This is a genomic window from Amycolatopsis sp. NPDC114504 (genome assembly GCF_055633595.1).
This window is the reverse complement of record NZ_JBVKDU010000002.1, coordinates 943,147-1,389,605: the sequence shown is the minus strand read 5'-3', so window position 1 is coordinate 1,389,605 and position 446,459 is coordinate 943,147. Positions and strand designations below refer to the sequence as shown.

General features: G+C 70.6%; 429 protein-coding genes, 5 tRNA genes and 1 pseudogene (2 of these 435 only partly in view). 264 read left to right on the top strand and 171 right to left on the bottom strand.

The features are described 5' to 3' along the window. Window positions 1-693 carry the 5' portion of a 3-oxoacyl-ACP reductase gene (locus tag ACZ7PG_RS18530; protein ID WP_470240246.1) on the bottom strand. The gene continues 642 nt to the left of window position 1, outside the view, so 693 of the gene's 1,335 nt are visible here — the first part of the coding sequence; the start codon lies at window positions 691-693; its stop codon lies off the left edge, out of view. Window positions 694-786: 93 nt separating this feature from the next. On the opposite strand from ACZ7PG_RS18530, the gene ACZ7PG_RS18525 reads away from it, so the two are divergent. Next, window positions 787-2,091 (top strand): acetyl-CoA C-acetyltransferase, encoded by a 1,305-nt coding sequence (locus ACZ7PG_RS18525; protein ID WP_470240245.1) that lies wholly within the window; start codon window positions 787-789, stop codon window positions 2,089-2,091. Window positions 2,092-2,140: 49 nt separating this feature from the next. On the opposite strand, the gene ACZ7PG_RS18520 is transcribed toward ACZ7PG_RS18525, so the two are convergent. Continuing rightward, window positions 2,141-2,686 (bottom strand): DoxX family protein, encoded by a 546-nt coding sequence (locus ACZ7PG_RS18520; protein ID WP_470240244.1) that lies wholly within the window; start codon window positions 2,684-2,686, stop codon window positions 2,141-2,143. Window positions 2,687-2,857: 171 nt separating this feature from the next. On the opposite strand from ACZ7PG_RS18520, the gene ACZ7PG_RS18515 reads away from it, so the two are divergent. The 4 genes from ACZ7PG_RS18515 to ACZ7PG_RS18500 all read left to right on the top strand — a co-directional run bounded on the left by ACZ7PG_RS18515 (window position 2,858) and on the right by ACZ7PG_RS18500 (window position 6,481). Then, a complete protein-coding gene (locus tag ACZ7PG_RS18515) occupies window positions 2,858-3,592 on the top strand; it encodes a MerR family transcriptional regulator (RefSeq protein ID WP_470240243.1) in 735 nt (244 codons plus the stop codon). A 153-nt stretch (window positions 3,593-3,745) separates the two neighbouring features. Then, on the top strand, window positions 3,746-4,936 hold the full coding sequence (locus tag ACZ7PG_RS18510) for an AAA family ATPase (RefSeq protein WP_470240242.1): 1,191 nt from the start codon (window positions 3,746-3,748) through the stop codon (window positions 4,934-4,936). A gap of 234 nt (window positions 4,937-5,170) precedes the next feature. Then, a complete protein-coding gene (locus ACZ7PG_RS18505) occupies window positions 5,171-5,320 on the top strand; it encodes a hypothetical protein (RefSeq protein ID WP_196425803.1) in 150 nt (49 codons plus the stop codon). A gap of 231 nt (window positions 5,321-5,551) precedes the next feature. Beyond that, a complete protein-coding gene (locus ACZ7PG_RS18500; protein WP_470240241.1) occupies window positions 5,552-6,481 on the top strand; it encodes a bifunctional helix-turn-helix transcriptional regulator/GNAT family N-acetyltransferase in 930 nt (309 codons plus the stop codon). On the opposite strand, the gene ACZ7PG_RS18495 is transcribed toward ACZ7PG_RS18500, so the two are convergent. Next, on the bottom strand, window positions 6,478-7,050 hold the full coding sequence (locus ACZ7PG_RS18495) for a peroxidase-related enzyme (protein WP_470240240.1): 573 nt from the start codon (window positions 7,048-7,050) through the stop codon (window positions 6,478-6,480). The two genes, ACZ7PG_RS18500 and ACZ7PG_RS18495, sit on opposite strands and share 4 nt — an antisense overlap. Window positions 7,051-7,128: 78 nt before the next feature. Between ACZ7PG_RS18495 and ACZ7PG_RS18490 the strand changes: the two genes are divergently transcribed. The 3 genes from ACZ7PG_RS18490 to ACZ7PG_RS18480 are packed head-to-tail and all read left to right on the top strand — an operon-like array spanning window position 7,129 to window position 9,270. Further along, on the top strand, window positions 7,129-7,494 hold the full coding sequence (locus ACZ7PG_RS18490) for a YciI family protein (protein WP_470240239.1): 366 nt from the start codon (window positions 7,129-7,131) through the stop codon (window positions 7,492-7,494). Then, window positions 7,491-8,723 carry an RNA polymerase sigma factor gene (locus ACZ7PG_RS18485; RefSeq protein WP_470240238.1) on the top strand — a complete coding sequence of 411 codons (1,233 nt, stop codon included), beginning with the start codon at window positions 7,491-7,493 and terminating at the stop codon, window positions 8,721-8,723. Before ACZ7PG_RS18490 ends, ACZ7PG_RS18485 begins: the two co-directional genes overlap by 4 nt. Next, window positions 8,668-9,270 carry a hypothetical protein gene (locus ACZ7PG_RS18480; RefSeq protein ID WP_470240237.1) on the top strand — a complete coding sequence of 201 codons (603 nt, stop codon included), beginning with the start codon at window positions 8,668-8,670 and terminating at the stop codon, window positions 9,268-9,270. The genes ACZ7PG_RS18485 and ACZ7PG_RS18480 overlap by 56 nt, the downstream gene beginning before the upstream one ends. On the opposite strand, the gene mctP is transcribed toward ACZ7PG_RS18480, so the two are convergent. After that, window positions 9,267-10,922 (bottom strand): monocarboxylate uptake permease MctP, encoded by a 1,656-nt coding sequence (gene mctP, locus ACZ7PG_RS18475; RefSeq protein WP_470240236.1) that lies wholly within the window; start codon window positions 10,920-10,922, stop codon window positions 9,267-9,269. The genes ACZ7PG_RS18480 and mctP overlap by 4 nt on opposite strands. Then, entirely contained in the window at window positions 10,919-11,197 is a 279-nt protein-coding gene (locus tag ACZ7PG_RS18470) for a DUF3311 domain-containing protein (protein WP_470240235.1), read from the bottom strand. Before ACZ7PG_RS18470 ends, mctP begins: the two co-directional genes overlap by 4 nt. 187 nt (window positions 11,198-11,384) lie before the next feature. Between ACZ7PG_RS18470 and ACZ7PG_RS18465 the strand changes: the two genes are divergently transcribed. The 3 genes from ACZ7PG_RS18465 (at window position 11,385) to ACZ7PG_RS18455 (ending at window position 14,219) form a co-directional block, all read left to right on the top strand. Continuing rightward, complete coding sequence (locus ACZ7PG_RS18465; protein ID WP_470240234.1) at window positions 11,385-13,004, top strand: alpha/beta hydrolase; 1,620 nt, start codon at window positions 11,385-11,387, stop codon at window positions 13,002-13,004. A gap of 116 nt (window positions 13,005-13,120) precedes the next feature. Next, window positions 13,121-13,393 (top strand): helix-turn-helix domain-containing protein, encoded by a 273-nt coding sequence (locus tag ACZ7PG_RS18460; protein WP_470240233.1) that lies wholly within the window; start codon window positions 13,121-13,123, stop codon window positions 13,391-13,393. 10 nt (window positions 13,394-13,403) lie between these two features. Continuing rightward, window positions 13,404-14,219, top strand: coding sequence for a GNAT family N-acetyltransferase (locus ACZ7PG_RS18455; RefSeq protein WP_470240232.1), 816 nt, complete (start codon window positions 13,404-13,406; stop codon window positions 14,217-14,219). Here the strand turns inward: ACZ7PG_RS18455 and ACZ7PG_RS18450 are convergent. The 13 genes from ACZ7PG_RS18450 to ACZ7PG_RS18390 form a co-directional block, all read right to left on the bottom strand. After that, window positions 14,216-14,794, bottom strand: a complete 579-nt coding sequence (locus ACZ7PG_RS18450; RefSeq protein ID WP_470240231.1) for an EndoU domain-containing protein — start codon at window positions 14,792-14,794, stop codon at window positions 14,216-14,218. The genes ACZ7PG_RS18455 and ACZ7PG_RS18450 overlap by 4 nt on opposite strands. A 30-nt stretch (window positions 14,795-14,824) precedes the next feature. Then, window positions 14,825-16,105 (bottom strand): DUF6297 family protein, encoded by a 1,281-nt coding sequence (locus ACZ7PG_RS18445; protein WP_470240230.1) that lies wholly within the window; start codon window positions 16,103-16,105, stop codon window positions 14,825-14,827. Continuing rightward, window positions 16,099-16,704 (bottom strand): ABC transporter ATP-binding protein, encoded by a 606-nt coding sequence (locus tag ACZ7PG_RS18440; RefSeq protein WP_155548199.1) that lies wholly within the window; start codon window positions 16,702-16,704, stop codon window positions 16,099-16,101. Before ACZ7PG_RS18440 ends, ACZ7PG_RS18445 begins: the two co-directional genes overlap by 7 nt. Continuing rightward, entirely contained in the window at window positions 16,701-17,576 is an 876-nt protein-coding gene (locus tag ACZ7PG_RS18435; RefSeq protein ID WP_470240229.1) for an LLM class F420-dependent oxidoreductase, read from the bottom strand. Before ACZ7PG_RS18435 ends, ACZ7PG_RS18440 begins: the two co-directional genes overlap by 4 nt. A 13-nt stretch (window positions 17,577-17,589) precedes the next feature. Then, a complete protein-coding gene (locus ACZ7PG_RS18430) occupies window positions 17,590-18,432 on the bottom strand; it encodes a TIGR03621 family F420-dependent LLM class oxidoreductase (protein WP_470240228.1) in 843 nt (280 codons plus the stop codon). A 58-nt stretch (window positions 18,433-18,490) separates the two neighbouring features. Continuing rightward, a complete protein-coding gene (locus ACZ7PG_RS18425; RefSeq protein ID WP_470240227.1) occupies window positions 18,491-20,311 on the bottom strand; it encodes a phosphoenolpyruvate carboxykinase (GTP) in 1,821 nt (606 codons plus the stop codon). Window positions 20,312-20,606: 295 nt separating this feature from the next. Continuing rightward, window positions 20,607-21,317 carry a hypothetical protein gene (locus tag ACZ7PG_RS18420; protein WP_470240226.1) on the bottom strand — a complete coding sequence of 237 codons (711 nt, stop codon included), beginning with the start codon at window positions 21,315-21,317 and terminating at the stop codon, window positions 20,607-20,609. A 104-nt stretch (window positions 21,318-21,421) separates the two neighbouring features. Next, window positions 21,422-23,260 (bottom strand): dynamin family protein, encoded by a 1,839-nt coding sequence (locus tag ACZ7PG_RS18415; RefSeq protein WP_470240225.1) that lies wholly within the window; start codon window positions 23,258-23,260, stop codon window positions 21,422-21,424. Then, on the bottom strand, window positions 23,257-23,730 hold the full coding sequence (locus ACZ7PG_RS18410) for a nucleotide exchange factor GrpE (protein WP_470240224.1): 474 nt from the start codon (window positions 23,728-23,730) through the stop codon (window positions 23,257-23,259). The genes ACZ7PG_RS18415 and ACZ7PG_RS18410 overlap by 4 nt, the downstream gene beginning before the upstream one ends. A gap of 48 nt (window positions 23,731-23,778) precedes the next feature. Next, entirely contained in the window at window positions 23,779-24,393 is a 615-nt protein-coding gene (locus ACZ7PG_RS18405; protein ID WP_470240223.1) for a TetR/AcrR family transcriptional regulator, read from the bottom strand. Continuing rightward, window positions 24,390-24,869 (bottom strand): YqeB family protein, encoded by a 480-nt coding sequence (locus tag ACZ7PG_RS18400; RefSeq protein ID WP_470240222.1) that lies wholly within the window; start codon window positions 24,867-24,869, stop codon window positions 24,390-24,392. The genes ACZ7PG_RS18405 and ACZ7PG_RS18400 overlap by 4 nt, the downstream gene beginning before the upstream one ends. A gap of 45 nt (window positions 24,870-24,914) precedes the next feature. Further along, window positions 24,915-25,562 (bottom strand): hypothetical protein, encoded by a 648-nt coding sequence (locus ACZ7PG_RS18395; RefSeq protein WP_470240221.1) that lies wholly within the window; start codon window positions 25,560-25,562, stop codon window positions 24,915-24,917. Window positions 25,563-25,622: 60 nt separating this feature from the next. Continuing rightward, window positions 25,623-27,137 carry a dynamin family protein gene (locus ACZ7PG_RS18390; RefSeq protein WP_470240794.1) on the bottom strand — a complete coding sequence of 505 codons (1,515 nt, stop codon included), beginning with the start codon at window positions 27,135-27,137 and terminating at the stop codon, window positions 25,623-25,625. 32 nt (window positions 27,138-27,169) lie between these two features. On the opposite strand from ACZ7PG_RS18390, the gene ACZ7PG_RS18385 reads away from it, so the two are divergent. The 3 genes from ACZ7PG_RS18385 (at window position 27,170) to ACZ7PG_RS18375 (ending at window position 29,364) form a co-directional block, all read left to right on the top strand. After that, window positions 27,170-27,445 (top strand): transcriptional regulator, encoded by a 276-nt coding sequence (locus ACZ7PG_RS18385; RefSeq protein WP_470240220.1) that lies wholly within the window; start codon window positions 27,170-27,172, stop codon window positions 27,443-27,445. A gap of 102 nt (window positions 27,446-27,547) precedes the next feature. Beyond that, complete coding sequence (locus ACZ7PG_RS18380) at window positions 27,548-28,711, top strand: sensor histidine kinase (protein ID WP_470240793.1); 1,164 nt, start codon at window positions 27,548-27,550, stop codon at window positions 28,709-28,711. After that, window positions 28,708-29,364, top strand: coding sequence for a response regulator (locus tag ACZ7PG_RS18375; RefSeq protein ID WP_470240219.1), 657 nt, complete (start codon window positions 28,708-28,710; stop codon window positions 29,362-29,364). The genes ACZ7PG_RS18380 and ACZ7PG_RS18375 overlap by 4 nt, the downstream gene beginning before the upstream one ends. Before the next feature lie 3 nt (window positions 29,365-29,367). On the opposite strand, the gene ACZ7PG_RS18370 is transcribed toward ACZ7PG_RS18375, so the two are convergent. Next, a complete protein-coding gene (locus ACZ7PG_RS18370; protein WP_470240218.1) occupies window positions 29,368-30,279 on the bottom strand; it encodes an SDR family NAD(P)-dependent oxidoreductase in 912 nt (303 codons plus the stop codon). Further along, on the bottom strand, window positions 30,276-30,863 hold the full coding sequence (locus ACZ7PG_RS18365; RefSeq protein WP_470240217.1) for a TetR/AcrR family transcriptional regulator: 588 nt from the start codon (window positions 30,861-30,863) through the stop codon (window positions 30,276-30,278). Before ACZ7PG_RS18365 ends, ACZ7PG_RS18370 begins: the two co-directional genes overlap by 4 nt. Window positions 30,864-31,060: 197 nt before the next feature. On the opposite strand from ACZ7PG_RS18365, the gene ACZ7PG_RS18360 reads away from it, so the two are divergent. From ACZ7PG_RS18360 to trmB, 6 genes are all read left to right on the top strand, one after another. Continuing rightward, window positions 31,061-31,999 (top strand): ABC transporter ATP-binding protein, encoded by a 939-nt coding sequence (locus tag ACZ7PG_RS18360; RefSeq protein WP_470240216.1) that lies wholly within the window; start codon window positions 31,061-31,063, stop codon window positions 31,997-31,999. 17 nt (window positions 32,000-32,016) lie between these two features. Next, complete coding sequence (locus ACZ7PG_RS18355) at window positions 32,017-32,766, top strand: ABC transporter permease (protein WP_470240215.1); 750 nt, start codon at window positions 32,017-32,019, stop codon at window positions 32,764-32,766. A gap of 91 nt (window positions 32,767-32,857) precedes the next feature. Then, window positions 32,858-33,790, top strand: a complete 933-nt coding sequence (locus ACZ7PG_RS18350) for an ABC transporter ATP-binding protein (protein WP_470240214.1) — start codon at window positions 32,858-32,860, stop codon at window positions 33,788-33,790. Beyond that, window positions 33,787-34,548 (top strand): hypothetical protein, encoded by a 762-nt coding sequence (locus tag ACZ7PG_RS18345; RefSeq protein WP_470240213.1) that lies wholly within the window; start codon window positions 33,787-33,789, stop codon window positions 34,546-34,548. Before ACZ7PG_RS18350 ends, ACZ7PG_RS18345 begins: the two co-directional genes overlap by 4 nt. A 178-nt stretch (window positions 34,549-34,726) precedes the next feature. After that, on the top strand, window positions 34,727-35,278 hold the full coding sequence (locus tag ACZ7PG_RS18340) for a hypothetical protein (protein WP_470240792.1): 552 nt from the start codon (window positions 34,727-34,729) through the stop codon (window positions 35,276-35,278). Window positions 35,279-35,287: 9 nt separating this feature from the next. Next, window positions 35,288-35,986 (top strand): tRNA (guanosine(46)-N7)-methyltransferase TrmB, encoded by a 699-nt coding sequence (gene trmB / locus ACZ7PG_RS18335; protein ID WP_470240212.1) that lies wholly within the window; start codon window positions 35,288-35,290, stop codon window positions 35,984-35,986. A gap of 90 nt (window positions 35,987-36,076) precedes the next feature. On the opposite strand, the gene ACZ7PG_RS18330 is transcribed toward trmB, so the two are convergent. Together ACZ7PG_RS18330 and ACZ7PG_RS18325 are read right to left on the bottom strand one after the other, a co-directional pair. Further along, a complete protein-coding gene (locus tag ACZ7PG_RS18330) occupies window positions 36,077-38,329 on the bottom strand; it encodes an FtsX-like permease family protein (RefSeq protein ID WP_470240211.1) in 2,253 nt (750 codons plus the stop codon). Next, window positions 38,326-39,027, bottom strand: coding sequence for an ABC transporter ATP-binding protein (locus tag ACZ7PG_RS18325; RefSeq protein ID WP_470240210.1), 702 nt, complete (start codon window positions 39,025-39,027; stop codon window positions 38,326-38,328). The genes ACZ7PG_RS18330 and ACZ7PG_RS18325 overlap by 4 nt, the downstream gene beginning before the upstream one ends. A gap of 173 nt (window positions 39,028-39,200) precedes the next feature. On the opposite strand from ACZ7PG_RS18325, the gene ACZ7PG_RS18320 reads away from it, so the two are divergent. From ACZ7PG_RS18320 to ACZ7PG_RS18310, 3 genes are read left to right on the top strand one after another with little or no spacing between them, the layout of a single operon-like run. Continuing rightward, the gene (locus tag ACZ7PG_RS18320; protein WP_470240209.1) at window positions 39,201-41,027 is read left to right on the top strand and encodes a sensor histidine kinase; all 1,827 of its coding nucleotides are present in this window, start codon (window positions 39,201-39,203) and stop codon (window positions 41,025-41,027) included. Then, window positions 41,024-41,674, top strand: a complete 651-nt coding sequence (locus ACZ7PG_RS18315; RefSeq protein ID WP_470240208.1) for a response regulator — start codon at window positions 41,024-41,026, stop codon at window positions 41,672-41,674. Before ACZ7PG_RS18320 ends, ACZ7PG_RS18315 begins: the two co-directional genes overlap by 4 nt. 23 nt (window positions 41,675-41,697) lie before the next feature. Continuing rightward, window positions 41,698-43,005: an amidohydrolase family protein gene (locus ACZ7PG_RS18310; RefSeq protein ID WP_470240207.1), complete on the top strand. Its 1,308-nt coding sequence runs from the start codon at window positions 41,698-41,700 to the stop codon at window positions 43,003-43,005. Here the strand turns inward: ACZ7PG_RS18310 and ACZ7PG_RS18305 are convergent. From ACZ7PG_RS18305 to ACZ7PG_RS18285, 5 genes are all read right to left on the bottom strand, one after another. Beyond that, window positions 43,002-43,679 (bottom strand): SDR family oxidoreductase, encoded by a 678-nt coding sequence (locus tag ACZ7PG_RS18305; RefSeq protein WP_470240206.1) that lies wholly within the window; start codon window positions 43,677-43,679, stop codon window positions 43,002-43,004. The two genes, ACZ7PG_RS18310 and ACZ7PG_RS18305, sit on opposite strands and share 4 nt — an antisense overlap. 13 nt (window positions 43,680-43,692) lie before the next feature. After that, window positions 43,693-45,288, bottom strand: coding sequence for a DUF7850 domain-containing protein (locus ACZ7PG_RS18300; protein WP_470240205.1), 1,596 nt, complete (start codon window positions 45,286-45,288; stop codon window positions 43,693-43,695). Between the two features lie 87 nt (window positions 45,289-45,375). Continuing rightward, on the bottom strand, window positions 45,376-47,442 hold the full coding sequence (locus tag ACZ7PG_RS18295; RefSeq protein WP_470240204.1) for a PhoX family protein: 2,067 nt from the start codon (window positions 47,440-47,442) through the stop codon (window positions 45,376-45,378). A 99-nt stretch (window positions 47,443-47,541) separates the two neighbouring features. After that, window positions 47,542-48,759 carry an MFS transporter gene (locus ACZ7PG_RS18290; RefSeq protein ID WP_470240203.1) on the bottom strand — a complete coding sequence of 406 codons (1,218 nt, stop codon included), beginning with the start codon at window positions 48,757-48,759 and terminating at the stop codon, window positions 47,542-47,544. Further along, window positions 48,749-49,207 (bottom strand): MarR family winged helix-turn-helix transcriptional regulator, encoded by a 459-nt coding sequence (locus ACZ7PG_RS18285; protein WP_470240202.1) that lies wholly within the window; start codon window positions 49,205-49,207, stop codon window positions 48,749-48,751. The genes ACZ7PG_RS18290 and ACZ7PG_RS18285 overlap by 11 nt, the downstream gene beginning before the upstream one ends. A gap of 66 nt (window positions 49,208-49,273) precedes the next feature. On the opposite strand from ACZ7PG_RS18285, the gene ACZ7PG_RS18280 reads away from it, so the two are divergent. After that, window positions 49,274-49,915, top strand: a complete 642-nt coding sequence (locus tag ACZ7PG_RS18280) for an HAD family hydrolase (protein WP_470240201.1) — start codon at window positions 49,274-49,276, stop codon at window positions 49,913-49,915. Here ACZ7PG_RS18280 and ACZ7PG_RS18275 read toward each other — a convergent pair. From ACZ7PG_RS18275 to ACZ7PG_RS18260, 4 genes are all read right to left on the bottom strand, one after another. Continuing rightward, the gene (locus ACZ7PG_RS18275; RefSeq protein WP_470240200.1) at window positions 49,878-50,600 is read right to left on the bottom strand and encodes a hypothetical protein; all 723 of its coding nucleotides are present in this window, start codon (window positions 50,598-50,600) and stop codon (window positions 49,878-49,880) included. The genes ACZ7PG_RS18280 and ACZ7PG_RS18275 overlap by 38 nt on opposite strands. Then, window positions 50,597-51,127 (bottom strand): RNA polymerase sigma factor, encoded by a 531-nt coding sequence (locus ACZ7PG_RS18270; RefSeq protein WP_470240199.1) that lies wholly within the window; start codon window positions 51,125-51,127, stop codon window positions 50,597-50,599. Before ACZ7PG_RS18270 ends, ACZ7PG_RS18275 begins: the two co-directional genes overlap by 4 nt. Before the next feature lie 92 nt (window positions 51,128-51,219). Continuing rightward, a complete protein-coding gene (locus ACZ7PG_RS18265; RefSeq protein ID WP_470240198.1) occupies window positions 51,220-52,308 on the bottom strand; it encodes an inositol-3-phosphate synthase in 1,089 nt (362 codons plus the stop codon). Between the two features lie 73 nt (window positions 52,309-52,381). Then, window positions 52,382-52,927, bottom strand: a complete 546-nt coding sequence (locus tag ACZ7PG_RS18260; RefSeq protein ID WP_103353893.1) for a PadR family transcriptional regulator — start codon at window positions 52,925-52,927, stop codon at window positions 52,382-52,384. Between the two features lie 245 nt (window positions 52,928-53,172). Here ACZ7PG_RS18260 and ACZ7PG_RS18255 point away from each other — a divergent pair, with 245 nt between their 5' ends. The 4 genes from ACZ7PG_RS18255 to ACZ7PG_RS18240 all read left to right on the top strand — a co-directional run bounded on the left by ACZ7PG_RS18255 (window position 53,173) and on the right by ACZ7PG_RS18240 (window position 61,415). Then, window positions 53,173-53,571, top strand: a complete 399-nt coding sequence (locus ACZ7PG_RS18255) for a DUF5318 domain-containing protein (RefSeq protein WP_470240197.1) — start codon at window positions 53,173-53,175, stop codon at window positions 53,569-53,571. Window positions 53,572-53,923: 352 nt separating this feature from the next. Beyond that, window positions 53,924-56,380 carry a transglycosylase domain-containing protein gene (locus ACZ7PG_RS18250; RefSeq protein WP_470240196.1) on the top strand — a complete coding sequence of 819 codons (2,457 nt, stop codon included), beginning with the start codon at window positions 53,924-53,926 and terminating at the stop codon, window positions 56,378-56,380. A 149-nt stretch (window positions 56,381-56,529) separates the two neighbouring features. Then, window positions 56,530-58,980: a transglycosylase domain-containing protein gene (locus ACZ7PG_RS18245; RefSeq protein WP_470240195.1), complete on the top strand. Its 2,451-nt coding sequence runs from the start codon at window positions 56,530-56,532 to the stop codon at window positions 58,978-58,980. An 80-nt stretch (window positions 58,981-59,060) separates the two neighbouring features. Next, the gene (locus ACZ7PG_RS18240; RefSeq protein ID WP_470240194.1) at window positions 59,061-61,415 is read left to right on the top strand and encodes a transglycosylase domain-containing protein; all 2,355 of its coding nucleotides are present in this window, start codon (window positions 59,061-59,063) and stop codon (window positions 61,413-61,415) included. Window positions 61,416-61,457: 42 nt separating this feature from the next. Here the strand turns inward: ACZ7PG_RS18240 and ACZ7PG_RS18235 are convergent, their stop codons facing one another. Continuing rightward, entirely contained in the window at window positions 61,458-62,501 is a 1,044-nt protein-coding gene (locus ACZ7PG_RS18235) for a Gfo/Idh/MocA family oxidoreductase (protein ID WP_470240193.1), read from the bottom strand. Window positions 62,502-62,557: 56 nt separating this feature from the next. Between ACZ7PG_RS18235 and ACZ7PG_RS18230 the strand changes: the two genes are divergently transcribed. Both ACZ7PG_RS18230 and ACZ7PG_RS18225 read left to right on the top strand, forming a co-directional pair. Then, window positions 62,558-63,616, top strand: a complete 1,059-nt coding sequence (locus tag ACZ7PG_RS18230) for an ROK family transcriptional regulator (protein WP_470240192.1) — start codon at window positions 62,558-62,560, stop codon at window positions 63,614-63,616. Window positions 63,617-63,665: 49 nt separating this feature from the next. Next, window positions 63,666-65,216 (top strand): glycosyltransferase family 87 protein, encoded by a 1,551-nt coding sequence (locus tag ACZ7PG_RS18225; RefSeq protein WP_470240191.1) that lies wholly within the window; start codon window positions 63,666-63,668, stop codon window positions 65,214-65,216. Here the strand turns inward: ACZ7PG_RS18225 and ACZ7PG_RS18220 are convergent. Next, window positions 65,213-65,986, bottom strand: a complete 774-nt coding sequence (locus ACZ7PG_RS18220; protein ID WP_470240190.1) for a deoxyribonuclease IV — start codon at window positions 65,984-65,986, stop codon at window positions 65,213-65,215. The genes ACZ7PG_RS18225 and ACZ7PG_RS18220 overlap by 4 nt on opposite strands. A 114-nt stretch (window positions 65,987-66,100) precedes the next feature. On the opposite strand from ACZ7PG_RS18220, the gene ACZ7PG_RS18215 reads away from it, so the two are divergent. The 12 genes from ACZ7PG_RS18215 to dnaB all read left to right on the top strand — a co-directional run bounded on the left by ACZ7PG_RS18215 (window position 66,101) and on the right by dnaB (window position 75,853). Further along, a complete protein-coding gene (locus ACZ7PG_RS18215; protein WP_470240189.1) occupies window positions 66,101-66,892 on the top strand; it encodes a hypothetical protein in 792 nt (263 codons plus the stop codon). A gap of 120 nt (window positions 66,893-67,012) precedes the next feature. After that, a complete protein-coding gene (locus ACZ7PG_RS18210) occupies window positions 67,013-67,906 on the top strand; it encodes a hypothetical protein (RefSeq protein ID WP_470240188.1) in 894 nt (297 codons plus the stop codon). Window positions 67,907-67,980: 74 nt separating this feature from the next. Next, window positions 67,981-68,868 (top strand): hypothetical protein, encoded by an 888-nt coding sequence (locus tag ACZ7PG_RS18205; RefSeq protein ID WP_470240187.1) that lies wholly within the window; start codon window positions 67,981-67,983, stop codon window positions 68,866-68,868. A gap of 102 nt (window positions 68,869-68,970) precedes the next feature. Further along, window positions 68,971-69,300, top strand: a complete 330-nt coding sequence (rpsF, locus tag ACZ7PG_RS18200) for a 30S ribosomal protein S6 (RefSeq protein ID WP_470240186.1) — start codon at window positions 68,971-68,973, stop codon at window positions 69,298-69,300. Between the two features lie 17 nt (window positions 69,301-69,317). Beyond that, complete coding sequence (locus ACZ7PG_RS18195; protein ID WP_470240185.1) at window positions 69,318-69,833, top strand: single-stranded DNA-binding protein; 516 nt, start codon at window positions 69,318-69,320, stop codon at window positions 69,831-69,833. Window positions 69,834-69,876: 43 nt separating this feature from the next. Further along, window positions 69,877-70,125, top strand: a complete 249-nt coding sequence (gene rpsR / locus ACZ7PG_RS18190) for a 30S ribosomal protein S18 (RefSeq protein WP_003098744.1) — start codon at window positions 69,877-69,879, stop codon at window positions 70,123-70,125. Between the two features lie 14 nt (window positions 70,126-70,139). Next, window positions 70,140-70,601, top strand: coding sequence for a 50S ribosomal protein L9 (gene rplI / locus ACZ7PG_RS18185; protein WP_470240184.1), 462 nt, complete (start codon window positions 70,140-70,142; stop codon window positions 70,599-70,601). Between the two features lie 136 nt (window positions 70,602-70,737). Next, complete coding sequence (locus ACZ7PG_RS18180) at window positions 70,738-71,088, top strand: hypothetical protein (protein WP_470240183.1); 351 nt, start codon at window positions 70,738-70,740, stop codon at window positions 71,086-71,088. Next, a complete protein-coding gene (locus tag ACZ7PG_RS18175) occupies window positions 71,085-71,711 on the top strand; it encodes a DUF3558 domain-containing protein (protein ID WP_470240182.1) in 627 nt (208 codons plus the stop codon). Before ACZ7PG_RS18180 ends, ACZ7PG_RS18175 begins: the two co-directional genes overlap by 4 nt. 1 nt (window position 71,712) lies before the next feature. Further along, the gene (locus ACZ7PG_RS18170) at window positions 71,713-73,068 is read left to right on the top strand and encodes a hypothetical protein (protein ID WP_470240181.1); all 1,356 of its coding nucleotides are present in this window, start codon (window positions 71,713-71,715) and stop codon (window positions 73,066-73,068) included. A gap of 87 nt (window positions 73,069-73,155) precedes the next feature. After that, on the top strand, window positions 73,156-73,944 hold the full coding sequence (locus tag ACZ7PG_RS18165) for an ESX secretion-associated protein EspG (RefSeq protein ID WP_470240180.1): 789 nt from the start codon (window positions 73,156-73,158) through the stop codon (window positions 73,942-73,944). 502 nt (window positions 73,945-74,446) lie between these two features. After that, window positions 74,447-75,853 (top strand): replicative DNA helicase, encoded by a 1,407-nt coding sequence (gene dnaB / locus ACZ7PG_RS18160; protein ID WP_470240791.1) that lies wholly within the window; start codon window positions 74,447-74,449, stop codon window positions 75,851-75,853. Here dnaB and ACZ7PG_RS18155 read toward each other — a convergent pair. Continuing rightward, window positions 75,850-76,302 carry a MarR family winged helix-turn-helix transcriptional regulator gene (locus tag ACZ7PG_RS18155; RefSeq protein ID WP_470240179.1) on the bottom strand — a complete coding sequence of 151 codons (453 nt, stop codon included), beginning with the start codon at window positions 76,300-76,302 and terminating at the stop codon, window positions 75,850-75,852. The two genes, dnaB and ACZ7PG_RS18155, sit on opposite strands and share 4 nt — an antisense overlap. Before the next feature lie 68 nt (window positions 76,303-76,370). On the opposite strand from ACZ7PG_RS18155, the gene ACZ7PG_RS18150 reads away from it, so the two are divergent. Together ACZ7PG_RS18150 and ACZ7PG_RS18145 are read left to right on the top strand one after the other, a co-directional pair. Next, window positions 76,371-76,763, top strand: a complete 393-nt coding sequence (locus tag ACZ7PG_RS18150) for a MarR family winged helix-turn-helix transcriptional regulator (protein WP_470240790.1) — start codon at window positions 76,371-76,373, stop codon at window positions 76,761-76,763. A 68-nt stretch (window positions 76,764-76,831) separates the two neighbouring features. Then, window positions 76,832-77,602, top strand: a complete 771-nt coding sequence (locus ACZ7PG_RS18145) for a dioxygenase family protein (RefSeq protein WP_086675409.1) — start codon at window positions 76,832-76,834, stop codon at window positions 77,600-77,602. Window positions 77,603-77,789: 187 nt separating this feature from the next. Here the strand turns inward: ACZ7PG_RS18145 and ACZ7PG_RS18140 are convergent, their stop codons facing one another. Next, the gene (locus tag ACZ7PG_RS18140) at window positions 77,790-80,951 is read right to left on the bottom strand and encodes a beta strand repeat-containing protein (protein ID WP_470240178.1); all 3,162 of its coding nucleotides are present in this window, start codon (window positions 80,949-80,951) and stop codon (window positions 77,790-77,792) included. Window positions 80,952-81,136: 185 nt separating this feature from the next. Next, a complete protein-coding gene (locus ACZ7PG_RS18135; RefSeq protein WP_470240177.1) occupies window positions 81,137-82,051 on the bottom strand; it encodes a hypothetical protein in 915 nt (304 codons plus the stop codon). Between the two features lie 235 nt (window positions 82,052-82,286). Between ACZ7PG_RS18135 and ACZ7PG_RS18130 the strand changes: the two genes are divergently transcribed. The 3 genes from ACZ7PG_RS18130 to ACZ7PG_RS18120 are packed head-to-tail and all read left to right on the top strand — an operon-like array spanning window position 82,287 to window position 85,311. Further along, window positions 82,287-83,525, top strand: coding sequence for an AI-2E family transporter (locus ACZ7PG_RS18130; RefSeq protein WP_470240176.1), 1,239 nt, complete (start codon window positions 82,287-82,289; stop codon window positions 83,523-83,525). Then, window positions 83,522-84,658, top strand: coding sequence for a MacS family sensor histidine kinase (gene macS, locus ACZ7PG_RS18125; RefSeq protein WP_470240175.1), 1,137 nt, complete (start codon window positions 83,522-83,524; stop codon window positions 84,656-84,658). Before ACZ7PG_RS18130 ends, macS begins: the two co-directional genes overlap by 4 nt. Window positions 84,659-84,678: 20 nt before the next feature. Continuing rightward, window positions 84,679-85,311, top strand: coding sequence for a response regulator (locus ACZ7PG_RS18120; protein WP_470240789.1), 633 nt, complete (start codon window positions 84,679-84,681; stop codon window positions 85,309-85,311). Window positions 85,312-85,314: 3 nt separating this feature from the next. Here ACZ7PG_RS18120 and ACZ7PG_RS18115 read toward each other — a convergent pair whose 3' ends face one another. Beyond that, the gene (locus tag ACZ7PG_RS18115; RefSeq protein ID WP_470240174.1) at window positions 85,315-86,343 is read right to left on the bottom strand and encodes a hypothetical protein; all 1,029 of its coding nucleotides are present in this window, start codon (window positions 86,341-86,343) and stop codon (window positions 85,315-85,317) included. A 90-nt stretch (window positions 86,344-86,433) separates the two neighbouring features. Between ACZ7PG_RS18115 and ACZ7PG_RS18110 the strand changes: the two genes are divergently transcribed. Beyond that, window positions 86,434-87,102, top strand: coding sequence for a DUF1707 SHOCT-like domain-containing protein (locus ACZ7PG_RS18110; RefSeq protein WP_470240173.1), 669 nt, complete (start codon window positions 86,434-86,436; stop codon window positions 87,100-87,102). 73 nt (window positions 87,103-87,175) lie between these two features. On the opposite strand, the gene ACZ7PG_RS18105 is transcribed toward ACZ7PG_RS18110, so the two are convergent. From ACZ7PG_RS18105 to ACZ7PG_RS18070, 8 genes are all read right to left on the bottom strand, one after another. Continuing rightward, window positions 87,176-88,576, bottom strand: a complete 1,401-nt coding sequence (locus tag ACZ7PG_RS18105; RefSeq protein ID WP_470240172.1) for an MFS transporter — start codon at window positions 88,574-88,576, stop codon at window positions 87,176-87,178. 257 nt (window positions 88,577-88,833) lie between these two features. Beyond that, window positions 88,834-90,501 carry a phosphoenolpyruvate--protein phosphotransferase gene (gene ptsP, locus ACZ7PG_RS18100; protein ID WP_470240171.1) on the bottom strand — a complete coding sequence of 556 codons (1,668 nt, stop codon included), beginning with the start codon at window positions 90,499-90,501 and terminating at the stop codon, window positions 88,834-88,836. Then, a complete protein-coding gene (locus ACZ7PG_RS18095; protein WP_470240170.1) occupies window positions 90,494-91,231 on the bottom strand; it encodes a hypothetical protein in 738 nt (245 codons plus the stop codon). The genes ptsP and ACZ7PG_RS18095 overlap by 8 nt, the downstream gene beginning before the upstream one ends. A 28-nt stretch (window positions 91,232-91,259) precedes the next feature. Beyond that, complete coding sequence (locus tag ACZ7PG_RS18090) at window positions 91,260-92,129, bottom strand: ribokinase (RefSeq protein WP_470240169.1); 870 nt, start codon at window positions 92,127-92,129, stop codon at window positions 91,260-91,262. Between the two features lie 307 nt (window positions 92,130-92,436). Continuing rightward, window positions 92,437-93,456: a hypothetical protein gene (locus ACZ7PG_RS18085; RefSeq protein WP_470240168.1), complete on the bottom strand. Its 1,020-nt coding sequence runs from the start codon at window positions 93,454-93,456 to the stop codon at window positions 92,437-92,439. Window positions 93,457-93,499: 43 nt separating this feature from the next. Beyond that, complete coding sequence (locus ACZ7PG_RS18080) at window positions 93,500-94,483, bottom strand: WXG100 family type VII secretion target (RefSeq protein ID WP_470240167.1); 984 nt, start codon at window positions 94,481-94,483, stop codon at window positions 93,500-93,502. After that, window positions 94,476-94,799, bottom strand: a complete 324-nt coding sequence (locus tag ACZ7PG_RS18075) for a hypothetical protein (protein ID WP_470240166.1) — start codon at window positions 94,797-94,799, stop codon at window positions 94,476-94,478. The genes ACZ7PG_RS18080 and ACZ7PG_RS18075 overlap by 8 nt, the downstream gene beginning before the upstream one ends. Window positions 94,800-94,826: 27 nt before the next feature. Further along, on the bottom strand, window positions 94,827-95,348 hold the full coding sequence (locus ACZ7PG_RS18070; RefSeq protein ID WP_470240165.1) for a YbaB/EbfC family nucleoid-associated protein: 522 nt from the start codon (window positions 95,346-95,348) through the stop codon (window positions 94,827-94,829). 182 nt (window positions 95,349-95,530) lie between these two features. Here ACZ7PG_RS18070 and ACZ7PG_RS18065 point away from each other — a divergent pair, with 182 nt between their 5' ends. The 3 genes from ACZ7PG_RS18065 to ACZ7PG_RS18055 all read left to right on the top strand — a co-directional run bounded on the left by ACZ7PG_RS18065 (window position 95,531) and on the right by ACZ7PG_RS18055 (window position 96,975). Then, window positions 95,531-95,758, top strand: coding sequence for a hypothetical protein (locus ACZ7PG_RS18065; protein ID WP_470240164.1), 228 nt, complete (start codon window positions 95,531-95,533; stop codon window positions 95,756-95,758). After that, window positions 95,713-96,165, top strand: a complete 453-nt coding sequence (locus ACZ7PG_RS18060; RefSeq protein WP_470240163.1) for a DUF3558 family protein — start codon at window positions 95,713-95,715, stop codon at window positions 96,163-96,165. Before ACZ7PG_RS18065 ends, ACZ7PG_RS18060 begins: the two co-directional genes overlap by 46 nt. A 72-nt stretch (window positions 96,166-96,237) precedes the next feature. Further along, complete coding sequence (locus ACZ7PG_RS18055) at window positions 96,238-96,975, top strand: TetR/AcrR family transcriptional regulator (protein ID WP_470240162.1); 738 nt, start codon at window positions 96,238-96,240, stop codon at window positions 96,973-96,975. Window positions 96,976-96,980: 5 nt separating this feature from the next. On the opposite strand, the gene ACZ7PG_RS18050 is transcribed toward ACZ7PG_RS18055, so the two are convergent. From ACZ7PG_RS18050 to ACZ7PG_RS18040, 3 genes are all read right to left on the bottom strand, one after another. Beyond that, entirely contained in the window at window positions 96,981-97,718 is a 738-nt protein-coding gene (locus ACZ7PG_RS18050) for an SDR family oxidoreductase (RefSeq protein WP_470240161.1), read from the bottom strand. A gap of 90 nt (window positions 97,719-97,808) precedes the next feature. After that, window positions 97,809-100,664 (bottom strand): leucine--tRNA ligase, encoded by a 2,856-nt coding sequence (gene leuS, locus ACZ7PG_RS18045; RefSeq protein WP_470240160.1) that lies wholly within the window; start codon window positions 100,662-100,664, stop codon window positions 97,809-97,811. Between the two features lie 154 nt (window positions 100,665-100,818). Next, window positions 100,819-101,979 (bottom strand): esterase-like activity of phytase family protein, encoded by a 1,161-nt coding sequence (locus ACZ7PG_RS18040; RefSeq protein WP_470240159.1) that lies wholly within the window; start codon window positions 101,977-101,979, stop codon window positions 100,819-100,821. 66 nt (window positions 101,980-102,045) lie between these two features. Between ACZ7PG_RS18040 and ACZ7PG_RS18035 the strand changes: the two genes are divergently transcribed. After that, window positions 102,046-102,465, top strand: coding sequence for an SdpI family protein (locus ACZ7PG_RS18035; protein WP_470240158.1), 420 nt, complete (start codon window positions 102,046-102,048; stop codon window positions 102,463-102,465). Here the strand turns inward: ACZ7PG_RS18035 and ACZ7PG_RS18030 are convergent. Next, window positions 102,462-103,043, bottom strand: coding sequence for a YqgE/AlgH family protein (locus ACZ7PG_RS18030; RefSeq protein ID WP_470240157.1), 582 nt, complete (start codon window positions 103,041-103,043; stop codon window positions 102,462-102,464). The two genes, ACZ7PG_RS18035 and ACZ7PG_RS18030, sit on opposite strands and share 4 nt — an antisense overlap. Window positions 103,044-103,246: 203 nt before the next feature. On the opposite strand from ACZ7PG_RS18030, the gene ACZ7PG_RS18025 reads away from it, so the two are divergent. From ACZ7PG_RS18025 to ACZ7PG_RS18010, 4 genes and pseudogenes are all read left to right on the top strand, one after another. Then, window positions 103,247-104,539, top strand: a complete 1,293-nt coding sequence (locus tag ACZ7PG_RS18025) for an MFS transporter (RefSeq protein ID WP_470240156.1) — start codon at window positions 103,247-103,249, stop codon at window positions 104,537-104,539. Window positions 104,540-104,681: 142 nt separating this feature from the next. Further along, window positions 104,682-105,218, top strand: coding sequence for a YbaB/EbfC family nucleoid-associated protein (locus tag ACZ7PG_RS18020; RefSeq protein WP_470240155.1), 537 nt, complete (start codon window positions 104,682-104,684; stop codon window positions 105,216-105,218). Next, window positions 105,218-105,541, top strand: coding sequence for a WXG100 family type VII secretion target (locus ACZ7PG_RS18015; protein ID WP_470240154.1), 324 nt, complete (start codon window positions 105,218-105,220; stop codon window positions 105,539-105,541). Before ACZ7PG_RS18020 ends, ACZ7PG_RS18015 begins: the two co-directional genes overlap by 1 nt. Window positions 105,542-105,550: 9 nt before the next feature. Beyond that, window positions 105,551-105,982, top strand: a pseudogene (locus ACZ7PG_RS18010) (WXG100 family type VII secretion target); the annotation flags it as partial. Between the two features lie 1,770 nt (window positions 105,983-107,752). Here the strand turns inward: ACZ7PG_RS18010 and ACZ7PG_RS18005 are convergent. After that, a complete protein-coding gene (locus ACZ7PG_RS18005) occupies window positions 107,753-107,959 on the bottom strand; it encodes a hypothetical protein (RefSeq protein ID WP_470240835.1) in 207 nt (68 codons plus the stop codon). 552 nt (window positions 107,960-108,511) lie between these two features. Here ACZ7PG_RS18005 and ACZ7PG_RS18000 point away from each other — a divergent pair. The 6 genes from ACZ7PG_RS18000 to ACZ7PG_RS17975 are packed head-to-tail and all read left to right on the top strand — an operon-like array spanning window position 108,512 to window position 121,909. Next, entirely contained in the window at window positions 108,512-113,029 is a 4,518-nt protein-coding gene (locus ACZ7PG_RS18000) for a toxin glutamine deamidase domain-containing protein (RefSeq protein WP_470240788.1), read from the top strand. Beyond that, a complete protein-coding gene (locus tag ACZ7PG_RS17995; protein ID WP_470240153.1) occupies window positions 113,029-113,463 on the top strand; it encodes a hypothetical protein in 435 nt (144 codons plus the stop codon). Before ACZ7PG_RS18000 ends, ACZ7PG_RS17995 begins: the two co-directional genes overlap by 1 nt. Continuing rightward, entirely contained in the window at window positions 113,460-114,875 is a 1,416-nt protein-coding gene (locus tag ACZ7PG_RS17990; RefSeq protein ID WP_470240152.1) for a TNT domain-containing protein, read from the top strand. The genes ACZ7PG_RS17995 and ACZ7PG_RS17990 overlap by 4 nt, the downstream gene beginning before the upstream one ends. Further along, window positions 114,876-117,119, top strand: a complete 2,244-nt coding sequence (locus ACZ7PG_RS17985; protein ID WP_470240151.1) for an ADP-ribosylglycohydrolase family protein — start codon at window positions 114,876-114,878, stop codon at window positions 117,117-117,119. Between the two features lie 16 nt (window positions 117,120-117,135). Beyond that, a complete protein-coding gene (locus ACZ7PG_RS17980) occupies window positions 117,136-119,967 on the top strand; it encodes an ADP-ribosylglycohydrolase family protein (protein ID WP_470240150.1) in 2,832 nt (943 codons plus the stop codon). A gap of 34 nt (window positions 119,968-120,001) precedes the next feature. Next, entirely contained in the window at window positions 120,002-121,909 is a 1,908-nt protein-coding gene (locus ACZ7PG_RS17975) for a TNT domain-containing protein (RefSeq protein ID WP_470240149.1), read from the top strand. Here the strand turns inward: ACZ7PG_RS17975 and ACZ7PG_RS17970 are convergent, their stop codons facing one another. From ACZ7PG_RS17970 to ACZ7PG_RS17960, 3 genes are all read right to left on the bottom strand, one after another. Continuing rightward, a complete protein-coding gene (locus ACZ7PG_RS17970) occupies window positions 121,910-122,761 on the bottom strand; it encodes a class I SAM-dependent methyltransferase (protein ID WP_470240148.1) in 852 nt (283 codons plus the stop codon). Window positions 122,762-122,773: 12 nt separating this feature from the next. Next, window positions 122,774-124,111, bottom strand: a complete 1,338-nt coding sequence (locus ACZ7PG_RS17965) for a sensor histidine kinase (protein WP_470240147.1) — start codon at window positions 124,109-124,111, stop codon at window positions 122,774-122,776. A gap of 102 nt (window positions 124,112-124,213) precedes the next feature. Next, window positions 124,214-125,656 (bottom strand): CCA tRNA nucleotidyltransferase, encoded by a 1,443-nt coding sequence (locus ACZ7PG_RS17960; protein WP_470240146.1) that lies wholly within the window; start codon window positions 125,654-125,656, stop codon window positions 124,214-124,216. A gap of 99 nt (window positions 125,657-125,755) precedes the next feature. Between ACZ7PG_RS17960 and ACZ7PG_RS17955 the strand changes: the two genes are divergently transcribed. The 9 genes from ACZ7PG_RS17955 (at window position 125,756) to ACZ7PG_RS17915 (ending at window position 137,502) form a co-directional block, all read left to right on the top strand. Further along, window positions 125,756-126,310 (top strand): NUDIX hydrolase, encoded by a 555-nt coding sequence (locus tag ACZ7PG_RS17955; RefSeq protein ID WP_284743449.1) that lies wholly within the window; start codon window positions 125,756-125,758, stop codon window positions 126,308-126,310. Then, window positions 126,307-128,463 carry a DUF6049 family protein gene (locus ACZ7PG_RS17950; RefSeq protein ID WP_470240145.1) on the top strand — a complete coding sequence of 719 codons (2,157 nt, stop codon included), beginning with the start codon at window positions 126,307-126,309 and terminating at the stop codon, window positions 128,461-128,463. Before ACZ7PG_RS17955 ends, ACZ7PG_RS17950 begins: the two co-directional genes overlap by 4 nt. 1,357 nt (window positions 128,464-129,820) lie before the next feature. After that, window positions 129,821-131,542 carry a murein biosynthesis integral membrane protein MurJ gene (gene murJ, locus ACZ7PG_RS17945; protein WP_470240787.1) on the top strand — a complete coding sequence of 574 codons (1,722 nt, stop codon included), beginning with the start codon at window positions 129,821-129,823 and terminating at the stop codon, window positions 131,540-131,542. Between the two features lie 79 nt (window positions 131,543-131,621). After that, complete coding sequence (locus ACZ7PG_RS17940) at window positions 131,622-133,211, top strand: protein kinase family protein (protein ID WP_470240144.1); 1,590 nt, start codon at window positions 131,622-131,624, stop codon at window positions 133,209-133,211. 31 nt (window positions 133,212-133,242) lie between these two features. Continuing rightward, a complete protein-coding gene (gene sigM / locus ACZ7PG_RS17935; protein ID WP_155548287.1) occupies window positions 133,243-133,866 on the top strand; it encodes an RNA polymerase sigma factor SigM in 624 nt (207 codons plus the stop codon). After that, window positions 133,863-134,654, top strand: coding sequence for a hypothetical protein (locus ACZ7PG_RS17930; RefSeq protein WP_470240143.1), 792 nt, complete (start codon window positions 133,863-133,865; stop codon window positions 134,652-134,654). Before sigM ends, ACZ7PG_RS17930 begins: the two co-directional genes overlap by 4 nt. Window positions 134,655-134,733: 79 nt before the next feature. Continuing rightward, window positions 134,734-135,726, top strand: coding sequence for a thioredoxin-disulfide reductase (trxB, locus tag ACZ7PG_RS17925; RefSeq protein WP_470240142.1), 993 nt, complete (start codon window positions 134,734-134,736; stop codon window positions 135,724-135,726). A gap of 34 nt (window positions 135,727-135,760) precedes the next feature. Continuing rightward, complete coding sequence (gene trxA, locus ACZ7PG_RS17920) at window positions 135,761-136,084, top strand: thioredoxin (RefSeq protein ID WP_020642536.1); 324 nt, start codon at window positions 135,761-135,763, stop codon at window positions 136,082-136,084. A 269-nt stretch (window positions 136,085-136,353) separates the two neighbouring features. Further along, the gene (locus ACZ7PG_RS17915) at window positions 136,354-137,502 is read left to right on the top strand and encodes an N-acetylmuramoyl-L-alanine amidase (protein ID WP_470240141.1); all 1,149 of its coding nucleotides are present in this window, start codon (window positions 136,354-136,356) and stop codon (window positions 137,500-137,502) included. A 232-nt stretch (window positions 137,503-137,734) separates the two neighbouring features. On the opposite strand, the gene ACZ7PG_RS17910 is transcribed toward ACZ7PG_RS17915, so the two are convergent. Continuing rightward, window positions 137,735-138,379: a GNAT family N-acetyltransferase gene (locus tag ACZ7PG_RS17910; protein ID WP_470240140.1), complete on the bottom strand. Its 645-nt coding sequence runs from the start codon at window positions 138,377-138,379 to the stop codon at window positions 137,735-137,737. Between the two features lie 214 nt (window positions 138,380-138,593). Between ACZ7PG_RS17910 and ACZ7PG_RS17905 the strand changes: the two genes are divergently transcribed. After that, window positions 138,594-139,913: an aminotransferase-like domain-containing protein gene (locus tag ACZ7PG_RS17905; protein ID WP_470240139.1), complete on the top strand. Its 1,320-nt coding sequence runs from the start codon at window positions 138,594-138,596 to the stop codon at window positions 139,911-139,913. Between the two features lie 26 nt (window positions 139,914-139,939). Next, the gene (locus tag ACZ7PG_RS17900) at window positions 139,940-140,884 is read left to right on the top strand and encodes a D-alanine--D-alanine ligase family protein (RefSeq protein WP_470240138.1); all 945 of its coding nucleotides are present in this window, start codon (window positions 139,940-139,942) and stop codon (window positions 140,882-140,884) included. Window positions 140,885-141,017: 133 nt separating this feature from the next. Here the strand turns inward: ACZ7PG_RS17900 and ACZ7PG_RS17895 are convergent, their stop codons facing one another. The 9 genes from ACZ7PG_RS17895 to rpmH all read right to left on the bottom strand — a co-directional run bounded on the left by ACZ7PG_RS17895 (window position 141,018) and on the right by rpmH (window position 146,989). Beyond that, on the bottom strand, window positions 141,018-142,022 hold the full coding sequence (locus tag ACZ7PG_RS17895; RefSeq protein ID WP_470240137.1) for a ParB/RepB/Spo0J family partition protein: 1,005 nt from the start codon (window positions 142,020-142,022) through the stop codon (window positions 141,018-141,020). Then, window positions 142,019-142,942 carry a ParA family protein gene (locus ACZ7PG_RS17890; RefSeq protein ID WP_470240136.1) on the bottom strand — a complete coding sequence of 308 codons (924 nt, stop codon included), beginning with the start codon at window positions 142,940-142,942 and terminating at the stop codon, window positions 142,019-142,021. Before ACZ7PG_RS17890 ends, ACZ7PG_RS17895 begins: the two co-directional genes overlap by 4 nt. Before the next feature lie 77 nt (window positions 142,943-143,019). Continuing rightward, window positions 143,020-143,703: a 16S rRNA (guanine(527)-N(7))-methyltransferase RsmG gene (rsmG, locus tag ACZ7PG_RS17885; protein WP_470240135.1), complete on the bottom strand. Its 684-nt coding sequence runs from the start codon at window positions 143,701-143,703 to the stop codon at window positions 143,020-143,022. 245 nt (window positions 143,704-143,948) lie between these two features. Continuing rightward, window positions 143,949-144,275, bottom strand: a complete 327-nt coding sequence (locus tag ACZ7PG_RS17880) for a DUF6886 family protein (protein WP_470240134.1) — start codon at window positions 144,273-144,275, stop codon at window positions 143,949-143,951. 61 nt (window positions 144,276-144,336) lie between these two features. Continuing rightward, window positions 144,337-144,900, bottom strand: a complete 564-nt coding sequence (locus ACZ7PG_RS17875) for a Jag family protein (protein WP_470240133.1) — start codon at window positions 144,898-144,900, stop codon at window positions 144,337-144,339. 30 nt (window positions 144,901-144,930) lie between these two features. Further along, complete coding sequence (yidC, locus tag ACZ7PG_RS17870) at window positions 144,931-146,058, bottom strand: membrane protein insertase YidC (protein ID WP_470240132.1); 1,128 nt, start codon at window positions 146,056-146,058, stop codon at window positions 144,931-144,933. A gap of 5 nt (window positions 146,059-146,063) precedes the next feature. Further along, window positions 146,064-146,387 carry a membrane protein insertion efficiency factor YidD gene (gene yidD / locus ACZ7PG_RS17865; RefSeq protein ID WP_470240131.1) on the bottom strand — a complete coding sequence of 108 codons (324 nt, stop codon included), beginning with the start codon at window positions 146,385-146,387 and terminating at the stop codon, window positions 146,064-146,066. A 5-nt stretch (window positions 146,388-146,392) separates the two neighbouring features. Further along, window positions 146,393-146,824: a ribonuclease P protein component gene (rnpA, locus tag ACZ7PG_RS17860; protein ID WP_470240130.1), complete on the bottom strand. Its 432-nt coding sequence runs from the start codon at window positions 146,822-146,824 to the stop codon at window positions 146,393-146,395. A 21-nt stretch (window positions 146,825-146,845) separates the two neighbouring features. Beyond that, window positions 146,846-146,989: a 50S ribosomal protein L34 gene (gene rpmH, locus ACZ7PG_RS17855; RefSeq protein WP_003082934.1), complete on the bottom strand. Its 144-nt coding sequence runs from the start codon at window positions 146,987-146,989 to the stop codon at window positions 146,846-146,848. Window positions 146,990-147,561: 572 nt separating this feature from the next. Between rpmH and dnaA the strand changes: the two genes are divergently transcribed. From dnaA to ACZ7PG_RS17810, 9 genes are all read left to right on the top strand, one after another. Continuing rightward, window positions 147,562-149,172, top strand: a complete 1,611-nt coding sequence (gene dnaA / locus ACZ7PG_RS17850; protein ID WP_470240129.1) for a chromosomal replication initiator protein DnaA — start codon at window positions 147,562-147,564, stop codon at window positions 149,170-149,172. Window positions 149,173-150,017: 845 nt separating this feature from the next. Next, the gene (gene dnaN, locus ACZ7PG_RS17845) at window positions 150,018-151,151 is read left to right on the top strand and encodes a DNA polymerase III subunit beta (protein WP_155548303.1); all 1,134 of its coding nucleotides are present in this window, start codon (window positions 150,018-150,020) and stop codon (window positions 151,149-151,151) included. A 33-nt stretch (window positions 151,152-151,184) separates the two neighbouring features. Then, entirely contained in the window at window positions 151,185-152,075 is an 891-nt protein-coding gene (gnd, locus tag ACZ7PG_RS17840; protein ID WP_470240128.1) for a phosphogluconate dehydrogenase (NAD(+)-dependent, decarboxylating), read from the top strand. Between the two features lie 10 nt (window positions 152,076-152,085). Beyond that, on the top strand, window positions 152,086-153,240 hold the full coding sequence (gene recF, locus ACZ7PG_RS17835) for a DNA replication/repair protein RecF (protein WP_470240127.1): 1,155 nt from the start codon (window positions 152,086-152,088) through the stop codon (window positions 153,238-153,240). A 106-nt stretch (window positions 153,241-153,346) separates the two neighbouring features. After that, window positions 153,347-153,955, top strand: a complete 609-nt coding sequence (locus tag ACZ7PG_RS17830; RefSeq protein ID WP_470240786.1) for a DciA family protein — start codon at window positions 153,347-153,349, stop codon at window positions 153,953-153,955. Window positions 153,956-154,152: 197 nt separating this feature from the next. Then, window positions 154,153-156,120: a DNA topoisomerase (ATP-hydrolyzing) subunit B gene (gene gyrB / locus ACZ7PG_RS17825; RefSeq protein WP_470240126.1), complete on the top strand. Its 1,968-nt coding sequence runs from the start codon at window positions 154,153-154,155 to the stop codon at window positions 156,118-156,120. A 51-nt stretch (window positions 156,121-156,171) separates the two neighbouring features. Then, the gene (gene gyrA, locus ACZ7PG_RS17820; RefSeq protein WP_470240125.1) at window positions 156,172-158,727 is read left to right on the top strand and encodes a DNA gyrase subunit A; all 2,556 of its coding nucleotides are present in this window, start codon (window positions 156,172-156,174) and stop codon (window positions 158,725-158,727) included. A gap of 50 nt (window positions 158,728-158,777) precedes the next feature. Then, complete coding sequence (locus ACZ7PG_RS17815) at window positions 158,778-159,458, top strand: DUF3566 domain-containing protein (RefSeq protein ID WP_470240124.1); 681 nt, start codon at window positions 158,778-158,780, stop codon at window positions 159,456-159,458. Window positions 159,459-159,507: 49 nt separating this feature from the next. Continuing rightward, a tRNA-Ile gene (locus ACZ7PG_RS17810) sits at window positions 159,508-159,581 on the top strand. A gap of 92 nt (window positions 159,582-159,673) precedes the next feature. Here ACZ7PG_RS17810 and ACZ7PG_RS17805 read toward each other — a convergent pair. The 3 genes from ACZ7PG_RS17805 to ACZ7PG_RS17795 all read right to left on the bottom strand — a co-directional run bounded on the left by ACZ7PG_RS17805 (window position 159,674) and on the right by ACZ7PG_RS17795 (window position 161,260). Beyond that, window positions 159,674-160,249 carry an alpha/beta hydrolase-fold protein gene (locus tag ACZ7PG_RS17805; RefSeq protein ID WP_470240123.1) on the bottom strand — a complete coding sequence of 192 codons (576 nt, stop codon included), beginning with the start codon at window positions 160,247-160,249 and terminating at the stop codon, window positions 159,674-159,676. Between the two features lie 95 nt (window positions 160,250-160,344). Further along, entirely contained in the window at window positions 160,345-160,791 is a 447-nt protein-coding gene (locus ACZ7PG_RS17800) for a nitroreductase family deazaflavin-dependent oxidoreductase (RefSeq protein WP_470240122.1), read from the bottom strand. A gap of 28 nt (window positions 160,792-160,819) precedes the next feature. Next, window positions 160,820-161,260 carry a VOC family protein gene (locus tag ACZ7PG_RS17795; RefSeq protein ID WP_470240121.1) on the bottom strand — a complete coding sequence of 147 codons (441 nt, stop codon included), beginning with the start codon at window positions 161,258-161,260 and terminating at the stop codon, window positions 160,820-160,822. A 414-nt stretch (window positions 161,261-161,674) separates the two neighbouring features. Between ACZ7PG_RS17795 and ACZ7PG_RS17790 the strand changes: the two genes are divergently transcribed. The 3 genes from ACZ7PG_RS17790 (at window position 161,675) to ACZ7PG_RS17780 (ending at window position 164,123) form a co-directional block, all read left to right on the top strand. Continuing rightward, window positions 161,675-161,842 carry a DLW-39 family protein gene (locus tag ACZ7PG_RS17790; RefSeq protein ID WP_086679331.1) on the top strand — a complete coding sequence of 56 codons (168 nt, stop codon included), beginning with the start codon at window positions 161,675-161,677 and terminating at the stop codon, window positions 161,840-161,842. A 26-nt stretch (window positions 161,843-161,868) separates the two neighbouring features. Then, a tRNA-Ala gene (locus ACZ7PG_RS17785) sits at window positions 161,869-161,941 on the top strand. Window positions 161,942-162,026: 85 nt separating this feature from the next. Beyond that, window positions 162,027-164,123 carry a tyrosine-type recombinase/integrase gene (locus ACZ7PG_RS17780; protein WP_470240120.1) on the top strand — a complete coding sequence of 699 codons (2,097 nt, stop codon included), beginning with the start codon at window positions 162,027-162,029 and terminating at the stop codon, window positions 164,121-164,123. Window positions 164,124-164,143: 20 nt separating this feature from the next. On the opposite strand, the gene ACZ7PG_RS17775 is transcribed toward ACZ7PG_RS17780, so the two are convergent. Together ACZ7PG_RS17775 and ACZ7PG_RS17770 are read right to left on the bottom strand one after the other, a co-directional pair. Continuing rightward, window positions 164,144-164,812, bottom strand: coding sequence for an HAD family hydrolase (locus tag ACZ7PG_RS17775; RefSeq protein WP_470240119.1), 669 nt, complete (start codon window positions 164,810-164,812; stop codon window positions 164,144-164,146). After that, complete coding sequence (locus ACZ7PG_RS17770) at window positions 164,809-165,651, bottom strand: GntR family transcriptional regulator (RefSeq protein ID WP_470240118.1); 843 nt, start codon at window positions 165,649-165,651, stop codon at window positions 164,809-164,811. The genes ACZ7PG_RS17775 and ACZ7PG_RS17770 overlap by 4 nt, the downstream gene beginning before the upstream one ends. A 286-nt stretch (window positions 165,652-165,937) precedes the next feature. On the opposite strand from ACZ7PG_RS17770, the gene ACZ7PG_RS17765 reads away from it, so the two are divergent. The 9 genes from ACZ7PG_RS17765 to mobF all read left to right on the top strand — a co-directional run bounded on the left by ACZ7PG_RS17765 (window position 165,938) and on the right by mobF (window position 177,429). Beyond that, window positions 165,938-166,207, top strand: a complete 270-nt coding sequence (locus ACZ7PG_RS17765) for a helix-turn-helix domain-containing protein (protein ID WP_470240117.1) — start codon at window positions 165,938-165,940, stop codon at window positions 166,205-166,207. Further along, on the top strand, window positions 166,207-168,306 hold the full coding sequence (locus ACZ7PG_RS17760; RefSeq protein WP_470240116.1) for a type IV secretory system conjugative DNA transfer family protein: 2,100 nt from the start codon (window positions 166,207-166,209) through the stop codon (window positions 168,304-168,306). Before ACZ7PG_RS17765 ends, ACZ7PG_RS17760 begins: the two co-directional genes overlap by 1 nt. A gap of 127 nt (window positions 168,307-168,433) precedes the next feature. Then, window positions 168,434-168,718 (top strand): hypothetical protein, encoded by a 285-nt coding sequence (locus ACZ7PG_RS17755; protein ID WP_470240115.1) that lies wholly within the window; start codon window positions 168,434-168,436, stop codon window positions 168,716-168,718. A 2-nt stretch (window positions 168,719-168,720) separates the two neighbouring features. Beyond that, complete coding sequence (locus ACZ7PG_RS17750) at window positions 168,721-169,092, top strand: SsgA family sporulation/cell division regulator (protein ID WP_470240114.1); 372 nt, start codon at window positions 168,721-168,723, stop codon at window positions 169,090-169,092. Continuing rightward, window positions 169,089-169,295 carry a hypothetical protein gene (locus ACZ7PG_RS17745; protein WP_470240113.1) on the top strand — a complete coding sequence of 69 codons (207 nt, stop codon included), beginning with the start codon at window positions 169,089-169,091 and terminating at the stop codon, window positions 169,293-169,295. The genes ACZ7PG_RS17750 and ACZ7PG_RS17745 overlap by 4 nt, the downstream gene beginning before the upstream one ends. A 2-nt stretch (window positions 169,296-169,297) precedes the next feature. Next, complete coding sequence (locus tag ACZ7PG_RS17740; RefSeq protein WP_470240112.1) at window positions 169,298-170,083, top strand: hypothetical protein; 786 nt, start codon at window positions 169,298-169,300, stop codon at window positions 170,081-170,083. Then, complete coding sequence (locus ACZ7PG_RS17735) at window positions 170,080-171,729, top strand: hypothetical protein (RefSeq protein ID WP_470240111.1); 1,650 nt, start codon at window positions 170,080-170,082, stop codon at window positions 171,727-171,729. The genes ACZ7PG_RS17740 and ACZ7PG_RS17735 overlap by 4 nt, the downstream gene beginning before the upstream one ends. Then, the gene (locus tag ACZ7PG_RS17730) at window positions 171,726-172,766 is read left to right on the top strand and encodes a hypothetical protein (RefSeq protein WP_470240110.1); all 1,041 of its coding nucleotides are present in this window, start codon (window positions 171,726-171,728) and stop codon (window positions 172,764-172,766) included. The genes ACZ7PG_RS17735 and ACZ7PG_RS17730 overlap by 4 nt, the downstream gene beginning before the upstream one ends. Window positions 172,767-172,986: 220 nt before the next feature. Then, window positions 172,987-177,429: a MobF family relaxase gene (gene mobF, locus ACZ7PG_RS17725; RefSeq protein WP_470240109.1), complete on the top strand. Its 4,443-nt coding sequence runs from the start codon at window positions 172,987-172,989 to the stop codon at window positions 177,427-177,429. 5 nt (window positions 177,430-177,434) lie between these two features. Here the strand turns inward: mobF and ACZ7PG_RS17720 are convergent, their stop codons facing one another. Then, window positions 177,435-177,851, bottom strand: a complete 417-nt coding sequence (locus ACZ7PG_RS17720; protein ID WP_470240108.1) for a hypothetical protein — start codon at window positions 177,849-177,851, stop codon at window positions 177,435-177,437. 384 nt (window positions 177,852-178,235) lie between these two features. Here ACZ7PG_RS17720 and ACZ7PG_RS17715 point away from each other — a divergent pair, with 384 nt between their 5' ends. From ACZ7PG_RS17715 to lipB, 17 genes are all read left to right on the top strand, one after another. Continuing rightward, window positions 178,236-178,478: a hypothetical protein gene (locus ACZ7PG_RS17715; RefSeq protein ID WP_470240107.1), complete on the top strand. Its 243-nt coding sequence runs from the start codon at window positions 178,236-178,238 to the stop codon at window positions 178,476-178,478. A 73-nt stretch (window positions 178,479-178,551) separates the two neighbouring features. Then, on the top strand, window positions 178,552-178,770 hold the full coding sequence (locus ACZ7PG_RS17710) for a hypothetical protein (protein WP_470240106.1): 219 nt from the start codon (window positions 178,552-178,554) through the stop codon (window positions 178,768-178,770). Next, window positions 178,767-179,216: an SLOG family protein gene (locus ACZ7PG_RS17705; protein ID WP_470240105.1), complete on the top strand. Its 450-nt coding sequence runs from the start codon at window positions 178,767-178,769 to the stop codon at window positions 179,214-179,216. Before ACZ7PG_RS17710 ends, ACZ7PG_RS17705 begins: the two co-directional genes overlap by 4 nt. 19 nt (window positions 179,217-179,235) lie before the next feature. Continuing rightward, on the top strand, window positions 179,236-179,562 hold the full coding sequence (locus ACZ7PG_RS17700) for a hypothetical protein (protein WP_470240104.1): 327 nt from the start codon (window positions 179,236-179,238) through the stop codon (window positions 179,560-179,562). Beyond that, window positions 179,562-181,523 carry a DNA cytosine methyltransferase gene (locus tag ACZ7PG_RS17695; RefSeq protein WP_470240103.1) on the top strand — a complete coding sequence of 654 codons (1,962 nt, stop codon included), beginning with the start codon at window positions 179,562-179,564 and terminating at the stop codon, window positions 181,521-181,523. Before ACZ7PG_RS17700 ends, ACZ7PG_RS17695 begins: the two co-directional genes overlap by 1 nt. Window positions 181,524-181,610: 87 nt before the next feature. After that, window positions 181,611-182,714: a hypothetical protein gene (locus ACZ7PG_RS17690; protein WP_470240102.1), complete on the top strand. Its 1,104-nt coding sequence runs from the start codon at window positions 181,611-181,613 to the stop codon at window positions 182,712-182,714. After that, a complete protein-coding gene (locus ACZ7PG_RS17685) occupies window positions 182,711-183,067 on the top strand; it encodes a hypothetical protein (protein WP_470240101.1) in 357 nt (118 codons plus the stop codon). Before ACZ7PG_RS17690 ends, ACZ7PG_RS17685 begins: the two co-directional genes overlap by 4 nt. Continuing rightward, on the top strand, window positions 183,064-183,336 hold the full coding sequence (locus tag ACZ7PG_RS17680) for a hypothetical protein (RefSeq protein ID WP_470240100.1): 273 nt from the start codon (window positions 183,064-183,066) through the stop codon (window positions 183,334-183,336). The genes ACZ7PG_RS17685 and ACZ7PG_RS17680 overlap by 4 nt, the downstream gene beginning before the upstream one ends. Beyond that, window positions 183,336-183,914 (top strand): DUF1643 domain-containing protein, encoded by a 579-nt coding sequence (locus tag ACZ7PG_RS17675; RefSeq protein ID WP_470240785.1) that lies wholly within the window; start codon window positions 183,336-183,338, stop codon window positions 183,912-183,914. Before ACZ7PG_RS17680 ends, ACZ7PG_RS17675 begins: the two co-directional genes overlap by 1 nt. A gap of 1,549 nt (window positions 183,915-185,463) precedes the next feature. Continuing rightward, the gene (locus tag ACZ7PG_RS17670) at window positions 185,464-186,279 is read left to right on the top strand and encodes a hypothetical protein (RefSeq protein ID WP_470240099.1); all 816 of its coding nucleotides are present in this window, start codon (window positions 185,464-185,466) and stop codon (window positions 186,277-186,279) included. 130 nt (window positions 186,280-186,409) lie between these two features. Continuing rightward, on the top strand, window positions 186,410-186,760 hold the full coding sequence (locus tag ACZ7PG_RS17665; RefSeq protein ID WP_470240098.1) for a hypothetical protein: 351 nt from the start codon (window positions 186,410-186,412) through the stop codon (window positions 186,758-186,760). 20 nt (window positions 186,761-186,780) lie between these two features. Then, window positions 186,781-187,029, top strand: a complete 249-nt coding sequence (locus ACZ7PG_RS17660; RefSeq protein ID WP_470240097.1) for a hypothetical protein — start codon at window positions 186,781-186,783, stop codon at window positions 187,027-187,029. 57 nt (window positions 187,030-187,086) lie between these two features. After that, window positions 187,087-188,214 (top strand): helix-turn-helix domain-containing protein, encoded by a 1,128-nt coding sequence (locus ACZ7PG_RS17655; protein WP_470240096.1) that lies wholly within the window; start codon window positions 187,087-187,089, stop codon window positions 188,212-188,214. Continuing rightward, on the top strand, window positions 188,211-188,672 hold the full coding sequence (locus ACZ7PG_RS17650) for a DUF4411 family protein (RefSeq protein WP_470240095.1): 462 nt from the start codon (window positions 188,211-188,213) through the stop codon (window positions 188,670-188,672). Before ACZ7PG_RS17655 ends, ACZ7PG_RS17650 begins: the two co-directional genes overlap by 4 nt. 367 nt (window positions 188,673-189,039) lie before the next feature. Then, the gene (locus ACZ7PG_RS17645) at window positions 189,040-189,498 is read left to right on the top strand and encodes a hypothetical protein (RefSeq protein WP_470240094.1); all 459 of its coding nucleotides are present in this window, start codon (window positions 189,040-189,042) and stop codon (window positions 189,496-189,498) included. Window positions 189,499-189,545: 47 nt separating this feature from the next. After that, on the top strand, window positions 189,546-192,041 hold the full coding sequence (locus ACZ7PG_RS17640) for a tetratricopeptide repeat protein (protein WP_470240093.1): 2,496 nt from the start codon (window positions 189,546-189,548) through the stop codon (window positions 192,039-192,041). A gap of 181 nt (window positions 192,042-192,222) precedes the next feature. Beyond that, window positions 192,223-192,858, top strand: coding sequence for a lipoyl(octanoyl) transferase LipB (gene lipB / locus ACZ7PG_RS17635; protein ID WP_470240092.1), 636 nt, complete (start codon window positions 192,223-192,225; stop codon window positions 192,856-192,858). Here lipB and ACZ7PG_RS17630 read toward each other — a convergent pair. After that, window positions 192,842-194,230: an alpha/beta fold hydrolase gene (locus ACZ7PG_RS17630; RefSeq protein WP_470240091.1), complete on the bottom strand. Its 1,389-nt coding sequence runs from the start codon at window positions 194,228-194,230 to the stop codon at window positions 192,842-192,844. The genes lipB and ACZ7PG_RS17630 overlap by 17 nt on opposite strands. Before the next feature lie 61 nt (window positions 194,231-194,291). On the opposite strand from ACZ7PG_RS17630, the gene ACZ7PG_RS17625 reads away from it, so the two are divergent. After that, window positions 194,292-195,137 carry a DNA glycosylase AlkZ-like family protein gene (locus ACZ7PG_RS17625; RefSeq protein ID WP_470240090.1) on the top strand — a complete coding sequence of 282 codons (846 nt, stop codon included), beginning with the start codon at window positions 194,292-194,294 and terminating at the stop codon, window positions 195,135-195,137. 201 nt (window positions 195,138-195,338) lie between these two features. Here ACZ7PG_RS17625 and ACZ7PG_RS17620 read toward each other — a convergent pair whose 3' ends face one another. From ACZ7PG_RS17620 to ACZ7PG_RS17610, 3 genes are read right to left on the bottom strand one after another with little or no spacing between them, the layout of a single operon-like run. Next, on the bottom strand, window positions 195,339-196,466 hold the full coding sequence (locus ACZ7PG_RS17620; RefSeq protein WP_470240089.1) for an SMP-30/gluconolactonase/LRE family protein: 1,128 nt from the start codon (window positions 196,464-196,466) through the stop codon (window positions 195,339-195,341). 50 nt (window positions 196,467-196,516) lie between these two features. Beyond that, window positions 196,517-197,155 carry a pyridoxine/pyridoxamine 5'-phosphate oxidase gene (locus tag ACZ7PG_RS17615; protein ID WP_470240088.1) on the bottom strand — a complete coding sequence of 213 codons (639 nt, stop codon included), beginning with the start codon at window positions 197,153-197,155 and terminating at the stop codon, window positions 196,517-196,519. Window position 197,156: 1 nt separating this feature from the next. Beyond that, window positions 197,157-197,828: a hypothetical protein gene (locus ACZ7PG_RS17610; protein WP_470240087.1), complete on the bottom strand. Its 672-nt coding sequence runs from the start codon at window positions 197,826-197,828 to the stop codon at window positions 197,157-197,159. Between the two features lie 103 nt (window positions 197,829-197,931). Between ACZ7PG_RS17610 and ACZ7PG_RS17605 the strand changes: the two genes are divergently transcribed. Together ACZ7PG_RS17605 and ACZ7PG_RS17600 are read left to right on the top strand one after the other, a co-directional pair. Next, window positions 197,932-198,465 (top strand): DUF2020 domain-containing protein, encoded by a 534-nt coding sequence (locus ACZ7PG_RS17605; protein WP_470240086.1) that lies wholly within the window; start codon window positions 197,932-197,934, stop codon window positions 198,463-198,465. Between the two features lie 148 nt (window positions 198,466-198,613). Next, window positions 198,614-199,066 carry a DUF6918 family protein gene (locus ACZ7PG_RS17600; RefSeq protein WP_470240085.1) on the top strand — a complete coding sequence of 151 codons (453 nt, stop codon included), beginning with the start codon at window positions 198,614-198,616 and terminating at the stop codon, window positions 199,064-199,066. A gap of 62 nt (window positions 199,067-199,128) precedes the next feature. On the opposite strand, the gene ACZ7PG_RS17595 is transcribed toward ACZ7PG_RS17600, so the two are convergent. Continuing rightward, entirely contained in the window at window positions 199,129-199,665 is a 537-nt protein-coding gene (locus tag ACZ7PG_RS17595; RefSeq protein WP_470240084.1) for a hypothetical protein, read from the bottom strand. Window positions 199,666-199,754: 89 nt separating this feature from the next. Here ACZ7PG_RS17595 and ACZ7PG_RS17590 point away from each other — a divergent pair, with 89 nt between their 5' ends. Together ACZ7PG_RS17590 and ACZ7PG_RS17585 are read left to right on the top strand one after the other, a co-directional pair. Continuing rightward, the gene (locus ACZ7PG_RS17590) at window positions 199,755-200,279 is read left to right on the top strand and encodes a peptidylprolyl isomerase (protein WP_470240083.1); all 525 of its coding nucleotides are present in this window, start codon (window positions 199,755-199,757) and stop codon (window positions 200,277-200,279) included. A gap of 32 nt (window positions 200,280-200,311) precedes the next feature. Next, complete coding sequence (locus ACZ7PG_RS17585; protein WP_470240082.1) at window positions 200,312-201,277, top strand: rhomboid family intramembrane serine protease; 966 nt, start codon at window positions 200,312-200,314, stop codon at window positions 201,275-201,277. Here ACZ7PG_RS17585 and ACZ7PG_RS17580 read toward each other — a convergent pair. Together ACZ7PG_RS17580 and crgA are read right to left on the bottom strand one after the other, a co-directional pair. Continuing rightward, a complete protein-coding gene (locus ACZ7PG_RS17580; protein WP_470240784.1) occupies window positions 201,274-201,651 on the bottom strand; it encodes a PH domain-containing protein in 378 nt (125 codons plus the stop codon). The two genes, ACZ7PG_RS17585 and ACZ7PG_RS17580, sit on opposite strands and share 4 nt — an antisense overlap. Before the next feature lie 112 nt (window positions 201,652-201,763). Further along, window positions 201,764-202,030, bottom strand: coding sequence for a cell division protein CrgA (gene crgA, locus ACZ7PG_RS17575; RefSeq protein ID WP_155548322.1), 267 nt, complete (start codon window positions 202,028-202,030; stop codon window positions 201,764-201,766). Between the two features lie 182 nt (window positions 202,031-202,212). Between crgA and ACZ7PG_RS17570 the strand changes: the two genes are divergently transcribed. The 3 genes from ACZ7PG_RS17570 to ACZ7PG_RS17560 are packed head-to-tail and all read left to right on the top strand — an operon-like array spanning window position 202,213 to window position 203,992. Further along, window positions 202,213-203,289: a class E sortase gene (locus tag ACZ7PG_RS17570; protein WP_470240081.1), complete on the top strand. Its 1,077-nt coding sequence runs from the start codon at window positions 202,213-202,215 to the stop codon at window positions 203,287-203,289. After that, entirely contained in the window at window positions 203,289-203,444 is a 156-nt protein-coding gene (locus ACZ7PG_RS17565) for a hypothetical protein (protein ID WP_284743404.1), read from the top strand. Before ACZ7PG_RS17570 ends, ACZ7PG_RS17565 begins: the two co-directional genes overlap by 1 nt. Before the next feature lie 53 nt (window positions 203,445-203,497). Continuing rightward, window positions 203,498-203,992 carry a protein-tyrosine phosphatase family protein gene (locus ACZ7PG_RS17560; protein WP_470240080.1) on the top strand — a complete coding sequence of 165 codons (495 nt, stop codon included), beginning with the start codon at window positions 203,498-203,500 and terminating at the stop codon, window positions 203,990-203,992. A gap of 37 nt (window positions 203,993-204,029) precedes the next feature. On the opposite strand, the gene ACZ7PG_RS17555 is transcribed toward ACZ7PG_RS17560, so the two are convergent. From ACZ7PG_RS17555 to ACZ7PG_RS17545, 3 genes are all read right to left on the bottom strand, one after another. Further along, window positions 204,030-204,422 carry an SCO5389 family protein gene (locus tag ACZ7PG_RS17555; RefSeq protein ID WP_470240079.1) on the bottom strand — a complete coding sequence of 131 codons (393 nt, stop codon included), beginning with the start codon at window positions 204,420-204,422 and terminating at the stop codon, window positions 204,030-204,032. A 100-nt stretch (window positions 204,423-204,522) separates the two neighbouring features. Beyond that, window positions 204,523-205,257 carry an ABC transporter permease gene (locus tag ACZ7PG_RS17550; protein WP_470240078.1) on the bottom strand — a complete coding sequence of 245 codons (735 nt, stop codon included), beginning with the start codon at window positions 205,255-205,257 and terminating at the stop codon, window positions 204,523-204,525. After that, window positions 205,254-205,967: an ABC transporter ATP-binding protein gene (locus ACZ7PG_RS17545; protein ID WP_470240077.1), complete on the bottom strand. Its 714-nt coding sequence runs from the start codon at window positions 205,965-205,967 to the stop codon at window positions 205,254-205,256. The genes ACZ7PG_RS17550 and ACZ7PG_RS17545 overlap by 4 nt, the downstream gene beginning before the upstream one ends. A 169-nt stretch (window positions 205,968-206,136) precedes the next feature. On the opposite strand from ACZ7PG_RS17545, the gene ACZ7PG_RS17540 reads away from it, so the two are divergent. Beyond that, complete coding sequence (locus ACZ7PG_RS17540) at window positions 206,137-207,957, top strand: sensor histidine kinase (RefSeq protein WP_470240076.1); 1,821 nt, start codon at window positions 206,137-206,139, stop codon at window positions 207,955-207,957. After that, window positions 207,897-208,553 carry a response regulator gene (locus tag ACZ7PG_RS17535; protein WP_470240075.1) on the top strand — a complete coding sequence of 219 codons (657 nt, stop codon included), beginning with the start codon at window positions 207,897-207,899 and terminating at the stop codon, window positions 208,551-208,553. The genes ACZ7PG_RS17540 and ACZ7PG_RS17535 overlap by 61 nt, the downstream gene beginning before the upstream one ends. Here the strand turns inward: ACZ7PG_RS17535 and ACZ7PG_RS17530 are convergent. Continuing rightward, window positions 208,550-209,869, bottom strand: a complete 1,320-nt coding sequence (locus ACZ7PG_RS17530; protein ID WP_470240074.1) for an FAD-dependent oxidoreductase — start codon at window positions 209,867-209,869, stop codon at window positions 208,550-208,552. The two genes, ACZ7PG_RS17535 and ACZ7PG_RS17530, sit on opposite strands and share 4 nt — an antisense overlap. Before the next feature lie 112 nt (window positions 209,870-209,981). Here ACZ7PG_RS17530 and ACZ7PG_RS17525 point away from each other — a divergent pair, with 112 nt between their 5' ends. The 4 genes from ACZ7PG_RS17525 (at window position 209,982) to ACZ7PG_RS17510 (ending at window position 212,461) form a co-directional block, all read left to right on the top strand. Then, window positions 209,982-210,626 carry an aminodeoxychorismate/anthranilate synthase component II gene (locus ACZ7PG_RS17525; RefSeq protein ID WP_470240073.1) on the top strand — a complete coding sequence of 215 codons (645 nt, stop codon included), beginning with the start codon at window positions 209,982-209,984 and terminating at the stop codon, window positions 210,624-210,626. After that, a complete protein-coding gene (locus ACZ7PG_RS17520; RefSeq protein ID WP_470240072.1) occupies window positions 210,623-211,414 on the top strand; it encodes an ABC transporter ATP-binding protein in 792 nt (263 codons plus the stop codon). The genes ACZ7PG_RS17525 and ACZ7PG_RS17520 overlap by 4 nt, the downstream gene beginning before the upstream one ends. Continuing rightward, window positions 211,402-212,043, top strand: coding sequence for a hypothetical protein (locus ACZ7PG_RS17515; RefSeq protein WP_470240071.1), 642 nt, complete (start codon window positions 211,402-211,404; stop codon window positions 212,041-212,043). Before ACZ7PG_RS17520 ends, ACZ7PG_RS17515 begins: the two co-directional genes overlap by 13 nt. A 100-nt stretch (window positions 212,044-212,143) precedes the next feature. Beyond that, on the top strand, window positions 212,144-212,461 hold the full coding sequence (locus ACZ7PG_RS17510) for an effector-associated constant component EACC1 (protein WP_470240070.1): 318 nt from the start codon (window positions 212,144-212,146) through the stop codon (window positions 212,459-212,461). Window positions 212,462-212,514: 53 nt separating this feature from the next. Here ACZ7PG_RS17510 and pknB read toward each other — a convergent pair whose 3' ends face one another. From pknB to ACZ7PG_RS17475, 7 genes are all read right to left on the bottom strand, one after another. Continuing rightward, the gene (gene pknB, locus ACZ7PG_RS17505; RefSeq protein WP_470240069.1) at window positions 212,515-214,470 is read right to left on the bottom strand and encodes a Stk1 family PASTA domain-containing Ser/Thr kinase; all 1,956 of its coding nucleotides are present in this window, start codon (window positions 214,468-214,470) and stop codon (window positions 212,515-212,517) included. Continuing rightward, window positions 214,467-215,819, bottom strand: a complete 1,353-nt coding sequence (locus tag ACZ7PG_RS17500) for a serine/threonine-protein kinase (RefSeq protein ID WP_470240068.1) — start codon at window positions 215,817-215,819, stop codon at window positions 214,467-214,469. Before ACZ7PG_RS17500 ends, pknB begins: the two co-directional genes overlap by 4 nt. Before the next feature lie 3 nt (window positions 215,820-215,822). Continuing rightward, window positions 215,823-217,292, bottom strand: coding sequence for a peptidoglycan D,D-transpeptidase FtsI family protein (locus ACZ7PG_RS17495; RefSeq protein ID WP_470240067.1), 1,470 nt, complete (start codon window positions 217,290-217,292; stop codon window positions 215,823-215,825). Then, window positions 217,289-218,776: an FtsW/RodA/SpoVE family cell cycle protein gene (locus tag ACZ7PG_RS17490; RefSeq protein ID WP_470240066.1), complete on the bottom strand. Its 1,488-nt coding sequence runs from the start codon at window positions 218,774-218,776 to the stop codon at window positions 217,289-217,291. Before ACZ7PG_RS17490 ends, ACZ7PG_RS17495 begins: the two co-directional genes overlap by 4 nt. Beyond that, the gene (locus ACZ7PG_RS17485) at window positions 218,776-220,173 is read right to left on the bottom strand and encodes a PP2C family protein-serine/threonine phosphatase (RefSeq protein WP_470240065.1); all 1,398 of its coding nucleotides are present in this window, start codon (window positions 220,171-220,173) and stop codon (window positions 218,776-218,778) included. Before ACZ7PG_RS17485 ends, ACZ7PG_RS17490 begins: the two co-directional genes overlap by 1 nt. After that, entirely contained in the window at window positions 220,170-220,631 is a 462-nt protein-coding gene (locus ACZ7PG_RS17480) for an FHA domain-containing protein FhaB/FipA (protein ID WP_003079002.1), read from the bottom strand. The genes ACZ7PG_RS17485 and ACZ7PG_RS17480 overlap by 4 nt, the downstream gene beginning before the upstream one ends. 100 nt (window positions 220,632-220,731) lie before the next feature. After that, window positions 220,732-221,970 (bottom strand): DUF3662 and FHA domain-containing protein, encoded by a 1,239-nt coding sequence (locus ACZ7PG_RS17475; RefSeq protein WP_470240064.1) that lies wholly within the window; start codon window positions 221,968-221,970, stop codon window positions 220,732-220,734. Between the two features lie 131 nt (window positions 221,971-222,101). On the opposite strand from ACZ7PG_RS17475, the gene ACZ7PG_RS17470 reads away from it, so the two are divergent. Continuing rightward, window positions 222,102-222,184, top strand: a tRNA-Leu gene (locus tag ACZ7PG_RS17470). A 134-nt stretch (window positions 222,185-222,318) separates the two neighbouring features. On the opposite strand, the gene ACZ7PG_RS17465 is transcribed toward ACZ7PG_RS17470, so the two are convergent. From ACZ7PG_RS17465 to ACZ7PG_RS17455, 3 genes are all read right to left on the bottom strand, one after another. Continuing rightward, window positions 222,319-223,065: a trypsin-like serine protease gene (locus tag ACZ7PG_RS17465; protein WP_470240063.1), complete on the bottom strand. Its 747-nt coding sequence runs from the start codon at window positions 223,063-223,065 to the stop codon at window positions 222,319-222,321. Between the two features lie 116 nt (window positions 223,066-223,181). Beyond that, window positions 223,182-223,937, bottom strand: a complete 756-nt coding sequence (locus ACZ7PG_RS17460; protein ID WP_470240062.1) for a S1 family peptidase — start codon at window positions 223,935-223,937, stop codon at window positions 223,182-223,184. A gap of 100 nt (window positions 223,938-224,037) precedes the next feature. Next, entirely contained in the window at window positions 224,038-224,412 is a 375-nt protein-coding gene (locus ACZ7PG_RS17455) for an FKBP-type peptidyl-prolyl cis-trans isomerase (protein ID WP_155548343.1), read from the bottom strand. A 138-nt stretch (window positions 224,413-224,550) separates the two neighbouring features. On the opposite strand from ACZ7PG_RS17455, the gene ACZ7PG_RS17450 reads away from it, so the two are divergent. From ACZ7PG_RS17450 to ACZ7PG_RS17435, 4 genes are all read left to right on the top strand, one after another. Then, window positions 224,551-227,769 (top strand): penicillin acylase family protein, encoded by a 3,219-nt coding sequence (locus ACZ7PG_RS17450; protein WP_470240061.1) that lies wholly within the window; start codon window positions 224,551-224,553, stop codon window positions 227,767-227,769. Between the two features lie 92 nt (window positions 227,770-227,861). Next, a complete protein-coding gene (locus tag ACZ7PG_RS17445) occupies window positions 227,862-228,902 on the top strand; it encodes a trans-sulfuration enzyme family protein (RefSeq protein ID WP_470240060.1) in 1,041 nt (346 codons plus the stop codon). Between the two features lie 61 nt (window positions 228,903-228,963). Continuing rightward, window positions 228,964-229,746 (top strand): hypothetical protein, encoded by a 783-nt coding sequence (locus ACZ7PG_RS17440; protein ID WP_470240059.1) that lies wholly within the window; start codon window positions 228,964-228,966, stop codon window positions 229,744-229,746. Further along, window positions 229,743-230,339, top strand: a complete 597-nt coding sequence (locus ACZ7PG_RS17435; protein WP_470240058.1) for a class F sortase — start codon at window positions 229,743-229,745, stop codon at window positions 230,337-230,339. Before ACZ7PG_RS17440 ends, ACZ7PG_RS17435 begins: the two co-directional genes overlap by 4 nt. On the opposite strand, the gene ACZ7PG_RS17430 is transcribed toward ACZ7PG_RS17435, so the two are convergent. Then, window positions 230,325-231,365: a patatin-like phospholipase family protein gene (locus ACZ7PG_RS17430; protein ID WP_470240057.1), complete on the bottom strand. Its 1,041-nt coding sequence runs from the start codon at window positions 231,363-231,365 to the stop codon at window positions 230,325-230,327. The genes ACZ7PG_RS17435 and ACZ7PG_RS17430 overlap by 15 nt on opposite strands. A gap of 10 nt (window positions 231,366-231,375) precedes the next feature. After that, entirely contained in the window at window positions 231,376-232,122 is a 747-nt protein-coding gene (locus ACZ7PG_RS17425; protein WP_470240056.1) for a FadR/GntR family transcriptional regulator, read from the bottom strand. Window positions 232,123-232,187: 65 nt separating this feature from the next. On the opposite strand from ACZ7PG_RS17425, the gene ACZ7PG_RS17420 reads away from it, so the two are divergent. The 10 genes from ACZ7PG_RS17420 (at window position 232,188) to ACZ7PG_RS17375 (ending at window position 241,891) form a co-directional block, all read left to right on the top strand. Then, window positions 232,188-233,678 (top strand): ABC transporter substrate-binding protein, encoded by a 1,491-nt coding sequence (locus ACZ7PG_RS17420; protein WP_470240055.1) that lies wholly within the window; start codon window positions 232,188-232,190, stop codon window positions 233,676-233,678. Continuing rightward, window positions 233,675-234,619 carry an ABC transporter permease gene (locus ACZ7PG_RS17415; RefSeq protein WP_470240054.1) on the top strand — a complete coding sequence of 315 codons (945 nt, stop codon included), beginning with the start codon at window positions 233,675-233,677 and terminating at the stop codon, window positions 234,617-234,619. Before ACZ7PG_RS17420 ends, ACZ7PG_RS17415 begins: the two co-directional genes overlap by 4 nt. Then, window positions 234,619-235,425, top strand: coding sequence for an ABC transporter permease (locus ACZ7PG_RS17410; RefSeq protein WP_470240053.1), 807 nt, complete (start codon window positions 234,619-234,621; stop codon window positions 235,423-235,425). Before ACZ7PG_RS17415 ends, ACZ7PG_RS17410 begins: the two co-directional genes overlap by 1 nt. Next, a complete protein-coding gene (locus ACZ7PG_RS17405) occupies window positions 235,422-236,153 on the top strand; it encodes an ATP-binding cassette domain-containing protein (protein ID WP_470240052.1) in 732 nt (243 codons plus the stop codon). The genes ACZ7PG_RS17410 and ACZ7PG_RS17405 overlap by 4 nt, the downstream gene beginning before the upstream one ends. Next, window positions 236,150-236,923, top strand: a complete 774-nt coding sequence (locus ACZ7PG_RS17400; RefSeq protein WP_470240051.1) for an ABC transporter ATP-binding protein — start codon at window positions 236,150-236,152, stop codon at window positions 236,921-236,923. Before ACZ7PG_RS17405 ends, ACZ7PG_RS17400 begins: the two co-directional genes overlap by 4 nt. Next, window positions 236,916-238,328 carry an aldehyde dehydrogenase family protein gene (locus tag ACZ7PG_RS17395; protein ID WP_470240050.1) on the top strand — a complete coding sequence of 471 codons (1,413 nt, stop codon included), beginning with the start codon at window positions 236,916-236,918 and terminating at the stop codon, window positions 238,326-238,328. Before ACZ7PG_RS17400 ends, ACZ7PG_RS17395 begins: the two co-directional genes overlap by 8 nt. After that, a complete protein-coding gene (locus ACZ7PG_RS17390; protein WP_470240049.1) occupies window positions 238,325-239,080 on the top strand; it encodes an SDR family NAD(P)-dependent oxidoreductase in 756 nt (251 codons plus the stop codon). Before ACZ7PG_RS17395 ends, ACZ7PG_RS17390 begins: the two co-directional genes overlap by 4 nt. 9 nt (window positions 239,081-239,089) lie before the next feature. Beyond that, window positions 239,090-240,475, top strand: coding sequence for an amidase (locus ACZ7PG_RS17385; RefSeq protein WP_470240048.1), 1,386 nt, complete (start codon window positions 239,090-239,092; stop codon window positions 240,473-240,475). A 62-nt stretch (window positions 240,476-240,537) separates the two neighbouring features. Further along, the gene (locus ACZ7PG_RS17380; protein ID WP_470240047.1) at window positions 240,538-241,053 is read left to right on the top strand and encodes an RNA polymerase sigma factor; all 516 of its coding nucleotides are present in this window, start codon (window positions 240,538-240,540) and stop codon (window positions 241,051-241,053) included. Then, window positions 241,046-241,891 (top strand): CU044_5270 family protein, encoded by an 846-nt coding sequence (locus ACZ7PG_RS17375; RefSeq protein WP_470240046.1) that lies wholly within the window; start codon window positions 241,046-241,048, stop codon window positions 241,889-241,891. The genes ACZ7PG_RS17380 and ACZ7PG_RS17375 overlap by 8 nt, the downstream gene beginning before the upstream one ends. A gap of 17 nt (window positions 241,892-241,908) precedes the next feature. Here the strand turns inward: ACZ7PG_RS17375 and ACZ7PG_RS17370 are convergent, their stop codons facing one another. Both ACZ7PG_RS17370 and ACZ7PG_RS17365 read right to left on the bottom strand, forming a co-directional pair. Then, on the bottom strand, window positions 241,909-242,757 hold the full coding sequence (locus ACZ7PG_RS17370; protein WP_470240045.1) for an HpcH/HpaI aldolase/citrate lyase family protein: 849 nt from the start codon (window positions 242,755-242,757) through the stop codon (window positions 241,909-241,911). Next, window positions 242,754-243,824: an HpcH/HpaI aldolase/citrate lyase family protein gene (locus ACZ7PG_RS17365; RefSeq protein WP_470240044.1), complete on the bottom strand. Its 1,071-nt coding sequence runs from the start codon at window positions 243,822-243,824 to the stop codon at window positions 242,754-242,756. The genes ACZ7PG_RS17370 and ACZ7PG_RS17365 overlap by 4 nt, the downstream gene beginning before the upstream one ends. Before the next feature lie 421 nt (window positions 243,825-244,245). Here ACZ7PG_RS17365 and ACZ7PG_RS17360 point away from each other — a divergent pair, with 421 nt between their 5' ends. From ACZ7PG_RS17360 to ACZ7PG_RS17350, 3 genes are read left to right on the top strand one after another with little or no spacing between them, the layout of a single operon-like run. Further along, window positions 244,246-244,896 (top strand): hypothetical protein, encoded by a 651-nt coding sequence (locus ACZ7PG_RS17360; RefSeq protein WP_470240043.1) that lies wholly within the window; start codon window positions 244,246-244,248, stop codon window positions 244,894-244,896. Window positions 244,897-244,906: 10 nt separating this feature from the next. Continuing rightward, window positions 244,907-245,557, top strand: coding sequence for an NAD(P)H-binding protein (locus tag ACZ7PG_RS17355; RefSeq protein ID WP_470240042.1), 651 nt, complete (start codon window positions 244,907-244,909; stop codon window positions 245,555-245,557). Then, window positions 245,554-246,504, top strand: a complete 951-nt coding sequence (locus ACZ7PG_RS17350) for a ribose-phosphate diphosphokinase (protein WP_470240041.1) — start codon at window positions 245,554-245,556, stop codon at window positions 246,502-246,504. Before ACZ7PG_RS17355 ends, ACZ7PG_RS17350 begins: the two co-directional genes overlap by 4 nt. Here ACZ7PG_RS17350 and ACZ7PG_RS17345 read toward each other — a convergent pair. Next, window positions 246,501-247,796, bottom strand: a complete 1,296-nt coding sequence (locus ACZ7PG_RS17345; protein WP_470240040.1) for a D-arabinono-1,4-lactone oxidase — start codon at window positions 247,794-247,796, stop codon at window positions 246,501-246,503. The two genes, ACZ7PG_RS17350 and ACZ7PG_RS17345, sit on opposite strands and share 4 nt — an antisense overlap. 87 nt (window positions 247,797-247,883) lie before the next feature. On the opposite strand from ACZ7PG_RS17345, the gene ACZ7PG_RS17340 reads away from it, so the two are divergent. Beyond that, window positions 247,884-249,068 carry an amino acid deaminase/aldolase gene (locus tag ACZ7PG_RS17340; RefSeq protein ID WP_470240039.1) on the top strand — a complete coding sequence of 395 codons (1,185 nt, stop codon included), beginning with the start codon at window positions 247,884-247,886 and terminating at the stop codon, window positions 249,066-249,068. A 160-nt stretch (window positions 249,069-249,228) separates the two neighbouring features. Here the strand turns inward: ACZ7PG_RS17340 and ACZ7PG_RS17335 are convergent, their stop codons facing one another. Then, complete coding sequence (locus ACZ7PG_RS17335; RefSeq protein WP_470240038.1) at window positions 249,229-249,876, bottom strand: TetR/AcrR family transcriptional regulator; 648 nt, start codon at window positions 249,874-249,876, stop codon at window positions 249,229-249,231. A gap of 129 nt (window positions 249,877-250,005) precedes the next feature. Between ACZ7PG_RS17335 and ACZ7PG_RS17330 the strand changes: the two genes are divergently transcribed. Both ACZ7PG_RS17330 and ACZ7PG_RS17325 read left to right on the top strand, forming a co-directional pair. Continuing rightward, complete coding sequence (locus ACZ7PG_RS17330) at window positions 250,006-251,331, top strand: GH1 family beta-glucosidase (RefSeq protein ID WP_470240783.1); 1,326 nt, start codon at window positions 250,006-250,008, stop codon at window positions 251,329-251,331. Further along, window positions 251,321-252,589: an MFS transporter gene (locus tag ACZ7PG_RS17325; protein WP_470240037.1), complete on the top strand. Its 1,269-nt coding sequence runs from the start codon at window positions 251,321-251,323 to the stop codon at window positions 252,587-252,589. Before ACZ7PG_RS17330 ends, ACZ7PG_RS17325 begins: the two co-directional genes overlap by 11 nt. 365 nt (window positions 252,590-252,954) lie before the next feature. Here ACZ7PG_RS17325 and ACZ7PG_RS17320 read toward each other — a convergent pair whose 3' ends face one another. Both ACZ7PG_RS17320 and ACZ7PG_RS17315 read right to left on the bottom strand, forming a co-directional pair. Then, a complete protein-coding gene (locus ACZ7PG_RS17320) occupies window positions 252,955-253,377 on the bottom strand; it encodes a hypothetical protein (protein ID WP_470240036.1) in 423 nt (140 codons plus the stop codon). A gap of 13 nt (window positions 253,378-253,390) precedes the next feature. After that, complete coding sequence (locus ACZ7PG_RS17315) at window positions 253,391-253,726, bottom strand: hypothetical protein (RefSeq protein WP_470240035.1); 336 nt, start codon at window positions 253,724-253,726, stop codon at window positions 253,391-253,393. Window positions 253,727-254,063: 337 nt separating this feature from the next. Here ACZ7PG_RS17315 and ACZ7PG_RS17310 point away from each other — a divergent pair, with 337 nt between their 5' ends. Then, window positions 254,064-255,449: a tetratricopeptide repeat protein gene (locus tag ACZ7PG_RS17310; protein ID WP_470240034.1), complete on the top strand. Its 1,386-nt coding sequence runs from the start codon at window positions 254,064-254,066 to the stop codon at window positions 255,447-255,449. A gap of 19 nt (window positions 255,450-255,468) precedes the next feature. Further along, window positions 255,469-256,356, top strand: a complete 888-nt coding sequence (locus ACZ7PG_RS17305) for a phosphotransferase (RefSeq protein WP_470240033.1) — start codon at window positions 255,469-255,471, stop codon at window positions 256,354-256,356. A gap of 211 nt (window positions 256,357-256,567) precedes the next feature. On the opposite strand, the gene ACZ7PG_RS17300 is transcribed toward ACZ7PG_RS17305, so the two are convergent. From ACZ7PG_RS17300 to ACZ7PG_RS17285, 4 genes are all read right to left on the bottom strand, one after another. Beyond that, on the bottom strand, window positions 256,568-257,596 hold the full coding sequence (locus ACZ7PG_RS17300; RefSeq protein WP_470240032.1) for a copper resistance D family protein: 1,029 nt from the start codon (window positions 257,594-257,596) through the stop codon (window positions 256,568-256,570). A gap of 5 nt (window positions 257,597-257,601) precedes the next feature. Beyond that, a complete protein-coding gene (locus ACZ7PG_RS17295) occupies window positions 257,602-258,150 on the bottom strand; it encodes a copper resistance CopC family protein (protein ID WP_470240031.1) in 549 nt (182 codons plus the stop codon). After that, on the bottom strand, window positions 258,151-258,909 hold the full coding sequence (locus tag ACZ7PG_RS17290) for a YcnI family copper-binding membrane protein (RefSeq protein WP_470240030.1): 759 nt from the start codon (window positions 258,907-258,909) through the stop codon (window positions 258,151-258,153). It lies immediately after the preceding gene. A 76-nt stretch (window positions 258,910-258,985) separates the two neighbouring features. Next, window positions 258,986-259,540, bottom strand: a complete 555-nt coding sequence (locus tag ACZ7PG_RS17285) for a DUF5455 family protein (RefSeq protein ID WP_470240029.1) — start codon at window positions 259,538-259,540, stop codon at window positions 258,986-258,988. A gap of 252 nt (window positions 259,541-259,792) precedes the next feature. Here ACZ7PG_RS17285 and ACZ7PG_RS17280 point away from each other — a divergent pair, with 252 nt between their 5' ends. From ACZ7PG_RS17280 to ACZ7PG_RS17265, 4 genes are read left to right on the top strand one after another with little or no spacing between them, the layout of a single operon-like run. Continuing rightward, window positions 259,793-260,440 carry an ABC transporter permease gene (locus tag ACZ7PG_RS17280; protein ID WP_284743350.1) on the top strand — a complete coding sequence of 216 codons (648 nt, stop codon included), beginning with the start codon at window positions 259,793-259,795 and terminating at the stop codon, window positions 260,438-260,440. Then, window positions 260,433-261,599, top strand: a complete 1,167-nt coding sequence (locus ACZ7PG_RS17275; RefSeq protein ID WP_470240028.1) for an ABC transporter ATP-binding protein — start codon at window positions 260,433-260,435, stop codon at window positions 261,597-261,599. The genes ACZ7PG_RS17280 and ACZ7PG_RS17275 overlap by 8 nt, the downstream gene beginning before the upstream one ends. Further along, a complete protein-coding gene (locus tag ACZ7PG_RS17270) occupies window positions 261,596-262,375 on the top strand; it encodes an ABC transporter permease (protein ID WP_470240027.1) in 780 nt (259 codons plus the stop codon). The genes ACZ7PG_RS17275 and ACZ7PG_RS17270 overlap by 4 nt, the downstream gene beginning before the upstream one ends. Next, complete coding sequence (locus ACZ7PG_RS17265) at window positions 262,372-263,340, top strand: glycine betaine ABC transporter substrate-binding protein (RefSeq protein ID WP_470240026.1); 969 nt, start codon at window positions 262,372-262,374, stop codon at window positions 263,338-263,340. Before ACZ7PG_RS17270 ends, ACZ7PG_RS17265 begins: the two co-directional genes overlap by 4 nt. A 25-nt stretch (window positions 263,341-263,365) precedes the next feature. Here ACZ7PG_RS17265 and ACZ7PG_RS17260 read toward each other — a convergent pair whose 3' ends face one another. Beyond that, window positions 263,366-264,118 carry a class I SAM-dependent methyltransferase gene (locus ACZ7PG_RS17260; RefSeq protein WP_470240025.1) on the bottom strand — a complete coding sequence of 251 codons (753 nt, stop codon included), beginning with the start codon at window positions 264,116-264,118 and terminating at the stop codon, window positions 263,366-263,368. A gap of 96 nt (window positions 264,119-264,214) precedes the next feature. After that, window positions 264,215-264,676: a DUF6474 family protein gene (locus ACZ7PG_RS17255; protein WP_470240024.1), complete on the bottom strand. Its 462-nt coding sequence runs from the start codon at window positions 264,674-264,676 to the stop codon at window positions 264,215-264,217. A 90-nt stretch (window positions 264,677-264,766) separates the two neighbouring features. Between ACZ7PG_RS17255 and ACZ7PG_RS17250 the strand changes: the two genes are divergently transcribed. From ACZ7PG_RS17250 to ACZ7PG_RS17240, 3 genes are read left to right on the top strand one after another with little or no spacing between them, the layout of a single operon-like run. Then, window positions 264,767-266,407, top strand: coding sequence for a TM0106 family RecB-like putative nuclease (locus ACZ7PG_RS17250; RefSeq protein WP_470240023.1), 1,641 nt, complete (start codon window positions 264,767-264,769; stop codon window positions 266,405-266,407). Between the two features lie 55 nt (window positions 266,408-266,462). Beyond that, window positions 266,463-266,855, top strand: a complete 393-nt coding sequence (locus ACZ7PG_RS17245) for a hypothetical protein (RefSeq protein ID WP_470240022.1) — start codon at window positions 266,463-266,465, stop codon at window positions 266,853-266,855. Between the two features lie 6 nt (window positions 266,856-266,861). Continuing rightward, the gene (locus tag ACZ7PG_RS17240; RefSeq protein WP_470240021.1) at window positions 266,862-267,515 is read left to right on the top strand and encodes a class I SAM-dependent methyltransferase; all 654 of its coding nucleotides are present in this window, start codon (window positions 266,862-266,864) and stop codon (window positions 267,513-267,515) included. A 42-nt stretch (window positions 267,516-267,557) separates the two neighbouring features. Here ACZ7PG_RS17240 and ACZ7PG_RS17235 read toward each other — a convergent pair whose 3' ends face one another. Next, window positions 267,558-268,316, bottom strand: a complete 759-nt coding sequence (locus tag ACZ7PG_RS17235) for an SDR family NAD(P)-dependent oxidoreductase (RefSeq protein ID WP_470240020.1) — start codon at window positions 268,314-268,316, stop codon at window positions 267,558-267,560. 138 nt (window positions 268,317-268,454) lie between these two features. On the opposite strand from ACZ7PG_RS17235, the gene ACZ7PG_RS17230 reads away from it, so the two are divergent. From ACZ7PG_RS17230 to ACZ7PG_RS17220, 3 genes are all read left to right on the top strand, one after another. Continuing rightward, window positions 268,455-269,759 (top strand): UDP-glucose dehydrogenase family protein, encoded by a 1,305-nt coding sequence (locus ACZ7PG_RS17230; protein WP_470240019.1) that lies wholly within the window; start codon window positions 268,455-268,457, stop codon window positions 269,757-269,759. 123 nt (window positions 269,760-269,882) lie between these two features. After that, window positions 269,883-270,275 (top strand): VOC family protein, encoded by a 393-nt coding sequence (locus ACZ7PG_RS17225; RefSeq protein WP_470240018.1) that lies wholly within the window; start codon window positions 269,883-269,885, stop codon window positions 270,273-270,275. Window positions 270,276-270,305: 30 nt separating this feature from the next. Beyond that, entirely contained in the window at window positions 270,306-272,072 is a 1,767-nt protein-coding gene (locus ACZ7PG_RS17220; RefSeq protein WP_470240017.1) for a gamma-glutamyltransferase family protein, read from the top strand. On the opposite strand, the gene ACZ7PG_RS17215 is transcribed toward ACZ7PG_RS17220, so the two are convergent. Genes ACZ7PG_RS17215 through ACZ7PG_RS17205 form a run of 3 tightly spaced genes read right to left on the bottom strand, consistent with a single transcriptional unit; the run spans window position 272,069 to window position 274,945 of the window. Then, window positions 272,069-272,950, bottom strand: coding sequence for a VOC family protein (locus tag ACZ7PG_RS17215; RefSeq protein WP_470240016.1), 882 nt, complete (start codon window positions 272,948-272,950; stop codon window positions 272,069-272,071). The genes ACZ7PG_RS17220 and ACZ7PG_RS17215 overlap by 4 nt on opposite strands. Continuing rightward, window positions 272,943-273,467, bottom strand: a complete 525-nt coding sequence (locus tag ACZ7PG_RS17210; RefSeq protein ID WP_470240015.1) for an RNA polymerase sigma factor — start codon at window positions 273,465-273,467, stop codon at window positions 272,943-272,945. Before ACZ7PG_RS17210 ends, ACZ7PG_RS17215 begins: the two co-directional genes overlap by 8 nt. A gap of 53 nt (window positions 273,468-273,520) precedes the next feature. Then, window positions 273,521-274,945 carry an MFS transporter gene (locus tag ACZ7PG_RS17205; protein ID WP_470240014.1) on the bottom strand — a complete coding sequence of 475 codons (1,425 nt, stop codon included), beginning with the start codon at window positions 274,943-274,945 and terminating at the stop codon, window positions 273,521-273,523. A gap of 101 nt (window positions 274,946-275,046) precedes the next feature. Here ACZ7PG_RS17205 and ACZ7PG_RS17200 point away from each other — a divergent pair, with 101 nt between their 5' ends. From ACZ7PG_RS17200 to ACZ7PG_RS17190, 3 genes are all read left to right on the top strand, one after another. Beyond that, window positions 275,047-275,880, top strand: coding sequence for a helix-turn-helix transcriptional regulator (locus ACZ7PG_RS17200; RefSeq protein ID WP_470240013.1), 834 nt, complete (start codon window positions 275,047-275,049; stop codon window positions 275,878-275,880). A gap of 76 nt (window positions 275,881-275,956) precedes the next feature. After that, a complete protein-coding gene (locus ACZ7PG_RS17195) occupies window positions 275,957-277,063 on the top strand; it encodes a sensor histidine kinase (protein ID WP_470240012.1) in 1,107 nt (368 codons plus the stop codon). Then, window positions 277,060-277,728 carry a response regulator gene (locus tag ACZ7PG_RS17190; protein WP_470240011.1) on the top strand — a complete coding sequence of 223 codons (669 nt, stop codon included), beginning with the start codon at window positions 277,060-277,062 and terminating at the stop codon, window positions 277,726-277,728. Before ACZ7PG_RS17195 ends, ACZ7PG_RS17190 begins: the two co-directional genes overlap by 4 nt. Window positions 277,729-277,906: 178 nt before the next feature. Here ACZ7PG_RS17190 and ACZ7PG_RS17185 read toward each other — a convergent pair whose 3' ends face one another. Next, window positions 277,907-279,136 carry a DUF1707 domain-containing protein gene (locus ACZ7PG_RS17185; protein WP_470240010.1) on the bottom strand — a complete coding sequence of 410 codons (1,230 nt, stop codon included), beginning with the start codon at window positions 279,134-279,136 and terminating at the stop codon, window positions 277,907-277,909. Between the two features lie 152 nt (window positions 279,137-279,288). Next, window positions 279,289-280,605 (bottom strand): alginate O-acetyltransferase AlgX-related protein, encoded by a 1,317-nt coding sequence (locus tag ACZ7PG_RS17180; protein WP_470240009.1) that lies wholly within the window; start codon window positions 280,603-280,605, stop codon window positions 279,289-279,291. A 120-nt stretch (window positions 280,606-280,725) separates the two neighbouring features. On the opposite strand from ACZ7PG_RS17180, the gene ACZ7PG_RS17175 reads away from it, so the two are divergent. Continuing rightward, window positions 280,726-283,896, top strand: a complete 3,171-nt coding sequence (locus ACZ7PG_RS17175) for a glycosyltransferase (RefSeq protein ID WP_470240008.1) — start codon at window positions 280,726-280,728, stop codon at window positions 283,894-283,896. Here ACZ7PG_RS17175 and ACZ7PG_RS17170 read toward each other — a convergent pair whose 3' ends face one another. Beyond that, window positions 283,897-285,036, bottom strand: a complete 1,140-nt coding sequence (locus ACZ7PG_RS17170) for a hypothetical protein (protein WP_470240007.1) — start codon at window positions 285,034-285,036, stop codon at window positions 283,897-283,899. A gap of 214 nt (window positions 285,037-285,250) precedes the next feature. Between ACZ7PG_RS17170 and ACZ7PG_RS17165 the strand changes: the two genes are divergently transcribed. Continuing rightward, the gene (locus ACZ7PG_RS17165; RefSeq protein ID WP_470240006.1) at window positions 285,251-285,874 is read left to right on the top strand and encodes a hypothetical protein; all 624 of its coding nucleotides are present in this window, start codon (window positions 285,251-285,253) and stop codon (window positions 285,872-285,874) included. 66 nt (window positions 285,875-285,940) lie between these two features. Continuing rightward, on the top strand, window positions 285,941-287,416 hold the full coding sequence (locus ACZ7PG_RS17160) for a serine/threonine-protein kinase (protein WP_470240005.1): 1,476 nt from the start codon (window positions 285,941-285,943) through the stop codon (window positions 287,414-287,416). Here ACZ7PG_RS17160 and ACZ7PG_RS17155 read toward each other — a convergent pair. Then, window positions 287,401-288,072 carry an alpha/beta hydrolase gene (locus ACZ7PG_RS17155; RefSeq protein ID WP_470240004.1) on the bottom strand — a complete coding sequence of 224 codons (672 nt, stop codon included), beginning with the start codon at window positions 288,070-288,072 and terminating at the stop codon, window positions 287,401-287,403. The two genes, ACZ7PG_RS17160 and ACZ7PG_RS17155, sit on opposite strands and share 16 nt — an antisense overlap. 134 nt (window positions 288,073-288,206) lie before the next feature. On the opposite strand from ACZ7PG_RS17155, the gene ACZ7PG_RS17150 reads away from it, so the two are divergent. From ACZ7PG_RS17150 to ACZ7PG_RS17140, 3 genes are all read left to right on the top strand, one after another. Beyond that, window positions 288,207-288,749, top strand: a complete 543-nt coding sequence (locus ACZ7PG_RS17150) for a DUF2716 domain-containing protein (protein WP_470240003.1) — start codon at window positions 288,207-288,209, stop codon at window positions 288,747-288,749. Between the two features lie 21 nt (window positions 288,750-288,770). Next, on the top strand, window positions 288,771-289,169 hold the full coding sequence (locus ACZ7PG_RS17145; protein ID WP_470240002.1) for an immunity 7 family protein: 399 nt from the start codon (window positions 288,771-288,773) through the stop codon (window positions 289,167-289,169). Window positions 289,170-289,237: 68 nt separating this feature from the next. Further along, window positions 289,238-289,531 carry a YiaA/YiaB family inner membrane protein gene (locus tag ACZ7PG_RS17140; protein ID WP_470240001.1) on the top strand — a complete coding sequence of 98 codons (294 nt, stop codon included), beginning with the start codon at window positions 289,238-289,240 and terminating at the stop codon, window positions 289,529-289,531. Between the two features lie 203 nt (window positions 289,532-289,734). Here ACZ7PG_RS17140 and ACZ7PG_RS17135 read toward each other — a convergent pair whose 3' ends face one another. Both ACZ7PG_RS17135 and ACZ7PG_RS17130 read right to left on the bottom strand, forming a co-directional pair. Next, a complete protein-coding gene (locus ACZ7PG_RS17135) occupies window positions 289,735-289,887 on the bottom strand; it encodes an alkaline phosphatase family protein (protein WP_470240000.1) in 153 nt (50 codons plus the stop codon). A gap of 212 nt (window positions 289,888-290,099) precedes the next feature. Next, a tRNA-Gly gene (locus ACZ7PG_RS17130) sits at window positions 290,100-290,172 on the bottom strand. A gap of 187 nt (window positions 290,173-290,359) precedes the next feature. On the opposite strand from ACZ7PG_RS17130, the gene ACZ7PG_RS17125 reads away from it, so the two are divergent. The 13 genes from ACZ7PG_RS17125 to ACZ7PG_RS17065 all read left to right on the top strand — a co-directional run bounded on the left by ACZ7PG_RS17125 (window position 290,360) and on the right by ACZ7PG_RS17065 (window position 304,352). Then, on the top strand, window positions 290,360-291,901 hold the full coding sequence (locus ACZ7PG_RS17125) for a sigma-70 family RNA polymerase sigma factor (RefSeq protein ID WP_470239999.1): 1,542 nt from the start codon (window positions 290,360-290,362) through the stop codon (window positions 291,899-291,901). A gap of 113 nt (window positions 291,902-292,014) precedes the next feature. Beyond that, window positions 292,015-292,455: a DUF983 domain-containing protein gene (locus tag ACZ7PG_RS17120; protein WP_360664753.1), complete on the top strand. Its 441-nt coding sequence runs from the start codon at window positions 292,015-292,017 to the stop codon at window positions 292,453-292,455. Between the two features lie 44 nt (window positions 292,456-292,499). Further along, complete coding sequence (locus ACZ7PG_RS17115; protein WP_470239998.1) at window positions 292,500-293,360, top strand: Fpg/Nei family DNA glycosylase; 861 nt, start codon at window positions 292,500-292,502, stop codon at window positions 293,358-293,360. A gap of 292 nt (window positions 293,361-293,652) precedes the next feature. After that, window positions 293,653-294,966 carry a histidine kinase gene (locus ACZ7PG_RS17110; protein ID WP_470239997.1) on the top strand — a complete coding sequence of 438 codons (1,314 nt, stop codon included), beginning with the start codon at window positions 293,653-293,655 and terminating at the stop codon, window positions 294,964-294,966. A 19-nt stretch (window positions 294,967-294,985) separates the two neighbouring features. Then, window positions 294,986-295,831, top strand: coding sequence for a S49 family peptidase (locus ACZ7PG_RS17105; RefSeq protein WP_470239996.1), 846 nt, complete (start codon window positions 294,986-294,988; stop codon window positions 295,829-295,831). Between the two features lie 172 nt (window positions 295,832-296,003). Then, window positions 296,004-297,401, top strand: coding sequence for a carbohydrate-binding protein (locus tag ACZ7PG_RS17100; RefSeq protein WP_470239995.1), 1,398 nt, complete (start codon window positions 296,004-296,006; stop codon window positions 297,399-297,401). A 91-nt stretch (window positions 297,402-297,492) separates the two neighbouring features. Then, window positions 297,493-298,329: a LytR/AlgR family response regulator transcription factor gene (locus tag ACZ7PG_RS17095; RefSeq protein ID WP_284743317.1), complete on the top strand. Its 837-nt coding sequence runs from the start codon at window positions 297,493-297,495 to the stop codon at window positions 298,327-298,329. Window positions 298,330-298,342: 13 nt separating this feature from the next. Then, window positions 298,343-298,873 (top strand): hypothetical protein, encoded by a 531-nt coding sequence (locus ACZ7PG_RS17090; RefSeq protein ID WP_470239994.1) that lies wholly within the window; start codon window positions 298,343-298,345, stop codon window positions 298,871-298,873. Window positions 298,874-298,903: 30 nt separating this feature from the next. After that, window positions 298,904-300,694 (top strand): sodium/solute symporter, encoded by a 1,791-nt coding sequence (locus ACZ7PG_RS17085; protein WP_470239993.1) that lies wholly within the window; start codon window positions 298,904-298,906, stop codon window positions 300,692-300,694. Window positions 300,695-300,819: 125 nt separating this feature from the next. Next, window positions 300,820-301,170 carry a DUF485 domain-containing protein gene (locus ACZ7PG_RS17080; protein ID WP_470239992.1) on the top strand — a complete coding sequence of 117 codons (351 nt, stop codon included), beginning with the start codon at window positions 300,820-300,822 and terminating at the stop codon, window positions 301,168-301,170. Then, window positions 301,167-302,795 carry a solute symporter family protein gene (locus ACZ7PG_RS17075; RefSeq protein ID WP_470239991.1) on the top strand — a complete coding sequence of 543 codons (1,629 nt, stop codon included), beginning with the start codon at window positions 301,167-301,169 and terminating at the stop codon, window positions 302,793-302,795. The genes ACZ7PG_RS17080 and ACZ7PG_RS17075 overlap by 4 nt, the downstream gene beginning before the upstream one ends. A gap of 172 nt (window positions 302,796-302,967) precedes the next feature. Continuing rightward, window positions 302,968-303,327 (top strand): rhodanese-like domain-containing protein, encoded by a 360-nt coding sequence (locus ACZ7PG_RS17070; RefSeq protein WP_470239990.1) that lies wholly within the window; start codon window positions 302,968-302,970, stop codon window positions 303,325-303,327. 2 nt (window positions 303,328-303,329) lie between these two features. Further along, complete coding sequence (locus tag ACZ7PG_RS17065) at window positions 303,330-304,352, top strand: DUF4328 domain-containing protein (protein WP_470239989.1); 1,023 nt, start codon at window positions 303,330-303,332, stop codon at window positions 304,350-304,352. Here the strand turns inward: ACZ7PG_RS17065 and ACZ7PG_RS17060 are convergent. Beyond that, window positions 304,349-304,939 (bottom strand): TetR/AcrR family transcriptional regulator, encoded by a 591-nt coding sequence (locus ACZ7PG_RS17060; RefSeq protein WP_470239988.1) that lies wholly within the window; start codon window positions 304,937-304,939, stop codon window positions 304,349-304,351. The two genes, ACZ7PG_RS17065 and ACZ7PG_RS17060, sit on opposite strands and share 4 nt — an antisense overlap. A gap of 94 nt (window positions 304,940-305,033) precedes the next feature. Between ACZ7PG_RS17060 and ACZ7PG_RS17055 the strand changes: the two genes are divergently transcribed. After that, on the top strand, window positions 305,034-306,122 hold the full coding sequence (locus ACZ7PG_RS17055) for a DHA2 family efflux MFS transporter permease subunit (protein WP_470239987.1): 1,089 nt from the start codon (window positions 305,034-305,036) through the stop codon (window positions 306,120-306,122). Then, entirely contained in the window at window positions 306,119-306,964 is an 846-nt protein-coding gene (mca, locus tag ACZ7PG_RS17050; RefSeq protein ID WP_470239986.1) for a mycothiol conjugate amidase Mca, read from the top strand. Before ACZ7PG_RS17055 ends, mca begins: the two co-directional genes overlap by 4 nt. A gap of 90 nt (window positions 306,965-307,054) precedes the next feature. Here the strand turns inward: mca and ACZ7PG_RS17045 are convergent, their stop codons facing one another. Beyond that, a complete protein-coding gene (locus ACZ7PG_RS17045; protein ID WP_470239985.1) occupies window positions 307,055-308,221 on the bottom strand; it encodes a cytochrome P450 in 1,167 nt (388 codons plus the stop codon). A gap of 53 nt (window positions 308,222-308,274) precedes the next feature. On the opposite strand from ACZ7PG_RS17045, the gene ACZ7PG_RS17040 reads away from it, so the two are divergent. The 4 genes from ACZ7PG_RS17040 (at window position 308,275) to ACZ7PG_RS17025 (ending at window position 311,252) form a co-directional block, all read left to right on the top strand. Further along, complete coding sequence (locus tag ACZ7PG_RS17040) at window positions 308,275-309,156, top strand: DUF5926 family protein (RefSeq protein WP_470239984.1); 882 nt, start codon at window positions 308,275-308,277, stop codon at window positions 309,154-309,156. Between the two features lie 198 nt (window positions 309,157-309,354). Then, complete coding sequence (locus ACZ7PG_RS17035) at window positions 309,355-309,708, top strand: DUF952 domain-containing protein (protein WP_470239983.1); 354 nt, start codon at window positions 309,355-309,357, stop codon at window positions 309,706-309,708. Between the two features lie 210 nt (window positions 309,709-309,918). After that, window positions 309,919-310,431: a SigE family RNA polymerase sigma factor gene (locus tag ACZ7PG_RS17030; protein WP_470239982.1), complete on the top strand. Its 513-nt coding sequence runs from the start codon at window positions 309,919-309,921 to the stop codon at window positions 310,429-310,431. Continuing rightward, window positions 310,428-311,252: a hypothetical protein gene (locus tag ACZ7PG_RS17025; protein ID WP_470239981.1), complete on the top strand. Its 825-nt coding sequence runs from the start codon at window positions 310,428-310,430 to the stop codon at window positions 311,250-311,252. Before ACZ7PG_RS17030 ends, ACZ7PG_RS17025 begins: the two co-directional genes overlap by 4 nt. 81 nt (window positions 311,253-311,333) lie before the next feature. Here the strand turns inward: ACZ7PG_RS17025 and ACZ7PG_RS17020 are convergent, their stop codons facing one another. The 3 genes from ACZ7PG_RS17020 to ACZ7PG_RS17010 form a co-directional block, all read right to left on the bottom strand. Then, complete coding sequence (locus ACZ7PG_RS17020) at window positions 311,334-311,888, bottom strand: ferritin (RefSeq protein WP_470239980.1); 555 nt, start codon at window positions 311,886-311,888, stop codon at window positions 311,334-311,336. A 149-nt stretch (window positions 311,889-312,037) separates the two neighbouring features. Next, the gene (locus tag ACZ7PG_RS17015; RefSeq protein WP_470240782.1) at window positions 312,038-313,225 is read right to left on the bottom strand and encodes an arginine deiminase; all 1,188 of its coding nucleotides are present in this window, start codon (window positions 313,223-313,225) and stop codon (window positions 312,038-312,040) included. Window positions 313,226-313,265: 40 nt separating this feature from the next. Then, window positions 313,266-314,078 carry a CPBP family intramembrane glutamic endopeptidase gene (locus ACZ7PG_RS17010; protein WP_470239979.1) on the bottom strand — a complete coding sequence of 271 codons (813 nt, stop codon included), beginning with the start codon at window positions 314,076-314,078 and terminating at the stop codon, window positions 313,266-313,268. A 22-nt stretch (window positions 314,079-314,100) separates the two neighbouring features. Here ACZ7PG_RS17010 and ACZ7PG_RS17005 point away from each other — a divergent pair, with 22 nt between their 5' ends. Then, window positions 314,101-314,562, top strand: coding sequence for a PPOX class F420-dependent oxidoreductase (locus ACZ7PG_RS17005; RefSeq protein WP_470239978.1), 462 nt, complete (start codon window positions 314,101-314,103; stop codon window positions 314,560-314,562). Here ACZ7PG_RS17005 and ACZ7PG_RS17000 read toward each other — a convergent pair. Beyond that, window positions 314,554-315,348: a DUF2470 domain-containing protein gene (locus ACZ7PG_RS17000; protein ID WP_470239977.1), complete on the bottom strand. Its 795-nt coding sequence runs from the start codon at window positions 315,346-315,348 to the stop codon at window positions 314,554-314,556. The genes ACZ7PG_RS17005 and ACZ7PG_RS17000 overlap by 9 nt on opposite strands. Window positions 315,349-315,514: 166 nt before the next feature. On the opposite strand from ACZ7PG_RS17000, the gene ACZ7PG_RS16995 reads away from it, so the two are divergent. The 3 genes from ACZ7PG_RS16995 (at window position 315,515) to ACZ7PG_RS16985 (ending at window position 318,753) form a co-directional block, all read left to right on the top strand. Further along, a complete protein-coding gene (locus ACZ7PG_RS16995) occupies window positions 315,515-316,543 on the top strand; it encodes a hypothetical protein (RefSeq protein ID WP_470239976.1) in 1,029 nt (342 codons plus the stop codon). Window positions 316,544-316,587: 44 nt separating this feature from the next. Further along, the gene (locus tag ACZ7PG_RS16990; protein ID WP_470239975.1) at window positions 316,588-317,076 is read left to right on the top strand and encodes a DUF4231 domain-containing protein; all 489 of its coding nucleotides are present in this window, start codon (window positions 316,588-316,590) and stop codon (window positions 317,074-317,076) included. Window positions 317,077-317,544: 468 nt separating this feature from the next. Continuing rightward, complete coding sequence (locus ACZ7PG_RS16985; protein ID WP_470239974.1) at window positions 317,545-318,753, top strand: MFS transporter; 1,209 nt, start codon at window positions 317,545-317,547, stop codon at window positions 318,751-318,753. On the opposite strand, the gene ACZ7PG_RS16980 is transcribed toward ACZ7PG_RS16985, so the two are convergent. The 3 genes from ACZ7PG_RS16980 to ACZ7PG_RS16970 all read right to left on the bottom strand — a co-directional run bounded on the left by ACZ7PG_RS16980 (window position 318,750) and on the right by ACZ7PG_RS16970 (window position 322,549). Next, window positions 318,750-319,487 carry a hypothetical protein gene (locus ACZ7PG_RS16980; protein WP_470239973.1) on the bottom strand — a complete coding sequence of 246 codons (738 nt, stop codon included), beginning with the start codon at window positions 319,485-319,487 and terminating at the stop codon, window positions 318,750-318,752. The two genes, ACZ7PG_RS16985 and ACZ7PG_RS16980, sit on opposite strands and share 4 nt — an antisense overlap. Window position 319,488: 1 nt before the next feature. After that, a complete protein-coding gene (locus ACZ7PG_RS16975; protein ID WP_470239972.1) occupies window positions 319,489-321,297 on the bottom strand; it encodes a substrate-binding and VWA domain-containing protein in 1,809 nt (602 codons plus the stop codon). Between the two features lie 79 nt (window positions 321,298-321,376). Continuing rightward, window positions 321,377-322,549 carry a homogentisate 1,2-dioxygenase domain-containing protein gene (locus ACZ7PG_RS16970; RefSeq protein WP_470239971.1) on the bottom strand — a complete coding sequence of 391 codons (1,173 nt, stop codon included), beginning with the start codon at window positions 322,547-322,549 and terminating at the stop codon, window positions 321,377-321,379. Window positions 322,550-322,634: 85 nt separating this feature from the next. Between ACZ7PG_RS16970 and ACZ7PG_RS16965 the strand changes: the two genes are divergently transcribed. Together ACZ7PG_RS16965 and ACZ7PG_RS16960 are read left to right on the top strand one after the other, a co-directional pair. Next, a complete protein-coding gene (locus ACZ7PG_RS16965; protein WP_470240781.1) occupies window positions 322,635-323,489 on the top strand; it encodes a hypothetical protein in 855 nt (284 codons plus the stop codon). Beyond that, entirely contained in the window at window positions 323,486-324,127 is a 642-nt protein-coding gene (locus tag ACZ7PG_RS16960) for an IclR family transcriptional regulator (RefSeq protein WP_470239970.1), read from the top strand. Before ACZ7PG_RS16965 ends, ACZ7PG_RS16960 begins: the two co-directional genes overlap by 4 nt. Here the strand turns inward: ACZ7PG_RS16960 and ACZ7PG_RS16955 are convergent. Continuing rightward, window positions 324,124-324,771 carry a DUF998 domain-containing protein gene (locus ACZ7PG_RS16955; RefSeq protein WP_470239969.1) on the bottom strand — a complete coding sequence of 216 codons (648 nt, stop codon included), beginning with the start codon at window positions 324,769-324,771 and terminating at the stop codon, window positions 324,124-324,126. The two genes, ACZ7PG_RS16960 and ACZ7PG_RS16955, sit on opposite strands and share 4 nt — an antisense overlap. A 56-nt stretch (window positions 324,772-324,827) precedes the next feature. After that, window positions 324,828-325,415 (bottom strand): TMEM165/GDT1 family protein, encoded by a 588-nt coding sequence (locus ACZ7PG_RS16950; protein WP_470240780.1) that lies wholly within the window; start codon window positions 325,413-325,415, stop codon window positions 324,828-324,830. A 185-nt stretch (window positions 325,416-325,600) separates the two neighbouring features. On the opposite strand from ACZ7PG_RS16950, the gene ACZ7PG_RS16945 reads away from it, so the two are divergent. The 5 genes from ACZ7PG_RS16945 (at window position 325,601) to ACZ7PG_RS16925 (ending at window position 334,166) form a co-directional block, all read left to right on the top strand. After that, complete coding sequence (locus ACZ7PG_RS16945) at window positions 325,601-326,560, top strand: S41 family peptidase (protein WP_470239968.1); 960 nt, start codon at window positions 325,601-325,603, stop codon at window positions 326,558-326,560. 79 nt (window positions 326,561-326,639) lie between these two features. Then, window positions 326,640-328,103 carry a cytochrome ubiquinol oxidase subunit I gene (locus tag ACZ7PG_RS16940; protein WP_470239967.1) on the top strand — a complete coding sequence of 488 codons (1,464 nt, stop codon included), beginning with the start codon at window positions 326,640-326,642 and terminating at the stop codon, window positions 328,101-328,103. A gap of 125 nt (window positions 328,104-328,228) precedes the next feature. After that, the gene (cydB, locus tag ACZ7PG_RS16935) at window positions 328,229-329,236 is read left to right on the top strand and encodes a cytochrome d ubiquinol oxidase subunit II (protein WP_470239966.1); all 1,008 of its coding nucleotides are present in this window, start codon (window positions 328,229-328,231) and stop codon (window positions 329,234-329,236) included. Between the two features lie 44 nt (window positions 329,237-329,280). Continuing rightward, window positions 329,281-332,814, top strand: coding sequence for a thiol reductant ABC exporter subunit CydD/CydC (locus tag ACZ7PG_RS16930; RefSeq protein ID WP_470240779.1), 3,534 nt, complete (start codon window positions 329,281-329,283; stop codon window positions 332,812-332,814). 59 nt (window positions 332,815-332,873) lie between these two features. After that, window positions 332,874-334,166, top strand: a complete 1,293-nt coding sequence (locus ACZ7PG_RS16925) for a GAF domain-containing sensor histidine kinase (protein WP_470240778.1) — start codon at window positions 332,874-332,876, stop codon at window positions 334,164-334,166. A gap of 198 nt (window positions 334,167-334,364) precedes the next feature. On the opposite strand, the gene ACZ7PG_RS16920 is transcribed toward ACZ7PG_RS16925, so the two are convergent. Then, a complete protein-coding gene (locus ACZ7PG_RS16920) occupies window positions 334,365-334,991 on the bottom strand; it encodes a response regulator (RefSeq protein WP_470239965.1) in 627 nt (208 codons plus the stop codon). Between the two features lie 294 nt (window positions 334,992-335,285). On the opposite strand from ACZ7PG_RS16920, the gene ACZ7PG_RS16915 reads away from it, so the two are divergent. Then, window positions 335,286-335,771 carry an excalibur calcium-binding domain-containing protein gene (locus ACZ7PG_RS16915; protein WP_470239964.1) on the top strand — a complete coding sequence of 162 codons (486 nt, stop codon included), beginning with the start codon at window positions 335,286-335,288 and terminating at the stop codon, window positions 335,769-335,771. After that, window positions 335,768-336,406 (top strand): class F sortase, encoded by a 639-nt coding sequence (locus ACZ7PG_RS16910; RefSeq protein ID WP_470239963.1) that lies wholly within the window; start codon window positions 335,768-335,770, stop codon window positions 336,404-336,406. The genes ACZ7PG_RS16915 and ACZ7PG_RS16910 overlap by 4 nt, the downstream gene beginning before the upstream one ends. Here the strand turns inward: ACZ7PG_RS16910 and ACZ7PG_RS16905 are convergent. Together ACZ7PG_RS16905 and ACZ7PG_RS16900 are read right to left on the bottom strand one after the other, a co-directional pair. After that, window positions 336,403-338,661 carry a helicase-associated domain-containing protein gene (locus tag ACZ7PG_RS16905; RefSeq protein WP_470239962.1) on the bottom strand — a complete coding sequence of 753 codons (2,259 nt, stop codon included), beginning with the start codon at window positions 338,659-338,661 and terminating at the stop codon, window positions 336,403-336,405. The genes ACZ7PG_RS16910 and ACZ7PG_RS16905 overlap by 4 nt on opposite strands. A gap of 14 nt (window positions 338,662-338,675) precedes the next feature. Continuing rightward, the gene (locus ACZ7PG_RS16900) at window positions 338,676-339,431 is read right to left on the bottom strand and encodes an excalibur calcium-binding domain-containing protein (protein ID WP_470239961.1); all 756 of its coding nucleotides are present in this window, start codon (window positions 339,429-339,431) and stop codon (window positions 338,676-338,678) included. Between the two features lie 194 nt (window positions 339,432-339,625). On the opposite strand from ACZ7PG_RS16900, the gene ACZ7PG_RS16895 reads away from it, so the two are divergent. From ACZ7PG_RS16895 to ACZ7PG_RS16885, 3 genes are read left to right on the top strand one after another with little or no spacing between them, the layout of a single operon-like run. Beyond that, window positions 339,626-341,017 (top strand): 3'-5' exonuclease, encoded by a 1,392-nt coding sequence (locus tag ACZ7PG_RS16895; protein WP_470239960.1) that lies wholly within the window; start codon window positions 339,626-339,628, stop codon window positions 341,015-341,017. A gap of 25 nt (window positions 341,018-341,042) precedes the next feature. After that, complete coding sequence (locus ACZ7PG_RS16890) at window positions 341,043-341,603, top strand: P-loop nucleotide/nucleoside kinase family protein (protein WP_470239959.1); 561 nt, start codon at window positions 341,043-341,045, stop codon at window positions 341,601-341,603. Window positions 341,604-341,627: 24 nt separating this feature from the next. After that, window positions 341,628-341,909 (top strand): DUF3024 domain-containing protein, encoded by a 282-nt coding sequence (locus ACZ7PG_RS16885; protein WP_470239958.1) that lies wholly within the window; start codon window positions 341,628-341,630, stop codon window positions 341,907-341,909. Window position 341,910: 1 nt separating this feature from the next. Here the strand turns inward: ACZ7PG_RS16885 and ACZ7PG_RS16880 are convergent, their stop codons facing one another. Further along, window positions 341,911-342,228 (bottom strand): nucleotide pyrophosphohydrolase, encoded by a 318-nt coding sequence (locus tag ACZ7PG_RS16880; RefSeq protein WP_470239957.1) that lies wholly within the window; start codon window positions 342,226-342,228, stop codon window positions 341,911-341,913. Window positions 342,229-342,362: 134 nt separating this feature from the next. Between ACZ7PG_RS16880 and ACZ7PG_RS16875 the strand changes: the two genes are divergently transcribed. The 3 genes from ACZ7PG_RS16875 (at window position 342,363) to ACZ7PG_RS16865 (ending at window position 346,410) form a co-directional block, all read left to right on the top strand. Continuing rightward, window positions 342,363-343,283: a nitrate- and nitrite sensing domain-containing protein gene (locus ACZ7PG_RS16875; RefSeq protein WP_470239956.1), complete on the top strand. Its 921-nt coding sequence runs from the start codon at window positions 342,363-342,365 to the stop codon at window positions 343,281-343,283. An 88-nt stretch (window positions 343,284-343,371) separates the two neighbouring features. Next, the gene (locus tag ACZ7PG_RS16870; RefSeq protein ID WP_470239955.1) at window positions 343,372-344,709 is read left to right on the top strand and encodes a hypothetical protein; all 1,338 of its coding nucleotides are present in this window, start codon (window positions 343,372-343,374) and stop codon (window positions 344,707-344,709) included. Window positions 344,710-344,898: 189 nt separating this feature from the next. Beyond that, window positions 344,899-346,410, top strand: a complete 1,512-nt coding sequence (locus ACZ7PG_RS16865) for a sigma-70 family RNA polymerase sigma factor family protein (RefSeq protein ID WP_470239954.1) — start codon at window positions 344,899-344,901, stop codon at window positions 346,408-346,410. Window positions 346,411-346,413: 3 nt separating this feature from the next. Here ACZ7PG_RS16865 and ACZ7PG_RS16860 read toward each other — a convergent pair whose 3' ends face one another. From ACZ7PG_RS16860 to ACZ7PG_RS16850, 3 genes are all read right to left on the bottom strand, one after another. Continuing rightward, entirely contained in the window at window positions 346,414-346,569 is a 156-nt protein-coding gene (locus tag ACZ7PG_RS16860; protein ID WP_470239953.1) for a hypothetical protein, read from the bottom strand. Window positions 346,570-346,801: 232 nt separating this feature from the next. Then, the gene (coaA, locus tag ACZ7PG_RS16855) at window positions 346,802-347,734 is read right to left on the bottom strand and encodes a type I pantothenate kinase (protein ID WP_470239952.1); all 933 of its coding nucleotides are present in this window, start codon (window positions 347,732-347,734) and stop codon (window positions 346,802-346,804) included. A 113-nt stretch (window positions 347,735-347,847) separates the two neighbouring features. Continuing rightward, window positions 347,848-348,462, bottom strand: a complete 615-nt coding sequence (locus ACZ7PG_RS16850; RefSeq protein ID WP_470239951.1) for a macro domain-containing protein — start codon at window positions 348,460-348,462, stop codon at window positions 347,848-347,850. 98 nt (window positions 348,463-348,560) lie between these two features. On the opposite strand from ACZ7PG_RS16850, the gene pheA reads away from it, so the two are divergent. The 3 genes from pheA (at window position 348,561) to ACZ7PG_RS16835 (ending at window position 350,847) form a co-directional block, all read left to right on the top strand. Continuing rightward, window positions 348,561-349,469 carry a prephenate dehydratase gene (pheA, locus tag ACZ7PG_RS16845; RefSeq protein WP_470239950.1) on the top strand — a complete coding sequence of 303 codons (909 nt, stop codon included), beginning with the start codon at window positions 348,561-348,563 and terminating at the stop codon, window positions 349,467-349,469. Beyond that, complete coding sequence (locus tag ACZ7PG_RS16840) at window positions 349,466-350,083, top strand: histidine phosphatase family protein (protein ID WP_470239949.1); 618 nt, start codon at window positions 349,466-349,468, stop codon at window positions 350,081-350,083. The genes pheA and ACZ7PG_RS16840 overlap by 4 nt, the downstream gene beginning before the upstream one ends. 116 nt (window positions 350,084-350,199) lie before the next feature. Then, a complete protein-coding gene (locus ACZ7PG_RS16835) occupies window positions 350,200-350,847 on the top strand; it encodes a DUF4232 domain-containing protein (protein ID WP_470240777.1) in 648 nt (215 codons plus the stop codon). Here the strand turns inward: ACZ7PG_RS16835 and ACZ7PG_RS16830 are convergent. The 4 genes from ACZ7PG_RS16830 to ACZ7PG_RS16815 all read right to left on the bottom strand — a co-directional run bounded on the left by ACZ7PG_RS16830 (window position 350,844) and on the right by ACZ7PG_RS16815 (window position 354,099). After that, window positions 350,844-351,326, bottom strand: coding sequence for a hypothetical protein (locus tag ACZ7PG_RS16830; RefSeq protein WP_470239948.1), 483 nt, complete (start codon window positions 351,324-351,326; stop codon window positions 350,844-350,846). The genes ACZ7PG_RS16835 and ACZ7PG_RS16830 overlap by 4 nt on opposite strands. Before the next feature lie 40 nt (window positions 351,327-351,366). Then, a complete protein-coding gene (locus ACZ7PG_RS16825) occupies window positions 351,367-352,611 on the bottom strand; it encodes an MFS transporter (protein ID WP_470239947.1) in 1,245 nt (414 codons plus the stop codon). Window positions 352,612-352,711: 100 nt separating this feature from the next. Continuing rightward, on the bottom strand, window positions 352,712-353,062 hold the full coding sequence (locus tag ACZ7PG_RS16820) for a metallopeptidase family protein (protein WP_155548455.1): 351 nt from the start codon (window positions 353,060-353,062) through the stop codon (window positions 352,712-352,714). After that, window positions 353,062-354,099, bottom strand: coding sequence for a septum formation family protein (locus tag ACZ7PG_RS16815; protein WP_470239946.1), 1,038 nt, complete (start codon window positions 354,097-354,099; stop codon window positions 353,062-353,064). The genes ACZ7PG_RS16820 and ACZ7PG_RS16815 overlap by 1 nt, the downstream gene beginning before the upstream one ends. Window positions 354,100-354,253: 154 nt before the next feature. Between ACZ7PG_RS16815 and ACZ7PG_RS16810 the strand changes: the two genes are divergently transcribed. The 4 genes from ACZ7PG_RS16810 to ACZ7PG_RS16795 all read left to right on the top strand — a co-directional run bounded on the left by ACZ7PG_RS16810 (window position 354,254) and on the right by ACZ7PG_RS16795 (window position 357,442). Continuing rightward, on the top strand, window positions 354,254-354,805 hold the full coding sequence (locus ACZ7PG_RS16810; protein WP_470239945.1) for a hypothetical protein: 552 nt from the start codon (window positions 354,254-354,256) through the stop codon (window positions 354,803-354,805). After that, window positions 354,806-355,972 (top strand): glutathionylspermidine synthase family protein, encoded by a 1,167-nt coding sequence (locus ACZ7PG_RS16805; RefSeq protein WP_155548457.1) that lies wholly within the window; start codon window positions 354,806-354,808, stop codon window positions 355,970-355,972. Between the two features lie 44 nt (window positions 355,973-356,016). Further along, window positions 356,017-356,469, top strand: coding sequence for a DUF350 domain-containing protein (locus tag ACZ7PG_RS16800; protein ID WP_155548458.1), 453 nt, complete (start codon window positions 356,017-356,019; stop codon window positions 356,467-356,469). Window positions 356,470-356,536: 67 nt separating this feature from the next. After that, the gene (locus ACZ7PG_RS16795; protein ID WP_470239944.1) at window positions 356,537-357,442 is read left to right on the top strand and encodes a haloalkane dehalogenase; all 906 of its coding nucleotides are present in this window, start codon (window positions 356,537-356,539) and stop codon (window positions 357,440-357,442) included. Window positions 357,443-357,881: 439 nt separating this feature from the next. Here ACZ7PG_RS16795 and ACZ7PG_RS16790 read toward each other — a convergent pair whose 3' ends face one another. Next, complete coding sequence (locus ACZ7PG_RS16790) at window positions 357,882-359,171, bottom strand: aspartate aminotransferase family protein (protein ID WP_470239943.1); 1,290 nt, start codon at window positions 359,169-359,171, stop codon at window positions 357,882-357,884. A gap of 121 nt (window positions 359,172-359,292) precedes the next feature. On the opposite strand from ACZ7PG_RS16790, the gene serS reads away from it, so the two are divergent. Next, on the top strand, window positions 359,293-360,555 hold the full coding sequence (serS, locus tag ACZ7PG_RS16785; protein ID WP_470239942.1) for a serine--tRNA ligase: 1,263 nt from the start codon (window positions 359,293-359,295) through the stop codon (window positions 360,553-360,555). Between the two features lie 70 nt (window positions 360,556-360,625). Then, window positions 360,626-361,630: a DUF3558 family protein gene (locus ACZ7PG_RS16780; protein WP_470239941.1), complete on the top strand. Its 1,005-nt coding sequence runs from the start codon at window positions 360,626-360,628 to the stop codon at window positions 361,628-361,630. Between the two features lie 6 nt (window positions 361,631-361,636). Here ACZ7PG_RS16780 and lhgO read toward each other — a convergent pair whose 3' ends face one another. Next, window positions 361,637-362,824: an L-2-hydroxyglutarate oxidase gene (gene lhgO / locus ACZ7PG_RS16775; protein ID WP_470239940.1), complete on the bottom strand. Its 1,188-nt coding sequence runs from the start codon at window positions 362,822-362,824 to the stop codon at window positions 361,637-361,639. 80 nt (window positions 362,825-362,904) lie between these two features. On the opposite strand from lhgO, the gene ACZ7PG_RS16770 reads away from it, so the two are divergent. Next, window positions 362,905-363,513 carry a TetR/AcrR family transcriptional regulator gene (locus tag ACZ7PG_RS16770; RefSeq protein WP_470239939.1) on the top strand — a complete coding sequence of 203 codons (609 nt, stop codon included), beginning with the start codon at window positions 362,905-362,907 and terminating at the stop codon, window positions 363,511-363,513. Further along, window positions 363,510-364,025, top strand: a complete 516-nt coding sequence (locus ACZ7PG_RS16765; protein WP_470239938.1) for a nuclear transport factor 2 family protein — start codon at window positions 363,510-363,512, stop codon at window positions 364,023-364,025. The genes ACZ7PG_RS16770 and ACZ7PG_RS16765 overlap by 4 nt, the downstream gene beginning before the upstream one ends. Here ACZ7PG_RS16765 and ACZ7PG_RS16760 read toward each other — a convergent pair. Next, window positions 364,000-367,107, bottom strand: coding sequence for an AfsR/SARP family transcriptional regulator (locus ACZ7PG_RS16760; RefSeq protein ID WP_470239937.1), 3,108 nt, complete (start codon window positions 367,105-367,107; stop codon window positions 364,000-364,002). The genes ACZ7PG_RS16765 and ACZ7PG_RS16760 overlap by 26 nt on opposite strands. Before the next feature lie 127 nt (window positions 367,108-367,234). Here ACZ7PG_RS16760 and ACZ7PG_RS16755 point away from each other — a divergent pair, with 127 nt between their 5' ends. From ACZ7PG_RS16755 to ACZ7PG_RS16740, 4 genes are read left to right on the top strand one after another with little or no spacing between them, the layout of a single operon-like run. Continuing rightward, window positions 367,235-368,368: a DegT/DnrJ/EryC1/StrS family aminotransferase gene (locus tag ACZ7PG_RS16755; RefSeq protein ID WP_470239936.1), complete on the top strand. Its 1,134-nt coding sequence runs from the start codon at window positions 367,235-367,237 to the stop codon at window positions 368,366-368,368. Window positions 368,369-368,393: 25 nt separating this feature from the next. Next, a complete protein-coding gene (locus tag ACZ7PG_RS16750) occupies window positions 368,394-369,323 on the top strand; it encodes an NAD-dependent epimerase/dehydratase family protein (RefSeq protein ID WP_470239935.1) in 930 nt (309 codons plus the stop codon). A 32-nt stretch (window positions 369,324-369,355) separates the two neighbouring features. Further along, the gene (locus ACZ7PG_RS16745; protein WP_470239934.1) at window positions 369,356-370,552 is read left to right on the top strand and encodes a glycosyltransferase family 4 protein; all 1,197 of its coding nucleotides are present in this window, start codon (window positions 369,356-369,358) and stop codon (window positions 370,550-370,552) included. After that, entirely contained in the window at window positions 370,539-371,162 is a 624-nt protein-coding gene (locus ACZ7PG_RS16740) for an acyltransferase (RefSeq protein WP_470239933.1), read from the top strand. The genes ACZ7PG_RS16745 and ACZ7PG_RS16740 overlap by 14 nt, the downstream gene beginning before the upstream one ends. A gap of 162 nt (window positions 371,163-371,324) precedes the next feature. Here the strand turns inward: ACZ7PG_RS16740 and ACZ7PG_RS16735 are convergent, their stop codons facing one another. Further along, window positions 371,325-371,900 (bottom strand): hypothetical protein, encoded by a 576-nt coding sequence (locus ACZ7PG_RS16735; RefSeq protein ID WP_470239932.1) that lies wholly within the window; start codon window positions 371,898-371,900, stop codon window positions 371,325-371,327. Between the two features lie 118 nt (window positions 371,901-372,018). Between ACZ7PG_RS16735 and ACZ7PG_RS16730 the strand changes: the two genes are divergently transcribed. The 3 genes from ACZ7PG_RS16730 to ACZ7PG_RS16720 are packed head-to-tail and all read left to right on the top strand — an operon-like array spanning window position 372,019 to window position 374,697. After that, window positions 372,019-372,531, top strand: a complete 513-nt coding sequence (locus tag ACZ7PG_RS16730) for a SigE family RNA polymerase sigma factor (RefSeq protein ID WP_470239931.1) — start codon at window positions 372,019-372,021, stop codon at window positions 372,529-372,531. Then, window positions 372,528-373,250 (top strand): hypothetical protein, encoded by a 723-nt coding sequence (locus tag ACZ7PG_RS16725; protein WP_470239930.1) that lies wholly within the window; start codon window positions 372,528-372,530, stop codon window positions 373,248-373,250. Before ACZ7PG_RS16730 ends, ACZ7PG_RS16725 begins: the two co-directional genes overlap by 4 nt. A gap of 55 nt (window positions 373,251-373,305) precedes the next feature. Next, window positions 373,306-374,697 (top strand): M20/M25/M40 family metallo-hydrolase, encoded by a 1,392-nt coding sequence (locus ACZ7PG_RS16720; protein ID WP_470239929.1) that lies wholly within the window; start codon window positions 373,306-373,308, stop codon window positions 374,695-374,697. On the opposite strand, the gene ACZ7PG_RS16715 is transcribed toward ACZ7PG_RS16720, so the two are convergent. After that, window positions 374,694-375,650 (bottom strand): Gfo/Idh/MocA family protein, encoded by a 957-nt coding sequence (locus tag ACZ7PG_RS16715; RefSeq protein WP_470239928.1) that lies wholly within the window; start codon window positions 375,648-375,650, stop codon window positions 374,694-374,696. The genes ACZ7PG_RS16720 and ACZ7PG_RS16715 overlap by 4 nt on opposite strands. After that, window positions 375,647-376,753 (bottom strand): DegT/DnrJ/EryC1/StrS family aminotransferase, encoded by a 1,107-nt coding sequence (locus ACZ7PG_RS16710; protein WP_470239927.1) that lies wholly within the window; start codon window positions 376,751-376,753, stop codon window positions 375,647-375,649. Before ACZ7PG_RS16710 ends, ACZ7PG_RS16715 begins: the two co-directional genes overlap by 4 nt. A 149-nt stretch (window positions 376,754-376,902) precedes the next feature. On the opposite strand from ACZ7PG_RS16710, the gene ACZ7PG_RS16705 reads away from it, so the two are divergent. The 7 genes from ACZ7PG_RS16705 to ACZ7PG_RS16675 are packed head-to-tail and all read left to right on the top strand — an operon-like array spanning window position 376,903 to window position 383,273. Continuing rightward, window positions 376,903-377,622: a UDP-N-acetylglucosamine acyltransferase gene (locus tag ACZ7PG_RS16705; RefSeq protein ID WP_470239926.1), complete on the top strand. Its 720-nt coding sequence runs from the start codon at window positions 376,903-376,905 to the stop codon at window positions 377,620-377,622. Window positions 377,623-377,633: 11 nt separating this feature from the next. Beyond that, window positions 377,634-377,876 carry an acyl carrier protein gene (locus tag ACZ7PG_RS16700; RefSeq protein ID WP_470239925.1) on the top strand — a complete coding sequence of 81 codons (243 nt, stop codon included), beginning with the start codon at window positions 377,634-377,636 and terminating at the stop codon, window positions 377,874-377,876. Beyond that, entirely contained in the window at window positions 377,869-378,600 is a 732-nt protein-coding gene (locus ACZ7PG_RS16695; protein ID WP_470239924.1) for an SDR family NAD(P)-dependent oxidoreductase, read from the top strand. The genes ACZ7PG_RS16700 and ACZ7PG_RS16695 overlap by 8 nt, the downstream gene beginning before the upstream one ends. Continuing rightward, window positions 378,597-379,991, top strand: coding sequence for an AMP-binding protein (locus tag ACZ7PG_RS16690; protein ID WP_470239923.1), 1,395 nt, complete (start codon window positions 378,597-378,599; stop codon window positions 379,989-379,991). Before ACZ7PG_RS16695 ends, ACZ7PG_RS16690 begins: the two co-directional genes overlap by 4 nt. Further along, complete coding sequence (locus ACZ7PG_RS16685) at window positions 379,988-381,040, top strand: LuxE/PaaK family acyltransferase (protein WP_470239922.1); 1,053 nt, start codon at window positions 379,988-379,990, stop codon at window positions 381,038-381,040. Before ACZ7PG_RS16690 ends, ACZ7PG_RS16685 begins: the two co-directional genes overlap by 4 nt. After that, on the top strand, window positions 381,037-382,296 hold the full coding sequence (locus tag ACZ7PG_RS16680) for an acyl-CoA reductase (RefSeq protein ID WP_470239921.1): 1,260 nt from the start codon (window positions 381,037-381,039) through the stop codon (window positions 382,294-382,296). The genes ACZ7PG_RS16685 and ACZ7PG_RS16680 overlap by 4 nt, the downstream gene beginning before the upstream one ends. Next, window positions 382,293-383,273 (top strand): lysylphosphatidylglycerol synthase transmembrane domain-containing protein, encoded by a 981-nt coding sequence (locus ACZ7PG_RS16675; protein ID WP_470239920.1) that lies wholly within the window; start codon window positions 382,293-382,295, stop codon window positions 383,271-383,273. The genes ACZ7PG_RS16680 and ACZ7PG_RS16675 overlap by 4 nt, the downstream gene beginning before the upstream one ends. Before the next feature lie 124 nt (window positions 383,274-383,397). Here ACZ7PG_RS16675 and ACZ7PG_RS16670 read toward each other — a convergent pair whose 3' ends face one another. Then, window positions 383,398-385,284: a DUF6541 family protein gene (locus tag ACZ7PG_RS16670; protein ID WP_470239919.1), complete on the bottom strand. Its 1,887-nt coding sequence runs from the start codon at window positions 385,282-385,284 to the stop codon at window positions 383,398-383,400. A 163-nt stretch (window positions 385,285-385,447) separates the two neighbouring features. Here ACZ7PG_RS16670 and ACZ7PG_RS16665 point away from each other — a divergent pair, with 163 nt between their 5' ends. From ACZ7PG_RS16665 to ACZ7PG_RS16655, 3 genes are all read left to right on the top strand, one after another. Further along, the gene (locus ACZ7PG_RS16665; protein WP_470239918.1) at window positions 385,448-387,097 is read left to right on the top strand and encodes an ArnT family glycosyltransferase; all 1,650 of its coding nucleotides are present in this window, start codon (window positions 385,448-385,450) and stop codon (window positions 387,095-387,097) included. Then, a complete protein-coding gene (gene wsfD, locus ACZ7PG_RS16660) occupies window positions 387,094-388,527 on the top strand; it encodes a glycan biosynthesis hexose transferase WsfD (protein WP_470239917.1) in 1,434 nt (477 codons plus the stop codon). The genes ACZ7PG_RS16665 and wsfD overlap by 4 nt, the downstream gene beginning before the upstream one ends. Window positions 388,528-388,597: 70 nt before the next feature. Further along, window positions 388,598-389,326, top strand: a complete 729-nt coding sequence (locus ACZ7PG_RS16655; protein ID WP_470239916.1) for a lysophospholipid acyltransferase family protein — start codon at window positions 388,598-388,600, stop codon at window positions 389,324-389,326. On the opposite strand, the gene ACZ7PG_RS16650 is transcribed toward ACZ7PG_RS16655, so the two are convergent. Then, a complete protein-coding gene (locus ACZ7PG_RS16650; RefSeq protein WP_470240776.1) occupies window positions 389,323-390,120 on the bottom strand; it encodes an HAD family hydrolase in 798 nt (265 codons plus the stop codon). The two genes, ACZ7PG_RS16655 and ACZ7PG_RS16650, sit on opposite strands and share 4 nt — an antisense overlap. A gap of 96 nt (window positions 390,121-390,216) precedes the next feature. Between ACZ7PG_RS16650 and ACZ7PG_RS16645 the strand changes: the two genes are divergently transcribed. After that, a complete protein-coding gene (locus ACZ7PG_RS16645; protein ID WP_470239915.1) occupies window positions 390,217-391,113 on the top strand; it encodes an LLM class flavin-dependent oxidoreductase in 897 nt (298 codons plus the stop codon). Window positions 391,114-391,261: 148 nt separating this feature from the next. Here the strand turns inward: ACZ7PG_RS16645 and ACZ7PG_RS16640 are convergent, their stop codons facing one another. Then, a complete protein-coding gene (locus tag ACZ7PG_RS16640; protein WP_470239914.1) occupies window positions 391,262-393,271 on the bottom strand; it encodes a DUF6541 family protein in 2,010 nt (669 codons plus the stop codon). Between the two features lie 79 nt (window positions 393,272-393,350). On the opposite strand from ACZ7PG_RS16640, the gene glf reads away from it, so the two are divergent. The 5 genes from glf to ACZ7PG_RS16615 all read left to right on the top strand — a co-directional run bounded on the left by glf (window position 393,351) and on the right by ACZ7PG_RS16615 (window position 398,478). Beyond that, complete coding sequence (gene glf / locus ACZ7PG_RS16635; RefSeq protein ID WP_470239913.1) at window positions 393,351-394,574, top strand: UDP-galactopyranose mutase; 1,224 nt, start codon at window positions 393,351-393,353, stop codon at window positions 394,572-394,574. Continuing rightward, window positions 394,567-395,085 carry a phosphatase PAP2 family protein gene (locus ACZ7PG_RS16630; protein ID WP_470239912.1) on the top strand — a complete coding sequence of 173 codons (519 nt, stop codon included), beginning with the start codon at window positions 394,567-394,569 and terminating at the stop codon, window positions 395,083-395,085. Before glf ends, ACZ7PG_RS16630 begins: the two co-directional genes overlap by 8 nt. After that, entirely contained in the window at window positions 395,082-396,077 is a 996-nt protein-coding gene (locus ACZ7PG_RS16625) for a decaprenyl-phosphate phosphoribosyltransferase (protein ID WP_470239911.1), read from the top strand. The genes ACZ7PG_RS16630 and ACZ7PG_RS16625 overlap by 4 nt, the downstream gene beginning before the upstream one ends. 110 nt (window positions 396,078-396,187) lie before the next feature. Then, window positions 396,188-396,889 (top strand): hypothetical protein, encoded by a 702-nt coding sequence (locus tag ACZ7PG_RS16620; protein ID WP_470239910.1) that lies wholly within the window; start codon window positions 396,188-396,190, stop codon window positions 396,887-396,889. A 71-nt stretch (window positions 396,890-396,960) separates the two neighbouring features. Further along, window positions 396,961-398,478 carry a hypothetical protein gene (locus tag ACZ7PG_RS16615; protein WP_470239909.1) on the top strand — a complete coding sequence of 506 codons (1,518 nt, stop codon included), beginning with the start codon at window positions 396,961-396,963 and terminating at the stop codon, window positions 398,476-398,478. Here the strand turns inward: ACZ7PG_RS16615 and ACZ7PG_RS16610 are convergent. The 4 genes from ACZ7PG_RS16610 to ACZ7PG_RS16595 all read right to left on the bottom strand — a co-directional run bounded on the left by ACZ7PG_RS16610 (window position 398,460) and on the right by ACZ7PG_RS16595 (window position 401,958). Further along, window positions 398,460-399,080 carry a VC0807 family protein gene (locus ACZ7PG_RS16610; RefSeq protein WP_470239908.1) on the bottom strand — a complete coding sequence of 207 codons (621 nt, stop codon included), beginning with the start codon at window positions 399,078-399,080 and terminating at the stop codon, window positions 398,460-398,462. The genes ACZ7PG_RS16615 and ACZ7PG_RS16610 overlap by 19 nt on opposite strands. A 51-nt stretch (window positions 399,081-399,131) precedes the next feature. Continuing rightward, entirely contained in the window at window positions 399,132-399,746 is a 615-nt protein-coding gene (locus ACZ7PG_RS16605) for a VC0807 family protein (RefSeq protein WP_470239907.1), read from the bottom strand. 89 nt (window positions 399,747-399,835) lie between these two features. Further along, window positions 399,836-400,591 carry a decaprenylphospho-beta-D-erythro-pentofuranosid-2-ulose 2-reductase gene (locus ACZ7PG_RS16600; protein ID WP_470239906.1) on the bottom strand — a complete coding sequence of 252 codons (756 nt, stop codon included), beginning with the start codon at window positions 400,589-400,591 and terminating at the stop codon, window positions 399,836-399,838. Continuing rightward, the gene (locus tag ACZ7PG_RS16595; RefSeq protein ID WP_470239905.1) at window positions 400,588-401,958 is read right to left on the bottom strand and encodes an FAD-binding oxidoreductase; all 1,371 of its coding nucleotides are present in this window, start codon (window positions 401,956-401,958) and stop codon (window positions 400,588-400,590) included. The genes ACZ7PG_RS16600 and ACZ7PG_RS16595 overlap by 4 nt, the downstream gene beginning before the upstream one ends. A 125-nt stretch (window positions 401,959-402,083) precedes the next feature. Here ACZ7PG_RS16595 and ACZ7PG_RS16590 point away from each other — a divergent pair, with 125 nt between their 5' ends. After that, the gene (locus tag ACZ7PG_RS16590) at window positions 402,084-402,554 is read left to right on the top strand and encodes a GtrA family protein (RefSeq protein WP_470239904.1); all 471 of its coding nucleotides are present in this window, start codon (window positions 402,084-402,086) and stop codon (window positions 402,552-402,554) included. 8 nt (window positions 402,555-402,562) lie between these two features. Then, window positions 402,563-404,482, top strand: a complete 1,920-nt coding sequence (locus ACZ7PG_RS16585) for a glycosyltransferase (RefSeq protein ID WP_470239903.1) — start codon at window positions 402,563-402,565, stop codon at window positions 404,480-404,482. A gap of 69 nt (window positions 404,483-404,551) precedes the next feature. On the opposite strand, the gene ACZ7PG_RS16580 is transcribed toward ACZ7PG_RS16585, so the two are convergent. Beyond that, window positions 404,552-404,797, bottom strand: a complete 246-nt coding sequence (locus tag ACZ7PG_RS16580; RefSeq protein WP_470239902.1) for a hypothetical protein — start codon at window positions 404,795-404,797, stop codon at window positions 404,552-404,554. A 107-nt stretch (window positions 404,798-404,904) separates the two neighbouring features. On the opposite strand from ACZ7PG_RS16580, the gene ACZ7PG_RS16575 reads away from it, so the two are divergent. From ACZ7PG_RS16575 to ACZ7PG_RS16560, 4 genes are all read left to right on the top strand, one after another. After that, window positions 404,905-405,669 (top strand): ESX secretion-associated protein EspG, encoded by a 765-nt coding sequence (locus ACZ7PG_RS16575; RefSeq protein WP_470239901.1) that lies wholly within the window; start codon window positions 404,905-404,907, stop codon window positions 405,667-405,669. Window positions 405,670-405,792: 123 nt separating this feature from the next. Continuing rightward, the gene (locus tag ACZ7PG_RS16570; RefSeq protein WP_470239900.1) at window positions 405,793-406,218 is read left to right on the top strand and encodes a hypothetical protein; all 426 of its coding nucleotides are present in this window, start codon (window positions 405,793-405,795) and stop codon (window positions 406,216-406,218) included. Window positions 406,219-406,224: 6 nt separating this feature from the next. Further along, window positions 406,225-406,794 (top strand): DUF3558 domain-containing protein, encoded by a 570-nt coding sequence (locus ACZ7PG_RS16565; protein ID WP_470239899.1) that lies wholly within the window; start codon window positions 406,225-406,227, stop codon window positions 406,792-406,794. Window positions 406,795-406,804: 10 nt separating this feature from the next. Then, window positions 406,805-408,292 carry a hypothetical protein gene (locus tag ACZ7PG_RS16560; RefSeq protein ID WP_470239898.1) on the top strand — a complete coding sequence of 496 codons (1,488 nt, stop codon included), beginning with the start codon at window positions 406,805-406,807 and terminating at the stop codon, window positions 408,290-408,292. Window positions 408,293-408,347: 55 nt separating this feature from the next. Here the strand turns inward: ACZ7PG_RS16560 and glfT1 are convergent, their stop codons facing one another. Genes glfT1 through wzm form a run of 3 tightly spaced genes read right to left on the bottom strand, consistent with a single transcriptional unit; the run spans window position 408,348 to window position 411,022 of the window. Next, on the bottom strand, window positions 408,348-409,256 hold the full coding sequence (gene glfT1 / locus ACZ7PG_RS16555; protein ID WP_470239897.1) for a galactofuranosyltransferase GlfT1: 909 nt from the start codon (window positions 409,254-409,256) through the stop codon (window positions 408,348-408,350). Further along, complete coding sequence (gene wzt, locus ACZ7PG_RS16550) at window positions 409,256-410,071, bottom strand: galactan export ABC transporter ATP-binding subunit Wzt/RfbE (protein ID WP_470239896.1); 816 nt, start codon at window positions 410,069-410,071, stop codon at window positions 409,256-409,258. The genes glfT1 and wzt overlap by 1 nt, the downstream gene beginning before the upstream one ends. A 3-nt stretch (window positions 410,072-410,074) precedes the next feature. After that, a complete protein-coding gene (gene wzm / locus ACZ7PG_RS16545) occupies window positions 410,075-411,022 on the bottom strand; it encodes a galactan export ABC transporter permease subunit Wzm/RfbD (protein WP_470239895.1) in 948 nt (315 codons plus the stop codon). Window positions 411,023-411,166: 144 nt separating this feature from the next. Between wzm and ACZ7PG_RS16540 the strand changes: the two genes are divergently transcribed. The 4 genes from ACZ7PG_RS16540 to pseI are packed head-to-tail and all read left to right on the top strand — an operon-like array spanning window position 411,167 to window position 413,790. After that, complete coding sequence (locus ACZ7PG_RS16540) at window positions 411,167-411,793, top strand: glycosyltransferase family 29 protein (protein WP_360667407.1); 627 nt, start codon at window positions 411,167-411,169, stop codon at window positions 411,791-411,793. Between the two features lie 32 nt (window positions 411,794-411,825). Then, complete coding sequence (locus ACZ7PG_RS16535; protein WP_470239894.1) at window positions 411,826-412,260, top strand: hypothetical protein; 435 nt, start codon at window positions 411,826-411,828, stop codon at window positions 412,258-412,260. A gap of 1 nt (window position 412,261) precedes the next feature. Continuing rightward, on the top strand, window positions 412,262-412,714 hold the full coding sequence (locus ACZ7PG_RS16530) for a GNAT family N-acetyltransferase (protein WP_470239893.1): 453 nt from the start codon (window positions 412,262-412,264) through the stop codon (window positions 412,712-412,714). Between the two features lie 26 nt (window positions 412,715-412,740). Beyond that, complete coding sequence (pseI, locus tag ACZ7PG_RS16525; protein ID WP_470239892.1) at window positions 412,741-413,790, top strand: pseudaminic acid synthase; 1,050 nt, start codon at window positions 412,741-412,743, stop codon at window positions 413,788-413,790. Here the strand turns inward: pseI and ACZ7PG_RS16520 are convergent. Together ACZ7PG_RS16520 and pseB are read right to left on the bottom strand one after the other, a co-directional pair. Beyond that, window positions 413,787-414,920 (bottom strand): DegT/DnrJ/EryC1/StrS family aminotransferase, encoded by a 1,134-nt coding sequence (locus ACZ7PG_RS16520; protein ID WP_470239891.1) that lies wholly within the window; start codon window positions 414,918-414,920, stop codon window positions 413,787-413,789. The two genes, pseI and ACZ7PG_RS16520, sit on opposite strands and share 4 nt — an antisense overlap. Next, the gene (gene pseB, locus ACZ7PG_RS16515) at window positions 414,913-415,896 is read right to left on the bottom strand and encodes a UDP-N-acetylglucosamine 4,6-dehydratase (inverting) (RefSeq protein ID WP_470239890.1); all 984 of its coding nucleotides are present in this window, start codon (window positions 415,894-415,896) and stop codon (window positions 414,913-414,915) included. Before pseB ends, ACZ7PG_RS16520 begins: the two co-directional genes overlap by 8 nt. Window positions 415,897-415,937: 41 nt before the next feature. Between pseB and ACZ7PG_RS16510 the strand changes: the two genes are divergently transcribed. From ACZ7PG_RS16510 to ACZ7PG_RS16500, 3 genes are read left to right on the top strand one after another with little or no spacing between them, the layout of a single operon-like run. Further along, a complete protein-coding gene (locus ACZ7PG_RS16510; RefSeq protein ID WP_470239889.1) occupies window positions 415,938-416,684 on the top strand; it encodes a cytidylyltransferase domain-containing protein in 747 nt (248 codons plus the stop codon). Next, complete coding sequence (locus ACZ7PG_RS16505; RefSeq protein WP_470239888.1) at window positions 416,681-417,658, top strand: spore coat protein; 978 nt, start codon at window positions 416,681-416,683, stop codon at window positions 417,656-417,658. The genes ACZ7PG_RS16510 and ACZ7PG_RS16505 overlap by 4 nt, the downstream gene beginning before the upstream one ends. 3 nt (window positions 417,659-417,661) lie before the next feature. Next, window positions 417,662-418,798 carry an epoxide hydrolase family protein gene (locus ACZ7PG_RS16500; RefSeq protein WP_470239887.1) on the top strand — a complete coding sequence of 379 codons (1,137 nt, stop codon included), beginning with the start codon at window positions 417,662-417,664 and terminating at the stop codon, window positions 418,796-418,798. A 57-nt stretch (window positions 418,799-418,855) separates the two neighbouring features. Here the strand turns inward: ACZ7PG_RS16500 and ACZ7PG_RS16495 are convergent, their stop codons facing one another. Further along, on the bottom strand, window positions 418,856-419,410 hold the full coding sequence (locus tag ACZ7PG_RS16495) for a bacterial proteasome activator family protein (RefSeq protein WP_470239886.1): 555 nt from the start codon (window positions 419,408-419,410) through the stop codon (window positions 418,856-418,858). 134 nt (window positions 419,411-419,544) lie between these two features. Between ACZ7PG_RS16495 and ACZ7PG_RS16490 the strand changes: the two genes are divergently transcribed. Next, window positions 419,545-420,744, top strand: coding sequence for a cysteine desulfurase-like protein (locus ACZ7PG_RS16490; protein ID WP_364613373.1), 1,200 nt, complete (start codon window positions 419,545-419,547; stop codon window positions 420,742-420,744). On the opposite strand, the gene ACZ7PG_RS16485 is transcribed toward ACZ7PG_RS16490, so the two are convergent. Further along, entirely contained in the window at window positions 420,741-421,718 is a 978-nt protein-coding gene (locus ACZ7PG_RS16485; protein WP_470239885.1) for an NAD(P)H-quinone oxidoreductase, read from the bottom strand. The genes ACZ7PG_RS16490 and ACZ7PG_RS16485 overlap by 4 nt on opposite strands. 82 nt (window positions 421,719-421,800) lie before the next feature. Between ACZ7PG_RS16485 and ACZ7PG_RS16480 the strand changes: the two genes are divergently transcribed. Beyond that, the gene (locus tag ACZ7PG_RS16480) at window positions 421,801-423,333 is read left to right on the top strand and encodes a M28 family metallopeptidase (RefSeq protein WP_470239884.1); all 1,533 of its coding nucleotides are present in this window, start codon (window positions 421,801-421,803) and stop codon (window positions 423,331-423,333) included. A gap of 50 nt (window positions 423,334-423,383) precedes the next feature. Here ACZ7PG_RS16480 and ypfJ read toward each other — a convergent pair whose 3' ends face one another. Next, entirely contained in the window at window positions 423,384-424,310 is a 927-nt protein-coding gene (gene ypfJ, locus ACZ7PG_RS16475) for a KPN_02809 family neutral zinc metallopeptidase (protein ID WP_470239883.1), read from the bottom strand. A 602-nt stretch (window positions 424,311-424,912) separates the two neighbouring features. On the opposite strand from ypfJ, the gene ACZ7PG_RS16470 reads away from it, so the two are divergent. Continuing rightward, window positions 424,913-425,386 (top strand): MarR family winged helix-turn-helix transcriptional regulator, encoded by a 474-nt coding sequence (locus ACZ7PG_RS16470; RefSeq protein WP_470239882.1) that lies wholly within the window; start codon window positions 424,913-424,915, stop codon window positions 425,384-425,386. 35 nt (window positions 425,387-425,421) lie between these two features. On the opposite strand, the gene ACZ7PG_RS16465 is transcribed toward ACZ7PG_RS16470, so the two are convergent. The 3 genes from ACZ7PG_RS16465 to ACZ7PG_RS16455 form a co-directional block, all read right to left on the bottom strand. Then, window positions 425,422-425,508: transfer RNA gene (locus ACZ7PG_RS16465), tRNA-Ser, on the bottom strand. A 48-nt stretch (window positions 425,509-425,556) separates the two neighbouring features. After that, complete coding sequence (locus ACZ7PG_RS16460; RefSeq protein WP_470239881.1) at window positions 425,557-426,396, bottom strand: patatin-like phospholipase family protein; 840 nt, start codon at window positions 426,394-426,396, stop codon at window positions 425,557-425,559. A 31-nt stretch (window positions 426,397-426,427) separates the two neighbouring features. After that, the gene (locus ACZ7PG_RS16455) at window positions 426,428-426,709 is read right to left on the bottom strand and encodes a DUF2277 domain-containing protein (protein WP_470239880.1); all 282 of its coding nucleotides are present in this window, start codon (window positions 426,707-426,709) and stop codon (window positions 426,428-426,430) included. A 102-nt stretch (window positions 426,710-426,811) separates the two neighbouring features. Between ACZ7PG_RS16455 and ACZ7PG_RS16450 the strand changes: the two genes are divergently transcribed. Continuing rightward, the gene (locus tag ACZ7PG_RS16450) at window positions 426,812-427,753 is read left to right on the top strand and encodes an Ldh family oxidoreductase (RefSeq protein ID WP_470239879.1); all 942 of its coding nucleotides are present in this window, start codon (window positions 426,812-426,814) and stop codon (window positions 427,751-427,753) included. On the opposite strand, the gene ACZ7PG_RS16445 is transcribed toward ACZ7PG_RS16450, so the two are convergent. Together ACZ7PG_RS16445 and ACZ7PG_RS16440 are read right to left on the bottom strand one after the other, a co-directional pair. Further along, window positions 427,750-427,974 carry an RNA-binding S4 domain-containing protein gene (locus ACZ7PG_RS16445; RefSeq protein ID WP_470239878.1) on the bottom strand — a complete coding sequence of 75 codons (225 nt, stop codon included), beginning with the start codon at window positions 427,972-427,974 and terminating at the stop codon, window positions 427,750-427,752. The genes ACZ7PG_RS16450 and ACZ7PG_RS16445 overlap by 4 nt on opposite strands. 17 nt (window positions 427,975-427,991) lie before the next feature. Further along, window positions 427,992-428,795 carry a trypsin-like serine peptidase gene (locus tag ACZ7PG_RS16440; RefSeq protein ID WP_470239877.1) on the bottom strand — a complete coding sequence of 268 codons (804 nt, stop codon included), beginning with the start codon at window positions 428,793-428,795 and terminating at the stop codon, window positions 427,992-427,994. Between the two features lie 142 nt (window positions 428,796-428,937). Here ACZ7PG_RS16440 and ACZ7PG_RS16435 point away from each other — a divergent pair, with 142 nt between their 5' ends. Then, entirely contained in the window at window positions 428,938-429,750 is an 813-nt protein-coding gene (locus ACZ7PG_RS16435; protein ID WP_470239876.1) for an SDR family oxidoreductase, read from the top strand. A 141-nt stretch (window positions 429,751-429,891) separates the two neighbouring features. Further along, window positions 429,892-430,521, top strand: coding sequence for a hypothetical protein (locus ACZ7PG_RS16430; RefSeq protein ID WP_470239875.1), 630 nt, complete (start codon window positions 429,892-429,894; stop codon window positions 430,519-430,521). 1 nt (window position 430,522) lies between these two features. Here the strand turns inward: ACZ7PG_RS16430 and ACZ7PG_RS16425 are convergent, their stop codons facing one another. Both ACZ7PG_RS16425 and ACZ7PG_RS16420 read right to left on the bottom strand, forming a co-directional pair. Continuing rightward, window positions 430,523-431,182 carry a response regulator gene (locus tag ACZ7PG_RS16425; protein WP_470239874.1) on the bottom strand — a complete coding sequence of 220 codons (660 nt, stop codon included), beginning with the start codon at window positions 431,180-431,182 and terminating at the stop codon, window positions 430,523-430,525. Further along, window positions 431,179-432,756: a sensor histidine kinase gene (locus ACZ7PG_RS16420; protein WP_470240775.1), complete on the bottom strand. Its 1,578-nt coding sequence runs from the start codon at window positions 432,754-432,756 to the stop codon at window positions 431,179-431,181. Before ACZ7PG_RS16420 ends, ACZ7PG_RS16425 begins: the two co-directional genes overlap by 4 nt. A 191-nt stretch (window positions 432,757-432,947) precedes the next feature. Between ACZ7PG_RS16420 and ACZ7PG_RS16415 the strand changes: the two genes are divergently transcribed. From ACZ7PG_RS16415 to ACZ7PG_RS16400, 4 genes are all read left to right on the top strand, one after another. Beyond that, complete coding sequence (locus tag ACZ7PG_RS16415) at window positions 432,948-433,754, top strand: ABC transporter ATP-binding protein (protein WP_470239873.1); 807 nt, start codon at window positions 432,948-432,950, stop codon at window positions 433,752-433,754. Then, window positions 433,744-434,631 carry an ABC transporter permease gene (locus tag ACZ7PG_RS16410; protein ID WP_470239872.1) on the top strand — a complete coding sequence of 296 codons (888 nt, stop codon included), beginning with the start codon at window positions 433,744-433,746 and terminating at the stop codon, window positions 434,629-434,631. The genes ACZ7PG_RS16415 and ACZ7PG_RS16410 overlap by 11 nt, the downstream gene beginning before the upstream one ends. Before the next feature lies 1 nt (window position 434,632). Further along, entirely contained in the window at window positions 434,633-435,688 is a 1,056-nt protein-coding gene (locus ACZ7PG_RS16405; protein ID WP_470239871.1) for an ABC transporter substrate-binding protein, read from the top strand. Window positions 435,689-435,891: 203 nt separating this feature from the next. Further along, window positions 435,892-436,602: a G1 family glutamic endopeptidase gene (locus ACZ7PG_RS16400; protein ID WP_470239870.1), complete on the top strand. Its 711-nt coding sequence runs from the start codon at window positions 435,892-435,894 to the stop codon at window positions 436,600-436,602. A gap of 1 nt (window position 436,603) precedes the next feature. Here the strand turns inward: ACZ7PG_RS16400 and ACZ7PG_RS16395 are convergent, their stop codons facing one another. After that, window positions 436,604-437,212 (bottom strand): hypothetical protein, encoded by a 609-nt coding sequence (locus ACZ7PG_RS16395; RefSeq protein ID WP_470240774.1) that lies wholly within the window; start codon window positions 437,210-437,212, stop codon window positions 436,604-436,606. A 91-nt stretch (window positions 437,213-437,303) separates the two neighbouring features. Next, complete coding sequence (locus tag ACZ7PG_RS16390) at window positions 437,304-440,213, bottom strand: ATP-binding protein (protein ID WP_470239869.1); 2,910 nt, start codon at window positions 440,211-440,213, stop codon at window positions 437,304-437,306. Window positions 440,214-440,659: 446 nt separating this feature from the next. Between ACZ7PG_RS16390 and ACZ7PG_RS16385 the strand changes: the two genes are divergently transcribed. Continuing rightward, a complete protein-coding gene (locus ACZ7PG_RS16385; protein ID WP_470239868.1) occupies window positions 440,660-441,763 on the top strand; it encodes a S1 family peptidase in 1,104 nt (367 codons plus the stop codon). 95 nt (window positions 441,764-441,858) lie between these two features. On the opposite strand, the gene ACZ7PG_RS16380 is transcribed toward ACZ7PG_RS16385, so the two are convergent. From ACZ7PG_RS16380 to ACZ7PG_RS16370, 3 genes are all read right to left on the bottom strand, one after another. Further along, window positions 441,859-442,263: an SsgA family sporulation/cell division regulator gene (locus tag ACZ7PG_RS16380; protein ID WP_470239867.1), complete on the bottom strand. Its 405-nt coding sequence runs from the start codon at window positions 442,261-442,263 to the stop codon at window positions 441,859-441,861. Between the two features lie 152 nt (window positions 442,264-442,415). Next, complete coding sequence (locus ACZ7PG_RS16375) at window positions 442,416-443,615, bottom strand: MFS transporter (RefSeq protein WP_470239866.1); 1,200 nt, start codon at window positions 443,613-443,615, stop codon at window positions 442,416-442,418. A gap of 39 nt (window positions 443,616-443,654) precedes the next feature. Beyond that, the gene (locus ACZ7PG_RS16370; RefSeq protein WP_470239865.1) at window positions 443,655-444,128 is read right to left on the bottom strand and encodes an Lrp/AsnC family transcriptional regulator; all 474 of its coding nucleotides are present in this window, start codon (window positions 444,126-444,128) and stop codon (window positions 443,655-443,657) included. A 213-nt stretch (window positions 444,129-444,341) separates the two neighbouring features. Here ACZ7PG_RS16370 and ACZ7PG_RS16365 point away from each other — a divergent pair, with 213 nt between their 5' ends. Continuing rightward, a complete protein-coding gene (locus ACZ7PG_RS16365) occupies window positions 444,342-445,331 on the top strand; it encodes a beta-ketoacyl-ACP synthase III (RefSeq protein ID WP_470239864.1) in 990 nt (329 codons plus the stop codon). Here the strand turns inward: ACZ7PG_RS16365 and ACZ7PG_RS16360 are convergent. Then, a protein-coding gene (locus ACZ7PG_RS16360) for an adenylate/guanylate cyclase domain-containing protein (RefSeq protein WP_470239863.1) crosses the window boundary here: on the bottom strand, window positions 445,319-446,459 show its 3' portion. 359 nt of this gene lie beyond the right edge of the window; 1,141 of the gene's 1,500 nt are visible here — the last part of the coding sequence; the start codon falls outside the window, past its right edge — the gene reads right to left on this strand; it ends in the stop codon at window positions 445,319-445,321. The genes ACZ7PG_RS16365 and ACZ7PG_RS16360 overlap by 13 nt on opposite strands.

Here is a 446,459-nt window from a genome sequence, read left to right as displayed (position 1 = left end):
GACGTGCGCGCCGTCGCGGGCCAGCACCTCGGCGATCGCCGCGCCGATGCCGCGGGATGCGCCGGTGACCAGCGCGACCTTGCCGTCGAGGGGCTTCTCCCAGTTCGACGGCGCGACGGCCGTCTTGCCCTCGGCGCCGATCCGGATGACCTGGGCGTCGACGAACGCGGACTTCGCGGAGAGCAGGAAACGCAGCGTCGACTCCGTCGCCTCTTCGGCGCCTTCGGCGACGTACACGAGCTGAGCCGTCGCGCCGCGCTTCAGCTCCTTGCCGACGGAGCGCACGAAGCCCTCGAGAGCGCGCTGAGCGATCCGCTCGCGGCCCTCGACCTGCTCCGGCGGCGTGCCCAGGACGACGACGCGGCCGGACGGCCCGACGCTGCGGATCACCGGGTGGAAGAAGTCGTAGACCGCGCGCAGCTGACCGGGCTCGGTGACGCCGGTGGCGTCGAAGACGAGCGCCGCGTGCCGGTCACCCGAAGTGGTGACGACGTCGATGCCGGCGTCGGCCAGCTGGTCACGAAGGGTTTTTTCGAGCCGTCCACCGGGCGCGGCACCCAGGAGTGCGGGACCCTCTAGAGCGGGTTGCCCGGGCTTGTACCGGCGCAGCGTGGCGGGGTTGGGCAGGCCGAGCTTCGGCACCACGAACTTCCCCAACGGGGTTTTCGTGAACTGCTGGTACCTGTCCGCCATCGAATGCCTCCCGTGCAGTCTGCGTCACGTCGCAGTCTAACCTACTTGTGAGTAGGTTACAGTGTGAGAGAGCCGACCAGAGAGGTGACGTTCATGCCGCCGAAACCGCGACATTCAAAAGAGGCACCTGCCGTTCGCAAGGTCGCGATCATCGGGGGCAACCGGATCCCCTTCGCGCGGTCCAACGGCCCGTACGCGAAGGCGTCGAACCAGGACATGTTCACCGCCGCGCTCGACGGTCTGGTCAGCCGCTTCTCGTTGCAGGGCGAGGTGATCGGCGAGGTCGCGGCCGGCGCCGTGCTCAAGCACTCGAAGGACTTCAACCTGGCCCGCGAGAGCGTGCTCGGCAGCAAGCTCTCGCCCGCGACACCCGCGTCCGACGTCCAGATGGCGTGCGGCACCGGCCTGCAGGCCATCGTCAACGTCGCGAACAAGATCGCGCTCGGCCAGATCGACTCGGCCATCGCCGGCGGCGTCGACACCACGAGCGACGCGCCGCTGGCCGTCAACGAGGACCTGCGGCAGATCCTCATCCAGCTCAACAGCGCCAAGACGCTCGGCGACCGGCTGAAGCTCGTCGCGAAGATCCGCCCGGGCCACATCGTCCCGGCGATCCCGCGCAACGAGGAGCCGCGCACCGGCCTCTCGATGGGCGAGCACGCGGCGCTCACCGCGAAGATCTGGGAGATCACGCGCGAGGCGCAGGACGAGCTGGCCGCGGCCAGCCACCAGCACCTCGCCGCCGCCTACGACCGCGGGTTCTTCGACGACCTCGTGACGCCGTTCCTCAAGCTCGCGCGCGACCAGAACCTGCGCGCCGACTCGACCGCGGAGAAGCTCGCCAAGCTCAAGCCGGCCTTCGGCGGCCCCGGCGGCACGATGACCGCGGGCAACTCGACGCCGCTGACCGACGGCGCGTCGACCGTCCTGCTCGCCACCGACGAGTGGGCGAAGGCGCACAAGCTGCCGGTGCTGGCGTACCTGACGTTCTCGCAGACCGCCGCCGTCGACTACGTCCACGGCGAGGAGGGCCTGCTGATGGCGCCCGCGTACGCCGTGCCACGGATGCTCGCGCGCGCCGGGCTTTCGCTGCAGGACTTCGACTTCTACGAGATCCACGAGGCGTTCGCGTCGCAGGTGCTGGCCACGCTCAAGGCGTGGGAGGACCCGGCGTTCGCCAAGGAGAAGCTGGAGCTGGACGCGCCGCTCGGGGCGATCGACCGGGCGAAGCTCAACGTCAACGGCTCGTCGCTGGCGGCCGGGCACCCGTTCGCCGCGACCGGCGGCCGGATCGTCGCGACGCTGGCGAAGCTGCTGCACGAGAAGGGATCCGGCCGCGGCCTGATCTCGATCTGCGCGGCCGGCGGCCAGGGCGTCACCGCGATCCTGGAGAAGTAGCGGACACGCAAAAGGGCCGCCCCTCGCGAGGGGCGGCCCTTTTCGCGCATCAGTTCGGGAGCGCCTTCTGGGCCCGCTTCGCGAGCTTGTTCGCGCGCTTCTCGGCCTTGCGGCTCAGCTTCCCGGCGGCAGCGCCGACGTCCTTCGCGGCGTGACGCGCGCGCCAGGCCGCCGACGGCTTCCCGTGCGTGTCGCCGACCGCGAGCAGCAGGCCGCCGGCCACGCTCGCGTTCTTGAAGAACTGGATCTTCTGCTTCTGCCGCTCGCCCGGGTCCTTGATGGTCCAGAAGCTGTGCGCGGCGAGCGTCGTCGGCACCAGGCTGCCGAGCAGCAACCCGGCCGCGAGCCGCGGCGCCTTGCCGGACGCGAGCGCGAGGCCGGCGCCGATCTTCACGGCGGCGTCGATGCGGACGAGCGTCACCGGATCGCGCGGAACCTGCTCCGGCACGACGTCGCCGACCTTCTCGAACGCGCTGTTGAGGAAGGGTTCCGCCGCCTTGGCGTGCCCTTCGGCCTGCCTCAGCGCATTGATTCCGCCCGTCACGAAGATCGTGGCGAGCAGGGGACGAGCCACTCGACGGAGTATCACGGTCATTGCCTTCCTCGTACGGGCCGCTGCCTGGTCGAACCTACCGCTTGGGTGCCCGCTCGTCCCGTCGTCGAATCCTCATCGGGATTTCTGCGCGAATATCACCGGGTTGCTAGAGAGCACTAGAAAGCTTTAGCGCTTGACCTTGACGCGGCGTCAACTTCTATCGTCGAAGGCATGGAGTGGTCGATCCAGGACATCGCCCGCTCGGCCGGGACCACGAGCCGGACGCTGCGCCACTACGGCGCGGTCGGCCTGCTCGAGCCCAGCCGCGTCGGCAGCAACGGCTACCGCTACTACGACGAGCAGGCGCTCGTCCGGCTGCAGCGGATCCTGCTGCTGCGCGAGCTCGGCCTCGGGCTCGAGGCCATCGCGGAGGTCCTGGACGGGCAACGCGACCGCGTCGCGGCGCTCGAGACCCACCTGGAGCTGCTCGAACAGGAGCGGCGGCGGATCGGACGGCAGATCGATTCGGTCCGGACCACGCTACGGAAACTGAAGGGAGGTGAACGGCTGATGGCAGAAGAAGTCTTCGACGGCTTCGACCACACGCAGTACGAGAAGGAGGTCACCGAGCGCTGGGGCGCTGACGCGTACCGCCGCGGCGACCAGTGGTGGAGCTCGTTGTCCGCGGAGGAGAAGAAGGCCCACCAGCAGGAGCAGCTGGACATCAGCGCGGCGTTCGGCGCGGCCCACGCGTCCGGGCAAGCGGTGGACTCCGACGACGTCCAGGCGATCACGCGGCGGCAGCACGCGTGGCTCGAGCCGGCGGTGTCGTCGGTGTCCGCGGGGTACTTCGCGGGCTTGGGCCGGCTGTACGTCGACGACCCGCGTTACGGGTTCGAAGGCCCGGGCGCGGAATTCGTCCGCGACGCGATGAAGATCTACGCGGAACGGAACCTGGCCGACTAGCGCGACGTCGTAGTGCGCGCTGGGGGTAGGGACGAGCAGGGCTGCAGACCTGTTCGTCTCTATGTACGGCCATCCGGCGGAACCTCGGCGACACGCCTAGCCGTCTATGGCGGAATATCGGGCTCGCGCTAGATACGTCGATAACTTGGCAGAGTGGACCCCATCCGCAACCCCTTCGCACCGGGCGCCGGGCAACGGCCGCCCGAGCTGGCCGGGCGCGAGCGTGAGCTCAAGGCGTTCGAAGTGGTGCTCGAACGGGTCGCGCGGGGGAGACCCGAACGCAGTCTCGTCCTGACCGGGCTGCGCGGGGTCGGCAAGACCGTGCTCCTCGGGGAGCTGCGCGCGATGGCCGTGCGGCACAAGTGGGGCGCCGGGAAGATCGAGGCGCGGCCGGACGCCGAGCTGCGGCGGCCGTTGTCCGCCGCGCTGCACCGGGCCATCCGGGACCTCGCCGTGCGGCACCGCGCGCCGGACCGGGTCGAAGAGGTGCTCGGCGTGCTGAAAGCGTTTGCGCTTCGGGCCAACAAAGCCGACGCGAAGCTGCGCGACCGCTGGCAGCCGGGCATCGACGTGCCCGCCGCGCAGGGGCGCGCGGACTCCGGGGACATCGAGATCGACCTCGTCGAGCTGTTCACCGACGTCGCCGAGCTGGCTGCGGACGTGGGGACCGGCGTCGCGGTGTTCATCGACGAGATCCAGGACCTCCAGCCCGACGACGTCTCCGCGTTGTGCGCGGCCTGCCACGAGCTGTCGCAGTCCGGGGCGCCGCTGGTCGTCGTCGGCGCCGGGCTGCCGCACGTGCCCGCGGTGCTCTCGGCGTCCAAGTCGTACTCCGAGCGGCTCTTCCGCTACGCGCGCATCGACCGGCTCGAGCGCGAGGACGCCGACTTCGCCGTGATGGCGCCGATCGAGCGCGAGGACGCCGGCATCGAGCCGGAAGCCCTCGACGCGCTCTTCGACGCCTCCGGCGGCTACCCGTACTTCATCCAGGCCTACGGCAAGGCGGCCTGGGACGCGGCGCCGTCCGACCCGATCACGGTCAAGGACGTCCAGGTCGCGGCACCCGAGGCGGAGTCGGAGCTGGCGGTCGGCTTCTTCGGCTCGCGCTACGAACGCGCGACACCCGCCGAGCGGGAGTACCTGCAGGCGATGGCCGAGCTGACCCAGGGGCGCGACGAGCCGGCCGGCACCGCCGACGTCGCCGTGTTCCTCGGGCGCAAGCCGTCCTCGCTGTCGCCGGCTCGCGACAGCCTCATGAAGAAGGGCCTCGTCTACTCCGCCGAGCGGGGCCAGATCGCCTTCACCGTGCCGCACTTCGGCCACTACCTGCTCGGCCGCGACTGACTCTCACGGTCGCTAGCCGAATATCGGAAAATCTCTAGATCCTCTTAGAAACCCCTACGCGGGTTGCTTCATCGTGACCGCCGACACCCGGATTCATCCGGCTGTACGCCTCATTCGCCGATGAATCATCGGCGAGTGCCGCACGTCACCGGACATTCGTTGGAATCTTTGTGAAAAAAGGTGCATACTAGAGGCACAAGCCACCAAGACCCTCCGAAGGGGATGCAGAAACCGATGAACAACATCGCCGCCAAGCTCCGTGCTCGTCGCGCCGAGGCTCGCACTCGCCGGTCGCTGAACCGTGCGATCGACACCGCCGCCACCGCGACGGTCCGTCAGGAACTCATCGCGATCGCGCAGGCTCGCTCGGGCTACATGCGCTGACCCCTCTTCACCCCTTGGCGGTCGCCCATTCGAGTGACCTATGCCACAAAGGGCTGAAGATGTAACGCCGCCCCAAGGGGCGTCGATACCCCCTACGACCCCGTGATGCTGGCGGACCCCCGACCTGGCAGCATCGCGGGGTTTCCCATGTCCGGGGTCCGGAAATCCATTTGCCCGCGCCGGCTCCCGCAGTATTCTTTGACTTCGTCAACGAGTTGGTTGAGGTGGTCAATGAACAACGCTCAGACGTCCGACCGGGTGGCCGCGGTCCGCGCTTTCAACCGGCTCTACACCGGGGTCATCGGCGTGCTCGACGAAGGACCGGCGGACGCCGAGTACTCGCTGCCGGAAGCCCGCGTGCTCTTCGAGCTCGCCCACCAGGACCCGCTGCCGGTGACCGACCTGCGCAAGCGCCTCGACCTCGACGCCGGCTACGCCAGCAGGCTGCTCGCCCGCCTCGAGTCCCGCGGGCTGATCTCGCGCGAACGCTCCGATGAGGACGCCCGCCGTCAGCTGGTCCGTCCGACGGCGGCGGGCCGCGACGCGTACGACCTCCTCAACCGCCGGTCCACCGAGCAGATCGGCGGGCTGCTGCGCCGCTTCGCCGACGAAGACCAGCAGCGTCTGCTGGCCGCGATGCGCACGATCGGCGACCTGGTCGGCGAGCGTCGGCGCGACCCGGTGCTCGTGCTGCGTCCGCCACGACCGGGTGACCTCGGATGGGTGGTGGAACGGCACGGCGCGCTCTACGGCCGGGAGTACGGCTTCACCGACCGGTTCGAGGGCCTGGTCGCCCGCATCGTCGCCGACTTCGTCGAGACCCGCGACGACCCGGGGCAGGCGTTCTGGATCGCCGAGCTCGACGGCGAGCGCGTCGGCGGCATCGCGTGCACCCGCGGGCCGGACGCGGAGACCGCGAAGCTGCGACTGCTGCTGCTCGAACCGTCGGCCCGCGGTCACGGCGTCGGCAAGCGGCTGGTCAGCGAGTGCGTTTCCTTCGCGAAGGCGCACGGCTACCGCGGGATGGAGCTGTCGACGGTCTCGATCCTGACCGCGGCGCGCGCGATCTACCGCGCGGCCGGGTTCGAACTGGCCGGCGAAGCGGATTTCGACGACTGGGGCCCGAAGCTGACCGACGAGACCTGGCGCCTGGAGTTCTAGCGCGGCGTGCGGCCGAGCAGGTAGAACTCCGGGTTCGGGCGCAACGCGGTCAGGTGCGCGAGCCGGTTCGACATCGCGAACAACGCCGTGATCGCGCCGACGTCCCAGATCTCGTCGTCGGTGAGGCCGGCGTCGCGCGCGGCTTCGATGTCACCTTCGCCGAACAGCGCGGAGTCCTGGGCGAGAGCGAGCGCGAGGTCGACGATCGCGCGGCCGCGTTCGTCCAGCTCCACCTGCCACGGGTTGCTCGACACGCGGTCGGCCAGCTCGGGGTCCTTGGCGCGGATGCGCAGGATGGCCCCGTGCGCGACGACGCAGTAGGTGCAGTGGTTGGCCCCGGACGTCGCGACGACGACCAGCTCGCGTTCCGCTTTGGACAAGCCGCCGGAGCGTTCCATGAGGGCGTCGTGGTAGTCGAGGAACGCGCGCAGCTCGGCGGGCCGGTGGCCGAGCGCGCGGAAGATGTTCGGGGTGAACCCGGACTTCTCCGCGATCACGCCGACGCGCTCGTGGAGGTCGTCGGGCAGGTCTTCGAGTTCCACCACCGGAAACCGGCTCACGTCGCTCATTCCTTCACGCTAGCCGTGTCGATTCCGTGGCGCCTCGTTCGTCTAAGGGCCATTCTCAGCGAAGACGAAGGAGCCGACATGCCGACATTCGCCGCGTTCATGGTGTTCCCGCCGGAGCCGGCCGAGCCGGACCCGGACCTGGTCGCGAGCGGGATCGACCGGTACCTGGCCTGGCAGGAGGAGCTGCGGGCCGCCGGGCGGCTGGTGACCGCGGCCGGGCTGGCGCCGGACTCGAAGGTGGTGCACGCGAGCACTGTCCTGAACGGGCCGTTCACGGAGTCGAGCGAGGTGATCGCCGGTTACATCGTCGTTCGAGCCGAGAGCCTCGATGAAGCGGCGAAGCTGTTTCTCAAGCACCCGATCGCCGAGGACGGGATCGGCCGGTTCGTGCTGCACGAGATCGCGCTGACCGACCAGGACACCCGCGAAGCCCACCTGCGATGACGACGGCCGGGGTGGTCGAGCGGCTGTTCCGGCACAGCACGGCACCGATCCTCGCCACCCTGACCCGGGCGCTCGGACCGGACCGGCTGGACCTGGCGGAAGACTGCCTGGCCGACGCGCTGGAACTCGCGTTGCGCACCTGGCCGGTCTCCGGCGTACCGGCCAACCCCCGCGGCTGGCTCTTCCGCGTCGCCCGCAACCGGGCGCTCGACGCCGTGCGCCGCGAGAAGACGTTGCGCGCGAAGCTTCCCCTGCTGACCGGGGACGTACCGGAGGCCGACGACGGCGAACTGGCGTTGATGTTCCGGTGCTGCCACCCCTCGCTGCCGCGCGCCTCCCAAGTCGCGTTGACGCTGAAGATCGTAGGCGGACTCGGCGTCCGGGAGATCGCTCCGGCGTTGCTGGCGAAGGAATCCGCGGTCGCGCAACGTCTTGTGCGCGCGAAGAAGTGGTTCCGTGAGTCCGGCGAAGCGGTCGAAGTGCCGGAGCCGCTGGAGGCACGCTTGGACGGCGTGCTCGACGTGCTCTACCTGCTGTTCAACGAGGGCTACCAGGCCACGACCGGCGAGCTGGTGGTGCGCCGCGAGCTGTGCGCCGAGGCGATCCGGCTGACCCGGCTGCTGACCGCCGACGCGCGGACCGACCTGCCGCGCGTCGGCGCGCTGCTCGCGCTGCAGCTGCTGCAGGCCAGCCGGCTGCCGGCGCGCGACGAGCTGCTGCCGATCGGCGAACAGGACCGGAGCCGGTGGGACGCCGCACTCGTGCGGGAAGGGGCGCAGGTCTTCGAGCGGTCCTGCGCGGGGCCCGCACTGTCGGCGTTCCACGTCGAAGCGGCCATCGCGTTGTGCCACACCGCGCCGGTGCCGGATCGGCGGCGGATCCTGGCGCTCTACGACGATCTGCTGCTCGTGCGGCCGTCCGTGGTCGTGCGGCTCAACCGGGCGATCGCGCTCGCCGAGGTCGACGGGCCCCGGGCCGGGATCGCCCACCCGGCGGCAAGCAGCCCCCGCCCTCCCTGGGGGGCGTGCCCTTGTCCAGCGTATCGGCGGCCGCCCACGAAAACCGGGACTTGCGGAGCTGGGCGGGCTGGTTGTCCACATTCGGCCGGGGCTGTGGACAACCGCGACACCGTTTCTTTCCTGCCCCGAACGTCAGTCGTGGTTGGCTGGTCCCGTGACGGACTACGTCGACTGGTACTGCGAACGCGTCGGGCCCGGGCTCTGGGGTGAGCCGCTCAACAGTCTCAGCAACCTGGCTTTCCTCATGGCCGCCGTGCTGGTGTGGCGACTGGCCGCGGGGGACCGCGTCGGGCGGCTGCTGGCCGTGCTCATCGGGCTGGTTTTCGCCGGTAGCACGGTTTTCCACCTGCTCGCGACGCGCTGGGCCGGGGTCGCGGACTCGGTCAGCATCCTCGCGTTCGTGCTGGTGTACGCCGTGTTGTTCGCGCGCGTCTTCTACGGCTGGCGCTGGGCCTGGCTCGCCGCGCCCGCGTTTCTCGCGCTCACCGTCGTGACCGCGTTGCTGGGCGGTGGGCTGTACCTTTCCGCGCTGATCGGGCTCGGGATCTTCGCCGCGTTGCTGGCCTTCGAACGCGACGCCTACTGGACGCACTTCGCCGTCGCGGGCGCGGTCTTCGCGCTCTCGTTGAGCTTGCGCACGCTCGACCGGGACGTGTGCGACTACGTCCCGGCCGGCACGCACTTCCTCTGGCACCTGCTCAACGGGCTGGTGCTCTACCTCGTCTCGCGGACGATGATCGCCCGTCTCCGTCCTTAGTGGACACCGATGGGGCGCAGGTCCTTGTCGTTCTCGTCGGCGTGGTAGTCCTCGGCGTTGGTGTCGTCGGTGCCGTTGAACACCTTCATCTGGCGCGCGATCACCGTGACGATCGCCGCGACCACCAGGTTGGCGATCAGGGCGACGAAGCCGACGTAGATCTGGACCTGGGAGCCCGCGAACGGGTGCCAGCCGAAGATCGACATGTTGCCCATGGCCAGCGCCGAACCGCCGAAGTGCTGCTTGCCGTTGGCCGGGTTGGGGATGCCGTACAGCATGATCAGGCCCCAGCCGATGCCGACGACCCAGCCCGCGATCAGGCCCCAGCGGTGGAACCAGCGCGTGTACAGCGCGAGTGCCACGGCCGGCAGCGTCTGGAGGATCAGCACGCCGCCGATGAGCTGGAGGTCGATCGAGAACTGCGGGTCGATCAGGATGATCACGGCCACCGCGCCGAGCTTCACGACCAGCGAAGCCAGCTTCGCCTGCTTCGCTTCTTCCTGCGGTGTCGCGTTCTTGCGGATGTACTCCTTGTAGATGTTGCGGGTCCACAGGTTGGCCGCGGCGATCGACATGATCGCGGCCGGTACCAGCGCGCCGATGCCGATCGCGGCGAACGCGATGCCGGCGAACCACGACGAGAACTGGCTGTCGAACAGCACCGGGACGATCGTGTTGCCGTCGGCCTTTCCAGTCGCCGCGTTCGTCAGCGGCTTGATGCCCGCCGTGATCGCCACGTACCCGAGCAGCGCCAGCAGGCCCAGCACCAGCGAGTACGCCGGCAGCGCGACCATGTTCCGCTTGATGACGCTGCGCCCGCGCGAGGCCAGCACGCTGGTCAGCGAGTGCGGGTAGAGGAACAGCGCCAGTGCCGAACCCAGCGCCAGCGTCGCGTACTGCAGCTGGTTGTTGGCGGTCAGCAGGATCGACCCGGCCGGCTTGCCGGTGGCCGGGCTCGGCGTGCCGAGCTTCTTCGCCGCCGTGTCGAAGATGTGCGACCAGCCGCCGAGCTTCGAGGGCAGGTAGATGATCGCCACGAGGATGACGATGTAGATCAGGATGTCCTTGACGAACGCGATCAGCGCCGGCGCCCGCAGGCCGGACTGGTACGTGTAGAACGCCAGGATCACGAAGGCGACCAGCAGCGGCAGGTGCCCGACGATGCCGGAGCCGTTGATGCCCATCGTCCGCAGGACGGCTTCGAGGCCGACCAGCTGCAGCGCGATGTACGGCATGGTCGCGACGATGCCGGTGATCGCCACCAGCAGCGCGAGGATCGGGGAGCCGAAGCGCCCGCGCACGAAGTCGGCCGGGGTGACGTAGCCGCGGACCCGCGAGACCGACCACATCCGCAACGCCGGGAGCAGCACGATCGGGTAGACGACGATCGTGTACGGCAGCGCGTACAGGCCGAGCGCGCCGGCGCTGAACACCAGCGCGGGCACCGCGACGAACGTGTAGGCCGTGTAGAGGTCGCCGCCGAGCAGGAACCACGTGATCCACGAGCCGAACTTGCGGCCGCCGAGGCCCCATTCGTCCAGGTGGTCCAGCGTGCTCCCGCGCTGCCAGCGCGAGGCCATGAACCCGAGGACGGTGACCAGCGCGAACAAGATCGTGAAGATGATCAGCTCGGGCCACTGCAGGTTGCTCATCGAGCGTCCCCCTCGTCCAGGTCGTCAACGCTCAGCTTGTCCGGCGCGCCACCGGTCTTCTTCTCCCGCGTCATCATGTAGACGATCCAGGTGCTGAGCACCCCGACCGCGACGAAGAGGAACTGGAACCAGTAGAAGAACGGCATCCCGAACAGCCGCGGACCGTCCATGTTGAACAGTGGCGTGACCAGGACCAGCAGCGGGACGATCAGGAGCAGGTTCCACGGACTGAACCGCAGCCCGCGCACCTTTCCGTCGTGCTTTTCAGTCGACATCGACCTCACCTAACACTCCCGTAACCGACCGCCTGACCTTAGAACTTCGGTGACGGCCCGTCACGTCTGTCCGATATCGATTTGATCGCCGCGGACCTCGTTGCCGACCAACGTCGGTTGCCCCGGCCCCACCCGGCCTATATCAATAGCCGGACTCCGCACGCGAAACCCGATAAGGGGCAACTTCATGTCACGACTCCGCTACGCGGTGGTGATCCCGGCGATCGCCGGCACGCTGCTGGCCGGGTTCACGCCCGCCTTCGCGGGCCAGGAGGTCGCGGCCGCCAAGCAGCCGCTGAACTCCACGAACATCCCGGCGCAGTACGCCAGCCAGAAGCTCGACTGGCACAAGTGCGCGGTCCCCTCCGAGCTGCCGACGGCCCCGCCCGCGGGCGCCGAGGACATGGAGTGCGCGACCTACAAGACGCCGCGCAACTGGTACCAGGCGAACGCCCAGATCGACCTGACCATCGCGGTCAGCCGGCTGAAGGCGACCAAGGACGCGACCGCCAGCGTCGTCACCAACCCCGGCGGCCCGGGTGCGCCCGGCCGCAACTTCCCGGCCCGGCTGCGCAACCAGCCGAAGCTGCGGGAGCACCAGGAGATCGTCGGGTTCGACCCGCGCGGCACCGGCAAGAGCACGAACATCACGTGCGGCGGGGCCATCGGCACCGGCTCGGACCTGGACCCGCGTGACCGCGACCGCCAGAACCTGAACCTGATCGTCCAGGCGACGAAGTACGCGGCGCTGTCCTGCCAGCAGAAGTCCGGCGAGCTGGGCCCGCTGATCAACACCGACCAGACGGTCAAGGACATCGACCTGCTGCGCGTGCTGCTCGGCCGCGACAAGATCAACTGGGTCGGCTACTCGGCGGGCACCTGGATGGGCGCGCACTACGCCCAGGCCTACCCCACGCGCACCGGCCGGTTCGTGCTCGACTCCTCGACGGAGTTCACGACGACCTGGCAGAAGTCGTTCGACTGGCAGCCGCTCGGCTTCGAGCGCCGCTGGCGGCAGGACTTCCTCCCTTGGATGGCGAAGTACGACAAGCTCTACCACTTCGGCACCAGCGGTGAAGCCGCTCGCCAGACCTACGAGCAGGTCCGCTACGCCCTGACCCAGGGCGCGGTCACCCTGCCCGACGGCTCGTCCGTGTCGGCCAACGGCCTGGACGCCTTCATCGCGTCGTCGATCTACTCGAAGCGCTCCTTCCCGGGCCTGGCGGACTACCTGGTCAGCGTCCGCACGCTGACCCAGGGCACCGCGTCGGCGCAGGCCAAGACGTCGGCCGCGCAGAAGGTCAAGGCCGCCGACAAGAGCACCGACACCTCCGGCGCGCAGCCGCTGATGGTGCCGACCGACGGTGACTCGTACGACGCGTCGTTCTGGACCATCCCCTGCAACGAGGGTCCGTGGACCGGCACGACGAACAGCGCGATCAAGGACTCGCAGAAGCTGATCGACAAGCAGCAGCCGCTGCTGGGCGCGGGCTGGTTCATCCAGCCGTGCCTGTTCTGGAAGAAGACCCCGGCGCCGCTGCCCGTGCTGGACGGCAAGGGTGTCCCGCCGGTGCTGATCGTCGAGTCGGAGCACGACCCGGCGACCCCGATCGAGGGCGCGCGGCGCGCGCACAAGGCGTTCGCGAACTCGCGGATGCTGACGATCACCGGCGAGGGTGACCACGGGATCTACGCCGGCGGCAACGCGGGTGTGGACAAGGTCGTGGAGGCCTACCTGGTCGACGGCGTCGTGCCGAACGACCAGAACCTGCCGGGTGTGGCACTTCCGGTGCCTCCGGGCGCCTGACACCACAAGGGCTAGTGGGGCCCCGTCGGACTTCGGTCCGGCGGGGCCTTTTCCACACCTGTGCACAGAGTTATCCACAGGCGGTGGACAACTCGGGTCGTACTAGAATCCCTCTCATGGTGCGGGTACCGCTGACGGACGAAGAGCGCGAACGGGGCGAACGCCTCGGCCAGGCGCTGCGGGCGGCCCGGGCCGGCCGGAGCATGGTCGACGTCGCCGGCGAGGCCGGGATCTCGGTCGAGACGCTGCGGAAGATCGAGACCGGGCGAATCCCCACGCCGGCTTTCTTCACGGTCGCGGCCATCGCGGACGCCGTGGGGCTGCCGCTGGAGGAGCTGCGGGCGGCTGTCGTCTCCGCGGGGTCGCCGCCGCTGTCGCAGGCCAGCTAGCGCCCTGGTCATGCACTGGCACCTCACCGAGGACGTCGACGACTTCCTGGCCCGGGCCGGCGGCTTCCTGCGCTCGCGTCCCGCCCTGCACACCTCGCAGCTGACCGGGATCGAGAAGCTGCGGACCCACGGGGAGAAGGGCACCCTCTTCGGCCGGCTCGAGCAGGACGGCGAGGTCCGCGCGATCTGCTACCGCCCTCCTTCACAACGCCTGATCGTCACCGCGGTCTCGGCCGAGCAGGCCGGCGGCCTCGCCGCTCACGTGGCCGGCCTCGGCCACGTCCTGCGCGGTGTCACCGCCGAACGCGACTCCGCCGGCGCTTTCGCCGAGGCGTGGCACCGGCACACCGGCGTGACGTCGGTGCCCGGGGTGCGGGTCCGGCTCCACCGGCTCGGCACGCTCGCCCCGCCGGAGCCGGTCCCGGCGGGCCGGGGACGCCCGCTCGGGCCGCCGGATCGCGAGGACGTCATCCGCTGGTGCACCGAGTTCGCCGCCGCCGTCGGGGAGACCGTGGGTTCCTGGGCCGGCTCGCGCTTCGCCGACAAGCACTTCACGTTCTGGGAGACCGAAGGCCCGGTCGCCATGGCGGGCTCGACCCCGATGATCGCCGGCATGGTCCGGGTCGATCCCGTCTTCACCCCGGCCCGCTTCCGGGGCCACGGTTACGCGGGCGCCGTGACGGCCGAGGTGAGCCGGGCCGCGCTGGCCGCCGGGGCGACCGACGTGGTGCTCTACACCGACCCCGCCAACGTCACCAGCAACGCCCTCTACCGGCGGCTCGGCTATGTCCCGATCGCCGACTTCACCGGGTACGACTTCTCCTAGACCGGGCGAAGCTGGTTCAGGATGTGCTCGCGGTCGTTGAGGAACGCGCACGCCGCGACCGGCAGGTCGTAGCTGTTCAGGAGCTTCTCGAAGTCGGAGAACTCGTCCGCCGAGAACCCGAAGCCGACCTTGACGGCGTGGGCCGCCAGCACGTCGGCCAGCTCCTCCCACTCGCCGGCCCACAGCAGGGTCCGGTAGTGCGTGTACGCCTCCGGGGACAGGCGGTCCGCGAGGCTCGTCAGCAGGCTGTCGGCGAAGAAGCTGATCCGGTTCTCCGCCAGGTCCGCCACCGTCGGGTTCGCCGGGTCGCGGGCCGCGTCGGGGTTGCGGATCACCCCCGGACCCGCCACCGGGTACGCCGTGTGGACCTGGCCGTTCTCCTCGACCAGCACGATCACGTGGACGTTGAACCGCTCGCCCGCGCAGCGCCAGCGGCCGTTCAGCTGCTGCCACCGGGCTTCGCTCGGGTCGTTCGCCACGTCCTTGACCACCGAGATGATGTGCTCGTTGCTCCAGCCGGGCGGGAACTCGCTGGTCGCCCTCCGCCCGACGCCCGGTGCGTGTCCGCCGCCCACGGGTGCTCCCTTCGTCGCAACGAGCGTAGGTCAAATGGCGGCGGAGAGCACCACGATCCCGATGACGTGCAGGTCGAGACCCCGGAAGAGCTGCCGGGTCAGGTTGGCCGGCATCGGCCCCATGGGGGTGTCGACGAAGCCCGGGTTGGCGTAGTCGACGCCGGTGCGCGTGACCGTGCGCAGGATCGACAGCACCGCCAGCGGCACCGCCAGCCACGCGCCCACGGCGAACGACGTCCCGGCCGCGAAGGTCACCGCGGCCAGCACGCCCGCCCAGACCAGGCCGGCGACGGCGAGCACCACGCCGTGGGCCAGCACCAGCTCGCGGTTGGACGACCCCAGCCAGCGGCGGCGGCCCGGGTTGCGCCACAGCTCGCCGAGCCCGGCGCCGAACGGCGTCAGCGCGACGTACGCGCCGAGGCCGGTCAGGACCGCGCCCGGCAGGGTCGGCAGCGCAATGTGCGCGACGACCACCGCGAAGCCCACCAGCACCGCGGCGCCCGCGTAGCGCGACCGGCCGAGCGTGCCCGCCCAAGCCAGCCGCAACGGCGTCGGGCGGCGCACGGAGATCCGCCCGGTCGGCGCGGACGGCGGGAGCAGCATCATCGGGTCGAGGAAGGTGACGGCGACCGAGCGCAGCACCCGGCCGTCCCACCCGGCGAGCAGCGCGGACCGGCCCGCGCGCGGCACCGGCTCGCCGCCGAACGCCAGCGGCAGCGCCGCGACCAGCACGCCGGCCGCGACGAACTGCACGGTCACCGGGCCGAGGCCGAGCGCGGCGATCACCAGCCCGAGCACCGCGAGCACCAGCGGGCCGAACGCGTCGAACCGCAACGACGTCCGCCGCGCCGAAGCGAACGCCACCACCGCGGTCGCGGCGACGACGGTGATGCCCGCGCGCCACTGGTCGAGCCCGGCCCCGCCGACGGCGAGCATCAACGCGGCCAGGTAGCCGGTCACCGCCACCGCGCCGGTCCAGGCGCCGAGCAGCCGCAGCGTGACGACGCGGCCGCGGTCCACCGGCGCGAAGTCGAGCCAGGTCAGCTCCGCCGGCTCGACCCACACGAACCCGCGGCGCAGCAGGCCGCGCCAGGCCACCGCGCAGCAGAGCGTGAGCAGCCCGAGCACGGCCGGGAAGTCCACGTGGGACGAGCCGTAGACGGCCTGGCGCCAGGCGTCGACGTGGAAGAACGCGGTGAAGAGGAACCCGAAGCCGAACAGGAAGACGAAGGAAGCCGTGTCGCCGCTGAAGATCCCGCCGAACCGCTTGCGACCCGGGATCCGCATCCGTCGCGGGGCGAGCGTCACCACAGTTCGAGCACGCTGTCCGCGGCTTCGAGCAGCGGCGGGTGGTGCGTGGCCACCACGACCGCCGCGCCGGCCGCCGTCGACCGGGCGATCACCTCGACCAGCCACTCCTTGCCCGCGGTGTCGAGCGCGCGCTCCGGCTCGTCGAGCAGCAGCACCCGGTGCGGGCGCGCGGTGACGCCGAGCAGCAGCAACCGGCGGCGCTGGCCCGCGGAGAAGTGCCCGGACGTGACGCGCATGCGTTCGCCAAGGCCCGCGTCACGCAGCAGTTCCTCGTGGTCGCCGAGATCGGCGCCGAACGAGCCGGACAGGAGCTCGAGGTGCTGCAGCGGGGTCAGCTCGGCGAAGAAGTCGGAGTCGTCGAACAGCACGGACACCTTGCGGCGGAACTCGACGTCCCGCTCGTCCGGCACCTTGCCCGCCACGAGCACGCGCCCCCGCTGCGGCTTCTGCATGCCGTAGAAGCAGCGCATCAGGGTCGACTTGCCGACGCCGTTGGGCCCGACGATCGCGGCGCACTCGCCGGGGTCGACGGAGAAGTCCAGGTCGTCGAACAGCCACAGGTCGCCGGCCCGGACCCCGATGCCCTTCGCGTCGATCATCGGAGTGCTTCGAGCACCGGGGCGAACTGCTCCATGTTCGGCTCCAGGACGGTGTAGTAGGTCAGGCCGTACCGCTCGCGGTGCGCGTGGAGCTGCTCGGCGACCGCGGTGGGCGAACCGATCAGCGCCGTCGGCAGCTCGGCGAGCTGCTCGACGCTCAGCACGCCCTGCGTCAGCTTCGCCAGCTCTTCGAGCGCCCCCGCGCGGTCGTCGGTGATGTGCACGAAGTGGCAGAGCAGGTTGAACTCGGCTTCGCGACCACCGAGCTTCGACCGGACGAACTTGACGCGCTCCTCGATGTCCTCGGCGCTCGCCGGGATCGGGGCACCGCCGTCCGGGAACTTCGCGGTACCGGTGAACCCGATGATGTCGGCGTGCTCGGCCGCGAGGGTCAGGATCCGGTCGCCGCGGCCGGCGAGCAGCAGCGGCGGGCCTTCCGGGCGCACCGGCGCCGGCTCGTGCTCCGGATCGGCGTACAGCCGCTTCAGTTCGAGGATCGTCCGCTCGAGGTGGTCGACGCGCTCGCGTGCGGACGGGAACGGCATCCCGGCCGCTTCGAACTCCCCCTTGACGTACCCCGCGCCGAGCCCCAGCTCCAGCCGGCCTTCGGTGAACTGGTCGGTGCCCGTGACGTCGCGCGCGAGCAGCACCGGGTTGTAGAAGGGCGAGTTGAGCACGAAGGTGTTGAGCTTGACGCGCGAAGTGACCTCGCCGGCGAGCACGAGTGCCGGGAACGGCGGCGCCATGCCGAGGTGGTCGGCCGCGGACAGCACGTCGTAGCCGAGGTCCTCGACCTTGCGGCACTTCTCGACCCACGCGGCACGGCTGTCCGGCACGACCATGTTGACGCCGAAGCGGAATTCCCCAGTCATGCGACCAACGTACTCACCGGAGCTTTTCGATCACCGGGGCCAGCCTGGTCAGGTCGTCTTCGAGCACCGTGAAGTAGCTGACGCCGAGGGTCTCGCGGGTCCGCAGCACCTGCTCGGCCACGGCTTCCGCGGAGCCGGCGAGGACCGTGGCCAGCGCGCCGAGCTCGTCGACGCCGAGGTGCGGCACGAGCCGGTGTGCCGTCTCGAGGGCCGCCCGCCGGTCGTCGGTGATCCGGACGAAGTGGACCATCAGGTTCAGCTCGGCGTCCCGGCCGTCGAGCACCCGCTTGACGAAGCCGGCGCGCTCGGCCAGCGCGGTGGCATCAGCGAGGGCGAGCCGCCCCTCGGACGCGCCGGGCGCCGTACCGGTGAGGGCGATGGTGTCGGCGTGCGCGGCGGCGAAGGTCAGCATCCGGTCGCCCCGGCCGCCGAGCAACAGCGGCGGCCGCGGGCGGCCGGTGAACACGCGCTCGATTTCGGTGACCACGTCGACGACCCGCGTGAACCGGCGGCCGGGCGTGCCCCAGTCGATCCCGGCGGCTTCGAACTCCGCGCGGACGTACCCGGCGCCGATCCCGATCTCGAGGCGACCGCCGGTGAAGTCGTCGAGCCCGGCGAGGTCGCGGGCCAGCAGCACCGGGTTGTGGAAGCTCGCGTTGAGGACGTAGGTGTTCAGCCGGATCCGCTCGGTCGCCTCGGCGGCGAGGAGCAGGGCGGGCACCGGCGCGACCCGCCCGAGGTGGTCGACCACGCCGACGACGTCGTAGCCGAGTTCCTCGGCCTTGCGGCACTTCTCCACCCACTCGGCTCGCGAGCCGGGAACGTACAGCGCCACCCCGAAGCGGAACGGTCTCATGGACCCGAAAGTACAGAAGGGGACGCCCCGAGGGACGTCCCCTTCTGCTCGGTGAGACTCAGCCGAGGCGCTGGGCCAGCGCGTCGAGCTCGTCACGCAGCGAGGTCGGGACCTCGCCGATCTTCTGGAACCACTCCTCGATGAGCGGCAGCTCCTCGCGCCACTCCTCGGGCTTGACGTCCAGGGCGGCCTGGATGTCCTCGATCGGCTCGGTCAGGCCCTCGGTGTCGAGGTCCTCGGCCCGCGGCACGAAGCCGACCGGCGTCTCGACGGCGTTGCCCTTGCCCTCGACGCGCTCGACGACCCACTTGAGGATCCGCGAGTTCTCGCCGAAGCCCGGCCACAGGAAGCGGCCGTCGTCGCCGCGGCGGAACCAGTTGACGTAGAAGATCTTCGGCAGCTTGTTCGCGTCGGCGTTCTTGCCCAGGTTCAGCCAGTGCTTGAAGTAGTCACCGGCGTGGTAGCCGAGGAACGGCAGCATGGCCATCGGGTCGCGGCGCACGTTGCCGACCGCGCCGGCCGCGGCCGCCGTGGTCTCCGACGACATGGTGGCGCCCATGAAGACGCCGTGCTGCCAGTCGCGGGCCTCGTTCACCAGCGGCACCGTGGTCTTGCGACGGCCGCCGAAGAGGATCGCCGAGATCGGCACGCCCTTCGGGTCGTCCCACTCGTCGGCGAGGATCGGGCACTGCGACATCGGCGTGCAGTAGCGCGAGTTCGGGTGGGCGGCCTTCTCGTCGGAGTCGGGCGTCCAGTCCTGGCCCTTCCACGACGTGGCGTGGGCCGGCTTGTTCTCCATGCCCTCCCACCAGATGTCGCCGTCGTCGGTCAGGGCGACGTTCGTGAAGACCGTGTTGCCCTTCTCGATCGTGCGCATCGCGTTCGGGTTGGTGTGCCAGTCGGTGCCCGGCGCGACGCCGAAGAAGCCGAACTCGGGGTTGACCGCGTACAGGCGGCCGTCCTCGCCGAAGCGCATCCACGCGATGTCGTCACCGAGGGTCTCGGCGCGCCAGCCCGGGATGGTCGGCTGCAGCATCGCGAGGTTGGTCTTGCCGCAGGCGCTCGGGAACGCCGCCGCGACGTAGTGGACCTTGTCCTCGGGCGAGATCAGCTTGAGGATCAGCATGTGCTCGGCGAGCCAGCCCTCGTCGCGGGCCATCACCGAGGCGATGCGCAGCGAGTAGCACTTCTTGCCCAGCAGCGAGTTGCCGCCGTAACCCGAGCCGTAGCTCCAGATCGCGCGCTCTTCGGGGAAGTGCGAAATGTACTTCGTCGTGTTGCAGGGCCAGGAAACGTCCTTCTCGCCCGGCTCGAGCGGGTGTCCGACGGAGTGCAGCGCCGGCACGAATTCACGCTCGCTGCCATCCGGCGCGACGAACTTGTCGAGGGCCGCCTTGCCCGCGCGGGTCATCACGCGCATCGAAGCGACAACGTAGGCGAAATCGGTGATTTCGATACCCAGCTTGGGATTCTCGTCGGCGAGGGGACCCATGCAGAAGGGGATGACGTACATCGTGCGACCGCGCATCGAGCCCCGGAAGAGCTCGGTCATGGTCGCCTTCATCTCGCCCGGGTCCATCCAGTTGTTGGTGGGACCGGCGTCCTCGGGACGCTCCGAACAGATGAAGGTCCGGTCTTCGACGCGGGCGACGTCGTTGGGGTCGGAAGTGGCCCAGAAGGAGTTGGGCTTCGACTTGAGCTGCACGAACGTCCCGGCCTCGACCAGCTCCTGGTTGATCCGGGCGGCTTCTTCGTCTGACCCGTCGACCCACACCACGCGGTCCGGGGTGGTCAGTTCGGCGACCTCCCGGACGAAGGACAGCACGCCGGTGTGCGTCGTCGGCGCGGTGTCCAGTCCGGGGATGGCGACTGCGGTCATCTCTACTCCTGACTTCCGACGACAAATGAGCCCGCACCGGGAACGACGCTGTTCCGGTGCGGGCTTCATTGCCTGCGGCCGAATGGCTTCGCACACCGGCTGACGACCGGTGTGCGGGGTTTTGGGATTCTTCGAGAGTAACCGCATGACCAGCAGGTAACCGAGAGCTGACGTGTACGTTCTCTCACAAGACCGATAAGGGAATCGATTCAGATGGCGGATTTTCTTTTGTTGAAGACATGAAGAAAGCCCGAGGCCGAAGCCTCGGGCTTTCAAACTGTGACCTGGCTAACTTTCAGTTGGGGGAGATCCACTGCCCGGTGCCGGAGTCGATGCGCGCGACGCCTTCGAGGGTCTGCGTGCCGGCCGCGCCCCACGCCGCGTCGTCGGCCGGGTCGCCGAGCTGCTCGCCGCTGCCGGAGTCCAGCAGTCCACTCGAGACCTCGGTCCACTGGCCGGGCCCGCTGTGCTCGAACGTCGTGGTCGTCCCGTCCGCGTCGGTCTGCACGGCGATGTCCGCTTCGCCGTCGCCGTCCTTGTCGGTGAAGGCGATCGTGCCGCCGCTCTTCGTCTCGACGATGGCGGTGTCGTTGTGCCCGTCGTGGTCGGTGTCGATCGTCGCGGCACCCGCGTCGACCTCGCCATCCGGCATGTCCGCGTGGATGTGGCCGCCGGAGGTGTCGTCGTGGCCGCTGGTGCCGGAGTCGTCGTGGCCGCCCCCGGAGGCCTCGACCCACTCGCCGCTGGCCTCGTCGTAGACGGCCTGCTCGACGACGTGCCCGGTCTCGTCCAGCACGGCGTACTGGTCGGCCTCACCATCGTGGTTCGTGTCGATGAAGGCCTGGGAGGTGCCGTCGTCGTGTTCGACGATCGCGGTGTCGTTGACGCCGTCCTCGTTCACGTCGTAGTTGACCTCGGCCTGGTACTCCTGGCCGTCGACGTGGACGGTCATCGCCTCGCTGCCGCTGGCACCGGTGTCGCTGCCGCCGCTCTCGTCGACCCACATGGGAACTGCCCCCTTTGAACCGGGTAACGCCGTCTCTGACCTGCTGTCGGAGGGTATGACTCACCGTAGGCCCGTTCGGTTCCGCTCCACAACCGGACGGGCGATCAGGCCGTCTTGTCCCGCAGTGCCCGGATCCGCGTCAGGAAGCTTTCGGCCCGCTCACGGCCGTCGCTGACCTCTTTGAGCCGCTTCGAGACGACCGCGATCTTCTTGGCGCGTTCCTGGGCGCCCATCTTGATCGTCTTGTCGACTTCCTTCAGCTCGGCCTCGATCGCGTCGATGCGCCGGCCCAGCGCTTCGTCCAGTGCCATCGACAGCTGCTGTTCGGCCTCGATGAGCTGCTCGGCGACGAGCTGGTCGAGCGTCGAACGCGCGTCCGCGATGGCCTCGACCAGCCACTGCTTCATGTGCTGCTTGTCGGCCGCGTGCTTGCGCGTGCGGGCCATCCACCAGCCGGCGCCGAGGCCGATGATGATCGTCGCGGGCAGCACGACGGGGTTGAGGATCGCGACGCCGGCCAGCGGCAGCGCGGCCACCTTGCCGGCGCCGACGCCGCCGGAGATGCCCATGAACACGAGCAGCTTGTCCTCGGCCGTCGGCGGCTTCTTGTCCGGCGGGCGCAGCACCACCGGCGGGCCGCCGGCCCGGGCGAACTGCGCGCGGATGACGTCGAGCTCCTCGGCGGAGAACAGCTCCGACAGCGAGACGTTGGTGACCTGGTTCAGCCGCTGGGAGAGCAGCATCGAGATCCGCTGCGACGTCGTCTGCAGCGCGATGTCGACCTGCTGCGGCAGCGCGGCGAGTGCGTCGCGCTTCGCCGCGTCGATCAGCTGGCGGAAGTGGGTCTGCGCGTCCCGCATCTGCCTGCTGCTTTCGTGCAGGACCTCGACGCGCGTGCGCTGCACCTCGCCACGCAGCTTGAGCTGCCAGCCACGGGTCGACGTCCGGCGTTCGGCCTGCAGCTGGTCACGGCGTTCGCGCAGCAGCTCGGCCTCGGCCTCGCCCGCGGACAGCGCCCGGCTTTCGGCCTGCAGCTTCGCCTTCAGCTCACCCAGCGCGCTGGAGAGCGCGCGCAGCGTGTTCGCCTCGCCGAGCATGGCCGAGCGGCCGACGAGCAGCTCCTGCAGCGCCATCTGCACCGCGGCGACGCCGGACTTCTCCCGCAGCATCGCGGCCATCTGCTCGTTGGGCGCCTTCGCCGCCGTCTCGAACATCCGCGCCGACACCGGGTGGAACACCGAGTCGGCGAAGCGGGGGGCGTGCTCGCGCAGCAGCTGCTGGTCGGCCGCCATGACCTCGCGCCAGCCGCGGAACATGTCCACCTTGGTCAGCGCGAACACCACGGTCTCGACGCGCTCGCCGACGTCGCGCAGGAACTGCAGCTCGGTCGAGGTGAACGGCGCCGACGCGTCGACGACGAACAGCAGCGCGGTCGCGCCCGCGGCGGCTTCCTTGGCGAGCTCGCCGTGCATCGAGTCGAGCCCGCCGACGCCGGGGGTGTCGACCAGCGAAAGGCGTTCGAGCAGCGGCACCGGGCCGGTGACCTCGACGTACCGCGGCGGGATCTGGCCGGCCGGCAGCTCGTGCGCGGCGGAGACCCAGTTGATCAGCTGGCCGAGGTCGATCGGCACGGACGCGAGCTGGCCGGGGTAGCAGGCCTGCGCGCCCCACGCGTCGGCGTGGTCGAACACCAGGTAGGTCGCGGTGGCGACGTCGGCGTCCACAGGGGACAGTCCCGGGGTCGCGAGCAGCGCGTTGACCAGGGAGCTCTTCCCGCGGTTCGTCTCCCCGACGACCACGACGGCCGGCTTCTTCGGCCGGGCCGCGCGGACCTGGTCGACCCACTTGGCGGCGGCCGGGTCGGCGTCGCGGACGACGGTCAGCAGCTGGTCTCGCGCCGCCGCGACCTGCGAGGGCAGGCTCGGCGCGGTGGGTGCGCTCACGGGGTCTTCTTCGCGTAGACGATGACGATCGGGGCGCGCAGCAGGCGGTCGTGGTCGGCGAACCCGGTGACCTCGGTTTCGGCGACTACGCCGTCGAGCGCCGGGTCTTCGGTGGGGACCGCGCCGCCGGCCTCGTGGCGGGCCGGGTCGAACCGCTCGCCGTCGGGCCGGAGGGCCTGGACGCCGATGGCGGCGAGGCCCGCTTCGAGGCGTTCGACGACGCCGCCGCTGCGGGCCCGGTCCAGCGCGTAGAGGCACATCTGGATCAGTGCCTGGCGATCCGCGAGGGCGCGCTCGAGATCGGTCACCTGTTGCAAGGGGTGCACATCGGTTTCCGACGCTGGGGCTCCGTCGCCGGTTCCCTTCTCGGCGTCGGCCTGCTTGATGATCTCGGCGATGCTCACCGCCGCGATCTGGCCGGTGGGGGTGTCGTCCGGATCGACGGATCCGTCCTTGCGAAACCACGCCATGAGCACCACCCCGTCCCGGTTGCGCCAGATTTCACCAGTCTGGCCGACTCAAGCGCCATCCGGGGCCGAAACGGGACGAAGGAACCGGACCAGGATCGTCCGGAGGATCACTTGTTCCGCCGGGAGATCGAGGTCGGGGTCGAGGGCGGCCCGCGAGATCATCGCGTCGATCAGCCCGGCGACCCAGCCGGCGGCCGCGCGCGGGGTGACGCCGGGGTCGATCAGCCCGGCGGCGGCCGCCCGCTCGACCAGCACGGCCAGGCCGTCGCGGAGGGCACCGTCGTTGCGCCGGATCAGCTCGGCGAACTCGCCGTCGCGGGCGGCCTGCGCCGCGGCCTCCAGGACCAGCCGGACGACGACCGGGTGCGCGACCTGGCCGGCCAGGTCGGTGACGACGTCGAGCAGCGCGGTCCACGGGTCGTCGGCCTTCGCCGCGGTTTCGAGGCGCGCGGCCGTCTCGACGGCGTCGTCGGTGAAGATCGCCGTGAAGACCGCGCGCTTGTTCGGGAAGTAGTGGAAGAGGCTGCCGGAGCTGATGCCCGCGGCCCGGCAGATGTCCGCCGTCGTCGTCCGCTCGAAGCCCTTCCCGGCGAAGCAGCCGGCGGCGGCGTCGACGATCGAGGCGCGCTTGGCCGCGTGCTTGGCCGGGTCGACCGTCCTCATCGCTCGACCGGCGGCTCGTCGCGCCAGGGGTAGCCGTGCTCGGCGAACGCGGGCGCCAGCTCGTCGTTGCGCAGGTCGGTCTTCTCGCGGGCGATCTCGCGGCCGTCGGTGGTGCGCAGGACGAGCTCCTTGCCGTCGAGGTAGACGGCTTCGAGGTCGGCCTCGATGCGCCGGGTCTTGTCGCCGCGGACCAGCGTGACCCGGGTCGGCGACACCGTGACGACCAGGCGCTCGACCGCCCAGACCACGGCGAACACCAGGCCCAGCGCGAGCCCGCCGGCCACCGCGGCGAGCGTCGCCCACGGTTGCGGCAGCTTCGTGAGCACCTTGAACACGCCCTGGAACGGGAAGGCGTCGAGGCCGCTGACCCAGGCGGCGATGGCCCAGACGCCCACGCCGAGCGCGCCACCGGCCAGCGGGCAGCCGATCCAGGACGCGGTGCGCAGCCACGACGGCTCGTCGACGGTCGTCTCCATACCGTCCATTATTAGACCGCGTACTCGGTTTATGAGAGCCGGGGCTCAGACCAGCTCGTCGATCACCCCGCGGAGCACGGCTTCGAGGCCGGGGCCGTCCTCGGCGAGCCGGGACGAGACGAGCAGCTGGTCGTCGGCCGTGCGCAGCCAGATCGACCCGGCCACGGAGATCTCGATGACGTTCAACCGGAACGGGTACGCGCGCCGCCCCAGCCGCACCTCGGCTTCGCGCACCAGCTGGCCGAGCCGCTCGCCGGCCACGATCTGGCGCCGGTAGAAGCCGGGCGCCCACGGCGTGCCGCCCGGGGATTCGCCCGCGCCGCGCAGGGCGGGCCCGCGCGCGTTGGCGAAGTGACGGGCCGCGGCCGGGCCGAAGACGTCGAGTGCCTGCCGCATCGCCGAGCCCTGCGCGAGCGCCGGCCTGCCGTAGCGGGAGCGCGGGCTGCGCGGGTCGGGGTCTTCGCGGTTGCGGAGGAAAGCCAGGAGGTCGGTCCACCAGTCGGCCCACTGCGCCTGGACGGCCGCACGGTCGACCCCGGCCGGGACGTGCACCGGGACCTGCGGCTCCACGGGCGGGAGCACCTGTCCTTCGGAAACGGACAGGGCCAGGGCGTCACGGATGTACAGCGCGACGTCGATCTCGTTCTCGCTGCTCCAGCCGGCTCGCCAGGATGTCGTGTTTTCTAGGCGCACGAGTCAACAGTACGCGGAAAAGCGCGCCTACCAGCGAGAGTCGGCAAGCAGAAACAAGCGTCAGGCTTCGCGCACCTGTTGCCAGATCAAGAAGTACGCCCGGTGCACGACGTGCGCGACGCGGCTCTGCGCGGGCGTCGCACCGAAGGACGCGAAGGACCGCCACCAGCCCGCGCGTTCGAGCGCGTGCGCGGCCAGCTCCGGCCGGGGCGCGCCGGGCTTGCCCAGCTGGGCACCGATGTCGGCGTTGCTGCCGACCCGCAGCACCTCTTCCGACAGGTCCTCCGGCATGTCGACCGCACCGGACGCGACCAGCGTCAACGCTTCGAGCAGCCGCAGCTGGTGAGCCTCGGGCTTGGCGAGCAGCACCTCGATGGCGTCGTGGACGCGCTGGCGCTCGCCCGGGTCGCCCGAGGCGTGCGCGAGCGCGGTGACCGACGCCAGTGCGGCAGCCGCCTTGATGCCGTCGGCGCGGGCGGCGAACACGATCGACAGCCGCTGCCGCACCGATTCCAGCCCGGACGCGTCGAGCAGCGAGCGCCGCAGCGCGCCCGCCGTGAGGTCCGGTTCCTTGCGGATGGCCTCGACGGCGTGGGAGATGCCGAACAGGTCGAGCTTCTCCAGCAGCCGCAACCGGGTGCCCGACGGGACGTCGCACTCCCAGCTGGTGAAGATGTCGGCCGAGATCAGCATGGTCTGCAGGACGTCGTCGTCGAGGTCGGCGAGCTGCCGCAGCGCCTCGGCGTCGGCGGAGGTGAACCCGCCGGACTCGGCCGACTCGGCGATCAGCCCGATCACCGGCAGCACGTCGGCGACGCGCGGCTTCAACGTCGACGCCTGCTTCTCCGACAGGATCGTCGCGGCCTTCCAGACGTCGCCGCCGGAGCCTTCGACCGACTCCGGCGCGATGGTGTCGGCCTTGTTCAGCACGGCGATGGCGTTGACCGGGCCGGCCTCGCGGCTCGCGGTGGCCGCGGTGAAGGCGGCGAGGGCCTGCTGGTCGTCGGCGCGGACGCCCTGGGTGACGACGTAGAGCACGGCCTCGGCGCCGGCGACGGCGTTGCGCGAGGTGTCGTCCAACTCGTCGGAGCCTTCGTCGTCTTCTTCCTTGCGGTGCTTCGCGGCGCCCAGGAGCAGCTCGGTGCGAGACACCGAAGCGGCGTCGAGCGAGCCGAGGCCGGGGGTGTCGATCACCGTCATGCCCTGGAGGACGGCGTTGGTCAGGTACGCCTCGATGTGCGACACCGTGGTGATGTCGACGCCCAGCTCCGCCGGGATCATCCCGTCGGAGGCGAAGGGGAGCACCTGCTTGCGGCCGTCGGTGAAGACGATCTCGACGCGGTCGACCGTGCCGTACTGGAAGCGGGTCACCAGCCGCGTGCACTCACCGATGTCGGTGGGCGCGACCCGGCGCCCGATCAGCGCGTTGACCAGCGTGGACTTGCCCGACTTGATCCGCCCGGCGACGGCCACCTGCAGCGGCGCGCCGAGCCGCCGCAGCACCTCGGCGAACCCGGCCGCGGTGCGCGCGGAGACCTGCGACTGCAGGCGGTGACACAGGTTGGCCACCGACATCGACAGCGGACCCGCGAGCCGGCCCTGCTCCGGTGACGTCACGGCCCCCAGCCCTCTCGTCGTACGGACAACCCCGTGAATCGTCCCATGGTCGCCGGTCGGTGCGGTGCGGACGCCCCCGGTCACCGTCGCCGACCTCGGGGGCGGCCGGCTACGTCGAGGTCCGGAAAGGGGTGGTCGGCCGCCGGCCGCGGACCTGGTTCCGGCTGACCCCCGCCGGGCGCGAAGCGTTCCAGGCGCACGTCGGGTGGCTCCAGCGGGCCGCGCGGGTGCGTCCCGGCGAAGTGGCACCGGCGCCGGGACCCTGACGGGTCCTCATCCCGAGGTCGCACCGAAGGTGGTACCGACGACCGACGCGCGTTCTCCGCGCCGCGACCTAGGGTTGTCTGGTGCGACGGCTGAGTCTCTGGATGCGTGCCCACCCCATGGCGGGCGACACGGTGCTCGCCGTCCTGCTCGGCTTGGTCGACATGCTGTTCTTCGTCGCCGACGGCTTCGCCGAGCTGCCGGAGCTGCCGCCCTGGTACGTCGCCGTGCCGATCAACATCGCCATGGTCGCGCCGCTGGTTTTCCGGCGGAAGTCGCCGCTGTGGTCGGCCTACGTCGTGCTGGTCGTCAGCATCGTGCACGCGACGCTGATGCTCGGCATCGGCAGCGTCGCCGGGCTGGCGATGAGCATCTACTCGGTCGTCGTCTACGCCGGGCGGCGGCAGGGGCTCGTGTTCGTCGGCGCGGTCATCGCGTCGTCCGCCGTGCAGCTGGCGCTGGGCCCGAGCGACGAGCTCGTCATCTCGGTGCTGTTCCTCGCGTTCGGCATCGCCCTGTGCTGGACGCTCGGCGAGTTCGTCGGCGCCCGGCGCGCCTACGACGTGGAAGTGGAGGCCAGGTTGCACCTGCTCGAAACCGAACGGGACCAGGCCACCCGGATCGCGGTGGCCGAGGAGCGCGGGCGGATCGCGCGTGAACTGCACGACGTCGTCGCGCACGCGGTGAGCGTCATGGTGGTGCAGGCCGACGGCGCGTCGTACGCGATCGAGAGCAACCCCGAGCTCGCCCGGCGGGCCCTGCAAACGATTTCCGAGACCGGCCGCGGCGCGCTCGGCGAGCTGCGGCGCCTGCTCGACGTGCTCCGCAGCGACGACGCCGACGGCGAGCCGCGCGTGCCGCAGCCGGACGCGCACGCCCTCGTCGAGCTGGCCGACCGGATGCGCACCGCCGGCGTGCCGGTGGAGCTGGAGACCAACGAGCTCGGCGACCTGCCCGCGGGCGTCTCGCTGGGGATCTACCGGATCGTCCAGGAGTCGCTGACCAACACGCTCAAGCACGCGGGCCGCGGCGCGACCGCGGCGGTGCGGGTGCACCGCACCGGCGACCTGGTGGAGGTGCTGGTGTCCGACGACGGCGCCGGCCGGCTCCCGCAGCTGACCGCGGCCGGCGGACGGCTGCCGGGCGGCAACGGCTTGATCGGCATGCGCGAACGCGCGCACGTGTACGGCGGGACCCTGGACGTGGGCCCGGCTCCGGGTGGTGGGTGGCAGGTCCGCGCGGCCCTGCCGGTTAGGTTGGACAAGTGATCCGTGTCGTGGTCGTCGACGACCAGGAACTGATGCGCGTCGGGTTCCGGATGGTGCTGGGCGCGCAGGCCGACATCGACGTCGTCGGCGAGGCGGGCGACGGCGCGCAGGCCATCAAGATGGCCGAGGAGCTGCGCCCCGACGTCGTGCTGATGGACGTCCGGATGCCGGTGCTCGACGGCGTCGAAGCGACCAAGCGGATCGTCGCCGCCGGCACCGCGCGCGTGCTCGTGATGACGACGTTCGACCTCGACGAGTACGTCTACTCGGCGCTGCAGGGCGGGGCGAGCGGGTTCCTGCTCAAGGACACCCAGCCCGGCCACCTGGTGTCGGCGCTGCGGGCGGTCGCCTCGGGCGACGCGGTCGTCTCGCCGTCGGTGACCCGGAGGCTGCTCGACCGCTTCGTCGGCACCGGCGGCGCCCCGATGCGCGACACCGCGGAGCTGGACGTGCTCACCGACCGCGAGCGCGAGGTGCTCGTGCTGATCGCCAAGGGCATGTCGAACCTGGAGATCGCCGAGACGCTGTTCCTCTCCGAGGCGACGGTGAAGACGCACGTCGGGCGGATCCTGGCGAAGCTGGAGCTACGAGACCGGGTGCAGGCCGTGGTGCTGGCCTACGAAACCGGCCTCGCGCGCCCCGGCTTGGCTTGAGCTTCAGCGGAAGTCGTCCGGCGGGGTGGTCACCGGGTCCTTGCCCGCGTGGCGGACCTCGGTGAGCCAGCGGCCGAAGTCCGGCCGGTCGCCGTCGACGTCCGTGTAGCCGTACTCCTTCATCAGCGTCCACGACGCCAGCGTCTGACCGGCGAAGCGCGCGACGTCCGGGTCCTGCGCCAGGGCCGCGACGCCGCGCGCGAGCAGGTACGGCGTCTCGGAGATCTTGAAGTCGACCGGCGCGATCTTGCCGACGGCGTCACGCCAGTTGTCCTCGGTGACCTCGAAGACGTCGAGCATCGACTCCGACCGCAGGAAGCCCGGCGTGACGGCGAGCCCGACGCAGTCGTTCTTCTTCAGCTCGACGCCCAGCGCCCGGCCGAGCGCGCGGATGCCGCATTTCGCCAGGTAGTAGGGGAGACCCGCGCCGACGTAGTCGTCGTTGTCGCCGTCGGTCACCTCGAGCACCAGCCCGCGGCGGGCGACCACCAGCGGCAGCAGCTTGTGCAGCGCGATGAGGTGGGTGTCGAGCGCGTTGTGCGTCAGGTTCAGCGCGTCTTCGAGCGGCGTCTCCCAGAACGGCGCGTCGAAGTGGAAGAACATGTCGCCGCCCCAGACGTCGTCGACCAGGATGTCGATTCCGTCCACTTCGGACTCGATGCGCGCCTTCAAGGCGTCCACATCGGACACCGACGTGAAGTCGCAGCGGACGACGACGGCCTTGCCGCCGGCCGCCTCGACGAGTTCACCCGTCTCTTCGATCGTTTCCGGACGCTTCAGCGGTGACGCCGTTTCGCGCGTCGTGCGGCCGGTGACGTACACCGTCGCGCCCGCGCGGCCCAGCTCCACCGCGATCGCCCGCCCACAGCCCCGGGTCGCTCCGGTGACCACGGCTACCTTGCCCTGCAAACTCATGCGTCCTCCCGTCCCCGCCACGCGGACAGCACCGCGTCGACGTCCTCCGCCAGCCGGTCGGCCAGCCGCCCGTGCGGCCGGATCGACCAGTCGATCGACACCCCGTTGATCACGTCCAGCACGACCCGTGCCGCGCGCGGCACGCTCGGCGCGTGCGGCAACGACGAGGCCGCCGCCCGCACCAGCCGCCGCAGCTCTTCTTCGACCGCCGTGAAGTGCTCGCCCAGCAGCGACCGCAGCACCGGGTCGCCGATGTCCACGCCGAGCTGGCCCAGGTGGTTCGCCGCTTCTTCGGCGTCACCCAGCACCTCGTAGACCGACACCGCGGCGGCACGCAGGCCGTCGACCGGGTCGTCCGCCCGCTCGGCGCGCTCGCGCATCAGCTCGACCGCCCGCTGGGTGTTGCGCCGGCTGACCGCCTGCAGCAGGCCGCTCTTCGAGCCGAACCGCTGCGCGACCGTGCCGACCGAAACCCCGGCCTCCGAAGCGACCTGTGCGAGCGTGAAACCGGGGCCGCAGCGGCCGATCACGGTCTCCGCCGCACCCAGCAAGCGCTCGTCGGTGATGCTTCTCGGCCGGGCCACCCAGTTATTGAACCACAGTTCATTAATGCCGTCGAATCAGGGTCGTCTCAGGGTCATCACGGATCGCGCATCGGCCGAAGAGCCAGCAAGGTACTACTCAGGTAGGGGGCCCGGTTCGGTCTCCAGGGTGACGCGCGAACCGGCTCCGACCCGCGACGATGAACGCGTCGTAAGCGAGGGGCGGAAGAGGAGCAGTCATGATCGAGGCAACCGGCCTCACCAAGCGGTACGGAAAGACACTGGCGGTGAACAACCTGTCGTTCTCCGTGGCCGCGGGTCAGGTCACCGGCTTCCTCGGCCCGAACGGGGCGGGCAAGTCCACCACCATGCGGATGATCCTGGGCCTGGACAACCCCACGGGCGGTCAGGTCACCATCGGGGGCAAGAAGTACCACGATCTCAAGGAACCGCTGCGCACCGTCGGCGCGCTGCTCGACGCGAAGTGGGTGCACCCCAACCGCTCGGCGCGCGCCCACCTGCAGTGGATGGCGAAGTCCAACCGCATCCCGGACGCCCGCGTCGACGAGGTGCTCGACACGGTCGGTCTCACCAGCGTCGCGGGCAAGCGCGCCGGCGGGTTCTCGCTCGGCATGTCGCAGCGGCTCGGCATCGCGGCCGCCCTGCTCGGCGACCCCGAGGTGCTGTTGTTCGACGAGCCGGTGAACGGCCTGGACCCCGAAGGCATCCTCTGGATCCGGAAGTTCATGCACCGGCTGGCCGAAGAAGGCCGGACCGTCTTCGTGTCGAGCCACCTGCTTTCCGAGATGGCGCTGACCGCGAGCAACCTCGTGGTGATCGGCCGCGGGCAGCTGATCTCGCAGTCCTCCACCGAGGACTTCGTCTCCCGCGCCGCGGAGAACACCGTCAAGGTGCGCTCGCCGCAGCTCGCCGAGCTGCGCGAGGTCCTGCACCGGGCGAGCGCCGGGGTCGCCGAAGAGGGGAACGCGCTCGTGGTGTCCGGGATGGACAGCGACAAGATCGGGGAGATCGCCGCGTCCAACCGGATCGTGCTGCACGAGCTGAGCCCGCAGACCGGCTCGCTCGAGCAGGCCTTCATGCAGATCACGGGCGACTCCGTCGAGTACCACACCGGTCTCGACGCCGAGGCGCAGCACGTGCTCGAGTCAGCCAAGTAAACGGGGAAACCAAGATCATGAACCTACTCGCGGTCGAACGCATCAAGCTGTTCAGCACCCGCTCGCCGTGGTGGTGCGCGCTCATCACCCTGGTCCTGGCCATCGGCTTCTCGGCCATCATCGCCGGCGCGACGTCGGCCGACTCCCAGCTCACGACGTCCGCCACGCTGTTCGGCGGCACCCAGTTCGGCATCGCGGTCGTGATGGTGCTCGCCGCGCTCGCGGTGACCACCGAATACCGCTTCAACACCATCCGCACCACGTTCCAGGCGGTGCCGCACCGCTCGCCGGCGCTGATCGCCAAGGCGGTCGTCGTCGCGCTGGTCGGGCTGGTGATCGGCGAGATCGCCGCCTTCGGCGCCCTCGGTCTCGGCATGCTCATGCGGCCGAACGACGGCCTCGGCCTGCACACGTCGCAGGACTGGATGAACGTCGCCGGCCTCGGCCCGGTGTTCGCCATCAGCGCCGTGCTCGCCGTGGCGCTCGGGATCCTCATCCGGCACAGCGCCGGAGCCATCGCACTGCTGCTCATCTACTACTTGGCCGTAGAGGAGCTGGTGCAGCTGATTCCGAAGATCGGGCACACCATCCACGAGTGGCTGCCGTTCAACGTGGCGAACAAGTTCTTGCGCGGCTCGGCGGTCGTCGACGGCCCCCCGCCGTCGGACTCGCCGCTGAGCCCGGGCTGGGCGCTGGCGTACTTCGCCGGCATCGCGATCGTGTTCCTGCTCGTCGCACTCGGGGTTGCGAAGAAGCGGGACGCCTGAGGGGAAACAGGGGAAATAGGGGAAAGAACGGGAGTCCGGGTCGCGCTGTCGGGGGGCGACCCGGACTCCCGTTTCCCGATAGGCTCGACCGGTGATCGAAGCGAACGCACTGACCAAGCGGTACGGGGACACCACCGCGGTCAACGAGCTGACGTTCACCGCGCGGTCGGGGCGCGTCACCGGCTTCCTCGGCCCGAACGGCGCCGGCAAGTCCACGACCATGCGGCTGGTCCTCGGTCTCGACACGCCCGACGCGGGCACGGCGCTCATCGACGGCGTCCCGTACCGGCGGCTGGAAGATCCACTCAGGACGGTCGGCGCGATGCTGGACGCCACCTGGCGCCACCCCGGCCGCAGCGGACGTGACCACCTCCGCTGGCTGGCCGCGACCAACGGCATCCCCGAGAAGCGCGTCGACGAGGTGCTCGCGCTGGTCGGGCTGACGAGCGCCGCCGGGCGCCGCGCCGGGCAGTACTCGCTCGGCATGCTGCAGCGGCTCGGGATCGCCACCACGCTGCTCGGCGACCCGCGCGTGCTCCTGTTCGACGAGCCGGTGAACGGCCTCGACCCCGAGGGCATGGCCTGGATCCGGCAGCTGCTGCACGCGCTGGCCGCCGACGGCCGCACCGTGTTCGTCTCCAGCCACCTGCTGCCCGAGATGGCGCAGACCGCGCAGGACCTGGTCGTGATCGGCCGGGGCCGGCTGATCTACCAGGGCACGATGGACGACTTCGTCGCGCAGACGAGTGAACACGGCGTCCGGGTGCGCACCCCGCACGCCGACGAGCTGCGGGCCGCGCTGACCGGGCAGGCGGAGTTCACCGAGGCCGACGGCGCCTTCGTGGTGTCCGGAATGGACAGTGACCGGATCGGGCAGCTCGCCTTCGACGCCGGCGCGACGCTGCACGAGCTGAGCCCGATCACCGGCTCGCTCGAGCAGGCCTACCTCGACCTCACCCGCGAAGCCGTCGAGTTCGCCATGCCCGCCTCGCCTGCTGCGTCTGCTTCGGAGGTCACCCGATGACCACGGCCGCCAACCTGCTGCGCGCCGAGCGCATCAAGCTCTTCAGCACCCGGGCGCCGTGGTGGTGCCTGGCACTGGCGCTCGCCGCGCCGCTCGGCTTCACCGCGCTGTTCTTCGCGCTGGCCGGGCCGGAGATCCCGCCGACCGTCGGCAACACCCAGCTCGCCAGCGGCAACGGCCGGACCGTGCTGGTCGTCCTCGCGATCCTCGCGACGGCGGCGGAGTTCAACTGGGGCACGATGCGGCTGACGTTCCAGGCCGTGCCGAGCCGGGTGCCCGCGCTGCTGGCGAAGGTCGCGGTCATCAGCGCGGTCGGCGCCGGGCTCGGGCTGCTCGTCGGCTTCGGCTCGTGGGGCCTGGCGACGCTGGTGAACCCGGACGCGGACCTCGCGCTGCACTCGGGTGCGGAGTGGCGCTCGGTGCTCGGGCAGAGCCTGGTCTTCCTGCTCGCGGCGGTGGCCGGCGTCGGCGTCGCCCTCCTGCTGCGCAGCATCGCCTTCGCCCTGACCGCGGTGCTCGTCTGGACGCAGGTGCTCGAAGCCGTGGTGCTCTTCATCCCCGGCATCGGCAAGCACCTCTACCAGTGGATGCCGTTCCACGCGGCCGACCAGTTCGTCGGCGCCGGCGGGTTCGGCGCGGGTGCGCTGCAGCTGCCGGCGGCTCCGCTCGGCCCGTGGGGCTACCTCGGTTACTTCGCGGCGATCTGCGTTGCACTCTTCGTGGCCGGGGTGCTCGTCACGGCGAGGCGCGACGCCTGAGCGTGACCGTCATCTCATTACTGCAAAAAACTGCGTTAAGAGAAGATGAAGAGCCTGTGGCTTCTCTCACAGGCACCGGACATAATGCTATGACCAGGCAATATTCGTAAGAGAGCGCACCGGAACCGTCTGAACTCCCCTCTGGAGGTGAATCTTGACGGTGGACACCGGGCAAGAATTGGGTGGCACCATTCCCCGAGCTCGCGTCGAAGACGACGCGCCCCGGCTCGAACCCATGCTGGACCTCGAATGGTCGCGGGCGATCGACCTCCCGCAGGCCGCCATGGCGGCGACGACGCCCGCCGAACTCCGCCGGGCGTGGGTGCACCGCGCGCCCGAAGACCGTGTCCTGGCCCTGTTCCGCGCTTCGGCCGGGATGGCGGGGCAGATCCCCGCGCCGTGGTGGCTGCGGGCGGTGGCCGACGGCACCCTCGATTCGCGGGAACAGGGTTTCCGCGTCGAGGACCGCATCGCGCAACTGCTCGGCAGGCGACCGGGCTGGGAATTCGTCCCGTGGGCAGCGGACGGCGAATCCGGCTACTGGGAGTTCATGCCGTCCGAGCGGGGAAAATCGGGACACGCGATTCCCACGACGGTGATGAACACCGACCGCCACCCCGGCTGGATCGACGTCCTGCCCGCCCACAGCGGGGCGACGCCGGACCCGATCCCGATCGCCGGGCTGGCCGGCCTGCGGTCTCGTCTCGGGGAGCTCGAAGCCGTTCGTTAACCTCGGTGAGTGGAGAACGAAGACCAGCCCCGGCTGCGCAGCGTCGTCAGCTTCGTCAAGCGCGGCGGCCGGATGACCGTCGGGCAGCAACGCGCGTGGGACGAGCTGTGGCCGGAAGTGGGCCGCACCGTCGGCGAGCTGCCCGACGGGAAGCTGGACTTCGCCGCGTGGTTCGGCCGTGAGGCGCCGGTGCTGGTCGAGATCGGCTCCGGCATGGGCGAGACGACGTCGCAGCTGGCCGCCGCGGCGCCGGAGCTGAACTACGTCGCGGTCGAGGTCTACGACCCCGGCCTCGGGCAGCTGATGCTGCGCGCCGAAAAACTGGGCGTCGAGAACCTGCGGCTGCTGCACGGCGACGCCGTCGTCCTGCTGACCGAGCACGTCGAGCCGGGGTCGCTGCACGGCGTCCGGCTGTTCTTCCCGGACCCGTGGCCGAAGAAGAAGCACCACAAGCGGCGGATCGTCTCGCCGTCGTTCGCGGCGCTCGTGGCGTCGCGGCTCGCGCCCGGCGGCACGTTCCACATGGCGACCGACTGGGAGAACTACGCCGAGCAGATGCTCGAGGTCTGTTCCGCGGAGCCGGCGTTGAAGAACCGGTACGACGGCTGGGCGCCGCGGCCGGACTGGCGGCCGGTGACGAAGTTCGAGCAGCGCGCGGACGTCGAAGGCCGCGTCTCGCACGACCTCATCTTCGAAAAGCGGTCGTGAGTGAGAAACAGTGTTAGAACACTGTTTCTCACTCACGACCTCCCTCTTACCCCCGGTGCTCGCCCCTCCCCCGACAGAGGGGCGAACGTCCTATTCGTCGGCCAGCGGTTCCGCCTGCACCCGCTTGAGGGCGGGCGTGCAGACCGACGCGCCGAGCAGGGCCACCCCGACCCCGAGCACCACCGGCGCCAAGATCCACGGGCTGAGCACGATGCCCCGCTCGTCGACCATGCTGAACAACCCAACACCGACGAGCACCCCGACGATTCCCGCGCCGATGGTGGCGACCAGCGCGGGCAGCGCGGCCTCCATCCGCAACGCCCTCGCCAGCACCCGCACCGGCGTGCCGGCGGCCATCAGCGCCCCGAACGTCCGGCGGCGGTCCATCACCGATCCCGCGGTCGCGACCGCGGCACTGCACCCGGCCAGGATTCCCGCCGCGACCAGCCCGATCACCGTGACGCGGCGCAGGTCGCCGAGCTCGGTCTGCTGGTTGAACAGGTACTGGTCACGGCTGCCGATCTCCTCGCCGGCGGCCGGGCCGGCCAGCGCCGTCCGGACGGTCTCGCGGTTCGCGTCGGTGGTCGGCGCGACCACGGTGACGTACTTCGGCGTGACGCTCGCGGGCAGCGCGGCCGGGTCGACGATGAGCGAACCCGAGAGGTCGGAGTCGCCGTAGTGGACGGCCTCCACCCGCGTACCCGACATCGGTGCCGCGCCCGGCGCGTCGTACTCGGTGGTGAGCTTGTACTGCGCCAGGTCGAGGGCAGTGTCGCTGTAGATCGCAGGCCCGCCGGCGCACATCTCCGGCTTGATCCCGAACCGCGTCAGCTTGACCGCGTCCGCGCAGCTCATGACCAGGCCGCGCTGGACCGTGCGGTTCCCGCCGTCGCCCTTGGCGAGGTAGATCTCGCCGACGGCGACCGCCCGTTCGGACTGGCCGTACTTCGCCAGGGAGGCGTTGGCCTGGTCGACGATCTTGCCCGCGTGCTCGGCGTTGGTGTCGACGTAGACCACGGAGTCCTGGAACGACCGCCCGCCGCCGGCCATCGACTCGAACGTCGGCAGCAGCGTCAGCGCCATCGATCCGGCGAACACCGCGAGCACGATCCCGGCGGACGCCCGGTAGGCGCTCTTCGGGTCGTCACGCAGGCGGCGCCCGGCGAGCAGTGAGGACGGCCGGCGCCAGATGCGGACGAACGTGCCGCCCACCGCCGACGTCACCCACGGCCCGACGATCGCGGCCGAGCCGACCAGCAGGAACAGTCCCGCCATGACCATCGTGATGCCGCCGGAGTCCTTCGCCGTCGTCACCGCGACGAGGAAGAACAGCCCGGCCGCGGGCAGCGCCAGCAGCCGCCACCAGTGCAACGGCTTCTTCGTGTGGCCACCGGTCGCGAAGAGCGGGTTCTTGAGCACGCGGCGCAGGCCGAGGATGCCGGCCAGGACCACGAGCACCGGGATGGCCACGGCGATGAACACCGTCAAGCCGACCGGCAGCGCGAAGTCGGACGCGAGCCAGGTACCACCGGCCCACGGCACGAACGACGCGAGACCGTGCAGCGCCGGGCTGATCAGCAAGCCGAGCACCGCGCCGATGCCCGCGGACAACGTCGTCTCGGCGGCCACCATGTTCGTGACCTGCCCCGGCGTCGCCCCGGCCAGCCGGATCGCGGCCAGCCGTCGCTCCCGCCGGGCCGCGGTCAGCCGCGCCGACGACGCGACCAGCACCAGGCTCGGCACCAGCAGCACGATGATGCCGACCCAGGACAGCAGCATGAGCAGGCCGTCCGCGCTCGCCTTCCCGGCGGGGAAGCCCGCGATCGGGTCGGCGTGCACCGGCATCGCGTCCGGCGTGTGCCCGACGAGCGCGACGAGCTGCTCCGGGTAGCGGAGGCCGTCTTCGCCGAGCGCGCCGACAGGCTTGCCGAACCGGTCGCCGAGCCGGTCGGCCGGGTTGGCCTGCAGCAGCCGGCCGAGCGCGGGCGAAACCACGGTCTCGCCGGGTCCCGGCAGCTGCGGCACCCCCGCCGGCAGCGGGACCGACCCGGGCGTGGCGCCGCCGGTCAGCGCGACGTCGACGCGGATGATCTCCTTCCCGTCGAAGTAGTCCTTCGACGAGCTGTAGAGGATCTTGGCCGGGGCGTCGCCCGCGAGGCCGCTGTAGAAGTGTTCGCCCTGCCAGAGGGCACGCTGCTCGCGGTGCTGCGTGGCGAACGGCAGCGTCGCCAGCAGCAGCACCAGCCCGGTCGCGACGGCCACCCCGATCGCGGTGAGGATCGCCGACGTCCGGGTCCGCCGGTCGACCTTCAGCACTCGCAGGGCGATCTGGAGCGAGTTCACGCCGCCTGCCTCGTCGCGATCAGGCCGTCGCGGATCGCGACGGTCTTCGGCATCGACTCGGCCAGCTCGCGGTCGTGGGTCACCACGAGCACCGCGGCACCCGTCTCGTGGGCGGCGCCGAGCAGGGCGTCCATCGTGTCGCGGCCGGTGCGCGTGTCGAGCGCGCCGGTCGGCTCGTCGGCGAAGATCACCTTCGGCCGGTGGGTCAGCGCCCGGGCGATCGCGACGCGCTGCGCCTCGCCGCCGGACAGCTCACCGGGGCGGCGGCGCTCCTTGCCGGCCAGGCCGAGGCGCGAAAGCCAGACGCGGCCGGCGTCGATGGCCTCCTTGCGGCCGAGCCCGGCCAGCAGCGAAGGCAGCGCGACGTTCTCTTCGGCCGACAGCTCCGCGACCAGCATCCCCGACTGGAAGACGAAGCCGAACTCGGTGCGGCGCAGCTCGCTGCGCTTCTTCTCGCCGAGGTGGTCGATCCGCTGCCCGGCCAGGAAGATCTGCCCGTCGTCGGCCCGGAGGATCCCGGCCAGCACGTGCAGCAGCGACGTCTTGCCGGAACCGGACGGACCGACGATCGCGACGGCGTCCCCCGGCTGGATGTCGATGTCGATGCCGGCCAGGGCGTACTGCGCGCCGTAGCGCTTCACCAGCCCACGGCCGGACAGCACCGGCCCATTCGTCCACTGTGGAGTGTTCGGGTCCACGAGGTTCTCCCTGTCGGTTCGGATCTTGATGCCGATGAGCTTCGCGGAGATCGGGGGGTGTCCACTTCGGGCAGACGGCCAGTCACGCGGGGTGCCGCATCGGCCGATCGGCCGAGGAAGTGCGGGCCACTCGGCCAAGGTGCGAACGCGGGCGGATCCTCTAACGTCACGTTGTGACCGCCGCGCCCCCGCCGAACACGCTTTACGCACGCACCGCCGCTCTGGTGCGGCGCATCGGCGTGCCCTCGGCCGTCCTGTACGCCGCCCTGCTCTTCGACGTCGTCTTCACGACCCAGGCGGCCCTCGACGACAACGGCCCGAAGTTCGTCGACTTCGGGCTGCTCCCCGGCATCTTCGCGATGACGGCGTGCGCGGTGTGGGCCCAGAAGCGCGCGGCCGTCGCCGGCGTGACCGGCGCCGGGGTGCTGGTGTTCTCCACCCTCTTCATCCACGCGTTCCACGTCCCGCCGTACTCCAGCGTGCTGCCGAAGGTGACCATCACCGAGGTCGTGGCCGGGGTCCTGATGGTCTACTACGTGACCCGCCGGGCCCGGGCGGGCGTGGCGTTCTGCGTGGTCAGCGTCCTGGTCGCCGGGGGGCTCGTCGCCGTCTTCGGCCGGTACCGGGGCGTCGGCGAAATCGACGGCGGCACGGCGTCCCAGGGGCTGCTGTTCGGCTTGCTGCTGCTCGCCGGCGCGGCGGTGCCCGCCATCGCGGCCCGGGACCGCGGCCCGAAGCGTGATCCGCGGAAGCGGAAGCTGCAGCGGGCGAACGAGCTGGCCATGGGGCAGTGGCCGTTGGTCGGCCTGCTCGGGTTCGCGCTGCTGTTCGAGTTCGGCTACACGTATTCGAGCAACGCCCGCGGGTTCCCGATCCTGTTCTGCTCGCTGGTCGCGGCCGTCATCGCGGTGCTGTCCCCGCGGCGGCCGGCGGACGCGCTCCTCGGCATCACCGGGATGCTGCTGCTCTCCGCGGTCGTCACGCCGTTCCTGCACCTGCGCTACGACTACCCGATGCCGGGTGGCGTGCCGTTCGTGCAGGTCATCGCCGGGATGGGCGTGGTGGTCAACCTGACCCGCGCCCGCGGGCTGAACCAGGCGTGGCCGCGGATCGGCCTGCTCGCGGCCGTCGTCGCGCTCGGCGCGATCCTCAACTCGAACCAGCCCCGCGGCCTGCAGAGCGACCCCCAGACGCTGTCGATCCTGGCCTTCGCCGCGGCGTTGCTGCTCGGCATCTCGATCGCCGTCGGCCTGATGCTGCGGTCGCGGGACTCCGAGCGCACCACGGTCGTCCAGTCGGCGGTGGCCGACGCGCAGACCGCCGAGCGGATGGCGCTGGCCCGCGAGCTGCACGACGTCGTCGCCCACCACGTCACCGGCATCGTCGTGCAGGCGCAGGCCGCGCGGATGATGGCCGAGAAGAACCCGCAGATCGCGGTCGAGGCGATGGGCCGGATCGAGAACGCCGGGGTCGAGGCGCTCGCGGCGATGCGGCGGCTGGTCCGCTCGATGCGCGGCGACGCGCCGTCCGGGTCGACCGAGTTCAGCGAGCAGGCCACCACGGACCTCGGCGCCGACCTACGGAAGCTGGTCGAGACCGCCAACCACGGCGTGCCGACGTCGATGCACCTCGACCTGCCGCCGGACCTGCCGCACGAGGTCGGCCGCTCGGCGCTGCGGCTGGTCCAGGAGTCGCTGACGAACGTCGGCAAGCACGCCTCGGACGCGACGGACACGTTCGTCCTGGCCGAAGTCGTGTCCAATGCCGCCTCCGCGGGAGGGAGTGCGTCTGCGGGCGGCTCCGAGCTCCACCTGCGGGTGACGGACAACGGCCACGAGACGACGCGACGGCCCGCCGGCGGGTCGGGCGGCTACGGTCTGGTCGGGATGCGCGAGCGCGTCGCACTGCTCAAAGGACGGCTGTCGGCCGGGCGCGGCCCGGACGGTGGCTGGCGGGTCGAAGCGTGGCTGCCGCTGGCCGCCGGGGAAGGGGACGAGTGATCCGGGTACTGATCGCCGACGACCAGGAGATGGTGCGGATGGGCTTCCGCATGATCCTGGACGCGCAGGACGACATCGAGGTCGTCGCCGACGTCCCGGACGGCGTCTCGGCGGTGGCGAAGGCCCGCGAGCTGCGCCCGGACGTCTGCCTGCTCGACATCCGCATGCCCGGCCTCGACGGGCTCGAGGTCACCCGGCAGCTGGCCGGCCCGGACGTGAGCGACCCGCTGAAGGTCGTCGTGGTAACGACGTTCGACCTGGACGAGTACGTCCACACGGCGTTGCGCAACGGCGCCCACGGCTTCCTGCTGAAGGACGCGGGCCCGGCACTGCTGATCGAAGCGGTCCGCGCGGCCGACCGCGGCGACGCGCTGGTCTCGCCCCAGATCACCATCCGCCTGCTCAAGCACTTCGACGGCGGCCCGGCTCGCTCGAAGGCGTCGCCGCCTTCGGAGCCGCTGACCGCACGGGAGATGGACGTCGTCAAGGCGGCGGCGCGCGGGCTGACGAACACGGAGATCGGGTCGGAGCTGTTCCTGTCGCTGTCCACGGTGAAGACGCACCTGGCTTCGGTGCAGGGCAAGATCGGCGCCCGCAACCGCGTGGAAATCGCCGCCTGGGCGTGGCGGAGTGGAGTCGTGTCGTAATCGAGGGTGCGTAGTATCCAGAGATGCAACGCCGTTTCCACGCCCCTGTCGTTCTCCCCGCCGACCCGTCGTGTTCGCTCCTGCGTGACGCGGTCGTCGATGTGGACTCCGATGGGCGCATCTCCTACTGCGGACCGGCGGCCACCGCCCCCGAGTCCGCCGCACCGGTCACCACCCTGACCGGCATCCTGCTCCCCGGCCTGGTCAACACGCACGCGCACAGCCCGATGACGCTGCTGCGCGGCATGGGCGGCGACCTGCCGCTGCTGCCCTGGCTCAACGAGATCATCTGGCCCGCCGAAGCGAAGCTGCGGCCGGAGGACGTCCGCACCGGCATGCTGCTGGGCTCGGTCGAGATGCTGCGCCACGGCGTCACGACCAGCGCCGAGATGTACTTCGAAGGCGAGCAGCTGGTCGACGCCGTCCTCACGACGGGCGGGCGCGTGCTGGTCGCGCCGCCGGTGATGGAGCTGCCCGGCCTCGACTGGCGCGCCCAGCTGGCCGCGATCGAACGCTGGATCGACACCGACGGCCTCCGCTTCGGCCCGGGCGACCGGATCGAGCTGGGTTACGGCCCGCACTCGGCGTACATGCTGTCGGAAGAGGGCCTCCGGGCGACGGCCGAGTCGGCAGCTTCGCGCGGCGCGTTGATCCAGATCCACGTCGCCGAGGCGGCTGCGGAGGACACTGAGGTTCGCTCGGTGCACGGCTCAGTGCCCGCTTTGCTGCAGAAGCTCGGCATGCTCGACGGCCGGGTGCTCGCGGCGCACGCGATCCACCTGTCAGACACCGACATCGCGCTGTTCGCGGCGCACGGCGTTGGGATGGCGCACTGCCCGGGTTCGAACGCGAAGCTCGCCTCGGGCATCGCGCGTGTCGCGGACTTGCGTGCAGCGGGGGTCGCGGTCGGCCTCGGCACCGACGGGCCGGCGTCCAACGACGACATCGACCTGTGGGAAGAGCTGCAGCTCTCGGCGATGTTCGCCCGCCTGGCAACGGGCGACTCGACGGTCCTGAAGGCCGCGGACGCGTTCCTGATGGCCACCCGCGGCGGCGCGGCGGCACTCGGCCGCGACGACATCGGGGCGCTGGAGCCGGGCCGGTGGGCCGACCTGGTGCACATCGACCTCGACGACCCGGCCTTCGCGTGCGGCATCGACGTCCCGGACGTCCAGCTGCTGTCGAACCTCGTCTGGGCGGCCGGCTCGCGGCGGGTCCGCGACGTGTGGGTCGCGGGCGAGCAGGTCGTCGCCGACGGCGAGTCGCTGAAGGTGGACCGGGCGAAGGTCCAGGCCGGGGTGGCCGAGACCGCCGCCCGCCTGCGGGTCTAGCGCGGGCGGAGGATGACCTCCGTCTGGTGGGCGTCCGGGGTGGCGGACACCGCGGTGGTGACCACGGTCGCCACCGAGTCCGCCTTCAGCAGGTGCGATGTGTCGTAATCTCGGCCCTCGCCCTTGAAGATCTCCTGCTGCATCTCCGTGTCCGTGCGGCCGGGGTAGACCGAGGTCACGCGGATCTCGGGCTCCTCCTCGCGCAGCGCGTCGGCGAAGGCTCGGACGGCGAACTTGCTGGCGGCGTACGGCGACCAGCCCGGACGCGCGTTGCGGCCGGCGCCGGAGTTGATCACGACGACGTGCCCGCGGGCCGCACGCAGGGCCGGAAGCAGCAGGCGGGTCAGCTCGACCACGGCCAGGGTGTTGACCTCGAAGTTGTCCCGCCAGGCTTCGGCGGACGCGTCCTCGATGCGGCCGATACGGGCAACGCCGGCCGAGTGGACCAGGACGTCGAGCGACGCGATGTCCGCGACCGCCGAGGCCAGCGAGTCCGCGTTGGTCAGCTCGACGGGCCACGGCTTCGCGCCGGGAAGCTCCTTCGCCAGCGCCTCGAGGGCGGCCGCGTCCCGGCCGCCGAGGAGAACGCGGTGGGTCGGGGCCAGCTGGTGGGCGACCGCCTTGCCGATGCCGCGGGAAGCACCGGTGACGAGGGCGAGGGGAAGATCCGTCATGCCCCCACCGTAGCTAGGCGAAGCCCGCGTCGACCGTCTGGTCGTCGCGCTTGTCCTTGCCCAGCTGCCGCGGGTCCGCGCAGCCCGTCGCCGGGTCCGCGTCCGAGTCCTTCGCGTCGTCGCCCGCGTCCTTGCCGGTCGGGTGCTTGCCGTCGGCCGTGAAGCACACCTGGTAGCTGCCGTCTTCCAGGCCGGTGAAGGCGTAGGCGCCGTCCGGGCCGGTGACCACGCTCGTGCCGTTGTTCAGCGTCACCTTCACCCCGGCCAGGCCCGGCTCGCCGGCGTCCTGCAGGCCGTTGCCGTTGGTGTCCGACCAGGCGAAGTCGCCGATCCGGTTCGTCGGCGGGGCCAGCCCGAGGTCCACCGTGAAGTCCTCGCGCGCCGTGCCGCCCAGCGTGCGCGGTGCGGTGCAGCCGTCCGGGTCCGCGTCGGAGTCCCGATCGTCCGGCGCCGCGTCCTTGCGGGTCACCGTGAAGTCCGCCGGGACGGCGAAGCACACCTGGTAGGTGCCGTCCTTCAGCTTCTCGAAGCCGTACTTGCCCTTGTCGTCGGTGGTCGCGGTGCCGACCGTGCCGCCGGCGCCGTCCTTCAGCGTCACCTTCACGCCCGCGACGCCCGGCTCGTCCGGGTCCTGGATCCCGTCGCGGTTGCGGTCGTTCCACACGAAGTCGCCGATCTTCGCGATCGCCGGCGGTGGCAGGACGGTGATCGTCGCCGACGCCGTCTTGTCGCCCAGCGTGCCGCCCGCGTACTTCACGCCGGTGACCTTCGCCGTGTTGACGTGCCCGGTGTCCGCGACCGTCAGGTTCGGGTGGTCGCAGGTCAGCTGCTTGTTCGCGCCGCCGGCCAGCGTGAACGGCTCGAACTTCCCGCTGCACCACGGGTCCTGCACGGTGATCCCGGTGAGGTCCTGCGTGCCTTCGTTCGCCACGGTGACGCGGTAGTGCGCGGTCTCGCCGGCGGTGACCGTCGCGAACGGGCCCCACGCGCCGGTCGCCGGGTTCTGCACTTCCTTCTTCACCGAGTACGCGGCGAGCTGCAGGCCGACGCAGTCCCAGCGCAGCCGTTCGGCGCTCGTCGTGGCGAAGAACTTCACCGTCGCCGCCTTCGCCGGGGCCGTCGCCGCCGGGAAGTCCTGCTTGGCCAGGGTGCCGTCGCCGGCGTTGTGGTCCGCGACCAGCTTGGTCTCCTGGACCTGGGCGCCGTTGACGTCGAAGAAGCGCAGGCCCGTCGCCGGTCCGCCGCTCGGCAGGTAGGAGCCGGTCGACACGCTGAGCGTGTACACGCCGCCGGGCACGAACTTCTCGGTCGAATAGGCGGTGCTGGCCTTGCCGTCGGGCGTCTGGATCACCGCCGACCGCTGCCCGTCGACGGCGAAGGCCTGCTCGGTGAGCAGCCTCGGCGCCTTCGTGGCGGGAGTGCCGGGCGGGACCGGCGCGGCCGGGGTGAAGACGTAGGCGTCCGGGGCGCCGTTGCGCGCGGTCTCCTCGACGCTCGGGTTCGCCGCGATCCCGCCGCACGCGGGCGCCGGGTCCGCGGTCGCCGCGGGTACGACCGTCCCCGAAAGCGCCACGACCGTCACTGCCACCACGCGCGCCGAACGGATCATGCCTCGACTATGACGCGGCGCCCGGGCCCGCACCGGCCGAGAAGCGTCCACTTAAGAGTGAACCTCGGCTGGTGCGGGCCCGGTGCGTCAGCGTTCGCCGATGCGGCCGGGCAGCCCGGAACGCCCCTTCTTCCACACCGAGACGAGCGACGGCCGCGGCTGCGCGGTGCCGCCGTCGGGCCAGTGCGACGTCGGGTTCGCCGAGCTCGCCGCGTTCTCGCCCGGGTGCTGGACCGCGACGAGCACCACGTGGTCGGTGACGTTCGGGCCGCACGTCTCGGCGCCGACGGGCACCGAGAGGAACTGCTTGACGTGGCCACGTTCCGGCCCGGTGACCGGCACCGAGAACAGGCCGTCGTTCGAGCCGAGCGCGTTGCCGTCGGTGGAGATCCACAGGTTGCCGTGCCGGTCGAACGTGACGTTGTCCGGGCACGAGATCGGGCTGACCTTGGTCTTGTCGAAGCCGCCGTAATACGTGTCGGCCGCGGCCGGGTCGCCGCAGACGAGCAGCAGCCGCCAGGAGAACTTCGTCGACGCCGCGTCGCCGCGGTGCTCCTCCCACTCCAGGATCTGGCCGTTCCGGTTGGCCACGCGCGGGTTCACCTCGTCGACGCCGGCCTTGCCCGCCGCGCCGCGGTCGCTGTTGTTGGTCAGCGCCGCGTAGATCCGGCCGTTGACCGGGTTCGGCTCGATGTCCTCCGGCCGGTCCATCTTCGTGGCGGCGACCTTGTCGGCGGCCTGCCGCGTGAAGACGTAGACCTCCTCGGCGGTGAATCCGTCCACAAAGGACTTGTTGCCGCTCGCCAGCGGGATCCACTCGCCGGCGCCGTCGAACTCGCCGTCGGCCGGGAGCTTGCCGGTGCCGTCGATCTCGCCGGGGCTGTCGCCGGTGAAGCGGGCGACGTACAGCGTGCCGTCGTCGAGCAGCGCCGAGTTGTGGCGACGCGCGTGCGCGCTCTTGCCCGGCTTGTACTTGCCCTTGGAGACGAACTTGTAGATGTACTCGAACCGCTCGTCGTCCCCGGTGTAGGCGGCGACGCGGCCGTCCGCGGTGATCTTGATGTTCGAGCCCTCGTGCTTGAGCCGGCCGAGGGCGGTGTGCTTGATCGGCGTCGACGTCGGGTCGTTCGGGTCGATCTCGACGACCCAGCCGAACCGGTTCGGCTCGTTCGGCTCCCGCGCGACGTCCCAGCGCTTGTCGAACCGCTCCCACTTGCGGGTGCTGGCACCGGTGCCGATCGCGTACCGCTTCAGCCGCGCGGCCTCGACCGGGTCGGTGACCTGCTCGGAGTTCGCGAAGTACTGGTGGATGTTCTCCTCGCCGGAAAGCACCGTGCCCCACGGCGTCACGCCGCCGGAGCAGTTGTTCTGCGTGCCGCGGACCTTGCGCCCGGTCGGGTCGGCCGACGTCTTCAGGTACTTCGAGCCGGCGGCCGGGCCGCGGACCTCGAAGACCGTGTCGAGCGTGATCCGGCGGCCGTAGCGGCTGGGGACGACCTCGAGGCCGCCGCGGATCGGGTCGCGGCGGGTCAGCAGCACCGAAAGACCGTGCGCCGCCCAGGCGATCTTCACCTGCTCCTCGGTCGGGTTCGCCGGGTCGTACTGGTCGGCCGGGAACAGGTGCACCTCGGTCGTGTACTCGTGGTTCACGACGAGCAGGTTGGTCAAGCCGAGCGGGTCCTGGGGGATGAGCCCGACGAAGTCGTTGTTGTAGCCGAACTGCTTCGCCTGCGCGGCCGCCGTTTGCTTGGTGTAGTCGAACTTCGGCGCGCCCGCGACGACCGGGTCACCCCAGCGGATGACGACACGCTGCGCGTAGCCGTCCGGGACGACGACGGCGTCGAGCTTGTTCGGCGGGACCGGGTCGAAGTCGGTGCCGGGCACCGGACGCGGGTGCGGCCGGTCGGCCGGCGCGGCGGCCGCGGTCCCGGACAGCGCCGCGAACCCGCCCGCCGCGGCGGCCATCACGGCTCCGGCCTTGAAGGCCCCGCGGCGGGAGATGTCCTTCACGACGTCGCCGAAGTACTCGTTCCCGGACTCGTTCGGCTCGGGGTGGGCACAGGCGTTGCCGCAGCGGTATTCACAGGTGATCGGCGAGCGGCCGCCGGGGTGGGCGGGGAACAGCGGGAGCAGGTCGGGCACGAAGGCCTCCATGGTGGGAGTTCGGGAACGAACCGACCGTAAGCCTCCCAAACCAGCCAATCCCGACATACAGGTGAACGGCCGGTGTACTGCTGCTCCGAACGGGCGCTGTCAGAACTCTTCGCCGACGAGTGCCGCTTCCTTCGGCACCGCGTGCGGGTCGGCCTGACGCTCCCGCAGCGAGAGCAGCCCGCCGGCGATCACGCACAGCACGGCCGAGGCGACGAACGGCGCCTGCGGCGAGCCGAACCACTCGGCGACGTGCCCGACGAGCGTCGCGGCGACGGCGCCACCGAGCCAGCGGCAGAAGTTGTACCCCGCGCTGGCGACCGGGCGCGGCGCGTCGCTGATCGACATCGCGGTACCGGTGAACAGCGTGTTCAGCAGCCCGGACACCAGCCCCGAGACGATGATCCCGGCGACCAGCACCGGCTTGCTCGGCACGGCCAGGACCAGCATCAGCACGGCGTACCCGAAGACGGCGGCCGCGGCGGCGTGCCGCTCACCGAGCTTGGCGGCCAGCCTCGGCGCCAGTGCGACGCCGGCGACCGCGACGCACAGGCCCCAGCCGCAGAAGATCAGCCCGACGGCGATGGCGCTCCAGCCGAGGACGAACGGCGACCAGGCCAGCACCGCGAAGAACGCGGCGGTGTACAGCGCGGACGCGACGGAGGTGCGCAGCAGACCGCGGTGCTTCAGCGCGCGGATCGGGTCGAGGAGCTTGATCGGATCGCGCTTCTCGTGCTTGTCGCTCTTCAGGAACACGGCGCACAGCACGAGCGCGCCGGCCATCAGGACCGCGGTGCCGAGGAACGGGCCGCGCCACGAGATGCTGCCGAGCAGCGCACCCAGCAGCGGGCCGACCGACAGGCCGACGCCGAGGGCGGCCTCGTAGAGCAGGATCGCGCCGGACTGGCCGCCGGTCGCGGCGCCGACGATCACCGAAAGCGCGGTCGCGATGAAGAACGCGTTGCCGAGGCCCCAGACCGCGCGCAGCCCGACGAGCTGCTCGATCGAGCCGGCGGCCGAACACAGCGCGGTGGCGGCGACGATCAACGTCAGCCCCACCAGGACCGTGCGCTTGGGCCCGAACTTGGCGCTCGCCGCGCCGGTGACCAGCATCGCGACGACCTGGACGCCGAGGTACGACGAGAAGAGCAGCGTGACCTGCGACGGCGTCGCGTCCAGGCCCTTGGCGATGGACAGCAGGATCGGGTCGACCAGGCCGATCCCCATGAAGGCGATGACCGCGGCGAACGCGGTGATCCACACCTGCTTGGGCTGGCCCTTGACGGCGTCCAGCAGGCTCGAGTGGTGTTCAGCGCTCATCGCTGATCAGTTCCTCCTTCTTGGTGTCAACGAGCAACTTGGCGAGAGCCGGCAGGGCGGCTTCGATCGCAGCGCGGTCGGCGTCGTCCATCGCGATCAGCCGCTCGCGGAGGAACTCCTCGCGGGCGGCGACCATCTCGGCGTAGAAGCGACGACCCTCGTCGGTGACGTCCACGAGCACCGCGCGCCGGTCGGCGGGATCGGGCGTGCGGGTGGCGAGGCCGAGGCGTTCGAGGCGGTTGACGACGTCGGTCATCGACGGCAGCTTGACCCGCTCGAACTCCGCCAGCGCACTCATCCGCCGCGGCCCGCCGTTGACGAGCTCGCTCAGCACCGAGCCCTGCGTGAGGGTCAGCGTCAGCTGCGGGGTCTGGCGGCGCACCTGGTGGTAGAGCCGGAAGACCAGCGGCCGCAGCCGGTGGGCGAGATCGGCGATCGCGGAAGTCACTTAGCTATGCTAACAAATATTAGTAAGGGTAGCTAAGTAACTCGGCTCACAAGCTACGCTCAGGGGATGGAAGCGGTGATCTTCGACCTCGACGGCGTACTGGTGGACTCGGAGCGCATCTGGGACGAGGTGCGCCGCGCGGTGGTCGCCGAGCACGGCGGCACGTGGCTTCCCGAGGCGACGCGAGCGCAGCAGGGGATGAGCACCCCGGAGTGGGCTCGCTACCTGGTGGAGGAGCTGGGCGCGCGGTTGTCGCCACCGGAGATCGCGACGGTGGTGGTCAAGCGCATGGCGGCCCGGTACGCCGAGGAGCCCCCGCTGATCCCGGGCGCGGTGGAGGTCGTGCGGCAGGTGTCGGCGCGGTGGCCGGTGGCGATCGCGAGCTCGTCGCCGGTGATCCTGATCAAGGGGTTCCTCGACGTGACGGGGTTGCCGGTGGGCGCGGCGGTGTCGTCCGAGCAGGTCGGAGCGGGAAAGCCGGCGCCGGACGTCTACCTGCGGGCGGCCGAGCTGCTGGGCGTGACGCCGTCGGCGTGCGCGGCGGTGGAGGACACGACGAACGGGCTGAAGTCGGCGTTGGCGGCGGGGATGGCGGTGTACGCGGTGCCGAACCCGCACTTCCCGCCGGATCCGGAGGTGCTGAAGCAGGCGACGGCGGTGGTGGAGAAGATCACCGACTTGCCGGGTGCGCTTCCTGGGACGCCGTGACGGCGAAGCTCTTCGGCGGCGAATCCGGCTTCACGTCGGCGAGGTAGACCCGGTCCGGCCCCAACGTGCCGACCACCCTGGCCTGGCTCAGGTCGCCGGCCGCGTCGAACAGCCGCAGCCCCGGCAACGCGGAGTCGACGAGGTAGACCGCCTGTCCCGCCGGGAGCGGGCCGCCGGTCTTGCCGACGTACCCGGCGCGCACGGTGGCCCGCGAGATCGGGACGCACGACGGCGACTCGATGCCGTACTGCGAGCCGCTCGCACCCCCGGTCACGTCCTTGGGCAACGCCTGGACGCAGAACAGCTTCCGGCCTGTCGGGTCGGAGGCGGTGACCGCGTAGGAAGTCCAGTTGTCCGTCTGCCCGACGAAGTCGGTGAGGGTCACCGGCTCGCCGCCGCCGCTCAAGGTCGCCGGCGGGATCACTTCCGGCTTCGCGAGCACGAACTCCTGCCCGGGGTTCGCCGGGGGGAGCGGAGCGGGGTCGGTGTTCACCCGCGTGGCGATCGAGACGCTGGTCAGCACCACCAGGACCGCGGCCAGCGGGGCGAGCCACACCGTCGCGCGGCGGCGGCGGGGCTTTCGCTGGCGCCGGACCTGCTCGGCCCAGGCCGCGTCGAGGTTCGGCGTGACCTCCTCGGCCTGTCCACGCAGTGCTTCGGCCAGCTTGCGTTCGAGGTCGGTCATCGCTCACCTCCCGGCTCGTCCCCCAGGTGCTTGCGCAGATTCTCCATCGCGTGGTGCGTGGTCGCCTTGACCGTGCCCGGTGAGATCCCCAATGTCTCCGCGATGCCCGCCGTGCTCAGGTCCAGCCAATACCGCAGTACGAGCACTTCACGCTGACGGCGGGACAGCTTCCCCAGCACCCCGCGCAGCTGCTCGTGCTCCCAGTTGGCCACCGCCCTGACCTCGGCCGACAGCTCGTCCAGCGGCCGATCCTGCGGCGTGCGCCGGACGACCCGCAGGTGCCGCGTGCGCGACCGGGACATGTTCACCACGGTCGTGCGGAGGTAGCCCGCCACGCGCGTGTGGTCGGTCAACGTGTCCCAGCGCTGGTGGAGCTTGACGAAGGCCTCCTGCGCGACGTTCTCCGCGTCGTCCGCGCCGAGCAGGTGCGCCAGCCGTGTCATCTGGGCGAAGTACTCCCGGAACAGGTCGTGGAACGTCGGCGCGCCCAGGTCCCCCGGCGCGCTCTCGCCCACGCTCGCACTCACACCCCGCCAACGCGCACCCCGCCCCACCGGTTTAGTGCACCACGCGAAGAAGGCCGCCACCAGCGGTGACGGCCTTCTTCGACGATGAGTTCCTACCGCTCGATCTCGCCGCGGATGAACTTCTCGACGGCGTCACGCGCGGTCGAGTCGTCGTACTGCTCCGGCGGCGACTTCATGAAGTACGACGACGCCGACAGGATCGGGCCGCCGATGCCGCGGTCGAGGGCGATCTTCGCCGCGCGGACGGCGTCGATGATGATGCCCGCCGAGTTCGGCGAGTCCCACACCTCGAGCTTGTACTCCAGGTTCAGCGGCACGTCGCCGAAGGCGCGGCCCTCGAGGCGGACGTAGGCCCACTTGCGGTCGTCGAGCCACTGCACGTAGTCCGACGGTCCGATGTGGACGTTGCCCTTGCCGAGCTCGCGGTCGACCTGCGAGGTGACGGACTGGGTCTTCGAGATCTTCTTCGACTCGAGCCGCTCCAGCTCCTTCATGTTCAGGAAGTCCATGTTCCCGCCCACGTTGAGCTGCATCGTCCGGTCGAGCTGGACGCCGCGGTCCTCGAACAGCTTCGCCAGGACGCGGTGCGTGATGGTGGCGCCGACCTGGGACTTGATGTCGTCGCCGACGATCGGGACGCCCGCGTCTTCGAACTTCTTCGCCCACTCCGGGTCGGAGGCGATGAACACCGGCAGCGCGTTGACGAACGCCACGCCGGCGTCGATCGCGGCCTGGGCGTAGTACTTGTCGGCCACCTCGGAGCCCACCGGCAGGTACGACACGAGCACGTCGGCCTTGGCCTCGCGCAGGGCGGCGACCATGTCGACCGGGGTCTCGTCGGACTCCTCGATCGTCTCGCGGTAGAACCGGCCGAGCCCGTCGTGGGTGTGCCCGCGCTGGACGGTGACGCCGAGCGGCGGCACGTCGGCGATCTTGATGGTGTTGTTCTCGGAGGCGAAGATCGCCTCCGACAGGTCGCGGCTGACCTTCTTGGCGTCGACGTCGAACGCGGCGACGAACTCGATGTCGCGGACGTGGTAGCCGCCGAAGTCGACGTGCATCAGACCCGGGACCCGCGTGGCGGGGTCCGCGTCGCGGTAGTACTGGACACCCTGGACCAGCGACGCCGCGCAGTTGCCGACGCCCACGATGGCCACCCGAACGCGGCGGTTCTCGCCCATGGGGGTTTCTCCTTCAATTCCGTGTCTGTTCAGTAGGTCTGGTGCCGCGACGCTGCGGCCCGCGCCGAGTGGCTCAGGTCTCCGGACCCTGCCGTTCGGCCTGTTCGTGCGCGATCAGCTCGTTGAGCCAGCGCACCTCCCGCTCGCTGGTCTCCAGTCCCAGCCGGTGCAGCTCGCGGGTGTAGCGATCGATCTTCTCCTCGGCCCTGGCCAGAGCCGCCCGCATACCCTCACGGCGTTCTTCGACGCGGCGGCGGCGGCCCTCGAGGATCCGCATCCGCACGTCGGCCGGGGTTCGCGAGAAGAAGGCCAGGTGGACGCCGAATCCCTCGTCGTCCCAGGTCTGCGGCCCGGCGTCGCCGAGCAGCTCACCGAAGCGCTCCTTGCCCTCCGCGGTGAGCTTGTAGACCCGCCGCCCGCGCCGCGACCACGCCCGGTCGTCGGCCTCGTCCAGCTCTTCGACCAGGTACCCGGCCCGCAGCAGCTTCCGCAGGGTCGGGTACAGCGAGCCGTACGAGAACGTCCGCAGCGTGCCGAGCGTCTCGTGCAGCCGCTTGCGCAGCACGTACCCGTGCATGGGCGCTTCGTGCAGAAGACCGAGGATCGCGAACTCCAGCACAGCGCACCCCCTTCCGGGAACAAACCGAGACGACGGGCGTTGCTCCGAACGATCGCCTCGATCCAACCTACTCAGCCACTATATCGCGCCGATACATCGAAGTGGCGAAGCTAACGAGCCTGCTCACTCTGGAGTGGGCGAAATTCACCGGAGAGTTATCGAACGTCCGGCGTGTCCCCACCGGGTCGCTCACCAGCCGCGCTAGGGGGCGTGGACGACACAGGAAGAGCCCGTACTCTGTCCTGGTGATTAACCAGCGGCAGGTCGTGGACTACGCGTTGCAGCGCCGTGCGCTGCTCGCCGAAGTCCGCTCCGGGCGCGTCGGCGGCTACGAAGCCTGCGACGCGAGCCCGTACCTGCTGCGGGCGGCGAAGTTCCACGGCCGGGCCGGTGACCAGCCCTGCCCGATCTGCCGCCAGGAACCGCTGACCCTGGTGTCCTGGGTCTACGGTGACGAACTCAAGCACGTCGCGGGCTCGGCGAGGACCCCCGAAGAGCTGGCCAGGATGGCCGGCCTGTTCGCCGAGTTCACCGTGTACGACGTCGAAGTGTGTCGGGCGTGCCACTGGAACCACCTGGTCCGGTCGTACGTCCTCGGTACGGGGGAACCGGCCGACGGTCCGCGAAGGACCGCAGGCCGGTGAGCTGGATCACAACCGCTGAAGAGCGCAGAACGGCGCGACACCGGGCGCCGGTCTGGGAGGCCCATTCGTGAACGACGACCGCAACCGCTCCTGGCCCGGCCAGGAGCCAGATGCACCTCGCCGTGCCCAACAGGGCCCGCGGCCGGGGGACGACGCCGGACCGGCGTGGCCCGGCGAAGAAGCCCCCCGGCGGCCACGTGGTGAGTCGGCGCAGCGCGGTACGCCCCCTCGGGGCAACCCGCGCGGCGGCGGTGCGCCCGAGTGGCCGTCCGGCGACGAAGGCGGCCCCCAGTGGCCCGGCGAAGAGCCGGCGCGACGGCCGCAGCGCCCGCGTCAGCAGGGTCAGCAGGGCATGCCGCCCCGCCGGGCCGTCCCGCCGCCCGGCCAGCGCGCCCAGCAGGGCCCGCCGGGGTCGCCGCCGCAGGGCTTCCGCCAGCCGGGCAACCGGCCGGTGCCGCCGCCGGGCCGCGAACCGGACCTGATCACCCACCACGCGCACAACGGCACCGACGACGTCGGTCGCGACCCGTACGACGACGGCTACGACGACGCCGCGTTCAACGAGTTCGCCGACGACATCGAGCCCCAGGACGAGCTCGACGAAAACGGCAAGAAGGTCCTGACGCCGGCGCAGCGCAAGAAGCGCCGCTGGAAGATCATCCGGCGGGTGGCGTACGCCTTCGTCGGGCTGTTCTTCGTGGTTCCCGCGATCGCGTTCGTCATCACCTACTTCCTCGTCGACGTGCCGACGCCGGAGAGCATCAAGTCGCTGCAGAACCAGCCGATCACCTACTACGACGCCGGCGGCCAGGTGATGGGCCGGGAGCTGCCCCCGGGCGGCGACCGCCAGCTGCTCAAGCCGGGCGAGGTACCCGACGTCGTCAAGCACGCGGTGTACTCCGCCGAGGACGCGACGTTCGAGACCAACTCGGGCTTCGACGTCACCGGCATCCTGCGCGCGGTCTTCAACCAGGTCTCCGGCGGTCAGGGCGGTGGTTCGACCATCTCCCAGCAGTACATCAAGCAGGCGACGCAGAACGACGCCCCGACGCTGACCCGCAAGTGGACCGAGCTGGCCAAGTCGTTCAAGATGAACAACCAGCAGTCCAAGGAAGAGATCATCACTTCCTACCTGAACATCGTCTACTTCGGCCGCGGGGCGAACGGCATCCAGGCGGCCGCCAAGGCCTACTTCAACAAGGACGCCAAGGACCTCAACGCGTCGGAGGCCTCCCTGCTGGCCGGCCTGATCCAGGGCCCCGGTCGCTCGGAGAACCAGGCGTACGCCCAGAAGCGCTGGGCGTACGTGATGGACCAGATGGTCGCCAACAAGTGGCTCCGCGCGGACGAACGCGCCACCTTCCAGTACCCGACGCCGATCGCGAAGAACGCGAACAAGGAACAGAACTCGGGCAAGCTCACCTACCAGGTCCAGCAGCGGATCAAGGACGAGCTGGCGGCGAAGGGCTACGACGAGAACAAGCTGTTCTCCAGCGGCGCCAAGATCTACACGACGATCGACCCGGCCGCCCAGGAAGCCGCGGAGAAGGCCACCGCGGACGGCATGAAGGGCCAGACCGACGAGAACCTGCTGAACGCGCTCGTCGCGGTCGACCCGAAGACCGGCGGGGTCCTCGCCTACTACGGCGGGCCGGAGCTGGTGAAGGACGCCAACGGCAAGGACCAGATCGGCCAGGACCGCGCCAACCAGGCCAGAAACCCGGGTTCGTCGGTTAAGGCGTTCGACCTCACGGCGTTCCTCAAGATGGGCAAGGGCCTCGGCGAGACGTTCGACGGCTCGAACAACCGGGTGCTCGGCGGCCGCACGGTCCGGAACGCGGGTGACAGCGCCAGCTGCGGCAAGGACTGCACCGTGGCGAAGGCGATGGAGATCTCGGCGAACACCGTGTTCTACGACATGGTCCTGAACGTGACGAAGCCGTCGCGGGTCGCGGAAGCGGCGAAGGAAGCCGGGGTCAAGATCGCGCCGGACGGCAAGAGCGTCCTCTACACCGACGACAACAACATCTCGCTCGGTGGTGGTGGCACGGCCGTGACACCGGAGGACATGGCGGCCGCGTACGCGTCGTTCGCCAGCGGCGGCACGTACCACGAGCAGCACTTCGTCGCGAAGCTGACGAACAACCAGGACGAGGTGGAGTTCGACCAGAACAACATCAAGACCAACCCCGCGTTCGACGACGACGCGTCGAAGAGCCAGCAGATCGCGGGCAACGTCACCGAGGCGCTGGTGCCGGTCATCGACCACTCGAAGCTGAAGTGCCCGAGCGGCCACGAGTGCGCCGGCAAGACGGGTACGCAGCAGTACACGGCGAAGGCCGGCGACCCCTCGTCGTACAACGACCGCAACGCGCAGACGTGGATGGTGGGGTACACGCCGTCGGTGTCGGCCGCGGTCTGGGTCGGCGGCGACGGCAACAAGCCGCTGCACGACCCGAAGAACAAGCCGATCTTCGGTGCGACCATCGCCGGTCCGACGTGGCAGAACTTCATGAACCTCTACCTCAAGGGCAAACCGGCGGAGAAGTTCGACAAGGTGGCGGCGATCGGCAAGGACGTCAACGACGTGACGACGACGCCGTCGAAGCCGTCCGAGACGCCGAGCATCACGACGACGCCGACCACCCCGGAGTCGTCCGAGAGCACCGAGCCGTCCAACACCGACACGACCACGCCGCGGACGAGCCGGACCCGCCCCGGCCCGGGTGAGACGCCGACGTTCCCGCTCGGCAACACCTCGGGTGGTGGTGGCGGGGTCGCCCGGCCGCCGGGCGCCGGGCCCGGCTAGAAACGTCCTCCTTCAGGGCCTTCCGCACACTCGCGGAGGGCCCTGAAGCGTTTCAGGAAGATCGTTTCGGCAACCCCCGCGTTTCTCGTGCGTCCCTTCCTAGAGGGGGTGGCGACTGTCGCTGCCCGCGCACACTGGAGGACTGCCCCGTGTCCGACGATCGATCCCGCTCCTGGCCCGGCCAGGGTCCCGATCCGCGCCGTCGCGCACCCCAGGGTCCGTACGGCCAAGGTCAAGGCCAGGGCCCGCGCCGGCCCGTGCCCCCGCCGCCCGGCCGGCCGCAGCCCCAGCAGCCGCCGCGGACGCCGCCGCGCGGGTACCGGCCCGAGCCGCCGCCGATGAGCGGTGGCCCCGAGCTGATGACGCACCACTCCTACGAGGAGCCGGACGGCTACGACGAGCACGACGTCGAGCCGGACGAAGACGGCAAGCCGGTCCTCACGCCGGAACAGCGCAAGAAGAGACGCTGGAAGATCATCCGGCGGGTGGCGTACGCCTTCGTCGCGCTGTTCTTCGTGGTGCCCGCGATCGCGTTCGTCATCACGTACTTCCTGGTCGACGTGCCGTCGCCGACCGAGGTCGCGCAGAACCAGAGCCAGGCGGTCACCTACCTCTTCGCCGACGGCTCGCCGATGGGCAAGGACGTCCCGCGCGGCGGCAACCGGGTGCTGCTGACGCCGGAGCAGATCCCCGACGTCATGAAGCACGCGGCGATCGCGACCGAGGACGACTCGTTCGAGACCAACTCAGGCTTCGACGTCGGCGGCCTGCTGCGCGCGGTGTACAACCAGGCCACCGGCGGCGCGGGCGGCGGTTCGACGATCTCGCAGCAGTACATCAAGAAGGCCACCGACAACGACGCCCCGACGTTGACGCGCAAGTGGACCGAGCTGGCCAAGTCCTTCAAGATGAACCAGACGTACGAGAAGAAGGACATCATCACCGCGTACCTGAACATCATCTACTTCGGGCGCGGGGCGTACGGGGTCGGCGCGGCGTCGCAGGCCTTCTTCCACAAGGAAGCCAAGGACCTCAGCTTCTCGGAGGCCGCGCTGCTCGCCGGCCTGATCCAGCAGCCGGGCCGGTCGGAGAACCCCAAGGTCGCGAACGACCGCTGGAACACCGCGCTCGACCGGATGGTGAAGAACAACTACATCTCCGCGGCCGACCGCGCGGCGGCGCAGTTCCCGACGCCGATTCCGCTCGAGGACAGCAAGCAGCAGGCCGGCGCGCCGCCCGCGTTCGTCGTCCAGCAGGTGAAGGACGAGCTGGCCGCGCACGACATCCCCGAGGACCGCTACTACTCCGGCGGTTTCGTGGTGCAGACGACGATCGACCCGAAGGCGCAGCAGGCCGCGGAGGAGGCCGCCACGGACGCGATGAAGAACCAGGTGGACGACAACCTGCTCAACGCGCTCGTCGCCGTCGACCCGAAGACCGGCGGCGTGCTCGCCTACTACGGCGGCAAGCCGATCGTGCAGGTCAACGGGCAGGACCAGGCCGGCCGTGACTGGGCGGACACGCCGCAGAACCCGGGTTCGTCGATGAAGCCGTTCGACCTCACGGCGTTCCTCAAGATGGGCAAGGGCCTCGACGCGACGTTCGACGGCTCCAACAACCGCACGTTCGACGGCCGCGTCGTGCGCAACGCCGGCCCGGGCAGCAGCTGCTCGCAGAAGTGCACCGTCGCCGAAGCGATGGAACGCTCGGCGAACACGGTGTTCTACGACATGGTCCTCAACGAGACCAAGCAGGGCCCGGTCAAGGACGCGGCGCGCGAAGCCGGCGTGAAGACCAAGAACGACGACGGCGGCCAGTCGATCATTTCGACCAAGGACAACAACATCTCCCTCGGCGGTGGCGAAACCCAGATCACGCCGCTGGACATGGCCTCGGCGTACGCGACCTTCGCGGCCAACGGCGAGCAGCGGGGCCGGCACTTCGTGCTGAAGGTGACCAACGGGCAGAGCGAAGTCGCCTACGAAGCCTCGACCGACTCCAAGTCGGCGTTCGACAGCGACTCGGACAAGAGCCGCCAGATCGCCGGGAACGTGACCGAAGCGCTGAAGCCGGTCATCGGGTTCTCGAAGCTGAAGTGCCCCGCCGGCCACGAGTGCGCCGGCAAGACCGGGACGCAGCAGCACACGAAGGTCGCGGGCGAGCCGTCCTGGGCGGCGAACGCGAACTCGCAGACGTGGATGGTCGGGTACACGCCGTCGGTCTCGGTGGCGGCGTGGGTCGGCGGCGACGGCAACAAGCCGCTGCACGGCAAGAACAACTCGCCGATCTACGGCTCGACGATCGCCGGCCCGATGTGGCAGAAGTTCCTCTCGCTGTACCTGACGGGCAAGCCGGGCGAGCGGTTCGACAAGGTCGACCGCATCGGCGGCGAGGTGCCCCCGCCGCCGTCGTCGGACGTGGTCACGACCACGGACGCGACGCCGACGGACGAGAACCCCGACAACGGCGGCGACCAGGGCGACAACGGTGGTGACAACAACGGCCACGGCCAGTCGTCCTCGCCGGAAAGCACACCGAAGCACACGAAGACGCCGACGTCGAAGGAAACTCCGACGAAGACCGACGAGCCGGAGAACTAGACCGGGACTGAACCACGGTGGGCCGCGGTCCGTGTGCCTACGAGAGGACTGCGTCCGCAGCCCACCGTGGAGGACGGCCCGTGAACAACGACCGCACGTCACCCGGCCGGCGGCCCGACCCACGTCGTCGCCGGACCCGGCGGCCGGTGCCCCGCAGCGGGCTGCTGGGCGCCGAGCCGGAGCTGATCACCCACCACGCGCACAACGGCACCGAGCCGGACGTCGATCCGCCGACCGTGCCGATCCTGCGGCCGCGTCCCGGGCAGCCGCCGCGCCGGCCGCGGCCGCTCACCGACGGGGACCTGCGGAAACGGCGGTGGCGGCGGGTCCGGCGGATCGCCTACGTCATCGCCGGGCTGTTCTTCGCCGTTCCCGCGGTCGCATTCCTCGTCACCTACTTCGCCGTCGACGTCCCCTCGCCGGAGACGGTCGCGCAGGCGCAGGGCCAGGCCGTGACCTACCTCTACAGCGACGGCACCGAGATGGGCAAGGACGTGCCCACCGGCGGAAACCGGCAGATCCTGGCCGCGAACCAGATCCCGGACGTCGTGAAGAAAGCCGTGATCGCGACCGAGGACGCGTCGTTCGAGACCAACTCGGGCTTCGACGTCGGCGGCATCCTGCGGGCGGCGTACAACCAGGTCACCGGCGGTTCCGGTGGCGGGTCGACGATTTCGCAGCAGTACATCAAGAACTCCTCCGGCGACGACGACCCGACGCTGTCGCGCAAGTGGGTCGAGCTCGCGAAGTCGTTCAAGATGAACCAGACCTACGAGAAGGCGGACATCATCACCGCCTACCTCAACATCATCTACTTCGGCCGCGGCGCCTACGGGGTCCAGGCCGCCGCCCAGGCCTACTTCGGCAAGGACGTCGGGCAGCTCGACTACTCGCAGTCCGCGTTGCTGGCCGGGCTGATCCAGCAGCCGGGCCGCTCGGAGAACACCGCCGTCGCGACCGGCCGGTGGAACACCGCGCTGGACCGGATGCTGAAGAACGGCTACCTGACGCCGGCCCAGCGCGCCGCGGCGAAGTTCCCGGCGCCGATCCCGCTGCGCGAGAGCCGGGAAGCGGGCGCGCTGAACCCGTTCATCAAGGCCAAGGTCAAGGCCGAGCTGGCCGCGCAGGGCATCGACGAGAAGCAGTACTACTCCGGCGGGTTCCAGGTCTTCACGACCATCGACCCGGTGGCCCAGCAGTCCGCCGAGAAGGCGGTGGCCGAGGGGATGGAAGGGCAGACCGACGACCGGATCCTCGACGCTCTCGTGGCGGTCGACCCGAAGTCCGGTGGCGTGCTCGCGTACTACGGCGGCGACGCCATCGTGAAGGGTCCGAACGGTGAGGACCAGGCCGGCCGCGACTGGGCCGACGAGCCGCACAACCCGGGTTCGTCGATGAAGCCGTTCGACCTCGCGGCGTTCCTCAAGCTCGGCCGCGGCCTCGACGCGCGCTTCGACGGCACGTCACCGCGGACGTTCCCCGGCGTGAACCTGCCGATCCGCAACGCGGGCGACAGCAGCAGCTGCTCGCAGCAGTGCACGGTCGCGGAGGCGATGCAGCGGTCCACGAACACGGTGTTCTACGACATGGTCCTGAACATCACGAAGCCGTCCGGGGTGGCGGAAGCGGCGCAGGAGGCGGGCATCCGGACGTCCGACAACGGCGGCCGCAGCAAGCTGTTCACCGGCGACAACAACATCTCCATCGGCGGTGGCGGCACCGCCGTGACGGCGGCGGACATGGCGTCGGGCTACGCGACGTTCGCGGCGAACGGCGTCCAGCGCGACCGGCACTTCGTGCAGAAGGTGACCAACGCGAACGGCGAAACGGCGTACGAAGCCAAGGACCGCTCGACCGACGCGTTCGCGGACAACGACGCCCAGAAGAGCGCCCAGATCGCGGGGAACGTGACGGCGGCGCTGGCCCCGGTGATCCAGTTCTCCCGGCTGAGCTGCCCGACCGGCCACGAGTGCGCCGGGAAGACCGGTACGCAGCAGCACACCCCGCAGAACGACGAACCCGCGTCGGCGGCGAACGCGAACTCGCAGACGTGGATGGTGGGCTACACGCCCTCGGTGTCCGCGGCGGTCTGGGTGGGCAGCGACGGCGACAAGGCGTTGCGCGGCCCGAACGGCGCGCCGCTGTTCGGCTCGACCCTGGCCGGGCCGATCTGGGACCGGTTCATGCAGCTGTACCTGTCGGGACGGCCGGGCGAGCGCTTCGACCGCGTGGCCGCGATCAGCTCGCCGCAGGACCGGGTGCAGGTGCAGGTCCAGCAGCCGCAGCAACCGGACCCGCGCGACCAGCAGGACCCGCGCGGGCAGCAGCAACAGCAGCAGCCCGGGAACCGGCAGGACCAGCTGGACCAGTTCCGCCAGTTCCAGCAACGGCTCCAGGAGCTGCAGGACCAGCAACGTGGCCGAAGGAGGCCGTGACGTCGGAGCTGGGGGACACCGACGTCACGGCCAGTCCGGGAGTCAGAGCTTGATGACCGTTCCTTCGACTCCCGAGCGGTGCGCGGCCTCGATCACGCGCAGGGCTTCGACCGACGACTCGGGATCGACCGGGAAGTCGCCTTCGCCGCGCAGCGCGTCGCGCACCTGGGCGTAGAACTGCTCGTAGCGGCCCGTCTCGGTGGGCACCGTCTTGAGATCGTTGCCGACGCCGATCTTGCCCGCGTCCGACGCGGGCTCGACGCCCCAGCTGTCGTCGCCGGGACGCATGCCCGCCTTGATCTGGGGTTCCTGCACGTCGAGGCCGTACTTGGTGAACGTCGCCTGGTCGCCGAGCACGCGGAAGCGGGGGTTCAGGGTGCCCGCGAGCGCCGACGCCCACAGGTGCGACCGGACGCCGTTGGCGTGCTTCAACGCGACGAAGACGTCGTCGTCGACCTGGACGCCGGCCCGGCGGCGATCGGTCTCCGAGTAGACCTGCGTGACCGGGCCGAACAGCTGCAGCGCCTGGTCGACGATGTGCGCGCCGAGGTCGTAGAGCAGGCCGCCGGCTTCGGCCGGGTCGCCGAACTCGCGCCAGTTGTCCTTCGGCTTCGGCACCCAGCGGTCGTAGCGGGACTCGAAGCGGAACACCTCGCCGAGCTTCCCGGACTCCAGGACCTTCCGGACGGTGAGGAAGTCGGAGTCGAGGCGGCGGTTCTGGAAGACCGTCAGGCCGACGCCCGCCGCCTTAGCCGCGGCGACGACCTGCTCGGCCTCCAGCGCGGTCGGCGCGAACGGCTTGTCGACGACCACCGGCAGGCCGGCCTCGATCGCCCGCAGCGCGAGCGGCACGTGCGTGCGGTTGGGCGTGCTGACCACGACGAGGTCGAGGTCGCCGGCCCGCTCGAACAGCGCGTCGGCGTCCGGCACGATCTCCGCGCCCGGGTGGTCGGTGCGCGCCTGGACCGCGTTGCCCGACGTCGTGATCACCGCCGGCGTCAACCCGGGGGTCGCCGCCACCAGCGGTGCGTGGAACACGCGTCCGCCGATGCCGTACCCGAGGATGCCCACCCGCAAGTCACTCATGCGGCCCATTAAACAACACTGTTGCGTAATTGGCCAGACATGGGAAGATCCTCTTCATGGCGGACACCGGGGTGAACCTGCGCAACGTGCGCGAACACAACCGCGCCCTGCTGCTCACCCACATCCTGCGCGCCGGCGGCCTCAGCCGCGTCGAGCTGGCCGAACGCACCGGGCTCACCCAGCAGGCCGTCTCCAAGATCGTGCCCGAACTCCTCGACGCCGGCCTGCTGGACGAGCAGCGCCAGCCGTCGGCCGGGGTCGGCAAGCCACGCACGCAGCTGACCATCCGCGCCGGCGCCCGCCACGCGCTCGGCGCGCGCCTCGACCGCGACGAGTTCCGCGTGCTGCGCACCAACCTCATCGGCGAGGTCGAGGAGACGGCAGGCGGCCCGCTCCCGGCCGGCTTCACCCCCGAGCAGGCCGTCGAGGCCATCGGCACCGCCGCGCTCGAGCTCGCCGACGGCTTCGACGTGCTGGGCCTCGGGCTCGGCGCGGTCGGCCCGCTGGACCACCTCGCCGGCCTGGTCCGCGACGCGACGAACATGCCGGGCTGGCACGACGTCCCCCTGCGCGACCTGCTCGAAAAGCGCACCGGCCTGCCGGTGACACTCGACAAGAACACCAATTCCGCCGCGTTCGCCCAGCTCTGGCCGCACGGCGAGCCGACGGCGACGGCGGTGGTGCTCGTCGGCACCGGGATCGGCGTCGGCCTGCTGATCGACGGACGCCTCTACCGCGGCCCGCGGACCAACGCGGGTGAGTTCGGGCACACCACGATCGCCTACGACGGGCCGGTCTGCGCCTGCGGGCGGCGCGGCTGCGTCGAGATCATGGTCAAGCAGGCGGCCGATACGCGGACCGCCGCCGGCTTCCTCGGGATCGGCCTCGCGGACCTCGTCCAGGTGCTCGACCTCGAGCGGATCGTGCTGGCCGGACGCGCCGTGCGGGACGAACCGGGCACGTACCGTGACGCCGTTTCGGAACGGCTCGAAGAGCTGTTGCCGCTGCCGCACTGGCAGCGCATCGACGTCGTCGAGGACGCCTTCGGCGAGGAGATCGTCACGCGCGGAGCCGCCGCGGAGGTCCTGGCCTCGTACTACGCGAATCCGGCATGATCACCGCCTTCACCTCGGTGGCGGGCGCCGACCGCTAACATCCGCACTCGTGCCAGAGGAGACCACGCACGAGCCGGACCCCGGCTCCGTGACGCTGAGCCGGGCGGACCGGGTCGTCCCGAGCTGGAACGAGCCGCTCGCGGCGGCGGTCACCAGACCCATCGGCGGCCCGCTCGGCGAGCACGCGGCGGTCGGCAGGCACTGGTTCTGGTCGCCGCAGCGCGTCGGCCTGCTGCTGGCCACGATCGCGCTGATGCTCTGCTGGTTCGGCAAGGGCTCCTGCATCCAGCAGTACCAGGACTCCAGCGGCGCCACCCAGCTCGACTGGCGGGCGGGGCGCCCGTTCGTCGCGATGTGCTACTCCGACATCGTGCCGCTCTACAGCTCCGAGCGGCTCGACCGGCCGAGCACCTTCCCGTACTACACGTCGTGGAAGGAGAGCTCGCAGACCGCGGAGAACGACACCCGGTACATGGAGTACCCGGTGTTCACCGGCCTCTTCCAGTGGGCGAACGCGAGGCTCGCGGCGGGCTGGTCGGCCGTCGCCGAAAGCGGCTGGCTACCCGGCGGCCTGCCGGTCGCGATCTACTTCGACCTCACCGCGTTGTTCCTGGCGATGGCCTGGCTGGTCACCGTGTGGGCGACCGGCCGGACGATGAAACGCCGGCCGTGGGACATGGTGCTGGTGGCGGTCTCGCCGCTGGTGCTGGTGCACGCCTTCACGAACTTCGACGCGATCGCGACCGCGTTCACCGCGACCGGCCTGCTGGCCTGGGGACGCAAGCGGCCGCTGCTCGCCGGGCTCCTGCTCGGCCTGGGCGCGACGGCGAAGCTCTACCCGTTGTTCCTGCTCGGCGTGCTGTTCGTGCTGTGCCTGCGCGCGGGGAAGCTGACGCCGTTCTGGAAGACGGCGGCCGCCACCGTCGTGACGTGGCTGGCGGTGAACGCGCCGTTCATCCTCACCGCGACCCGCGGCTGGTGGGAGTTCTTCCGGATGAACACGCTCCGGCCGATGGACCCGGACTCGCTGTACAACGTCATCTCCTACGCCACCGGCTGGGCCGGCTTCGACGGCGTGCTGCAGAAGAACCAGACGCCGGCGTACCTGAACCTCACGGTGGCCGTGCTGTTCCTGGCCTGCTGCGCGGGCATCGCCTACATCGCGCTCGCGGCGCCGAGACGGCCGCGCGTCGGCCAGCTCGCGTTCCTCGTCGTGGCCGCGTTCCTGCTGACGAACAAGGTGTGGAGCCCGCAGTACTCGCTGTGGCTGGTGCCGCTGGCGGTGCTGGCGATCCCGCGCTGGCGGCTGCTGCTCGGCTGGATGCTGATCGACGCGCTGGTCTGGGTGCCGCGGATGTTCTACTACCTCGGCGTCGACCACAAGGGCCTGCCGGAAGGCTGGTTCCTCAGCACGGTCGTGGTCCGCGACCTGGCCGTGGTCGCGTTGTGCGTGCTGGTGGTGCGCGAGATCTACCGCCCGGGCACCGACCTCGTCCGGATCGACGGCGACGACGACCCTGCCGGCGGCTTCCTCGACGGCGCCCGGGACGCGATCATCCCGAACGCCGTCCGGCGCCGCCGCAAGGCCGTGGCTGTCTAGCCCAGCTGTTCGCGCAGGTAGGCGATGTCGGCCGCCTGGCCGTCGGCCGGGGTCTCGACGATGACCGGCGCGCCCGCCTCGCGGGCGACGGCGACCAGCGCCTCGGGGTCGATCGTGCCCTCGCCGTGCACGACGCTGGCGTGCCGGTCGCGGGTCGAGCCGAACTCGTCGCGGGAGTTGTTGAGGTGCACCAGGTCGATCCGGCCGGTGATGGCCTTGACCTTCTCAACGGCGGTCGCGAGGTCCCAGCCCGCGGCGAACGCGTGGCAGGTGTCCAGGCAGAACCCGGCGCCGAACTCGCCGACCTTGTCCCACAGCCGGGCGATGACCTCGAGGTCGCGGGTGATCGCGTTCTCGCCGCCGGCGGTGTTCTCGATCAGGACCGGGACCTTGAAGCCGCCCTTCTCCTGCTCGCGCTCGAAGAGCTTGCGCCAGTTGTCGAGGCCGGCCTCGACGTCGTCGTTGTCGCCGACGTGCCCGCCGTGCACGATCAGGCCCTTCGCGCCGATGGCCGCCGCACCGTCCGCGTGCTGCGTGACGTTCTTGCGGGAGGGGATCCGGATCCGGTTGTTCAGCGAAGCCACGTTGATGAGGTAGGGAGAGTGGATGAACACCTCGACGGGGTCGGCCGCGATGGCCTCGCCGTGGGGGTGGGGCTTCGGGGCCTTCCAGCCCTGCGGGTCCGAGAGGAAGAACTGGACGACGTCGGCTTTGCGCTCGGCGACCGCGGTCAACGGGTCGTCGTCACGGACATGGGCGCCAATCAGCATGCCGAGCACGCTACTCCGGGTTTTCTTTTCCCCTGCGGGGCAGGTTGGTGACGCTCGTGGAGTACCGTGAGCGCGTTCCGTGATCCAGATTGGGCCGACTGCCGGAGGGCATCGATGGGGAAGCAGTTCACACGGATCACCGCATTGGGGTTCACTCTCGCCGCTTCGGCCGCTTTCGCGATGCCGGGCGTGGCGAGCGCCGCCCCCAGCCCGACCCTCGGCGGCGACTGCGCGGCCACGCTGCAGAACGGCCAGGCCCGCGACGCCAAGACCGGACTCCTCCTCGACGCCGGCGCCCCGCTGAACGCCCCGGACCGGCTGACCGTCGGCCTCGACTCCAGCGCGAAGAACACGAACGGCTCGAAGCCCCTGCTCACGCTTCCGGTGGGCGACGCGGTGCGCGCGCTCGGCGTCGGCGAAGTGCCGGTGGTCGGCGACGCGGCGGCGAAGGCCGTCTGCCCGGCCGCGCAGGGTGTGGTGAACACCGTCGGCGGCGTGACGCAGGGCGTGGCGAGTGAACTGCCGCCGCTGACCCCGCCCCCGCCCGGTCAGACGCCGCCGGGTCAGACGCCCCCCGGTCAGACGCCGCCGGGGCAGACCCCGCCCGGTGACAGCACGGGTCCGGTGACCACCGGTCCCGGTGGCGCAGGCCTGCCAGGCGACGCGATTTCGGGCATCTACAGTAACGCCTCGTTGCTGCCGGGCAGCCTGATCCAGGCACCGGTGATCGCGCAGATCATCCCCGGCCAGCAGGTCCCGACGGTCGACGAGCAGAAGTCCGGCACGGCCGAGGCACTCCCGGGCGTGACGCCGCCGGCGAAGCTGCCGATGCTGCTCGCGGTGCTGGCACTGGCGATCGTCGCCGCGGCACTCGTCCGGGCCTGGATCCGCCGCAAGCCCGCCTGACCTCACCGACGGTGACCCCGCTTCCACTCGAATGCCGGACATTTCTGAGCGAGCGGGCGTCACCGTGCTGCCTTAACGTCGTTGTCCTGGGCAGAGGCAACGAGACAAGGGGCGGCGAGCATGCGGGATCGGACACGGAGGGCAACGGCGGTCGGTGCGACGGCGTTCGTCCTCGCTGGTTCGGCTGTGCTCGGCATGCCCGGCACCGCTTCGGCGAGTGAGACGAAGTCGGCGCCCTGCGGCGGCTCGGTGACCGCGAAGCCCGGCGACACGGTCCAGGGCACCACCCCGCTGCTCGGCATCCCGCTCAACCTCGGCGTGGTCACCGAAGGCACCAAGGTGCTGACCGGGACGATCAACGCCATCCTCGGCACGCTCTGCAAGGTCACCGTGACCGTCGTGAACACGGTCGTCTCGCCGGTGCCGGTGATCGGCGCGCCGGCCGCGAGCGCGATCAACCAGGGCGTCGAGGGCCTGACCAGCAGCGCTCAGCAGGGTCTGAGCGGCGGCAAGCAGGCGTCGCCGCAGCCGGGTACCGGTGGCAACCCGCAGCAGCCGCCGGCCCAGGGCGGGACCGGGGGCGCGCCGCAGGGTGGCACCCCGCAGGGCACCACGCCGATCCCGGACGCGAACAGCCCGCTGCTGCCCGGCTTCTCGGGCAGCCCGGTGTTCGGCGGCTTCCCGTTCAGCATCGGCACGGGCTACGCCCCGATGCGCGACTACGGCGGCATCCCGTTCGCGACGGCCGGGCTGTTCACGCCGTCGCCCGCCATCCGGTACGGCAGCCAGATCCCGGGGTACGCGCCGCAGTACGGCCTCACCGGACCTGACCAGCCCGCGACCGGCAACGCCGGCATCCAGACGGCGGGCCAGGCCGAAGCGCTGCCGTCCGCGTCCGACGGCTTCACGGACGCGTCGAACCTGCCGCTGCTGATCGCGGTGCTGGCACTCTCCGGAGTCAGCGCCGGCCTCGTGCGGACCTGGGTGATCCGCCGAATGGCCGCTGCGAATTGACCCGACTGCCGAGTATCTTTCACGTACCTTCTTCGTTGACCCTGTTGTTCAGGACGACGTCTCGATAACCCCAGATGACCCCACGGAGGACAGTGCTCGTGCGGAAGTTCTTGACCGTGACCGCCCTTGCCGCCTTCGTCACCGGTAGCGCTTTCCTTTCCACCGGCACGGCTTCGGCGAGCCAGCAGGTCGTGAGCACCAGCTGCACCGGCACGGTCACCGGCCAGATGGGCGACTCGGTGGCGATCGACGGGGCTTCGGTCAAGACCCTCGTGACGAACGGCGCGAACAACGCCGGCACGCTCGCGATCGGCAGCTGGGCCGGCGACTCCGTCGCCAAGAACCACGCCATCCCGGTCGGGCAGGTGCCGAACTCCGCGGGCGGCGAGGCGACCGGAGCCGCGATCGGCAAGGCGGTCCGCACCGCGCTGGCCGACTCCGGCACCTGGGGTCTCGGCCTCGACTGGAACAAGACGCTGAACAGCGTGGAGAGCACGGTCGCGAAGGGCTGCAACCTCACCTTGCTCGCCGCCAACTACGTCGCGCCGAGCACTCCGGGCCAGCCGGGCACCGGCACCTCGGCGGGTGGCACGGGCACCACGCCCGGCGGCTCCTCCGGCAACCTCTCGAACCTGAACCCGGGCACCGCCGGCGGCACGGGCGGCAGCGCGCCGATGCGGGACTACGGCGGCATCCCCACCGCGACCGCCGGCACCGCCGTCGCGCCGGGTGCGCGTTACCCGGCCAACGGCACGCTCCCCGGTGACGCCTCCGCGCCGCAGGGCGACACGGGTGCCCAGAGCGGCCAGGGTGCCGACATCCGCGACGCGGGCAACGCCCAGTCGCTGGCTTCGCCCGGCTCGTCCGACGACGTCCAGCTGCCGATGCTGCTCGCGGTGATCGTGCTCGCCGGGGTCACCGCCGGGCTCGTGCGCACCTGGGTCCTGCGCCGCGCGAGCTGACCCCGCCGTCGGGTCCCCGAGGCCCCTCCAGGTAGCCTTACCTGGACAAACCCTCCTGCCACGGACAGTCCGTGGCCGCGAGCCCATAGGAGGTGAGTGGTTGTGTCACGCCATTACGAGGTAATGGTCATCCTGGACCCCACGCTCGACGAGCGCACGGTCGCCCCCACGCTGGACAACTTCCTCAACGTGATCCGCACTTCGGGCGGTTCCGTGGAGAAGGTCGATGTCTGGGGCCGTCGTCGCCTTTCGTACGAGATCAAGAAGCACGCCGAGGGCATCTACGCGCTCCTCGACCTGAACTCGTCTTCGGACGCGGTGAAGGAGCTGGACCGCCAGCTGTCGCTGCAGGAGACCGTGCTCCGCACCAAGGTCATGCGTCGCGAGATCAAGCGCGCCGCGGCCAAGCCGCCCGTCGCCGCCAAGGCCTGAGCCGAAGGGTATTCCCGATGGCTGGAGACACCGTCATCACGGTGATCGGCAACCTGACGTCCGACCCGGAACTGCGCTTCACCCCGTCCGGTGCGGCGGTCGCGAACTTCACGGTCGCGTCCACGCCCCGCACGCTCGACAAGCAGTCGGGCGAGTGGAAGGACGGCGAGGCGCTGTTCCTGCGCTGCAACATCTGGCGCCAGGCGGCGGAGAACGTCGCCGAGTCCCTGACCCGCGGCGCCCGCGTCGTCGTGCAGGGCCGCCTGAAGCAGCGGTCGTTCGAGACGAAGGAAGGCGAGAAGCGGACCGTCGTCGAGCTCGAGGTCGACGAGATCGGCCCCTCGCTGCGCTACGCCACGGCCAAGGTCAACAAGGTCAGCCGCGGTGGCGGCGGCGGTGGTGACTTCGGCGGCGGCGGTGGCGGCGGAAACCGCGGTGGCGGCGGCAGTGCGCCGGCCGACGACCCGTGGGGTTCCGCCCCGGCCGCGAGCAGCGGTGGCGGCGGCGGCTTCTCCGACGAGCCTCCCTTCTGATCTCGTACACATCCACAAAGATTTGAACTACCAGGAGTGACCAGTGGCCAAGCCACCCATCCGCAAGCCCAAGAAGAAGGTCTGCGTGTTCTGCAAGGCCGAGAAGAAGGGCCGCCCGGAACTGATCGACTACAAGGACACCAACCTGCTGCGGAAGTACATCTCCGACCGCGGCAAGATCCGTGCCCGTCGCGTCACCGGCAACTGCAGCCAGCACCAGCGTGACATCGCCATCGCGGTCAAGAACTCCCGCGAGATGGCGCTGCTGCCCTACACCTCGACCGCGCGCTAAGGGAGGGCACTGACATGGCGAAGATCATCCTCACCACGGACGTGGCCAACCTCGGCGGCCCCGGCGACATCGTCGAGGTCAAGGACGGCTACGCGCGCAACTACCTGCTCCCGCGGGGCTACGCGATCCCGGCTTCCAAGGGCGCGGAGAAGAACGTGCGCACGATCCAGCGGGCGCAGGAGAGCCGTCGCATCCGCGACCTCGACCACGCCAAGGAGATCAAGGCGACCCTGGAGGGCCTCGGCGCCATCCAGCTCAACGGCAAGGCGGCCGAGGGCTCGAAGAAGCTCTTCGGTTCGATCACCGCCGGCGAGATCGTCGACGCGATCAAGGCGGCCGGTGGCCCGCTGCTCGACAAGCGCGTCATCGAGCTGCGCGACCACATCAAGACCGTGGGCAAGCACTCGGTCGGCGCCCGGCTCCACCCGGACGTGAAGGTCGACGTGCGGCTCGAGGTCAAGGCCTCGCAGTCCTGACTCATTAGAGTCCGTACGTCGTGGAAGGCGGGTCGCTCCCTCGTGGGCGGCCCGCCTTCACGCGTTTCGGGGGAACCTCGGACACACGGGCGTCGTCGTAGGACAATGGAGCGGGACGCGAAGGGAGCGCACTCGGATGGGTAACGAGGTCAACATGTCCGCGCCGTCCGGCGGAGGGGGCTTCACGTTCGACGCCGACAAGATCGACGGCGTCATCAAGAAGTGGCAGGACCTGCAGACGGACCTGCAGAACGATGCCGCCGACGCCAACCTGATGGCCGACGTCAAGGCGCCCGGCAAGGAGTTCGCGAGCGGTGACTGGGAGAAGCTCGCCAACCCTTCCGGCAAGGCGTTCCTCGAGCAGAACCAGAAGATGCAGGAATACGTGAAGAACTACATCCAGGCGCTGCTCGACGCGAAGAAGAAGATCACCGCCTCGGACGCGGACCACACCGGCGACATCTCGAAGGCGGGGACGCAGGCGTGAACCGCCGTCTCGTACTGCCCGGCCTCGTCCTGGCCGCGCTGGCCCTCGCCGGCTGCAGCTCCACGACCGGCGGCACGGCCAACCCGGCCGCGTCCGGCACGCCGGACTCCGCGAGCAGCAGCTCCGACAGCGGCAGTGGCGGTGACGGCGCACCCAAGGTGTCCAGCCCGCTCGACCCGGCCAAGCTGAAGTCCGACCCGTGCACCGTCCTCTCGGCCTCGCAGCGCTCGACGCTCGGCCTCGAGGACGGCACGCCCCGCACCGGCGCCGGGGGCGCGACCTGCGCCTGGGTCTACACCGCCGACGAGACGCGCAGCAGCCGGGTCGACATCGCGGCCGACCCGAACACCGACGGGCTCGCGGGCATCTACGACCTCTACGCCAAGGGCGGCAAGGACCAGTACGAGTACTGGGAGCCGGCCGACGTCTCCGGCTACCCCGCGGTGTACGCCGCGACCAAGGACTTCCGCGCCCAGGGGCAGTGCAAGCTGCTGGTGGGCGTGACGGACACCCAGGCCGTCCAGGTCTTCACGCAGATCGGCAACGGCCCGGGCGCGACCCAGCCGTGCCCGTACGCGGAGAAGGCGGCCGAGGCGATGATCCAGACCTTGAAGGAGGGCTGAGATGCTGGAACTGGTGCTGCTCGGCGGGTTCGCCGCGTACAACATGGCGACCACGCACTCGGACGACCACACGTCGCAGCAGGGCGATCGCAAGATCGACTGCTACGACATCTGGCACCAGATCACCACCGGTCCCGGCACCGGCTCGATCCAGAACGGGCAGTCGGCGGCCGGCCGGCTGAAGGGCGCCTACTCGGACCGGCTCAGCACCATCGACACCCTGGCCAAGGAGATGGACGCGGCCTGGACCGGCGGCGGCTCGGAAGCGGCGCAGAACGCGGGCGCGCACCCGCTGCGGGTGTGGATGGAGGACTCGGGCACCAAGCTGACCGACTCCGACAAGTACCTGGGCGAGCAGAACAACGCGTTCACCACCGTGCACGCGCAGGTGCAGGAGGTCCCGAAGGACCCGCCGAAGAACAACCTGCTCAACGCGGTGACGCCGTGGACGACCGACACCGACCGGGCGATCCGCGACTACAACGCCAAGGGCCAGGCGAACGTCGACGCCTTCAACACCTACTACAAGTCGAGCAACGACAACGGCCAGAAGATGCCGACGTACTCCGCGCTCAAGGGGCAGCAGGAGAACATCGGCGTCGACAACGGCAAGGACGGCAAGAAGAAGCCGGGCGACGACGGCAACGGCAACGGGGACGGCGAGCGCGGAGGTGCTCCGGGCACCGGTCCCGGCGGCGTGAACATGCCCGGCCCGGGCGGCGTCCCGTCGTTCAACGGCCAGCCGCCGAACACCCCGGGCGGCACCTTCGACCCGTCGAAGGTGCCCGGCGGGAGCTTCGACCCGTCCAAGGTGCCGGGCTTCGATCCGTCGAAGGTCCCGAGCGGCAGCTACGACCCGTCGAAGATCCCGGGCGCGGGCAACTACACGCCGCCGAACTTCAGCGACGGCACCAGCGCGTCCGGCTTCTCGCCGTCGGACATGCCGGGGGTGCCGAGCTTCGGTCCGGGCAGCGCGCCGAACTTCTCCGGTGGCGGGGGCGGCGGCGGGTTCGGCCCCGGCGGATCGGCCGGGATCGGCGACCCGACGGCGGGCTTCGGCCCGGGCGGCGCGGGCTTCGGGCCCGGCGGCTCGACCGGGGCATCCCTGCCGGGCGGCGCCGGCGGGACGGGCGCCGGCCGGGGCGGCATGGGTGCCGGCGGCGCGATGGGCGCGGGCGGCGCGGCGGCCGGGCGCGGCGGTTCCACCGGGATGGGTGGGATGGGCGGCATGGGCCACGGCGCCAAGGGCCAGGGCGGCGGCGACGAGGAACGCACGTCGAAGTACCTGCTCGGCGACGACCCGAACGAAATCTTCGGCAGCGACGAGCTGACCGCACCGCCGGTCATCGGCGAGTAGCGCACGCGAGACCGCCGGGTGCGTGCCAAGATTGGGCGCGCCCGGCTTTTCCGGGTTCACCAAGCTGACTTCACTGGGGGAAGAGCGGTGCTGGACAGGCAGGTCACCATCACGACCGGCACCCTGGTCAACCTGATCCGGCGCCGCGGCGGCGAGCCGCACACCGTGCTGTCCGAGACGCCGACCTGGTACAGCGAAGAGGCCCAGCGCACCGAGGACGAGCGGGTCAACGCCGAACTCGCCAAGGCGGGGCTGTTCGGCCCGCGCGGCATGCACCCCGGGTTCGTCGCGACGGTCGAAGCCATCGCCCGGCCGCAACTGGAGTACTACGGGTGGATCGACGGCGGGTTCCAGGGCAAGCCGATCAGCTACCGGCTGCTCGGCGGCACCGCCGGCGGTGAGTCGTTCGTGCTGGCCAAGCACGAGGAGCTGGACGTCGTCGTGCTGGAGTCGACCCAGCCGCACGAGCTGCTCGACGGCTTCCTCGGCCAGATCCCGAAGCTCGCACCGGGGCGCGGGACACCGCTCGCCGTGCCGAAGAGCCAGATCGAGGGAACCGCCCGCGGCGACGAAGGCGGGTACGCGGTGCTCCGCAACGACCGCCCGGCCGAGGGCTCGCAGGAGGTCGAGGAGCTCCGGCGGATCCTGGCGTTGCGCCGAATGGGGAGCGGCAGCCTCTACGTCGCGGTCCGCAGCCGCAGCGGAGCCTGGCACCGCATCGAACGGCCGGTGAACTACATCGATACGTCGGAAGGCCGGTGGCTGACCGAGGAGGTTCCGGGGCGTGGGGAGAACCGGATCGCCTTCACCCCGGCCGACCAGCGCGTTCTCGCTGAACGGTTACGTAGCGCACAGGGCCGGCTCACCGCGGCCTGACCGTCGGCCGTTCAGCCCACCGGGTTACGGCTCTACCCTCCGTAATATTCATCCACAGGCCGCAGCGGCCAATGGGCTCCTGCTGGTCCACGACACGCCGAACAACGGATTTCGTGCGACACGCCGCACGAGTTTTCGGGAAGTTCTCCACACCTTGTTCACAGCCTCTGACCTGGGGATTCTTTGAAGCCGATCACGCTTGTCCCCAACTTGTCCACAGCTCTCGCGGCACCTGTGACTGGTTACCCCCATTCATCCACAGGTTGTCCACAGAAGGGTCCCCATCCGGAATTGCCTTCGGCCTTCCGGGGGATCTAGCGTGCCCGCTCGGGCCTGTACTCACGGTGGCGCCCGGCGTGCCTCCGAGAGTCGGGCGACGTTCTCGCCGATCATCGGGGGACGCGTCCGGAACAGTCAGGCACAGACCTGGCCGCGTGCTTCGAGAGCGAAGATCCGGCATACTCGAACTAGTGTTCGACACAATGAGGAGGTGTCCGGAGCGGTGGCGCTGACCGACGACCGCAGTCCGATGTACGCGGAGAACGACCCGGGTCCGAGCGACCCCGGCTCCGGCGGCGGGTTCGACCGCCAGCCACCGCAGGACATCACGGCCGAGCAGTCCGTGCTCGGCGGCATGCTGCTGTCGAAGGACGCGGTCGCCGACGTCATCGAGGCGCTCGGCCCCGACGACTTCTACCGCCCGGCGCACCAGGCGATCTACGACTGCATCCTCGACCTCTACGGCCGCGGCGAGCCGGCCGACCCGATCACCATCTCCGCGGAGCTGGAACGCCGGGGCGAGCTGGGCCGCATCGGCGGCGCGCCGTACCTGCACACGCTGATCGCGACGGTGCCGACCGCTGCGAACGCCGGCTTCTACGCCGAGATCGTCGCGGAGAAGGCGGTGCTGCGCCGGCTGGTCGAGGCGGGCACCCGGATCGTGCAGTACGGCTACGGCGCGGCCGCGGCCGACGGCGCGAACATCGACGAGGTCGTCGACCGCGCGCAGGCCGCGATCTACGACGTCACCGAGCGCCGGACCAGCGAGGACTACGTCGCGCTGGAAGAGCTGCTGCAGCCGACCATGGACGAGATCGACGCGATCGCCTCGCGCGGCGGCCAGTCCCAGGGCATCCCGACCGGGTTCACCGACTTCGACGAGCTGACCAACGGCCTGCACCCGGGGCAGATGATCATCGTCGCGGCCCGCCCCGGTGTCGGCAAGTCGACCCTGGGCCTGGACTTCGTCCGGTCGGCCTCCATCAAGCACGGGCTGACCAGCGTCATCTTCTCGCTGGAAATGAGCCGGACCGAGATCGTCATGCGCATGCTCTCGGCCGAGGCGAAGATCCGCCTCTCCGACATGCGCGGCGGCAAGATGTCCGACGACGACTGGACACGCCTGGCCCGCCGGATGAGCGAGGTGTCCGAAGCGCCGCTGTTCGTCGACGACTCGCCGAACATGACGATGATGGAGATCCGGGCGAAGGCGCGGCGGCTGAAGCAGCGCAACGACCTCAAGCTCGTCGTCCTCGACTACCTCCAGCTGATGACGTCCGGCAAGCGGGTCGAGTCGCGGCAGCAGGAAGTCTCGGAGTTCTCGCGGCAGATGAAGCTGCTGGCCAAGGAGATCGAGGTCCCGGTGATCGCGATCAGCCAGCTGAACCGTGGTCCCGAGCAGCGGACGGACAAGAAACCGATGCTGTCCGACCTGCGTGAGTCCGGCTCGCTGGAGCAGGACGCCGACCTCGTCATCCTGGTCAACCGCCCCGACGCGTGGGAGCGCGACGACCCGCGCGCGGGCGAGGCGGACCTGATCATCGCGAAGCACCGTGCCGGCCCGACCGCCACGATCGTCGTGGCCCACCAGCTGCACTACAGCCGTTTCGTGGACCTTTCCCACGACTAACCGAGGGCGCTGTACCCGCGGATGAACGCCGTGAGGAGCCGGCCGAAGTTCTCGCGGTCCTCGTCCGGCCAGTCCGCCATGACCTCGGCGAACACCGAGCGCCGGAAGGCGTGCAGCTCGTCGAGGTGCGCCTGGCCGGCTTCGGTCGGCACGAGCACGGCACGCCGTCCGTCGCGCTGATCGGCTTCGCGGCGGAGGAGTCCCTGCTCGACAGCGCGCGCCACGAGCCGGCTGGCGCGCGGCTGGTCGACGCCCATGGCCGTGCTCAAGGCCGTCACCGTGCTGGCTTCGCCGCGTTCGGCGAGCTCTTCGACGACGTCGAGCAGCTCGTGCACCGGGTCGTGTGCGCCCTGGCCGCGGGCTTTGCCAATCCGGCTCAGCGCGCGCCGCTGCTGGCTGCGGCGGATCGCGATCATCGCGCGCTCGACGTCGGCCACCGCGTCCGTCATGGTTGCCCCACCCTCCGAACTACATGTAAATTTACATGAAGTTGTTCATCGACATGTTCGGAGTCTTCATGAAACCCCTCGGCTGGTGGCTTCGCCACGTCCACGAGCTTCTCGAATCTTCCATGGCCAAGGCCCTCGACGCCGAGTCGCTGAGCCGCCGGCACTGGCAGGTACTCAACACGATCGCCCTCGGTGCCCGCACGCCGGAGGAGGTCGACTCGGCACTGGCGCCGTTCGTCGCCGCCGAGGGGTCGATGGTCACCAAGGTGGCCGACCTCCGGGCTCGCGGCTGGGTCACCGAAAGCGGCGAACTCACCGAAGCGGGACGCGAAGCGCACGCCCGCGTCGAGAAGCGTGTCGAAGCGTTCCGCACATCGGTGACCGACGGGATCAGCGACGACGACTACCGCACGACGGTCCGCACCCTGGAGCGATGCGCGGCCAACCTCGAAGGTCACTGAAGGAATATCCCGGAGAGCGCGGGCGTCAGGTATCCTAGTAGTTGAACTTTCAAGCACTGGAGCCGTCGATGACCCGCACCCCGGTCCTCTACCTCAGCCACGGAGCGCCGCCGCTCGCCGACGACACCACGTGGACCCGCCAGCTCGCCGCCTGGTCGGCCGACCTGCCGAAGCCCCGCGCGATCCTGGTCGTGTCGGCGCACTGGGAGGAGGCGCCGCTGACCATCGCGGCCACGACGACCGTGCCGCTCGTGTACGACTTCTGGGGCTTCCCCGAGCGCTACTACCAGGTGAAGTACGCCGCACCGGGAGCGCCGGAGCTGGCGGAGAAGGTGCGGAAGCTGCTCCGCTCGACCGACACACCGGTGCACGACGCGCCGGAACGCGGCCTCGACCACGGCGCATACGTGCCGCTCGTCGAGATGTACCCGGACGCCGACGTCCCGGTGCTGCAGGTCTCGATGCCCTCGCTGGACCCGCAGGAGCTGTTCGACCTCGGCCGCAAGCTCGCGCCGCTGCGCGACGAAGGCGTGCTCATCATCGGCAGCGGCTTCTTCACCCACAACCTGAGCGGCATGGCCCGCGCCACCGACGGGACACCGCCCGCGTGGTCGGCCGAGTTCGACCACTGGGGCGACGAGGTGGTGCGCGGTGGCGACGTCGACGCGTTGCTCGACTTCCGGCACAAGGCGCCGGCGGCGGCACTCGCGCACCCGCGGATCGAGCACTTCGCGCCGCTGTTCGTCTCCCTCGGCGCGACCGCGGAGGAGAAGTCCGGCCGCACGGTCATCGACGGGTTCTGGCACGGCCTGGCGAAGCGGTCGCTGCAGTTCTCCTGACCTTCCCGCGAACGCGAACGAGCCCCAAGGGCCGGATTCGGCTCTTGGGGCTCGTCCTCTCCAGGGAAGGAGAGCTTTCTTCGCTCGTCAGGCACTCCGTGCGAGGAGACCTCGCGGCGCGGTGGAATGCCTGGCGGAGTGGGAGGGCCGGGCGAGTTCTGGCTGAACCCGCCCGGCTTTCACCGAACTACTTGCGCTTGACCAGACCCAGCAGCTTCGCGAGGAAGCCGGTGGAGTCGAGGCCCGACATCGCCGGGACCTGCGCGGCCGGGGCCGCGCTGTCCAGCACCGGCAGCTTCGCGTTCACCGGCAGGGCCGGGGCGGCGGGCAGCGCGGCCGGGGCGGCCGGCAGCGCCGGGGTCACCGGGAGGGCGACCGGCAGCGTCGGGACGCCGCCACCCAGGGCGGGCAGCGCCGGCAGCGCGACGGGCAGGCCACCGGTCGGCAGGTCGGCACGCTCGGTGCCACCCAGCGCCGGGAGGGTCGGCAGCAGGCCGCCGCTCAGGGCCGGGATGTGCACCGGCAGGCCACCGGTCGGCAGGTCGGCACGCTCGCCGCCACCGGCCAGGGAACCGCCCAGGCCCGAAAGCCCGTTCAGGCCCGGCAGGCCACCCGCGGTCGGCAGGTGGGGCAGCCCGGCCATCGGGCTCACCGGCACGTCGGCGCGCTGCGCCGGAACGGCCATCGGCAGCGCGGACAGGCCATCGGTGGGCAGCCCCGCCGTCGGCAGGCCACTGGCCAGCCCGGTCAGCGAGGGCAGCTCGCCGGCACCCAGCTCCGAACCTTCGACCGGGTTCGAGATCGCGTCGGCCGCCACGTCGGTGGCTTCCCCGTTGATGCTCGTCATGTCGGTCGCGTCCGCGGTCGCGACACCCAGCAGCTCGAGGGGCACCCCGAAGATCTGCACCGGCGCCACGATGTCGTGGTAGAAGTTGTACCCCGACAGGCTCGACCCGTCACCCTCGGTGACCGGCTCGCCGCCGTTCTGCGTGGTCAGCGTGTTGTCGCCGACAGCGTGCGCGACGCCGCCCACGGTCACCGCGTCGCCGAACAGCTGCGCGATCGCCGTGGCCGGGATGTCGAGGATGTTGCCGGAGATGGCGCCCTCGACACCCGAGGTGGTGTCGTCGCCCGCGTTCTGCACGGACGTCGTGTTGATCCCGGTGCCGCTGGCGACACCCGCCGCGCTGACGGCGTCGCCGAAGACCTGCGCGACCGGAAGCGCGTCCGCGCCGATGATGTTGCCCGCCACGCTGCCGCGGTCACCGTTGGTGGTGGCGTCGCCACCGGCCTGCGACGTGGTGTCGCTCGTGCCCAGGCCGTGGCCCAGGGCCGCACCCGCGACGCCGTCGCTGAACAGCTGCGCGGCACCCGCGACCGGGGCCTTCACGATGTTGCCGGCCAGCGCACCGTCCTGCCCGTCGGTGAGGGCGTCGCCGCCCGCCGAGGAGTCGGTGATGTTGTCGTTCTCACCGGTGCCGATGCCCGCGAGGGCGGCACCGCTGCCGGCGGCCAGCACCGGCAGGGAGACCGGGGCCTCGATGATGTTGCCGGCGCCGGCGCCCGCGGGGCCGTTCGCCGTGACGTCGCCGCCCGCGTTGGACGTCGTGTCGGTCGAGCCCTTGCCGTGGCCCTGGCCGACGAACGCGCCGCCGATGTTGGCGACCTGCACCGGCAGCGAAGCCGGCACGGTGCCCAGGTTCGAGCTCAGGAAGCCGTTGTCGTCGTGGGTGCTGCCACCGCCGCCGCCGGAGACGACCTTGGTCTCGTCGGCCGAGCCGGAGCCCTGGCCGATGAACGAGCCGCCCACGCCGAAGACCTCGGCGGGGAGACCGACCGGCACCTGGACGACGTTGCCCGAGCCGGACGAGTCGTTGCCCTGCGTGCCGTCGTAGTTCCCGGCGGTGACCGTCTTGTCCTCGGTCGCGGTACCGGAGGCGTTGCCGATGTGGCTGCCGCCGATGCCGAAGACCTCGGGCGCGCCCGCGGTCTGGGTGTTGACGATGTTGCCACCGAGGACGGAGTCGTTGCCCTTGGTGTAGCTGCCGTCGCCCGCGTTGGCGTCGGTGGTGTTGTCGTGCGCGGCGTTGGCCTGGCCGATGTAGGTGCCACCGATGCCGAAGGCCTCGACCGGCAGCGCGACCGACGGGTTCAGGACGTTGCCCGACCCGCTCGCGTTGTCACCGGCGGTCTTGACGAAGCCGCCCGAGTCGACCGTGCTGGAGGAGCTGCCGGTCTCGGGGATGCCCGCCGAGGCGTTGCCGATCCACGAGCCCGCGACACCCGCGACGTTCGCGATCGGGGACAGCGAGGCCGCCCCGCCGTTGCCGGACAGGAACGAGTCGTTGCCGCTCGTCTCGAGGTAGGTCGGGATGCCGAGGCTGCCCTCGCGCGTGTCCCCGGCCGTGGCGTCGGCGGAGGTGTTGCAGCCGTCCGAGTTCGACAGCGAGCCCCACACGGCGCCCGAGTTGCAGTTGAACTTGACCGGCAGGGCGATCGGCGCGCCGACCACGTTGCCCGATCCGGCGCTCTGGTCGCCGGAGCTGAGCAGCGAGCCGCCCGAGGTCGCGACGGTGTCGGCCGAGTAGCCGTGGCTCTGCCCGTTGCCGAGCAGGTACGACGCGGCGTTGCCGGTCACCTGCACCGGGGTGGCGAGCTGGCCCGCGACCACGTTGCCGGAGAGGGACGAGCCGTCGCCGTTGGTGTCGACGTTCCCGGTCTCGGTGGTGCTCTGGCTGGCCGACCCACCGGTCACCCGGCCGGTGCCGCCCGCGACGCCGCCGCCGTTGCCGGCGATCTGCACGGGGAGCGCCCAGTCGAGGGCGACCGCGTTGCCCGCGAGGCTGGAGTCCTGGCCCGTGGTCGCGATGTCCTGGTTGTGGTCCCAGGTCTGCGAGTGGTCGCCGCCCTCGACGTTCGCGTCGCCGATCACGCCGACCGCGTTGTCCACGATCTGGATCGGGACGACGACGTCGCCGGTGACCTTGTTGCCCTTGAGGTTGTTGTGCCCCGGGGTGAAGGCGCCCGCGCCGTCGGCCTTGGTGGCACCGCCGAGGGTGCTCTGGCTGATCGGGCTGGCCTCGTCGAGCTGCTTGGCAGCCTCGTTCGCCGCGTTGGTGACCGGCTTGGTGCTCAGCTCCGTCTGCCCGGCGGGCAGGTCCAGCTGGCCGAAGGGAGTGCCGACCGCGTTGTTGGCTTCCTGGATGGGAGCCGTCACGTTCAGGTCGAGCGGGGACGCCGGGGCGTCCGGGTTGACGTTCTCGTCGGCCGAAGCGATGCCGGTGCCCAGCATCAGCAGTCCACCGGTGACAAGTGCGGTCTGGAGTCCGCGCTTTGCCCACGTCTGCATGGGGTGTTTCTCCTTTATTTCGGGTTCCCTTGCGGGCTTATGGGGGTGCGCTGATACGCACCGAGGGGGGATGGAACTTCTGCGGGCGCGAAAAAGCGCACCGCCGTGTCACGGGAATTCCGCGGACGCAGAGCCGTCAGATGAAGACGGACTTGGGCGCGTCAGCGACCCGTGAAGGGAGGTGTTCAGTCAGGAGTGACACCGGGCTGCGTGCCCGGGGTGCGCGGCGTGTGCCGCAGGCCGCCGCGGTAAGCACTGGCGGCGGCATCGCTGACGGCAGCGGAGACCCACGAGGGGACGCCGAAGTTCAAGCCGTCGAGGTGGCCACCGGGGGCAGAGCTGCCACCCGGGGCGGTGGGAACAGACGGCGCAACCGGAAGCTGCGCCGGAACCAGCGTCGACGGCAGATCGCGGTGCCCGTCGCGGGACTCGCCCGCGGCACCCATGCCGTCAACGTGCTGGACACCCGTCGGCATCGCGAGCATGGCTCGCAGCGCGGCGGGGAGCTCGACGGTCGAGACGGCGACCGTGTCCGTGGTCTGGCCGAGGCCCGTGGTCACCGGCTCCTGCTCGACCGGGGCGAGCCCCGGGAGCGAAACCAGGTCGCCGTGGGCGGCCGGGTCGAGCAGCTGCCACACGTCGTGGGCCGGCTCGGGGGTGATGGTCTGCTCGAGGACCTGGCGGGTGTCCTGCGGCTTGCGGACGATGTGCTCGACCGCGCCGAGGGTGCGGTGCGCCGGGCTCACGACGGCGTCGTCGGCGAGGTCCGAAACCGAGTCGCTGACGCGGTCGGAGACCTCGTGGCCGAGGGTGCGGGCGCACGGCTCGCTCCACGCCGTGACGTCCTGGTGGCAGCTCGACTCGGAGACGTCGCTGGCCGCGCTCGCCGCGCCGCTGTTGACGTCGCCGAGGCTGCCGGCCGCGGCTTCGGTGATCGGGGCGGTGCCGACGTCGACGGTGTCGGCGGAAGCGGTCGCACCGGAGACGAGCCACGCGGCGGCCGTGCCGGCCACCGCGCCACCGAGCACGAGGAGCGCACGCGACACGAGACGGCCGGCGCGCTTGGCACCCTGCCCCTCGTTCGTCGCGGTGTTCGCCACTCGTCGTCTCCTCGTGCTGAGTTCGTGATCGATCGGCAACATTGCGTTGCGGAAGCGACCTAACCAAACCCGGGACGCGCCGCGCACCTTTGACGCGACTTGATGCCCCCATCGTGTGAACGACACACTGTGTAGCCCGGTCTGACGGCGGGTGATCACGCCTGGCAGTGATCGGTGTCGGACGCGACGGCGCGAATGCGGCCGAATCGGACGGTCCAGCCAGTACGGTGTGGCGGTGAGCCACGCGCGACGCGAAGACCCGTTCCTGCCGGAGCACGAGGACATCACGGGACTGATCCCCCGCGGGCTGCGCATCAGCGCGGCGCTCGCGTGGCGGTTCATCGTGGTGATCGCCGCGCTGTACGCCGTGGTGTGGGTGATCGGCTACCTGTCCGTCGTCATCATCCCGCTGTCCATCGCGCTGCTGCTGTCCGCGCTGCTCGCGCCGGCGGTGCAGAAGCTGGTGGCGGTGAAGTTCCCGCGCGGGCTGGCGACGGCGATCGTGCTGATCGCCGGGCTGGCGGTGCTGGGCGGCCTGCTGACGTTCGTCATCACCCAGTTCTCCTCCGGCCTGCCGCAGCTGCAGAAGCAGCTCAACGACAGCCTCAACCAGATCAAGGAGTGGCTGCTCAACGGCCCGCCGCACCTGCGCCAGGAACAGATCCAGGACTTCATCAACCAGGCGATCGGGTTCATCCAGAACAACCAGGCGTCCATCACGACGACCGCGCTGACGACGGCGAGCACCGTCGGCGAGATCCTCACCGGCTTCCTGCTGACGCTGTTCATCACGATCTTCTTCCTCAGCGGCGGCGAAGGCATCTGGACGTTCCTGGTCCGCGCCGTGCCGAACCGGGTCCGCAACCGCGTGGACGTCGCCGGGCGGCGCGGGTTCGCGTCGCTGGTCAGCTACGTGCGGGCGACCGCCGCGGTGGCCGTGGTCGACGCCGTCGGCATCGGCATCGGGCTGTGGATCATGGGCGTGCCGCTGGTGATCCCGCTGGCGACACTGGTGTTCATCGGCGCGTTCATCCCGATCATCGGCGCCGTCATCACCGGCGGCGTCGCCGTCCTGGTCGCCCTCGTGACGAACGGCTTCATCGGCGCGGTGATCGTGCTGGCCATCGTGATCGGCGTGATGCAGCTGGAAAGCCACGTCCTGCAGCCGCTGCTGCTGGGCCGCGCGGTGAAGCTGCACCCGCTCGCCGTGGTCCTGGCCATCACCGCCGGCCTGGTCACGGGCGGGATCCCCGGCGCGCTGCTGGCCGTGCCGCTGCTGGCCGTGCTGAACGCCGGCGTCCGGTCGCTGCTGCACGAGACCAACCCGGACCCGGCCGAGGTGAACGTCCTGAAGGACCAGGCCGCGCAGCCGAACGACGCCAAACCCGGGTCGTCGAAGGCCGAAATCGCGACGGTCGCCGAGGCCAAAGCCGACGCTTCGACGGCCGAGCCGCCGAAGCGCGACGGCAAGTGACCGTCCGGCGGTCACTGGACCCGATCACGCCGATGTGGCGCGGCGTGCTCGCGTTCCGCGTGCTCACCTGGGCGTTCGCCTTCGGCACGGTGATCGTCCAGAGCGGGCACTACCAGCGCGAGTGGCTGGCCTGGACGATCCTCGGCGTGATGGCCGCGTGGTCGGTCGTCAGCAGCTTCCTCTACTTGCGTGAGCGCACGCGGCCGCCGGCGCTCGTCGTCTTCGACCTCGTGCTCACGACCGCGCTGCTGCTGACCTCGCCGTGGGTGCTCAGCGACGCGCAGTTCGCCTTGAACGTCCCGCTCATCACGACGGTGTGGGCGGCCGTGCCCGCGGTCGCCGCCGGTGCGCGGTTCGGCGCGGTCGGCGGGGCGCTGGCCGGGCTGGTCCTCGGCGTGGCGACCGGGCTGGCGCGGGAGAAGTTCGACCTCGACGTCGCCCGCGACGGCGTCCTGCTCGCCGCCGCCGGGCTGCTGGTCGGCATGGCCGCGACGATGGGCAGGCGGTCCGCGGCCCGGCTGGAGCAGGCACTGCGGAAGGAAGCGGCGACGGCCGAGCGGGAGCGGCTGGCCCGGTCGATCCACGACAGCGTGCTGCAGGTGCTGGCCCGGGTCCGCAAGCGCGGCAACGAGGTCGGCGGCGAAGCGGCCGAGCTGGCGAAGCTGGCCGGCGAGCAGGAGATCGCGCTGCGGTCGCTGGTGACGACCGAACCGGCGGCGCCCAACGACAGCGGCACGGCGAGCCTGCGCGCCGCACTGCAGCTGCTCGCGACGTCGTCGGTGCAGGTCTCGACGCCGGCGGACGACGTCGAGCTGCCCGCCCACGTCACCGATGAGCTCGTCGCGATAGCCCGCGAAGCGCTCTCGAACGTGGAGAAGCACGCGGGCCCCCAGGCGCAGGCCTGGGTGTTGCTGGAAGACCTCGGCGGCGAAGTCGTCGTCAGCATCCGCGACGACGGACCGGGCATTCCGGACGGAGTTCTCGAGCGAGCGGCCGCGGACGGGCACCTCGGTGTGGTGGAATCCATCCGGGGGAGGGTGCGCGACCTCGGCGGGAGCGCGACCCTCGACACCGGGCCCGGCCGGGGCACCGAGTGGGAGGTCAAGGTGCCGAGCACGAGGGGTGCGAAGTGAGCGACGAGCGGATCTCGGTGATGGTGGTCGACGACCACCCGATGTGGCGCGACGGGGTGGCCCGCGACCTGACCGAGCACGGCTTCGACGTGCGGGCGACCGCCCCGGACGCCGCCGCGGCGCTGCGGATCGCGAAGACCGTGCTGCCGGACGTCGTGCTGATGGACCTCAACCTCGGCACGACCTCGGGTGTGGACGCCACCCGCGAGATCACCTCGGCGCTGCCGTCGACGAAGGTGCTGGTGCTGTCCGCGAGCGGCGAGCACAAGGACGTCCTGGAGGCGGTGAAGGCCGGCGCGTCCGGCTACCTGGTGAAGTCGGCGTCGGCGGCGGAGCTGGTGGACGCGGTGCACCGGACCGCGGCCGGCGACCCGGTGTTCACCGCGGGACTGGCCGGGCTGGTGCTCGGGGAGTACCGGCGGATGGCCGACGCGCCGGCCGAAGGCGCCGAGCCACCGCGCCTGACCGAACGTGAGACGGACGTCCTGCGCCTGGTCGCGAAGGGGCTCACCGCGCGGCAGATCGCCGAACGCCTGGTGCTCTCGCACCGCACGGTCGAGAACCACGTGCAGTCGACGCTGCGGAAGCTCCAGCTGCACAACCGCGTCGAGCTGGCCCGGTACGCGATCGAACACGGCCTCGACGAGGAGTAGCCGCTACGGCAGCACGGCGAACCCCGACCAGACGCTCGTCGGGAGCGCCGCCTTGCCCAGCCGCCACCGGGGTTCGCCGGGGTGCCACGCGGCGAGGACGCCGTCGGCGAGCACGAGGTCACCGGCCTCGGACCAGTCGAAACCGCCACCGCGCTTCAGGTGCTCGGTGATGAACGGCATCGCGGCGGCGTGTTCCCAGCTCGGCCCGTCCGGGCGCAGCAACCAGAGGTCACGGGTCTGCGTGCTGGTGCCGCGGTAGGCGGGGTTGGCGAAGTCGACGGCCCAGACCCCGCCATCGCGGGAAGGGACGACGGTCGGCGTCCGCGCGATCACCGGCCGGCTGAGCTGCTTGCGGCTGTTGTCCCGCAGGTCGACCAGGGTGAGGTCGGTCAGGCCGTCGAGGAGCATCCAGTCACCGCCGATGCCGAGGATGCGGGGCGCCTGCTGGACCGTGCGGCCGGTCTCCGGGTCGATCAGCGCGTCCGTCGATTCGGCGGCGCCGGAGTCGATGGTGATCAGCAGGCCGTGCGGCGTCCCGGCGCGGACCTCGGTGCGGCAGCTGGCGGGCTGGCCGTGGCCGAGCTCGCCGCCGGAGAGCGAGACGCGCTGCAGCCGGCACGCGTCGGGCGCGTCCGGCCGGATGACCCACACGCTCTCGCCGTCGACGGCCGGCGCCACCGACCAGGCGTGGCCGAGCGACCGCGGCGGGCTCGCGGGACCGGTGTAGACGAAGGCCTCCAGCGGGTCGGTCGTGCCGGTCGGATAGGCGATCAGGACGGCGGACTTCCCGACCCGCAGGACGCTCATCCCGGTGTCGCCCCCGGGGTAGCCGGGCGGCGTGCCGACCGGGCCGCGGTCGGCGTCGAACAGGGTCGGGCCGGTGGTGGGGAGCAGGGCCGTGATGCCGATGCCGCCGGTCGCCGGCACACCGGCGAGCCCCTCGGGCAGCGTCGGCGGGGCGGTCGGCGTCGTGCTCGTGGCCGGTGGCGGCGGTGCGGGCGCTTCGGCGGTGCACGCGGCCAGCAGAACCAAGGCCGCGCAGACGGCGGCGCCGCGAACTACGGGTCCGTTCAGGGTTTTCCCCCGATCTCCCTGGTGAAATCCGGTTCTACCATCATGGACATGGGCGAGGAAGAGACCGCGGCGGCGGAACCGATGACCGAAACCAAGCCGTTGGGCGAACGCGATCTTCGGGTGTCGGACGACGAGCGCGAGCACGTCATCGGGGTGCTGCAGAAGGCCATCGGCCGCGGGATGATCGACCTCGACGAGTTCACCGAGCGCACCGACCGCGCGCTCGCGTCCCGGACCCGCGGCGAGCTGAACGCCGTGCTGGCCGACCTCGCCGGGCTCTACCACCCGGCGGCCGCGGTCGCTGCCGCGCCGGCGTACGCGCCTCCGCCGGTGGGCTACACCGGCAGCTATTCGCCCGGACGGCGCTTCGAGCTGAACGCGAAGTACTCGTCGCTGGTCCGCAGCGGACCGTGGGTGGTGCCGCCCGAGATGGTCGTGCGGAACAAGTACGGCTCGACGAAGCTCGACTTCACCGAGGCCCAGGTCCAGTCGCCGGTGGTGCACATCGAACTGGACGCCAAGTGGGGCTCGGTCGAGGTGATCATCCCGGAGCACGCGGCGGTCGACGTCAACTCGATCACCGACGTCAAGTTCGGCTCGCTGGAGGACAAGACGCGCAGCAACGGGCACGCGGGGAACCCGCGCTTCGTGCTGAGCGGCCGGGTCCACGGCGGTTCGCTGGTCATCCGGCACCCGCGGCGCGGGTTGTTCGGCTAGCCGGGGCCCCTCTGCCCCCGGCGTCAAGAAGGCCTCCCCACCCAGGCATCGGGTGGGGAGGCCTTCGCGCTGTTCAGGCGGCCCGCAGATTCCTCGCGACGAAGCCCACGAGGACGGCGAACGCGACGGCGGCGAGTGCGGCGACGACGTGCAGCCCGCTGGGCAGACCGTGCGCGCGGACGACGGCGTTGCCCAGGGTCCCGACGGTCGCGATGCCGAAGGCGTAGCCGAACTCGTTGACGGTCTGGGCCAGCGACGCGGCGGCGCCCGCCTTGCGCTGCGGAACCGAGCCGATGACGAGATCCGTGCCGAGCGCGACCATCGGCCCGACGCCCAGCGACGTCACGGCGAACCCGAGCGCGGGCCACACCGGCCCGGCGGCGGGGTCGACGAGGGCGAGGATCGCCATGCCGGCCGCGGCGAGGGCGACCCCGCCGGCGATCAGGACGTTCGGCTTCACCCGGCGCGCGAGGTGAGGCGCGGCGAGGAAGCTGACGGTGGAGGCGGCCATCCCGGGCAGCAGTCCCAGCGCGGCCCCGACCGGCGAGAGGTGCTGCGCGACCTGCAGGAACTGCGCGGTGAACAGCATCGTGGTGCCGCCGAGCATGCTGAACAGGAGCATCCCGCCGAGCGTGGTTCGGAAGGCCTTCGCGGCGAAGAGGCTGAAGTCGACCAGGGGGTCTCGCAGGGCGCGTTGCCGCTTGTAGAAGACGTACCCGACGGCCAGGCCGGCGACCAGCGCCGCCAGCGGGACCGGGTGGACGCCGTCGCGAGCCAGTTCCTTGACGCCGTAGACGGCGGGCAGGATCGCGGCGAGCGAGAGGCCGACGCTGGGCAGGTCGAGGCGGCCGGCTTGCTCATCGCGGTATTCGGGCAGCAGCTTCGGGCCGATGACGAGCAGCAGGACCATGGCGGGGACGCCGAGCAGGAAGACCGAGCCCCACCAGAAGTGCTCGAGCAGGACACCGCCGACCATCGGGCCGATGATGGCGCCGACGGTGAAGCAGCCGGCCCAGATCCCGATGGCCTGGGAGCGCTGCTGCGGGTTCTTGAAGAGGGTCCCGATGAGGGAGAGGGTCGACGGACCGAGCGTCGCCCCGGCGATCCCGAGCACGGCCCGCGCGGCGATGAGCATGCCGGGCGTCGTGGCGAAGGCGGCTCCGACGGACGCGATGCCGAAGGCGGCGGCCCCGATGAGCAGCAGCTTCCGGCGCCCGATCCGGTCGCCGAGTGTCCCCATGGTGACCATGAACCCGGCGACCATGAAGCCGTAGGTGTCCATGATCCACAGCTGTTCGGTGCCATCGGCGTGCAGCCCGGCGGCGAGTTTCGGCAGCGCGAGGACGAGGACGAAGACGTCGAGTGAGACGAGCAGGGTGGGCAGGGCCAGCACGGCCAGGCCGATCCACTCCCGGCGCCCGGCCCTCGCCGTCTCGGCCGGGGCTCCGACCGGCGCTTCAGCGGTGGTGGTCATGGCTGGTTCCTCTCGGCTCGGTGGTGCTTCCACCACTGCGTCGAGCGGGCCCCGCCGAAATCGACAGCCGGCCGGGATCTTCCGGCGGAAAGCCGTGAAGGCCGCCTGTGAGAAGGCGGCCTTCACGGCTTCAGGTCAGGTTGTCCACACCCCTCGTGCATCGGGACAACTCCGCGCACCCAGGTTCGCACAGATCAGCACTGTCGGTGACGGCCGATAGACTGAAAGTGGGGGGCCGCGCCCGTCCCCCACGCCGATCAGGGGCGAGCCGCCGCGCGGGCCGCCGCCGGGTCCGACGTCGCCAACGCCGCTTCAGCCAGCGCCTCACAGTCCGCGAGCGTCGCCGACGCCAGGCTCGCGCCCACCGTGCGGACCGCCGGAGCGTTCATCGACAGGCTCGTCAGGCCCAGGCCGGCCAGGACCAGCGCCAGCCTCGGATCCGCCGCCGCTTCGCCGCACACGCCGGCCGGTTTGCCCGTGGCCTTGGCCGCGTCGCCGATCAGCTTCAGCAGCCGCAGGAGGCCGGGCTGCCACGGGTCGTTGAGCTTCGCCACCGCACCCAGCTGGCGGTCCGCCGCGAACGTGTACTGGGCCAGGTCGTTCGTGCCCACGGACACGAAGTCGACGGCTTCGAGAATTTCGCGGGCGCTCAGCGCCGCGGCCGGGATCTCGATCATCACGCCGGCCCTGGCGATACCGGCGGCGCGGACGCGCTCGGCGAACCAGGCGGCTTCCTCGACCGTCGCGACCATCGGGGCCATCACCGAAACCTCGGCGCCGGAGTCCGCCGCCGCGCCGGCGATCGCCTCGAGCTGGCGGTCCAGCACCTCGGGGCGGTCGAACGCCACGCGCAGCCCGCGCACGCCGAGCGCCGGGTTCGGCTCGGCTTCCGGGGAGAGGAAGGCCAGCGGCTTGTCGGCGCCCGCGTCCAGGGTCCGCACGATCACCGGCTTGCCGCGGAACGGCGAGAGCACCGCCGTGTACGCCGCGCGCTGCTCGGCGACCGACGGTTCCGCCGAGGCGTCCAGGTAGCAGAACTCGGTGCGGAACAGGCCGACGCCTTCCGCGCCCGCGTCCGCCGCGGCCTGCGCGTCGGCCGGGGAGCCGACGTTGCCGTAGACCTTCACGCGGTGGCCGTCGGCCGTCGCGCCCGTGCCGTTCCACTCGGCGAGCTGAGCCTTCGTCGCCGTGACAACCGGCGCCGACGGGTCGGCGACCGCGACGGTGCCCGCGTCGCCGTCGACGGCGAGCGCTTCGGCGTCCAGCGCCAGCAGGCCGCGCACGGCGACGACGGCCGGGATGCCCAGCGCCCGCGCGAGGATGGCGGTGTGGCTGGTCGGGCCGCCTTCTTCGGTGACCAGGGCGAGCACCTTCGCCGGGTCGAGGCCCGCGGTGTCGGCCGGGGCCAGGTCGCGCGCGACCAGCACGCTCGGCGACGCCAGCTCGGGCACCCCCGGCGGTGCGATGCCGAGCAGCTCGGCGACCAGCCGGTCGCGCACGTCACGGACGTCGCGGACGCGCTCGGCCATGTACCCGCCCGCGGCGGCCAGCGCTTCGGCGAAGCCTTCGGCGGACTGGTGGACGGCTCGCGCGGCGGGCAGCCCCTGCGTCTTGACGAGCTGCTCGGCCTGGGACGCGAGCGCGGGGTCGGCCGCCATCGCGGCGGTGGTGATGAGGATCGTCGCGGCCTCGCCGGTGGCGGTCTCGGCCTGCTTCTCGAGCCGGCCGGCGACGATCGCGGCGGCGGGCGCGATCCGGGCGGCTTCGGCGGCGGGGTCGGCCGGGGCGGGGGTGGCGGCGGGCTCGCCGAGCGGCTCCGCGACGCGGACGACGGGACCACTCGCACGGCCGGGGCTGACGGCGACCCCGGAAAGGGTCCCCGCCGACGCACTCTTCCCCGCGGAGGCGGCATCGAACTCAGACATGGTCTAGACCATAGCTCAGATACGTCTGGATATCTCGTGGTGGCGGGCGCAAGCCCCGCTCACGTACCTGTTCGAGCACCGGCCGGACCTCCTCGTGCCACCAGGCGTCGGCCAGTTCGCCGCGGCTGCGCACCGGCCGTCCGGCCAGCATACGGCGGAAACCCCAGGCCTCGGCCGAATCGGCGAGCCGGAACCAGTCCTCCGGGTCGTCGAGCCACAGCCCGAGACGGACGTCGTCCGGCAGCGGGACGCGCTCGAGGAACATCCGCTCGGCGGTCTTCGACGGCAGGTCCGCCAGCGTCAGGCAGCGCAGCGCGCAGGCGACCGTGCTGATCCAGCGGACCCGCGCGCGGATCTTCGTGGCGCCGCGGGCACGCGCGATGGCGACGCGGTGGTGACCGTCGTCGACGAAGAACATGTCGGAGAGGCGCACGAGCCGCACCGGCGGAAGGTCGGCGGAGGTCCGCGTCAGGCGGTCCCAGCGGTCGCGCAGCGCGCGGTTGCGCGGCCGGAACTCGCGGTCGAAGTCGCCGGCGCGGGCGACCGTGCCAACGATGCCCTCCAGCGGGACGTCGTAGACGCCTTCGTCGACCTCGGTCTGCTTGCCGAGCGCCTTCAGGGTTTCCGCGAGCGGCATGATCGCGAGGTGGTCGGGCCGGCGCGCTTCCGCGATCGCCCTCAGTTGGGCGGCGTAGCCACGCCACCAGGCCGAACCGAACGAGTCGCCCATGTGAGGTACAACACCGGGCCCGGGATGATCATTCCCCCAGGTCGGCGGCGCTCGGGTAGGACGGCTGCGCGCCGTGCCGCGTCACACTGAAGGCCGCCACGCGCACCGCGCGCTTCGCCGCGGAGACGAGATCGGTGCCGTCGGCGAGCGACGCCGCGAGCGCGCCGGCGAAGGCGTCCCCGGCGCCGGTGGTGTCAACGGCTTCGACCTTCGGCGACCCGACTTCGGTGGTGCTGTCCTTCTCCACGACGACCGCACCGGCCGCGCCGAGCGTGACGACGGCGGCGCGCGGGCCGAGGTCCAGCAGCTTCCGGAAGTCCTCGCCGGGCCCGGTGAGCCACGCGGCTTCGTGCTCGTTGACGAGCAGGATGTCGAGCTTGGCCAGCGTCTTCGAGGCGAGCTTCGCCGCCGGCGACAGGTTCAGCAGCACCTTGACGCCCTTTTCGGCCGCCCGCGCGACAGCGTGTTCGACAGTCGGCAGCGGCACTTCGAGTGAGGCCACCATGATCTCGACCCCGTCGAAAACGGCGTCGACGTCGGCGGGCTCGAGGCTCGAGTTGGCGCCGGGGGAGACGAGGATGGCGTTCTCGCCGTCCGGGGTCACGGTGATGTAGGCGATGCCGGTCGGCCGCTCGCTGGTCCGGACCAATCCGGTGTCGACCCCGGCGGACCGCAGCGAATCGAGCAGCAGCCGGCCATAGGGATCGTCCCCGACGGCCCCGAGCAACGCGACGTCCGCCCCGAGCCGGCCCGCCGCGACGGCGGTGTTGGCGCCCTTGCCGCCCGGCGAAAGCACGGTGTCGCCGCCCAGCACCGTCTCGCCACCTGCCGGCCGCCGGTCCACCGCGACGACGAGGTCGGCATTGGCGGATCCCACAACGAGGACGTCGGAGTTCATCCCCGCACTGTCCCACGAAAGCCGTCCGACCAGGTCGGGAAGGGTGCCGAAGAGGAAAGTGAAGGTTTTTGTAACTTATCCGGCGTTGAGTGCGACAATCATGCGAGCAGCGGATGACCGTCACTCGATCGGGGGATGTCATTCCCCCGGCCGTCACTACGCGGACCGGTCCCGCTCTCCAGGTGCGTCACCACGCGAGCCGCGGTGACGGTGCCCCGCCGGCGCGAGCCGGACAGGGCATCATGTCGCCGGCGCCGATCACGTAGCCCCCCGAGTGATCGGCGTCGGCGGCGCCCCGACGGCCGGGTCATGCGACGACCAGCCGCAGTACGTGTTTGGCGGCACCCGGGGAGACTTTCGCCGCCAGCGGCCGATCCTCACCGTCGCGGAGAACCGCGTGAACGGCGACGTACCGGCGGGTGGCCTGCTTCGCCGAGGGCTCGACAGTCAGCCGGGCGAGGTCGGCGCGCCGCACCGAGACCGGGTCGCCTTCCTTGGGGCGCCAGGTGATCGCGTCGGCAGTCAGGGCGAATTCGCCCAGCTCGCCCCGATAACGCGTCAGGTAGAGCAGCACCCAGATCGCCACGGCGACCGGCAGCGGGATTCCCGGCGGGATGTCGTAGAACGCGGGCGCCACGAAGTCGGCGATGACGGTCAGCCAGGCGGTCCACAGGATGACCAGCCGGACGGTCGACGATTGTTCGGCGCGGACAGGGATTCCCGGCTGGTCGGCGCGCCAGCGTTTGACCAGCCCCTTCACCGGGTTCGGCACGCCGAAGCCGCCGCGCCGGACGTTCTTGGAGGTCCAGCGCCCGAGTCCCGGCCGGTACCGCTCGATCGCCGCCGACGCCTTTTCGGCCTCTTCCCGGGCCATCGCCGACGTCAGGATGAAGCCGTCCTCCGATCTGTGCCGGCAATCGGGGTTCAGGTTCCGGAGCGCATCGTCGTCCACCAGCAAAACGGCCAGTGCGACCCGGTCTTCCGGCTGTCCTTCCCGGAAGACGAACCGGCGGACGTCATCCCACGGCAGGACGAGCGTCGTCTTGTCTTCGAGCGGCTGCCGGAACCCGTCGGGGCCGAACTCGACCCTGGCCGTCACCATCGCGCCGTTGCGGCGGATGTACCGCCCCAGGATCGGCTTGAAGCACAGGCACAGCAACGCCAGCACGCCGAGCACGGGCGCGACCCAGTACACGACCGGGTCTTCGCTGCGGGCCCACACCAGCAGGCCCGCCGCGACGGCGAACACGACGCCGAAGAACGCCATGCACCCGGCCGCCCTCCTCAGTTCGGCGGGCGGGTTGTGGATCGGCAGCCGGACTCGCACCACGGCTGTTTCCGGCTCGCCGGGAGTCGTCGACACCACGGCGCTAGATCGACCCGGAGATGCGCCGGCCGCCCTGCTGCTGGAAGACCGGCTCGGCGGCCGCGGGCTTCTTTTCGTTGTAGTGGTTTTCGCGGTAGTTCTTGTCGGCCTCGTCGTAAGCGCCCGCGGTCTTCTTGCCCGCTTCCTTCCCGGCTTCTTCGCCGAGAGCCTTGGGCAGCTCCTTGAGCCCGTCCTTGAAGATGCCGGGAGCCGCGCGAGCCGCGTCCCGCAAGGCTTCGAGCAGCTTGCCGCCGACCTTCTTGAAGAGCCCGCTGAGGTCGTTGAACTGCTTGATGCCCTTTTCGAAGGCACGCATCAGTTTCCGCAGCCACTCCGTCATCCGCTCGCCGGTCTTGACGATCTCGACCGTGCCTTCGCCGGCCAGGCCCGCGGGCGCGGCGGGCCCCGGGTAGCGCATGAGGATGCTGATCAGCTTGCCGATGCATTCGGTGAGCAGGTCACGCAGCACGCTGCGCACGACGTTCAGGATGCTCTTGCAGACGTCGATCAGGACCGAGATCGCCTTGGCACCACCGGCGACCCCGGAGTACATGTCGCCGAGCTCGGCCGTGAACGCGCGGTAGGCGTCCGCGCCTTGGCCCGTCCACTCCGCGCTGTCCGCCTTGACCGTCTCCAGGAGGTCCTTGGCGACCGCGTCGATCTCGTCACTGATGTTTCCCCAGGTCTCCTGCATGATGTCGAGCTGTTCCTGGTTCCCGGTCACCCAGTCGAGCGGGGCACGCAGGAATTCGACGTGCTCGATCAGCCAGCCGAGCCCCATGCTGGCGAGGCCCGCGATCGGGTCCTGGAGGAACTCCGCGACACCCGCGGCGCCGAAACCGAGGTTGAGCAGGCCTTCCGTCCAGTCGCCGTCGGCCGCCTTCGTCGCCGCGTCCCAGAAGTCCTGCGCCATCCCGGCGCCTTCGAGCGCCGAGGACCCTTCGTCGACCTTCTTCTTCGCGTCGGTCACCAACGAGTTCTCAGTCAAGGCGGATTCCTTCGAAGTTCGCCTTGACGTCCTGCTCGTACCAGTCGACGTGCTGGGACCAGGTGCGGACGCGGTCGATCTGTTCCTGGGCCACGTTCTTCGCGTGGCCGATGGAGTCGCTCCCCAGGGTCTGGGCGACGCCGCACAGCGCACCGAGGCCGCAGGCCTGGCCGATGAGGCCGAACGCCATCGGGTCGACCACCTGGGCGGCCGCGTCCAGCGTCTTCGCGAACCGGTCGACGAACGGTTCGAGCTTCTTCGCGTGGTTCAGCAACTGCTCCGGCTTGACCCGGATGTCCGGCTGTGGGTTGTTCATCGTCATCCCCTCCCTCTTCGCCCCTGGTTAGCGCAGGTAGTCGCCGTCGCTGAAGTAGTCGTCGTCGGCGCCGTTCCCTAGCTCCCGGCGCGGCGGGGCGGGATTCGGCTCGGGCTTCGCCGGCGGTGGCGATTCCTCTTCCACGATGAAGCGCGCCCCGTCGGTGGCAGGGGCCGCGTAGCCGCCGTCCACGAACCCTTGCGGCTCCGGTTCCGGGTACTCGCGGTGGAGCTGGCCGACCAGCTCGTTCATGGTCTCGGTGCCGGCGATCGACGGCATCCCGGTCTGGACGGCGCTCGCCAGTCCGCTCTGCGCACGCCGGACAGTCCGCAGGATCTCGTCGGCGAGGTTCGCCTTCTCCCGCACGCCGTGCCCGATCTCCAGGCCGACGAGGTTGCCGAGGTGGTTGACCTTGACCGCGATCTGGCCGTCCTGGCTGCGCTCGGACACGGAGACCGTGGCCAGCTCGGCCTGCATGCGGTCGCCACGCTGCTTGGCCTCGGCGATCTTGGCCTCGAAACCCGCCAGCAGTTGCTCAGGGTTCGTCACGCGAACCTCCCCTGTTCACGTCAGTAACCGTACGGCGACCGAGTGTGGCACACCGGTCCGACAGTTTTGCGGCACTTCCGGTTTCCCCACCCGGGCTGGTCAAGTCTTCCCACGTTGAGTAATCAGTGAGGTATTGTCCGTGACGCACGAGGGGTGCTCGAACGCGTGGGGAGCGTGGTTCGGTGGGGTTGTTCGGCGACATGCTCGACGCTGCGAAGCACGTCGGGTCGGAGATCGCGCAGGCCGTCCAGTCGGGCGGTGAGGGGCTCGGCAAGGTTCTGAGCGGTGCGGGCATCGGCCTGCTCGCGGGCGGGCCGATCGGCGCGGTCGCGGGTGCGTACGTCGGTTCGCGGACCGGCACCCGTTGCCGGCGACGGTCCTGGCGGGCAGCCCGTGTGATTCGGCCCTGACCGAGGAGCAGCTGACGGGCTACCTCGGGCAGCCCGGCGCCGCGAAACCCAAGGATTCCGAGCTGGGCCCGATGTGCGACTGGCCCAGCACGTCGGGAAGTGGCGCCGGGATCCTGATCGCCTACGAGACGAAGACCGGGCAGGGGCTCAGCCTCACCTACAAGGTCGAAAAGCCGAAGGCCAGCCGCTGGGTCGACGACCTGGCGCCGATCCAGGGCTATCCGGCTGTCGGCTACGTCGACGTGGGCGCCAGTGGCCAACGCAGCTGCGTGATCGTCGTCGGGGTCTCGGACGAACTGGCCTATTCGATCTCTCTCGTTTTGGGCAGCGATTCGGGTAAGGACGCGTGCGAACTCGGGCGCGGCGTGGCTGACACCGTGCTGACCAATCTCAAGGCGCGGGCCTGAGCTGCACCTTTTCGTTACGGCGGAGATCGCGTTAATGCAAGACTTGTCGTAGTAAGCACCTAGACTGTTCGGATGAGCCACCCCACGCGGAGGGGTCGCGCGCGTGCGGCTACCGAACAGGACATCCGGCGGACCGCTCGGAAGCTGCTCGTCGAGCAGGGGCCCGAAGCGGTCACCCTGCGCGCCATCGCGCGGGAGCTGGGGATCACCGCGCCCGCGCTGTACCGGTACTACGAATCGCGGGATGACCTCGTCGAGAACCTGCGGCTGGACGTCTGCGCCGATCTGGCCGACGAGCTCGCGGAGGACATCGCCGAGCTGCCGGACGACGGGATCATGCGGCTGTTCGCCATCTGCAAGGGCTTCCGGCGGTGGGCGCTCACCCACACGAAGGAATTCACGCTGGTCTTCGCGTCGCCGACCGGTGGGGTCGGGTCCGCGGCCGGCTCCGCGCTGAGCCGGGTCGACGAGCCCTTCGGGCGCATCTTCCTGGCCGCCGCCGGGCGGGTGCTCGCGCGGACCGACATCGTGCTGCCGTCCGCCAGCGGGGTGCCCGACGAGCTGCGGGACGACCTCCAGACGTTCCAGGAGTCGCTGGTCAGCGTGCTCGCCGAGTCCGATCGGCAGGTGCCGGTGGAGAAGATCGACCTCGGCGTGACGTACCTGATGATCCAGTTCTGGGCCCGGCTCTACGGGCACGTCACGCTCGAGGTCTTCGGCAACTACCCGATCCCCATGTCGAAGCCGGACGTCCTGTTCGAGGCGATGCTCATCGACCTCGCCCGGGAGATCGGGCTCTACTCCGGCTAGGACGGCTAGGCCGCGTGGCCGCCGTCCACCGACAGCGTCGCCGCCGTGATGTACGCGGACGCCGGCGAAGCCAGGTAGGACACCGCGGCGGCCACCTCGGACGGGGTCCCGTAGCGGTCGAACGCCGTCAGAGCCCGCTGGTCGGCCGCGTACGGGCCGTCGGCCGGGTTCATGTCCGTGTCCGTCGGGCCCGGGTGGACCAGGTTGACCGTGATGCCGCGCGGGCCGAGCTCCCGCGCCAGTGCCTTGGTCAGGCCGACCATCGCCGCCTTGCTCGTCGCGTACAGCGCCATGCCCGGGCCGGGCACGCGGTCCGTGACGCAGCTGCCGATCGTGATCACGCGGCCGCCGTCACCCAGGACGCCGGCCGCGGCCTGCGTCGCCGCGAACACGCCGCGGACGTTCACCGCCAGCACGCGGTCGACGTCCTCGAGCGCGGTCTCGCCGAAAGCGCCGACGAAACCGGCACCCGCGTTGTTGACCAGCACGTCCAGCCGGCCGAACTCGGCGACCGTCGCCGAAACCGCCGCCGACACCGCGGACACGTCCGCCGAGTCCGCCTGGATCGCCAGCGCGCGACGGCCGAGGTTCTTGATCTGCTCGACCACCTCGGCCGCCCGCGCGACGTTGTTCACGTACGTCAGCGCGACGTCGGCGCCGTCCTCGGCGAGCCGCAGTGCCGTGGCCGCGCCGATGCCACGGCTGCCGCCCGTCACCAGCGCCACCTTGCCGTCGAGGGTCATCCCCGGTTCTCCTTCGATCGAACGGTTTTCCTTGACCGTTCAATCAAATCGAGAACACGCAAGCAGTACCGGCGGCTTTCCGACAGAGCGCTACAGGACGATGTTGACCAGCTTGCCCGGCACCACGATCACCTTGCGCGGAGTGCCGCCGCCGACCAGTGCCGCCACCTTCTCGTCCGCCAGCGCCGCCGCCTGGACCGCGTCCGGCGCGGCGTCCGCCGGCACCGTGACGCGGGAGCGGACCTTGCCGTTGACCTGGATCGGGTACTCGACCGAGTCCTCGACCAGGTACTTCTCGTCCACCACCGGGAACGGGCCCTGCACCAGCGAATCCGCGTGGCCCAGCCGGTGCCACAGCTCCTCCGCCAGGTGCGGGGCCAGCGGCGCCAGCATCAGCACCAGCGGCTCGGCCAGCTCGCGCGGCGTCGACGCGCCGGCGCCGTACACCTTGGTGACGTGGTTGTTCAGCTCGATCAGCTTCGCGCCAGCGGTGTTGAACCGCATCTCCGCGTAGTCCTCGCGGACGCCCGCGATGGTCTTGTGCAGCACCTTGCGGTCCGCCTCCGAAGCGTCCTCAGTGGACACTCGCAGCTCGCCGGTCGTCTCGTCGACGACCAGGCGCCACAGCCGCTGCAGGAACCGGTGCGCGCCCACGACGTCCTTGGTCGCCCACGGGCGCGACATGGCCAGCGGCCCCATCGACATCTCGTAGAACCGGAACGTGTCGGCGCCGTAGTTCTCGGCCATCTCGTCCGGCGTGACGACGTTCTTCAGGCTCTTGCCCATCTTGCCGTACTCCTGGGTGACCTCTTCGTCGTTGAAGAAGTACTTCCCGCCGCGCTCCTCGACCTGCTCGGCCGGGACGTAGACGCCGCGCGCGTCCGTGTACGCGTACGCCTCGATGTAGCCCTGGTTGAACAGCTTCCGGTACGGTTCCTTGGACGTCACGTGGCCCAGGTCGAACAGCACCTTGTGCCAGAACCGCGAGTACAGCAGGTGCAGCACCGCGTGCTCGACGCCGCCGACGTACAGGTCGACGCCGCCGGTGTCGTCCGCGCCGTACTCACCCGGCCGCGGGCCCATCCAGTACGCCTCGTTTTCCGGCGCGCAGAACGTCTCCGCGTTCGTCGGGTCCAGGTAGCGCAGCTGGTACCAGCACGAACCCGCCCAGTTCGGCATCGTGTTGATGTCACGGCGGTAGGTCTTCGGGCCGTCACCCAGGTCCAGCTCGACCTCGACCCAGTCGGTCGCGCGGGCCAGCGGGGACGACGGCATCGAGTCGCGGTCCTCGGGGTCGAACGTCACCGGCGAGTAGTCGGCGACCTCGGGCAGCTCGATCGGCAGCATCGACTCGGGGACGGCGTGGACTTCGCCGTCCTCGTCGTAGACCACCGGGAACGGCTCGCCCCAGTAGCGCTGGCGCGAGAACAGCCAGTCGCGCAGCTTGAACTGCACGGTGCCGACGCCAGCGCCCTTTTCGGCCAGCCAGTCGATGATCGTCTTCTTGGCCTCGGCGACGTCCATGCCATCCAGGCTGAGTCCATTTTCTTGCCGAGAGTTGATCGCCGGGCCGTCGCCGGTGAACGCCTTGCCGTCGAAGCCTTCCGAGGGCTGCACGGTCCGGATGATGTCCAGCCCGAACTTCTCGGCGAACTCCCAGTCGCGGACGTCCTGGCCGGGGACGGCCATGATCGCGCCGGTGCCGTAGCCCATCAGCACGTAGTCGGCGACGAAGATCGGGATCTGCTTGTCGTTGACCGGGTTCGTCGCGTACGCACCGGTGAAGACGCCGGTCTTCTCCTTGTTCTCCTGCCGGTCCAGCTCGGACTTGCGGGAGGCGGCGACGCGGTACTCCTTGATGGCCTCGGCGGGCGTCGCGGCGCCACCGGTCCAGCGCTCGTCCACGTCGGACGGCCACTCGGCCGACGTCAGCTTGTCGACCAGCGGATGTTCCGGCGCCAGCACCATGTACGTCGCGCCGAACAGGGTGTCCGGACGGGTCGTGAAGACCTCGATCGCGTCGTCGCCCGCCTTGAAGGTGACGCGGGCACCGTGCGAGCGGCCGATCCAGTTCCGCTGCATGGACTTGACCTTCTCGGGCCAGTCCAGCAGGTCCAGGTCGTCGACCAGGCGGTCGGCGTACGCGGTGATCCGCATCATCCACTGGCGCAGGTTGCGGCGGAAGACGGGGAAGTTGCCGCGCTCGCTGCGGCCGTCGGCGGTGACCTCTTCGTTCGACAGCACCGTGCCCAGGCCCGGACACCAGTTGACCGGCGCCTCGGAGATGTAGACCAGCCGGTGGTCGTCGATGATCGTCTTGCGCTCGGACGCGCTCAGCGACGCCCAGTCACGACCGTCCGGCGTGGGGCGCGAGCCGTCGGCGAACGCGGCTTCCAGCTCGGCGATCGGCCGCGCCTTGCCGGCCTCGGTGTCGTACCAGGAGTTGAAGATCCGCAGGAAGATCCACTGCGTCCAGCGGTAGTACTCGGGGTCGATCGTGGAGATGCGACGGCGTTCGTCGTGGCCCAGGCCCAGGCGCCGGATCTGGCGCAGGTAGGTCCGGATGTTCTCCTCGGTCGTCTTGCGCGGGTGCTGCCCGGTCTGGACCGCGTACTGCTCGGCCGGCAGGCCGAACGCGTCGAAGCCCATCGTGTGCAGCACGTTGCGCCCGATCATCCGGTGGTACCGGGCGAAGACGTCGGTGCTGATGAAGCCCAGCGGGTGCCCGACGTGCAGGCCGGAGCCCGACGGGTACGGGAACATGTCCTGGACGAACAGCTTGTCGCTGGGGACCGGCTGCCCCTCGACCGCGAGCGGCCCGACCGGGTTCGGCGCGTGGAAGGTCCCCTGGTCGGCCCAGTGGTCCTGCCAGCGCTGCTCGATCTGGCCGGCCAGCGCGGCCGTGTAGCGGTGCGCGGGGACGTCGGTCCCGGTCGCCTCAGTCATCGCCGTCATCCTTCGGTTTCGCCACTCCAGAAACAACTCGACCCCTCAGCCACCAGGGCATGAGGGGTCGCCGCGCCGGCCGGGCCGGGCCCGGTCAGCGCGGCAGGCTAAGGAGCAGCCGAGCCGTGTTCATATGTTCATCGTAACTTGCTGGTCAAAGCCGTTCCGAGGGGACCGCCAGTGCGGCGAACTGGGTGACCTGAGTGGCCGAGAAGTTGTTGTCGCTGACGATGATCAAGCTGCGCTCGCCGTTCGGCAGCTTCGGGCCCCACGTCATGCCCTCCAGGTTGTCCACAGTGGACAGCCCGAGGTCGGCGGCGTCGAAGAGGAAGCGCTTCTTGACCGGCTTGACGTGCTTCGCGTCGGCCAGGGACTTCACGTTCAGGACGTTCGTCGCGCCCTTCGTGTCGATCTCGTAGACGCGCACCTTGTTGCCGACGCCGGTGACGAACGAGCGTTCCATCATCAGGAACTTCGTCGGGTCGGCCTGGTCGACGGCCAGCATCGAGGAGACGCCGGTCGTCGCGAACGCGCCAGCGGGGACCGGTGACGCGAAAATCGGCTCCTGCGGGTACGCGTACTGCGCCAGGACCGGGCCGAAGCGCGACTGCAGGGTGATCCGGGAGACGCCGCCGGTCGTGCGGGTCGACTCCGGGCCGTCCTGCAGGAGCGGGCCTTCGACGTCGCTGGCGATCAGCGAGCCGAAACCGGTGAAGGTGAGGCCCTCGAGCACGAGGTTCTGCCGCGGGCCCGCGGTCGGCGTCATCTTCTCGTTCGCCGGGATCGGCAGGTCGCGGACGTATTTTCCGTCGCGGCGCGCCTCGCGGATCGACGGGTCGATCAACGTCGTCGCGGTGCGCTCGCCCTCCTGCGACCAGTAGTAGTCGCCGGTCCACGGGTCGACGCGCAGCTCTTCGGGGTCGATCGTCTGCTCGTTCTGCGGCTTCGACGGGTCGTTCTGCGCGAGCGGCGGGTACGGCGTGCCGTCCGGGCGCAGCAGCGGCTTCGTGCCGGTGAAGGTCACCGGGCCGACGCCGTCGCCCGACACCGGGAAGGTCGCCGTGTAGAAGCGGGCGGGGTTGATCGCGGACCGGTCGTCGCAGATCAGGGCGTATCCGCCGGTCCGGGGGTCGTAGTCGATGCTGGAGAGGCCGCCGACCACCGTGCCCTGGAAGAGCAGGGAGTTGGGGACGATCTGCTCGCCGAGCAGACGGACGGGCCGCTGGTGACTTTCGGTAGCGCTCGCCGGTGTTGCGGCGACGAGTCCCCCGATCAGGGCAGCGGTCAACACAGTGGGCAGTACGCGCGGTGACATGGCCTGTAGCACAGTCGATCAGGGTATCCGCCAGGTTGCCAGGACGTCACGCTTATCCTTGACCTCGTGTTCGCTATCGCGCTGGTTCCGGTCGTGCTGGGTCTGCTCGTCGGCTTTGGTGGGTTCCTCGGGTTCCGTGAGCGCTTGACGCGCGAGGGCGGCACCGGGGTGCGCACGCAAGCCGCGCTGCGCAGCGAAGAAGCGTTCAAGCTGGCCAACCGCATCGCGGGGCTGCCGACCATGGCCGGTGGCGCGATCTCCGTGCTCACCGGGCTGGCCGGGCTCGCGATGCCGACGACCGGTGGCCTGATCTCCGCCGCGCTCGCCGGCGTGCTCGCCATGCTCCTGCTGGTCATGGGCGGCGGGGTGCTCGGCAACCGGGCCGCGCTGACCGTGCCCGTGCCGGCTCCGGCGGCGCCCGCGGGCTGCACCGGCTGCGCGTGCGGCTCCGGCGGCTGCGGGGTCTTCAAGAAGGACGAAGCCTAATTCCGCTGGAGGTCGCCCGGATGGGTGGCCAGCAGCGCGATCGGGACGCCCTGGCGGCGCAGCACCTGGCTCCACAGGTCGCCGCTCGGTGACGCGAGGATGTCGCTCGGCAGCGCGGGCACGATGACCCAGTCGTCGCGCTCGATCTCACCGGCCAGCTGACCGGAGTCCCAGCCCGCGTACCCGGCGAAGACGCGCACGCCGCGGACCTTCGGCACCAGCGCCTCGGGATCGGTGTCCAGGTCGACGAGCGCGACCGGGCCACGGACCGCGATGACGCCCGGCACGCTCGCCGCCGTCTCGCCGGTGCGCAAGGCGGCCAGGCACAGCGCGGTTTTCTTCTCGACCGGCCCGCCGACGAACACCGCCTGCGGCTCGGCGACGTGGCCGCCCCAGTTGGGCAGTACGTCGTGCACCGCGACGTCGCTCGGCCGGTTCAGGACCACGCCGAGCGTGCCTTCGTCGCGGTGATCGATGACGAACACGACGGTCCGCCGGAAGTTGGGGTCGACCATCGTGGGGGCGGCGACCAGGAGCGTTCCCGGCTCAACCTCGGCGTCCGCTGGCACGCGACCCATGATCTCACCTCTGGCCCGGCGAATTACTTCGGCTCGGGAACAATCGCCTCAGCAGCCTCGTTTGAAACAGTGGTCGGCGCACTCCGTGTCCCCCGGGCTCACTGAAGAACCGCCTTTGTGGAATACCGTCCGGCAGGAGCCACACTGCGCATAGCCGCCGAGAGGCGAGGCTGAGTGCGCCGGCCACCCTCTACTCTTGCTCCGTGACGATCAGCACCGGAGCGGCTACCACCCGGCGAGGCCCCCGGGAGCTGCTCAAAGATCCCGACTTCAGACGTCTCCTCTTCACGCGGTTCGCCGCCAGCTGGGGTGACGGCGTCTTCCGCGCGGGTCTCGCCGGAGCCGTGCTGTTCAACCCTGAGCGTGCCGCCGATCCATTGGCCATCGCCGGCGGGTTCGCGGCGTTGCTGCTCCCGTACTCCGTCGTCGGACCGTTCGCCGGAGCCCTGCTCGATCGCTGGGACCGCCGGAAAGTCCTCATCTTCGCGAACCTCCTGCGTGGCTTGGCGATTGTCTTGGCGTCCGCCGCCGTCGGCTTCGGGTTCGGCGGGCTCGGCCTGTTTTCGCTGGCACTGGCCGCGGAAGGGATCTCACGCTTCATCGGCTCCGGGCTTTCGGCGTCGCTGCCGCACGTCGTGGAGAAGGAGAGCGTCGTGACGGCGAACGCCTTCGCCACGACGCTCGGCTCGGTGATCGCCGTCATCGGCGGTGGCTGCGCGATCGGGTTGCGGGCGCTGTTCGGCAGCAACGACGTCGGCTCGGCCGAGACCACGGTGTTCGCCGTCCTCGGCACGCTGGTCTCGGCGTTCATCGCGCGCGGCTTCGCCCGCGGTGTGCTCGGGCCGTCGGTGGTCGACGAGCCGCCGAACCCCGTGCTGGCCGTCGCGCGCGGGCTGGCCGACGGCGCGAGGCACGCCTGGCGCGCGCCGAGCGTCACGGCCGGGTTCATCGCGTTGTTCGCGCACCGGGCGTCGTTCGGGGTGTCGCTGCTGGTCACCGTGCTGATGATGCGGAACTACTTCACCGACCACGGCCTCTTCCGCGCCGGCCTGCCCGGGCTCGGGCAGATGGCCGCGCTCGCCGGCGCCGGCCTGCTGATCGCCGGCCTGCTGACCGCGCGGCTGATCCGCAAGTTCGGCCGGCTGCGCGCGGTGCTCGGCGCGCTGCTGCTCGCCGCGATCGCACAGTCCGCGCTGGGCCTGCCGATGGTGCTGCCGCTGGCGCTGCTCGCGTCGTTCGTCATCACCGGGGCCGGGCAGGTGCTGAAGCTCTGCGTCGACTCGTCGATCCAGCTCGACGTCGCCGACGAAGCCCGCGGCCGGGTGTTCGCGCTCTACGACACGCTCTTCAACATCACGCAGGTGGCGGCGGTTTCCCTGGGTGCGCTGGTCGTGCCGGACGACGGCCGTTCGCCGGGCCTGCTCATCGCGGCGACCGTCTGCTACCTGGTCGGCGGCGCCGGGTACGCCGTGGCGCGGCGCCGGACGGTCCGGTGAGGGAAAACCACGAACCGGTCACGGTGACTGCTCCATTGGCATTAGGGTGACGGCAAGTCATTAGTAGGTTCGAGGGACACCGGGGGCACCTGTGACCACCGCGGGCGACGACCGTGCACGGCTCGAAGCACGCAATGCCGCGATGAAGGACCAGATGGACACCCTCCTGGAGAACTTCGAGCGGCAGACCGCGCAGCTGCGTGACGCCCAGGCCGCGGCCGCGGAAACCACCGCTCAGGTGAGCTCGTCCGACGGACTGGTCCGCGCCACCATCGACGCCGGCGGCAGCCTCGCGAAGCTCGAGTTCGCGCCGAACGCGTTCGAACGCACGACTCCGGCGCAGCTCGCGAACACCGTCCAGACGGTGGTGCGCCAGGGATCGCTGCAGGTCAAGCAGAAGATCGCGGACCTCATGGCGCCGATCACGGAGGGCTTGCCGGACCTCGCGGACCTCGTCGAAGGAGCGCCGTCGCTGGCCGGGCTGGTGCCGCAGATCCCTTCGTTCGACGAGACGCCCGAGGAAGCGCCGCAGAACTCGTACGAAGAAGGCGGCCCGATCCTGCGCAACGAGGCCGTGCCGCCCCCGATGCCCGCACCCAAGCCGACTCCGAAGCGCGTCCGCCCGCCGCGTGACGAGGACGAGGAGCCACCGTCGTCCTGGATGACGAGGGGCGACTGATGCCCGCAGGGGGCTCCGGGTTCACCGCGGAACCCGACGCCGTCCTGAGCGCGTCGAACGGCCTGACCAAGGCGGCGGACGGCCTGGACAGCGCACTTAAGGCGTTGCAGGGTGCCCTCGACGCGCAGGGCGCGTGCTGGGGCGACGACGACTCCGGCAAGGAGTTCGCCAAGGACTACGTGCCCGGTTCGCAGGGCGCCGTCGAAGGTTTCGGCAACCTCGTGCAGGGGTTGCGCGGGATGCAGCAGAACGTCGCCAAGTCGATGAAGGCGCTGTCGGGCGCCGACGAAGACGTGACTTCGCAGCTCGGCAAGGGGCAATGACCCGTGGGTATGGAGATGCCCGACGCGGTCAAGTGGCTGCTGCCGATCGTCGTCGGGGAGAGCTGGCCCGAGGGCGACGAGACCAAGCTGCGCGCGTTGAGGGACGCGTGGCACACGGCATCCGCGGCGATCGCCCCGGCATCGGAGGCCGGTAACCAGGCGGCATCCGGCATCCGCGACAACTGGACGGGCGACGGCGCCGACGCGTTCGTGGAGCAGTGGAAGAAGTTCGTCGAGGGCGACGAGGCGTACTTCAAGCAGCTGACCGACGCGACGAAGGCCCTCGGGGATTCGTGCGACCAGACGGCACTGGACGTCGAGTACACGAAGTACATGATCATCATCTCGCTGATCGTGCTGGCGGCCCAGATCGCGGCGATGATCGCAGCGGCAGCGGTGACGTTCGGCGGTTCGACGGCGGGCATCGCACCGGCCCAGGTCGCGACGCGGATGACCGTGCAGATGCTGTTCCGGCAGCTGCTCGAGAAGCTGGCGCAGCAGGGGTTCAAGCAGGTCGCGAAGGAGCTGCTGGAGAAGCTGCTCAAGCAGGGTCTCAAGAAGATCGGCATGGAGGTCCTCAAGAACGAGGCCATCAACCTGGGGATGGACGCGGGCATCCAGGGCCTGCAGATGGCGAAGGGGGATCGCCAGAGCTGGGACTGGTCGAAGACATCGGATGCGGCGATCTCCGGTGCTGTCGGTGGTGTGGTGGGGGCTGCCTCGGGGTCGATCGGGCGGGGGGCTACTGAGGGGCTTTCGCATTCTGCTGGTGGTCAGGTCGCGGACGCGGCTATGCGGGCTGGGGCTCGGGGGGCTGTTGAGGGGGTTGCGCAGACCGTTGGGCAGGCGGCGGTTACTGGGGATTTGGGGTCTTTGACGCCTGAGCAGTTGCTGACTGGGGCTTCCAGTGGGGCTGTGGGGGGTGCGGTTGGGGGCGCCAAGGAGCAGATGCACTCGGTTCATGAGGCGAACATTCCGCGGGATGCGGGTGGGGCTGGGGATTCGGGGGAGTCTCGGTCGGGGGCTGGTTCGGATGGGGAGCCGGGGTCGGCTTCGGAGCCTGAGTCGCGGGGCGAGTCTGAGTCGCGGGAGCCGTCGGCTGAGCCGGAGTCGCGTGGGGAGGAGCCTTCTCGGGGGCCGGAGTCGCGGGGTGAGGAACCGTCGTCGCGGTCTGAGTCGCGGGGCGAAGAACCGCCGTCGCGGGGTGAAGAACCCTCGTCGGGTCCTGAATCACGCGGTGAAGAACCGTCGCGAGAGCCCGAGTCGCGCGCTGAGGAGGCGCGGCGGGAGCCGTCGTCCGAACCGGAGTCGCGCGCTGAAGAGCCACGGCGTGAGGCGGCGCCTGAGCCGGAGTCCCGTCGCGAACCTGAGCAACGCGCGGACAGCGCGCCGGCTCAGGAGCCGGAACGCCAGACGGTCGAGCCGAGGCAGACGGCGGATGAGCCCCAGCAGCCCGATGGGCCGCGTCCGAGTGCCGACCAGGTCCAGCAGTCAGAACGTCCGCAGCAGCCCGAAGCCAGGGCGGCGTCCGAAAGTCCGGCACCTCAGCAACAGCCCCCAGCCCCGGCCCCATCACCAAGCCAGCCGGCACCTTCGACGGGTGCGATCTCATCACACGGCGCGACGCCAAGCGCACCGTCGAACGGCGGCTACGGCATGGCCCCACCGGCAGCAGGCCCGGAACCAGGCCGTCAGACCGGTGGACGCCCGCAGGACAACGTCGGAGCGGCCGGCTTCACCGGCGGCACGAACCAGCCATTCGCAGCCGATGGGGGGACGACGCCGTTCCAGAACGGACCATCGCCCCAGCAGGGCCCGTCCCAAGGCGGATTCGCACCACCCCCACCAGGCGGAATGCCTGGCGGCGGAGGTGCACCAGGACGCGCGGGCGGCCCGGCCCAGCAGGCCCCGATGCCTCCGCGCGGCGGCCAGCCGACGCACGAGCAGCCCCGTCGAATGCCACCGCAGGACCCGCGCCGGATGCCACCGGGCGGCCAGCCGATGCATGGCCAACCGTCGGCGCCGCCGGGTGGGCGACCGCCCCAAGGCGTCCAGCCACACGGCGGACAACCGCAGAGCAGCCAGCCACCGCACGGCGGGCAGGCCGGCCAGCAATCGCACGGCGGGCAATCACCGAACGGCGGCCAGCCGCAGGCCAACCAGCAACCGCGCGGCGTCCAGTCCCAAGGTGGGCAACCGCAGAGCGGCCCGCTACACGGCGGGCAGTCGCAGGGTGGGCAACCGCAGCCCGGCCAGCAACCGCACGGCGGACAACCGCAGGGTGGGCAGCCACTGCACGGCGCCCAGCCACATGGCGGGCAGCCGCAGAGCGGACAGCCACCGCACAGCGGGCAACCGCTTCACGGTGGCCAACGGCTGCCGGGAGGTCAGGCGCCGTTCGGCGGGCAGCTTCCACACGGTGGGCAGCCGACTCGCGGTGCGCAGCCGTCAGACGGTGGGCAGCCGCCACGCAGTGGACAACCTCCGCACGGCGCGCAGCCTGCGCATGGCGGGCAACCTCCGCACGGGACGCAACCCCCGCACACAGGGCAGCCGCCGCACGGGACGCAACCGCCGCACAATGGGCAACCGCCGCTCGGTGGGCAGGCTCACCGAGGGCAGCCGCCGCAGGGTGGGATGCCTTCGAACGATCCGCGGCGAATGCCGCCGCGGCCTCCGGCTGGGCCGCCGCATGCGGGGGTGCCTGGTGGGCAGCGTCCTGCGGGGTACCCGAACCAGCCGCGGGGGCCGCAGGGGCCGGGACCTGGCGGACGGCCGCCTATGCCGCCACCGCCGAGTGGACGGCCGCCGATGCCGCCACACGATCCGCGGCTGGGTCCGGCGCGTCCGGTGGGGCCGCCGCAGGTTCCGCCGCCGCGGTTCGGGCCGCCGCAGGAGCGTTTGCCCCGGGGGCCGCAGGGGCCTTTCGACCAGCCGTCGCGGCCTGCCGCGAGGCCGGTGGAGCCGAACGTGCCCGCAGCCGAGCACGCCCCGGTTCACGAGCGGCCGCCCGCGGCCGGGCAGGAACCGACCGTCGAGCAAGGCCGCCAGGCGGAGCAGCGAACGCCGACGGACGAACGGGCTGCCGAGCAAGCGGCACCCGCCGCGAAGCAGCCGGTCGAACAGGCAGCGCCGACAGGCGAGCGGCCGACCGAGCAAGCAGCGCTCACCGAGAACCAGCCGACCCAGCAAGCGGCGCCCGCCGGGGAGCGGCCCGTCGAGCAGCCCAGGGATGGACAGCCTGCTGGCCACGAATCGACTGGCGCCGAGCGGGATGCGTCCGGTGCCGAACGGTCGGCAGACCAGGCGCCGGCACGGCGACCTGACGCGGAGCATGCCAGCGAACTGGATCGTCCGGGCCAGGAGCGAGCGGGCACGCCGCACGCCGAAGACGCCGGGCAGCATGCGGCTCAGCAGACGCACTCCCATGAGCCGCCACCAACTGAGCAGCACTCGGCCGAACACGAGCCACCTGTAACCGAGGAGCACGCGGGCGAGCACGAACCCGAAGAGCGGTACGAGCTCCCCGACGAGCCCTACCTCGACGATCCCGGCTTCCGCGCCCACGACTCCGCCGGCACCCGGCGGATCGAGGACACCTTCATGGACTCCGGGCGCCAAAGCCCCGAGACCGGCGAGTGGCGGCACGAACAGGTCCACCGCGAAGCGCTCGCCCGGCGGGACCAGTTCCACCCCGGCATGTCCGACGACGGCGCCTTCGCCGTGCACGCCTATACGCGGCACGAGATGGTCGGGCCGCTCAACCGGGCTCTTCGCCTCGGCGGCCCCGAACTCCTGGGCCTCGCCCCTCAGGCCGGGGCGCTCGTCTCCGGGCTCAACGAGCTGCCGCCGCACGTCGGCACCGTCTCCAGACGCGTTGACTTCCACGGCGATCCCTCGCGGCTTCAGGCCTTCCTCGGGCGCTTCCACGAGGGCGCGCACATCACCGAGCCCTCCTTCCTCAGCTCGTCGAAAGTCGATGCGGAGCATCCGCGCAGCACCTTTGCCGGTGAGGTCGAGATGCGGATCGAGTCGCGGACCGGGCGGGACGTCGAGTCCATGGCCAGCATCGGGCGTGAGCGTGAGGTGCTCTTCAAGGCCGGGTCGCAGTTCGAGATCACCGGGGTCGAGATGGGGCCGGGACACCCTCAGCACCCCGATTTCGAGAACCGCCCCGGTGCCCGGGACCAGCCTCAGTGGATCGTGCACGCCGAAGAGGTCGCGCCGGGGGATCCGCGGTATCGCGGTGATACCCGGGATGCGATCGATGAGCGGCGGGCCGCCGAACGCGCCGATGAAGAACGCTTCGAGCGCGAAGCCGCCGAGAAGGACGCTCAGTTCTACGCCGAGTACCCGCACCTCAAGCCGTCCGGTGATCTGTTCAAGCTGCTCGGGGGCGACGAACCCGCGCCGCCGCCTGCCGAACGGCGGCCGCCTGCCACGCACGCGCCCGAAGGTGGTTGGTCGCGGCTTGCCGAGCCGCTGACGCCGGGTGGGCCGCCCGTGCTCCACGCCGGGTCCGTCGAGACTCCGCAGCAGCACGCGCGGCTCGTCCGTGACGCCGTTCCCGAGCTCGCCGCCGTCAACACCCGCAACCACTACAGCCCGGGCGAACACGGTTTCCGGACCAACGCCGCCGAGTCGATGACCGCCTTCGACCGGCGGATGAACGGTGAGGACGTCGTCGCCGGGCCTGCCCGCGGAGAGAGCCTCGACGGGCCGTGGCGTGACCGTGGCAGCTTCGACGACGTCGCGCGCGATCTCGGGGAACGTCCCGTCGGCGCGCGGACCGCCGTCGCCTTCGAGCACGCCGGTACCGGACAACTCGTCGCCGCCGTGCACACCGAGCACGGGGTGCTGTTCGCCGATCCTGTCACCGGACGGCTCGCCGAGCTGCCGCACGACGCCACGTCGATCCGCGAGCTGCCGCTCGGCCACCACGAGACGCCGACGATCACCGACCGGCTCAACCCCACGACCGAACGGCCGCCGCACGACGAGGGCTACCTCTTCGACGACGACCACCGCGGGACTCCGGCCGACCACGAGAGCATCCGCCGCGCGGTCGGCGACGAGCGCATCTACCAGGACGTCCACGACCGCGCGCTCGCCCGCCGCGACGCCGCCGGCATGCCGCTGACCGACGAAGGCGCCGTCGCGGTCCACGGCTACACCCGTGGCGAGTACGCCTACGACGTCAACGAGGCCCTGCGGCGCGGCCCCGGCCACCCCGGCTTCGACCTCGCGCAGGCGAACGCCCGCGCCATCACCGACGGCCTCAACCAGGTCCCGCGCACGTCCGGCGAGACCATCCGCGCCTTCGACGTCAGCGGTGACCCGCGGCTGGCCGAGCTCGTCGCCGGGCCGTACAACCCCGGTGACGTGGTCGTCGAGCCGTCGTTCTCCAGCGCGTCCATCAAGACCAGCGAGTTCTCGACCAGCAAGTTCGGCGACGACGTCGAGCTGCACGTCCGCTCGGACAACCTCCGCGACATCTCGAAGCTCGCCGAGAACCCGTCCGAGCGCGAGTCGCTGTCGCCGCCCGGGACGCAGCTGCTGGTGCACGAGCGGCGGCTGGAGATCACGCCCGAGGGCCGCCGCAAGTGGGTCATCGAGGCCGAGGAGATCGGTCCCGGCCACCCGCGCTACCTCGACCCCGAGGCCGCGCGGCAGAAGATGGCCGAGCGCCGCGCCGAGAACGACCACAACGCGGCCGAGTTCGAACGGCGCAAGCAGGCCGCGCTGATGGAACGCCTCGGCGGCTTCGGCGAGGCGGAGCCCGAGCACGTCGCGACGCCGCCGGAGCACCCCAAGGTCAGCGACGTCCTCGACACGCACGAACCTCCGCCGACGCCAGAGCCCCAGCCCGACTACGGGCACCTGGCGCGCGCGACGAACCCGCCGTCCGAGCCGGCCATCCACGCCGGCGCCGCGACGCCGTCCGAGCGCGCGGCCTACGTCCAGGACCGGCACCCGCACCTGCGCGAGGTCAACCCGGGCTTCCACCAGCCGGGTGCGCTGGAGAACGGGTACATGTCCAACTGCACCCGCGCGCCCGAGGCGTACATAGACCGGTTGCGCGGCGGGGACATGACGGCCGAGCCGATCCTCTTCCACGAGATGGGCACCCGCGGCACGCTCGAGCACCTCGAGGGCCGCTTCGGCGAGACGTTCTCCGAGCGCGGCAGCTACGACGACGTCATCCGCGAGATGCGGGACCTGCCGGTGGACCACCACGCCGTGGTCGCGGTGAAGTACGAGGGCCCGAACGGCGTCGAGTACGGGCACGTCGCGATGGTCGTGCACACCCGCGACGGCGTCGCGTTCATCGACCCGCAGTCCGGCGACCTCATGCACCTGCCGCAGCCGCCGAAGGGCATCAAGCTGATGCACGTCGGGACGCCGGACGAGGTGCACATCCAGCCCGAGCACGCCGAGACGACGGACCACGGCGGCTACGGCAGCGCCCCGCAGTCCCGCCTCGACGAGCTCCTCGCGCAGCCCCGGGTCGCCGAAGCGCTCGACGGCGCGACCACCGACCTCGTCGTCAAGGACCACGAGGGGAACCCGCAGAACCTCGGACCGGTCGGCGAGTTCGTCCGGACGCGACTGGCCGAGCACCCCGAGCTGGTCGACCTGCTCCACGACCCGGCCAACGAGTTCCTGACGCGTTCGCTGCTGCGCAAGCCGGAGACGATCGCGAGCCTGCTGGTGCACGACGAGGCCATCCCGATCCTGGCCGACGCCGTGCACGAGGCGCACCACCCGGATCCGGACGCGGAGCCGGTGGGCCCGGACGCGGAGCCGACCCCGCTCACCCCGGACCAGGCCGAGACGTCCGACGAGGTGACCGACCAGGCGGAGGGGCACCCCCAGCAGCACCGCCGGCAGGCCGAATTCGACTTGGGCAAGGCCGGGGACGAGGCGTACACGCGGGAGTACCTCGCCGAGCGCTACGCGGAAGCGGCGCGGGCCGACGCGAAGCTGAAGGAGATCCTGCCGCCGCTGGCGGAGGACACCGGTGGGCACGCCGGGTTCCGGCCCGGACCGAAGTCCGAGGGCCGGGCGATGGACAAGATCAACACCAACTACGACGGCGACGCGTCGCGGCTGGTCGACCTCGCGGGCGCGATGATCCAGTTCGAACGCGTGCAGGACGCCTACGCCGCGTTGGCGCGGATCGCGGAGCACCCGGACCTGGAGATCGTCGACTTCGACGACCGCTTCGCGAACCCCGCTCCGGCGGGCTACCGCGACCTGCAGATGAGCGTGCGCATCGACGGGCACGTCGCCGAGCTGCGCCTGCACCTGAAGGCGCTGGACGACGTCTCGGCGTACGAGCACTCGCTGTACGAGGTCCGCCGTGACCTCAAGGCGCTCGCGAAGGCCGAGGGCCGGACCTACACCGCCGACGAACGAGCCCTGATCGACGGGCTGATCAAGCGCGAACGAGAGCTGTTCTGGAACGCGCTGCAGGGGAGTCTCTGATGGTTCAGACGCCGGCCTACTTCGAGCACTACGACCACCCTTACGTGGTCGACAGCACGCCCGACGGCGGGCTCACCGGTCGCATCCTGAACTGGAAGACCGGCCGGTTCGACGAAGACAACGAGCACGTCACCGACGTGCTCTTCGACCACGGACCGGACATCCGGAGCCTCGACCGCGACCGGTTCGTGCGCCGGACCGAGGAGGAGCGGCACCACTACCTCCGCGGTGACGGGCCGATCTTCGCGCTCTACCAGACGATCGACGCGATCTGGGCCGCCGCGGAAGAGGAGCACCGCAAGATCACCAAGGAAGAGCGCGCGCTGATCGACTCGCTGTACCGGCGCACCTTCAAGATGTGGGAGGACGAGTTCGCTCGCCGCGACGCCGGCGAGGCCCCGACCTTCACCTTCACCTCGACATTGGCGCGATGATTCACGTGGAACAACGACTTTCGCCCGAAGAGCAGCGCACCCTCTTGGTGCAGCTGGGAAAGCTCGTGCGCGAGCTCCGGACCGACGCCGCCGGGCCGGCCGCGATCGACTTCCGGCAGGTCGGGGCGCACACGGAACTCCAGGGCCACAACGCGACGACGTCCGACGCCGTCGGCGAGCTGTTCACCGAGCTGCGCGAGGGGATGTACGCCGAGGACCGCGGCACCTGGCTGCAGGCGCGCTTCACGCTCACCCCGGACGGCACCTTCGACTTCGACTTCGCCCTCGACGACGATCCGGTGTGGACGGACGCGCCGCCCTCGGCCGCCTACCCGGAGGAGCTCGTCGCGTTCCCGCGGGCCGACGAGCACATCCCCGACTGGTGGCGGCTGCGCGCGCAGCTGGCGCTCGGCGTGGTGTTCCGGCACGCCGAGATCGGCGACCCGGACGTCGAGCGCCCGCCGCTGACCGACACCGAGGCGCCGCTCGTGCTGCAGTACCTCGAGCGGGAGGCCGTCGTCCACGAAGACGGCGACGAGCGCTTCCACACCGACGGCGCCTGGATCTGGTCGTCCGCGGTGGCCGACCTGCTGGCGGAGAAGGGCGTGCCGCCGGAGCCGGACCTGGTCGCGCACATCCGCCGGCACCACTTCCAGCCGCCGTACGTCGAGCCGCTGGTCCGCCGGACCGCCGAGGCCGACCTGCTGGGCGAGCCGCGGCCGAAGCCGGGCCGCGCCGACGTGAAGACGACGAGCGGTGACGTCGCCGCCGAGCTCGAAACCACGCCGGACCCGAAGCTCGGCGACGAAGAGCTGCTGATCGTCCTGGTCCAGCGGCTGGGTGAGCACGGCGTCTGGCCGGAGGCGTACCGCGTCGGCGACCGGGCCGACGGCACGTGGTGCCTCAACTTCACTCCCGAGGGCTGGGAAGTCGCCGCCTACGCCGGCGGGGAACCCCGCGAGCCGAAGTACTTCGAACGGCTCGAAGACGCCGCCCACCAGCTGCTCGGGGCGTTGCTGCTGCACCCCGCCCGGATGACGGCCGGGCACGAAACGCCCTTGGAAACCGCCAAGGAGCTCGACGACTGGCCGGTCCACCCGGCTCCGGGTGAGCCTCCCCTCACCCTGCTCCGCAACAAGCGCATCACCCGGCTGGTGGCGGGTACGGTCGTTCTGCGCTTCGGCGAGGAACCCGGCAATCTCGTTCACCACGGCGAGGTACGGTTCGCCACGACGTCGCTGCCGCTGGAACGTGAGCGGCAACGGCGGAGCTACCGGCTGAGACGCCCTCTGCACGTGATCACCGGCATCACGGTTCCGTGGGCGAACCTGCCGGGTGGTGCGGTGGCCTTCGTGCTGCCGAAGACGATCGCCGAGCACGAGTCCGACGGAAGCCTGGAGAGGATCGAGTAGGTGGAAGCGGCGGAAGCGATTGCCAAGGTCGGCCAGTGGCTGCGTGCGGTGCACGGCCCGGACGTCTCCGGTCCCGCCGGGCTCCGGGTGGACACCGAGAAGGTGCTGCGCATCCCCGAGGGCTGGTCGGTGCCCTACAACACCATCGCGTTCCTCGACGAGGGACGGCCGGAGAAGGAGATCTTCCCGCCGCCGTCGGTCGTCGTCCGCGAGCCGGACGGCGAGCTGCGGCAGGCGCACCCGCACCCCGGCGGGCTGTCGGTGCCGGTGGCGTTCCCCGGCCAGGAGAACTGGCGCGAGGTCGTCGACCCCGAGTACGTGAAGGCCGGGCTCGGTGAGCTGGGCGTGCCGCTGCAGGCCGTCGCGGGCTGGGTGAAGGTCGACGCCGAGGGCAACCAGACCGGCGAAGAGCGCGAGAACCCCGAGTACAAGGCGGGCCCGATCCGCCGCGGCTACCCGAAGCCCGAGAACACCATGGAGACGCTGCTGTCGTTCGCCAGCGTCGGCTGGCTGACGCGGGAGCTGCTGCTCATCGGCCTGATCCGGTGCGAGGTCTTCATCCCGCTCGACCTGGAGACCGGCAAGACCGACCGGTTCTACTTCGCCGAGGAGCGCAACGAGCTCAAGGTGTTCAGCTCGACCCGGAACCTGCCCTCGCGCGAGCACGGCTGGTGGAAGGTCGACGTCGCGACGCTGGCCGAGTTCGAGCACCCGCCGAACCTGGTGATCAACGGCGGTCCGACGACCATCGAGGACGTCTCCAGCGGCGAGCTCGCCGGGATCGTCCAGCGCTTCCCGCGGCACGAGCCGCGCATCGACGTGCACGGCCGCTGCCCGGAGGCCGAGGAGGACCTGATCCGCGTCGCCGCCGACACGGCGTCGCGGATGGGCCTGCCGGATCCGGTCGGTCCGCCGCTCGCCGCGGCCGAGAAGGCCCGGCGCCGCGGGTACGAGCTGACCGCCGAGGAGTGCGCGAAGACCGTGCTCGGCGAGTCGTGGCTGAAGCGGCTGCAGATGCCGGAGCCGCCGCGCGCCAAGCCCAACGACCTGCGCGCGAACGGCCTGGCGCCGACGTACGACAACGCCGGCCGCGCGACCCCGCGGCTCGACACCTTCGGCAAGTACTTCGAGCGGGACCTCGACGGCTTCCGCTACGGCTGGCAGCGCGTCACAGGCGCGTACGTCGGCTTCGCGCTCGGCGAGGCGCTCGGCGCGGCCGTCGACCGGATGCCGCTGCACGACATCCACGCGAAGTTCGGCATCGAGGGCGTCACCGACCTGATCCCGGCGTTCGACCAGGCGGGCCGGATCGGCTCGCTGACGCAGCGGCTGCTGTTCTACACCGAGGCCGTGATCCGCAGCCCGCACCGCGAGCAGCCGGAGTCGCGCGAGGCCGAGCAGCTCTTCCCGGGCGTCGTCCGCGGTGCGCTGCAGCGCTGGCTGCGCACGCAGGGCGCGCCGCTCGAGGACGCGGACGGCTGGCTCGTGCAGGTCGCGGACCTGCACGCCCGCCGGGACGCCGACGACGCCGAGCTGAACTCGTACCACCAGCTCGCGACCGAAGCCGGGGGCGCGCCGCCGATGACCGGCCCGGCCGCGCTGATCCCGGCGCTGCCCGCCGCGCTGACCATGGCCGGTCCCGGGAGCGGGTTGAGCGGCGGTGCGCGCCAGGCGGTGCGCGACCTGGCCGGCGTAACCCACCCGACCGAGCCCGACCTGGCCGCCGCGACCTACCTGACCTGGCTGTTCGAGCACGCGCTGACCAAGGAGGCGTTCAGCTTCCCGATCTGGAACCTCAGCCGTGAGGTGCTCAACCCGGACAACCAGTACCAGCAGGGTCCGGAGTGGACGGACATCAAGGACATGGTCGCCGAGTCGGTGCCGTTCTTCGGCGAGCACGGGCTGCCCGACCTGCGGATGCCCGAGCTGATCGGCGACGGCAAGTCGACGCTCTCGGTCCTCGGACGCGCCTTCGCCGCGTTGTCCGGCTTCGAGAACTACCCGGAGCAGGCGCTGCTGCGGGCCGTCAACCACTCCGGCCGGAGCGCACTCACCGGCGCGATCGCCGGCGCCCTGCTCGGCGCGCGCACCGGTATCCCCGGGCTGCCGCAGAAGTGGGTCGACCAGCTGGAGCTGCGCTACCTGGTCGAGAACGTCGCTTCGGACGCCTACTGGCACTTCGACCGGCACTCGGCGCTGAGCGCGCTCGGCGACGAGTGGATCGAGCGGTACCCGCGGCGTTAGCTCGAGGATGGGGAGCATGACTGAAAGCGACGAGGGCTTCGTCGAGTGGCGGCCCGACGTCGATCCGGAGTTCGACGAGAAGGCGTTTCCGGGCCTCGGCATCCCGGTGCGTGCCATCCGGAGCTGGGCGCAGTACACGCTGTACGGGGAGCCGACGGGCCCGCGCCGCGCCAACGAGCAGTACCGCCCCGGTCCGGTCTGGCTCGGCTTCCCGCCGCCGGAAACCGACGCCCAGAAGCTGCTGAACTACCTGGGCGCGAACTGGATCAGCCGCGCGGAGTTCGTGTCCGCGTTGCTCGACTGCGAGGTCCTGGTGCCAGTGGCGGACGGTGAGCCGCTGGTCCGCCAGGTCCCCGGCAGCGGGCAGGAAGTCATCGCGTACAGCTCGTCGGCGAAGGTGCCCGGGCGGTACCCGCTACGCCGGCGGGTCGTGGTCCGCGACCTGCTCGCCGGCCGGCCGTCGAGCGGGCTGACCCTCGACCCCGGCACCGGGCTCGTGCGCAGCCTGACCGCCGCCGAGCTGGGTGACATCGGCCCTGGCGAGCGGCGGCCGCAGCTCGACGAGCCCGCGCCGGAAGCCGGACCCGAGGTCGCCGAGGCGCTGCCCGGGCTGGTCGCGGAGTTCGGCGTCGAGCCGCCCGACCTGCTGGAACGGCACCTGCGGTACGCCCTCGACCACGCCCGTGACCACCACTTCGAGCTCTCGCCCGACGACTGCGTCCGGTACCTGCGCGGGTTCGCCTGGCAGTACCGCAACGGTGTCCGGCGGCGGGCCGGCCAGGACCCGGAATGGCCCGCGGACCTGGGTGCGAACGGCCTGATCGCGCACGTGGACGAAGACGCCCGCCCGCGGCCGGTGCCGTGGACGTTCGGGAAGTTCTCCGCCTTCGGCACGCCGGCCGCGCGCTTCGCGTGGCACCGGATCGTCGGCGCGTACGTCGGCTTCGCGATCGGCGACGCGCTGGGAAGCGGGGAGGCCGGCACGCTGGGCGGGCTGACGCGCCACCTGCTGTTCCACACCGACATCGTGCTGCGCGGCCTGCCGCCGGTGCCGACCGGCGAGGTGCCGGCGAACCTGCCGTTTCCGGACCCGGTCGGCTGGCTCGCGGTCGCGACGCGGCGCGCGGGTCCCGCCCCCGACGACCTCTCGACGTTGCTGGCCACGGCGCTGGCCGCGACGCCGGCGGGAGCGGTCGCCATCGACGGCGTCGACGGCGAGCAGTACGCGAAGGACGTCGCCCACGCGCTGACCGGCGGCGACCCCGACGTCGCCGAAGGCGTCGACCTGCTGGTCGACCTCTTCCAGGCCCTGCTCACCCGCGACACGTTCGCGCTGCCGGTCCACCTTCGTCTGCGGGAGATCGGCGGCGAACTCGCCGAGGAGACGCTGGCGTTGCGCGAAGACCGCGACGCCGACGACGTCACGCAGCTGGAGAGCATCGGCGACGGCCGCAGCGTCCGGTCGGTGCTCGGCCGGGCGTTGTTCGCCGCGGCCAAGCGCGGACACGACCCGGAAGCGGCGATCACGCTCGCCGCACGGTCCGGCCCGGTCGCGGGCGCCATCGCCGGGGCGCTGGTCGGCGCCCGGGTCGGCGTGCCCGGACTGTCCTGGGCCACCAAACCGCCCGAACTCGGCCTGCTCGACGACGTCGCCAGCGACGTCTTCTGGTACTTCAACCGCAACGGCCTCCAGACGGAGACCGCGGAACACGCAGGCTGGGAACGCCGTTATCCGAGCGGCCGCTTCACCACGGAACCGAAGGGACCGGACTTGCGCTCACGACTGCGGGGAAGCCTGCTGGCCGGGGCGATCGGCGACGCGCTGGGCGCGAAGACCGAGTTCGACTCGATCGACCGGATCCGCGAGATCGCCGGACCGGACGGCATCACCGACTTCATCCCCGCGTACGGCGGCGTCGGCCGGATCACCGACGACACGCAGATGACGCTCTTCACGCTCGAAGCGCTGATCCGGGCGCACGCCCAGCAGCGGCGGACCGGCTCCGCGGACGTCGTGCACTCGCTGCAGATGGGCTACCAGCGCTGGCTGCACACGCAGGGCGTCGCGTGGGACCGCGCGCGCGGGCCGCAGTCGGCCGTCGAGGCGCCGGATGGCTGGCTGGTCACGCACCAGGAGCTGTTCAGCCGCCGTGCGCCGGGGCTGACCTGCTTCGGCGAGCTGGAGGCGTACGGCCGCTCGGGTGTCCGGGGCACCATGGACCACCCGGTGAACAACTCGAAGGGCTGTGGCGGCGTGATGCGCGCGGCGCCGGTCGCGGTGTGGTCGGACGACCTCGCCGAGGTGTTCCGGCTCGGTGCCGAGAGCGCGGCGCTGACCCACGGTCACCCGAGCGGGTATTTGTCCTCGGGCTGCTTCGCGGTGCTCGTCCACGGCCTGCTGCACGGGAAACCGCTGCTCGACGCCCTCGCGGCCGCGCGGGCCGAGCTCGTGCGGCACCCGGGTCACGAAGAGCAGAGCGCGGCGCTCGACGCGGCTCTGGCGCTGGCGGAGCAAGGACCGCCGACGCCGGAGAAGCTGGAGACGCTCGGGCAGGGCAACGTCGGCGAGACGGCGTTGTCGATGTCCGTGTACGTCGCATTGACCACCGCCGACGCCGACACGGCGTTGCTCGCGGCGGTCAACCACAGCGGGGACAGCGACTCGACCGGCTCGGTCTGCGGCAATCTCGTCGGTGCGATGTACGGCGAAGAGGCCCTGCGGCAGAGCTGGCTGGAGCAGCTGGAGCTCCGCGATGTCATCGTCGGCCTGGCGGACGACGCGGTCACCGAGTTCGGCCCGGATGCGCCGGGTGACGACCGGTGGTTCGCTCGGTACCCGGTCGACTAGGTTTCTGTGGTCACTGGGGACGGGGAGGACAATCGTGCGTTACCGGGTTGAGGTGGCCGAACGCCCGGACGGCCTGTACGCGGCGTGGGGCGAGGGGACGTTCCGCGCGCAACGTTCGACGACGGACGGCACCGTGCTGCTGTCCGTGCTGCCGGACGAAGAGGCGCCGGAGGGCTTCGACAAGGAGTTCGAAGACCGGCCGGCGCGGGTCGTGCCGGCGAGCGAGGTGCCGGCGACGTTCACGCTGCGCACCTTCGGCGAGTACGACGGAGAAGTCTTCGAGGTCGCGCCGGGCGCGCGGCCGGAGCTGACGCTGCGCTGGGTCAAGGACGACGCCACCCGTGCGGCACAGCTGGGCCTGACCGACTTCTCGGTCACGGTGCCGGCGAAGCAGGTCACGGCGCTGTGGCAGACGCGGCTGGACTTCACCGAGACGCCGGAGGCGAGGCCGCAGCCGGGCACCGGCGACCAGAACGCGCTGCTGCGCGCCATCGGGCGGACGCTGCTGCACACGGTGCCCGGCGGCTGGACCCGCGTCGGCGCGCAGTTCCGGCAGGTCGGCGACTACTCCGAGATCGAGGTCCGCGCGGTCGGCGACGAGGACGGCCCGGTGTCGGTCTCGCTGCCCGCGGTACCCCGCCTCGGCGGGCTCTTCGCCCGGCTGCGGGCCGCGATGTTCCAGCCCGAGGTGGGCACCTGGTTCCAGGGCACCTTCACGCTCGACTCGGCGTCGTCGTTCGACTTCGACTTCGACGCCGACCGCGAGCCGGACTGGCGGGTGCCGCCCAACGAGGGCGGCCGCCCGTCGACCGCCGCCTACGAGCTGGAGCTGGCGACCTTCCCGCGGACGCCGAAACACGTGCCGGCGTGGCTGACGGCGAAGGCCGGCCTGCCGCTGGACGTCACGTTCCGGCTCGCCAGGGCCGCCGACTCGCACGCCGAAGGCGAGCGTCCGGTGGTCAACCGGCCGCCGGTGCCGCCGGACCAGGTCCGCGGCGTGCTCGACTACCTGTTCCGGGCGCCGGTCGCGCTGCACCGGCCCGCACCGCTGCCGGACATCTTCGGCGCGCCGGGCGCGAAGCCGGACGTGCCGAACGCGTTCCACACCGACGGCACCTGGATCTGGCCCGCCGCCGTGCCGCACTACCTGCGCAAGTACGGGGTGCCGCCGGAGCCGGAGCTGGTCGAGCAGGCGCGCGCGGCGGGGTTCCGCCCGCCGTTCGTCGGCGACCTCGTCCGCGCGACGGCGGAGGCGGAGATCCTCGGCCAGCCGCGGCCGCCGCAGACGGCCGCCGACCTGCCGGACGAACGCGCGCTCGTGCGTGTCGCGCGCGGTGAAGACGTGCGGGACCTGCGGGGCGCGGAGACGCTGGAGCTGCTCCAGCAGCGGCTCGCCGAACACGGCGTGCCGGCCGCGGCCTACCGGATCGGCGCCAACGAGATCCCGGCCGAGGGCGTCTGGACGCTGCGGCGAGCCGAGAACGGCTGGGAGGTCTCGCGGCCGCCGTCCGACGAGCCGGTGGCGTTCGGCTCGCTCGGTGACGCCGCCCGGTTCCTCCTCGGCGTGCTGCTGATGCTGCCGCCGCGGCAGGCGGAGGAGTCCGACCTGCCCGCCGACTGGCCGATCCTGCCGATGCGCGGCGAACCGCCGTTGAACTTCTACCGCGGCAAGCGCCTGATCGCGCTCCCGCCGGGCACGACGGTCGTCCGGTTCGGCCCCGAGACCGGCAACCTGGTGCACGCGGACGGCTCGCGGTTCGTCGAGACGTCGCTGGCGTTCGAACGCGAACGCGAGCGGCGGCTCTACCGAGTGCAGCGCTCGATGCGGGTGCTGACCGGCGTGACGGCGCCGTGGAGCGGGATGCCGGGCGGCGCGGTCGCCTACCTGCTGCCGCGGGCGCTCGCCCAGCACCTCGAGTCGGGCGCGCTCAGCCGGGTCTGATCAAGACGCCGTGATGAGGACGGCGGGCGACCACCAGTAGTCGGCGAGCGGTTCGACGCCGACCTCGGTGAAGCCCGCCGTCTCGAGCTGCTCGGCCCAGGTCGCGGCCGGGTGCTCCCAGTTCGTCCGCTCGTGCCCGTCGACGATCCCGAGCAGCACCGGCAGCAGGAAGCCCTGCGCGACCAGCGACGCGTCTTCGCCGTACTCGGCAACTCCCTGCTCGTACCGCTCGACGAGGGAGCGAAGGTGCTCCGGCGAGCCTTCGGCGTACTCCGGGACGTCGAACTCGGCGAGCACCAGCGTCCCCGAGCGCAGCTGAAGCGCGCGAAGCACCTCCGCGCGCTGTTCGGGCTCGATCGACTGCAGTGCGAACGTCGACTGGACGAAGTCCCAGCCGAGGTCGTCGCGGGCCAGGAACTCCTGGGCGGTCGACTGCCAGCACTGGGCCGACGGCACCCGTTCGTGGACGCCTTCGAGCAGCGCGGCCGACGGTTCGACCAGGTCGATCCGGCTGGGTACGTGCGTGGCTTGTGCCAGCGCGGGCACGACGGCCAGGCCGTCACCGCACCCCAGGTCGAGCAGGGATTCCGGCTTCGCTTCGTCGTAGCGCGCGGCCAGCGCGGCGCTCAGGGCCCGGTACAGCCCGACGTTGCCGCCGCCGCGGATGAACGCCGTGAAGGCGCTCGGCTGGTCGTACACCGAGGCCGAGCCGTCCCCGGCGAGGTAGGTGTGCAGTTCGCCGGCCAGCGAGGACCCGGCGCGGCCGGCCCGGGCGGCGAGGTCGGCGGCCTGGTCGCGGTCACCGGAGCGGTAGGCGGCGAGGGCGTCGGCGAGCAGCTCGATCGAGGTCATGGTGTGGGGATATCAGAACGGCACCCACAACGTCACCCGAGTGCCGCCCCCGGCGAGTCCCGACTCGACCAGCGACGTCCCGCCGACCTCCGCCAGCCGCGCGGTGATCGACTCGCTGATGCCGAACCCAGCCGGGTGGTCGGCCGCGCTGAAGCCGGCGCCGTGGTCGCGGGTGATGACGGCGATGCCGCCCTCGCGCTCCTCGACCCGCACGACCACCCGATCGGTGCCGGAGTGCTTCATCGTGTTCCGCATGGCCTCGCGCACGGCGTCGCGGATGGCGATCTGCCGGACCTCCGACAGCGTGTCGTCGTCGAGCTCGGCCACCACGAGCTGGGCGCGCAGCCCGTCGCGCGCCATCTCGGCGGCGAGCGCGGCGAGCTTTTCGCCCAGCGGCCGGGCGCCGGCCTCGGCCTGCTCGGACGCGGCCGTCTCGATCGTGTGCCGGATCTGCATCGCCTGCGCCCGGGCGAGCCGCTGGATCTCGACCAGCCGCTCTTCGGCGTTCGACTTCCCGGAGAGCGCCATCGCTTCGAGGGTCTGCAGCACGGTGTCGTGCAGCATCCGGTGCTGCTGGGCGCGCTCGGCGAGCCGGCCGTTGCGGGTGCCGTAGGCCAGCGCCAGCCGGGTGCCGAGCCCGGTCAGGACCAGCGCGGCGGCGGCCAGGAACAGCTCGGCGAGCAGCGCCGAGAACGTCGAGAAGGCGGCACCGACGTGGAACTGGCCGGTGTTGAGCCGGTTCGCGAGCATCCGCAGCGGGAAGCTCACGAGGCCGAACACGAGCCCACTGGGGACGCCGAGCGCGAGCGTCAGCAGCCCGGCCTCGCCGAGGAGGTGGACGCTGCTGACCGCCAGCGCGTCGAAGTACACCGCGGTGGGCACGGTCAGCGCGAGGACCAGCGGCGAAAGCACGGTGAAGACCAGGTCGACCGCCAGCAGCTTCCCCGCGTCCCGGCCGCGGTACGGCGCCGAGCGGAACATCCAGCGGAAGCCGACCAGGTTCACCACGACCGAGAGCAGGGTGAACACCCCGACCGGCAGGAGCCCGGCCGAGCCGTTCCGGATGACGAAGACGCCGAACTGCCCCGGCACGGCGAGCAGCCGGAAGGCCAGCGGGATGAGCACGACGTACCGCGTGGCGCGCAGCAGCAGGCCGTCGCGCCGGCTCGGGTCGATCGGCCCGGCCATCTTCGAGATCCGCTTCAGCGCGTGGATCGGGGTCGGGTCGCCGATCTCGTCGGTGAGCTCGCTGGTGGCCGTCGCGATCGCGGGCGCGCCCTGCCGCAGCAGCGCCACGAAGAAGCTGCCCCCGGTCGCCGGCTTCGGCGAGCCGGGCGCTTCGGTGGACATCGCGCGGACAACCCCCTGGTCACGTCGGTGAACCGAGGTTAGGGAGTATCACCGATCCGCGACGGCCAGGTCCAGCCTTCCACGAAATTCACAGCAAGTTGGTCAGAAGTTTCCGATTTCCTGCTCCGCGGCCCACTTCTTCAGTTCCGCGACGGCGTCGTCGTGCTCCAGCGGCCCGCGGTCCAGGCGCAGCTCCTTGAGGAACTTCCACGCCTTGCCGACGTCCGGCCCCGGCTTGAGCCCGAGCAGCTCCATGATCTGCTCGCCGTTGAGGTCCGGCCGCACGCGGTCGAGGTCCTCCTTGGCCTTGAGCGTGGCGATGCGGGCCTCGAGGTCGTCGTAGGTCGCCTGCAGCGCCGCCGCCTTCCGGCGGTTGCGCGTGGTGCAGTCGGCGCGGACGAGCTTGTGCAGCCGGGTCAGCAGCGGGCCGGCGTCGGTGACGTACCGGCGGACCGCCGAGTCCGTCCACTCGCCCTTGCCGTAGCCGTGGAACCGCAGGTGGAGGAACACGAGCTGGGAGACGTCGTCGATGATCTCCTTGGAGAACTTCAGCGCCCGCAAACGTTTGCGGGCCATCCGCGCCCCGACCACCTCGTGGTGGTGGAAGCTCACACCGCCGCCCGCCTGGAACTCACGCGTCGCCGGCTTCCCGATGTCGTGCAGCAGCGCCGCCAGCCGCAGGATCAGGTCCGGCTCCGACGTCGGTTCGTGCGACTTCTCCAGGTCGATCGCCTGGGCCAGCACGGTCAGCGAGTGCTGGTAGACGTCCTTGTGCTGGTGGTGCTCGTCGATCGCCAGCCGCATCCCGGGCACCTCGGGCAGCACGCGGTCGCCGAGGCCGGTGTCCACCAGCAGCTCCAGCCCCGGCTGCGGGTCGTCGGCCAGCAGCAGCTTCGACAGCTCGGCCTGGACGCGCTCGGCCGTGATCCGGTCGATCTCGCCCGCCATCGACGTCATCGCGTCGACCACGCGCGGCGCGGCGGTGAAGCCGAGCTGCGCGGCGAAGCGGGCGGCCCGCAGCATCCGCAGCGGGTCGTCGGCGAACGACTCCTGCGGCGTCGCCGGCGTGTCGAGGACCTGCTCCCGCAGCGCGCTCAAGCCGTCGTGCGGGTCGATGAAGGTCTTCGTCGCCAGCTCGACGGCCATCGCGTTGACCGTGAAGTCGCGCCGGAGCAGGTCGCCCTCGATGCTGTCGCCGAAGGTGACCTCGGGGTTGCGGCCGACGCGGTCGTAGCTGTCGGCGCGGAACGTCGTGATCTCGAGCTGCATGCCCTTCTTGGTCACGCCGACCGTGCCGAACGCGATGCCGACGTCCCAGACCGCGTCACCCCAGTCGCTGACGATCTTCAGCACCCGATCGGGCCGCGCGTCGGTGGTGAAGTCGAGATCACCGGAGCGCCGGCCGAGCAGTGCGTCGCGCACGCTCCCGCCGACCAGGTACAGGCGGTGCCCGGCCCGGGCGAACCTCTCGGCCAGCTCGTCCGCCAGGGGGGAGAGCCGCATCAGCTCCACCACCGCATTCTCCTTGGCGACCACGTCGTTCACGAAAATCCCACTGGGTTCGGGTGCGATTACTACAGGCACCACCGGACAGGACACGGAGAGCCAGCCTACCGGGGCAACCGTTTGCTCTAGCATCGCAGCATGTCTGGATCAGCCGGCCGCCCCGGCGCCTCGAAGCCGCGGAGGCGGCGGAGGCGTCAGCGCGGCAGGCGCCTGACCACGGTCGACGAGACGTCGGCCGGTGGCCTCGTGGTGGACGCCGAGCGCGAGCAGGCGGTGCTGATCGGCCGGCTCGACCGGCACGGCAGACTGCTGTGGTCGCTGCCCAAGGGCCACATCGAGGACGGTGAGACGGTGGAACAGACGGCCGTGCGCGAGGTCAAGGAGGAAACCGGCATCTCCGCGCGCGTGCTCCGGCCGCTGGGCACCATCGACTACTGGTTCGTGGCCGAGAAGCGGCGGATCCACAAGACCGTCCACCACTTCCTGCTCGAAGCGCTCGGCGGCGAGCTTTCCGACGAAGACGTCGAGGTCACCGAGGTGGCCTGGGTCCCGCTGGCCGAGCTGGAGACCAAACTCGCCTACTCCGACGAGCGCAAGCTCGTCCGGAAGGCCAGCCAGATGCTCAAGGAACTTTTCGCGCGCCCGGACGTCCACGGACGAGACGAGCACGCCCCTGAGGGAGCCCCCGAGTGAAGCGGTTCGCCGCAGCCTTCCTTTCCATCCTCTTCCTGGCCGTCCCCGCCCTCATGGGAGCCACGGTGGCCCAGGCGGAGGAAGGCGCGCGCCTGCGCGTCGACCTGACCCAGCTCAACCCGCGCGTGGTGACGAGCTCGACGACGTCGCTGACCGTCGCCGGCACGGTGACCAACACCGGCGACCGGAAGATCAACCGGCCGCAGGTGCGCCTGCAGGTCGGCGACCGGCAGACGACGACGCGCGGGATCGACGACGTGCTGTCGGGCGCCGTCATCAAGGACTCCCCGCTGACCGAGTTCACCCCGCTCGCGGACGCGCTGGAGCCCGGGCAGAGCGCCCCGCTGAACATCACGGTGAGCCTGACCGGGTCGAAGGCCGCGCAGTTCGGCCGCCCCGGCGTCTACCCGCTGCTGGTGAACGTCAACGGCACGCCGGAGTTCGGCGGGCCCGCCCGCCTGGGCGCGGTCAGCATGCTAATGCCGGTGCTGGCCGGGCCGGGCAAGTCGGCCGGGCACTCGTCCGCCGGCGCGCCGAGCATGACCCTGCTCTGGCCGCTGACCAGCAGCGTCCCGCAGGTCTACACGGCGCCGTACGGCCAGCCGCTGGTGCTGCGCGACGACAAGCTGGCCGACGAGATCGGCCCCGACGGCCGGCTGAACGCGCTGGTCACCGCCGCGTCCACGGCCGTGCAGAGCGACGCGAGCCTCGCGAAGTCGATGTGTTTCGCGCTCGACCCGGACCTGCTGACGACGGTCGAGCTGATGAGCCGCGGCTACCAGGTGCACACCGAGACCGGGAACATCGAGGGCAAGGGCGCCCAGACCGCGAAGACGTGGCTGGCCTCCCTCCGCTCGCTGATGACCAGCCGGTGCGCGGTGGCGCTGCCCTTCGCCGACGCCGACCTCAACACCGTCTCGCGGATCCGTCCCGGCGATCCCGCGCTGGTCGCCCAGGCGGCCACCGCGGCCGCCACGATCCAGCAGCTGGCCGGCGTCACGCCGCAGACCGGCGTGCTCTGGCCGGACGGCACGCTCAACGAGTCGGTGCTCACCGCCCTGACCCAGGCCGGCATCAAGACCGTGCTCACGGACGCGGCGAAGCTGGCGCCCGCCGGCGGGGGCGGCGGCGTCACCGTCCAGGGCGGCACGGTGACGGCCCAGCCGACCGACTCCCTGATCTCGGCGGCCATGAGCGGCGTGCCGAGCGTGCCCGACTCGGTCACCGTCGCGGTGAACACCGAGCGGGCGATCTCCAGCCAGAACGGGCTCGGCGCGCTCGCCTTCCGGGCCGGTCTCGGCCTGCCGGCCGGGCAGGAGCGCCCGGACCACCTGCTGGTCGCCCCGCCGCGGCGGTGGGACGCCCCGGCCGCCGAGCTCACGGCGTACCTGCAGCAGGTCGGCGACTTCCTCAACGCGGGGGTGGTCACGGCGCAGTCGCTCCCGTCGCTGCTGTCGGCGGGCCCGGCGTCCTCCGGCGCGGTCGGCGACGGCGGCCAGGACCCCGCCGCGGCCATCGACCCGGCCCTCGTCGCGACGCTGTCGAAGCTCGACGACCAGGCCACCGGGGTGGCGTCCGCCATGCAGCTGGACCCGACCAAGCGCGTGAAGCCGGAAGACGTCGTCGCGCCGGTCCGGCTGGCCGAGCTGCGCGGTTCCTCCACCGGCTGGCGGGGCCTGCCCGCCGACGCGGCGACCGCGAACGCGCAGGCCGAGATCGGAGCCATCAGCGACCGGGTGAGCGTCCGGCAGCCGCAGCAGACCATCGCGCTGGCGTCCGGCAACTCCCCGCTGCCGGTGTACGTGGTGAACGACCTGCCGGTCGGTATCAACGCGCGGTTCTCGCTCAACAACAACACCGGCCTCCGCACGGACGACCGCAGGGAAGTGTCGTTCCCCGCCGGCGGCGGCCGGCAGTACTTCCTCCCCGTGGAGGCGCTGCGGGCCGGCCGGTTCAGCGTCGATGTGTCGTTGAGCACGCCCACCGGTACCCCGCTCGGGTCATCCGCGCGCTTCGAGCTGACGTCGACGGAGTACGGCGCGATCACCATCATCGCGACCGTCGCCGCAGGTGTGGCCCTACTTCTGCTGGCCTCCCGGCGCATCTACCGGCGGGTGAAGGACGCCCGCGCGGGTCGCGACTTGGTGGACTGATCCCTCGGCCTTCGAGTGTTCCGGACGGTTCCCGATTACCCTTGGTCCGCACGTACGCGGCACCGGGCCGCGGGCACCGGACCGAGCACCGAGGATTGGGCACGCGTTGGAGAGAGAGCCGGGCTTACCACCCGAGCGTGCGAGTCGTCCTCGGCGCGAAGGCGCTCCGCCCCCGCAACGGGGTGACGGGCCCCCGCGCGCGGGTCAGCCGGTCCGCCGCCAGCCGCCACCCCAGCAGCCGCCTCCCCCGGAGCGCGGCCGCCGCCAGCCGCCCCGCAACGGGCACACGCGCCAGATGCCACCCCCCGACGACGCGACGGTCCGTGACCAGCGCCCGCCCCGAGAGGACGGCGGCCCGCGACGCCCGTCCCGCGACGACGCACCGCCGAGGCGGCCCGCGCGCGACGACGCACCACCCCGGCGCCCGGCCCGTGAGGATGGCGGCCCTCGCCGCCCAGCCCGCGACGACGCACCGCCCCGCGACAGCCGGCCGATAGACGGACCCGTCCGCGAAGGACGCCCGGTCCGCGACGACGGTCCGGTGCGCGAGGGACGCCCGATCCGAGACGACGCACCGGTGCGCGACGGCCGACCCGTCCGAGACGACGTACCCATCCGCGAGGGACGCCCGGTCCGCGACGACGCACCGGTGCGCGACGGCCGACCCGTCCGCGACGACGTACCCATCCGCGAGGGACGCCCGGTCCGCGACGACGGCCCTCCGCGTGATGGCCGCCCGGTCCGCGACGACCTACCTCCACGTGACGGCCGCCCCATCCGCGACGACGCACCCGTGCGCGAGGGACGCCCCGTCCGCGACGACCTACCCCCGCGCGACGGCTGGCCCGTCCGCGACGACGGGCTGATCCGCGACCAGCGGGCCCCTCGCGACGGCCAGCCGGTCCGCGACGACGTCCCCCCGCACGACGCCTGGCCCGTCCACGACGAGGCCCCGCCCCGCGAGCCGCAGCGCCCTGCCCGGCGGGTCCCGCCGCCGCAAGGCCCGCCTCGTCCGCAACCTCCGCCGGGCCCTCCGCCGCGTGGCGGGCAGCCGCCCCGTGCCGCCGGTGGCCCCGCGCCCACCCGCGTCCAGCCCGTGCCTCCGGTGCCTCCCGTGCCGCCGCCCCCGGGTCCGCCGGGACAGCCGTCGGCCCAGGGAAGGCTGCCGCAGCCGGCCCCGCCGTCGACCCCGGCCCAGGGCAACCCGGCTCCCGGGACACCGCCGCCCGGCATCCCGGTGCCGCCGCGCGGGCGCGGGTCCCGGCGGCCGACGCCGGTCCGGCCGTGGCAGGAGGAGGCCCAGCGCCCGGCCGACCCGGAGGCCACGCGGTTCATCCCTCGCACCGCCGGCGTCCCGATGAACTCGCGCTGGCCGGTCGCCGACCCGGACGTCATGCGCCCGTACGACGCGCTGGCCACCCAGGTCATGCCGGCGCTCAAGGGGCCGCTGGTCAAGCCCAGGCCGGGCGAAGAGGTCGAAGCGCCGGCCAAGGCGCCGTCGCTGGCGAAGGCGTCCGGCCGGATGGCGATCGCGTCGCTGATCAGCCGGATCACCGGCTTCCTGTGGAAGCTGCTGCTGGTCGCCGCGATCGGCCAGGGCATCGCGAACGACTCGTTCAACGTCGCCAACACGATGCCGAACATCATCTTCGAGCTGCTGATGGGTGGCGTCCTCGCCAGCGTCGTCGTGCCGCTGCTGGTCCGCTCCCAGGACGAGCCCGACGGCGGCGCCGCCTACACCCAGCGGCTGATCACCGTGGCGTTCTCACTGCTGCTGGTCGGCACGGTGGTCGCGGTGCTCGCGGCACCGGCGTTCACCAGCCTCTACGTCGACGGCTCCGGCAAGGCCAGCTCGTCGCTGACCACGGCGTTCGCCTACCTGCTGCTGCCGGAGATCTTCTTCTACGGCGTGTTCGCGCTGCTCTCGGCGGTGCTCAACGCCAAGCAGATCTTCGGGCCGACGGCGTGGGCACCGGTGATCAACAACCTGGTCGTCATCTTCACGATCCTGGTCGTCTGGGTCATGCCGGGGGACATCGACACCGTCAACCCGTCGATCACCGACCCGAAGGTGCTGACGCTCGGCATCGGCGTCACCGGCGGCATCATCGCCCAGGCGTTCCTGCTGGTGCCGCCGCTGCTTCGGTCGGGCTTCCGGTTCAAGTGGCGCTGGGGCATCGACAAGCAGATGAAGGAGTTCGGCGGCCTCGCGCTGTGGATCCTCGGCTACGTCGCGGTGAGCCAGGTCGGGTACACGATCAACACGCGCGTGCTGACCAGCGGTTCACCCGGTGGTGTGACCGCGTACAGCAACGCCTGGCTGCTCTTCCAGCTGCCGTACGGCGTCATCGGCGTGTCGCTGCTGACGGCGATCATGCCGCGGATGAGCCGCGCGGCCGCCGACGGCGACCACAAGAAGCTGATCGGCGACCTGTCGTACGCGTCCCGGATGTCGACGGTGATGCTCGTCCCGATCTCCGCGGTGATGACCGTGGTCGGCGGCTCGATCGGCATCGCGCTGTTCACGTTCGGCAAGGGCACGGTCGAGACCGCCGAGCGGCTCGGCGAGGCGCTCGCGATCTCGGCGTTCGCCCTGCTGCCGTACGCGCTGGTCATGCTGCAGATGCGCGTCTTCTACGCGATGAAGGACGCCCGGACACCGACGCTGATCATGATCGTGATGACGCTGGTCAAGGTGCCGCTGCTGTACCTGTGCCCGGTGCTGCTGACGCCGGACAACGTCGTGCTCGGCGTCATGATGGTCAACGCGCTGACGTTCGTCGTCGGGGCGATCCTCGGCCAGGTGTGGCTTTGGGTGACACTGGGTAACCTGCGGAGCAAGCGGGTGATCGGCGTGATCCTGTTCACGGTCGTCGCCAGCGGGCTCGGCGTGGGTGCGGCCTGGGTGGCCGGGCAGGTCGTGCCGGACTCGTTCGGGCCGACCTTGGGGGCATGGGTCAAGCTGTTCCTGCAGGGCATCGTGGGGATCGTCGTCTCGTTCGGCGTGCTCATGGCGTTGAAGGTCGAGGAGCTGAAACCGGCGACTTCGAGGTTCACCCGGTTGATCAAGCGGGGGTAACGATTCCGGTACGGATGGCGACGACTCCCGCGTCGTATTCTGGGTAACCTTGGTGCGGGGAGCTAACGGGAGAGTGCGGGTGGACACGAGGCGGAGCGAACAGGCGGGGGGTGCGAACCACGTGGGCAAGGCCCAGGTCGGATCGCTGGCCCCCGGGCGCGTGGTCGGCGACGGCCGCTACCGCCTCCTCGCGCAGTTCGGCGTGGACGAGCGGGGTGACGCGCACCTTTGGCGTGCCCGTGACGGGCAGCTGAAGCGGGACGTCGCGCTGACCCTGCTGGTCGGCGACCCGGCCGACCCGGAAGCCGCGCGGCTCGCGCGGCGCACCCTCGAACGCGCGACCCACGCGTCCAAGTTCGGCCACGGCGGCGTCGCGCGCGTGCTCGACGTGCTCGCCCTCGGCAGCGGCATCACCTCCAGCGAAGGCCTGCTCGGCGTCGTCGTCGCGGAGTGGACCAAGGGCAGCGACCTGGTCGACCTCGTCGCGCAGCGGCCGGTGGCGCCCGCCGCGGCCGCGCGGATGGTGCAGGCGCTGGCCGAAGCCGTCGAACAGGCCCACCAGAACGGGCTCGTGCTCGGGCTCGACCACCCCCAGCGGCTGCGGCTGACGCCGAACGGCGCGCTGAAGCTCGCGTTCCCCGGCCCGCTGCCGGAGGCGACGCTGCGCGACGACGTCAAGGCGCTCGGCGCGGTTCTCTACCTGTTGCTGACCGGCCGCTGGGCGCTGCCCGGCGGCCCGCCCGCGATCCAGCCGGCCCCGACCACGCCGCAGGGGCGGATCGTCCCGCCGCGGCAGCTCATCCCCACCGTGCCCGCCGACCTGTCGTCGCTGGCCGTGCGCACGATCGAGGACGGCGGCAACGGCGGCATCCGCACCAGCGCGGCCATCCTCCGGATGCTCGACCAGGTGGCCGAGGAAGAGGAGCGCACCCAGCTGATCAAGGCCGTCGGCGGCGAGGCCGCCGAGGGTGAAGGCACGGTCTGGACGACGAAGAAGCCGGTCAAGGACGTCGCGCGGCGGCGCAAGCTCGCGCTCGGCGTCACCGTGCTGGTGGTCGCGACCGTCGTCATCCTCGCCTGGGGCGGGCTGATGCTGATCAACGTCTTCCAGGGCGACTCCAAGGCGAGCGGGCCGACGATCAACGTCGCCGCGCCGCCGGCGTCGAGCCAGCCCGCCGGGCAGCCGCCCGCGTCGAGCCAGCCGGCCCCGCCGCCGTCGCCCGCCGTGGGTGCCGCGGTGAAGCCGCAGGCCGTCGCGGTCTACAACCCCGAGGGCAAGGGCGACAACACCGCGCGGGCGAAGTACGCGACCGACGGCAAGGCCGAGACGCAGTGGCGCACCGAGCAGTACAAGCAGCAGTTCCCGGCCATCAAGCCGGGTGTCGGGCTGGTCGTCACCTTCAAGGACCCGATCAACCTCAGCCAGGTGCAGGTCGTGGGCGGCACCGCGGGCACCAAGGTCGAGATCCGCTCGGCGACCGAGAAGAACCCGGACTTCGCCGACACGAAGGTCGTCGGCAACGGCGACCTCAAGGACGGCGACACGACGATCCCGCTGGCCCAGCCGACGCAGGGCGAGTACTTCATCGTCTGGATCACCTCATTGGGTGGCGAAGACGGGAAGTTCCAGACCGAAATCGCCGACCTGAGCTTCCTGCCTGCGGGGTGACGCGCCCGACCGGGTCAGTAGGCTCTTGCGGGTGACAGCTGCAGCTCCCACGGATGCGGATCTGATAGCGGCTCACGCCGCGGGGGACCCTCATGCGTTCAGCGAACTCGTCCAGCGACATCGCGACCGCATGTGGGCGGTGGCCCTGCGCACGGTCCGCGACCCGGAAGAGGCCGCCGACGCGTTGCAGGACGCGTTCATCTCAGCCTTCCGCGCCGCCGGCAAGTTCCGCGCGGAGTCGCAGGTCACGACCTGGCTGCACCGGATCGTGGTGAACGCCTGCCTCGACCGGATCCGCCGCCGGCAGGCGCGCCCGACCGTGCCGCTGCCCGAAACCGGCTTCAACGAGCCCGCCACCCCGCGTGACTCGATGGCCGAACGGGAGACGAGCCTGCTCGTCCGCGAGGCGCTGGACCAGCTGCCCGAGGACCAGCGCGCCCCGATCCTGCTCGTCGACGTCGAGGGTTACTCCGTCGCCGAGACGGCGAAGATGCTGGGTATCGCCGAAGGCACCGTGAAGAGCCGGTGTGCCCGGGGCCGCGGAAAACTCGCGAAGGTTCTCGGACACCTGCGGAACCCCGATGCGATTGCGAACGTCCCAACTCACGAAAGCAAACGGGCCGGGCGTCAGCCGGGTAGCGGGGAGGGACGATGACGGACGAAAGCCGGGGGATCGGGGGGACCGTCGGTCCGCCCTGGTCTGTCGACGTGCTCGCCGATCTCCACGCCGGTGTCCTGGACGACGCTCAGGCGGCGGAGCTGTGGCCGCTGGTCGACGCCGACCCCGAAGCCCGCGCGATCCTGGACGCCCTCGACGCGACGCAGTCCGATCTGGCTTCGCTCGCCGACGCACCGGCCCCGCCGATGCCGGCCGAGTTCGCGGCCCGGCTCGACGCGGCGCTGGCCGCCGAAGCAGCCGCCGCCTTTCCTTCCCGCGGAGCCACGCAGGCACCGCGGGCGGCCGGGTCCGGGGACGCCCAGGTGGTGGACCTCGCGGCGGCCCGGCGGCGCCGGAACAAGCGGCTCGGCTGGGCCGCCGGCATCCTGACCGCGGCCGCGGCGGCGGTCGTCGCCGTGACGATCGCGATCCCGGGCACGTCCCAGCCGACCGGCACCCCGAACGTCGCGGCCCCGCCGCCGTCCGGACCGACGGTCGGCAGCGACGGCAGCGGCGCGCAGGCGCTGATCGGCAAGGCCGTCGGCGTCCGCGACTTCGGCCCGTTGCGGACCGAGGACAAGCTGGACGCGTGCATCGCGGCCGCCGGTCTCGACCCGAAGGTCCGGCCGGAGGGCATCCGCCCGGTCAACGTCGGCGGCAAGTCCGGCGTCATGATCATCCTGACCACCGGCAAGCTCGCCCAGTTCCGGCTCGTGGCCTTCGGCGCGGACTGCGGACCGGGGAATCCGGCCGTCCTGTTCGACAAGGTCGTCGGGGAGAAGTAGCGGCTGTCACGGCTGGGAACATGGCCACCTACGATCGTGTTGAGCCTGGTACACGGGTCACTACGAGCGGAGGTCACGGGTGGCTGCCGAGGAAATCAGGAACCTGATCATCGTCGGGTCGGGTCCTGCCGGATACACCGCTGCCGTTTATGCGGCACGGGCCCAGCTGGAACCGCTGGTGTTCGAGGGCACGCAGTTCGGCGGCGCGTTGATGACGACGACCGAGGTCGAGAACTTCCCCGGGTTCCGCGACGGCATCATGGGTCCGGACCTGATGGAGGAAATGCGCAAGCAGGCCGAGCGTTTCGGTGCGGAGCTGCGCGCGGAGGACGTCGAGTCGCTGGAGCTGAGCGGGGACGTCAAGTACGTCACCGCGAACGGCAAGCGCTACGCCGCCCGCGCGGTCATCCTCGCGATGGGTGCCGCGGCGCGGTACTTGAACGTGCCCGGCGAGCAGGAGCTGCTCGGGCGCGGTGTCTCGGCGTGTGCGACCTGTGACGGCTTCTTCTTCCGCGACCACGACATCGTGGTCGCCGGCGGTGGCGACTCGGCGATGGAGGAGGCGACCTTCCTGACGAAGTTCGCGAAGTCCGTCACGGTCGTCCACCGGCGCGACGAGTTCCGCGCGTCCAAGATCATGCTCGAGCGCGCCCGCGCGAACGAGAAGATCAAGTGGAAGCTGAACACGCAGATCACCGGCGTGGTCGGCGACGGCAAGGTCGAGGGTCTGCAGCTGAAGGACACGAAGGACGGTTCGGAGTCGACGCTGGACGTGTCGGGCTTCTTCGTCGCGATCGGGCACGATCCCCGCAGCGAGCTGGTGCGCGGGCAGGTCGAGCTGGACGAGGACGGCTACGTCGTCACCCAGGGCCGGACGTCGTACACGAGCCTCGACGGCGTCTTCGCGGCCGGTGACCTGGTGGACCGCACCTACCGGCAGGCGATCACCGCCTCGGGTTCCGGGTGCAGCGCCGCCATCGACGCGGAACGCTGGCTGGCGGAGCACGGCGACCCGGACGCCCACGAAGCGCCCGAGCTGGTCGGCGGCGGCTACGGCGCGAGCACCAACTGACTTTCCGGCTTTCGACCAACCTGAAGGAGAAACCATGTCCAACACCGTGAAGGTGACCGACGCGACGTTCGTCGACGAGGTCCTGACCAGCGAGAAGCCGGTTCTGGTCGACTTCTGGGCCACCTGGTGCGGGCCGTGCAAGATGGTCGCCCCGGTGCTCGAGGAGATCGCGGCCGAGAACGGCGAGAAGCTGACCATCGCCAAGATCGACATCGACGAGAACCCGAACACGCCGCGTGACTACCAGGTGATGTCCATCCCGACGCTGATTCTGTTCCAGGGCGGCAAGCCGGTGAAGCAGATCGTGGGCGCCAAGCCGAAGGCCGCGCTGCTGTCGGATCTCGCCGACGTCCTCTGAACCGAACAAGCCCGGCGGACCCGGGGCCTGCGAGAACCCTCTCGCGGACCCGGGTCCGTCGTCGTTCGGGGTAATCCCGCCCGTGTGGGTGAATCGAGCGTGACGAGGGCCACCGGGGGTGCGCCACGATCGGGCTCTTGACGCACCTACCGGGCCTGCGCTGTCACCGAGAGTTGGCAAGGCACAATAGAGGACCTGGGCCCGTCCCAGCGAAGGTTTTCTTGCCACGCACCGAGCCCCTGGGTGCCTTAGGAAAGAGCGAGGAGTGCATGCGGGTACTCCGCCGCGGTGACGCCGGTCCGGACGTCGCCGAGATCAGGTCCATCCTGGCCGGGATGGACCTGCTCCCGCCGGTCACCGGTACCGACGACTACGACACGTTCGACGTCGCCGTCGAGCACGCCGTCCGTGCCTTCCAGCAGCGCCGTGGGCTGATGACCGACGGCATCGTGGGTCCGGCGACCTTCCAGGCGCTCAAGGGCGCCAGCTACCACCTGGGCAGCCGCCCGCTGTCCTACATGATCGCGTCGCCGGTGCACGGCGACGACGTCTTCACGCTGCAGGAGCGGCTCACGGAGCTCGGCTTCGACGCCGGCCGCCCGGACGGCTACTTCGGCCCGGCGACCGAGCGCGCGCTCAAGACGTTCCAGCGCGACATGCGCCTGACGCCGGACGGCATGTGCGGTCCCGCGACCATCCGTGAGCTGCACCGCCTGTCCTCGCCGCGGGCCCGGGGCGGCCGCCCCGTGTTCCTGCGCGAGCAGGAGCAGGTGCGCCAGGCCGGTCCGCGACTGCGCGGCAAGCGCATCGTGATCGACCCCGGCCACGGCGGTGACGACCTCGGTGTGGTCGCCGGCGGCCTGCGTGAGGCCGACATCGCGTGGGACCTCGCGCGTCGTCTGGAAGGCCGGATGAAGGCCACGGGCATGGAGGCGCTGATCTCCCGCGGCCCGAATCACAGCCCGACCGAGCTGGAGCGGGCCAAGTTCGCCAACGACGCGGGCGCGGACCTGTTCCTCTCGCTGCACAGCGACAAGAACCCGTCGCCGCGCGCGCAGGGTGTCGCGAGCTTCCACTTCGGCAACGGCAACGGCACGACGTCGACCGTGGGCGAGCTGCTGGCCGGCTTCATCCAGCGTGAGGTCGCGGCCCGCACGGGCCTGCAGGACAACCGCACGCACTACAAGTCGTGGGACATCTTCACCCGCACCCGCTGCCCGGCGGTCCGGGTCGAGATCGGCTACCTGACGAACCCGGACGACGCCCGCAAGCTCGGCGACCCGGCGTTCCGCGACATCGTCGCCGAGGGCATCCTGATCGCCGTCAAGCGCCTGTATCTGCTCGGCGAAGGCGACCAGCCGACGGGAACGTTCACGTTCGCCGACGTCCTGGCGCACGAGCTGGCCAAAGCCGAATAGGGCCGACCACAACCCCTAGCGGCTCACCTTCACCTGCCCCACCACCCCTGGGGACGCAGCCTGTGCGTCCCCAGGTTTCGGGGCAGTTCTCCACAGCTTGTCCACCGCTCCTATCAGCGCTCTGTGGATAACTCGGCACTTCTTCCACAGCCGTCCACACGCGACGGAATCCGTCGTGCGAGCGCGTCAGGACGACGGCGCAAACGTTTGCGGTCTCGTGCGGAGATGCGGCTCAGGCGCGGCCGAGACTCGGCTCGGCGGTGGTGATCGTCACCTGGCCGAGCAGCCGCTCCAGCGCCGCCTCGACGTCTTCCTTCCAGGTGATCGCCGAGCGCAGCTCCAGGCGCAGGCGCGGCCACTTCTGGTGCGGGCGGACGGTCTTGAAGCCGACGCTCTGCAGGAACGCCGACGGCAGCACGCAGCTGTGCCCGCCGTCGGGGTCCGACTCCTCGGGACGCGCGTCACCGAACGCCTCGATCGCGCGGACGCCGCGTTTCGTCAGGTCCTTGGCGACCGCCTGGACGAGCATCCGGCCGAGGCCGCCGCCGCGGAACTCCGGGAGCACCTGGAACGCCGTCAGCAGGACCGCGTCCGCGCTCGGCGGGGACGTCGGGAAGGCCAGCGACCGCGGGACGGCGTTCGGCGGGGCGTACAGCACGAACCCGACCGGCAACGTGTCGCTGTAGACGATGCGGCCGCAGGAACCCCACTCGAGCAGCACGCTCGAGACCCAGGCTTCCTTCTCGACCTCGGTGGCGCCGAACTCCTCGGCCTGGTTCTTCAGGTGCGGGGCCAGCTCCCAGTAAACGCACTGGCGGCAGCTCTTCGGCAGGTGCTCCAGGTTGTCCAGTGTGACGCCCACGACGCGACGTGACACTCGCGACCTCCCCTGACCTGCTGCTCCCGACCGGCTGCCCGGTCGTCGAGCCGCGATTGACCACGGCACGACACGGGAGCCCTCGTCGAGGATAGGCGGATGTGACGAGCACCGAAAGGCCAGGGGTACCGGATGGGTGCCCGGTTACACTCGACTGGATCTGCCGTGCCCCAGAACAAGCAGTCCTGTCCATCGAGCCCCGGGTGAATCGTCGATGACCGAGAACCGCCCCAGCAAGCCGCACAGCGGCCGCCAGAACCTCGACCCGCACCTCGAGCGGTACGCCGCGCGCACCGCCGGGATGACCGCCTCCGAGATCCGGGCACTGTTCGCGGTGGCCAGCCGGCCCGAGGTCGTCTCGTTGGCCGGCGGCATGCCGAACCTGGCCGCGCTCCCGCTCGACACGCTGTCGGCGCAGGTGGCGGAGATCATCGCCGAAGACGGGCTCGTCGCCCTGCAGTACGGCTCGGCGCACGGCGTCCCGGTGCTGCGCGAGCAGATCTGCGAAATCATGGCGCTGGAGGGCATCAAGGCCCACCCGGACGACGTCGTGGTGACCGTCGGCTCCCAGATGGGCCTGGACATGGTCACGCGGCTCTTCTGCGACCCGGGTGACGTCGTCATCGCCGAAGGCCCGTCGTACGTCGGCGCGCTGGGCTCGTTCGCCGCGTACCAGGCGCAGGTCGTGCACGTGGCGATGGACGACAAGGGCCTGGTGCCGGAGCTCCTGCGCGAGGCGCTCACGCAGACGGAGAAGGCCGGCCGCCGGGTCAAGTTCCTGTACACGATCCCGAACTTCCACAACCCCGCCGGCGTCACGCTGGCCGTCGAGCGGCGCGCGGAGATCCTGGAGATCTGCCGCGACCACGGCGTCCTGGTCGTGGAAGACAACCCGTACGGGTTGCTCGGCTTCGACGGCCAGACGTACCCGGCGCTGCGCTCGACCGACGCCGACAACGTCGTGTACCTCGGTTCGTTCTCGAAGACGTTCGCCTCCGGCCTGCGCGTCGGCTGGGTGCTCGCGCCGCACGCCGTGCGCGAGAAGCTCGTGCTGGCCGCGGAGTCGGCGACGCTCTGCCCGCCGACGTTCAACCAGATGATCGTCTCGCGCTACCTGACCACGCACGACTGGAAGGGCCAGATCAAGAAGTTCCGCGAGAACTACCGCGACCGGCGCGACGCGATGCTGTCCGCGATGGAGCAGTACCTGCCCGCGGGGTGCTCGTGGAACAAGCCCGACGGCGGGTTCTACGTCTGGGTGACGGTGCCGGAAGGCGTCGACACGAAGGCGATGCTGCCGCGCGCGGTGACCGCGCGGGTGGCGTACGCGTCCGGAACCGGCTTCTACGCCGACGGGTTCGGCAGCCGCCAGATGCGGCTGTCCTACTGCTACCCGACGCCGGAGCGGATCCGTGAGGGCGTGCGGCGGCTGGCCGCCGTGCTGGAGTCTGAAATGGACCTGGCCCGCACCTTCGGTAACGTGAGCGCGCGCCAGATCCAGGGGCCGCAGAACCCGTCCCCGGACACGGTCTAGTTCTTCTTATTTAAGGAGTTTCCACGGTGGTCGACCGTACCGTTGCCGTGCTCGCCGGCGGGCTTTCGCACGAACGCGACGTCTCGCTGAGGTCCGGGCGACGGCTCTCCGCGGCGCTGAAGTCCGAAGGCCTCGGCATCGAGGAGTGGGACACCGACGCGGGGCTGCTGGAGCGCTTGCGCACCCAGCGGCCGGACGCGGTGGTCGTCGCCCTGCACGGCGGTGAGGGCGAGAACGGCTCGGTGCAGACGGTGCTGGAGATGCTGGAGGTGCCGTTCGTCGGCACGGGCTCCCAGGGCTGCCGCCGCGCGTGGGACAAGCCGACGGCCAAGGCGCTCGTCGAGAACGCCGGGTTCGTGACGCCGGGCTGGGTGGTGCTGCCGCACAGCACGTTCCGCGAGCTCGGCGCCCAGGCGGTGCTCGACGCGATGGTCGAGCAGCTCGGCCTGCCGCTGATCCTCAAGCCCGACCAGGGCGGCTCGGCGCTCGGCACCCAGGTGGTCCGCGAGGCGGCCGAACTGCCGGCGGCGATGGTCGGCTGCTTCGCGTACGGCGACACGGTGCTCGCCGAGCGGTTCGTGGACGGCGTCGAGGTGGCCGTGACGGTCATCGAGGGCGAGGACGGCCCCGAGGCCCTCCCCGCGGTCGAGATCGTCCCGGAGAGCGGCGTGTACGACTACACGGCCCGCTACACCGCCGGCCTCACCGACTTCTTCACCCCGGCCCGGCTCGACGACGCCGCGGCCAAGGCGGTGGCCGAACTCGCCGTCGCCGCGCACCGCGTGCTCGGGCTGCGGGACATCTCCCGCACCGATGCGGTCGTCACGGCGGACGGCACCGTTCACTTCCTCGAAGTGAACCCGTCGCCGGGTCTCACCGAGACGTCGACGGTCCCGATGGCGATCGAAGCGGCGGGCAAGTCGCTCGGCGCGGTGTTCGCCGAACTGATCGGTCGCGCGATTTCTCGCTGACCCCGCTCACGCGAAAGGCCGCCTCGGAACGTCCGTGGCGGCCTTTTTCGTGTCGCGACTGATCATCACTGGATGTGAACGTCGCGACCGCGTGGAGCAATCATCACCGTGACGAAACACCCTGGGGTGATCCCTAATCGGTTTCCGGTGTCTGATTCGCCCCATTCGCGTCGATGATCGCGACGATGCGTTCGAGGTCGTCGACCGAGCCGAACTCGAGCGTGATCCGGCCCTTGCGGCGGCCGAGGTCGACCTTCACGCGGGTGTCGAACCGGTCCGAGAGGCGGTTCGCGAGCTCCTGCAACCCCGGCGCCTGGATCGGCTTGCGCGCCGCGGGCTTCGGCTTGGCCGGCTTCTCGCTCTTCTTGAGCGTGACGGCTTCCTCGGTCGCCCGCACCGACATGCCTTCCGCGATGATGCGCGCGGCGAGCTCTTCCTGACTGTCGGCGTCCTCCAGCGACAGCAACGCGCGGGCGTGGCCGGCGGACAGGACGCCCGCGGCCACCCGGCGCTGCACCGGCAGGGGGAGCTTGAGGAGCCGGATCGTGTTGGTGATGACCGGCCGGCTGCGGCCGATGCGGCTCGCCAGCTCCTCGTGCGTGACGGCGAACTCGTCGAGCAGCTGCTGGTACGCCGCCGCCTCTTCGAGCGGGTTCAGCTGGACGCGGTGGATGTTCTCAAGGAGCGCGTCGCGCAGCATCGACTCGTCGGCGGTCTGCCGGACGATCGCCGGGATCGCTTCGAGCTCCGCCTGCTGCGACGCGCGCAGCCGCCGCTCGCCCATGACGAGCTCGTACTCGTCGTTCCCGAGCTCGCGGACGACGATGGGCTGCATGAGCCCGAACTCGCGGATCGAGTGCTCGAGTTCGGCGAGCGCCTCTTCGTCGAAGGACAGCCGCGGCTGCTTCGGGTTGGGCTTGATCGCACCGACCGGGATCTCGCGGTAGACCGCACCGGCGACTTCACCGCTGTGCTGCTTCGCCTGCCCGTTGGCCGCGAACCAGCCCTTGTCTTCGGCCGCCTTCTTGTCCGCCGCAGCGCCGTCAGCGGGTGCCGGCAGCGGGCCGCTGCCGGTCGCCGGCCCCGTCGGGATGAGGGCGGCGAGGCCGCGCCCCAGCCCTCCTCTGCGCTCCGTCATGTCGAACTACCCTTCTCCATCTGTGCGCCGCGCTCGGCGATCTCCTTCGCCGCGTCGACGTAGCTCATCGCACCGCGCGAACCAGGATCGTAAGCGAGCACGGTCTGGCCGTACCCGGGCGCCTCGGAGACCTTCACGCTGCGGGGGATGACCGTCTTGAGGACCGTGTCGCCGAAGTGGTTCCGCACCTCGTTCGTCACCTGGTCGGCCAGCTTGGTCCGGCCGTCGTACATGGTGAGGAGGATCGTCGAGACGCGGAGCTCGCGGTTGAGGTGCTGCTGCACGAGCTCGATGTTGCTCAGCAGCTGCCCGAGCCCTTCGAGCGCGTAGTACTCGCACTGGATCGGGATGAGCACCTCCTGCGCGGCGACCATCGCGTTGACCGTCAGCAGGCCGAGCGACGGCGGGCAGTCGATGAAGACGTAGTCGACGCCGATCTCGTTGAGGATCTCCGAGGAGATGGCCTCCTTGAGCCGGGACTCGCGGGACGCCATCGAGACGAGCTCGATCTCGGCGCCGGCGAGGTCGATCGTCGCGGGGACGCAGAAGAGGTTGGGGGACTGCTCGGTGGGCTGCGCCGCCTCCGCGAGCGTCACCTCACCGATCAGCACTTCGTAGATGGACGGCGTCCCGGACCGGTGGTCGACGTCGAGCGCGGTGCTCGCGTTGCCCTGTGGGTCGAGGTCGACCACGAGTGTCTTGAGCCCGTGGACGGCGAGCGCGGCGGCGAGGTTGACCGTGCTCGTGGTCTTGCCGACGCCACCCTTCTGGTTGGCGACAGTCAGCACGCGACGGTGGCCGGGCCGGGGGAGTGTCCGCTCCGGGTGCAGCAGACGCGCGGCGCGGGCGGCTTCTTCGGCGATCGGCGTCCAGCCCACGTCGTGGCTGGTCTCCGTGGAGTCGGACGGCGGGGGATTCACCGGTCTCGACACCTCCTCCATATAGACGTCTGGTCGGTGGTCGAGTCGCGTCGTTTCACGTGGAACACCGCGGCCCGTTAACGCTTCTTGCTCCGTGCCTTCGGCTTGGCTGCCGTCGGGAGGCGACGGATCTTCACGACCGTGCTGGGGACCTCTAGTACTGCGGCACCGCATTCGACAATCAGTGGGGCGGCCCCGCCGGCCTTGCGGATGGCGGCGCCGTCCCGTTCGATCTCCTCCGCCGCGCTGGCGCCCTTGAGGGCGACCAGGAAGCCATCGGACCGGACGAGCGGCAGACACCAGTCCGCGAGCCGGGCGAGCGGGGCGACCGCGCGAGCGGTGACGATGTCGGCGCCACCGTGCTGCTCGCGCACAGACCGCTCCTCCGCGCGTCCACGGACGATGGTGATCGGGAGTTCCAGCTTCTCGGCCACCTCGGCCAGCCAGTCCACCCGGCGAGCCATCGGTTCAAGCAAGACGATATCGAGGTCCGGCCGCGCGATCGCGAGCGGTACTCCCGGAAGCCCGGCACCCGACCCGACATCGACGACGCGGGCACCCTCGGGCATCTGCTCACCGATGACGGCCGAGTTGAGGACGTGCCGCTCCCACAGCCGCTCGACCTCCCGCGGCCCGATCAACCCGCGCTCCACACCGTGGCGCTCCAGGAGTTCGACGTACCCAGCGGCTTGGTCCACGCGCTCACCGAACACTCGCTCCGCCGCGGCGCGCACCGCCACCGCGGCCTGCTCCAAGCTCACTCCGTCTACTCCTCGTCCGCGCGTTTCACGTGAAACGCGCTCGTTCGATTGTCCCTGATGTCGAGTCGAAAACGAGCCGACAGACCGCAGATGTGGACAACTCCACTCGGCCGGCCGCCCTTCGGTGGATGGTTCCACGTGAAACGACGACCCCGAGGATCGTCTCAGCGGGCGACCCGTTCCACGTGAAACATCAAGCGTGTAATTCGCTCGGCCGCGGCTGAGCGTTCCGCGGCCGGATCCCGCTAAAGCTCGCCGAACGATCGGAACGACGACGCCGCGAACCGCGGCGCGTACAACCGCACCGACTGCAGAGCCGCGAGCCAGCCGTACTCGATCGCGTACACCCAATCGACGCCGAGACACGACCGGGCCGCCGTGGACGTCGCCGGCATGACCCAAGCCAGCGCGCGAGGGCACTGCCGCGGGAACCAGTAATCCGGCGCCCGCGTGGCGTCGACCGCCCAGACGTACGCCTCCGGTTGCTGGGCCGTCGCCGCGACGTGAGGAGCGAAGCGCGTGATCGTCGGATCCTCCGAGAAGTGGAGGACCTCATCGGGTGCCGGGCGCATGCACACAAAGAAGCGGCCCCACCTGACTTGGTCAAGTGGGGCCGCTTCGGAAAACCGGGACTCAGGACTCCGGGAAGATCACCACGCGGCGCTTCGGGTCCTCGCCCTCGCTCTCGCTCGTGACGCCCGCGACCGTCGCCACCGCGTCGTGGACCACCTTGCGCTCGAACGGGCTCATCGGCTGCAGCCGCACCCGCTCGCCGCTCTGGAGGACCGACTCCGCCGTGGAGCGGCCGAGCTCGCGCAGCTCCTCGCGACGGTCCGCGCGCCAGCCCGCGATGTCCAGCATCAGCCGGCTGCGGGATCCGGTCTCCTGCTGGACCGCGAGGCGGGTCAGCTCCTGCAACGCCTCGAGCACCGTGCCGCGGGGGCCGACGAGCTTCTCGAGGTCCTCGCCGCCGTCGATGCTCACGATCGCCCGGCCGGCTTCGACGTCCAGGTCGATGTCGCCGTCGTAGTCGAGCAGGTCCAGCAGTCGCTCGAGGTAGTCGCCGGCGATGTCGCCCTCCTGGACGAGGACGTCGTCACCGCCCGCCTTCTGCTCGTCCACCGCGTCCGCGGAAGCGGCCGGCTCCGGGGTCACGTCGTCCTGATCGGCTTCGATCGTGTCGATCGTCTCCGACATCATTCGTCTCCTCTCCGAACCGGTCGCGCCTCAGCGGCGCTTCCGGCCCGACTTCCTGGTCGAGTCTTTGAGAAGGCCCGGCACCCCAGTGCCGTTGTCCTTCGAGCCGTTCTGGCCGTTCGTCTCCGCCGGGGTCACGTCCGCCGCCTTCGCCGGCTCGGCCGCGGCCGAGGGCGCCGAGGTCTGGGCGAAGCCGTGGGCCGAGCCCGCCTTCGTGACCTTCTTCTGCGAGCCGCCCTGCGCGGGCTGGTTCTTCCGCTGCTGGACCGGCTTCTGACCGACCTTCGGCGCGGCCGGCTTCTGCCCCGGCTTCGGGCCGAGCGACGCGCGCTTCTCCGCGGCCTCCGCCTTGCGGGCCGCCTCTTCCTTGTCGATCTTCGTGTAGACGAGGCGCTGCTGCATCAGGGTCCAGCCGTTGTTCGCCAGCCAGTAGAAGAGGAGGCCGAGCGGGAACAGCGCACCGAAGACGAGCACACCGAGCGGGAACACGTACATCGTCAGCTTGTTCATGATCGCGGTCTGCGAGGTGGCCGACGCGGCGTTCTGGCGGGCCACCGAGTGCCGCGCGGTGAGGTGCGTGGCGATGGAGGCGACGATCATCAGGGGCAGCGCGACCGGGAGGACGCCCCACTGGAAGCCGACGTTCGCGGCGCCGCCGCTGACGACGCCGACACCGTTGTAGACGGCCTCGCCGAGGTTGACGCCGAAGAGCTTCGCGCTGACGTACGAGTGGACGTCGGCCTGGGAGAAGAAGTAGTTCTCGGTCTTCAGCCCGCCTCCGGGCGGCAGCATGGTGAACGCGCGGAGGACGTGGTTCAGGCCGATGAACACCGGGATCTGCAGCAGCATCGGCAGGCAGCTGCCGAGCGGGTTCACGCCGTGTTCGCGCTGGAGCTTCTGCATCTCCTGCGCCTGGCGCTGCCGGTCGTTCGCGTACTTCTTCTGGACCTTCTTCATCTCCGGCGCGAAGTCCTGCATCTTCTTCATCGACCGGACCTGGTTCACGAACGGCTTGAACATGATGCCGCGGACCGTGAACGTCAGGAAGATGATGCCGAGGATCCAGGAGATCGCCGTCGCTTCACCGAAGACGAACCCGAAGACCTTGTGCCAACACCAGAGGATGAAGGACACGGGGTAGTAGATGAAATCGAGCACTGCTGCTACTCCTCGATCGGTGTTTCAGGTCTGCGGTAGCGCCACGAGAACTTCTCGGGGACCGGGTCGCGGCCGGGTGGCGTCCACGGGCCGCAGCGCAGCAGCCGGCGCAGCGCGAGGTAGGAGCCGCCGGCGGCACCGTGCCGGGTCAGGGCTTCGACTGCGTACGCGCTGCAGCTCGGGTAGAACCGGCATGCCGGCGGGAGGAAGGGCGAGATCGCCTTGCGGTAGAGCTTGATGGGGAGCAACAGGACCCACGCGACGGGACCGGGGCGCGGAGGCGCGGTCTCGACGTCTTCTTCGTGGTCGTGCTCGGGGGTGGCTCGCATGCCGGTCACACCGCTGATCCGTGGTCGGGGGCCGCGTCCGCGGGACGCGTCGGGCGCGGGGCATCCCCGGCCGGACGGCGCGACGACAGGCCTAGTCGATGCAATGCGGCGTCGAGATCGGCTGCGAGTTCAGCGCTGGACGCGCTCGCGGACGGCGGCAATGCCCGTACGACCAACGCACTGCCGGCGGGCAGGGTTCCGAGCCGGGCCGAAACGAGGTGACGCAACCGGCGGGTGACGCGGTGGCGGACCACCGAGTTCCCGACGGCCTTGCTCACCACAAAACCCGCCCTGGCCGCCGACGAGACGTCGGCGGCCCCGGACGGGTCCGTGGTCAGCGCGTGGACGACGAGGCGGCGCCTGCCTGCCCTGGAGCCGCGACGGAGAACCACGCGGAAATCCTCACTCCGCCGCAAACGTGCGGCAGCCGGCAGCACGGCGCGCCCCGACGAGCCGGATCAGGCGGACAGCGCGGCGCGGCCCTTGCGACGGCGGCCCGCGAGGATGGCCCGGCCGGCGCGGGTCCGCATGCGCAGGCGGAACCCGTGGGTCTTCGCGCGGCGGCGGTTGTTCGGCTGGAAGGTGCGCTTACCCTTGCTCACTGCTTCTCCTGTGTGTCGCGTCGGACGGGAGGAAATTCCCTCCGCCTGGCGTGTCGTGCGGGCGCACGGCAGTCTCTGGTGTCTCCTACCAACGTGTGGCCTCGTCACGACGAGCGACGACAACGTGGGCACGCGAATAGCACCCGTCGCATACGGGAGACCTTACGAGGGTACGCACCCCCGTCGGGCGGCCGGTAAGCACCCCCTCGGCCACGGTCCGCGACCAGGCTCCGAAGCCGAGATCGTCGACGCCGGGGCACCGAATGGCAACACGCCGTACACCGTGAAATGCTTGCGACCCAGGATGCCTTGTGGCAGCGGGCGGGGCTTGTTAGCGTGCCTCTCTCGGGTCACCGGTCGAGGTGCACGAGTATCCGGGTGGTGGAGTGCCCACCGGCGTACGACGAGCCCGCAGGTGGCGTCGCCGCGGGTCGCCGTACATTAGTGCACAGCTGTGGACAACTATGTGGATATTCGTTGTGCCGAGGCACACGCCGGTCCGCGAGGGGCGCCGGACCGCGTGACCAGGGGCGTCGGCCGTCCACGCCGACGAGGGGAGGGGAGCCGAACAGGTGTCGGAGCACCAGCACAATCTGGGCGTCATCTGGGAACAGGTGGTACGCGAACTGTCCGACGGGACCCTGTCCCCTCAGCAGCGCGCGTGGATGCGCGTGACCCGCCCGATCGGCCTGCTCGACGGCACCGCTCTCCTGGCGGCTCCCAGCGACTTCGCGAAGGAAGCGATCGAACGCGGTCTCCGCGGCGCGATCACCGAAGCGCTTTCCCGGCGGCTCGGCCGCGCCATTTCGCTCGCGGTGAAGGTCGACAGCACCGAAGCCGTCGCCCCGATCGCCGCTCCTCACTACGTGCCGTCACCCAGCCGGGTGGAAAACGGTGCGGTCCCGGAGCCGGCGCCCGTCCCGCGGCCGGGTCCCGGGCCGATGCTGCCGCCGCCGCGTCCCGAGCCGACGCCGCCGCTGTCCCCGCACCACTCCGTCGGGCCGAAGCTCGACGACGGTGACGACACTGACGAAGAGGTCGACGAAGAGGGCGAAGCGCTCGCCGCCGTCCACGAGATCTGGCCGACGTTCTCCGGCCAGCCGATCGCCGGCCAGCCCTACACCGCGCCGGCGCAGCCGCAGACGTCGAAGACGAAGCTGAACGAGAAGTACACGTTCGACACGTTCGTCATCGGTGCGTCCAACCGCTTCGCGCACGCGGCCGCGGTCGCCGTCGCCGAAGCGCCGGCCCGCGCGTACAACCCGCTCTTCATCTGGGGTGAGTCCGGGCTCGGCAAGACGCACCTGCTGCACGCGGTCGGCCACTACGCACAACGCCTCTTCCCCGGCATGCGCGTCCGGTACGTCTCGACCGAAGAGTTCACGAACGACTTCATCAACTCGCTGCGAGACGACCGCAAGGTCGCGTTCCAGCGGCGCTACCGCGACATCGACATCCTGCTCGTCGACGACATCCAGTTCCTGGAAGGCAAAGAAGGTACGCAGGAAGAGTTCTTCCACACCTTCAACACCCTCCACAACGCGAACAAGCAGATCGTCGTCAGCTCCGACCGCCCGCCCAAGCGCCTCGAGACGCTGGAGGACCGGCTGCGGACGCGGTTCGAGTGGGGCCTGATCACCGACATCCAGCCGCCCGAGCTCGAGACGCGCATCGCGATCCTCCGCAAGAAGGCGGCGCAGGACAGGCTGGCGGTGCCGGGCGACGTCCTGGAGTTCATCGCCTCGCGCGTCGAAGCGAACATCCGCGAGCTCGAAGGCGCGCTCATCCGCGTCACCGCGTTCGCGTCGCTGAACCAGCAACCGGTGGACGCCGGGCTGGCCGAGATCGTGCTGCGGGACCTGATCCCCGATTCCCACGCCCCGGAGATCACGGCGCCGACCATCATGGGCGTCATCTCCGAGTTCTTCGACGTCACGCTCGACGACCTGTGCGGCCCCGGCAAGACGAAAGCGCTCGCCACGGCCCGCCAGATCGCGATGTACCTCTGCCGCGAGCTGACCGACATGTCGCTGCCGAAGATCGGGCAGACGTTCGGCGGCCGCGACCACACGACCGTCATGCACGCGGACAAGAAGATCCGCAAGGAGATGGCCGAGCGCCGGCGGATCTACGACCAGGTGCAGGAGCTGACGTCGCGCATCAAGCAGCGCGCCCGCCAGTAGCACATCCCTTATCCCGCAACGACTTCGGGGCGTCCACGCACTGTGGACGCCCCTTTGTCGTCTTTGGACTGTCTGAAGCACGCCTACGCCCGCGAAGCAGCGAAGCCGCGTACGCGCGCTTCGCAAACTCGCCAAAATTGTTTGTACACAAGGAAGTTTCCCCATGGTGTGGGCAGTTTGCCCACAGTGTCAACAGATCCCTGATCAGCGACGACGCGGAATCCGTCCACACCCCGCCCACAGGTGATCCACAGGGAATCCACACCCTTGTCCACGCTGATTCCACAGGTTGCCCACATTGTGTGCACAGGACGGCCCGCTCACTCGGAAGAGCGAACCGGACCGTGCCCGGCACCCCCAGACCCTGGGTACAGATCCCCACACGCCTGGGGACAACCGTGGGGACAACCGGCCCGATCTGTGGACGGATCGGGGGTCGCCCGAAACCATCCACGGACGGCCCGAGTTGCCCACAGATCCACCACCACGGTTCTCCACATGCCCGCGAGTGCTCCCACCTGCGCGAACGACCTCAATCCACACAATCCACAACGCTTACTACTGCTACTGCCTTTTAAGATCTCTTCTAAGAGAGAAAAGATAAAAACAGGCGATCGACGAAGTTGGGGACAACCGCGAGATCCTGTCGTCAAGTCGACAAAGTCAAGGGGAGGCCGAAGTGACGGCGGCCCCCGCGACGGCCTAACGTGGACGCCTGCACCTGGTCCGTGCTCCGGCCGCTCGAGCGGAGGGCGGACCGGCCGGAGGGGGCAGCCGGTCACTGCCCTGCCAGAGCGAGGCCTGGCCCGAGCCGACAGGGGCTCGGTCGTCGAAAGGATGGGCGCATGAAGATCCGCGTCGAGCGTGACGGGCTCGCCGACGCCGTCGCGTGGGTGGCGAGAAGCCTCCCCTCCCGGCCTCCCGTGCCAGTGCTGGGCGGTGTGCTCCTCGACGCCGGTTCCGACGGCGACACCGACGCCCTGACGGTCTCCGGCTTCGACTACGAGGTTTCCGCGACGGTCGGCGTCCCGGCGACGATCGCCGACGGCGGCCGGCTGCTGGTCTCCGGGCGCCTGCTCGCCGACATCACCAAGGCGCTGCCCGCGCAGCCGGTCGAGATCTCCGTCGACGGCGCGCGCGCCACCATCACGTGCGGCACCGCGCGGTTCTCCCTGCCGACCATGCCGGTCGAGGACTACCCGCAGCTGCCGTCCCAGCCCGCCTTCGCGGGCGAGCTCGCCGGCGACGCGTTCGGCCAGGCCGTCACCCAGGTCGTCGTCGCCTCGGGCAAGGACGACACGCTGCCGATGCTCACCGGCATGCGGCTCGAGATCTCCGGCAGCTCGCTGACCCTCGTCGCGACCGACCGCTTCCGGCTCGCCATGCGCGAGTTCACCTGGCAGCCGGCCGAGGGCCTGGCCGACGCCGCGGTGCTCGTCCCGGCGCGCACCCTCGCCGAAGCCGCCAAGACGCTCGGCGCGAGCGGCGCCACGATCCGCCTCGCGCTCGCCAGCGGCGAAGGCCTCCTCGGCCTGTCCGGTTCCGGGCGCTACACGACGACCCGCCTGCTCGACGCGGAGTTCCCGCCGTACCGCCAGTTGCTGCCCGCGTCGCACACCTCACGCGCGGTCATCGACGTGTCCGCTCTCACCGAGAGCATCAAGCGCGTTTCGCTGGTGGCGGAGCGGGGGACTCAGGTACGACTGGAGTTCGGGGACAACACGCTGCGGTTGTCCGCGGGCGGCGACGACGAGGGAAGCGCCGAAGAAGAGCTCCAGGTCGAGTACGAAGGTGAGCCGGTGACGATCGCGTTCAACCCGGGTTACCTCGTCGACGGCCTCGGCGCGCTCCACAGCGACCGGGCGGAGCTGACGTTCACCACGCCGAACCGTCCCGCGCTGATCAAGCCCGCCGACCCCGAGGGCAACGTCGTCCCCGGCTACCTCTACCTCCTGATGCCGGTCCGCCTTCCCGGCTGACCCGCACTTTTCCTGAGCACGTAAGGGGATCCGATGGTTCAGCTCGGTCTGATCGGCCTGGGCAAGATGGGCTTCAACATGCGTGAGCGGCTGCGTGCGGCCGGTCACGAGGTGGTCGGGTACGACCGCAACCCGGACGTCAGCGACACCACGTCGCTCGAGGACCTGGTGTCCAAACTGGACGCTCCGCGGATCGTCTGGATCATGGTCCCGGCCGGCGACCCGACCCGGCAGACCATCACCGAGCTGGGCAACCTGCTCGCCGAAGGTGACATGGTCATCGACGGCGGCAACTCGAAGTACACCGACGACAAGATCAACGCCGACCTGCTGGCGTCGAAGAAGATCGGCTACGCCGACTGCGGTGTGTCCGGTGGTGTGTGGGGCAAGGAAAACGGCTACGGCCTGATGGTCGGCGGCTCGGCCGCCGACGTCGAGCGGGCGATGCCGATCTTCGACGCGCTGCGCCCGGAAGGTCCGCGTGAGGAAGGCTTCTCGCACGCGGGCGACGTCGGCGCGGGTCACTACGCGAAGATGATCCACAACGGCATCGAGTACGGCATGATGCAGGCTTTCGCGGAAGGCTTCGAGCTGCTCGAAGCGGCGAAGGTCGTCAACGACGTGCCCGCGGTCATCAAGGGCTGGCAGCGCGGCACGGTCGTCCGGTCCTGGCTGCTCGACCTGCTCGTGCGCGCGCTCGACGAGGACCCGGAGCTCGACGACCTCGAGGGCTACGTCGAAGATTCCGGCGAAGGCCGGTGGACGCTGGAAGAAGCGATCAACAACGCGGTGCCGGCGCCGGTCATCTCGGCCGCGCTCTTCGCGCGTTTCGCCTCGCGTCAGGAACACTCGGCCGCGATGCGCGCGGTCGCCGCGTTGCGCAACCAGTTCGGCGGGCACGCCGTGAAGAAGGTCGGCGGGTAAGGAGTTCCTGGTGTATCTGCGTCACCTGCAGGTCACCGACTTCCGCTCCTGGCCGCAAGCCGATCTCGCGCTCGAACCGGGGCCGACCGTGCTGGTCGGCCAGAACGGTCGCGGCAAGACCAACCTGCTCGAAGCGATCGGGTACGTCGCGACGCTGGGCTCGCACCGCGTCGCGACGGACGCGCCGCTGATCCGGCACGGCTGCGAGCGCGCGCTGGTGCGGGTCGCGGTGGTCAACGAGGACCGCGAGCTGACGGTCGAGCTCGAGATCACCGCGGGCCGCGCGAACCGCGCCCGGGTCAACCGCGGCGCGGTCGGCCGGCCGCGCGACGTGCTCGGGATCCTGCGCACGGTGCTGTTCTCGCCGGAGGACCTCTCGCTGGTCCGGGGTGACCCGGGCGAGCGACGCCGGTTCCTCGACGAGCTCTTGGTGCTGCGCGCGCCGCGGTACGCAGGGGTCCGGGCCGACTACGAGAAGGTGCTGAAGCAGCGCAACGCCCTCCTCAAGACAGCCGGAAAACGGCGTACGGGTCGCGAAGACCCGTACGCGCTCTCGACGCTGGAAGTCTGGGACGACCACCTCGCGGTGGCCGGCGCGGAGCTGCTGGCCGCGCGCCTGAACCTCGTCGCGGACCTCGGGCCGCACGCGGCTTCGGCGTACATGGGCGTCGCTCCGGACTCGCGGCCGGCGAAGATTTCGTACAAGTCTTCGCTGGGCGAAGCACTGCCGGAGACGTACGGCGTACCGAATGGTGAGCGGGCGCAACCCGAGGTCCTCAAGGACGTCTTACTCAAGGCGCTCGGTGAGGCCCGGAAGGCCGAGCTCGAGCGCGGGATCAGCCTGGTCGGCCCGCACCGGGACGAGCTGGAGCTGATCCTGGGCCAGGCGCCGGCCAAGGGCTACGCGAGTCACGGCGAGTCGTGGTCGTTCGCGCTCGCCCTCCGGCTCGGCAGCTACGAGCTGCTGCGCGCGGAGGCGGGTGAGCCGGTGCTGCTGCTCGACGACGTGTTCGCCGAGCTGGACCGCAAGCGCCGGGCCCGGCTGGCCGAGGTGGCCGCGAGCGCCGAACAGGTGCTGGTGACCGCGGCGGTCGACGAAGATGTGCCCGGGGAGCTCGCCGGGTCCCGGTTCGTGGTGGCGGATGGTGAGATCACGCGTGGCTGAGCGGCCCGACCGAACACCCGATGTGACGGGCGACACGAATCGCACCCGATCTGGGGACAAACCTGTGGACAGTGTGGATAACACGGTGAATGAGTTATCGCTGCCCGTGACTTTGCGGCCAGATGGGTGGCACAAATCGCCCCGCGGCAGCTCCAAGCCACCTGCTGATACTGAGCGTAACGACACCGCTGGGCCGAACGAGGCTCCCGCGACGGGCCGGGACCTCGCCCACGCCGCGCTCGAAGCGGCGAAGGCGAAGGCCAAGGAACGCGGCACGTCGCCTGGCTACCGACGGCGCACTGTCGGCGGCGGGGGTCAGAACCCGCGGCGTCGCCGCTGGTCGGGGCCGGGCGCGGACCCGCGCGACCCGCAGCCGCTCGGCCGGCTCGTCTCCCGGATGGTCGCCGACCGCGGCTGGAGCGAGAGCGTCACGAGCGCCCGCGTCTTCGCCCAGTGGGAGCGGCTGGTCGGCGAGGACGTCGCCGAACACGCCCAGCCGGTCGTGCTCAAGGACGGCGAGCTCACCGTCCGCGCCAGCTCGACCGCGTGGGCCACCCAGCTCCGGTTGCTGCAGGGAAAGCTGCTGGCCAAGATCGCGGCGGGGGTCGGGAACGGCGTCGTCAAGCGCATGCGGATCCAGGGTCCGACCGCCCCGAGCTGGCGGAAAGGACCCCGTCACGTGCCCGGCCGCGGCCCGCGTGACACGTACGGCTGACCCGGGTTGCGTGTTGCTCGGTTGAATGCCCCGAGAACGCATCCAGACCTCCCGAGCTACGTCAAGACTCGGCTCACATCGATTTCGTCCGTCTGCGACGCGCTCAGGGGTGTCCTTGCCGCATGCCAGCGGACGCGGCCAAGTACACTGGAAGGGAGCGAGTGTCCGCTCGGGCGAGACGAGGAGAAACAACGCCGGTGACCGAGAACAAGAGCGAGTACAACGCGTCGTCGATCACGGTGCTCGAAGGCCTCGAAGCGGTCCGCAAGCGCCCCGGCATGTACATCGGTTCCACCGGTGAACGCGGGCTGCACCACCTCGTCCAGGAGGTCGTCGACAACTCCGTCGACGAAGCCATGGCCGGGCACGCCACCAAGGTCGAGGTTACCCTCCTCGCCGACGGCGGGGTGCGGGTCGTCGACGACGGCCGCGGCATCCCCGTCGACATGCACCCCAAGGAGAACAAGCCGACCATCGAGGTCGTGCTCACCCAGCTGCACGCGGGCGGCAAGTTCGACAGCGACTCCTACGCGGTGTCCGGCGGCCTGCACGGCGTCGGCATCTCCGTGGTGAACGCGCTCTCGACGAGGCTGCTCGCCGAGGTCAAGTACGGCGGCCGCAGCTGGCGCCAGCTGTACACCGACCAGATCCCGGGGCCCCTCGAAGACCTCGGCCCGGCGACCGAGACCGGGACGACGATGACGTTCTGGGCCGACGGCGGCATCTTCGAGACCACGACGTACAACTTCGAGACGATCTCGCGCCGCCTCCAGGAGATGGCGTTCCTCAACAAGGGGCTGACGCTATCCCTGCGCGACGAACGCGTCGCCGACGAGGAGACCGAGGAAGACGCCGAGGGCAAGGTCGCCCGCGTCAAGGAGAAGGTCTACTGCTACCCGGGCGGGCTCGAGGACTTCGTCAAGCACATCAACGGCAGCAAGGACCCGATCCACTCCAGCGTGATCTCCTTCGACGCCAAGGGGCCCGGCCTCGAGGTCGAGGTCGCTATGCAGTGGAACACCGGGTTCACGCCGTCGGTCTACACGTTCGCCAACACGATCAACACGCACGAGGGCGGCACCCACGAAGAGGGCTTCCGCGCCGCGCTGACCCGCGTCGTCAACGCGTACGCGCGCGACAAGAAGCTGCTCAAGGAGAAGGACGCCAACCTGACCGGTGACGACGTGCGCGAGGGTCTCGCCGCGATCGTCTCGATCAAGCTGGGCGAGCCGCAGTTCGAGGGCCAGACCAAGACCAAGCTGGGCAACAGCGAAGCGAAGACGTTCGTGCAGCAGCAGACGAACGAATGGCTGGCCGACTGGTTCGAGCGCAACCCCACCGAGGCGAAGACGATCATCAACAAGTCGATCTCCTCGGCGCAGGCCCGGATGGCCGCGCGCAAGGCGCGTGACCTCGTCCGCCGCAAGGGCGCGCTCGACATCGGCGGCCTGCCCGGCAAGCTGAAGGACTGCCGCTCCACCAAGCCGGAGGAGTGCGAGCTCTACATCGTCGAGGGTGACTCGGCCGGCGGCTCGGCCAAGGAGGGCCGGGACTCGATGTACCAGGCGATCCTGCCGATCCGCGGCAAGATCATCAACGTCGAGAAGGCGCGCATCGACCGCGTCCTGAAGAACACCGAGGTCCAGTCGCTGATCACCGCGCTGGGCACCGGCATCCACGACGAGTTCGACCTCGAGAAGCTGCGGTACCACAAGATCGTGCTGATGGCCGACGCCGACGTCGACGGCCAGCACATCACCACGCTGCTGCTCACCCTGCTGTTCCGGTTCATGAAGCCGCTGATCGAGCACGGCCACGTCTTCCTGTCGCGGCCGCCGCTGTACAAGATCAAGTGGCCGCGGGCGGAGCCGGAGTACGTGTACTCCGACAACGAGCGCGACGCCGTCATCCGCGCGGGCGTCGAGGCCGGCAAGCGGCTGCCGAAGGACGACGCGATCCAGCGCTACAAGGGTCTCGGCGAGATGAACGCCGAAGAGCTGTGGGAGACCACGATGGACCCGGCCAACCGCCTGCTGGGCCGGGTCACGATGGACGACGCCGCCCAGGCCGACGACCTTTTCTCGGTCCTGATGGGCGAGGACGTCGAGGCCCGCCGCTCGTTCATCACGCGCAACGCCAAGGACGTGCGCTTCCTGGACGTGTAGGCGTCCCCCGATCCCGTCCCGCCCAGGACCACCCGCACTCGAGAAGGACTCATGACGGAAACCCTGCCGCCGGCTCCGGAAAGCGACCGGATCGAACCGGTCGACATCCAGCAGGAGATGCAGCGCTCGTACATCGACTACGCGATGAGCGTCATCGTGTCGCGTGCGCTGCCGGACGTGCGTGACGGCCTCAAGCCGGTCGCCCGCCGCATCCTGTACTCGATGTTCGACTCCGGCTTCCGGCCGGACCGCGGGTACAACAAGTGCTCCCGCGTCGTCGGCGACGTCATGGGCAACTACCACCCGCACGGCGACTCGGCGATCTACGACGCGCTCGTGCGGCTCGCCCAGCCGTGGTCGCTGCGCTACCCGCTGATCGACGGACAGGGCAACTTCGGCTCGTCGGGCAACGACCCCGCGGCCGCCATGCGGTACACGGAGTCCCGGCTCGCGCCGCTGGCCATGCAGATGCTGGCCGACATCGAAGAAGACACCGTCGACTTCCGCGACAACTACGACGGCCGCACGCAGGAGCCCGACGTCCTGCCGTCGCGGTTCCCGAACCTGCTGGTCAACGGCGGTTCCGGGATCGCGGTCGGGATGGCGACCAACATCCCGCCGCACAACCTGCGCGAGGTTTCCGAGGGCGTCGTCTGGGCGCTCGAGAACCCCGAAGCGGACGACGACGAACTGCTGGCCGCGCTGCTGGTGCGGATCAAGGGCCCGGACTTCCCGACCAAGGCGATGATCCTCGGCACCTCCGGCATCGAGGACGCCTACCGCACCGGCCGCGGCTCGATCCGGATGCGCGCGGTCGTCGAGGTCGAAGAGGACGCGAAGGGCCGCACGATCCTGGTCGTGTCCGAGCTGCCGTACCAGGTCAACCCGGACAACCTGGTCGAGAACATCGCGAACCTGGTCCGCGACGGCAAGCTCACCGGCATCTCCGACATCGCCGACGAGTCCAACAGCCGCTCCGGCATGCGGATCGTCGTCACGATCAAGCGGGACGCCGTCGCGAAGGTCGTGCTGAACAACCTGTTCAAGCACACCCAGCTGCAGCAGAACTTCGGCGTCAACATGCTGGCCCTGGTCGACGGCGTGCCGCGCACGCTGCGGATCGACCAGATCATCCGGCACTACGTGAAGCACCAGGTCGAGGTCATCGTCCGGCGGACCCGCTTCCGCCTGAAGAAGGCCGAAGAGCGGGCCCACATCCTGCGTGGGTACGTCAAGGCGCTCGACGCGCTCGACGAGGTCATCGCGCTGATCCGGCGGTCGCCGTCCGCCGACGAAGCGCGGCCGGCCCTGATGGAGCTGCTGGACGTCGACGAGATCCAGGCCACCGCGATCCTCGACATGCAGCTGCGGCGCCTCGCCGCCCTGGAGCGTCAGCGGATCATCGACCAGCTGGCCGAGATCGAGCTGGAGATCGCCGACCTCAAGGACATCCTCGAGAAGCCGGAGCGCCAGCGCGCGATCATCCGCGACGAGCTGATGGCGATCGTCGAGAAGTACGGCGACGACCGGCGCACGAAGATCATCGGCTTCAGCGGCGACGTCACCGACGAAGAGCTCATCGCCGTCGAGGACGTCGTCGTCACCATCACCCGCACGGGGTACGCCAAGCGAACGAAAACCGACCTGTACCGCTCGCAGAAGCGCGGCGGCAAGGGCGTGCAGGGCGCGACGCTGAAGCAGGACGACATCGTCCAGCACTTCTTCGTCTGCTCGACGCACGACTGGATGCTGTTCTTCACGAACAAGGGCCGTGTCTACCGGACCAAGGCGTACGAGCTGCCCGAGGCCAACCGCAACGCGCGCGGCCAGCACGTGGCGAACCTCATGGCGTTCCAGCCGGACGAGCAGATCGCCCAGGTCATCCAGATCAAGAACTACGAGGCCGCGCCGTACCTGGTGCTCGCCACCAAGCGCGGCCTGGTCAAGAAGACCAAGCTCACCGACTTCGACTCGAACCGCTCCGGCGGCCTCATCGCCATCAACCTGCGCGAGGGCGACGAGCTGGTCGGCGCGGTGCTGGCCTCGGCCGAGGACGACCTGCTCCTGGTGTCGGCCGAAGGCCAGTCGATCCGCTTCCACGCGACCGACGAGGCGCTGCGGCCGATGGGCCGCCCGACGTCCGGCGTGCTCGGCATGCGGTTCAACGACGGTGACGAGCTGCTCGGCATCAGCGTGGTCAAGGAGGACAAGTTCCTGCTGGTCGCGACGGACGGCGGCTACTCCAAGCGCACCCCGATCGAGGACTACCCGGTCCAAGGCCGCGGCGGCAAGGGCGTGCTCACCATTCAGCACGACCGGAAACGTGGCAGGCTGGTGGGTGCACTCATCGTCGACGCCGAGGACGAGCTCTACGCGATCACCTCGAGCGGCGGCGTGATCCGCACGCCGGCGGTCGACGTGCGCAAGGCAGGGCGGCAGACGAAGGGGGTCCGGCTGATGAATCTCGGCGAAGGCACCACTCTTCTCGCCGTCGCACGCAACGCGGACGAGCCCTCGGACGTCGCCAATGGTGACACCCCCGAGGATGCCCCGGCTCCGGAAGCACCTGACGCGGGTGAGGAAACGACGGCCACGCCGGAGCAGTGATGGTTGCTCTCCGACGACGGCCCCACGGCACGGGTAAGGACTGACTCTTCGTGACACCAACCGAGAATCCCGAGGCAGCGGGTTCGAACGGGACTCCGGCGAGCCCGCCCTGGCAGCGGGTCGGCAAGGACGGCGACTCCGAGGCAACGGTGAAGCTGGCCACGGACGAGGCGCTCTTCAAACCCGAGCCGGCGACCGACGAGACGCAGCCGGTCTCCGCTGAGCAACGCACAGTGGTGACCGGCAGCGCGGCCCCCCGCCTCTTCGGCGACGCCCCACCCAGCGCCGAGCCATCCGCGGCGGCCGTCCCGTCGGCGTCGTCCCAGCGAGCCCGGCCCAGCGCGCTACGGCGCCCGGGCCGCGGCCCGCGCCGGGCATCGCTGCAGGTCAAGCGCTTCGACCCGTGGTCGGTCCTGAAACTGTCCTTGGTACTGGGCGTCGCGATGTTCTTCGTCTGGCTGGTAGCGGTAGGCGTCCTGTACACGGTCCTCGACGGCATGGGCGTCTGGGACAAGCTGAACGGAACGTACTCGTCCCTGGTGGGCGGCGAAGGAGCCAACGCCTCCTCGGAACCCCTGATCAGCGCGGGCCGGGTGTTCGGCATCGCAGCCATCCTCGGCGCGATCAACATCGTCCTGGTCTCAGCCCTGGCCACGGTCAGCGCGTTCATCTACAACGTGTCAGCCGACCTCGCGGGCGGCCTCGAAGTCACCCTGTCGGAACGGGAGTAACCCGGTTGCAGGGCCCCCTCGGGGGTCCTGTAAAGTTCTCCTCGTTCAAGGGCCTATAGCTCAGGCGGTTAGAGCGCTTCGCTGATAACGAAGAGGTCCCAGGTTCAAGTCCTGGTAGGCCCACGCAGAACAAGCCCGATTCACCACTTTGGTGAGTCGGGCTTTCTGCTGTCTGCGTGACTATCCGGTCTTCACCAGGACGAGCCGGCGACGCGTCAAGGTGCGAACGCCCAGGCCACCATCAGCGGGAACTCCGCTTGCCAGAACGCACCGCCGTGAGAGCCGATTCGTTCCTTCATGACGACCTCCGCGCCTGCGTTGCGCAGCGCGTCGGCCCATCGGGTCGCGTTGGCGAGGAACCACGGCTCGCTCCTGCCGCCGACGAGATACGTGCGCGGGAGCCGTTTCGGCAGCACCGCGGGTGGTCGGTATCCGCCGCCCGGTGATGCGCACAAGATGGCGCCGTAGCTCTCGGGATGGCGAAGTCCGATGGCGAGCGCGAGCTCTGCGCCGGCCGAGACGCCGAACACCGCGGTTCGCTCGACGGGTACCGCGATGCCGAACCGCGTTCGTGCCCATCGAGGTACGTCTTCTACGAAGAACTTCTCGTGTGCGGCGAACCGTTCCGGGTCGAAAACGAAGTCGGCCGTGCTTTCGCCCAGTGAGTACTCGTGGATTCGCTTTGTCTCGTCGTCGAGGCGGTGTGCGGCGACGATCATCGTGGGCAGCGAACCGGCTTCCTCGAGAACGCGCCCCCACGAGGCGATCGACGGACCGTCGCCGGTGAACACGACGGCCTGGGGTGGATCCGCCGGAACGTACGCTGTGACCTGCCGGCCACCGTCGTAGTCGAGCGTCTCGGTGACGAGACGTCCCGCCGATGGGGTCATTCCGACGGGGTCAGCAGGACGATCGGGATCTCCCGTTCCGTCTTCTCCGCGTATTCGTCGTACAGCGGGAAGATCTCGGCCATCTTCGTCCACAGCGGACCGCGCTCGGCTGCCGTGGCCACTCGGGCCTGGGCCGTCAAACGGCGGGTTCCCACCTGGACTCCCACGCTCGGGTTCGCCTCGAGGTTCTTGAACCACGCCGGGTCTTCGTCGGCGCCGGCTTTGGACGCCACGACCACGAAGTCTTCGCCGGAGGTTCCGTAGATCAGGCACGTGCGGCGCGGGACTCCGGTCTTGCGGCCGGTTGTGGCCAGGATCAGCGTGTACACGCCGTTCGACTCGTGGCCTTCCGTGCCGCCCGAGTTCAAGTACGTGCGGGTTTGCTCGGCGACCCAGTCCCACTGCGAATCGGTGGCGCGGTCGAGGTCATCGGCGACAGCCATCGTGGCGTCCTCTCCTCAGTAATGGGATTCAGGCGATCTTCTCGGCCAGCGCGATGATGATGCCCTCGGGGCCGCGGACGTAGACCAGCTGGTGGCTGTCGCCGTACGTCACGCGGTCGCCCATGATCTCGGCGCCGTGGGTGCGCAGGCGGGAGAGGACCTCCTCCGTGTCGTCGACCGCGAACATGATGCGGCGGAAGCCGAACGCGTTGACCGGTGCGTTCTGCTCAGCGGGGCTGGGAGACGCCGGGCTGTGGAACTTCATCAGTTCGAGCCTGCAGTGGCCGTCCGGGGTCCGCACTACCGCCAAATCACAGTGGACGCCTTCGAGGGCGACCAGGCGGTCCACGTCCGGTCCCTCGACCGTCGCCTTTCCTTCGAGCTCCAGGCCGAGGTCGAGGAAGAACTCGATGACCGCCGCCATGTCGTCGACGACGAGGCCGATGTTGTCCATCCGCTGGATTGCCACGATTTGCTCCCCTGGTCGCGCGGCCCTCGTGGCCGCTCGTGCTCCAGGGACGGAGCCGGCGCCACGTTCTCGACACGTAACCACAAAACAGGTCAGCCCTGCCGGGAAGAGAATGTACCGGCAGGGCTGAGCGGTCACGGTCGATGCGCGCCACGGTCGCCTCTCGGCGATGAGGCGCTTCGCGGCTCCAGCCGGACGGAACTCCGCGAAGGCAGTGGTTGAGGCCCGGGGGACACGGTGGGCACACCGACCAGTGGGTACAACGAGACACCCCGTCCGCGTATTTCCCTCCACGTGTGACGTGCGTTACCCGCGCGATCAAGGTTCCACGTGGAACCACCGCCCCCGACGGCGGCCGGCGCCGGTGCAGTAACATCGCGGGGTAAGGGAAGCAAGCTGAGAAGGGGGGCTTCGGTGAAGAAGCTGCTGGCACTCGCGGTCATCGCGGGCGGCGTCCTGTTCGTCGTGAAGCGCAACAAGGCGGCCAAGGCGGAAGCCGACCTCTGGCGTGAGGCGACCGCGCCGGTCCCCTCGAACAACGGCACCACTCCGGCCAAGCCGGCGGGTGCGTCCCACAACTGAGTTTCGGCGGGCGTCAGCCCGCACCCGGGGCTGTAGCTCAATTGGTAGAGCACCGCCTTTGCAAGGCGGGGGTCAGGGGTTCGATTCCCCTCAGCTCCACACAGTCTGACCAGCGGTTTTAGGCTCACGCCACGATCGGAATTGATCTCTGTCAGTCATTGTGACGGCGAGTACTCTAAAGATCATGGTGCGGAAGGCTGACCGCAAGGCCCGAGAGCGTGGGCACATCCGGCGACGAGGGAACTCGTTCCAGGTCAGTGTGTACGCCGGCGTCGACCCGCTGACCGGCAACCGGCTCTACCTCACCGACTCCACGACCGACGAGAAGGAAGCGGAGCGGATCCGGATTCGGCTGGTCGCCGAGGTCGACGAGGAACGGCACGCGCGAAGCAAGGGCACCCTGCGCGTCGCGATGGAAGACTGGCTGCGCCTGGCCGAACTCGGCGACGAGACCCGAGAAGGCTACGAGATGTACGCCAGGCGGTTCATCTACCCGGCATTCGCTGACGAGCCCCTTGCAAGGATCAAGGTGCGGACGCTGGAGGAGTTCTACGCCGACCTGCGCCGGTGCCGGGCTCGCTGCGACGGCCGGCCATTCCTAGAGCACCGGATCGACGGACCGCACGAGTGCCGAACGGCGAAGCACCGGCGTCCGCCGGGCCGACCGCCGGCAGCTGGCTATCCACCGCATGATTGCGCCGAAAAGGGCTGCAAGATCACCGAGTGTCAGCCGCACGCCTGCAGCCCACTCGCCAAGGCAAGCGTGCTCAAAATTCACTCCATGATTAGCGGCACCTTCTCCGCCGCCATGCGGTGGGAGTGGGTGAAGAGCAACCCCGCGGAAGTGGCCGTCAAGCCGAAGGCCCCGAAGCCCGACCCCAAGCCGCCGACGCCGGACGAGGCTGCTCAGATCATCAACGCGGCCTGGGAACAGGACGACGTCTGGGGCACGCTCGTGTGGCTGGTCATGGTGACCGGAGTCCGTCGCAGCGAACTGACCCGTCTCCGGTGGCGCGACGTCGAATTCACGAACCAGAAGCTGGCCGTGCACGAGACCAAAAGCGATCAGCCACGGCGAATCGCACTCGACGACGCGACGATCGAGGTACTGCGCGACCTGCGGACGCTGTACGAGGAGCGCGTGCGCGCGCTCGACGTCAAGCCGACTCAGCAGGCGTACCTTTTCTCTTACGCGCCAGCGTTCGACCAGCCATGCAACCGCTCCGCCGTCACGCATCGCTACGGGCGGATGTGCGCATCGATCGGTATCGACAGCCACCTGCATGCGCTACGGCACTACTCGGCTACCGAGCTGATCCTCGCGGGAGTCGACCTTCGCACTGTCGCCGGCCGGCTTGGCCACTCCAACGGAGTCACCACGATGAGGGTGTACGCCGCGTGGGTCGCCGAGGCCGACAAGCGCGCGGCCGACATTCTCGGAGGTCGAATGAAACGGCCCAGTCGTAAGCAGGTTCATCCTGACAAGTCGCCTGGTAGTAAGCAGCTATCGGTGCCGTACGACGTCACGCGTGCCGTCTGTTCCCGCTGGCCAGCCCGCGGCGAGTCGTGGGCTGCTGCTGTGGAAGCCGAGTTGGCCGAACTGTGCCGCAGCTACGATGCTCGCCCAAAGCAGATCTTGGCTGCTCGCTACGGGCTGGTCGTGTCGGTCGAAACCTCGAGCGGACTGCTGATCATGAAGTCGACGCCTGATCCTGCTGGTGCTCTCCAGGCCTGCGCGGCGCAACGGCTCGCAATGCTGGGCGTCGCGCCCGCCGTCCACCAAGTCGTGGAGTCCACGGTCGGCACGTGGACAGTTATGGATCAGGTGCAGCCGGGGACAAAGGACATTCGGTCGGCTTCGGTTGACGAACTCGCCGACGTCCTTCGCCCGCTCGCCGGCGCCCTGCAATCTCAGGAGTTCCCGCCCGTCTCCAGTTGGCTGCGGGAGCGCCTGCTCGGTGGCGACGCGGCAGACCTCCCGCCCGACACCGAGGCGGCGAGCGACGAAGAACGGAAGCGAGCCTTACCGATCCTCGCGCAACTCGTTGAAGGTGAGTCGCGTTCCTTGTGTCATGGGGACCTTTCGTCGGGCAACGTGCTTCGCGGGGAACGCGGGCTGCTGGTGATCGATCCGCGCGCAGTGTCGGGAGATCGTGAGTACGACGCCGCCGTTCTCGCTCTCAAGGCGGGCCGTCCAGTCGGCGAGGTGGCACGTCGAGTGCAGCTCGATGTTTCTCGCGCTGAGGCGTGGGGCGTGGTCGCTGTCGCTGCTCGCGTCTGATGTAGACCCTCTCGGAGGGACTACACAGGCGTGCGAACGTCCAACAAGTCGCTCATTGCTCCAATGATCGCGTCAGCTCCGAGGCGCTCGAAACGTTGGCGCTTGCCGGCCTTGTTTGCGTAGCCAACGGCGACGGCTCCGGCAGCCTGCGCGGCCTCGATGTCCGTAGCGGAATCGCCAATCATGAGGCACTCGGTAACCGCGCAGCTCAAGATCACTGCCGCCCGATGGAGCAAGTGCGGGTGAGGCTTCAGTAAGCTGGGGTCTGGATCGACCCTCGAAGACACGCCGGCCACGAGGGACCTGAGACTGTGCTGCTCCAGATAGGCGCGCACCGCCGCGGCGGAGTTGTTGCTCACGACGACTACCGGTCGTCCAGCCACGTTGAAGTGTCGGAGCACTGCATCAGCGTCGAGAGTTGGCTCGGCGCGAGAGACCGCGACTTTCTCGAGTTCGGCGAGCTCCGCCTCTGCGCTAACGAGTTTCGCCGGTTCATGGCGGGCGACGTAACTGAGTAGCTCGAATGGTTCCTGAGTCTCAGGTGCAGCATCGAGCCCGAGACGAGTTCGTAGCTCGTCAGCCACGGCCGCCGGACTGAAGCTGCTGAAAACGGAGCAGATGGGCCCGTCGAAGTCGAGCAGAACGCTCGACGTCCTCTTTAGTGCCGCTGCGAGCTGCTCGGCGGTCATGGCTGGTAGTCCCGGCCCACAGTGGTCCACAGGGAGTCGAACCACATCCGTGACTGGCGAGTGAACTGCGAAGCGAGGCTGTCCTCATCACTGTCTGCCGAGTAGTGGAACAGGATCGTGTCCTTACCCATCAAGTCCCAGATTGCCGTCCGCTCACCGTCGAGCGTGACTTGGTGCTCCTGAACGGGGTAGTACCCGAAAAACGTCTCGCTGTCGTTGATCACGTACAGCTTGAACAGCGGTACGGCGGGGTTGAAGCGCACCTGCGCTTTCGCCTCCGGGACGAGCCCGAGTTCTGCGAGTTCGGCTACCGCGTCCACGATCGCCAGGGTGTGGCGCTCCATGATTCGCGTGGCCCGCGCTCGGAAGGCGGGACTGTCAGCGAGGTCGTCGACTTGGGCAGGTAGCGTCCACGGCCGCCGCGGATCCGGCACGAGCAGTCGAATCGATAGCGAGTCGGGCCGGAGACGTCCGTCACGGATCTTGTCCAGCGGCTCGGTGATAGCTCCATGCAGTGTCTCACCGGAGAAGCCGGCGAAGTCGACAGATACGTCGGGCTGCTCGAAAGCGCGCTCGAGGTGAGACCGCAGGTCTACCGGTCGCTGCGCGCGCTCGCGGACGTAGACGCCGCTGCCTTGCCGAGACACGACTAGGCCTTCATCTCGGAGCAGTCGAATCGCCGTCTGCACTGTCATGCGTGCGACGCCGAACTGCTGCGACAGTTCCGGACCGGACGGCAGCTTCTCCCCGGCCTTGAACGTCTTCGTCAGGATCGCCGCACGTAGCGCGTTCGCGACCTGCTGGTAGGGCGGTCGAGGGTCGTCCGGGTCGAGTTGCATGCAAATCAGGGTACGACGCCTGTAGCGGTCCAGGCTAGCCAGCCTAGACAGCCTGTTGACATGGCTAGCCATGCTGGCTATCTTCAAACATGCCCAGCCAAGCTAGGCATGTGCGAACCGGCTGGGACACCGGAGACAAAGCGACCCGGACGGGGGTGCCACCCCGTCCGGGTCTCGCATCGGACATTTGGAGACCCAGATGCAGGAACAAGCTACGACACACGAGGTCCAAGCCGCTCGTGGCCAGACTCGTGAACTACTTCGCGACATAGCGCTGCAGGCTGCGATGAGGAAGCGCCTGGCAGGGGTGCCGACCTACACGGTGCCCGAGGCCGCGGCGCTACTCAGCCTCTCGCAGGAGTACGTCTACCGCCTGATTCACGCCGACGCGTTTCCGGCGCTCCGGCTCCGTCGAGGCGCAGGACAAGGCCGCTACGTAGTGCCGGCGAAAGCGGTCGAGCAGCTGCTCGACTTCGCCGCGACGGCTGGCAACTGCGTCGACGTCGCCGAGTGGGTCGACGCCTGGCGCGCGACGTCGGCTGGGGGTGCGGCCTGATGCGCACTTTCGGTGCCGTCCTGGTGGCGGCGACGTTGATCTTTATCGGTGCTCTCTTGAGCGACTGGCATGTGAAGGTCGCGGTGATCTGGCCGTGGTTCGTGGTCGCGGGTGTCGCCGCGGGTGTGTTTCGCCTGGTCGAGCTGGTGCAGGGCAACGCGACCCGGGTAGTGACGCTGGCAGCCGGTCTGGTCGGCCTGTCGGTGTGGTTCGTGGGCTGGGTGCCGGCGGAGACACCGGGCTACGGGGTGTGGCCGTGGGGTTTCGTGCTCGGCGGCCCCGTGCTGCTGTTCGCCCTCGCGCTCAGCCTGCGCGGCCGAGGCGGCTCGCGCGGCGTACTGGGCCGCTGGTCGCGGCGGTCGCGCCGTAACGGCGGGGTGGCGTCGCGGTTCATGATCTGGCGGAAGGCGTCGAAGCGGGCGATGCGGCGCAAGGCGCGGACGTTGAAGCCGTCGCTGAAGAACACCTCCCGGTGGCAGCGTCGCCGGACCGCGGTGACCGAGTACGCCGCGCGGCTGGCCCGGGTGGGCTGGCAGTGGATCTGGTCGCCGGTCGAGGACGTCACGCTGACCCTCGGCGGGCCCCGCTCGGGCAAGACCGGGCACCTGGCTGGCCTGCTGATCGACGCCCCGGGCGCCGTGCTGGCCACCAGCACCCGCACCGACCTGATCGAGCTGACCGCGAAGCTGCGCGAGCGTGACCACGGCCCGGCGTACGTGTTCAACCCGTCCGGGCTGGGCAAGCTCGATTCGACGATCACGTTCGACCCGCTGACCGGGTGCGAGAACCCGGTGACCGCCACCTACCGCGCGACGGACCTGCTGCCGGCCGAAGGCGGCAGTGACGAGCGGGAGCACTGGGTGTCCCAGGCCCGCCGCGCTTTGGCGACGCTGATGCACGCCGCCGCGCTGGGGGAGCTGTCGATGGCCGAGGTCGCCGAGTGGGTCGCGTCCCCGGAGCGGGCGGCGGATGAGGTGCTGCGGTTGCTGCGGCGCTCGCCGGAGCCGATGTTCGTCGCGACTGCGGAGCAGTTCCTGACCACCAACGACCGGACCCGGTCCTCGATCACGACGACGATCATGCCCGCGTTGGCGTGGCTGACCGACCCGACCGCGAAGGCCGCCGCCACCGGCGGCACGTTCGACGTCGCCGAGCTGCTCGAGTCGAAGGCGACCGTCTACCTGCTCGGGGCGGAGGAGGCCCACACCGCGCCGTTGCTGGCTGCGCTGACCGGGCACATCGCCCGGGAGGCTCGCCGGGTCGCGACCGAGTCGCCGTCGGGGCGGTTGGACACCGCGTTCACGCTGATCCTCGACGAGGCGGCCCTGATCGCGCCGGTGCCGCTGGATCGCTGGTCTGCGGACATGGGTGGCCGGAACATCACCATCCACATCGGAGCCCAGTCCCGCGCGCAGCTGCGGCAGCGGTGGGGTGACATGGGCTGCGCGGCGATCATGACGAATTCGGCGAGTGTGCTGATCCTCGCCGGCGCCCGCGACGACGCCGACCTGCAGGCCTATTCGCTGCTCACGTGCGAGCGGCGCGAGATGGTCGAGCACGAGGACGAGTCGGGCCGGGTGACCGGGCGGAGCCCGCAGCGGGTGCCGGTGCTCTCGGCGGGCGAGATCTCCCAGCTGCCCGAGCGGCACGTCGTGGTGGTGCGCCGCGGGATGCCGGTCGCGGTGGGGAAGCTGCGGATGGCGTGGGAGCGCCATGACGTCAAGGCGCTGGCCCGCGCCGAGGCTCGCGAGGCGTTCGTGGCCCGCTGGTCCGCGCGGCACGAGACGGCGACGACGTTCCTGGCCGCAATGGTCGACACTCTCGCCGACCGGGTCGAGCCGTGGATGGCCCGATTCGAGCAGTGGGCCGCGACCCGCAAGAGCACCCGCGAAGCGGAGCCGGTGACGGTGCCGGCGCAGGACCACACCGAGCCGATCCTGCGCGCCGACACGGTCCGGCTGGACCGCCCGGCCGACCCGGCCCCGGCGGCCGAGCCCGCGCCGGGCGCGCCTGCGGCGGCGGATCCGCTGGCAGCGCTGGATGCCGAGCTGGATGCCACCTGGGCCGACGCCGCCCGCGACGACCACGAGGGGCGGTGACCGGTATGAGCGCGAACAACGACTCCGGTGCCTGGCACCAGAAGCTGCAGCGCCAGCAGGAAGCGATCGAACGCGCGCGCCGCGAGGCCGCCCGCAAGGAAGGGAACCGGTGACCGGGATGAGCACCATGCCGACGGGACCCATCAACACCGCCCGGATCACCACCGTGATCACCCAGCTCGCCCGCGACGTCGCGCAGACCGAGACCGGCGAACGGTTCGAGCTGGTGGCCGCGCTGGTGGAAATCATCGTGTGGCGCGCCCTGCACGGACAGACCGCGCAGCAGATCACCGACTACCTGGCCGGGCAGGTCGCAGCCGGGCTGCGGCTGGAGTTCGTGGCGTGGGTGGTCGCCGAGGCCGGCCACCGCCTCGCCGCGTCGACCGGCCCGGAGCGGGGGCGGGTCCGATGAGGATGGACCTTCCCGCCCTGATTGGGCGCGGCACGACGACGATCTCGGCGCGCTACTGCACCAGCGACCCGTATGCGATCACCGTCGAGTTCCCGGCCGAGGTGTGCCCGCAGGAGTGGGTGATCGGGCGGGACTTGCTCGCCGAGGCACTGACCGCCGACTGTCGGGTCGGTGACGGGGATCTGCGGGTGTTCGCCCGCGGCGACCTGGTGGTGCTGGGGTTCGCCACGCCGGACGGGGGCGGCTGGGCGGTGCTGCGCCGCGACGACGTCGCCGCGCTGCTCGGCCTGACCCACCGCATGGTCCGTCCCGGCGAGGAGTCGCGGTTCGTGGACTGGTCGGACACCGCCGAGTTTCCGGGGGTGGCGCTGTGACCGCGAAGGCGAACCGGACCCGGGTGTGGTTGGTGGCCGGGGCGTCGGGCCTGTGTGAGCCGGCGGATCACCCGTCGGTGCGCGATGACCTGATGCGGGTGTGGGTGTCCGGTGTGGACGGCCGCTATCACACCGCCGACGGTCGCCACCACGCCGACTGGATCGAGCTCCATGCCCGCTTCGACCTGGTGGAGGTGGCCTGAACATGAGCGAGACCAACGACAACAGCACCGCCGGCCCCGCCGAGAGCGCAGGCCCTGGGCAGCCGCAGATTCCCGCAGGTTGCGCGACGAGCTCGGCAGTCGCCGGCCTGGCCCGCGAGGTCGAGGGCCTGCGGATGGCGATGGACGCGGTGACGCCGCTGCCGACGCAGGTGCAGAAGCTGCGCGACGAGGTCGCGCCGCTGCCGGAGCAGGTCACGAAGCTGGCCAAGGTCGTGAAGACCCTGGTCGAGCAGGCCAACACCGAGGAAGAAGGCCAGCGCACCGGGCCGCTGTCATGGCTGGACCTGGCCGACCACGCCGACGCCGAGCGTGACCCGGTCGAGCTGGCGCAGGAAGTGCTGTCGGACCTGTCGTTCTGGCTGGTGCGGGTGTTCCTGCGCTACCACGACGCCGCCCTGCCGGAGTGCTGGTGGTGGCACGCGGACGTCGTCGAGGAACTGCTGTGCCTGATGCGGTCGTGGCTGGCAGCCTATGTCGACAAGGACGCCACGGTGGCGCGGGCCGCGGACTGGCACGACCGCTACCGCCCCGGTGCGGTGAAGCGGATCAAGGCCGCGACCGCGAACTGCTCGCTGGAGAACCACCAGCACGACGGCGAGCTGCACCGGCCGGCGCCGACGATCCCGTCCGGTGCGGCGCTGGCATCGATCGCGGCGTGGTGGGGGAGCGCCCGCACCGATACCGCGCCCGAGCCCGACGCTGAGGTCGTCGCCGAGGCCCGCGCCGCCGAGACCGCCCGTCGCCGGGCCGGGGGTGGTCGGCGATGACCGACGACAGCGCGCTGAGCACCGACGAGGCCGCCGAGTCGGCCGACAACGACACCCGAGGGGTGGCAGCAGCAGTGACCAGCAACGAACAGCACGCACAGCAGACGCCGGCCGATGAGGACGTCGAGGTGGTGGTGATCGACCCGGCCGCAGTGATGCCCGCCGAAGAGGCGCTGCGCAACTACAGCACCGCCGAGGACGCCGTCGACCGGTTCGTCGGCACGGCCGACAACGGCTGGACCGACGACGAAGCAGCGGCCTGGGCCGCAGCGGAGGACGAGACCGGGTTGGCGGCCGACGCCATCGCGGAGTACCGCCGCCGGCGAGCCGAGGGGATGGGCGAGGAGGCGGCGCGCAGCGCCGCGGTGGTCGGCACCGCCGACCGGTACACCCCGCGGGTGAGCGCCGAGACCGCTCAGCAGATCGCCGCTGCGTTCGCGGAGCCCGCCGCGGCTGCGCACGACGGCACGGCCGGGCCGTCGGAGGCCGATCTCGCGGAGTCCTTGCCGTACCTGACGGCGGTCGGCAACTACAACCGTGCGCACGACGCGCTGTCGGTGTACGAGCGCGAGCTGGCAACCGGCGCGGAACCGGACACGGCGCGCCGTGCGGCGGTTGCGTCCCGGCCGGAACATCGTGAACTGGTCGAGCTGGCCATCGAGCGCTACGACCGCGGCCATGCCGGTGAGCAGGACATGGAGAGGGCCGCACTGGACACCGCCGAGCAGCTGCGGCAGCGGACCATCGACGCCGAATTCGGCGAGGAGGACGAGTTCGACGACACGGCCACCGGCGGCGGTACCGGCTTCGAGCTGGGCGACATCGTCCGCGATCGCCGCACGGGCGAGGTGTCCACCGTGACCGGCGAGGTGTCCACCGTGACCGGCGACGCGGCCGGCTGGGACCGGTCGGACTTCGAATCGGTCGACAACGCGCCCGGGCGCGAGGCGCCGGAGCGGGAGCCGGCGGCGGGCAGCTGGATCGCCCGCAATCTGCCGGGCCCGGCTCGAAACGCGGCCGAGGCGGACACTTCGACGTTCGATGTGGCGGCGGAACTGGCCCGGGTACAGGCCGCGGTCAACGCGCTACCGGCCGGGGTTGTCACCGACGCCGATCTCGCCGCGGTCGGGATCGACCGGGACGACTTCAACCGGGTCACCCGCGAGCAGGCCGAGCGTGTGCGCGCCGAGGAGTGGGCGCAGCTGAGAGCGGAACGGGAACGGGACGCCCGCGCGGCCGCGGCTTCGCGACCGCCCCGGCCCGGGAGCATGGCGGCCGCCGAGCGGGATCCGGCGTTGCGGGCCGTGGTCGCCGAGCACGTCGCGGAGTGCGGGAACGAGTCGGGCCGATGCGGGATGTGCAACGACTATTTCGGCGCTGACGGCGCGCGCGAGGGCCGCGTCGCGGACGTGCCGGACGAGGCGCTGGGCCGGATCGACGACGTGTTCGCCGAGCAGGACTCGCCGCCGCTGGGGACGCGAGTCGTCGAGTGCGGCCGCGCGGTGAGCGCCGCCGAGGACGCTGTGGCCCGGACCGAGAGCGTCGGTGAGGACGCGGCGCGGGCGGAGCGTTGCGCGCGCTGGAACGCCGAGGACCAGGCCGCCGAGGCCGTACACGACGACAACCTTGTACAGGAGCTGGGATGAACACCGACGGCGTCACGACGCGGCGCGAGGAAGCCCGGGCCGACCGGGCCGCGGTCGCCGAGCAGCGTCGCGAAGACGATGCGGCCCGGCGGGCGGAGGAGCGGGAGGACCGGCGGCTGGCCTTCGAGCTGCAGCAGGCCACGGCACGCGCGAAGGAGGCGGCGGGGGAGAAGAAGGCGGCCGAGCGGAAGGCGGCGCGGGCGCGGTTGGGCAAGACGGTGATCGCCGCGGGCCGGGAGCATGCGCTGGATCTGCTGTTCGTGCCGGTGATCCTGGTGCCGGCGATCCTGGCGTGGTCGGCGATGGCCGCCTACGGGCGGCAGGTGTTCGGTCCGGTCGGGGTGTTGCTGCCGCTGTTCAGCGAGGCGGCGATGTGGGCGTTCGCGTTCGCGGTGACGCTCGGCGCGCGCCGCGGCGAGCCGACCGGCGCGTTGAAGGTCGGGGTGTGGGTGTTCGCCGCGGTCGCGGCGGGCCTGAACTTCCTGCACGGCTACTCGACTGGAAACCACTGGGACACCGGCGTGGTGATGGCGGTGGTGTCCATCGGCGGGGTGGCCGTCCACCAGTTGATCACGGCGCGGCCGTCGGCGGCGCGATCGAAGGGCGCGGCGAAGACTGCCGTGTCCGGTCCGGACGTTCAGCCCGAGCCTGTCCAGCCCGACGCGAGCGACGCCCCGGCCGTTCAGCCCGAGCGCGTTCAGCAGGACCCGGTGAACGCGTCCAACGCGATCGACGGGACCGAACGTACAGCCGGACAGCCGGAATCCGTCCAGCCGCACCGCGCGGCGGAGCGCGGTGCGGCCGAGGCGAAGCCGGAGCGTCCAGCCGTCCCACCGGCGTCGCCGAAGCGGGACCGGGCGCGCGCGGCGGCCCGGCGGCACCAGGCGCAGCACGGTGACCTCCCGACCGTCGATCAGCTCATGGCGTTGGCCGAAGTTTCCCGAGGCACCGCCGGCACCGCCCTGCAAGAACTCCGCGAACAGCCCGCCCCACTGCAGCTCATCACCGAACTCAAGCCCCACCACACCAACTCATGATCGCTACCTCACTCACCACCGCAGAACCACCAAGTAAGCCACCAACTCAGTCCCAGACATCCATCAGCCACTCACCCAGCAACTACTCACCAGATCCAAGAAGAGATGCACACCTATGCATCACGATCTGTCGGGCCGGAGCGCCCTGGCGGGCGCCCGGGAAAACCACCGCCGTTGTCGATCTTGAGAACCGTCGTGTTGATCTTGAAAGGGGGTCGAAATGCTGACGCTGTCGAACGGTTACTCGGTCTCCTACCTGACCGAGGAGGTCGCGAAGGGACGGGAGAACTACTACACCGACGCGGTCGCCGCGGGGGAGCCGCCGGGCCGCTGGTACGGCGGCGGCGCCGAGAAACTCGGTCTAACCGGGCTCGTCGACGAGCAGGACATGCGCGCGGTCTACGAGCAGTTCCTCGACCCGCGCGACGACGCGTTCAGTGACCCGGCCCGCTGGGCCGAGGCGTCCACTCTCGGGCACACCGGGCGGAAGTATCCAACGGCGGACGAGCTGTACGCCGCAGCGTTGGACGCCGAACCGGGCGCGACGGCTGAACGCCGCGAGGAACTCCGGTTGGCGGCGAACAAGTCCGCGCGGCAGAACGTGGCCTTTTTGGACGCCACGTTCAGCGTCCAGAAGTCCGTGACGGTCCTGCACACCGCGTTCGAAGCGCAGCAAGTGAACGCTGAACGGACGGCTGAACGATTGTCGGACGCGCTCACCGCGGCCGCTGCGGCGGGCGCGGGTCCGGCCGAGCTAGCCGAGTTCGCCCGGCAGCGCGACGACGCCCGCGCGACCGCGGGGTCGTGGCGGGCGCACCGCGACGCGGTCGAGGACGCGATCTGGGCCGGAAACCGCGCCGCGTTGGACTACCTGTCCGAGCACGCCGGCTACAGCCGGGTCGGGCACCACGGCGGCGCCGCCGGCCGGTTCATCGACGCCCACGACCTCGTGGTCGCGTCGTTCTTCCAGCACGACTCCCGCAACCACGACCCGCAGCTGCACATCCACAACGCGATCCTCAACCGCGTCGAAGGCACCGACGAGCAGTGGCGCACCATCGACGGCCGCGCCCTCTACGCCCACCGCGGCGCCGCCGCCGCGGTGGGGGAGCGCACCACCGAAGAGCACCTCGCCCGCGCGCTCGGCGTGCGGTTCGCCGCCCGCCCGGACGGCAAGTCCCGCGAGGTCGTCGGCATCGACCAGCCGGTGATGGACCTGTTCAGCTCCCGCCGGCGCGCGATCACGAAGAAGACCACGGCGCTGGTCGCGCAGTTCGAGGCGAAGTTCGGCCGGGAGCCGAACTCGCTGGAGCTGGACCGCCTGCAGCGGCAAGCCACCTTCGCCACCCGCAAGGCCAAGTCCCACGACGGCGAAACCGTCGAGGCGCGGCTCGAGCGCTGGGACCGCGAGCTGCGCGCAGAGGTAGCCGACGGGCTCGCCGGCGTCGCCCGCGGCGTGCTCGACCTCGACCACGGCCCGCGCGAGGCGGCCACGTGGTCGCCGGGCGAGGTGCTGAAGACCGCGCTCGCGGACGTCCAGTCCACGAAAGCCGGCTGGACGGCCCCGGATCTGACCCGCGCGATCTCCGACGCGCTGCCGGATCAGCTCGGCGACCTCGACGGGCCCCAGGTCGCCCGGCTGCTGGACACCCTGACCGCCGAGGGCGTGAAGCTGGCGACCCCGCTGGCCACCGAGCGGCCGGGGGTGGCGGTGCTGCCGGACGCGTTGAAGCTGGCCAACGGCCAGTCCGCCTACGAGGCCCCGGGCCGCAAGCTGTACGCGACCCCGGAGCACGTCCACACCGAGCGGGCGCTGGCCGCGGCGACCGCCCGCGGCGGAGCGCCGGCGCTGGACGTCGCCGCGATCGACGGGTTCGTCACCACCTTGGCCGACACCGGCGTGGTGCTCGGTGCGGACCAGGCCGCCGCGGTGCGCGGCGTCCTGTCCTCGGGCGCGGCGGTCGAGTCGCTGGTCGGCCCGGCGGGCACCGGCAAGTCCTTTGTGGTCGGCGCGCTGGCCAAGGCGTGGCAGGACTCCGCCCTGTGGGACGGGCAGGACCGCCGGGTGGTGGGGCTGGCCTCCAGCCAGGTCGCCACCGACGTGCTCGCCGGCGAGGGGCTCACCGCGCGCAACATCGCCCGGTGGCTGACCGCGCAGGCCAAGCTCGCCGAGGGCTCCACCCACCCGGAGCACGAAGCGTGGCGGCTGAACCCGGGCGACCTGGTGGTGGTGGACGAGTCGGCGATGGCCAACACCGCCGACCTCGCGCAAATCCACCACCACGTCGAGCAGGCCGGGGCGAAGCTGCTGCTGACCGGCGACCACCGCCAGCTCGCCGCGGTCGGCGCGGGCGGCGGCATGGAACTGGTCGCCGACGCCGGCGCCGCCTACGAACTGACCGAGGTCCGCCGCTTCGCCGCCGACTGGGAACGCACCGCGTCGCTGCGGCTGCGCGAGGGCGACGAGTCCGTGCTCGGCGACTACCACAAGCACGGCCGGATCCTCGACGCCGGAACCCGCGAGCAGGCCGAGGCCGCCGCCGGGAAGGCGTGGCTGGCCGACACCCTCGATGGCCGGCACTCGATCCTGATCGTGGACACCAACGAGCAGGCCGCGCACCTGTGCGCCGAGCTGCGCAACGACCTCATCCGGCTCGGCAAGGTCGCCGAGACCGGGGTGCCATTGGGCAAGCAGGGCACCTGGGCCGGGACCGGCGACCTGGTGCAGGCCCGCCGCAACGGCTGGGACCTCGCCGGGTTCGAAGGAAACCGCGAGGTGCCGATCAACCGCAAGCAGTACCGCGTCCTCGACACCCGAGAGGACGGCGGCCTGATCGTCGCGCGCGTGCTGGGCCGCGAGGACGGGATCGGCGAGGTGCTGGGGGAGCGGATCACGCTGCCCGGTTCCTATGTGGACGAGCACGTGGCGCTCGGCTACGCCTCGACCGTGCACTCCGCGCAGGGCTTGACTGTGGACACCAGCCACGCTGTGGTGACCGAGGCGACCGGGCAGGAAGCCCTCTACGTCGGGCTGACCCGCGGCCGGCACGGCAACACCGCCCACGTGACCACCGTCGCGGTCCCGGCCGACGCACCCGAGGGCGCGGCACTTCAGGCGGTGCACCGGAGCCCGGCCGCGGTGCTGGCCGGGACGTTCGAGGGAACGGGCCCGCAGCGCTCGGCGCTGCAGGAGGCGACCGAGTCCGCCGCCGAGACCGACGCGATCCGCACCCCGGCGGAACTGCTGGCCGACGCGGCCGAGCTCGCGACGGCCGGCCGGACGGCGCGGTGGCTGGACGAGCTGGTGGAGGAGGGGAAGCTGACGGAGAACCAGCGGGCCCGGATCGCCGCCGAGGACGGCGGCCCGACCCTGGCGCGGCTGCTGCGCCGGGCGGAGCTGGCCGGGCACGACCCGCGTGAGGTGCTCGACGACGCGGTCACCGCCCGGAGCTTGTCCGGGGCGCGGCAGCTGACCAACGTGATCCACCACCGGATCACCGGTGCGGTGACGCTGGACCCGGTCGGCGACTCCTACACCGACTGGGTTCCGCAGGTCGCCGACCCGCAGTGGTCGACCTACCTGCGGTCGCTGGCCACCACCGCCGACCAGCGCCGCCAGCTGCTCGGCGAAACCCTCGCCGAGCAGCCGCCGCAGTGGGCGCTCGAATCTTTCGGTCCCGTGCCGGCGGCCGCCGACGCACGAGACGCCTGGGCAGCGAAAGCCGGCGCGGTCGCGGCGCACCGCGAGCTGACCGGGCACGAGGACCCGGCGGCCGCGCTCGGCCCGGCACCCAAGTCCGGGCAGGTCGAGGCCTACGCGTCGTGGCGCTCGGCGTGGCGCGCACTCGGGCGCCCCGAGTCCGGCCGCGACGAGCTGGAAATGTCCGACGGGCAACTGCTGGTGCGGATGCGCGCGTGGGAGCGGGAGAAGGCGTGGGGCCCGCAGTTCGTCGCCAACGAACTCGCCGGCACCCACCAGGCCCAGGCGACCCGCCAGCGAGACGCGGCGATGCGCCGCGCCGAGGCCGACGCCGCCACCGACGACGCGGAACGCGCGCGGCTGCTGCAGGAAGCCGCTGACGCCGACGCGCTCGCCAGCGTGCTCGCGCGACGGGCGGCGGAGCTGGAAGCCGCGGACGAGGCGAGGGCGTTGTGGTACGCCCACACCGCCGAGACCCGCGCCGCCGCCGACCGTGCCGGCGCGGAGATCTCGGCCCGCAACCTCGACACCGCACCGGCGCCGCTGGTGACGGCGGATGAGTGGCTGGCCGCCCACCACGAGCACATGGCCGCCGAGGACGACCACCGCGAGGTCACCGCCGAGCACGACCTCGCCGACACCGTCGCCGAACGCGCGGCCGACACCGCCGCGGCGGAATTGGTCGACGCGGCGGAGACCGACGTGGCCGACGTGCGGGACGTCGCCGCGGTCGAAGTCCCGGTCGCCGAGTCCGACGAGGTGCGTGTGCTCTCGGCGGAGCAGTCAGCCGGCGTGATTGAGCAGGCACAGCGGGCGCTGCGGGAAATCGCCGCGCGGCAGGCGGCCGAGGAACGCCACGTCGACGAGGAAGCGCAGGCCACAGAGATGTACCGGCGCAACACCAACGACGCCGCCGCGGCGGACGAGATGGCCGACGACGACGGCGCCGTGTCCGCGCGATGAGCAGGTCAGCCCTGGAGATGGGCGAGGACGTCCAGCGGCGGGTTGCCGCTGCGGCGCCACGCCCACTCCAGGGTGGCCACCACCGCCGGCAGCCAGCCGGGCCGCTTGGTCAGGTGATACGGCACCGGCCGCTGCCACAGCAAGGTTTCCGCGGCGAGGGTCTCGGCGTCGATCGTTTCCTCGTGGGCGAGGCCGAACCGGCGGGTGACTGGCGCGTCGGCGAGCCGGGGCGCTTGGTTGGCGCGGCGCACGGTGGCGCAGGCGAGCCAGCGGCAGGTTTGCGCCACGCCGAAGTACTCCCAGTTCGTCGGCTCGGCGTCGAGTGCCTGCTCGGCGGCGAGCCACACGCGAGCGAACTCGACCACCGGGACACGCACATTCCCGCGGGGAATGCGGTCGAAGTCGCGTCCGGTCAGCTCCATGCCCTCGATGGTGACACGGGGGACCGACAAAAGCTGCAGCCCGAACGGGCCAACCCGCCCAGGTCAGGTCACTGCTACTGAGGACCGCCCTCTGCGGGCGGAAGAAAGTCCGCGCAAGCGCGGACTGCGCCTTTGCCGCTTCGCAGCCCGGCTTAGCACGGCCCCACCTCACGATAAAGGGGTCAGAAACTTTTTGAATCCACAAAAAGCGCGTGGCTCCAAAAACTTTCTGCCTTTTCCCTTGATCGCGAGCCTCCGGGGCCGCGCATGGCGCCTATAAGGGCGACGGGGTGAAGCCGTCGCCCGCCCTACGGGCAGCGAAGAAAACCGGACCAGCAAGCAGCGCAACGCGTTCCGCACCCGGCAACTGGAAAGGCGACCGCCATGGACCTGACCGCCGCGATCAAGCTCACGACCGACTGGGCTCGCGAGGAGTACGAGAACCCGCAGTTCTCCGCGATCGAGAACGTGCTGGAGCTCCGCGAAGAGCTGGCCGACCAGGCCGGCTCCATCTGCCTCGGTACCGACGACGAGAACACCGCGTTCGAGATGGTCCTGGCCGCCCCCCGCGCCGACCTGGCCGCCGCGCTGATCGCGCTCACGGCGGAGCCGAACTCCGGCTACTGAGCCGCTTCCGGGCGGGGCCCATCTGGTCCCGCCTGGACCTTCCGCCGTCCACACCAGACAGGAGGCGCACAGGATGGTCCAGCCGAAGAAGACCCGCGAGGAGATCGCCGCCGAGGCGTGCGGGATGACGATCGAGCAGTTTCAGCGCGCGAAGGCGCAGACCGATGCGGCCCGTGGGCGAGGCCGGCGACCGGCCGGGACCGCGGGGGCCGAGACGAAACTCGCCGGCTGGGGCGTGGTCGAGGGCCAAGAGCAGCTGTTCGCGTGTGAGCCCGACGGGACCGGCGCGTGACCCGCCCGCCGCGAGTCCTCATCACGGGCTCTCGCACGTTCACCGATGCCGCCGCGATCCGGGACGCTCTCGCCGCCGTGTGGCAGCAGTTCCCAGGTGCGGTGCTGGTGTCCGGCGCGTGTGGGCGCGGTGCCGATCTGCTGGCCGAGCAGTGCTGGAGCCACTGGGACGGCGAGGTGGAGCGGTGGGAGGCCGACTGGCGCGGACCGTGCGCCACCAGCTGCCCGCCCGGGCACCGCCGCCACGGCCAGCGTGGCGCCTCGTTCTGCCCGGCCGCGGGGATGACCCGCAACGCCGCGATGGTCGCCGCCGGCGCCGACGTCTGCCTGGCGTTCATCCGGGACCGCTCGCGCGGCGCCACCCACTGCGCGACCGCCGCCCAGCGCGCCGGAATCCCCACCATCGTGCACCGCTACCACGCCGACGACGACGGCCTCACCCTCTGACCACAAAGGACTCACAACGATGACCGAGCGTTTCGATACCCGCAGCTACGAACGGGAACGGCAGCTTGATCGCGCCCGCGTGCTGGCCGAGCTGCTGACGGCGGCGAACGCCGCCGGGCTCCCGCCAATCAACTGGACCGTGTGGGCCGTGGCCGGCTCCGCCCTCTACGGGGAGGTCGAGGCAGGCCGGGGTGAGGACCTGCAGGCCGCGTTCGCGGCATGGGTCCGGTTCCTCGGGCTGCGCGTGTCCACCGACGGCGAGCGTGCCTCGGGGTACGTCCACGGCGTCGCCGTCGGTATCGCCCTGGGGGCCGCCGCCCGCGGCAACGGGAAGGCGGTCGTGTGATGAGCCGCACCGCCACGCACCGCCCGGCGACCCGCCGACGCCGGTTCCGCCACGACGACCTGGTCGCGGTCGACCTGTTCTCCGGCTTCGGTGGCCTGACCCAGGGGATCCAGAAGGCCGGGTTCACCACGATCATGGCCGCCAACCACAACGCCTACAAGGTCGAGGTCCACGAGGCCAACCACCCCGACGCCGAACACTGGATCGCCGACCTGGTCGACCCGGAATCCTCCGACTACCACTCCGCCCGGGACCTGCCCGCCGCCGACCTGCTGGTCGCCGGGGTGTCCTGCGTCAACCACTCCCAGGCCAACACCCAGAAAGCCTACGAGCAGGGCCTGTCGCTGTTCGACCTCAACGACCCCGACTTCGACGCCCGCGTCACCCGCTCCGAGCGCGACCGCGCGACGGCCAACTGCGTGCTGCACTACGCCCAGACCCACCGACCGCGGCTGATCCTCGCCGAATGCACCACCGAACTCTCCTCGTGGGGTCCGGCGCTGCCCGGCCGGCCGAAGGTCGGCGACGGATCGACCTACCGGTGGTGGCTCAAGCAGTTCCGCGACCTGAACTACAAGCACAAGGTCCTCTACCTCAACTCGATGTTTTTCGGCGTGCCGCAGTCACGCGACCGGGGCTACTGGGCGTTCTGGGACGCCACGCTGCCGGACCCGGACCTCGAACACCGGCCCGAAGCGTGGTGCGACCGGTGCTCTCGCGTCGTGGCGGGCGTGTGGACGTGGAAGACCGGGGTGCCGCCGACGGGGTCGGTCCGCTACGGCAAGCAGTACCACTACACCTGCCCGTCCTGCCGCGGCCCGGTGATCCCGCCGATGACCCCGTCGCTGGCCGCGCTCGACCTGACCAACCTGGGCACCCGCATCGGTGACCGGCCGAAGCCGCTCGCGGCGGCGACGATGGCCCGCGCCGAACGCTGCCGCCAGCGCTTCGCGGAGTTCCCCGCGGTGCTGATGCCGGCCAAGGCCGTGCACGGTACGGAGAAGCACCCGTGGCAGCCGATGGCGACCCAGACCAGCCAGCAGGAAACCGCGATCCTCTCCACCGGCGCGCTGATGGCCGCCGCGGGCAACACCTTCGAGCGGCCCGGCTCGACCTGCCGCTCCCGTGGCCTGGACCAGCCGCTGTGGGCGCAGACCGGGACCAACGGCACCGGCCTGGTCACCCCGCCGGCCGCGGTCGCCACGGGCGCGGTCCTCGCGGCGCACCGGCACAACGGCGACGGCCAGCACATCGCACGCCCGATGGACACCGTGACCTCCACCCATGAGAAGGCGGTGATGCTCGCGGTCGCCAACTACCAGGGCGCGCCGCGCAGCGCGGGCGAGCCGCTGCCGACCCAGGGCGGTTCGGAGACCCTCGGCGTGCTGTCGGCTGGGGTGGTGCCGTTCCGGCGCAACACGATCCCGACGGTGCACGCCGAGGCGATGCCGACCGTCACGTCTGACCAGATTCCTGGGTTGCTCACCGCCGCCGCGACGATCAAGAACAACGGCTCGATCGAGGAAGCCGGCTACCGGGCGCACCCGGTCAGCGACCCGCTCGGCACGGTCGTGGCCACGGCGGCGAGCCAGTCGGTGTTGTTCTCCGGCTGGTACAAGCAGAACGGCAGCAGCGCCGGCGAGACCGCGCCGCACCCGCTGACCGACCCGCTCGGCACGCTCACCGCCCGCGACACCACCGCGGTCCTGGCCGCCGAGTGGCGGGCCGCGCTCGCCGAGGTCGCGCTCGAGGACTGCTACTTCCGGATGCTCGCCGCGCACGAGATCGGCCGGGGCTGCGGGTTCGACGTCGACTTCGCCGACCACCAGGGCGAGTTCGTGGTGTGGGGCTCGGCCCGCGACCAGGTCGACGGCTTCGGCAACGCCGTGTCGCCCTCGGTCGGCACGTGGATCGGCACCCGGCTGCGCGCTGTCCTCGACACCCCGGAAGCCATCGCGTGACCCGCTTTCCCGGGGGCGGTCGACCCGGCCCCGCCCGGGACGACCGCCCCCTCTTTCGCTCTGCCAGCGACCACAAGGACACATTCCATGGACCTCAACGACACCGCCCGCGACCAGCTGCGCAGCTTCGGGATCAGCCCCGCCCAGTGGGCGCAGCAGCACTTTGGCACCGATGAGTGGCATGGCGACGCCTGTGGCTGCCCCGACGATCGCTGCACCGGTTTCCACCACGAGGAACGCGACGGCTGCCAGTGCCTGCCGGCGCTGCTGAGCTCACCGAGCGCGGCACCGGACTCAGCCGGGCAGCAGGTGCCGGCGACCGTGGCGGACGAACAGCCCGTCGACCAGCAGCCGCGACGGGCGTTCGTGACGAGCTTCGAGGGCTGGACCCCGGATCCCGATGACCTGGAGCAGTGGCCCAACAGCGTGCGGGTCGAGAGCGTCGAAGGCTACGACTCGACGTTCACCGGCGAGATCGCCGACGGCGACCTCGCGCACGCCGACTTCGGCGAGGTACGGCAGCTGGTCGAGATCGACACCAACTACAAGCCCACCCGCGACGGTGCGCACCCGGTCCGGCTGAGCCGCACCGACGCTGCCCAGGTGGCGGCGGCGCTGCTGGAGGCGATCGCCGACACGTTCACCAGCCGCCACCTGGGCAGCCTGCGCGCCGGCGAAGCCGTCGACCTGATGTTCGCGCTGGAAACCGTCGACACCTACCTGCAGCGGCTGCGCTTCGCCGCGCTCGCGGACCTAGCCGAGGAGCTCGACGGCAAGGACGACAACGCCGCCGGCGAGCCGGAACCGGCGTCGAATGAGGACGCGGCGAGCGGCGCGCGGGCGGCAACGCCGATTCCCGCCCTCGCGCAGCCGGAGGACGCCGTCGGGCCGGCCGCCGACGACGTGGTCGAGGCGGAGGAGCCGCTGACCGAGGACATGGGCGAGGTGTCCGACACGCTGGAGCAGCAGTTCGCCGACGCGCTCGGCGCGATGTTCCCGAACGAGCTGTACGAGATCGCCAGTTCCGAGGCCTACGGCGCGGTCAAGTACAAGGTGCTGCACCGCTGCCAGCGCACCGGCGAGACCCCGCGCGAGGTGCTGGACAGCGTCCGCCCGAGCGACCGGGCGTTCGTGGCCGACGCCAACGACCCGGCCGCGTTCCTGGCCTCCCGGGTCAGGGACGAGCGGTGAGCACGTCGGCCGGGTTGTGCCGGCGGTGCGGCCGGCCGATGGTGCCGCAGAACGGGCAGCCGGTGCCGCCCGGCGCGGTCCGGCACAACTCCCGCGGCCTGTGCGGCGGGTGCCGCAGCCACGTCGACCGCTACGGCGACCTCGCCGACTACCAGCGCACCACCCGCTCCCTCGACGACACCGTCATCGACTACCAGATCCTGCGCGACCGAGGTTTCGATCACGACCAGGTCGCCCGTCGGCTCGGCGTGAAGCCGGCCAGCCTGCAGCGCCAGCTCGAACGCGCCCGGGCCCGCGACCGCCACCACACCACCAGCAACGTCCGAACGACTTGTGAGGAGTACGTCCTGTGAGGATCCGCCTGGAAGGCACCGAAGCCGAGATCGCCACCGTCGCCGCGCAGCTGGCGACCGTGCTCACGGTCGAGGACGCGAGCGACTTCTACCCCAACCGGCGGCGCGGTACGAAGTACCTGCCGCCGGCCGCCGCGAACGCCCCGGCCGAGGGGCGGGTGTACCTGACCGTCACCGCGTCCGCGCCCGGGACGCCGGTGCGGGCCGAGGCCGAGCGGACTGACCAGCCGCGCCGGCTGCCGCCGGCGGGCCGGAAGGAGATCCGGTGATGCTGAGGCTGCCGCCCGCCCTGACTGCCAAACACGTGGTGGAGGAGTCCGGGAACCTGTTCGAGAGCGCGTTCGCGGTGCTGGACACGACCGGTACCTACAGGTACCTGCTGACCCGCGTGTGGTCGCCGGGCCCGTTGGTGATGTTCGTGATGCTGAACCCCTCGACCGCCGACGCGACCGCCGACGACCCGACGATGCGCCGCGTGGTGCGTTTCTCCCGTGGCTGGGGGTTCGGGGGAGTGGCGGTGGTGAATCTGTTCGCGCTGCGCGCCACCGACCCGGCCGTCCTCGAGGCCCACCCGGACCCGGTCGGGCCGGACACCGATGCGTTCCTCACCGCGACCGCCCGGCAGGCCGACCGGTGCGTCGCCGCGTGGGGCGCGCACCCCGCGGCCCGCCGCCGCGCGCCAGCCGCGGCGCAGGTGCTCGCGCGTGCCGCCACCCGGCAGTACGGACCGGGCCTGGCCTGCCTGGGGCTGACCAAGGGCGGGCAGCCGCGGCACCCCCTGTACCTGCCCGCGACGGCCACGCTGACCGGCTACGATCAGGTCGACTCGACGGCGGAGCGACGATGACCGAGACGTACAAGGGCTGCTGACAGGTGCCAGCCCATCTGCTGACGAAACCGCGCTGGCCGAGCTGGAGTTCCCCCGCAGCTGCGGGGGACGGAAGCCCGCCGCCGTTCGTGGAGGGCGACGAACTGGCGGGGCCGCAAGGACACCTTCGAGCAAGGAGTCGTAGCGCGTTTTTTATTTCGCAATACTCTCGCCTTTGAGAAGGTGTTGCGAGAAGCTCAAGTCGTCGCCTCAGGCGACCGCCGCGCCGGACGGGGCTCCGTCTCCCCGTCGCCGAGCTTTGTCGACCAACGAGTGACTGAACGCGGGGTGTTGGCGAGGTTTGTCCGCTCGCCGCGCGAGAGCTGCCGTTCATCGATCACCTGTGCGATTCAGGGAACTTTGAGCGGACAAGAGACGTTCTCCTGCAATTGCGGACGCACGTGCATATGCGTATGAACGCGAGAGATCTGCATCACACTGACCGGTGACGGGTCGCTCCGAAAAACGGAACCTACGCTACGTAGCGTTAGTCTGAATTTGTATTACTGATCGGTCGCTTTGCAGGATTCAACCCGCTGAACGCAAGCATCTATGACCCGTGTCTCACCGTTTTTGCAGGTCAAGGCGTGGCAAATGTGATTGATGCGTCACGCGGGGCGTCGGGGGACTCGTCCAGCGCCCGGGAAATCCCGTCCCGATCGTGGGGGACATGTGGCGCCATGTCGCGTGGCGCTGTGCGCGCTGTGTCGTCACCTGCCTGTAAGCTCCCTGTTCAGCGGATCACCCTAGGGGGCGATTCCGAACCCTTCCTGAGCCAGGGACAGCTTCATTGCCGCGGCGTGAACCTTCCCGAGTCACGCCAGGAAGAGGTTCGTTCCAATGAGTGACCCGCCCAGCTCTCCGGTCGACTCGCCTCAGGGCGAAGTGCCGGAGAGCGAGAGTCGCGATCGGTGCTTGACGATCCTTCGCGTTGCGCAGGGAGCCGCTACGGCTGCGGAACTCTGCGCCGAGGCCTCAAACAATGAGGCCCTGACGTGGATCGCCAGGGCCTCGCGGCTGTTGCTTGGCTTAGCTGTCGGCTGGAGGATTCGGACCCGGCGCCGGCGTCGCTAAGTGGCGACAACAACTGAATAGGGAGTCCGTCGTGGCGCACTGGCCGGTGCGTCCCGGCGGATTTTCTCATGTCTGGACTGACTACTTCGCAGTAATCGTAGCCCAGACCGCCAACCTCCCGACGAAACATCGATCAAGACCGTGTTTGTAGGTGCTGCTGGTTGGTGTCGCAATGATGCGATACTGGTCTAACGCGCGGGCGGTGACGTGCGACACAGTTACACAAGCGTGACGCAAGCGGAGAGTGCGGGTTACAGCACTCAACGTATTAATCGTCATAAGTGGTCTTGTGCTCTACAGAGTTTCTCGCTGGTACATGGACTGACAGTGACCCATTTGAGTTCGGCGGTCCATACGGGTGTCACTCGATAGTGCCTGCGGGTTCCCGAGTTCTAGTCAACGCGATATTGACATACACTGTCAATGGATCGTTGACGTTTTGGATGGGTTGATCATGAGATACACCGAAGCTGACCTGCAAGAGTTCGCTTCGCAGGCTGGCAACCTCGCGCGCCGTGTGGGCGTGCGCCGCTTCGTGATGCGGCCCGGCAAGCTGACTCAGCTCCTACACCAGATCGGCAATGCCCGAGGCCTATCGGCTGCCGAGACAGGCCCGGACGAACTGGCCGATGCCCTGCAGCTGCTCCCACTGGCCCAGTATCACCTCGAGCAGATCGAATTGCGCCTCATCGGCGAGGCTCGGGAACGGAAGATGAGCTGGGCGGAGATCGCGCAGCACCTGTCGTTGCGCAGCCGGCAGGCCGCCGAGCAACGCTTCCTGCGCTTGAGGACGGCCCATGGCACCTCGGCTCCTGGGCGGGATGTCGGCCCTGCTCGCATTCAGCGGCGTCGGCAAAACGAGTTCCTCGAACTCGTGGAAGCCAGGTATCCCATTGCCCGGCAACTGGCCAAGCTGCTGCCGAGCGCGATCGAAGAGGAGCTGTACGCCAGCGCGACCGGCCCCGTGCCGAAGAACGCCGGCGCCACATGGGACCGGCTGCCCGTGGACGAACGAGCCAACCAGCGCGACAAGCTCATGGGACGACTGGCCCCGCATCTGCGAGCGTTGCGCACCTTCGCGGCCGAGGACGAGAACGAGCCCATCAAGCTGTTCCTGGCGCTGGGGCAGTTGATCGCCAGGCTGGACCGGAACGGCTACCCCTTCGACACGCTTCCGGCCGCACTCGGTGAGGGAATCGACGCGATGCGAGAACTGATGGCCCACGTCAACGCCCGTGCCTTCACGGCGGCGCGAACGCTGCCGGGCTGAGCTTGCTTCATGCTCAAGTGGACCGTGAGCAGCGACAACTTGCGATCATCGAACATGTGTTCTACCTTCGGCTAAGCGTCGGGCAGGTAGGGGAAGTACCTGCCCGACGCCCCCGTACAAGGAGCAGGCCATGGTCACGAAGTACGAGCGCGAGCTGCAACGCGGCGACGAAGCCAAGCGGATGAGGACGCACGCCGACGAGGTGCACGCCGTCGGCTCCAGGGTGCCGTTCTGGCGGCTCGACGACACCGGCGACGAGATCGTGATCCGCGACCTCGACGGGCCGCCGCTGGTCACCTTCCACGGAATCCACGCGGCCGACATGGCCCGCTGGTTCGAGCTGGTCGGCCACCGAACCGCCGGCAGGGCACTCGCCGGGCTCATCCGCGCCTTCACCGGCAGTGCCGAGCACGTCCCTGGCCGAAAAGAGGCGCTACGGCTGCTGCAGGAGATGAAGCTCGAGCCCAAGTCGACCCGATAGCGCCGACCGTGAACACCCCCATGGACAAACCCGACCTCACCGGGGCGACCACCTACGTCGTCGCCGACCAGCCCCACGCCGCCGACCGCTGGCACGTCCTGCCCGACATGACCGTGATCTACGAACGCCGACCTGGCGAGTTCGAGGAAGCCCGCGTGCTCACCGCGAGCACGCTTCGCGACCGCCCTTCTGTGGGTGAACGTGCAGCGGCCGTCGGCCTGAATTTTGTCAAGGTACAGATGCAGGAGCAGTTGCATTCCCTAGACTGAGTTCACCGGACAGACGGGGACGCGCTGAAGCGCGACGAGGGCCGGATGGAGGGCTGCGTGGCACGTGCACCGATCGACGGCGGCACGCTGCAGTGGGCCAGAGAGCTCGGCAGGGTGACGCTTGAGGACCTTGCCAAGGCCGTCGGTGTCAAGCCGGAGCGCGTCGCGGAGTTCGAGTCGGGCGCGACCAGCCCGACCTTCCGTCAGCTCACCCTCATCGCGACCAAGCTCGACCGTCCACTGGGCTTCTTCTTCGCGCCTGCGCCCGCGAGTCCGGACGTGCCGGAGACTGCCGACTTCCGCGGTCGCGCCCACGACGAGCTCCCCGCGGATCTCGCTCGCGAGATGCGCCGCGCTGAGCAGCATAGGGACGCGATGCTGGACCTTGAGAACGGCGGCGTCGAGCGGCTCGTTCTCCGTCCTCTCACCTGGAAGGACTTGAAGGAGCGTGCCACCGACCTGCGCCGTCAGTTCGGACTCTTGGACCGCTTCGTACCGACCGAGTCTCAGCCCAACCAGGTGTTCAACTTCTGGCGCGGTCTGGTCGAGGCCCGCGGTGTCCTCGTGTTCCAGACGACGAAGATCGCGCTTGAAACGTTCCGAGGCTTGTCCATCCACCACGACGCACTTCCAATCGTGCTGATCAATGGCAGCGACAGCGCCTCCGGGCGCACATTCACCCTGTTCCACGAGCTCGCGCACCTCGCGAACCGCACCAGCGGGCTGTGCGTCCTCAGGGAGAGCGTCAACGAGGAGGCGCTGGCAAACGGGTTCGCAGCGAACTTTCTCATGCCCGAGTCCTCCGTGCGGAGCAGCCTGCCACCGATCAATGACCCGTACGAGCGTTCCAGCTACCTGGCCTCCATCTTCAAGGTCAGTCCCCTAGCCGCGGCAGTGCGCCTGCGGACCCTGGATGTCATCGACGACGAGGACCTCGCCGAGGTACGGGAGCGCAGCGACGCGGAGTGGGACCGGGTCCGTGAGGCGCGGAAAGCGTCCGACGGCTTCGTCCCTCCTTGGAGGCTCCGCTACCGCGATCTCGGCAGCTCCTACATCGGGGCCGTTGCCCGGGCGCTCGAGGATCGCCGCGTGGACATGATGGACGCCACCTATCTCCTGAACGCGCGCCTGCCGATGGTCGAGCAGCTCCTGAACGAGTACTACCGGACGGGTGGTGCGGAGTGACCTACACCCTCGACAGCAACATCCTCATCGGACTGGTGCAGAAGTATCCGCGGGATATCTTCCCAGGCATCTGGGAGAGCATCGAGGACTCTGTAAAACGGGGCGAGAGCTGCATCTGCGAGGCCGTCCACCGAGAAGTGCACCGGATCGGCGACGAGTTGTTTAAGTGGGCCAAGGAGCTTCCTGGCTTCGTCTGCTCGACGACCGACGGGGAGCTGGGGACCGTGGCAGAAATCGCGACCGTCCATCCCGGCTGGGTTCAGGGCCAGATCAACGAGGCGGACCCGTTCGTGATCGCCCACGCGAAGGCCGAGAGCTCGACAGTGGTGACCGAGGAGAACCGCAAAGGGTCCGGCACCCTCGACAAGAACCTCAAGATCCCGAACGTGGCCGACGAGCACCGCGTCGAGGTCCTCAAGTTCTTTGACTACGTCCGCCGCCAGGGCTGGTCCTTCTAGGTCGACGATCACCCGCTGACCTCCACCCGCTTGCTCCTACCGCGCGGTGAGCGGCTCAGCAACTAACTAGCCGAGACGCTGGCAGACGACCGCAGCGAAGGCGATCTTGGTCCACAATCCGGTCCACGAACTGCTGCTCGTTGGTGCCGATCATGCCCAACTCGTTGCCACTCGTGCCCAGTGGTGCCCAGGTCGCCGTCTATCCGCAGGTCAGCGCTAGAACTACGGATCAGATGTTTCGACGTTCGGGTTGAGCCTTGCGGCCTCCTATTCGCGTTCGTTCGCCTCCAATGTGTTGCATTTCAGTACTGACGGGCGACTGTTCTGGTGGTAGCGCAGCAGAGTTTTGTGAGGGGAGCTTGTGGTGGTGGGTGTCGAGGTCGTGATCGGGGCTTTGATCGCTTGGGCCGCGGGTAAGGCGCGCCGGGCTGGCAAGACACTGGACGGCGTGGCTGACGAGGTTGTCGACGTCGGCGCAGCGACGATACGGGCGAAGATCCTGAGCTTGGTGCTGGGCAAGCTGGGTGATGATTCGGCGGTGCGGAAGCTGGAGGCCGAGGTCGCCGAGACCGGTGAGATATCGGACCTGACAAGGAGTCGCGTCGATCTGGCGGTCAGGGCCGCGGAGCAGGACGATGACCGGTTCGGTGCGGCGCTGAAAGCAGCGCTGGCTGAGGCTCAGCTGCATGGCACGGCGATGGCGACGCAGGGCGGCACGGTCATTACGGGCACGGCAACGTCGACCGGTTCGGGCGATGCGTTCGGTGCTGTGGGGAACGTGACAAAGGTGCAGGCCCCGGACCCTCATCAGCCGGGCCGGGCCTAGAGCGACCCGTCCCGGCGGATCTACCGTCCGCTCCCAGTCCTGGGACCATGCTCAATTCCGTTATCGCACGTGGGTATGGCGGGCCAGCCGGGACCGGGATCGGCGCGGTCGAACACCTCACCATCATCAACAAAATCGTTGAGTCTGCCCCGGCCGCTGTGGTTGAGGTCCTCCGCCGAGGCCGCGCGCCCGGGTTGTTCGTGGGTCGTGTCGGCGAGGTGGAGCAGCTGCTGAAGCTACTCGCTCCCGGCGACCACGATGGCGTCGGCGCGGTCGTGGTCTCGGCGGTGCAGGGGATGGGCGGGATCGGCAAGACTGCGCTGGCCACGCACGCAGCGCTGCTAGCCGTCGAACGAGGCTGGTTTGCCGGCGGCGTGGTGTCGGTGAATCTACGGGGGTACGACCCCGATTCCGCGCCCGTGCAACCCGGCCAGGTGTACACCTCGATGCTGCGGACCTTGGGGCTGCCAGCAGAGCAAATCCCGGGCACCGTCGACGAGCAAGCCAGCGTTTACCACCTGCTCCTCGGCCACCTAGCGGAACAAGGCCGGCGTGTACTGGTGATACTGGACAACGCCGTCGAGGCCACGCAGGTACAAGACCTGCTGCCCCGTCACCACGCCCACCGAGCGTTGATCACCACCCGTGACGTCCTCGATCTGCCAGGAGTCCGGCGGATGTCCCTCGACGTTCTCACCGAGGACGACGGAGCGGACTTGCTGACCCGGACCCTGCAGGCAACCAATCCGCAGGATCCGCGCCCTGCCGGTAAACCGAACGCGGTGCGGCAGCTGGTGGGGTCGTGCGGGTTGCTGCCTTTGGCGGTCGAGATCGCCGCCGCGATCCTCACCGACGAGCCAGCGCTCACGATCGTGGGCCTGGCAGAGCAGTTCGCCGGCACCGACACCAGACTGCCGGGCCTCGCCTACGGCGGACCTGGCGTTGCCGCCGTCATTGACTTCTCCTACCAGCGGCTTGTTGCCCGGGCGCCGGACGCAGCCCGACTGCTGCCTCTGCTCACGGTCAACCCGGGGCCGGACCTGGCCACCGACACCGCCGCCGCACTCGCCGACAGCACTCCGGCTGTGGCTGTCGTTCTGCTTAGAGCCCTGCGGGCCGCGTCGCTCATCCAGCACACGTCCGCTGGCCGATGGCAGCTGCACGACCTGATCGCCGACTATGCCCGCCAGCATCTCACACCCGACGCCGCCGGTGTCGCGACCGTTCGACTGCAGTCCCATTACGCCGCAATGGCCGACGCTGCAGACGATCATCTACGGGCGCTGCCCGGCCAACCGGTGCCGGAGCGGTTCGCCGACCGAGATGCGGCGCTGGCCTGGCTCGATGCGGAACGAGTCAATCTCATCGCCGCGGTCGCTCACTCTCGTCACACCAGTCGGCACCAACATGCATGCGACCTCGCTGCCTTCATGGGCACCTACTTAAGTTGGCGGCGACACCTCAGCGATTGGATCACCGTTGCCGAACACTCTGTCGCCTCGGCAGCCGTCCTCGACCAACCCTCCACTACGGCCCACGCACTGACTTCCCTCGGGCTCGCGTTGCGGGAGGTGCGGCGGTTCGAGGAGGCCGTCATTGCGCTTGAGCAGGCCCGGGACATCTTCCAGGAGACCGGTGACCGCCGCGGCGAGGGCTCGGCGTGGAACAACCTCGGGGTTGTGTTGGGGGAGATGCGGCGGTTTGAGGAGGCCGTCGCCGCTGATGAACAGGCCCGGGACATCTGCCAGGAAATCGGTAATCGCCACGGCGAGGGGTCGGCGTGGGACAACCTCGGGATTGCGTTGCAGGGGCTGCGGCGGTTCGAGGAGGCCGTCGCCGCGCATGAACAGGGCCTGGCGATCTGCCAGGAGACCGGTAACCGCCGCAGCGAAGGCATGGCGTGGAACAACCTCGGGATTGTGTTGCAGGGGCTGCGGCGGTTCGAGGAGGCCGTCGCCGCGCACGAGCATGACCTGGCGATCTGCCAGGAAATCGGTGATCGCCACGGCGAAGGCATGGCGTGGAGCAACCTCGGCCCTGTGTTGGGGGAGGTGCGGCGGTTCGAGGAGGCCGTCGCTGCGCTTGAGCAGGCCCGGGACATCTTCCAGGAGACCGGTGATCGCCACGGCGAAGGCGAGGCGTGGAACAAGCTCGGGGCTGTGTTGGGGGAGGTGCGGCGGTTCGAGGAGGCCGTCGCCGCGCACGAGCAGGCCCGGGACATCTTCCAGGAGACCGGTGACCGCCGCAGCGAAGGCGTGGCGTGGAACAACCTCGGGATTGTGTTGGGGGAGGTGCGGCGGTTCGAGGAGGCCGTCGCCGCGCACGAGCATGACCTGGCGATCTGCCAGGAAATCGGTGACCGCCGCGGCGAAGGCGTGGCGTGGAGCAACCTCGGCCCTGTGTTGGGGGAGGTGAGGCGGTTCGACGAGGCGAAGCTGGCCTGGAACTTGGCCATCGCGGCATTCGACGACACAGGCGACGATGGATCAGCTGATCAGATCCGACGATTACTCCAAGACGTCGAGGCGGAAGTTGATCAATGACTATCACGATGACTGCGAACACCCGTCGCGAGGATGCAGTCAAGCCAGCCATGACACAGCTTGAGCCAGACCGACCAGCGTTAGCCTTTCCTGTTGGCGCAAACGTGCGCTTTTGCAAGGCGGGGGTCAGGGGTTCGATTCCCCTCAGCTCCACCCCGAAATCCCGGCGTAGCCTGGCCTGGTGGCATGGCCGATGAAACGCGTCGACCTCGGTGAGGTCGACTACCACCAAGCCCTCGCCGACATGCGGACCTGGGTCGAAGAACGGCAGCAGGGCCTCGCCGAGGATCGGCTCTTCCTCCTCAGTCACCCGCCGATCGTCACCTACGGGGCGCGCACCAAGCCCGAAGACCTGCCGGTCGACCTTCCCGCCGTCCAAGTCGATCGCGGTGGGTTCGCCACCTATCACGGGCCTGGGCAGCTCGTCGGCTACCTGGTCGTCGACGTCAAGGCGCGCGGGCCCGTCGACATCGTGCGGTGGCTCGAAACCGGGCTCGTCGACGCGCTGACGAGGCTCGGCTTTCCCGCCGTCAGAAGGGAAACGCCGACGGGGCACTCGAGCCTCGCCGGCGTCTGGGCGCCCGACCACCGCAAGGTCGCCTCGATCGGGATGCGGATCCGCGGCGGCGTCACGAGCCACGGCTTCGCGCTCAACGTCGACCCGGACATGGCCGCCTTCCGCCACTTCACCGTCTGCGGCCTCGCCGACGTCACCATGGTGTCCCTCGCCGAGCTCGCCGCCGAGCAGGGACGAGGGACACCGACCGACGCCGAAGTGCGCGACGCCGTCTTCGAAAGCCTTACTTCAGGAAGCTGATCACCGCGTCGCGGCCCGCGTGCCCGCGCTCGCGGTTCTGGATCGAGTGCGACTCGCCCGGCACGATCACCAGCTTGCCCCTCGGCGCCTGTGCCGCTTCCTCCTTCGCCCACTCCAACGGCGTCGACAGGTCGCGGTCGCCGTTCAGCAGCAGCACCGGGACGTTCGGCAGCCGCGACGCCGGGTTCGAGCCGACGCGCTCCACCGGCCACGGCAGGCAGCCCTGGATGAAGCCTTGCTGCGTAGCCACTTCCGTCGTGTACGGCCAAGTCGCGGAAGCCGGCAGTGCGCGCGCGGTCAACGACAGCAACGGCTGCCGCAAACCGACCGGCGTCGACGACGTTCCCCACGGGAAGCGCTGGTCCGCGCACAGCGTCGCCGCGTGCAGGCCCGAGCTGAACGACGCTGGGGCGTCGCCGCCCGACTTGTACGCCTCCAGCAGCTGGTCGAGCTGCGCCGGCGACCCCGCGCGAGCCGCGTGCAGTGCCCCGATGACGTCGCCCGCGGATGTGTTGCGGTACGTCGGGTCGACGAACTCGTACGTGACGATCAGGTCGAAGATCTTCACGCCGTCGGCCGTGCCGCGCTGGCGCACCACCGCCGCGAGGTCGTCCGCCGGGTCGTAGCCGCAGGCCGGGGCCACCGCGCACGCCGCGCGCAGCACGCGGGCCTCGGCGGTCAGTCCGGTCAGGTAGAGGGATGCCGACGCCGTCGCGTGGTGCGGCAGCACCGAGTCCAGCACGACCTTGCCGACGTTGCCCGGGTGCGCGATCGCGTACCGCGCCGCCGTGAACGAGCCGTACGAAACGCCGTCGACCACCATCTTCGGCACGCCCAGCGCCTGCCGGAGCTGGTCGAAGTCCTCGACGGTCTGGTCGGTCGAGTACAGCGGGGCCGTGTCGCCGAGGATGCGCGCGCACTCGGTGACCGCGTCGCGGGTCGGCGTCGCGATGTCCGAGCTGCCCATCTGCGCCTGCAGTCCCGGGCAGTTCAGCGCGCCGGCGCCGGTTCCGCGCTGGTCGAGCATGACGAACCGGTAGTCCTTGGCCACCTCCGGCAGCCGTTGCGTGGCGATCCGCGTGATGGTGCCGACGCCGCCCTGCCCGGGCCCGCCGGTCAGGAACAGCAGCACGCCCTTCGGCGCGGTCACGTTGTCCGCGGTCGCGACTGGCAGGGCGAGCGTGCCCGGATGGCGGCCGGTGTGGTCGAACGGCACGGTCAGCGTCGAGCAGGTGAAGCCCGGCTGTCCCGGGCACGGATGCGGGTCCGTCAGCTTCGGTCGTCCCCCAGGACGCGCGTCGGCCGCGGCCACACCCCCGAGTGCGGCAGTCAGCGCCAGGACCAGCCCGGCGGTCAGCAGTTTCGAACGCATGATCCATCATCGCCACACTCACCCGGGCGCCGCATACCCCCGAACGGCCATACTTGCCCGCATGACGACAGCGCGGCTGCGAGCCTGGTGGGCCCACCGGCAGGGCCTCGACGGCACCCTCCGCGGCGCGTCGGCGGCCGAAGTCCTCGAACGGACCGGCTGGGCCCGCTCGGTCGGCGGTTCTGCACCCTACCTCGGCCTCTTCGCCCGCGCCGGCCTGCGCCGCGAGGCGGTGGACGCCGACGTCGCCCGGCTCGCCGTCCACGAACTCCCGTCGGCGCGGGGCTGCACGTACGTCCTGCCCGAGGCCGATTTCGCGCTCGGGCTGGCCGCCGGTGCGGGTGCGCCCGAAGGGGAGCTCGCGGCCGCGGAGAAGCACCTCGGCGTGACGCGCATCGAGATCGACAAGCTCTGCGAAGTCGTCCTCGGCGTCCTCGGAACCGAGCCGCTCGACCCGGCGAAGCTCCGGGCCGCGGCGGGCGACGCCGTCCGCAACCTCGGCGACGCCGGCAAGAAGCGTGGCGTCAGCACGACCTTGCCGCTCGCGCTCGGCCTGCTCCAGGCGCGCGGCGACATCCGGCGGGTGCCGGTCAACGGACGGCTCGACCAGCAGCGCTACGGCTACGTCCGGTGGGAGCCCCGCCCCGCACCGTCCGATGTGGACGCCGAGCTGGCCCGGCGGTACTTCGCCTGGGCCGCGCCGGCGTCGCTCAAGCACTTCCGCTGGTTTTCCGGACGGACCGTGGTGGCGACGGCCAACCGTCTTACGCGCTCGTCGCCGGGATCGACGGCATCCACCTGCTGCGCCGCGACCTGCCGCGCCTGCTCGATCCGGCCGACGCGCGACGGCCCGCACCCGGCGGGAAAGCCACGCTCGGCGCCGAAGCGGATCCGCCGTGCCACCTGATCGTCGACCGCGGCCGGATCGCCGGGCTGTGGGAGTTCGACGTCGACGCCGGGAAGATCGTCTACCGCTTCTTCGGCGAAGAGGACGACGCACTGCGCGACGCGGTCGCCGCGACCGAGGAGTTCGTCCGCGACGACCTCGGCGACGCCCGCAGCTTCAGCCTCGACTCGCCGAAGTCCCGGGCGCCGCGCCTGGCCGCGCTCAGGGCTTGACGCAGGAGATCTTCCCCCGCACCGGACCCGTGGGGTTCGCTTCGCCTGCCGTGTTCGGCGCGTTGTCACGGCGGTTGCCGTCGGAGTTCGTGACGCACAGGCGGCCGTCCGGGAGCAGCACCGGGCTGGTCGGGAACTCCAGCGGCCCGGCGTTGCGCAGCTTCGACGTCGCGTCGGCCGGGTTGCGGAAGTACTCGACGACGCGGCCGTCGCGGCGGGCCAGCACGATCGCGTTGCGCTCGTTCGCCGCCGTCCAGACGTTGCCCGCGCGGTCGAGGACGATCCCGTCGGCACCTTCGAGGTACGGGTGCTGCACCTCGAGGTCGTCCAGGCAGAGCGTGTTCGCCGGGAACGCGACGTCGCAGCCGGTCGACGCGCGCGGGCGGCCGGTGCGGTCCATCGGCACGCGCCAGAGCGCGCCGCGTGCCGTGTCCGCCACCAGCAGTGTGCCGTCCGCGGTGAACGCCAGGCCGTTGGCGACGATGTGCTGCGAGCCCGCGGTATCCGCCGCGGTCCGGCCGTTCGGCGTGATGGTGACCGTGCCGGGCGGCAGGCCGCGCACGTCCCGGCCGATCCCGCCGGCGATGACGTCGCTGACCAGCGGCTGCACGCGGAACTGTTCGAGCGCGACGCCGTCCGTGCCCGCTCGCCAGACCCGGCCCTGGCCGGTCCCGCCGTCGGAGATCCAGAGCGCGCCCGACCGGTCGAACGCGAGGCCGTTCGCGCCCGGGACGCCGCTCGTGAACACCGTCGCCGCCGGTGGGTTCGCCGCGTCCGGCACGAACGACACCACGGTCTCGCCGTTCGCGACGTACAGCCGGCCGCGGCGGTCGAACGTGAGCCCGGCGGGGTTGCACGGCGCCGGGATCGTGCCGACGACCGCGGCCGGGCCCCCGGTGGCCGCGACGCGGTAAACCGGGCACGGGTCGGCGCCGCGGGCCGGCGCGTAGAGGTTGCCGCGGCCGTCGGTGGTCAGACCTTCGATCCCTAGTGGGGACGCGAACACCGTCTCGAAGACAGCGGGGTGCCGCGACGGCGAGGTTTCACCGGCCGAAGCGCCGGCCAACAACCCCGCGGACAGCACGGCGGTGACGGCGAGGACGACGGTTCGGCGCATGCGGGCCTCCGTTTTGTCGGATTCCTGCCTACTGCGCCGCGCCGGGTCCGTCAAGGCCAGAGGCGCTCGCGGACCCAGCCGCCGTCGGACTTCCGGTACCGCAGCCGCACGTGCCTGCGGTCGTGGCTCGCCTGCCAGAACTCGACCTCGTCCGGGTCGACGAGGTACCGCGTCCACGTTTCCGGGGCCGTGTCCGGGTTTTCCGAGACCCAGCGCTCCGCTTCCGCGGCCGCCGCGTCGAGGTCTGCCGGGTCGTGCAGCACCTGGGACTGGTGCCCGATGAACGCCTCGACGCGCGAGGCGGGCGGCCGGGCCAGGAAGTCCGCCGCGGACACCTCGGGCGCCGCGGGGGACACCGGGCCGCGCAGCCGGACCTGACGGCCTCGCCCGGGCCAGAAAAACGTCAGCGCCGCACGGGGATCCTTTCGCAGCTGCAGCCCCTTCGGGCTTTCCGAGCTGGTGGCGACCGCCCAGCCGGCCGGGCCGACGTCCTTGAGGATCACCACCCGCGCGTCCGGCGCGCCGTCGGAATCCACTGTGGACAGTGTGACGGCGTGCGGTGCCAGCACGTGCTCACCGGCTTCGGTCAGCCACTCGACGAAGAGCGTCTGCGGGTCGGCAGCCGCTGTTTCCGGCGTGAACACGGGAAGTTCTTCGGGGAACGAGGGCCAGCCGCGCAACCGCACCATGTCAGTAACCGTACGGCGGCTGTCCCGGCGGCGGGTAGACGGGCGGCTGCGGGCCGGCCTGCCCGGCGTACGGCGGGGGCGGCACCGGCGGCGCGGCCATGGGCGGCTGCTGCTGCCAGCCGGGCGGCGGCGGAACCTGCGGCTGCGGCGGCTGTTGCTGTGCCTGCTGCCACTGCACCTGCTGGTAAGCCTCGGCGGGCGGCGGGAAGCAGAACGTCAGCTTGGCCCGGATCGCGCCGTGCATCGCGGCACCCCACATCTTCCCGCCGGTGAACGCGTACGTCTGCCCGGCCGTGAGGTCCACGGCGACCATCCGCGTCTCGCCGCCGAACTGGTTGCTCGTCTTCGCCGACGCGGCCTGCGCGGCGTCCGGGTACACCTGCCGGCCGACGAGCCCGGCGATGACGACCGACGCCGCGGTCCAGCCCATGGTGCCGACCAGGTTCGCGCGCGCGTACTGCGTGGCGCGGCCGGTGAAGTCGTACAGCGCGGCCGCGCTGACCTCGGGCACGGGCGCGGCGATGACGCAGTAGTTCATCATCGAGAGCATCACCGACTCGGCGAACAGGCCGGCCACCGCCGTCGCCGGGCCGATCGGCACGGAGCCGAGGTTGCCGCCGGAGCGCTGGATGCGCTCGGCCACCACGCCGAGGTACTGCTCGGGGGTAAGCAAGCCGGGACCTCCCTCACTGAGAACGCCATCGTCGCACGACCGGCGGTCACGTCGAGTTCAGCCAGCGGTTTTCACACACGCTTCATGGTTGACTGTGCGCGCTATGCGACGACTCGTACTTCTCGCGCCCGCCGTGGTGCTGCTGGCCGGCTGCGGCCCCTCCCTCGTGTCCGGTACCGCGACCCCCAGCCCGCCGTCGGTGTCCACCGGCGCGGCCGCGGGTTCGGAGCTGCCGCCGGATCCCCAGCCGGCCGCGACCGAGGACTGCCCGTACCTCGCCAGTGAGTTCGTGGCCGACTCGAACGGGCAGCACGTCTCGAAGGTGCGGGTGTCGGCGGACAAGCCGCACCCGGCGTGCTTCTTCTACCGCCCGGACGGGAAGATCCAGCTCACCGTCCGGGTGTACGTCGGGGACGCGAAGACGGCGACGGCGCTGGTCAACAAGGTGGCGCCGGTCGATTCGTCCAACCCGGCGAGCGACCCGACCGGCTGGAAGGGCGGGTACGAGTCGACCGACGACGGGGCCGTTTACGCGGTCGCGAAGGGGTCCGCGGCGGTCATCGCGACCACTAACCAAAAGCAGAGCGTTAAAGCACGCACAGTGGTCAAGAAGGCTATCGCTGCCCTGAAGCTCTAGGTAGCGGGCTCCACACGGGTGAGTGATGTTGATCTTGTATTACCCTGTGCGTCACGCGCAGGCTTCGTGGACTCGCGCACCGCAGCCATCGGGGGATCCCCACCCCCGGGGGACGGGCACAAAATCTGCAACGACAAAGGACTAGATCGTGGCTGACACCCTCAAGGAAATCCTGCTCGACTCCGGCCGTCGCCCGGCCGTCGTGACCGACTTCGAGACCCTCGTCGACGCCGAGGTCTCCGACAAGGGCGGCGTCTCGGGTGCCGTCGTCAAGACCGGCTTCGCCGCGGTCAAGAAGATCAAGCCGGGCATCATCCCCTCGGCCGTCGACACGCTGCTGCCGGACTTCGTGGGCGCGCTCGAGCCGTTCTACGGCGACTACCGGGCCCAGGGCGGCAACGACTTCGGTGCCTACCTGACCAGCCGCTCGGACGAGGCTTCCGACGCGCTGCTGAGCGTCACCGACTCGCGCGCGGAGCGCAGCAGCCGTGACAGCATCAAGAAGGTCTACGGCAAGCTGCGCCCGAACGGCAAGAAGAACGTCGAAGAGGCGCTGCCCCGCCTCGGCGCGCTGGTCGACAAGCACGCCGCCAACGCCTGATCCGGCTCAAGGCACGACTGAAGAGGCCCCCGGTGCACGCCGGGGGCCTCTTCGCGTCGCGCTCAGTTCTTCTTCTCGGCGGGCGCCGGGGACGGCGCCTTGCCGTTCGCCTGCGGGCTCGGCTTCGCCGCTTCGGCGGGCTTCGGCGCGGGCGGGGTGGCCTTCGGCGGCGCGGGCGCGACCGGGGGCTCCTGCTTCGAGCGGAGGACGTAGGCGGCACCGGCACCGACCACGACCAGGCCGAGCAGCCACGGCCAGCGGCGACGGCTGCGCGTCCCCTTGGCTGCGGCCTTCGCCTCGACCAAGGCAGCGGCGAAGTCCTTCTTCGCGGACTTGAAGTCCTTCTTGCCGCGGCGCTTCGACTCACCGGCCGCCTTCGCGGCCTTGATGGCGGCCTTCTTCGCCTTGCGACCCGGCTTGCGCAGCTCGGAAAGCCGGGCGAGGGCCTCCTGGCGAGCGGCCTTCGAGCTCTTCTTGAGCTCCTTGCGGGTGAGCTCGGTCTTCTTCGCGAGCTGCTTCTGCGCGCGCCGGCCGTGCTTGACGCCCTCGGAGACGAGTTTGTCGGCGGTCTCGGCGGCCTGGGCTGTCGCCCGGGACATGGACTTCACCTCATCATTCGTTTTGACACTGCTCTGTTACCCGTAACCTATCGTGCCCCTTTTCGCCGCCGCCCGCTGCTGATGGCACGATGAGACTCGTGAAAGCTACGCTGCACACCAACCAGGGTGACATCAACCTGAACCTGCTCCCCGACCACGCGCCGAAGACGGTCGCGAACTTCGTCGGGCTGGCGGAAGGCACCAAGGAGTACACCCAGCCGAACGCGGCGGGCACGAACTCCGGCCCCTTCTACGACGGTTCGATCTTCCACCGGGTCATCGACGGCTTCATGCTGCAGGGCGGCGACCCGACCGGCACCGGCCGCGGCGGCCCCGGCTACAAGTTCGGCGACGAGTTCCACCCGGAGCTGCAGTTCAGCAAGCCGTACCTGCTGGCCATGGCGAACGCCGGGCCCGGCACGAACGGCTCGCAGTTCTTCATCACCGTCGCGCCGACCACCCACCTGAACTTCCGGCACACGATCTTCGGTGAGGTGGCCGACCAGGAGTCGCGCAACGTCGTCGACGCGATCGGCCGCACCTCGACCGGGCCGGCGGACCGTCCGCTGTCCGACGTCGTCATCGAGAAGGTCACGATCGACCACGAGGGCTGAGCCGGTCAGGTTTCGGTAGGTTGGTTCTCATCGTGAGCCAACCGCCGAACCCCGCCGCCGAACCACAAGCCGCCCTCCCCGGGTGCTGGTGGCACCCGAACCGCCCGACCGGGCTGAGCTGCTCCCGGTGCGGGCGTCCGGCCTGCCCGGATTGCCTGCGCGAAGCCCCCGTCGGCTTCCAGTGCACCGACTGCGTGCACAGCGGCAGCCAGCAGCAACGCCGTCAGCACCGCGGCTACCAGGAAGCCGGGTTCGGCCAGCGCACCGTCTTCGGTGCGCGGCTGTCCCAGTCGGTGCTCGTCACCCAGGCCATCCTCGCGGTGAACGTCCTGGTCTTCCTGATCACGGTCGTCCAGTCCGGCAGCCTGAACGACAACGAACTGGCATCGGTCTTCCAGCACGCCAGCCTCTACGGCGACGCGACCCTCGGCCACAGCGAGTGGTGGCGCGTCCTGACCAACGGGTTCCTGCACTACGGACCCATCCACATCGCGGTCAACATGTTCTCGCTGTGGATGATGGGCCGGTCACTGGAGCAGGTCTGCGGCCGCAGCCGCTACCTGGCGCTCTACTTCGTCTCGATGCTCGGCGCCTCGGCGGCCGTGCTGCTGTTCGGCAACCCCGGCGAGTTCCCCGGCACGGCCGGCGCATCCGGGGCGCTGTTCGGCCTGATGGGCGCCTACGCGGTCACCGTGCTGAAGCTGCGCCTGAACCCCACCGGCCTGATCATCACGCTCGCGCTGAACGCGTTCATCACGTTCGGCATCCCGGGCATCTCGATCTACGGGCACATCGGCGGGCTGGTGACCGGGGCCCTGCTCACCGTCGCGCTGCTCTACGCGCCGCAGGTCAACCAGGCGCGCTACCAGGCGATCGGCATCGGGATCATCGCCGTCGCGCTCATCGGCCTGATGATCTACAAGGGCTCGCAGTTCCCGCCGGAGACCTGCCAGTTCGTCCAGTACCGCCAGGGCCTGTACTACACCTGCGGCGGCTAGCTCCGCGCCCGGAGCGTGCTGAGCACGTCCATGACGTCGCGAGGGTCTTCGCCGAGGTCGAGCCACCCGAAGACGTAGAGCTGGTCGTCGTGCTCGATCTCGAGCGTGACGCCGTCGCGGCCCAGCCGGCGGGTGGTGCGCAGCCGCGTGCGGGTCTGGGCCCACGGCAGCCGGTGCGTGCCGCCGAGGGTCCGGGCGACCAGTCCCTCGGTGTCGGCGGCCAGCCGGGGCCGGACGAGCGTCGAATGGGCGGCGAACGCGCCGGCGGCCACCGTGGCGACGGCGAACAGCACCAGGCCGCCGCGGTCGCCGGTCAGCGCGTCGGCCACCACGCCGACGAGCAGCAGCGCGGTGACCGCCCATGCCGATACCACAAGGGCCTGCCGCGGCGCCCACGAGGTGGGGTAGTTATCCACAGGGGTTATCCACACTGGGGATGAGTCACACCGGTGTAATTCGGCGTCAAGCCGCCATTCGGAGTAATAATCAGCGCCAGCGCATAGTCATGAGGAGACCCGCGATCATCAGCGCGAACCCGCCGGCGAAGTTCCAGTTGCCCAGGTCGGCCATCCAGGAGATCTTGTCCCCGGCGATGTAGTTCACCAGCAGCCAGATCAGGCCCACGAGCATCAGCCCGAACATCGGGATCTTCCAGGCGAGACCGGTGGGACCGGCTGCCCGCACCTTCACCGGCGTGCGCCGGTCGGCAGGCGGGGTGTAAGCCGTCTTCTTGCGGACCTTGGACTTGGGCATCTGTTCCTCGCGGTGCTGTTCGGGCTGGTCGGTGGCGATGACCCGCTCGGGGTGCGCAACCAGCGCCACGTGCACACGTTAACGTAAACGACCGCAGGAAAGCAGCGGCCGGGAGTGGTCGGATTTCCCGTACCGTGACGTCGGGGTCACCAAGTGTCGGACGCGGCTTGAGAGGAGCTTGCGTGACTACGCGCGAAGAACCGGATGACGACCGGCGCAGACACCCCGGGCAACGTCCGGTACCCCAGCGCCGTCCCGCCACGCCCCCGCGCGGCCAGGTGCCGCCCCGCCAGCCCCAGGGACAGCCGCCCCGGCGCCCTCAGCAGGGACCGCCGCCGGCCCGCCGCCGCTACACCAGCCCCACTCCGCCGCCGGGTTCGGCCGAGGAGACGGTCGTGTTCGCGCCGGTCGGCAAGGGGGGCACCGCGACCGCGGAAAAGCCGCCGCCCGCGCCGCTGGGCAAGGGTGGCGTCGCCATCCGGACGGCCGGCGAAATCCTCATCACGCTGGGCCTGGTCGTGCTGTTGTTCATGGTCTACGAGCTGTACGTGACCGACCTGTTCTCGGCGGGCAAGCAGTCCGAGGCGAGCGACCAGCTCGACGGCGACTGGGCGCACGACCGCACGCTGCACCCCGAGCTGATCGACGGCAAGGCGTTCGCCCGGATCCACATCCCGGAGTTCGGCGTCGACTACAACTTCACGATCCAGGAGGGCACCGACGACGCCTCCCTGGAGGTCGGGCCCGGCCACTACAAGGGCACGTCGCTGCCCGGCGAGCCCGGCAACTTCGCCGTCGCCGGCCACCGCGTCGGCAAGGGCGCCCCGTTCAACGACCTGGACAACCTCTCCTCTTGTGACCAGATCGTGATCGAGACTTCGACCGACTTCTACATCTACAAGGTCCTGCCCTACGACGACGAGATCGAGAACTGGGCCGGCGGCAAGGGAGCCGACCCGAAGTGCAAGGGCGTCTCGACCCTCCGCGACCCGAACGCCGAAGACGGCGGTGCCTACGACGAGACGTTCGGCCGCAAGGTCGTGCTGCCCAGCCAAGGCACCGCGGTGAACCCGGTCCCGTACAAGGGCGCCGACACGCTGCCGAAGGCCCAGCAGGCCGCGCTGCTCACGCTCACCACGTGCCACCCGCAGTTCTCCGCCCAGCAGCGGCTCATCATCACGTCGGTGCTGACCCAGCAGGTGCCGAAGAACCAGGTCAAGGACTACGGCGACCTGCTCTCGAAGATCGGGGAGGCCTGATGTACGGGTGGCTCTGGCGGAAGTTCCCTGGCCCGTTCGCGGTCAAGCTGACGATCGCGGTGGTCCTGGCCCTCGGCGTCGTGGCGCTGCTGATGTTCGTGGTGTTCCCGTGGCTGGAGCCGCGCCTGTGGTTCAACGAGGTCGCGGTCAACTGAGCCGGAACCCGCCGGGCGCGCGGTCCGTTTCCCCTCTCGGGAGAGGGGCCGCCGTGAAGACACGTCAGAAGGACCGCGACAACTCGCCGCCGGAAGACTCGTGGAACGAGATCCGGCCGCACCTGTGGATGGGCGGGCACGTCCGGGCGGGCGAGGAGCCGGTCGTCGTCGGGCGCGAATTCGACCTCGTGCTCAGCCTCTACCAGCGTGACGGGCACGGCCCGCCGCCCGGCGTCGAGCACCACTTCGCCGAGATGCCGGACGGGCCGTTGAGCGAGGCGCAGATCGCCGATGTCGAGCGGTTCGCGGTGCTCGCCACCGAAGCGGTCCGCGCGGGGCGGTCGACGCTCGTGCGCTGCCACGCGGGGCTCAACCGGTCGGGCCTGGTCGTCGCGCAGGCGCTCGTCGGGCTGGGGCTCGGCCTGCCGGAGGCGATCGCGCTGATCCGGCGGCGGCGGTCGCCGTGGGCGCTCCACAACGAGCTGTTCGTGCAGTACCTCGAGAGCGGGCTGCCGACCGCGCGCCTGCTGGTCGGGCTCGGGTACTGAGGGCCTCCGGCGCACCGGGGGTGCGCCGGAGGGCCGGCTAGCAGTCCCGCAGCTCCGGGCTCTGGTTGAGCAGCTGGCCGCGCGGCGAGACGAACGCGCGGTACCGGTCGCCGTCGAGCTCGGAGTTCTTGAACACGGCGACCCGGTGGCAGTTCTGGAAGGCCAGCTTGACGCCGAAGTGGCGCTCGAGGCCGCCGCGGATCGCGTCCGAGGCCAGTGCCCGCAGCAGCTGGCCGCGGGCGGCTTCGCTCGGTGGCGGCGTCTCGTTGTCGGCGAAACCGTCGGCCGCGCCGTCGGCGTCGGCGATGACGCCCGTGATGACCTCCCAGGCGTAGGGCAGGGATTCCTTGACGCAGGTGACGAACTCGGCGTCGGTGACCTCCCCGCGCTCGGCCTTCTCCAGTAGCGCGGGTGACACGTCCAGGGACATCGAACCTCCAGTTTGAGCAGGGCCACTCTCCTGGCTACCGGCCGCGTCGCTCCGCCACAAGAGAAAACGATGATCATCACCATTATGGCGGAAGGGCCGGTCACTCCCAGCGGAACAGGCGAGCGGCCAGCGCCGTGCCGACCACCGCGAAAGCACCCAGCACGACCAGCTGCAGCGGCTGCACGCCGGTGCCGACCCAGGTGTCCTGCAGCGGCTGCGTCCCCGGCGGGACGTAGTCGCCGATCCGTCGCAGGACCGCCGGCAGCAGCGGCCGCGGCAGGTACACGCCACCGAAGAACATCGTCGGCAGGAACGCGACCATCGCGAACGCGCCGGCGGACTTGGCCGTCCGGGCGACCGCCGCCGCCAGCAGGCCGAACGAGAACATCGAGACCGTGCCGAGCAACAGCGTCAGCAGGAACAGCAGCGGGTGCTTCGGCATCGGGACGTCGTAGGCCGCGTTGGCCACGCCCAGCGTCAGGCCGATGCCCGCCAGCGCGACCACGACGTGGATCAGCAGCTGCGCGCCCAGCAGGTTCGCCGGGTGCACCGGCGTCGTGGACAGCCGCCGCAGCACGCCTTGCTCGCGGTAGGTCGCGACGGCGCCCGGGATCGACTGCAGCGCCAGCATCGCGAGGCTGATGACGATCACCGACGGCACCCAGGCGTCGATGAACCGGGCGCCGCCGGCGGCCGGGCTGGGTTCCGTCATGCCCGGGATGGCGCCGACCGCGAGCAGTACCGCGGCCGGCAGCAGGATGCCCGCGATGGCCATGAACGGCGTGCGGAGGAAGAGTTTCGCCTCGGTGGCGGTGATCTTGGCGAAGGTGTTCACAGGGTGCTCCTCGTGAGCGAGACGAACGCGTCGTCCAAAGTGGAGGCTCCGGCCGCGGCGCGGAGCTCGGTCGGGGTGCCAGTGGCGACCACGCGTCCGGCGTCGAAGATCGCGACGCGGTCGCAGAGCCGCTCGGCCTCGTCCATGAAGTGGGTGACCAGCAGGACGGTGACGCCGGTGGCACGCACGCCTTCGACCAGCCGCCACGTCTCGCGGCGGGCGTGCGGGTCGAGCCCGGTGGTCAGCTCGTCGAGGATGGCCAGTTCGGGGTTGCCCACCAGTGCCAAGGCGATCGACACGCGTTGCTTCTGGCCGCCGGACAGCTTCCCGAAGTAGCTGCGCGAGTGGTCGCGCAGGTCGAGCCGGTCGAGCAGGACGTCGACGTCGGCCGGGTCCGGGTAGAAGGACGCGAACAGCTCCAGCGCCTCCCGCACCCGCAGCTTCGCCGGCAGCCGGCTCTCCTGCAGCTGGACGCCGACGCGGCGGGTCAGCGCGGCGCGGTCGGTCGCCGGGTCGAGGCCGAGGACGGAGATCCGGCCGCCGTCGGCCTGGCGGAGACCCTGCAGGCATTCGACCGTGGTGGTCTTCCCGGCGCCGTTCGTGCCGAGGATGCCGAAGATTTCGCCGCGCTCGACGGTGAAGGAAACGCCGTCGACCGCGACCCGGGAGCCGTAGCTCTTGCGGAGGTCGGTGACTTCGATGAGTGGCATGGGGACCAAGTTACGAAGGTTCGGCGCCGCGCAGAATGACGCTGAATCCCCAGCTCAAGTAGGGTTTTGCTGAAGCGGGGGTGGGGCTGGGCCCACCCTGGTCGTGGGGCTTCGGGCAGTGCGCGCGCACGGGTCGTCCGGCGAAGATCCCGGGGGAAGGAGGTGCCGGATGACGTACCTGCGTGCCCTCGGGCGGGCCTGCGCGCTGGCCGGGCTGGCGCTGGTCAGCTGGTTCGACGTGCTGGTCGAAGCGATCGCCTTCGCGTTGCTGTGCGTCGGGCTGGTCTTCTTCCTCGGTCCCGCGGTCGAATGGACGCGTGGCCGATCGAGGGTGGCGCGGACCCTGGCCGAGCGCTGGTGCGGCATCGCGATCGCGGCGCCGTACCAGCCCGAGCCGCCGGAACCGGTCCGCGAACGCGACGGCTGGTACCGCGACGGCAACCAGCTCTACAAGCGCGCGTTCTGGGTCCGCTGGCAGCACCGGCTGACGTGGGCACTGGAGGACCCGGCGGCGGGGCGCGAGTTCACCTGGCAGCTGGTGAACCCGCTGGTCACGCTGCTGCTGCCGGTGGCCGTCCTGCTCGGCGGCCCGGTGGTGCTGCGCGGCTACGGCCGATGGACCCGCTGGTGGCTCGGCCCCCGGCCGCCCGTCGAGCCGCGCAAGAGTTGGCTGCACCGGCACGTCGAATCGCTCGGTCTCCAGGTCGGGTTGTTTGCGGTTTCGCTGGTGCAGCTGGTCTTCGCGATCGTCCAGCTGTTCGTCATGGTCTTCCTCATGCCGGTGGCCACGCCGGTCGTGCTGGCGAACCGGACGATCACGGACACGCTGCGCAGGGAGGCCGGCAAATGGACGGGCGTGTCGATCGCGCGCCCGTACCTGCCGCCGCCGGGGTTGCCAGTACCCCGCCCCGACGGGCTTTACCAGGCCGGCAACCAGCTGTACGAGGAGCCGTTCTGGCCGCTCCAGCACGCCCGCACACGATGGGTCTACCGGGACCGTGCCACATGGCGAGACCTCGCCGGCAGCCTGCTCTTCCCGCTGGTTTCGCTGGTCCTCATCCTGCCGACGGTCACGCTGGTCAGCCGGGGGGTCGTCGGCCTCGCCGCACTCTGGGTGTGGCGGCCGTTCGTCTCGTCGCCGGTCGAGTGGTTCCCGCTGCCCGAAGTGTCGACGCACCTGGGCGCACTCGCGGAGACCCCGGCCATGCTGGCGATGGTCGTCGTCGGCCTGATGCCGACGACCTGGCTGGCCCGGCAGCAGGCCCGCTTCGCGCGGATCTGGCTGGGGCCGACGGACGCGACGCGGCTCGCCCAGCGCGTGGAACGGCTGAAGCAGACGCGCACGGACGTCACGGTCACGCAGGCGGCGGAGCTGCGGCGGATCGAACGCGACCTGCACGACGGCATCCAGTCGCGGCTGGTCGCCATGGGGATGAAGCTTGGCGCGGTCGAGGCGCTGGTGGACACCGACCCGGCGGCGGCGAAGCGGCTCGCCGCCGAGCTGCGCGCGGCGTCGTCGGAGGCGCTCACCGAGCTGCGGGTGCTGATCCGCGGCATCCACCCGCCGGTGCTGTCCGAGCGCGGGCTGCTGGACGCCGTCCGCGCGCTGGCTTTGGACAGCCCGCTGAAGGCGCAGGTCACGGGCTCGCTGCCGGGGCGCATCGAGGAGCCGGTGGAGGCGTGCACGTACTTCGCGGTGTCGGAGCTGCTGGGCAACGCGGCGAAGCACGGCGCGGGACGGGTGACGATCGACGTCGGGTTCGCCGACGACCAGCTGACGATCGTGGTCACCGACGACGGCAAGGGGGGAGCGAACCCGGCGCTCGGTTCGGGACTGCGCGGGATCGAGCGCAGGCTGGGCGGCTTCGACGGTAGGTTGACCCTGACCAGCCCGATCGGCGGGCCGACGAGGGCGACCGTGGAGATCCCGTGCCAGATCGACCCAGAACCGTCGTCGCCGAAGACCAGTACCTCCTCCGAGACGGCCTGACGCATCTGCTTGCGGCACACGGCTTCGACGTCGTCGCGGCGGTCGGCAGCGGCCCGGAACTGGCGGCGGCCTTGCGCGAGCACCGCCCCGAAGTGTCCATTGTGGACGTCCGGATGCCGCCGACGAACACGGACGAGGGCCTGCAGGTATCGCTGGCCGCCCGCCGGGAGATCCCCGGGCTGCCGATCTTGGTGCTGTCCCAGCACGTCGAGCAGCTGTACGCGCGCGAGCTGCTGGCCGACGGCACGGGCGCGATCGGCTACCTGCTGAAGGACCGGGTGTTCAACGCCGACCAGTTCATCGACGCGGTCCGCCGGGTCGCGGCCGGCGGCACGGTGATGGACCCCGAGGTGATCGCGAAACTGGTGGCGGGCAACGCATCCGACCCGCTGGCGGCGTTGACGCCCCGCGAGCGTGAGGTACTCGGCCTGATGGCGGAGGGCTGCTCGAACGCGGCGATCGCCGCCCGGCTGCACTTCAGCGAAGGCGCGGTCGGCAAGCACACGGCGAACATCTTCCAGAAGCTCGGCATCTCGGCTTCGGATGACAGCAACCGCCGTGTGCTCGCCGTTCTGGCGTACCTCGGTGCCGGTTAGCCGCGCGAAACCCGCGTCATCTCTTCGCGCTCCACGACCTTGATGCGCTCGCGGCCCGCGGCCAGGCCCAGCGACTTCTCGTGCGCGTCGAGCTTGCCCCAGCCTTCCCAGGTCGTGAACGGGATTCCGCGCGCCGCCAGGAAGTCGAGGATCGCGTCCGGGGACGCGAACTTCGGGGCGGAGAGGGTGTCCGCGTCCGACAGCAGGCTCGCGATCGTCTCCGCCGCGTCGCCCTTCGTGTGGCCGATGAGGCCCACCGGGCCGCGCTTGATCCAGCCGGTCACGTACACGCCGGGGAGCTGGTTCTCGTCCAGGTCCAGCACGCGGCCGGCCTGGTTCGGCACCACGCCGGCGACGTGGTCGAACGGGAGCTCCGGCAGGTGTGACGACAGGTACCCGACCGCGCGGTACACCGCCTGGACGTCCCACTCGTGGAACTCGCCCGTGCCGCGCACGTTCCCGTCGCCGGTCAGCTCGGTGCGCTCGGTCCGCAGGCCGACGACCCGGCCGTCTTCGCCGAGAACTTCCGAGGGGGAGTGGAAGAAGTGCAGGTGCAGCCGTCGCTGCCGGGTGCCCGGCTCGCGGATCGCCCACTCCTGCAGCGTCTTCACGACCATGTCGATCTGCTTCGACGCGCGCAGCGCCGCGATGCTGCCGTCGTCGAACTCGATGTCCTCCGGGGCCACGATGACCTCGACGTTCGGCGAGTGGTCCAGCTCGCGCAGCTCCAGCGGCGTGAACTTCGCCTGGGCCGGGCCGCGGCGGCCGAACACGTGCACGTCGGTGATCGGGCTGCTCTTGAGGCCCTGGTGGACGTTCTCCGGGATGTCCGTGGTCAGCAGCTCGTCGGCCGTCTTGGCCAGGATCCGCGCGACGTCCAACGCCACGTTGCCGACCCCGAGGACCGCGACCGAAGACGCGGTCAGCGGCCAGGTGCGCGGCACGTCCGGGTGGCCGTCGTACCAGGAGACGAAGTCCGCGGCGCCGTGGCTGCCGTCCAGGTCGATGCCCGGGATGTCGAGCTCGCGGTCGGCGGACGCGCCGGTCGAGAAGACCACCGCGTCGTAGAACTCGCGCAGCTCGTCGAGCTTGATGTCGGTGCCGTAGTCGATGTTGCCCAGCAGGCGGATGTTCGGCTTGTCGAGCACCTTGTGCAGCGCCGTGACGATGCCCTTGATGCGCGGGTGGTCGGGTGCCACGCCGTAGCGGATCAACCCGAAGGGCGCCGGCATGCGCTCGAAGAGGTCGATCGTCACGTCGGCGTCGGACTTGTCCAGGATGTCGGCGGCGTAAATGCCCGCGGGTCCAGCGCCCACGATGGCTACGCGAAGAGATCGGCTCACGCTCTCCACGGTAGGTTAGGGTCACCTAACTAGAAATGTGATTTACCGTACGGTCCACTGGTTGGGAGCCGGTAAGCTCGCCGGCATGCGCGTTCTCGTCGTCGACAACTACGACAGCTTCGTCTACAACCTGGTCCAGTACCTGGCCCAGCTCGGCGCCGACTGCACGGTCTGGCGCAACGACGTCGTGGACCTCGACCGCGTCCCCGAGTTCGACGCCGTGCTCGTCTCGCCCGGCCCGGGAACGCCCGAACGTGCTGGTCAGAGCATGGACGTCGTCCGCAAGTGCGCCGAGACGCGCACGCCGATGCTCGGCGTCTGCCTCGGCCACCAGGCGCTCGGTGTCGTCTACGGCGCGACCGTCGACCGCGCGCCCGAGCTGCTCCACGGCAAGACGAGCCAGGTCCGCCACACCGGCACCGGCGTCCTCGCGGGCCTGCCGGACGAGTTCACGGCGACCCGGTACCACTCCTTGACCGTGGTGCCCGACACCATCCCGGCCGACGTCTTCGAGATCACCGGCCGCACTGAGTCCGGCATCGTGATGGGCATGCGCCACCGCGAGCTGCCGCTGGAAGGCGTCCAGTTCCACCCCGAGTCGGTGCTGACCGAAGGCGGCCACCGGATGCTGGCCACCTGGATGGCCGCGGCCGGTCACCCCGTCGACCCGGCCCGCGTGAACGAGCTCGAGCGGGCGACCAAGGCGCTCCAGAAGGCCGCTGTTGCGTGATCCGGCTCGAGGGGGTCGGCAAGCGGTACGGGCGCGGTGACTTCGTCCTCCACGACGTCGACCTGAGCGTCGAGCCCGGGCACGTCGTCGGCGTCCTCGGCAGCAACGGCTCCGGCAAGTCGACGCTGCTGCGGATCATGGCCGGCGTCTCGCACCCGACCACCGGCGTGGTGTCGGGGAGCCCGCGGATCGGCTACCTGCCGGACCGCTTCCCGGCCGGCCAGCGCATGGGCGCGCGGGCGTACCTGCGGCACATGGCGCGCATCCACGGGCTCGCCGACCTCTCGGTGATCGACCCGCTGCTCGAGCGGCTCGCGCTGGTCGGCGGCCCGACGGCGCCGCTGCGCACGCTGTCGAAAGGCAACGCGCAGAAGGTCGGGCTCGCGCAGGCGGTGATGGTCCGGCCGGACCTGCTGATCCTCGACGAGCCGTGGTCCGGGCTCGACGTCGGGACGCACGCCATCCTCGGCGAGGTCGTCGCCGAGACGCGGGCGCGCGGCGCGAGCGTCGTGTTCACCGACCACCGGCCGCAGGTGGTGCACGACCACGCCGACGTCGTCCACCTCATGAACGAAGGCAGTCTCACGGCGGAAAGCGCCGAGCCGACGACGCGGATCGTGTTGTGCGGCAACGGGACCGAGTGGGCCGGCGAACCCGGCGTGCACCACGCGGTCGTCGAGGGCGCTCAGATCGTGCTCACGGTCGAGGTCGCGTCGGTGGACGCCGTGTTGCTGCGGGCGTTGAAGGACGGCTGGTCGGTGCGGGAGGTGGCGCCGTGCTCGCCATGACCCGCTACTACCTGGCCCTGCTCGCCCATTCGCAGCGGTACCTGCCGGCGCTGCTGGCCTACCTCGCGCTGTGCGTGATCCTTTACGCCGACCCGCACTCGCCGCCGTTGCCGCTGTTCGGTGTGAGCGCCGGCGGGCTGCTCGTCGTCTCGTGCTGGCTGACGATCGCGCTGCTCGACATCGAGGACCCGGTGCAGCGGCTGGTCACCTTGAGCCACGCGCGGCAGTGGCGGCGGATGATCACCGGCGCGGTCTTCACCGTGCTGGCCTGCTCGGTGGTCCTCACCGTGATCACCGAAGCGTGGTCGGCGCTCAAGTCGTTCAAGGTCCAGCCGGCGGCGCTGGGTATCGGGCTGCTCGCGCACCTCGCGTGCGCGCTGCTGGGCATCGCGATCGCGCTGCCGTGCTCGCGGCTGCTCGTGCAGCGGGTCGGCTGGACCGTGCTCGCCGCCGTGATCACGCTGATCGTCGTGCTGCTGGCGAAGATTCCGCTGGTCCACCCGCTGCTGCACGCCCTGACCGACGAGGAACCGATCGGCGGCCCGCTCGTGCTGGCGGGGGTGACCTCGGTGGTGGTGCTGGCCGCGAGCTTCGTCGTCGTGGCGCGGCTCGTGCAACGCCGTTCCTGAGTGCAATTTGCAATATTCAATTTCCGTGCCGGGGTTCCGGCGGGTGCTCGGGGCCGACTAAGGTTCGGGTCCTCTCCGGTTCTGGGCGAAGGGAGAACGGGTGACGGCTGGGATCGTCGCGATCACCGGGCCGAACTCCGACGGCGAGCTCCGGGACCTCGCCGCCTGGTTGCGCGGCGAGGACGAGCTCCGTGGCCGCGTCCAGCTCTTCGACGCCGTCGTGGTCGGCGTGACGAGCAACTCCGCCGGCGTCTTCTGCCGGTCACTTTTCGCCTGGCTGCGGCGCTACCGCGAGGGCCGCGTCTCGCTGAAGGTCAAACGCTCCGGCGCGGCCGAGGAACTCGAGCTCGACTGCGGTCCGTCGAGTGACGCCGAACAGGTTCTCGGTGCCGTCCAAGGATTTCTCGACAAAGCCTGAACGAAAAAGAAGGCCCGCACGGCGAACCGTGCGGGCCTTCTTCGTGGAGTCCGTTACTGACCGGGAGTCGATGTCGGGAACAACGACTCCGACACCCCGACCGTCACGTCCTTGTCCTTGTCGATCTGCGTACCCGGCGAGACGCTCTGCTTGGTGATCGTGCCCTCGGGCTTGTTGCTGGTCCGGTCAGCCTGCTGCCGGAGCTGCTGGGTCCAGCCCATGCTCTCCAGCTTCTGCTGAGCGTCGTCGACCGTCATGCCGATCAGGCTCGGCATCTCGATCTTGTTGTCCGGCTGACCCGTGGAAACGGTCAGCGTGATCTGCGTGCCGACGGGCACCGAGCCACCGTTCGGCGTCTGCTGGATGACCTGGTCCTTCGGCTGGTCGGACTGCTGGTCCACCCGCTTCACGGTGAAGCCCATGCCGGTGAGGGCCGAGTTGGCCTCGCTGAAGGACTTGCCGGTGAAGTTCGGGACCTGCTTCTGCTGCTTGCCCTTGCCGATGGAGATGGAGACGCTCGAGCCCTGCTGGGCATCGCTGTCCGCCTGGGGGGTCTGGTTGACGACCTTCCCCACGTCGTTCGGGTCGTCGACGTTGACTTCCTGCACCGACGGGTTCAGGGTCAGGCCGACTTCCTTGAGCTTCGCTTCGGCGGCGTCACGGGAAAGTCCCTTGAGGTCGGGCACCTTCGTCGTGCCCGGCTTCTGGCCGATCGTCAGCGTGATCTGCGCCGCCGTGGCGACCGGCGTGCCCACGCCGGGCGCGATGTCGATGACCTGGTTGATCTGGTCGGTGGTGCAGGGCACGTTGCCGTTCGCGTCCGGAATCCCGCACGGCACCATCTTGTTCGGCGCGAAGTTGTTCAGGCCCTTCTCACGCAAGGTGTTCTTGGCCGCCACCTCCGACTGTCCCTTGACGTCCGGGATCGCCACCGTGGTCGGCTCGTCGCCACCGCCCTTGAAGGATCCCGCCAGCCACATGATCAGCAGCACCGCGCCCAGGACGAACACCGCGGCCAGCGCGGCGAGGATCGTGCGGCGACGGCGCTTGGCCTTCGGGTCGTCATCGTCGGGGGCGTCGTACTCCTCGTAGCGCTGCGGCTGGCGCCGGTCGGAGTTCATCACCTGGGTGCGCTCGTCCTCGGACATCACCATCGGCGCCGCCGGGCGCTGGCCCGAGAGGGTGCGCACCAGGTCCGAGCGCATCTCCGCCGCCGACTGGTAGCGGTTCGCCGGGCCCTTGGCCAGCGCCTTCAGCACGACCGCGTCCAGCTCGGGCGCCACCGCCGGGTTGACCGACGACGGCGGGCTCGGGTCTTCACGGACGTGCTGGTAGGCGACCGCGACCGGGGAGTCCCCGGTGAACGGCGGCTCGCCGGTGATCAGCTCGTACAGCACGCAGCCGGCGGCGTAGACGTCGGAACGGGCGTCGACGGACTCACCGCGAGCCTGCTCCGGCGACAGGTACTGCGCCGTGCCGATCACCGCGGCGGTCTGGGTCATCGCGGACTGGCCGTCGTGCATCGCGCGCGCGATGCCGAAGTCCATGACCTTGACCGCGCCGTTCTTCGTGATCATCACGTTGGCCGGCTTGACGTCGCGGTGCACGATGCCGTGGCGGTGGGAGAAGTCCAGCGCCGCGCAGACGTCGGCCATGACCTCCATGGCCCGCTTCTGCGACATCGGGCCTTCGGTCTTGACGATGTCCCGCAGTGTCCGGCCTTCGACGTACTCCATGACGATGTACGGCAGCGGGCCGAACTCGGCGTTCGCCTCGCCGGTGTCGTAGACCGCGACGATCGCCGGGTGGTTCAGCGCGGCGGCGTTCTGCGCTTCACGGCGGAAGCGCTCCAGGAACTGCGGGTCCCTGGCGAGATCGGCACGGAGGATCTTGATAGCGACTTCCCGGCCCAGGCGCACGTCGTGGCCGTGATGGACCTCGGACATGCCTCCGTAGCCGAGCGTTTCGCCCAGCTCGTACCGGTTGGAGAGCAGTCTGGGTGTGCTCATCTCTGGGTGCCGTTCCATTCCGTCCAGGGTGCGGTCATGATGCCTTGCCGGCCATCGTCGGTCGTTGCGGGAGCGTCCGCCGGGTAGGCGCTCGAAGCGGGCGCCTCCTCCGCGGGCGGCTGTCTGCCTGGGACCACCTGGCTCGTCTGGCCGTTGTGCGGTGGCGAGCCCGAGCTGCCGATCATCTTCGCCACCAGGACGATGCCCGCCACCAGGACAACGAGCAGGATGGCCGCGAGGAGCGCCCACCAGCCCCACTGGGGCTTCTTCCGCGGCGCCGGCATCATGGCCGGACGCATGACGGGCCGGGACGGCGGGCCGATGGCGACCATCGGGTTCACCGCCGGCGACGGCGGGCCGACCGGCATGTGCTGCTGCTGCGGAGGAATCTGCTGCGGGACCGGCGGCTGCTGCTGGATCGGGTGCTGGCCGGTCTGGACCGGGTGCTGACCCGTCGACGCCGGGTGCTGCCCGGTCGAGTAGGTCGCGTTGACCAGCCCGGACGGCGTCGGCAGCGGCAACCCGGCGCGGACCGCGGCGACGGCGGCCGCGAACTCGCCGCCGTTGTTGTAGCGCTGCCTCGGGTCCTTGACCAGCGTCGCCTCGATCACCGCGCGCGCGGCGGGCGGGACGTCCGGCGGCAGCGGCGGCGCGATGTCGCGGATGTGCATCATCGCGACCGTCACGGCGTTTTCCGACAGGAACGGCCGGTGCCCGGCGAGGCATTCGTAGCCGCACACCGCCAGCGAGTAGACGTCGGACGCCGGCTCGGCCGGGTGCCCGAGCGCCTGCTCCGGCGCGATGTAGTGCGCCGTGCCCATGACCATGCCGGACCGGGTGACCGGCGCCGCGTCGGCCGCCTTCGCCACGCCGAAGTCGGTGATCTTCACCTGGCCGGCGGGCGTCACCAGGATGTTGCCCGGCTTGACGTCGCGGTGGACCAGACCCTGCTCGTGCGCGGCCTGCAACGCGTTGCCCGCCTGCTCGAGCATGTCGAGCGTGAACTCCGCCGACAGCCGCCCGTGCTTGGCCAGCAACCCGGCCAGCGGGTCGCCGTCGACGAGTTCCATGACGAGGTACGCGATCGACAGGTCGCCGTCGAAGATGGTCTCGCCGTAGTCGTGCACCGCGGCGATGCCGGGGTGGTTCAGGGACGCCGTCATCCGCGCTTCGGTGCGGAAGCGGTGGAGGAACTCGGCGTCACCGGAGAGCTCGGCCTTCAGGATCTTGACCGCGACGGTCCGGTCGAGCCGGGTGTCGCTGGCCTGCCAGACCTCGCCCATCCCGCCGACGGCGATCCGGCTCGTCAGCTTGTACCGCTCGGCCAGCAGGTGACCGGAGGACAGCATGCGCTATCCACCCCCGAGTTTCGCGTTGATCGCCGCGCGGCCGATCTCCGACGCGACCTTGCCGCCGGTGGCCGCGAGACCGCGGTTGCCGCCGTCTTCGACGATCACGGCGACGGCGATCTGCGGGTCGTTGGCCGGGGCGAAGGCGGTGTACCAGGCGTGCGGCGCGGTGTTCTTGGAGTCCGTGCCGTGCTCGGCGGTGCCGGTCTTCGACGCGATCTGGATGTCCGGGCGCTTGCCGGCGCCCGCGGTGAAGCCCTCGGAAGCGATCATCATGTCCTTGAGGATCGCGGCGTTCGACGACGAGAGTGCCGCCGTGCCGGTGAGCTCGGTGGGACTGTAGTCCTCGATGGTCGAGAGGTCCGGCGCGAGTACCGACTGGACCAGCTGCGGCTTCATCGCCATCCCGCCGTTGGCCACGGTGGCCGCGAGCAGGCAGTCCTGCAGCGGGGTGATCCGGACGTCGCGCTGGCCGATGCCGCTCTGGTAGAGCGCGCCCTGGGAGTCGAGCGGGCCGACCGTGGACGGCGCGACCTTCATCGGCACGGTCAGGTCGGTCTGCCCGATGCCGAAATTCGCCGCGGTCTTCTTCATCTTGTCCGCGCCGAGCTGGCCCGCGAACTCCGCGAACGGCACGTTGCAGGAGTGCGCCAGCGCGTCCTTGAACGTGGTCCCCGGGCAGCCTTCACCGGCGTAGTTCTCCAGCGTGACGCTCGTGCCGGGCAGCTTCGTGTTCGGCGCCGGGTTGACCGGGGTGTCCGGCCCCTTGCCGTCCTCGAGCGCCGCCGCCGCGGTGACCAGCTTGAACGTCGACCCCGGCGGGTAGGTCTCCGAGATCGCCCGGTTCAGCATCGGGTTCTTGTCGTCCTTGACGTACGAGTTCCAGGCGTCGGTCTGCGCCTTCGACGTGTGCGACGCCAGCTTGTTCGGGTCGTACGACGGCGTCGACACCATCGCCAGGATCCGGCCGGTCTTGGGCTCCATCGCCACGACGGCACCGGTGTAGCCCCGCTGCGTCATCAGGTCGTACGCGGCCTTCTGCACGGCGGGGTCGATGGTCAGCCGGACGTTGCCGCCGCTCGGGTCGCGGCCGGTGACCATGTCCGACAGCCGGCGCACGAACAGCCGCGGGTCCGAGCCGTTGAGGACGTCGTCCTCGGAGCGCTCGAGCCCGCCGGAGCCGTAGTTGATCGAGTAGTAGCCGGTGACCGGGGCGTACATCGGGCCGTCGACGTAGGACCGGGTGTACTTGTACTTGTCGTTCGACGGGTCGACCTTCGCCAGCACTTCGCCGTTCGCCTGCGAGACGATCTGGCCGCGGCGGCGCGCGAACTCGTCGTAGAGGACCCGGGCGTTGCGCGAGTCGGTGCGGTAGTCGTCGGCCTTGACCACCTGGATGTAGGTGGCGTTGGCCAGCAGCAGGACGACCATGACGAGCATCGTCATGCCCACCTTGCGCAGCGGGGTGTTCATGCCTGGGCACCCCCGTCCGCCGGCGGGCGCTGCACGAGCACCGTGTGGGCCTCGGCGATCGGCGCCTGCGGCTGCTGCTGCGGCTTCGGGCGGGCCGCGGGCCGCCGGGCCGCGTCGGAAACGCGGAGCAGCAGCGCGACGAGGATGTAGTTCGCCAGCAGCGACGAACCACCCTTCGACAGGAAGGGAGCGGTGATACCGGTCTCCGGGATGAGTTTCGTGACCCCGCCGACGACGACGAAGATCTGCATGACCATGGTGAACGCCAGCCCGCCGCCGAGCAGCTTGCCGAACGTGTCCCGCACCGCGAGCGCGCTCCGCATGCCGCGCATGGCGAGCATCAAGTACAGCATCAGGACGGCGGCCAGGCCGATGAAGCCGAGCTCCTCGCCGATCGCCGCCGTGATGAAGTCGGTGTTCGCCTCCGGGACCATGTCCGGCCGGCCGGCACCGAGCCCGGTGCCGCCGATCCCGCCGGTGCCGAGCCCGAACAGGCCCTGCGCGATCTGGTAGCCGCCGCCGAGCTTGTCGTAGGTGGCCAGCGGGTCCAGCCAGTTGGCGACGCGCTGCTGGACGTGGGTGAAGAGGTTGTAGGCGATCAGGCAGCCGCCGACGAAGAAGCTGAGCCCGAGGACGACCCAGATGACCCGCTCGGTCGCGACGTACAGCATCATCAGGATGACGCTGAAGAACAGCAGCGACGTGCCGAGGTCCTTCTCGAACACCAGGATGCCGATGCAGGCGACCGCGGCGATGAGGATCGGGCCCAGGTCACGGGCGCGCGGCAGCTCGACGCCGAGGAACTTCTTGCCCGCCACCATGAACAGGTCGCGCTTCGACACCAGGAACGAGGCGAAGAAGATCATCAGCAGGATCTTCGCGAACTCGCCCGGCTGGATCGAGAACCCCGGCAGCTTCAGCCACACCTTGGCGCCGTTGACCTCGGACAGGCTCGACGGCAGCAGCGCCGGCAGCGCCAGCGCGACGATCCCGACCAGGCCCGCGGTGTAGCCGTAGCGGGTCAGCGTGCGGTGGTCGCTCACGAAGACCAGCACCGCGACGAAGAACGCCAGCGAGATGACCGTGAACAGCACCTGCGAGGTGACGGCGGGGGAGTAGTCCTTGCTGTTCTGCGCGGCCCGCTCCGCCAGCGCCAGGTCGATCCGGTGGATCATCACCAGGCCGATGCCGTTCAGCAGCGCGACGCAGGGGAGGATCACCGGATCCGCGTACGGCGCCCACTTGCGGACGGCGAGGTGCGCCGCGGCGAAGATGGCGAGGTAGGCGAGGCCGAGCCAGACGATCGACCAGGTGAGCTGCTGCTCCTGGTTCGCCTCCACCAGCACCAGTGCGACGGTGACGATGAACGCGGCGAACCCCAGCAGCACCAGCTCGGTGTTGCGGCGGGTCGGGACGTCGCGCGGCGGGTTCGTCTGGAACTGCGCGGCGAGCGGCTCGGCGGTGCGCGCGGCGGGCTGGCTCATCAGTTACCGCCTCCCGTCGTCGGTGCCGTCGAACTCGGCGTCGAGCAGTCCCTCCCCGCTGGCTGGTTCGCCGACGACGGAGCAGTGGAGCCGGCCGGAGCCGACGGGGTGGACGTCGGCGTGACCGTGGGGGTCGGCGTCGGGGACGGCTGGCCGCCCGCCGGCGCGCAGTTGTTCAGGCGCTTGTGCAGCTGCAGGAAGTCGTCGATGTACTTCCGCGCGTCGTCCAGGCTGTCCTTCTTGACGCCGTTCTGCACCGCCAGCCGCGCGTCTTCCTGGAGCTGGTTGACGCGCAGCTTGTCCGTGCACACCTGGTTGGGCGGGCACGAGCCCTGCTCGTAGGTGTGCAGGTCGATGCCGAGGATGCTGCCGGGGACGCCGCGGTAGATCACGACCTCCTGGTCCGCACCTTCGCCGACATAGTACTGACTCAGCACGAAGTACCGGGTGGCGATGGCGGCCGCGGCGAGGACGATCAGCACGACCAGCGCGCCGGCGAGCCAGCGGAACCGCTTCCGGCGCCTGGCCTTCGGGTCCACGCTCGGCTGCGGCAGCTCCGGCCGCGGCTGCGGCGCGGGCTGGGTCAGCGCCCTGGCCCTGGCCGCGGGCGAGTCGCCCTGGTGCAGCTCGTCGCTGCCGTCCCCGGCGGCGCCGCCCACGATGGGCGCGTCCTCGCCGAAGTCGACGTCGACGACGTCGGCGATGATCACCGTGACGTTGTCGGTGCCGCCGCCCTTGAGCGCCAGCTCGATCATCCGGTCCGCGCACTGCTGCGGGTCCGGGATCTGCACGGCCTCGGTCAGCGTCTCGTCGCTGACCATGCCGGACAGGCCGTCCGAGCAGATCAGGTACCGGTCGCCGGACCGGGCCTCGCGGACGGTCAGGCTCGGCTCGACCTCGTGCCCGGTGAGTGCCTTCAGCAGCAGTGACCGCTGGGGGTGCACCGCCGCCTCTTCGGGCGTGATCCGGCCTTGTTCGAGCAGTTCGTTGACGAAGCTGTCGTCGCGCGTGATCTGCGCGAACTGGCCGCCTCGGAGGAGGTACGCGCGCGAGTCGCCGACGTGCACGAGCCCCAGCCGGGTGCCGGCGAACAGCACGGCTGTGAGCGTGGTGCCCATGCCGTCCAGGTCCGGGTCCTGCGAGACGAGCTCGGCGATGGCGGCGTTGCCGTTCGCCACCGCCTCTCGGAGCTGGGCGAGCAGGTCGTCGCGGGGTTCGTCGTCGTCGAGCGGCGCGAGCGAGGCGATGACGACCTTGCTGGCCACCTCACCTGCCGCGTGGCCACCCATACCGTCGGCGAGCGCGAGCAGGCGAGGGCCGGCGTACACGGAGTCCTGGTTGCTCGAACGCACCAGGCCCCGGTCGCTGCGGGCTGCATAGCGGAGGACGAGAGTCATGGGCGAAGCTCGATCACCGTCTTGCCGATCCGGATGGGGACTCCGAGCGGGACCCGGAGGGGTGCAGTGACCTTAGCCCGGTCCAGATAAGTCCCGTTGGTCGAGCCCAGATCTTCCACGTACCAGTCCTCACCGCGCTGGGCGATCCGTGCGTGCCGGGTCGACGCGTAGTCGTCGTCGAGCACCAATGTGGAGTCGTCGGCACGGCCGATGAGGATCGGCCGCCCGTCGAGCGCGATGCGGGTGCCGGCCAGCGCGCCATGGGTCACCAGCAGCTGCTGGGGCGACTTGCTGTTGCGCGGCTTCTTCTCTTTTTTGCGTCCGAAGGTCGGTACCTGGACGCGCATTCCCGACGCCGCGTAGAGGTCCGAGCGGACGACTCTGAGCGCGGCGAACACGAAGAGCCAGAGCAGCACGAGGAAGCCCACCCTGGTGAGTTGTACGACCAGCTCTGGCACTTGGTGTGTCCGCTCCCGACTCGTCCGTGCAGCCGCGGCGCGGGTACGCCGCGGTCCCCCCGCACGTCAATTCTGCGGGAACAGTATTCCGTGCCCCCAGTCAGCCCTGCGTACGGAACACGAGCGAGGAGTGCCCCACCCGGATGACGTCGCCGTCCGCGAGCTGCCAGGTCTGGACCGGAGTGCCGTTCACGGTCGTTCCGTTGGTCGAGCCGATGTCGGCGAGCGTCGCGCTCTGGCCGTCCCAGGTGATCTCCAGGTGCCGGCGCGAGACGCCGGTGTCCGGGAGGCGGAAGTCGGCGTCCTGGCCGCGGCCGACGACGTTCCCGCCCTGCTTCAGCGAGTACGTCCGGTTCGAGCCGTCGTCCAGCTGGAGGCTCGCCGCGAGCTGCCGGCCGGCCGCGGGCGGGGCGTAGCCACCCTGCTGCTGGCCGTACGGGTCGGCGGCGGGCTGGCCGTACGCCTGCTGCTGGCCGTACTGGTCGTAGCCGCCCTGCTGCTGGCCGCCGTACTGGTCGTACCCGGGCTGCTGCTGACCGGCGTACTGGTCGTAGCCACCCTGCTGGTAGCCGCCCTGGTCGTAGCCACCCTGCTGGGGCTGGGCGTAGCCGCCCTGGTCGTAGCCACCGCCCTGGGGCTGGGCGTAGCCGCCTTGTTCGTAGCCACCCTGCTGCGGCTGGGCGTAACCACCCTGGTCGTAACCGCCCTGCTGCTGGGCGTAACCCTGGTCGTAAGCGCCACCCTGCTGCGGCTGGCCGTACTGGTCGTAGCCGCCCTGCTGCTGCTGGCCATAACCCTGGTCGTACCCGGGCTGCTGGCCACCCTGCTGTCCGTAGCCGTATTGGCCCTGCTGGCCGTACGGGTCACCCTGGTCGTATTGGCCGTAGCCGGGGGGCTGGCTCATTGCTGGGTCTCCTGCGTTGCTGGGTCGTGCCGACCGCGGTGAACCGGCGCCTGAGGGGCGGGCGTCGGGATCGACGGACGAACGGGTCTTGAACTGTCCAGTATGCAGCGCCTCGTTGCGCTCGAGTGATACGACGACGTCACCATAGGTGTCCAGGCCTTCGGCGGCGAGGTGTTCCGCCACCGCCTTGGCGAGGACCTGGGTGACCCGTTGCTCGTCACCGGCCATGCGCTCGTGGTCAGCTGCCCCCAGGGACACGATGTAGTGATTGGGGGCGAGCTGCCGACCGCCTGCCAGCTCACGAACGTTCTCCTCACTCTCCCGTTCCAGGGCGATCGCCACTTCCTGCGTGACGACGTTGCCACCGAACATGCGCGCGAAAGTGTTCCCCACCAGGTTCTCGAGGCGTCTGTCAAAACGCTCGACGCGGCTCACCGGGGAAAACCTCCTCACACGTGTGCTTCCGCTATCGATCCTATCCGGGTGAGCCCGCCTCGACACGGCCCCCGGTGAAACCCGTTCAAACGACCTGCTAGTCTTCTCCTCGCTGTCGAAGAGAAGCACTCGGGCGAGTGGCGGAATGGCAGACGCGCACGGTTCAGGTCCGTGTGTCCGAAAGGACGTGAGGGTTCAACTCCCTCCTCGCCCACAGCGAAAGGGCCCCGGCTGGTTGCCGGGGCCCTTTTTCGTGCGTGCGGGGCGGACGAAGTTCTTCCGCTCAGGTGGGGAATATCACCCGTTTGGCTCTGCGTGGTGTTCGCTCACGGCGCACTTCGAGGTGTATCAAGCCGTCGTTTTGGTGATCCACGCCGCCAGGATGTCCGCCCGGCTCGTCGTCTCGATGCCCGCGTGGGGGCAGCCGGGGCCGGTCGCCTCCACCGCCACGAGTTCGGTTCCGGTGAAGTAGGGGGCGCCCGAGTCGTACGTGCAGGCGCTCGTCGTGATCTCCGGGGCCGCGCCGTGGACGCCCAGGGTGGTCGGCTCCACCTTCGCCACCGCGACCGTGCCCTGCTGCATGCGGGTCGCCGGCTTGGGGTCCGTGCCCGTCAGGCTGCCCCAGCCCGCCAGGGTCAGCTGCTGGCCGACCTTCGGCACCGTGCGGTTCACCTTCAGGGGCTGGACCGTGGTCACCGGGGTGTCGAGCTCGATCAGGGCCACGTCGCTCTCTTTGGCCTGGACCACCGCGGTCACCTTGCGGGCGACCCCGGATTCGGTGGCTTCGTCGACCAGCCCCAGCGTCGCCGTCGTGGGGTACGGGGTCTTGCCGGAGACGCGGTTGCGGTTCGCGTCGTGGAAGCAGTGGCCGGTCGTCAGGATCCAGGCCGGGGCGATCAGGGCGCCCGTGCAGTAGCTGCTGTAGGTCGAGCCGTCCGGGCGCGGGATCTTCGTCATCGCGAGCTTCGCGACGAACCCGGACTGCCCGGCCGGTACGTCGGAGCCGTGGGCGACCCCCGGGGCGGCCGAAGCGGCCGGGGCGGTGGCGATGGTGGTGGTCAAGGCAGCAGCGGCGAGCAGGGCGCGCAGGCGCATTCTTCCCCTTCGTCGAGTCGGTGGTCGACGTTCGACGTTAGGGCCGCGGCCGGGCCCGGGGAATTCCCTGGCCGGGCGTCACCCGACAGCGCAGCCGGGTGACGCCCGAACGGAGGTCAGCCGATGTGCGAAGCGATCCAATCCGCGACGACGTCGACGCGAGCCGTCGTCTCCGCCTGGTCGTGGGGGCAGTCCGGGCCGTCGCTCTCGATGGACACCAGGCGGCCGCCGTTCTTGCCCGACGGGACGAAGTACGGCGCGCCCGAGTCGTATGTGCACGCGCTCGTCGTCGACGTCGGGGCGAAGCCCTTCACGCCGACGTACTGCGGGTCGACCGTCGCGACCTTCACGACGCCCTGCTGGAGCTTCGTGCCCGGCGTCGGGTCGACCGACGTGAGGCTGCCCCAGCCGGCGAGCGTGACCTTCTGGTCGATCAACGGCGCGCGGTGGTTGATCGACAGCGGCTCGATGCCGTAGACCGCTTTGTCGAGCTCCGCGATCGCGATGTCGTTGCTCGGCGACTGGTACACCGTCACGACGTCGCGGGTGACACCCGGCTTGTCCACAGTGGTCGTACCCAGCAGCACGGACGTCGGGTACGGCACCGGGCCGGACACCGGGTTGCGGGCCGCGTCGTGGAAGCAGTGGCCCGCCGTGATGATCCACTTGCCGGCGATCAGGGAACCCGAGCAGGCGCTGTTGTACTTGGTGCCGTCGGGCTTCGGGATGTCGGTCATGGTCAGCTTCGCGGCGAACTTGAACGTCCCCTGCGGGACGTCGGAGCCGTTGGCCACGGCCGATGCCGGTGCCGCGGTGACCACGGCCGCGGCGAGCGCGAACAGTGTCGCGGAAAGCAGTGCGCGAGTGCGCATTTCACTGACCCCCTGTGCGGGCCGGCTGCGGGCCGGCGATGGGGGCGAGGGTAGCGAAACCCGGGCGGCGGTGGCGGGAATCCCCGCCACCGCCGGAAAGTCAGTTCACGCCGACCAGGTCGACGACGAAGATCAGGGTCTCGCCGGGCTTGATGACGCCGCCCGCGCCGCGGTCGCCGTAGCCCAGGTGCGGCGGGATGACGAGCTTGCGGCGCCCGCCGATCTTCATGCCCGCGACGCCCTGGTCCCAGCCGGAGATGACCTGGCCGGCGCCGAGGCCGAAGCGCAGCGGCTCGCCGCGGTTCCAGGAAGCGTCGAACTCCTCGCCGGTCGAGTGCGAGACACCGACGTAGTGCACTGTGACGGCCTTGCCGGGCGTGGCCTCCGCGCCGTCACCGACCGTGATGTCGGTGATCTCGAGGTCGGCCGGAGGGTTGCCCTCGGGGCGGTCGATCTGGGGCTTTTCCAAGGTCATGGCACTCACCGTACCCACGCGCGCGAGGCTGTGCCGAATGGACTACACCCAACGACTGAAGAACGCGAAAAGTCTTCACAATTGTCCTACTGATGGGTAGCGTGCGCTTCGTCACTCTCCTTGAGCGAGGGAGCCCCGATGCGACGTGGCATCCGCACCTTGACCTTGACAGCACTGGCGGGCTTGGTCGCCGGGCTGACCCAGGTCGCTGTCTCCGCACCGGCCGCCGAGGCGGCCGCGGCGCCCAACGACTACTGCGGCGGGCAGTGCAGCGACATCCTGCCGCCCGGTGAAAACGGCAACGGCACCCTCGCGGACATCCTGGCGCACAAGGTGCTCGGCACCCGGCCGGCGCACGCGGCCGACCAGATCGGCAAGTACTCCTCGCTCGCCGGCGGTTACCAGGCGCTGACCACCTCGACGATCAACCAGTACTTCAACGACTCGTCGTTCGGCGTCGCGGCCGACCAGGTCGCCAGCACGACCCAGCCGCGCTCGGACGTGACGATCGTGCGCGACAAGGCACTCGGCGTCCCGCACATCACCGGCACCACGCGCGCCGGTACCGAGTTCGGCGCCGGGTACGCGGCCGGGCAGGACCGGCTGTGGCTGATGGACGTCCTGCGCCACGCCGCCCGCGGCCAGGTGACGTCGTTCGCCGGCGGCGCGGAGGCCAACCGGGAGCTGGAACAGAGCTTCTTCGCGAACGCGCCGTACACCGAAGCCGAGCTGCAGCAGCAGATCGACAACGTCGCCGCGAGCGGCCCGCGTGGCGCGCAGGGTCTCGCCGACGCGCAGGCCTACGTCGACGGGATCAACAAGTACATCACCGACTCCCACAGCGGCCGCTACTTCCCGGGCGAGTACGTGCTCACCGGGCACGTCGACGCGATCACCAACAACGGCACCATCGACCCGTTCAAGCTGACCGACCTGGTCGCGCTCGCCTCGCTCGTCGGCGCGGAGTTCGGCGCCGGCGGTGGCGGCGAGGTGCAGAACGCCGTCGCGAAGCTGGCGCTGCAGGAGCAGTACGGTGCCGTGCAGGGCGAGAAGGTCTGGCAGAGCCTGCGGTCCGAGGACGACCCCGAGGCCGTCAAGACGCTGCACGACGGCCAGAACTTCCCGTACGGCAAGACGCCGGCCAACGCGGTCGGGCAGGCGCTGCCGGACAAGAACTCCGTGACCCCGCAGCAGCTGGTGTTCGACAAGACCGGCTCGGCGGCCTCCGCGACGCCGTCCACTGTGGACGTCCCGGCCCCCGCCGCGCAGGAGCCCGCCCGCGGGATGTTCGACAACGGCGTGCTGCCGGGCGACATGCTGACCGACAAGCACGGCATGTCGAACGCGCTGGTTGTGTCCGGCTCGAAGACCGCCAGCGGCCACCCGGTCGCCGTCTTCGGCCCGCAGACCGGGTACTTCGCGCCGCAGCTGCTCATGCTGCAGGAGCTGCAGGGCCCGGGCATCAGCGCCCGCGGCGCGGCCTTCGCCGGGCTGAGCATGTACGTGCTCCTCGGCCGCGGCCAGGACTACTCGTGGAGCGCGACGACGTCGGCGCAGGACATCATCGACACCTACGCGCTGAACCTGTGCGACCCGAGCGGCAAGGCGCCGACGAAGGACTCGAACTACTACACGTACAAGGGCCAGTGCCTGCCGATGGACACCGTGGAGGTCAAGAACTCCTGGAGCCCGACGGTGGCCGACGGCACCGCGGCCGGCTCGTACACGCTGCGCAGCTACCGCACGAAGTACGGTCCGGTGCTCAGCCGGGCGACGGTCGGCGGCAAGCCGGTGGCGTACGCGCAGCTGCGGTCCTCGCTCTTCCACGAGGCCGACTCGCTGATCGGCTTCCAGGAGCTGAACGACCCGGGCTTCGTCAAGTCCGCGGCCGACTTCCAGAAGGCCGCGGCCGACATCAACTTCACGTTCAACTGGTTCTACGCCGACTCGAAGGACATCGCGTACTTCAACTCCGGCGCCAACCCGGCCCGTCAGTCCAATGTGGACCCGAACATGCCGGTGTGGGGCGACCAGGGGCACGACTGGACCGGCTGGAACCCGGCGGGCAACGTCGCGACCTACACCCCGGCGTCGCAGCACCCGCAGTCGGTCAACCAGGACTACTACGTCAGTTGGAACAACGCGCAGTCCAACGGCTACGCGGCGGCGGGCGCGGACAAGTCCGCCGTGCACCGCGTCGACCTGCTCGACACGCGCGTCAAGACGATGATCCTCACCGGCACCAAGATCACCCGGGTCAACCTGACCCAGGCGATGGAGGACGCGGCGCTGGCCGACCTGCGCGCCGAGCGCGTCCTGCCGCTGCTGCTGCAGGTGCTCGACAAGACGCCGACCACCGGTGCGGCGGCCGACGCCGAGGCGAAGCTGAAGACGTGGATGGCCAACGGCCACAAGCGCACGGAGACGTCGGCGGGCAGCAAGGCGTACGCCGACGCCGACGCGATCCGGATCTTCGACGCGTGGTGGCCGCTCCTGGTCTCGGCGGAGTTCAAGCCGGGCCTGGGCGACAACGCCTACAACGCGATGACGGGCGTGCTGGGCATCAACGAAAGCCCGTCCGGCTTCCAGAACGGCAACGGCCAGCACACCGGCCAGCCGCACAAGGGCTCGTCGTTCCAGTTCGGCTGGTGGGGTTACGTCAGCAAGGACATCCGGCAGGTGCTCGGCCGGCCGGTGGCCGGCCCGCTCGGCCAGACGTTCTGCGGCGGCGGCAACGTCACCACGTGCCGCCAGGCGCTCGTCGACTCGCTGACCACCGCCGCCGGCCAGGCCGCGAACACCGTCTACCCCGGTGACGCGAGCTGCTCCGCCGGTGACCAGTGGTGCGCCGACACGATCGTGCACAACCCGCTCGGCGGCATCACGCAGGACAAGATCAGCTGGCAGAACCGCCCGACGTTCCAGCAGGTCGTCGAGTACACCGCCCACCGCGGGGACAACATCGCGAACCTCGCACCGGGGAAGACGGTCAGCGCCACGAGCGCCGAGACCGGCTTCTACAACTCGCCGGCGTCGAACGCGATCGACGGGAACGCCTCGACCCGCTGGGCCAGCGACTGGAGCGACGACCAGGCGATCACCGTCGACCTCGGTTCGGTGCAGCCGGTCTCGCGGGTGCTGCTCAGCTGGGAGTCCGCGTACGGCAAGAGCTACAAGATCCAGACCTCGTCGGACGCGGTGACCTGGACGGACGCGGCGGTCGTCACCAACGGCGACGGCGGGCAGGACAACCTGACCTTCACCCCGACGCAGGCGAGGTTCGTGAAGCTGCAGGGCGTCCAGCGCGCCACGAAGTACGGGTACTCGCTCTACGAGTTCGAGGTCTACGCCCACTAGGAAGAGCCAGGCCGGCTCGCCTCCGGACGCGGGGGCGAGCCGGCCGTCTTCGTCACAGTGACCGGGGATTGACCTGCGGTTACCGTGATCGCATGGACGACTGGACGCCCCGCACCAAGGCCATCGCCGCCGGCCGGCCGCACGGCCCCGGCGAACCGCTGAACACCCCGCTCGTCGCCACCAGCACCTACCGGGCCGGTGGCGATGCCGTGTACGCGCGCGGCGACGGGACGCCGACCTGGCACGCACTCGAGGAGACCATCGGGGCGCTCGAAGGCGGCCACGCGACGGCGTTCGCGTCCGGCGTCGCGACCCTGTCGGCGGTGCTGGACCTGCTTCCGGTCGGGTCGCGGGTGGCCGTGCCGACGTTCAGCTACGCCGTGACGCGCGGGGTGCTCGCCCACGCGCAGAAGCTCGGGAAGCTCGCCGTCACCGAGCTCGAGCCGACCGACACCGCGGCGTGGGTCGCCGAAGCCGCGACGTCCGACCTGGTCTGGCTCGAGTCGCCGACCAACCCGACCCTCGACGTCATGGACATCGAGACGATCGCCGCCGCCGCGCGCGGCCGGGTCGTCGTCGACAACACCTTCGCGACGCCGTTGCAGCAACGGCCGCTGGAGCTGGGCGCCGACGTCGTCGTGCACAGCGCGACCAAGCTGATCGGCGGGCACAGCGACCTGCTGCTGGGCATCACGGTGGCCAAGGACCCGGCCGTCGCCGCCGAGCTGAAGGGCGCGCGGACCCGCGTCGGCTCCACGCCGGGCGCGCTCGAAGCGTGGCTCGCCCTGCGCGGCCTGCGGACCATGCCGGTCCGGCTGGCCGAACAGTCCCGCACCGCCGCGCTGCTGGCCGGGCGGCTCGGCGAGCACCCCGCGGTGACGCGGGTGCGGTACCCGGGCTTCGGGATGATGGTCGCCTTCGAGCTGGCGGACGCGGAGGCGGCCGACCGGTTCTGCGCGTCGACTCGGCTGATCGTCCCGGCGACGAGCCTCGGCGGCGTCGAAAGCCTGGTCGAGCGGCGGGCGTGGCTCCCGGGCGAGGAGCGGGTGCCGCCGGGGTTGATCCGGTTCAGCGTCGGCCTCGAAGACCCTGACGACCTGTGGCGGGACCTGGACACCGCGTTAGCGGAGTAACACCGGTCGACAAATCGTCGATAGTCGCGGCATCGCAGGTCAACCGCCGTTGGGAGTCATCGTGGGTAGAACGCTGAACCGGGTCGCGGGTGTCGTTTCGGCGGCGGCGCTGGCCACTCTCGCCGCCACGCCCGCCGCGCTGGCGCAGGAGACGGACACCACCGCGCCCGACACGACGACCACGACCGCCACGTCGGAGACGACAACCTCGAGCAGCAGCCCGGCGAGCAGCAGTTCGGAGGCCCCCTCCTCGGAGCCTTCGTCCACTTCGAGCACCGCGCCGAGCGAGGCGACCCAGCCCGAGGTCAAGACCACCGAGAAGCGGCGGGCCGCGAGCGAGGCCGAGCCCGAGATCAAGGGCGACACCCAGGAATCCTCGGCGGACGACGAGCCCCAGCAGGACAACACCGGGCACGGCTTCGTCGGTCTCGGTGGCGAGGGGATCCTGGTCATCGCCTGTGCGGCAGGCGCGCCCGGCAGCGTGGCGACCCAGTACCTCGATGTCACCAGCGGCCCCGACCAGGATGGCGCGGACGGCCTGCTGTGGAACTACACCGTGCGCGTTGTCGACCTGCCCGCCGGCACGACCACGGGCAAGTTCAGCTGGACCTGCGGCAAGCAGGAAGGCTCGGGCATCGTGGAGTTCGAGCAAGAGCAGCCGCCGACCAGCAGCAGCTCGGCCTCCCCGACCAGCTCATCGCCGTCGAGCACCGCGCCGATCACTACGGCGACCTCGGCGCCGGCCACGACCACCACCGCTTCCGGCAACGCCGCTCCGAAGGCCCAGGTCAAGGTCACGCCCAAGGGCAAGATCGAGACCGGCTTCGGCGGCACGGCCAGGTGACCGCCCGCCGGGCGAGCGCGGCTGTCGCCGCACTCGCCCTCGCGTTCACGCTGGTCGGCTGTGGCTCGGCCGAGGAGCCGAAGCCCGTCGCCGCGGCCGCGCCGGTCACCTCGTCGATTCCGGTCACCAAGCCGTTCAAGGGGCTCCGGCCGACGTCGGTCAAGATCCCCAAGATCGGCGCGGAGTCCAGCCTGCTCGCCGTCGCCGTCAAGACCGACGGCTCGATCTCCGTCCCGTCGGTGCACCAGCCGATGCAGGCGGCCTGGTACAAGCTCTCGCCGGTGCCCGGGGACGTCGGCCCGGCGATCGTGCTCGGGCACGTCGACGGCGACAAGAAGCCCGGCATCTTCTACAAGCTCAAGGACCTCGCGCCCGGTGACGAGGTCGACATCGACCGCAGTGACGGGAAGAAGCTGAAGTTCGTCGTCGACCGCGTCACGCAGGTTCCGAAGGACACGTTCCCCAAGGACGCCGTGTACGGCAACAGCGACAAGCCCGAGCTGCGCCTGATCACCTGTGGTGGCGCTTTCGACCACGCCGAGCACAGCTACCAGGACAACATCGTCGTCTACGCGAACCTAGCCGACGCCTGAACCCGGGTACGGGAACTCCGGCTTCGACGTCGAGCCCGGGCACACCCACCGCCGCATGCCGGCGTCGCAGACGGCGTAGCCCCAGTTGATCAGGTTGTCCTGCGTCTTCTCGGACATCCTGGTCAGCCGGGTCTTCGTCTCGGCCAGCGCACGCGTCCGCTCGATCGGCGCGGGCAGGGCGTCGGGCAGCTCGAAGTGCTCGATGTCGCTGTAAGTCGCCCAATAGGTTCCGGCGTAGACCTTGTCCTCGTAGGACTTCAGCAGCGAGCCGGTGCGCAGCTCGCGGACCTGGTTGTCCATCACGGTCAGCACGCGGAACAGCTGCATCGGCCAGTTGTGCTTCGGCCGCTCCTCGTGCTTCATCTTCTTCCCGGCGTCGCTGACCAGGACGGTCGCGCGCTGGTTCTCGATCGGGTCGAGGCCGAGGTTGTCGTACACACCCGCGTCGCTGAGCACGATCTTGCGGTCCGGCTGGTGCGGATCCGGGATCACGACCGGGGAAAGCAGCGGCGGGAAGGCCGAAGACGCGGCCACGGCGGTCGCGAGCGGCACCTGCCCGTGCGGGCCGGGCTGCCGGAAGAACCACCACAGCGAGCCGTCCTGCAGGCTGGTCGCGGTGAACACGAAGTTCGGCCCAGCCGGGTCGAGGTCCGCGAGGCGGCAGTCGCCGAAGAGGTGCTTCGCGTAGCGGCGGGCCAGTTCCTCGCCGGCACTGCGCCACGGCATCACCATGGCCTTCAGCGTCACCGGGACGTCGAGGTTGGTGCGCGCCAGTTTCCGCAGTGGCTGCACGACTTCCTTGCCGAAGTTCTCCGCGATGCCGTCGTCGCCGAAGTACAGCTTGTGCCACGCGTGCGCCAGGACGCCGGCCGCGATCGAACCGCCGGAGACGCTGGAGACGGTGGTCAGCTTCGGCAGCCAGCCGAGCTCGTTGAGCCGCCAGAGCGCGCCGGCGTGGAAGAGCATCGCGCGATAACCGCCGCCGGACAGCGCGAGCCCGACCCCGTCTCGTTTCGTACCGGCCATTCAGCCGAGTCTAGGACCGCAGCAACGGCGCGAGCAGCGGCCGTTGCCCGGCGGGCACGTATTCGGCGTAGTTGTCGTACAACGCCTGCTTGGCCAGGTGGGCCGCGCCGGCACCGTCGGCCGAGCGGATCGCGTCCAGCACTTCGGCGTGGTGGGAAAGCCACGCGCGCATCAGCGACGTCCGGTTGCTGGCGTGCTCCAGCTTGTCCTCGATCAGCTCCAGCACGACCCCGCGCACGACTTCTTCGCTGACCACCAGCAGGGGATTGCGCGAGATGCGCGCGATGACCTCGTGGAACGCGACATCCGCGCGGCTGAACTCCGCATAGCCGAGCGAGACGCCTTCGCGCATCGCTTCCAGCGCCGTGTCGAGGCCGGTCAGGTCGTCGTCGGTGCGCAGCTCGGCGGCGAGCAGGTGGGCCGAGCCGTCGAGGATCATCCGGAACTGCAGCAGCTCGGCGAGCCCGACGTGGTCGGCGCGCGCGAGCCGGTGCATGGACCGGTGCAACGCGGCGGGCGACGCGGCCAGCACCTCCGGCCCCCGCGGGTCGCCGGGCCGGGACCGGATCATTTCCGCGGCCTGGAGAACCCGCAGGGCTTCCCGGACCGTCGAGCGGCCGACCCCGAACTGCGTCATCAGCTCGCGTTCGCTCGGCAGGCGTTCCCCCGGCTTGAGCGCACCGCTCACCACGGCCTGCTCGATCTGCTCGACGACCCGCTCGTACGCGCGGACCGGAGCCACCGGTTCGAACCGCATCCTTGACCTCGACGTCCGTCGCGTGCAGGCTACTGGTCAGACCAGTGTACTGACCTGGAGGCCGAATGAAAGCTCGACTTCACGTGCTGGCAGCGGCGCTGCTGCTCGTGGTGTCCGGCTGCTCGGCCGGCTCGTCGGCCAGCGTTTCCGCTGGTCCGGACACCCTTTCCGTCGGCTTCACGGCCGAGCCGGCGAACTTCGACTTCACCAAGACCGACGGCGCCGCGATCCCGCAGGCGTTGCTCTACAACGTCTACGAAGGCCTGGTGAAGCTCGACTCGCAGGGCAAGGTCGTGCCGCTGCTCGCGAAGTCGTGGACGATCAGCCCGGACCGGAAGACCTACGACTTCCAGCTGCAGCAAGGCGTCAAGTTCAGCAACGGCGCGCCGTTCACCGCCGAGGACGTCAAGTTCTCACTGCTGCGCGTGAAGACCGCCTGGACGATCTCGATCAAGTCCACGATGGACGTCGTCGACCACGTCGACGTCGTCGCGCCGGACCACGCCCGGGTCGTGCTGTCGAAGCCGTCGAACGGCTGGCTGTTCAGCCTCACCAGCCGGCTCGGCGCGATGTTCAGCCCGACCGGCGTCGCCGACCTGGCGAACAAGCCGATCGGCACCGGGCCATACGTCGTGGCAGCTCGCAAGCGCGGCGACTCCGTCGTGCTGAAGGCGAACCCGGGGTACTGGGGCCGGGAACCGGCGTACAAGACGGTCGTCCTCAAGTACATCAAGGACCCGACCGCGCTGAACAACGCGCTCTACAGCAACGGCATCGACGTCATTTCCGCGATCACCGCGCCGGACTCGATCCCGCAGTTCCAGGCCGACGACCGGTTCCAGGTCGTCCAGGGCACGTCGAACAGCGAGGTCACGCTGGCCATGAACAACGCGCGGGCGCCGTTGAACGACGTCCGCGTGCGCCAGGCGCTGACGTACGCGATCGACCGGAAGGCGTTGCTGGACACCGCGTGGGCGGGCCGCGGGACGTTGATCGGCAGCATGGTCCCGCCGACCGATCCCTGGTACGAGGACCTGGCGAACGTCTACCCGTTCGATCCCGCGAAGGCGGAGGCGCTGCTGACCGAGGCGGGGGCGACGAACCTGAACCTGCGGCTGCGGATCCCGAACCTGCCGTACGCGGTGTCGGCCGCGCAGGTCGTGCAGTCGCAGCTGGCCGACGTCGGCGTGCGGACGACGATCGAGCCGCTCGACTTCCCCGCGGTGTGGCTGAAGCAGGTGTTCACCGACCACGACTACGACCTGTCGATCATCCAGCACGTCGAGGCCCGGGACATCACGACGTTCGGGAAGCCGAAGTACTACTGGGGTTACGACAGCAAGCGCGTCCAGCAGCTGCTCGCGGAAGCCGACAGCGGGACGCCGGAGCAGCAGGTCGCGGACATGAAGCAGGTCGCGCGGCAGCTGAACACCGATGCCGCCGCCGACTGGCTGTTCCTCTTCCCCAACGTCATCGTCGCGAAGGCCAAGGTCGGCGGGTTCGTCCAGAACCAGGTCAGCGAGTCGTTCGACCTCACCGGATTGGCGCCGCGATGACGGCCAGGGTGCTGCGCCGGGTGGCGATCTTCGTGGTCAGCGTGCTGGTCGCGTCGATCGTGGTGTTCCTGTTCATGGCCGTGCTGCCGGGCGATCCCGCGCAGGTCGCGCTCGGCGTCAACGCGACGCCGGAGCTGCTGGCCAAGACGCGCGCGGAGTTCGGCATCGACCGGCCGCTGGTGACGCAGTACTTCGACTGGATCGGCGGCGTGCTGCACGGCGACTTCGGCCGCTCGTACGTCACCCGCGACGCGATCGGCCCGCAGCTGCTCGACCGCCTCGGCGTCACGCTCTGGCTGGTCGGCGCCGGGATGCTGGTGGCGCTGGTGATCGCGATCCCCGCGGGCACGTTCGCCGCGGTGAAGCACCGGAAGGCTTCCGGCGCGGGCGTTTCCGGGCTGTCGCAGATCGGGGTCGCGATCCCCGCGTTCCTCGCCGGGATCATCCTGGTGCAGATCTTCGCGGTCCAGCTGCGCTGGCTGCCGTCGGGCGGGTGGACTCCGCCCAACCAAAACGCTGGCGAGTTCCTCCGCGGGCTGATCCTCCCAGCGCTCTCGCTGGGTTTGGTGCAGGGCGCGGTGCTCACGCGGTACGTGCGGTCGGCGGTGCTCGACACGCTGGGCCAGGACTACCTGCGCACCGCGCGGTCGAAAGGCCTGCGTCCCGGACAGGCGTTGGTGCGCCACGGCTTGCGCAACGCGTCCGTTCCCGTCGTCACCGTGCTGGGGTTGCAGCTCGCGACACTGCTGATCGGCGCCGTTGTCGTCGAGCGCGTGTTCGTGCTGCCGGGCCTGGGCTCGATGCTGCTGGACGCGGTGTCGTCACGCGATCTGCTGACCGTGCAGGGGATCGTGCTCGTGCTGGTGGCCGGCGTGCTGCTGGTCAACTTCGTCGTCGACGTCCTCTACACCGTGCTCGACCCGCGATTGCGAGGTTCGTGATGCGCAATCTCGTGATCGGCGGGGTGCTGGTCGGGCTGGTCGTGCTCGCCGCGGTCCTGTCGTTCTTCTGGACGCCGTTCGACCCGGTGAAGGTCGACGCGGCCCACCGGCTGCTGGGTTTCGGGGGAGCGAACTTCTTCGGCACGGACAAGTTCGGCCGTGACCTGCTCAGCCAGATCATGGTCGGCGCGCGGACCACGCTGTACGTCGGTGTGGTCGCGGTCGGCATCGCCGCGGTGATCGGCACGCCGCTGGGCATCCTGGCCGGGATGTCGCCGCGGTGGCTCGGCGAGTTCGTCATGCGCGTCAACGATCTCGTGCTCGCGTTCCCCGCGCTGCTGCTCGCGATCATGTTCGGCGCGGTGTTCGGGGCGGACACGCTGACCGCGATGGTCGCGATCGGCATCGCGACCATCCCCTCGTTCGCGCGGATCGCGAGGTCCGGGACGCTGCAGGTGATGAGCACGGAGTTCGTGCTCGCCGCCCGCGCCGGCGGCCGGTCGCGGCTGACCATCGCCGTGCGGCACGTGCTGCCGAACATCTCCGGCCTGCTGATCGTGCAAGCATCGGTGTCGTTCGCGATCGCCGTGCTGGCCGAAGCGGCGCTGTCGTTCCTCGGCTTCGGCACGCGGCCGCCGACGCCGTCGTGGGGCCGGATGCTGCAGGAGTCCCAAGAGCTGCTGACCGTGCAGCCGCGGCTGGCGCTGGTGCCGGGCATCGCGATCGCCGTGGCCGTGCTCGGGTTCAACCTCCTCGGCGACGGTCTGCGCGACCGCCTGGACCCCCGATTGGCGGCGAAGGTATGACGCTCTCGGTGTCGGGGCTGCGGGTTCGTGAGCTGGTCAAGGACGTCTCCTTCGAGATCGGCGCCGGTGAGCGCGTCGGCCTGATCGGCGAGTCCGGGTCCGGGAAGTCGCTGACGGCGTTGTCGATCATGGGCCTGCTGCCCGAGGAGCTGCGTGCGTCCGGCTCGATCCGCCTCGGCGACCGGGAGCTGCTCGGAATGTCCGAAAAGGACCTCTCCCGCCTGCGTGGCGACGAGCTGGCGATGGTGTTCCAGGAACCGATGACGGCGTTGAACCCGGCCATGCGCGTCGGCCGCCAGGTCACCGAGCCCGGCCGGATCCACGGCCGGCGCCGATCCGCGGAGGAACTCCTCGACGCGGTCGGGTTGCCGGACACGGCCCGCGCGTACCCGCACCAGCTGTCCGGCGGGCAGCGGCAGCGCGTCGTCCTGGCGATGGCGCTGGCCAACGAGCCGTCCCTGCTGATCTGCGACGAGCCGACGACCGCCCTCGACGTCACCGTGCAGGCGCAGATCCTTTCGCTCATCAAGACGTCGTTGCCGGCCGAGAGCGCGTTGCTGTTCATCACGCACGACCTCGCGGTGGTGGCGTCGGTGTGCGAGCGCGTGCTGGTGATGCTCGACGGCGAGATCGTCGAAGCGGGCTCGACGCGCGAAGTGCTGACGTCGCCGAAGCACGAGTACACGCGCAAGCTCCTGGACGCCTCGGACCTGGAGGCCCGGCGATGACGATCATCGAAGTCCGCGACCTCGAACGCCGGTACGCCCGGCGGGACGTGCACGCGCTGCGCGGCGTCAGCTTCGACGTCGAAGCGGGACAGCGGTTCGGCATCGTCGGCGAGTCCGGCTCCGGGAAGTCGACGCTGGTCCGGCTGCTGGCCGCGCTCGACAAGCCCACGTCGGGCACGGTCTCGTTCCAGGGCAAGCGCATCGACGACCTGCCCGAACGCAAACTCGGTTTCCTGCGGTCCGAGCTGCAGATCGTCTTCCAGGACCCGATGGGCTCGCTCGACCCGCGGATGCGCGTCGCCGACATCATCTCCGAGCCGCTGGGCCGCCGGAACCCGAAGCTCGTCGACGAGCTGCTGGCCGCGGTCGGGCTCCCCGCGGACGCGGCGGGCCGCTACCCGCACCAGTTCTCCGGCGGGCAGCGGCAGCGGATCTCGATCGCCCGCGCGCTCGCGCCGAACCCGAGTGTGCTGATCGCCGACGAGCCGGTCAGCGCGCTCGACGTGTCCGTGCGCGGCCAGATCCTCGACCTGCTCGCGTCGCTGGTCGAGCAGTTCGCGCTGACGCTGATCTTCGTGTCGCACGACCTCGGCGTCGTCCGGCACGTCTGCGACCGGGTCGCGGTGATGCGCCGCGGCGAGATCGTCGAGCTCGGCGACGTCGGGCAGGTCTATGACGCGCCCGAGCACGAGTACACCCGGGAACTGCTGGCCGCCGCGCCGAACCTGCGTGCGGAACTGGCCCGGCTGAGCGGAGGTGACGATGACTGAGTACCCGGACGGCCTGCCGGTCGGCGCGACCTGGGTGTCCACTGTGGACGCTGAAGAAATCGTTTTCCCGTACGACGGGAGTGTCGTCGGCACGGCGCCGGTCGGGACGCCGGAGCTGGCTCGACGCGCTGTCGACGAGGCTGTCGCTGTCGCGCGCGAAGTGGCTTCGCTGCCTTCGCGGACTCGCCGCAAGCTGCTCAACGACGTCGCTCTGGCGATACAGGAGCGGCGCGAGGAGTTCGAAAACCTGCTCGTGCTGGAGACCGGCAAGCCGCTGGTCGACTGCCGCGTCGAGGTCGCGCGCACGATCGTGACGTGGGAAGCCGCGGCCGAAGAGGTCTCCCGCCTGCACGGCGAGACCGTGCCGCTGGACCTCCTGCCTTCCGGGGACGGCCTGGTCGGGTTCTGGAAGCGCAAGCCGATCGGCGTCGTCGTCGGCATCGCGGGCTTCAACTACCCGCTGCTGCTGGCGTCGCACAAGATCGCGCCCGCCATCGCCGCGGGCTGCCCGGTGATCGTCAAGCCGGCGCCGCAGACCCCGCTGGCCACGCTGTGGCTGGTCCACCTCGTCCGGTCGGCGGCGCCGATCCCCGCCATGGTCCAGCTGGTCACCGGCGACGCGTCCGTGGGCGCCGCGCTGACGACCGACCGCCGGATCGGCGCGGTGTCCTTCACCGGTTCGGCCGCGGTCGGGCACCGCATCGCGCGGGACGCGGCCCCGACGAAAACGCTGCTGGAGCTGGGATCGAACGCGGCTCTCGTGGTCGCCGGCGACGCCGACCTCGAGGCCGCGGTGGACGCCGTGGTGCGCGGCGGCTTCTACGCATCCGGGCAGGCGTGCATCTCGGTGCAGCGGGTCCTGGCCGTCTCGTCGGTCGCCGAGGAGTTCACCGAACGGCTGCTGGCCAGGCTCGACGAGATCGTCTTCGGCGATCCGCGTGACGAAAAGACGCGGGTGTCCGCGCTGATCGACCCCGCGTCCACCGCCCGCGTCGCCGCGTGGATCGAGCGGTCCGGCGCCCGCCAGGTCGGCGGCGGCATCGACGGCACCGTGCTGCGGCCGACCGTCCTGCTCGACGTCCCGGACGGCGTCGAGGCCTGGGACGAAGAGATCTTCGGCCCGGTCGTCTGCCTCCGGACGGTGTCCGATGTGGACGAAGCCTTCGCCGCGGTCAACGCCTCCCGCTACGGCCTCCACGCGAGCGTCTACAGCAAGTCCCTGAACACGGCGTTCCGCGCGCTGGACGAACTGGAGGTCGGCGGCGTCGTCGTCAACGAGGTGCCCGGCTTCCGCTCGGACACCATGCCCTACGGCGGCGTGAAGGACTCCGGCATCGGCCGCGAAGGGCCGCGCTTCGCCGTCGAAGAGCTGACCGTGACGAGGATGGCGGTGCTGCGCCCGTGAACTACGAAAACCTGTTCCGCCTGGACGGACGGCGGGCCGTGGTGCTCGGCGCGGGCGGCATCGGCCGCGAGGTGGCGCGGGCGCTGGCCGCCCACGGCGCTTCGGTGGTCTGCGCCGACCGAGACGTCGAAGCCGCGCGCGAGTCCGGCGTCGGCGAGGCGTACGAGGTCGACCTGCTCGAACCCGGCGCCGTCGATCGCGCGGCGACGGACCTCGGCCCGCAGGACGTCGTCGTGCTGACCGCCGCGATGAACGTCCGCAAACGTTTGCTGGACTACACGCGGGAGGAGTTCGACCGCGTCATCGCGCTGAACCTCGGCGTGGCGTTCGAGGTCGTCCGCGTCTTCGGCGCCGACATGGTCGCGCGGGGGCGGGGGAGCATCATCGGCTTCTCGTCGATCCGCGGGACGACCGTCGAGCCCGGTCAGGGCCCGTACGCGGCGACGAAAGCCGGGCTCGTCCAGCTGTTCCGGACGGCCGCGGCGGAGTTCGGCCCGGCCGGGGTGCGGGTCAACGCCATCGCGCCCGGCGTCGTCGAGACCCCGTTGACCGCGCAGATCAAGGCGAACCCCGAGTGGTACGACGCGTACGCGACGAAGGGCGCCCTCGGGCGCTGGGCGCGTCCGGACGAGCTGGCCGGCGCCGTCGTGTACCTCGCTTCGGACGCTTCGTCGTTCGTGACCGGCTCCGTGCTGGCGGTCGACGGTGGCTGGACCGCCGTCGACGGCCGCTTCGAACCGCCCGCCTCCTGAGGAGCGTTCATGCCCGAGTTGCCCGACCTGACCGCTGTCGAACTCGTCGCGCAGTACCGCGCGAAGACGCTCTCGCCGGTCGAGGTCACTGAAGCCGTCGTCGCGCGCATCGAGGCGCGAGAGCCTGAGTTGCACGCGTTGTACGCGTACGACCCTTCGGCTGCTCTCGACGACGCGAAGGCGTCCGAAGCTCGCTGGGCGTCGGACGAACCGCTGGGCCCGATCGATGGCGTCCCGCTGACGCTCAAGGAGAACATCGCGACCCGCGGCACCCCGGTACCGCTGGGCACGGCGGCCACCGCGCTGGTCCCGGCGGCCGAGGACGCGCCGGCGGCCGCGCGCGTCCGCGAGTCCGGCGGCGTCCTGCTGGCCAAGACCACCATGCCGGACTACGGGATGCTGACGTCCGGCCTCTCGAGCTTCCACGAGACGGCGCGGAACCCGTGGCAGCCGTCGGCTTCGCCGGGTGGGTCGAGCGCGGGTGCGGGCGCGGCGGGCGCCGCCGGGTACGGCCCGCTGCACGTCGGCACCGACATCGGCGGCTCGATCCGGCTGCCCGCGGGCTGGTGCGGCCTGGTCGGGCTGAAGCCGAGCTTCGGCCGCGTGCCGGTCGACCCGCCGTTCCTCGGCCGCGTCGCCGGCCCGATGACCCGCACGGTCGCCGACACCGCGTTGCTGATGAGCGTGCTGTCCGCGCCCGACGCGCGCGACCACCTGAGCCTGCCGCCCCACGACCTGGACTGGTCGTCGCTCGACGGTTCGCTCCAGGGACTGCGCGTCGGCCTGCACCTCGACCCCGGCGTGGGCCTCCCGGTGGACCCGGCGACGCTCGACGCGGTCACGGCCGCGGCCCGGGCCTTCGAGGCCGCGGGCGCGGTCGTCGAGCCGGTCGGGCCGTTCTTGACGCGCGAGATGCTCAGCGGCCTGGACGTCTTCTGGCGCACGCGCGCCTGGTCGGACATGGCGGGGTTGCCGGCCGAGCGGCGCGCGAAGGTCCTGCCGTACATCGCGGACTGGGCCGCCGGTGGCGCCGAAGTGTCCGGGCTGGACGTCTACCGCGGCTTCGCCCAGATCGACGTCATCAGCGTGGCGGCCCTGCGCGCGACGTCGGCGTTCGACATCGTGCTGTCCCCGACGTGCCCGGTCGCGGCGCCGCCGGCGGAGTGGGCGTCGCCGACGAACGACCCGGCGAGGCCGTTCGAGCACATCGCGTTCACGGTGCCGTACAACATGTCCGGCCAGCCGTCGGTTTCGCTGAACTGCGGCTACACGGACGACGGCCGCCCGATCGGCCTCCAGCTCACGGGCCGCCGCTTCGACGACGTCGGCGTCCTGCGCGCGGCCGCGGCGTACGAAGGCCTTCGCGAGCCGCAGCGACCCTGGCCGATCGGATAGGGAAGAAAGTCCGGCCCCGCGGCGAAGTGGTGGTGAAGCTGTCGCCGAAGGGAAGGATTTCCATGACAGAGGCAGCCCCGGCGACCGGCGTCGAGCAGTTCACCGAGGTGCACGACCGCCACTTCGCCGAGGTCTACCGCTACATCGCCGGCCGGCTCGGCAGGCAGGCCGCGGAGGACGTCGCCGCCGAGACGTTCCTGGTGGCGTTCGACCGCCGCAAGACGTTCGACCCCGCCCGGGGCGAACTGCGCGCCTGGCTGTTCGGCATCGCGACGAACCTGGTGTCGAGACACCGCCGCAAGGAAGCCCGCCACTACCGCGCGCTCGCGCGGATCGAAGTGCGCGGACCGGCCGAGGGGCACGAAAACCGCGTCGTCATGAGCGGACAGCTGGGAAAAGCGTTGTCCCGGCTGACCGCGGGCGAACGCGACGTCCTGCTGCTGGTGGCGCTGGCCGACCTCGGGTACACGCAAGTCGCCGAGGCACTCGGCATCTCCCCGGGCACGGTCGGCTCCCGGCTGACGCGCGCCCGCAAGAAGCTCGCCCCCGTTCTCGCCCCGGAGGCCACCGATGAATGACTTCGAGACCCTGCGCACGATCCTTCTGCCCGACGAGCCGCCCCAGGACGTCGTCGACCGCAGCCGGCACCGGCTGCAGAACCGGATGCTCGGACGCCGCGAGCGGGTCCGTCCGCTGGTGATCGGCACCGGGCTCGTCGCCGCCGCGGCGGCGGTCGCGGTCGTCGTGGCGACCCTGCCCAGCACCCCGACGCCCCCGGCGCCGCCTCCCCAGGCGGTGGCACCGGTCTACCTGGGGCCGCCGGTCCTGCTGGCGGCGGCCACGGTCGCCGAGCGCACCCAGGTCGGCACCGGCAAGTACTGGCACACGACCACGAAGGTGGGCAAGGAGACGTGGGAGTACTGGACCACCACCGACGGGCAGGAGTGGTACCGCGATGAGAACCACAACGGCGAACTCAGGCTCCTGCCCCGCGCCCGGCCCATCCGGATCAACGGCGACGACGACGTCACCCTCAGCACCATCTTGACGCTGCCCCCGGACCCGGCGGCCCTGCGAGCCTGGCTCACGAGCGGGCTGACGAGCCACGGCTTGCCCGCGAACCAGCTCGGCTTCGCGGTGCTCGAGGGGTTGGTCGACCTGGTTTCCACGGTGCCGTCGCCCCCGGCGGTCCGGGCCGCGGCGTTCCGCGCGATAGCCGGGTACCCGGGTGTGACCGAGCTGCCCGACGGCAAGAGCGTGCGGCTACCGGGCGGCGGTCGCCTCGTCGTCGACCCGGCGACCGGCCAGGTGGACAGCTCGTCAGTGTTCATCGGCCTGGACGGCAAACCGGTCAAGAACGGGAACGGCGACACTTACGCGGTCAGTGGCGAGTGGACGGACGACCTGCCGAAGTGACCCGTGGGCCGGGGCCGTCAGCTCTTGACGGCCTCGGCCAGCGCCAGCACCCGCCGCGCGTTGTCGACGTGCAGGTTTTCGATCATCCGACCGTCCACGGTGACGACACCGCTGCCGGCTTTCTCGAAGGCCTCGATGATCCGCCGCGACCGGTCGATCTCCTCCTCGGACGGCGCGAAGATCCGGTTGCACGGCTCGACCTGGCCGGGGTGGATGAGCGTCTTGCCGTCGAAGCCGTACTGACGGCCCTGCTTGCACTCCTCTTCGAACCCGGAAAGGTCCTTCACGTCGTTGTAGACGCCGTCGAGGATCGCCTTGCCGGTCGCGCGCGCGGCCAGCAGGCACAGCGACAGCCCGCCCAGCAGCGGCCCGCGACCCGGGACGAACTCCGCGTGCAGCTCCTTGGCCAGGTCGTTCGTGCCCATCACCAGCACGGTCAGCCGCTCGGACGCCGCCGCGATCTCCTCCGCGTGCAGCATCGCGACCGGCGTCTCGACCATCGCCCAGATCTTCGTGTGCTCCGGCGCGCCGCCGAGCTCCAGCGCGCGCTCGATGTTGTGCACTTCGGACGCCGAGTTCACCTTCGGCACGACCACCGCGGCGGGCCCGGCGGACGCGGCCGCGCGCAGGTCGGCGTCGTGCCACTCGGTGTCGAGACCGTTGACGCGGATCGTGACTTCCCGTGAGCCGTAGTTGCCCACCGCCGCGCAGACCCGCTCGCGCGCGGCTTCCTTCGCGTCCGGCGCGACGGCGTCCTCGAGGTCGAGGATCAGCGCGTCGGCCGGAATGGTCTTGGCCTTCTCCAGCGCGCGTTCGTTGGCGCCGGGCATGTAGAGAACGGAACGTCTCGGCTTCAGCTCGGTCATCCGAGGGCCTCCTTGGTGGCGGCGTCGTAGGCGGCCGCGAGTTCGGGGTCGTCCGCCGCGAGGGCGTCGGCCAGTTCGGCGACCACGCGGCACTGCTTCACCGACGCGTCGTCCTGCATCTTCCCGTCGATCATCACGGCGCCGGTGCCGTCGCCCATTTCCGCGATGACGCGCCGCGCCCAGGCCACATCGGACGGCGAAGGCGAGAACACCTTCTTCGCGATGTCGATCTGCACCGGGTGCAGGCTCCACGCGCCGACGCAGCCGAGCAGGAACGCGTTGCGGAACTGGTCCTCGCACGCGACGACGTCGCGGATGTCCCCGAACGGCCCGTAGTACGGCAGGATCCCGTGCATCGCGCAGGCGTCGACCATCCGCGCGACCGTGTAGTGCCAGAGGTCCTGCTGGTAGGTCGTCCGGCCCTCGGTCAGGTCGTCACCGGTGGGGTCGGTGCGCACGAGGTAGCCGGGGTGCCCGCCGCCGACGCGGGTCGTCTTCATGCGCCGGCTCGCGGCCAGGTCGGCCGGACCCAGCGAGATGCCCTGCATGCGCGGGCTGGCGCCGGCGATCTCCTCCACGTTGGCCACGCCGCTGGCCGTCTCGAGGATCGCGTGCACCAGCAACGGCTTCGTCAGGCCGGCGCGCGCTTCGAGCTGGGCCAGCAGCCGGTCGACGTAGTGGATGTCCTGCGCGCCCTCGACCTTCGGCACCATGATCACGTCGAGCTTGTCGCCGATCTCGGTGACGAGCGTCACCAGGTCGTCGAGCACCCACGGCGAATCCAGGCTGTTGACCCGCGTCCACAGCTGAGTCTTCCCGAAGTCGTTCGCCTTGGCGATCGCGACGAGCCCGGCGCGCGCGGCCTCCTTGCGGTCGGCGCGCACGGCGTCCTCGAGGTTGCCGAGCAGGACGTCCACCTTCTGCGCGATGGCCGGCACCTTCGCCGCCATCTTCTCGTTGCCGGGGTCGAAGAAGTGGATCATCCGGGACGGCGTCACCGGGATCTCCCGCACGGGGGCGGGCGCTCCCAGGGCGAGCGGGGCGAAGAAGTCCTTCGGCGAGCGCATCGGTCCTCCACGGCGGCGACTAAGTAACTGGCGGGTAACTTTAGTCCCCGGGCGCGCGACGCCGCTGCGGCGTAAGTCACCGCCGTGTGGGTGACGGCGGACATCCGCAGCTCAGCGCCCTGGGTCCACTGTGGATTTTCCCCGGGTTGCGCCGAACGGGCTAGTCGGGCGCCGGGGCCGAACCCTGCCCCCGGTAGTCGGTCGCGGGCGGACGGTAGTGCCACTCACCCCGCGATCACTCGGTTGGCCGCACCGTTCGACCGAAGTCGGATGACCGCCTACCGACCGGTCATCGACCGCTGGCCGCCGCCGATCGCAGCCACTCGCACTACCCGGCGACGCCGCGCCGCCGCGCTGTTAGACAGATTGGGTGCCGGTTTTCACCGGCACACAGCGGTGCAGGTTAGAAGGAGGCGGACTCGTGGCGGCTACACCTCAGAACACCGATCGCTCGACGGTCGCCGGTGGCGCGAAGCGCAGCCGGTCGATGCCGAGCCGGGTGGTGCCGCCGATCGAGCTCCCCGCGAGCGTCGACGAACTCGCCCGCACCGCCGCGGCCCAGCTGGGCTGGAACGGCATCGTCCTCCCCGAGACCACGATCCTCGGCCGCAAGGTCTGCGTGGTCGCCAAGCTTCGCACCGACGTGCACGCCGAACGCATCGCGATGGGTGCCGGCCCGGTGGCCGACCGCGCCACCGTCGACACCTGGACCTGGCCGGAGCTGGCCGGAACCGCCCCCGCCCCGGCCGCCGAGATCGTCGGCGTCCTGGCCGTCGCGCGCCACTGGCGCACCGCGATGGCCTCCGCGGTTCCGTTCGCCCGCTACGGCGAGGCCGCGTTGGTGCTGCCGTCGCCGGTCACGCTGACCGAGGACTACGTCGGCAACTGCTTGCCGCGGGCCCGCGCGTACGGCCTCGCCGTCGTGACGGCCGACCCGAACGCGGTCGTCGACCTCGACCTCGAGGGACGCACCGAACGCGTCGTGCTGGCCGAGGACCCGGTCTCCCGCCTGGTCAACGAACTGGTCTACGACCACCTCCTGCGCACAGCCGAGGCGCCCGCTTCGCACTAGGGTCGGCTCCATGCGAGTCGTCATTGCTGGTGGACACGGTCAGATCGCGTTGCGGCTGGAGCGGCTGCTCGCCGCGCGCGGTGACGAAGGGGTCGGGATCATCCGGAATCCCGCCCACGAGGCGGATCTCGAGGCCGCCGGCGCCCAGGGCGTCGTGCTCGACCTGGAGAAATCCGATGTGGACGCGGTCGCCGAGGTCCTGAGGGGTGCCGACGCCGCGATCTTCGCGGCCGGCGCCGGTCCGGGCAGCGGCACCGCCCGCAAGGACACTGTGGACCGAGGTGCCGCGGCGCTGTTCGCCGAGGCGGCCGAGCGAGCCGGGGTCCGGCGGCACATCCAGGTCGGCTCGATCGGGGCCGACAACCCGGAGAACCCCGACGTCACCGAGGAGTTCCGGCACTACCTGCGCGCCAAGCGCGCGGCGGAGGACGACCTCAAGGCACGCGACCTCGACTGGACGATCCTCCGGCCGGGTTCGCTGACCAACGATCCCGGCACCGGCCTGGTCCTGCTGGCCGAGGAGACCGGCTATGGCTCCATCCCGCGCGACGACGTCGCCGCGGTGCTCGCCGGCCTGCTCGAGGCGCCCGCTTCGGTGCACCGCACCCTTACGCTGATCTCGGGCGAGGACACCATCGGAGAGGCGATCGCAGCACTGTGATCAACCAGGCGTCGAGAGAAATCGCCGTCTTCAGCGGCAGTGCGCACCCCGAACTGGCCGAAGAGATCTGCAAGCACCTGGGCGTGCCGCTGCAGCCGGCCGAGATCCGGCGGTTCGCGAACGACTGCCTCGAGGTGCAGCTGCAGGCGAACTGCCGCGAGCGGGACGTCTTCATCATCCAGCCGCTCGTGAAGCCGGTGCAGGAGCACCTCGTCGAGCTGCTGCTGATGCTCGACGCGGCGCGCGGTGCGTCGGCGTCGCGGATCACCGCCGTGATGCCGCACTACTCGTACGCGCGCTCGGACAAGAAGGACGCGCCGCGCATCTCCCTCGGCGGCCGCCTGGTCGCCGACCTGCTGACCACGGCCGGCGCGAACCGCGTGCTCGCGATGACCCTGCACTCGCCGCAGGTCCACGGCTTCTTCAGCGTCCCGGTCGACCACCTGCACGCGTTGCAGGAGCTGGCCAAGCACTTCCGCCAGTACGACCTCTCGCGCACCACCGTCGTCTCGCCCGACCTGGGCAACGCGAAGGAGGCGTCGCACTTCGCGCGGCTCCTCGGCGTCCAGGTCGCCGCCGGCGCGAAGGAGCGCTTCCCGGACGACCGCGTCCAGATCTCGTCGGTGATCGGTGAGGTCACCGGCCGCGACGTCATCGTCCTCGACGACGAGATCGCCAAGGGCAGCACGGTGCTCGAGCTGCTCGACAAGCTTGCCGAGCTGGAGCCCCGGTCGATCCGGGTCGCCTGCACGCACGGTCTGTTCGCGGCGAAGGCCATCGAGCGCATCGGCAGCCGGCCGGAAGTACTGGAGATCGTCTGCACCAACACGGTCCCGGTGCCCGAAGAGGAGCGCACGGAGAAGCTGAAGATCCTGTCGATCGCACCGGCGCTGGCCGAGGCGATCCGCCGGATCCACAACGGCGAATCGGTGTCCGCGCTCTTCTAGGCCGGTCCGAGCACCCGGTCCAGGTAGGTGTTCGTGAAGACGCCGTTCGGATCGGTTTCCTTGCGCACGCGCAGGAAGTCGTCGAAGTGCGGGTAGCGGGAGCGGAGGACGCCGGCGTCGAGGTCGTGCATCTTGCCCCAGTGCGGGCGGCCGCCGACCGCGCCGGCGATCTTCTCGAACGCGCTGAAGTACTCGCGGTAGGGCATGCCGGTGAACTGGTGGATGGCGATGTAGGCGGAGTCGCGGCCCTGCGCCGTCGACAGCCAGATGTCGTCGGCCGCGGCGACGCGCACCTCGACCGGGAACATCACCGGATCCTTCAGCGTCGGCACTACTGCCCGTAGTTCGGCGAGTACGTCCAGCACTGATTCACGTGGAACAGCGTATTCCGTTTCGGTGAACCGGACGTTGCGCGCGGTGACAAAGACGCGGTGGGAGAGATCGCTGTACTCGCGCGCCGAGAGCATGTTCGACGCGAAGCTGTTCAGCGGGCGCACGAGCCGCGGCATCAGCCGGCCCGTCCGGCAGAGTCCGCCGAACGCGACGTTCTCCATGATCTGGTAGTCGACGAACTCGCGGACCTTGCTCAGCGGTTCGGCGGTCTCGCACCGGTTGTTGCGCTTGACCAGCGCGTTCTTGCCGTACGGGAACCAGTAGAACTCGAAGTGCTCGTTCTGGTCGGCGAAGTCGTGGAAGCCTTCGAGGACCTGCTCCAGCGGCTCCGGCCGTTCCTGCGCGCGCAGCACGAACGACGGCTCGCACTTGAGTGTCACGGTGGTGATGACGCCGATCGCGCCGAGGCCGACGCGGGCCGCGGCGAAGAGATCGGGTTTTTCGTCCGCCGAACAGGTGACGACCGAGCCGTCCGCCTGGACCAGCTCGAGCGCGGCGATCTGGGTGGCGATGCCACCGAGGCGCGCGCCAGTGCCGTGAGTGCCGGTCGAAATCGCGCCGGCGATGGTCTGTGCGTCGATGTCGCCGAGGTTGGTCATGGCCAGCCCGAGCGCGTCGAGGTCGGCGTTGAGCTGCTTGATCGTGGTGCCCGAGCGGACGGTGACCTGGCCGGTTTCGAGGTCGACGCGCTCGATGCCGGTCCAGTGGCGCAGGTCGAGGGCGTCGGAGTCGGCGACGGCGATCGCGGTGAACGAATGCCCGCTGCCCCAGGGGCGCACGGTCCGGCCGGCCGCGGCGACGCCTTCGACGGCCGCCGCGATCTCGGCCGCGCTGCGCGGCTGGTGAACGTGTTGTGGCGAGGCGGAGGCCGTGCCCGCCCAGTTGGTCCACCGGGTCATGCGCGCGCACCCTTCATCCGTCGAGTGCTCGAAACAGTATGTGAACAGTATTCGCGTTTCAAGCCTTCGTGTCGTACTTTAGACCTCGTGACCAGTGCGACGGTGTACGACTTGGCGACCAAGGACCTCGATCCACCCTTGGCCGTGGTCGACTTGGCGGCCTTCGACGCGAACGCCGGCGACCTCCACCGCCGCGCGGCGGGCAAGCCGATCCGCGTGGTCAGCAAGTCGGTCCGCTGCCGCGCGTTGCTGGAGCGCGTGCTCGCGATGCCGGGCTTCGAGGGCCTGATGTGCTACTCGCTGTCGGAAGCGATCTGGCACGTCGAGCAGGGCACGACGGACGACGTCGTTGTCGCCTACCCGACGGCCGACCACGAAGCCCTCCGCCGCCTGGCGGCGTCCGACCAGGCCCGCGCGGCGGTCACGATCATGGTGGACTCGCCTTCGCATCTGGATTTGGTGGACGCGGCTCTCGGTCACGGCCACCCGGAGATCCGGGTGTGCCTGGAGCTGGACGCGTCGTGGCGCCCGCTGCCGGGAGTCCACGTAGGCACCCGCCGTTCCCCGATTTTCACGCCGAAGCAGGCATTGACGTTCGCCCGCCAGGTCGTCGCGCGGCCGGGCTTCCGCCTGGTGGGCGTGATGGCGTACGAGGGCCAGATCGCCGGCCTCGGCGACGCGGCCGGCCGCAGGCTGAACCAGGCGGTGATCGGCTGGATGCAACGCCGTTCGGCGGCGGAGCTGAACCGCCGCCGCGGCGAAGCGGTCCGCGCGGTGAGCGAAGTGGCGGACCTGGAGTTCGTGAACGGCGGCGGCACGGGAAGCATCGAGTCCACGGGCGCGGACGCGGTGGTCACGGAGATCGCGGCAGGCTCGGGCTTGATCGGCCCGACACTGTTCGACGGGTACACCCGCTTCAAGCCCCGCCCGGCGGCGCTGTTCGCGCTGCCGGTGGTCCGCCGCCCAACCCGCAAGATCGCCACGCTGTACTCGGGCGGCTACATCGCATCAGGGCCCACGGGCCCATCCCGCCAGCCGACGCCGTACCTCCCGACGGGCCTGAAGTTCCTCGGCTTCGAGGGAGCGGGCGAGGTCCAGACCCCGGTAACAGGCCGAGCAGTCCGAACCCTGAACCTGGGCGACCGGGTGTGGCTTCGGCACGCGAAGGCGGGCGAGCTGGCGGAGCGTTTCACGCACTACCACCTGGTGATGGGCGACCGGGTCGAGCGAACGGTCCCGACGTACCGAGGCGAGCACCAGAACTTCGGCTGAGCCGCCGCGGTACTACGTCCGTGCGGCAGAACGCCGATATCGCCGCGCGGACGGGGCAGCGACCTTCGTCTTGTGCCCAGTCCCGGACGGGCGAATCAACCGGCCCAAGCCGCCGGGTTGTCCACAGCTGTGGATGCCTGTGGACAACTTCTGTGGACAGCTAGGACCGCTCCCCGAACCGAGCCGCCAGATACCCCTTCACCACGTACTTCGCCTCGGCGACGATCTTCTCGTCTCCGCTCGGCTCCTTGCGGAACGCCAGCTTCAGCAGCGCGTCCGCCACCTCGTTGGCGATGCCGATCGCGAACCGCAGGTCCTCCACCGGCCGGTCCACCTGCGTGGACACCAGGTCCGTCAGGGAGTCCACGATCACCGCGTTGTTGTCGCGGGTCTCGTCCAGCAGCTGGCGGTCGATGATGTCGCCGAAGTGGACCTTCGAGAAGCCCGGGACCGATCTGTGCATCTCGAGGTAGATGTCGAGGATCGAATCGACGACGTCCCACCAGTGCTCGGGGCCGAGCTGCTTCAGCCGCTCGTTCACCGCGCCGACGAACCTCTCCAGGTTGCGGGCGGTAAGCGCTTGCACGACCGCGCGCTTGTCCGGGAAGAACTGGTACAGCGAACCCACCGCCACACCCGCTCGTTTGGCGATCAGGGTCGTCGTGAGTGCGTCGTAGCCAAGCTCGTCGATCAGCGCCGCGCTCGCGTCGAGCATCTGCTCGACTCGCTTCGCGCTTCGCTGCTGGACCGGCTGACGGCGCAAGGGGGTGGCTTCTGCCGGCACCTTCGCGGCCTGGATGTCGGACACGGCGCTCCTCCTCGTCTGATCTGGGACTTTATCGTGCCGACGGGCTTCCCCACGGACGAGTGAAGACCTAGTATATGAGAACTTTTCATGTTCACCCGTACGGGTGGCCTGACGAAGGGGTCAGCACCGGTGCAGAACCCGATCTTCCCGCCCGGCTTCCTCTGGGGTGTCTCGACTTCGGCGTTCCAGATCGAGGGCGCCACCAGCGAAGGTGGGCGCGGACCGTCCATCTGGGACACGTTCACCGCGACCGAGGGCAAGATCGCCCGCGGTGAACAAGCAAACGTAGCGGCCGACCACTACCACCGCTACCCCGAAGACATCGCCCTGATGGCGGAGCTCGGTGTCGGTGCCTACCGCATGTCCATCGCCTGGCCCCGCATCCAGCCCGACGGCAAGGGCGCGCCCAACTCCGAGGGACTCGGCTTCTACGACAAGCTCATCGACGCCGTCTGCGAAGCCGGGATCGCTCCCGCCGTCACGCTCTACCACTGGGACACCCCGCAGGCGATCGAAGACGACGGCGGCTGGCTCTCCCGCACGACCGCTGAGCGCTTCGCCGAATACGCTCACATCCTCGGAGAGCGCTTCGCCGATCGGGTGAAACTGTGGATTCCGCTCAACGAGCCCATGGTGATGTCGATCTTCGGCTACGCCATCGGCGAGTACGCGCCCGGCCAGACGCTCCTGCTCGACGCCATCCCGACCGCGCACCACCAGAACCTCGCGCACGGACTCGCCGTCCAGGCCCTCCGCGCGGCCGGTGCGACGAACATCGGCACCGCCAACAACCACTCGCCGATCTGGCCCACCGACGACTCCGCGGAAGACGAAGGAGCCGCGGAGTGGCTCGACGCGCTGCTCAACCGGCTCTACGCCGACCCCGTGCTGCTCGGCAGCTATCCCGAACAGCTCCACGAGCACCTCCCCGCCGGGTTCGCCGACGACCTGCCCACCATCGCGCAGCCGCTCGACTTCTACGGCGTCAACTACTACGAACCGCAGGGGGTCGCGAAGCCCAGTCCGGGCAACCCGCTGCCCTTCGACCTTCGCCCGATCGAGGGCTATCCGATGACGACCAACGACTCGCCGATCGTCCCGCACGCCCTGCGCGAGCTGCTGCTCGACTTCCACCGCCGCTACCGCGACAAGCTGCCGCCCATCCAGATCACCGAGAACGGCTGCAGCTTCGCCGACGTCGTCGCCGAGGACGGTGGCGTGCACGATCCCGAGCGCATCGACTTCCTGCACAGCCACCTCGTCGCCTTGCGCGAGGCGATGGACGCCGGCGTCGACGTCCGGGGTTACTTCTGCTGGTCCCTGATGGACAATTTCGAGTGGTCCAAGGGTTACGCGCCACGCTTCGGCCTGGTGCACGTCGACTACGAAACCCTGCGGCGCACGCCGAAGGACTCGTTCCACTGGTACCGGAAGCTGGTGCGGGATGAGCAGTGAGACCACCGAGACGACCGGTCTGCCGGAAGCCCTCGCCGAACCCGTCGTGCGGGTGCGGCCTGGCTGGATGAGCCTGCTGTTCTTCGCGAACATCGCGCTCTGGCTGGGGATCTACGCGCCGATCCAGGTGCTGCTGCCGCAGCAGGCCGAACTGCTCGACCAGGTGAACAAGGAGTTCGTGCTCGGGCTGGTGATGGGTGTCGGCGCGATCGTGGCGCTGATCGTCAACCCGGCCGTCGGGCTGCTGTCCGACCGGACGACCTCGCGCTTCGGCCGCCGCCACCCGTGGACGGTCGTCGGCGCGGTCGTCGCGGCCGTCGGGCTGCTGGTGCTGGCGTTCGCGCCGGACGTCGCGCTGCTGATCGTCGGCTGGTGCCTCGTCCAAGCGGGCCTCAACGGCATGCTCGCCACGCTCATGTCCGCCATCGCCGACCGCGTCCCGGTCGGGCAGCGCGCGCAGGTCGGCGGGCTCGTCGGCATCGCGCAGATGCTCGGCACGGTGCTGGGCGCGGTCGTGGTCGTCGTGATGCTCGGCATCGCCGGGATCCCCCTGGCGTACGCGGTCTGCGCGGTGATCGTCGTCGTGGGCGCCGCGTTCTTCGTGCTGCGGACGCCGGACGCGCGCCTGCCGGTCGAGTACCGCCCGTCGTCGCAGGCCGGCGAGGTCCTCCGCAACCTGTGGGTCTCGCCGCGGCGGCACCCGGACTTCGCGTGGGCCTGGTCGTGCCACTTCATGATCAACCTCGGCAACGCGTTCGGGACGCTCTACCTGCTGTTCTTCCTCAAGGACGCGGTGCACTACGAAGACCCCGACACGGGCCTGCTCATCATGATGGGGCTGTACGGCGTAGCGCTCGTCATCGGTGCCGTGCTCGCCGGCCACTTCTCCGACAAGTCCGGACGGCGTAAGCCATACGTCCTTGCGGCGTCCGGTGTGATGGCGTTGGCCGCTTTGCTGCTGGTCGTTTGGCAGAGCTGGCCGGTCGCGCTCGCGGCGTCCCCGCTGCTGGGCGTCGGTTTCGGTGCGTACATGGCGGTCGCCTTGGCGATGCTGACGCAGGTGCTCCCGACCGCGCAGGACCGGGCGAAGGACCTGGGTGTCATCAACATCGCGAACTCGCTGCCGCAGGTGGTCGCTCCGCTGCTGACGCCGCTGGTGCTGGCCTACCTGGGTGGGTACTCGGGGCTCTTCGCCGCTTCGGCCGTCGCGACGCTCTTGGCCGCGGTGCTCGTGTTGCGGGTGAAGGCGGTTCGCTGAGGTTGGAACCGCGGGCCGGTGCCGGTCGGGGGAGGGGAGTGCAACGGCACCGGCCCGCGGAATTCAGGGGCCGCTCACAGGCGGGTCACGTCGAGGCGAACCAGTGGTCCAGGCCTCTTCGATGATCAATCTAGCGGGGGATTACCGCCTGGGCTAGGCCTAACGCGTATTTTTTTCGATTAATCGCGGTGGGGACCGGGTGGGGCGGCCGAGGACTGGTTCGCGCTGCTCGGGGGTGCGGGCGAAACAGTCCCCGGCCGGGGCGAGAGCTGACGCGGGTCCGATGGGGCGATCGGTCGGCCGCGCTCGCCTGTCAGGGGTTTCCGGGTCGCCACCGCGGGAGGTGGCGACGGCCCGGGGGTCCGTCAGGCCGTGACCGCTCGGCGCGGGTTCACCAGCGCGTGGCGCCCGGTGGTCTCGGCCGCGGTGGGTGCGGGGGCCGGTCGGCCCTGCGCCGGGACGGGGCTCTGGCGGCGGCCCTGCAGCCGGCTGTCCGACGAGGACTGCTGCGGCGCCAATCCGCCTGCCACCAGGTGTTCGTGCGCGACCTGCCAGACCGAGCACGGCGCCTTGCAGCGGTGCCACCGGGTCGAGCAGGTGGGGCAGTCGCCGCGCTCGTCGGGCTCGTGCATCTTCAGCATCGCGCGCCACGCCTCCGTCAAGCGGGGGAGTTCGGAGCGTGCGACCGAGACGAGCGACTGTGCGTCGGCGCGGTTCGCCAGGTCGGTCAGCATGTCGAGGCGCTCCCAGACCGCATTGCGGAGGACCTGCCCGAGTACCTGATCCATGATCAGCTCACCGTTACCTTTCCGCCATCTTGGCGGCTTCGTTGAGCGCGGCGCGCAGCTGTCCGAGCTGGCCGGACGTCAACCGCGCGGTCTCGCCGGGGGGCGAGACCAGTACCACCTGGTTGTCCTCGACGAACACCGTCACCGCGCGCTCGCGGCTGATGAGGTCGCCGCACTGCACGCGCCACACCAGCTGCCCGCCTTCGTAGTGCCGGACGTTCGCGGTACGGGGGTCCACCGCGGCGGCGGGGGTGACCGGGCGGACGGCGGAGATGGGAGAGACCACCGGCCGCACGGCGCGGGTCGCCGTGCCGGCATGTCCCACTGCGAACGAGTCCACGAACTCCACGCCCTTCTCCGCTCTGTCGTTGCCGTCTCCGGGTCCGTTGGGCTCCGAAGATGCCTTCTGCAACATCGCTTTGTCATGACCACTGCGGTTTTCGTAGCTCTCCGTGATCGCTGCCGGTGTCCGGGCGGTGACGGAGATCTGACAACTACAGTGAGGTGAAACCGGGTGCGATAGAAGGTCGAAATGGCGTCATAGCGGTGACCGGACTCGGTTCCACGGTAAGCGGTCAACGGACTTCGCCCGGACCGATCAGGGCGCCAGTCCGCCAGTTCACACAGTTCCTCAGGTTTGCTTACGCTGTTTCACAGACGCCCGACCGGACAGTGGAGGGGGCGCGATGGACGCCAGTAACGGTGGCAGTGCCGACGCCCGGCAGAGCCACGCAGTTCCCGCTGACGCGTGGGAGCAGCCCGAGATGAGAGCTGCTCTCGCCAGCCGCGAGATCAGCGCCGTCTACCGGCTCCTTCGCAAGCACGGTGTCTCGCAGCGCCAGATCGCCGCGATGACCGGCCAGTCCCAGTCCGAGGTGTCGGAGATCCTCAAGGGTCGCCAGGTCATGGCCTACGACGTCCTCACGCGGATCGCCGACGGCCTGGGTGTCCCCCGTGGATACATGGGCCTCGCCTACGACGAGGCCACGGCGATACGCGTCGTCGGCTCCGCCGACGGCCAGCAGGCTGAGGAGGACGAGTCCGTGAAGCGACGGAGGTTCCTCGCGCACGCCGCCCAGGTCACGATGGGTGCGGCGGTGTTCGGTCCGGAATCGGGCACGTGGTCGGCGGGACCGGCGCGGACGCCGGCGCCCGGGCGCATCGGCATGACCGACGTGCGCCAGGTGGAGGCCGCGACGCGCGCCCTGCGGGCCCTCGACTACCAGTACGGCGGCGGGTTCTGCCGCGACGCCGTCGTCGCGCAGCTGTCCTGGGGACAGCAGATGCTCGAGGCGCACGGCGCCGACGTGGTCAAGAACCGGCTGTACGTGGCGCTCGCCGACCTCCACTCGCTGGCCGGCTGGACGTCGTTCGACACCGGGCTGATGGACTCCGCCCGCGGCCACTTCGCGAACGCGCTGGACCTGGCCAAGCAGGGCGAAAACCACCCGCTGGTCGCCAACGTCCTCTACCGCATGGGCCGCGTCTACCTGCACCAGGACGCCCCGAACGATGCGTTGAAGCTGTTCCAGCTGGGCCAGATCGCCGCTCAGGAATCCGGTTCCGAGCTGGCGGTCTCCGTGCTCTGCGCGAACGAGGCCTGGGCCTACGCGATGATGGGCAACGAAGAGCAGGCGGTGAAGCTGCTCGGCCGGAGCAAGGACGAGTTCGAGCGCGCCAACCTGGCCGAGGCCGAGTCGTGGGTGAAGTTCTTCACCGAGACCGACGTCTACGCGATGGTCGGCACCGTCCACACGGTCCTCGCGCAGAAGAACACCGAGCACACGAAGTACGCGATCCCGGCGCTGACCAGGGCCGTCGAGTCCTACGACGACGAGATGGCCCGCTCCAAGACGTTCATGCTGAGCGCGCTGGCCACGAACCACCTGCTGGACGGCGACCTCGACCACGGCGCCAAGGTCGGCGGCAAGGCCATCGACTGCGCCGAGGGCATCAAGTCCGAGCGGGTCAAGGACCGCATGCGGCCCCTGCAAGACGAGGCCGAACGCCGCCGCAACAACGCCGACGCCCGTGACCTCGCCGACCGCCTCAACGCTTTCTACGCCGCATAACGCCGAAGGCGCCGGCGTCTTGGACGGCCGGTTCACCTCCGGCAAGCTGCGTGGCGTACTGGCCGAGACGTGCGCCCTGCTGGGTTTCGACCCGGCGGGCGCACGGCTCCTGCGGTTCACCAACAACGCGGTGTACGCGCTGGTCACCGCGCCTTTCGTGATCCGGATCGTCGGGTCCACCCGGCTCCGGCACCGCGTCGAAACCGTGGTCCGCGTGGCCCGGCACTTCGAACGCCACGACGTCCCCGCGATCCGGCTGCTCGACACCGTGGAGCAGCCGCTGCCGGTCGGCGGGCACCTGGTGACCGTGTGGCACCAGGTGCCGAGCATCGGCCGGGCGGCGACGTCCACCGACCTGGCCCGGCTGCTGCGCCAGGTGCACGCGCTGCCCGCGCCCGACGGTCTCGCCGAGTGGGCGCCGTTCGCCGCGGTGCGGGCCCGGGTGTCCGACGCCGAAGAGCTCACCGACGGCGACCGCGCGTTCCTGCTCGACCGCTGCGCCGAGCTCGAGGCCGCGCTGGCGGAGCTGGAGTTTCCGCTGCCCAGGAGCCTGGTCCACGGCGACGCGTACCCGGGCAACGTCATCCCCGGTCCGGACGGCCCGGTGCTCTGCGACTTCGACTCGTCGTGCGTCGGCCCGCCGGAATGGGACCTGACGCCGCTGGCCGTCGGCCGCGAGCGGTTCGGTGACCCGCCGGTGCGCTACCGGACGTTCGCCGCGGCGTACGGCTTCGACGTGACGTCGTGGCCCGGGTTCGCCGTGCTCAGGGCGATCCGCGAGCTGAAGCTGACGACGAGCGTGCTGCCGATCCTGCGCAGCCGGCCCCAGGTGCGCCCCGAGCTCTACCGCCGTTTGGACGATCTCCGGAACGCCCGGACGGACTCCCGGTGGACGCGTTACCGTTGATCGATATCTGTCACTTCGTGTGATCGGCGCCACAATCTGCACGTGCATTCGACGACGGCAGATGACCGTTCGTCGCTTGTGAAATGCGCTCTTCTCTGGGTAGAAAGTTCGGCCCGACAGGTCGCCCCCAATGGTCTACCTCTCATCCCAATGCGCAAGTTGCAGCTACTCGGCGTGACTTCAGACCGGCTCTACCTGCGGGGAAAGGCTTTCAAGACGCGACGACCGGCGCCCGCGTCAGCACGACCGCGAAGCCGAACGCCAGTCCCATGACGGTCAGCTCGAGCGTCGCCCACCCGGCGAGGGCCGTGCGGTTGTGCCGGACGATCTGCGGCATCAGCCGCCAGCGGGTGTACGCCCCGAGCAGCGCGATGACGCCGGTGCACAGGAACTTCAGGACGAAGAGCTGCCCGTACGGCGTCGTGAAGATCGCCGCCCAGAAGCCGATGGTCGGGTTGAGCGAGATCTCGACCAGGCCGTTGAACAGCCCGGTCGCCGCGGAGAGGATCAGGCAGAGCGTCGCGAGCTTCGAGAACCGGGGCATCGCGTGCGCGAGCAGCGTCCGGTTCGCGACGAGGAGCACGGTCATCGCGCCGAGGCCGCCGGTCCAGGCGACGGCGCTCATGACGTGCAGCTCCATCGAGATCATCGTGTAGTCGTGGTAGTTCCAGTTCGACGCGTGCCCGGTGACCGGCAGCGGCAGCAGCGCGAACAGGCCGAGCCCGACGCGGACCTCGGCGGGCACCTTCTCGCCGAAGCGCAGGGCCAGCGCGCCGATCCCGGCGTGGCCGAGCGCGAGCACGGCGACGATGACGAGCGCCTTCCCCGCGCCGACGTTGGCGATGTAGCCGCCGATGTCCCCCGCGGAGAGCGTCGAGGAGCCGGGCTTGTACTCCGCGGTCTGCAGGATCAGCGCGACGACGGCGGTCGTGGCCCAGACGAGCGCAGCCGCGACCCCGGCCGGGCGGGCCAGCCGCATGATCGGCTCGGTCAGCTTCGGCCGGTCGTAGCCGACGAGCACCGACAGCAGCGCCAGGCCGATGGTCGTGACCGCGGCGAGGTCGAGCAGGACCCGCACGACCGGGATGCCGGCCGAGACCACCGCGCTGGGCTGCACCACGCCGGGGACCGGGGTGGTGGCCATCAGCGCGACGCCGATCAGGGCGCCGAGCAGACCCGCCGTCACGACGCACAGCAGCGTCGAATAGCGGGGTTTCTTGGTGGTCTCGGCCTGGGTCATCGCTGCTACTTCTTCTCTTCCACGGGCCGGCCCGATCGCAGGGCCACGGTCAGCCCGATCGCCAGCAGCACGACCGCGCCGGCGATCCAGACCCAGATCGGCACCCCGGTCGAGCCGGACTGCGGAGCCGCGGACGACGAGCTGCCCGGCGACTTCGCCGCGTCGACGGTCGCCGGCGTGCCGGTGCCCGCCGCGGTCAGGGTGAAGCTGAGCTCACCGGTCACCGGGTGGCCGTCGGCGGACAGCACGCGGTAGCCGACGGTGTACTTCCCGGCCGGGCCGAGCGGCCGCAGGGGCGCGCTGATGACGTTGTTCACCACGCTGATCGGTCCTTCGGCCCACTGGCCGCCGCCGGGTCCGGTCACCGCGATCTGGTTGACGTCCGCGCCCTGCACGTACTGGTCGAACGTCAGGCTGACCTTCTGCGGGCCGGCGGCGACGGACGAGCCGTTCGCCGGGTCCGAAGAGATCAGCACGTTGTGCGCCAGCGCCGGGGTGGGGGTGTCGAGCGCGGGCACCCCCGTCAACGCCAGCGCGACGAGCGCCTTCCGCATTTAGCTGTTGCCTCCCGGCTTCGCCGTGGCCTTGCGGGCCCGGATGGTGGCGCCGGCTCCGACGCCGAGGCCGACGGCGCCGAGGAGCAGGCCCGCTCCGCCGAGCCAGCGGGCCGTGCTGTCGGAAGCCGCCGCGGCTTCGGTGTGCTCGCCGGTGGTCGACGCCGTGTTGGCGTCCATCCCGGCGTGCTCGTCGCCTTCCGCGGCCTTCGCGGCCAGCTTGACGACCGGCGCCGGGTGCTCCGGCTCCTCTCCGCCCGCCGGCGTCGGCTGGTTCCAGTCGACGACCTTGCCGTCGCTGTAGGTCTGGTGCGCCGGGAACTCCACCTGGTCGACGTTCGTCGGCAGCGGGCCGAAGCTGACCGAGAACTCCTGGTAGTCGGTGGCCTTCAGCTCGTTGCCCGGCTGCGCGGTCCACGTCACTGCGGTGACGGCTTCGGTGATCTGCGTGCCGTTGTCCTTGGTGATGGGGGTCGGCAGCTTCGACTTCGTCACCTCGGCGGTCCAGCCGGGCAGCGGCTTGGTCCGCACCGAGCCGATGCCGTAGTCGGCCTTGAAGTCGACGGCGACCTTGGTGGTCGTGGTCGTCGGCTCCTCGCTCGGCACGCGGAACACGATCGCGGCGTAGCCACCCTTCGTCGGCTGCGGGCCGTAGACATTGGCGGTGACGTGCGCGGAGGCGATGCCCGCACCGAGGAGACCGGCGGCACCGACGGTGGCGGCGAGGAAACCGGCGCGCTTGAAGACGTGCTGGGACATGGGTTCACTCCTGATGAACTCAAGAAAGGGACGGCTCGGTTCGGGGACCGGGCCGGTGTGGGGGATGAGCTGGGCTTCAGGAGTGGACGGGCGGGCCGCGCCGCCCGCGGATCCGGCGCAGGTCGACGCCGACCAGGTGACCCGGCGCGGCCACGCGCACCGGGACGAGCGCGGGAGCCGCCGGCACCGGCAGTGCGGCGAGCAACCGCGGCAGGATCGCGCGCAGCACGGCGAGCACCGCGAGGAGCATCGCGTCCGCGCGGGCGAGCAGGAGCGCGGCCAGCAAGGTCGCGACGGCGTGCGCGGTCACCATGCCGAGGCCGGTGCCGAGCCCGCCGCCGCCGGACATGGCGTCCATGTCGTGGTGGTCGGCGAGCGTGTTGAGCAGCAGGTGCATCACGAGCTGGGCGGCACCGAGCAGGGAGATCGTGGCGACCGTCCCGCGCGCCTTGCGGGCCAGCGCGGTCGCGGTCCAGCCGAAGAGACCGGCGAGCAGCACGGTCATCGCCGGGTCGGGCAGGCCGCCGTCGGCCATCCGGTGCGCGGTCACGGAAAGCGCCGAGGCGCACACGGCGAGCGACACACCCCGGGTAGCACCCAGCACGGCAGGACGCCGTGCCGGAACGCTCATGAGGAGCAGCCTAAGGGACCCGCTCCGGCGTGAGCGTGTGATCCCGGGAAGTGAGCACACACCGAGTTCACGGACCGCGCCACGCCGTGGTTCAGGTCATTTCTTGCCGATCACGCCCGGAAAGGCCAAGGTTGGCGGAACCGGTAGGCCGAAACGGGGGTTTGGTCCGGCGTCGCGCTGGGTACTGAGCCGTCGGTCAGGAACTAGCCCGATCGGGTGAAGGCCTGCGCAAAGGCGGGAGAGCGGACACGGATGAACCTCTTCGACTACATCTCCGACCGGGCGAGCAAGCTCTGGCTGGAGGCTTACCTGCACACCAGCATGGTGGTGCAGTGCACGATCCTCGCGGCGGTCCTCGGCGTGCTGATCGGGGTGGCGGTCTACCGCAGCCCGATCGGTTCGGCGGTGGCCACGGCGCTGGCGAGCACGATCCTGACGGTCCCGTCGTTCGCCCTCCTGGGCCTGCTGATCCCGATCTCGGGGCTCGGTCCGACGACGGCCGTGATCGCGCTGGTGCTCTACGGCCTCCTCCCGATCGTCCGGAACACCATCGTCGGGCTCGACGGCGTCGACCCGGCGATCACCGACGCCGCGCGCGGCATCGGGATGAGCCGCTTCGGCGTGCTCACCCGGGTCGAGCTGCGGCTGGCCTGGCCGGCGATCCTCACCGGCATGCGGGTGGCCACCCAGATGCTGATGGGCATCGCCGTGATCGCCGCCTACGCGAAGGGTCCCGGCTTCGGTGCCGAGGTCTTCTCCGGGCTGACGAACGCGGGGAGCACGAACTCCCTGAACCAAGCCGTCACCGGGACGGTCGGGGTCGTCATCCTCGCCCTGCTCCTCGACGGCATCTACGTCCTGATCAAGCGCTTCACCATTTCTAGGGGTGTCCGTGGCTGAGAACGAGGAAGTCTCCGGCGTCGAGATCGAGCTGGAGCACGTGACCAAGCGGTACCCCGGCACCCGCGAAGCGGCGGTGGACGACTTCTCCATGGTCGTGCCCGCCGGCAAGATCGTGGTCTTCGTCGGCCCGTCCGGCTGTGGCAAGACCACGACGATGCGGATGATCAACCGGCTGGTTCAGCCGACCTCCGGCAAGATCACCATCGGTGGCGAGGACGCGCTCGGCCTCGACGTCGACACCCTGCGCCGCCGGATCGGCTACGCGATCCAGCAGGCCGGCCTGTTCCCGCACTTCACCGTCGCGCAGAACATCGGCGTCGTGCCGGGCCTGCTCGGCTGGGACAAGAAGAAGGTCAACGACCGGGTCGAGGAGATGATGGACCTGGTCGGGCTGGACGCGGGCGACTTCCGCGACCGCTTCCCGCGCCAGCTCTCCGGCGGCCAGCAGCAGCGCGTCGGCGTCGCCAGGGCGCTCGCGGCGGACCCGCCGGTGCTGCTGATGGACGAGCCGTTCGGCGCGGTCGACCCGATCACCCGCGGCAACCTGCAGGACGAGCTCCTGCGGCTGCAGAGCGAGCTGAAGAAGACGATCGTGTTCGTCACGCACGACTTCGACGAGGCCGTGAAGCTCGGCGACAAGATCGCCGTGCTCGGCAACCAGTCGTCGATCATGCAGTACGACACGCCCGAGGCGATCCTGGCCAACCCGGCCAACGACACGGTCGCCGGCTTCGTCGGCGCGGGTGCCTCGCTGAAGCAGCTGACGCTGCTGCGGGTCCGCGACGTCGAGCTGGCGCAGGACGCGCTGACCGCGTCGGTCGACGACGACCCGGCCGAGGTCCGCAAGAAGCTCGAAGACCAGCGCAAGCACTTCGCGCTGGTCCTGGACGCGCGCCGCCGCCCGACGCGCTGGGTGCACCTGCGCGACCTGAGCGCGGGGGCGTCGCTGGCCACCGCGGGCAAACCGCTGCGGGACGTCGTCAGCCTGCAGTCGACGCTGCAGGACGCGCTCGAGGCGATGCTCGCCGAGGGTGGCTCGGTGCCGGTGACCGGCGCGCGCGGCGAGTACGCGGGCACCATCCAGCTGGACACCGTGATCGCGACCATCCAGCAGCTGCGCGAGGACCACACGAACGGTGAGGAGGTGTCCGCATGACGGCTGCCGTCGATACCGGTTTCAGTACCGAGTCCGGCTCCAAGCGCGCGGAACGCCTCCGGCTGTTCGCGCAGCCCGTCGTGGTGCTGGTGATCGTCGCCGTCACGCTGATCTGGGTCTTCTCCAGCGGGTTGAACGCGACCGAGAAGGAGACGCTCAACGCGTCTTCGCTGTTCACGGCGCTGTGGGACCACGTGCTGATGACGCTCGTGGTGACCGCGATCGTCGTGCTGGTCGCCGTCCCGCTCGGGGTGATCGTGACACGGCCGTGGGCGCGCTTCCTGGCGCCGATCTTCTTGGCGATCGCGAACATCGGCCAGGCCGCGCCGGCGCTCGGCGTCCTGGTCCTCTGGTTCATCGTCACCGGCTCGGTCGGCGGGCTGTGGGTGGCGGCGCTGCCGCTGGCCTTCTACTCGCTGCTGCCGGTGCTGCGGAACACGATGGTCGGCATCCAGCAGGTCGACGAGTCGCTGATCGACGCCGGCCGCGGCATCGGGATGTCGGCGACCGCGGTGCTGTGGCGGGTCGAGCTGCCGCTGGCCGTCCCGCTGATCCTGGCCGGTCTGCGCACCTCGCTCGTCCTGGCGGTGGGCACGGCGACGTTCGGCATGTTCGTCAACGCCGGCGGGTTCGGGCTGCTGATCGACACGGGCTACAAGCTGAACCTGACCTCGGTGCTGGTGACCGGCTCGGTGCTGGCCGTCGCGCTGGCGCTGCTGGTGGACTGGCTGGGCGCGGTCGCCGAACAGTTCTTCGGACCGAAGGGGCTGCGATGAAACTCCGGCGCATTACGGCAGTCCTCGGCGCGGCCGTGCTGGGCGCGACGCTCTCCGCGTGCGGGCTGACGGTCAACCAGGCGGTGCCGTACGACATCCAGCCGGGCTCGATCCAGCCGATCCCGTCGCTGCAGGGCCTGAAGGTGACGGTGGGGTCCAAGGACTTCACCGAGAACATCATCCTGGCGTACCTGTCCGAGATGGCGCTGTCCGCGGCGGGCGCGGACGTCGTCGACCTGTCGGACATCAAGGGGTCCAACTCGTCGCGGCAGGCGCTGCTGTCCGGGCAGACCGACGTCACCTGGGAGTACACCGGCACCGGCTGGATCAACTACCAGGGCAACGAGCTCCCGGTGCCCGGTGGCGAGAAGGCCCAGTACGAGGCGACGGCCAAGGCCGACGAAGAGAAGTTCGGCGTCAGCTGGCTGAACTACTCGCCGCTCAACGACCAGTACGCGTTCGCCGTCACCGAGGAGTACGGCGCGAAGAACAACCTGAAGACGACGTCCGACCTCGCGGCGTTCCTCAAGCAGAAGCCGGACCAGAACGTGTTCTGCCTGGAGACGGAGTTCACCAGCCGCCAGGACGGGTTCCCGGCGGCGGTGAAGGCCTACGGCTTCCAGAGCCCGAAGATCGAGAACTTCGGTATCGGCACGATCTACTCGGCGGTCGCGAGCGGCACGTGCCCGGTCGGCGAGGTGTTCACCACCGACGGCCGGATCTCCGGGCTCAACCTGCGGGTGCTCGAGGACGACAAGAAGGCGTTCCCGCAGTACAACGCGGTCCCGACGCTGCGCACGGAGTTCCTCAAGGCACACCCGGACATCCGCGGCCCGCTGGAGAAGATCGGCGCGGCGCTCGACAACGAGCAGATGGTCCAGCTGTGCAAGCAGGTCGACGTCGACGGCCAGGACCCGGGCAAGGTGGCCCACGCCTGGATGGTCTCGAAGGGCTTCGTGAAGTAGCCCGGTCCGCCTTACGAGCGCGCGTTCACTTCACCTTGCTTCGCAGCAACGTGAACGCGCGCTCGTCGCGGTCCGGGGAAGCCGGGTCGGAATCGGTGGTGCAGCCGACCGTGACGAAGTCCAGCACCTCCCAGCCCGCGCGTTCCAGCAGCCGGCGCAGGCCGGCCTCGGAGAAGATCCAGAAGTTCGTGGCGTCGTTGTTGGTCTCTTCCGGGCTGACCAGGTAGGCGACCGGCGCGTCCGCGATCCGGGTGCCGGTGGTCGTGACCTGCGCGATCCGCGTCGAGAGGAAGCAGAGCTCGGCGCGCCGGGCCAGCTGTTCCAGCACGTAGAACGGGTTCTTCAGGTGGTAGAGCAGCCCGAGGAAGAACACGGCGCCGTAGTGCTCGCGCGGCAGGGTGAACTGGCTGTCCAGGTCGATCTCGTGGACGGCCGCGGTCGACCCCAGGTGCTCGGTCAGCAGCCGCGCGCCGCGCAGCCTGTTGAAGTTGGTGGGCGCGTTGTCGATGATGTCGACCGCGCAGCCGAGCCGCTGGTCCAGGTAGAACCCGAAGTCCCCGTCCGCCGCGCCGATGTCGGCCACCGGCGTGCCCGCGATCTCGGCGAAGATCTCCCGCCGCGGCCCCGACAGCAACGCGTCCAGGTGGAAGACGTTCGCCATGGTGTCGTAGGGGTACCAGGCGAAGTCCGGCGCCAGCTTCTCCTTCCGGAGCAGCAGCTCCTCGCGGAAGCGCAGGGCGTCGTCCTTGACCGCGCCGAAGTCGTGCGCGAGTTCCATGGTCCTGCTCCTGCACTGTGGTGATCCGCCGGATGAAGTGTGCCGCCAAGGCCCCCTGGCCCGGACGGCAGACTACTCCCGGCCCACCCGATCGGGTCAGATGCCCAGCCGGTGCAGCAGGTTGCCTTCCAGCCGCTCCAGCTCGCCGGCCACCGCGCGGTGCACGGCCTTGCGCCGCGCCGCCGGCATCCGCTCCGCCGCCCGCACCGACGCCGACAGCTGCTCCAGCGTGCCGAGCGAGTCGGTCGCGAACGTCTTGTCCGCCGCCGACGCCTTGTCCGACTTCTCCAGGTCCCGGCAGCCGTCGGCCACCCCCGCGATCCGGGCGTGCAGCGCCGCGCCGCGACCGGTGTACGAACCCAGCTGGTCGACCGCGACGCCGAGCTTGCGCGCCTGGTAGCGGTCGTACAGCTCCCGGGCACTGCCCGCCGCGCGCACCGCGAACGGCGCGACGACCGGGATCACGACGGGGCCGAGCACCTTCGCCACCGCGACCGCGTTCTTCGCCTTCTTGGGGGTGAACCTGGCATCACCCTCGACCTTGGCCTTGCGCGCCATGGCACCTCCAACGACGTGTCGAGGTCGAACTTACTGGTCGCCCGGGTGGCGGGCATGTCGGCTCGGCGGTGGGAATCTAGAGTGATCTCCATGAAGGGCGAGGTGGTACTCGACGCGGGAGCGGTCAGCCGCTGCCGCCGGCGTGTGCACCTCGAGCACGACCCCGCGATGCGCGAGGTACCGCTTTCCCCGCCGGACCCGACGGCGCAGCAGCGGATCGACGACGCGACCGCCCACCGCGAGGACATCGTCAGCAGGTTGATGGCCGCCAACCCCGGCCACTGGGTGAAGATCGCCCGCGACCTCCCGGCGCACGAGCGCGTCGAGCGGACTGAGCAGGCGTTCGCCGAGAAAGCGCCCTACATCTGGGGCGCGCTGCTGCCGGTCGACCCGGCCGGGCACCGGCGCGGCGGCATCGACCTGCTCGTGCGCACCGGCCGCGGCTACGTGCCGGTGCTCGTCGTGCGCCACCGCATCACCGACCGCGGCACCGGCGCCGTCGTCACCGCGCCGACCGACCTCGACCCGGCCCACCGCGCCGCCGACGAGACCCGCAAGGTCCGCTCGCAGCCGCGCGACCAGCTCCGGCTCGTGCACATCCGCCGCATGCTGCAGACGCTCGGGCAGGCCGACGAGAGCCTCGTCCTCGGCGGCGTCATCGGCCTCGACGCCGACGTCGTCGTCTGGCACGACCTCACCGCGGGCACCTGGCCGGGCGGGCGCAGCGCGCTCACCGAGTACCAGGCCCGCTTCGCCGACCGGCTCGCGATCGCCAGCGCGGCCGCGAACGGCGAGGAGGCGCTGGCCGAGCCGTCGCGCGTGCTGGAGTGCCGCCGCTGCCCGTGGTGGCCGACGTGCGAGGTGGTGCTCACCGAGACCCGCGACGTCAGCCTGGTGGTCCGCGGCGAGGACGCGGTGGAGCTGCGCCGCGCCGGCGTGTCCACTGTGGACAAGCTGGCCGCGCTCGACCCGGCGGGCGAGGCACCCGACGTCAACTGGACCGGCGTGACGTTCCCGGACGCCGTCGTGCTCGCCCGCGCCTGGCTGGCCGACCTGACGCTGGTGCGCCGCGTCGACCGCGTCGAGGTGCCGCGCGCCGACGTCGAGGTCGACGTCGACATGGAGAGCTTCGGCGACGCCGGCGCGTACCTGTGGGGCTGCCTGCTGACCGGCGCCGACATCGGGCTGGAGCCCGGCTACCGCGCCTTCGCGACGTGGGACCCGCTGCCGACCGACGACGAAGCCCGCTCCTTCGCCGAGTTCTGGGCCTGGTTCACCGACGTCCGCGAGCGCACCGAAGCGGCCGGCCTGACGTTCCGCGCCTACTGCTACAACGCGCTCGCCGAGAACCGCTGGCTCTTCGGCTCGGTCGAGCGCTTCGGCGACCACCTCGGCATCCCCACGAAGAAGGAAATCCAGTCCTTTGTGGATTCCGACGAGTGGGTCGACCTCTTCCGCAGCGTCACCGACCAGTTCCTGTGCTCCCAGGGCAAGGGCCTGAAGGTGATCGCCCCGGTGGCCGGGTTCTCCTGGCGCGACCCGGAGGCGGGCGGCGAGGCATCGATGCGCTGGTACCGCGACGCGGTCGGCATGGACGGCGAGAACCCCGACGCCGGCCAGCGCGAGCGCCTGCTGCGCTACAACGAGGACGACGTCCTGGCGACGCACGCGCTGCGGGAGTGGATCAGCGAGCGGGCGCAGGCCGAAGTCCCGTACATGTTCGATCTCTGAGTAGCTCGCCGACTAAGACACTTGCCGACCGAGAAGCTTGTCGGTACTGTCTGTCTTGCCGAACTCGAGCGGCGCGGCCAGGACGCCGGCATGCCGATCAAGCGCGGTTCGCTACAGGTCGTCGCAAACCTCGAAATCCGCCGCTTCGGGGGGCTGCGGCGGGCGGCCCGAGCGGACCGTCTACCGGATCACCCCGGCCGGGCGGGCGGAGTTCGAGGACCACGTCGAGGCGCGGCGGGCGGCCCTGGAACAGCTACGGCCCTTGATGCCGCGGCTGTTCCTGGTGGAGGTCGAGTACGACATCGCGATGACGGAAGCCGAGGGGCGCTGGGTGCGCGGCTTCCTCGAAGAACTGACCACGGGCGCGCTACCGGGCATCGATGCCTGGCGCCACTTTCACGAAACCGGCGAATTCCCGGACGACCTGGGGGAGTTCGTGGAGAGGTAGGAACCGATGGAAACCACCCGCAAGCACAGAGTTCCCGAGATGGAGGGCTTCCAGGCCCGCTGGTACGCCAAGAACCGCGGCACCGAGCCGCAGCTCGCGCAGTACCGGAAGCAGGCCGCCGAGGTCACGTCCGGGCTGAAGGACGGTGCCGACGTTCTGGAGGTCGCGCCCGGGCCGGGCTTCTTCGCCATCGAGCTGGCGAAGCGCGGCTTCCGCGTCACCGGGCTCGACATCAGCCACACGATGGTCGAAATCGCCCGGGAGAACAGCGCCGGTCTGGACGTCGACTTCCGGCAAGGCGACATCACGCACGCGCCGTTCGCCGATGAGTCGTTCGACTTCCTGGTCTGCCAGGCCGCGTTCAAGAACTTCCGGCAGCCGGTGGCTGCGCTGAACGAAATGCACCGGGTGCTGCGCCCGGGTGGGTTCGCGGTGATCCACGACCTGAACCACGAGGCCACCGGTGCGGACATCGGCCGCGAGGTGGCCGGGATGAACGTCGGCGCCGTCGCCGGGTTCACCGTGCGGCAGACGCTGGGGTGGCTGCGGCGCCGCGCGTTCACGCGGGAACAGTTCGAGGCGCTGGCCGCGGAGAGCGCTTTCGGTGGCTGCTCGGTCACCACCGATGGCATCGGCCTGGAGGTCCGCCTCTCCCGCTGACGGCCGGGGCGGCACTTCCGGGGAGAAGCGCCGCCCTCGGCGTCAGCGCGGGGCCATCCGGAGCGAGCCGTCCATGCGGACGACCTCGCCGTTCAGGTAGTCGTGGTCGATGAGCGACAGCGCGAGCTGCGCGTACTCGTCCGGGCGCGCGAGGCGCTTCGGGAACGGGATGCCGGCGGCGAGCGTCGCGCGGAACTCGTCGCTGACCGTGGCGAGCATCGGGGTGTCGACGATGCCCGGCGCGATGGTCAGCACGCGGATGCCGTGCGAGGCCAGGTCACGCGCCGCGGGCAGCGTCATGCCGACGACCCCGCCCTTGGACGACGAGTAGGCGACCTGCCCGATCTGGCCGTCGAAAGCGGCGATCGACGCCGTGTTGATGATGACGCCGCGGGCGTTGTCCTCGAGCGGCTCGGTCTTCGCGATCGCCTCGGACGCGACCGTCAGCACGTTGAACGTGCCGATCAGGTTGATCTGGATGACCTTCGCGTACAGCGCGAGGTCGTGGCGGCCCTTCTTGGACAGGATCCGCGCGGACGGCCCGATGCCGGCGCAGTTCACCACCGTCCGCAGCGGCACACCCGAGCCCGCCGCGGTCGCGACGGCGGCCTCGACCTGCTCGACGTCGGTCACGTCGGCCTCGACGTAGGTGATCCCGTCGATCTGCTCGGCCTTCTCGATGGACGGCGCCAGGTCGAGCGCGAACACCCGCGCGCCTTTGGCCGCGAGGGCCTTCGCCGTCGCTCCGCCGAGGCCGGACGCGCCCCCGGTGACGAGCGCCGCGGTGTCGGTGATCTGCATCTGCCGTTCCCTTCGCTGTGGTTCGCCGCCCCAGGTTAACGCTCGTTCGCACGGGCGATTCGTGTCTTCGCTCACCGCTATCGGGTACGACCGGTTCCGTTAGCGTCGTGGTCAACTCCGGCTGTCACCTTCAGCACCATGACGCCAGCTCGGATCGTGGTGGTAGGTACCGGTTACGTCGGCTTGACCACGGGGGCTTGCCTGGCCAGCCTCGGGCATTCCGTCACCTGCGTGGACGTCGACCGCGCGAAGGTCTCCCGGCTGAGCGCCGGCCGGGTGGACATCCTCGAACCGGGGCTGACCGACCTGGTCGCCCGCGGGCTCTCGACCGGCCGCCTCCAGTTCGTCGTCGGCGCGCGTGACGCGGTCCGCGACGCGGAAGCGGTGTTCCTCTGCGTGCCGACGCCGATGGGCGCGGGCGGCTCCGCGGACCTGCGCGCGGTCGAGGCGGTGGCCGCCGAGATCGGCGACGTCCTGCCCGCCGGCTGCGCGCTGGTCACCAAGTCGACCGTGCCGGTCGGCACGTCGAAGCGGATCGAGGAGATGCTCGGCCGCGCGGACGTGCCCGTGGTGTCGAACCCCGAGTTCCTCCGCGAGGGCACCGCGGTCGCGGACTTCCTGGGCCCGGACCGGATCGTCGTCGGCTCGGACGACTTCGCCGCCGCGCAGTGGGTCGGCGACCTCTACGCCGAGCTGGACGCGCCGGTCGTCGTCGCCGACGCGGCGAGCGCGGAGCTCGTGAAGTACGCCGCGAACTGCTACCTCGCGCTCAAGCTCTCGTACGTCAACTCCATCGCCGAGCTCTGCGAACGACTCGGCGCGGACATCGACCTGGTCACCGCGGGCATGGGCTACGACCGGCGGATCGGGCGGACGTTCCTCAAGCCCGGCCCCGGCTGGGGCGGCTCGTGCCTGCCGAAGGACACGAGTGCGCTGGTCAAGGTGGCCGAGTCGGTCAACTACGACTTCAAGATGCTGACCTCGGCCATCGACGAGAACATCGCCCAGCGCGACCGGATCGTCGCGAAGATCGCAGGCGCGGTCGGCGGCACCCTGGCCGGGGCGCGGATCGGCGTGCTGGGCCTGGCGTTCAAGGCGGGCACCAACGACCTGCGGGACTCGCCCGCGCTCGCCGTGTCGTCGGTGCTGTGCGCGCTGGGCGCGGAGCTGACCGCCTACGACCCGGCCGTCGACGGCGGGATCGACGGGATGACCGTGGTCGACGACGCCTACCAGGTCGCGAAGGACGCGGACGCCGTCGTCGTGCTGACCGAGTGGGCCGAGTTCAAGCACCTCGACTGGGCGGCGATGGCCGAGCTCATGGACGGCATCGACGTCGTCGACACGCGCAACCTGCTCGACCCGCGGGTGATCGTCGACGCGGGGCTGTCCTGGCAGGGCGTCGGGCGGCCGCGGGCGGCGGCGCGAATCAAGGTTTCTTGACGCGTCGATCTTGGCTAGGCTGGCCGCACGGCATCGCGTGTCGGTCACCGGCTGGGTGAGGCATGGAGGTGGCGGGAGTGCCCCGGAGGCATTTCACTCGTGTCAGTATCCGTTTCCGTTGAATTGAACCACCTGATCGTCCCGTCCCGGAACAACCGGGAATCCGCCGAATTCCTGGCGAACCTGCTCGGCCTCGAAGTCGGGGAGGAATGGGGTCCATTCATTCCCGTCGAGGTCCGCAACGGCGTCCGGCTGGACTTCGCGACCATCCCCGAAGACGACCTTCGCCTGCAGCACTACTGCTTCCTGGTCCCGGAGGACGACTTCGACGCCGTCTTCGCGAGGCTCGTCGAAACGGGCGTGACGTACCACGCCGATCCGATGGGGAAGCAAATCGGCGAAATCAACCACAACCACGGCGGCCGCGGGGTCTATTTCCTCGATCCCGGCGGCAACGGGATGGAAATCATCACGCAGCCGTACGAGCCGGAGCGGCGCCGCGCGACGTCCTGGTAAAAGTTCCTTAGCAATGCGTACTATCGGGGCATGTTCACGACGAGGCCCGAGCTGGCCGGCACCTTCGGGATGGTGGCATCGACGCACTGGCTGGCTTCGGCCACCGGGATGGCGGTGCTGGAAGACGGCGGCAACGCGTTCGACGCGGCGGTCGCCGCCGGGTTCGTCCTGCAGGTCGCCGAACCGCACCTCTGCGGACCGGCGGGCCAGGTACCCGGCCTCTTCGTGACGGCGGACGACCCGACCCCGCGGGCACTGGCCGGTCAAGGCCCGTCGCCCGCGGGGGCCACGCCGGAGCACTTCGCGTCGCTGGGGCTCGATTTGATTCCGGGCAGCGGCCTGCTCCCGGCGACCGTCCCCGGCGCGTGGGACGGCTGGCTCCTGCTGCTTCGCGACTACGGCACGAAGTCGCTTCGCCAGGTGCTGACGTACGCGATCGGCTACGCGCGCAACGGCGTCCCGCTGGTGCCGCGGGTCGGCGACACGATCCGCGCCGTCTCGCAGCTGTTCACCGAGCACTGGCCGACGTCGGCGGCGCTGTGGATGCCGGACGGCAAGCCGGCTTCCGGCCTGCACCGGAACCCGGTCTTGGCGGACACCTGGGAGCGTCTCCTGCGCGAGGCGGAGTCCGTCCCGGGGCGTGAAGCACAGATCGACGCGGGACGTCGTGCCTGGTCACAGGGTTTCGTCGCCGAAGCGATCGACGCGTTCAGCCGGCAGGCGTTCCGCGACGACTCCGGTCGCGACCACGCGGGCCTGCTGACCGGCGACGACCTGGCGTCGTGGTCGGCGTCGTACGAAGAACCGGCCTCAGTGGATGTCGGCGACTGGCGCCTGGTCAAGATGGGCGGCTGGACGCAGGGTCCGGCGTTGCTGCAGCAGGCGCTGCTGATGCACGGCTTCCGCGACGAGCTGTCCTTTGTGGACGGCGTGCCGTCGGAGCGCACGGTGCACCTGGCGACCGAGGCGGCGAAGCTCGCCTTCGCCGACCGCGAAGCCTGGTACGGCGACACCGACGTGCCCCTGGACGTGCTGCTTTCCGCGTCCTACACGGATTCCCGGCGGGCCCTGATCACCGACACGGCGTCCGCGGAGCTTCGTCCCGGCGACGCCCGCGGGCCGGCCCGGCTCCCGGCGATCCTGGATTCGCTGCAGGGCGTGAAGGCCGAAGGCGGCGCGACGGGCGAGCCGACGGTCGGCCCCCAGGGAGAGACCCGCGGCGACACGGTCCACCTCGACGTCGTCGACGCGGCGGGCAACCTCGTGTCGCTGACGCCGTCGGGCGGCTGGCTGCAGTCGAGCCCGACGATCCCGTCGCTGGGCTTCTGCCTCGATTCGCGCGGGCAGATGTTCTGGCTGGAGCAGGGCCTGCCGAACTCGCTGGCGCCCCGCAAGCGTCCCCGGATCACGCTGTCGCCGTCCCTGGCCCTGCGCGACGGCGTGCCGACGCTGGCTTTCGGCACCCCGGGCGGCGACCAGCAGGACCAGTGGCAGCTGTGCTTCTGGCTGGCCCACGTGTACGGCGGCCTGAACCTCCAGGAGTCGATCGACGCCCCGGCCTGGCACACGACGGCGTTCCCCAGCTCGTTCTACCCCCGCTCGTGGAACCCGCGCGAGCTGGTGGTCGAGTCCCGGCTGGGTGCGTCCACTCTGGACGCGCTGCGCGCCCGCGGCCACGAGATCGTGGACGCGGGCGACTGGGCGCTGGGACGCTTGGCCGCGGTGTCGCGAGACGGCGAGTTGCTGCGCGCGGCGGCCAACGCCCGGGGAATGCAGGGCTACGCCGCGGGCCGTTAGCTCGGCTGCTGCCAGAGCCAGAACTCGATGCCCTGGTTGTCGGTGCAGTCGGCGGTGAGTCCGTACGGGTGGTTCTCGATCTCGCCCGCCTGGCCGCCTTGTTCGCCGACCCGGGTCAGGGCCGCGTCGAGATCGTCCACCGCGAACATCAGCTTCCAGCCGACCTGGCGGCCCGGGCCGCCCCACAGGCCGCCTGGCCGTCCGTCGCCCTCAATGCCCCAGGCGCCTTCGGTCGAGCCGGGGGAGAACTGCCAGCCGAGGACCGCGCCGTAGAACGTCTTCGCGGGCTCGGCGTCCGGGACCTGGAACGTGAAGTACATCGACTCGCCCTGCTTCGGCTGCGGCTCGGGCTTCGGCGACGCCTGCGAGACCAGCCAGCGCTGGCCGAACGGGTCGCGGAACGAGCCGCCGCGGCCGTACGGCGAGTCGCTGACCGCGCGGATCAGCGTCGCACCCAGCTCCAGTGCCCGGTTCACGCTGACGTCCGCGTCCGGCACCTCCACCCGCACCGACGCGCCGCCCGTCTGCGGCGCGACGTGCCCGATCTCCGGGTACTCCTCGGCGAGCATCAGCACCGCGTCGCCGATGGCCAGCTCGGCGTGCCCGATGCGGCCGTCGTCCATGAGGATCGGCTCGCCGCGGCGGGACGCGCCGAAGACGTCGACGTAGAAGTCGAGCGCGGCCCGCGCGTCGGACACCGCGAGGTAGGGCGTCAGCGAGCGCAGTTCGGCGTCGGTGGCCGGCGCCTCTGAAGTGGTCGTCATATCGGCTCCGTTCAAGATGACGCGACGCAGGTTGTCGCGCAGTTCGGCGGCGAAGTCCGGGTCGGGGCCGACCCGCTCGGAAGGCCGGCGAAGCGCGTCGAAAGGCTCAAGCATCGCGACCCTCCTTCTCCTCGTAGACGCGCCGGAACGCGGCACGGGCCCGCACGAGCAACGCCTCGGTGGCGTGCACGCTGCGTCCCAGGTGGCCGGCGACCTCGGGCACGCCGAGGCCGTCGACGTACCGCAGGGTCAGGGCCGCGCGGTGGTGCGACCCGAGGGATTCGAGCACCTGTCTCGCGCGCAGGGCGTCGAGCTGCTCGTCCCACGGGTCCTCGACGTCCGGTTCACTGTCGTGCACCAGCCGCAGCCCGCGTTCCTCACGTTCTTTGCGCCGCCAGTGGTCGGCGAGCTTGTGCCGGGCGACGCCGATCAGCCACCCGGTGCTCACTGGAGGTGCGTACTCCTTGCGACAGGCGGCGACCGCCCCGAGGAACGTCTCGGACGTCAGCTCCTCGGCGAGCGTGCGGTCGCCGCAGCGGGACAGCAGGTACCCGTAAACCTCCGGCAGCGCGGTCTCGTAGAGCCCGAGCAGCGCGAAGGCCGGGTCCGGTCGTACCCGAGGTTCCGTCACACCCTCATAGTCGTCCGGCGCACGACTTTTCCGACGGGTGAATCCGGACTTTTTCAGACCCGGGGGTCGGGCAGCCGCCGTCCGGTGACCGCGACGATCGCCGCCAGCACCGCCACCACCCCGATCACCAGCGCGAACGCGTCCCGGCTCCCCAGCGAACCCGAAAGCGCGGCGTACAAACTCCCCAACGTCGCCACACCCAGGGCCAGCGACGTCTGCTGGTTGGTCGTCATCACGCCCGAGCCGACGCCGGCCAGGTCGGTCGGCACGTGGGACAGCACGATCCGGAACAACGTCGTCATCGCGAGCGCGTTCCCGACGCCGATCGCCACCATCGCCGGCGCCAGATCGAGGATGGTCACGTGCGGCCACGCCGCCAGCGTCGTGCACAGCAGCGCCACCATGCCCACCGCCGTGATCGCACCGCCGATCGGCACCACCTTCTGGCCGTAGCGGGCCACCAGCCGGCTGCTGAGCATCGACACCGTGAAGTACGCGACCGCCAATGGGGTCAGTGCGGCGCCGGCGCCCAGCGGGCCGAAGTGCAGACCCTCCTGCAGCGTCATCGCGAACACGAACATGAACGAGCCGAACGCGCCGAAGAACGGCACCGCCACCATCAGCCCGCGGCGGACGCTCGGCAGGCGCAGCACCGACGGCGGCAGCAGCGGAGTGCCGCCCAGCCGCTCCAAGCGCCGTTCGACGTGCACCAGAGCCGCGGCCGAGAACGGCGACAGCGCCAGCAGCACGATCGACCACACCGGCCAGCCCAGTGCGCGGCCCTCCATCAGCGGGACCAGCAGCGACAGCAGGGTCGTCGCCAGGAGGAGCGTGCCGAGGCGGTCGACGCCCAGCGGGTTGTGCGCGCGGCTTTCCGGCAAGCGGCGCGCCATCACCAGCACCACCAGGCCGATCGGCACGTTCACCAGGAAGATCGGCCGCCAGCCGGTGCCGAACAGGTCCGCCGCCACCAGGCCGCCGCCGAGCAGCTGGCCGACCACAGTGGACAGACCGCCGGTCGCGCCGAAGAGCCCCAGCGCCCGCGAACGCTCTTCGCCGGACGTCGTCGCCTGGATGATCGAGAGGACCTGCGGCAGCAGCATCGCCGACGCCGCCCCCTGCGCGGCGCGGGCGATCACCAGCGTGGTCGCCGTCGGGGCGATCCCGCAGGCCAGGGACGTCAGCGTGAACAGCCACAGCCCCGTGAAGAACAGCCGCCGCCGGCCGAACGAGTCGCCGAGGCGGCCGCCGACCACCAGCAGCACCGCGTACGCGATGCCGTAAGCGGCCACCACCAGCTCCAGCGTCGCCGTGGACGCGTGGAGGTCGGCATCGATCGTCGGCAGCGCGACGTTGACGATGAAGAAGTCGATGATGGGCAGCGCCGCCCCCAGCAGCACCGTGACCAGGCCGGCGGGGGTCAGTCCCGGCCTGGCCGGGGCGCCGGAGGTGATCGGCGCGAGTTGAGTCGTGGTCATGACTACTACGATCGACTCGAACTCAACCTAGTACCAGTTGCTGTTTATCCAGGTACCACCACTACCTGGTACCAGGTTCGGGCGCGTGCGATCCTGGCACCATGACCACCGCAGTCGAATCCGAGCTCCGCCGCCAAGAGCTGGCGAGGTTCCTGCGCAGCCGGCGTGAGCGGATCACGCCCGAGCAGGTCGGCCTCCCGCTGCTGGGCCGCCGCCGGACGCCGGGGCTGCGCCGCGAAGAGGTCGCGCAGCTCGCCGGCGTCGGGGTCACCTGGTACACGTGGCTCGAGCAGGGCCGCGACATCAACGCGTCCGAGCAGGTGCTGCAGGCGATCGCCCGCACGCTGCGGCTCGACCCGCACGAGCACACCCACCTGTTCCGCCTGGCCGGCGCGCCCGAGCCGGAGAGCGAGAAGGACTGCCAGGTCCTCTCGCCCCAGCTGGAGATGATGCTGAAGAAGCTGGAGCCGTACCCGGTCGCCGTGCGCAACGCCCGCTGCGACCTGCTCGGGTACAACCGTGGCTACACCTGGCTGATGGGCGACGTCGACGCGATCCCGTTCGAGGACCGCAACACCCTGGTCCAGTGCCTGCTCAACCCGCGGTGGCGCGAGCGGATGCTCGACTGGGACACGAACATCCCGCGCGTGATCGCGTCCTTCCGCGCGGCGATGGCCGAGCACGTCGCCGAGCCGGCGTGGAAGAACCTGGTCAAGCGCCTCAAGGCGGAGTCGCCGCTGTTCGCCGAGCTCTGGCCGCACCACGACGTCAACTCCGAGCCCATCCGCACCAAGCGCTACCTGCACCCGGACGTCGGGCTGCTGCGGTTCAACTTCACGTACCTCTACTCGGGCCGCCGCTCGGAGATCACGGTGTCGACGTACACCCCGGCTGACGAGGAGACGGCGGCGAAGCTGCCCCTCATGTTCGAGTGACTACGGCGCCGGACGTACGCGGGGAGTCGCTTCAGGACGGACGCGCCACGGCCCGGCGACCGGTAGCTTTCGCAGCATGAGATGGTCGCCGTGGGTGGGACGCGTGGTGCGCACCCTCGTCGTCCTCGTGTTCGTGCTGGGGGCGACCAGCGCGTCGTCGCGGTGGCAGCCGGGGGCGACGCCGCTGACCCCGCCCGGCGCCGCGTGGCTGGCCGCGACCGTCCTGACGCTGCTGCTCGTCCACCGCTTTCCGCTGACGCTCTTCCTGGTCACGGCCGCCTCGGCGTTCGGCTACTACGCCTCCGGCCTGCCCGGCGGGCCGATCATCCTGGTGCCGACCATCGCGTTGTTCGTGCTGACCCGGCAGCGGGGTCCGCTCACGTCGGGGATCGCCGGAGCTTCCGCGCTCGCCGCGGCCTACGCCGTGCACGTCGTCACGATCAGGTCGTTCACGCTGGAGGCCGGCGCCGGGTTCGTCGTCGTGTGGCTGGTCGCCGTCATCGGGGTCGGGACCGCCGTCCGTTACCAGCTCGACGCGCTCGCCGCCCGGCGCGAGCAGGCCGACGAGCACCGCCACCGGCTCGCCGAGCGGGAGCGGCTGCGGATCGCCCGTGAGGTGCACGACGTCGTCGCGCACAGCCTCGCCATGATCAACGTCCAGGCGGGCGTCGCCGCGCACGTCGCCGACCGGCGGCCCGAGCAGGCGAAGGAGGCGCTGCTCAACATCAAGGCGGCCAGCGCGTCCGCGCTCAAGGACCTGCGCGCGACCCTGGCCGTGCTGCGCTCGGGCGAGGACAAGGCACCCGCGCCGAGCCTCGCCCAGGCCGCCGAGCTGCTGGAACACGCGCGCGACGCCGGGCTCACGGTCGACGTCCACGGCGAGGCCGGCGACCTCCCGGCCCCGGTCGACGCGGCCGCCTACCGGATCCTGCAGGAGTCGCTGACGAACGTCGTCCGGCACGCCGACCAGCCGAACCGCGTCGATGTCCGGTTCGAACGGCAGCCGGGGACGTTCACGCTGAGGGTGCGCGACGACGGCCGCGGCACCGCCCAGCCGACTCCGGGCCACGGCCTGCGGGGCATGTGCGAACGCGCCGCCGCGCTCGGCGGGCGGTGCACCGCCGGGCCGGTCGACGGCGGTTTCGAAGTGTGCGTCGAGCTACCGATCGAGGGGGAAGCATGATCCGCGTCCTGCTGGCTGACGACCAGGTCCTGGTCCGCGCCGGGTTCCGCGTGCTGCTGGAGACCGAGGACGGCTTCGAAGTCTGCGGCGAGGCCGGCGACGGCGAGCAGGCGGTCGCCGGAGCGATCGAACACAAGCCGGACATCGTGGTGATGGACATCCGGATGCCCGGCGTCGACGGCCTCGAAGCCACCCGCCGGATCACCGCGAACCCCGACCTCGCCGGGACGAAGGTGCTGGTCCTGACCACTTTCGACGTCGACGAGTACGTCTACGAAGCCTTGCGCTCGGGCGCCAGCGGGTTCCTCCTGAAGGACACCGAACCGGTCGAGCTGCTGCGCGCGTTGCGGGTGGTCGCCGCCGGCGAGGCGCTGCTGGCACCGACGGTCACGCGCCGGCTGATCCAGGAGTTCGTCGGCCGCCCGGAGAACCGCCGCATCGACACGAGCGCGGTCCGCGAGATCACCGACCGCGAGCGCGAGGTGCTGGGCCTGGTGGCGGGCGGCATGTCGAACGACGAAATCGCCGCCCACCTGGTGATCTCCACGGCGACGGCCCGCACCCACGTCAGCCGCATCATGACGAAGATCGGCGCCCGCGACCGGGCGCAGCTGGTGGTGCTGGCCTACGAGTCGGGGCTGGTCACCCCACGTCACTCCGCCTGACCCGGCGCACCACCAGGAACGCCCGGACCAGGAACACCACCGCGAGGACGGCGACCAGGCAGATCCAGATCATGTCGCCTCCTTCCCACCACCGATGCTCTGCTTACAGGGCGTCCGGGAGTGGGACGGCGTTCATCGACACGGCGGAAGTCACACCTTCGGGTCAGCCGGCGACCGGTCAGCTGTTCGTGCGCTCGGTCGGCGGCGACTTCTGGACCTGCGCGTTCAGCAACGTCTTGAACGAGTCGAGGGCCGTGGCCTTGTCCGAGCCGAAGGCTTCGACGATGATCACGCGGTTGTACAGGACGTAGACCGCGCGATACACGGACTGCTGACCGCCGTCCGGCGTGGCGAACACCGGCACCCCATGGAGCGACAGGTCGCGCGCCGCGGTCACGCCGCCTTCCTGCTGGGCGTTCGCGTACTCCTGGGCGACCGGCTTGGTGGCCTGCGCGTTCGGCATCTCGAGGGCGTACACGGCGAGCGTGACGTCGCCGTCGGTCGAGGTCCTGAGCAGGCCTTCGGTCATGCCTTCGGACTTGAGCCGCTCGATGACCGTGGCCGGCAGGAACTTCGACGCCTCCAGCTTGGCCATGTCGAACGTGCCCCCGCCGACGCGGGTCTTGCCGGCCGGAGTCACCAGTGCCGCCGCGTTGTCAGCCGGTTCGGGCTTGGCCGCGGGCGGTTCCGGCAGCGGCTTGGTCGAGGGCAGCGGCGGCGGCTGCTGCTGGCTGGTGGTCGGCTGCGCGACCGGGGTTTCGCCGCTGTCCTTGATGAACAGCGCCCAGACGCCGAAACCGAGACCCACCAGCACGACGAGCCCGAGCGCGGCGAACGCGATCTTCTTGCCCTTGCCGGACGGCTGCGTCTGGAAGCCCTCCGGGCCCTGGCTGATCCATTCGGCGTTGTTCGACTGCGCCAGCGACGGGAACTCCGAGGCGCCCCAAGGCGGGCTGACGTTCTGCGGGGCCGCGTCCCACGGGTTCTGCTGCGGCGCGGGGAACCCGCCCGCCGGGGACTGCTGGCCGTACTGGCCCGGCTGCTGCTGCATCGGCTGGGCGAACCCGTGCGACGGGGAGTTCGGGTGCTGCTGCTGCCACGGCTGGACGACCTGCGTGCGCTCGCCGCCCATGTCGGCCGAGGAGACGACCTGCGTGGCCTCCGCCGAGGCCGCCTGCTGGTTGGGATCGGACTGCTGTGGCGGGGACACCGGCGGGATGATCTGCGTCTCCGCGGCGGACGACGGCTGCCCGGGTGCCTGCTGCGACGGCTGTTGCTGCTGCGGGCCGTCGGCGTTGGTGACGGCCATGCTCAGCACCCGATCGCGCCGGGTCCGGTACTCGTCGGCCGACAGGCTTCCGGCCGCGAGCTCCTCGTCCAGCCTGCGCAGCTCTTCCTGCCAGGTCACCCCGGTACCCCCTTCGGGTAGGTAGTCCCCGAACCATGCGGACGCACGGCCCGATCTCCCTGCCGCACGCAGCCATTGTGCACGGGTCCGCTCACCCGTCGGCGACCACCACCCCGTCGTTATCGATGTGAGCCGCGGTGCGGTCGGCGAGGTCAGCGCGGGTGCCGGGCCAGTGCCTTCGCCAGCTCGTCGATCGCTTGGTCGCGCAGCAGCGGCGACGAGCCGCCGGTGACGCTCCGTTCGACGAATTCGAAGGTGACGACATCCCGGTCGGCGAACATGTCGGCCAGCTGGTCGCCGGTGCTCCGCGCCACGGTGTCGGCGTGCACGATCGTGACGTCCTGGCAGGTCGCGGCCAGGAACGGCGTCGCGAACTGCGTGAAGGAGTCGGCGACCAGGCCGACGGACTGGCTGATCGAACCGGCCGGCCGCGCGCCGTCCGGCTGCGTCAGGTAGAGCGGCAACCGGAAGTCGCTGGCGATGTAGCGGGCGCGATCGACGCCACCGTCGGTGGAGAGGCTGTAGGCCGTCATCTGCTTCTGCTCGGTGTGGCCGAGCAGAATGGACAGGTCCGCGGGCCACGGCCGGACGCCGATCGGCGCCGCGTGCCAGTTCGCCGTGGAGCCGGGCGCGATCGCTTGGCCCAGCGCGTAGGTCATGACCAGGCCGCCGTCGTACGACCAGTGCGTGTCGTTCGGGTCGTAGACCGACCGGCCGATCCGCCGTTCGGCGTCGGCGAGCGAGGGCCGCAGGTCGATCGCGCCCGTCTCGCGCGGCACCCGGTTCCAGAAGTCGGTGGTCCGGGCCTGGGCGCAGGCCTTGCCGACGTAGTCGTCCGGCAGGTGCGACGGCTCCTCCGTGTACTTGTCCGGTGCGAAGACCAGCACGAACTTGCGGCCGGAGCTCTCGACCGCCGCGCGCAGCCGGTGGAGCGCCGAGACGACGTGGTCGAGGTCCATCACCGGCCGGCACTTCGCGGTGACGTCCTCACCCAGGTAGAGCCAGCCGTCCTTGCCCGGGATGATCCCCGGGTAGACGTAGCCGGGGACGTCGCCGGTGCCGGCGGGCTGCTGGCCCTGGTCGATGCCGACGGTGTCGTGGTTGGTGCCCTGCCCGGAGCCCGGCGGATCGCCGAAGAGGCCGGTGCCGATGCCGTCCGCGGCCTGCACACCGGCCTGCCGCAGCGGCAGGTGGTCGGTGGCCCAGCCGGTCAGCCCGGTGAAGAAGCCCCAGCCGTCGCCGAGGCTCGGGAACGGCCGCAGCGGCCGGTTCTCGAACGCCGTCGGCTGCACGCCGAAGACCCACAGCAGCACCGGCGTGAGGAAGAAGGCGATCGCGCACGTCAGTGCCGTGCGCTGGCGGTTGCTGTGCCGGGGCCGGTAGAGGTTGTGCTCCTTCGGGAGCCAGGACTCCGGCGTCTGCAGCTGCCGCCGGCCGGCAGGCGACTGCGGACGGAGGCTGGGGGGCACGGCCGTATCGTAGCGCCGGGCCCGGGCCGGGCGTGCCGGAACCGGGGAAGCCGGCCGCGGTGCCGCCCGAAAGGCGAGGTCGGCCCCGGCGGACCTGGTCGGGCGGCTAATCTGCCCGCCATGGGCAAGGGGACGAGCGGCGAGCGCCTGATCGAATGGACCGGCGAGCGGTGCGTGCCGTGGACCGAAGACATCCAGGTGATCTACGAGCACTACCACCGCTACGCGTTCGCGACCCGCTTCGCCACCGGCAAGCGGGTCCTCGACCTGGCCAGCGGCGAGGGCTACGGCAGCGCGCTCATGGCAGGCGCAGCCACCGAAGTGGTCGGCCTCGAACTCGACCCGGCGGCCGTCGAGCACGCCCGGCGGAACTACCCGGGCGTCCGCTTCGAGGTCGGTTCGATCACGGACCCGGCGGCCCTCGACGGCGAGCGGTTCGACGTCATCACCTGCTTCGAGGCGATCGAGCACGTCGAGGCGCAGGACCGGCTGATGGAGCTGGTCCGCAACCGGCTCGCGCCGGGCGGGATCTTCCTGTGCAGCACGCCGGACATCGAGGTCTACACCCACGATCACGGCAACGAGAACCCCTACCACGTCCACGAGCTGACCGGGCCGGCCTTCCGGTCGCTGCTCGCCGGCAGCTTCGAGCACGTCGTCGTGCTGCGCCAGAACGTCGCCGTCGGCTCGCTGATCCACGGTGGCCCGGGTACGGAGGCCGAGGTGCTCACCGTGCGGCCGGACGACGACGGCGGCTGGGCCGTCGAGCCGGGCGCGCCGCACACCTACTTCGTCTCCGTTGCGTCGGCCGAGCCCGTCGAGGTGCCTTCGACGTCGGCGATGGTCGACGCGAAGCTGACGCTGATCGCCGGCGCGGCGGCCGAAACGGCGCGGCTGCGCGGCGAGCTGGCCCGCACCGAAGCCGAACGCGAGCAGGCGGCGGCTTCGGTGAGCCGGCTGACCGCCGAGCTGGCCGACGTCACGGCCGCCGAGCGGCGGGCGGCGGCCGAGCGTGACGACGCGGCCGGGCAGGCCGAACGCGCCCGCGACGACCGGCGGCGCGCGTCCGACGAGCTGAACCTCCTCAAGCGCAAGAACGGCTACGACAGCGAGCGGCTGGAGTGGCTGGCGGGCAACAACGCGGGGCTTTCCGAGACGGTCGGCAGGCTCGCCGCCGAGAACGAGAAGCTGCGCGCCGAGACGTCCGCGCTCGCGCAGCGGCTGCTCGGCCGGTACCGCGGCGCGATCGAGAAGTACGCCCCGCGCGGCACGCAGCGCCGCGATCTCTACGAGACGGCCCTCGGGCGGCAGAAGGGCGCGGTGCCCGCCACCCCGCCGGTGCCCGGACCGGTCGCGGTCACCACCAGCGACCGGCCGATCGTCAGCGTCGTCATCCCGGTCTACGGCAACTGGCCGTTCACCCGCGGCTGCCTCGACTCGATCCAGCGGCACCTGCCCTCGACGCCGTTCGAGGTCATCGTGGTCGACGACGCGTCGCGCGACGACTCCGCCGACCGGGTCGCGGGCTGCGCCGGGGTCCGGCTGGTGCGCGCGCCGAAGAACCTCGGGTTCGTCGGGGCCTGCAACCTGGGCGCCGAGAACGCGCGCGGCGACTTCATCTTCTTCCTCAACAACGACACCGAGGTCCGGCCGGGCTGGCTCGACGAGCTGGTCGCCGTGGTCGAGTCCCGCCCCGACGTCGGGCTCGTCGGCTCGAAGCTGGTGTACCCGGACGGCAGGCTCCAGGAGTGCGGCGGCATCATCTGGGCCGACGGCACCGGCTGGAACTACGGCAGGCTGCAGTCGCCGGACGCGCCGTGGTTCCAGGCCCTGCGCGACGTCGACTACTGCTCGGGCGCGGCCGTCCTGGTCCGCCGCGAGCTGTTCGAGCGCATCGGCGGCTTCGACAAGCGCTTCGCGCCCGCGTACTACGAGGACACCGACCTCGCCTTCGCCGTCCGCGCGAACGGGTACCGCACGATGGTCCAGCCCGCGTCGGTCGTCGTGCACCACGAAGGCATCACCAACGGCACGGACGTCTCCTCCGGCGTGAAGCGCCACCAGGAGCTCAACCGCGGCGTCTTCGTCGACAAGTGGAGCGTCCAGCTTCGCGACCACTTCCCCGAGGCGAGCCCGCGCGCGGTCTGGGCCGGGCGGCAGCGCACGAAGGACGGCCACCGCGGCGGCACCGTGCTGGTCGCCGACCACCAGGTGCCGATGCCGGACAAGGACTCCGGCTCGGTGCGGATGTTCCGCATCCTCGAGCTGCTCGTCGGCCTCGGCCACCGGGTGGTGTTCATGCCGCTCAACAACGCGCTCCCCGAGCCGTACGCCGGGGCGCTGTACCGGGCGGGGATCACCGTGGTGACCGGGCTCGGCGAACAGCTGGAGTTCCTGCGCGACGCCGGCGCCGACCTGCGCCTGGCCGTGCTTTCCCGGCCGCACGTCGCGTGGCAGCTGCTGGAGCAGGTCCGCGAGCACGCGCCGGACTGCGTCATCGCCTACGACACGGTCGACCTGCACTTCGTCCGGCTCAACCGGCAGGCCGACCTGGCCGCGCGGCTGGGGGACACCCGCGAGGAGCTGACGCTGCGGCGGCGCGCCGAGGTGCTGCGCGAGTCCGAACTCGGCCTCACCCGCGCCACCGACGTCACGTTCACGGTGTCCGATGTGGAGCGTGAGCTGCTGCGGGAGCTCGTGCCCGCGGCGCGGGTCGAGGTGCTGTCCAACGTGCACCGGGTCGACGGCACGTCGGCTGCCCCGGACGGCCGCTCGGGGGTGCTCTTCGTCGGCAGCTTCGACCACGTGCCCAACCGGGACGCCGCGCGCTGGCTGGCCACCGAGATCATGCCGCTCGTGCGGCGCCGCCGTCCGGACGCCGTCGTGCAGATCGTCGGCAGCAACCCGCCGCAGGAGATGTTCGACCTCGCCCGCGAAGGCGTCGTCGTCCGCGGCTGGGTGCAGAACCTCGACAGCGCCTACGCCGAGGCCCGGGTCGTCGTCGCGCCGCTGCGCTTCGGCGCCGGCGTCAAGGGAAAGCTGGGCGAAAGCCTCGCGTGCGGGGTCCCCGTCGTCGCCACCCCGCTGGCCACCGAGGGCATGCACCTGACGCACGGCCGCGACATCCTCGTCGGGGCGTCGGCCGAAGAGCTCGCCGAAGGGATCGTCACCCTGCTCGAGGACGACAAGCTCTGGCGGCGGCTGTCGGAGGAGGGCAAGACCGTGGTGGACCGCCGGTTCGGCGCCGACGTCGCCCGCGGCACGCTGGCCGCGCTGCTCGACCCGGCCTGATCAGCTCGGCGGCAGCGCTTTCTGGAACACCGTGAGCGCGTTGTCCAGGCTGCTCTTCAGCCCGGCGGGCTCCTTGCTCGCCCGTCGTGACACCCAGATCACGACGGCGACCTTGCCCGACGTGTACCAGGTGCCGTTCATCCACCGGTCGCCGCTGGGCCCGGTGACGACCTTGTCGTCGGCGGCGAGCGGGGTGAACTCGCCGGCGAGCGCGGCCGTGCGCAGGTAGTCGATGACGGCCTTCGCGTCGCCGGGGGAGGTCGTCGGCACCGCGTACGCGAGGTAGCCGGTGTCGCCCGCGGCCGAAGCGCGGTAGACGAACTGGGTGACGCCGTGTTGCGAGAAGGTCTGGGCGACCGCCTTGGGGAAGAGCTTGAGGTCCAGTCCCTTCGCCAGCGACATCGTCGAGCTCTCGGGGTACTGCATCCCCGGCAGCGGCGGCACCTGGTCCTCCAGCTGCGGCTGGGTGGCGGCGGCGGGCGGCGCCTGCGACAGCGTGGGCGCCAGCGAGGCCAGGTTGTCGGACGCGGGTTCGTCCCGGCCGAGCCACACCGTCGCGCCGACGATCATGGCCAGCACCACGAGCACGCCGAGCGAGATGAACGGCCAGGTCGTCCAGGCCCGCCCGGAGCCGTCACCGCCGAAGCGGTGCTTCCCCGGTGGCTCCTCGGAGCCGGTGTCGCGCGGCGGCGGCACGGAGGCTTCGCCGCGGGGCGGGGTGATCGGCGGGAACCGGCTGCCCGGTTCGTGGCGGGCCGGGCCGTCGATGCGCAGGTAGCGCGTCGGGACGATGTCGGCCGGGCTCGGCGCCGTCGTCATGTGGTCCGGGATGGTCGGCACCGGGCTCGCGTTCATCGTCACCGGCAGCCCGGTGCGCTGCCAGGGCGGGTGGGGCTTCTGGTGCGGCACCGCGGATCGCGGCGATTCGATGCGCTGCGGCGGCGGCACCGGGTGGCTCGCGGGGTTGGCGCTCCGCCAGGTGTCACCCGGACGGCGCAACGGCGAGGGGACGGGTGAGGGCACGGTCGAACCGGAGGCCTGCGCGAGCAGCTCGTCGCGTTGTTTGCGGTGTTCAGCAGGCTCGATGCGGCCTTCGGCAAGCTCCGTGTCGAGACGGCGAAGCTCTTCCTGCCAGCTCATCCATGGACCCCCATCCACCATTCGGGGCATCAGTTTGGCACGTGGGGCCGACCTGCGAGGTTGCGGTTCGAGGTTGATCGGCAACCTAGCGCAAGTCCGCCCTTTCCGGGAGTCCCCGCCGACCGTCACCTCATCAGCCCCCGAAACTGTCGTACATATGTTCTAAAATAGGCGTTGTCCAGGGGAGATGCCACCCGCACCCGCGGGTGGCGTGATGGAGGAAGGCAGGGCCATGGCCTACATCACCCTGTCCACGTTCGTGGGCTACAGCGCGAGTAACGGTCCGTCGCGGTCGTCGTTCGTCCGGCGGCAGCGCCGGCAGTACGAGGACCCGGCGCGGGCGGCGTTCAACTACTACCGGCGGGCGGCGAACGCCGTCCGGTCCGGGCGGGCGGCGGGGCAGGACGCGACGGCGTTGCGCGCCCTCGTCAACGCCGCCGACGACCGGACGAAGCCGCACTACGCGGCGATCGCCGAGGGCTGGCTGCGGTACCTCGGCCGGAAGTCGCCGCGGCTGGTCGAGGTCGGCCGCGGCCGCTGCCGGATCGGCGACCTCGAAATCGGCGTCAGCCCGCAGCTCGGGCTCCGCAAGAGCGACGGCCGTCGCTACGCGACCTGGCTCTACTTCAAGGAGGAACCGCTGGCGAAGTCCTCGGCGCAGCTGGCGCTGTGGGTGCTGGAGCAGGCGATGCCGGACGTCCTGCCGGGCGGGCACGCGCTGGTGATCGACGTCCGGCGTGGCAAGGAGTACCAGCTCTCCACGCGTGACCGCGAACGGTTGCGGCCCTGGGCCCGCAGCGAGGCTTCGGCGTTCCTCACCCTCTGGGACGCCGCCTGAGCCGGGGAGGCGCCGGGCCCGCCCGGCGCCTCCCTTAGCATCGCCCCCGAGCGTCAGGGGGCGACGATGAGACTGGTCGCGGGGCGGTACGCGATCTCGGCCGAGCTGGGCCGCGGCGGCATGGGCGTCGTCTGGCGCGCCGAAGACAGGGTGCTCGGGCGGCAGGTCGCGCTGAAGGAACTGGCCACGCCGCCGGGCGCGTCGCCGGCGCACCTCGAGCGGGTCATGCGCGAGGCGCGCACCGCGGGGCGGCTCAACGATCCCGGCGTCGTCACGGTTTACGACGTCGTCAGCGAGCAGGGCGCGACCTTCATCGTCATGGAGCTGGTGATCGCGCCGACGCTCGCCGACGTCGTCGGGCGCGAAGGACCGCTGGCGAACGACCGCGTCGCCGCGCTCGGCCTGCAGGTGCTGGGCGCGCTGGAGAGCGCGCACGCGGCCGGCGTCGTGCACCGGGACGTCAAGCCCAGCAACATCATGGTGCTGCCCGGCGACCGCGTGAAGCTCGCCGACTTCGGCATCGCACGGGCGATGGACGACCCGTCGCTGACGCAGACCGGCGGCGTCATGGGCTCGCCCGGGTACATGGCGCCCGAGCTGTTCGCCGGGGCCGCGCCGTCGCCCGCGTCGGACCTCTGGTCGCTGGGCGCGACGCTCTTCCACGCCGCCGAAGGCCGGGCGCCCTTCCAGCGCACCACCACTGCCGCGACCCTGCACGCGATCATGTACGAGCAGCCGGTGCTGGAGCGCACCCGCGGCCCGCTCGCCGACGCCGTCCGCGGGCTGCTCACGCAGTCCGCTTCGGACCGGCTGGGCGCGTCCGGCCTGCGACGGCTGCTGGAAACCGCGCGCACGGCCGGCGTCCCGGCGTCGCCGTCGCCGACCGCGTGGCTCGCCACACCGCCAACGGCCACAGTGGACGGTCCGCCGCGGAAGAAGCGCCGCCTGCCGCTGGTGCTGACCGGGGTGGCGGTCGCCGTCGTCGCGGCGCTCGGGGCGATCTTCCTGCTGAAACCGGACCGCACCACGCCGGTCGCCGCCGGAGCCACGCCGACGCCGACGTCGACCTCGGCGAAGCCGACCACCAAAAAACCGAGTACCAAGAAGCCGACGCCGTCCTCGAGTTCCACTCCGACGTCGACGACGGCGGACAAGCCGCACCCGGCCGAAGTGCCGCTGATCCGGTACCACCACCCGGAAGGCGGGCACTTCAGCGGCACGAAGAAGGTCGGCCCGCCGGCGGGGTTCACCAAGGAAGGCGTGTTCGGCTCCCTCGTCGCGACGGCCGAGCCGGGCACGCGGAAGCTGTTCGCCTGCAAGGTGAAGGACCAGAAGGACTGGTTCACCTCGCCGGACCAGAGCGGCAAGTGCGAGAGTCAGCAGTCGCTCGGCCTGCTCGGCTATGTCTACGCGAACCCGCCGTCCGGGGTGAGCACGCGGGCGCTCTACCGCTGCAATGCGGGCGCGAGCCACTTCGACTCGCTCGACGCCGGCTGCGAAGGCAAGACGAAGGAGTTCCTGATGGGTTACCTCATCGTCTGAAGCACCTCGGCCACCAGATCCGGCCGCGTGACGAACGGGTGGTGCGGCACGGGCAGTTCGACTACCTCGGTGGCGCGCTTGGCCTGGCTCCGTTGCATCTCCGGCAACGTCGCCCGATCGTCGGCGCAGACGAGGTAGGTGGACCGGATCGCCCGCCACGCCGCTGTCGTCGTCCGCTGGCCGAACACCGCTTCGTTCTGGGGCGTGAGCCGGGCCGCGGCGCCGGCGTACGTCGTGTCGTCGAAGTCCTGGGCGAACAGCGGCCGCACCAGCTCCTCCCGGACGCTCGCGGTGCCGTCGCCGTGGCTGACGTGCCGCGGCGGCTCGGCGCCGCCGAAGTCCGCGAGCGCCTCGCCGACGTCCGGCAGGAACGACGTCACGTAGACGAGCCGTCGCACCGCGGGGTGGTCTCCGGCCTCGGTGATCACCATCCCGCCGTACGAGTGTCCGACGAGCAGAACGGGCTCGTCGGAGGCGTCGAGCAGCGCGCGGACGGCCGCGGCGTCGTCGTGGAGGTCGCCGCGCGGCTCGCCCTCGCAGCTCGGCAGCACCACGGCTGAGCTGCGCAGACCGTGCCGGGCAAGCACGTCCGCCGTCGGCTGCCACCACCAGGCGCCGTCGCGGACGAAGGCACCGTGGACGAAGAGGACTCGCATGGTGACAATCTGACAGAACACACCCGGTCGAGTGACACAGTTCGCGCGGAGCGAATGAGGACTGGACAAACCGGAGGCCGAACACGAAGCTTTCGCGTGTTCTTTCGTGCCTGGTCAAGTCAGAGGTCGTAACAGTGAATGCTGCCTGGGAAGCCGTCTCCCGCGTCGCCGACGAACCCGCCTGGTACTGGGTGTACGACAAGCTGGGGTTCTGGCCGAGCACCTACGCCCACGCGTGGCCGGGCTTCCGCGAGCCGTCGCCGTCCCGGACCTGGGACCTTTCGCCCGGCGACCTGGACCGCGCCTCGGCCGAGTTCCGCCTTGGCCCGTACGCCGTCGAGGAGCACCAGGTCTCGGCGATCGCGATGGCCGCGTTCCGCGAGGTCTGCGGCCCCGACGACTGGATGTGGGCGCTGCACTGGCAGCACCAGTCCTACCGCGTCCGCCCGCACCTGATGACCCCGGGCGCGCGCTGGCCGGTGCCGGTGTTCCCGCGCGCGGACTACCACCTGTTCCTGTCCGCCGACTTCTCGTTCGGCACGCTCGGCCACCCCTGGGAGCGCACGCTCTGCGTGTTCGGCGAGAAGCTGGTGCCGGCGTTCGAGCGGCACGGCGAAGGAGTGCTGTCGAACGTCCTGCGCCGCGACGGGAAGCCGCCCGCCCTGGCCCGCGGTTGATCTCTTGTTACTGTTCTGCGGGTGTTCGAATATCACGGCTGGGTGACCATCCAGGCGACCGCGAGCGGCGACGACGACGCGGCGCTCCTGGAGCGCCTGGTCGACCGCGTAAACCGCGCTATCCGCGACGCGGGTGACTTCGACCTGGTCGACCTCCGCTGGAGCGCGGGCATGCCGATGCTCCACTTGGCCGGCTTCGACAAGCACGGTGGCCCCGGCCTCGAGCTCCTCGACCTCTTCACCAGGGTCGGCGAACTGGCCGCGGGCTCGTACGGCCTGCTCCACGTCTGGGACGACCAGGACACCGAGCACGACAACGAATTCCGCGTCTACCGCATGGCCCGCGGCCAGGTGACGGAACGCGAAGACCCGCACCTGACCCCGGTCGCCCCGACGGTCCTGGACGTCTACGAGCTGTAGCCACATCGCAACCGCGCCTGAGTAGTACTGCTCAAGACACCCGCGGGGCCCGGCGAGACCGTGGTCACATGACCAAATCCGGAACGACGTCCCCCACCACGACGGCCTTCTACGTCCAGGCCGCTATCTCGTTCGGCCTAGCGATGGCCGCGGTCATCGGCGGGATCGCGTACCTGCCGGTCGACGGCTGGATCCGCGGTTTCCTCGCCCTCGGCGCGCTCTACCTGGTCACCTCCACCTTCACGCTCGCCAAGTGCGTGCGCGACAGACAGGAGGAGACCTCCGTGGTCTCCCGCGTCGACCAGGCCCGGCTCGACAAGCTCCTCGCCGAGCACGATCCCTTCCAAACCCCCGTGGTGTAGGCGAAAGCGGCCACCCGGGGTGGCCACTCTCGAAACCGTCAGTGGCGCGGCACCCGCGGCCGTCCGCCCGGCTCCTGCTTCGGCGGCTTCTGGTCGGTGCCAGGCCGTTGCCCGGGGTGCCGCGCGGGGACGTCTTCGTGACGAACTCGCCCGGCGTCCCGGCCGGCGGCGTCGGCGGGACGACGTGGTCGAACAGGCCGTCGTTATACCGAGCAGTGGCAGCTGTCGCAGATGGTGAACGCCTCGGCCGGCGCGAACTGGAACGGCAGGTCGGCCCGCCGGTGGTAGCCCATGACGTACGGGCCTTCTCCGCGTCGGGCGCGAGCGCGCGCTGGACGTTCGGCGGCATGAGCCATGTCCAGCACGATCACGCGCGAGCATCACCCGAAGAGGTGGCATCGCGGGAACGCGGCCGGAACACCAGAGGAAAACAGTTGCCGAACCGGCACGAATCCGGTCAGAAGGTAACGAGGCTGTCGAGACGGCGGCCGCGAGCACCCCGGGAGTCCGGGGCCGAACGCCAAAAAACCGCTGCCCGGGTGTCCCGAACAGCGGTTCTTTGATCTTGAGCGGATGACGGGATTCGAACCCGCGACCCTCACCTTGGCAAGGTGATGCGCTACCAGCTGCGCTACATCCGCACTGCCTTGCTGTTGAAAGCACTCTATACCAAGCTGAAACTGCTCCGATGAGCGGGTCCCCCGGCCTCCTGACCCGGTGCTTCGGTGTCACAGCTGGCGTACAAGGGGTGACGACGGCTGATTCCCTCCGTATGGTGTCCCCATTCGACCGAACGGGGAGACCTTCGGGGAGGAGGTGCCGGGCCGGATGACCGAGCTGGGCACGGCGCCGCCACCGGCGGCCTCGGAATCCGACGAGCAGGCACTGCTGCAACGACTTCGAAACGGCGAGGACGCCGCGTTCGGGGAGCTGTTCGAGCTGCACGCCGCCGCCGTCCGGAGACTGGCGCAGAGCCTGGCTTCCGACCGGTCCGAGGCCGAGGACATCACCGCGGAGACGTTCTTCCGCGTGCTGCAGGCCCTTCGGCGTGGCTCCGGTCCCAGAGACTACGTCCGCGCCTACCTGCTGACCGTCGCCCGCCGGGTCTCCTGGGAGTGGCACGGTGCCCGGCGCGACGTCCCCGTGTCGGACGACGAGCTGACCTTCCGCGCCGGCGCGGGTGCCGACACGCACGCCCGCACGGCCGAGCACACCCTGATCACGACGGCGTTCACCAGCTTGCCCGAGCGCTGGCGGACCGTCCTGTGGCAGACCGAGGTCGAGGGCGAGCAGCCCGCCATGGTCGCCACCCACTTCGGGTTGAGCGCGAACGCCACCGCGGCGCTGGCCCGGCGTGCCCGTCAGGGCCTGCGCGCGGCGTACTTGCAGGCACACCTTTCGGTGAACCGCGGGCCGGACTCGTGCCGCGCGGTCGTCGAGAAGCTCGGCGGGTTCACTGCGGGCAGCGTCACCGGCGCCGAAGCCGAGCGGATCAAGGCGCACCTGCACGGCTGCCCGTCGTGCCGCGCGACCCAGGACGAGCTGCGCGACGTCTGCTCGTCGCTGCGCGCGCACGCCGGGGTGCTGGTGCTGCTGGTGCCGGCGGCGGGTGCCGCGGCGAGCGGCAGCGGCGTGCTGACCGGGCTCGGCGCGACGCTCAAGGGCGTGCTCGTCGGGTCGAAGGTCAAGGTCGGGCTCGCGCTGGCGTCGACCGCGGCCGTGGGTGCCGTCGGCGTCGCGGCCGGTCCCGTCCTGTTCGGGACGACGCCGGTGCAGGACGTCGGGCTGACCGGCGGTGCGCCGGAGCTCGTGGTGGTGCCGCCGTCCGAGGCGCACCAGCAGCCGCCCCCGCAGCCGCAGCAGGACCCGCAGATCGGGATCGGCGTGCTCAACGGCCGCGGCACCGGGATCACCGTCCCGGTGCGGCAGCGCACGGGCGGCCGGCAGCCGGCGGCGAACGAGGTGCCGACCTTGCCGGGCGGCGACGTCCCGGCCGGCGACGTCGGCACCGGAACCGGCCCGGGCACGAGCGGGGACATCCCGCGCGACGACCTGACGTCCTCGACGTTCAGCACGCCCGACCATTCGTCGACGTCGCCGCGGCTGGACGCGACCAGCACGGAGATGACGAAGTCCAGCGACGAGACCGTGCCGGAGGACGCCCCGGAGCTGTCGCCGGAGACCACCACGACGACGACCACGACGACGGTGCCGACCAAGCCGGAACCGACCGGCGACGACTCCGGGTCCACCGAACCTTCGACGACGGTGACGCCGACGTACGGGAAGCCGTGGCCGAGCCGCGCGACCGGCGTCACTGGTTCGGGGGAACCGGCGGATCCGACGTCGACCGACTCATCGGCTCCCTGAACTGCGGTGATCAACTTCGCCGGGTGGGATGTCCGATTCCTCCCTCGCGCGGGCGAGCCCGGGCACGGTACCGTTGTGCTGCTCACCCTGCGGGCGCCTCGGGAGGCAACTGAATGAACCGGCTGGTACGCGGCGAGGACGGCCGCGACTGGGTGGTCCGTGCCCAGATGGAATGGCGTGCACCGGCGACGGCCGACGACTTCGAACACGACGTCGCCGGCAGCTACGGCCCCGGCATCGCGATGATCGTGGTGACAGCGTTGCTGGCCGTGATCCTCGTCGTGTGGACGCCGAACGAGGTCAACATCCCCGCGTGGGTGCTGCTGGCGCTGCTGCTCATAGTGCTGTTCTTCCCGCTGCGCTGGATCCTGCGCCGGCCGTGGACCGTGGTCGCGGAGACCGAGGGCGACCTGACCGGCGACCGGCCGTCCGAGCGCTGGGTCGGCACCATCCGCGGCATGTTCACCGTGCAGGGCGAGGTCAAGAAGATCTCCAAGACGATCCAGCGCCACTCGCTGCCGGACTTCGACGGGCCGCTGCACCCGGTCGAGTAGATAGCCGGTACCGGAAACCGGCGCGAAGGGGTGAAACTGGGGGCATGCCCGAACTGCCCGAGGTCGAAGCCCTGGCGCACCACCTGCGCGAGAACGCCGTCGGCCGGACGATCTTCCGCATCGATGTCGCATCGCTGAGCGTCCTGAAGACGGCGACCCCGCCGTGGACCGAGATGCACGGCCGCGAGATCACCGGCGCGACCCGGCACGGCAAGCACCTCGACGTCGTCGCTGGCGACCTGCACCTGGTCGTCCACCTCGCGCGCGCGGGCTGGCTGCGCTGGTCCGACGGCCTGGCCGCGGCGCCGCTCAAGCCGGGCAAGGGCCCGATCTCGCTGCGCGTGCACCTCGAGTCCGCCACCGGGCCCGGCTTCGACCTCACCGAAGCGGGCACGAAGAAGGGCCTCGCGGTGTGGATCGTGAAGGACCCGCAGGAGATCGCGAGCGTGGCGCGTCTCGGCCCGGACGCCCTGTCGCTGGACGCCGTCCAGCTGCGCGAGATCTTCGCCGGGAAGAACACCCGGCTGAAGTGGGCGCTGACCGACCAGTCGCTGATCGCGGGCATCGGCAACGCCTACTCCGACGAGATCATGCACCGCGCGAAGCTCTCGCCGTACGCGACGGTCGGCAAGCTCGGTGACGGCGCGCTGGAGGTCCTGGCCGAGGCGATCGTCGAGATCGAGTCCGACGCGGTCCAACGCTCGGTGGGCCAGAAGGCGGCGCGCCTGAAGGGGGAGAAGCGCTCGGGCCTGCGGGTCCACGCGCGCACCGGCCTCCCGTGCCCGGTCTGCGGCGACACCATTCGCGAGATTTCGTTCGCCGACAAGTCGTTCCAGTACTGCCCGACCTGCCAGACGGGAGGCAAGCCGCTCGCCGATCGCCGGATGTCGCGGCTACTCAAGTAGCCGGGTGACATCCGTGGTCACGGCGTCACGCACCGGGATTCCCCCGTTCGGCCGCAGGTGCTGTGCCACGGCTCGCCCGAGCCTCGGCGGGGCCGCGATCGCTGACAGCGAAACCGCCCTCTGCCTGGCACTTTCCCCGGATCCGGTGGAACAGGACGCCCCTCCCGCGTGTTGCGGATAGTGATCGGCAGGCCGGTCAACCGACTCTTAGTAGGGTCACCTCAACCCTCGGTCATCACAGTTGGACAGAAAGTGGGATCAGGCCTTGCACCCGGTTGGTCGAGCGCAGAGCATGGACGCCGTGTCCGGGTTTCCGCTTGCGCAGGTCGTCCCCTGGGGGGTCGCGGCGCTGCTCGGCGTCGTGGTGGTCATTCTGCTCGTCAAGCAGCGCAAGCCGGCGAGCGTGGTGGAAGACGCCATGCTGCAGGCCGTCCACCGGATGTCGAAGGCCGCGCCGAACCTGCGCTCGGGCCTGGACGAGGACGCCGCCGACAAGATCACCACCCAGCTGCTGCAGATGCTCGACTGCGTCGCCGTCGGCATCACCGACAGCGAGGGCACGCTGCTGTCCTGGGACGGCGAGGCGAACGAGCACTACGTCGACCTCGTCGAAGCGATCGGCGCGGCCATCCGCAAGCACCGCCGCGAGGTCGTCGCGCACGACCGGATGCCGTGCAACCACCGCGGCACCTGCCGGATGAAGACCGCCGTCATCGTGCCGCTGCTGGTCGAGGGCGAGACCGAGGCGGCGCTGATCGTCGTCGGCCGCACCCGCGGGCGGCTGGTGCAGATGGCCGACGCCGTCGCCCAGTTCGTCTGCACGCAGTTCGAGCTGTCCCGGCTCGACGAGTCGAAGCAGCAGCTCCAGCAGGCCGAGATCAAGGCGCTGCGCGCGCAGATCTCGCCGCACTTCGTCTACAACGCGCTCAACACGATCTCCGCGCTGATCCGCACGGACCCCGAAGAGGCGCGAGAGCTGCTTCAGGACTTCGCCGACTTCACGCGCTACTCGTTCCGCTCGTCGGGCATGTTCACCTCGCTCGCCGAGGAGCTGCGCAACATCGACCGCTACCTGACCATCGAGAACGCCCGCTTCGGCGGCCGGCTCGAGGTGCGGATGAAGATCGCGCCCGAGGTGCTCAGCGTCGTCGTGCCGTTCCTGATCATCCAGCCGCTCGTCGAGAACGCGGTCAAGCACGGCCTGGCCAGCAAGCCCAGCGGCGGCTGCGTCACGGTGATCGCGCAGGACCACGGCACCGAGGCGCTGATCAGCGTCGAGGACGACGGGATCGGCATGGACCCGCGCCGGCTGAAGGACGTCAAGAACGCGCACAGCACCGGCGCGCACGTCGGGCTCGGCAACATCAGCCAGCGCATGCAGCAGGTCTTCGGCAACGACTACGCGGTCATGGTCGAGACCGCGCCCGGCGCCGGCATGAAGGTGACGCTGCGGGTGCCGAAGTTCGTCCCCGGCGTCCGGCCGAACATGCCGGACTACAGCTCCGAAGACGCCGAGGTCCCGTCGCAGGGCGGTCCGGCCCAGCTCAACGGCGCCGAGGTGAACGGCGTCAACGGCACGCGCTCCGGCATCCTCCCCATGGGCTGAATCCGGCTAGCCTGGCGTTATGAGCGTTACGGACAAGCTGGCTTCGCGGATCCCGGTGCTCGCCGACCGCGTGGAGCGCAAGGACGTCGTGGCCGTGGTGAAGCTGCACGGCGTGATCACGCCGTCGCCGTCCCCACTGGCCAGGGGCGCGATCAACCTCGCCACCGTCGAGACGGCGCTGACCAGGGCGTTCGGCCACGAGCGGCTGAAGGCGGTCGCGCTGCTGATCAACTCGCCGGGTGGTGCGCCGACGCAGTCCGGGCTGGTCGCGGAGCGGATCCGGCAGCTGGCCGACGAGAAGGGCGTGCCGGTACTGGCGTTCTGCGAGGACGTCGCCGCCTCGGGCGGGTACTGGCTGGCCTGCGCGGCCGACGAGATCTACGCGCACCGGACGTCGATGGTCGGCTCGATCGGCGTGATCAGCGGCGGCTTCGGCTTCACCGGGCTGCTGGAACGCTTCGGCATCGAGCGGCGCCTGCACACGGCGGGCGCGAACAAGTCGCGCCTCGACCCGTTCTCGCCGGAGAAGCCCGAAGACGTCGAGTGGCTGAAGAAGATGCACTCGCAGCTCCACGACTTGTTCGTGAGCTGGGTCAAGGAGCGCCGCGGCGACCGGCTGACCGACACCGAGGACCTCTTCACCGGCGACGTCTGGCTCGGCGCGAAGGCGCAGGAGCTCGGCCTGATCGACGGCGTGGGCAGCCTCCGCCAGATCATCACCGAGCGTTACCCGGACGCCGACATCTCGGTCGCGGAGCCGAAGAAGGCCCTGCTCGCCCGCCTCGGCATCGGAGCACCGGCCGCGGCGTCGGCGGTCCTGGACGCGGTGACGCAGAAGGCGGCGTGGTCCCGCTTCGGGCTCTGAGACCACCATCTTTGGTTTCACTGTCCGGTTTGAGTACTTCCGGGCAGACTTTGTGACCTGTATCACTCTTCCCGCGTAACGCCTCTGGAGTTGACGTGGGGCGTCGGGTGTCCTTGTGAACGGGCTTTGTTGCGATCGGCAACAAATCCGGACGACGAGGAGGTCGTACCCGATGCCCCACTCCCGAAGATTCGCCATCGGTGCCGTGCTCGGCGCCGCGCTCATCGCGGTCCCCCTGACCATGCCCGCCGCCGCGTCCATCCCGCCGCCCGATTCGGGCTGGACGACGGTCTTCGCTGACGACTTCACCGGCGGCGCGAACACCTTGCCGTCGGGGTCGAACTGGATCATCGACACCGGTCACGCCTACCCCGGCGGCCCCGGAAACTGGGGCACCGGCGAGATCCAGAACTACACGTCGAGCACGGCCAACCTCGCCCAGGACGGCGCCGGCAACCTCCGCATCACGCCGTTGCGCGACGGCTCCGGCAACTGGACGTCGGCGCGGATCGAAACCCAGCGCACCGACTTCAAGCCCCCGGCCGGCGGCGTGATGCGGATCGAAAGCCGGATCCAGATGCCGAACGTCACCGGCGCGGCCGCGCTCGGCTACTGGCCGGCGTTCTGGGCCCTCGGCGGCCCCTACCGCGGCAACTGGTGGAACTGGCCCGCCGTCGGCGAGTTCGACATCATGGAGAACGTCAACGGGATCAACTCCGTCTGGGGCGTCCTGCACTGCGGCGTCAACCCCGGCGGCCCGTGCAACGAGACCACCGGCATCGTCGCCAACCGCGCCTGCCCCGGCAGCAGCTGCCAGTCGGCCTTCCACACCTACCGCTTCGAATGGGACGCGAGCGTCAGCCCGCAGGTGTTCCGCTGGTTCGTCGACGGGCAGCAGTTCCACTCCGTGAGCCAGAACCAGGTCGACGCGACCACGTGGGCGAACATGACCACCCACCAGGGCTACTTCGTGCTGCTGAACGTGGCGATCGGCGGCGCCTTCCCCAACAACAACTCCGGCACCACCACGCCGGGAGCGGGGATCGTGCCGGGCCGCCCGATGGTCGTCGACTACGTGACGGTCACCACTCGCGGCGGTGGCGGAGGCGGGACCACGACGCCGCCGACCACCACCACGACCCCGCCCGGGAACGGCGGCGGCAGCGCGTACAGCACCATCCAGGCCGAGTCCTACAGCCAGCAGAACGGCCTGGCCAAGCAGACGACCACGGACACCGGCGGCGGCCAGAACATCGGCCCGGCCGGCAACGGCGACTGGGCGCTCTACCCCGGCGTCGACTTCGGAAGCAGTGCGGCGACGAACTTCCAGGCGCGCGTGGCGTCCGGTGCCGCCGGCGGGGTCAGCGGCCTGGTCGAGGTCCGGCTGGACAGCCTGTCCAACGCCCCGATCGGCAGCTTCGCCGTCGCGAACACGGGCGGCTGGCAGAGCTGGCGGACCGTCCCGGCGAACGTCAGCGGGGTGACCGGCGTGCACAACGTGTACGTGACCTTCACCAGCGGCCAGCCCGCCGACTTCGTGAACCTCAACTGGTTCACGTTCGTGCATTGAGACGAGGGACCCCGCTGGTGGCGGCGTCACCAGCGGGGTCCCGCCACTTCAGGCAGACGGGGGCTGGACATTGCACTCGGCAATGGGCAGGATGCGTTTCACTGTGAGTGCTCACGATGACACCCGGAAGCTCGTGGTCCTGGCTGTGGACGACGAGCCTCGAGGTCTGGACGAACTAGTCCACTGCCTGCGCAACAGCCCCCACGTGGCGAAGGTGTTCCCGGCGATCGACGCGTCGGAGGCGCTGCGGCTGCTGTCCACCGACGACCCGAGGCTACGCGACCGCAAGGAGCGTGGCCTGCCGATCGTCGACGCGGTCTTCGCCGACATCGACATGCCCGGGTTGTCCGGCATGGAGATGTCGCGCGTGTTCGCGGCGCTACGTCCCTCGCCCGCGCTGGTGTTCGTCACCGGGCACGCCGAGGAGGCGGTCAACGCGTTCGACCTCGGCGCGCTCGACTACGTGCTGAAGCCGTACCAGCAGGACCGCCTCGACCGCGCGATCTCGCGCGTGATCGAGAAGCTGGCCTCCGCCGCGGCGCCCGCGCCCGGTGCGCTGGGCGGCGAGCCGGGCGTGAAGAACGACGACGAGGTCATCCCGGTCGAGCTGGCCGGCACCACCAAGCTCATCCCGCGCTCCTCGGTCCGCTGGGTCGAGGCGCAGGGCGACTACGCGCGGTTGTTCACCACCGAAGGCAGCCACCTGGTCCGCATCCCGCTGGCCCAGCTCGAAGAACGCTGGGAAAAAGCCGGCTTCGTCCGGATCCACCGGTCGTTCCTGGTCGCGCTGCCGCTCATCACCGAGCTGCGCATGGGCCAGGGCGGCTACCAGGTCGTGATCGGCAACGAGGAGAAGGTGCTGCCGGTCAGCCGGCGGCACACGCGCGCGCTGAAGGACCGGCTGGTCGGCTCGGGCCGGAACGGTTGACCAGGGCCCGGTCATGACCGACGACTTCTACGATCGCCGCGCGAACGGCGTGCGAGAGCCCGATCCGACGCTCGGCCGGCGCGTCCGCCAGCAGCCGTTGCCGCAGCCGACGGACCAGGCCGTCGTCGAGCCGCTCCCGCCGCCGCCGGAGGACGAGCCGGCGCCGAAACCGGATCACCACGCCAGGCCCAAGCGGGAACGGGTGATCCTCAACGACCAGCGTCGCGGCAGCAGCAGCCTGCGCGCCCGCGTCGAGCTGGAGGAGCAGACCAGCTGGGGAAAGCTGCTCGTGAAGGACCACCTGGTGAAGGTCCAGCTGCGGACGGCGCTGCTGCTGGCCGGCCTCGTCGTGGTGGTGTTCGGCTCGCTGCCTGTGCTGTTCTACCTGGTTCCGGGGTTCTCCCGGCTGAGCCTGGCCGGCATCCCGGTGGCCTGGCTGATCCTCGGTGTCCTCCCGTTCCCGTTCCTGTTCGGCGTCGGCATCTGGTACAACCGCTTGGCCGAACGCAATGAACGCGCGTTCGTGGACATGATCGAAAATTAGTTTCGCACTGACTCGTGCGAGGATTCCCCCGTGCAGCTGAACCCGTGGGCCTTGACCGGCATCGTGCTGGTCGCCGTGGTGACGTTCTTCCTCGGTCACCGCTCTTCGCGTTCGGCCACGAGCACGCACGACTTCCTGGTCGCCCGGCGGACCGTGCGGTCCCGCCGCAACGCCGCCGCGATCTCCGGTGAGTACCTGTCCGCGGCGTCGTTCCTCGGCATCGCGGGGATCGTGCTCAAGGACGGCGCCGACGCGCTGTGGTTCCCGATCGGCTTCACCGCGGGCTACCTCGCGCTGATGCTCTTCGTCGCGGCACCGCTGCGGCGCTCCGGCGCGTACACGCTGCCCGACTTCGTCGAAATGCGGCTCGGCTCGAAGGGCCTCCGCCGGTTCTCGACGGCGTTCGTCGTGTTCATCGGGATCCTCTACATGGTCCCGCAGCTGCAGGGCGCCGGCCTGACGCTGGCGACGATCCTGCCGGTGCCCGTCTGGACCGGCGCGATCGCGGTGATGATCGTGGTGGCGTTCAACGTGATCGCCGGCGGCATGCGCGCGATCACCGTGGTCCAGGCCTTCCAGTACTGGCTCAAGCTGTTCGCGATCTCGGTGCCCGCGTTCGTGCTGTGCATGGTCTTCTTCGCCGGTGGCGGCCCGGACGGCTTCCGCCCGCTCGGTGCGGCCGCGCCGCCGGTGTTCACCGGCGACACCACAGTGGACGTCCAGACCGACGTCACCCTGCACGTCCGCAGCGACACCTACCTCTGGGCCTACGGTCGCACCGACAACGGCCCGGCCGCCGGGCCGACGCACTGGACCCCGCTGGCCCCGCACACGGTGTCCGAAGGCACCACGCTGAAGTTCCTGGCCGGCACGCCGGTCCCGGTGGTCACCGACTCCGTCGCGGACAACACGAACTGGCTGCACCCGGGGTCGGGCAGCCTCACCGACCTGCTCCAGACGTACTCGCTGATGTTCGCGACGTTCCTCGGCACGATGGGCCTGCCGCACGTGCTGGTCCGCTTCTACACCAACCCCGACGGCAAGGCCGCGCGCCGCACCACCGTGCACGTCCTGCTGCTGCTCGGCCTGTTCTACCTGTTCCCGACGCTGCTGGGCGCGCTGTCCCGGATGTACGTCCCGGAGCTGCTGGTCACCGGCAAGACGGACGCGGCGATCCTGCGGTTGCCCTCGGCGATGCTGCCGGGGGTCGGCGGTCAGATCCTCGGCGCGGTGACCGCCGCGGGCGCGTTCGCCGCGTTCCTGTCCAGCACGTCCGGGCTGCTGGTCAGCGTCGCCGGGGTGGTCTCGACCGACCTGCTGCCCGGCCGGGTCCGCGACTTCCGCGTCGCGACCGGGCTGGTCGCGCTGTTCCCGATCGGGCTGGCGGTCGCGCTGCGGCCGGAGGACATCTCGCTGTCGATCGGGCTGACGTTCGCGCTCGCCGCGTCGACGTTCAGCCCGTTGCTGGTGCTGGGGATCTGGTGGCGCAAGCTGTCCTGGCCGGGTGCGCTGGCCGGGATGTTCGTCGGCGGCGGTCTCGTGCTGGCCGCACTGATCGTCAACGTCGTGAGCGGCTACACCGGCGGCTGGGCGCCGTGGTTCGTCAACCAGCCGGCGCTGATCACCGTGCCCGTCGCCTTCGTGACGACGTACTTCGTCAGCCGCGCGACCGGGTACGGGCGCCCGGACCACGTGCACGACATCATGCTGCGGCTGCACGCGCCCGATCCGCTCGGTTTCATGCGGGACAGGGCGGTCGCGCGATTCGGACAAGCCGAAGAAAAGACGCGAATCGCCGGCCGGGGTAGGCACCGCAAGTAATGCGCTGACAGCCAGTAATAAAGTATTACCCGATAGAGGGATTACGAACTACACAGTTGACCCATACGTTCCGTTGGTTTCTACCAGTACGGCCAGTACGAAAAAACGGAAGGTGGAGATCCGCTGTGAGCAGCACCGAACACGACGTCGGTGGCGCGGAGCCGCAGACCGACTGGGAGAGCATCCAGGGGAGTCCCGAATTCACGGACCTGCGCCGCCGGTTGCGGGTGTTCGTGTTCCCGATGACCGCGCTGTTCCTGCTTTGGTACCTGCTGTACGTGCTCCTCGCCGACTACGCGCACGCGTTCATGAGCACCAAGCTGGTCGGCAACATCAACGTCGGGCTGGTGTTCGGCCTGCTGCAGTTCGTCTCGACGTTCGTCATCACCGGCCTGTACGTGCGCTACGCCGGCCGGAAGCTCGACCCGGTCGCCGACGGGATCCGCGCCGAGATCGAAGGGGAGCCGCGCAAGTGAACGTCGCCGCGGGAGTCGAGGGCAGCAATTCCACCCTCAACATCATCATCTTCCTGGTCTTCGTCGCGATCACGCTGGTGATCGTGTTCCGGGCCAGCCGGAACACGAAGACGGCATCGGACTACTACGCCGCCGGCCGGGCCTTCACCGGACCGCAGAACGGCATCGCGATTTCCGGCGACTACCTTTCGGCGGCGTCGTTCCTCGGCATCGCGGGCGCGATCGCTGTCAACGGGTACGACGGTTTCCTCTATTCGGTCGGTTTCCTGGTCGCGTGGCTCGTCGCGCTGCTGCTGGTCGCGGAACTGCTGCGCAACACCGGCAAGTTCACGATGGGCGACGTCCTCGCGTTCCGCATGAAGCAGACGCCGGTGCGCGCGGCCGCGGCGGTTTCGACGCTGATCGTGTCGTTCTTCTACCTGCTCGCGCAGATGGCGGGCGCCGGTGGCCTGGTCAACCTGCTGCTCGGCATCTCGGGCGAGGCGGGGCAGGACATCGTGATCGCCGTCGTCGGCGTGATCATGATCCTGTACGTCTTGATCGGCGGCATGAAGGGCACCACCTGGGTGCAGATCATCAAGGCGGCGCTGCTGATCGTCGGCGCGTTCGCGATGACGCTGTGGGTGCTCGGCAAGTACGGCTTCAACCTGTCCGACCTGTTCCAGGCCGCCGTCGACAAGGGCGGCAAGGGCGGCGCGGCGCTGCTCGACCCGGGTAAGCAGTACGGCAAGACGGGCACGACGAAGCTCGACTTCCTGTCGCTCGGCATCGCGCTGGTGCTCGGCACGGCGGGTCTGCCGCACGTCCTGATGCGCTTCTACACGGTCCCGACCGCTCGCGACGCGCGTCGCTCGGTCGTCTGGGCGATCGTGCTGATCGGCGTGTTCTACCTGTTCACGCTGGTGCTCGGCTACGGCGCGGGCGCGCTCGTCGGGCCGGACAAGATCTCGAAGGCCCCGGGCACGACGAACTCGGCGGCCCCGCTGCTCGCTTTGGAACTGGGCGGCCCGGTGCTGCTCGGGTTCATCTCCGCGGTCGCGTTCGCGACGATCCTCGCGGTAGTCGCCGGCCTGACGATCACGGCGTCCGCGTCCTTCGCGCACGACGTCTACGCGAGCGTGATCAAGAAGGGCCAGGTCTCGACCGGCGGCGAGGTCCGCGTCGCCCGGATCACGGCGCTGGTGATCGGGGCGCTGGCCATCGCCGGCGGCATCCTGGCGAAGAGCCAGAACGTCGCGTTCCTGGTGGCGCTGGCGTTCGCGGTGGCGGCGTCGGCGAACCTGCCGACGATCCTGTATTCGCTGTTCTGGAAGCGGTTCAACACCCAGGGCGCGCTGTGGTCGATCTACGGCGGCCTGGTCGTCACGATCGTCCTGATCGTCTTCTCTCCGGCGGTCTCGGGCAAGCCGGTGGACGCGAAGACGGGCAAGAGCGCGTCGATGATCCAGGGCGTCGACTTCCACTGGTTCCCGCTGGACAACCCGGGCCTGGTCTCGATCCCGGCGGCGTTCCTGCTCGGCTGGCTCGGCACGGTCCTGTCGAAGGAGCGCAACCCGAAGAAGTACGCGGAGATGGAGGTGCGCGCGCTGACCGGCGCGGGCGCCGAAAAGGCCGTCACGCACTAGCTCGGCCGAAGGGCCCTCTCGCGTTCGCGGGAGGGCCCTTCGCCGTGTCGACCCCTCAATCACGCGTGATGCCCCTCCAATCACGCGTGATGCCTCCCCAGTCACGCGTGATGCCCCGTTCCGCACGGCCGTCCGTCCACCTCACGCGCGGGCAACGCCCCGGCATGGCAGCATGGAGATCGTGGTGAGCCCTGCTGAACTGCCGACCGCCGAGGTCCGCGACCTGCCCAAGGACGGCCTCGTGCTGCTCGACGTCCGCGAAGACGACGAGTGGGCCGCCGGGCACGCGCCCGGCGCGGTGCACATCCCGATGGGGGAGCTGCCCGTCCGCGTCGGCGAGCTGTCCGACCTGCCCGACGACCAGCCGATCCACGTGATCTGCCGCAGCGGCGGCCGGTCCGCCCGGGCGGCCGCGTGGCTCAACCAGAGCGGCTGGGACGCGGTGAACGTCGCCGGCGGCATGGGCGCGTGGCAGCGCGAAGGCCGGCCGATGGTCAGTGAGCACCCCGGCATCGAACCCGAAGTGATCTAGCCTTGCAGCCGGGTCCGCCTCCGCCTCCCGGGTACTGGCCGCGCCAGACCCCGCCGCCGAACGCCCAGCAGCTGCAGGGCCGGACGCTGGCGGCCCAGCCGGAGCCGTACCCGTACCACCGCCGTCCCTCGCACCGGCCGAAGCTGCGCTGGGTGGCGTCCCCGCCTCCGGGCGCCTGGCCGCGTCGCCGCGTCACGCCGCCCGAGCGGTACTACGGGCCGCCGTCGTACCCGGTGCCCCCGCGCTGGGGCTTCCCCAACCTGGTCTGGCGCCGCCCGACGTCGGTGCCCGGCACGGCGTCGGACGAGGTCCGCCCGATCGACCGGATGCCGGTGCTCGGCCGGAGCCTGATCGGCGTCCTCTTCGCGTTCGCCGTCCTCTCCGTCGTTGCCGCCGGCGCGGAGATCTGGCGGTATGTGCTGCTGGTCCAGGGGCGTGAGTCGGCGCTGAACCGCTCGGTGGTGGCGTTCTCGGACGGCTTCGTGCTGACGGCGGGCCTGCTGGCCGCGATCCTCGCGCTGCTGCCCGCCGGCCTGTCGCTCTGGTGGCTGCTGGTCGCCCGCAGCGCGGCGGCGGACGTCTCGGGCGACGACCCACCGCGCCCGGTGTGGCAGGTGCTGGTCGGCATCCTCGTGCCGCTGGCGAACCTGCCGATGGCGCTGTCCATCGTCGGCGAGCTGGAGCACGCGGTGCTGGGCCGCCCGCGTGACGTCCGCCCGAAGCCGTCGCGGCAGGTGCTCGTGTGGTGGGGCGCCTGGCTGCTGAACTGGGTGCTGCTGGGCCTGACGATCGTCTGGCGCTTCCGCGACGACGTCCAGTCGATGGCCGACAGCGTCGTCCTGGTCGCGGTGACCGACTTGGCGGCGGCCTTCCTGGCCGTGGCGACGGCCCTGGTCGTGCGCCGGTTCTCGGCGCTGCTGGCACCGTCGGACGCGCGCGCCGTGCGCTCGATGCGTGTGCTGAAGGTGGCCGGCGCTCCGGAGCCCGAACTGCGCACCGCCCGGCCTTCCGGCGCGGCTCGCTAGTACCGGCCGAGCACCGGTTCCAGCTGGTCGAAGGCCAGTTCGGCGGCGGGCCACACCGCGTCGGCGATCGCCTTCTCATCCTCGAGAGTCCGGTCGAAGACCTCCTGGAAGAGCACACGCAGCACGGTCGCGAGGTGGGCGGCCGCCAGCACCGGCTCGAGACCCTGCTCGGGGTGGCGCTTGATCAGCAGGTGCGTGAGGGCGGCCTCGCGCTCACGGTGCATCTCGTGCAGGGCGTTCGTCAGGATCTGGCTGTCCTTGATCATCCGCACGAAGCCCGGGTCCGAGAAGCCGACCAGCGCGTGCTCGGCGCCCAGCGCCTCGAAGTAGAGCTCGCGGGTGTCGTGGAAGACGCTGTCGCGGACCAGGGTGGCCGGCCAGGACGTGAAGTCCGCGCGGATGTCGAAGACCAGGTCTTCCTTCCGCGGGAAGTGGTTCGTCACGGTCATCTTGGCGACCCGCGCCTCGGTGGCGATCTCCGCGATCGTCACGTCCTCGAAGCCTTCGCGGATGAACAGCTTCGTCGCCACGTCCGAGATGGTCTTCCTGGTCTCGTGCTTCTTCTGGGCACGGAGTCCCTCGCTCATGCCGTCACCCTACTGGGTCGGACCCAAGTTTGTGCTTGACCCAATGAGTGGGTCGGACCTAATCTGAGGTTCGACCTAATCTCCTGGGGGGTGGATGGTGACGACGGCGGTAGCCCGTCCCGACGCGGCGTTGTGGAAGCTCGGCGGCGTCCTGATCATGGGCGCGGTGCTGTCGATCCTCGACGCGACGATCGTGACCGTCGGGATCGACTCGATCGCCCGTGATCTGGGCAGCCCGGTCACGACGGTGCAGTGGGTGGCGAGCGCGTACCTGCTCGCGGCGTCGGCGGCGATCCCGCTGTCGGGCTGGCTGACCGACCGCTTCGGCGGCCGCGCGGTGTGGCTGGGGGCGGTGGCGATCTTCATGGCGGGCACGCTGCTGTGCGGCTTCGCCTGGTCGGCGCCGGCGCTGATCGCGTTCCGGGTGCTCCACGGCCTGGGCGGCGGACTGATGCAGCCGGTCGGGCAGGCGGTGTTCGCGCACGCGGCCGGCCCGGCGCTGGGGCGCATGATCGGGGTGATCACGCTGCCGGCCACGGTGGCCCCGGTACTGGGCCCGCTGCTCGGCGGCGCACTGGGCGCGGACTTCGGCTGGCGTTGGATGTTCTTCGGCGTCGTCCCGCTGGGCCTGGCGACGTTCGTGGTCGCCCGCCGGTTGCTCCCGGCTCGGCCGCCTTCCGGCGCTTGCTCGCCACTGGACGTCCGCGGGATTCTGCTGCTTTCCCCGGGCCTGGCTGCGTTCGTCTACGGCCTGGCCGAGGGGGTGGCCGGCGCCGGGGTGGCCGGAGCGGTGCTGCTGGTGGCGTACGGCGTCCACGCGTCCCGGACGCCGTCACCGGTGCTCGACCTGAAGCTGTTCCGGGACAAGGGTTTCTCAGTGGCTTCGATCAGCACTTTCCTGCTGGGCGCGTCGCTGTACAGCTCGATGTTGCTGCTGCCGCTGTACTGCGAGCAGGTGGAGCATGCGAGCCCGTGGGAGGCGGGCGCAGCGACGGCCCCAGGAATGACAACGCTGTACGGCTCCCTGGCGCGTTCCCGGATCCCGCGAGCGGCCAGCGCGTTCAACGTGATCAACCGAGTCGGCGGTTCCCTGGGCACAGCCCTCCTGGCAGCGATCCTCCACAACTCACTCACGTCTGCGGCGCCTCCCGCGGCTTTCTTTCCCCGAAGGAGCATCCGATGACCTTCCGCCTCCTAAGCGTCCACGCCCACCCGGACGACGAGTCCAGCAAGGGCGCGGCCACTCTCGCCCGCTACGCGTTCGAAGGCGTCGACGTCCTGGTCGCCACTTGCACCGGCGGCGAACGCGGCGACATCCTCAACCCGGCCGCGGACACCCCCGAGAACCGCGCCGACCTCCCGGCAGTCCGCCGCCGCGAGATGGCCGCCGCGGCGGGAATCCTGGGCGTCCGTCAGCGTTTCCTCGGCCTGGTCGACTCCGGCCTGCCCAGCGAAGGCGAATCCCTACCCGACGGCTGCTTCGCCGCCCTCCCGCTCTCGCAAGCGGCCGCCCCTTTGGTGGCGCTGATCCGAGAGTTCCGCCCACACGTGGTGATCACGTACGACGAAACCGGCGGCTACCCCCACCCGGACCACATCCGCACCCACGAGGTCACGCTCGAAGCGTTCACCGCGGCCGCCGACCCCACCCGCTATCCCGGCACCGGCGAGCCGTGGCGTCCACAAAAGCTGTACTACCAAGCAACCCTGAGCCGAGCATGGTTCCAAGCGATCCACGACGCGACCCTCGCCGCCGGCGAGAAGTCCGCGATGACGGACGTCCTGGCGGAACTCCCGCTCGAGCCGGCCGCGCCCGTCACAACCCGAATCCGCTGCGAGCAGTACTTCGCCACCCGCGACCAGGCCCTTCTGTCCCACCAAACCCAGGTCGACCCAGCCCACCCGTTTTTCGCCCACTCACGCGAAATCGAACGCCAAGCCTGGCCCCACGAGGACTACCACCTGGCCCATCCCACGCCACCCGCCGACCAAGAAGACGACCTCTTCACCGGAGTAACCGCATGAACCCCCGTGTCGCCCCTCCAATCACGCGTGATGCCTCCCCAATCACACGTGATGCCCCTTCAAGCACGCGAGATCCGCCCCAGACCCGGGTCACACCGTGACGCGAAGCTCCCGCAGCCCCCGGATCACGAACTCGGGCCGCCGCCGCGGAGCCTCGGCGAGACGCAACCCCGGCAACTTCGCGGCCAACGCACTCAACGCCGCGGCGATCTCCACCCGAGCGAGAGGAGCCCCCACGCAGTAGTGGATCCCGAGGCCGAAGCCGAGGTGTGCGTTCGGCGTCCGTCCGATGTCGAGGGTGTCCGGCGCGTCGAACACCTTCGGGTCGCGGGCCGCGGCGCCCAGCAACGCCCCGATCTTCCCGCCCTGCGGGACGACGTGTCCGCAGATCGACACGTCCTCGGTCGCCGTCCGCTCGAACAGCTGCAATGGCGCGTCGAACCGGATCAGTTCCTCGACGCACGAATCCAACAAGGAAGGAGCCGCCAGTAGCCGCTCCCACTGGTCCCGGTGGGTGAGCAGCGCCGTGATGCCGTTGCCGAGGACGTTGACCGTCGCCTCGTGGCCGGCCATCAGCAGCAGCACCGCGGTCGCGACCAGCTCGTCCGGGGTCAGCTCGCTGCGCAGGAGGTCGCTGATGATGTCGTCGCCCAGGGCTTCGGCGCGGGCCGAAGCCACCGATCGGACGTACTCGACGAACTCGGCGGCTGCCCGCTCGGCGGCGTCGCGTCCTTCGTCGGGCAGGCCGAACTCGTACATCTTGACGATCGCGTTGGACAGCTCGACCATCCGCGGACCGTCGGCGCCCGGGACGCCCAGCAGCTCGGCGATCACCGCGACCGGCAGGGGCTGGGCCAGGTGTTCCAGCAGGTCGGCGCTGCCGTCGGTGGCGATCGCGGCCGCGAGGTCGTCGACCATCCGGTCGGCGAGCTTGGCGACCATCGGACGCAGCCGCTGGACGTGGCCGCGGCCGAACGCGCCCGCGATCAGGCGGCGCAGGCGGGTGTGGGCCGGCGGCTCGTTCTCCAGCAGCGAGTTGCGGTGCAGCAGGTTGAACGACGCGAACCGTTCGAGCGGCTGGGCGTTCTGCCAGATCCGGCCCAGGCCGCGATGCCGCAGCACCGCCGACGACGCGGCGTGCGACACCGCTATGGCGAGGCCGAGGCCGTCGTGGAAATGGACGTCGCCCTGCTCGCGCAGTGCGGCGAACGCCGGGTACGGGTCTTCCAGGAACGCGGGATCGCGGGGGTCGAACACGTCGCGAGACTAACCCTTCGATAGCGTTCAAAGCCGAGCCAGAGGAGGCAGCAGTGGGCAAGGGCGCGCGCAAGAAGGGTCCCAAGCAGGCGACGGACCGCAAGCCGAAGGTGCGCGACGTCTTCGTCGGCCAGCCGTTCGAGGGACTGGCGGCGGAGCCCGAGCTGATCGCGCTGCGCGAGTTCGTGCCGTCCGCGACGGCCAAGCTGACCCTCGCCGACGGCGGCGACGTCACCCTCGGCACCGTGCTGCCGATGGCCGCGGCCGCGTTCGTCCGCTCGGACGGCGAGCGGTACCTCGGCCTGCAGGTGCAGACCCGCTCCTCCGACATCAGCCGCGACCTCGGCCGCTCGCTGAAGTGGCTGCTCGACGCCAAGGAGGGCGACGTCCTCGGCGTGCCGGACACGACGACCCCGCCGTCCGCCGACGAGCACGCCCGCCTCCAGGACCTGCTGACGCCGGGCGCCGAGCTCGACGTCACGCTCCACAAGGACTTCGCTTGGTGGCTGCCGGAGGACGCGGACGCGACGGGCGACGTCGCGGTGTCCCTCGAGCGCGCGAACGCCGCGATCATGCCGACCGAGCGTCTCGGCCACGGCGCGTACTGGGTTCTCGCCGGCGAGAAGGCGCACCTGCGCTGGGTGCGTCCCGAGCCGGAGAACCTGCTGCTCCAGGCGCTGGCCCGGCTGTCCGCGGCCGGCGAGCTCGGCCTCGGCGAGGGTTCCCGCTACGCCGGTTCGTTCCGCGCGCACGGTCTGCTGGTCCCGGTCTGGGACCTCGACGCGGAGGCCCACGCCCGCGAGTGGGCGGAGGCTAAGGACGCCCTCGGCGCCCGCCTCGAGACGGCCCTGAAGTCCCTCGACGCCGAACCGCTCAACGCGGCCGAGCGTCGTGCCCGCGACGGCCTCATCGGCCGGCAGCTCACCCTGCGCTGACCACGCGCTCGTAACGACAGAACCGCCGCCGAGCCGAGCGCTCGGCGGCGGTCTTGTCGGATCGCCCGGCCGCCGTCGGAAAGCACCGGACCGCCGGTGCGTCCCGGTGACCGGAAACTGCTCGGTGAGCGTTCAACCAGGCCTTATGTGGCGCACGAGACACCGCCGCCGGAACGTCGTGGTGGGACGATTCACCGCGTGATACTCCACATCTGCGGGGCGGCCGACTGGGCCGAAGTGGGCGAAGGCGGCGAGTACCGGCCGTCTTCACTGGGGGAAGTCGGGTTCGTCCACTGTTCCGACTTCGGCACGGCGCACCTGCCGGCCAACGCGCTCTACCGGGGCCGCACCGATCTGGTGCTGCTCGAGATCGATCCGGCCAAGCTCGGCGTCGACGTCCGGTGGGAGGACGGCGAACCGCCGCACCCGGCCGGCGTGTGGTTTCCGCACGTCTACGGCCCGATTCCGCGCTCGGCAGTCGTCGGCGTGCACGAATTCGGCGAAGCGAACGGTGGCGGCTTCCGCCTGCCGGACTCGCTCGCGCACCGCTGACGTGCACAATTCATCACCCGCCCGGACGGCCAAGAACCGGAGCGGGAACGCGGGCAACCTGAGGGGGCTGTGATGCGTGTTCAGGGGGAAAGCGACTCGGCTTCTGGCTATCCGACCCCGATGGGAGGCGATACGGTGACCGCTGCGGCACCCGTCTTCACCGGGGGAGATACCTGGGTGACCAGCGCAGGCCGAGGGAGGGCCGCGACGTTGCCGGGTGAGTTGGTCGACTTCGGCGACTTCGTGCAGGCCACCCTGCCGGGGCTGCTGCGGTACGGCCACGCGCTCACCGGCAACCCGCACGACGCGGCCGACCTGGTGCAGACCGTGCTGGAGAAGATCGGTTCGCGCTGGACCTACGTGCACGAGAAGACGGGCGACCCGCTCGCCTACGTCCGCCGGTCGATGGCGAACGCGCACGTCAGCCGCTGGCGCCGCACGCGCCGCGAGAACCTGGTGGCCGATCTGCCGGACACCAGCCCGCACGTGCCGGACGACCCGTTCGAGCACGAGCCGCTGTGGCGCGCGTTACGAACGCTGCCGCCGAGACAACGGGCCGTCATGGTCTTGCGTTACTACGAAGGTCTCTCGGAAGCGGAGATCGCCGGCGCCCTCGGCGTCACGCAGGGCACCGTCAAGAGCCAGGCCAGCAAGGCGATCGCCTCGCTGCGCATGAAACTGACAGCCGCCGACATCCAAGGCGAAGGGAGTGACGCGGGTTGAACATCTCCGAGGACGAGCTGGAGCAGCGCCTGCGTGAGCTGTTCGCCGACGAGCGGCTGGACTTGCCGCCGCCACCGGAGGCCGGCACGACCATCGTCGCCGGTGCGCGACGGCGTCGCCGCCGTCGTCAGGGCGTCTTGGCCGTGACCGGTGTCGCGGCGGCCGTGGTGGCCGTCTCGGGTGGGCTCACCATGGTGCGCCTGCACGCCGAGGACGGCACCGCGGTGATGTCCGCCGACGGATCTTCGATCAGCGTCAAGCCGCCCGAGAACCTCACGGCCGGGCGGCAGCCCCAGACCTCGGTTCCGGGGCCGACCAGCACCCAGGACATCGAGATCTCGGCACCGCCGGCCTCGTCGACGTCGAGGGCTTCGCGGCCGCCGTCGGCTCAGTCGCCGTCGAAGCTGCCGCCCGTGCTGAGCGGGCCGCTGCTCGGTTCGGACGGCTTCGGCACCATCAAGCTCGGCATGTCCGAGACCCAGCTCGCGGCGCAGGGCGTCACGCTCACCGACGCGCAGACCGGCGGCGGCTGCACCGTCTACACCGCGCAGGGCAGCGGGGTGCCGTCGGCCGCGACAGTCGTCGTCTCGAAGGCGGTCGGGCTCACGGTCGTCACCCCGAACCAGGTGGCGCACACCGCCGAGGGCGTCGGCGCCGGCTCGACCAAGGAGCAGGTGCTCGCGACCTATCCCGCGGCGAGGGACGAATCGGGTGGCGTCGTCGCCCCGGCCACCGCCGCCGCCGACTACCACTTCCGGCTCGGTGACGCCGGGGTCGTGCAGACCAGCCTCATGAGCGTCAACCAGGACTGCGCCGGCTGAGCGCCGGCGGCATGCGAAAACCCGGGCTGTCCACAGGGGGAGAGCCCGGGTTTTCGGTGTGGTGGGACAGCAGCCGGAAAGTCAGAGTGCCCCGCCGGCCACCGGCGGCATCTGCGAGTCGGAGCCGCCGTCGCCGACGGACTCGCGGTGCAGGTGGTTCTCGACCTCGAACAGGTTGCCGTTCGCGCGCTTGACGACGTTCAGCAGGGTGCTCATCTGCGAGATCTCTTCGACCTGCTCCTTGAGGAACCACTGCGTGAACTGCTCGCTGATGTAGTCCTCTTCGGCGCGCGCCGCCTTGGCCATGGCGGAGATGTCGGTGGCGACGTCCTTCTCCTGCGCGAGCGCGAGTTCGATGACCTCGGTGACGCCGGAGAAGTCGTTGCGCACTTCACCCGTGCCGGGGATCTCGACGTGGTGGTCGCGGTCGAGCATGTACTGCACGAGCGCCATCGCGTGGTTGCGCTCTTCGACCGACTGCTTGTAGAAGTGCTTCGCCAGCTGCGGAAGGTCCTCGGCGTCGAACCACACGGCGAGCGCGATGTACTGCTGGGACGCGTTGAACTCGTTGTGGATCTGCGCCTGCAGCAGTTCGTAGAACTTCGAGCGCGGCTCTTTTTTCTTGGTGAGGGCCATGTAGTTCAGAATAGATCAAGTTTGGCGGAAATGCCACTTGAGGGTGGTGATCTCTCCCCTATTAGGGTTACCATTCCTAAAGAAGACTCCCCTAATTTAAGTAAGCCTTCCCTAAATTGTCGAATGCATTTAGGGAAGGCTTACTTCATTTATTGCAGAGGGTCCCGGCGGACCGGGCAGGACATGCACCGCGGGCCGCCGCGGCCGGAGCCCAGCTCGGACCCGGCGATCGGCAGCACCTCGATGCCGGCCGCTTCCAGACGTTCGTTCGTCTCGACGTTCCGCTCGTAACCCACGACCACGCCCGGCGCCAGCGCCAAGGTGTTGTTGCCGTCGTCCCACTGCTCGCGTTCGGCCGTCACCGGGTCGAGGCCGGTGTCGATGACGCGCAGCCGGTCGATCTCCATCGCCTCGGCCGCGGCCACCAGGAACGGCGTGGGGCCGGCGACCTTGACGCCGCCGTCGCCGGTCGGCCGGATGGTGAACGCCGTCAGCGAGTCGCGCGCCAGCGGGTACATCACCACGGCGTCGGCGTCGACCATCGTGCACACCGTGTCCAGGTGCATCGTCGCGCGGGACTGCTCGATCGGCACCGCCAGCACGGTGTGCGCGATGCCGTCGGCGAACACGGACCGCGCGAGCGACTCCGCGCCGGCCGCCGTCGTCCGCTCGCCGACGCCGATGGCCAGCACGCCCGGCGCCAGCAGCATGACGTCGCCGCCCTCGATCGGCGCCGAATGCGCGCCGTACGCGCGGGCCGCGTGCCGGAAGTACGGGTGGTAGGCGTAGATCAGGTCCAGCACCGCGGTCTCGCGCCGGCGCGCGGGCATGGTCAGCGACGAGATCGCGACGCGGTCGGCGATCCACGCCGACGAGTCGCGCGTGAACAGCAGGTTCGGCAGCGGGTCGACGGCGAAGTCGTGCGGGTGGTTCATCATCCGCACCAGCGACGCGCCCTCGGCGGACGGCAGCTCCTCGAACGTCATCCCGGCCATCAGCACCTCGGCGAGGCCGGGCGCGCTGACGCCGGACAGGTGCGACCGCAGCGAGTCGGCGAGGTCGACGCCGAGCCGCCGGTCGTCGACCGCCGCGTGGACGCCGGCCGCGTGGGCGCGGTCGTCCTCCAGCGCCGTCCGGAGCGCGTCGGCCAGCAGCAGCACCTCGACGCCGCGGCTGCGCAGCACGTCGGCGAACGCGTCGTGCTCGGCCTGGGCCCGGTCGACCCACGGGATGGAGTCGAACAGGAGCTGGTCGTTGTTGCGGGGCGTCAGCCTTTTGAGCTCGTTGCCGGGCCGGTGCAGCAGCACCGCGCGCAGGGGTCCGACTTCGCTGTCCACCCGGGGAGGTGTCGTTTCGTCGATCACCTGCCAATCCTAGTCAAGGCAGCCAGGAAACGTGCCCCTTCAACAGCGCATATCCGACGAAGGAAACGAAGTCGAAGAGCGTGTGAGCAGCCACGAGCGGCCACAGCCGGTTCGTCTTCTGCCACAGCCGGCCGAACACCAGGCCCATGATCAGGTTGCCGACGAACCCGCCGAAGCCCTGGTACAGGTGGTACGACCCGCGCAGCACGGCGGCGCCGACCAGGGCGTTGTTCTCCCGGAGGCCGAGCTGGCGCAGCCGCGTCAGCAGGTAGCCGACGACCAGGACCTCTTCGGCGAACGCGTTGCCGAACGCCGACAGCGTCAACGTGATCGGGCGCCACCACGTGTCGTTCAAAGTGGACGGTTGGACCGCCAGGCTGAAGCCCAGGTGGTAGGAGATGAAGTAGAGGGCCAGGCCGGGAATCCCGATCAGCGCGGCGAGCCCGAGCGTCAGCAGCGCGTCGCGGCCGGGCGATCGACGGTCCAGTCCGACCTGGGCGATCTTGATCCCGGCGCGCCACAGGAAGTACAGCCCGAGCGCGCCCCAGCCGACCAGCTGGGCGGCCGACAGCAGCTGCTTGAGCAGGTCGATCAGGCTCGCCGCGGCCTGGGGCACGTTGAGCTGGACCTGCTGCTGGGCCAGGGGCGTCGGCTGCAGCAGCGAGTCCACAAGGGACAGCAGGCTGCGCACCCCGGACAGCCCGAGCGTGATGCCGAAGACGATCAGCAGCTCGAGCTTGATCGCGCGGCGTTCCCGCGGGTCGTCGATCGGTTCCGGGAACGCCGGTGCGGCCGGGGCCAGCCACGATCGCGCGGTGAACGTCATGTGCGCACGCTACCTTCGGGGTATGCCGAGGAGCATCGCCACCAACGAAACCGTCGACCGCGCCGCGCTGGTCGAGTTCCTGTCCACCCGCCACCGCGCGATCCTGCTGACCACGAAGGCCGACGGCGGCCCGCAGCTCTCGCCGGTCACGTGCGGCGTCGACGCCGAGGGCAGGCTGGTCATCTCGACCTACCCGAAGCGCGCCAAGATCGTGAACATCAAGCGCAACGCCCAGGTGTCGGCCTGCATCCTGTCCGACGAGTGGAACGACCAGTGGGTCCAGCTCAACGGCACCGCCGAGGTGCTGGACATCCCGGACTCCGTCGAGCCGCTCGTCGACTACTTCCGCAGCATTTCGGGCGAACACCCGGACTGGGACGAATACCGCGAAGCCATGGTCAAGCAGGGCAAGAGCATCATCCGCGTGACGATCGAGAGCTGGGGTCCGCTGGCCAAGGGCGGCTTCCCCGCCGAGCTAGCCTGACGCACCCCGCAGGAACGGGCAGCCGACCAGCCGCCGCAGCTCCATCGCGAGCTGCGGCGGGCTCTCGACGGACTTCGAAAACGCGAGCCGGACGTCGTGGTCGCCCGAGTCCGACTCGACGCGCAGCCGCAGCCCGAACCGGTCGAGCCCGAGCGGGCGGATCCGGCCGCCGCGCAGCTCCGCCGGCAGGTGCTTGGCCAGCTGCTCGACGACGTCGGAGTGGTCACTCTCCAGGTGTCGCAGCCACTGGGCCTCGTAGTCGTGGAACGGGTCCGGTGGCGCCGCGCTGAACATGTGCGGGCGCAGCGAGTGCGTGCCTTCGGCGTCGGCCAGCACGAGCGAAGCCGGGGTGAGCCGCAGCAGCGTGACGCCGTGGCCGACGTCGAGGAGCCGTTCGTCCGGCCGCGATTCGGCGATCGAGAGGGCCCGCGCGCGGGCCGACACCGGCGAGAGCGGACGCAGCCAGCCGGTGATCCACAGCAGCCCGCGGATCGGCTCCCGCAGGGCGACCGGTGCCTGGTCGGCGAGCTCGACCATCACGGCCAGCTCGCCGCGCTGGGTCTGCTTGGCCGCGCGGACCATCGAGTGGTCGTCGGGCAGCAGCACGCTGACGCTGCCGCTGTGGTGCACGTGGTGCAGGACCGGGACGACGCGCTCGCCCTCCAGACCGGCGCGTTCGCAGGTGGGCATCAAGGACGCGGGACCGTTGCGGGTCGCGATCGTCTTGGCGCGCTCGGCGGGGTTCGGCGCCGGCGGGCGGCGGATGGATGTCGGGGCCTCGGTCACGGCTCACCTCCTACTTAGGTGAGCCTAACCTGAATCTCGCGGTCTGGATAGTCGCCGCGTTGCGGTCCGGGTCACGCGGGCGTTCCGCTGAACGGAGTACCGGTAACGCTGCTGTGCAAAATTCCGAAAAGGCCGGTGACCAGTGTCGACACGGTGGGGGCTCCACGTGCAGATCGTCCCGGTTCCCGAACGCGTGCCCGCGTTCGAACTCGACTCCGCCATGCCGTCGGGCGCGCTGCCGATCTTCGGCGAGTACCTCGACCGGATCGGCCGCACCGCCGCGAACGGACGCCTGCTGACCTGGGTCCTGCCCGTCTTCGGGATCGCCCAGTTCTTCACCGGCGCCGGGGTCGCGCTCTCGCTCGCCACGATCGCGCTGGCCGGCCCGGCCGTGGCGTGGTGGCTCCACCGCGCGTACCTCAGGGTGCCCGAGACGCGGCTGAAGCGGGAGCCGTTCCGCCAGGTGGACATCGCGCCCGACGGCCTGGTCGCCGCGGGCCGGACGGTCGGCGTCCGCTTGCCGGACGGCCGCTGGCTGCGCGTCCGGCTCGACGACGCGTACCGGCTGCTGCTGGCCGGCCACCGCCGGGTGTGGCTGCTGGGGCGCGGCCCGAAGGTGTTCGTCGGCTTCTCCGGCGTCGTCCGGGTGCACCGGGCCCGGATCTTCGACGCACCGCCGTCGGGTGCGGTGGCCGTGCCACTCCTGGCCGGGTCCGAGTCTCCGCGGCTCGACCCCGTGCTGACCGCGCACCGCCGCCGGATCGCCCGCGAACTGCATGCGGTGACGGCGTTCCTGCTGGCCCTGGCCGGGTTCGCCGTGTGGGTGCGGTTCGACTTCCCGGCGACGAAGTGGGCCGCGCTGACCATCACGGCCGGCGCGCTGCTGGGCGCGCTCGTGACCGCGTCGCGCGGGGTCGCCTATCGCCGCCCGCTGACGGCGGACCACTGGACGGAGCTGCGAGCGGTCCTCGACGGCCCGGTCCGCATGGGCCGCCACGGCGCGGCCCGGCTGAGCGGCCTGACCATGCTGGCCGACGGCACGGTGGTCGGCTTTCGCCTGCACAAGGCGGACCCGTCGATGGCGGCCAACATCGCCGCGACGGGCCGCCTGTGGATTGCGGGAGTGCCGCGGCCGGGTGCGGCGAAGACGGGCGTGCCGGGTTATCCGGTGCTCGGCACGGTCTGGCTCGGCTGACCGCCTGCTTGACCGGATAGCCCGGTGGTGTGAACTTTCGTCCCATGAAGAAGGAGCCGCGCTCGATCGCGCGAAGCCAGTGGGTCCTGGAAGCGAAGGGCGTCGACGACGAGCTCGTGCCACCATCGGTGCTCGCCGAGTGGCGGCGCTACCAACGATCGTCGTGGGCGGCGCGGCGCCGGCACTCCGTCGTCGAGGTGACGAGCCTGGTCGTGACCGCCACGATCCCCGCGCTCGCGGCGTTCGCGCTCGACGTGCGGCTCATCGCCGCCGTCGGGTCCCTCGCGGTGCTGATCAACGGAATCCGGGCACTGGGCGGCTACAAGGAGAACTGGACCAGCCGCACCCGGGCGCGCTACGCGATCGAGAAGGAGATCGCGCTGTTCGCCGCCAAACACGGCAACTACGCGACCCCCGGCGCGGCGGCGGTCCTGGTGGAGACGGTCGAGGAGATCTGCGCCGGGGAACGCGACGGCTGGGTCGCCCTCCGGCTGTCCTACGGCAAGTCCCGCGAGAACGCGGTGACGAGCTAGTTCGCCCAGCCGGGGCGCCACGTCGTGGCGGGCCGGGGTCGCTGCGGCCTGGGCCGCTGCGGCCCGCCGGCGTTTCGCAGTCCGGTAGTTGACCCCGACCCGCCGCGCCGCTTCTCTGCTGCCTGTCCCCGCTTCCACCAGCGCAAAGTAGGTCACCCGCTCGGCGGTCAACGCCCGACCACGCCGATCAGCACTACGCACGACACCGCTCACGGCCCGATCTCGAACCCGGCTGGTCAAGTAGCAACTCCTGAACACTCAGGTGTTGCAACCACCCCTAGAAACCGCCCTCCCAGGGGGGCGTCCCCGGGTCCAGTCTATCGGCGAGGTCGGACGCAAGGCCCGAAACCGGCGTCGGCCGTCGAAGCTGTCCACATTCGGCCGAGGCTGTGGATAACCCTTGTGGTGCAAGGACTCGCCGCGTCGCTGGTTGATCCCGGCGTCGTTCCCCGCTTTGATCCTCCGGTGATGCGCAGGCGGCTCGGGCGGCGGTTCAGGTGGCTGTGGACGGCTTACGCCGTGAGCGCGTTCGGGACCTGGCTCGGCTTCGGGGCCTTTCCCATGCTGGCGATCCTCGTGCTGCACGCCGGGCCCGCCGCCGTATCCGCGCTCGCCGCCGTCGGGCCGGCCGTCGGGGCGCTTGTTGCCGTGCCGCTGGGGCCTTGGGTCGATCGGCGGCGCAAGCGGCCGGTGCTGGTGGCCATGGACCTCGTCCGGTTCGGCGCGCTGATCAGCGTTCCCCTCCTCTACGCACTCGGGTCGCTGAGTTTCGCGCAGCTCCTCGTCGTCTCGGTGATCGTCGCCTCGGCGGACATCACCTTCACCTCCGCGAGTGGCGCCTACCTGAAGGGGCTCGTGCCGCCCGAGGACCTGCTCGTCGCGAACGGGCGGTTCGAGTCGACGAACTGGACGGCCACCGCGCTCGGCCCGCCGCTCGGCGGGGCAGCGTTCGCGCTCTTCGGGCCGGTGACGTCGGTAGCCGCCAACGCCGTCAGCTTCCTGCTCTCCGCGCTCGGGATCCGGGCGATCGGCGGCGACGAACCGCGCCCGCGGCAGACCGCCCGCCTGCGTGCGCGTGACCTGGCCGAAGGGTGGCGCACGATCCTGACGCACCCCGGGCTGCGGCCGCTGTACTTCAACGTCCTGCTGTTCAACGGCCTGATCATGGGCACCGAGCCGCTGCTCGCCGTGCTCATGCTGAACCAGCTCGGGTTCACGCCGTGGCAGTACGGGCTCGCGTTCGCCGTCCCGTGCCTCGGCGGGCTCGCCGGCTCGCGGCTGACCCCGCGGCTCGTCGCGCGGATCGGCCGGCACCGCGTCCTGGTCGTGGCCGGCAGCGTCAGAGCGTGCTGGCTGCTCGCGCTCGCCTTCCTGCCGGGTGGTGCCGGCGGGCTCGTCTTCGTCATGGTCGTCGAGCTGGGCCTGATCGTCTCCTGCAGCGTGTTCAACCCGGTGCTCGCGACCTACCGGCTCGAGCAGCTTCCGGCAGACCGCGTCGCGAGCACGCTCTCGGCGTGGTCGGTCAGCACCAAGGCGTCGATCGCCACGCTGACCGCACTCGGGGGCGTGCTCGCCGGCTTCACCGGTCCGCGCGTCGTGATCGGCGTCGCCGGGGTGTTGGTGCTGGTGACGCCGTTGCTCCTGCCGCGCCGGGACCGGACGCCCGTGCCCGTCTAACCGAGTGACCTCCGCGTCGCCTGCTCGGTCTCCAGCACGCCCTGCCGGATGCCCTCCAGCTGGTCGCTCAGCTCCCGGACCGCACCGGTGTCCACCGCGACGTCCGTGGTCGCCGCCGTCAGCTCCGCGACGCGCGCCACCAGGCTGTCCAGCCCGAGTGCGCCCGACTGGAGCTGGGCCAGCAGCTTGTCCTGCGCGCCGGAGAGGCGCGCGTGGACGTCCTCCTGGGCCTTGACCGACGTCAACGCCTGTTCGAGATCGCCTCGGACTTCCTCGCGCGCCGATCCGATCGACTGCTCCAGCCGGTGCCGTTCCCGCGTCACGGCCTCGAGGTCGACCCGGGAAAGCGCCTTCCCGGTCGCCGACGCGCGCCCCGCGAGACGCCGGAGCGTCGCCAGCGTCTCCTCGACCACCGGCTCCATGTCCGTGACGCGGTCGGCCAGCGGGCCGGTGTCGAGAGACGAGCTCAGCGACGCGAACCCCTCGGCCGCGCCCTCGGCCCGGCGCAGCCAGTTCTCCTCGGCGGAACCGGCGGCGACGTCGAGGATCCGCGCTTCGCGCCGTTCCGGTTCCTTCTCGCGCGTCGCGACCGCCACGCCCGCACGCGCGGCCAGCACCGCCACCCCGATCAGGATGGCGACGAGCACCGGCAGCTGGACGGCCCAGGCCACCCCGGCCGACGTGGCGGCCAGCAGCAGCCCCCACGGTTCGGCGAGCTCACGGGCGAACTTCATGTCAGAAATTGGAAATCACGGAGGTGAACACCTGGTTGATCGAGTCCGGTTTGGACGAATCGTACTCCGATCCCTCGGTCGCTTCGGCGATCTGCTTCAGCACGCCCTGGTCGGCGTCCGAGCCGTAGGCGATCGTGAACAGCCGGACCGTCTCCGCGTTGCCCTCCGGCCGCAGCTGCGGCAGCAGGTGCTCGAGGTCGACGCCGCCGGAGTCCTCGTTGCGGCCGTCCGTCAGCACCACGACGGCGTTGATCGCCGCCGGGTCGATGTGCGCCTTCATGTACTCGTACGCGGCCTGCGAAGAGTCGTAGAGCCCGGTGCCGGCCTGCGGCGTCAGCCCGCTCAGCCGCGACGCCAGCGTCTCCTTGCCGCTGTTCCCGAGCGCCTGCACCGGGACGAGCTCCTGGTAGTCCCGGTCGCCGTCGAGGTGCGTCGAAAACTGCCAGAGCCCGACCTGATCACGCGGCACGAACTGGCCGAGCGCGTCGATCGCGGCCTGCTTGGCGAGGTCGATCTTGCTCTTGCCGGTGCCCTTGACCTCGTCGCCCATCGACCCCGAGACATCCACGACCAGCAGCACGTTCGCCTTCTTGCGCAGGTCGGTCCACGAGCTCAGCAGCTTCGAGAGCACGGTCGGCGACGGCGGCCGGATGAAGTTGATCTTCGCGTCCGGCTGGACGCCGTTCTGGGTCGTCACCTGCGGGCCGGGCTTGCCGTCGAACGACCGGAAGCCCAGCGCGGCGAACCGCTGCTGTGTCTCCGGGCCGCGCAGGTAGCCGAGGAAGTCGGTGGCGATCTGCTTGCGCGTCGGGTCGGCCCAGTTCAGCGTGACGAACGGGTGGTCGGAGTTGAGCGTGCCGTCCGCCGGGTAGATCGCGACGAGCGGCACCTTCGGCGGCGCGTGCTGGCCGACCTTCGCCGGGTCGTTCGTCGGGTTGCCCTGGTTGTACCCGATCAGCGAGCTCTCCTCGACGGTCACCGCCGAGATGTAGGACAGGGCCGCGCCGCGGTCGTCGGCCTTCTGCAGGTTCGTCAGGAACGTGAGCGTGTTGTCGCCGTAGTGCACGATCGCCTGCTCGATGTTCGTGACGAACTGCCTGGCCTCGGGCTTCTCGAGCGCGGCCGCGGTGAGGTCGGACGACGTGCCGGTGGCCGCGTAGTACGCGCCGATGGTGGCGTTCAGCCCCGCGGTGGAGATGTTCGGGTTCGTCTTGCCGAGCCGGAACTTGCCCCACTCCGGGTGGCCGTACTTCGCCCAGCCCGCCGGATCGGTCGCGAGCGTGGCGAGGTCCTTCCAGCCGATCGGCTTGGCCGGCCAGCCCAGCGCCTCGGCCATCGGCTTCGGCATCGCGACGGTCAGCGGCGAGTTCGCGATCGACTGCGGGTCGCCGTCCGGCACGATCGACGCCGAATCGCCCTTCGCGTTGACGCGCAGCAGGTTGACCCAGCCGCTCGCGGCCGGCGTCCAGACGTCGGGGCGTGGCCCGTCCGTGGCCTCGTTCCAGCCGTTGGCCAGCGCCTGCATCGCGATGCCCGACGACTTCGACTTGACGATCACGTCGACGCAATGCCCGGCGACGGTCCGTCCGGAGTAGGCCTTCGCGGCTTCCTGGACTATTCCGACCTTTTCCGGGGACGACGCGACATTCAGCGCGATGGCGTCCGAGCCGGTGCATTTCGGCGCGTCCGCCTCGTCGCCCGAGTCGCTGGTCCAGGCCCGGATCGCGATGATCAACCCGGCGGCGACCACGATCGCGGCCAGGAACGGGAGAAACTTTCTCTTGCGCCGTGCTGGTTGGGAATTGATCATCGAATCCTCCCCGTTCCGCCACCGGAAACTCCATTATCGGGCAGCGGAACGGGGAGGGGACGGTAATTCCGGAACTTGATTATCCCTTAGGGCCGCGGCGTGACCACGTCCACGCGTAACCGGTGTCTTCGGACGCGTCGGCCGCCTCGCCGAGCTCCAGCGGCGCGAACGTGTCGACCATGACCGCGGTCTCGTCGAAGAACTCCGCGCCGATCGACGCCTCCGCCGCGCCCGGCTGCGGGCCGTGCGTGAAACCGGACGGGTGCAGCGAGAGCGAGCCGACGCCGATCCCGGAACCCTTGCGGGCTTCGTAGTTGCCGCGCACGTAGAACATCAGCTCGTCGGAGTCGACGTTAGCGTGGTTGTACGGCACCGGGATCGAGTCCGCGTGGTAGTCGACCTTCCGCGGGCAGAAGGAGCAGACGACGAAGTTCGGGCCCTCGAACGTCTGGTGCACGGGCGGCGGCTGGTGGACGCGGCCGGTGATCGGCTCGAAGTCGTCGATGTTGAAGGCCCACGGGTAGAGGCAGCCGTCCCAGCCGACGACGTCGAACGGGTGCGTCGCGTACGTATAGCGCGTCAGGCCGGCGCGGTGCCGCACGAGCACCTCGACGTCTTCGCCGTCCACGACCAGCGGCGACGACGGCCCGCGGATGTCGCGTTCGCAGTACGGCGAGTGCTCGAGGAACTGGCCCTTCGCCGACAGGTACCGCTTCGGCGGCCCGATGTGCCCGCGCGCCTCCAGGATGAAGAGGCCGACCTCGCCGTGGGGGAGGACGCGGTAGGTGCACGACGTCGGGAGCACGAGGTAGTCGCCGTCGCCGATCTCGAGGCTGCCGTAGATCGTCTCGACCGTCGCGGAGCCGCCCTGGACGTAGAACAGCTCGTCGCCGGCCGCGTTGCGGTAGAGCGGGCTGGGCGCGGTCGCGGTGACGAACCCGATGGTGACGTCGTTGTTGCCGAACAGCCGGCGCCGGTCGGTCACCGCGTCGGCTTCGCCGCCGAACTTGAGGACCCGGGTCTGGTACGCCCGCGGCTTGAGCGGGAGGTTCGGGGTCAGCGACCCGCGGTCCTCCTCGACCGCGACGGCGTCGACGATCGCCGTCGGCAGGCCGCGGTGGTAGAGCAGCGCGGAGTCGGCGGAGAAGCCCTCGACACCCATCAGCTCCTCGGCGTAGAGGCCACCGTCCGGCTTCCGGAACGCCGTGTGCCGCTTGTGCGGGATCTCGCCTACTCGCCGGTAGTAAGGCATCGCGGTGGCCTCCGGACGTGTCCGTTTTACGAACGATTTTGTCCTGATGTCGAACGCTACTAGCGTGTCAGTCGTGTCAAGCGCTGTGGAACTCACGCCCCCCGGCCCCCGTGGAATTCCTCCTCTGTTCGCGAGGCTCGTCGACGACTCGGCGCTGTTCCCGCCGGCCGTTGCCGCCATGCCGGAAGCCCTGCGGGCGCACTTCGCGAGCCGGGAGTCCGAACACGCCGGTGTACTGGGGGTTTTTCTCTGTCAGGCCTCGCGGCTGCCGGAGCTGATCACCGAGTTGATCAAGATCAAGCCGAAGCAGCCGCTGCCGCTCTCGCTGATCATCGACACCGGCCTCGGCGGCGTCCCGAAGGCGATCTCGATCGTCGAGTCGCGCAGCGAGCTGCTGGCGCTGCGGATGGTCGAGATGCCGGCGCCGTCGGACGTCGACGAGGTGTGGCTGGAGCGCGTCTCGGAGTTCGTCCCGGAGGACGTCATCCGCGTCGTCGAGCCGCGGCGCGGCGTCGGCTGGCTGGACGGCGTGCGGAAGGTCATCGAGCACGGCAGCTGGCCGAAGATCCGCTGCGGCGGCCAGGCCGGTGAGAACTTCCCCAGCGTCGACGAGGTGGCGGACTTCCTCGCCGTCGTCAGCGGGTCCACCGGTGCGTCGTTCAAGGCGACGAACAGCCTGCACCGCGCGGTCCGGCACACCGACCCCGACACCGGCATCGTGCACCACGGCTTCCTCAACCTCCTCGTGGCCTCCGGGCGCAGCCTCTCCGGCGGCGACGTCCGGGGTGCGCTGGAGTCGACCGACGCCGACGCGCTGGCCGAGGAGGCCCGCGGGTTGTCCGAGCAGGCCGCGAAGGCCGTCCGGGCGCTCTTCGCGTCCTACGCGGCGGCTTCGTTCGAGCAGCCCGTCGCCGACATGGGCGAACTCGGCTTGCTGTGACCAGCCGGGAGGGGTCGCTGACGCTCGACCGAGGGCTGGCGCTGCTTCAGGCAGTAGCCGACGCCGGTGGCGACGCGGCGACCATCTCCGAGCTGGCCGTGGCCATCGGGGCCAGCCGCGCGGCCGTCTACCGGCTCCTGGTGCCGCTGTCGGAGCGCGGGCTGGTCTGGCGCGACGGCACCAAGGTCCGGCTCGGCGTCGGCCTGCTCCGGCTGGCCGGCCAGGTGCTGCCGCAGCTGCGTGACGCGGCCGGCCCGGTGCTGCGCGAGCTGGCCGAGAAGGTCGGCGCGACCGCGCACCTGTCGGTCGCTCAGGGGGCGCAAGCGCTTGCGGTGGCCGTCGTCGAGCCGTCGTGGACCAGCTTCCACGTCGCCTACCGCGTCGGCAGCCGGCATTCGCTGACGTCGGGCGCGGCCGGCAAGGCGATGTCCCTGCGCCCGGGCGGCGACGGCTGGGTGACGTCGACGGGTGAGCTGGAGGCGGGCGCGTCCGGCGTCGCGGCGCCGGTCCGCGGGGTGCCGGGCCTGAAGGCGAGCGTCGGAGTCGTTTCGCTGGAGCCGCTCAAGGCCGCCGAGGTGGGCCCGCAGGTCGTCGCGGCCGCCGCCCGGCTGGCCGGCATCCTGCGGACGGACGCTTAGCGCAGCGGCCGGACCATCGTCAGCAGCAGCGTGACGTCGATCGTGAACAGCAGGCGCTCGAACAGGCCCAGCGTGACCTCCTGGTTCGCGGGGCCGAGGACGAGCGTGAGGACGAACCCGCCCAGCACGATGCCGACGCTGGCGAAGCTCGCCGTGGCCAGGCGCCGGATCGTCGTCCGGCGTGGTTCCCACGGGCAGCGCTCACGACCCTTCTTGGTCAGCACGAGCGCGGCCGCGGGCAGGGCGACGAACGCCGTGAGCGCGGCGAGGTTGTGGACCTGCCCGGACAGGGAGCGCGCCTGGCCGTCGGGGTCCACGGGCACGAGCCCGCACACCAGCAGCCCGGCCGACCACACGCCGAGCAGCACGCAGACGGCGGTGGTGCCCGGCCGGTGGGCCTTCGCGATGCCGGCGAGCAGGGCGACCGAGCCGAGCGAGAGGGCCAGGCACATCACGCTGAACAGGGGAGCGGCCGACGACGAGCCGAGCCTGCCGTAGACGTACTCCGACAGCGTCTGCCAGACCGGGCTGACCTGGCCGGAGAGCCGCAGGTGCAGGTCGATGGAGATGGCCACGGCGAGGCCGATGCCGCCGAGCGCGACCCGGCCGTGCAACGGCGAGACCGCGGGCAATGGCTTGTTCACCTGGCTTCCACCCTTTCGTTTCCGAAAGGTTACCCGGTGAACCTGTGAGGCAGCGGTCAGAAGGCCAGCTGGAGCAGGGCGAACGCCGCGAATCCGGCGAAGACGAACCCGGCGCAGCGCTGGATCAGCTTCGGCTTGATCCGGCTGCGGATCTTGGCGCCGATGAACACCGCCAGCCCGGCGACGACGATCAGCGCGGCGAACGCGCCGACGCCGACGGCGACGGGGTTGCCGATGCGGGCGGCGAGGCTTGCCGTCGCGAGCTGGGAGGCGTCGCCCCACTCGGCGGCGAAGAGCACACCGAACGACGTCATCGCGGAGCGTAGGAAGGACAGCGGAGCGGGGCCGACGCGCGAAGCGTCTTCGCCGGCTTCGTCTCCTTCGCTGAATCCCTCGCGAAGGAGCATGAAAGAGCCGAGGCCGAACATCGCGGCGACGACCAGCGAAAGGACGACGTCCGGCAACAGCGTCAGGACACTGCCGAACGCGACCGCGATGACGCATTGCACGGCGAACGCGGCGCAGACCCCGGCGAATACCGGGCCACCGCGGAAACGGGTGGTCAGCACCAGGGTGGCCACCAGCGTCTTGTCCGGCAGTTCCACGGCGAGGACCAGGCCGAACGCGCTGATCAGCGCCACCATCGCAGGAGTCATGAGTATTTTCGCCCCTTTCACTGCAACGATAAAGGGCGGATTCGGAAAGGCGCAAGCTGATGGCTTCCGCGAAATTGCCGGATCGGTCGCCATGAATTTGTCGTCAAGCCGGGTCGCACAATTTTCTTCGGTACGCCGAAAATTCGATTGTGGTCTGGGGTAGGTTGACGTCCATGGGGTCAGAGGCGCGTGCTGCGCAGGTCAACGAGGTCATCCGCCGGCTGGAAGCTCACTACGTCTTCCCGGACGTAGCGGCGAAGCTGGCTGAAGTGCTTCACCAGCGTCTCGGCGAAGGCGTGTACGACGGACTCGGGGACGCGGAGTTCGCGACGCTGGTCACAACCGACCTGCAGTCGGTGAACGGCGACAAGCACCTGCGCCTGCGTCACCACGTCGACCCGGTCGCCGACGACGGCGACGCGGCCGTGAACTCCGACGGGTTCCGGCTCGAGGCCGAACTGGAGGGCTTCGGCATCGCCGAGGTGAAGAGACTCGCCGGCAACGTCGGCTACCTCGACACGACGCTGCTCTACCCGCCCGAGCTGGCCGGCCCCGCGATCGCGGCGGCGATGACGCTGCTCGCGCCCGCCGACGCGCTGCTGCTGGACGTGCGCCGCAACCGCGGCGGCACCCCCGGCACGAGCGCGCTGCTGCAGACCTACCTCGTCGACGAGCAGGTGCACTACCTCGACATCTACGAGCGCGAAGGCCACCGCACGACGCAGATGTGGACCCTGCCGTACGTCCCCGGCCTGCGGTTCGGCGGCACCAAGCCGGTCTGGGTGCTGACCGGGCCGGGCACGTTCTCCGGCGGTGAGGATCTCGCGTTTTCGCTCCAGCAACAGGGCCGCGCGAAGACGGTCGGGGAGGCCACGCGCGGCGGTGCCCACCCGCGTGAGCAGTTCAAGGTGGACACCTACCTCGACGTGACCGTGTCGATCGCGCGGTCGCTGCACCCGGAGACCGGGGAGAACTGGGAAGGCGTCGGCGTCCGCCCGGACCTCCCGGTCGACGCGGGCAAGGCGTTCGACACGGCGTACGCGCTGGCGTTGAAGCACGTCCTGGACCTCGGTGACACGGGCCCGCGGCGGGTCGTCGCGGACGAGGCGCGGCAGGCACTCGACCAGCTGTAGTCACCCAGGACGTTGGTCCTTGGTTTGTCGGGACCACTTGATCTGGCTGTGGCCGGAGCTCCGGAGCACGCTGGACCACGTGGAGGTCCTAGAGCTAGCGCGGTGGCAGTTCGGCATCACCACCGTCTACCACTTCCTGATGGTCCCGCTGACCATCGGGCTGTCGATCCTGGTCGCGGCGATGCAGACCCGCTGGGTCCGCACCGGCGAGCCGCGGCACCTGAAGATGACGAAGTTCTGGGGCAAGCTGCTGCTGGTCAACTTCGCGATGGGCGTCGTGACCGGCATCGTGCAGGAGTTCCAGTTCGGGATGAACTGGAGCGCGTACTCGCGCTTCGTCGGCGACGTCTTCGGCGCGCCGCTCGCGATGGAAGGGCTCCTCGCGTTCTTCGTCGAGTCGACCTTCCTCGGCCTGTGGATCTTCGGCTGGGACCGGCTGCCGAAGAAGGTCCACCTGGCGTGCGCGTGGGCGTTCTCGCTGGCCACGATGGCGTCGGCGTACTTCATCCTGGCCGCGAACTCGTGGATGCAGCACCCGGTCGGCGTGACGTTCGAGAACGGCAAGCCGACGATGAACTCGATCTGGGCGGTGCTGACGAACAACACGGCGCTCGCCGCGATCCCGCACACCCTGGCCGGCGCGTTCTCGGTGGCGGCGGCGTTCCTGGTGGGCGTCGCGGGCTGGCACCTCTGGCGGCGTCGCTCGGACCAGGACGTCTGGCGCTCCTCGCTGCGTCTCGGCGGCTGGGTCGGCATCGCGGCGTTCGCGGTCCTCGCGATCACCGGCGACACGCAGGGCAAGCTGATGTTCGAGCAGCAGCCGATGAAGATGGCGTCGGCGGAAGCGCTGTGCCACACGGAGCAGCCGGCGAGCTTCTCGATCATCGCGATCGGCGACGTCGCGGGGTCGAACTGCGAGGACGTCAAGACGTTCAACGTGCCGGCGCTGCTGTCGTTCCTGGCCCACAACGATTTCAAGACCGAGGTCAAGGGCGTCGAAGACCTGATCACGGAGTACCAGGCCAAGTACGGCACGAACTACCCGAACGACCCGGAGCTGGGGTCGCTGGCGGGCAAGCCGATCGACTACGTGCCCAACCTGCCGGTGACGTACTGGGGCTTCCGCATGATGATCGGCTTCGGCGCGGTGTCGGCGGGCATCGGCCTGCTGGCCCTGTGGCTGACGCGCCGGGACCGCATCCCGAGCGGGCGCTGGTTCCCGCTGCTGGTGCTCGGCGGCATCGCGACGCCGTTCCTGGGCAACAGCGCGGGCTGGATCTTCACGGAGATGGGCCGTCAGCCGTTCGTGGTCGTCCCGAACCCGTCGGGCGTCGACGGGGTGTGGATGTTCACGGCCCAGGCGGTGTCGCGGCTGACGACGGGTGAGGTCTGGACGTCGCTGATCGCGCTGACCACGGTGTACGCGGCGCTCGGCGTGGTGGAGCTGTACCTGATGCGCAAGTACGTCCGCGGCGGCGTCGCGGCGGTGATGCCTCCGGAGAAGAAGGACTCCGACGGCGACACACTCGCCTTCGCGTACTGAGGTGACGACTCGATGAACACTCAAAGTATTGCTGCCTTCACTCTGACGAGTTACCCACAGCCAACCTGTGGACAACTCGGCAGGCTGTGGACAACTCACGGCTACCGCGATCGAGGAGTGACCCGATGACCCTCGCCACGATCTGGTTCGTCGTCATCGCCTTCTTCTGGCTCGGCTACCTCTTCCTCGAAGGCTTCGACTTCGGCGTCGGCATGCTGCTGCCCGTCCTCGCGCGCGACAACACCGAGCGCCGCGTCATGGTCAACACCATCGGACCCGTCTGGGACGGCAACGAGGTCTGGGTCATCGTCGCCGGCGGAGCCATGTTCGCCGCATTCCCAGCCTGGTACGCGGGCCTCTTTTCGGCCGCCTACCTGCCGCTCCTGATCGTGCTGCTCGCCCTCATCGGCCGCGGCGTCGCGTTCGAATACCGCGGCAAGGTCGACTCCGAGCGCTGGCGGCGCACCTGGGACCGCGTGATCATGGCCGGCTCGTGGGTCGCGCCGCTGGGCGTCGGCCTCATCCTCGCCACCACGGTCCTCGGCCTGCCCCTCGACGCCGAAGGCAACCGCGTCGGCTCGGCGTTCGCCGCCTTCCGCTGGGACACCCTGCTCGGCGCGGTCGCCGTCGCCGCCTTCGCGATCACCCACGGCGCGGCGTTCCTGGCCCTCAAAACCAGCGGTGACCTGCGGGAACGTGCCCGCGTCCTGGCGCTGCGGCTCCTGCCGGCCGCCATGGTGCCGATCGTCGCGTTCCTGTCGGTCGTCCAGTGGCGCTCGGGCACGCTGTGGACGCTGCTCGCGTTCGGCATCAGCGCCGTCGCCGCAGTGGTCGCCTGGCTGCGGCTGCGCGCGGACCGCGACGGGCAGGCGTTCGCGGCGCTCGGCGTCGTCATCGCCGGGGCCGCGGTGGTCATGTTCGGTTCGCTCTTCCCGAACGTCCTGCCCTCGACCCTCGACGCCGCCAACACGCTGACCATCGAAGGGGCCGCGTCGAGTCCGTACACGCTGACCGTCATGACCTGGGTGGCCGTCTTCGGCGCGCCGGCCGTGCTGATCTACCAGGGCTGGACGTACTGGGTGTTCCGCAAGCGCATCGGCACTCAGCACATTCCGGCGGTCCACGCGCCATGAGCAAGCTTCCCGGACGCGCGACCCTTCTCGCCTCGGAGTCCACAATGGACTCGGCGCGGCCGGGAAAGGGCCCGCTCGGCGCATTGCCTGCCCTCGTGCCGGCCGTGCGCCGGGCGTTGGCCCTGGTGGGGTTCCTCTCGTTCCTCCACGCCATCGCGCTGGTGGCACAGGCGATCCTGCTCGCCGACGTCCTCGCGGCGATCGTCGGAGCGGGTTCCGGGGGAAGCACCGCCCAGCTGGCCGCGCTGCTCGCGCTCGTCGCGACGCGCGCGCTGACCGGCTGGGCGGTGCGCACGGTTTCCGCCCGCGCGGCCGCGACCGCGCACCGCGAGCTGCGCGCGAAGGCCGTCGACCACGCCCTGCGCCTCGGCCCCGAGTGGATCGCCCGCCGCGGCCACGGCGAGCTGACGGCGTTGACGACCCGCGGCCTCGACGCGCTCGACGCGTACTTCCGCGAGTACCTGCCCGCACTGGTGACGGCGGCGGTCGTGCCGCTCGGCGCCGGCGCGGCGATCCTGTTCGCCGACTGGCCGTCCGGCGTGATCGTTCTTCTGACCGTGCCGCTGCTGCCGATGTTCGCGATCCTCGTCGGCAAGTTCACGGCCGGGCGCGTCGCCGGCGCGACCGACGCGGCGCACCGGATGTCCGAACGGCTCCTCGAGCTGGTGCGCGTGCTGCCGGTGCTGACCGCGTTCCGCCGCGCGGCCGCGCAGGGCGAGACGGTCCGGCAGCTGTCCGAACGCCACCGCCGCGCGACGCTCAAGACGTTGAAGGTCGCGTTCTCCTCGGCGTTCGTGCTCGAACTGATCGCGACGCTGTCGGTCGCGCTGGTCGCGGTGGTGATCGGCGTCCGGCTGGTCGGCGGGAACCTGCCGCTGGCCATCGGGCTCGGCGTGCTGATCCTCGCGCCGGAGTGCTACCAGCCGCTGCGCGCGGTCGGCGCCGCGTTCCACGCCAGCGAGGACGGCGTCGAGGCGGTCCGGCGCGTCGCCGACGTGCTGGCCGTGCCCGTGCCTTCTTCGGGTACTGCGATTCCTTCGCGTGGCTTACTTCGGGTGTCGTCCCTGCGCGTCGCGCGACGCGGCGGGTTCGCCCCCGACGGCGAGACGTTCACGGTCCGCCCGGGCGAGACGGTCTGGCTCCGCGCCCCGAGCGGCGGCGGCAAGTCGACGACGCTCTCGGTGCTGCTCGGTTTCGTCCCGGCGCACGACGGTGCCATCACGGTCGGTTCGACGAACCTGGCCGACGCGGATCTGACGCGCTGGCGCGAACAGGTCGCGTGGGTGCCGCAGTCGCCGGTGTTCACCGGCGGCACGGTGCGCGACGAGGTCGGCTCCGTCTTTCTGCTCGACGAACTGGGCCTGACCGGGCTCGCGGACCGTCCGGTGGCGCAGCTTTCGCTGGGGCAGCGTCAGCGCGTCGCGGTCGCCCGCGCGCTTCAGCGAGTGCGCGATGGCGCGTGGCTGCTCCTGCTCGACGAGCCGACAGCCCACCTGGACGAGGCCAACGCGCGCCTGGTGCTCGACGCGGTCCAGCGAGCGGTCGACAACGGAGCCGCGGCGATCATCGCGGCCCACGAGCACACGGCGGCGGTCGAGCTGCCGCCCGAGGTCCCGCCTGCCGTCGCGGAGTCCACTGTGGACGATTTAGTGTCACCGCCACCGTGGCGAGCGTTGCTCGACGGCCGGCTCTTCGCGGGCGCGGCCCTGGGGGCACTCGCGCTGCTGGCGGGGGTGGCGCTGACGGCGACGTCGGGCTGGCTGATTGCCAAGGCGTCGCAGCAGCCGCCGATCCTGACGCTGACGGTCGCGGTGGTCGGCGTCCGCGCGTTCGGCCTGGGCCGCGCGGGGCTGAGGTACGTGGAAAGGCTGGTCACGCACGACGCGGCGTTCCGTATTGCTGGCCGCCTCCGCGTGCGGCTGTGGAGTGCGCTGGTTCGCCGTGGTCCCGCTGCGGGCTTGCGAGCGGGCGAGGGGCAACGTCGTTTGGTCGCCGACGTCGACACGGTCCGCGATCTGCTGCCGCGGGTGGTGTCGCCGCCGTTGGTGGTGGCCCTGGTCGCGGCAGGGGCGGTCGCGGTGCAGACGTGGGTCCTGCCCGCGGCGGGGCTGGCACTTTTCGCAGCGGTGGCGGTGGGGCTGTGCGCACCATGGGTGGCGCTACGCACCGAACGCCGCGCAACGACGGCGCTGGCGGACGGCCGTCGCGAGGTGGCGTCGAGGGTGTTGGTGCTGTTCGAGGCGGCGGGTGAGTTGCTGGCGTTCGGCCGGGATCGCGACCACCGCCGCGCGCTCGCGGAGGCGGACACGCGCTTGGTGGGGCAGGCGCGCCGCCAGGCGTTCGGCGTGGGAGCGGCGGAGGCGCTGATAACGCTGTCCTGCGGAGCGGGCGCGGTGGTCAGCACGGCGCTGGCGGCCCAAGCGGTAGCGGCGGGAAGTCTCGACGCGGTACTGGCGCCGCTGCTGGCCTTGGTGCCGTTGGCGCTGGCGGAGGTCCTGGCTTTGCTCCCCCCAGCAGCCCAACACTGGGACACCCTCCAGCACGCCCGCCAGCGCCTGGCCGAGGGCGCGCAGGTCGGAGAGACCCGGTCGCCCGTCGCATCGGGCGCTGCCGGCCGCAGCCTCGGCGGCGACTCGGCCGAGGCCATGCATGGCGGCGCCCAGGCTGAAGCTGGGCACCGCGACGCGACCGAAGTTGAGGTGGGGCTGCGCGGCGGATCGGCCGAGACCCGGCCCGGCGTTGCGCTGGTAGGTGCCGAGGCCCGCCAACGCGGCGCGGCTTTTGAGGCTCTGCCGATTGGGGCCGAGGTCAGGCACGGTGGCGCCGGGGCCGAGGCTCGGAACCGAGGCGCGGCCGAAGCCGGCGCCATACTCGGCGGCGACTCGGCCGAGGCTGCGGTCGGACACCGCTGGGCGGCCGAAGCTGACGGCCGGTTCGGCGGCGACTCGGCCGAGGCCGGGGACCGCGTGGTGCTGCGGGGAGCCAATCTCGGCTGGCCGGGTGGTCCGGTGATCCTGCGCGATGTCGATCTCGATCTGGCGCCGGGCACCTACGCCGCCGTCGTGGGGCCTAGCGGGGCCGGCAAGTCGACTCTTGTTGCTGCTCTTCTGGGGTTTCTCGCTCCTCGGCGTGGGGTGGTTGCCGTTCCGGGGCGGGTTGCTTGGGCACCTCAAGAGCCGATGCTTGCGGGGACCACCGTCGCCGAGAACCTGCGTCTCGCGCAGCCGGCCGCGACCGTCGAAGACCTGCGCGAAGCATTGCGGCAGGCTGCGCTCGGTGAGCTCGACTTGTCGACCTTGCTGGGTAGCGGCGGCAGTGGACTGTCGGGTGGCCAAGCGCAGCGGGTCGCGCTGGCGCGGGCGTTGCTTGGGGCGCCCTCGGCCGGGCTTGTACTGCTTGATGAGCCGACCGCGCACCTCGATGAGCCGACCGCCCAGGTCGTGCGCGCCAACCTGCGTGAGGTGCTGGCGGGTCGGACGGTCGTGCACGTGACCCATCGCGCCGAGGAAGCCGACGGTGCGGACCTGGTCCTGGAGGTCCGCGATGGCCGGGTTGTGGCGCGGGTGCCCGTGTCGTGATCGATTCTCGAAGCGTGCTTGGCGCGCCGCCGCAGCGTCGCGCGATAATGACGGAACTCATGGATCCGACGCTTGCCGCGCGGGCACTGTCCGCCGCCACCGAGATCACGAGCACCGCCCTGTCCGGCGACGACCCGGGAGCGGTGCTGGACACGGTCGTCGCCCGAGCCGCCGAACTCGCCGATGCCGACCTGGGCCTGGCCATGGTCAGCGCCGAAGACGGCCGGGTCGTGGTCGAGGCCGCCCACTACGCCACCGCCCACCCCGCCGCTGGTGACCCGACGAAGCCCGGCGATGGCACGGCCGCGGATGACCGAGGTGCGACGCCAGGCACGCAGGCGGGCACTGCCGCCACCGGCGCGAGCGCTGGTGAAGCGCCGCTCGAGGCCCCCGTCGGAATCGGCGTCAGCGCCGGCGAGACCCTGCGGGGCCTTGCCCTTCCCGCGGACTCCGCGGCCGGACGAGTCGCCCGGGGTGGCGAGCCCGTCGCCAGTGCCGACTTCACCGTCGACCCTCGGACCGCGCCCTACGTTCCCGCCGAGCTCCACGGCTACGGGCCCTTCGCCGCCGCGCCGTTCGGGTCCGGGGGGCGGGTTCTCGGGGCGCTCACCGTCTACCGGAAGCGGGGGCGTGAACCGTTCTCCGCCGGGACCGTCGAGATGCTCGTCGCTTTCGCCGCTCAAGCCGGAGTCGTCCTCGCGCTCGCCGAAGGCGCCAACGCTCGCCACCGCGTCGCGCTCTACGAAGAGCGTGAACGCATCGCTCGCGAACTCCACGACGTCATCGTCCAGCGGCTCTACGGCGCCGGGATGCAGCTCGACCGGGTTCGGCGCAACATGCGCAAGCGGTTCGCCCAAGCCGACGGCGCGCGTCTCTCGGACGCGATCGACCAGCTGGACCAGACCATCGAGGAGATCCGGGGCACCGTGCGCGCGCTGAGGTCACCGGAGCCTCGCCACGACACCGGCACGCCCGCCGACCTCGCCGAGTCGGCGCGCGGCGAGGTCCGCATCGCCGGCGAGTTGCTCGGGTACCCACCGACCCTGGAGCTGTCCGGCGAATTCGCCGACATCCCCGCGGAACACGCCGACCACATCCGGGCCGCCCTGCGCGAAGCTCTGTCCAATGTGGTCAGACACTCCGGCGCGAGCGAAACCCGCGTAACCCTGACCAGGGACTCCGACGGCGTGAAACTCCGTGTCCGGGACAACGGTTCCGGCGTCCCCCAAGGCGTCGCCACCCGTGGCCTGCGTCATCTCGCCGAACGCGCAGATGCCGCGGGCGGCAAGTTCTTCCTGAACTCCTCGCCCAGTCTCGGCACGCTCGTCGCGTTCGATCTCCCACTTGACTGACCGCGATCTATCCTTCTCGGGTCATCCAGCCTCCCTTCATCGCCCTCACTGAAGATCGTACCGGTCGATCGAACACATATTCGACTCACGTTCGAGTGAAACTGGCAGGAAAAAACCGCCGGTCGACGTGGCGGTATGTGACGGCCGTTGAAAAGGAAGCAGCGAACGGCGGCTTGCGGACACGACGGTCGCGAAGAGCTACTTCTCCCGGCGCGCGATCCAGGCGGCGGCCTGCGTCCGGCGCTGCATGCCGAGCTTCGCCAGCACCGACGTGACGTAGTTCTTGACCGTCTTCTCGGCGAGGAACAGCCGCTCGGCGATCTCGCGGTTCGACAGGCCCTGGCCGATCAGCTCGAGCACGTCCCGCTCGCGCTCGGTCAGCGTCGCCAGCTCGTCCGTCGGCGGGTGCCGCATCTTGTCCAGCACCCGCGCCGTGCTCACCGGGTCCAGCAGTGACCGCCCGGCCGCGACCTCGCGCACCGCGTACACCACGTCCTGCCCCCGCACCTGCTTCAGCAGATACCCCGCGGCACCGGCCATGATCGCGCCGACCATCGCCTCTTCGTCGTCGAACGCGGTGAGCATCAGGCAGGCCGGCGGGTTCGGCTTGGACCGCAGCTCGCGGCACAGCGTCACGCCGTCGCCGTCGCCGAGGCGGACGTCGACCACCGCGACCTCCGGCTCGACGTGCATCGCCACCGCCAGCGCCTCTTCGACGCTGCCCGCTTCGGCGACGACCTCGATGTCGGGCTCGTCGCCGAGGAGGTCGCGAAGCCCGCGGCGGACCAGTTCGTGGTCGTCGACGAGGAGTACCTGGATCGGCATATCCCCAGGTTACGGGGTACGCGCGCGCCGCGGTGACGGCTGGTCCGCACGTCACACCGGACGATCCCGGCCAATTACCCCCAAAGTGTGACCGCGGATCTCGTAACAAACCCGCCGGTACGCATTCTTGTCGCTGATTCCGCTGGTCAGCGGCAAATGGGGAAGAATCACGAGCCGGCCGGATTTTGGTGGGGCGCTGGCGTTTCCGGAATTCCGGAATGTTCCGTAACAGTGTCGCCGGGGCCACGATAGTTACCACGCAATCACCCCGATTCTTCCTGAAAGGACCTTCCGGTGTCCTTGTTTCGTCGTGCCCTGACGACGGCCGCGGCCGTCGCCGGGCTCGCTCTCCTCGGCCCCGTTTTCCCCGCCTCCGCGCAGCTCGCGACGCCCCTCGCGGCCGATCTGAACTGCAAGAACTTCCAATACCAGGAAGACGCGCAGGCCGTTTACGACCAGGACCCGTCCGACCCCAACGGACTGGACGGTGATGACAAGGACGGCAAAGCCTGCGAATCCCTGCCCCACCGCCCGCGGCAGAACACGCCGGCATCCGGTCAGCCGTCGACCACGACGCAGACCCACACCGCCCCGAAATCCACCACCACCAAGAAGTCCACGACGGGCAGCCAGGTGAAGGTGAAGCCGGTCGGCGGCGTCGCCACCGGAGGCGGTGAGCCTGAAGAAGGCGCCCCCGCGTTCCTGGTGCTGAGCGGCGCGCTGCTCGCCGCGGCAGCGTCCGGCGGCATGGTGCTCTACCTGCGCCGGCGCACGAGTTGAGGCACCCGCGCCTGTGGCCGGCGGTCACGGCTGTCGTCGCGGCGCTCGGGGCGATCCTGGTGGTGGCCTCCGTCCTCGCCTTCTCGCCGCACCCGCCGGACCAGGTCGCCCCGCCGTCCGCCACGCCTGTCGAGATCGCGCCGTCGGCCACCACCGCGCCGTCCGGCGAGGGGCTCCCGGCGGCGAAACCGGCCTCCCTGAGCATCCCGGCGATCGGCGTGCGGGCCGACGGGATCAAGGACCTCGGGCTGACCTCGGGCGGTGCGCTCGAGGTCCCCGGCGACGCCACGACGGTCGGCTGGTTCACCGGCGCGCCTTCGCCGGGCGAGGTCGGCCCGGCCGTGCTGGCGGCGCACGTCGACTACAAGCACGTCGCCGGCGCCTTCTCCCGGCTCAAGGAGCTGCGCCCCGGCGAGCAAGCGAGGGTCGGCCGCAGCGACGGCCGGACGGCGGTCTTCACCGTCTACCGCGTCGACCGCTACGCCAAGGCGGAGTTCCCGACCGACCAGGTCTACGGCGACACGGCCGACGCCGAGCTGCGGCTCATCACCTGCGGCGGCGAGTTCGACCGGTCGAGCGGCAACTACCTCGACAACGTCGTGGTCTACGCGCGGCTCACCGGCGTCGAGGCCTAGCTCAGGTCGATCCGCGCCAGCTCGAGCCGCCGGTACGCGCGGTCGCCGAGCGACCAGACGTCGAGCACGTCGCCGTCGAGCTCCGGGTACGCGATCACGAGCCGGGCGGGGCCGTCGTCCGCCTGGTAGCCGATGTCCGCCGGGATCCCCGCTTCGAGCTGCCAGCAGAGTTGTTGCTGCTTCGGCGTGAGACGTCCCGCGTAGCGGTCGCTCATCGCCCGCGCGAGCTGGCCGCGCAACAGGCTCGGGCCGCTCGCCGGCGCCGCGAGCAGCCGCTCGGCGTGGTCGAGGGGATCGGGCGGTCGTTCGCCGGGCTCGGCGTCGCGGACGACGGCCGTGGGCTCGGCCGGTTCGCGGGCGGGCAGCACGATGCTGCCGTCGGCGGCGTGGTGGGTCGGCGCGTAACCGGCGCTTCGCAGCGCGTCGAGCGTGCCGGAAGCGTCCATTGTGGACGTCAGCACGGTCGGTGCCACCGCGCGCAGGCCCAGTTTCGCGAGCTTGCGGTGCGCGGCCAGCTCGGCGAGCACGGCGGGTTCGCCGACGACGACGCTCGCGACGTCGTGCACCTGCGCCTCACCGTGGCGCCGCGCGACGTCGTTGACCAGGTACACCAGCGGTTGCGGCAGCTCGGCCGCGGCGATCGCGCTCAGCTCGTCGAGCAGTTCGGCGGCCGTCGCGCCCTGGTCGAACGCCCGCCGGACGCTCGCGGGGGAGAACCGCCAGCTGGTCGCGGTGCCCTGGGCCTCGCGGTCGGCGACGCGGTCGAGCGACGCGGCGAGCCGGGCGTCCGGCGACCCGGGCACGATCGCGGTGAGGTCGGTGCCGAACAGTGCCGTCGTCCGCGCACGGGAGACCAACTCGTCGGTGACTTCGACGAGCCCGGCTCCGGCGAGGAGGGCGCGGCCGGTCGCGGTGACGGCGCCGTGCGCGACGACGCCGAGGAGCTCGGCCACGTCGAGCGCGTCCCGGACGTGCCCGGCGAAGTCTTCGACCGGCAGCAGCGGCGCGTGCCATTCCGCGAGGACGGCCAGCGCTTCGCCGTCCGAGATCGCGGCGCCGGGCTCGAGGCGAGCCAGCAGCCGCACGACCAGACGTCGCACCAGCGCGTCGACGTCGGTGCCGTACTCCGGCGGCGCCGGCTCCCACCAGGTCGTCAGCAGCAGGCGGTACAGCAGGGCCGGTCCGGGGCGGGCGAGGTCGGGGTCCGGCGCCAGCGTGGGCGGCGGCGCTTTCTGGCCGCGTCGCGGCGCCGGCGGCTCGTCGGCCAGCAGCAGTCCGGCCTGCGCCGCGAGGTCGATGGCCAGCTCGATCTCCGCGGGCGTCGCGCCCGCGTCCTTGGCGACCTTCTTGACGAGCCGCGTGCCGATCGTGCCGTCCTTGAGCAGCGGAAACGGTTCTGCGCCGGCGAGTTCGAGCACGGCCGAGACGCGGTCGAGCACCCGCAGCGCGGCGGCCGACGACAGGGCCTCGGCCGACTCGGCGCCGACGTGCGTGACGGCGTACCCGGGTTCGGCGGGCGTGAACGGCAGCTGGTGGTCCGGCCCGCGCAGGGCGAGCGACACCTCGAGCGGCATGGCCACGCTGCCGTAGTAGGTGCCGAACAGGAAACCGTGGTCGAACGCCCAGCCCTCCGCGGTGTGGAAGGCCAGCACCCCTTCGGCCTCCGGAACGCCGTCGGCCATGTCCTGCAACAGTTTCCGCGTCGATTCGGGGGCGGTGCCGAACACCTCGCGCACGCGGTCGCCGTCGCGGAAGAAGCGGAGCAGCTCCTGGAGACCTTCGGGCAGTCCGAGGGTCCTGGACAGGACCGCCGCGCGGCTGCGGCCGATCTCTCCGAGCAGGTTCGCGACCGGCTGGCCGAGGCCTTCGTCGCGGAAGTCCTTCTTGTGCAGGATTTCCAGGAGCCGGACGCCGCCGGAGTCGCGCCACAGCAGGGCTCGCTCGGCCAGCTCGTCCACAAAGGACTCGACGGTCTCGGCTGTAGTACCGAGGAGCCGCGCGACTTCGCCGACCGGCGCCGGCTGCCGTCCTAGCGCATGACACAGCTGGACGGCGCCCACGACCTGCACCTGCGGCAACGACAACCCGAGCACGGCACCGTTCACGGACTCCGCGGAGGCGAGCCGGGCCGCGACGACGTCGAGCCGCCGCGGCCACGGTTCGTCCAGCACGTCCGGCCGGTGGGCGAGGACGTTCGCCAGCTCTTCACGCCCCAGGGCGGCGAGCCTGCCGAGCAGCTCGTCGGCGGTGGTCATCGGCCCAGGTTAGATCACCGTTCGCAGGCCGTGCCGTCGCCGTCACGGTCGAGGGCGGCCCGGTAGCCGGGTTCGCCGCGGTGCAAGGGAGCTGCTCCGGCGGCCTTCGCAGCGGCGCAGTTCTTGTAATACGCGGAGGAATCGGGTTCCGGTGCTTCCTTCGTGGTCTCCACGGGCGGGGCCACCGGGAGTGCCTTGGTGGCCGGCGGCTCCGGAGTCGGTGTCGGCGTCGGTGCGGGGACGTCGATGGTCCCGTTGCACGGCGGCGCCCACAGCCCGCTCGTCGCCTGCTTCGCCGCGGCCTCGGCGGCCGCGAGCGCGGGCGACGCGGCGTCCGTCGCGTACTTGAGATAACCCTTTTGAATCGCGAGCGTCGCGTAGTCCTGACCGCCGGCCAAGGTGACGGCGACGCCGTGCGCGGTTTCCGCGCCGAGCGTCACGACTTTGCCGGAAAGCGTCGTGGTCGCCCAGTCGAGTGATTCCGTGAAGTAGCACCCGGTGGTGAAACCCGGCGACGTGACACCGAGGACGCGCAGCGTTCTGGAGGTGCCGTCACTGCCGTTGACCACCACGGTCGCGCCGTCCGTCACGGACCCGATCGTGTAGGTGACGGGCACCGGTGCCGCGCTGCTCGCCGAGGTCGTCGAGGGTGCCGGCGGTGCGGCGACCGCGGGCTTCGGCTCCGGGGCCTTCCCGAAGACCGCGCCCAGCACGAACAGGACGGCGAAAGCGGCCAAGACGATCTTCAGCCAGTTCGGAAAGCGTTTCATCCCGGGATTCCTCGTTCCTCGAACGCGACGTGCCGACCCTCTACTCGTGAAATCTCCCGCCCTTGTTACGCATCGGCTCGTGATCGCCCACCAGTCGTTATCCGGCGGAATGTTGCCGTCACGATCGCGTCACGAACCGCGGGCGCGCACCGAAAAACTGTCACAACGCGCGGCCGGGAAACGACCAGCGGGGCGTGATCGAATCCCTCTCGCTGCAGGGCGCGGGCGGCCACCCCGCGCACGGAACCGACTTCACCGCGGTGGACGTCCGGACGACCGGGCCGCGCCCCGGGCGCGTGGTCGAGCTCGCCGCGGTGCGGGTCCACGCCGACGGCTCGATCGTGGGTGAGCTGACGACGCTGGTGGATCCCGGAGCGGGCGTGCCGCCCGGTCCCGCGCTCGTGCACGGCATCACGCGCGCGGAACTCGACGGCGCGCCGTCGTTCGGCGACGTCCTGGGACCGCTGCTGGACCTGTGCGCCGGCAGCGTGATCGTCGCCCACGACCTGGCGTTCGTCACGGCTTTCCTGGACTCGGAGGTCAAGCGGCTCGGCGTCCGGCTGCCCGTGCTGCCGGGCGTCTCGACGCTGGCGGCCGCGCAGTCGGTCGTGCGGCTGCCCAACTACCGGCTCGCCACCGTGGCCCACGCGCTGGGGGTGACCGGGAGGCCGGGGCAGTCGGCGTCGTCTCGTGCGAGGACGGTCGCCCAGCTGGTCACGGGCGTGTTCGCGCGGTACGGGTTCACGTTCGCGGCGCCACCGGCCCTTCCGGGTCTGCCCCGGTTCGCCGGCGGACGGCTGCTCCCGCGCGCCGAGCCGGTGCCGGTCGAGCCGGGGTGGATGGCCGAGGCGCTCGAGCGGGTCGCGGCCGGCCGGGGCGGGGACGCCTACCTGGACCTGCTCGCCGAGGTCGTCTCGGATCAGCACCTGTCGCGTGAAGAGGTGGCCGTCCTGGCCGCGTCGGCGACCGAGGCCGGGATGCCCGAAGCGCGGGTGCGGTCGACGCACGAGCAGCTCGTGACGGCCCTGCGGGAAATCGCGGAACGGGACGGCGTCGTGACCGCCGCGGAAGCGCGCGAGCTGCGCCAGGTGGCGACGGCGCTCGGCGTCACGGATGCCGGCGACCTGCGCCCGGCCGCCGGCGGCAAGCCGACCCGGGTGCTGGTGCTCGGGACGAGCGTGGCGGCGGACGGGATGCGGGCCAGGGTGCTCGCCGAAGGCGTCCAGCTGGCGAAGAAGCTGACCGCGAGCGTCACGCACCTCGTGGCCGACGCGACGGTGCCGGCCGGCGAACCCCGACTGGCCCGCGCCGCCGAGCTGGGCGCGGAGGTGGTCGACATCCGCACCGCACCGGTGGCGCTGGGCTTCGAGCCGCCACCGGCCCCGCGGACCGCGGTCACGGCGCCGACCCGCACGCCGAAGGTGCTCGGCGGCCGGGTGCTGATGGGCGTCGGGCTGCTGCTGATGTTCATCGTGGTGGTCGCGATGTTCGGCGGCAGCTCGTTGGCGGCCGGTATCTTCTTCGCCGCACTGGGCGTCGGAGCCCTGCTCGGCGGGTGGTTCCTCGCGGAGCCGGCGCCGCGGTGACCGGGACTTCGGTACGGTCGGAGCGGTGCCGAGACTGATCCACTTGAACGGGCCGTCCGGGATCGGGAAGTCGACGATCGCGCAGGCCTACGCCGAGCGGCATCCCGGGGTGCTCAACCTCGACGCCGATCGGGTCGTCTGCCTCATCGGGGGCTGGCGGGACAGCTTCTTCGAGACCTTCAAGGCCGCGCAGCTGCTCACCGTCGCCATGGCCGAGACGCATTTGCGGACCGGGCACGACGTCGTCATGCCGCAGCTCGCCACTCGCGTCGCCGACGTCGAGGCCTTCGAAGACGTCGCGAACCGCTGCGATGCCGAGTACCGGGAAATCCTGCTGACCGCGGACAAGCCCGTCGCCGGAGTGCGGTTCGCCGCGCGGGCCGCGAGTGGCGGTTCCGCCACCGAGGGGATCGACCGCGTCATCACCGAGCGCGGCGGGACCTCGCTGGTCGAGCGGATCCACGACCAGCTCGCCGCCTACCTCCCGCTGCGGCCGGGGTGTGTCGTCGTGCCGACCGATGGGTGTGCGCCCGGTCGGACCTACGACGATGTCGTCGCCGTGGTTGATGGGGTTCGGCTCGGCTGACCCGCGTGCGGTTCACTGGACGCCATGACCGTGATTCCGGAGCTCGCGATGCGCCAGATCGAGCGGTGGTGCGCCCAGCGGGTTCCCGAAGACCTCAAGGACCGCCTGCGGGTCGAGTGCCGGGTGCTCGGGCGGGACGTCGCGATCGTCGAGGTGCGGGCCGAGGGGGAGCGGGAGATCGCGCGGCTGCACCTCGACGAGTTCGGGATCTGGTCGATGCTGCGGTCCGATGGGGACGGTGGGTGGCTGGCCGATCCGGACGGGCCCGTCGCGAGCACGCCGCCGCCCCTGCTGGCCGAGCTCTGACTCAGCTCGGGGGCGGGAAGCGGACCTCGTTGCGGTCGATCTTGGCGTGGGCCGCGGCCGTCAGGTCCACGCCGAGGCGGTCGGCCAGCTGGAGCAGGTACAGCGTGACGTCCGCGATCTCGTCCAGGACGTTCGCCTCCAGCGCGGGATCCTCGCGCCACGCGTCGGACTCCTCCGGCGTCAGCCACTGGAACAGCGAGGTCAGCTCGCCGACCTCGCCGGACAACGCCATCGTGAGGTTCTTCGGGGTGTGGTACGGCTCCCAGGCGCGGGCCGCCGCGAAACCGCGGAGGCGCTGGGTCACGTCGTCGAGGGTCACCCGGCGATTGTCCCCGCTCGTCACGGTGCGCTAACGGCCGTATGGCGGACCGGCGTTGACCGGTGAATCTCTCACTCAATAGGTTGGACTTCGTCGGGATGCTTGCGGGGCTTGAAGCTCGGAAAGGGCACGCCTTGAAGTACCTGCGATCCGTTCGCGGCCGCATGCTGTGCATCGCGTTCGTGCCCGGCGGCGCCCTTGTCGTCGTGGCGATCGTGATCGCGTTCTTGCTGGTCCAGCAAGCGAACCGGACGCGCGACAACGCCATGGACGCGGCGGAGGCCGCGGGCCGGACCGCTCAGGTCGTCGGCGCCCTGCAGGGCCAGCGCAGCGAGGCGATGTCCGGGCCCGACCAACGGACCGCCGCGTACGCGAATTTCTCCCAGCGGATCGACACCGCCATCGCCGGGCTGCGCGACTACACGCGCCACGCGCCCGACGCCGAATCCGCGTACCAGCAGATCACCGCCGTCGACCTGCTTTCCGTCGCCGAAGGGATGGATCGCTCCGATTCCCTCGCCCTGGCGGGGATCGACGGCGTGACGCGGCGGCCGTTCACCCAGGCGGTGGCCGCCTACCGGGCCGAACTGGACCGGATCGCGCCGCAGCTCACCGAAAGTGGCCGTATCGCGTACGAGTCGCTCACCCGTAGCGCCGATTGGAGCAGGCTCGCCGCCGTCGAAGACGCGTTCGCGGCCAGTGAACCGTTGCCCGTTCCCGAATCCACGTGGCGCAGCGCCGCCTACACTGTCTCCCAGCAGCTCGGCGCCCTGTACTCGCAGCAGAGCCAGTACGCCGTGCAGCTCACCCTCGACGACGGCCGCCGCACGCTCGCCGGCGCCATCGCCGCCAGTGCGGCCCTGCTGCTGGGCGCCGGGCTCCTGCTCGTCGTCGTGCGGCGGCTCGTCGCGCGCGTGCCGGTGCCGGTCGTCCCGATCATGGTGCCGACCATGCGGGCGGCCATCCCGCGACCCCGACACGGACGGTCACGACGGCCGCGCGTGCCCGAACCGTGGCCGGCGAAAGCCGTGCTCGACGACTTGCGGCGCCGATGAAGGCCTCACACAGAGTCATGGATTACGCCGAAAAGAGCACGCGGTTGGCCCACACGCGTGCTTGCCGGGGTCGGGCAGACTGGTCCGCGTGAGTCCCCCCTCTGATCTTCGCCCCTACCTGCGCACTTTGGACGCGGAGACGCTGGTGGACCTGGTGCACGCCCAGGCTGGGCGTGACCCTGAGTTGCGGCATTCGCTCGAACTGCGCGCCGCCACCCAATCCGGTGACGTCAGCGAGGCGCACCGGCTGCTCGACACCGCGGTGACCGACGGGAACGGCGAATACACCGCGAAAGTCGGCGCCGTCCTCGACACTCTGCAGCGGATGCTCGACGTCGGCAGCCGCGCCGACCTGGCCCCGCTCGCCCGCCGCACGGTGGACGACATCAGCGAGGTCCTCGAGCGGTCCGGCGACCACACCGGCGACCTCGGCGACCGGCTGGACCGCGCCGTGGCGCTGTACGCCCGCGCGTGCGCCGCCCGGCCGCCGGACCCGGAGAAGCTGGCCGACTGGATCCTCGAGGTCGAGTTCGACGGCCCTGGCCGCCCGTCGATCACCCTCGCCGACTTCGCGACGGCGCTGGGCGAGCCCGGCCTGCGCCGGATCAAGTCCACTGTGGACGATGTGCTGACGGCGGGCGGGCCTGGACACCGGCGTGACGTCGCCGAACGGCTGCGGGAGCAGCTGGCCGAGGTGCTCGGCGACGTCGACGAGCTGATCGCGATCCTGTCCGCCAAGCCGCCGCGGCGCGACATCAGCCTCAAGATCGTCCGGGTGCTGCGGGCCGCCGGGCGGCACAGCGAGGCCATCGCGCACGCCGCCCGCGCGCTCACCCACGACAAGAACGGGCACGCGCCGGAGCCGGTGCCGCTGCCGGACGACGAGACTTCCCGCCGGCGCAAGGAGTTCGACGCCAAGCCCGACCGGGAGACGTTCGCCGCGTTGCGCGAAGCCGCGACCGCCGACGGGAAGTGGACGACGCAGCGCCGGGCCGCGCTGGCCCGCCTGCGCGAGCTGGCCGCCGAGGGTGCCGGGGCCGCCGACGAGCTGGCCCGCGTCCTGCTCGACGACGGGCGCCCCGACGCAGCCTGGCGCGCGTGCGTGCGGTTCGGGGCGTCGCCGGAGCTGAAGCTCGAACTGGCCGAGCAACGCGCCGCGGAGCACCCGGCCGAAACGATCCCGGTCTTCCGCGAGCACGTCGAGGAGCTCATCGAGCGCAAGGACCCGCAGTCCTACCAAGACGCCGCCCGCCGGCTGAAGCTGTTGCGCACCTTGCACAAGCGCGCCGAGACACCGGACGAATTCACCGCTTACATCGGCGCCCTGGTGGAAACCCACCGCCGGAAAACCCGCCTGATCACGGAAATCCGGACCGCGCGAATCGCCATCCCGAAAGCCGTAACCTCGCCCCGCGCACCTCGTTGACCGAAGTGAACCGGTGTTTCACGTGCACCGGGACATCGAAGGTTCCGCCAAGGCGGTGACGCCTCTGGCCAGCGATGTCGCGGTGGCTCTGTTCCGCCGTCCGGCTCGGCGCCTCCCCGTCGAGCAGGCGGCGGGACCCGCGCCAGGGCCACCGCGACCGCTCCGGCCGCGCGATGAAAACATAGGTCCATGAGTCCGGTCAGCCGCGCCCGCAAGAAGCCCCCGCAGCCCGTCACGCACAGCGTGACCGGCTTGTTCAAGGACGTCCTGAACGACTTCTCGGCGCTGGGCGCCGACCCCGCGCCGGTGGACGTCGAGCTGCTTGCCTCCGAGGTCCTCGGCCAGTTCCACGACGTGCCCGTCGAGGACGGCGAAGAGCCGCTCGGCCTCGAGCTGATCGCCTTCGCGCAGCGCAAGATCACGCCGGGCGCCGCGGCGCTGCTGGCCGCGCTGAAGGTCGTCGCGGAGACCGACGTCGAGCGCAAGGCGGCCGAAGACGGCCTGCAGGTCGTCCTCGGCCGCGGCATCCCGGCGCCGACCTGGGCCGCGGGGCTGGGCCAGGTCACCGCCGGCGAGTGCTGGCGGACCGGCGACGTCTACGGCGACGAGTCGTCCCTGCTCTGCGTCTTCGCCCACGGCGAGAAGCTGCACGGCCTGCTCGCGCTCCTCGACTTCACCGAGGGCGGCCGGGTGCGGGACCTCGTCGTGATCGAGCAGCCCGGCGAGGTCCTCGCCGAGATGCGGGCGCAGGCCGACGCCGACCCGGAACTGGTCGTGGCGGAGGCGGTCGACCCCGCCGAGGCGCACCGCCTGCTCTCCGACGGCCTCGCCGTCACCGACCACCTCGACGAAGCCGACGTCAGCGAGGACTACGCGCGCTTCCACGCGGTCGCGCTGACGTGGTCGCGCGCGCTGCCGGAACCCGCGCTCGTCCCCGAGGTCGCTGAGTGGTCCGAAGCCGAGCGGGCCGCCGTCGTCGAGCAGTTCGTCGCGGCGAGCGGTGAGGACGCCGGCGCCGCCCGTGCGATCGGGCGCCTGCTGCTGGAGCACGGCCTGGCCACCGACCCCGCGAACCCGCTGCGCGTCGGGCCGGAGAAGATCGCGCGGTTCCTCGAAGGCCTGCTCGGCGAGGAGTTCGAGCTCGACGCCGACCACGAAGACGCCGTGGAGCCGGTCGTGCTGGCCTGGGTCCAGTGGACGGGCGAGCGCGCCGGCCTCACCGGGACGGCGATCGCCGCGCTCGACGAGGCCGTCGCCGACTACCTGAGCGAGTACGCCGACGAGGACGACTCCCCGCTGGAGCGCTACTTCGGCGACGTCGGCGAGCTGTCGCCGACCGAGCTGGCGGACGCGCTGGAACGACGGATGTTCGCGGTGCCGTCGCTGACCACGGAGATCGAGGACGAGGAGGTCGACCTCGACCCCACCGACCCCGAACAGCGCCGGGCGCTGGTCATCGCCGAGGCCGACGAGGACGAGGAAGAACAGCGGCTGGTGCTGCGCGCCACGATCGTCGACCAGCTGTGGGACGACGAACCCGTCGAGGCTTGGCTGGCCGTTCAGCGCCTGCAGGAGGGCGAGCTCGACCGCGACGAGGTCTTCGAGCAGCTGATCGACGCGCTGGAAGGCAGCCTGCTGGAGTCCGAGGAAACGCTCGAATACGACGCCGACGCCTACGTCGAGGCGCTGGCCGAACTCTGAGGTCTAGGGGAGTGGGCCTGCCGGAACCTTCGGCTTGGTCTTGCGACGCCGCTCTTGCAGCCGGTCGTCGAAGTCCACGGCGAACGTTCCGGCAGCCATCGCGATCAGCAGGACCACACCGAGCATCGCACCGACCCACGTCAGGATCATCGCCAACATCGTGGGCCTCCTCCCCAGCTCAGAGTCGATTTCGGTCTTCTTCAGGGTCGCTTTCCGAACGGGCGATCGGTATCGGCCAACCGGTTACGCCTGAATGACGCACCTCGGCCGATCGGCCGAGGTGCGTGCACGGAAAGTCGCGAAGGACGACGAAGAGTGTCCGGGTGTTCGCCCAGCGTGGTGCTGACCGGCATGTGGGTGACGGGGAGCGTCACCCCTCCGACGAATCGGGTCAGAGCTTGCGGAGGCGGACGCGGTTGATGGCGTGGTCGCAGTCCTTGCGCAGCACCAGCGTCGCCCGCGGGCGGGTCGGCTTGATGTTCTCCATCAGGTTCGGCTCGTTGATCGAGTGCCACAGGTGCCGCGCCTCGGCGCGGGCCTCGTCGTCGGGCAGGCCGGCGAAGTGGTGGAAGTGCGACGCCGGGTCGGCGAACGCCGTGTGGCGCAGCTCGAGGAACCGCTCGATGTACCAGCGCTGGATGTCGTCGGTGTGCGCGTCGACGTAGATCGAGAAGTCGAAGAGGTCGGACACCATCAGCCGCGGGCCCGGCTGCAGCACGTTCAGGCCCTCGACGATGAGGATGTCCGGCTGCTGCACGACCTGCTCCTGGCCGGGCAGGATGTCGTAGGCCAGGTGGGAGTACACCGGCGCGGCGACGCGCTCGGCGCCCGACTTCACCTCGGTGACGAACCGCAGCAGCGCGCGGCGGTCGTAGCTCTCCGGGAAGCCCTTGCGGTGCATGATCCCGCGCCGCATCAGCTCGGCGCGCGGGTACAGGAAGCCGTCGGTGGTGACCAGGTCGACGCGGGGGTGGTCCGGCCAGCGGGCGAGCAGCGTGCGCAGGATGCGGGCGGTGGTCGACTTGCCGACCGCCACGCTCCCGGCGATGCCGATCACGTACGGGACCTTCGTGCCGCGGGAGTCGTCACCGAGGAACGTCGTGGTCGCTTCGTAGAGCCGCTGGCGCGCGGCGACCTGCAGGTTGATCAGGCGGGAGAGCGGGAGGTAGACGTCGGCGACCTCGGCCAGGTCGACCTGCTCGCCGAGCCCGCGCAGCTTCAGCAGCTCGGCCGCGGTCAGCGGCAACGGCGTCGAACTTCGCAGTTCTTTCCACTGTTCCCGGTGCAGCTCGACATACGGGCTGAGTTCGCGGACCCGGGTCATCGCACACTCCTCCGGCCGTCGCCTGCACTGGCGGACGTTTCACCTGCGTGATTAACGGTAGGGCTTACGGCCGGTGAACGCGCTGTGATGTAGTCCACGCCCGGTTGCGGTGATCACCGCGAGTTACGGAAAACCTCGTCCCACGCCGCCGCGACCTGACGCGCGCAGGTCGCGGGGTCGACGCCGCCGACGCCGGTGCCGAGCCCCGGCATGGCGATCGTGTCGACGAGCTCCCGCACCGGCCCGTGGTCGAGCCGGCCGTCGCGCCACTGCAGGAAGACCGCGCGCGCCGCGAGGTAGGGGTGCACGGTGTCGGCGGGCAGCCGCTCGGCCGGTTCGCGCATGGTCGGCGCGCTGATCAGCCACGCCGGTTCGGCCTCGCCGGTCGGCACGATCACGGCTTCGCCGATGGGCAGTTCACCGCCGTGAAAGGCCAAAACCGCACTTCGGACGCTCTGCTCGACCCCCGGGAACGCTCGCGCGTAGACGGCGTCGATGCCCCCGCGCATCCAGCCGTAGGAGTTGGCCGGGCTGACCACGGCCTGGGCGACGACGTCGAGGACCGACCCGCGGTGCACCCGGACCCGGCCGGTCACCGATTCAGCGGCGGACGTCCAGGCGGTGGCGAGTGGTTCATCGACGGCACACAGCACCAGTTCCGGTGTGCGAGGGGAGACCGGCGGGTGTGCGCCCTCACGGCCGGTGTGCGTGCCCGAGTCGGCGGTCACATCCCTAGCATCGCAAAAAATGCCACCCGGCGTAACCGGTTCTGGTACCGGCTGTCCGAGTGAAAGTCGCCACGGTGGCGACCCGTAGCCTGGGTGTTGTGTCACGGATCGCATACTTCGGCCCCCAGGGGACCTTCACCGAACAGGCCGCGCGGGCCCTCGCCGGCGGCGAAGAACTGATTCCGGTCGAGACCGTCCGGCTGGCGATGACGGCCGTCCGCGAGGGCGAGGCGGACGCCGCGTGCGTCCCCATCGAGAACTCGGTCGAGGGCGTGGTGCCCACCACGCTCGACGCGCTCAGCGAGTCGACCCCGCTGGTCGCCGTGGCCGAGCACATCCTGCCGGTCCATTTCAGCGTGCTGACGCGGCGCGGCGGCGGGGAGATCAAGACCGTCGCCAGCCACCCGCACGCGCTCGCCCAGGTCCGCGAGTGGCTGGAGGCGAACCTGCCGGACGCGCACCCGGTGGCGTCGTCGTCGACGTCGGCAGCCGCGGTCGGGGTGCTCGAAGGCCACTTCGACGCCGCGGTCTGCGCGCCGGTCGCCGTCGAGCACTACGACCTCGAGGTGCTGGCCACCGAGGTCGGCGACGTCAGCGACGCGGCGACGCGGTTCCTGCTGGTCCGCCCGCCGGGCGAGCTGCCGGAGCCGACGGGCGCCGACCGGACGTCCGTGGTCGCCGCGGCCGTGAACCGCACCGGCACGCTCGCCGAGCTGCTCACCGCGCTGGCCGACCGCGGGATCAACCTCACCCGGCTGGACGCCCGCCCGACGCGCAGCAACTTCGGCGAGTACCGCTTCTTCATCGACTTCGAGGGGCACGTGGCCGAGCCGCGGATCCTCGACGCGTTGACCGCGTTGCGCCGGCACTGCCGCAACCTGCGGTTCCTCGGCTCGCACCCGCGCGCCGACGGGACGCGGACCACGATCGAGCCCGGTGCGGGCAACGACGACTTCGTCGACGCCGCCGTGTGGGCCGACGCGGTCCGCAAGGGAGACCTGGCGTGAGGCTGCTGCTCATCCGCCACGGTCAGACCGACGGGAACGTCCGCGGCGCGCTCGACACCGCCCTGCCCGGGCCGCCGCTGACCGAGCTCGGCCGCACCCAGGCCGACGACCTCGCGACGCGGCTGGCGGGGGAGCCGATCGTCGCGGTCTACGCGTCGCAGGCGACCCGGGCCCAGCAGACGGCGGGGCCGCTGGCCGCCCGGTTCTCGCTGGACGTCCAGGTCGTCGACGGCGTCCACGAGGTCGTCGCGGGTGATCTCGAAGGGGCGACCGACCACGAGTCGATCCGGACCTACATGGAGGTCGTGCGGCGGTGGACGCTCGGTGAGCTGACGGCGACGCTGCCCGGCGGCGAGAGCGGCACGAGCGTGCGCACCCGCATGCTCGACGCGGTCGGCCGGCTGCGCGCCAAGCACGAGCAGGCCGACCCGGACAGCGTGATCGCGCTGGTCAGCCACGGTGGCGCGATCCGGCTGTCCGCCGAGTGGCTGGCGCCGAACGTCCACGCGGACGTCGCCAACGCGGCGCTGATCCCGAACACCGGCCTGGTGGAGCTGGATGCCCGGCCGGACGGCCAGTGGCACTGCCTGACCTGGGTCGACACGCCTCTCTGACCGTCACGAAAGTGTGATCCCGTCACGTTTGAGACACGTCTGGTGGGGAATTAACGGGTCGAACCAACCTGCCGGAGATCCGTACGTCTACCCAGTAGCACCACACCAGGGAGGCGATTGACATGGCTTGGACGAAGCTTTCACGGTTGTTCCCCCTCGTCGCGGCTTCGGCGGGCGTGCTCGCCCTGTCCGCCTGCGGGAACGGCGGCACCACGAACGCGGCGAGCAGCTCGACGCCCTCGACGACGGCGTCCCCGACCTCCACCACCGCGACCACGGCCGCGTCCGCCCCGAGCAGCTCGGCCCCGGCCTCCACGCCGCCCGCCCAGCCCGCGGACAACGGACTCTGCAAGGCCGGGGACGTCACGCTGTCGCTCGGCCAGGGCGACGCCGGCGCGGGCTCGGTGTACCGGCCGCTGAACATCAAGAACAGCAGCTCGAAGCCCTGTGAGATCCAGGGCTTCCCCGGGGTCTCGTACGTCGCGGGCACCGACGGGCACCAGGTCGGCAAGGACGCCTTCCGCGAGGGCACCAAGGGCAACGCGGTGAAGCTGAACCCCGGCCAGTCCGCGATCGCCGACATCCAGTTCGTCAACGTGCGCAACTTCGACTCGGGCACCTGCCAGCCGACGGCGGTGAAGGGCCTGCGGATCTACCTGCCGCAGGAGACCGCGTCGAACTTCGTGCCCACCGACGGCACCGCGTGCGCGAGCACCAAGATCCCGGGCAACCAGCTCTCGGTGAAGACGGTCCACACGTCCTAGAGGCGGCCGCAGATCTCCTCGGCCTCGACCAGGTGCCGCTGGCCGGCGATGTCGTTGAAGTGCAGGCTGAGCACCATGCGGCTGACGCCGTCGATGTGGTCGGCCAGCGGCTGGTAGGTGGCGTTGACCTGGGCGGCGGCCGCGGACAGCTCGCGCGCCGCCGTCATCCGGTGCAGCCGCTCGGGCGTGAGGCCCGGTGTCAGCGACGGCTGCGCGTCCCGGCTCGTGTCCGGCAGCTCGCCGACGCGGTCGAGGGCCTGGCACGCGGCCAGCGCGTCGTCGAGCGCGCCCGCGTGCACGCCGGACAGGCCCCACAGCAGCCCGAGCACGCCGCCGCCCAGCACGAACCCGGCGACCGCGCACAGCACGAGCAGCCGGCGTGACTGCGGCGGTGACGCCTTGACCTCCTCGGACTCGTCCGAGGGTTCGTCGAAGTCGGGACCGGCGTCGGTGCCGGTGCCCGGGTCCACGGTGCGCATAAGCCGCCTCCCCACCACCTGGGTGATGACGTATTTCAGCTCACAAACCCGGATCCTGGTGCAGTAGCGCCACGGCTGAGTCCGATTCGTCATCGAGCGAGCGCCGCCGCAGCGCCAGGGAGGCGAACGCGGCGATCGCGAGCATCGCCAGCCCGGACACGGCGAACGTGCGCGCCGCGGTGCCGAGCGCCTCGGTCAGCACCCCGCCGAGCAGGGCGCCGAGCGGGATCGCGCCCCAGACGACCGTGCGCCACACCCCGAGCACCCGGCCGAGCAGCTCGCCGGGCACCAGCGTGTGCCGCGCGGTGGCGAGCACGACGTTGACGGCGACGACCGCCGCCGCGAACAGGCCGAACAGGGCCGCGCTCGCGACCGGCGAGCGGACCAGGCCCATCCCGCCGAACCCGGCGCCGCAGCCGAGGATCCCGCCCACCACGACCACGCGCCGGCCGGCCGCGCGCACGAGCCGCGGCGCGACGCCCGCGCCGAGCAGCCCGCCGATGCCGCCGGCGAACGCGAAGAACCCGAAGGTCGCGCCGGACAGATGGAGGTCGTCGAGCGCGTAGAGCACCAACTGTGCCTGCGCGAGCTCGCTGACCAGGCTGAGCAGCCCGGCGATGAAGACCAGCCGTGTGAGCAGCGCGTTCCCGCGCAGCCAGCGCAGACCTTCGGCCAGGTCGGTGCGCAGCCGCGTCGGCCGGCGGGCTCCGGCCTGCCCGCGGTAGGTGCCGGTGAGCCCGAGCAGCACCGCGGCCGCGATCGCGAAGCCGGCGGAGTTGAGGACGAAGGGCAACGCGGCGAAGAGCGCGAAGGCCAGGCCGCCGATCGGGCCGCCGAGGAACGTCTGGCCGACGATCTCGCACGCCTGCAGCTTGCTGTTGGCCGCGTCGAGCGAGCCGTCGCCGACGACCGCCGGGACCAGGGCGTTGGCCGCGCTGTCCGCGATCGTTTCGGCGGTCCCGATGACCAGCGCCGTCAGGTAGACCAGCCAGATCGTCATCCCGCCGGCGGCGACGAGCACGGCGAGGGCGCCGACGGCGACGGCGCGGGCGGTGTTCGCGACGACCATCGCGCGCCGCCGGTCGATCCGGTCGACCAGCGCGCCGGCGACGGCGGCGAAGAGCAACCAGGGCAGGAACTGGGTGGCGGACAGCCCGGCGATCAGCACGGGATCGCGGGTCAGCGTCGTCGCCAGCAGGGGCAGGGCCACCTTGCCGATGCCGTCGCCCAGGTGCGAGGCGGCGCTCGACGTCAGCAGCCACGTGAGTCTTCGGGCAGGGTTCACCGCGACCCCCGGTACTCATCGCAGTCATCCAATGACTTCGAGTAACAGGATAAGGGCGTTGCCACCCGACGGTGGTCACGGTGTCACTACTAGTGCCGGTTCAGCCCCAGCCGAGCTCGTGCAGCCGGGCGTCGTCGATCCCGAAGTGGTGACCCAGCTCGTGCACGACGGTGATGAGGACTTCTTCGACGACCTCGTCCTCGTCCTCGCACATCGAGAGGATCGGCTGCCGGTAGATCGAGATCCGGTCGGGCAGCACCCCGCCGTAGGACGACGTCCGCTCGGTCAGCGCGATCCCGTGGTAGAGCCCGAGGATGTCCGGCGCCTCGTCGTTGAACTCCTCGACGAGCACGACGACGTTGTCCATCGCCTTCGCGAACTCGGCCGGCACCTCGTCCAGGGCTTCCGAGACCAGTTCCTCGAACCGCTCCCGGCTCATCTCGACGGGCATCAGCCGTTCTGCTTCGACGTCGGCGGGGCGGAGCTCGACGTGGCCGGCCCGCCGCCCCCGTCCGAAGGCGGGCCGCCGTCCTGGGGCTGGCCGCCGTCGGGGCCGTCGGGTCCGGCCGGGGCGGCCTTGACACTGCCGGTGACCGCCTGCAGGCCGCTCTTGTCCGGCAGCAGCGCCGCCACCTTGCAGTTGACCTTGGTCGACCCGGCGTCCCAGCTCTCCTGCTCCCGCAGGTCCCAGGTCAGGATCAGCTTCTTCGCGTCCAGATCGGCGCCGCCGGTGTAGTCCGACGCCTGTTTGGTGCACTCGGTGTCGAGCCACGCCTTCTGGTCGTCCTGCGACGGGTAGGCGTCCTTGAACTTCGTCTTGAGGTCCAGGGTCGCGACGATCTCGTAGGAGTGCGGCTTGGTGCACTCGAGCGGGTCGCCGACGCCCTTGCCCAGCAGCGCGAGGCAGGTGCCCGGCTCGAACACGAGCGACTGGTCCTGCTCCTTCGCCGGGCCGGTGGTCGTCAGCAGCGTGCCGCCGGGGCCCGCCCACTGCAGGCCGCAGCGCAGCTGGCGGTCGCCGTCGGCCCACTGCGACGGAGTCGGGCGCAGCAGGTTCGTCGTGAGCTTGCCGTACGGGTCGAGGTTGTGGCCGAGGTACGGCTTCACGTCCGAGGTGCACTTCTGCTGGGCGATCTGCTGCCACTGGTCCAGCGCGGGCACCGGCGCGCCCTCCGGGAACTGGGCGCCGATGTCCACGAGCGCGGTCACCTCGAACTTGTGCGGCTGCGTGCAGGCCACCTTGCGTGCGTCGCTCGCGTCCGGGTTCGCCCAGGTCAGGCAGCTGCCGGGAGGTGAGTGGAACGCCTCCTCGGCCTCCGGGGACAGCTTGCCGGCGCCACCGCCGGCTCCGCCCGCGATCTCGCCGCCCCACGAGAAGACGACGCTGAGGGCGAGCGCGATGAGCGCGCCCGCGAAGATCCCGCCCATCACGACGCGGGTGCGCAGCGTCTGCGTGGCGGCTGGGAACCGATCGGCGCTGGGAGACATCGCAGTCCATGATGCCCGCGCCGCGCGAGACGTGCGCGATCCGGGTGGTTAGGGTGGGTCACGGTTTCGTGGTGGCCGGGATTACGGAGCGCACATGACGCAGGACAACAACACTGGGGACCAGCCGCCCCCCGAGCCGCCGAAGCGCGGTTCGATGAGGTTTCAGGACTCGAACACGCAGCCCCGTCAGCCGTCGGTCGCGGAGCAGCGGGCCCGTCAGCAGGCACTCGTCCAGGAAGAACGGGACGCCGAGCTGGCCCGCCAGGCCGACGCCAAGGCGGCGACCCGCCGCAAGATCCTGATCGGCAGCGGCGTGACCGTCGGCCTCGTCGGACTGGTCGCGACGTTCTACACGGTCGCGAAGCCGGCCGGCGACGTCACCGCGGTCTGCACCGACTCGAACGGCATCGTCCAGGGCGACGACAACTGCGACGAGACCTACGTGACGAGTCACGGCGGGTACTCCAGTGGCGGTTTCCTGTTCCTGCCGATCGGGGGCGGTGGCTACAACAGCTACCGCTACAACTACGGCGGAACCGGCGGCATCGGGCAGCGCGTGTCCGGTGGCTCCTACGACGCGCCGTCGTCGCGCACCAACGTCAACACGAAGTCCGGCAAGTCCGTCCAGCGCGGCGGCTTCGGCATCAGCGGCAAGAGCGGCTCCACCGGGGGCACCGGCGGCAGCGGCAAGAGCGGGGGATCGTAGGTGTACCGGGACCGGCGTGAGCCGCGGCGCGACTGGCAGCGGATCGTCGAGGAGCAGGGGCTCGTCTACGGCACGCCGGCCCGCGACAACAGCGGCCGGATGCGGCCGTACTGGGACGAGTCGGTGCACTACGTCTTCGACATGGACGAGGTCCTCTCGCTCGAGGCCGACGTCGAGCTGCTGCACTCGATGTGCCTGGAGGCCGTCGACAACGTCGTGACCACCGAGGGCTACCAGCGGTTCGGCATCCCCGAGTGGGTCTGGCCGCACATCGCCGAGTCGTGGAAGCGGCAGGACCCGCACGTCTACGGGCGGTTCGACCTGCGCTACGACGGCAAGTCGCCGGCGAAGCTGCTGGAGTACAACGCGGACACGCCGACCACGCTGCTGGAGGCGTCGCTGCTGCAGTGGCACTGGAAGACCGACGTCTTCCCGGACGACGACCAGTGGAACTCCATCCACGAGAAGCTCGTCGAGCGGTGGGCGTTCCTGCGGGACAAGCTGCCGTCGAACGAGCTGCACTTCACCTGGTCGGCGGCCGACCCCTCCGGCGAGGACAACGTCACCACGGCGTACCTGCAGGAGACGGCGGCCGAGGCCGGGCTCGACACGGTGGGGCTGGCGATCGAGGAGATCGGCTGGGACCCGGTGCTCAAGCGGTTCGTCGACCTCGAAGAGTCGCAGATGGCGACCGTGCTGAAGCTGTACCCGTGGGAGTGGGTGGTCGACGAGGAGTTCGGCCGCAACGCCGTCGAGTCGCTGCCGCGGACGCTGTGGATCGAGCCGCTCTGGAAGATGATCCTCTCCAACAAGACGCTGCTGGCGATCCTGTGGGAGAACTACCCGGGCCACCCGAACCTGCTGCCGGCGTTCGCCGACGACCCCGGCCTGCTCACCGAGTACGTCCGCAAGCCGAAGCTGGGCCGCGAGGGCGCGAACGTCCAGATCGTCGCGACCGGCTACGAGACCCAGACCGACGGCGTCTACGGCGCGGAAGGGTTCGTCTACCAGGCGTTCGACCCGCTGCCCGAGTTCGACGGCTACCGGCCGGCGCTCGGCGCGTGGATCGTCGGGGACAGCTCCGCCGGCCTGGGCATCCGCGAGACCGGTGGCCTGGTCACCGACGACGGTGCGGCATTTGTCCCACATCGCATCGTCGAGTCGTGATACAACACCGCTGCTGATCAGCTCTTTCTCCTGGGAGACAACTCGTGAACACGACCCTTGCGCTGTCCGACACGTTCGGCTCCGACCTCGTGCGGGGGATCGGCGCGATCCTGCTGTACGGCGTCATCGGCCTGCTGCTGATGTTCGCCGGCTTCTACGCGATCGACTGGACCACGCCGGGCAAGCTGTCGAAGCTGGTCACGCAGGGCCTGCCGAACGCGGTGATCGTGACCGCGTCCGGGATGCTCTCGATGGCGTTCATCGTCGTCGTGGCGATCTTCAACTCGGCCAGTGACCTCACCGAGGGCCTGATCACGTCGCTGGTCTACGGCCTGCTCGGGATCATCGTCCAGGTGATCGCGGTCCGGCTGCTCGAGTGGGCGACCCGCATCGACGTGGCGTCGACCATCGAGAGCGAGAAGTTCGCCCCGGTGAGCATCGTCGTCGCGGCGGCGCACATCGGCCTGGGCCTCGTGGTGGCCGTCGGCATCTCCTGACCCCGGAATGTGAGCCGGGCCACGTCGCGCGTGGCCCGGCTCTTCCGTTCCCACTAGCGTGGAGTTCGTGCGCCTGCTGAGGACACCGGACGACCGGTTCACGGACCTGCCCGACTTCCCCTTCGAGCCGAAGTACACCGAGCTCGCGGACCCCCACGGCGGCGTGATCAGAGTGGGTTACGTGGAGGCCGGGCCGTCGGACGGTCCCGTGGTGCTGCTGCTGCACGGCGAGCCCAGCTGGTCGTACCTCTACCGCAAGATGCTGCCGGTGCTGGCCGCGGCCGGGCTCCGCGCGATCGCGCCGGACCTGGTCGGCTTCGGCCGGTCCGACAAGCCCGGCGACCTGGCGGACCACACGTACGCGCGGCACGTCGAGTGGATGCGCGGCTTCGCGTTCGACGCGCTGGACCTGCACGACGTGACGCTGGTCGGCCAGGACTGGGGCGGCCTGATCGGGCTGCGGCTGGTCGCGGAGAACCCGTCACGGTTCGCGCGGGTGGTCGCGGCCAACACGGGCCTGCCCACGGGCGACATCGACATGCCGCCGCAGTGGCATTCGTTCCGGGAGGCCGTCCAGAAGGCCCCGGTGCTGGACGTCGCCCGGTTCGTCCAGTCGGGCTGCAAGTCTTCGCTGTCCGAGGCGGAGCGCGCGGCTTACGACGCCCCGTTCCCGAACGAGATGTACAAGGCGGCTCCCCGGGCGATGCCCGGTCTGGTGCCCTACCGGCCGGACGACCCCGCCTCGGAAGCGAACCGAGCGGCGTGGAAGACGTTGACGGACCTGGAAATCCCGTTCCTGGTGGCGTTTTCCGACGGCGACCCGATCACCGGCGGCATGGCTCCGATTCTGCAGCGCTCGATGAAGGGGGCGCAGGGGGTGGAGCACCCGGTGATCAAGGACGCGGGGCACTTCCTGCAGGAGGACAAGGGCGAGGAGCTGGCCGAGCACGTGGCGAGGTTCGTGCGCGGCTGAAGAAGAACCGGCGGCCGGCGACGCAGACCGACCACGACGTCACCAGACCTCCCCCGCCCCTCATCCCAGCTGCACTTCAGTCGACGATCGGGTTTGTCAAGGCACGCTTTCCCGCCTTGACAAACCCGAGCGGCGGCTGAGACTCCAACCGGAGGGGCGGGGGAGGTCGGACCCGCTTCGGCGCGGCAGACTTCTGCCGCGGCTCAAAAGCAAAAGCATGTCCTCGCCGGACGGGCAGGCTCCGGGATGGCCACCGCTGTCTTCTCACTTCTGAGAGGTGGGCCGCTGGGTGGTCATCCCGTCGCCTGAGCGAGGCCTATCACTTTGAGCCGGGCCCGCAAGGTTGCGTCGCTTTCTCGCTTTGCGCTGTGGGTTGCGGGCCCGGCTCAAAGTGATTTGACGGCCTCAGGCGACGGGATGACCACCCGCTCTTTTGGGGTCAAAGCGCCGCGTGGGTCGCCGCCAGCGCGTCCACCAGGATGTCCAGACCCTCCTGGGCTTCGTCCGCCGTCAACGTCATGGGCGGGCCCAGCCGCAGGACGTTGCCGTGCAGGCCGCCCTTGCCGATCAGGAGGCCGCGCTTCTTCGTCTCCTCCAGCATCCGGGCCGCCGCGGCTACGTGCGGCTCCGTTGTGCCCGGCTTGATCAGCTCCACTCCGATCATCAGGCCCTTGCCGCGCACCTCGGCCACGATCGGCGACTCGGCGGCCTGCAGACCGGAGATGAGCTGCGACCCGCGAGCCGCGCAGTTCGCCTGCAGGTTGTGGTCCTTGATGTAGTCGAGCACCGCCGTCGCGCCAGCCATCGAGACCGGGTTGCCGCCGAACGTCGAGAACGACTGGGCCTGGAAGCAGTCCAGGACGTCGCCGCGGGCCACCACCCCGCCCACCGCCAGTCCGTTCCCGAGGCCCTTCGCGAACGTCATCATGTCCGGCGTCACGCCGTGCGCGTCGATGCCCCAGAAGTGCTCGCCGGTGCGGCCCCAGCCCGTCTGGACCTCGTCCGAGATGAACAGCACGCCGTAGGAGTCCAGCACCTCCTTCATGGCGCGGAACAGCCCGTCCGGCGGCAGGCTGAACCCGCCGACGCCCTGGATCGGCTCGGCGATCAGGCAGGCGACGTCGCCCGCGGTCGCCGTCTCCAGCACGTCGACCAGGTCCGCGACGCAGGCCTTGATGTAGTCGGCGTCCGACATGTCCCGGAACGGGCTTCGATACCGATAGCCGCCGTGGACGTAGTTGACCTTGACCGGGCTCAGCGCCGACGCCGACCAGCCGCGGTTGCCCGTGATCGCGACCGTCCCGAACGAGCGGCCGTGGTAGGAGTTCCGCATCGCCAGCACCTGGTTGCTGCGCCGGAACTGCGTCGCGAGCATCAGCGCGGTGTCGTTGGCCTCGCTGCCGGAGTTGGTGAAGAAGACCTTCGCGTCCGGGATGTTCGACAGCTTCGCGATCCGCTCGGCCAGCTCGACCTGCGAGCGGATCAGGTAGAGCGTCGAGGTGTGCAGGATGCCGGTGTCGAGCTGCTTGCGGACCGCGTCGCCGATCTCGGCGACGTCGTAGCCCATCGAGTTCGTCAGCACGCCGGCGAAGAAGTCGAGGTAGGTGCGGCCCTGCGAATCCGTCATCCGGCGGTCGTGCGCGTGCACGATCTCGATCGGCTCCTCGTAGAGCAGCGACATCCAGGACGGCATGACAGCGCGGTGCCGGGCGAGCAGCTCGTCGGTCATCGGGGCGCCTCCTCTGGGGTATCCCTGGAGTATGAGGACGCCGTGAACAGCGCTTCAACGATCAGACTGTCGGGATAACCCAGTAGGGACGCACAGTCTGTACGGACTACCCTCTGTCTTCGTGATTGACCCCAGGACTCTGCGCGATGACCCGGAAGCCGTGCGCGCGTCGCAGCGCGCCCGTGGTGAAGACGAGGGAGTGGTCGACAAACTGCTCTCCCTCGACACCCGGCGCCGCTCTTCCATCGCCGCCGCGGACAAGCTGCGCAACGAGCAGAAGCTCCTGGGCAAGCAGATCCCGAAGGCGCCGCCGGAGGAGAAGCAGCAGCTGCTGGCCACCGCCAAGGAGCTCGCCGCGCAGGTCAAGGCGGCCGAGGCTGAGCAGAACACGTCGTCGGACGAGTTCGACCAGCTCTTCCGCACGGTCCCGAACCTCGTGCACCCGGACGCGCCGGTCGGCGGCGAAGACGACTTCACCGTGCTCAAGCACGTCGGCGAGCCGACGAAGTTCGACTTCACCCCGAAGGACCACCTCGAGCTGCTCGAAGCGCTCGGCGGCGTCGACATGGAACGCGGCGCGAAGGTCTCGGGCTCGCGGTTCTACTTCCTCACCGGCGTCGGCGCGCAGCTGCAGCTCGGCCTGCTCAACATGGCCATCGCGCAGGCGCTCGAGAACGGCTTCACGCCGATGATCACGCCGTCGCTGGTGCGCCCGGAGATCATGGCCGGCACCGGCTTCCTCGGCCAGCACTCGAGCGAGATCTACCACCTCGAGGACGACGACCTGTACCTCGTCGGCACGTCGGAGGTGCCGCTCGCTGGCTTCCACGCCGACGAGATCCTCGACCTGAAGGACGGCCCGAACCGCTACGCGGGCTGGTCGTCCTGCTACCGGCGCGAGGCGGGCTCGTACGGCAAGGACACCCGCGGCATCATCCGCGTCCACCAGTTCGACAAGGTGGAGATGTTCGTCTACACCAAGCCGGAGGACGCCGAGGCCGAGCACGAGCGGCTGCTCGGCTGGGAAGAGCAGATGCTCGCGAAGATCGAGGTGCCCTACCGGGTCATCGACACCGCGACCGGCGACCTCGGCACGTCCGCGCACCGCAAGTTCGACTGCGAGGCGTGGATCCCGACGCAGGACACCTACCGCGAGCTGACCTCGACGTCCAACTGCACGACGTTCCAGGCCCGCCGGCTGTCGGTCCGCTACCGCGGCGAGAACGGCAAGCCACTGATCGCCGCGACGCTCAACGGCACCCTGGCCACCACCCGCTGGATCGTCGCGATCGTCGAGAACCACCAGCAGGTGGACGGCTCGGTCCGCGTGCCCGAGGCGCTGCGCCCGTTCGTCGGCGGCAAGGAAGTCCTCACGCCCCGCTGATTCGCGGTATGCCAGGTGCGCGCCCGTTCGGCCCAGTAAGGTCCGGGCCGAACGGGAGAGGACTCTTCGCATGCGCATGAAGTGGCAGGTCATGGCGACGCTGGCGGCCCTGGCCGTGGTGGTGTCCGGCTGCACGGTGGCCGTCGGCGGTTCGGCGGCGCCGGTGCCGGGCCAGGGCCCGATCGTCAAGGCCGTCGACGCCTGCTCCCTGCTCGAGGAGGGCCAGCTCGACGCCCTCGGCTACGAGGCCAAGGGCCGGTCGGTGCCGGAGAACAAGGACCGGAACCAGACGGCGATGTGCCTGTGGAACACCAAGGACGACATCGAGCCGTCGGCCATCCTGAACGTCGGCTACACGACGGACATCGACTTCAACGAGTACATCGCCGGAGCCGTCCCGAAGGGCGAGCCGCAGCAGATCGCCGGCTTCAGCTGGCGGCAGTACCCGTCGATCCTCTCCGACGACTGCGTGCTCTACGCCCTCTTCGGGGACAAGTCCTTCGCGTACGTCAGCGTGTCGGAGCCGCCGCTCGAAAAGTCGTGCGAGCTGGCCAAGGCGGCGATCCCGCAGGTCGCGGCCCACCTGCCCGGCGGGCAGGACGCGCCGTCGATCACCCCGACGGCGCCGGCCAAGACCGAGCCGGGCGGGCCGCTGCTCGCGGCCGACCCGTGCGCGATGCTGAAGCCGGACCAGGTCGCGCAGCTGAAGAACATCTCGCCCACCGGCGAGAAGGACACCTCGTCGTCGGTGCCCAACGCGACCTACTGCCTCTGGGACGACACCGACGGCGACGAGGGCCAGAAGGCGTTCGAAGTCTGGTTCGGCCCCAGCACGCCGGTCGGGGACTGGCCGGGCGCGTCGGGCGTCAACCCGACCGAGACCGTCGACGTCGGCGGGAAGAAGTGGGGCCTCTTCCCGAACATGGGCGGCCTGCGGGCGACCTGCGGCGCGACCCTGCCGATCACCGACACGTCATCCGTGCAGGTGGTCAGCGGGTTCATCGGCGACGACACCAAGACCTGCGACGTCGTGAAGCAGGGCCTGCCGCTGGTGACGCCGAACCTGCCGAGCTAGGCGGTGTCAGCCCTCTGAGACCTGGTCGGCGATGTGGCGCGCGATCTCCAGCGCGCTCGTCGCGGCCGGGGACGGCGCGTTCAGGACGTGCACCTGGTCGCGCGCGGTCTCGATGAGGAAGTCGTCGACGAGCGAGCCGTCGCGGCGCATGGCCTGCGCGCGCACGCCGGAGCCGTGGCGGACGATGTCGTCCTCGGTGACGGCCGGGACGAGCCGGGCGAGGCTCGCGGCGAACCGCTTCTTCGAGAACGAGCGGCGGACCTCGTCGAGCCCGGTCGGGACCGCGTACTTCTTCGCGAGCCGCCACACACCCGGGAAGGTCGCGACCTCGGCGACGTCCTTCGCGGAGAAGTCGGCCCAGCGGTAGCCCTCGCGGCGCAGCGCGAGCACGGCGTTCGGGCCCGCGTGGACGCTGCCGTCGAGCATCCGCGTGAGGTGCACGCCGAGGAACGGCAGCGTCGGGTCGGGCACCGGGTAGATCAGGCCCTTGACCAGGCCGCGGCGTTCGGGCTTGAGCTCGTAGTACTCGCCGCGGAAGGGGACGATCTTCGCCGACGGCGTCAGCCCGGCCAGCCGCGCGACGCGGTCGGAGTGCAGGCCGGCGCAGTTCACGAGCCCGTCCGCGACGATGACGTCTTCGCCGGTCGCGACCTCGACCCCGCCGTTCGCCCCGGCGCGGATGGCCAGCGCGGGGCTGTTCAGCCGGAGGTCGACGCCGGCTTCGTCGAGCAGCCGGACGAGCGCCTGGCAGACCCCGGGGAAGTCGATGATCCCGGTGGACTCGACCCGCAGCGCGGCGACGCAGGCGACCTCGGGCTCGTACTCGCGGGCTTCGGCGGGGGAGATCTTCTTCGCCGGGACGCCGTTGGCCTCGGCCCGCTCGGCGAGGGTGTTGAGCGCGGGGATCTCTTTTTCGTCGGTCGCGACGACGAGCTTGCCGCAGACCTCGACGGGCACGCCGTACTGCCGCGCGAAGTCCACGATGGACCGGTTGCCGGCGACGGACATCCGCGCCTTGAAGGACCCGGGCTTGTAGTAGAGCCCGGCGTGGACGACGTTCGAGTTGTGCCCGGTCTGGTGCGCCGCCCAGCGCGATTCCTTCTCCAGCACCGTGACGTCCAGCCCGCGCCTGGTCAGCTCCCAGGCCACGGCCAGACCGACGATCCCGCCCCCGACGACCACCACGTTGCGCACGATCGACCAGGCTACGCGAGTGCTCGCGGGCTGCTGTCCCCTGGCGTTACCTAACAGTCGTCAGGTACGGTACCTAACCAATGTCAGGTAAGCGGTTGACGCGGGAAGCGCGGCGCGAGCGGATCCTCGCCGCGGCCGGCTCGGTTTTCGCATCGGTGGGCTACGACGCCGCGGGGATGCGCGAGGTGGCGGCGGCCGCCGGGATCAGCACGCCGGTGCTCTACGACCACTTCCCGGCGAAGGCGGAGCTGTACGCGGCGCTGCTGGAGTCCGAAGTGGACGGCCTGCTGGCCGGCTGGGGCTCGCTGCCGGCCTCGGACGATCCGGAGGTGCTGCTGCGCAGCCGCGTCTCGGCGATCTTCGCGTGGATCGAGGACCACGAGCGTGGCTGGCGGATGATCTTCGCGGAGACGCCGTCGGACCCGGCGGTCGCGTCGGTGCACCGCCGCGGCCAGGAGCGCGCGACGGCCAACCTGGCGGCGCTGTTCCACGGCGTGCCGCTGCACCTGACGGCTCGCATCCCGCGCCCGCTGGCCGACGAGGTGCTGGCGGAGGCGTGCAAGAGCGCGCTGAACGCCGTGGCGACGTGGTGGTGGCGCCACCGCGAAATCCCGCGCGACGAGGTCGTCGCGCTGACCGTGGACCTGCTGTGGCGCGGCCTGGCCGCGCTGATCGAGGGGGAACGATGAGCACGGAGACCTACCGCCGCGCGGCCGAAGCCGGCGACGTCGACCTGGCGATGACGGCGTTCGCGCCGGACGCGGTCCTGCATTCGCCGCTGACCTCGCGGGTGCGGTTCACCGGGCACGCGCAGCTGCGGCCGCTGATCGAGGTGGCGTACGCGCACCTGTCGGAGATCTGCTTCCACACCGACGTCGGCGACGAGCGGACGCGGGTGGTGGTCTACACCGCCCGGATCGGCGGCGAGCCGATCGAGGAGGCGACGGTGGTGCGCCTGAACGCCGACGGGCTGATCGAGGAGGCGACGCTGTTCGTCCGGACGCTGCCGGGCCTGGTGGCGCTGATGGACCGGTTCGGTCCGGCCCTCGCCCGGCGGAACGGGCGGCCGGCGGTGGCGCGGGCGCTGGGCGTGCTGGTGAAGCCGCTGCTGGCGATGGTCCGCTCCGGCGACCGGCACGCGGTGCCGCTTGTGGCGCCCCGGACGTCCGGAACGACTAGTCCGCCAGCCCCGCCGTGGTGAGCGCTTTCTGGGCGCTCATCCCGAGCCCCGTCCCGTAAGCGCGTTCAAACCCGTCCGTCCCCAGCGTCTCGACGACCCGGGTGCGCACCGCCGAGACGTCCGGGTCGCCGGCGATCGCCGTCCCGCGCACCGCCACCGCCGTGCCCAGGAGCAGCGCCGCCTGCTCCGGGTGCGACTCCGCCGCGGCGACCCCGGCCAAGCCCTCCAACGCGAACGCCACGATGTCGCCGGCGTGCCGGCGCCGGCCGGTGAGCAGCGCCTCGCGGTGCAGCCGGGCCGCTTCGGCCGGCCGGCCTTCGACCACCGAGAGCCAGCCGAGGGCGATCATCGCCGCCGCGCGGACCGACTCCGCCGAGAACGAGCCGGCCGGGCTTTCGGTCAGCGCGCGCTCGCAGAGCTCCCTGGACGCGGCCAGGTCGCCGGACAGCCGCGCCAGCGTCGCCAGGCCGACGTAGGCCGCGGAGCGGGACTCCGGCATGCCGGAGCGGCGCGCCGTCGCCGCGGCCAGTTCGTAGTCCGCCTGGGCGCCCGCGCGGTCGCCGTCCAGCAGCCGGACCCACCCGCGGCGGCAGATCAGGTCCGCGACGTCGTCCCGCGCGCCGATCTCGTGCATCAGGCCCAGCGCCTCGTCCATCATCGGCAGCGCGGCGGCGTGGTCGCCACGCCACGCGAGCAGCTGCGACAGGTGGTCGAGCGCCATCGACAGGCCCCACCGCTCACCCAGCTCGCGGAACTGGGCCGCGCCTTCGCGCAGTCCTTCTTCGGCGCCGGCCGGATCGCCGGTCATCATCGCTCGCAGGCCCATGCCCGTCGGGAGCAGGGCCCAGCTCCACGGGTCGCCGTGGGCCAGCAGCGCCTCGCCGCGGCCGAGCAGCTGCTCGTCGTCGCCCGGCGGGCCGGCGACCACGCCCAGCAGCATCACCAGGATCGGGTTCCGGGGCGCCCAGTCCACGCTCGTCGCGTACCGGTGGACCATCGGCAGGTACTGCTCCAGGGCCTCGTCCGGCTGCCCGGACAGCGCGCCGAGCACGCACACCAGGAACTCCTCGACGTACTCCTCGCGCAGCTCCGGCGGGGTCCGCGAGACGACGGCCGCCGACAACCCGGCGCCCTCGAACCGCCGTCCGCGCATCCACCAGTACATCGCCAGCAGTGGCACCAGCCGCAGCGCGAGCGCGACGTCGTTCCCGGTCGCCCAGCGCAGGGCGGCCAGGAGGTTGTCGTACTCGGCGTCGATCCGGTCCAGCCAGGTCAGCTGCGCCGCGGTCCGCAGCATCGGGTCGGCTTCCGCGGCGAACCGCAGGAAGTACTCGGCGTGCGCGCGGTGGAACCGCTCGGTCTCGCCCGCTTCGGCGAGCTTCTCCGCGCCGAACGCGCGGATCGTCTCCAGCATCCGGAACCGCCCGCCGACGGCCTCGGCCAGCGACTTGTCGGCCAGTTCGAGCAGCAGGTCGCCGTCGGTGCCGCAGACCTCGGCCGCCGCGGCGAGCGTCGCGCCGCCGGGGAACACCGTCAGCCGCCGGGCGAGCTCGCGTTCGTCGTCGCCGAGCAGGTCCCAGCTCCACTCGACGACGCCGCGCAGCGACCGGTGCCGCTCCTCGGCCGTCCGGCTGCCGCGGGCGAGCAGCCGGAACCGGTCGTCGAGCCGGGCCGCGATCTCGCCGAGGTCCAGGCTCCGGACGCGCGCCGCGGCCAGCTCCAGCGCCAGCGGCAGGCCGTCGAGGGCCGCGCAGACGTGCTGGACGTCGCCGATCGTCGCCTCGCCGACGGTGAACGCGGGGTCGCTCGCGGCCGCGCGGTCGGCGAACAGCCGGATCGCCGGGTACTCCAGTGCCTCCGCGGCGGACGTCCCCGGCGGCGGCACGGCCAGCCGCGGGACCGGCGCCAGCTGCTCGCCGGTGATGCCGAGCGGCTCGCGGCTGGTGGCCAGCACCCGCAGGCCCGGGCACGCGCCGAGCAGCCGCGCGGCCAGCCGCGCCGCGACGTCGACGACGTGCTCGCAGTTGTCGAGCACGAGCAGTGCCCGCTGGTCGCGCAGGGCCGAGATCAGCCGGTCGGCCGGGTCCTGCGGGCCGCCGCGCGTGCTCTCGCGCAGGCCGAGCGCGGCCAGCACGGCGCCGGCGACACCGGCGCCGTTGTGCGGGGCGAGCTCGACGAACGCGACCAGTCCGGAATCGGCGGCGGCCGTGGCGATCTCGATCGCCAGCCGCGTCTTGCCGGTGCCGCCCGGCCCGGTCAGCGTCACGAGCCGGCTGCGGTCCAGCAGCCCGGTCACCTGCCGTAGCTCACCGGCCCGGCCGACGAAGCTGGTCAGCTGCGCGGGCAGCGCCGGGATCGCCGGCCGTTCGGTCTCGCCGCGCAGCACGGCGAGGTGGGCTTCGGCGAGGTCCGGACCAGGGTCGGCGCCCAGCTCGTCGGCCAGTGCGCGACGGGCGTCTTCGAACGCGGCCAGCGCGTCGGCCGGCCGGCCCGCGGCGGCGAGCGCGCGGATGAGCTGCGCGCGCGGCCGCTCCCGCAGCGGCTGCGCGGCGACGGTGTCCCGCAGCTCGGCGAGGACGTCTTCGGCCCGCCCGAGGGCCAGCCGGGCTTCGACGTGGTCGTCCGCCGCGTCGGCCCGCAGCTCTTCGAGCCGGGCGGACTGGGCGGCGGCGAACGGCGCGTCGGCCAGGTCGGTGAACGCCGGCCCGCGCCACAACGCCATCGCTTCGCCCAAAGTGGACGCCGCGCGGGCGTGCTCGCCGTTCTTCAGCAGCGTCCGGCCTTCGCGGGCAAGGCTTTCGAAGGCTGATGCGTCCACTTCGTCCGGTTCGACGACCAAGCGGTACCCCGCCGGGGTGAACTCGACCGGCGCCAGCTCCTTCAACGCCGTCCGCAGCCGGGAGACCTGCGACTGGAGGGCGTTCGCGGCGCCGTCCGGCGGGTTTTCGCCGTACATCCCGTCGATCAGCCGCTCCGCCGGGACGAACCGGCCGGGGTCCAGGGCGAGCAGTGCCAGCAGCGTCCGCGACCGCGGGCCACCCACCGCCACCTGCGTACCGTCCGGGCGCCACGCGGCGATGGCCCCCAGCACCCCGAATCGCATGGCCTCAGCTTAAGACGGGTACCGACCAGGGAAAGTTTTCACTCTAAAGTGGCCTTCGGTGTGGGCCTGTGAATCAGCTGAGTGAGCGTATATACACTTCGCCAGGTCCCCACGCAATGGGAGAGGTATGTCGACCGACAGCATTGCCCTAGGTCAGCCGACCGTGGGCGAAGAAGAGCTAGCCGCCGTGGCCGAGGTCTTCCGATCCGGCTGGCTGGCCGGTGCGGGACCGGCGTGCCGCCGCTTCGAGGAACGGTTCGCGCAGGTCACCGGTACCGCGCACGCGCTGACGACCGCGAACTGCGGGTCCGCGCTCTTCCTGGGACTGAAGGTCCTGGGCGTCCAGCCGGGTGACGAGGTCATCGTCGGGGACTACACGTTCCCGGCCACCGGCCACGCCGTCGTGCAGGCCGGCGCGACGCCGGTGTTCGCCGACATCCGCCCGGACGTCTTCAGCGCCGACCCGGCCCACATCGAGTCGCTGATCACCCCGAAGACCGTCGGCATCCTCGTCGTCGACGTCGCGGGCCAGCCGGGCGACTTCGACGAGTACCGCGCGATCGCCGACAAGCACGGCCTCTGGCTGTTCGAAGACGCCGCGTGCGCCGCGGGCGCGACGTACAAGACGCGCCCGGCCGGCAGCCTCGCCGACCTCGCCGCGTTCTCCTTCCACGGCCGCAAGGGCATCACCGCGGGCGAAGGCGGCGCGCTGGTCTCCGACCGCGAGGACCTCATCGCGCACGCCCGCAAGCTGCACACCTACGGCATCGAGCCGGCGATCAGCCGCGAAGGCTCGAACACGCTGCCGATCCCGGAGTTCCACGAGCTCGGCTACAACTTCCGCATGTCGGACGTCCAGGCCGCGATCATGAACGTCCAGCTCGACCGGCTGCCGGACCTGCTCGCCGCCCGCCGTTCGGTGGCGAAGCGGTACCACGAAGCCTTCGCGGACATCGACGCGCTGACCGTCCCGGTGGAACTGTCCGATCGCGAGCACCCGTGGCAGGCCTACCTGCTCACGGTCGCGCCCGAGGTCAGCCGCGACACCCTGGCGCTGCGCATCCGCGAGACGGGCGTCCAGTGCAACTTCGGCACCTACGCCTCGCACCTGCAGCCGATCTACGGGCCCCAGGCCCCGCTGCCGGTCTCGGCCGACGCGTTCGCGCGTCAGCTCGCGATCCCCATGCACGCCAACCTCACCGACGCCGAGGTCACCCGCGTCGGCGAGGTCGTGCGCCAAGCCGTGCAGTCCCTGTCCTGAAGCCCGCACTACCTAGGAGAATTCGGTGTCCGACAAGAAGGTGCTCTTCACTGGGGCGGGTGGGTTCATCGCCGCGCACGTCATCCCGCTGCTCATCGAGGGCGGCTACACGGTGCGGATCTTCGACAACATGACCCGCGGCGACCGCGCTCGTGTCAACGAGTTCGTCGCCACCGGCAAGGTCGAGCTCGTCGAGAAGGACGTCCGCTACGGCGGCGCGGTGCGCGAGGCCATGCGCGGCTGCACGCACGTCATCCACTTCGCGACGGTGTCGATCAACAAGTCGATCGCCGACCCGCACGAGTCGATCGACATCAACATGATCGGCAACCACAACGTGTTCGCCGCGGCGGCCGACGAAGGCGTCGAGCGCCTGGTGTTCGCCTCGACCGCGTCGGTCTACGGCGAGCCGAAGCGCCTGCCGATGCGCGAGGACGACGAGCTCCGCCCGCTCACGCCGTACTGCATCTCGAAGCGTGCCGGCGAGGACCTGCTGGGCTTCTACGAGCGCCAGAAGGGCCTGTCCTGGAACGCGCTGCGGTTCTTCAACGTGTACGGCCCCGGCCAGAAGATCGAGGCCTACTACACCTCGGTGATCAACCACTTCATCCAGCGCCTGCGCGCCGGCCAGCCGCCGGTCATCGACGGCCGCGGCGACCAGTCGATGGACTTCGTGCACGTCAGCGACCTGGCGCGGGCCGTCGTCGCCGCGCTGGAGTCGGAGCAGGCGAACCTGCCGATCAACATCGGCACCGGCATCGACACGTCGATCGCCGCGCTGGCGAAGATCCTCATCGAGGCCGTCGGCGTCGACGTCGAGCCGCTGTTCAACGAGCGTGAGGTGCTCGTGTCGCGGCGCGCCGCCGACATCACCCGCGCCCGCGAGGTGCTCGGCTGGGAGCCGCGGATCACTGTCGAAGACGGAATGCGGCAGCTGGTCAAGGACTCCGAGTGAGCACCACCGCGGGCCCAGCCCGAGGACGTGCGATGCGCATCGCGGTGGTCAACAACTTCTTCCCGCCGCGAGTCGGTGGGAGCGCGCACATGTCGGCGTCGCTGGCGGCGCAGTTCGTGGAGGCCGGGCACGAAGTCCTGGCCATCACGGCCGCCTACGCCGACGCCCCGGCCGAGGAGGAGCGCGACGGCTATCGCGTCGTGCGCCTCCCGGCGGTGAAGATGCCGCAGATCGGCCTGTCGATCGACTTCGACATGAGCTTCGCGTCGCTGCGGCCGGGCAACTGGCGGCGGCTGTGGAAGCTGCTCGACGAGTTCAAGCCGGACGCGGTCCACCTGCACGGCCAGTTCTTCGACCTGTCGTGGCTGGCCGGGATCTACGCGCGGCGGCACCACATCCCGGTGCTCCTCACCATCCACACCCTGCTGATCAGCGACAACAAGCTGTACGGCGGCGTGTTCCGGATGCTCGACGCCCTGCTGGTGCGGCCGATCCTGCGCTACATCCGGCCGCGCTACGTCATCCTCGACAAGCTCGGCGTCGACTACTGCGTCGAGCGCTACGGCACCAGCGACGCGAACTCGGAGTACTTCCCGATCGCGGTCGACACCGGACACTTCGCGAAGCCGGTGACGAAGGACGTCCGCGCGGAGCACGAGATCGGTGACGCACCGCTGATTGTCTCGCTCGGGCACGTCATCCCGCTGCGCAACCGGCTGCCGCTGATCGAGGCCCTGCCGTCCATCCTGGACAAGCACCCCGGTGTCCGGGTGGTCGTCGTCGGCCGCGTCTACCACGACGCGTTCCTGAAGCGTGCCGCCGAACTGGGCGTCTCGGAAGCACTGGTGGTCACGGGCGCGGTGCCGAAGGCGGACGTCCCGGCGTACTTCGCGGCGGCGGACATCGTGACGCACGACCTCAACGGCGGCTGCGGCACGGCGTCGCTGGAGGCGATGCTGTCCGGCACGGCGACGATCGCGTCGGCGACCGAGGACAACTACCCCGGCATCGAGCTGCGCAACGGCGAGAACGTGCTGCTGGTGCGTCCCGACGACTCCGAAGCCGTCGCCTCGACGGTCATCGAGCTGCTCGACGACCCGGAGAAGCGCGCGCTGATCGGGCAGCGCGAGAGCGAGATGGTCCGGTCGAACTTCGGCCTCGACGTCGTCGCCGAGGAACACCTTCGCACGTTCGAGAAAATGGTGTCGGAAGCGGATGTTCTTCGATGACGAGCGCAGCCACCGGCTGCGCCCGCAGATCCTGACCGAGCTCGTCTCGCAGTACATGAACGACGCCGAACGGGCGCGGTTCTACGGGCTGCCCGAGACGTGCCGGGTGCGCGAACGCGTGAAGATCATCAGCCCCGAGAACCTGAAGATGGGCGACCACTGCTGGGTCGGCGAGGGCGCGGCGCTCGACGCGAGCGGCGGGCTGGAGATCGGCGAGCACACCAGCATCGGGCTGAACACGCTGATCTTCACGCACTCGAGCTGGCTCGCGAACATGACGCTGCAGAACCATTCGGGCAGCGACCTGATCGAGCGCAAGCCGGTCAAGATCGGCAAGGGCTGCTTCATCGGCGGCCTGGTGGTGATCATGGCGGGCGTGACGATCGGCGACTTCGCCACGGTGCAGCCGAACTCGGTGGTGGCGAAGGACGTTCCCCCGCGGACGCTGGTGGCTGGCAACCCGGCCCGGGTGTTCCAGCGGTACGACGACGAGTACATCCAGTCCGAAGTGGACCGGGTCCGGACAGAGAACGCGCGTCGCCGCGAGATCGCGGAGGAACGCGGTCAGGCCCCCGGCTGGGGCGCGCCGTCCGGCGACTTCTCGGAGTGAAGCTGGATGACGGCGGCACCGGCGGTGAAGCCGGCGCCGCCGTCGGGGAACCGCTCGTACCCACAGGTCAGCACGGGTGCGGGCGGAAGCCTTCGCACGTGAGCGCGCGTCCGACAATCTAGTCCGAGGTGACCGAGGGCAAGGTATCGGTTACACAACGTTTCAGCCGTGGCCGACGTCCGTGTTGCCCGCGGGGAGCTTGTTGCCGGCCGCGTCGTAGGCCTTCAGCCGCGCCGGGTCGGGCGTGCCGAGGTCGAACCAGAACACGACGACGTTCGGGTCCGCGCTCCAGCGGGCCTGGTGCGCGACGCCCGCCGAGCTCGTGATCTTCGCGGCCGGGCCGACGTAGTAACCGAAGCTCGGCACTTCGTGGCCGTCGACGGTGATGCCCCCGGTCACGGCGTGGAAGCCGGTCGCCTTGTCGGACCCCGACGACTCGTTCGCGATGACCAGGTCGCCGTCGGCGCTCGTGCCGGCCATGATGCCGAACGTCGTCTGCGGGAGCCGCGGTTCCTGCACCTTGACGCCGTAGAAGACCAGGTCGCCGATGCCCGACGGGATCAGCTCGCCCAGCACCTCGTGCCCGGGCGCGGCCACGCGGGTCGGCGGCGGCGAAACCGGCGCGGCCGGCGCAACCGGTGCGGCAGGCGCGGCGTTCGCACTGGTCAGCACGCCGGACACGGCCAGCGCGCCGCACGCGGCGACCACGGTTCCGGCGATGACGAGGCGTTTCCTCATGCGGTTCCTCCCTCGGCGACAAGATCGTCCGGGGTAACGACGGGCGTACGCTCGAAAAGGTTGAGAGCAACCTTTCCGCGGCCCGGCCGTCGCTGGGAAGGACGGAACGAGGTGACGGATGGCGCGCGGCGACGACGAGTTCGCGGACTTCGTGCGCGCGTCCTCGGCCCGGCTGACCCACGCCGCCTATCTGCTGACCGGCGACCGCCACCAGGCGGAGGACGCCGCGCAGACCGCCTTCACGCGCACGTACGCGGCCTGGTCGCGGGTCCGGCACAAGGACGCCTACGGCTACGCCCGCACCGTCCTGATGAACCACGTCATCGACGGCTGGCGGCGCCCGATCCGCGAGTACGCCACCGAGGCGATGCCAGACCAGCAGGACCGGCTCGACGTCGACCAGGCCGTCACCCAGCGCGCGTGGCTCACCGCGGTGCTCCGGACGCTGACCGCCCGCGAACGCGCCGTCGTCGTGCTCCGCCACTTCTTCGACCTGCCCGAAGCCGACGTGGCCCGTGAGCTCGGCGTTTCGCTGGGTACCGTGAAGAGCACGAATTCCCGGGCGCTGGCCAAGCTGCGCGTCGAGGCCGGCACGGGCGAGGACACGCTGATCGGAGGGAGCGGGCGATGAACGACCTCGACGACTTCCGCGCCGCCCTCCGGCAGCCGCCCGACGAGCCCTTCGCCGAACCCGACCTGGCCCGGATCGTGGCCGACGGCACGCGCATCCGGCGTCGCCGCCGCGTGCTGACGACCACCGCGGGCATCGCTTCCGCGGCCGCCGTCGTGCTGGTGGTCGTGTTCGCCGTCCAGCTGCGGCAGCCCGCTCCCGCGCCGGTCGCGCAGCCGCCGGCCCCGCCGACGTCGTCCGCACCCGCACCCGCGCCGACCACCTCGACGCCCGAACGGCCGCCGCTCGGCGACGTCGTCGGCACCGGGATCCTGACGAAGGCCGGCGAGATCGTCTTCTTCGCGCGGGAGGTCGACGAACCGCAGCTGCTGCCGGACATCCACTTCGGCCTGGTCGCCGGCTTCCGCTCCGGCACCTCGGTGCAGGCCGCGCTGGCGACGAACGAGGTCCGCGGCTCCGACCGGTCGTTCGGCTTCCACGCCACCGACGGCGGCGAGGTCCTGCAAGACCAGCTCATCCCGGTCTTCGGCTACTTCGCCGGCCCGGCGACGAGGATCACGACGACCGTCCACGGCAAGACCATCGAGGCCACGCTGGCCAAGTGGACGCAGGACCCGAACGTGGTCTTCTTCTGGTTCGACCCGGTCCTCGTGCCGGACTCCGCGTCGCTGACCCCGCTGATCGCCTACGACGGGAACGGCAAGCGGCTCACCAAGTAGCGGCGCGTCCGGTCGGCGGTACACGACGTCCTCGCGCGGGCGTAAGACCGGTTCCGTGACCTCTCGACGAGTGTTCCTCACCGCTTCGGCCGTGCTGTGCGCCGCTTCCGCGGTCGGAGTCCCCGCCGGCGCCACCGAACTCGGGGACCGCGGCCCCGGCGTTCCCGTCCGCCCCCAGCGGCCCGGCTCGGACCTGCGGGCCCTGCTCCGGCAGGTCGACGAGCGCCGGATCGAGGCGACCGTGCGGCGGCTGGCCGCGTTCGGCACCCGGCACACGCTGTCCGCCCAAGCCGACCCGGTGCGCGGCATCGGCGCCGCGCGCGACTGGCTGTTCGCGCAGTACCAGCAGGTCGCGGCCGCTTCCGGCGGGCGGATGACCGTCGAGCTGCAGTCGTACGTCCAGCCGCCGGCCGACCGGATCCCGGTGCCGACGACGATCACGAACGTCGTCGCGACGCTGCACGGGTCGACCGAACCCGGCCGCGTGTACGTCGTTTCGGGTCACTACGACTCGCGCCGCACCGACGTCATGGACTTCACCGGCGACGCGCCGGGAGCGGACGACGACGCTTCGGGCGTCGCGGTCGCGCTGGAGCTGGCGCGGGTCCTCTCGACCCGGCAGCCGGCCGCGACGATCGTCTTCGCCGCCGTCGCGGGCGAGGAGCAGGGCCTCTACGGCGCGCGGCACCTGGCGCAGCAGTTCAAGGCCGCCGGCACCGACGTCCAGGCGATGTTCACCGACGACATCGTCGGCTCCAGCCGCGCCGACGACGGCACGCGCGACCCGACGACCATCCGCCTGTTCGCCGAGGGCGTCCCGACCGCGGAGACGCCGGCCGAGGCGAACCTGCGGCGCAGCATCGGCGGCGAGAACGACTCACCGCCGCGGCAGCTGGCCCGGTTCGTGAAGTCCGTGGCGGAGAACGACGCGACCGGGATGACGGTCCGCGTGATCTACCGCCGTGACCGCTACCTGCGCGGCGGCGACCACATCGGCTTCCTCGAGCAGGGCTACCCGGCGGCGCGGTTCACCGAGCCCGCCGAGGACTTCGCGCACCAGCACCAGGACGTCCGCGTGGAGAACGGCGTCCAGTACGGCGATCTGCCGGAGTTCTGCGACTTCCCGTTCATCGCCAGGGTCGCGCGGGTCAACGGCGCCGCGCTGTGGTCGCTCGCGACGGCGCCGGGCACGCCGAAGGGCGTCAAGATCCGCACGGCGGCCCTGACGAACGACTCGGAGCTGCTGTGGGACGCGACGCCGGGCGCGGCCGGCTACGAGGTCCTCTGGCGCGAGACGACGGCGCCCGACTGGACGCACGCGATCGACGTCGGCCCGGCGTTGACGGCGAAGATCGACCTGTCCAAGGACAATGTCTTCTTCGCCGTCCGCGCGGTGGGCCCCGGCGGGCGTCGGAGCCCGGCCGCGTTCCCGGTGCCGGTCAGCTAGGCCGCGGCCTGCGTCAGGACCTGCTCGACGACGTGGTGCGACGGCAGGATCAGCTCGCGCTCGGTGGCGGCGTCGACCTTGCCCTCCAGCAGGTCGCAGAACTGGTCCAGCTGCGAGGCCAGCGGCTCGCGCGCCGTGATCAGCTCGGGGATCTCGATCACCGTCTGCTGCCGGTAGCCGAGGCCGTCCGGGGTGACGGAGTCGTGCGAGACGTGCCGGTAGATCGTGACGTCGCGGCGCAGCAGGTCGATCTCGATCAGCCGGTCCAGCTCCGACACGACCAGCGACCGGACCTTCTTCTGGCCCAGCCGCGAGGCCGAAACCGTGGCCAGGCCGGTCGGGAACGACAGCACCGTCTCGATCGTGTCCTCGGCGCCGTCGACCGACGACGGGTGGAAGTAGCCCGCGCCGGAGGTGACCCGCGACGGCGTCGCGCCGCCGAAGAACTGGATCGCCAGGTCGACGTCGTGCACCAGGAGGTCCCACGCGACACCGGTCTTGATGCGCGGCGCGTACGGGCCGTGGCGGCGCGCCATCAGGTGCACCGGCTCGTTCACCAGCGCCCGCGCGGTCATGACGGCCGGGTTGTAGCGCTCCAGCAGCCCGCACATCAGCGGGACGTCCTTCGACGCCGACAGCGCGACGATCTCCTGGGAGAGCTCGTAGCTGTTGCACACCGGCTTTTCCACCAGCATCGGCTTGCCCTGGCCGAGGATCTCCTGCGCCAGCTCGTAGTGCGCCTCGGTGGCCGACGCCAGCACGACGGCGTCCACATCGGACAGTGAGCCGATTTCCGGCGTCCACCGCGTTTCGTACCGCTCGGCGACGGCCTTGCCCGCCTCCTCGCGCGGATCGATCACGCGGACGAGCGACACGCGGTCGTTGCCGGCCAGCACGCGGGCGTGCAGCGATCCCATGTTCCCGGTCCCGACAAGTGCGATCCGATGCGTCATGCGCCCAGTACCTCGCGAACGGTTTCGATGATGGTGTCCAGTTCGGACTCGGTCAGGTGCGGGTGCACCGGCAGCGAGACGGCTTGGTTCGCGACGGCGCCGGCCACCGGGAAGTCCTCGACGCGGGCGTCGGGGATCAGCGGGTGCCCCTGGTAGCAGGCGTAGTCGAAGACGACCTTCGGGTAGTAGATGCCGTTCCCGATGCCGCGTTCGGTGAGCGCCTGGGTGAACTCGTCGCGCGAGAGCATCGCGTGCGGCCCGACCAGCACGGTGTACTGGTGCCAGACGTGGTCGCGCCCGGGCAGCACCTGCGGGATGTCGAGGCCCGGCGTGCCGGCCAGGCCTTCGGACAGCCGCTTCGCGTTCGCCTGGCGGGCCGCGGTCAGCTGGTCCAGCTTCGCGAGCTGCGGGATGCCGACGGCGGCGTGCAGGTCGGTCATCCGGTAGTTGTGGCCGGCCATCTCGTACTGGTAGCGGGCGCGCATGCCCTGGTTGCGCAGCACGCGGAGCCGGTCGGCCAGCACGTCGTCGTCCGTCGTGATGACGCCGCCCTCGGCGGTCGTGATGTTCTTGGTCGCGTACAGCGAGAAGCAGCCGATGCCGAAGGAACCGGCCGGCTTGCCCTCGAACGTCGCGCCGACGGCCTGGGCGGAGTCCTCGATGACCTGCAGGCCGTGCTCGGCGGCCAGCGGGCCGAGCTTGCCCATGTCCGCGGTCTGGCCGTAGAGGTGCACCGGCATGAGCACCTTCGTGCGGTCGGTCACGGCCTTCGTCACGGCGTCGGAGTCGATCGCGAAGTCGTCGCGCCGGATGTCGGCGAACCGGACGGTCGCGCCGGCTTCGAGGATCGCGTTGAGCGTCGCGACGAAGGTGAACGGCGAGGTGATGACCTCGTCGCCCGGCTGCAGGTCGAGGACCTGCAGCGCCGCGACCAGCGCGGTCGTCCCGTTGTTGACGGCGACCGCGTGCTTGGTCCCGGAGACGGTGGCGAACGCGTCTTCGAAGCGTTTGACCATCGGGCCCTGTGCGATGGCCCCGGAGCGCAGCACCTCGACGACGAGGTCCTCCGCGTCGCGGACGTCGACCACGGTGATGGGGATCATGGGCAGTCTCTCCCGGCAGGCGATTTCGGTGCGTCCGGTACCATGAGCCGCCGATTCTGCGCCCGGCTGCCCTGCGTGAACGCGGGCCACACGCTACCGGGCGTGTCCGCGCACCGAGCACCCAGCCGCCGACGAACGGATACCCGCCCGTGGTCAACCGCATCCACCCGACCGCCGTCCTCGGTGAAGGCGTCGAACTCGGCGACGACAACGTGATCGGGCCGTTCGCGGTGGTCGTCGGACCGGCCCGGATCGGCGACGGCAACTGGATCGGCCCGCACGTGACGATCGGCACACCCGGTGAGGACCGCGGCCGTCCCCACCCCGCGGCCTGGGACGAAGCCCCGGCCGGTGACGCGGATCACGACGGCCACGGCGTCCTCATCGGCAGCCGCAACCGGATCCGCGAGTACGTGAGTGTCCACCAAGGGACCTGGCGGACGACGACGATCGGCAGCGACGGCTACTTCCTGCGCGGCTCCCACATCGCGCACGACTGCCTGGTCGGCGACGGTGTGACGATCGCCTCCAACGCCGTCACGGGTGGCCACTGCCACATCTGGGACGGCGCCAACCTCGGCATGGGTGCGATCCTGCACCAGAAGGTCGTGGTCGGGCCGGGCGCGATGGTCGGGATGGGCTCGGCGGTGCGGCGCGAGATCGGCGCGTTCACCATCGCCGTCGGCAACCCGGCCCGCGTCACCGGTCTCAACGTCATCGGCCTGTCCCGCCGCGGCGTCGACGAGGCGACCATCGAGGCGCTGGGACCGTGGTTGAAGGGCAAGGAAGGTCTCCCGGACGCCACCCTGCCCGGCGACCTCTCTACCTTGGTCAAGGCGTGGGACGCCCGCCCGCGCGACGAGCACTAGGAGTCAAGAGCATGTCGGTTGCCCCCAAGCTGCGCGAGGTCTTCATCGAGGCCTTGGACCTCGACAGCGGCGTGGACGTCGAGAACCTGAAGTACCGCGACCTCGAGGCGTGGGACTCCGTCGGCCACATGGCGCTGGTCGCGGCCATCGAGGACGAGTTCGACGTCGAGTTCGACACCGACCAGGTGATCGACATGTCGAGCTTCAAGGTCGCCGTGGACATGGTGACCGAGCTGCAGGCGAAGAATGACTGATCTGTCCGGTCGCGTCGCGCTCGTCACCGGGGGGACGCGGGGGATCGGCCTGGCCACCGTGCGCGCGCTCGCCGAGGCGGGCGCGACGGTGGTCCTCACCGGCCGCGACGAAGCCCGCGCCAAGGAAGCCGCTTCGGCGGTCGGCGCGGCCGCCGGGCTCGCCCTCGACGTCACCGACGCGAAGGCGGTGTCTTCGCTGGTCAGGGGCGTCGCGAAGGAGCACGGCAAGCTCGACATCGTCGTGGCCAACGCCGGGATCATGGAGGACGCGCTCCTCGGGATGATCCGCGAGGAGCTCGTCGACACGACGCTGAGCACCAACGTCGCCGGCACGCTGCACACCGTCCAGGCCGCGGCCCGGGCGATGATGCGCAAGAAGACCGGCGCGATCGTGGTGCTCGCCTCGATCGTCGGCGAGTACGGGAGCGCCGGTCAGACGGTGTACGCGGCGTCGAAGGCCGCGGTGGCGAACATCGCGCGTTCGGCGGCGAAGGAGCTCGGCCGGTCGGGCATCCGCGTGAACGCGGTCGCGCCGGGCGTGATCGAGACCGACCTGACCGCCGGCCTGAGCGAGGACGCGAAGGCGGAGAACACCGGCAAGACGCCGCTCGGGCGCCTGGGCCGGGCAGAAGACGTGGCGAACGCGATCCGGTTCCTGGTGAGTGATGAGGCGTCCTTCATCACCGGGCAGGTGCTGGGCGTCGACGGAGGCTTGGTGCTGTGACTTTGCTGGGTGCGGGAGCTCGGCTGGTGGACGTGGCCGGGGGCCGCTCGCTGGCGGGGGCGGAACTGTCGGCCGAGGTCGGCAGGCGGATGGAGGAGCTGGCCGCGCTGCCGGTCGGCGTCGTGTTCGCGCGGATGTCCGCCGACCTGCCGAGCGTGCTGACCTACCTGGGCGCGTTCGAGTCCGGCCGGGCGATCGCGCTGATCGATCCGGCGCTGGACGTCGACGTGCTGGCCGGGCTGGTCTCGCGCTTCCGCCCGGCGGCCGTGCTGGCGGCTTCGGGTGACGCGCCCGACGGGTACTCGGTGCGCGGTGCGGACTGGGTCCGCGACTCCGCCGAGGGGGTCCGGCCGCACCCCGACCTGGCCGTGCTGCTCCCGACCAGCGGGTCGACCGGCAACCCCAAGCTCGTCCGGCTCTCGCGGCAGGCGATCCTGGCCAACGCCGACGCCATCGCGCAGGTGCTGCGCATCGACGCCGACGAGGTCGCGCCGACCTGCCTGCCGCTGCACTACAGCTACGGGCTCTCGGTGCTGAACTCGCACCTGGTGCGCGACGCGACCGTCGTGATCGAGCCGTCCGGCGTGCTCGGCCGCGGGTTCTGGGACGCGGTGACCAAGTACGGTGTGACGTCCCTCTCAGGCGTCCCGTACCACTACGAAATGCTGCGGCGGCTCAAGTTCGACCCCGCGAAGTATCCGACGCTGCGCACGCTGACGCAGGCCGGCGGGCGGCTGCGCGACGACCTGATCGCCGAGTTCAACGACAAGATGCTGGCCGTCGGCGGCCGGATGTACGTCATGTACGGCCAGACCGAGGCCGCGCCGCGGATGACCACGGTGCCCGCCGAAAGACTGGCCGAAAAGCTCGGTTCCGCCGGGCCGGCGCTGCCGGGCGGGGCGTTCTCGGTCCGTCGCGACGACGGGTCGGAGACCACGCACCCCAAAATCGTCGGTGAGGTCGTCTACCGTGGGCCCAATGTGATGCTGGGTTACGCGGACGACGAGTCCGGCCTGGCCAAGGGCGACGAATGCGGCGGCGTGCTCGCCACCGGTGACCTCGGGTACCTCGACCAAGAGGGGTACCTGTTCATCACCGGGCGGCTCAAGCGCATCGGCAAGGTGTTCGGCAACCGCATCAGCCTCGACGACCTCGAGCAAGCCGTGCGCACGGCGGCGGTCGGGATCGACGTGGTGGCGGCGGTGCCCGCCGGCGACAAGGTGGTGCTGTTCGCCGAGGGCGTCGACAAGGACATCTGCAAGGACGCGTCGCGGGCGCTGTCCGAGCGGCTGCACCTGCACGCCAGCGGGTTCGACGTCCGCCCGATCGACACCGTGCCGCTGCTGGCCAGCGGCAAGATCGACTACCGGTCACTGGAGGCGAAGGTATGAGCGTGTTCACTCGGTCGCAGGCCGACCGGGAGGCCCTGCTGCTGCCCGAGCTCGCCGCGCTGACGGCACACCACCGGGCGAACTCCGAGGGCTACGAGCGGATCCTGGCTTCGCTGGGGATCGCGCCGTCCTCGACCTTCGCCACGATCGCGGACCTGCCGTGGCTGCCCGTGCGGATGTTCAAGACGCACGACCTGAAGTCCGTGCCGGACAGCGAGGTGTTCAAGACCCTCACGTCGTCCGGCACCACCGGCGCCGGCGCGTCGCGGATCTACCTCGACAAGGAGGCGGCGGGCGCGCAGACCAAGCAGCTGGGCGCGACGCTGCAGGAGGTCCTCGGCGGCGAGCGGCTGCCGATGCTGATGGTCGACACCATCGGCATCATCAAGAACCGCCGCTCGTTCTCCGCGCGCGGCGCGGGTGTGCTGGGCATGGCGAACTTCGGCCGCAAGCACACCTACGTGCTCGACGAGAACGACAAGCCGGACGTCGAGGCGGTCAAGAAGTTCCTGGCCGAGTACGGCGGCAAGCCGTTCCTGATCTTCGGCTTCACGTTCATGGTCTGGCAGTACCTCTACGAGGTCGCCCGGGAGCACCGCCTCGACCTGTCGAACGGCATCCTCGTCCACTCCGGTGGCTGGAAGAAGCTGATCGACCGCGCGGTGGACAACACCGAGTTCCGGCGGCGCTTCAAGGAGGACACCGGGCTCACCCGGATCCACAACTACTACGGGATGATCGAGCAGATCGGCACGGTGTTCCTCGAAGGACCGTCCGGGAACTCGCTCTACTGCCCGGACTTCGCCGACGTCGTGATCCGGAACCCGGAGACGTGGGAAGAGCAGCCCGTCGGCGAGCCGGGCGTGATCGAGGTCGTCTCGACGCTGCCGCGGTCGTACCCGGGCCACGTGCTGCTCACCGAGGATCTCGGTGTCTACAACGGCATCGACGACGGTGACTGGCCGGGCAAGCACTTCTCCGTCCTCGGCCGGCTGCCGAAGGCCGAGGCCCGCGGCTGCTCGGACACGTTCTCGGGAGCGGCGGCGTGACCACTCTGACCCAGCGTTTTCCCGCGGCGCCCGCGGTTTCCGTGAGCGACTTGGTCGACGAGCTGCGCGCGTCGCCCCCGGGTGGCCGGCTGCGCGTCGGCGACCCGCGGATCGTCGAATTCATCACGAAGTTCGCCCGCAAGCTGCTGGCCCCGGCCACCGCGCGCCGGTTCCCCGAACTGGCGTCCCTCGGGTTCTTCCTGCGCAAGGGCGAGATCGCCCGGGCGCTGTCCACCCTGGACACCTCGGGTGACGCGCTGCGGTTCCCGCGCGGGCTGGTGTTCCACGTGCCGCCGGCGAACGTCGACACGATCTTCGTCTACTCGTGGGCACTGTCCGCGTTGGCGGGCAACCACAACGTCGTGCGGGTTTCGTCGCGCTCGGCCGGTGCCGCCGAGGCGGTGCTGGAGGCGCTGAACGCGGCACTGTCCGAAGTGGACACCGACACCGCGGCCGCGATCACGGCGACCCAGCGCATGGTGACGTACGACCGCAGCGACGAGGTGAGCGGCGCCCTGTCGCTGGCCGCCGACCTGCGCGTCATCTGGGGCGGCGACACTTCGGTCGCGGCGCTGCGCCAGTACCCGCTGGCGCCGCACGCGCGTGACCTGACGTTCCCGGACCGCTCGTCGTTCGCCGTCGCGTCGGTGGCGGGCTGGCAGCGGGCGTCCGCCGAGGAGCGTCGCGCGGCCGCCGAGGGCTTCTACAACGACTCGTACTGGTTCGACCAGGCCGCCTGCTCGTCGCCGCGCGCGGTGTTCTGGGTCGGCGACGCCACGGGCGCCCAGGCCGCGGGCCGGGAGTTCCGCAGGCTGCTCGCGTCGGTCTTGGCGGCGAAGCAGCACGTCACCGAGCCGGCGATGGCGGTCCAAAAGCGCGTCTCGGCGTACGGCGCGGCGGTCGACGGGCTGGTCAAGGAGATCGCGTTCGACGGCAACGGACTGGCCACCTTGGAGCTGGCGGACCCGGCGGTGCTGCCGCGGGAATGGCTCGGCGCCGGCACGTTCGCGAACGCGCAAGTGTCCACTTTGTCTGATCTGGTACCGATCGTCCTGCGGAAAGACCAGACGGTCAGCCAATTCGGCTTCACCGTCGAGGAGCTGACGGCGTTCGCGCACGAGCTCGCGGGCCGCGGCGTCGACCGGATCGTGCCGTTCGGCTCGGCCCTGACGTTCTCCGCCGTGTGGGACGGCTACGATCTCCTCACCGAATTCAGCCGCCTCGTCACGGTGCAGGCCGGAGGAGACCGTCGATGACGACAGTTGAGACGCCCGAGGAACTCCCGGCTGCGGGAAAGCAGCGGAAGTCCACCAAGGCGAAGATCCTCGATGTCGCCAGATGGGTCGCGATCCTGCTGGTCATCGGCTTCGCGGCCAAGCAGCTGGCCTCGAACTGGGGCGAGTTCTGGCACACCCTGCACGACGTCGCGTGGCAGTCTTCGCTGCTCAGCCTCGTCGCCCTGATCGCGGCGATCATGGTGTCGACCTGGGGCTGGCAGGTCATGGTCGACGACCTCGGCAAGCCGATCGGCTACGCCAGGGGAGCGCAGATCTGCCTGGTCGGCTCGCTCGGCAAGTACGTGCCGGGGTCGGTCTGGGCGTACCTGCTGCAGATGGAGCTGGGCCGCAAGGCGGGCCTGGCCCGCGCGAGGATCTTCACGGGCTCGCTGATCCAGCTGGGCGTGGGCGTGGTGTCGGCGCTGGTGGTGTCGCTCCTGGCGGCGCCGGCGGTGTTCAGCCACAGCCCCCGCGCGCTGTGGCTGTTCGTGCTGATCCCGGTCGGCCTGGCGATGCTGCACCCGAAGATCCTGACGTGGGGCACGTCCCTGGTGCTCAAGCTCCTCCGGCGGCCCCCGCTGGCCCACCCCCTGAGCTGGCGGGTGGTCACCAAGGTCTTCGGCGCCTCGACAGTGGCGTGGTGCCTGCAGGGAATCCACCTGTGGCTCCTGGCGAACTCGGTCGGTACGCCCGGTTTCAGCGGTTTCGTCCTGTGCGTCGGCGCGATGGCAGTCGCGATGACGGTGGGGACGTTCGCGTTCATCCTCCCGAGCGGCGTGGGCGTCCGCGAGGTCGCCCAGGTGGCGGTCCTGACGGCCAGCGGCCTGACGGTCGGCCAGGCCACGGCGTTCGCGGTGGCGTCCCGGGTGATGTTCACGGTGGCCGACCTGCTGACGGCGGGCCTGGCCGCGGTGGCGGCCCGCTCCACCCGCCCGGCGGTCACGCCCGTCGCCTGAGCGGCTCGCTCAGCCGGCTGACCAGGTTGTCCACCGGCTGTACCCAAGTTGTCCACAGGCGTTACGCACATGTGGACAACTTGGGGTCGTCGTCGTGGTGAACCGCCCCGGGTGAGTCACCCGGTCACGGCAGCAAGCGATAAATCACCGCGTCCGAATCGCGCCAAGCTTCCTTCAAGAACGGCTCTCCGGCCAGCCCGATCAACCCCGGCTGATAAGCCTTGCCTGGCACCGTCGAGGGCTTCCCCAAGATCACCCAGTGAATGTTCAGCCGCTGAACCGCCGCCCGAACCGCCGGATCCGTCTGGTAATCGCGGAATCGCTCGGCCAGCAATGTGGCGTCCCCGGGCGGGGTCGTTTCGTCGTAGTGGGCGGCCACCGTCCGGACGCCGGACAGCGCGTACGTCCACGCCGTGCCGTCGAAGCGGTCGTTCATCGCCCACTCGCCCGGGGCCGCCAGCTTGCCGAGCTCCTCCATCGCCGTCTCTTCGCCGGCCGTCACGACCAGCTTCGACGGGTCCGCGGACTGGTAGCCCGTGTACACGCGGGCGCCGTTCGAGCGGAAGTACAAGCCGTTCGAAAGCGCCACGAAACCCAGTAGCACCACCACCGCGATCGCCACCGCCGGCACGCGAGCCGGCAGCCGCTCGCGTAGCCACGCCTGGGTCGAGGCCAGACCGTGCGCGGCCAGCACGCACAGCGGGATCGCCGCCATCGAGAAGAACCGGTACGGGTCGTCCCACCACGGCCGCGAAAGGGCCATCACCAGGGGAGCGTTCGACGACGACACCGCCATGTACGCGAGGCCCGTCACCGCGGCCGTCAACCCGATCCAGCGCAAGGCCCCCGCCCTCGCGAAGAACACGATCCCGAGGAACAGCGCCACGGACAGCCAGACCTGCGGATGCGCCTCCATGTGCTGGAACCCCAGCAACGCTCCCAGCGCCGTCGACGCGCGCCACTCGCTCGGCCAGCCGTAGTACGGGATGCCGCCGGTGGCCAGGCCCAGCGCCCCGAACAACTGCAGCCACGCCACCAGGAGCGACACCACCGCGATCGGCAGCAGCGCCAAAAGGTCGCGGCCGATCCGGCGCCAGCCCGTGAGCCAGCGCTGCACCAGCAGCGGGCCGGCGAACAGGATTCCGCCGAACAACGTCGACGAATGGATGCACAGCAAGCCCACCGCCGCCAGCAGCAGCACGAAACCCGTGTCCGGCGCGACGCGCTCCAGGTACCGCTTCAACGCCACCGCCGCCAGCGGGGTCAGCGTCACGCCCAGCGCGAACGGCAGCAGCGGCCCGCGGTCCATCGACTCGTAGACGCCCATCACCGGCGCCACCGCCGTCAGCGCGACCGCGCCCGCCAGCACCGCGCGACCGCGGAACTCGCGGACCAACGTCACCAGCGACAACGCCAGCAAACCGGGCAGCAGCAGCGTGTTCGCGTCCAGCGTCGCCGGGATCGACGCGCCGGTCAGGCGGTTCGTCACCGCCGCCAGCAGGTGGTAGGCGTTGGGGTAGAACACCGGCGCCGCGTCGCCGTACCAGTTCACGTGGCCCGTGCCGAACAGGCTGCCGTCGCCGGTGTCGGCGATGTAGCGGACGGCGTTCCCGTGGTACACCGCGTCGAAGCCCTGCGGCAGCGCGCCGATGTGGCCCAGGCCACGGAGCGTCGCGTAGAAGCCCACCGCCGCACCGAACAGCAGGCACGCGCCGACGGCGATGTGCCCGCGTCGGTCCCACAGCCCGGGTTCCGGCTCGGGTGCCCACCGCCGGACCGTCAGTTTCCGGACACCGTAGGCGATCGCGGCGAACACGACGGTCGAGATCGCGTAGGTCAGCGGCGTGAACGACAGTCCCACCGCCGCCGTCCACGGCCCGGTCAGGCCGCCGATGGCGTAGCTCAGCAAGGGGGCCAATCCGGCGAGGGCCCAGCCACGCAATCCCACAGCGAGTCCCGTGAGAAGGCCCGGGACGGCGATGACGACAATGGCAACGCAGACGGAGAGCACGCTGGAGACTAAGCCGACAACGATCAGCCGGGTGCTCCGGGGTGAGGAGTCCGATCGGGACGATTCGCGAACGTCCCTTCGCGATACCCGAACGGGTTATATTGACCAGTGCGTTTCCCTGCTTGACTGACGCCGGGCGGAGCGATCTTCACTAGGGGGCCGGGTGGTTTACGCGGTCGTGGTGGCGTGGCTGGTCCTCGCCGCGATCGTGGTCCTGACCTGGGGCAGGCTCGACACCGACCGGGGCTGGCGCGGCTTCGTCCTCACGCTCACCCTCGGCCTTTCGCTGCTGCACCAGCTGCTGTTCGCGACCGTCACCGAGGACGCGCTCGTGTCGTTCCGGTACGCGCAGAACATCGCCGACGGGAACGGCCCGGTCTTCAACCCCGGCGAGCGCGTCGAGGGGTACACGAACTTCCTCTGGCTGGTGCTGATCGCCCTGCCGCGGGCCGCGTTCGGCGCCGACGTGGAGACCACCGCCGTCGTGTTCGGCGTCCTCGCCGCGCTCGGGTGCGTGCTGGTGTCCTACCTCCTGGTGAACCGGATCGTCGCGGGAGCCGACGCCGAGCCGCGCCCGGCGATCGGTGTCGCCGCCGCGGTGCTCACCGCGAGCGCCGGCGGCCTCGCCGTCTACGGGCCGTCCGGCTCCGAGGTCCCGCTGTTCGTGCTGCTCCTGCTCGCCGTCTGCTACTCGCTCGCGGCGCGCCGCCCGGTGGTCGCCGGGGTGCTGGTCGCGTTCGCCGTGATGACCAGCCCGGAGGGGCTGGTGGTCGCCGTGCTGGGCGGTCTCTGGCTGATCGGCGCCGCGCTGAAGAAGAAGCACAGCTGGTGGGCCCCGGTGGGCTACGTCCTGGGCGCGCTGGTGTTCCTGATCCCGCGGCTGGCCTGGCGCGTGACTTTCTACCAGCACTACGTCCCCGCGCCGCTGGCCGTGAAGCTCGGCGGGCCGCTCGGCTCGCAGGTCGACGCCGGCTGGCCGTACCTGTCCGGGTTCGCGCTGGCGCACCAGGGTTTCCTGCTGCTCGCGCTGGTCGCCGCGGTGGCGTTGCTGCTGCGTCGCACCGAAGCCGTCGAAGCCCGTGCCCTGATCTGGCTGCTGTTCGCGATCGCCGTCACGGTCGCCGCCGCCGCGGTGCTGATCGGTGGCGACCCCGGGCCGTCGTGGCGGCTGCTGGCCCCGGTTCCGCCGCTGATCGCCGTGGCCGCCGTCAGCGCGTACGGCGTGCTCACCGTGGACGTCGAGGCGAAGCCGTCGCCGCGGCCGAGGGCGTGGCCCGCCGCGACGCGGCTCGTCCCGGTGACCGCCTGCGGGCTCGCCGGCATCGCGGTCCTCGTCTCGGTGTTCAGCCCCGAGATGCTCGACCGCGTGCGCGACTGGCGCGCGCACGGCACCGAGCTGAGCGAGATCGGCGGCTGGCTGGGCCGCTACCTGCCGGCGGGGTCGGTCGTCAGCGCCACCGCGCCCGGCGCGCTCGCGGCCCGCAGCGGCCAGCTGCTCATCGTCGACGTCTACGGCCGCACCGACGACCACATCGCCCGCGAGGGGCGCCACGACGGCGGTGTCGCGACCGACTACGACTACGTCGTCAACGGCCGCCGCCCGACCGTCGCGGTGCCCGCCGACGGCGGTTACGCCGACCGCCAGCACTGCGCGATCGACCCGGTCTACGCGGGCAAGTACGAGGTCGCCACGTTCCGCCGCGTCGGCACGCCCTACTGGGTCTCGGTGTACCCGCGCGTGGAGCAGGCGAAGTCGGTGGTCACGGACCTCGACAAGGGCCCGGACTTCCGCTACGTACCCTGTCCTTCGTGAAGCTCGAGGTCCCGACGCGCCGGCTGGGCGCCGAAGCGAAGCTGGGGATCGGGGTCTTCGGGACGTCGTTCGCGCTGTTCGTGCTGCGGTTCCTGGTGCCGCGCCCGGTCGCGATGTCCAACAACGGCGACGGCGGCCGCGTGCTGTGCGGCGCCGGGATCACCTGGAAGGGCCTGCCGGAGGCGTTCGTCCACCTCGCGTACACCCCGGCGTCCGGGGTGCCGCAGTGCCGGCCGACCTACCTGCTCACGCAGAGCTGGCTCGCGGAGCTGGCCGTCGGGATCGGCCGCCTGATCGGCCTGCCCGGGACGCTCAGCCTGGTCGTGCTGGGCCTGCTGAGCAGCGTCATCGCCGCGGCGGCGATCGCCGCGATCGTGCTCGGCCTGCCGTATTCGCGGCGCGCCCGCCTCGCCGTGGCGGGCGGGTTGCTGCTGGTCGTCGCCGACTCGGCGTTCTTCGGGTACTTCGCCGCGGTGCTCGGCGAAGGCGCGGCATTCCTCGGCCTGCTGCTGATCGCCGGCGGCCTGCTGCTGACCGCGCGCGAGGGCCGGTGGAGCTACGTGGGCATGGCGGTGACGCTCGCCGGCGGCGTGCTGGCGGTCAACGCCAAGGTCCAGACGCTGACGATCCTGCCGATCCTCGCGCTCGCGGTCCTGCTCGTCCGGCCGGGCACGCTGCGCGGGCCGAAGCGGTGGGCGGCGGCGGTCCTGGTCGTCGGCGCTGTCGGCGCGGTGACGTTCTTCGCACAGCAGAGTGTCGAGCCCGCCCTGGCGCCTGACGGCACGTACAGCGAGTTCCCCGGCGACGACTCGCGCGAGATCAACGTGGTCAACTCGGTCTTCCTGAACATCGTCGACGGCAAGCACGACACCCAGGCCGACCTGGCCGACCTCGGGCTGCCGCCGTCGTTCGCGCAGTACGCGGGCAACGGCTGGTGGCACCCGCACCCGGTGACCATGGACCCGCTCTACCCGCGGTACCGCGACCAGCTGACGCGCGGGAAGGTCATCGCGTACTTCGCGAGCCACCCGAGTCGCACCCTGGAGGTGCTGAACCGGGCCGCGACCGACCAGCTCACCGCCCGCCCGGACTACCTCGGCAGCTTCGACCAGGACGCGGGCTTCGCGCCGCACGCGCAGGAGTACCGGGTGCCGGTGGTGTCGTGGCTGACCGGCCTGATCAGTCCGCTCGGCCTGTTCGCGCTGGTGCCGATCTGGCTGTTCGTGCTGGTCAGAGCCTGGATGTGGCGTCGCGGCGCGCTGGGCGTCGTGCTGGCGTTCCTGTTCGCCGTCTCGGTGACGCAGTTCGGCGCCGCGGCCCTCGGCGACGGCATCGAAGGCGTCAAACACCAGTCGGTCGCGCTGTTCACGATCCTGCTCGCGGTCGTCCTGGCGATCCCCGTCCGGCGGCGGGACGTGCAAGCCGTGTGAGGTTCGCCCGGTTTGTGTTCTTCCCCGCTTGAACCGACGTCAAGAACCTACGGTCCCGTAACCTGGCGCGATGGCCGACCTCGTGTACCCGCCCGTGATCGCGGCGGCCCGGACGATGTTCCGGGTATTGGACAACCGCATCACGATCGACGGCGCGGAGCACATCCCGCGCCACGGCGGTGCGGTCATCGCGTGCAACCACGTGAGCTACCTCGACTTCATCTTCTGCGGCCTCGGCGCGCGCCCGGCCAAGCGGCTGACGCGGTTCATGGCGAAGAAGGAGATCTTCGACAACAAGATCGCCGGGCCGCTGATGCGCGGGATGCACCACATCTCCGTCGACCGGTCCGCCGGCCTGGCCTCCTACCGCGAAGCGCTCGGGAAGCTGCAGGCCGGTGAGGTCGTCGGCGTCTTCCCCGAAGCCACCATCAGCCGGTCGTTCACCGTCAAGGAGATCAAGTCGGGCGCCGTCCGGATGGCCGCGGCGGCGAACGTCCCGGTCGTGCCGATGGCGCTGTGGGGCACGCAGCGGCTCTGGACGAAGGGCCGGCCGAAGGACCTGACGCGCCGGCACGTGCCGATCTCGATCCTCATCGGCGAGCCGATGCACCCGGCCAAGGGCGACGACTGGGACGTCGTGACGAAGGAGCTGCGCACCCGGATGAGCGCGCTGCTCGACCGGGCCCAGGCCGACTACCCGGACCAGCCTTCGTCCGACGAAGAACACTGGTGGCTGCCCGCGCACCTGGGCGGGACGGCACCGACCCCGGCCGAAGCGGCCGAGCTCGACAACCGCTAGAACCAGCGCTCCAGAACCTGCGCGACGCCGTCGTCACCGGCCGGCCCGGTGACCTCGTCGGCCACCGCGAGCACCGCCCGGTGCCCGTTCTCCATCGCGACCCCGTGGCCGGCCCAGCGCAGCATCTCGACGTCGTTGGGCATGTCGCCGAACGCGATGACCTGCTCGCGTCCGACGCCCAGCCGCTCGGCGACGTCGGCCAGGCCGGTCGCCTTGGTGATCCCGTGCGCGGACAGCTCCACCAGGCCACCCGACGACGAGTAGGTGACGTCGACCTCGCGCTCGAACAGCGCGTTCACCGCTTCGGCCATCTCCTCCGACGACATCCCGCGGTGGCTGACCAGCAGCTTGATCGCCGGGTGCCCGAGCACCTCGGCGCGCGGGGCGGTGCGGCCCTCGCCGTCGCCCCACGGGTTGTGGTACTTCGGCTCGATCACGAAGCTGCGCATCTCGTGGTCGACGCCGGTGCTGGCGCGTTCGGCGGCCAGCCGGCAGCCGGGCAGGGCCTTGTCGAGCGCGTGCGCGATGTCGTTGAGCAGCTCGGGCCGCAGCAGGCCGTGCACCGCGACGACCTCCTCGCGGCCGCAGTCGTACAGGACGGCGCCGTTCGCGCACACCGCGTACCCGGTCAGCTCGAGCGGCCTGGCCACGGGCGCGATCCAGCGCGGCGGGCGGCCGCTGGCCAGCACGAACGGCACGCCCGCCTCGATCGCCCGGCGGACGGTCGCGATGGTGCGGGCGCTGAGGGATTCGGAGGGGCCGAGCAGGGTGCCGTCGACGTCGGACGCGATCAACTGAGGTCTCTCCACCCGACCATTGTCCCTGACACGTTCGGGTGGCCTCGTCCCCGTCCGAGCGATTGTCGGTGGTTACCGCTACGGTCCGGCAGTGTGCGAGTAGGCATCGTGATTCTCCCTGAAGATCGTTGGTGGGCCGCCGAGCCGAAGTGGCGCGCGGCCGAGGAATACGGCTTCGACCACGCTTGGACGTACGACCACCTGGGCTGGCGGAACCTCGTCGACGGCCCGTGGTTCTCCGCGGTCCCGACCCTGACGGCGGCGGCGATGGTGACGTCCCGCATCCGGCTGGGCACGTTCGTGGCGTCCCCGGTCGCGCGGCACCCGGTGCCGTTCATGCGGGACCTGACGACCCTCGACGACATCTCGGACGGCCGGTTCGTCCTGGGCGTCGGCGCGGGCGTCGACCACCTCCACTACGACAGCAAGGTCCTGGACGCCCCGGAGCTGACGGCGAAGCAGCGCGCCGACCGGTTCACCGAGTTCGTCGAGGCGCTCGACGGGCTGCTCATGACGGACAAGTTCGACTTCGACGGCGAGTACTACCGAGCCCGCGAGGCCCGCAACCTGCCGGGCACGGTCCAGCGTCCCCGGCTGCCGTTCGTGGTCGCGGCCAACGGCCCCCGCACGATGACACTGGCGGCGCGCTTCGGCGCGGGCTGGGTCACGACGGGCCGGGGCGGCGCGACCGAGGACGAGTGGTGGGGCGGTATCAAGCAGCTCACGGAGGTCTTCGACCAGCGGCTGGAGGCGGTGGGCCGCGAGCGGGCGGGCATCCAGCGCCACCTGAGCCTGGACGCCTCGCCGGTCTTCTCACTGAGCAGCGTCGAGGCGTTCCGCGACGCCGCCGGCCGCGCGGGCGAGCTGGGCTTCACCGACATCATCGCGCACTGGCCGCGGTCGTCGTCGCCGTACGAAGGCCGCGAAGCCGTGCTGGAACAGGTCGCGAGCGACGTCCTGCCGGAGCTCCACGCTAGTCCGAACGGGTGACATCCGGGTAGCCGGGAAACCGATTGCCGTCCCTCGGGCGTCCTTGCATGCAGACGTCAGAGATCACCCCGGGGGTGGTTGGGGGACGGAGGGCCCTCGTGGCCGCGGCACGGGGCGCCGCGGCCACGAGGGTTTTGTCCTGCCGGGGCTACTTCACGATCCGGTAGATCACGGCACCCGGGTTCCGGTAGACCTGCTTGACGAAGTCGTGCCCGTCCAGGTGCCGCAGGCCGGGCGCGATCGGGGTGTCGCGGCGGATCGTGCCGCTGCCCACCAGCACGTAGTGGATGTTCAGCCGCCGGGTGGCCGCGCGGACCTCCGGGTCGCTGTCGTAGTCGCCGAAGTGCAGGGCCAGGTAGAGCGCGTCCGGGGGAGCGATGCCCGCGTCGTAGTGGCCGGCCACCGGGTGCACGCCGGTGAGCGCGTACATCCACGCCGTGCCGTCCATGCGGTCGTTGAGCACCTTCTGGTCGGCCGGGATCCCCAGCGTGCCGAGGTACTCCATCGCGTCGATCTCGTCCTGGCTGACCGGCGGGACCGTCTCGCCGGGCAGGCCGTTGTAGTACAGCAGCGACACCGTCTTGGCGTTGGCCGCGCGGTAGAACCCGCCGGTCAGCACGCCCATCGCGACGACCAGCAGCACCGCCGTCGCCAGCCCGACCCGGCCGGTCAGCCACGGCCGCGCCCGCACCCAGGCGCGTCCGCTCGCGACCTTCGCCAGCCACTGCTGGGTCTCGCTCATCCCGTGCGCGGCGAGCAGGCACATCGGGATCGCCGCCAGTGCCATCAGCCGGAACCGGTCGTTCCACCAGGGCCGCGACAGGGCGATCACCCAGTCTTCGCCGCCGAAGCACGCGACGACGACGAACAGCGCGGACAGCGCGATCGCCGAGAGCACCACCCAGCGCATCCGCCGCAGCCGCGACAGCGTGACCAGCCCGATGACCAGGAACACCGTGAGCCAGATCTGCGGCACCGGCAGCACCTGCTTGAACGTCGCCAGCATCGCCAGTGCCTTCCACACGGCCATGTGCGAGCCCCACGGGTGGTACGGGTACGACCCGGACGTGAAGGTGAGCGCGCCGAGGATCATCGGCGCGGCCAGCACGCCCGCCGCCACCATCACCGGGACCATGCGCAGGGCGTCGCCACCGACCACCCGCCAGGCCGCGCGGCCCTCGGGCACGCCGTCGAGGCGCTTGCCGCGCAGCGCGCGGTACCAGCGCTGCACGACCAGCGGGAACGCGAACAGGAGCGCCCCGAACAACGCGCTCGAGTGCGCGGCGAGCAGGCCGGTGGCGCTCAGCGCCAGCACCGCGCCCGTGTCGACGCCCGGCCGCACGACGAACCGCTGCAGCGCGACCACCGCCAGCGGCGTCAGCACGATGCCCAGCGCGAACGGCAGCAGGCCGCTCGACACCGACTCGTACGCCCCGGTCGTCGCGCCGCCCGCGACCAGCGCCGCGCTGCCGGCGAACACCGCGCGGCCGCCGAGCTGGCGCACCAGCGCGACCATGGCCAGCGCGAACAGCCCGGCGATCGGCATCGTGACGGCGTTGAGCGTGACCGGGACCGACGTCCCCGACAGCTGGTAGACCAGGGCGCCGACCAGGTGGTACGCGTTCGGGTAGAAGGACCCGTCCGGGTACCAGTTGATGGTGCCCATGCCGGTCAGGGAGCCGTCGCCGGTCTCGGCGATGTAGCGGATGCCGTTCGCGTGGAAGACGGTGTCCCAGCGCTGGAACACCGCGGTCGTCCCGCCGCGCCCGGTGACCACCACGGCGATCGACACGGCCGTGGCGATCGCCACGCAGGCACCCACCGCCAGGTTGGCTCGCCGGGTCCACGGCCGCGGCGGCTCCTCGGCGCCCGGCGTCATCCAGCCCCGCGCGATCGAGAACCGGCGAAGACCGTAGAGCGCGGCGGCGAGCAGCAGGGTGCAGGCGGCGACGCTCAGCGGGCCGTACGGCACGTGCGCGATCGCCAGCCACGGGCCGGCCAGGCCGGTGATGGCGTAGCTGAGCAGCGGCGCGAGCCCGGCCAGCGCCCAGCCGCGGACCCCGGCGGCCCATCCGACGACGCCGCCGGGCACCGCCAAGACGGCCAGGTAGGTGGCCACGGCGGTGAAGTAGCTCCAGAAGTCCTCGGGTGCAGGCACTGCTTTCCAGGTGTGTCGTAGGCCGAAATGTGATAGTCGGGTGCGGCCCGGGTTACCGGACTGCGTACCCTCGACGCCCGTGAGCGCGCACACGAACCCCGCACAGATTACTGAAGACGATTTCGCAGGTTACGACCTCGTCGTCGTCGGGTCCGGATTCTTCGGTCTGACCGTCGCCGAACGGGCCGCGACCGAGCTGGGCAAGAAGGTCCTCATCCTCGAGCGGCGCAGCCACCTCGGTGGCAACGCCTACTCGGAGGCCGAGCCCGAGACCGGGATCGAGGTGCACAAGTACGGCGCGCACCTGTTCCACACCTCGAACAAGCGCGTCTGGGAGTACGTGAACCGCTTCACCGAGTTCACGAACTACCAGCACCGCGTCTTCGCGCGGGTGAAGGACCAGGTCTACTCGTTCCCGATGAACCTGGGCCTGATCAACCAGTTCTTCGGCAAGTCCCACACCCCGGACGAGGCCCGCGAGCTGATCGCCAAGCAGTCGTCCGAGTTCGAGACCTCCGCCGCGCAGAACCTCGAGGAGAAGGCCATCTCGCTGGTCGGCCGTCCCCTCTACGAGGCGTTCATCCGCGGGTACACCGCGAAGCAGTGGGAGAACGACCCCAAGAACCTGGGCGAGAACATCATCACGCGCCTGCCGGTCCGCTACAACTTCGACAACCGGTACTTCAACGACACCTACGAGGGCCTGCCCGTCAACGGGTACACCGCGTGGCTCGAGAAGATGGCCGAGCACGAGAACATCGAGATCCGGCTGAACGTCGACTACTTCGACGTCCGCGAGCACATCCCGGCGGGCACCCCGACCGTCTACACCGGGCCGCTGGACCGCTACTTCGGCTACTCGGCGGGCCGGTTCACCTGGCGCACCGTCGACTTCGAGTCCGAGGTCGCCGAGACCGGCGACTTCCAGGGCACCTCGGTCGTCAACTACAACGACCAGGAAGTGCCCTACACCCGCATCATCGAGTTCCGCCACTTCCACCCGGAGCGGGACTACCCGAAGGACAAGACGGTCATCTTCCGCGAGTTCTCCCGCTTCGCGACCGAGGAAGACGAGCCGTACTACCCGATCAACACGCCGGAGAACCGCGAGAAGCTCGAGGCCTACCGCGAGCTGGCCAAGACCGAGGCGCGCGAGAAGAACGTGCTGTTCGGCGGCCGTCTCGGCACCTACAAGTACCTCGACATGCACATGGCCATCGGGTCGGCGCTGTCGGCGTTCGACAACAAGATCGCCCCGCACCTGACCGACGGCGCGCCGCTCGACGGGTCCCTCGATGCTTGAGAAGGGGCAGCCCACCGGTGAGGTGGCGGTCCTGGCCAAGGCGCAGGGCTTTCTGAAGAGTGACGTTTCGGTGAAAGCCGCGCGCGGCATGTCGCACTTCGGGGAGCACGCCATCGGCTGGTTCAGCCTCGGCCTGATCGGCGCCGCGGTCGACAAGAAGCGCCGCAAGGACTGGCTGATCGCGTCGGCAGGCGTCGTCGGCGCGCACGCGGCCTCGATCGCGGTGAAACGCGTGGTCAGGCGGCCGCGGCCGGACCACCCGAGCGTCGAGGTGCTCGTCGGCACGCCGAGCAAGCTGAGCTTCCCGTCCTCGCACGCGACGTCCACCACGGCGGCGGCGGTGCTCTACTCAGGACTGACCGGGCGTAACCTGGTGCCCGCCCTGGTACCGCCGATGCTCGCCTCGCGGCTCGTGCTCGGCGTTCACTATCCGACAGACGTTCTGGCCGGTGCGGCCCTCGGGGGGCTCGTCGGTGGTCTGATACGACGGAAGCTGAAGAAGAACCCATGAGCGAGACGACCGAGCAGCGCGACAGCGACGAAGCGGCCGTGACTCCCGAAGCACCGGAGACCCCGGTGACCGCGGAGCAGGCCGAGGTTTCGCCGGCGACTGCCGCACCGGGGCCGTTCGGCCTGGTCGGCGGCATCATCAAGACGGCGCGGCCCCGCCAGTGGGTGAAGAACGTCCTGGTCTTCGCGGCCCCGTTCTTCGCCTTCTCGAAGTCGACCGACCGCACGGGCCTCCTGCTCGACGCGATCGTCGCCTTCGTGGCGTTTTCGCTGGTGGCGAGCTCGGTCTACCTCATCAACGACGCCATCGACGTCGAGGCCGACCGGGCCCACCCGACCAAGCGGAACCGGCCGATCGCGGCCGGTCTCGTGCCGGTCCCCGTCGCGTACGGGGCCGCGGTCGTGTTCTTCCTGGCCGGCCTCGGCGTGTCGTTCGCGGCGAGCTGGCAGCTCGCCGTGGTGCTGGGCGTCTACGAAGCCGTCCAGCTCGGCTACTGCTTCGGCCTGAAGCACCAGCCGGTGGTCGACCTGGCCATCGTCGGCTCGGGCTTCCTGATGCGCTCGATCGCCGGCGGTGTCGCGGGCGGGATCGCGCTTTCGCAGTGGTTCCTGCTGGTCACGGCGTTCGGTTCGCTGTTCATGGTCGCCGGCAAGCGCTACGCGGAGATCATGCTGTTCGAGCGCACCGGCGCGAAGATCCGCTCGTCGCTGAAGAAGTATTCGGCCAGCTACCTGCGGTTCGTCTGGGCGACGTCGGCGGCGATCCTGATCATGTCGTACTGCCTGTGGGCGTTCGAGATCCGCCAGACCGAGCACAACTCGGTGTGGGCGCTCATCTCGATGGTCCCGTTCGTGGTGGCGGTGCTGCGCTACGCGGTGGACGTCGACGGCGGCATCGCGGGCGAGCCCGAGGAGATCGCGCTCAAGGACCGCATCCTGCAGGTGCTCGGCGCGACCTGGGTCGTCACGCTGTTCCTCTCGTTCTACCTGTGACTTCTCATGGCGGATCGACAGGTTCGTTTCAGGTGACGCACAGCTGACCGGCGCACCCTGAGGTGGTGGGGGCGGGCACTGCGCCCGTCCCCGTGACCACGGGAGCCACGATGAACGACCAGCCGCGCGAGGAGAAGGCCCCGGAGGGGGCCGACCACCCGACCGTCGAGCAGCCCACGGCCCACGCCGCGGCCGACCATCCCACCACGCAGCAGCCGGTGACGCCCGCCGCACAAGGTGAGGCGGCCACCCCGGCCCAGCCCGCCGCGCAGGGTGAGTCGGCCGCGCCCGCTCAGCCCGCGGCCACCGACGCCGCCGGCACCACGGCCCTGCCGAACGCCGCCCAGGCGGCCGACCAGACCGCCGTCCACGGCCAGCAGCCGCCGCCCGCCGGCACCACGGCCCTGCCGAACGCCGCCCAGGGAGCCGACCAGACCGCCGCGCACGGCCAGCAGCCCCCGCCCGCCGCCGTGCACACCCCGCAGCTCTCCCAGCCCGGCCCCGGCCAGGCCTACGGCGCCTGGGGCCCGCCCCAAACGGCCCCACGGCAGCCCGGCGGCTTCCGGCGGTTCGTCGGCCACCGCGCCACGCAGCTCGTCGCGGTCGGCGTCCTGGGCCTGCTGGTCGGCGGCGGCATCGTCGGCGGGATCGCCGCTGCGACGTCCCACGGCGGCGGCCCTCGAGGCGACCGTCCCGGCATCCACCGCCAGTACAACGGCCCCAACCAGGGCCCGGACGGCCGTGGCTTCCCCAACCGCGGCGGCGGCAACTCCGGCAACTCGGGCAATTCCGGCTCCGGCAACGGCATCTGACCGCTGTGGTCTGAGCCACCCGCACCTCGCTCAGATCACGGAAGCATCACGGGCGAGGTACGGTGTCCGGGATGCGAAGCGCCTCCGCAGAACTCCCCAAGGCCGCCCCTGCGCTGTGGGCGGCCGTTCCCCTTGCCCGCTCGTGGGCCTTGCCGGCGGGGGCCGCGGCGGCTTCCGCGCTGATGTTCGCCCTGGTCAGCAGCCATCTCATCGATGACACGTACATCACGCTGTCCTACGCGAAGAACCTCGCCTTCCACGCCCACTGGGGCCTGATCGAACAGGGGACGGCGAACACCGCGACGTCTCCGCTGAACGTCCTGGCACTCGCCGCGGTCACGTTCTTCGTCCGCGACGCCGTGCTGGCCGCCGGGATCGTGTTCGTGGCCGCGCAGGTGCTGCTCGTCCTCGGCCTGCGCCGGCTGGGCGAGCGCACCGGCCTGCCGGCGGCGTTCGCGCCGGTGACGTTCGCGTTGCTGCTGGTCAACCCGCTGCTGCTGTCGTCGGTCGGGCTGGAGGTCGCGCTCGGGGCCACCGGCGTCGTCTGGACGCTCGTCTACGCGGGCGAGCGCAAGGCGGGCCGCCTCGGCGTCGTGATCGGGCTGCTCGCGCTCGTCCGGATCGACCTGCTGCTGTTCGCGGTGGTGCTGTTCGCGGCCCGGCGCGAGTTCTGGACCGGGATCTGGCGCACGGCGTTCGCCGCTCTCGCGGTGACGCTGCCGTGGTTCGGGTTCAGCTGGATCGTCCTCGGCTCGGCCGTGCCGGACACGCTCGTCATCAAGATCAGCCAGCAGTCGTGGGGGCCGTTCAACTTCACGAACGGCCCGCTCCTGTACTGGCGGAACTTCCCGGCCGAGGCCGCGCTGTCGTTCCTGGCCCTGCCGCTCGCCGCCCTGGTGGGCGTGGTCTGGCTCGTCCAGTTCCGCCGCGGCTCCGAGACCGCCCGCCGCCTGACGCCGTTCGCGGCGCTGGCCGTCGCCGGCGCGCTGCACTACCTGGCGTACAGCCGACTCGGCGTGCCGCCGTACCACTGGTACTACGGGCCGAGCATCATCGGCGCGACGATCTTCCTGGCGGCGTGCGCGTGCGCGGTGCCGGAACGCGTCCGCCGCGGAACCTGGACGCTGGTCGGCGGCGTCCTCGTGGTGAGTCTCGTGGTCTACGCGCTGCCGGGCCTGCCGCGCCAGTTCGCGCCGATCACCAGCAACCACGCCTCGACGACGGAGTACCGCGAGATCGGCCAGGAGCTGGCCTCGATCGTCCACGGCCGAACCGTGGAGACGGCGGGCGAGATCGGCGCGCTGGCGTACGCGTGCGACTGCGAGCTGGTCGACGAGTTCTCCGACCGCGGCGCGGTCGACCCGGCGATCACCGAGACGAAGCGCCGCAGCGGCGACCTCGGGCGCGCGCTGCTGGAGGCCAACTTCCACAACTTCGACCACAGCGTGGCCCCGATCAGCCCGGACCTGGTCCTGGCGACGACCCGGCAGGCCCCGCCCCCGGCGGCGCTGGCCAGCTGGCGGATCGACTCACCGTGGGTGGGCGTCCAGAACCTGTACCTGGTGCCGGCTCACGCGGCGGGCAGCTGATCCCGGCCGCGGAACATCCGGTTCATCGTCCCCTCGCGTGCCAGCAGCACCTGCGTGACCACCTGCAGCACCACGAAGCTCCCGATCGACAACGCCGTGTCGAGCCCCGGCACCACGTCCACCGGCAGCGTGTACGCCATCGCGATGCTCCCCGCGCTGTGCACGAGCCCGCCGACGCCCCACACGACCGTCAGTACCCACCAGACCCGCCGGAACGACGGCGTGTCCGCCCAGCGGGCCTCCAGCGTCGAAGCCCGGCCCGGCAGCAGCGCCAGCGTCGCCTGGTAGGTCGTCGGGCGGTGGCCGACGCGCAGGCTCGCCAGCATCCACACCCCGATCAGCACGCTGAACCACGCGCCGCGGACCAGTTGCAGCCGCGCGTCGCCGGTCAGCACGGACGTCAGGAACCCGAGCGCCACGATGGCCAGCACGAACACGCCCATGCCGTCGAGCCGCCGGTACCGCGCCGCCAGGTACAGCACCCGCAGCGCCGGGGGCAGGCCGCTCAGCGTCAGCGCCCAGACCGGCGCGACGTCGAACGCCCGCAGCGCGTAGTAGCCGCCGACCGGGGCGATGATGTCGCAAAGCAGTGTGCCGAGCATGCCTTCGAGCATTCGCGACCGGCGCCGTCCGGACCATCGTCGAACCGGCTCTCACGCATCAACCGTCCGGTGGATGCCCATCCGCTGCCGCGTGACCTTCACCCCGGCCACCACGGTCACGACGGTCAGCGCGGTCTCGAGGAACGGGACGACGTCGACCGGCAGCGTGAAGGCCATCGTCACGACGGCCCCGGCGAGCACGACGCAGCCGGCGCCCCACCAGAGCGTCACCGAACGCCACCGCTGCCGGAAGGCCGCGGACAGGCCCCACAGCTGTTCCAGCTCGGCGGCGCGGGCGGGCTGGAAGGTGCAGGCCGCCCGGAACAGGAGCGGGCGACGTCCGACGAGCAGGCTCCCCAGCAGCACCACGCCGAGCGGCAGCGTGATCCAGGCGCTGCGGACGAGCAGCAGCCGGGCGTCGCCGGAGAACACCGCCACCGCGCAGTTGATCAGCAGGACGGTCAGCACGAACGCGCTGACCGGGTCGATCCGCCGGTGCCGGGCCAGGACGTACCCGGTTCGCAGCACCGGCGGCACAGCGCCGACCAGCAGCGCCCACAACGCGTCGACGCCGAAGGAGCGCAGGACGTAGTACAGGGCCATCGGGAGCGCGACGTCGCGCAGGAGCATCGTGAACCCGGCGCGTTTGCTGTTCGTGGTCGTCATGGTGACAGTCTGTTTCGACCGTCGGACGATCACATCGGCGTGCGGATCGGCCTCGGATGGAACTCCGGGTCAACCCCCGGGTGGATACCTCAGACCGGGAGCTTGCGGAAGATCGGCCGCGGGACGTGCCGCAGCACCGACATCACCAGGCGGAACGGCGCCGGCGCCCAGATCAGGTCCTTGCCCGCGCGGGCGGCCGCCACGGCCTGCTCGGCGACCTGGTCGGCGTTCTGGGTCAGCGGAGCGTCCTTGAGGCCGTCGGTCATCTTCGTCCGGACCTGGCCCGAGCGGACAACCGTCACCTTCACGCCGTGCGGCTTGAGGGCCTCGCCGAGGCCCAGGTAGAAGCCGTCGAAACCGGCCTTGGTCGAGCCGTAGACGAAGTTGGACCGCCGGACGCGCTCGCCGGCCACCGACGACAGCGCGATCACCGTGCCGTGGCCCTGGGCCTTGAGCTTCTCCGACAGCGCGACGCCGACGGACACCGCGGCGGTGTAGTTCACCGTCGCCGCCTCGACCGCCTTCGCGTGGTCCTGCCACAGCTCCTCGGGGTCGCCGAGCAGGCCGAACGCCACGACCGCGACGTCGACGTCGCCGCCCTCGAACGCCTTGTCCAGCACGCCGGGGTGCGACGCCAGGTCCTTCGCGTCGAAGTCGACGGTCGCGACCTCGGCGCCCTTGTCCTTGAGGCGCTGCGCGGCGGCGTCGAGCCGAGGCGACGGCCGGGCCGCGAGCACGACCCGCAGCGGCTTCTCGGCCAGGTACTTCTCGGCGATCGCCAGCGCGATGTCGGACGTGCCGCCGAGCAGCAGCAGGGACTGGGGGTTGCCAACAGCGTCGATCACAGCTCGAGCCTCCGGCTCATGTCAGAGGCGAAAACGCCTTCGGGGTCAACGGCGGCGCGCACCTTGCGCCACTCTTCGAGGCGCGGGTACATCTTCGCGAACGTCTCGGGCGAGGTGCGCGAGTCCTTCGCGGTGTACAGCCGCCCGCCCAGCTCGAGGACGTCGTCGTCGAGCTCCTGGCAGAACCGGCCCAAGCCTGCCTTGATCGGGAAGTCGACGCAGACCATCCAGCCGGGGTGCGGGAACGACAGCGGCGCCGCGTTGCCCTCACCCATCCGCTTGAAGACGTTGAGGAAGGACACGTGGCCCGACTCGGCGATTTTCTTGACGATCTTCCGCAGGGGCTCGTGCGCGTTGAGCGGCGTCGAGAACTGGTACTGCAGGAAGCCCTTCGAGCCGTACGCCCGGTTCCACTCGCCGAACATGTCCAGCGGGTGGTAGAAGGCGGTCAGGTTCTGGACGACGCCACGGGCGTCCTTCGGCGTCTTGCGGTAGTAGAGCTCACCGATCGTGCCGAAGGTCAGCTTGTTCGCCAGGCCGTTCGGGAAGACGTCCGGCAGCGTCGCGAGCTGCGGGGCGTCGAACTTCAGCGGGTCCGCGCGCAGCTTCGGGGGCAGCTCGTCCAGCTTGGCGAGCGAGCCGCGGCCGAAGGCGGCGCGGCCCAGCTTCGAGCCGGTGGAGATCGTGTCGAACCACGCCGACGAGTACGTGTAGTTGTCGTCGGAGCCGTTGCTGACCAGCTCGAGCGTCTCGTCGAGGTTGTTCGTGCGCTCGTTGTCGGCGAGGAAGTACGCCGTCTCGGTCTTGGTCATCCGGATCGTGGCCCGGGTGATGATCCCGGTCAGGCCGATGCCGGCGACGGTCGCCCAGAACAGCTCGGCGTCCGGGCCCGACGGCGTCAGCGTGCGGATCTTGCCGTCCGCGGTGATGAGGTCCATCGACACGACGTGGTTGCCGAAGCTGCCCGCGCTGTGGTGGTTCTTGCCGTGGATGTCGTTGGCGATCGCGCCGCCGATGGTCACCTGGCGCGTGCCGGGCAGCACCGGGACCCACAGGCCGTACGGCAGCGCCTCGCGCATCAGCTGGTCGAGGCTCACGCCGGCGTCGAGCTCGACGAGCGCGCTGTCCGGGTCGATCGAGTGGATCCGGTTCAGCGCGGTCATGTCGACGACGAGGCCGCCGGCGTTCTGCGCCGGGTCGCCGTAGGAGCGGCCGAGGCCGCGGGCGATGACACCGCGCTCACCGGCCTGGGCCACCGCACGGGCGATGACCTCGACGTCCGCGGTGCTCAGCACGTCGGCGGTGGTCGGTGCGGTCCGCGCCCAGCCCGTGAGCGTGCGACGCTGTATCTCGGGGGATCGGGTCACCCGACCAGGGTAGCCACGCCGAAGGACGCCCGGAACGTGACCCTGAAGTGCTCGCTTCTACACTTTGCGCATCAAGGCACAAGCGCCCGCGCGGGTGACCATGACTCAGGCAACGAGGTAATGCAGTGGTGGCGACCGATCCGCAAGCCGACATGGCAGCTGCTCAGCCGTCCTCGATCGGACTGGTGGGGCAGCTCATCCGCTTCGCCCTGATCGGTGGCTTCTGCGCCCTGGTCGACCTGGGCACGTACACGCTGCTGACCCAGGTGGCCGGGATGGCCACTTCACCGTGGGTCGACGTCGCCCGCGCTATCAGTTTCATCGTGGGCACCACCACGGCGTTCTTCCTGAACCGCAAGTTCACCTTTTCGGGTGGGCGGCGCGACGGGAAGGCGCAGGTCGGCTCGTTCGTCCTGCTGTACACCGTGACGTTCTTCGTCGCGGTCGGGGTGAACCAGCTCATGCTGCAGGTGCTGCCGGAGTCCGCGTGGCAGCACACACTGTGCTGGGCCGTGTCGCAGGCGACTGCCACGGTGATCAATTTCGTGATGCTCAAGTGGGTCGTCTTCCGCGAACCGTCGACTGAGGAGAACTGAGGAACTCAATGCCCGGTAAAACAGCAACCCCGGCGCCGACCACCGAAGCCGGCGCGGCCGCCGAGACGCGGTTCACCGAGCACACTCCGCAGGGTCGCCTGACGGCGCAGCGCGGGCTCTACGCCGGCCCCGCGCCGATCGTGAGCAAGGACCTCTACGCCGAGCTCGAGTGGGGCTCGGCCGTGCGGGAACGTGCGGTGATCACCATCGAGCCCGCCTCCAAGGTGTCGGGCAACACGTACTTCGGCCGGTTCCCGGCCAGCTACTGGCAGCGCTGGTCGACGGTATCCGAGGTCTCGGTCGAGGCCGTCGTCACCGGCACGGGCCTGCTGTCGATGGGCGCGTCGGACGTCGAGGGCGAGCCCCGCGTGGTCGCCGCCGAGCAGGTCGCGGACGTCAAGCAGGCGAAGGTGACGCTGACCGCGCAGCTGGACAAGTTCTACGACGGCGGCGCGCTCTGGCTGGACCTCGAGACCGAGGGTGGCCAGACGCTGCGGGTCGAGCAGGTCCGCTGGACGGTCGAGGCCCCGGAGAAGATCCGCCCGACCGCGGTGACCATCTGCACGATGAACCGCGCCGACGACTGCCTGAAGAACCTGCAGGCGCTGGCCGCGGACGTGTCGTCGCTGGACACCCTGGACGCGATCTACGTCGCCGACCAGGGCACCGACCTCGTCGAGTCCCGTGACGGGTTCGAGCAGGTCGCGAAGGACCTCGCCGACAAGCTGCACTACATCAAGCAGCCGAACCTCGGTGGCGCCGGCGGCTTCACCCGTGGCCTCTTCGAGGTGGCCGGGCACACCGCGACCGAGCACGCGAACGTCCTGTTCATGGACGACGACGTGCTGCTGGAGCCGGACCTGGTGATCCGGATGACGGCGTTCTCCAACCGCGCCGCCAACCCGATCATCGTCGGCGGCCAGATGCTCAACCTGTTCCACCCGAACCAGCTGCACGTCGGCGCCGAGTACGCCCGGCTCAACACGCTCGAGCCCGGCCAGCCGGTCGAGCACTCCCTCACGACGGCCGACCTGCTCGGCGTCGACGAGGAGACCCTGAAGCCGAACCGCCAGGAGCGTCGCCTCGACGCCGGCTACAACGGCTGGTGGAGCTGCCTGATCCCCTACGAGGTCGTCCAGGCCACGGGCTACCCGATGCCGTTCTTCTTCCAGTGGGACGACGCGGAGTACTCCTACCGCGCCCGCGCGCACGGCTTCCCGACGGTGACGCTGCCGGGTGCGGGCGTGTGGCACGCGGACTTCCACATGAAGGACTGGGACGAGTGGCACCGGTACTTCAACCTGCGCAACTCGATCATCACCGCGGCGCTGCACTCGCCGTTCAACCTCAACCTGCTGTCGCGCGTCCTGCTCGCGCAGCTGGTGCGCTACCTGCTGGGCATGCAGTACGGCCTGTCGGCCACGCTGATCAAGGCCGTCGAGGACTTTCTCGAGGGCCCGGAGATCCTGCGTGACGGCGGTGTCGAGGCGATGAAGGAGATCCGCCGCATCCGCGACCAGTACCCGGAGACCAAGCGCCACAAGGCGACCGACGTCCCGGGCATCGCGTCGAACGACATCGGCATCATCAACAGCGCCCCGCGGCCCAGCATGCAGCGCCTGGTCCTGATCAAGCGCGTGCTGGACCGAGTCCTCGGCCGCAGCCGCTTCGGCCTCGGCGCGGTCCCGATCGACGAGGCGAACTGGTGGCACATCGCCCTGTTCGACACGGCGGTCGTGACGGACGCGAACCAGGAAGGTGTCCGCGTCCGCTCGTACGACAAGGTCAAGATGTTCGACCTGGCCAAGCGCGGCGCCAAGGTGGTCCAGCGCCTGCGCAAGGAAGGCGCGGCGGTGCAGGAGCAGTACAAGCGCGCCATGCCGGAGCTCACGTCGCGTGAGAACTGGAAGCGGCTGTACAAGCTCTGAGTCTTCGGTGGTCGGGGGCCGTCTCACGCTCGTCGTGAGGCGGCCTTCGCCTGTTTTGAATCAGCGCTGTCAGCCGTGCATGCCGAACACCGTGCTCTTCCGGGTCAGGTCGTCGACGTACGCGGCGGCCACGTGGGCGAAGTTGATCGCGACCTCCGAGTGGTCCTTGGTGGTCACCGTCTCGACCGCGCCGGACTTCACGAGCTGGGCGAGCCTGCCCGCCAGCTTGCCGGATCCTTCGGTCGTCAATGCGAACAGCAGGGGCTCCCCGCCGGTGGCGAGGTGCAGCACGAGTGCGGGTTTCGGGTCGGCCATGCGTCCATCGGACCAGCGGCGATCTTGCCTGGGCAAGCGGGTTCGCTGAGGGCGGATGGACTACCGTTTTCCCCAAGTCCGGAAGAACCCGCGGGGGGATGGAAGCGATGCCGCACTCGTTCTCGCTGTCACTGGCAGCGGTGGACATCCTGCTGGAGCAGCTCGGGCTCGGCCGCGCGCCGACGCCGTTCGAGGTCCCGCACGTCGGCACCACCGTCGAGCAGCGCGCGATGATCCGTGACGCCGTCGTCCGCGACCTGACCGGTCGCAACCTGTGGAGCCGCGGCCGGCTCGACGCGGATGCCGAGCTGGCGCTGGCCACGTTCGTCCGCGGCAGCGTGGTGATCAACGCGGCCGCCGAGCTGGGCGATCGCCACCTCTTCGCGCGCGTCGCGTCCGACGGCCAGTTCGCGGTGCTCGCCCGCCAGGACGAGAACCTGATCGTCTTCGAGGAGGTCCGCCCGACGGGCATCGTCCCGGCGATCGTCGACCTCCTCCCGCTGACCCCGGCGGCGCCCGGCCAGTCGGTCACCATCGCCCGCCCGGCGGAGAAGCCCCGCCACCAGCGCCGCGACGAGGCGTACGACCCGTTCGCGGGCGTGAGCGGCCCGCGCTCGACCAGCGGCGCCGGCGGCCCGCAGGTCCGCATGATCGAGCGGGTGTTCCAGGAGCCGAAGAAGCGCGTGGGCCAGTTCACGGCCCAGACCCGCGGCGGCACGTTCCCACCCCTGGCCTGGTTCGACACGGAGTCCGGCCGCTGGCTGATGTCGTCGCGCGCGGCCGCGGACGGCCAGCGCTGGATCACCTACGCCCCGGCCGACAACGCCCGCCTGGCCCAGCAGCTGTACGCACAGCTCGAAGGCCAGTTCTGAGGGAACCGCTCGTCGCGGCCCCGCGTCACAGCTGAAGATCGGTGAACGGCAGTTGCGCAGGGTGCCCGGCTAGTAGACTTCCGGGTGCACACGCACGGGCGAAGCGATTCGGGGTGGACAGCGATGTTGATAGCTGACGGTGGGGGCGGCGGCTCCTTCGCGGACGTCATGAACCTCGGTGCCATCCAGGGCGTCACGGCGGAGACCCAGAAGCTGGTCGACGCGGCCAAGGGCGGCGGCTTCAAGATCACCCCGGAGGGCGTCAAGCCGATCCGGGACGCGTTGAACGAGCTGGTCACCGACCTTCGTGGCCTGGATCAGACCACCTACACGCTCAACCAGTCGCCCCAGCTGGGCAATCACCCCTACGGGCACACGATCGCAGCGCACGACCAGAAAGGCGCGGCCCAGGCCGAGGGGTCCGCGAGCGTCGTGCTGGACAAGCTCCGCCAGGTGGCCGAGCAGGCCGACGAGGCCCTCGCCCGTGCCGCCGGCCTCTACAAGGAGACCGAGAACTCCGCGTTCGACAGCCTTCAGTCCAAGCCCTAGGGAACGATGAAACTCCTCGCACGCGCTGTCCTGCCCGTCGCCGCGGGTGCCTTCCTGCTGGCCGGTTGCACGAGCAGCCAGAACGGAACGGCCTCACCCGCGAACTCGGAGCCGCCCGCGCCGACGTCCGGCGAGTCGAGTTCGGCGGCCCCTGGCGGCGCCTCGACGGCCTCGCTCGAACCGTGCACCCTGCTGACCGCGGCTGACATCAGCTCGTACAGCACGTTCGGGGATGCCAAGGAGCAGAAGCTCGGCAAGGCGCGGGTCTGCGGCTACCTGAACAAGACCAGCACGGCCAGCGAGGAAAGCATGGGCATCAACGTCGCGATCCGCGACGACGCCCCGCTCGACTCGGTCGTTGACACCGGCGGCGGAGTCAAAGACCTCCAGGTGAACGGCCGTCCGGCCAAGGAGGCGTCGAGCCAGACGCCACTCGGCTGCACCGTGGCTCTCGGCGTCGGTGCCAACGCCCGGGTCGACGTGAACGTCACCTCGGTGCGAACCGTCGAGAAGGCTTGCCAGATCGCTGAGGAAGTGGCCGAGAAGGCCGTCGAGCCGAAGCTGCCCAAGGGGTAAGGGGACCCAGATGACGACGCGACAGGGACCGCCGCCGAAGACCGCGGACAAGACGCCCCAGGAAGTCCAGGACATGGCGCCCGCCGAGCGGGATGCCTACCTTCAGCAGAAGGCCGAAGAGGGCGTCGACCCCGGTAGCTGGTTGTTCGGGCCGGTCCAGCAGTGGATCGCCCAGGCCAACGCGAAGAACCAGTCCCAGGAGATGGGCGACAAGAACGTCGCCGACGCCACCAAGGGCCGTGACGTCGAGTACGTCCAGGGTCTGAACGCGTCGAACGCCGACTACAAGGGCACCGACCACAAGCAGCTCCAGGCGTTCCTGGAAAGCAACCTCGACGTCGAGCAGGTCTCCAGCGTTTCGACCGCGTACCACCAGGTCCACCAGGTCTTCGACAAGTTCGCGACGTCGATGAACACCGCCGTGAACGCCTCGAAGGGCACCTGGGAAGGCAGCGCGGCGGAGAACGCGCAGCAGTACTTCACCAGCCTCGGCAAGTGGTCGGACGCCAACTCGCAGAACGCGAAGCTGGCCTCTGAGACCATCTACGACCAGGGTCAGGCCGCCTCCACGGCGAAGAACTCCATGCCGGCCCCCATCCCGTTCTCCTGGGGTGACGAGTTCAAGTCCTGGGCGACGTCGAACCCGTTCAGCCTGCCGGACAACGTCGACAAGTCCATCCAGAAGCAGAAGGACAGCCAGGCGGCGCACGACCAGGCCGCCGGCGTCATGTCGACCTACGACAAGAACCTCTACGAGGCCGCGTCGAAGCAGCCCGCCTTCGCGCCGCCGCCCAGCTTCAGCACCGGTGGCGGCAGCGGTGACCCCAACGGTGGCGACGACAAGGGCGGCATCAACACCCCGTCCAGCGTGAACATGCCGGGCTCCGGCACGGGGAACCCGACGGGCAGCAACAACTTCACCACCGGCAACGTCCCCGGCCCGAACATCACGCCGCACATCTCCGGTCCCGGCTCGACGACCGGCGCGGGCCTGCTCCCGGCCGGCAGCACCACCACGCCCTCCGGCTTCACGCCGGGTGCGATCCCGGGTGGTGGGTCGACATCGAACCCGAACCAGTCCCTCGGCGGCATGCCCCCGATGAGCCCGATGCCCATGGGCGGCGGCATGAACTTCGGGGGCGACGAGGCCTACAACTCCAAGGTCGGCGGCGGTGGCGGCCGCGGGGCCGGCGGTGGCTTCGGCCCCGGCGGCTCCGGCGGTGCGAACGCGACCGGCGCGGGCTCGGCGTCGGGTGCGGCCCGGCCGGGTGGCATCGGTGCGGCCGAAGCGGCCGCGGGACGCGGGATGGGCGGCCTCGGCGCGGGCGGCGCGGCCGGTCGCGGCAGCGGCATGGGTGGCGGCGGCATGGGCCGCGGCCAGAAGGGCGAGGGTGACGAGGACACCGAGCACTCGCGTCCGACATACCTGGTCGAGGGTGACCCCGACGAGGTCTTCGGCACCGACCTGCGCACCGCCCCGCCGGTCATCGGCGAATAGACGGACGAACGAAAAGGGCCCCCGCCGGGAAGCGGGGGCCCTTTTCGGTGAAACCTCAGTAGCGGTAGAACTTCTCCGCCCGGCCCTGCCGCACCAGCTTCAGCCACTGCAGGAACGCCTTCGGGTCACGCTTCACGCCCACGAAGTACAGTCCGAACCGGACGATCTCCAGCGCGCCGATCTTGCGCATTCCCGGCTGGGACAACAGGTATCCGCGGTTGCGGTACGTGTAGTACCGCTTGACCTCGTTCTCCGGGTCCTGCGCGTGGAACTTGCCGCCCAGCATCGGCTTGAACTCGTCGGAGCCGTCCGGGTGCAGGTACTTCGTCTTCAGCGACGTGCCGAACGACAGGCCCGACCGCACCAGCCGGCGGTGCAGCTCGACCTCGTCGCCGCGGAAGAACAGGCGCAGGTCCGGCACGCCGACGACGTCCAAAGTGGACGCTCGGAACAGCGCGCCGTTCATCAGGGACGCGATGCCGGGCAGGAAGTCCACGCCCAGCTCGGACTGCGACCGCTTCCACGTCAGGCCGCGGCGCAGCGGGAACGCCAGCTTGTCCGGCGCGTCGATGTTGGACACCACCGGCGAAATCTCCGCCAGGTTCCGCTTGTCCGCCTCTTCCAGCAGGATCGCCAGCACGTTCTCGTCGGCCGGGCGGCCGTCGTCGTCGGCCAGCCAGACCCAGTCCGCGCCCAGCGACAGCGCGTGCAGCATGCCCAGCGCGAACCCGCCCGCGCCACCGAGGTTGCGGTGCGACGGCAGGTACGTGTGCGGCAGCGGGTAGTTCTCGACGACCTCGCGAGCGGAGTCGTCCGGGCCGTTGTCCACCACGACGAGGTGGTCGACCGGGCGGGTCTGGGCCGCGATGATCTTCAGCGAGTCCGCGAGCAGCTCCCGCCGGTGCCGCGTGACGACCACGCCGACGACCGCGCCGTCGGGCAGCTGCCGGGTCTCGCTGGTCATCATTCCCCGCCGTTCGTCGTCGCCGCCGGCTCGACGCCGAAGCGCGCCAAGGTCTCCTGGCTCATGTTCTCGAAGGGGTCGCGCCCCTTGTACGAGGTGAGGACGTCTCGCAGCGAACCCTGTTGCTTGAGATGACCTTCGTCCATCCAGATGGCCGAGTCGCACAGCTCGAACAGGAACTCGTCCGAGTGGCTGGCGAACACCAGGATGCCGGAGCGCTTCACCAGGTCCTTGAGCCGGTCGCGCGCCTTGTTGAGGAACGCCGCGTCGACCGCGCCGATGCCCTCGTCGAGGATCAGGATCTCCGGGTCGATCGAGGTGACGACGCCCAGCGCGAGCCGCACCCGCATACCGGTGGAGTACGTCCGCAGCGGCATCTGCAGGTAGTCGCCGAGCTCGGTGAACTCGGCGATGTCGTCGACCCGCTTCTCCATCTCCTTGGCGGTCATGCCGAGGAAGAGGCCGCGGATGATGATGTTCTCTTCGCCGGAGATCTCCGGGTCCATGCCGATGCCGAGGTCGAAGACCGGCGCGATCTTGCCCTGGATCCGCGACGAGCCGCGGGTCGGCTCGTAGATGCCCGCGAGCAGCCGCAGCAGCGTGGACTTGCCGGCGCCGTTGTGCCCGACCAGGCCGACCCGGTCGCCTTCGCGGAGGTTCAGGGTCACGTCGTGCAGGGCCTCGATGATCGGCACCTTGGACTCGGTGCCGATCTTGCCACCGACCTTGCCCAGGACGCGCTTCTTCATCGACCGCGTCTTCGCGTCGAAGATCGGGAAGTCGACGTACGCGTTGTGAACGTCAATGGAAACCATGTGTCACACCCAATAGGAGACGCGGGCACGGTAGTTGCGCATCGCGACGAGCGCGAGCGCCCACCCGACGACGGTGATGCAGCCGACCACGATCCAGTTCTCCGCGGAGAAGTCCTGGCCCAGCAGCGGCGCGCGCACCACCTGCATGAAGTGGTACAGCGGGTTCGCCTTGACGATCGGCAGGATCCACGAGATCTCCGACCGCTGGCCGCCGGCCAGCAGCTGGTCCACCGGCCAGACGATCGGGGTGCCGTAGAACAGCAGCTGGATCAGCGAGTTGATGACCTGCGGGATGTCGCGGAAGCGGGTCGAGATGATGCCGAACAGCAGCGTCACCCAGGCGGCGTTGATCGCGAGGAGGAGGAAGCCGGGGATGGCCAGCAGGATGGTCCAGCTGAGGCCCGGGTGGCAGATGCCGCCCACCTGGCACGCGCCGTTGCTCACGGAGTACGGGTTGCTGAGCGCGTTGAAGAAGATCACCAGCACGACGACGTAGACGATCATGTTGTGCGCCAGCAGCAGCGTCTGCCGCCACACGGTCCGCAGCATGTACACGCTCAACGGCGCCGGGAGCTGCTTGATCATCCCCTCGTTGGCGATGAACGTCTCCATGCCCTCGGACAGGCAGCCGCTGATGAAGCCCCAGATGATGAACCCGGTGGAGATGTAGGGCAGGAACACCTCGACGGGCACCTTGAACAGCTGTGAGTACAGCAGCCCGAGCCCGAGCGCGATGACCGCCTGGCTGATCGTGATCCAGAAGGGCCCGATCACGGACCGGCGGTAGCGCTGCTTGATGTCCTGCCAGCCGAGGTGACCCCACAGCTCGCGGGCTCGGAAACCGGCCTTGATGTCGGCGAAGGCTCGCGCGAACGTCTTGCTGTCCGACGTCGGGGGTGCCGACGTCGCTACGGGTGAGTCCGCGGCCTGAACCGTGCTGGTGGCATGCACGTGGACGAGGGTACCGATGGGATGAGCGGCGTCCGGGCCACCCCGCCCGTGTGGTAGAGGTTAGGGACCGCTACGCGGTGGGGTGTGTCCTGCGTGCTGGTACTTTCTCGGCTTATGACTGCTGCTCTCGGCGCGGCGAGCCTGATGGTCAACCTGCTCGCGGCCTACGCCGACCGGCCGGACCCCCGTTCGGTGGCCGTCGTCGGAAACCAGCCGCTCCCGCCCGACCCCCAGCGGGCGAAGGCGATCGACGCGTGCGACCTCGTGATCCGCGTCAACGGCTTCGTCGTCGACAAGCCGGGCGAGGAGGTCGTCGGCTCCCGGACGCACGTCGTGGTGTTCAACCGGGCGATCCGGGCGACCCCGTACGTCTTCCAGGACTACCGCAAGCGGCTCTACCTGCTGGTCGAGCCCGGCCGGATGCACTGGGAGCCGGAGGACGTGCCGGGCTGGTGGCCCGCCGACCTCGGCGCGGTCCCGGTGTCGAACCGCGAGGTCGTGCTGCCGCTCTCGGACGCGCTGGGCCTGCCGACCCGCGACGAACCGACGTGGTCGACCACCGGCACGCTGGCCGCCTGGGTCGCGCGGACGTCGTTCCCTACCGCCCAGCTCGTGCTCACCGGGTTCTCGTTCATCGACAACCCGGACCAGACGTCGTGGGAGCACGCCGCCGGTGACTCCTGCATCGTCGGCCCGGAGCACCAGATCGCCGCCGAAGGGCGGTTGCTGGACTCCTGGACCAAGACCGGTGACACCACCCTCCTGCGCTAGACGCGCGTCCCCACCCACGTAAGGACCCACTCATGGCAGTGCAGAAACTCGGCAGAGGCCTCGTCGACCGGATCGCCCGGCTCATCGACTTCCGGGTCGACGACCGCACGCGCAGCCTGGCGGAGCGCATCAACAACCTCGAGCACGCCACGGCCGACCACCGGCGCCGGCTGGACAACGCCGAGCAGAGCCTCGAGCAGGCCCGCGGCGACCTGCGCTGGACCCGCGCCGAGCTCGACCGCCTGATCCCGCACGTGGCCGCGCAGGAGGGCCGCCTGGAGACGCTGCGCGAGTCGATTTCGCTGGTGCCCAAGAGCGACAGTGGGCAAAACGCCGAGGCCCGCACGCTGATCGAGGAGATCCAGCGCCAGCACGCCCAGATCCGCGTCCGGCTCGCCGGCATCTCCCGCTACGAGGACCGGCTGCGCCGGCTCGAGGACCGGGTCGACGAGCCCGTCAGCCAGTAGCTTGCGCGCCAGGGAAGCCACCGAAGCGGACGCCGAGCTGCTGCTGGGCTGGCGTAACGACCCGCGGACGCGGCAGTCGTCGCGCTCGACGGCCGTGGTGGCCCTGGACGAGCACCTCGCGTGGCTGCGCGGGGTGCTCGCGGACCCGGACCGGCTGCTGCTGGTCGTGGAGCACGAGGACGCGGCGGCCGGCACCGTCCGGTTCGACCGCCAGGGCGGCGACGGCTGGGAGGTCAGCATCACCCTCGCGCCGGAGCACCGCGGCCGTGGCCTGTCCGGCGCGGTGCTCGCCGAGGGAGAGCGGGCGGCCCGTGAGCGCCTCGGCGTCCGGGTCATCTTGGCCGCTGTCCACCAGGACAACGCCGCTTCGGCGAAGCTGTTCGACCACGCCGGCTACGCCGAAGCCGCGCCTGCCGTCAGCGGCTTCCGGCAGCTGCGCAAGACTCTGAGCTGACCCGCAGTCCACCCCGGGGAGGCACCATGCACGACATCCGGTTCGGCGCGCACACGATCGGCCCCGGCCACGCGCCGTTCGTCATCGCCGAGATGTCCGGCAACCACAACGGCGACCTCGATCGGGCACTGGCGATCATCGACGCCATCGCGGAAACCGGCGCGCAGGCGGTCAAGCTGCAGACCTACCGCCCGGACACGATCACCATCGACGTCGACACCCCGGCGTTCCGGATCGGGGACTCGCATTCCCTGTGGGGCGGGGAAAATCTGTACAAACTGTACGAAAAGGCGCACACGCCTTGGGAATGGCACGCCCCGCTCTTCGAACGCGCTCGCGCTCGCGGGCTGGAGATCTTCTCCAGCCCCTTCGACCCGACCGCGGTCGAGCTGCTGGAGTCCCTCGACGCGCCGGCGTACAAGATCGCGTCGTCCGAGATCGTCGACCTGCCGCTGATCGACCTGTGCGCTCGCACGGGCAAGCCGCTCGTCATCTCGACCGGCATGGCGAACGTCGCCGAGATCGACGCCGCGGTGCGCACCGCGCGCAACGCGGGCAACGACCAGCTGATCGTGCTCGGCTGCACGGCGAGCTACCCGGCGTCGCCGACCGAGAGCAACCTGCGCGGGCTGCCACTGCTGGCCGGCCTCACGCAGACGCTGGTGGGCCTCTCCGACCACACCCCGGGCATCGGGGCGCCGGTCGCGGCCGTCGCGCTCGGCGCGGTGGCCATCGAGAAGCACGTCACGCTCGCCCGGGCCGACGGCGGCGTCGACTCCGAGTTCTCGCTGGAGCCGTCGGAGCTGGCCGCCCTGGTCACCGAGACGCACCGGGCCTGGGAGGCGCTGGGGCAGGCCGTGCTGGGCCCGCGCGAGAGCGAGAAGGAGGGCCTGCGGCTGCGCCGGTCCCTCTACGTCGTCGAGGACGTGCGTGCGGGCGACGAGGTGACGCCGGCGAACGTCCGGTCGATCCGGCCCGCCGGTGGTCTGGCCCCGGGGGAGATCACGACCGTGGTGGGGCGCACCTTCCGCGTCGACGCCGCGAAGGGCACGCCCCTGACCTGGGACCTGATCTAGCCGAAGAACCCGCGCACGGCGTCGACAACGCGGTCGACGTCGGCGTCGGTCAGCGACGGGAAGAGCGGCAGCGAAAGCTCCTGCTCGTAGTACGCCTCGGCGTTCGGGCAGAGCCCGCGCCGGTAGCCGAGGTCCTCGAACACCGGGTGCCAGTACGCCGGGACGTAGTTCACCTGGACGCCGATGCCGACCCCGCGCAGGTGCTCGAACAGCGCCTTGCGGCGGCCTTCGAGGACCCGCAGCGGGTAGAGGTGCCACACCGGGTCGGCACCCGGGCGGCTCGGCGGCGTCGCCACGCCGTCGACGTCGGCCAGGGCCGCGCTGTAGCGGGCGTGGATCTCGGCGCGGCGCTTCTTGAACTCCGCGAGCCGGGTCAGCTGGCTGCTGCCGAGCGCGCAGAGGACGTCCGGCAGGCGGTAGTTCAGGCCGAACTCGTGCACCTCCTGGTGCCAGCCGCCCTCGTCCGGGTAGCGCTGCTCGGCGCGGTCGCGGACCAGGCCGTGGTTGCGGAACTTCCGCGCCCGGTCGAGCAGACCCGCGTCCGGCGTGACGACAGCGCCGCCTTCGGCCGTCGTGAGGTTCTTGGTCGGGAAGAACGAGAACGTCGTCAGGTCGGCGATCGAGCCCACCGGACGGCCCTGCCAGGAGCCGCCGACGGAGTGCGCCGCGTCCTCCAGGAGCAGCGCGCCCGCGTTGTGCGCGATCTCGCCCAGCGCGTCCAGCTCGGCCGGGTGCCCGGCGTAGTCGACGGCGGCGACGACCTTGGTGCGGTCGGTCACCGCGGCCTTCGCTGCTTCGACGGCCAGGTTGCCGGTGTCCGCCTCGACGTCCGCGAAGACCACCTTCGCGCCGTGCAGGGCGGCGGTCGCGGCGGTGGCGACGAACGTCATCGGCGACGCGACGACCTCGTCACCCGGCTTGAGCGCGGCCGCCGCGTAGGCGACGTGCAAGGCAGCCGTGCCCGACGTGACGGCCACCGCCGGTGTCCCGCCGGTGTGCGCCGCGAGGTCGTTCTCGAACTGCTGGACCGCGGGCCCGGTGGTCAGCCAGTCGCCGCGCAGCACGCTGACGACGGCCTGGATGTCCTCTTCGCTGATGGACTGGCGTCCGTAGGGGAGGAAGTCAGGCATGCTGCTCGACCAGTTCGCGCAGCTCCTCGCCGTTCAGCCAGAGGTCGTTGGTGTCCGAGCGGTAGGCGGAGCCCTCCGGCATCGGCGTGCCGTCCGCCGGCGGCTGGAAGCCCCAGCCGGCGAGGTGCGGCTGCACGACGTAGCGGTCCTTGAGCTGGACCGTCCGGCGCGCGTCGTCCGGCGCGATCATCTCTTCGTGCAGCTTCTCGCCCGGGCGGATGCCGACCTCGTGCATCTCGCTGCCCGGCGCGATCGCCTGGGCCAGGTCGACCAGCCGCATGCTCGGGATCCGCGGCACGTACAGCTCGCCGCCGTGCATCTGGTCGAACGAGTCGACGACGAACCGCACGGCCTGGGGGAGCGTGATCCAGAAGCGGGTCATGTCCTTGTGCGTGATCGGCAGCGACTCGCCCTGCTCGGCCAGCTTGCGGAAGAACGGGATGACGCTGCCGCGCGAACCCATCACGTTGCCGTAGCGGACCACGGAGAAGCGCGTCACGTGCGCGGCCGCGTAGTGGTTGCCGCTGATGAACATCCGGTCGGCGCACAGCTTGGTGGCGCCGTAGAGGTTGATCGGGCTGGACGCCTTGTCGGTCGACAGCGCGACGACCTTCTTGACGCCGGTGTCGATCGCGGCCTCGATCACGTTCTGCGAGCCCATGACGTTGGTCTGGACGAATTCGAACGGGTTGTACTCACCGGTGTCGACCTGCTTGAGCGCGGCGGCGTGCACGACGTAGTCGACGCCGTGCATGGCGCGCTCGAGCCGGCGCCGGTCGCGGATGTCGCCGATGAACCAGCGCAGGCGCGGGTCGTCGTTGAACAACTGCCGGGCTTCGTACTGCTTCAGCTCGTCGCGGGAGAGCACGACCAGCCGGCTCGGGTTCAGTTCGGCGAGCGCGTGCGCGATGAACGCCTTGCCGAAGGAACCGGTCCCGCCGGTGAGCAGGATGCTGGAGCCATCCAGCTCGGACATCGTTGACCTCCGCGTTTCGGTGACTGTGGCCGTCGGCCATCATGTCACCCATGCGTGCAGCACCCGTGGTCAACGCCGTCATCCAGGCCCGGTCGTCGTCGACCAGGCTCCCCGGCAAGGTGCTGCGCCCGCTCGGCGGCCGCAGCGTGCTGGGCTGGGTCGTCCGGGCCGCGGCGGCCGCGCCCGGCGTCGACCAGGTGGTCGTCGCGACGTCTTCGGACGCTTCGGACGACGAGGTCGCTTTTGAAGCCGCCCGCTGCGGCGCCGAGGTGGTCCGAGGCCCGCTCGACGACGTCCTCGACCGCTTCGGCGTGGCACTGCGCGAGCACCCCGCCGACGCCGTGATCAGGCTCACCGCCGACTGCCCGCTGCTGGACCCGGCGCTGATCGGCCAGCTCGCGGCGCTGTGGCGGGCCCAGCCGTCGCTGGACTACGTGAGCACGACGCTGGTCCGGACGCTGCCGCGCGGGTTCGACGCCGAGCTCGTGCGGGCCGCCGTGCTCGTCGAGCAGGTTTCGTCCGCCACCGGCGCGGACCGCGAGCACGTGACCTCGGGCATCTACTCGCAGCCGGCGCGCTACTCGTGCACCGGGATCGTGGTGAGCCCGGCGTCCGAAGACCTGCGCGTGACGCTCGACACCGTCGAGGACTGGGAGCTGCTGTCGGCGGTCGTGGCCGAGCTGGGTGACGGCGTCGGCGACTGGCGGGCGGTGGTCGCGCTGCTGCGGTCGCGGCCGGACCTGGTGGCGCTGAACGCGGACGTCGAGCAGAAGAAGGTCGGTTCGTGAGGCTGCTCCTGCGCGCGGACTCGTCGGCATCGATCGGCGCCGGGCACGTCTCACGGGCGGTCGCCTACGCCGAGCGGGCGGTGGCGCGGGGCTGGAAGGTGGCGTTTTCGGGTCAGGTCGAGAACGCGGAGTGGCTCGCCGCGCGCTTCGACGAGCTGGGCGTCGAGCGCGTGCCCTTCGACCCCGCCGGGTTCGACGCGGTGCTCGTCGACCACTACCGCCTCGGTGACCTGCGGAAAGAGGTCAACGCGGCGGGCGCCCTGCTCGTCTCGATCGAGGACGACGTGTTCGGGCGCCGGCCCGCGGACATCGTCGTGGACTCGGGCTTCGCGCCCGCTCCCCGGCCCGACGACGGCTCGGACGTACTGCTGCGGGGGATCGCGTACGCACCGCTTCGGGACGTCGTGCGGTCCACGCGCCGGGTGCCTTCCGAACCGCCGCCGCACGTCACCGTGGCCTTGGGCGGCGCCGCCCAGTGGGCGCCGACGGTCGGGCTGCTGCTTCGCGCGCTTCGCGACACGGAACTGCCGTTCGTGGCGGACGTGCTGGTGCGCGGCGAACACTCGTTGCCCGACCTGCTGCCGGGCCAGTCGATCCGCTTCGCGGCGCCGAGTCCCGCGCTGCTGGAGCTGTTCGCGACGACCGACGTCGCGGTGAGCGCGTCCGGAGTGACGTTCGTGGAGCTGTGCTGCCTCGGCGTCCCGACGGCGGCGGTACAGCTGGTGGACAACCAGGAAGCGGGCTACCGGGCCGCGCTGGAGCTCGGCCTGGCGGCCGGGCTCGGCCACGCGGACTCCCTGGCCGACCGGCTGCCGTCGGTGACGGAAGTCCTGCGTTCACTGCTGTCCGACCCGGCCCTCCGGCAGCGGTTGTCGGCGACGGCGTCGTCCACAGTGGATGGTCTCGGCGTGGATCGGGTGCTGGATCGCCTCGAATCGAGGACCGGATCTGTCCGCGATCCCTCCTATCGTTGAAGCATGACGATCACCCCGTTCCGCATCGACATCCCGCAGGCAGCTCTCGACGACCTCCGCGCGCGCCTGGCGAACACGCGCTGGCCCGACCAGCCCGCCGACACCGGCTGGCGGCTCGGAGCGCCGGTCGACTACGTGCGCGAGCTGGCCGAGTACTGGCGGACGGGCTTCGACTGGCGGGCGCAGGAGGAGCGCATCAACGCGTTCCCCCAGTTCACGACGACGATCGACGGCACGAAGGTGCACTTCCTGCACGTGGTTTCCCCGGAGCCGGCCGCGACGCCGGTGCTGCTGACGCACGGCTGGCCGGGCTCGATCGTCGAGTTCCTGGACGTCATCGGCCCGCTGACGGACCCGCGCGCGTATGGAGGTGACCCGGCTTCGGCGTTGACGGTGGTGGTCCCGTCGATCCCAGGCTACGGCTTCTCGGGCCCGACCCCGACGTCCGACTGGGGCCCGGACCGCGTGGCGCGCGCGTTCGCCTTGTTGATGACCCAGCTCGGGTACGAGAGGTTCGGAGCCCACGGCGGCGACTGGGGCGCGATCATCTCGCGCGAGCTGGCGACCCAGTTCCCGGAGCGGCTGCTGGGGATCCACGTGACGATGCTGGCATCGGCGGTGGCGCGGACACCGGCGGACCTCGCCGGCCTGCCGGACCAGGAGCTCGGCCGCCGGTCGCTGGAGAAGGGCCAGGCGTTCTCGGCATCCGGAACGGGCTACGCGATCATCCAGGCGACCAAGCCGCAAACGCTTGCGTACGGCCTGCACGATTCCCCGGCCGGCCAGCTGGCCTGGATCGCGGAGAAGTTCCGCTCGTTCTCGAACACGACAGAGGACCTGATCGACCGCGACGACCTGCTGGCGGACGTGTCGATCTACTGGTTCACAGAGACGGCCAACTCATCGGCGCGGCTGTACGCGGCCCTGACGGGAGGCTGGGGAGCCCCGCCGGCATCGAACACGGTCCCGACGGGGGTGGCGGTCTTCCCGGACGACATCGGCCTCCCGATCCGGGAGCTGGCGGAGCGAACGGACAAGATCGTGCGCTGGACGGAGTTCCCGCGAGGAGGCCACTTCCCGGCGCTGGAGGAACCGGACGCCCTGATCGGCGACATCCGCACGTTCTTCAGCGAGCTGTAGTTATCCACAGGGGTTGTCCACATCCCCTCCGGTCTGTGGACAACCCCGGATCACCCGTCAGAGGTACTGACCCGTCCCCGAGATCCCCGGCCCGTGCGGCTCATGACCCCCGGCAGCCGCCGAAGGCCCCGCCGGCAACCCGCGCCGCATCTGCTCCAGCTGGACCCGCGCCGCCATCTGCTGCGCGAACAACGCCGTCTGGATTCCGCTGAACAACCCCTCCAGCCACCCCACCAACTGCGCCTGCGCGATCCGCAGCTCGGCGTCCGAAGGGGTCTCGTCGTCGGTGAACGGCCGGACCAGGCGCTCCAGCTCGTCCTGGAGCTCCGGGGCCAGCGAGGCCGCCAGCTCCTTCACCGACGTCTGGTGGATCTCGCGGACCCGGGTGCGGGACGCGTCGTCCAGCGGGGCCGCGCGGACCTCCTCCAGGAGCTGCTTGATCATCGTGCCGATCCGCATCACCTTGGCCGGTTCTTCGATGAGCTCGCCCACCGCCTCGGCGTGCTCCGCACCCTCGAGAGGCGAGCCGTCCTGCCCGACTACCACCACGTGGGGTGAAGATTCCTGGTCGGGGTCACCGGCTGTGAAGTTCGGCTCGGTCATGTGCTCCATCCTGGCTTGCGTTCGACACGCTCCGCGACACCTACGGGGCGTCCGTCTCCGAGCGTAGCGGCTATCGGGGTTCGCGGTGGCTCTCCACCCAACCCCGGACGCACGGCGAAACCGCACGTCCGTACGGTGTCCCCATGGCGTTCGACGTCGCTCGTATCCGTGGGCTCTTTCCCGCGCTGGGTGACGGCTGGATTCACTTCGACGGCGCCGCCGGAATGCTGGTCCCGGAACAGGTCGCTTCGGCCGTTTCCACGGCGATGCGCGCCCCGGTGTCGGGGCCGGGTGGAGCGTTTCCGGCCTCACAACGCGCGGAAAGCATCGTGACCGCGGCCCGCCGGGCCGTGGCCGACCTGGTCGGTGCCGACCCGGCCGCCGTCGTGCTCGGGCCGAGCTCGCCGGTGATGCTGCGCCGCCTCTGCGATGCTCTCGCCGAGCGCTGGACCATCGGCGACGAAGTCGTCGTGTCGCGGCTCGACGAACAAGCCAACCTCGCGCCGTGGCAGCGCGCCGCGAAACGCGTCGGTGCCGTCGTGCGGTGGGGCGAAATCGACATCGAGACCTGCGAACTGCCCGCGTGGCAGTACGAGCAGCTCGTGTCGGCGCGCACCAAGGCCGTCGCGGTCACGCTCGCTTCCGGTTCCGTCGGCACCCGGCCCGACGTCCCGACGATCATCGAGTTCGCCAAGCGGGTCGGCGCGCTGGTCGTCGTCGACGCCACCTACGCCGCGCCGTTCCTGCCGCTCGACATCAACGCACTCGGCGCCGACGTCATGGTCGTGTCCGCCCAGGCCTGGGGCGGGCCTTCGGTGGGCGCGCTCGTCTTCCGCGACCCCGAGCTGATCGAGCGCATCGCGTCCGTCTCGCTCGACCCCGGCGCGCGCGGCGCCGCGCGGCTCGAACTCGGTCCGCACGCCTACCCGCTGCTGGCCGGGCTGATCGCGTCGATCGACTACCTCGCGGGCCTCGACGACGCCGCGTCCGGCTCGCGCCGCGAACGGCTGGTCACCTCGCTCGGCTCGGCGAAGTCCTACCACGCCGGCTTGCTCGCGCAGCTGTCGACGGAACTGTTGTCGTTGCGGCACATCATGGTCATCGGCAACGCCATGCGCCGCATCCCCGCGCTCGCCTTCGCGGTCGCCGGCAAGAAGTCGCCCGAGGTCGCCGAGTACTTGGCTTCGCAGGGGTTGTGCGCCTTCGCCGACGACGGTGCGGCGGGCGTCTTCGCGTCACTCGGCGTCGGGGAAGTGGGCGGCGCCGTGCGGATCGGGCTCGCCCACTACTCCAACGTCTTCGAGATCAACCAGCTCGTGCGCGTCCTCGAAGAACTGCGTTAGGACTTCGCGGCCAGCAGGATCTTCCCGAACACCGAGCCTTCTTCGAGCGCGCGGTGCGCGGACGAGGCTTCGGCCATCGGCACGACCTGCCCGATGATCGGCTTGACGAGACCGTCGGAAACCAGCGGCCACAGGCGTTCCCGGACGTCGGCGACGATCGCCGCCTTCTGGTCCAGCGGCCGGAAGCGCAGGCCCGCGGCGAACACGTCGGCCCGCTTTCCGAGCAGCGCGCCGACGTTCAGCTCGCCCTTGACGCCGCCCTGCATGCCGATGATCACCAGCCGGCCGTCCTGCTTCAGGGCGTCGACGTTGCGGCCCAGGTAGGACGCGCCCATGTTGTCGAGGATGACGTCCGCGCCGCCGGTCTCCTTCTTGACGACCTCGACGAAGTCCTCTTCCTTGTAGTTGATCGCGAGGTCGGCGCCGAGCTGGCGGCAGCGGTCGAGCCGATCCGCCGAGCCGGCGGTCACCACGACCGTCGCGCCCAGTGCCTTGCCGACCTGGATGGCGTGCGTGCCGATGCCGCCGGCGCCGCCGTGGATCAGCAGCACCTCGCCCTCGGCGAGCTTCGCGTGCATCACGACGTTTGCCCACACCGTGCACGCCACCTCGGGCAGGCCGGCCGCGGTGATCAGGTCGATCTCGGCCGGCACCGGCAGCAGCTGCCCGGCCGGGACGACGGCCTTTTCCGCGTAGCCGCCGCCCGCGAGCAACGCGCAGACCTCGTCGCCGACGTTCCAGCCTTCGACGCCTTCGCCGAGTTCGGCGATGGTGCCGGAGCACTCCAGGCCGATCGTTTCGCTGGCGCCCGGCGGCGGCGGGTAGTGGCCCTGGCGCTGCAGGAGGTCCGCCCGGTTCACCGCGCTCGCTGCGACGTCCAGCAGCACTTCGCCGGGGCCGGGGCGCGGATCCGCGACCTCCGCCCACTCGAGAACGTCCGGGTCACCTGGCTCACGGATGGTGATCGCGTACATGTGTCGACTGTATACCGGCGACCGAAGTTCCCGCCGAATGACGCATTGACCTTCCCGGCATAGGGAACAAAAGTGTCCAAACATGTCACTAACACGAAGAACCCTCGTCCCAGTGGCGCTGGCCGCCTGTACGACGCTCGCGCTCGGTATGACCCCGGCCGGCGCGAAAGCGGCTCCCGACGGTCCCGCCCTGGCGAAGCAGCTCGTCAAGAAGGTCGATGTCGGCGGAATCAACCGCCACCTCATCGCCCTGCAGCGGATTTCCGACGCCAACGGCGGGACGCGCGCGGCGAGTACCGACGGGCACAAGAAGTCCGCCGAGTACATCGCGACCAAGCTCGAAGCGGCCGGCTTCCAGGTGACCCGCCAGGAGTTCCCGTTCACCTTCGCCGAGACCCTCGCGGAGAAGCTGACCGCGGGCGGCGCGGACGTGCCGGTCATCGCGATGGAGTACACGACGAACACCCCGGTCGGCGGCATCACCGCGCCGCTCTCGGTGGTCGCGGTCGACGACACCAGCGGCTGCGAGGCCACCGACTACACCGCGGACGTCGCCGGCAAGATCGCGCTGATCAAGCGCGGCGGCTGCTCGTTCGCGCAGAAGCAGGCGACCGCCGCGGACGCGGGCGCGATCGGCGCGATCGTCTACAACAACACCGACGGCGCCTTGAACGGGACCTTGGGGGACCCGGCCGCCGCGAGGATCCCGACCGGTGGCGTCACGGCCGCCGCGGGCGCGCAGCTGGCCACGCTCGGCGGCCAGAACGTGACGCTCGAGCTGCGTGCCTTCCAGGAGGCGCGGACCAGCTACAACGTCATCGCCGAGACCAAGACCGGCCGCAAGGACAACGTCGTGATGCTGGGGTCGCACCTCGACAGCGTCCCGGCCGGCCCGGGCATCAACGACAACGGCACCGGCTCGGCCACCCTGCTCGAGACGGCGCTGCAGCTGGGGAGCAGCCCGAAGGTCAACAACGGCGTCCGCTTCGGCTTCTGGAGCGCGGAGGAGTTCGGGCTCGTCGGCTCGACCTACTACGTCGACTCGCTGACCTTCGAGCAGCAGCTCGACATCGCGCTGTACATGAACTTCGACATGATCGGCTCGCCGAACGCGGCGTACTTCGCCTACGACGGCGACAACTCCGACGGCGTCGGCGCGGGCCCCGGCCCGTACGGCTCGGCGCAGATCGAGCAGACGCTCGCCGGCTACCTCAACGCGACGGGCATCCCGACCGAGGGCACCGACTTCGACGGGCGCTCGGACTACGGCGAGTTCATCGCGATGGGCATCCCGGCCGGCGGCCTCTTCACCGGCGCCGAAGGCCAGAAGACCGCCGCGCAGGCCGCGAAGTGGGGCGGCACGGCGGGTCTCGCCTACGACAAGTGCTACCACCAGGCCTGTGACAACCTGGGCAACCTCGACCGGGTCGCGCTCGACCGCAACGCGGACGCGGTCGCCTGGGCGGTCGGCGTCTACGGGACGAGCACCGAGAGCGTCAACGGCGTGAAGCCGGGCAAGAGCAAGACGGCCAAGCAGAAGGCCGCCGAACGCGGCGCGCAGCGGAACTTCTCCGCCCGCGCCGTCGCCGGTGACCCGCACGCGCTGACCGCGTAACCACGCAAGAAGGGGCCGTCCCCTCGCGGGACGGCCCCTTTCTGTGCGTCTCAGCCCAAGTTGCTGGTGCCGAAGGTGTCGCAGCGGGCCGGGTCGCCGGTCTGGAAGCCGGTGGTGAACCACTTCTTGCGCTGCGCGGACGTGCCGTGGGTGAACTTCGAACGGTCGACCTGGCCGCCGCCGAGGTTCTGCTGGATGTAGTCGTCGCCGATGCGGGACGCGGTGTCCAGCGCGGAGGCGATGTCGTCCTGCGTGACGTCGGTGATCAGCGGCTTGCCGCTCTCGGTCGGCGTCGTCGACGCGTGGTTGGCCCAGACGCCGGCGTAGCAGTCGGCCTGGAGTTCGAGGCGCACCGAACCGGACGTCGGGCCGGTGCCGGTGCCCTTCTTCGACGTGCCGAGCAGGTTCTGCACGTGGTGCCCGTACTCGTGGGCGAGGACGTACGCCTCGGTGAAGAGGCCTCCCTGCGCGCCGAAGCGGGTCTTCAGCTCGTTGAAGAAGGAGAGGTCGATGTAGACCTCGGAGTCGGCCGGGCAGTAGAACGGCCCAGTGTCGGAGGTGGCGCTGCCGCACCCCGTGCGCACGCCGCCGTTGAAGAAGTTCGTCGGCGCCTTCCGGTAGGTCGAGCCGGAGCGCGAGAACTGCTGCGTCCAGTAGTCCTGGACGGAGTTGACGACCGCGACGATCGCGCAGTCGTGGTTCTTGTTGGCGTCCGCGCCGGTCTTGCACTCGCTGGACAGCTTCGAGTTGTCGACCGCCTGGCCGGAGCCGACGCCGCCGAGCCCGCCGCTCAGGCCGCTGCCGCCGGTGCTCACCCCACCGAGCTGGGAAAGCACGAAGTAGATGATCACTCCGACGACGCCGAGTCCACCGCCGCCGAGCGCAACGCGGCCGCCGATCCCGCCGCCGCCACCACCGCTTCCGCGCAGGTCCTGGACCTCGGAGGCGTCCAGGCCGGCGTCGTCGTCGAATCTCACGACGACGATGGTAACGAGCCTGGGTGCGGCCGTCGCGCTGGCGGCCACACCCAGGCTCTGTACCGAGGTTGTGTCTTTTGGTCGTGCGGTTGGCCGCGACCGGGCCGGCGTTCAGGCGCTGTCGTCACGACTGCCGAGGTCGTGACCCGATACAGGCCAGATCGACGCCGTATGCGTGAACGCATGGAAGCCCGCGTAGGTGCTGTTCACGGTGAGGATTGTTGTGCCGTCGGCCGGTGCACAACTTCCGACAAACCTCGCGTCTGAACGCGGGGCGCACCGGCCTGACCACAACAACCCTCAATCGCGCCCGGCCCGTTCGTGAACCGTTCCGGTCGCGGGGACACAGCAGGCGGTCAACCGCGAGGATCACCCGTCACGCAACCACCTGACCTCTCCCGGCGGGGAGCCCGGGCCGGCACGTCATCGTCGCCGCGCCTTACCCTGGCCGACCATCCGCAGACAAGCAGAATGCGCCTTTTCTGGCCGAGTCTCAACCTTTTCGTAACCCCACCTCCGGGTGATGTTGCGACGGCATTTTTACCGGCACGCAGTTCGGACTCGGACCGCGCGGTCCCTTGATCAGCGTTCTAGGCTGCCTTATGACCGAGGAGCGGCCTGTGCGTTGGTTGAACGAAGCCGAGATGGCGGCGTGGCGCTCCTACATCGTGGCGACCCTGAAGCTGCGGCAGGTGCTGCACCGCGAGCTGGCCGTGCGGCACGACGTGTCACTGACCGACTACGAAGTGCTGGTGTGCCTGGAGATGCAGGCCGGACACCGGATGCGGATGTCCGAGCTGGCCGTGCTGATGGGCTCGACGAAGAGCCGGCTTTCGCACCAGGTCGGCCGGCTCGAAGACGCGGGCGTGGTCCGGCGGGCCCGCGACCCCGAGGACAAGCGCGGGGTGATCACGGAACTGACCGACGAGGGCCTGGCCCTGCTCGCGAAGGCGGCGCCGACCCACCTGGAAGGGGTGCGCGAGCACCTCATCGACCTGCTGAGCCCCGAGGAGCAGGCGACGATCGCCGCGGCGTTCGACCGGGTGCTGGGCCACCTGTCCGAGGTGGACGGCTGACCCGGGCGCGGCTACGGCGCGCCCGGGGCCTGGAGCGGTAGCGGTGGGATTCGAACCCACGGAGAGGTTGCCCCCTCGCATGTTTTCAAGACATGTTCCTTCGGCCGCTCGGACACGCTACCTCGCCCCACGAGGGTAGCCGACGGGTTCGGGAGCACCCTGCGTCCGGGCTACTTCCAGCTCAGCGTCAACGCCGCACCCTGCGCTCGTCCCGCTTCCGCCGCCGGGGTGCGGGTCGCCGGGTCCAGCGGGTTCTCGCCGACCGCCGCGATCGAGGCCTCGTCCGGGATGACCAGCGTGACCTCCGCCCCCGCCGCACGCAGGTCGTCCAGCACCTCGAGCAGCGGCTTCTCCATCGGCAGCGGGGAATCCACCCCCAGCGGCGCGATCACCGTCACGCGGGTGCAGCCCGTCGCGTAGTCGGCGTTCTCAGCTGAACGGACGCCGCCGTCGATGTAGCGCCTGCCGTCGATCGTCACCGGGGGCCAGATGCCCGGGACCGCGCAGCTCGCCGCCACCGCGTCGACCAGGGACACCCCGGACGCGCGGTCGAAACGGCGTGGCTCGCCCGTCTCGGCGTCGACCGCCACGATCACCAGGCGCTGCTCCGGCCAGTCGTGCACCGGCAGGCGCGCCTCGATCACCGCGCGGCGATCCACTTCGGACACCGTCTCGGCCGCCAGCGCGAGCCGGCCGACCGCGCGCCGGACCTCGGCCGGTGACGTCGATCCGGTGACCGCGCCGCCGAAGTCGGCCGCGAACTTCTCGAAGTCGATTTCGGCCGGGATCTCCGGCGTCTGCCGCGCCGGGTCGACCTGGCGCGCGAACAGCTCCGCCAGTGCACTGCCGCTGGTTACCTGCGCGGCGACCACCGACCCCGCCGACGTCCCGACGAGCAGGTCCGCGCCCGTCAGGTCCTGGCCGTGCTCGGCCAGCCCGGTCAGCAGCCCCGTCGTCCACGCGATCCCGGCGACCCCGCCGCCACCCAGTACCAAACCCTGTCCGCCCATGCGGCCAGCCTAGCGAGGGGGTACGACAGTTTCAGGCCTGCTTCATGGCCTTGGCCGCGATCCGCGCCCGCACCTCGGGACGGCGCAGCGGCGGGATGGTCGCCGGCGGCTGACGGCGCTCGGGCAGCTGCTCCAGCAGCCGCGCGGTGATCTCGGTGATCTCGGCGACCGCCGCTTCGAACGGCTCGCGCGTGGCGTCCGACAGCGACTGCACGCCGGTCACCTTGCGCACGTACTGGCGGGCCGCGGCCTCGATCTCCTCGCCCGTCGCCGACGGCTGAAGCCCTCTGAGGGTGGTGATGTTTCGGCACATGCCGCCCAGGGTACGACTCTTCGGAGCCTTCGATCACACGGTCGGGTAGGGCCGGGCGAACCTCGTTGACGTGCGAACCCGCGTTTGGGCAGTGTCGGGGAAGTGCCTCTCAGACCGCGTCCCTTCCGCTCCGCCCGCCCCGAACCCGGCATCCTCGAAGAAGAAACCCCCGAAACCCCGATCTCGGAACAGGCCTGGCCGCGCGTGCGGGCCGACGAGCTGGTCACCCTCGTGGCACACGTCTTCGCCGCCCACGGCTTCCCCGAAGCACGCGCCCGCATCGCGGCGGAAGCCCTCTGCCACGGCGACCTGACCGGTTCGCCCGAGACCGGCGTCGCCGACCTGACCCGGATCCACCTGCCGATGGTGAAGACCGGGCACGTCGTGCCGCACGCCGAGCCACTGATGATCGCCGACCGCGGGGCCGCCGCGCTGCTCGACTACCGCCGCGCGCCCGGGCTCTGGGCGGTCGGCGACGCGATGGACCGGGCGGTGACGCGGGCCGGCCGCTTCGGCGTCGGGCTCGTCTCGCTGCGCGGCATCGGGCCGTTCGGCCGGGCCGGGCACCACGCCGCGCGGGCGCTGCCGCACGCGATGATCGGGCTGGTGCTCGCCGCCGGCGGCGAGCCCGGCCAGCCGATGAACCCCCTGGGCATGGCCGCGCCCGGGGGTGCGTACCCCGAGTTCGTCTTCGACATGGACCGCTCCGGTTCGGAAGGCGCGGGGCTGACGCTGCTGGTCGAGGTCCTCGCCGGGGTGCTCTCCGGCGTGGCCGACCACGAGCACGACACCGGCCTGCTGGTGCTGGCGATCGCGCCGACGACGCTGCGCAGCGCCGACGGCTTCTACCGCGCGGCCAGCGCGCTCTTCGGCAGCATGCTCGGCTGGGACGGCGGTGCGCCGATCCGCTACCCCGGCTGGCGCGAGGCCCAGCACCTGGAGCAGTGCCGGGCGCTGGGGGTGCCGCTGTCCGGCCCGGTGCGCCGCGAGCTGGACGCGCTGGCGGCGTCGATCGGCCTCCCGCCGCTGACCAGCGTGGGTTAGCGGACCAGGACGACCTTGCCGCGGTTCTCGCCGACCGCCACGACGTCGCCGCCGGTCAGCTGGCGGCCGCGGCGGGTCTCGACCTCGCCGTTGACGGTGACCTCCTCCGCGTCGATCAGGTCCTTCGCGTGGGAGCCGTCTTCGGCGAGGCCGGCCAGCTTGAGGAACTGGCCGAGCCGGATCGGCTCGCCGGTGATCGGTACGTCGACGGGGTCGCTCATACCCCGCATCATGCCGCTCAGGCGCGGGCGGTCGTCTGCCGGTACAGCGCCTGGACGTCCGTGTCGAAGTAGCTCGAGTACGACGTGTCCGGGTCGTCGCCGCCGTACTCGAACCCGCCGATGACGCCGATGACCGTGCCGAGGTGGGTCTTGGGGTCCGGCGCGGTGACCCACGGGCCGCCGCTGGTGCCCGTCGGGAAGCCCGCGCAGTCCACCTTCAGCTGGAACGTGTCCTGCCGGCTGGTCGTGTTCCGGCAGACCGCCGGGGCCTCGGCGTCGTCCGGGTAGCCGGTGAGCGTGATGGCCTGCTCGAAGTCGGTGCCCGTCGCGAGGGTGTTCGCGCCGACCAGGCTTTCCAGGGGTTTCGCGGCCCCGGCCTGGTGCGCGGTGGCGAAGCCGACGTCGAGGTCCTGGTCCGACGACGTGCTCCAGCCGGGCGCGACGAGCTCGTCGGACACCGTCCAGAAGCCGAACGGCGCGACGCCGTCGTGGTAGGCGGGCGCGAACGTGACGCCGGTGAGGTAGTCGCCGCCCTCGCCGTCGTGGATGCAGTGGGCCGCGGTCAGCAGCACGTCGCCCTGGTCGCTGTGGACGACACTGGCGGTGCAGTAGTGCGAACCGTCGAGGAACAGCGCGCCGACCGCCGGGCTGGACTCCGCGGGCAGGTCGGGTGTCGACACGGGTGCCGCCTCGATGACCCCGGCGTCCTGGCCGGACGCGTTCGCCGACCGCGGCTGCCGGGCCGCGACGACCACGAAGGCCGCGCCGAGCAGCAGGACCGCGGCGAGGGTGAGCAGGACGGCGGGCCGCCGCACGCGCATCGCCTCCTCGTCGTACTCACCCCTGGACGCCTACCCCATCACCTTAAGGTGCCGCACCGACACGAACGGCACACCCACAGCAAGCTCACAGCCGCTAATATCCGTAACTCGCGAGTAACACCGGGTAGCACGGGGAGAGCCGATGAAGCAGTTCGCGGACAAGGTCGTGGTGGTCACCGGGGCGGGCTCGGGGATCGGGCGGGCGCTGTCGCTCGAGTTCGCCCGGCGCGGGGCGCGCGTCGCCCTCTCCGACGTCAACGCCGCGAACGCCGCGGAAACGGCGAAACTGGCCGGGGACAACGCCCGCGCGTACGTCCTCGACGTCGCCGACCGCGCCGCCGTGCTCTCCCACGCCGACGAGGTCGCGGAGGAGTTCGGCCGCGTCAACGTCGTCGTGAACAACGCCGGCGTGGCGCTCGGCGCGACCGTCGAAGAGATGACGTTCGAGGACTACGACTGGCTGATGGGCATCAACCTCGGTGGTGTGGTGAACGGCACGAAGGCTTTCCTGCCGCACCTGATCGCTTCCGGCGACGGGCACGTCGTGAACATTTCCAGCGTCTTCGGCTTCGTCGGCGTGCCGACGCAGAGCGCGTACAACGCGGCGAAGTTCGCGGTCCGCGGATTCACCGAAGCCCTGCGCGAAGAAATGCTGATCGCGCGGCGCCCGGTCGGGGTGAGCTGCGTGCACCCCGGCGGGATCAAGACCAACATCGTGCGCAACTCCCGGAGCGCCGCCGACGACCAGGAGAAGGCCGCGCAAGGATTCGAGCGGATCGCCCGCACCACACCGGAGAAGGCGGCACAGACGATCCTGCGCGGGATCGAGCGGAAGTCGGCGCGGATCCTCATCGGACCGGACGCCTACGTCATCGACGCCATCCCGCGCGTGCTCGGCTCGGCCTACCAGCGGCCACTCGCGATGCTCGCGCGCATGGGGCTCAAGCAGTCGTAAAGGCGAATAGCATTCGGACTACGACTTTCGGGTTGTCTGCCGGCACAACGCTTCACTCAATGGAGTTGCGTTTCTGACAGGGCCGTCCGAAATGGTCCAGAATGCTTGGGGTCCGCGAGTCCCGCGTCCCGGAGGTCCCCGATGCTTCGCACCGCACAGCGCAGTGCGACCCGTCCGTCCAGTGACCGCACCGCGGTGGAGCTGCTGGACCGCACCGGAATCGTCGCGGCGAGCCTGCCCCGGCGCCGCCGCACCGACGACGACGTGGCGGCCGTCGAGCCGATCTACACCCGGCCGCCGGTGTGCGACCAGGACCTGCGCCCGAAGTCCGTGGTGATCCGGCGCCGCGCCCGCACGTGGCTCGGCAGCGGCGCCGCGGTGCTGCTCGTCGCGGTCGGCTGGCTGGCCGGCGGGACGGTCACCGGGAGCCTGTTCGCCTCGAACCGGGACGACGTCGCCCAGCTGGACGCGCGGCCCGCCGTCGCCGAGGCACCGGCGCCGCAGCCGCAAGCCCCGCAGGCGCCGGTGGCCACGCCGGCCCCGACGACCGTGTTCGTGCCGGTGCCCGCCAAGCAGGCCCCGAAACAGGTTCAGGTGCAGGCGAAACCGCAGGCGAAGAAGACCGTGTCCGAGGAAGACGAGGCGCGCGTCGACCTGCCGAAGCCGGCGCCGACGTCGTCGCCCGACCCGGTCCGGTCCTGGGTGAACGTCGCCGAAAGCATGGTGCAGCAGTACCAGTACCGCGCGGAGACGACGACCATCCGCCGCTGACTCAGGCGCCGGACCAGCGGTATTCGTGTTCCGGGCGCCCGGTGGCGCCGTAGCGCAGGCGCATCCGGACCGTCCCCGACTCGGCCAGCGCCGTCAGGTACCGCTGCGCCGTCGCCCGCGCCATGCCCAGCTCACCGGCCACCTCCGCGGCCGACAGCGGGCGGCCCGCCCGGCGCAGCTGCTCCGAGACGAGCCGGGACGTCGCCGTCGACTGGCCCTTCGGCGCGGACGTCCGGTCCTGGTCGTGCAGCACCCGGTACGCGCGGTCGACGTCGTCCTGGGCCATGGCCCGGTCTTCGGCGAGCAGGCCGCGGAAGCGCGCGTACGACGTCAGGCGTTCCGCGAGCTGGCGCGTGGTGAACGGCTTGATCAGGTAGTTGAGCGCGCCGGCGCGGATCGCCGCGGCCACGGACGAGCTGTCGGTCGCCGCGGACAGCACGATCGTGTCGGTCTGCAGCTCCGGGAGCACCGCGAGGCCGGACTCGTCGGGCAGGTAGACGTCGAGCAGGATCAGGTCGGGCGCGAGCTCCCGGACGCGGGCGCGGGCCTCCGCCGCCGTGTGCGCGGTGCCGACCACCGCGAAGCCGTCGACCTCCTCGACGAACCCGGCGTGCACCCCGGCGACGCGGAAGTCGTCGTCGACGATGAGCGTGCGGATCATCGGTCCTCCGTCAGCATTCCGGGCAGTTTCGCGACGAACAGGGCACCCGTCTCGCCGTCGCCGGGACCGGCCAGCCAGACGTCGCCGCCGCGGGCGCGGGCGGCCTGCCGGGCCAGCGCCAGGCCGAGTCCGTGCCCGGGCGCGATCTTCGTCGAGACGCCTTCGTCGAACAACGTCCGCCGCAGGTCTTCCGGCACGCCGGGGCCACTGTCCACAACGGACAGGTGCAGTGTCCCGTCCTCGGCGAGCAGGCTGATCTCGACGGTCGCCGGCCGCCGCGGGCCCATCCGGGCCGCGTGCAGCGCGTTGTCGACGAGGTTGCCGATCACGGTGTTCGCGGCGATCGGGTCGGTCACGGTCGTCGGCACCCAGGTGTCGTCGGCGAGCTTGAGCGTGAGCCCCTTTTCCTGCGCCTGCTCGGTTTTCGCGACGAGCAGCGCCTGCAGGTACGGGTCGGCGACGGTGTCGCCCAGCTCGCTCGGCCGGGCTGACGACGAGTCGGTGAGCGTCTGCAGGTACTCGACGGCTTCGGTGTGGTGGCCGAGCTGGAGCAGGCCGTAGAGCGTGTGCAGCCGGTTCGCGAACTCGTGCCGCTGGGCGCGCAGGCCGTCGGACAGCGCGCGGATGCCGTCGAGCTCGCGGGTGACGGTGTCGAGGTCGGTGCGGTCGCGGAAGGTCAGCACGGTGCCGATGTCGCGCTCGTCGAGTCGCACCGCCCGGCTGTTGATGACGAGCACCCGGTTTCCGGCCACCGCGAGGAGGTTGTCGACCGGCAGTCCTTCGGCGACGGCCTTGTGCACCCGCGGGCTGAGCTCCAGCTCCGCCATCGCCGCGCCGATCGGGAGCTCGGTGCCGAGGAGACGTTCGGCCTCGTCGTTGCGCACCGAGACGCGGTTCGTCTCGTCGACCGCCAGGACGCCCTCGCCGATCCCGTGCAGCACGGCTTCGCGTTCGTAGAGCAGCTCGGTGAGCTCGTGCGGTTCGAGGCCGTGCGTGACGCGGCGCAGCCGCCGGTTCAGCAGCGCGGACGCGCCGGCGCCGAGCAGCAGCGCGCCGCCGGCGAACATCAGGGTGATCGCCAGGAGGCGGTTGAAGTCGCCGGTCGGATCGCCGACTTCGAAGCCGACGCTGACTTCGCCGACGACGCGTTGCCCCTGCCAGATCGGGGTCTTGCTGCGCACGGACAGGCCGAGCGTGCCGCTCTGCACCGCGCTGACCTCGTCCTCCCCGGCGAGGGCCCGGTCCGCGGGGGTGCTGACCGGCTTGCCGATCTCGGACCGCGTCGGGTGCGCGAGCCGGATGCCCTTGTCGTCGGTGATCACGACGAAGAGTGCTTCGTTGGCCTTCGTGACGGCGAGGACGCGCTCTTCGAGCGGGCCGGCGGGGAGCTTCGCGGCCGCGTTCGTGACGACGACGGGGTCCGCGGCGACGGATTTCGCGATGGCGAGCGCGCGGCGCCCGTACTGGTCGGTGAGGGTGCTGCGCAGGAGCACGCTGACCAGCGCCACCCCGATCCCGACGACCAGGGCGACCACGCCGATCTGCAGCAGCAGCACCTGCCTGCTGAACCGCATCCGCGGGAAGAGCGCCCACTTTGGCATGGCTCGGAACATACCCCCAGCTCACGGCCGTGCGCTAAATGAGCGAAACATTCAGAACGCACAGCTCGCGCGGAGAACGTCGACAAGCTTCACGTGGCCGCCACCCGTCCTTAACGTCCCTTCCCAACGTGACAGGCACCACGTGACGAAGGAGTCACCTCCCCATGGTTCCCCCACTGATCGAACTCACCGGAGCCACCAAACGGTTCCCGAGCGGGTCCGGTTCCGTGCACACGGCCGTCCGCGACCTGACCATGACCGTGCAGCCCGGCGAGTTCGTCGCCGTCGTCGGTCCCACCGGCTGCGGCAAGTCGACGACGCTTTCGCTCGTCTCGGGGTTGCAGCCGCCGTCCGCCGGCCGCGTGCGGGTGAACGGCGACGACGTGAAGTCGATCCCGGACGGTGTCGGCTACATGTTCCAGACCGACGCCGTGATGCCGTGGCGTTCGGTGCTGGACAACGTCGCCTCCGGCCCGCGCTTCCGCGGGGCGTCGAAGGCCGAGGCTCGCGAGCAGGCCGTCGACTGGATCGCCCGCGTCGGGCTCGCCGGGTTCGAGAAGTACTACCCGCACCAGCTTTCCGGCGGCATGCGCAAGCGCGTCGCGCTGGCCCAGACGCTCGTCACCAAGCCGAAGATCCTGCTGATGGACGAGCCGTTCTCGGCGCTGGACGTGCAGACCCGCGCGCTCATGCAGGACGAGCTGCTGCGGCTGTGGTCGGGGTCCGGCGCGGCGGTGATCTTCGTGACGCACGACCTCGACGAGGCCATCGCGCTGGCGGACAAGGTCGTCGTGCTGACGACGTCGCCGGCCACCGTGAAGGACGTCTTCGAGATCCCGCTGGAGCGGCCGCGGAAGGTCGAGGAGCTGCGGCTCACCGACGAGTTCCGCAAGCTGTACGCCGACATCTGGGAATCGTTGCGCAGTGAGGTCGACAAGGCCCGTGAGAAGGGAGCGTCCAGTGTCGCTTGAGACCCCCGCGGCGACGTCCGCGCCGCTCCCGGTCCTCGAGACCGAGCAGGACATCCTGGCCCGCGCGAAGCAGGCCTCCTCGAAGCGCAAGCGCAACATCTGGCTGCTGCGCCTGGCGATCGTCGTCGTCTGGCTGGGCAGCTGGGAGCTGACCGCGACGTACTGGATCGACCCGTTCTTCTACTCGAAGCCGTCGAAGATCTGGGAGCGGCTGGTCGAGTGGTTCGGCGCCGGGACCGACTTCGGCTCGATCTGGTACCAGATCCTGGTGACCGTCGAGGAAGCCGCGATCGGCTTCGTCATCGGCGCCATCGCCGGTGTCGTGTTCGGCGTGATCCTCGGCCGCAGCTCCTACCTCGCGCAGGTGCTCGCGCCGTTCATCAAGGCCGCCAACGCGTTGCCGCGCATCGTGCTCGCCGCGCTGTTCGTCATCTGGTTCGGGCTCGGGCTGTCGTCGAAGGTCGCGACCGTCGTCGTGCTCGTGTTCTTCGCGGTGTTCTTCAACGCCTTCACCGGTGCCCGTGAGGTCGACCGCAACCTGATCGACAACGCCCGCATCCTCGGCGCGACGCGCGGCCAGGTGCTCAAGTCGATCGTGCTGCCGAGCGCGACGTCGTGGATCCTGTCGTCGCTGCACGTCGCGTTCGGGTTCGCGCTGATCGGCGCGGTCGTCGGCGAGTACACCGGCGCCAAGGCCGGCATGGGCTTCCTGATCGCCAACGCGCAGGGCACGTTCGACACCGCGGGCGTGTACGCCGGCATGCTGATCATCACCGTGGTGGCGCTGCTCGCGGAGTGGGGCATCAGCTCGCTGGAGGGCAGGCTGCTGCGCTGGCGCCCGCCGTCCGCCGCCGATGCCGCGCACGGGGTGGTCTGACATGCGCCTGAAGAGGGCAGTTGCCGTGGCGGCCGCGCTCACGGTCACGCTGGCCGGGGTCACGGCGTGCCGCGACTCGCGGGAGATCTCTCTCGGTACCACCGGCCAGCCGCACATCAAGATCATGATCGGCGGCATCTCGAAGGTCATCTACCTGCCTGGCCAGCTGGCCCAGCAGATCGGTGCCTACAAGCGGCAGGGGCTCGACGTCGAGCTCTTCGACCAGCCGTCGGGCGCCAACGCCGAGACGTCGCTGCTGGCCGGCGAGGTGCAGGGCGTGGTCGGGTTCTACGACCACACGATCGACCTGCAGGCCAAGGAGCAGTGCATCCAGAGCGTCGTGCAGTTCGCGAACGTGCCGGGCGAGGCCGAGATGGTCGCCACCGGCAAGGCCGGCGAGATCAAGTCGGGCGCGGACTTCAAGGGCCGCAACCTCGGCGTCACGTCGCTGGGCTCGTCGACGGACTTCCTGACGAAGGCGCTGGCCGCGCGCGGTGGCGTCAGCTCGAAGGACTACACGCCGGTCAAGGTCGGCGCCGGGCAGACGTTCATCTCGGCGATGAACCAGGGTTCGATCGACGCCGGGATGACCACCGACCCGACGATCGCGCAGCTGACGAACACCGGTCAGGCGAAGGTGCTCTACGAAATGCGCACGGTCGAGGGCACCAAAGCCGCTTTGGGTGGTTTGTACCCGGCCAGCTCGCTGTACATGGGCTGCGAAATCGTGAAGCGGTATCCGGACATCGTGCAGAAACTGGCCAACGCGTACGTCGAAAGCCTGAAGTGGATTTCGACGCACACGCCGGAACAGGTCGCCGACGTCATGCCGCCGTCGTTCGCCGGCGGGGACAAGGCGCTGTACGTGAAGTCGCTGAAGGACAGCCTGCCGATGTTCACGAAGGACGGCCGGATGGACCCGGCGGGCGCGCGGAACGTGCTGAAGGTGCTGGGCGAGTCGTCCAGCAACGTCAAGCCGAAGAAGGACAAGATCGACCTGTCGCAGACGTACACGACGAAGTTCGTGGACGCCGCGAAGGCGCAGTCCCAGCAGTAGGAGCCCCGCTCACCTGACCGGGCGGTTGGTGAGCGACATGGACCCGTAAAGGCCTCTTTCCCCCGCGGAGGCCTTTACGGGTCTTTTCGGACAATCTTTCGGGCAATGGAAGACCATGCGAAAGTAGCTACCTTCTTTTTGGTGAAACTCCAACACTTGAGGACACGGCTTTCCCGGTCCCCATCGGTGAACGGAGTCCCCGCATGTCCAGAATCCTTTCGTCGCGCGCTGCCCGCGTCCTCACGGCGGTTGCCGCGGCGGCCGCAGGCTTGGCTGTTTCCGGCACCGCGCACGCCGCGGTCGAATATGGCTCTCACTTCCATGGCCACCAGTTCTCGGGCGGAAACTGGGGCGGTTACGTCAGCTTCGGCAGCTTCACCACGGCCACGGCGAGCTGGACCGAGCCGACGGTGACGTGCCGGTCGAGCAACGACCTCTTCGCGCCGTGGGTCGGCATCGACGGCGACGGATCGTCCACAGTGGAACAGACTGGCGTCGAGACGGACTGCTCCAGCGGCCGGGCGGTGTACTCGGCCTGGTACGAGATGTACCCGGCCGCGCCGGTGTACTACAACGTGTCGGTCGGCGCGGGCGACCACATCACCGCGACCGTGACGCGCACCGCCACCAACACCTACCGGCTCGACCTGTCCGACACGACCAAGGGCTGGACGAAGACGACCACGAAGTCGCTGACGTCGAAGCACGCGTCGGCGGAGGCGATCATCGAGTCGCCGACCGACTCCTACCCGACGATCTCCGGCGGCATCAAGTTCACCGGCGTGAAGTTCAACGGGACGAACCTGGCCTCGACCGGCCCGTCCGCGCTGAACGCCGACGACCGCGGCACGAACACCTGGATCCCGGGCGCGATCGGCTCGGACGGCCAGAGCTTCACGATCTCGCGGCACTGACCTACTTGAGGTTGTTGATGGCCCACGAGACCACCATGACCGCCAGGACGAGCGAGATGGCGGCCTGCAGCATCATCGTCATCTTCGCCCAGATCCGCAGGGGCATGACGTCGGTGGGGCTGAAGGCGGCCGCGTTCGTGAACGAGAAGTAGAGGTAGTCCAGGTAGGACGGTTCCCAGTCCCGGTGCGCCAGGTCCGGGTCGGCCATCTGCGGGAACTGCAGGTCGGGGAACTCGGCCCGGCCTGCAGCCCGCCGGCCCGGGCCGCCGCGGTCGAACTCCCAGTACCAGAGGGAGAAGGCGACGATGTTCGTCCAGTAGACGATCCCGCCGGTGACGAGCACGGCCCCGGGGCGGTCGCCGATCGTGCCGGTCGCGATGCCGTAGACCAGCTGCGCCGCGGACGCGCCGTTCACCGTGGTCACGGCGGCCACGAGCAGCAGCGAGATGACCCGTTCGACGGCGCTGAAGTGCGACATCCGGCCCGGGTTGACCAGCAGCAGCGCGACGACGAGCAGCCCGGAGACGGCGGGCAGCAGCCAGCGCGGGTGCAACGCCATGTCGGCGGGCAGGGCGACCTGCAGGACGAGCGTGGCGACCACGACGCCCATGGCGGGCCACCGCGTCTCACCGGAGGTACGCCGGCGCCAGGCGGGAAGAGCCTCTTCTGTCACGCGCTCAACGTAGGACGAGCCCGCTCGGCTAGCCAGCCGGTGCCGTGGTGACTTCGCCGGGCAGCTTGCGGGCCACGTCCGTCCGTGACCGCGCCCCCAGCTTTCGCAGCACCTTCGCCACGTGCTGTTCCACCGTCCGCGGCGAGAGGAACAGCCCGTCCGCGATCTCGCGGTTCGTCCTTCCCTCCGCCAGCATCCGCGCCACTTCGCGTTCCCGTGGCGACAGCTCGCTCCCGTACCCGCGCCGCCCGCGTTGCGACGGTGCCCACGCGCCGTGCTCGCGCAGCTGGTGACGGCACCGGCCCGCGTCCCGCGTCGCGCCCAGCTGCTCGTACGCCTCGGCCGCCGCCGTCAGCTCCTCGACCGCGTCGCGGTTGCCCGCCGCGAGCCGGCACATCGCCGCCCGCTCGCGCATGCCCGTCGCCGGGTACGGCATCGGCAACGCCGTGTAGCCCGCCGCGGCTTCGTCGAACAGCGTCGCCGCGGCCAGGTGCTTGCCGCGCGCCTCCAGCAGCACCGCCCGGCCGGCGATCAACGCCGCCGTCGCGACCGGGGCGTCCCGGTCTTCGATGCCGCGGGCGAACGCCTCGACCACGCTGTCGGCCTCCGGCCAGCGTCCGGCCCGCGCGTACGCCTGCGCCGCCGCCGGCACCAGCGCCGCCGCCCAGATCCAGACGCCCTTGCGCCCGGCCGCGGCCACCGCCGTGTCGGCCGCCGCGCACGCGCCGTCGACGTCGTCGGTCGCGAGCAGCACCGTGATCAGGACCCCGGCCGCCGAAAGCACCACCGGGATCGGCCCGCGATCCGGCGCGTGCACGCTCGCCGCGGTCAGGTGCCGTTGCGCGGCGGCGAACTCCCCGCGTACGGCCGCCAGCCCGCCGAGCACCAGCGACGACTCCATGACGATCGGGCCGAGCTCCGGATAGCTGTCGCGCAGCTGCTCGGCCGCTTCGGCGAGCCCGCTCCAGCGCCCGCGCACCCAGTCGAGCCGGACGCGGGTGCCCTGGATCAGGCCGATCGCGTACAGCGCGCCCGCGTCGGTCGCGCGCCGGACGCCCTCGGTCACCAGCCGTTCCGCCCGGTCGAGGTGACCCGCCCACGACTGGCCGTCGGCGAGGTTGCACCAGAGCCGGGCCAGCTGGACGCGCTCGGCGACCGTGCCGACGGTGTCCGACAGCGCCTCGAATTCCGCCCACGCCGAGCCGTCGCCGACGTGCGACGCGGCCGCGATGCGGTCGACGGTCAGCGCGAGCCGCAGCTCGGGGTCGTCGAGCCGCTCGTACACCTCGCCCGCGCGGGCGCGCCAGGATTCGTGCCACGACAACGGCGTCAGCCCGTCGATCGGCTGCGCGAGCAGCGTGATCCCGCGCGCGGCGAGGTCGGGCCGGTCGGTCAGCTCACCGATCGCGCGCTCGACCTCCAGCCGCCCGCGGCCGAGCCCGCCGATGGTCCGGACCTGCAGCATGCCGAGGCTCAGGCGGATCGAGCCGCGGACCGACGGCGGCAGCGTCACCTCTTCGAGGACGCGTTCGAGCGTGCCGATCACGTCGGGGCGGAACCCCCGCAGCGCGACCTGGCTCAGCTTGCCGGCGACGCGCCCGATGTCGGACTCCGCCGGCCCGGGTTCGGCCAGCACCGACTGCAGAAGGTCGATCGCGCGGGAAGTCTCGCCGCGGGTGACGGCTTCGTCCGCGGCGGCTTCGGCGTAGTGGCGCCACTGGTCGACGCGGCCGGCCGCGCGGGAGTGCCGGGCCAGCAGCGTGAGCGGCGGGGACGGCTGCGCGGCGAGCACGCGGATCGCCTGCGCGTGCAGCAACGCGCGCTCGGGTCCGCTCACCGTGTCGTAGACCGCTTTGCGCGCCAACGGGTGCCGGAAGCCGTACTTGCCGTCGCCGACCTCGCCGAGCACACCACCGGACAACGCGGCCAGCAGCGCGGTGCGGAGGGTGTCGTCGGCGAGCCCGGCCAGCTCACCGAGCACGGCGGCTTCGGCACCGACGCCGAGCACCGCGGCCGCGCCGGCCAGCCGCACCGCCGGCTCGGGCAGCGTGGAAAGCCGTTCGGTGACGGATTCGCGCAGCAGGACCGGGACTTCGAGGTTCTCCAGCATCCGGTCGGAGAGGACTTCGCCGACCGGCAGCCGTTCGGCCGCTTCGCGCAGGGCCCGCAGGGTTTCTTCGACCACGAACGGGATCCCGGCGGTGCATTCGTGCAGCTTCGCCGCGAACTCGTCGGTGACGCGGGGCAGCTCGAGGATTTCGACGGCGAGCTTGCGCACCGCCGTGACGTCGAGCGCGCCCAGCGCGACGCGCGCGGAGTGCACCGCGGGGTCGGTCCGGAAGGGGGCGCCGAGTGGGCCGGGGCGGACGTCGGTCGCCGAGCGGTAGGTGGCGACGACCGCCAGCTCCGGCGGCATCGTGCCGGCGAGGAACCGCATGAGGTCGCGGGTGTCCTCGTCGGCCCACTGGAGGTCGTCGATCAGCACGAGCGCGGGCCCGCACGCCCGCAGGACCTCCCGCACGGCGCGGAAGACGCGGTGGCGTTCGGCGACCGGGTCGGCGAGGGGCTCGGGCCGCGGGGGAAGCGCTTCCGCGAGCTCCGGCAGCAAGGGCCGCAGCACGCCGGCGACCGGGCTCAGCGGGCCGAGCGGTGTCTCGCCCACCCCGCGAAGCGCTTCCAGGACGGGCCCGTAGGGGAACGGTTCCCGCAGTGGCTGGCAGGCGCCGGTCAGGACGCGGCTGCCCTCGAACTCCTTGCGGCGCCCGATCTCCGCGAGCAGCCGGGTGCGGCCCATGCCGGGCTCGCCCTCGATGAGCACGGCGGCCGGGCGCCGCTTGAGCACGTCGACGATGGCGTCGAGCTCGGTGTCGCGGCCGGTCAGCCGGGCGGGTCCGGACCGGACGGACACCGAGGTGGGGCGGGGAGCCGTGAGCCACATGACGCGCCCTCCTCGACCTGCCGGGGTGTGCGCGGGAGCCTAAGCAGCGTTGTTCGGTCCGTAAACCATTAACCGACTAGGTGGTCAGTACCGCCATCACACGTCCGCCTACCCGCTGTCACCGGTTTGCCGGGGGATTCGCCGGTTTCGGGTCACCGTGCGTGCGAAACCGGGGCGACCACTGCGTTCCGGCCGTGGTTCACGCGTTCCGGGTGCCGTGATCGCTACCGAAAGTAGTGCCCGGAAACCCTACTTAAGGACCTGTCCGACCGGGTGACAACCCGTGGCCGGGACCGCTTGGAGCAGGGGATTCGTCCGGGGTGAATGCGTATACCCATTCGCCGGGCGCCCGGATTGCACCGTAACGCCCACTGCGGGGACCCTCACCCGGGGGAGTACCACTGCGTGGCCGGTGCAGAGCCGCGCGTAACCACCTAGGGAGAAGCATGAAGATCGCCAGACTCTTCGGTGCCGCTGCCGCCGCGGTGATGACGACGGGTGCGCTCGTCACGCTCGCCGTTCCCGCGTCGGGCCAGGACCTGCTGAACCCGGACATCGTGCCCGCCATGCAGCGCGACCTGGGCCTGACCCACGACCAGGTGCTGACGCGGCTGAAGAGCGAAGACGTCGCGAACAAGGTCACCGAGGCCGTCAGCGCGACGCTCGGCGGCGCGTTCGGCGGCGCCACCTACAACGCCGCCACGGGCAAGGCGCACATCCAGACCACGAACGCCGCCGAGGTCGGCAAGATCCAGGCGGCCGGGGCCGAGGCGGAGGTCGTGAAGTTCAGCGCCCGCCAGCTCGACTCCACTGTGGACACCCTGAACGCCCGCGACAACGCGGCGCCGTACGCGATCACCGGCTGGGGCGTCGACTCCACCACCAACCGCGTCACGCTTTCCGTGCTGCAGGGCCAGCGCGGCGCGGCCGACACCTTCCTCACCCAGTCCGGTGTGGACAAGTCGTCGGTCACGATCCTCGAGACGGCTTCGAAGCCGACGCTGCACGCCAACATCCGCGGTGGGGACGCCTACTACATCGGTGGCTCGTCCCGCTGCTCCGTCGGCTTCGCGACGACCACGGGCTTCGTCACCGCCGGCCACTGCGGCGCGCTCACCGGCGGCGGCTCGCTGACCGGCTCGAACGGCGCGGCGCTCGGCAGCTGGATCACTTACCGCTTCCCCGGCGTCGACTACGCGGCGGTCCGGACCAACAGCAGCTGGACCCCGGTCGCGCAGATGAACAACGGGACCGCGGTGCGCGGGTCGTCGAACGCGGCGACCGGCTCGTCGGTCTGCAAGGCCGGCTCGACCACCGGCTGGACCTGCGGCACCATCGGCGCCAAGAACCAGAGCGTCCGCTACTCCGAGGGCACGGTCAACGGCATGACCGCGACCAACGTCCGCTCGGCGGCCGGTGACTCCGGCGGCGGCTTCATCGCCGGCAACTACGCGCAGGGCGTCCTGTCCGGCGGCAACACGAGCGTGACCTACTTCTACCCGATCGCCGGCGCGCTTTCGGGCACCGGCACCACGCTGAAGACCAGCTGACCGCTCCTGAGAAACAGCGAAGGGCGGGTTTCGAGTGCCTCCAGCGCACTCGAAACCCGCCCTTGTCCTCGCCGCGGGATTGGGAGGTTCAGGGGTCAGACGTTGCTGATCTCCTCGATCAGCCCGTCGACGTCGAAGTGCGCGCTCTCTTCGCCGAGCGGCACCAGCTCGTAGGACGCGTCGAGGAACGTCCGGATGTCTTCGGTCTCCAGCTCGAACGACGCATAGCCGTCCGGTGACTCGATTTCCAGGGTGAGGAAGTCCTCGTCCTCGGACAGGTCGGGGCGAACGCGGACGTCGCCGAGGCCGGCCGGCTCGTCGAGGCCGGCCACCAGGAGGTCACGCGCGAAGGTCCATTCGATCCACCGGCCGCGCTCGGTCCGGAACGCCACGGTGACCGCGAACGGCTCGTCGGCGTGGAACGAGAGGCGGGACAGGACGGGCGTGGTGCTCTCGTTCAGCACCACGAACTGGCTCTGGTGAACGGCGTCGGTCTGCATGGCCCCTCCTGGAGTCCGGGTGGTTCGCGCGGCGCGAACTGTTCGAGGAGGAGATGACCAGGCCTTGCGGTCATGACGGAGAAACTCTCACGTTCACTTGATCGGTTGCATCCGTCCATTGTGGTGTAACGTCCGGCACATACCCCTTGCGTTCAGCCCGCGACTGCCGGTGACGGTTCGCGCAGGGCTCCGGGGAGCTTCTTCCGCAGCACGAGCAGTGCCGGGATCGCCGCCGTGCAGGTCAGAGCCAGTACCGACCACGTCAGCGCGTTGCTGACGCTGAGCAGGACGGCCAGCAGGCCGGGGGCGAGCGCGACGGGCAGGCCCCAGGAGAGCTGGAAGATCGAGCTGGCCCGGCCTTCGGCGCCGGGCGGCGCGGCCGCGGCGGCCGTCGCGGTGCCGGTGGGGCCGAACATCGCCTCCGCGACGGAGAACCCGAGGCTCGTCACGAGGATCAGCCCGGCGGCGACGTGCAGGGGGACCATTTCCAACGGGATCAGCAGGGCGAAGGAAACCGCGAACAGCGTCGCGGCGCCGATCAGCGTCGCGGTCCGGCTGCGCCCGGCGAGCAGGGCGACGATCGGGCGCTGCGCGGTCACGACGACCACGGTGCCGAGCGTGATCGCGGTCCCGGCGATCCACTGTGGACCGTGCAGGAGATCGCGCACGACGATGGGCAGCACGGCGAACTTGCTCGCGCTGGCGAGCGTGAAAGCCGTGTGGGTGACGCAGAACCCGGTGAAGGGCCGATCCCCGAGCACGGCCCGCCAGCTCCCGGACGTCGTCCGCGTGCGGGCCTCGGCGCGCGGGAGCAGCCGGATCAGGACCGCCGCCACCGCGAAGCTCGCCGCGTTCACGTACGCGAGCGCGTGGAACGCCGCCTGGCTCGTGATCGTCGGCAGGACCGCGGTCGCCGCCGCCCCGATCCCCGCGCCGGCGAAGCGCCCCACCGTCTGCGTCGCCAGCATGCGGTCCGTCTCGCTCCCGGTCGTGAGCCGGGCGACCATCGGCGCGTTGCACGTCCAGAACAGCCGGTCGCCGAAGCCGGCGACCACCGAAACCACGATCACCTGCCAGCTGGTGTGGACCAGTGGGTACGCGCAGAAGGCGACGAGCCGCACGAGGTTCCCGGCGATGAGCAGCGCCCGCGGCCCGAACCGGTCCATGGCGGCCCCGGTGGCCGGCCCGGTGACGAGCGCGAGCAGCGCCCCGGTGCTCAGCGACGTCCCCGCGTCGAGCAGGCCCATGCCCTGGCCGTGGACGAGGAACAGCAGCGCGAACGGCACCCACAACCCGCTGCCGAGCGCGTCGATCAAGGTCGCGACGAGAAAGATCCGGCGGTTCCGAAGCATGCATCCCCCAGGTGGACAGCGCTCCAGAATATCGCCCGCCTACGGCCCGAGCGGCAGGCTGAGCCCGACCTTCACCCGGTCCATCGCCACGCTCGTCGTGAAGTGCCGGACGTTCGGGTTGTCGAAGAACATCCGCCGGGTGAACGCCTCGAAGCCCGCCATGTCCGGGCACGTCACGACCAGCACGAAGTCCGCGTTGCCGGTGACGTAGTAACACTGCTGGACGCAGTCGTCGGCGAGGATCTGGCGCCGGAAGGCGTCCAGGACCGCCAGGTTCTCCCGCTCCATCTCGACCATGACCACGAACGTCATGCTCAGCCCGAGCGCCGCCGGCGACAGCACCGCGACCTCGCGCTCGATGACCCCCGCTTCGCGCAGCCGCTTGATCCGCCGTTGCACCGCCGCGGCCGAGAGCCCGACCTTCGCGCCGATCGTCTCGGCGATGGTGCGGGCGTCCTCCTGGAGGCAGGCGAGGATGGCGATGTCCAGCTGGTCGAGGTCGGGAGTCTGCACTCCAGCAGGCTAGCCGGGACCCCCGACGATTTGCCCGGCGTTCGCTCCGCGCTCACTCTTGCGTGACGTCGCTCACTACTCCGTCCGAGGGGAAAGTGAAACAACTTTTTCAGTGACCTGGAACACAACTCACGGGTCTACCAGGGGGTAGCCCATAGAAGTGGAAGACCAGCCGGTCGCTCCGCCAACCCGCCGGCGTGGGGAGGCTCCGCCGTGCCCGCACCTGCCGCCGTGCTGACCGGAATCGGGTCGTGCTTGCCGACGACAGTCCTGGGCAACGACGAGATCGCCGCCCGGCTCGACACCACGGACGAGTGGATCCGGACCCGCACCGGCATCCGGGAGCGCCGCGTCGCCGGGCCGGACGAGTCCACTGTGGATCTCGCGGTCGGCGCGGGCCGGGAAGCCCTCGCGGGCGGCTCGGCCGACGTCGTCGTCCTCGCCACGTCGACCCCCGACCAGCCCTGCCCGGCCAGCGCGCCGCAGGTCGCCGCCCGGCTCGGGCTCGGCACGGCCGCGGCGTTCGACGTCAACGCCGTCTGCAGCGGGTTCGTCTACGCGCTGGCCACGGCCGCGGGGTTCATCGCGGGTGGCATCGCCGAGCGCGTGCTCGTGATCGGCGCCGACACCTTCACCACGCTCATCGACCCCGACGACCGCACGACCGTCCCGATCTTCGGCGACGGCGCGGGCGCGGTCCTGCTGCGGGCGGGCGAGCCCGACGAAGACGGCGCGCTCGGGCCGTTCGACCTGCACAGCGAGGGTGACCTCGCCGACCTGCTGTGGGTCGAAGCCGGCGGCGCGCGGCGGCGGCTGTCCGACCAGCCGAGCGATCGCTTCCTCGCGATGCAGGGCACGGCGGTGTTCCGGCACGCGTGCGCGCGGATGGCGGAGTCGTCGCGGACCGTGCTGGAGCGCGCGGGCTGGATGGTCGGCGACGTCGACCGCTTCGTCGGCCACCAGGCGAACATCCGGATCCTCCAGTCGACGGCGAAGCAGCTCGGCATGCCGGCCGACGCCGTCGTCGCGAACATCGACCGCGTCGGCAACACCAGCGCCGCGTCCATCCCGCTGGCCTTGGCCGACGCGCGGGCCGACGGGACGCTCGTCCCCGGGCACAAGGTGCTGCTCAGCGCGTTCGGTGCGGGCCTGACCTGGGGCTCGACGGTGCTGCGCTGGCCGGACCTGGGTCAGCTGTCCTGAGGTTCCGGGCCGGCTGTCCAGGTCGGCGTCGGCTCCTGGCGGCCGCGTAGGGCCAGCTCGCCGTGCTTCTCCCAGTACGCGCCTTCGCTCGGCAGCGCCGCCGAGACGACGGCGTCGCTGGCGAGGATCCGTGACGGCACCGCCTTGGCCAGCTCGGTCAGCCGCGCGGCCTCGTTGACCGCGTCGCCGATCACGGTGTACTCGAGCCGGCTGCTGCTGCCGAGCTGCCCGGCGAACACCGGCCCGCTCGAGACGCCGATGCCGAGGTCGAGCTCGCCCTTCGCGCACACCGCGTCCCGGATCGTGCGGGCGGCGGCCAGCGCGGCCGTCGGCGCGTCCGCGAGCCGCGTCGGGGCCCCGAAGATGCACAACGCGGCGTCGCCCTGGAACTTGTTGACCAGCCCGCCGCGCGCGCCGACCGCGGTGACGACCGCGGCGAACAGCCGGTTCAGCTTCTCGACGAGCTCCTCCGGCGGCGTGCGGTAGGCGAGCGCGGTCGAGTCGACGACGTCGACGAACAACGCCGTGACCTCGCGGACGTCCCCGGACAGCGACGCGCCGTACTCCAGCGCGTGCCGGGCGACGTCGGCGCCGACGTGCCTGCCGAAGAGGTCCCGCATCCGCGCCTGCTCGCGCAGGCCGGCGGCGAGCTGGTTCACCGACGTCTGGAGCAGGCCGATCTCGCTGGAGTCGTCGACGTCGACCGTGACCTCGTTGTCGCCGCGCGCGATCCGGTCGAGAGCGACGCGCAGCCGGTGCAGCGGCGCCGCGACGGCCCTGGCCAGCAGGGCGGTGCCGATCGCGCCGACGCCGAGGCCGATCACCGACAGCATGATCAGGCTGGCGGTGTGGTCGCCCGAGCCGAGGTCCGGCGGGGTCGCGACGAGCAGGACGCCGACGAACGGGACGCCGCTGGCCAGCGCCCAGGTGACGATCAGCCGGGTCAGCACGGTGACCGGCAGCGACCCGCTCGGCGGCAGGATCTCCAGCGCGATCGTCATCACCGGCCGCGCCACCCACTCGGCGGCGAGGTAGGTGAGCCCGACGGTGGTGAGGCCGCCGAGCCCGATGACCGTGGCCATCCCGATGGCGTCCTCGCCGGAGCCGAGCACGCCGGCCAGCACGCTG

What these genes read in the sequence shown, in the direction of transcription:
- ACZ7PG_RS17055 (WP_470239987.1), top strand. Translation starts at nt 305,034, where the DNA reads ATGGTGACGACGGCGGTAGCCCGTCCCGACGCGGCGTTGTGGAAGCTC.
- ACZ7PG_RS16925 (WP_470240778.1), top strand. Translation starts at nt 332,874, where the DNA reads ATGGATCCGACGCTTGCCGCGCGGGCACTGTCCGCCGCCACCGAGATC.
- ACZ7PG_RS17915 (WP_470240141.1), top strand. Translation starts at nt 136,354, where the DNA reads ATGCGGGTACTCCGCCGCGGTGACGCCGGTCCGGACGTCGCCGAGATC.
- ACZ7PG_RS17500 (WP_470240068.1), bottom strand. Translation starts at nt 215,819, where the DNA reads ATGCTGTCCTCCGGTCACCTGCTGGCCGAGCGGTACAAGCTGACGAGC.
- pknB (WP_470240069.1), bottom strand. Translation starts at nt 214,470, where the DNA reads ATGAGCACACCCAGACTGCTCTCCAACCGGTACGAGCTGGGCGAAACG.
- ACZ7PG_RS17175 (WP_470240008.1), top strand. Translation starts at nt 280,726, where the DNA reads ATGGGCAAGGGGACGAGCGGCGAGCGCCTGATCGAATGGACCGGCGAG.
- ACZ7PG_RS18040 (WP_470240159.1), bottom strand. Translation starts at nt 101,979, where the DNA reads ATGTCACCGCGCGTACTGCCCACTGTGTTGACCGCTGCCCTGATCGGG.
- ACZ7PG_RS18275 (WP_470240200.1), bottom strand. Translation starts at nt 50,600, where the DNA reads ATGACCGACCTCGAACGCAAGCTGGCCGAAGCACTGCGTGGACAGGCC.
- ACZ7PG_RS17105 (WP_470239996.1), top strand. Translation starts at nt 294,986, where the DNA reads ATGAGCGTTACGGACAAGCTGGCTTCGCGGATCCCGGTGCTCGCCGAC.
- ACZ7PG_RS18300 (WP_470240205.1), bottom strand. Translation starts at nt 45,288, where the DNA reads ATGATCCGTTCGGCGCGCGTGGTGGCAGTGACGGTCGTGGCGCTTTCG.
- ACZ7PG_RS18050 (WP_470240161.1), bottom strand. Translation starts at nt 97,718, where the DNA reads ATGACCCTCGACGGCAAGGTGGCGCTGGTGACGGGCGGCAGCCGTGGC.
- ACZ7PG_RS18420 (WP_470240226.1), bottom strand. Translation starts at nt 21,317, where the DNA reads ATGTGGGTCGACGAGAGCGGCGGCAGCGACACCGGTGCCAGCGGCAGC.
- ACZ7PG_RS17125 (WP_470239999.1), top strand. Translation starts at nt 290,360, where the DNA reads ATGACCGAGCTGGGCACGGCGCCGCCACCGGCGGCCTCGGAATCCGAC.
- ACZ7PG_RS16865 (WP_470239954.1), top strand. Translation starts at nt 344,899, where the DNA reads ATGAGTCCGGTCAGCCGCGCCCGCAAGAAGCCCCCGCAGCCCGTCACG.
- ACZ7PG_RS17465 (WP_470240063.1), bottom strand. Translation starts at nt 223,065, where the DNA reads ATGCGCCTGCGCGCCCTGCTCGCCGCTGCTGCCTTGACCACCACCATC.
- cydB (WP_470239966.1), top strand. Translation starts at nt 328,229, where the DNA reads ATGACCCTCGCCACGATCTGGTTCGTCGTCATCGCCTTCTTCTGGCTC.
- ACZ7PG_RS18055 (WP_470240162.1), top strand. Translation starts at nt 96,238, where the DNA reads ATGAGCCACCCCACGCGGAGGGGTCGCGCGCGTGCGGCTACCGAACAG.
- ACZ7PG_RS18215 (WP_470240189.1), top strand. Translation starts at nt 66,101, where the DNA reads ATGGGGAAGCAGTTCACACGGATCACCGCATTGGGGTTCACTCTCGCC.
- ACZ7PG_RS17375 (WP_470240046.1), top strand. Translation starts at nt 241,046, where the DNA reads ATGAATGACTTCGAGACCCTGCGCACGATCCTTCTGCCCGACGAGCCG.
- ACZ7PG_RS16735 (WP_470239932.1), bottom strand. Translation starts at nt 371,900, where the DNA reads ATGAGGAAACGCCTCGTCATCGCCGGAACCGTGGTCGCCGCGTGCGGC.
- ACZ7PG_RS17200 (WP_470240013.1), top strand. Translation starts at nt 275,047, where the DNA reads ATGACCACCGCAGTCGAATCCGAGCTCCGCCGCCAAGAGCTGGCGAGG.
- ACZ7PG_RS17400 (WP_470240051.1), top strand. Translation starts at nt 236,150, where the DNA reads ATGACGATCATCGAAGTCCGCGACCTCGAACGCCGGTACGCCCGGCGG.
- ACZ7PG_RS18470 (WP_470240235.1), bottom strand. Translation starts at nt 11,197, where the DNA reads ATGTCGACTGAAAAGCACGACGGAAAGGTGCGCGGGCTGCGGTTCAGT.
- ACZ7PG_RS18405 (WP_470240223.1), bottom strand. Translation starts at nt 24,393, where the DNA reads ATGAGGACGGTCGACCCGGCCAAGCACGCGGCCAAGCGCGCCTCGATC.
- ACZ7PG_RS18030 (WP_470240157.1), bottom strand. Translation starts at nt 103,043, where the DNA reads ATGGGTCGCGTGCCAGCGGACGCCGAGGTTGAGCCGGGAACGCTCCTG.
- mca (WP_470239986.1), top strand. Translation starts at nt 306,119, where the DNA reads ATGACCTTCCGCCTCCTAAGCGTCCACGCCCACCCGGACGACGAGTCC.
- ACZ7PG_RS17345 (WP_470240040.1), bottom strand. Translation starts at nt 247,796, where the DNA reads ATGACCCGGTGGACCAACTGGGCGGGCACGGCCTCCGCCTCGCCACAA.
- ACZ7PG_RS17800 (WP_470240122.1), bottom strand. Translation starts at nt 160,791, where the DNA reads ATGGCTGTCGCCGATGACCTCGACCGCGCCACCGATTCGCAGTGGGAC.
- ACZ7PG_RS17720 (WP_470240108.1), bottom strand. Translation starts at nt 177,851, where the DNA reads ATGGAGCTGACCGGACGCGACTTCGACCGCATTCCCCGCGGGAATGTG.
- ACZ7PG_RS17625 (WP_470240090.1), top strand. Translation starts at nt 194,292, where the DNA reads ATGACGACAGCGCGGCTGCGAGCCTGGTGGGCCCACCGGCAGGGCCTC.
- ACZ7PG_RS17250 (WP_470240023.1), top strand. Translation starts at nt 264,767, where the DNA reads ATGAAGGGCGAGGTGGTACTCGACGCGGGAGCGGTCAGCCGCTGCCGC.
- ACZ7PG_RS18360 (WP_470240216.1), top strand. Translation starts at nt 31,061, where the DNA reads ATGATCGAGGCAACCGGCCTCACCAAGCGGTACGGAAAGACACTGGCG.
- ACZ7PG_RS17260 (WP_470240025.1), bottom strand. Translation starts at nt 264,118, where the DNA reads ATGGAACTCGCGCACGACTTCGGCGCGGTCAAGGACGACGCCCTGCGC.
- ACZ7PG_RS16715 (WP_470239928.1), bottom strand. Translation starts at nt 375,650, where the DNA reads ATGACGCATCGGATCGCACTTGTCGGGACCGGGAACATGGGATCGCTG.
- rplI (WP_470240184.1), top strand. Translation starts at nt 70,140, where the DNA reads ATGGCGAAGATCATCCTCACCACGGACGTGGCCAACCTCGGCGGCCCC.
- ACZ7PG_RS17240 (WP_470240021.1), top strand. Translation starts at nt 266,862, where the DNA reads ATGGAAACCACCCGCAAGCACAGAGTTCCCGAGATGGAGGGCTTCCAG.
- ACZ7PG_RS17780 (WP_470240120.1), top strand. Translation starts at nt 162,027, where the DNA reads ATGGTGCGGAAGGCTGACCGCAAGGCCCGAGAGCGTGGGCACATCCGG.
- ACZ7PG_RS18465 (WP_470240234.1), top strand. Translation starts at nt 11,385, where the DNA reads ATGTCACGACTCCGCTACGCGGTGGTGATCCCGGCGATCGCCGGCACG.
- ACZ7PG_RS17445 (WP_470240060.1), top strand. Translation starts at nt 227,862, where the DNA reads ATGGACGACTGGACGCCCCGCACCAAGGCCATCGCCGCCGGCCGGCCG.
- ACZ7PG_RS16770 (WP_470239939.1), top strand. Translation starts at nt 362,905, where the DNA reads ATGTCAGGTAAGCGGTTGACGCGGGAAGCGCGGCGCGAGCGGATCCTC.
- ACZ7PG_RS16630 (WP_470239912.1), top strand. Translation starts at nt 394,567, where the DNA reads ATGCTTGAGAAGGGGCAGCCCACCGGTGAGGTGGCGGTCCTGGCCAAG.
- ACZ7PG_RS17120 (WP_360664753.1), top strand. Translation starts at nt 292,015, where the DNA reads ATGAACCGGCTGGTACGCGGCGAGGACGGCCGCGACTGGGTGGTCCGT.
- ACZ7PG_RS16425 (WP_470239874.1), bottom strand. Translation starts at nt 431,182, where the DNA reads ATGATCCGCACGCTCATCGTCGACGACGACTTCCGCGTCGCCGGGGTG.
- ACZ7PG_RS17425 (WP_470240056.1), bottom strand. Translation starts at nt 232,122, where the DNA reads ATGCGGTTCGAACCGGTGGCTCCGGTCCGCGCGTACGAGCGGGTCGTC.
- ACZ7PG_RS18205 (WP_470240187.1), top strand. Translation starts at nt 67,981, where the DNA reads ATGACCCCACGGAGGACAGTGCTCGTGCGGAAGTTCTTGACCGTGACC.
- ACZ7PG_RS16460 (WP_470239881.1), bottom strand. Translation starts at nt 426,396, where the DNA reads ATGGGCGGACAGGGTTTGGTACTGGGTGGCGGCGGGGTCGCCGGGATC.
- ACZ7PG_RS16510 (WP_470239889.1), top strand. Translation starts at nt 415,938, where the DNA reads ATGTCACCCATGCGTGCAGCACCCGTGGTCAACGCCGTCATCCAGGCC.
- ACZ7PG_RS18390 (WP_470240794.1), bottom strand. Translation starts at nt 27,137, where the DNA reads ATGTCGGTGGCCAACCTGTGTCACCGCCTGCAGTCGCAGGTCTCCGCG.
- ACZ7PG_RS17460 (WP_470240062.1), bottom strand. Translation starts at nt 223,937, where the DNA reads ATGCGCACTCGCGCACTGCTTTCCGCGACACTGTTCGCGCTCGCCGCG.
- ACZ7PG_RS17310 (WP_470240034.1), top strand. Translation starts at nt 254,064, where the DNA reads ATGGACGCCAGTAACGGTGGCAGTGCCGACGCCCGGCAGAGCCACGCA.
- ACZ7PG_RS16655 (WP_470239916.1), top strand. Translation starts at nt 388,598, where the DNA reads ATGGCCGACCTCGTGTACCCGCCCGTGATCGCGGCGGCCCGGACGATG.
- ACZ7PG_RS18020 (WP_470240155.1), top strand. Translation starts at nt 104,682, where the DNA reads ATGAAGGACCAGATGGACACCCTCCTGGAGAACTTCGAGCGGCAGACC.
- ACZ7PG_RS17765 (WP_470240117.1), top strand. Translation starts at nt 165,938, where the DNA reads ATGAGGAAGCGCCTGGCAGGGGTGCCGACCTACACGGTGCCCGAGGCC.
- ACZ7PG_RS17710 (WP_470240106.1), top strand. Translation starts at nt 178,552, where the DNA reads ATGGTCCAGCCGAAGAAGACCCGCGAGGAGATCGCCGCCGAGGCGTGC.
- ACZ7PG_RS16400 (WP_470239870.1), top strand. Translation starts at nt 435,892, where the DNA reads ATGTCCAGAATCCTTTCGTCGCGCGCTGCCCGCGTCCTCACGGCGGTT.
- ACZ7PG_RS18515 (WP_470240243.1), top strand. Translation starts at nt 2,858, where the DNA reads ATGGAGTGGTCGATCCAGGACATCGCCCGCTCGGCCGGGACCACGAGC.
- ACZ7PG_RS17285 (WP_470240029.1), bottom strand. Translation starts at nt 259,540, where the DNA reads ATGAGCGTTCCGGCACGGCGTCCTGCCGTGCTGGGTGCTACCCGGGGT.
- ACZ7PG_RS17755 (WP_470240115.1), top strand. Translation starts at nt 168,434, where the DNA reads ATGCCGACGGGACCCATCAACACCGCCCGGATCACCACCGTGATCACC.
- ACZ7PG_RS18400 (WP_470240222.1), bottom strand. Translation starts at nt 24,869, where the DNA reads ATGGAGACGACCGTCGACGAGCCGTCGTGGCTGCGCACCGCGTCCTGG.
- glfT1 (WP_470239897.1), bottom strand. Translation starts at nt 409,256, where the DNA reads ATGACCAGCGAGACCCGGCAGCTGCCCGACGGCGCGGTCGTCGGCGTG.
- ACZ7PG_RS16790 (WP_470239943.1), bottom strand. Translation starts at nt 359,171, where the DNA reads ATGACCGACGAGCTGCTCGCCCGGCACCGCGCTGTCATGCCGTCCTGG.
- ACZ7PG_RS17495 (WP_470240067.1), bottom strand. Translation starts at nt 217,292, where the DNA reads ATGAACACCCCGCTGCGCAAGGTGGGCATGACGATGCTCGTCATGGTC.
- ACZ7PG_RS16730 (WP_470239931.1), top strand. Translation starts at nt 372,019, where the DNA reads ATGGCGCGCGGCGACGACGAGTTCGCGGACTTCGTGCGCGCGTCCTCG.
- ACZ7PG_RS17490 (WP_470240066.1), bottom strand. Translation starts at nt 218,776, where the DNA reads ATGAGCCAGCCCGCCGCGCGCACCGCCGAGCCGCTCGCCGCGCAGTTC.
- mctP (WP_470240236.1), bottom strand. Translation starts at nt 10,922, where the DNA reads ATGAGCAACCTGCAGTGGCCCGAGCTGATCATCTTCACGATCTTGTTC.
- ACZ7PG_RS17970 (WP_470240148.1), bottom strand. Translation starts at nt 122,761, where the DNA reads ATGACCTCGATCGAGCTGCTCGCCGACGCCCTCGCCGCCTACCGCTCC.
- ACZ7PG_RS18110 (WP_470240173.1), top strand. Translation starts at nt 86,434, where the DNA reads ATGGGCGAGGAAGAGACCGCGGCGGCGGAACCGATGACCGAAACCAAG.
- ACZ7PG_RS18355 (WP_470240215.1), top strand. Translation starts at nt 32,017, where the DNA reads ATGAACCTACTCGCGGTCGAACGCATCAAGCTGTTCAGCACCCGCTCG.
- ACZ7PG_RS18495 (WP_470240240.1), bottom strand. Translation starts at nt 7,050, where the DNA reads ATGAGCGACGTGAGCCGGTTTCCGGTGGTGGAACTCGAAGACCTGCCC.
- ACZ7PG_RS18500 (WP_470240241.1), top strand. Translation starts at nt 5,552, where the DNA reads ATGAACAACGCTCAGACGTCCGACCGGGTGGCCGCGGTCCGCGCTTTC.
- ACZ7PG_RS16445 (WP_470239878.1), bottom strand. Translation starts at nt 427,974, where the DNA reads ATGAGCGACCCCGTCGACGTACCGATCACCGGCGAGCCGATCCGGCTC.
- ACZ7PG_RS17140 (WP_470240001.1), top strand. Translation starts at nt 289,238, where the DNA reads ATGACCAAATCCGGAACGACGTCCCCCACCACGACGGCCTTCTACGTC.
- ACZ7PG_RS16385 (WP_470239868.1), top strand. Translation starts at nt 440,660, where the DNA reads ATGAAGATCGCCAGACTCTTCGGTGCCGCTGCCGCCGCGGTGATGACG.
- ACZ7PG_RS17365 (WP_470240044.1), bottom strand. Translation starts at nt 243,824, where the DNA reads ATGCGCTCGCCGAAGGACTTCTTCGCCCCGCTCGCCCTGGGAGCGCCC.
- mobF (WP_470240109.1), top strand. Translation starts at nt 172,987, where the DNA reads ATGCTGACGCTGTCGAACGGTTACTCGGTCTCCTACCTGACCGAGGAG.
- ACZ7PG_RS16575 (WP_470239901.1), top strand. Translation starts at nt 404,905, where the DNA reads ATGCCGCACTCGTTCTCGCTGTCACTGGCAGCGGTGGACATCCTGCTG.
- ACZ7PG_RS18370 (WP_470240218.1), bottom strand. Translation starts at nt 30,279, where the DNA reads ATGAGTTTGCAGGGCAAGGTAGCCGTGGTCACCGGAGCGACCCGGGGC.
- ACZ7PG_RS17905 (WP_470240139.1), top strand. Translation starts at nt 138,594, where the DNA reads ATGACCGAGAACCGCCCCAGCAAGCCGCACAGCGGCCGCCAGAACCTC.
- ACZ7PG_RS17420 (WP_470240055.1), top strand. Translation starts at nt 232,188, where the DNA reads ATGAAAGCTCGACTTCACGTGCTGGCAGCGGCGCTGCTGCTCGTGGTG.
- ACZ7PG_RS16415 (WP_470239873.1), top strand. Translation starts at nt 432,948, where the DNA reads ATGGTTCCCCCACTGATCGAACTCACCGGAGCCACCAAACGGTTCCCG.
- ACZ7PG_RS18305 (WP_470240206.1), bottom strand. Translation starts at nt 43,679, where the DNA reads ATGACGGATCTTCCCCTCGCCCTCGTCACCGGTGCTTCCCGCGGCATC.
- ACZ7PG_RS16990 (WP_470239975.1), top strand. Translation starts at nt 316,588, where the DNA reads ATGAAGAAGGAGCCGCGCTCGATCGCGCGAAGCCAGTGGGTCCTGGAA.
- ACZ7PG_RS16585 (WP_470239903.1), top strand. Translation starts at nt 402,563, where the DNA reads ATGCCCGGTAAAACAGCAACCCCGGCGCCGACCACCGAAGCCGGCGCG.
- ACZ7PG_RS17255 (WP_470240024.1), bottom strand. Translation starts at nt 264,676, where the DNA reads ATGGCGCGCAAGGCCAAGGTCGAGGGTGATGCCAGGTTCACCCCCAAG.
- ACZ7PG_RS16580 (WP_470239902.1), bottom strand. Translation starts at nt 404,797, where the DNA reads ATGGCCGACCCGAAACCCGCACTCGTGCTGCACCTCGCCACCGGCGGG.
- ACZ7PG_RS18430 (WP_470240228.1), bottom strand. Translation starts at nt 18,432, where the DNA reads ATGAGACCGTTCCGCTTCGGGGTGGCGCTGTACGTTCCCGGCTCGCGA.
- ACZ7PG_RS16520 (WP_470239891.1), bottom strand. Translation starts at nt 414,920, where the DNA reads ATGCCTGACTTCCTCCCCTACGGACGCCAGTCCATCAGCGAAGAGGAC.
- ACZ7PG_RS18235 (WP_470240193.1), bottom strand. Translation starts at nt 62,501, where the DNA reads ATGAGTGACTTGCGGGTGGGCATCCTCGGGTACGGCATCGGCGGACGC.
- ACZ7PG_RS16970 (WP_470239971.1), bottom strand. Translation starts at nt 322,549, where the DNA reads ATGCCTTACTACCGGCGAGTAGGCGAGATCCCGCACAAGCGGCACACG.
- ACZ7PG_RS16905 (WP_470239962.1), bottom strand. Translation starts at nt 338,661, where the DNA reads ATGACCACCGCCGACGAGCTGCTCGGCAGGCTCGCCGCCCTGGGGCGT.
- ACZ7PG_RS18095 (WP_470240170.1), bottom strand. Translation starts at nt 91,231, where the DNA reads ATGGGCGACTCGTTCGGTTCGGCCTGGTGGCGTGGCTACGCCGCCCAA.
- ACZ7PG_RS17660 (WP_470240097.1), top strand. Translation starts at nt 186,781, where the DNA reads ATGGACAAACCCGACCTCACCGGGGCGACCACCTACGTCGTCGCCGAC.
- ACZ7PG_RS17005 (WP_470239978.1), top strand. Translation starts at nt 314,101, where the DNA reads ATGCCGAGGAGCATCGCCACCAACGAAACCGTCGACCGCGCCGCGCTG.
- ACZ7PG_RS17740 (WP_470240112.1), top strand. Translation starts at nt 169,298, where the DNA reads ATGAGCGAGACCAACGACAACAGCACCGCCGGCCCCGCCGAGAGCGCA.
- ACZ7PG_RS18520 (WP_470240244.1), bottom strand. Translation starts at nt 2,686, where the DNA reads ATGACCGTGATACTCCGTCGAGTGGCTCGTCCCCTGCTCGCCACGATC.
- ACZ7PG_RS18210 (WP_470240188.1), top strand. Translation starts at nt 67,013, where the DNA reads ATGCGGGATCGGACACGGAGGGCAACGGCGGTCGGTGCGACGGCGTTC.
- ACZ7PG_RS16430 (WP_470239875.1), top strand. Translation starts at nt 429,892, where the DNA reads ATGCTTCGCACCGCACAGCGCAGTGCGACCCGTCCGTCCAGTGACCGC.
- ACZ7PG_RS17590 (WP_470240083.1), top strand. Translation starts at nt 199,755, where the DNA reads ATGAGACTCGTGAAAGCTACGCTGCACACCAACCAGGGTGACATCAAC.
- ACZ7PG_RS17965 (WP_470240147.1), bottom strand. Translation starts at nt 124,111, where the DNA reads ATGTCCACCGAAGCGCCCGGCTCGCCGAAGCCGGCGACCGGGGGCAGC.
- ACZ7PG_RS17615 (WP_470240088.1), bottom strand. Translation starts at nt 197,155, where the DNA reads ATGGTGCGGTTGCGCGGCTGGCCCTCGTTCCCCGAAGAACTTCCCGTG.
- ACZ7PG_RS18170 (WP_470240181.1), top strand. Translation starts at nt 71,713, where the DNA reads ATGCTGGAACTGGTGCTGCTCGGCGGGTTCGCCGCGTACAACATGGCG.
- ACZ7PG_RS17100 (WP_470239995.1), top strand. Translation starts at nt 296,004, where the DNA reads ATGCCCCACTCCCGAAGATTCGCCATCGGTGCCGTGCTCGGCGCCGCG.
- ACZ7PG_RS16375 (WP_470239866.1), bottom strand. Translation starts at nt 443,615, where the DNA reads ATGCTTCGGAACCGCCGGATCTTTCTCGTCGCGACCTTGATCGACGCG.
- ACZ7PG_RS17370 (WP_470240045.1), bottom strand. Translation starts at nt 242,757, where the DNA reads ATGACCGAGCTGAAGCCGAGACGTTCCGTTCTCTACATGCCCGGCGCC.
- ACZ7PG_RS16930 (WP_470240779.1), top strand. Translation starts at nt 329,281, where the DNA reads ATGGACTCGGCGCGGCCGGGAAAGGGCCCGCTCGGCGCATTGCCTGCC.
- murJ (WP_470240787.1), top strand. Translation starts at nt 129,821, where the DNA reads ATGAACTCGCGCTGGCCGGTCGCCGACCCGGACGTCATGCGCCCGTAC.
- ACZ7PG_RS16495 (WP_470239886.1), bottom strand. Translation starts at nt 419,410, where the DNA reads ATGGAGCACATGACCGAGCCGAACTTCACAGCCGGTGACCCCGACCAG.
- yidD (WP_470240131.1), bottom strand. Translation starts at nt 146,387, where the DNA reads ATGCGAGCCACCCCCGAGCACGACCACGAAGAAGACGTCGAGACCGCG.
- ACZ7PG_RS18525 (WP_470240245.1), top strand. Translation starts at nt 787, where the DNA reads ATGCCGCCGAAACCGCGACATTCAAAAGAGGCACCTGCCGTTCGCAAG.
- ACZ7PG_RS17565 (WP_284743404.1), top strand. Translation starts at nt 203,289, where the DNA reads ATGTACGGGTGGCTCTGGCGGAAGTTCCCTGGCCCGTTCGCGGTCAAG.
- ACZ7PG_RS16920 (WP_470239965.1), bottom strand. Translation starts at nt 334,991, where the DNA reads ATGCCGATCCAGGTACTCCTCGTCGACGACCACGAACTGGTCCGCCGC.
- ACZ7PG_RS17695 (WP_470240103.1), top strand. Translation starts at nt 179,562, where the DNA reads ATGAGCCGCACCGCCACGCACCGCCCGGCGACCCGCCGACGCCGGTTC.
- ACZ7PG_RS18435 (WP_470240229.1), bottom strand. Translation starts at nt 17,576, where the DNA reads ATGACTGGGGAATTCCGCTTCGGCGTCAACATGGTCGTGCCGGACAGC.
- ACZ7PG_RS18310 (WP_470240207.1), top strand. Translation starts at nt 41,698, where the DNA reads ATGCAACGCCGTTTCCACGCCCCTGTCGTTCTCCCCGCCGACCCGTCG.
- coaA (WP_470239952.1), bottom strand. Translation starts at nt 347,734, where the DNA reads ATGACCCGGGTCCGCGAACTCAGCCCGTATGTCGAGCTGCACCGGGAA.
- ACZ7PG_RS16780 (WP_470239941.1), top strand. Translation starts at nt 360,626, where the DNA reads ATGCGCATGAAGTGGCAGGTCATGGCGACGCTGGCGGCCCTGGCCGTG.
- ACZ7PG_RS16885 (WP_470239958.1), top strand. Translation starts at nt 341,628, where the DNA reads ATGACCGTGATTCCGGAGCTCGCGATGCGCCAGATCGAGCGGTGGTGC.
- ACZ7PG_RS17300 (WP_470240032.1), bottom strand. Translation starts at nt 257,596, where the DNA reads ATGACCCAGGCCGAGACCACCAAGAAACCCCGCTATTCGACGCTGCTG.
- ACZ7PG_RS17450 (WP_470240061.1), top strand. Translation starts at nt 224,551, where the DNA reads ATGCGACGTGGCATCCGCACCTTGACCTTGACAGCACTGGCGGGCTTG.
- ACZ7PG_RS17395 (WP_470240050.1), top strand. Translation starts at nt 236,916, where the DNA reads ATGACTGAGTACCCGGACGGCCTGCCGGTCGGCGCGACCTGGGTGTCC.
- ACZ7PG_RS16745 (WP_470239934.1), top strand. Translation starts at nt 369,356, where the DNA reads ATGCGCATCGCGGTGGTCAACAACTTCTTCCCGCCGCGAGTCGGTGGG.
- ACZ7PG_RS17405 (WP_470240052.1), top strand. Translation starts at nt 235,422, where the DNA reads ATGACGCTCTCGGTGTCGGGGCTGCGGGTTCGTGAGCTGGTCAAGGAC.
- ACZ7PG_RS17700 (WP_470240104.1), top strand. Translation starts at nt 179,236, where the DNA reads ATGACCGAGCGTTTCGATACCCGCAGCTACGAACGGGAACGGCAGCTT.
- ACZ7PG_RS17770 (WP_470240118.1), bottom strand. Translation starts at nt 165,651, where the DNA reads ATGCAACTCGACCCGGACGACCCTCGACCGCCCTACCAGCAGGTCGCG.
- ACZ7PG_RS17205 (WP_470240014.1), bottom strand. Translation starts at nt 274,945, where the DNA reads ATGACCACGACTCAACTCGCGCCGATCACCTCCGGCGCCCCGGCCAGG.
- ptsP (WP_470240171.1), bottom strand. Translation starts at nt 90,501, where the DNA reads ATGTCTGAGTTCGATGCCGCCTCCGCGGGGAAGAGTGCGTCGGCGGGG.
- ACZ7PG_RS18120 (WP_470240789.1), top strand. Translation starts at nt 84,679, where the DNA reads ATGGTGGTCGACGACCACCCGATGTGGCGCGACGGGGTGGCCCGCGAC.
- ACZ7PG_RS17605 (WP_470240086.1), top strand. Translation starts at nt 197,932, where the DNA reads ATGCGACGACTCGTACTTCTCGCGCCCGCCGTGGTGCTGCTGGCCGGC.
- ACZ7PG_RS16950 (WP_470240780.1), bottom strand. Translation starts at nt 325,415, where the DNA reads ATGGTGGCGCTGATCAGCGCGTTCGGCCTGGTCCTCGCCGTGGAACTG.
- ACZ7PG_RS16405 (WP_470239871.1), top strand. Translation starts at nt 434,633, where the DNA reads ATGCGCCTGAAGAGGGCAGTTGCCGTGGCGGCCGCGCTCACGGTCACG.
- ACZ7PG_RS18440 (WP_155548199.1), bottom strand. Translation starts at nt 16,704, where the DNA reads ATGATCGACGCGAAGGGCATCGGGGTCCGGGCCGGCGACCTGTGGCTG.
- ACZ7PG_RS17545 (WP_470240077.1), bottom strand. Translation starts at nt 205,967, where the DNA reads ATGCCACTCATCGAAGTCACCGACCTCCGCAAGAGCTACGGCTCCCGG.
- ACZ7PG_RS17135 (WP_470240000.1), bottom strand. Translation starts at nt 289,887, where the DNA reads ATGGCTCATGCCGCCGAACGTCCAGCGCGCGCTCGCGCCCGACGCGGA.
- ACZ7PG_RS16540 (WP_360667407.1), top strand. Translation starts at nt 411,167, where the DNA reads ATGGTCAACCTGCTCGCGGCCTACGCCGACCGGCCGGACCCCCGTTCG.
- ACZ7PG_RS17215 (WP_470240016.1), bottom strand. Translation starts at nt 272,950, where the DNA reads ATGCTTGAGCCTTTCGACGCGCTTCGCCGGCCTTCCGAGCGGGTCGGC.
- ACZ7PG_RS17665 (WP_470240098.1), top strand. Translation starts at nt 186,410, where the DNA reads ATGGTCACGAAGTACGAGCGCGAGCTGCAACGCGGCGACGAAGCCAAG.
- ACZ7PG_RS18485 (WP_470240238.1), top strand. Translation starts at nt 7,491, where the DNA reads ATGACGACGGCCGGGGTGGTCGAGCGGCTGTTCCGGCACAGCACGGCA.
- ACZ7PG_RS17220 (WP_470240017.1), top strand. Translation starts at nt 270,306, where the DNA reads ATGTTCACGACGAGGCCCGAGCTGGCCGGCACCTTCGGGATGGTGGCA.
- ACZ7PG_RS16490 (WP_364613373.1), top strand. Translation starts at nt 419,545, where the DNA reads ATGGCGTTCGACGTCGCTCGTATCCGTGGGCTCTTTCCCGCGCTGGGT.
- ACZ7PG_RS17155 (WP_470240004.1), bottom strand. Translation starts at nt 288,072, where the DNA reads ATGCGAGTCCTCTTCGTCCACGGTGCCTTCGTCCGCGACGGCGCCTGG.
- ACZ7PG_RS17010 (WP_470239979.1), bottom strand. Translation starts at nt 314,078, where the DNA reads ATGACGTTCACCGCGCGATCGTGGCTGGCCCCGGCCGCACCGGCGTTC.
- ACZ7PG_RS18015 (WP_470240154.1), top strand. Translation starts at nt 105,218, where the DNA reads ATGCCCGCAGGGGGCTCCGGGTTCACCGCGGAACCCGACGCCGTCCTG.
- ACZ7PG_RS16985 (WP_470239974.1), top strand. Translation starts at nt 317,545, where the DNA reads ATGCGCAGGCGGCTCGGGCGGCGGTTCAGGTGGCTGTGGACGGCTTAC.
- ACZ7PG_RS17110 (WP_470239997.1), top strand. Translation starts at nt 293,653, where the DNA reads ATGGACGCCGTGTCCGGGTTTCCGCTTGCGCAGGTCGTCCCCTGGGGG.
- ACZ7PG_RS17290 (WP_470240030.1), bottom strand. Translation starts at nt 258,909, where the DNA reads ATGTCCCAGCACGTCTTCAAGCGCGCCGGTTTCCTCGCCGCCACCGTC.
- dnaN (WP_155548303.1), top strand. Translation starts at nt 150,018, where the DNA reads ATGAAGATCCGCGTCGAGCGTGACGGGCTCGCCGACGCCGTCGCGTGG.
- ACZ7PG_RS18150 (WP_470240790.1), top strand. Translation starts at nt 76,371, where the DNA reads ATGAAACCCCTCGGCTGGTGGCTTCGCCACGTCCACGAGCTTCTCGAA.
- ACZ7PG_RS17995 (WP_470240153.1), top strand. Translation starts at nt 113,029, where the DNA reads ATGGTTCAGACGCCGGCCTACTTCGAGCACTACGACCACCCTTACGTG.
- ACZ7PG_RS16810 (WP_470239945.1), top strand. Translation starts at nt 354,254, where the DNA reads ATGAGGTTTCAGGACTCGAACACGCAGCCCCGTCAGCCGTCGGTCGCG.
- ACZ7PG_RS17525 (WP_470240073.1), top strand. Translation starts at nt 209,982, where the DNA reads ATGCGCGTTCTCGTCGTCGACAACTACGACAGCTTCGTCTACAACCTG.
- ACZ7PG_RS18250 (WP_470240196.1), top strand. Translation starts at nt 53,924, where the DNA reads ATGCCGCCCCGCCGGGCCGTCCCGCCGCCCGGCCAGCGCGCCCAGCAG.
- ACZ7PG_RS17750 (WP_470240114.1), top strand. Translation starts at nt 168,721, where the DNA reads ATGGACCTTCCCGCCCTGATTGGGCGCGGCACGACGACGATCTCGGCG.
- ACZ7PG_RS17230 (WP_470240019.1), top strand. Translation starts at nt 268,455, where the DNA reads ATGACGCCAGCTCGGATCGTGGTGGTAGGTACCGGTTACGTCGGCTTG.
- ACZ7PG_RS17955 (WP_284743449.1), top strand. Translation starts at nt 125,756, where the DNA reads ATGTCTGGATCAGCCGGCCGCCCCGGCGCCTCGAAGCCGCGGAGGCGG.
- crgA (WP_155548322.1), bottom strand. Translation starts at nt 202,030, where the DNA reads ATGCCCAAGTCCAAGGTCCGCAAGAAGACGGCTTACACCCCGCCTGCC.
- ACZ7PG_RS16700 (WP_470239925.1), top strand. Translation starts at nt 377,634, where the DNA reads ATGTCGGTTGCCCCCAAGCTGCGCGAGGTCTTCATCGAGGCCTTGGAC.
- ACZ7PG_RS17730 (WP_470240110.1), top strand. Translation starts at nt 171,726, where the DNA reads ATGAACACCGACGGCGTCACGACGCGGCGCGAGGAAGCCCGGGCCGAC.
- ACZ7PG_RS16755 (WP_470239936.1), top strand. Translation starts at nt 367,235, where the DNA reads ATGTCGACCGACAGCATTGCCCTAGGTCAGCCGACCGTGGGCGAAGAA.
- ACZ7PG_RS16740 (WP_470239933.1), top strand. Translation starts at nt 370,539, where the DNA reads ATGTTCTTCGATGACGAGCGCAGCCACCGGCTGCGCCCGCAGATCCTG.
- ACZ7PG_RS16675 (WP_470239920.1), top strand. Translation starts at nt 382,293, where the DNA reads ATGACGACAGTTGAGACGCCCGAGGAACTCCCGGCTGCGGGAAAGCAG.
- ACZ7PG_RS18090 (WP_470240169.1), bottom strand. Translation starts at nt 92,129, where the DNA reads ATGAACTCCGACGTCCTCGTTGTGGGATCCGCCAATGCCGACCTCGTC.
- ACZ7PG_RS16945 (WP_470239968.1), top strand. Translation starts at nt 325,601, where the DNA reads ATGGGGTCAGAGGCGCGTGCTGCGCAGGTCAACGAGGTCATCCGCCGG.
- ACZ7PG_RS17090 (WP_470239994.1), top strand. Translation starts at nt 298,343, where the DNA reads ATGACCGACGACTTCTACGATCGCCGCGCGAACGGCGTGCGAGAGCCC.
- ACZ7PG_RS16560 (WP_470239898.1), top strand. Translation starts at nt 406,805, where the DNA reads ATGACGACGCGACAGGGACCGCCGCCGAAGACCGCGGACAAGACGCCC.
- ACZ7PG_RS17415 (WP_470240054.1), top strand. Translation starts at nt 233,675, where the DNA reads ATGACGGCCAGGGTGCTGCGCCGGGTGGCGATCTTCGTGGTCAGCGTG.
- ACZ7PG_RS18295 (WP_470240204.1), bottom strand. Translation starts at nt 47,442, where the DNA reads ATGGAGGCCTTCGTGCCCGACCTGCTCCCGCTGTTCCCCGCCCACCCC.
- ACZ7PG_RS16815 (WP_470239946.1), bottom strand. Translation starts at nt 354,099, where the DNA reads ATGTCTCCCAGCGCCGATCGGTTCCCAGCCGCCACGCAGACGCTGCGC.
- gnd (WP_470240128.1), top strand. Translation starts at nt 151,185, where the DNA reads ATGGTTCAGCTCGGTCTGATCGGCCTGGGCAAGATGGGCTTCAACATG.
- ACZ7PG_RS18460 (WP_470240233.1), top strand. Translation starts at nt 13,121, where the DNA reads ATGGTGCGGGTACCGCTGACGGACGAAGAGCGCGAACGGGGCGAACGC.
- ACZ7PG_RS16685 (WP_470239922.1), top strand. Translation starts at nt 379,988, where the DNA reads ATGAGCGTGTTCACTCGGTCGCAGGCCGACCGGGAGGCCCTGCTGCTG.
- ACZ7PG_RS18105 (WP_470240172.1), bottom strand. Translation starts at nt 88,576, where the DNA reads ATGACCACCACCGCTGAAGCGCCGGTCGGAGCCCCGGCCGAGACGGCG.
- ACZ7PG_RS16615 (WP_470239909.1), top strand. Translation starts at nt 396,961, where the DNA reads ATGCGAAGCGCCTCCGCAGAACTCCCCAAGGCCGCCCCTGCGCTGTGG.
- ACZ7PG_RS17670 (WP_470240099.1), top strand. Translation starts at nt 185,464, where the DNA reads ATGAGATACACCGAAGCTGACCTGCAAGAGTTCGCTTCGCAGGCTGGC.
- ACZ7PG_RS17675 (WP_470240785.1), top strand. Translation starts at nt 183,336, where the DNA reads ATGCTGAGGCTGCCGCCCGCCCTGACTGCCAAACACGTGGTGGAGGAG.
- ACZ7PG_RS17630 (WP_470240091.1), bottom strand. Translation starts at nt 194,230, where the DNA reads ATGCGTTCGAAACTGCTGACCGCCGGGCTGGTCCTGGCGCTGACTGCC.
- ACZ7PG_RS17265 (WP_470240026.1), top strand. Translation starts at nt 262,372, where the DNA reads ATGAAACTCCGGCGCATTACGGCAGTCCTCGGCGCGGCCGTGCTGGGC.
- ACZ7PG_RS16390 (WP_470239869.1), bottom strand. Translation starts at nt 440,213, where the DNA reads ATGTGGCTCACGGCTCCCCGCCCCACCTCGGTGTCCGTCCGGTCCGGA.
- ACZ7PG_RS17595 (WP_470240084.1), bottom strand. Translation starts at nt 199,665, where the DNA reads ATGTCCCGGGCGACAGCCCAGGCCGCCGAGACCGCCGACAAACTCGTC.
- ACZ7PG_RS17020 (WP_470239980.1), bottom strand. Translation starts at nt 311,888, where the DNA reads ATGGCCCTCACCAAGAAAAAAGAGCCGCGCTCGAAGTTCTACGAACTG.
- ACZ7PG_RS17620 (WP_470240089.1), bottom strand. Translation starts at nt 196,466, where the DNA reads ATGCGCCGAACCGTCGTCCTCGCCGTCACCGCCGTGCTGTCCGCGGGG.
- ACZ7PG_RS16535 (WP_470239894.1), top strand. Translation starts at nt 411,826, where the DNA reads ATGGCAGTGCAGAAACTCGGCAGAGGCCTCGTCGACCGGATCGCCCGG.
- ACZ7PG_RS16500 (WP_470239887.1), top strand. Translation starts at nt 417,662, where the DNA reads ATGACGATCACCCCGTTCCGCATCGACATCCCGCAGGCAGCTCTCGAC.
- ACZ7PG_RS18180 (WP_470240183.1), top strand. Translation starts at nt 70,738, where the DNA reads ATGGGTAACGAGGTCAACATGTCCGCGCCGTCCGGCGGAGGGGGCTTC.
- ACZ7PG_RS18075 (WP_470240166.1), bottom strand. Translation starts at nt 94,799, where the DNA reads ATGAACAACCCACAGCCGGACATCCGGGTCAAGCCGGAGCAGTTGCTG.
- ACZ7PG_RS16900 (WP_470239961.1), bottom strand. Translation starts at nt 339,431, where the DNA reads ATGAAACGCTTTCCGAACTGGCTGAAGATCGTCTTGGCCGCTTTCGCC.
- ACZ7PG_RS18280 (WP_470240201.1), top strand. Translation starts at nt 49,274, where the DNA reads ATGGAAGCGGTGATCTTCGACCTCGACGGCGTACTGGTGGACTCGGAG.
- ACZ7PG_RS17115 (WP_470239998.1), top strand. Translation starts at nt 292,500, where the DNA reads ATGCCCGAACTGCCCGAGGTCGAAGCCCTGGCGCACCACCTGCGCGAG.
- ACZ7PG_RS17540 (WP_470240076.1), top strand. Translation starts at nt 206,137, where the DNA reads ATGACGTACCTGCGTGCCCTCGGGCGGGCCTGCGCGCTGGCCGGGCTG.
- wzt (WP_470239896.1), bottom strand. Translation starts at nt 410,071, where the DNA reads ATGGTTTCCATTGACGTTCACAACGCGTACGTCGACTTCCCGATCTTC.
- ACZ7PG_RS18140 (WP_470240178.1), bottom strand. Translation starts at nt 80,951, where the DNA reads ATGCAGACGTGGGCAAAGCGCGGACTCCAGACCGCACTTGTCACCGGT.
- ACZ7PG_RS16695 (WP_470239924.1), top strand. Translation starts at nt 377,869, where the DNA reads ATGACTGATCTGTCCGGTCGCGTCGCGCTCGTCACCGGGGGGACGCGG.
- ACZ7PG_RS18230 (WP_470240192.1), top strand. Translation starts at nt 62,558, where the DNA reads ATGGCGGACACCGGGGTGAACCTGCGCAACGTGCGCGAACACAACCGC.
- ACZ7PG_RS18290 (WP_470240203.1), bottom strand. Translation starts at nt 48,759, where the DNA reads ATGAGCGCTGAACACCACTCGAGCCTGCTGGACGCCGTCAAGGGCCAG.
- ACZ7PG_RS17555 (WP_470240079.1), bottom strand. Translation starts at nt 204,422, where the DNA reads ATGTCCCTGGACGTGTCACCCGCGCTACTGGAGAAGGCCGAGCGCGGG.
- ACZ7PG_RS16765 (WP_470239938.1), top strand. Translation starts at nt 363,510, where the DNA reads ATGAGCACGGAGACCTACCGCCGCGCGGCCGAAGCCGGCGACGTCGAC.
- ACZ7PG_RS17455 (WP_155548343.1), bottom strand. Translation starts at nt 224,412, where the DNA reads ATGACCTTGGAAAAGCCCCAGATCGACCGCCCCGAGGGCAACCCTCCG.
- ACZ7PG_RS18490 (WP_470240239.1), top strand. Translation starts at nt 7,129, where the DNA reads ATGCCGACATTCGCCGCGTTCATGGTGTTCCCGCCGGAGCCGGCCGAG.
- ACZ7PG_RS18505 (WP_196425803.1), top strand. Translation starts at nt 5,171, where the DNA reads ATGAACAACATCGCCGCCAAGCTCCGTGCTCGTCGCGCCGAGGCTCGC.
- ACZ7PG_RS16610 (WP_470239908.1), bottom strand. Translation starts at nt 399,080, where the DNA reads ATGCTCGGCACACTGCTTTGCGACATCATCGCCCCGGTCGGCGGCTAC.
- ACZ7PG_RS17485 (WP_470240065.1), bottom strand. Translation starts at nt 220,173, where the DNA reads ATGACTCTCGTCCTCCGCTATGCAGCCCGCAGCGACCGGGGCCTGGTG.
- ACZ7PG_RS18145 (WP_086675409.1), top strand. Translation starts at nt 76,832, where the DNA reads ATGACCCGCACCCCGGTCCTCTACCTCAGCCACGGAGCGCCGCCGCTC.
- ACZ7PG_RS16830 (WP_470239948.1), bottom strand. Translation starts at nt 351,326, where the DNA reads ATGCGCACCGTGGACCCGGGCACCGGCACCGACGCCGGTCCCGACTTC.
- ACZ7PG_RS17875 (WP_470240133.1), bottom strand. Translation starts at nt 144,900, where the DNA reads ATGTCGGAGACGATCGACACGATCGAAGCCGATCAGGACGACGTGACC.
- ACZ7PG_RS17235 (WP_470240020.1), bottom strand. Translation starts at nt 268,316, where the DNA reads ATGCAGATCACCGACACCGCGGCGCTCGTCACCGGGGGCGCGTCCGGC.
- ACZ7PG_RS17775 (WP_470240119.1), bottom strand. Translation starts at nt 164,812, where the DNA reads ATGACCGCCGAGCAGCTCGCAGCGGCACTAAAGAGGACGTCGAGCGTT.
- ACZ7PG_RS18425 (WP_470240227.1), bottom strand. Translation starts at nt 20,311, where the DNA reads ATGACCGCAGTCGCCATCCCCGGACTGGACACCGCGCCGACGACGCAC.
- ACZ7PG_RS17895 (WP_470240137.1), bottom strand. Translation starts at nt 142,022, where the DNA reads ATGACGGAGCGCAGAGGAGGGCTGGGGCGCGGCCTCGCCGCCCTCATC.
- ACZ7PG_RS16420 (WP_470240775.1), bottom strand. Translation starts at nt 432,756, where the DNA reads ATGCGGTTCAGCAGGCAGGTGCTGCTGCTGCAGATCGGCGTGGTCGCC.
- ACZ7PG_RS16760 (WP_470239937.1), bottom strand. Translation starts at nt 367,107, where the DNA reads ATGCGATTCGGGGTGCTGGGGGCCATCGCCGCGTGGCGCCCGGACGGT.
- ACZ7PG_RS16625 (WP_470239911.1), top strand. Translation starts at nt 395,082, where the DNA reads ATGAGCGAGACGACCGAGCAGCGCGACAGCGACGAAGCGGCCGTGACT.
- ACZ7PG_RS17070 (WP_470239990.1), top strand. Translation starts at nt 302,968, where the DNA reads ATGGAGATCGTGGTGAGCCCTGCTGAACTGCCGACCGCCGAGGTCCGC.
- ACZ7PG_RS17410 (WP_470240053.1), top strand. Translation starts at nt 234,619, where the DNA reads ATGCGCAATCTCGTGATCGGCGGGGTGCTGGTCGGGCTGGTCGTGCTC.
- ACZ7PG_RS16980 (WP_470239973.1), bottom strand. Translation starts at nt 319,487, where the DNA reads ATGAAGTTCGCCCGTGAGCTCGCCGAACCGTGGGGGCTGCTGCTGGCC.
- ACZ7PG_RS16480 (WP_470239884.1), top strand. Translation starts at nt 421,801, where the DNA reads ATGTCACTAACACGAAGAACCCTCGTCCCAGTGGCGCTGGCCGCCTGT.
- pseI (WP_470239892.1), top strand. Translation starts at nt 412,741, where the DNA reads ATGCACGACATCCGGTTCGGCGCGCACACGATCGGCCCCGGCCACGCG.
- ACZ7PG_RS16455 (WP_470239880.1), bottom strand. Translation starts at nt 426,709, where the DNA reads ATGTGCCGAAACATCACCACCCTCAGAGGGCTTCAGCCGTCGGCGACG.
- ACZ7PG_RS17430 (WP_470240057.1), bottom strand. Translation starts at nt 231,365, where the DNA reads ATGGCCGGTACGAAACGAGACGGGGTCGGGCTCGCGCTGTCCGGCGGC.
- ACZ7PG_RS18220 (WP_470240190.1), bottom strand. Translation starts at nt 65,986, where the DNA reads ATGCTGATTGGCGCCCATGTCCGTGACGACGACCCGTTGACCGCGGTC.
- ACZ7PG_RS16565 (WP_470239899.1), top strand. Translation starts at nt 406,225, where the DNA reads ATGAAACTCCTCGCACGCGCTGTCCTGCCCGTCGCCGCGGGTGCCTTC.
- ACZ7PG_RS17160 (WP_470240005.1), top strand. Translation starts at nt 285,941, where the DNA reads ATGAGACTGGTCGCGGGGCGGTACGCGATCTCGGCCGAGCTGGGCCGC.
- ACZ7PG_RS18345 (WP_470240213.1), top strand. Translation starts at nt 33,787, where the DNA reads ATGACCACGGCCGCCAACCTGCTGCGCGCCGAGCGCATCAAGCTCTTC.
- ACZ7PG_RS16470 (WP_470239882.1), top strand. Translation starts at nt 424,913, where the DNA reads ATGACCGAGGAGCGGCCTGTGCGTTGGTTGAACGAAGCCGAGATGGCG.
- ACZ7PG_RS17990 (WP_470240152.1), top strand. Translation starts at nt 113,460, where the DNA reads ATGATTCACGTGGAACAACGACTTTCGCCCGAAGAGCAGCGCACCCTC.
- ACZ7PG_RS17715 (WP_470240107.1), top strand. Translation starts at nt 178,236, where the DNA reads ATGGACCTGACCGCCGCGATCAAGCTCACGACCGACTGGGCTCGCGAG.
- ACZ7PG_RS16570 (WP_470239900.1), top strand. Translation starts at nt 405,793, where the DNA reads ATGTTGATAGCTGACGGTGGGGGCGGCGGCTCCTTCGCGGACGTCATG.
- ACZ7PG_RS17170 (WP_470240007.1), bottom strand. Translation starts at nt 285,036, where the DNA reads ATGAGCTGGCAGGAAGAGCTTCGCCGTCTCGACACGGAGCTTGCCGAA.
- ACZ7PG_RS16820 (WP_155548455.1), bottom strand. Translation starts at nt 353,062, where the DNA reads ATGCCCGTCGAGATGAGCCGGGAGCGGTTCGAGGAACTGGTCTCGGAA.
- ACZ7PG_RS17190 (WP_470240011.1), top strand. Translation starts at nt 277,060, where the DNA reads ATGATCCGCGTCCTGCTGGCTGACGACCAGGTCCTGGTCCGCGCCGGG.
- ACZ7PG_RS16605 (WP_470239907.1), bottom strand. Translation starts at nt 399,746, where the DNA reads ATGACGACCACGAACAGCAAACGCGCCGGGTTCACGATGCTCCTGCGC.
- ACZ7PG_RS18410 (WP_470240224.1), bottom strand. Translation starts at nt 23,730, where the DNA reads ATGGCGTGGTTTCGCAAGGACGGATCCGTCGATCCGGACGACACCCCC.
- ACZ7PG_RS18380 (WP_470240793.1), top strand. Translation starts at nt 27,548, where the DNA reads ATGCGTGCCCACCCCATGGCGGGCGACACGGTGCTCGCCGTCCTGCTC.
- ACZ7PG_RS17385 (WP_470240048.1), top strand. Translation starts at nt 239,090, where the DNA reads ATGCCCGAGTTGCCCGACCTGACCGCTGTCGAACTCGTCGCGCAGTAC.
- ACZ7PG_RS16620 (WP_470239910.1), top strand. Translation starts at nt 396,188, where the DNA reads ATGAACGACCAGCCGCGCGAGGAGAAGGCCCCGGAGGGGGCCGACCAC.
- ACZ7PG_RS17760 (WP_470240116.1), top strand. Translation starts at nt 166,207, where the DNA reads ATGCGCACTTTCGGTGCCGTCCTGGTGGCGGCGACGTTGATCTTTATC.
- ACZ7PG_RS16440 (WP_470239877.1), bottom strand. Translation starts at nt 428,795, where the DNA reads ATGCGCGTGCGGCGGCCCGCCGTCCTGCTCACCCTCGCCGCGGTCCTG.
- ACZ7PG_RS16975 (WP_470239972.1), bottom strand. Translation starts at nt 321,297, where the DNA reads ATGATCAATTCCCAACCAGCACGGCGCAAGAGAAAGTTTCTCCCGTTC.
- leuS (WP_470240160.1), bottom strand. Translation starts at nt 100,664, where the DNA reads ATGACTGAGGCGACCGGGACCGACGTCCCCGCGCACCGCTACACGGCC.
- ACZ7PG_RS18155 (WP_470240179.1), bottom strand. Translation starts at nt 76,302, where the DNA reads ATGACGGACGCGGTGGCCGACGTCGAGCGCGCGATGATCGCGATCCGC.
- ACZ7PG_RS17280 (WP_284743350.1), top strand. Translation starts at nt 259,793, where the DNA reads ATGAACCTCTTCGACTACATCTCCGACCGGGCGAGCAAGCTCTGGCTG.
- ACZ7PG_RS17355 (WP_470240042.1), top strand. Translation starts at nt 244,907, where the DNA reads ATGCGAGTCGTCATTGCTGGTGGACACGGTCAGATCGCGTTGCGGCTG.
- ACZ7PG_RS17640 (WP_470240093.1), top strand. Translation starts at nt 189,546, where the DNA reads ATGCTCAATTCCGTTATCGCACGTGGGTATGGCGGGCCAGCCGGGACC.
- ACZ7PG_RS17060 (WP_470239988.1), bottom strand. Translation starts at nt 304,939, where the DNA reads ATGAGCGAGGGACTCCGTGCCCAGAAGAAGCACGAGACCAGGAAGACC.
- ACZ7PG_RS16725 (WP_470239930.1), top strand. Translation starts at nt 372,528, where the DNA reads ATGAACGACCTCGACGACTTCCGCGCCGCCCTCCGGCAGCCGCCCGAC.
- ACZ7PG_RS18265 (WP_470240198.1), bottom strand. Translation starts at nt 52,308, where the DNA reads ATGGGCGAGAACCGCCGCGTTCGGGTGGCCATCGTGGGCGTCGGCAAC.
- ACZ7PG_RS16860 (WP_470239953.1), bottom strand. Translation starts at nt 346,569, where the DNA reads ATGTTGGCGATGATCCTGACGTGGGTCGGTGCGATGCTCGGTGTGGTC.
- ACZ7PG_RS16485 (WP_470239885.1), bottom strand. Translation starts at nt 421,718, where the DNA reads ATGTACGCGATCACCATCCGTGAGCCAGGTGACCCGGACGTTCTCGAG.
- ACZ7PG_RS16435 (WP_470239876.1), top strand. Translation starts at nt 428,938, where the DNA reads ATGAAGCAGTTCGCGGACAAGGTCGTGGTGGTCACCGGGGCGGGCTCG.
- pseB (WP_470239890.1), bottom strand. Translation starts at nt 415,896, where the DNA reads ATGTCCGAGCTGGATGGCTCCAGCATCCTGCTCACCGGCGGGACCGGT.
- ACZ7PG_RS17980 (WP_470240150.1), top strand. Translation starts at nt 117,136, where the DNA reads ATGACTGAAAGCGACGAGGGCTTCGTCGAGTGGCGGCCCGACGTCGAT.
- ACZ7PG_RS17320 (WP_470240036.1), bottom strand. Translation starts at nt 253,377, where the DNA reads ATGGATCAGGTACTCGGGCAGGTCCTCCGCAATGCGGTCTGGGAGCGC.
- ACZ7PG_RS17380 (WP_470240047.1), top strand. Translation starts at nt 240,538, where the DNA reads ATGACAGAGGCAGCCCCGGCGACCGGCGTCGAGCAGTTCACCGAGGTG.
- ACZ7PG_RS17690 (WP_470240102.1), top strand. Translation starts at nt 181,611, where the DNA reads ATGGACCTCAACGACACCGCCCGCGACCAGCTGCGCAGCTTCGGGATC.
- ACZ7PG_RS18195 (WP_470240185.1), top strand. Translation starts at nt 69,318, where the DNA reads ATGGCTGGAGACACCGTCATCACGGTGATCGGCAACCTGACGTCCGAC.
- ACZ7PG_RS17880 (WP_470240134.1), bottom strand. Translation starts at nt 144,275, where the DNA reads ATGCGCCCGGCACCCGATGAGGTCCTCCACTTCTCGGAGGATCCGACG.
- ACZ7PG_RS18455 (WP_470240232.1), top strand. Translation starts at nt 13,404, where the DNA reads ATGCACTGGCACCTCACCGAGGACGTCGACGACTTCCTGGCCCGGGCC.
- ACZ7PG_RS17295 (WP_470240031.1), bottom strand. Translation starts at nt 258,150, where the DNA reads ATGCGGAAGGCGCTCGTCGCGCTGGCGTTGACGGGGGTGCCCGCGCTC.
- ACZ7PG_RS17325 (WP_470240037.1), top strand. Translation starts at nt 251,321, where the DNA reads ATGAGCAGTGAGACCACCGAGACGACCGGTCTGCCGGAAGCCCTCGCC.
- ACZ7PG_RS16710 (WP_470239927.1), bottom strand. Translation starts at nt 376,753, where the DNA reads ATGATCCCCATCACCGTGGTCGACGTCCGCGACGCGGAGGACCTCGTC.
- ACZ7PG_RS16395 (WP_470240774.1), bottom strand. Translation starts at nt 437,212, where the DNA reads ATGGGCGTCGTGGTCGCCACGCTCGTCCTGCAGGTCGCCCTGCCCGCC.
- ACZ7PG_RS17735 (WP_470240111.1), top strand. Translation starts at nt 170,080, where the DNA reads ATGACCGACGACAGCGCGCTGAGCACCGACGAGGCCGCCGAGTCGGCC.
- trxA (WP_020642536.1), top strand. Translation starts at nt 135,761, where the DNA reads ATGTCCAACACCGTGAAGGTGACCGACGCGACGTTCGTCGACGAGGTC.
- ACZ7PG_RS17930 (WP_470240143.1), top strand. Translation starts at nt 133,863, where the DNA reads ATGACGGACGAAAGCCGGGGGATCGGGGGGACCGTCGGTCCGCCCTGG.
- ACZ7PG_RS17165 (WP_470240006.1), top strand. Translation starts at nt 285,251, where the DNA reads ATGGAGGAAGGCAGGGCCATGGCCTACATCACCCTGTCCACGTTCGTG.
- ACZ7PG_RS17095 (WP_284743317.1), top strand. Translation starts at nt 297,493, where the DNA reads ATGCGTTTCACTGTGAGTGCTCACGATGACACCCGGAAGCTCGTGGTC.
- ACZ7PG_RS17270 (WP_470240027.1), top strand. Translation starts at nt 261,596, where the DNA reads ATGACGGCTGCCGTCGATACCGGTTTCAGTACCGAGTCCGGCTCCAAG.
- gyrA (WP_470240125.1), top strand. Translation starts at nt 156,172, where the DNA reads ATGACGGAAACCCTGCCGCCGGCTCCGGAAAGCGACCGGATCGAACCG.
- ACZ7PG_RS17195 (WP_470240012.1), top strand. Translation starts at nt 275,957, where the DNA reads ATGAGATGGTCGCCGTGGGTGGGACGCGTGGTGCGCACCCTCGTCGTC.
- ACZ7PG_RS16380 (WP_470239867.1), bottom strand. Translation starts at nt 442,263, where the DNA reads ATGCAGACCGACGCCGTTCACCAGAGCCAGTTCGTGGTGCTGAACGAG.